We start from the raw sequence: 461,373 nt of genomic DNA on the forward strand, positions 1-461,373 counted from the left end.
GGCGATGGTCTGTTTCCCCGTCTTCGTGATGGTTCTCGGAGTGTTCACGCTGCAGGACAAGGCCACCGCCGGACTCGGGGTGGCGCGGTGGTCGGCCGCGAAGAACTCGTTCCATGCGGCGGCAAAACTCATCGTGCTGCTCGCATTGGCCGGCACCGACGTGGCCGTGTCCATCGTCTCCGCGTGGGGTGCGACCGCGGCGGCGGCGGCAGCGTGCATTCTGGTTGCGCTGCACCGACGATCCCGCTCCCACCCCCGGTTCCTCGCGGCACCGAACCTGCCGCCGCGCCGTGAACTGTGGTCGTACTTCGGGTCGTCCTTCGGCATCACGGCGCTGTGGGCGATCGGGCCTCTCGTGGTGCCGCTGATCGTGGTCACGCAGGTCGGCGCCGAGGCGAATGCGTACTTCGCGATCGCGTGGGCGATGATCAGCGCGTTGTATCTGATGGTGCACCTGGTGGTCAGCCCGTACGTCGCGGAAGTCGCCGCCCACCCGGGCAGGGTCGCGTCGCTGTCCCGCCGACTGGTGCGCACCCTCGCCGTGGTGGCGTGTGCCGGCGGGGTGGGACTGGTGGTCGTCGGCCCCCTCCTCCTCGGGGTCGTCGGCGCCGAGTACCGGACACACAGCACCGGTCTGCTCTACCTCGCCGGCGTGTTCATTCCCCTGTCCGTGGTGGGCGCCGTCTACGAGGGACTGGCGCGGGTGCACCGCAGGCTGACGTTGGCACTGGTCGTCCGCGGCCTCTCCACGTTGATCATCGTCGCCGGCTCCCTGATCGGCACCCGGGCGATCGGTGTCGGCGGCGTCGGCTGGGCTTACCTTGCCGCCGAGGCGGTGTCGGCGCTGGTTCTGATCGGCCCGGTGATCCTCTGGCTTCGGCGGGCCCCACACGAAGGCGGGTACGACGAGGTTCCCGCAGACGATCCGGGAGGTGAGCGAGTTGAGTAGACGATCGTGGGTTCGAGCGGCCCGTGCGTCGCTGATCGGCGTGAGCGCCGTGCTGATCGCGCAGGCGGCGGCTCCACCCACCGACCTTGCAGTGCAGTCGGTCTCGTCGTACCAGAAGCAGCAGGCTCTCATGTTCGACGACTTCAACGGCCCCGCCTGGACGCCACCGAACCCTCAGTGGTGGTCGTACGACACGGGCGGCGGCGGCTGGGGCAACGGCGAGTCCCAGACCTACACGTCCGCAACCTCTAACGTCCGACTGGACGGTGCCGGGCACCTGGTGATCGAGGCCCGTAACGACGGCGGTGAATACACGTCCGCCCGCGTGACGACGCAGGGACGCACGTCCCTCCTCTACGGTCGCGCCGAGGCTCGTGCCAAGCTCCCCCGCGGAGCAGGAATGCACCCGGCCTTCTGGCTTCTCGGCACGGACCTCGGCGTCGTCGGCTGGCCGGACAGCGGCGAGATCGACGTGGTCGAGACGATCAGCGGTGCCGGCCAGCTGTACAGCAGCGTGATCGGGCCGAGGACGACCGGCGGCGACTGGCAGGCCGGCCCGACCACCGACGTGGCGAACACCTTCGTGGACGATTTCCACACGTACTGGGTGGAGAAGGCCCCCGGCAGGGTGACGTTCGGGGTGGACGGCCAGATCACCGGCGCCGTCACCGCGGCCGGCCTCCCGCCGGACGAACGGTGGGTGTTCGACAAGCCCTTCTTCCTCCTGCTCAACGTGGCCGTCGGCGGAGAATGGCCCGGCCCTCCCGACAGCAGCACGCCGTTCCCGGCCGCGATGGTCGTCGACTGGGTACGTGTTACCGGTGACTAGGTCCGCGCCTCAGCTCGACGCACCCCAGCCCGCGGCAGTCGCGACCACGACCGACGCAGTGGAGTCCGGTCGGTACGACAGCCTCGCCCTGATGTCGGCGGCGGTCGGTGCGCTCGCACTGGCTCCGCTGTCACCGGAATTGCGCGCGATCCTGCTCGCGACGTTCGTCCTCACGGGGCCGGGACTGGCCGTGGTGACGTGGATGCGGCTCCAGGCGCCCGCCGTCGCCGCCGCGATACCCGTGACCGGTCTGTCGATGATGACGGGTTTCACCGCGGTCCTCGGCTGGGCGAATCGCTGGGTTCCCGTTCCGTTCCTGCTGACCCTCGTCGCCGGCGTCGCCCTCTCGGCCGTTCTCCACGCGCGGCACTCGGGACGACTCGCCACTCTCGTCCCGGCCATTCCCCGGTCAACTGCAGTGCGCGGCAACGCACCCCTGCTCTGGACGCTGGCGATGCTGGGAGCCTGGCTGGCCGTCCTGCCGGGGTTGATCGACGTGCCCTACTCCGAGTTCGGCCTGCTGGCCGTCGGCACCGGGCCGGGACTCGTCCTCGTCGTCGCATCGCTGGTCGGGGCGTTCGTCTGGGCGCTGCGGAGGAACCACCTCGTCACCGCCGCGTCGATCATCGGCGCCGTGATCGTCGTCCAGCGTGCGACCGTCAGCCTGATCACCGAAGCACCGATCTACACCTGGACGTACAAGCACATCGGCGTCGTCGACTATCTCCAGCAGCATCAGACGCTTCCGCCACGCGGTATCGACGTGTACGGCGAATGGCCTGCCTTCTTCACGGCATTCGCGTGGTTCGGCGAGATCACGTCCGTCGATTCACTGCTGGTCGCACAATGGTTCGCCCCGGTGATCCATGCCCTGCTGGCGTTACTCGTCGGCGCCCTGGCGATGTTGCTGGGGCTGGGAATCCGGCATGCGCTCGCCGCGGCGATGATCGTCGAACTGGTGAACTGGGTCGGGCAGGACTACTTCGCCCCCCAGGCGTTCGCACTGCTCATGGCGGTCGGGATCCTGGCGCTGCTCATCGCCTCCCGGACCTCCCACCATGCGGGCTACATCGCTCTCCTTGCGTTCGCCGCCCTCATCCCGACGCATCAGCTCACGCCGTACTGGCTGCTCGGGGTCATCATGGCGCTGGTCGTGACTCGGCAGATCCGGCCGTGGTGGCTCCCCATCCCGTATCTCGCGATGCTCGTCGGCTATCTCGTGCCGCGCATGTACGTCGTGCTCCCGCACGGATTGTTCTCGGGCGCCAACCCCGTGGCCAACGGATCCAGCAACGTCGAGTACGCGGGTTCCCTCGGCAAGCTCTTCACGTCCACGGTGTGCCGGGGACTGTCCGCCGCGGTGATCGTGCTCGCCGTCGTCGGGATCATCGTGTGGTGGCGTCAGGGCCGGCCGTTCCTCGCACCGGTGATCATCGCCTTCAGCTCGTTCTCCCTGCTCTTTCTGCAGAACTACGGCGGCGAGGCCATCTTCCGGGTGTACCTGTATGCACTACCCGGGTGCGCGATCCTGATCGCTCCCCTGTTCGTCGCTGCGATCACCCGCACCGGTCGTCATGTCGCGCTCCGACGGGCGACCGCGTTGGTTGCTGCGGTCGCCCTCAGCGGCGCGGCCGTCGCCGGGCTGCAAGGCTATTACGGTCTGTGGTCGCTCGTCGTGGAGTATCGGTCCCAGGTCACCCTTTTCGACGACTTGACCGCAGACATCCACGGCCCCGCCATGATCACCAGCCTGGATTCGGCGGGATTCCCCAGCCGCGCCACCGCCGACTACGCCGATCTGGCCAAGCACGATCAGGACTTCGACACGCCGATCGTCGACCGCTGGCCGGAGTTCCCGAAGGATTTTCCCGATGCCCGCCAGTTCGAGGACATCACACTGGTTGCGGAATCGAGCAGTGCAGAAACCTTTTTCGTGTTCACGACGCAGGCACTAGACGCCATCGACTACTACCGGTACTTCACTCCGGAGGCGGTAGCGAGATTCGAGAGTCAGTTCCGGCACAGCCCGCAGTGGTCGATCCGGCTGCAGGACGACCACACGATCGTCTATCAATTCGACCGCACCGGTTCGGGTGCCGTCAGTACCGGCGGCTGACAAACCAGAAACGAGTTTCGAGAACAAATAGTTCGTTTATAACGGGGAAGAGGTTTGTTTTAATCCCCAAATGTGGAAGACTGGTCTGATCGGAACCTGAGCCGGCACCGTCGCCTTCGAGGCGAGTCGGCCGGTGGGGGCCGGGGCGGGAGATCAACACGATGGCGAATTCGGATGCCGCGCTCACAGCGAAGCGCGAGACCCTGATGATTGCGGGCCAGTCCGCGCCACAGCACACCAGGCGGCGGACGGCGATGCCGTCGAGCGACATTCGACGCGGCCTCCGACAGTTACCGAGTATCGACAAGATGTGAGGACAGACCCATGGCATTCGTTATTTCCACCGAGTCCGATGTCACGGACGAGGCCCGACGCGAGCGAATCTTCTCGGGCGAGGTGTTCTGCTTCCCGCCTCGCGACTCGATCCGCGCTTTCAGTGAATTCGCCTGGGAGTTGATCGAAGCCGCCTTCGGTGCGCACAATCCGCTGACCGCGCACGACGACCTTCCGGTCGAGGAATACGTGCGCATCCTCGGGCCACTGAAGACCGGCTTCACCCACCATCCCCATTCCAAGGAACTCCTGCGCAATGTCCTCGTGGACCTCGGGGCCGACATCACCCGGACGTACTTCGACGTGCCCAAACTGCGCGCCGTGCCCCCGGCCTCCTATCTCACCGCGGGTCTGGGATACAACTACACGCCGCACCGCGACACCTGGTACTCCTCACCGCAGTGTCAGAACAACTGGTGGGCACCGATTCTCGGGGTGACCGACAAGAGCTGCATGGCGTTCCATCCCGAATACTGGCAGCGGCCGACCGACAATTCGAGCGCCGAGTTCGACGCCTACGAATGGAATCGATCCTCCCGCCGCGACGCCGCGCTCTACATCAAGGAGGACCCCCGACCGCACCCGCGGCTCAGCGGACAGGATCCCGGCAGCGAGGTCCGGATCGTCGGCGAGGTCGGATCGATCCTGTCGTTCTCCGGCGCCCAACTACACGCAACGGTGCCGAACACGACCGGTCAGGCCCGATTCAGTTTCGATTTCCGCACGATCAGCCTCGACGATCTGATCGCGAAAGCGGGCCCCCCGAACGTCGATTCCCATTCGACCGGCACCTCCGTCCGCGACTACTTGCGCGCCGACACCTACGACCGGGTGCCCGAGGAGATCGTTGCGCAATACGACCAGGGCGGCAGCACCGACGGCGTCCTCGTGTTCGACCCGTCCGTACTCGAAGTCACGTAGAACGATCACCGAGGAGCCGGTGGAATGACCGACAGCACATCATCACCCATGAGAATTCTGGTCACCGGACACCTGGGCTACCTGGGCGTCGAGATGACTCCGCTGCTCGTCCGCCTCGGACACGAGGTCGTCGGCCTCGACACCGGCTACTTCGACGGTTGCGACTTCCTCGCGCCTCCCGATCCGCTACCGATGCTGGATATCGACGTCCGGGACGTCACCCCGACGGACCTCGAAGGCTTCGACGCCGTCGTCCACCTCGCCGCACTGTCGAACGATCCACTGTCCGACATCGATCCGAGCCTGACGTACGACATCAACCTCGCCGCATCCGTCCGGCTCGCGAAGGCGGCAAAGGCGGCCGGCGTCGGCCGGTTCGTGTTCTCGTCCTCGTGCAGCCTGTACGGCGCGGGCAGCGATCTCGAGCTGGACGAAGGGGCAGCCTTCAACCCCGTGACGCCGTACGGGGAATCGAAGGTGCGAGTCGAGCAGGAATTGTCCCGGCTCGCGGACGACGACTTCTCACCCGTGTATCTGCGGAACGCCACGGCGTACGGCTTCTCACGCCGCCTGCGTGCGGACGTCGTCGTCAACAACCTGCTCGGGCACGCGGTGACCACAGGCAAGGTGCTGCTGCAGAGCGACGGCACCCCGTGGCGGCCCCTCGTCCACGTCCTCGACATCGCACACGCATTCGCTCAGGTACTTGCAGCGCCGAGACAGGTCGTCCACGATCAGGCTTTCAACGTCGGGCGGGTCGGCGAGAACTATCAGGTGCTCGACATCGCGCGACTCGTCGCCGACGTCGTGCCCGATTGCGTTGTCGGACATTCCGAAGGTGCCACGTCCGACATCCGTGACTACCGCGTCGACTTCTCCAAGATCGAGAGAGAGCTGCCGGGTTACCGCCCCCAGTGGACCCTGCGCCAGGGAATCGAGGAGTTGTGGGTGGCGTACTCCGATGGCGGCATGACCGCGGAGCATTTCGAGGGACCGCGTTTCTTCCGGCTGAGGACCATCCAGCAGCACCTCGACCGGGGCCGGCTCGACAGCGACCTGCGCTGGTCAGCAACATGATCGGGCCGAGGACGGTCCCGGACGTCGAAGAGCGAGCGGCACTGCACGAGCGGGACCGAATCCCCGTTGCCGGGCCGTGGGTGACGGACCTCGAGGTCCGGTACGTCGCCGAGGCCGCGGCGAACGACTGGTACACCCACGCCGGCGAATCGGTCGGCCTCTTCGAGCGCGAGTTCGCCGACTACCTCGGAACCGAGTTCGCCGCGGCCGTGCCGCACTGCACCTCCGCGCTGCATCTCGCGATGCTCGCTCTCGGCCTGGGCCCCGGCGACGAGGTGATCGTGCCGGAATCGACGTGGGTGGCGACGGCCGCCCCCGTCACCTACGTCGGCGCGACCCCCGTCTTCGCCGACATCGACGCCGAGACCTGGTGCCTGTCACCCGATTCGCTCGCGCGGTGTATCACCTCCCGGACCGCGGCCATCGTCACTGTCGACCTGTACGGCGGAATACCGGACATGGCGGCCGTCCGGTCCGTCGCGGCCGGCATTCCCATCATCGAGGATGCCGCCCAGGCCATCGGCGGAAAGCTGAACGGTCGCTTCGCCGGCGCGCTGGGCGACATCGGAACCTTCAGCTTCCACGGCACGAAGACGTTGACGACCGGTGAGGGCGGAATGGTCGTGACGGATCGGAGCGACCTCGCGGAACGGATCCAACGGTTACGCGATCACGGTCGCACTCCGGCGGACCACCGGTTCTTCACCACCGAGGAGCTGGGTTTCAAATACAAGATGAGCAGTCTGCAGGCCGCCTTCGGACGGGCCCAGCTGGCCCGCATCGACGAACTCCTGGACAAGAAGCGGCAGATCTTCGAATGGTACGAAGAGCGTCTCGCGGACGTTCCCGGACTGGAGCTGAACCACCGGCGGAACGGCCTCACGAACACGTTCTGGATGGTCACCGCCGTTCTCCACCCCGACTACCGTCTGCGTGCCCGCCGGATGATGGAGCTGTTCGATCTGCACTCGGTGGACACCCGCCCCTTCCTGCCTCCCCTGAGTTCACTGCCCGCGTTCGCGGGATATCACACGGCGGCGACAGCGGCGCGTCGAAACAAGACCGCCTACGACATCGCCTTGCGCTCGATCAATCTGCCGTCGGCACTCATGCTGACCGAAGCGCAGGTCGACCGGGTGTGCGACGTACTACACACCATTCTTCGACCAGGTAAGGAACTCTCATGAAGGCCGTCATTCTCGCCGGTGGACGCGGCACTCGAATCAGCGAGGAGTCGCAGAGCCGGCCCAAGCCCATGGTCGAGATCGGTGGGCGACCGATCCTCTGGCACATCATGAAGATCTACGGCGAAGCAGGCGTCACCGAATTCATCATCCTGCTCGGCTACAAGGGCTACATGATCAAGGAGTACTTCGCCAACTACTTCCTGCACATGTCCGACGTGACGATCGACCTGGCCACCGACACGACCAAGACGCTCTCGTCCAAGACCGAACCGTGGACCGTCACACTGCTCGACACGGGCGCCTCGACCATGACCGGTGGGCGCCTGCTGCGGGCCAAGGAGCACATCGGCGACGACGTCTTCTCGTTCACGTACGGCGACGGCGTCACCGACGTGGACATTCGCCGGGTCGCCGAGTTCCATCGGCAGTCCGGTTCGATCGCGACGGTCACCGCCGTGCAACCGCCCGGCCGCTACGGCGCACTGCGGATGGAGGAAGACCGGGTGCAGTTCGAGGAGAAGCCGCGTGGCAGCAGCGGCTGGGTCAACGGCGGATTCTTCGTGGCCCAACCGTCCGTCCTCGATTACATCGACGGCGACGACACCGTCTTCGAAGGGGCCCCGCTGGAGCGGCTTTCGTCCGACGGCGAACTCTCCGCGTATCAGCACCCCGGTTTCTGGCGCGGGATGGACACGTTGTGGGACAAGATCTACCTCAACGAACTCTGGGACAACGACAAGGCCCCGTGGAAGATCTGGAACGACGGACTGGGCTCCGAGGGGGACGATCATGAGTACTCCCTGTAGGCACTGCGGTACCCCTCTGGAGCAGTCGTTCTGCGATCTCGGGATGTCGCCACTCGCCAACTCGTATCTCGCTGCCGATCAACTGGATCGACGAGAAGTGTTCTACCCGTTGCATGCGTACGTGTGCTCGAAGTGCCTTCTCGTCCAGCTCGCCGAGTTCGAATCGGCGGAGTTCATCTTCACCGACTACCTCTACTTCTCGTCGTATTCGCAGAGCTGGCTCGATCATGCCCATGCGTATGTCCGGGACACGACGGCGCGGTTCCACCTCGACAGTTCGAAGCAGGTAGTCGAGATCGCCAGCAACGACGGGTATCTGCTCCAGTACTTCGTGGAGTCCGGCATCCCGTCGCTCGGCATCGAGCCGGCCGAGAACGTGGCGGAGGTGGCCATACGGCGCGGGATCGACACCCGGGTAGGATTTTTCGGAACATCGATGGCGAGCAAACTCGTCGGGGAGGACATCCGCGCAGACCTCCTGATCGGCAACAACGTCCTGGCGCACGTTCCCGACCTGAACGACTTCGTCGCCGGAATGGCAACCGTGCTCGCGGCGGACGGCGTGATCACCATGGAGTTCCCTCACCTGCTCCAGCTGATCGAGCACAACCAGTTCGACACGATCTACCACGAGCACTTCTCCTACTTCTCGCTGCTGACCGTCACGCGCGTGTTCGCGGCCCACGGCCTGCGGCTGTTCGACGTCGAACAACTCCCCACCCACGGTGGGTCCCTGCGGATCTACGCCTGTCACGCCGAGTATCCCCGTCACATCACGTCCCGGCGACTGCGGGAGCTGGGCGAGCTCGAACAAGCCGCGGGTCTCCACCTTCCGGAGGGTTACACCGCCTTCCCGGAGCGGGTGAAGCGCACCAAACGCGCGTTGCTCGAATTCCTCATCGGTGCACGCAACCGCGGGCTGTCGACGGCCGCCTACGGCGCGCCGGCCAAGGGCAACACCCTGCTCAACTACTGCGGGATCCGAGACGACCTACTCGACTACACCGTCGACCGGAGCCCCCACAAGCAGGGCAGATTCCTGCCGGGAACCCACCTTCCCATCCACGCGCCCGACCACATCCGCGACACCCGCCCCGACTACCTTCTGATCCTCCCGTGGAACCTGCGGGACGAGGTGATTCGGGAGATGTCGTACATCCGCGACTGGGGTGGCAGATTCGTCGTCCCCGTCCCCGAACTGGCCGTACTCGACTGAGCCCAGATCCCCCACTGCAGGAAACGAATTCGTCACCCCGGACCGGACAGCGCGCCAACCGCGTGTATCGTGCTGATTCCGGCTTCGAGGGGAATGGAATGGCGGCAGGTGCACGGGTCGGCTCGCAGTTCGGGCACTACCATCTCCGGGCTCTGCTCGGCCGAGGTGGAATGGGTGAGGTGTACGAGGCGTACGACACCACCAAGGATCGCACCGTCGCACTCAAGATCCTCGACGTCGACCTCGCGAAAGACCCCACCTACCAGCAGCGGTTCCGTCGTGAATCGCACGCCGCGGCCCGGTTGCAGGAGCCGCACGTCATTCCGATTCACGACTGGGGCGAGATCGACGGTGTGCTCTACATCGACATGCGCCTGGTCGTGGGTCAGGATCTCCGTTCGCTGCTCCGGGCACGCGGCCCGATGGGCCCCGCACACGCAGTCGCGATCGTCGACCAGATCGCGGCGGCGCTCGACGCCGCGCACACCGACGGGCTCATCCACCGCGACGTGAAGCCGGAGAACATCCTCGTCACGGCCGGTGAATTCGCGTACCTCGTCGACTTCGGTATCGCGCACTCGAGCTCCGACCTCCGCCTCACCACCCTCGGCAGCGCCGTCGGTTCGTACGCGTACATGGCGCCCGAGCGGTTCGACAATGCTCCGGTCGATGCGCGCGCGGACGTCTACTCGCTGGCGTGCGTCCTCTACGAGTGCCTCACCGGGTCCATCCCGTTCCCGTCCACCAGCATCAGCAGCGCGATCCGCGCCCACCTCACGACGCCGGTACCCCGCCCCAGCTCGATTCGACCCGACGTGCCCCCCACGTTCGACGAGGTGATCGCCCGAGGCCTGGCCAAGGACCCCCGTGACCGGTACTCGACGGCCGGCGACTTCGCGGCCGCTGCCCGGTCCGCGTTGACCGCCCGTGAGCGGAAGACCGAAACCGACCTCGCGACCCGCCCGGAACCTTCGCCGGGCATGCGATCCGAACCGACGCGCGTCGACGACCGCGGCCGTCCCCCCGTCTACCCGCCGACCGCGTTCTACAGCGGGCCGCCCGCGCAGCCCCCGGCGGCTCTGCACTACCCCGCGACCCCCTACGTGGCCCCGCCGCCGGCACGACGATCGGTGGTCGTGCCCGTGGCGGTCACCCTGCTGATGATCGCGCTGCTGACACTCGGCGGTGTGGTCGGATGGCTCGTGCTGGATCGGAACAACCCGGACGCGCCCACTGTCGCCGCGGCCACGAGCAGTCAGGTGCGCATCCCGGCCACGGAGGACGTACCCGTCGCGTCCGCGGCCCCGGCGACGATCCCGCCTGCGGTGACGACACCCAGAACGACCACCGCTCCCGCGCCGCCGATCGTCGGCGAGGTGTCGGGCGCCGACGGGCAGGGCTTCCTGGCCCCGTCCGATGCACGGTGCAACTACACCAACCCGGCCGTGTTCATCGGCCGCACCACGAAGTCCCTGGTCGTGGTCTGCGAGACGGGAGTGGGGCGCTACTACTACCAGGGGGTGCGCATCAGCGACGGCGCCGCCATCTCCGTCGACGACCCGATGTCGAGCGGTTCCGGCTTCGTCGCCACCGGCGACGGTGGCACCGAGTACCGGCTCACCCCGTCCGCCCTGACCATCGTCAGCGGCGACGGACGGATCCTCGCGACCGAACCGACGGTCGAGTCGGCACACCGCTGAACCGCCGTCTACGTCGACAACGGGACGGGCGGTCGGAATCGGTGAGAGTATTAGGGCTGTGAGCGCACAGGCAGAGTATGAGGAGAGACGTCGCCCGACCCCGGAAACTCCCTTGGGCTACCTCGAGCAGCTACCCGCCCTCGTCCTGCTCGAACGCCTTCCGGTTCCCGTCCTGGCGGTCGAGAACGACGGCACCGTCGTCCACGCGAACAGTGCTTTCGAGGAGATGCTGGGTCATCCCGTCGCGTCACTGCGCGGACGCCCGGTGTCCGAACTCCTCGACCTGGACGACGCGCCGACGGGTGCCGACGCGGTCGAGCACCTCCGCGAGTCCGCCACCACACCCATCGACCTCGCACATCAGGACGGATCCCGAGTGCGCGCACTCGTCAGCCGGCCCATCCTGCGTCGGCAGGACGATCCGGTGACCCTCGTCTGCTTCCACGACGTCACCGAACAACTCTGGAACGGCGGCCGGGCGCCGGGCTTCTGACCCCGCCCCACAGACGCACGGACATTGGCCGGATTCTCACGCAATTGCCGGGGATTCCAGCGAAACCGTCGGCAAACAGCGCGGGAGGGATCGAACGCGGGTTAGGTTGACTGCATGGCGACCGGCAAGAGCAAGGCTCCCGCTGTCGAACTGGAGGTCGGCGACCGGACCGTGCGGATCTCGCACCCGGAACGCGTCTACTTCCCCGCCACCGGTGCCACGAAACTCGACCTCGCGAACTACTACCTGAGCGTCGGCGACGGGATCGTTCGCGCACTGCGCGAACGCCCCTGCATGATGCACCGCTTTCCGGACGGCCTGAGCGGCGAGAAGGTGCACCAGAAGCGGTTGCCGCACGGTGCGCCGGACTGGGTCCAGACGGTGCGGGTGACGTTTCCGCGGTACAACCGTCACGCCGACGAACTGTGCGTGACGCACCCGGCGGACGTGATCTGGGCGGTGCAGATGTCCACGGTCGAGTTCCATCCGTGGAACTCGCGCCGCGCAGACGTCGAACGTCCCGACGAGTGGCGGATCGATCTCGACCCGATGCCCGAATGCGGATTCGACACGGTGCGGCGCGTGGCCGGTGTGGTGCACGAGGTGCTCGACGAATTGGGTGCGACGGGCTGGCCGAAGACGTCCGGCGGTAGCGGCATGCACGTCTACGTCCGGATCCGGCCCGACTGGGGATTCGGCGACGTCCGGCGGGCCGCGCTGGCCTTCGCCCGAGAAGTGGAGCGCCGGGCACCGCAGGACGTCACCACCACCTGGTGGCGGAAGGACCGGGATCCTCGCAAGCTGTTCGTCGACTACAACCAGAACGCCCGCGATCACACCATCGCCAGCGCGTACTCGGTGCGGGGTGTGCCCGACGCGACGGTGTCGACACCGGTGACGTGGGACGAGATCGACGACGTGGACCCGCACGAGTTCACCATCGCCACCGTCCCCGACCGCTTCGCGAAACTCGGTGACCTGCATGCCGGAATCGACGACGCCGTGTTCTCGCTCGAACCGCTGCTCGAGTGGGCCGACCGCGACGAGGCCGAAGGCGAGTCGGATCCCGGTGGCGCGGAAGACTAGTCGAGGCGTCCCCGTGACGCGACACTCGCCCCGACCGTGCGGCCGAGGCGCGTGTCTGGCATGCCGGACTCTTCCCTACCGTGGCGGCGGGGGCGGTGGCGGCGGAGGCGGTGGGGGGTTGGGGTTGCAGAGTTGACAGCCGTCGACCGGTGGTTTGGGAACCGGTGCGTGACAATCGTTCTGACATGGTCTGGCGCCGGCGAATTCGGCCGTTCCTACCAGGGAAATCGAGAGGGCTGCGAGGATCGCCCCGATGGCCGCCACGATTTTGGCGGGAGTTCTGGTAGTCGACATGTGGGTTCCTCCTGTGAGCTGACGAGCGGTGTGCACCGTCCCAAGAGCTTCGGGGAAGGACGTGACGACGGCCAGGCACCCTGGGGGTGAAATCGCGCCACCCGCTACCGCATCCGGCTGATCGTGTCCAGCACGTCGCGGAGCGCGGACACGGAGTGCGCGGGGAGGAAGGCATCGCAGAACGGCAGCGCAGCTGCCATCGATCCGGCCAGCGGCCGGAAGTCGGGGTCACCGGCCCGGGGGTTGAGCCACACCAGTCGGTGAGCCCGGCGACGAACCCGGGTGAGGGCATGCGCCAAGCTCTTCGGGTCGTCGCTGTCCCAGCCGTCGGACGCGATGACCACGACTGCGCCGCGCAGCGCGTTGCCGTGCGGGGACGCGAGCAGTTCGCTCACGCTGCCGGCGATGTGGGTGCCGCCGAATCTGTCGACGACCTTGTCGTTCGCCTTGCGGACCGCGGTCTCGGCGCTGCGGTGGGCGAGCACCGGCGTGAGTCTCGTCAGCGACGTGGAGAACGCGAACACCTCCGGCCTGCCCGCGGTCTGTCGTTGCACCGCCGCCCGCATCAGATGGAGATAGATCGCGGCGTACGGCTGCATCGACCGGCTCACGTCGCACAGCATCACGATGCGTCGCGGACGGTGCCGCGGGCGGCTTTTCGCGAGGACCACCGGCTCCCAGCCCGTGGCCCTCGACCGGTTCATGGTGGCCCGCAGGTCGATACGCCGGCCGCGGCGATGCACTTCGCGTCGCCGGGTGCGGCGGGACGGCCACGCGGCGGTGGCCTTCTCCAGCCAGGATCCGAGGAGCCGGAGGTCGCCGGCGTCGAATCGGGCGAAGGGTTCGTCGGCGCGAGCCACGAGCCTGCTCGGCAGGGTGTCCGGCACGGCGGTGAGCGTGTCGTGGATGTCGTCCTCGCCGCTGTCGTCGCCGCCGGTCATCATCGGTCGTGTCACCCACGGCACGCCGTCGACGTCCTGCGCGTCACCGGGCCGGTCGCGACCGTCGCGGACACCGGCGAGGGCCGCCTCCCGTCCCGCCGCGGCGCGCCGTGCGTGCGGGTCCACGGACAGCACGGCGTCGTCGAAGACCGCCGAGAACACCGCGTCGAACGGCGCGAGGTCGTCGACGCGGTTGACCAGCGTCAGACGCGCCGACCAGTACAACCGCGACCGCGAGCTCGGCGGCGACAGATGAAGCGCCTGCACGAACACCGCGGGGCCACTCGCCGATACGACGACACCACGGGAACGCAACCGGGCGACCAGTGCCACCGCGAACGCCGCGAGATCGACACCCCGCAGGACGCCCGACGTGCTCATCGCCTGCGGCGGCCCACCACGAGCACGACCACGATTCCGGCGAGGATGGCAGCGAGGATCGGGGCGTACCGTTTCCATGCACCCGCACCGGACAGCGCCAGCAGGTCCAGCGGCGCCGGTTCGGCGGTAGGCCGGGCCACGGACAGCGTCGTGGTGCCGGTGGAGTCGGCCGCCTCGGGCTCGGCCGCGGCCTGGTCGGCGGGCCCCCCGGCGAGCTTCGCTTCCAGTGACTCCGCGAACTGCCCCATGAGTTTCTCCGACACCTGCTCGATCATCCCACTGCCGAACTGCGCGAGTTTGCCGACGATCTTCATGTCGGTGTCCACGGTGACGCGGGTGCGGTCGCCCACCTCGTGCAACTGGGCGGTGATCGTCGCGGACGCGTTGCCGGAACCGCGCGAGTCCCTCCCGCGGGCATCGATCACGGCCCGATGCTCCTTCGCGTCACGCACGACGAAGGCGGCCTTGCCTTTGAACTCACTCGTCACCGGGCCCACCTTGACCTTCACCTTCCCCAGGTAGTCGTCACCCTCCCGCCCGGTCATCTGCGCTCCGGGTAACAGGGGGGCCACCTCTTCGAGGTCGCTGAGCACCTCCCACGCCTGCTCGATCGGGGCGCTGACGGTGAACTCGTTGGCGATCTTCATGGCAGTAACCTCTCATCCGGTGGCCAGGCCGTGCGCGTAGTCGGCGAATGCGTCCTGAACTATTGTGCGGTCGTCGGGGGTCTTCGCGAGGGCACTCAGGCTCTGGATCGCGTCGTCGCGAACCAGATCGGCCACCCCCAGCGCCGCGAGGGCGGACACCCAGTCGATCGTCTCGGCGATTCCGGGCGGCTTGTCGAGGTCGAGTTCGCGGGCCCGGCCGACGAAGCGGGTGGCGTGCTCGATGAGGGGCGCCGCCGCCGCGGGCACCGTGCGGCGCACGATAGCGGCCGCCCGCGCCGGCTCCGGATAATCGATCCAGTGGTAGAGGCACCGCCTGCGCAGCGCGTCGTGGAGATCGCGACTCCGGTTGGACGTCAGCACCACGACGGGGTGATGTTCGGCCGTGAACGTTCCCAGTTCGGGAACGGTGACCGACGCCTCCCCCAGGAATTCGAGGAGGAGTGCCTCGAACTCGTCGTCGGCTCGGTCTATTTCGTCGATCAGCAGGACGGGCGGGGTCGGTCCCCGATATCGCACGCAGTGAAGGATGGGGCGTTCCAGCAGGAATTCCTCGGTGAACAGGTCGTCCTCGGTCAGGCCGTCGCCCCGCGATTCGGCCAGCCGGATGGTGAGCAACTGACGCTGATAGTTCCAGTCGTAGAGGGCCTCGTTCGCGGTGAGGCCCTCGTAGCACTGCAACCGGATCAGCGGGGCGCCGAGGACGGTCGCGAGAGCCTTCGCCGCGGTGGTCTTGCCGACCCCGGGTTCGCCTTCGAGCAGGAGCGGGCGACGCAGGGCCGCCGCGAGATACAGGGCCGACGCGGTTCCGAAGTCCAGAAGGTAGTCCTCCGCATCGAAGCGCCGGACCACGTCCGCCACATCCTCGAACGCCGCCGTCATACCGCCGTCTCCTGCGCGAACGATGCCCGGCAACCCGGCCCGCAGAACCAGAAGTCGTCGCCGTCCCGCCGTAGGTGGGCGGTATCCGGCCCCACCACGACGCGCATCCCGCACACGGGATCGATCACCTCCGCCACCGCCGCCCGCGGCGACGAATCGTCCTCGGGCGCGCGAAGTCCCGCGGTCCGCAATTCCTGCACCAATTCGGCCGCGATCGACACCGCGATCTCCGCCGACGTCCGCGCCCCGATGTTCAGGCCGACGGGGGTGTGCACCCGTGCCCGTTCGGACTCGGTCAGACCCAGGGTGTCGAGGATGGCCCCGCCACGTGTACGGCTGGCGACGAGCCCGACGTACCCGACCCCCGCGTCGAGCGCCGCACGGATGACCTCGGCTTCGGGCCCGCCGTGCCCGGCGAGCACCACCGCCGTCGTGCCGGAGAACTGTTCGATCCCGGCGTCGTCGTGCTCGACGGTGAAGCCCAGCAGTCCCGCTATGCCCGCCAACGCCTGCGCGATCGGAGTGGTGCCGAAGATCCGCACCAACGGCGGTGGCAGTTGCGGTTCCAGGAAAATCTCCATGGCGCCGCCGGACAGACACGGATTCACCACGACCGACGCGCCCGGAGTCTCGGGGAACTGCACGGCCCCGTCGGGAAGGACCCGCAACAGCACGCTCTCGTTGGTCGCCAGCGCGCCCAGGGCGGCCGTGCGCACCGAATTCTGCGCGCACTGACCGCCGACGAACCCCTCGATCGTCCCGTCCTGCAGGAGGATCGCCTCGTCACCGGTATGACTGGACGTGGGCGGCTGCGCCCGCACGACGGTCGCATGGACGAACGGCCTGCGGTCGCGTGTCAGTTGCGCCGCACGCTCTTTCAGATCCATCAAGCCTCCTCGCAGCCGACGGGCGACATTCAGATCGGGGGTGTCGCGCGGCCCTGCATGGCCTCCCACACCCGGGACGGGGTGAGCGGCATGTCAGCGTGCCGGACCCCGAACGGGGCGAGCGCATCCACGACCGCGTTCACCACGGCCGCGGGCGATCCGACCGTCGCGGACTCCCCGATGCCCTTCGCGCCGATGGGGTGATGCGGCGACGGGGTCACGGTGAAGCCGGTCTCGAGCTTCGGGACCTCGAGCGCGGTGGGGATCAGGTAGTCCATCAGTGACCCGCCGAGGCAGTTGCCGTCCTCGTCGAACTCGATGATCTCCATGAGCGCCATACCGATGCCGTCGACGATGCCACCGTGGACCTGCCCCTCGATGATCATCGGGTTGATGCGCGTGCCGCAGTCGTCGACGGCGAGGAACCGCCGCACCTTCACCACGGCGGTCCCGGGGTCGACGTCGACGACGCAGAAGTACGCGCCGTAGGGGTACGTCAGATTCTCGGGGTTGTAGCAGATCTGCGCGTCGAGTCCACCCTCGATGCCCTCCGGCAGGTCGCCGGCGCCGTGAGCCCGCATCGCGATGTCCTGGATGGTCACCTTCGCCGTGGGGTCACCCTTCACATGGAATTCGCCCTTCTCCCATTCCAGATCCGCGACCGAGGCCTCGAGCATCCCGGACGCGATGATCTTCGCCTTGTCCCGCACCTTGCGGGCCACCAGCGCCGCGGCCGCCCCCGACACCGGCGTCGACCGGCTGCCGTACGTGCCGAGCCCGAACGGCGTGTTGTCGGTGTCGCCGTGCACGACGTCGATGTCGTCCGGCGGTATCCCGAGTTCCTCCGCCACGATCTGCGCGAACGTCGTCTCGTGACCCTGCCCCTGGGTCTGCACCGACAACCGGAGGACAGCTTTCCCGGTGGGATGCACGCGCAGTTCGCACCCGTCGGCCATGCCCAGGCCGAGGATGTCCATGTCCTTCCGGGGGCCCGCGCCGACGGCCTCGGTGAAGAACGACATACCGATCCCCATCAGCTCCCCGCGCTCGCGGCGTTCCCGCTGCTCCTCCCGCAACTGCTGGTAGCCGATCATGTCCATGGCCTTGCGCATGGTGGTCTCGTAGTCACCCGAGTCGTACACCCACCCCGTCTTGCTGGTGTACGGGAACTGTTCCGGCCTCAGCAGATTCTTCAGCCGAAGCTCCGCCGGATCCATCTTCAGATCGAACGCCAGGCAGTCGACGAGCCGCTCGACCAGATACACCGCCTCGGTGATGCGGAACGAGCAGGCGTACGCCACCCCGCCGGGCGCCTTGTTGGTGTAGACGGCTGTCATCGCGCAGTGCGCGGCCTCGATGTCGTAGCTGCCGGTGAAGACGCCGAAGAAACCGGCCGGATACTTCACCGGGGCTGCCGTGCCGTTGAAGGCTCCGTGATCGGCCAGCACCTTCGTGCGGATCGCGAGCATCTTGCCCTCTTTGGTCGCGGCGATCTCACCGACCATGATGTAGTCGCGGGCGAACCCGGTGCTCATCAGGTTCTCGCTGCGGTCCTCCATCCACTTCACCGGTTTGCCGGTCACCAGTGACGCGACGATGGCGCACACGTATCCCGGGTAGATCGGGACCTTGTTGCCGAAGCCCCCGCCGATGTCCGGGGACACCACCCGGATCTTGTGCTCCGGGATCCCCGAGACCAGGGCGTAGACCGTCCGGTGTGCGTGCGGGGCCTGCGAGGTGGAGTACAGCGTCAGCTTGCCGGACACCCGGTCGACGTCCGCGATCGCACCGCACGTCTCCATCGGCGCGGGATGCACCCGGGGGTAGACGATCTCCTGCTTCGCCACCACGTCCGCCCTCGCGAACACGGCATCGGTCGCGGCGGCATCGCCTGTCTCCCAGTCGAAGCAGTGATTGTCCGTCTTGCCTTCGAGGTCGTCGCGGATCACCGGCGCATCGGGCGAGAGCGCGGCGCGCGCGTCGACGACGGGATCGAGCATGTCGTACTCGACGTCGATCAGTTCCAGCGCGTCGCGGGCCGAATAGCGGTCCTCGGCGATGACGAACGCGACCTCCTGGCCCTGGAACCGCACCTTGTCGGTGGCCAGCACGGCCTGCACGTCGTTGGACAGCGTCGGCATCCATGCGAGGTTCTTCGCGGCGAGGTCGGCCCCCGTCACCACTGCCGTCACCTTCGGGTGTTCCTGTGCCGCAGTGGTATCGATGCTCACGATCCGCGCGTGCGCGACCGGCGACCGCAGGATCGCCAGGTGCAGCATGCCGGGGAGCGTGATGTCGTCGACGTAATTTCCGAGCCCCCGGATGAAGCGGGGATCCTCCTTGCGCAGCATGCGGCCGTGGCCGCAGGGTTTCTTGTCGTTGTCGACGACGTCGGCGTCGCCCGACGGCGGACGGGATTCGACGGTGGTCATGATGCACTTCCGGTGGTCGCGTGTTCCTCGACTGTCATCGGTGCGCCCTCGGCGCCCCGTGTCTTGTCCTCCTGGACCTCCGCGTCGAAGTCGCCGGCCGGTTCCGGCTCGGCGGCCTCGCCCGCCCGATGATCCGCCGCCCACTGGATCGAGCGCACGATCGTGGTGTATCCGGTGCAGCGGCAGATCTGCCCGGAGATCGCTTCCCGGATGGTGGCCTCGTCCGGGCTCGCCTCCCGGTCGAGCAGTGCTCGCGCCGTCATCATCATGCCGGGGGTGCAGAACCCGCACTGCAGTCCGTGGCACTGCATGAAGCCCTGCTGGACGGGATCGAGTTCGCCGTCGTGTTCGAGGCCCTCGACCGTGCGGACGTCGTGCCCGCCCGCCATCGCGGCGAGCATCGTGCACGACTTCACCGGATCGCCGTCCACGGTGACGACGCAGGTACCGCAGTTGCTGGTGTCGCAGCCCCAATGGGTCCCGGTCAGGCCCAGCTGGTCGCGGAGGAAATGGACCAGCAGCACGCGCGGTTCCACCTCGGCGCTCACTGCCTCACCGTTGACGGTCATGTTCACCTGCATGGCTATGCCTCTTCTCCGGTCGGCTCGTGCTCCACGTCGCTGCGGAGCACCCGGTCGACCGCTGTACGGAGTGTGCGGATCGTGAGTTCGGATGCGAGATGGCGTTTGTAGTCGACGGTGCCGCGTGCGTCGGCGACGGGCTCGCAGGCCTGCGCGGCCATCCGCCCGGCCTGGGCGAACGCCTCCTCCGATGGAGGCCGTCCGGTCAGGTAGTCGGCGACATCCGAGAGTCCGGACGGATCCGGGTTGACGGCGGTCAGTCCGACCGCTGCCCGGGCGATCTCGCCGCCCTCCACCGTGACGGCCGCTCCGGCCGCGGTGACCGCCCAATCTCCGGTCCGCCGTTCGACCTTGGCGTACGCGCTGGAGCTGTGGCCGTGGACCGGTATCACGATCTCGATGAGCATCTCGTTGTGTGCGAGCGCCGTCTCGTACGGTCCGACGAGGAACTCGGACATGGGGATCTCGCGGCGTCCGCCCGGCCCGCGCACCACGCAGGTGGCGTCGAGAACAGCGCAGACAGTGGTGAGGTCCTCGGCCGGATCCGCCTGGCACAGCGATCCGCCGATGGTTCCGCGGTTGCGGACCACCGGGTCGGCGATCACCTTCTCCGCGTCGCGGAAGAGGGGGAACGCCGCCGCGAGTTCATCCGATTCGAGAAGCCGGCGGTGCCGTGTCATCGCACCGATCCGCAGCCTCGACCGCTCGGTCGTGATGTAGCCGAGTTCGCCCTCGAGGTCATTGATGTCGATGAGGTACTCGGGGTTGGCGAGGCGAAGTTTCATCATGGGGAGCAGGCTGTGGCCGCCTGCGACGAGTCGGGCTTCGTCGCCCAGCCGGTCGAGCAGGGCGATGGCGTCCTCGACGCCCGTGGCCCTCTCGTATTCGAAGGATCCTGGTACTTGCATTGTGACCTACCTCACAAATGTGGATGCTCTCAGCCTCCGCAAGAACCGGTGGTCCGTCAACCCCGGGTGAACCGCCCTAGTCGACGCAGGAATCGACGGGTTCCTCGTGGTGGATCCGGCCGCTCGACTCCGCGAGCGGGCGCCCCGTGCCACCCCACCGGCGGGCGATGATCTCGGCGGCGATGGACACCGCCGTCTCTTCGGGTGTCCGGGCGCCGATGTCCAGGCCGATGGGACTCGACAACCGGTCGAGCTCGGTGTCGGTCAGGCCGACCTCGCGCAGGCGTTCGCGCCGATCCAGGTCCGTTCTGCGTGATCCCATGGCGCCGATGTACGCGACGTCCGGGAGGCGCAGCGCCGTCTCGAGGAGAGGGACGTCGAACTTGGGGTCGTGGGTGAGCACGCAGATCACGGTCCGGCCGTCGATGGCCCGGGCCTCGGCCTGGGCGGCGAGATACCGGTGCGGCCAGTCGACCACCACCTCGTCGGCCGTCGGGAATCGGGCGTGCGTCGCGAACACCGGACGGGCGTCGCAGACCGTCACCCGGTATCCCATGAAGGCGCCCTGCCGGGCCACCGCGGCGGCGAAGTCGATGGCCCCGAACACGAGCATGCGCGGTCTCGGCGCGTAACTGGCGACGAACACCTCCATGCCCTCGCCGCGACGCTGACCGTCGGTGCCGTACGTCAGCACCGTGCTGCCGCCCGCCGCGAGGAGGCCCCGCGCGTCGTCGGTGACCGCGGAATCAGCACGGTCCGAGCCGAGCGAACCGCTCACGTGCTCGGGCCGGACGACCAGCCGCCGCCCCACCCGAGCCGCATCGGGATGCGCCACGACGGTGGCCACCGCGACCGGCCGGTGGTTCTCGATGTCCCCGGCGATCTCACCGAGTTCCGGAAAATTGTCCCGCGAGACGGGCTCGACGAAGATGTCGATGATTCCACCGCAGGTGAGACCCACCTCGAACGCGTTCTCGTCGCTGATCCCGTACCGCTGCAGCACCGGCGTGCCGGACGCCGTGACCTCCGATGCGAGTTCGTAGACCGCTCCCTCGACGCACCCGCCGGACACCGAACCGGACGCGCTGCCGTCGGGCGCCACGACCATCGACGCCCCCGGCGGTCGCGGCGCGGAACGGAACGTGCGGACCACGGTTCCGACACCCGCCGTCCCACCCGCGGTCCACACCGCCACCAGGTCCGCCAGCACGTCGCGCATCAGCACCCTTCCCGCTCGAGTCCGACGTGTGATACACGCTCAGCTACAAGCTTATTCCGCCGAGGCGAGTTTGGCCCGGGAGACGGGAACCTCGACCTCGACCGGCGCCAGCGGGAACGGGGGCGTGCCCACCCCGGCTATCCGGTAGTGGCCCCACGGGTCGCGCTCGGCGAGGGCGGCGGGCACTTCGGGACCGTCCCCGATCGTGAGGAACAGCGGGGTGCGGTTGCGCTGCTTCGCCGCGTCGACGCCGTCGCCGACGACGCGGCCGTACCAGTGGTAGAGACCGTCCAGCGGTTCGATGTGACCGTTCAGGAAGACCTCGACGGGCACGGTCAGGTCGCCGGACGTGAGCACGCCGGGCCCGCTGTACTCGGTGTCGTCCTCGCGCTCCGCGAACGAACTCAGCTCGAAGTGCCGGTCGTCGGGGGTGCGCATCCGCCGCCAGTAGGACACGCTCGACCCCGGCCACGCAGCCCGATTGTGGCCGGTGGAATCGAGGTACCAGCTGTCGCACCCACCCGAATTCCACACCGAGCCCGCGAGTTTGCGGTGGACCACCCGGTTGAATTCGCGCTGCGCGCCCGCACGCACCTCGATCCGCGTCGCGTCGCGCTTCTTCATCAGCGCCAGGCATCGGGTGATGTAATGCGCCTGGGCCTCGATGACGAAGACGATCGACTGATTGCCGCCACCGGAATTCGGCCCCATCATGAGGAAGAAGTTCGGAAACCCCGCGACCGCGACACCCAGGTACGCCTCCATGCCGTCGCGCCAGGCCCGCTGGATCGTCAGCCCGCGCCGGCCGACGATGTGCTCGTTCTCGAACCGGTCGCCGACCGCGAACCCCGTGCCGTAGACGATGACGTCCGCCTCGTGCACCGTTCCGTCCTCGGTGCGGATCCCGCACTCGGTGATCTCCGAGATACCCGAGGTGACCAGATCGACGTCTTCACGCTGCAGGGCGGGGTAGAAATTGCTGGACACCAGAATTCGCTTGCACCCGATGGTGTAGTCGGGAGTCAGGGTGGCACGCAGTGCGGGGTCGCGCACCTGTCTGCGCAGCAGCCCCCGGGCAGCCGACTCCAGCACCGTCATCAGTCGTGGGTGCAGGAAACCGGCGATCAACGATTCGTGGCTCCAGTAGATCGCGCCGCGGTAGGCCTTCTGGGCACCGGGCACTGCGTGGAACACCGCCTTCTCACCGGCGGTGATCGGGCGGTCCAGCTTCGGCAGGATCCAGTGGGGTGTCCGCTGGAAGACGTCGACGTGCGCCGCCTCCTTCGCCACCTCGGGAACGAACTGCACGGCGCTCGCCCCGGTGCCGACGACCGCCACCCGCTTGCCGGTCAGGTCGACCGCGTGATCCCACTCGGCGGAATGGAATGCCGGTCCGGAAAACGACTCCCGGCCGGGGAAGTCGGGAATGCTGGGTTTGTGCAGCGGTCCCGGACCCGCGACGACGATTCGCGGGTGATAGACGGAACCCGACCGAGTCTCCACCCGCCACCGGTCCGTTCCCTCGTCGAAGTCGTAGGAGATCACCTCGGAGCCGAACCGGATGTGTGATGCCAGATCGTAGTCGCGGACCACCCTCTCGATGTAGTCGAGAATCTCGGGCTGCCGCGCGTACATCCGGGTCCATTTACGGTTGGGCGCGAAGGAGAACGAATACATCAGCGACATCACGTCGCAGCCACATCCCGGATACGTGTTCTCCCGCCACGTTCCGCCCACCCGATCGGCCTTCTCGAGAACGACGAAGTTCTCCCCCGCCTCCTTCAGCTTGATCGCCATACACAATCCGGCGAATCCGGTGCCGACGACGAGGACGTCCGGCTCGGAGGTCCCCGGTGTCACAGGAATCCCCCGCGCCGCCACAGCGCGCGGGAGGTCGCTCGCATCAGGCCGTTCTCCTCGAGGAACGCGGCCAGCGACTCGAACCCGCGGCGTTGATTTTCGCGAAAATTCGGGTTTGCCAGTGCCTGTCGACGCGCCTCCTTCGCATCCAGTCCGGCCCGCTCGTACATGGCCGGGTTGGTGAACAGCCGCTGGAACAGCGGGCCGCCGACCCCCTGCAGCGTTCCGACCCACAGCCTGTCGATCCGGTGGCCTTCCGCGACACGGCGACGCACCCCCTCGCGCGCGAATCGGATGTGCCGGGATTCCTCGGTGACGTGGATCCGCATCAGCCGGGAAATCATCGGCTGCAACTGCGGGTCCTCGAGGACGCGCCGCTGCGTGGCGTCGAAGATCTCCTCGCCGATGAGCGCGGCCACCCACAGCATGGTTCCGCGAAATGTCTTGGGCAGCACGTTGACCACGACAGCCTGATACCACCGGAGCTGGAACGGCTTGGCGCCCATCTGCTCGATGGCACGTCCGAACATCGTCATGTGCCTGCACTCGTCACCCATCTCGGTGAGCATGTACCGGGTGTGCAGCGAGCTCGGATCGTTGTGCAGCAGCGCGCGTAGGAGCGCCTGGTTGAGGATGTTCTCGAACCAGATTCCGACGCTGAGGATGTTGGCCGACTCTTGCCGGGACAGCTCGATACGCTGCGCCTCGCTCATCCGGTCCCACATCTCGGTTCCCCACAGGGACAGGACCTGCGGCGGCAGGAAGTACTTGCCGTCGTCGAGGGGCGCGTCCCAGTCGATGTCGACGACGGGAGCGTACGAGCGCTTGACGGAGCCTGCGAGGAGCCTGCCGGCGACTTCCTCCCGGTCGATCGTGTGTGAACGCTGAGACATCGCTGTTCCCTTCGTCGAGCGCGATTCCATCTCGTTGCCGTTTATAGGTAAAACGTAAACCCGGGTGTGACGTAGGTCAATGGTTATCTGTGACTCGAATTCACATTTGCGGCTTCTGTTTGCGCCCACCCCACCCGACCAGCACAATCAGGGCCGTGAGGACGCGGCCGACGACACCGACCCCCGGCGAACTCCGGGAACGGATCCTCGATGCGGCCGAAGAGTGCCTGATCGAACTCGGGTACAGCACCCGGCTCCACGCGGTCATCGCCGAGCGGGCGGGACTGTCCCGGCCCACGCTCTACAAACACGTCGGCGACCAGTCCGCCATCCTCGAGGCCCTCTTCCAGCGGGAGATCTCCCGGTTCTTCGTCGTGCTGGACCCGGTGTTGCGGGGACGGCAGAGCCAACTCCAGGTGCGATTCGTCGACGCCGTCGTGTTCGCCGTCCAGTACGCACGCGGACACCGGTTGCTGCAGAAGGGTTTGCGCGACGACCCCGAGGTGGTGCTTCCCTGGTTCACGGTCAAGGCGAAGCCGATGATCGAACTCGGGGCGCAACTGCTGACCCCCCACTTCGAGCGCCTGTTCTCCCGCGAGCAGCTGTCGGGCGTGAGCTCCACCGCCATCTCCGAGTGGGCGTTCCGCATCATCGGCTCGCTCATCACCACGGAGGGGATCGTGGACACGTCCGACGAGCGGGCTCTGCGCGAGTTCGTCCGGTCCCTGCTGTCGATCGCGTTCATGCCGCAACCGGACATTCATATTCCTTGACGCGTATATACGCGTACGCGCATACTCGGGAGCATGGCACCGGACGTGTTCACCGTGGTCGCCGAACCGCAGAGGCGCAGGATCCTCGAACGGCTGCGGTCCGGCCACGCCAGCGTCGGCGAACTCGTCGACCAGCTCGCACTGCCGCAGCCGACCGTGTCCAAGCACCTGCGGGTGCTGCGCCAGGCCGGATTCGTCACCTGCCGCACCGCCGCCCAGCAGCGCATCTACAGCCTGCACCGCGAACCCTTCGACGAGTTCGACGCGTGGCTGCAGCCCTACCGCCTGCTGTGGACGCATCACTTCGACGCCCTCGAGCGGCACCTCGATTCGAAGGAGACCCCCTCATGACCGAGCCAGACGCACGGCGCGACTTCCGCCCCGGCCCACTGCGGCACGTCGAAGCACGACCCGACGGCACCCGCTGGACCCTGACCTTCGTCCGCGACTTCACCCACTCGCCGTCGGCGCTGTGGACCGCGCTCACCGACCCCGGCGAACTTCCGCAGTGGGCGCCGTACACCGCGGACCGGAACCTCGGAACAGTCGGTCCCGCCACCCTGATCATGGTCGACGGGCAGGACCGCACCGAACTCGACGGCACCGTGACCCGGGCCGAAGCACCTCACGTCCTCGAACACACCTGGGGCGACGACCTCCTGCTCTGGACGATCGAGGAAACCGACGCGGGCACGCGACTGACCTTGCGCCACACGCTCGACGACCAGCGAACCGCGGCGATGACGGCCGCCGGGTGGCACATGTGCCTGGACGTCGCCGAGGCCCTGCTCGACGGCAATCCGATCGGACCGATCGTCGGCGCCGAAGCGATGGACTACGGCTGGCGCGAACTCAACGAGCAATACTCCGAACGCCTCGGCGTCGAACCGATCGATCCGACGCTGCAGTGAATCGGTGACGGGCGTCCGCCGCTCCCCGTACCGTTGACGCATGGGACTGCAATGGGAAGCCGTGGTGGTCAACGCCGTCGATCCGGCGGCCCTGGGACGCTGGTGGGCCGAGGCTCTGGGTTGGGGCGCCGTGACCGATTCCGACGGCGACGTCCACATCCGGCCCCGGGCCGACAGTCACCCCGAAATCCTGTTCGTGGCCGTTCCGGACCGGAAGCAGCTACCGAACCGGCTGCATCTCGACTTCCGGCCCGACGATCAGCAGGCCGAGGTCGCACGACTACTCGGGCTCGGCGCCCGGCACGCGGATGTCGGTCAGGGCGAGCAGAGTTGGGTGGTGCTCGCCGATCCGGAGGGCAACGAGTTCTGCGTCCTGTCCGACCGGCGCTGACACCGCTCAGGCCACCTTCGTCCGCAGTGTCTTCAGCGCCTCGTGCTGCACGACGAGGACCCGGCCCACCGGGAGCCCGAGGACGCCCGCGGTGTCGTGCACGGACAGCCCGTCGATGACCCGCAGCAGCACGATCTCCCGGGCGGTGGCGTCGAGATGGTGCAGCAACCCGGCGACTTCCGCCGGAATGTCGGGGCTTCCGGCCGCGTCGCCGTGCACGTCCGCAACGGTCCGGCTCACGATGCGATACACCTCGCGGACGGGATGGTCACTGCGAGCGAGAGCCGGAAGGTCCCGCGCCACCGCGAGCAGCGCTTCCTGAGCCACCTCGTCCGCCGGCCGCGTGACCTGCGTGGAATTCCCCACGCGGGTGCGGCAATAGCGCACCACCTGCGGCCACAGCGTCGTCATCACCCGCTCGACGGCCCTGCGATCCCCCGCCGCGGCAGCCGACGCTGCCGAATGTAATTCCTCGTCAAGCACACTCATGTGACCTCGATCCCCCGACCTCGCCGCCTCCGGTCATCCGTCACGGCGCTTCCGTACTCATCTTCCGGCACACGAGGGGTCGACACATCCGGGAGATTCCCCATTTCCCGGTGCGTGAAACCACCTACATGTCCGGCTTCCTCCGCAGGTTCTTGGTCTGGCCGCGTTGCTTCTTGGCGTCGAGTCTTCGTCGGTGCGAACCCTTGGTCGCCTTGGTCGGACGCCTGGTGCGGGGTTCGGCCAGAACAGCCGCGCGCAACAGTGCCGCCATCCGGGCCCGCGCCGCGCGCCGATTACGCAGCTGTGAACGGGTTTCGGACGCCGTCACAGCGACCACCCCGTCAACGAGCCTGTGCCCCAGCTGAACCTGCATGCGCTCGAGCTGTGCAGGCGACAGCGTCGACAACGTCCACAGGTTCACCCGCAACTCCACCCGCGAGTCCGTGGTGTTGACTCCCTGACCCCCGGGACCGCCGGCGCGAGAGAACCGCCACTGCAACTCGGCGGCCGGAACGACGAGCGACCGCGTGATCTCGAGGTCGTCGGTGACCTCGCCGCCGGGAAACACCGGAGGAACTTCGCTCACACTCCCAGCGCCCGGGCCAGCACCGGCCAGGAATCGTGCAGGTCGTCCTGCCAGTACCCCCATGAGTGTGTGCCCGAGTTACGGAAACTCGCGGTTGCAGGTATTCCCAGCTCGCCCAGGCGATCCGTGAATCGATGGGTGCAGTAGTTGGTCACCGCTTCGATGGGGCCACCCGCGTAGATCTGCCGCGCGAGTGTAGCGACGTTCCCGTCGATCCCGGGGCCGTCCAGAGTCTCGTGGCGGCCCGGCAGACCGTTGCCGTTGGAGAGGAACAGTTCCGTTCCGCGCAGTTCGGCCGCGTGCACGTAGGGATCGTTCGCCGCCCACGCCGGATCGTCCGCCTTGCCGTACATGTTGACCGGATTGCCGTAACCGTAGTTGTCCATGGTGATCTTGATGAGGAGCTGCCCGAGCGGATCACTGGTCAGGGCGCAACCGCTGTACGCGGCCACACCACGGAACAGTCCGGGAGCGGCGATCGCCAACTGCAGCGCCGCGGTGCCGACCCGTGACATGCCAGCGAGCGCGTTGACTCCGTTGGTGCCGAGGGCCGCGTCGACGACCGGCGGAAGCTCCTGAGTCATAAAGGTCTTCCACTTGTTCACCCCCATCGCCGGGTCGGGGCTCTTCCAGTCGGTCCAATACGCGTTCTCGCCGCCGGAAGGGCTGACGATGTTCACGTTCTGGTCGGCCAGGAACTCTTCGACGTCGGTCTTCTCCCGACGAACCTGACCGTCGAGGAAGTACAGCGTGGGCCTCGGCACGCTCGTGTCGGCGGGCCGCTGCACGTATACGGGCACCACCTTCTGCATCGACGCCGAGAAGACGTGCAACGTCAGGTGTCTCGGATCGATCACGGTGACGTGATCGAGCTTCGACCCGTTCGGCGCCACCGCGGAACCGAGCGCCCGACCGGTGTCGACGATCGGATCGGCGGCCGCGACGGTGCCGCCGAGGCAGAGAGAGACCACGGTCACGGCCGTCACGGCCGCTGTTCGCAATTTCCCCCGAAAAATGTGTCGTGTCACGACCGTCTACCGCCGTTCATGCTGAGTGTCGTTTAGTGCCGTCTGCATGAGTATCCGGGTTACCCCGGGCACGTTCACCACCAGGTGGTGTTCCCGCAGCGATACCGTCAGCCCACCGAGTGGCGGGTCTTATGGTTGGTTTCTGTCGGGCGTCTTTTACGTCTCGTCCGCAACTCGCCGAAGACGCACCACCGTCAACAACCGCTGCGAGTGCAGCGAGGTTGAGAGCAGCATTGTGATCACGATCAGCGCGAAATCCGCACGCATCGCAGCTGAACACCCGAACATTCAACGGTAGTTTGGCTTTCACTACCTGACAGTTCGAGCAGGTCTTACTCGACGGATACCACCGGTCTGCCACCTGCAGACCGGTGCCAGCCCATTCGCACTTATAGGTCAGTTGTCGCCGGATCTCGGCGAACGCCGCATCCTGCAGAGCCCGGTTCAACCCCCGCTTGTAGGCGCCACCGGAGCGGGTCATTCCCGCGACGTTGAGGTCTTCGACGACGACGGTATCGAAGTCCCGCACCAGTCGGGTGGTGAGTTTGTGCAGGTGATCGCGGCGACTGTTCGCGATGCGGGTGTGCACCGCCCGGATCTGTTCCTGGGTGCGCAGCCAGCGCCGGGAGGGTTGTTGACCGGTGCGACGATCCGGGCCGACACGGCGGGACGCACGGCGCCCGAGGCTACGAAGTTGTTTCGCATGCTTGCGTGCGTGCGTCGGATTCTCAATCATCTCCCCGTTCGAGAGGACTGCGAGGTGTTTGACCCCCACATCGACTCCGACCACCACACCGCAATCGCCGACCGCGGCGGAGGTACCGGTGGTGGCGGGTGGCAGTGCCCGCGCGGGGAGAGCGATTTCGACCGAGAACGACACCTGCCACCGGCCCCGACGAAACGAGAGGGTCGCCGACCGAATCCGCGCCGTCCCGGCGATCGTCTTTCGTGCCAATTTGCGGGTCGATTCGGCAGACCGGACCACGCCGATCCGTGGTAGTTGGATGTGGCGTCGATCCCCGCTGTCGGTGACCAACCCGAAACTGCCGGTGGTGAACCGGCACGACAGCACCGCCCGTTTGCTCTTGAAACGGGGAAATCCCATCAGACCTTTGCGTTTTCCGGATCGGGCGTCGGACCAGTTCGACAGGGCGGCCGCGCAGTTCGCGAGTCCGGAACTGTAGGCCTCTTTCGAATTCTCCGGCCACCACACCTGCCCAGTGGCGGCGTTGACGGCGACGTCGTTCTTGACGATATTCCAGTGTTTGCGCAGACTGTACGCAGACCACGACACCGGCGGCGTCAACTCCGCGTCAGGGATCTCGTAGGATCGTTCCGCAGCGCGTTGGTCGAGGTTCGCCTTGATCTCCGACAGTGCCCAGTTGTAGGCGAAACGCTGCGCCCCACAGTGCGACCGCAACGCCGACGCCTGCTCGGGGGTCGGATCGAGGACGTACACGAAAGCACGGATCACCACCCGAGATGAGTCCACGCCCTGTTCGACAGTCGCGTCCAGAGTCCGGCCGGGAGTCGGTGCGGTGACCTGGGCACCGGGATCGATCAGCCCAGCGGTGGACGTCACGCCAGGTCCGCCGCAGCGGTCACATCAGCCGCGGCATTGCGGCGTGCACCACACTTCCCGCACCAGCGAGCGCACAACGCGGTTATCACCTCGGTCATATCGCACCCCCACCACCAACCACCCCGTCGTCGGTCAACACGAGCAGCGTACGACAGGGCACCGACAACACTGGGCCGATGCACTCGAACCCGAACCCGAACTCGAACCCGGCGAGGCGGTTCCGATGCTCGACGCGATCGTCGACACACTCCAATCAGCCAGTAGCCTGTGAAGTGCGGTGCGTTTCCCGCCTCGGCCGGAACCGATCTCGGTGACCGCCTCCGGCACACTCAGGCCATGCTTTCCGCATTTCGGTTACCACACGCCCCACCCGGTCTGGCGTCCCACATCGGCTCTGATCAGAGGGCGACACCGAGCGCTACGCCACCACCGCGCCCACAGAACCCGCCGAATGAGATGCCGCCCGTTCGGATCCCCTACCGGAATCGTGCCCGACGGCAACCGCCGAGCCTGGATCGGCAGCGCCCCGCGTGGAACCACGCCAACGCGATCCGATACTTCACGTGTTCGCCGCCCAACCCTTCAACATCACGGCGCTAAACCACACTAAAACAACATCACACAGTTCGATCACGCAAACCGTACGCAACCCTCTACCCGCACGAATTCCGGTCCCGGGCATGCTAACAGTTCCCGATGCCGAGTAACGGAAGCGACCTTCCGCGCGATGAACATCCGACCCCCCACGTTCATTGAAGGACCGGCATGACGTTTCCCCCGCCCTCACCATCTGCCGTACGCAAGAAGTGGCCCTGGATCACCGGCGGGATCGTCGTAGCCGTGGCCGCGGTCTCGTTCCTCAGCCCCGGACGGGACGACCAATCGGCCCAGGCCACAGCGGTATCCGCGTCTGTGACGCCGACGCTCGCCGATTCGACGACCGTGCATGCCGCGTCGAATTCGTCGACAACGGTGCCGGTTTCGTCTGCCCTCGCCCTTTCGCCGGCCGAACCCGCCGCGGTCGGCGCCGCCGACGCGACCGCCGCGCTGCAGCAACTCGCCGGCCTCGAGATCAAGGGACGCGCACCGAAAACCGGCTACGACCGGGATCTCTTCGGTCAGGCGTGGACCGACGACGTCATGGTCGAGGGCGGCCACAACGGATGCGACACGCGGAACGACATTCTCGGGCGCGACCTCGAACAGATCGTGTTCAAGCCGGGCACGCGCGACTGCGCGGTACAGACCGGAACGCTCCTCGACCCGTACACGGGCAACACCATCTCCTTCGTCCGCGGTGAGGGCACGTCGAACGCCGTGCAGATCGATCACGTCGTCGCGCTGTCCGACGCCTGGCAGAAGGGAGCCCAGCAGCTCGACACCGCGACCCGGGTGAACTTCGCCAACGATCCGCGGAACCTGAAAGCCGTCGACGGCCCCACCAACCAGCAGAAATCGGACGGAGACGCCGCAACCTGGCTGCCCCCGAACAAGAGCTACCGGTGCACCTACGTGACCGATCAGGTGGAGGTGAAGGCCGCGTACGGACTGTGGGTGACCCAGGCCGAACACGATGCGATCGCCCGGGTTCTGCAGGACTGCGGGGCGGCGACGCCTGCCGTCGCGCCCGCTCCGAGTACCGCCACGGTGCCGGAAGCGGCACCTGCGCCCACTCCCGTTCCCGCTCCGGCACCCGCGCCCGTCCCGTTCGTCGACACGGCACCGCCGAGCGACGTCTACTACAAGAACTGTTCGGCGGCCAAGGCGGCCGGTGCCGCGCCGGTTCACATCGGCGAGCCGGGCTACGGCACCCATCTCGATCGCGACGGCGACGGCGTCGGCTGTGAGAGCTGATCCGGGCCTGGCGCGACACGCGCCGCCACCACCAGTTAATCTGAACTGCCTGCAGGGACGTCGGGTACCTGTAGCTCTCTGTACATGTCAGAAAGATGAGATCGGCATGACCACTGCACCCGACGCACTCGGGCACCCCCCACATACGGACGAACCGCCAGTCGCCCGCACTTATCAGAAGCCGGCGTTGTCGGCGCGCGAAATCGAGGTTCTCCGCCACTGGTTGCGGGGCGACTCCAAGCTCGCCGTCGCCGCCGACCTCCACATCGCTCTCGGAACGGTCAACACCCATCTGACCCGTATCCGCGAGAAGTACGCGCTGGTCGGACGTGACGCGTCCACCAAGACGACGCTGCTGGTCCGGGCCCTTCAGGACGGGATCATCACGATCGCGGAACTCTGACGGCCTACGCCCTGCGCAGGGCGTCCCGGTCGATCTCGGCCACCGATGTCAGGCCGCTGAGACCCATCGTGAGATCGAACTCGGCGATCACGTTGGCCGTGGCGTCCCGCGCACCGGCCTGACCGGCGAGGGCCAGTCCGTACAGGTGCGGCCGGCCGAGCGTCACGGCGTCCGCACCCAAGGCGAGGGCCTTGAAGACGTCTGCTCCCGTGCGGATTCCGCTGTCGAGGAGCAGCGTCAGCCTGCCGTCGACGACGGGCGCGATGTCCACGAGGGCGTCCAGCGACGACACGCTGCCGTCCACCTGGCGCCCACCGTGATTCGAGACGACGATGCCGTCCACGCCGGCGTCGAGCGCCCGCCTGGCGTCGTCCGGATGGAGCACGCCCTTGAGGAGGATCGGCAGGGACGTCCTGCTGCGGAGGGTCTCGATGTCGGACCAGCTCAGCGAGGGACGGGAGTAGATGTCGAGGAACGTCTCCACGGCGGCCCGCGGTTCCGGCGACCGCAGGTTGTCGAGGAAGCGGCCCGGGAAGCGCCGGGTCATCGACACCAGTGACCGGATCGCGCCGAGTGTCACCTCGACGTCCGCCTTGCTCGCGGCGGTCTTGATCCGCTCGTGCACGATGCGGCGGAACACCGGATCGGACGTGTACTGCGCGATTCCCTGCCCCTGCGCGAAGGGCAGCGAGCCGAGGTTGAGATCTTCCGGGCGCCAGCCGAGCATGGTCGTGTCGAGGGTGACGACGACGGCGTCCGCGCGAATGTTCTCGGCGCGCTGGAGCAAGCTGTCGACGAGATCGTCGTCGGTGCTCCAGTACAGCTGGAACCACCGGGGAGCGTCGCCCATCGCCGCCGCACTCTCCTCCATCGGTGCGCAGCCCTGGTTGGAGAAGATGTACGGCACACCCAGTTCGGCGGCCGCGGCGGCGATCGCCACATCCGCCTCGGGCCTGGCCAGTTCGGCCGCGCCCACCGGGGCGAGCAGCACCGGGGCCGGAATCCTGCGCCCGAACAACTCGACCCCGATGTCGCGCTTGGAGACGTCGCGCAGCACCCGGGGAACGATCTGCCACTTGTCGAACGCATCGCGGTTGGCCTGCATCGTGCGACCCAGGCCTGCGCCGCCGTGGACGTACGCCCACCCCTTCGCGCTCATCTTCCGCCGCGCGCGTCGCTCCAGCGTGTCGAAGTCGGTGGGAACGGAGGGTGTGCGGCCGAGGACGCCGTCGCGATAGATCACATTCTGGCGGGCCCGGCCCGGGCTGTCCTGATTCTCGCTCGCAGACATGCGCCGAGTCTTCCACAGCGCATCACGAACCGACGGCAGGTCGCCGGGACGCGTAGGTTTGTGACCGGCACCACACCGCGCGCTACCCCGACCACCAACGTCCTAGGAGACCGCGATGCCCGACCGTCCGTCCCTCACCGGCGCTCCCTGCTGGATCGATCTCACCAGTTCCGACCCACGACAGGTCATCCCGTTCTACACCGGGCTGTTCGGGTGGAGGTCCGACACCAACGAGGATCCGCAGTACGGCGGCTACTCCGTCTTCAGCAAGAGCGGTAAACCCATTGCGGGCCTTGGCCCCCAGCAGCAGGGCAACCCGTACGGCAACGTGTGGACCACGTACATCGCGTCCGAGGACGCGGAGGCCACCGCCGCGAAGGCCGCCGAGGCGGGCGGCCAGGTGATGATGCCCGCAATGGTCGTGGGCGACCAGGGCACGATGGCCATCCTCGGCGATCCCGCCGGCGCCGTCATCGGCGTGTGGCAGGCCGATCGGCACGACGGCTTCGGTCTCGTGGACGAGCCCGGCGCGCCCGTCTGGCACGAAACGCTGTCGCGGAACTATGCGGCGGCGCTCCCCTTCTACGCGGACGTCTTCGGCTGGACCTATCAGGCCCTCGGCGACACAGACGAATTCCGGTACTCGCAGGCGAACCTCGGCGACCGCACCGTCGCCGGAGTCATGGACGCCGACTCGTTCCTGCCGGAAGGCGTCCCCTCGTTCTGGCAGTTCTACATCGGTGTCGAGGACACGGATGCGGCGGTCGCGAAGGTGACCGACCTGGGCGGCAGCGTCCGGCGCGAACCGGAGGACACACCGTTCGGGCGGCTCGCGTCCGTTGCCGATCCCCTGGGCGCCACGTTCCAGATCACGACCCTGCAGTCCTGACCCGGCGACGGTGGCGCGCAGATCACGCCACCGTCACACCGGACCGAACGGTGCCTGCGCCTCCTTGGCGTCCCAGATGTCGAGGAGTGAACGGAGAATCTCCTCCGACATGCCCAGTCCCCCGAGATGGCTTTCCCCGTGCATCGTGTGGAACTCGGCGTCGGGAAGAAGCGACACCATGTGCTGCCCGTGCCGGAGCGGAATGATGTGGTCGCAGTCGCCGTGCCACCAGCGCACCGGGGTCTTCACCGCGTTCACCCGGAATCCCCAGTCCCGCGCGAACAGGACGAGATCGGCGAACGGTGCACTGAGCTGCTTGCGACCGCCGTTGAGCAGATCGTCGAGGAACATCGCCTTGAACTCCGGGCGCGCGAGCAGACGGCGGTCGCCCTCCGGAGACAGCCGCCCGTACAGGTCGATGATCGGCGACGCGAACGGCCTCGCCAGCCTGATCACGGAACTCGCCGCCAACCCGACGGGGACACCGCCCGCCGACAGCACCGGAGCCGCCAGGACGGCGAGATCCATCAGCCCGCTGCGGATCGCGTCGGGACCCTTCGTCGGTGCGACACCCCCGAGGATGCCGGTCGCGACCACGCGGTCGGGCATCGCGTACGCCGCGGCCAGCGTGTAGGGGCCGCCGCCGGACAGGCCGACCACGGCCATCTGATCGACGCCCAGCGTGTCGGCGACGGTGCGCAGATCTTCGGCGAAGTCGATCACGGCGCCGTAGCGGTGCGGCGTCGACGAGCCGACTCCCGGCCGGTCGATCCCGATCAGCCGGACGTGCTCGCGTTCGGCGAACGCGCGCGCCTCCATCGGCACCTGACGCCGCGCACCGGGCGTGCCGTGCAGCCAGAACACCGCCCTGCCCTGTGCCGAACCGAACTCCGCGAAGCCGAGCCGACGCCCCTCGCCTACCGCGACCGTGCCCTCCAACTGCGGGCGTGCGATATCCACCATGCCCACAGCTTCGCACGTGACACCCGTCACGTTTCCGCCCGGGACCCGCTCAGCGGTGCGCGGTGGACGTGAACTGGTAGGTCGCGGCGTCGACGATCTGCTCGGGAGACACCTCGATCTCGCCGTTCAGCCACGCCGTCATGAGTTCCGCGAGCCCACCCACGAACAGCAGCGCGGTGATCTCGTCCTGCGGCGACGACCACGCCCGGTCGCCGTAGAGTTCCTTCGATTCCTCCGCGACCAGCAGGGCGAACGCCCGCAACAACTCACGTCGTCGCGTCCGCAGCGGTTCGGCGCCCGCCGATTCGATGATCGACACCCGACCCTTCCTCGGGTCCGCCGTCAGGATGTCGACGAAGGTTGCGATCGCCGCCCGCGCCCGCACTTCGGGGTCACCGGTCACCGTCTGGAGAGTGACCCGCGCGGCCTCCCCGATCTCCGCGGCGATGCCCTCGATCACCTGAACCAGCAGGTCGTCCCGGCTGCTGAAGCTCTCGTAGAAATAGCGTTCCGTGAGTTTCGCCTCGGCGCAGATCGCGGTCATCGTCGCTTTCTCGCCGCCGACGGTGCCGAACACCTGCAGTCCCGCCTCGAGCAGTCGCGCGCGACGGTCCGCGGCGCGTTCCTCGGAACTTCGACCGCGGTACTGGCGCGCCGGTTGACTCATGACTCGATGTTGACAGACCCGCAGGCGTGACGCACACTACACACATCTGACAGAGGGTCCTGTCACATATGCCGACGAGGAGGGCCGATGCCCAAAGTTCTCGCTGCTCCCCCACCCGAAAGCGCACTGCACCCCATCTCGGGCAATGCCGGATTCCCCGTCATCGGACACTCGCTGGAATACTTCCGCGACCCGATGGGACTGCTGCAGAGCCGCTGGGAGCGCTACGGCCCCGTGTCGTGGCTGAGCATGGCAGGCAAGCGGTGGGTCACCGTACTCGGACCGGACGGCTGCCAGACTGTGCTGCAAAACAAGGACCGAGCCTTCGTCAACAGCGACGGATGGAGCGTGCTGATCGGGCCGTTCTTCCACCGTGGGCTGATGCTCCTCGACGGCGACGAACACCTCGCCCACCGGCGAATCATGCAGCAGGCCTTCACCCGGGACCGGCTGTCGCGCTATACCGAGGCACTCCATCCCGCGATCGACAAGGGGCTCGACGCCTGGCAGCCCACCCCGGGCTTCGCCGCGTACCCCGCGCTGAAGGAGCTGACACTCGATCTCGCCACGAGCATCTTCATGGGCGGCGCCGAGGGGTCGACGCCCCAGGAGATGGCAGAGATCAACAAGGCCTTCATCGACTGCGTGCAGGCCGCCACGTCGGTGGTGCGGTACCCCCTGCCCGGAACGCGATGGAAGCGCGGCATCGACGGGCGCACACGACTCGAGGAGTTCTTCCGCCGCTACCTGCCCACGCGACGAGCGGGCGCCGGCGACGACCTGTTCTCCGCACTGTGCCACATCGAATCCGAAGAGGGGCAACGCTTCAGCGACGACGACATCGTCAATCACATGATCTTCCTGCTGATGGCCGCCCACGACACGTCCACCATCACGCTGTCGACGATGATGCAGTATCTCGGTCAGCACCCCGACTGGCGGGAGCGCTGCAGGGGGCAGTCGGCGGCGCTGGGCACGTCCACCCCGACGTACGGTCAACTCGACGAACTGACCGACCTCGACCTCGTCATGAAGGAATGCCTGCGTCTCGTTCCGCCGGTCCCGGTGGTCGCTCGCCGCGCGGTCGAGGACACCGAGGTGCTCGGCCACTACATCCCCCGCGGCACGTACATGTCGGTGGTCGTGCACTTCACCCATCACATGCCCGAGTACTGGCCCGATCCGGAGCGGTTCGACCCCGAGCGGTTCGCACCCGAACGCCGTGAGGACAAGGTCCACCGGTTCGCGTGGGAGCCGTTCGGCGGCGGCGTGCACAAATGCCTGGGAATGCACTTCGCGGGCGCCGAGATCAAGGCGGTCATGCACCACCTGCTGCAACGATTCGACTGGCAGGTGAGCCCCGGCTACGTCGCCCCGCTCAACTACACCTCGCTGCCGTTCCCCTCCGACGGCCAGCCCGTGGACCTGCACCACCGAATCGGCTGAGCCGGTACCCAGAGCGCAGCCTCAGCCGATTCCGCGTAGTGCAGGCCGAGCCGATCCACCATAGTGGGAGTCATGACCGTTTCGGCACCCCCGCTCGACGTGTATTCGCAGCCCACGCTGTCCACCCTCATGCCGTCAGTCCTCGCCTCACTGGGTGTTGCCGGCGAACCCAACCGGCTGCACCTGCCGGACAGCAGGCACACCGTGGTGTTCTTGATCGACGGACTCGGCTGGACGCTGCTGCGGCGCCACCGCGAACACGCCCCGTTTCTCGACAGCCTGACCGGACGGCCGATCCGGGCGGGCTTCCCGACCACGACCGCCACCAGCATCGCGTCGTTCGGCACGGGGTTGCCGTCCGGCGGTCACGGAATCACCGGCTACCAGTCATACGTTCGTGAGGTTCGCGGCACGCTCAACTGGTTGTCGTGGCGCGCGGGCCACAAGGGCGACGAACTCACCCGGCTGGTGCCCGAGGCCGTCCAGCCCGCACCGACCGTGTTCGAACGCGCCGCGGCAGCAGGTATCACGTGCACGACCGTGGTGCCCGCGAAGTTCGACGGGTCCGGGCTCACCCGCGCCGTCCTCCGCGGCGGCACGTTCGCAGGAATACACGCGTACGGTGATCTGATCGCGCACGTCGTCACCGCGGCCCGTTCAGGCGAACGGACCCTCACCTACTGCTACCTCAGCGAAATCGACACGCTCGGGCACGTTTACGGACCGGGATCCGAATCCTGGCTGCATCAGGTCGCCCTCGTCGACCGGCTCGTCGAGAGGCTCGCCGCGGGACTCGCGGCGGCACAACCCGACACCACGCTGTACGTCACCGCCGACCACGGCATGGTCACCGTGGACGATGCCGACAAGATCGACTTCGACGCCACTCCCGCCCTGTCGGACGACGTGGTGGCGCTCGCCGGCGAACCCCGGTGCAGGCACGTCCACACCCGAGCCGGAGCCGGGCACGACGTCGCCGCCCGGTGGAGGAACGAACTGGGACACCGCATGTGGATCGGCACGAGAGACGAGGCCGTCACCGCAGGACTGTTCGGGCCTGCCGTGCGATCCGAGGTGCAGGGCCGCATCGGAGACGTCGTCGCCATCGCACAGGGCGGCGTCGCGGTGGTCCGGCGCAAGGCGGAGTCGAGGTTGTCCGCGCTCCCCGGGCAGCACGGCGCACTCACCGACGACGAGTTGCTGATTCCCCTACTGCAGGGCACCATCACGTAAACCCGGACCGATCCCGGCCCGCGGGGCCACTCCTGATAGAAATGACGAACAGCGTTGATTTCAGGAGAGATTCATGCCCCGCTCTGCGGTACCGAACACCGGGTCCATCATCACGACAATCCGCACCAAGTGGCCCTGGATCCTCGCCGGGCTGCTCGTCGTCGTGCTCGTCACGATGCTCTCCCCGGACCCCGACGACACCCTCGCCGCCGGAACCGGACCGGCCGCGCCCTCGGAAGTCACTGACGCACAACAGATACAGACGGCGTTCACCCAACTGTCCACCCTCGAGGTGAAGGGCCGGGCACCCAAGACGGGGTACGACCGGGAACTGTTCGGCGCCAGCTGGACCGACAACGTGTCGGTCGAACTCGGACGCAACGGCTGCGACACCCGCAACGACATCCTGCGACGCGACCTCGTCGACATCACCTCACGCGACCGTACCCGCAACTGCGTGGTGCAGTCGGGCACGTTGCGGGATCTCTACACGGGCACCATCATTGCGTTCACCCGGGGCACGAAGACGTCGGACGCCGTGCAGATCGATCACGTGGTGGCGCTGTCGGACGCGTGGCAGAAGGGTGCTCAGCTCCTCGACGCGCAGACGCGGGCGGACCTCGCGAACGATCCCCGCAACCTTCAGGCCGTGGACGGACCCACCAATCAGCGCAAGAGCGATGCCGACGCGTCGACGTGGCTGCCCCCGCTGGCGGCGTACCGCTGCACCTACGTGGCGCGTCAGGTGGAAGTGAAAGTGGCGTACCGCCTCTGGGTGACCCCGCCCGAGCGCGATGCGATGGCCGCGGTGCTCACCGGCTGCGGAGCCCGGTGATCACGCGCCCGGAGGGGTGAGCCGGTTCTCGGAGCCCGTGTCGACGGCCGGGGCCGTCGCACCGGAATCCCAGTCGACGGAGTTGTTGGACCCGGTGAGTTCGAGGGAGTCGAGGGACACGGCGCGCACGACGTTGTCGTTGCCACTCACCGTCATCGCGCCGGAGTCGTCCACGTTCACGGAATTCCCGCTTCCGCTGATCGAGATCCGCTCCGCCTGCTTTCCGAGCACGGTGACGGCGTTGCCCTGCACGTCGATCGACTCGACGACGTCGATGGTGGAACTGTTGCTGCGACCCGAGAGGGTGAGCGTTCCGGTCTGCCCGCCGACGACGTTGGTGTCCTGACCGCGCACGATGACCGCGTTCGACGTGGCGATGGTCGCCGAGACACCGTTGGCCTCGATGGTGACGGTGCCGCACTCGCCGTCGAGGACCACCCCGGCACCGTCCCTGTTGACGATGACGTCGCGGCCCGCGCAGTCACCGCCCGAGTTCAGTTCCACCGCAGAGCCGGACACCGTCGAGGTGCTTCCGCCGCCGGTGCTCCCGCCGCCGCAGCCAGCGAGGGCGACGGCGCAGGACATCAGCACGGCGACGGCGACCGACTGCCGGGTGACGCTCATCGACCCCTGCTTTCCTGTCCCCGACGGGGCCGGGTCAGTCCTTCGCGAGTACCGGCATCGTCACGACCTGGGCCGCGTAGGACAGCCCGGCGCCGAAGGCGAGCAGCAGGGCGGTGTCGCCGGGCTTGGTGGCGCCGGACTGCAGCATCTCCTCCATGGCGAGCGGCACGGACGCCGCCGACGTGTTGCCGCTCTCGGCGATGTCGTCGGACACGGGCACGTTCTCGGGGAGTTTCATGCTGCGGGCGATCACCTCGGTGATCCGCGAGTTGGCCTGGTGCGGGACGAACGCGTCGAGATCGTCGACCGACATGCCGGCCTTCTCGATCGCCCGCAGTGCCACCTTGCCCATCTCGAAGGCGGCCCAGCGGAACACCGAGGTACCGGCCATCTTGATGTACGGGCGCGTGGCACCCGGCGTCGTGATGTATTCGTACCAATCCAGATCCTGCACGATGGCGTCGGCCTGGGAGCCGTCCGAACCCCACTCCACCGGCCCGATGCCCGCGACGTCGCTCTTGCCCACGACCACGGCGCCGGCGCCGTCGCCGAAGATGAACCGCGTCGACCGGTCGGTCGGGTCGGTGGTGATGCTCATCTTCTCGACACCCACGACGAGGGCGTAGTCGACGGATCCTCCGCGAACCAGATCCGACGCCACCGTCAGCGCGGTGCAGAAGCCCGCGCATCCACCGCCGAGATCGAAGGCTCCGGGCCCGTTGGTGCCCAGGGCGTCGGCCACCACCGCCGCGGCGGGCGGCGTCAGCAGGAGGTACGTCGACGTGGCGACGATGACGCAGCCGATCTGCTCGGGATCGATCCCGCTCGCTTCGATCGCCTTGCGCCCGGCGGCGATGGACATCGTGACGACGTTCTCGTCCTCCGCCGCGAACCGCCGGTTGCGGATTCCCGAGCGCGACTGGATCCACTCGTCGTTCGAGTCGATCAGTTCACAGATCTCGTCGTTGGTGACGACCCGTTCGGGCCGGTACACGCCGAGCCCGAGAAGGGCGGACTGCCGACCTCCAGCCACGGTGGCAATCTGCTTTCCCATCGATCGATCTCCTCATCAGGTCCCGCGTGGTTACGCGCAGTGTGGACTTGTCGCCAGCACACGTTACGTCGGCGACCGCCCAGCGGGTAGCACCGGTTCCTGTTACTCGTCGGTAATATCGGTTCGGCAGGGTCGCCGATGAAACGAACACGGCGGTCAAACCGACACTTTCGTAAGAACAGACTTGTTAGACTTCTGGCGATTTCCAGCAGTTGATCACCGGTAGGGGGAGTGGTCTCTTCGGGCCACGCAGTGCCGCCTGCTGCTAGAGATGGAGTGTCCTTCGTGAAGCGAACCAGAGCTCTTGCAGCAGCGTCGCTCGTCGGCGCGGCCGTGACGTTGATCGCATTCGCCGGCCCGGCCGCCGCGAATCCCAACGCCATCAATCCGATCCCCGGACTCAACGGCACCAACGGGATTCCACACCTCACCGGACGCACCCAGGCGGTCGCACAGCAGACCGGCATGCTCAGCCCGAACCGCACCCAGGACGCCAACGTCCTCGGCACCGACCTCGGGATCATGTGGGACAACGGCCAGGGCCAGGTCCTCACGGCGTTCGGCGACTCCGCCGGGCTCGGGCTGCCCAACCTGCTGTCGGGCAGCCTGTGGGCCTGGCGCAGCAGCACACTGTTCCGCAGCTCGGACGGCATCCTCGCGGACGGGATGAACTTCGACAGCTCACCCCGCGACATCTTCGGCCAGTCCAAGGAGCTCGTCCCGAGCCCGAAGATCCCGTTCGTCGAGATCAGCCGCATCCCCACCGCCGGCGTCGCCGTCGGCAACACCCAGGTCCTCAGCATGATGTCGGTGAAGAACTGGGGACCGGCAGGAACGTGGGACACCAACTACTCCGGTCTCGTCTACTCCCAGGACAACGGCGAGAACTGGACCGTCGCGCCCGAGACGCAGCGCCCGAACGTCGGCGGCAACGCCAACTTCCAGATGAGTGCGTTCGTGAAGGCCGACGGCTTCGTCTACCAATACGGCACGCCCGCCGGCCGCGGTGGACTCGTCCACATCGCGCGGGTCCCGGAACCCCAGATCATGGATCTCGGCGCGTACGAGTACTTCGACGGCGCCAAGTGGATCAAGGGCAATCCCGACGTCGCCAAGCCGATCATGCCGGGCGGGGTCGGCGAATTGTCCGTCGCGTACAACGAGTACCTCGGCCAATACCTCATGCTGACCACCGACCAGTACAACTCCGTGGTCATGCGACGCTCACCGTCGGTCACCGGACCGTGGGGCCCACCGGAGGTGCTCGTCGACACCCGGGAGCTGCCGACCGCGTACGGCGCCTACATCCACCCGTGGTCGTCCGGGCGCGATCTCTACTTCCTCACGACGGTGCACAACAACTACAACGTGCTCCTCATGCGGACCACGCTCACTCCGTAGCCCGCGTACTAGCGTCGGGGCATGGATGCAGCTGCCTGGGACGAACGGTATTCACAGAGCGAACTGGTGTGGGGCGCGCCACCTAACGCCGTCGTGGTCGAGCGGGTCACCTCGCTCCCCCGCGGTCGCGCACTCGATCTCGCGTGCGGGGAGGGCCGCAACGCGCACTGGCTCGCCACCCGCGGCTGGGAGGTGACGGGGCTCGACTACTCGGCCGTGGCCCTCGACAAGGCCCGCCGGGTGGCCGCCGAAGCACCCCGCTCGGTCCGGGAACGGCTCGACTACCGCGTCGCCGACGTCACCGATTCGGACCTCGGCGGCGAGTACGACCTCGTACTCATGATCTACCTCCATCTCGCCCCCGAGGAGCGTCTGCAGGTTGTGAACCGCGCCATATCTGCGCTGAAACCTGACGGAATCCTCATGATTTTGGGGCATGACGCCGTTAACTTGTCGCAGGGAGTCGGGGGTCCTCAGGACCCTGAAATCCTGTACACACCAGACGATTTGGTGAATTCGTTCGACGGGCGGCTTGCCGTCGACGTCGCCGAACGGCGCTTCCGCGAGACGGACGCCGGAACGGCGATCGACGCGCTCGTCGTCGCGCACCGCTCGAGTCTTGGCAGTCAGGTAAATGGGGCGTAATATCGCTGATGTTACCGACGAGTAATAACTTGGGCGGTACTAACGGATAGACCGCACCATCTCACTGGGAGAGACAGAAGACATGGGCCATTACAAGAGCAACGTCCGCGACCTGGAGTTCAACCTCTTCGAGGTACTCGGTCTCGAGCAGCCGCTGAGTGAAGGCGTGTGGGGCGATCTCGACGCCGACACCGTCCGCAACATGCTCAGCGAAGTTGCCCGCCTCGCCGAGGGACCGCTGGGCGAGTCCTTCGCCGACGCCGACCGCAACCCTCCGGTCTTCGACCCCGAGAACCACACCGTCACCCTGCCGGAATCCTTCAAGAAGTCGTTCCGCGCGCTGTGGGACGCCGAGTGGTACCGCATGGGACTCTCCGAGGAGATCGGCGGCGTTCCCGTCCCCCGATCCGTCGTGTGGGCCATCGGTGAGCTGATCCTCGGCGCCCAGCCGGCCGCGCACATGTACCAGGCCGGACCCGCGTTCGCGGACGTGCTGTTCCACAACGGCACCGAAGAGCAGAAGAAGTGGGCCGCCACCTGCGTCGAGCGCGGTTGGGGTGCCACCATGGTCCTCACCGAACCCGACGCCGGCTCCGACGTCGGCGCAGGCCGCACCAAGGCCATCAAGCAGGACGACGGCTCCTGGCACATCGAGGGCGTCAAGCGGTTCATCACGTCAGCCGACTCCGACGACCTGTTCGAGAACATCTTCCACCTGGTCCTGGCCCGCCCCGAGGGCGCAGGCCCCGGCACCAAGGGACTGTCGCTGTTCTTCGTCCCGAAGACGCACTTCAACTTCGAGACCAACGAACTGGGCGAGCGCAACGGCGTCTTCGTCACCAACGTCGAGCACAAGATGGGCCTGAAGGTCTCCGCCACGTGTGAGGTCACCTTCGGCGGCCACGGCATTCCCGCCCAGGGCTGGCTCGTCGGCGAGGTCCACAACGGCATCGCGCAGATGTTCGACGTCATCGAACACGCCCGGATGATGGTCGGCACCAAGGCCATCGCCACCCTGTCCACCGGCTACCTCAACGCCCTCGACTACGCGAAGGAACGCGTCCAGGGCGCAGACCTCACGCAGATGACGGACAAGGCCGCCCCGCGCGTCACCATCACCCACCACCCCGACGTCCGTCGCGCCCTCGCCATGCAGAAGGCGTACGCGGAGGGCCTGCGCGCCGTGTACCTGTACACCGCGGCGCACCAGGACGAGGCGACCGCCAAGCTGGTGTCCGGCGCCGACAAGGACCTCGCGTTCCGCGTCAACGACCTGCTGCTCCCCATCGTCAAGGGTGTCGGCTCCGAGCGGGCGTACCAGTACCTGACGGACAGCCTGCAGACCTTCGGTGGCTCCGGCTTCCTGCAGGACTACCCGATCGAGCAGTACATCCGCGACGCCAAGATCGACTCGCTGTACGAGGGCACCACCGCCATCCAGGCGCAGGACTTCTTCTTCCGCAAGATCGCCCGCGACCGCGGTGTGGCACTCGCCCACGTCGCAGGCGAGGTCAAGAAGTTCATCGACAGCGAGGCAGGCAACGGTCGCCTCAAGGCCGAGCGCGCCCTGCTCGCCACCGCACTCGAGGACGTCCAGACCATGGCCGCCACCCTCACCGGGTACCTCATGGGTGCGCAGGAGCAGCCGTCCGAGCTGTACAAGGTCGGCCTCGGTTCCGTCCGCTTCCTGATGTCCGTCGGCGACCTGCTCATCGGCTGGCAGCTCCTCCGCCAGTCCGAGATCGCGATCAAGGCCCTCGACGAGGGTGCCTCCGACAAGGACAAGGCGTTCTACGAGGGCAAGGTCGCCATCGCGTCCTTCTTCGCGAAGAACGTGCTGCCGGAGCTGACCGCCACCCGCAGCATCGTCGCCAACATCGACAACGACATCATGGAGCTCGACGAAGCAGCGTTCTGATCGGTTTCACACGGCCCGGCGGCTGGGATTCTTCCCGGCCGCCGGGCTTGTTCGTGTCCCGGCCCTCTGACCTCTGGCACTCCTTCTCAGTCGACGCACCCCTTTTCGGCCCCCACAGGTAGTGCGCGAGCCGAGAAAGAGTGCGGGAGTTGTCCACAAGCCCCGGTCCATCCACAGCCGGGTCGCTCGGACCCTTTTCTCGACGCCATCCCGGCGAGAATCGTTCCCATGGAATATGACCCGGGGGCGATGCTGCGGCGTCAGGAGGCGTTGGACCGCGGCTACAGCGACGACGAGATCCGGCGTATGTACACGCGCGGCGACTGGCACCGCATCAGCCGCGGCGCGTACCTCTCCGCGTCGACGTACACCGCGCTGGACGAGGAGGAACGTCATCGCTTCCTGATCGACTCGACAGTTCACGCCGCGTCGGACGACGCGGTGCTGAGTCACCAATCCGCAGCGGTCATCTACGGGCTGCCACTGTGGAAGACGCCCCTCGACCGCGTGCACGTCACCAGAAACCGACGCGGGGGTGGCCGGATCAAGCGGCGGGTCACGGTTCACTGCGCGCCCATCGGAGAGCACGTGGCAGTGGTGGACGGGCATCGCTGACCCTCCCGGCGCGGACCGTGATCGACCTCGCGAGAACACTGCCGTTCGAGCAGGCCGTCGTGGTGGGTGACGCGGCCGTCCGGAGGTTCGGCATCAGCCGAGAGGACCTGGACGCCGAACTCGCCCGCGCTGCGCGTCGTCACGGCGTCGATGCGGCGCGGAGGGTCGTCCGTTTCGTGAGCGGGCACAGCGAAAGTGTCGGTGAATCGCGAAGCCGGGTGAAGTTGGCGAGTGCCGGGCTCCCCGTCCCGCTCCAGCAAGGCGAGGTGTTCGAACCCGGCGGGCGCCGAATCGGACGCGTCGATTTCCACTTCGACGGCATCGTGCTCGGGGAGTTCGACGGACGCGTCAAGTACGGACGGCTGCTGAAACCCGGGCAATCCCCCGGCGACGCGGTCTTCGCCGAGAAGCAACGCGAGGATGCGCTGCGCGACCTCGGTTTCGAGGTGGTGCGGTGGACCTGGGGCGACCTCGAGTCGCCGGAGCTGGTGGCGGAGCGTGTCCGTCGCGCGATCGCGCGTGCCGCGTCGCCACGAGGCTGGGTGACGCAGGCGCCGCTCCCCTCCGCCCAGCGACTTACCGTGCGGGCGCTGTAGTCGCACCCTTTCTCGGTTCGCGCTCATCTTTTCGGGCTCGAAAAGCGGTGCGCGAACCGAGAACGAGTGCGGCTACTCTCCGTCGTCCGGATTCGGCTTCGGGGTCGTGGGTTTCGGGCTTTCCGCCGGGGCGGGCGGGGCCGGTGAGGCGGAGGGCGTGCGCTCGTCGGGTTTGGGTGGGGCCGCGGGTGCCTCACACTTGACGACCGGGACGGGGTCGTACCGGACGGTTCTGGTGTCCCGGGAGATTTCTTGGCCGGTGGCGTGGTCGGAGATCACCCGGGTGTCGCTGGCGGTGAATCCCGGTGCGCCGCTGGAGGCGATGCAGTGATCGCCGGCGGGCAGGGTGACCGTGTCGGGCTCCGTCGGCTTGGTCCGGTTGCCGGTGATCGACTCGACGTCGACCGACTTGGTTCCCCAGAACCGGATGGTCAGGTCCGAGGCGCCGCCGATGGCCTGGATCATCACACCCGTCTTGGCGGTGTTGCGGAACTGCAGGTCGATGGCACCTTCGAAGACGGTGGCCTCGCGCGCCTCGGGGTAACGCGAGATGTAGTACGAGTGCTCGGTGTGCGCGACGTCCTCCATGCCGGCGAAATATGCGGCGTTGTACAGCGTCGTCGCCACCTGGCTCACACCGCCGCCGACGGCGGTGTCCGGGCGGCCGTTGTTGATGATGCCCGACTCCACATATCCCTGAGCCGTGCCCCGCGGGCCGGTGTACCCGTTGAGGGAGAACGTGTCGCCCGGCTTGATCAGCGCCCCGTTGATCTCACTGGCGGCGAGCCGGATGTTGGTACCCGACGCCGCCGAGAAACCGCCGGTCGTGAACTCGCCGATCACTTCCTTCACACCGAGCGCCTGCGCTGCCTCCGTGGTGAGGGCGGGCGGGACGGGCCCGTACACCGCGGCGGTGGTGTGAGAACCGTTGCCGCGCAACAACTCGGGCAGCGTCTCCAACGTCTTGGGCCACTGCACCAGATCGCCGACGACCGCGGGGACGACCGTGGGCGATCCCCCGTCGAGCGTGATCGTCGCGTCCTTGGGCACGATCTCCGTCGAGACGAGTTGCGGCGCCAGGATGCCGGTCGCAGCCTCGATGTTGTAGGTGGGCTTCAACCCGCCGTTGCCGTCCGGTTCGAAGCCGACGATCGCACCGATCTGCTGCCGCGCCGCGGTCGCGACCTTGCCGTCGCGACCGGTGACCACCAGATCGGCGGAGGCAGCGGGCGTCGCCACCTCGTCGAGCGCCCTCTGGACGCCTTCCTTCGTCACCGTCACGGGCACGACGTCGACGGGCAGTTCCACCGGCCGGCCGAACGCCCATTCCTCGGTCAACGCCGCCTCGGCGCCCTCACCGTTCAGGTTCTGCCCGGTCGACGGGTCCACCGGCACCGGGGTCGGGCCCTCGAACACGACGGTCCCCTCGCGGGACGCACGATCGGTCTCACCGCGAAGACCGTCGACGGCGGAGGCCAGCGCGGCCTCGTCGCGGGTCGACACCACACCGATCTCGTCGGTCGTGAAGAACGAGGTGAGCCTCGTGAACGGGTTGAGCGGCTGCGAATGGGCCCGGTCGAGCGTGGCCTCCCAGTCGACACCGAGCCCGGCGGCCGACGGAACGAGTTGCGTCGACACGTCGCCGGCCCTCACCGTCAGCGGCTGATCGACGCGTGGGCCGACCTGCGCCTGCAACGTGGCCTCCGCCTCCTCGCGGGACGAACCGCCCACGTCGACGCCGGCCACGGTCACCCCGCGCGGGACCTTCCCGGAAGACACCGCGAGGTCCGCGGCGTAGGCGATGCCGATCAGGGCGATCACACCGCCGGTGACTGCTGCGATCTTCACCCAGGGAGCACGCGACGGAGCGGTCTGTTCTGCGGACGGCTCGGCGGGCGGGGAAGGTTCCGGTGCCGGCTGCGGCGGGACCTGCGCCGCGGCGGCCGGAGCCACCACGGTCGGGTCGTCGGCCGGTGGGGTGTACGCCTGCGTCGGCCCGGGAACGGGACCCGGCGGAATCGCGGGGATCACCTGAGTGACGTCCTCGTTCGCCGGCGGCTCCACCCACAACGGCGCGCCGGGAGCCTGCTCCTCGGAGCGTTCCCCCAGGTCACCGAGGTTCAGCTGCGTTGTCGGGGCATCGTCGGCACTCGGCTGTTGCGCCGGAGCCTCGGGAACGGAAGCGTCGGGAGCCGGAGCCTCGTCGGGAGCCGGGACCTCGTCCGGTTCCGGAGCGGGCGGATCGGCCACGGTCTCGGGTTCGACACTCTCGGGCGTCGCGGAAGGGTCCGGCGTCGACCGTTCGGGTGCCTTGCTCCCCTTGTCGCCGTCTTCGTCGTTCACCGTGGCCCTCTCACCGAGTTGTCCTTCGTGCGGGCCTCAGCTTGCCGTCGGTGCTCGTTGCATTTCAAGCGCGATCCGATCCGAGCGAGGCCCGGTCGAGACCCCCACGTCAGCGTACCGGCCGCCGGAAATGCAAGAGCCCCGCGCTGCTGCCAGGTCGGGGGTCAGGCAGCAACACGGGGCTGACAGGGATATCGCCAGCTAATCTCCAGCGTTACACCTGTCGGAAAAGATTTCGGGGATCCGGCCACCCCTCGTTGCCGGATCCCCGCTCGCACTGCGCGCACGCTGGCCTTTCCGGTCTCCCAGCTACCGGAAAGGCCAGTCGGATCACGCCTCTATGATTGCCGTCACACCCTGGCCGCCGGCGGCGCAAATCGAGATCAGGCCGCGGCCCGAGCCCTTCTCCGCCAGCATCTTGGCGAGCGAGGCGACGATGCGGCCGCCGGTCGCGGCGAACGGGTGGCCCGCCGCCAGCGAGGACCCGTTGACGTTCAGCTTGCTGCGGTCGATGGACCCCAGAGCACCGTCGAGACCCAGGCGTTCCTTGCAGTACTCGTCCGATTCGAACGCCTGCAGCGTCGCCAGCACGACGGACGCGAACGCCTCGTGGATCTCGTAGTAGTCGAAATCCTGCAGGGTGAGGCCATTGCGGGCCAGCAGGCGCGGGATGGCGTACGTCGGAGCCATCAGGAGCCCGTCCGTGCCGTGGATGTAGTCGACGGCCGCGGTCTCGGAGTCGACGAGATGCGCGAGCACCGGAAGCTTGCGCTCGGCGGCCCATTCGTCGGTGGACAGCAGGACCGCGGACGCGCCGTCGGTGAGCGGGGTGGAGTTACCCGCCGTCATCGTGGCGTCGCCCGCCTTCACCCCGAAGACCGGCCTGAGCTTGGCCAGCTTCTCGGCGCTGGAGTCGGGCCGCAGGTTGTCGTCGCGGGTGAGCCCGAGGAACGGCGTCACCAGGTCGTCGAAGAATCCGCGGTCGTAGGCGGCGGCCATGTTCTGGTGGCTGGCAGCGGCCAGTTCGTCCTGGTCCTCGCGGCGGACGCCGAATTCCTTTGCCGTGATGGCGGCGTGCTCGCCCATGGACAGCCCGGTGCGGGGCTCGCCGTTGCGGGGGATCTCGATGCCGAGCATGGACGGGCGGACGTTGCCGAGGAGCTTGATGCGGTCGCCGGTGCTCTTCGCGCGGTTCAGCGACAGCAGGAACTCGCGGAGTTCGTCGTTGACGCCGATCGGCGCGTCCGACGTGGTGTCGACGCCGCCGCCGACGCCCGCGTCGATGCGGCCGGCCGCGATCGCGTCACCGACGGCGACGATCGACTGCAGTCCGGTGCCGCACGCCTGCTGCAGGTCGAACGCCGGGGTGTACGGGCTCAGGGCGCTGCCGAGGACGCATTCGCGCATCAGGTTGAAGTCGCGGCTGTGCTTGAGCACGGCGCCGCCTGCGACGAGGCCCAGCTTCTCGCCCTGGAGGTTGAAGCGGCTCACCAGTCCGTCGAGGGTGGCGGTGAACATGTCCTGGTTGGACGCCTGCGCGTACTTCCGGTCGGAGCGGGCGAACGGAATGCGGTTTCCGCCGACGATCGCGACGGGACGCTGCTGCTTTCCGCGTGGCTTCGGCGCCGCTGCGGAGTTCGAATTGGTGCGAGCTTTGCTGGTCACTGACGTCTCCAAGGATCTGGTGCGATTACCTGTTGGCTACTATTCTTACTCAGGAGTAAGTTACTTGTCGACACCGCACTTCACCCGGTGCTCGGTGACTGACCGCCAAACGACGACAGAAGGTAGGACCGTGGCAGCCAGCAAGGGAGCTCCCGACCTCTATTCCCAGTTCCTCTCATCCGCACCCGGCGCGTTCATCGCCGCGAAAGCAGGACTGCCGCGACCCGAGAACCTGCGGCGATACAAGCACGGCGAACCGCCGCTCGCCGGTCCGGTCCTGATCGGCGGCAAGGGCCGTCTCGTCGAGCCGTTGCGCGAACTGCTGTCCGACTACCCCGCTGCGGGAGCGGGTGACGACAGCTACGGCGCATTGGTGTTCGACGCCACAGGCATCGGTTCGGTCACCGAGCTCGAGCAGCTGTTCGAGTTCTTCCAGCCGGTCGTCCGCAACCTCGCGCCGTCCGCGCGGGTCGTCGTCATCGGCACCACCCCCGAAGAGACGTCCGGCGTCGACGAGCACATCGCCCAGCGCGCGCTCGAGGGCTTCACCCGCAGCGTCGGCAAGGAGGTCAAGCGCGGCGCCACGGCTCAGCTCGTCTACGTCTCGCCGAAGGCGTCCGCCGGCCTGTCGGGTCTCGAATCCACGCTGCGCTTCCTGCTGTCGGCCAAGTCCGCGTTCGTCAGCGGCCAGGTCATCCGTGTCGGCGCCGAGGATTCCGTCGCACCCGCCGACTGGGACAAGCCGCTCGACGGGAAGGTCGCCATCGTCACCGGTGCGGCCCGCGGCATCGGCGCGACCATCGCCGAGGTCCTCTCCCGCGACGGCGCGCACGTCATCTGCGCCGACATTCCGGCCGCCGGTGAGGCGCTGTCGGAGACGGCCAACAAGGTCGGTGGCACGTCCCTCGCCCTGGACGTGACCGCGGACGACGCGGCCGACAAGCTCGCCGAGTTCGTCCTCGAACGGCACGGCGGCGCGGACATCATCGTCCACAACGCAGGCATCACCCGCGACAAGACCCTCGCCAACATGGACGAGGGCCGCTGGAACATGGTGATCGGCGTCAACCTTCTTGCGCCGCAGCGCATCACCGATGTCCTCGTCGCGAAGGGCGCCCTGAAGGAAGGCGGCCGCGTCATCGACGTCTCCTCCATCGCCGGCATCGCGGGCAACCGGGGCCAGACCAACTACGGCACCTCCAAGGCCGGTGTCATCGGGCTCGTGCAGGCCTCCGCACCGGTGCTCGCGACGAAGAAGATCACGATCAACGCCGTCGCACCGGGCTTCATCGAGACGGCGATGACCGCGGCGATCCCCTTCGCCACCCGCGAGGCCGGACGTCGCATGAGCTCCCTGCTGCAGGGCGGCGAGACCGTCGACGTCGCCGAGACCGTCGCCTACTTCGCGAGCCCCGCGTCCAACGCCGTCACCGGGCAGATCGTCCGTGTCTGCGGCCAGAGCCTGCTGGGCGCCTGATGTCCGGGAAGGTCGTGCAACTCACGGAGAAGCCGGGCACGCTCGACATCTACACCCGTGCCGTGCGCAGCGCGCTGCCGGTCATCGGCGCGAGCGGGCACAGCGCCCCGGACACGACGCTGGTCCTGAACGGGGTGCGGGTGGACCCCGACAACCTGGCGGCGTACGACCGGGTGACCGGGCTGCGGTTCGGCGACCACCTGCCGCTCACGTACCCGTTCACGCTGGTGTTCCCGGTCGTGATGAAGCTGATGGTGTCCGACGGTTTCCCCTTCCCCGCCATCGGTTCCGTGCACGCGGAGAACGTCATCGAGCAGTTCCGTCCCATCTCGGTGATCGAGCCCCTGGACGTGTCGGTGCACGCGGAGAATCTGCGCGAGCACCGCAAGGGACTCCTGATCGACGTGATCAGCGAGATCAGGGTCGGACGCGAATTGGTGTGGAAGCAGACGTCGACATTCCTGCGTCAGCAGAAGACGTCGCTGTCCGGTCAGCCGGGCCCCGAGCCCAAGGCCGAGGAGGAGCCGCCGCGTCCGCTGCGGACACTGCGGGTCGATCAGAAGACGATCGGCAAGTACGCCGCGGTCTCCGGTGACCGGAACCCGATTCACGTGTCGACGTTGGGCGCCAAGGCTTTCGGATTCCCCAGGACCATTGCGCACGGCATGTGGAGTGCGGCCGCCGTCCTCGGGACGGTCGAGGGCCGGATCCCGGACGCCGTCACGTACAGCGTGCGCTTCGGCAAGCCGATCCTGCTGCCGTCCACGCTGAACGTGTACGCCGATCAGACCGGCGACGGCTGGGATCTGTCGATCAAGCACCCGAAGAAGGGGTACCCGCACCTCACCGCGACGCTGCGCTGACGGGGACGAACGGGACGTTCGTTCGATCTGATCGAACGAACGTCCCGTTCACTCCGGCTTCTTCTTACCCGCGAGACCGCGCCACGCCAGGGATTCCAGCAGATCGGCGGCGGCGTCGACCTCGATCTCGCCGCCGGCGACGCGGTCGGCCACAGCCTCACCCGCACCGACCAGGGCGATGGCGATCAGTTCGAAATCCTGCCCCGGCTCGGGATCCTTGGTGCTGGACTCGAGCAGGTGCGCGGTCAGCTCGATCAGCCGGTCGCGGCTCGATTGCACCGACCCCACGAACGCCTGCTGCCCCATCGCCTGGCGATACAGCACCATCCACGACTTGCGGTGCTTGCCCACGAACCCGAGAAACCCCTCGAGGGCCCGGCGCAGCTGTTCGCGCGGGCTCAGCCCCGGATCGCCCGCCGGAGCGAGCGCCTCGACGAAGCGCAGACCTTCCCGCTGGATGCATGCCGCGAACAGTTCGTCCTTGGAGCCGTAGTACAGGTACAGCATCGGCTTGGAGATTTCCGCCTTGGCCGCGATCGCGTCCATGGACGTCTCGTGAAAACCTCTGTCGGAGAAGACGTCGACAGCAGCGTCGAGCATCTGCTGCTCGCGCACTGCGCGCGGCAGTCGCTTGGTGCCGCCGGCCATTCGTCCTCCATCATCGTCGAACCCGCTATCTTACTCTACGGTAATAAAGCGGGCCCGACCGGCGGACGAGAAGAATACCAGCACCCTGTCGCGGACCGCGCACTAGCAGGCCAGCACGCCCTTGGCTCGTGCGACGGTCAGCACCGCCTCGTCGACACGCTGCTGCGGCAGCTTGCCCGAGGCCACAACGCTTTCGAGGTGATCGAGGACCCGCGGGACGTCGTCGGTGGTGAGCCACAGGGCGACGTCGACACCGGATTCCAGCGCGGTCTCGACGGCGACCGTGATGTCGTAGCGGTCGGTGATCGCCTGCATGCCGCTGAGGTCGTCGGTGAAGATCGGGCCGGTGAACGGCGGAGCGCCGTATCCGGTGCCGCCGCGCAGCAGCGCCACGGCGTCGGGGCTGATGCTGGCGGGGATCCCGGGTGCGGTCAGACCCGGCACCTCGAGGTGGCCGAGCATGACGCCGACACCGGTGGACACCAGGTTCCGGAACGGGACGAGGTCCTTCGTCTGCAACTGCTCGAGCGGCGGGGTGGTGACGGCCCCGGTGTGCGAGTCGCCGGACGCCGATCCGTGGCCGGGGAAGTGCTTGATGACGGGCAGGATTCCCGCGTCCCGCATCCCGCGCGCGTAGGCGTCGGCGTAGCGGGTGACGACGGCGGGATCGTCGGAGTAGGAGCGGTCGCCGATGACGCTGTCGTCGGGCTGGCTGCTCACGTCCACGTCGGGGGCGAAGTTCACGGTGACACCGAGGTCCTTCAGTCCGCGACCGCGCTCGAGCGCCATCTGATACGTCTGCTCCTCCGTCATCGTGGCCGCGGTCTGCCGGGCGGACGGATCGGCTCCGAGCAGGTTCTCGACACGCGACACGCGCCCACCCTCCTCGTCGATCGTCACCATCAGGGGCAGCGACGACGCCGACGCCACCTGGGGAATCTCACGGTTCGCGAGCATGGCCTCGTCGGTCCAGCTCCCGACGAAGATGCCGCCGATCTGCTCGTCGCGGACCACCTGAGCCGCATCCGCGGTGCCGGTCACTCCCACGTTCAGCAGCTGAGCGAGCTTGCGCCGCAACGGCAACGACTGCAGGAACTCCGTCTCGCACGACGCCGGTGCGGCCGCGGGCGCTGCGGTGCCGGTGTGCGACGCCGGCTCGACCGAGGACGGCGACGGCGTCGCTGTCGCCGACGACGATTCCGCGACCGTCTCGCCACCACCCGACGAACACCCGGCGACGAGGCCGGTACAGGCAGCGAGCGCGAGTGCATACTTGATCCGCATGGGTTCGACGGTAGCCCAGTTCGCCACCGGCGCCCCCGTGGCAGGCCCCGAATCGGCGACCGCTGCCGCCCGTCTTGGTAATCTGGACACAGAGGAAACCCGTACTCAGGAGGTCGTAGTGCCCGGTGGTTTGATGTTGATCGCCTACGACGGATCCGACAACGCCAAGCGTGCGGTGGAGTGCGCAGGTCGTTTCCTCGCCTCCAATCGCGCTGTGCTGGTGACGGTGTGGGAGCCGATGGTCCGTCAGGCCGCGCGGATGTCGGGCCTGTCCGGTGTGATGCAACCCGAGTGGGTGCCCGACGAGGAGACCGAGGACGTCGCATTCTCCGACGCCAAGGTCACCAACGAAGAGGGCGTCCAACTCGCCGAGGCCGCTGGGCTCGCCACCGAGGGTCGCTGCATCGAGTGCACCAGCACGATCTGGACGGCCATCGTGGAGACGTCCGACGAACTCGCGGTCGACATCATCGTCACCGGAACCCGCGGCACCACCGGTCTGCGGTCGTTGCTGCAGAGCAGCGTCGCCGACCACGTGTTGCGCCACAGCCACCGCCCGGTGCTGATCGTGCCTCCCGGGAAGTAGTCCGGACGCCCGACTACTGTCGGGTGACCATGGACGGCTTCCTTCTCTCCCGCGCCGACCGGACGCTGCGTACGTCCGGTGTGCGGCACGGGTACGACACCGCGTCAGCCGCTGTCACGGCCCTCGCGAACGGTGGCACCGAACTGATCGTCGGAGCGCTGCCGTTCGATCCCGAACGTCCCGCCGCGCTGACCGCCCCGGAGTCGTGGGAGTTCACGGACGGCCCGTGGCGGCCCGGCAGCGTTCCCGACCTCCCGTCCGTACACCTCACGCGGGAAATCCCCGACCCCGCCGAGCACGTGGCCCGGGTGCGGTCCCTCGTCGACCGGCTGCGCGAGGGAACGCTCGGCAAGGTGGTGGCCGCCCGCAGCGTCACCCTCCGCGCGGACAATCCCATCTCGGCAGAAGCATTGGCCGCGAGAATGATTCACCAGAATCCCACCGCCAACGGGTTCGCCGTCGACCTCTCCGCGGCCGGCGAGAGCTTCCGCGGACGCAGCCTCGTCGGCGCCAGCCCCGAAGTGCTGCTCAGCCGACGCGGGCGACGCGTCACCTGCCGTCCCCTCGCCGGAACAGCCCCGCGTCGCGCCGATCCGGAGGCCGACGAGAAGGAAGGTCGCGGCCTCCTGGAGTCGACGAAGAACCTGGCCGAGCACGCGTTCGTCACGGCCTGGATCAGGGAGGTCCTGGCGCCGCTCTGCACCGAGCTGACCGTCCCGGATTCCCCGGTCCTGACCAGCACGCACGAGGTGTGGCATCTCGCGACCCCCATCGAAGGAGTGCTGCGCGACCCGTCGACCAGTGCTTTGAGCCTGGCCGCCCTGTTGCACCCGACCCCCGCCGTGTGCGGCACCCCCACCGACCTCGCCCTCGCGACCATCCGGGACGTCGAGGAGGATCGGCGGTTCTACGGCGGCGCCGTCGGATGGTGCGACGGCGACGGCGACGGCGACTGGGTGGTGGCCATCCGCTGCGCCGAGATCGCCGCGGACGGACTCGAGGCACTGGCGACGGCGGGCGGGGGCATCGTCGCCGAGTCCGACCCGGAGTCCGAACTCGACGAGACGACCACCAAACTGCGCACGCTACTCCGGGCGCTCGGGGTGCAGCAAAGCCCGTGAACTGCAGAAACAGTGGCCCACGAGCACCAATCAGCAGTTCGGCGGCCCGCGGGTGATACCTTGACCCGAGCAATTCGTACGCGGGAGTAGCCGTGTGCGTCGATGGCACGACGGTGGGAGATGTCTGATGGGGAAGTTCCTTGTGCCCGGTGTGGTCAGCGCCGTGGTCGGTGTCGCTCTCGGCACCGTGGCGACGCTCGGCATCACCGCAGCCGCACAGGACAACACGCGTCCCGAGATCGACCGCAGCGGCAACGCGGATTCCTCGCTCCTGAACCAGGTTGAGTACGGCAGCCGCTGAGAGCGCCGGCTCAACAAGTTTCCGCACTTCCCCCGAGTCGGCGGCCATGTCGTCCATGGCGCCCTCGGCGGAGCCTCTGTCACGGCGGTGGCTGTTCGGCGCCTCTGTCGTAGCGTTTCTTCTCGAATTCCTCCAAACCCCCGGCCGGCTCGCCGCTGACACCAAGTACGACCTGTCCCAGAATCCGATCGGATTCCTGGAACGGGCCGCGCATCAGTGGAGCAGCCAGGCCCCCATGGGCCAGGTGCAGAACCAGGCCTACGGTTACTTCTTCCCGCACGGCGCGTTCTTCGCGCTCGGTGACGTCCTGAGCGTCCCGCCATGGATCACCCAAAGGGTCTGGTGGGCCCTGCTCCTCGTCGCCGGTTTCTGGGGCATCGTCCGTCTCGCCGAAGCACTCGGCGTCGGCAGCCGCTCGTCCCGGATCATCGCCGGTGTCGCGTTCGCGTTCTCCCCCCGTGTCCTCACCACCCTGGGTTCGATCTCGTCGGAAACCCTCCCGATGATGCTGGCGCCGTGGGTCCTTCTGCCCGTGGTCGTCGCCCTCTCCCACGTGAGTGGCAAGGCGTCCCGGGACACACGGTGGCACTCACCTGCACGGTTGGCGGCCCAGTCGGCGCTGGCCGTCGCGTTGATGGGTGCGGTCAACGCCGTCGCGACCGTAGCCGCGTGCCTCGTCGCGGGTCTGTGGTGGATCGCGCACCGGCCGAACCGTCGGTGGTGGGTGTTCACCGCGTGGTGGTTCCCGTTCCTGACGCTGGCCACGTTGTGGTGGATCGTGCCGTTGCTGCTGCTCGGCAAGGTGAGCCCGCCGTTCCTCGACTACATCGAATCGTCCGGGGTGACCACGCAATGGACGTCCCTCGCCGAGATCCTCCGCGGCACCGACAGCTGGACGCCGTTCGTCTCCCCCGAGCGCATCGCAGGCGCGGTCCTCGTCACCCAGCCCGCCGCGGTCGCGGCGACCGGCCTGATCGCCGCCGCCGGTCTCGCCGGACTGTGCATGCGGTCGATGCCGGCCCGCGGGCGCCTCACTCTGATCCTGTTCGTCGGCGTCGCCGGACTCGCGGCCGGGTACATCGGCGAATTGGGCTCCCCGTTCGCCGAGCAGGTGCGACTGTTCCTCGACTCCGCCGGGGCACCCCTCCGGAACGTGCACAAACTCGAGCCGCTCGTTCGACTGCCCCTCGTGCTCGGGCTGGCGCACCTGCTGGCGAAGGTGCCGCTGCCCGGTTCCGTGCCGGTCGCCCGGTGGCGCAGCGCGTTCGCGCACCCCGAGCGTGAACCGATGGTCGCGGTGACCAGCCTGGTGCTGGTCGCCCTCACCCTGGCGACGTCGCTGGCGTGGACGGGCAAGCTGGCACCGCGGGGCACGTACTCCGAGGTCCCCGACTACTGGCAGCAGGCCGCCTCGTGGCTGCAGGACAACGCCGGGGGCGCCAGCCCCGACGGTTCCGACGCGGAGCGGGCGCTCGTGGTGCCCGGCGCACCGTTCGGCAGCCAGCTCTGGGGTCTGACCCGCGACGAGCCGATGCAGGCGCTGGCGTCCACGCCGTGGGCGTCCCGCGACGCCGTCCCGCTGACACCGCCCGGCACGATCCGGGCCATGGACTCGATCCAGCGGCTGATCACGGACGGCCGCCCCTCGGACGGCATGGCGCAGACCCTGCTCGGGCAGGGCATCCACTATCTCGTGCTCCGCAACGACCTCGACCCCGAGACGTCGCGGTCGACGCGCCCGCTGCTCGCGCACCAGGCGGTCACCGGCTCGCCCGGATTCACGCAGGTCGCGGAGTTCGGCGAGGACATCGGTCCCGGTGACGTCGACGGCCTGGTGATCGACAGCGACCTGCGGCCCCGGTACCCGGCGATCGAGATCTTCGAGGTGTCGATGCCGGACGGTTCGCCGACGACGAGCGGGCCGTACACCGCGACCCTCGACGGCATCCCCCGTGTGCAGGGCGGGCCGGAATCGCTGCAACGCCTGCGGGAGAACGGCGCCCTGCCCGGAGCCGGACCGGTGTTGCTGGCCGCGGACGCGAAGCGCGCCGGACTGCCGGTCGACGACGTCACCGTCACGGACACGCCCCGGAACCGGGAAACCGACTACGGCCAGGTCGACAATCACAGTTCGGCGCTGCGCACCCCGGACGACGCGCGCCGCACGTTCAATCTCGTCCCCGACTATCCGGTGGCGGACACCCCGCTCGTGGAGGGGCAGTGGGAGGGCGCGACGCTGAGCGTGTCGAGTGCGGCGTCCGACGCCACGCAACTCGGCGGCACCTCCCCCGCCAGCAGCGCCGCCGCGACCGTCGACGGCGACCCGGCGACGGGCTGGTTCAGCAACGGCATCGAGCGGGCGCTGGGCCAGTGGCTCCAGATCGACTTCGACACCCCGCTCACCAGCTCACTGCTGCACATCACGACGAGCCCGGCCGCGATCGGCGCCCCCGTCCGCTGGATGGAGGTGTCGACGCCCAACGGCAGCACCGCCGTGAAGGTGGACGCCCCGGGCAAACCGATCGCCGTGTCCGTACCCGGCGGCGTCACCCCGTGGGTGCGGATCACCGCTACTCGAACCGAGAACGGTTCCGCGGGAACACAGTTCGGCATCAGCGAGGTGTCGGTCGAGGACTTCTCCCAGCGTGACGCCCCGGTCACCGTGCCGATCCGGTACCGCACGGTGTTGCCTCCCACCCCCGAGGGCGCATCCGTCTCGGGCTGGGATCTCAGCCAGGAACTCCCCGGCCGCAACTCGTGCGCCGAGTCCCCGGACCGGGTGCGGTGCAGCAACGCCTTCATCCTGCCGCCCGAGGAGGTCGGCACGTTCGAGCGAACGTTGTCGGTGCCCGAACCCACCGCGGTCACGCCGCAACTCGTGCTGCGGGCACGGCACGGCGCACCGCTGGAAGAGCTTCTCACGCAAAGGGATCGGCCGTTCGCCCACGGGACCAGCAACATCACCGACCTTCGCGGGTCGGCGTTCGCCGCCACCGACAACGATCCGCGCACCAGTTGGTCGGCGAAGCAGGACACCACCGGCGGCAAGGGCGCGAAACCGACCCTCACGATCGACCTTCCCGAACCCACGCTGGTCACCGGCCTGCAACTGACACCCAGCCTGGGTGCCGTGCCCGCCGCCCCCGACCGGGTCGCCGTCGACCTCGGGAACGGACCGCAGGTGCGCGACGTCGACGAGGACGACGGGACCGTCACGGTCGAACCCCGGGTGACCGACCGGATCGTACTCAGCCTCGTGTCCTGGAAGAGCACCCTCGATCAGAACGCGCTGGGATTCGCGCAACTGCAGCCCGCGGGCCTCGCCGAGGTCGGGGTGCTGGGCGAGGACGGTGTCCTGCTGCCCGGGTCGGGTCCGGCCGAAGACGCCGGCGCCCGCGAGGTGACGGTGCCCTGCGAGGAGGGACCGGTCGTGTCGATCGGCGGGCAGCCGGTGCGCACGAGCGTCACGGCAACCGTCGGGCAAGTACTCTCCGGTGGCCCGGTTCCCGCGACCCTCTGCGACACGGCCGGCCCCGTTCCGCTTGGAGCCGGATCCCAGGACGTGACCGTCGACCCGGGGTCGGCGTTCTTCGTCGACAGTCTCCGCCTCGACGCCGGACCGCAGGCCCAGGCCGTTCCGACGGAGCAGGTGTCGACCACCGCGTGGACGGAGAACCATCGGGAACTCACGGTGCCGCGCTCGGACACGGAGCGGGTCGTCGTCGTCCCCGAGAGCACCAACGTCGGCTGGGTGGCCACCGCACCGGACGGCAGCGAGCTGACTCCGATCGTCGTGGACGGCTGGCAGCAGGGGTGGATCCTGCCCGCGGGAACCGAGGGGACGGTGACCCTCGACTTCCCCACCGACCACTGGTACCGCCTGGGGATCTTCGGCGGTCTGCTGCTGCTGATTCCGCTGATCGCCGCCGCATTGTGGCCGCGCCGCGGACGCGATCGCGATCCCGGCCCGGCACCCCGGACCTGGGGCAGCGCGACGGTCGGGTGGCTGGGAATCCTCGCTGCCGCCACCGTGATCGGTGGTCCCGTCGGCGCGGCGACGACGGTCGTGGTGACGCTGCTGGCCGTGACCCTCGTCCGGCTACGCGGAACCGCCACCGCCGCGCGCGTGCTGGTGGGTGTCGCCGGAGCGTCGACGATGCTCGGCATGGCGATGCTCTCCACCGGCCCGTGGCGCGCGCCCGGCGGGTACGTGGGGCACTCGTTCCTCGTTCAGTTCCCGCTGCTGCTGGCGCTCGTCGCCACCGGGCTGGCCGTGCTGCCACTCGGACGGTCGGCGCTCCTGGCGCGCGCCTCCCAGCGCTTGACGGCGCGACGAGCGGGTTCCTCCACCAACGCGTAGCTGGCCGACGCGACCGCGACGCTCATCACCGTCGTCAGGAAGAGGATGTAGACGAAGTGGCCGGTGAACGGAACGAGCCCGAACACCGGAAAGACGATCGACAGCACCGCGAGGTGCCAGATGAAGATGCCGTACGACCAGCGGCCCACGGCGAGAGCGAGCGGACTCGCGAGGTAGCGGTGGGTGGACGTGTCGGACAGCACCAGCGGGGCCATCAGCGCGAAGCTGATGACGGCGCCGAGCGCCATCTTGACGGCGTACTGCCACGGTTCGGGACGCACCAGCCCCTCCGGGCCGGCGAGGTCGGTCGCGGTGAGCGCGAATGCCACTGCGGCGACGAGAAACATCCGGACGCGATGATGCGCCCAGCGGTGCATCCGGCCGGGCGGACTCACCGCCAGTTCGGCGAGCAACATCCCGGCTCCGAACCAGGGCAGGTACCCGGGCAGCCAGTTGTCGTGATGAATGCCACCCGGCGTCGACACCGGGACGAATGCCCACGTCAGACTCACCGCGATCAACGCGAGAATCGCCGGAACCCGCAGCCGCGCAGCCGGACCCCGCAACCGGACCAGCGCGAACGCCAGCAACGGAAGCACCAGGTAGAAGGCCACCTCCACCGACAGGCTCCACATCTGGGTCAGACCGTCGGTGAGCGTAAGGGGCACGAACACCTGCACGAGACCGAGATTCGCCCACCACGTGCGGTAACTCGCGTTCGCGGTGGGCAGGAACGTCAACACCACCGCCACGGCGACCCAGTACGCGGGCAGGATGCGCGTCGCCCGCGAGATCCAGTACCGGACGATTCCCTGGGCGGAGCCCATCCCCCGCGCCGCCCCGGCATGGCTGCGCCACAACAGGAATCCGGACAGCGCGAAGAAGACCGCCACCGCCAGATCGAATCGTCCCCAGATGCGCCCGAGAACGGGCACGTGCGTCGAACCGGTCTGGAACGCGACGTGCGTCACGAGCACCCCCAGCGCCGCGAGACCGCGCATTCCCTCGAGTGCGGGAATGAAACTGCGCGGCGGTGCGGTCGTGCTCGTGGTGGTGGCCGAGGTGCTCATCACCAACAGTGTGCCTGGTCCGGGGGCTGTGACGGAAAACTCCGTTCGAGTCACTTCGCTGGCGAACGGCCGATGCGTTTACTATCCGATGGGGCAAATGCGCATTCGAGACTGTTAGTGTTTTGCCTCACGTGGTGTCGATGTGGGCTCCATGCGATCCGTGCAGCCGTGCTGCCGGTGGGGGAATCTCAATCGACAGAATTGGGTTAGGAGAGAAAGCATGGCGGAGCGCTCAGGGCCGAGCCGGATACTTGCTTGCATTCTGGTGGGCCTCGGTGCCTTCCTCTTGGCCGTCGCTATTCTCATTCCCACCTACACGGTGGGCAAATTGGAGAAGACGCCCTTGGACCTCGAAGTGACCACGATCGCCGAAGGTTCCGGCAGCGTGCTCAACTCGCAGGCTCTTCTCGCAGGCAAGGCCGAAGTCAACACGAACGTTCCACTGGTGTCACAGCGCTACGTCACCACCGAAGACCCCGCGGACGCGGACGTCGTCACTCTCCAGGCGGGGCAGACGCTGCGGCGCACCGACAAGCAGGGCGACACCGGACTGCTGTCCGCGATCGTCGACCGCAACACCGTCGACCGCAAGACGTCGATGCCGACCAACGACCCGGTGGGCACCATCCAGACGCAGCCCAACCAGCCTGCCGAGGAAGTTTCGCGCGACGGACTGCAGTACAAGTTCCCGTTCAACTCGGAGAAGCAGAGCTACCCCTACTTCGACCTGAACGCGCGCGCCACCCAGGACATCAACTTCGTCGAGGAGACGGAGATCAACGGCCTGAAGGTGTACCACTACAACCAGACGATCGACCCGGTCGACCTGTCGAAGGTGGTCAGCTCGCCCACCAACAAGCTGACGCTGCCCGCCGAGGCGTGGGGCGTCCCCGGCGGCACCCTCCCCGTCACGATGACCCGCTGGTACACCAACGTGCGCGACCTGTGGGTCGAGCCCGAGACCGGTGTCGTCGTCAAGGGCCAGGAGCAGCTGCACCAGTACTACGCCCGCAACAAGGACAAGCCGGAGATCGACGTCCTGAAGGTGGAACTGCCCTTCAACGAGCAGACCATCGAATACCAGGTCCAGCAGGCCAAGGACGGCATGGACAAGATCAGCACGTTCGGTCGCACCGTGCCGATCATCGCCGGCATCCTCGGTGTCATCGCGCTGATCGCAGGTCTCGTCCTGGGTCTGCGCGGAGGCAAGGGCAGGCAGCCCGCGCACACCGCCGGCGACGACTACCCGCCGAGCGACGGTGGCCGTCACGTCGACCTGGACAAGTCGGAGGCTCCCACCGAGCAGCACGACTGGACCACGGACAAGACGGAAGAGATTCCCGTGCAAGATCCGCGCCGGTACGACGAGCGATAGAGCGGTACAGCCGGACGCCACGTAGTCCGGTGCGAAGGGGACCTCGGTACTTCACCGAGGTCCCCTTCGTCGTTCCGGTGCGGACTGTGCGGTGTCACCCGATGCCACAGGCGGCTCGTCGGACCGAACGGATGTCACATCGGGCGCGGGGCATCACGCCGCGCGCTGCGCACGGCGAGGATGCTGACGACCAGCGCGGTGCTCGACGCGACCGTCACGGCGACGGCGATGAACTGCCCGATCGTGGAGGCGAGGGTCAGCATCGCGGTCATCTCGACGGCGAAGCCGATCCAGGCGATCACAGCGAGGTGCGTCCGCTCCCCCGCGATGGCGGACAGCAGGGCGCCCTGCAGGACGGCCAGGCAGGCACCGTGGAGCGCGAACAGCCACAGCAGCGACTGGACGGGCTGATACGCGTCGCCGACGAGGAGCGGGACGAGAGGGGCGGCCGCCGCGACGCCTGCCACGAGGGCCGCCCCGAGTCCGACGAGGACGGCGAGCGCCGACCGGATCGCCTGCGCGGAGTGCGCGGGATTCGCCATCCGCGGATAGAGCACCACCCCGACGGCCTGCGGTAGCCAGAACGCGGCCTTGGTGGCGACAGCGCCCAGCGCGTACAGGCCGGCGTCGTCGTTGCTGAGCACGATCCGGGCGATCACCAGGTCCATCGACGACAACGCGATCAGCGCCAACTGCACCTGAGACGCCTTCAGCACAGCCGCGACGCCGATCCGGGTGCTCGACTCCCCGGTGATCCCGGAATCGGCGAACAGGCGCGCACACAGGGCCACCAGCCCGGTGCCGACCGCGCTGGCGGCGAGGGCGAGCCCCGGCCCGGCGCCGACGGCCAGCACCACGACCGCGGGAACGACCTTCGCGACACCGGCTGCCGCGAGGACGACGCTGAGCGGGCCGAACCGTGCCGCGCCCTGCAGCAGTCCCTGTTCGGTGGCGAGCAGGACCAGGACGGGCGCCGTGATCAGCGCCGAGAACGTGGCGAGCACGCCGGTGTCGAGGGCCCAGGACACGAGGGGTGCGAGCAGCATCGCCGCGACCGCGACGATCACCGCGCAGCGGTACCCCAGCACCCGGACCGCGTGGGCGCCCTTGCCCCGGACCACCTCGCGGGCGACGACGGTCTGCAGTGCGAGAGCGGGGACGGCGAGGACGAGTTGGGCCGCCAGGAGACTCGCGAACTCCCCGTAGCCCGCCGGACCGAGCCAGCGGCTCGCCGGCAGATGCAGCAGGTAGGACGCGATGTTCGCGATCATCGAGCCCGCCGTCACCATCGTCACCCCGGCGACCGCCGAGCTGGTGAGGGTCGGGCGTGGCATGCGCCCCATGATGCACTACGTGCCATGCGAGCCGGGTCGATGCACCACGTATCGTGACGGCCCATGACCGCCCGGCGCCGAGCATCGTTCGTCGCGGCGGTCTACAGCCTCCTTCTGGCGTTGCTGATCCTCGGGCCGCTGCTCGGTCCGGGCTACCTGCTGTTGCGGGACGCGGTCAGCACCCCCCGCTCGTATCCGACGGACTCGGCGCTCGGTCTCACGGACGCCGCCGCACGGGCCGTGCCGCAGGACGCTCTCCTCGCGACGCTGAGCGCCGTCGTCGACGGCGGCCTGGTGGTGAAGGCGATCCTTTTGCTCGCGCTGTGGGCGGCCGGCTGGGGCGCGGCCCGGATGGTCCGCACCGTCCTGCCGACGGCGGGGCTCGGACCTCAGCTCGTGGCCGTGACGGTGACGGTGTGGAACCCGTACGTCGCCGAGCGACTGCTGCAGGGTCACTGGAGCCTGCTGACCGGATACGCGGCGTTGCCGTGGACGGTGTGCGCGGCGGTCGCGATTCGACGGGGTCACCGCCGGGGATGGTTCGCCCTCGCGGCCTGCCTCGCCGCGGCCGGTCTGACGCCCACCGGGGTGTTGCTCGCCGCGGTGACCGCGGTGGCCGTCCTCGCGCTCCCCGGCGGACGATCCGCCGCGTGGCTCCGGGTGACGGGCGCGCTGGGCCTGTTCGTCGTCGCGAGCGCGCCGTGGCTGGTCGCCACGGCCCTGGCCGGCGGCGGCGCGGACGGCTCCGATCCCGCCGGGGTCGCGGCGTTCGCGGCGCGCGCCGAGCCGGGGCTGGCGACTCTCGGCAGTCTCGCCGGACTCGGCGGCGTGTGGAACGAGACCGCCGTCCCCGAGACCCGGACCACGCTGTTCGCACTCGTCGGAACGGTCCTGCTGCTCGCGGTCGTCCTGTGCGGACTGCCGGCGCTGTGGCGGCGGCGACGGCATCCCGTGGTCGCCGCACTGACGGCGATCGCGCTGGTGGCGGTGCTGCTGCCCGCACTCGGCGCGACCGCGTGGGGTCTCGACATCGGCCGCTGGCTGGTGCAGAACGTCCCCGGCGCGGGGTTGCTGCGGGACGCGCAGAAGTGGGTGGCGCTCGCGGCGCCGTTGTATGCGCTCGCCGCCGCGGCCGCGGTGCTGCGACGCCCCGGCACGTGGTCCGTCTCGGCCGTCCTGGTCGTGCTGCTCGCCCTCCCCGACCTCGCGTGGGGAGTCGGTGGCGCGCTGCGCCCGGTTCACTATCCGCCGTCGTGGCAGCAGGTGGCCGCCGAGGTGGAGCGCGACGCGCACAGCGGGGACGTCGCCGTGCTGCCCACCGGGATGTTCCGCAAGTTCTCCTACAGCGGTTCCGCGCCCGTCCTCGACCCCGCCCCGAGGATGCTGCCCGCGGACGTCCTGCAGACGGGCGAGCTGGTGGTGGCCGGTGGCACGGTGAAGGGTGAGGGGTCCCGGGCGCAGCAGGTGGAACGGGTGCTGCTCACCGGCGGTTCCGCCGCCGATCTCGCGTCGCTGGGTGTCCGGTGGGTCCTGGTCGAGCGCGACACGCCCGGACCGCGCGGCGAATCCGCGACCACCCTGGCCGGTCTGGTGCGACAGTTCTCGGACGAGCATCTGGAGCTGTACCGCGTCGACGGCGACGTCGCACGGCACGAGGCGTCCGACTGGGCGCGCGCGACGGTGATCGCGGCCCACGTGCTGTGGGCGCTGCTGCTGACCGGTGGTCTACTCGGCGCGGGCGTGCTCGAGGCCCGGACGCGCCAGCGCCGGCGACACCAGCCCTGACGTCCGCAGGCCCGCGGCCGTGCCCGCCAGCACCTCGTGGACGCCGTTCCCGGTGTGCTTCCAGGAGAACTCACCCGCGCGGACCCGCGCCTTCTCACCGAGGACCATGCGCGTCTCGGGGTCGAGCAGGAGGGTGTTGACGGCCGCGGTCAGTTCGCCGACGTCGGCCGTCGCCGCTTCCGCGCTGCCGACCAGAACACCGGTCACGCCGTCGACGATCGAATCCGTCAGCCCCTTGGAGCTGCGGTAACCGACGGTCGGGACCCCGTGCTGGGCGGCCTCGATGACGGCCAGACCCCACCCCTCCTTGCGGGACGGCATCACGTGCACCCAGGACTGCGACAGCAACTGGTGCTTACGGGTTTCGTCGACGTGCCCGTGGAACGTGACGGCGTCGCCGATGCCCAGTTCGTGCGCGCGGTCGCGGAGATTCTGCTCCCACCAGCCGCCACCGATGACGTCGAGGTGCACGTCGGCGATCGTGGGACGCAGCGCCGCGACGGCCTCGAGGGCGTCCTCGATCTGCTTGTGCGGCACCAGCCGGGACAGGACGCACACGCTGGGGTGCACGGTCCGGGTGTCGGCGCCGCCGATGTCCACGCCGACCGGGATGTCGTCGGCGCCGTTGCGTACCACCGCGATCCGTTCGCGCTCGACGCCGAGTTCGACGAGTTCGTCGGCGGACGGCAGCGACACGGTGAGGTACTGGTCGTCCCGGTGGGTGCGCGGCGACAACCGGGATTCCACCCACCAGCCGATCTTGCCCATCAACCGGCCTGCCACGGGCCACTGCTCGCGGTGGCAGTGGTGCACGAGCAGCGTCACGGGTGCGCCGGCGACGACGCGGGAGAAGAACGGGATGCCGTTCTGGGTGTCGATGACGGCGTCGGGGCGGATCCCTCGCAGCGGTCCGAACCCGAGCCTGCCCGCGGCGATCGCGGCGAGGGCGCGGGGGTAGACGCTGTACCGTCCGCCCGCCCGGCTGATCTCGATGCCGTCGACGGTTTCCTTCTTGGCCGCGCCGCGGTAACCGGCGGTGCGGAGGGTGACCTTGATTCCCCGCGCCGCGAGCTGGGCGCCGACCTCCTCGAGGTACCGCTCACTGCCGCCACCCTGCGGGTGACCGGTGTCGCGCCAGCAGAGCAGCAGAACCTCTCGCACGTTCATATACTCCTGTGGTCGGTGCGGTACATGTGGTCTCGGGGCGGGACGTTCCGCGCGGTAGTCCCCGAACACCCTATCGGTCGCATTCCACGGGATGTTGCAGCCACCGCGAACGGATTGGGGGCCCGGCGGCTGCACTCGCTAAGGTTCAGTCTCGTGACGACGCCTCCCGTGACCCGGCGATTCGGTCGACGGGCAACCCTGAAGCGGTCGTTCGGCCTGCTCAGCGACTTCCGGCACGAACAGACCGCACCCGACCTGTTCTACGGCGCCCTCGCCCGCGACTCCGTCGAGCTGATCGGCGACCTGTACGGCGGTCTGACCGAATCGGATCTCACGGGGACGACGGTCCTGGACGTCGGCGGCGGACCCGGTTACTTCGCGGACGTGTTCCAGCAGGCCGGCGCCCGGTACGTCCCGGTGGAGCCGGATCCGTCGGAGATGCATGCCGCGGGCCTCGCCGTGGGCGGCGCGGTGCGCGGGTCGGGGTTGGCGCTGCCGTTCCGGACGTCCTCGGTGGACATCTGCTTCTCCTCCAACGTCGCCGAGCACGTCAGCGAACCATGGGCAATGGCGGACGAGATGGTCCGGGTGACGAAACCCGGCGGCCTGATCGTGCTGTCCTACACGTTGTGGTGGGGCCCGTTCGGCGGCCACGAGACCGGGCCGTGGCACGCGCTGGGCGGTGAGTACGCCGCCCGCCGCTACCTGCGCAAGAACGGCCGCGAACCCAAGAACCGGTACGGCGTCTCCCTGTTCAAAGTGGGTGCGGCCGACGGGCTTCGGTGGGCCCGGCGCGCCCCGGACGCGGACTTCCTGGCGGCCTTCCCCCGCTACCACCCGCGCTGGGCGTGGTGGATGGTGCGGGTCCCCGGACTGCGGGAGTTCCTGGTGAGCAACCTCGTTCTCGTGATGCGGAAGCACTGACCGTGGTCGCGCTGGCTCTGGACATCGGCGGCACCAAGATGGCTGCCGGGATCGTCGACGCGGACGGCACGATGCCCCACCCGGCGACGACCCCGACGCCGGCGACCGGAGTCGGGGACGCGTGCGCCGCCCTGCTGCGGGAGGTCGCGGGAACGGCGAAAATCACGTCGGTCGGCATCGCCTGCGCGGGACCGGTCGACACGGTCGCCGGCACCGCGTCACCCATCAACATCGACGAGTGGGCGGGCGGGTTCGGCCTGGTCGGCCTCGTGCACGAACTTTTTCCCGGCGTCCCTGCGAGGCTGGCGATGGACGGCGCCGCCGCCGCTCTCGGCGAGCACCACCACGGTGCCGGGCGCGGTGTCCCCGACCTGCTGAGCCTCGTCGTGTCCACCGGCATCGGCGGCGGAGTTGTCCTCGGCGGCCGCATCGCCACCGGCCGGACCGGCAACGCGGGACACATCGGTCACCTGGTGGTCCCTGGCGGAACCGAGCCGTGCACGTGCGGCGGGGTGGGGTGCCTGGAGACGGTGGCGAGCGGACCGTCGTCCGTGCGGTGGGCCCGGTCCCAGGGATGGCGCGGGACGACGGGCGTCGCGCTGGCGAGGGCCGCCGCGGACGGTGACGACGTCGCCGTGGCCGCCCTCGACCGCGCAGGGACCGCACTGGGGCAGGCAATCGCGTCCGCCGCAGCCCTCTTCGACGTCGACCTCGCGGTGATCGGTGGTGGATTCGCGCAGGCCGGGCCCGCGTTGTGGGAGCCGATGCGCACGGCCGCCGCCCGGCACGCCCGGTTGTCGTTCGTCGCGGATCTGCGGGTGGTCCCGGCGGAACTCGGCGCCTCCGGAACGCTCGTCGGGGCGGGAGTCCTGGCCGTCGGCGAGGGCTGACACAGCGGGATCTCCTCACCTGTTCCGAAATTCTGTAACGTGTTCTAGTGTTCAGGGTCACACCACGTTCAGGAGAGGAGGTGACCGTGAGCACGAGCACTGCCCGATCCGCCGACGACTCCGATCACTCGTCCGAAGTCGCCCGGCCCACTGATTCCCGCCGCGATCCGGAGGTGCTGCGAGACGCGCTGCACCGCTGGCTCGCCGCCCAGTTGCCCGCCGACGCCGCACCCGAGGTCACGCACGTCCATCTCCCCGACGCGAACGGCATGTCGAGCGAGACGATCCTCTTCGACGCCGCCTGGTCCGGCGAGGTTCACCCGCTGGTCGCGCGGGTCGCGCCTGCCGACACGACGATGCCCGTCTTCCCGGAGTACGACCTCGACGGACAGTTCCAGGTGATGGCGCAGGTCCGGGAGCACTCCGCCGTCCCGGTCCCGGTCGTCTACTGGTCCGAATCCGATCCCGGTCCGCTGGGCGCCCCGTTCTTCGTCATGGCCCGCGTCTCCGGGCAGGTCCCGCCGGACGTGATGCCCTACAACTTCGGGTCGTGGGTGACGGAGGCGACCGAGGAGCAGCGCGCGCTGCTGCAGCACAGTGCGGTGAATGTGCTTGCGCAACTGCACGACATCGACCGGCCGTGGGAGCGGTTCGCGTTCCTGCGACTGCCCGGCTCGGGTCCCACCGTCACCGAGGCGCTCGCCGCGCACATCCGGCAGCAACGCGGGTACTACGAGTGGACGACGCAGTCCGGTCCCCGGTCCCCGTTGATCGAACGCGGTTTCGCATGGATGGAAGACAATCTCCCGGACGACCCCTCCCCCGCCGTCTTCTGCTGGGGCGACGCCCGGATCGGCAACATGATGTTCGAGGACTTCCGGCCCGTGGCCGTACTCGACTGGGAGATGGCCGCACTCGGGCCCCGCGAACTCGACCTGGGCTGGATGACGTACCTGCACCGGTTCTTCGAGGACATCGCCGCGTCAGCCGGACTCGACGGGATGCCCGACTTCCTGCGACTGGACGACCTCGCTGCCCTCTACGAGGAACTGACGGGCCACACGCCCCGCGATCTCGAGTACTACACCGCCTACGCGGCGCTGCGGCAGGCCACCATCATGCTGCGGATCCAGGAGCGCGCCATCCACTTCGGGCAGGCCGTCGCTCCGGAGGATCCGGACGACATGATCATGCACCGCGCGTCGCTCGAGGCGATGCTCGACGGCACGTACTGGGAGAAGATCCGATGACCGCCGACTACGCCGGAAACCCGCTCTCCCCGATGGACGACTACCCCATTCATCAGGTGGCCGAACCGATTCGGCGCGTCGCCACGTCCGACCGCAACTTCTACGACCGCTACTACTTCAACTGCTATCCGTCGGCCGAGTCCGACCTCTTCCTCATCATCGGTCTCGGGCAGTACCCCAACCTCGGCGTGACGGACGCGTTCGCGGTGCTCCGCCGGGGCGACGACCACATCGTCGTCCGCGGGTCGGCGGCCCTGGGTCACGACCGCTCCGACAGCACCGTCGGGCCGTTCCGCGTCGAGGTCCTCGAGGGTCTGCAACGCCTGCGCGTCGTGCTCGAGCCCGGCGACTACGACCTCTCCTTCGACCTCACCTTCGACGGCGCGATCCCCGCGACGCTGGAGCCCCGCCACTTCCGCAGGCAACTCGAGCGCGTCACGTTCGACACGAGCCGCTTCGTCCAGACCGGCACCTGGGCAGGCGAACTCACGATCGACGGGCAGAGCCGCCCCGTCACCCCCGACACCTGGCGCGGCAACCGTGACCGGTCGTGGGGAGTGCGCCCGGTCGGCGAGTCCGAGCCCCCCGGACGGCGGGCGGTCGACGGGATCCAGAACTTCTTCTGGATCTACTCGGTGATGCAGTTCGAGGACTACTCCGTCTCCGTCGTCCTGCAGGAGGACGAACTCGGCAGGCGCATCGTCGAGGAAGCCGTCCGCATCTGGCCGGACGCCGACCGCGAACCCGAATGGCTGGGCCGACCCGAACACGAGCTGAAGTTCGAACCGGGGACGCGGGACGTCACGTCGGCGTCGCTGAGTTTCCACCGCCCGACCGGCGAGGTCGTCACCGTCACCTGCGACCTGCTGGTTCCCAACTACATCGGTATCGGCACGGGGTACGGCCTCGAAGCCGATTGGCGTCACGGCATGTGGCAGGGCGAACTCGTGGTGCAGGGACTGCGCAAACGAGCGTCCGAGATCGAACCGGGACTCCGGATGTTCTGCCCCGTCGACAATCTCACCCGCTTCCGGCTCGAGGACGACGGCGAGACGGTCGTCGGGACCGGGCTGTTCGAGGTCGCGGCGATCGGCCCACACGCACGGTACGGATTCGACAGTTTCACCGACACCGCCTCCTGACCGGGGGAACGACACGAGGAATGGACTCATGACCGACTACGACAAGCTCTACATCGGCGGCAAGTGGGTGGCCCCGGCCACCGATCAGGTGCTCGAAGTGTTCTCTCCGGCAACCGAGGAACGCGTCGGCAGCTGTCCCGTCGCGTCGCCGGCCGACATCGACGACGCCGTCGCCGTGGCCCGGCGGGCCTTCGACGAAGGTCCGTGGCCGCAGACGACTCCCGCCGAGCGCGGGGAGATCCTCGCGAAGGCGGCGAAACTCATCGAGGAGCGCGGCGACGCCCTCAACGCGCTGATCTCGTCCGAGATGGGTCAGCCGCCCGCGATGGTCGGGATGATGCAGCAGACGCCGTCGCTCGCGACCCTCAACTTCTACGCCGGACTCGCGAACGAGTTCGAGTGGGAGCAGACCCGCACCGGCGCGTTCGGGCAGACGAAAGTGCTGCGGGAGCCCGTCGGTGTGGTGGCCGCGGTCCTCGCGTGGAACGTGCCACTGTTCCTGGCGGTCAACAAGCTGTCCCCGGCGCTGCTCGCGGGCTGCACAGTCCTGCTGAAACCGGCACCCGAATCTCCGCTCTCCACACACCTTCTCGCCGAGATCTTCGCCGAGGCGGGGGTTCCCGAGGGCGTCATCTCCGTTCTGCCCGGCGGCGCCGAAACCGGTGAATACCTGGTGTCGCATCCCGGGATCGACAAGATCACGTTCACCGGCAGCAGTCCCGTCGGCCGCAAGATCGGGGCCATCGCCGCGCAGAACCTCAAGCGCTGCTCCCTCGAATTGGGCGGCAAGTCGGCGGCCATCATCCTCGAGGACGCCGACCTCGCGTCCACCATGCCGATGCTGGTGATGTCCGGGCTCATGAACACCGGTCAGGCGTGCGTCGCGCAGACCCGGATCCTCGCCCCGCGGTCCCGCTACGACGAGGTCCTGGACGCCCTCGTGGCGGGTGCCGGATTCATGACCGTCGGTGATCCGTCCGACCCCGCCGCGCAACTCGGGCCCCTGATCTCCGAGAAGCAGCGCGACCGCGTCGAGGGCTACATCGCCAAGGGCAAGGAACAGGGTGCCCGCGTGGTGCTCGGTGGTGGCCGTCCGGAAGGCCTCGACAAGGGCTGGTACGTGGAGCCGACGATCTTCGCGGACGTCGACAACTCGATGACGATCGCCCGCGAGGAGATCTTCGGACCCGTCCTGTCCGTGATTCCCTACGACTCCGAGGACGAGGCGATCAAGATCGCCAACGACTCCGACTACGGACTCGCCGGCTCGGTGTACACCACCGACATCGACCACGGTCTCGCCGTCGCGAAGCAGATCCGCACCGGCACGTACGCCATCAACTGGTACGCGTTCGACCCCGGCTCACCGTTCGGCGGCTACAAGGCCTCCGGGATCGGTCGCGAGAACGGACCGGAGGGGCTCGAGGCGTTCTGCGAGACCAAGTCCGTCCTCATGCCGCCCGGCTACAGCGGATAGGCGGCTTCGCCGCCCGTGCGTGGTTGGCGAGTCTCTGGACTCCTCAACCACGCACAGGCTTGCACTCACCGTCGTTCTCGCGTTCGGCGCGAACATACTGATCGCACTGGCCAAGACCGTCGCCGCCGTGGTCACCGGCTCGGCGTCGATGGTGGCGGAGGCCGCGCACTCGTGGGCCGACTCGGGCAACGAGATCCTGCTCCTGATCGCCAATTCCCGGGCCAAGCGCTCACCGGACCGCATCCATCCGCTCGGGTACGGGCGGGAAGCCTACGTGTGGTCGATGTTCGCGGCGCTCGGGCTGTTCGCCCTGGGTGCGGGGGTGTCCGTCACGCACGGCATCCAGGAACTCGTGCACGCCGAGCCTGCCACGAACTTCGCCGTCGCATATGTCGTGCTCGGTGTCTCGTTCGTGCTCGAGTCCATCTCGTTCCAACAGGCGTACCGGCAGTTGCGCGCCGAGGCCGTCGCCATCGACCGCGACGTCCTGGCCCACGCGCTGCGCACGTCGGACCCCACCACGCGCGCCGTGTTCGCGGAGGACGCCGCGGCGCTCATCGGTTTGGTCATCGCGTTCCTGGGCGTTCTGCTGCACCAGATCACGGGATCGGCGATCCCCGACGCAATAGGCTCCATCCTGGTCGGGATCCTGCTCGGGGTCATCGCGCTGATCCTGATCGACCGCAATCGCCGATTCCTGATCGGCGAGGAGGCGTCTCCTGCCCTGCGCCAGGCCGGCATCGAGGCCCCCGAGGCGCTGCCCGAGGTCGACCGGGTGACGTTTCTCCGCATGGAGTACCTGGGACCGCGGCAGGCGTACCTGGTGGCGAGTGTCGACCTCGTCGGCGACTACGCGGAGTCTCGTGTCGCCCACACCCTCCGCGACCTCGAGGCCCGGCTGGAACGGAACTCCCACGTGGTCCGCGCGATACTCACCCTGTCGACAGAGGACGAGCCGACGATCACGGTGTGAGATCGCCGGCTCGCCGCCGGTTCTGCGGGTCTAGCTAGCTGCCGAACTGGACCCCACCCAGCGGGCCGCCGACCAGGACGATCTGCGGCAGCGTGGTCTGAGGGTTGGCGACGGTGGTCAGCGACAGGCATTCGCCGAGGACCGCGTACGCGCCGTCCGGAAGTTCCGGTGTGGTGAACGTCTTGACCGCGTTGCCTGCCGCGTTCGCGACGACGCGCTCGATCGGGTTGGTGGCCCACGCGACGAATCCCGGTTCGAGAACGACGGTGGGATCGGCGAGCACGGCGGGCAGCTTGGTGGCGTCGAATGCCACCGCACCGCAGGACTGGGCGTCCAGCAGATTCAGGACGTTGGGGTTGGTGACGGTGATGCCGAGGGTGTTTCCGTCGACCGCGGTCACCACGGTGGGAGGCTGGACTTCCGGTGCTGCGGAAGCGGTCGCCGGCATGGTCATGGCTACGGTGGCGGCGGCTGCGGCAGCGAGTGCGGCACCTCCGGCGAGTCGTTTCATGCCCCTGGTGGTCCCTGTCTGCATCTGCAATCCTTTCGTCGGGTGCGAGCTTCGAGAATCGAGGCTTTACAAACCGAATGGTATGCGTTTACTGCAGACATCTCCCCTGAAACGACGAATGTCACAGTGGTTCAGTCGAACTGAACCACTGTGACATTCGGTCACCGGGGAGGGGCTAGCTCAGGCGCTGCTTCAGTGCCTCGAACTCGTCACGGATGCCGGAGGGGACCTTCTCGCCGAGGAACTCGAACCATTCCTCGATGAGCGGCAGCTCCTGCTTCCACTCGTCGACGTCGACCTTCAGGGCCTCGTCGACATCGTCGGCGTTGACGTCCAGGCCGCCCAGCTCCAGATCGGCTGCGGTCGGAACGAATCCGATCGGGGTGGACTCGGCGCCGGCCTTGTGCTCGATGCGGTCGACGATCCACTTCAGCACGCGGGAGTTCTCGCCGAAACCGGGCCACAGGAAGCGGCCGTCGTCGCCGCGACGGAACCAGTTGACGTAGAAGATCTTCGGCAGCTTCTCGGAATCCGCGTGCTTGCCGAGGTTGATCCAGTGGTTCAGGTAGTCGCCGGCGTTGTAGCCGATGAACGGGATCATGGCCATCGGGTCGCGGCGGACGGTGCCGACGGCACCCTCGGCGGCCGCGGTCTGCTCGGACGACAGCGTCGCACCGAGGAACGTGCCGTGCTGCCAGTCGAAGGACTCGCTGACCAGCGGAACCGTGGTCTTACGGCGTCCACCGAACAGAATCGCGGAGATCGGAACACCCTGCGGGTCGTCCCACTCGGGAGCGAGGATCGGGCACTGCGACATCGGGGTGCAGTAGCGCGAGTTGGGGTGCGCGGCCTTCTCGCCCGACTCGGGCGTCCACTCGTTGCCCTTCCAGTCGGTGAGGTGCTGCGGGTCGCCCTCGAGTCCCTCCCACCAGACGTCGCCGTCGTCGGTCTGCGCGACGTTCGTGTACAGCGAGTTGCCGGCCTCGAGCGTCTTCATCGCGTTCGGGTTCGACCCGTAGTTCGTGCCCGGCGCGACACCGAAGAAGCCGTACTCCGGGTTGACGGCGTACAGGCGGCCGTCCTCACCGAAGCGCATCCACGCGATGTCGTCGCCGAGGGTCTCGGCGCGCCATCCGGGGATGGTCGGCTGGATCATCGCGAGGTTGGTCTTGCCGCAGGCGCTCGGGAACGCGGCCGCGATGTAGTACGGCTTGTCCTCCGGGGAGATCAGCTTGAGGATCAGCATGTGCTCGGCCAGCCAGCCCTCGTCGTGGGCCATCGCCGACGCGATGCGCAGCGAGTAGCACTTCTTACCGAGGAGGGCGTTTCCGCCGTAGCCGGAACCGTAGCTCCAGATCTCGCGATCCTCGGGGAAGTGGGTGATGTACTTGGTGTCGTTGCACGGCCACGGGACGTCCGCCTGGCCCTCTTCGAGAGGTGCGCCGACCGAGTGCAGCGCCTTCACGAACGGCTTGTCGGTGCCGAGCTTCTCCATCGCGGCGGTACCCATGCGCGTCATGATGCGCATGGACACGACGACGTACTCGGAGTCGGTGATCTCGACACCCAGCTTCGGGTCGTCGGCACCGAGGGGGCCCATGCAGAACGGCACCACGTACATGGTGCGTCCGCGCATGCTGCCGCGGTAGAGGTCGGTCATGAGCGACCGCATCTCGGTCGGGTCCATCCAGTTGTTGGTGGGCCCGGCGTCGATCTCTTCACGCGAGCAGATGTAGGTGCGGGACTCGACGCGTGCGACGTCCGACGGGTCCGAGTTGCCGACGAACGAATTCGGCTTCTTCTCGTCGTTGAGTCGCGTGAACGTACCGGCCTCGACGAGCTGCTCGGTCAGTCGATCCCATTCTGCGTCCGAGCCGTCGGCGAAGACGACGCGGTCGGGCTGAGTGAGTTCGGCAACCTCTCGAACCCAGGCGAGCAGCTCACTGTGCTCCGTGGGGGGCGTGCCGTCAGTTCCGTTCAGACCGGGAATGGTCGCTGAGGTCATCAAACTCTCCTGGGGTGAGCCGGAACCGGACCATCTGCCGTCCGCTGAGAGAACCTCGCAGCGAGTGCCAGACGGTCCGATTTCCCCTCTCGGCGGGGTCCAGCCAGGCCGTCCATGCCACATGGAAGACGCGGGCGCCGGGTGTCCTATCCCTAGAGGTTAACGCCGCGAGTCCCATCTCGGGGAATCGGGTGCGGTTGGAATGGTCACAGAAACGATTCAGTAGCGCTGCCAGGGGCCTTTCCCGGGTCTGGAGTGCGGATTTCGGAGGTGTTCAGCCGTTACCGAGAGTCCCACCATCGGTCTGCTGCCAGTGCACGACGCCGTCGCCGTCGCGGCGAAACTCCCAGGACGCGTACGCGCCGTCCTCGTGGATCATCGTCAGATGGTCTGCGTCGCCGTCCGAGTCGAGGTCGGAGGCGATGACGACGGCGTCGCCTGCGTCGAAGGTCTGCGTGTCCAGGACGCCGTCTCCGTCGATGTCGTGGGTCGGATCGGTGAGCGCGACCGCGCCGGAATCGGGACCGAAAGTGTTCGGATCGAGGTCCGGCACGTCCGGGACCAGAAAACTGTCAGTCGTCGCCACCGCGGTCTCCCTTCGCATTTCGGACCAGTTTCCCGCACGAATCAAGACATATCAAGATGATTCAACACGATCCCACACGAAAGCGGGCGAACATCGGTCAGACACCTATGTATTCAGACGTTCGACGCGGCGATTCGGTTCCCCCAACTGCAGGCGGACCTCCTGCAGCCCACGATCGACGGCCCCGAGGTCGCGTTCGCAGGACGACAGCTGACCGTTGCGCCTCGCGACCAGGCGCCGGAGTTCGACGTCGATCTGCGCGACCCGCTCGTCCACGTCCCGGGCGCAGACCCGGCTCTCGGCGATGATCGCCTCGCTCACCTGAGCTTCGGCTGCCAGCAACCGGCCGAGGACGAACTGCTCCCACCGGGACCGCACGTGCACCAACGCCTCGGTGGCCCACTGCCGCACGTGGGCACGCTCGGCGACGTGCCCGCGCGCCCGCGTCAGCCACCACGCCGCGACGGCTCCCAGCGCGAGGGTCAGCGGGATGGTCGCGATGTCGAGCGCGGGCACCATCGACAACGGCGAGACCACCAGTCTGCCCAGACCGAGCCCGGCGGACGCACCGATCAGGATCGTCATCCGGTCTTCGAGTCCGCGGTGTCGCGGTTCGGGTCCGTCCGGCACAACCGGCTCCGGCAACGGAACGGCGGTCTCGGGCGCGGACACGGTGACGCCGACCCGCGACCGCAGGTCGTCGAGGCGCGCGGTCACCGCGGCATCGACCGCACCGCTTATCTCGCGCACCATCTCGGCCAGCCGGTCGGGGTAGCCCGCAAGAGTCCCGCGGCCGGCGCGGTCGATCTCGGCGCGTGCAGTGGTTCCGGCCGCGCGACACTGGGCGGCCACCTCGTGCATCAACTCGACCTTCGCGAGCTGGACCTGACCGCGGAGCTGCGCGACCCGTTCGGTGCGCCGGCCGTCCCGCAGCGTCAGCGCGCGAACCCGCTCGGCGCGCAGTTCCGCGCCGGGCTCGGTCTCCCGCACGGACCGGGCGGTGGCCACGATCATGCGCCGGGTCTGCTCGAGCACGGTCAGGGTGGCGGAGCGCGGGTCGGGGGCCTGGGCTCGGGCGGCACGCAGGAGTGCCGAAAGCAGCGCCTCGACCCCGGAGCCACCCGCCGCCACCGGGTGGATCTCCGCGTCGGCGAATCGTGCCGCATGCCGGGCGAGGAGGGCCCGGTTGCGTTCGCTCACTCCTGCCCAGTTGCGGTGGACATCGGTCTTGGAGAGCGCGAAGACCACGGGAACGGCCGGTCGCGCGACGACGTCGAGGACGGACAGCTCCTCCCGTCCGAGTGGTGCCGCGGCGTCGAGCACCATCAGGACCACCCGGGCGTCGATCGGGTCCTCCACGAATGTGAGCGCGGACGCGTCGAGCGCGCGGAGCCCGCCGGCGAGGGTGGTCTTCCCGGCGCGCCGCGGCCCCGCCACGAACACACCTCGCTGCGGGGCTTCGCCGGACTTCAGCCGGGCGACGCCGTCGGGGTTCCATCGCGTCACTACGTCGACGGTCTCCGCAGGGAGATCGGACAGCTGTTGCGTCGTCACGTTCCGGGGCTGCCGCTCAGCTGCTGCCAGACGCGAACGTAATGGCGCCGGACGTCGACGACCGCGCGGCGCCGGCGGGCCGTCGGTTGCCGGGCGAGTTGCGCCCGCCACCAGTCGGCGCACCGGGCGGCGTCCGCGGCGCTGCGCGGTGGCTCCGGCGCCTCCGCGATGCAGTCTGCGAGATGCAGCCGGGCCGCGGAGGCGGCGAGCGCGACGGCGTGGTCGCCGGCGAGATACCGCTCCAGCACGTCGCGGGACGCCGGGCTCCGCGCCGCCTGCGACCGCAGTGTGTTCAGTAGGGTCTCGGCTCGGCGCGCCCGGGTTCGTGCGATCCGGCCGGAGACTGCGGCCGACACCGCGTCGATTCCGGACTCCGGAGACCTTCCTGCGATCGCGAGTGTTCCGATGAGGGGCAGAGCCGGGAGGCCACCTTCGTCCGAGCACTCGGCGGCACGCGCGGTCGCCGTCGCCCAGGCGTCGGCTGCCGCGCGCGACGCGCCCAACGTGTCCGACTTGTTGAGAACGAATAGAGCCTGCGCCGGATCCAGCGTCCGCACGGCGTCCCGGTCGGCGTCGCGCACCGACTCGACGAGGACGTAGACCACGACGTCGCCGTCCAGTGTGGGGTCGGGTGCGCCGGGCACGTCGACGGCGTCCGACTCCTCCACGACGGCGTCGGCGATCCCGTTCGCGGTCAGCGCCGCGGCCACGGTCGACCTGCCCACACCCGCTCGACCGGCGGTCTGAACCCTGATCGGCGCCCGGAACGCGGCCACGGCACCGCGCACACGGTCGCCGGCAAACCCGTCCAGTGCCGTCACGCGTTCGGCGAGATCCGCCAATTCCCCGCCCCCGGCGTCTGCAGTGCCCATGACGCAGTCACCCCCTTCGTCCCGCGCCGATTCTGTCAGACTCACCCCGAATCGGCGTGCGCAACCGTGCAGGCTGGGCACCGGATTACCGAAAAAGTCTCAAGGTGAACTTCAGACCCGTATGCCAGAAATGCCCCTCATGCGTGACAATGGTCCGGTGAACCACGCTGATCAGGATGCACCCGCCGTCCCCGAGGAGGGGCAGACGAAGGACTCGAAGGGGTCCCGTCTCCACCCGAGGGTGACAAGTTTCCGCTCGCGCAGGGGCGCCCTGACCGCGGCGCAGCAGGAGTCGTGGGACCGGCAATGGCCCCGGATCGGCGCGGACGTCTCGGACAATCGCCTGGATGCGCCGTCGTGGTTCGGCCGCGACGCCCCTCTGATCCTCGAGATCGGCTCGGGCACGGGCACCGCCACCGCGGCGATGGCGAAGGCCGAACCCCACGTGAACCTCATGGCCGTCGAGGTCTACCGGCCCGGGCTCGCACAGTTGCTTCAACAGATCGAACGGGACGAGATCCCGAACATCCGGGTCCTGCGCGGCGACGCGATGGATGTCCTGGAGAACATGATCGAACCGGAATCGCTCACCGGAGTCCGTGTCTTCTTCCCGGACCCGTGGCCGAAGGCCCGTCATCACAAGCGGCGCCTGTTGCAGTCCCCCACTTTCGCCCTGATCGCGAGCCGCCTGCAGGCCGGCGGTGTGTTGCATGTCGCAACAGACCATGCCGAGTACGCCGAGGCCATCGCCGAAGCAGGCAACGCGGAACCCCTCCTGACCTCCCTCGACTGGGAATCGCCGATGACGCACGAGCGTCCGGTGACGAAGTTCGAAGACAAGGCCCACCAGGTCGGCAGTGCGATCACCGAGTTGATTTGGGGGAAGATCAGGTCATGAGCGTCAGCGAGCAGTACTCCGACATAGCCGGCGCGGTCCCGGCAGGCACCGCGGTGTCGTCAGGATCTCCCGCGGCGGGTGCACGTGACGGACGCCACCAGAAGCGGGTCCTTCTCGTCTGGGACGCACCCAACCTCGACATGGGTCTCGGCGCCATCCTCGGTGGCCGGCCCACGGCTGCCTACCGGCCACGATTCGACGCGCTCGGCCGCTGGCTGCTCTCCCGGACCGCGGAACTGTCCGCGTCAGGCACCGACACACTCGAACCCGAGGCGACGGTCTTCACCAACATCGCGGCTGGCAGCGCCGATGTCGTGAGACCGTGGGTCGAAGCCTTGCGTAATGTGGGCTTCGCGGTGTTCGCCAAGCCGAAGATCGATGAGGACAGCGACGTCGATTCCGACATGCTGGACCACATCGCGCTTCGTCACGGCGAGGGGCTGGCCGGTGTCATGGTCGCCTCCGCCGACGGTCAAGCGTTTCGCGAACCGTTGGAGGACATCGCCGCGACCGGCATTCCGGTCCAGATACTCGGGTTCCGCGAGCACGCCAGCTGGGCGGTCGCGTCCGACCTTCTGGACTTCGTCGATCTCGAGGACATCCCCGGCGTGTTCCGGGAGCCACTCCCTCGGGTCAGCCTCGACACACTGCCCGACGAGGGTGCCTGGTTGCAGCCGTTCCGACCGCTTTCCGCCCTGCTCGTCGGGCGGAAGAGTGCTGCCGAGTAGGAGTTGATCAGTGTTCGCGAGCTGGGGAAGCGTCGTCTACCGGGCCCGATTCACCGTCATCGGCATCATGGTTGCCTTGTTGCTCGGTTCGGCCGCGTACGGCCTGGGCCTCGAGAAGCATCTCAGCCAGAGCGGCTGGGACGATCCGGGCTCGGAGTCGGTCGCCGCGGCCAAGCTGGCTGACGGCACCTTCGGTCGCGACACCAACAGCGACGTCGTGGCGCTCTACACGGCGCCCGAGGGCAAGACGATCGAGGACCCCGAGTTCCAGGCGAAGGTCGTCGAGAACCTCGAGCGGCTGGCCGCGGAACACCCGGACAAGATCCTCAAGATCAACGGCGGTTACTTCAAGGTCGGCACCGCACCGCAGCTGGCGTCCGCCGCGGACGCCGACAAGCAGCACGCGATCGAGAGCATCGCGATCGTCGGCGACAACGACACCGAGGTCACCGCGAATTTCCGCGACGTCAAGGACGAGTTCTACATCGACGGCGTCGACGTGCAACTCGCCGGCCTCCAGCCCGTGTCGGGTGCGCTCAACGACACGATGGCCACGGACATCAGGCGAATGGAGCTCCTTGCGATCCCGGCCGTCGGTATCCTGCTGTTCTTCGTGTTCGGTGGTGTCGTCGCGGCGGCGCTGCCGCTGATCATCGGCGGCCTGACCGTGGTCGGGGCCAACGGGGTCGTCCGGTTGATCACCAACTTCACCGAGGTCAACTCGTTCGTCGCGCCCGTCGTCTCCCTCGTGGGGCTGGGTCTGGCCATCGACTACGGGTTGTTCATCGTCAGCCGATTCCGAGAAGAGATGGCGGAGGGGTACGACACCCGCTCCGCCGTCCGCCGAACGGTGATGACCTCGGGCCGCACCGTGGTCTTCTCGGCGACGATGATCGTCGCCAGCCTCGGCGGTCTGCTGCTGTTCCCGCAGGGCTTCCTGAAGTCCGTCGCCTACGGCGCCATCGCCACGGTCGGCCTGGCGGCGCTGACGTCGGTCACGATCCTGCCCGCGATCCTCGGCATCCTCGGCAAGCGCGTCGACGCCCTCAGCCTCGACCGTTTCCGTCAGACCAAGAACACCGAGGAGATCGAGGCGAGCATCTGGGGCCGGCTCACCCGCTGGGTGATGCGTAACCCGCTCAAGGTCACCATCCCGATCGTCGTGGGTCTGCTCCTCCTCATCGTGCCGCTGACGGGCATCAAGTTCGGTGGCATCAACGAGACCTACCTCCCCCCGGACAGCTCGACCCGAGCCGCGCAGGAACAGTTCGACGAGATCTTCCCGAACCTGCGCACCGAACCGGTCAAGCTCGTCGTGTCCGACGCCGACAACAAGGCGCTCGGCCAGATCATCAAGGAAGCCAGCGGCGCGCCGGGGCTGATCGAGCGCTTCACCCCGGAGGGCGCGGCCAAGGACGGTGTGGTCGTCCTCAAGGCCGGCCTCGTCGACCGCAACGAGTCGAAGCCGACCATCGACTATCTGCGCGCCATGGACAGCCCGGACGGCGTGCAGGTGCTGGTGGGCGGCACCCCCGCGATCGAGCAGGACAGTATCGCCGCGCTGCTCGACCACCTGCCCACGATGGTGATCTCCGTCCTCGTCCTGACGACGCTGCTGATGTTCCTGACGTTCGGCTCGCTGGTGCTGCCGATCAAGGCGGCGTTGATGAGCGCGCTCGGCCTCGGGTCCACGCTCGGCATCCTGACGTGGATCTTCATCGACGGTCACGGTTCGGAGTGGTTGAACTTCACCCCCGGCCCGATCATGTCGCCGGTGCTGGTGCTGATCATCGCGATCGTCTACGGCCTGTCCACCGACTACGAGGTGTTCCTGCTCTCGCGCATGGTCGAGGCACGGGCGCAGGGGGCGAGTACGACGGAGTCGATCCGCATCGGCACGGCGCACACGGGCCGCATCATCACCGCGGCCGCGCTCATCCTCATCGTCGTCACGGGTGCGTTCGGATTCTCGGAACTCGTGATGATGAAGTACATCTCCTACGGCATGATCGCCGCGCTCGTCATCGACGCGACCCTCATCCGTATGTTCCTCGTGCCCGCCACGATGAAACTCCTCGGCGACGACTGCTGGTGGGCGCCTGCGTGGATGAAGCGAATCCAGGAGAAGACGGGTCTCGGTGAGCCCATCCTCGACAACGAGTTGATGCCTACCGACGTCCCGGAGCTCACCCCGATCGGTGCCGTCCCGCCGCAGCGCAAGCTCGCGGCGCCGCCCGCACCCCGCAAACCGGAACCGCTCACCGAACCGATCCCGTTGGTCACCGCGCGGGCGCTGGCCGCGAAGATGTCCGAGGACGACGCGAAGGCGCGCCGGGCGCAGAACGAGGCCCGCCGGTCGGCGACCGGCCGTCCCGCCCGGGCACCGGAGGAGATCGAGGACACTCCGCCCGCGGAACCGCAGACCACCGTGCTACCGCAGCCTGCTCCGCCGCGTCCGGCGCCGACGCAGTCGCGCCCCGCACCGCCGCCCCGCCCCGCGCCGCGGCCCCGTCCGGCGGCCCCCGCACCGCAGCCCCGTCCGGCGGCCCCCGCCCCGGGGCCGGCAACCGAGTCGCGTCCCATCGAGAGTTGGCTCGCGGACCTGCGGTCCACATCGGCCGCCGAACCGCGACCGATCTCCTCGCCCGCCGAGCCGCGACCCAGTGCGTCGGCGCCGTCACTGCCGACCCGCTCACCGCGTTCGGTGCCCGCACCGTACGAGCAGGAGACCCCCCAGTCGTCCCCTGCCCGCCCGGTGCCGCCGATCCCGACGAGGCGTCGCGCCGCCGAGCCTTCGGAACCCGTGAACGGCGGCAGGCGCACCAACGGCACACCTGCCAACGGAGCTCCGGCCAACGGCGCACCTCCCAACGGAACGCCGGCCAACGGCTCGCGTCGCCGCAGCGTCGAGGAGCCGCCCGTCGATCCGGACGACGCCTCGAGCGGCAGGCACCGCGCGGACGACGGCAACGCCGTCAGCGTCAGCGAACTCATCGCTCGGCAGAACCGGCGCTGACGGAGCCGTTCGGCATTCCCCGTCCGGCCTCCCGCTCCGCGAATTCACGCGCGTAGCGGGTGCCGGCGAGGAGCAACAGCAGCCCGACCACGAGGAACGCGAGGACGCGGAACAGGCCGTCGAGGGTGGCCAGGTCGAACAGGAACAGTTTCGCCAGCGCCGCGGCGGTCAATCCCAGTCCGACCCCGAGTGCCGTGTGCGCGTAGTCGCGGCGGGCCAGTCCGAACACCAGTGCCGCCGTCGCCGCCGCCATCCACGCGATGGTCGCGGCGCAGTGCCCGGCGATGAATCCTGCCGACGTCCCGGTGAGCGCCGTGCCCGCGGACACCGTCGCCGTGGTGACGGCGTACAGGATCACCAGCCCGGCAAGCACCCACCACGGCTGGGCGGTGGTGTCGCTCAACAGTTTCAGCGTGTGCGCGTACCAGACGAACAGGAACACGGTTCCCGCCAGCACCATCGAGGACAGCACCGTGGTCACCCTGAGTGAGTCGAGCGCGCTGTACTCGTCGACGAGGACGAACGGCGGCGCCGTGATCACGAAGGCGAACCCGCCGACGACGGTGAAGACCGCGCCGACGGCATACGCGATCCGCGAGTCCGCCTGCCCGCCGATGGTGAGGAACAGTGCCGCCACCCCGAGCAGGACGAGCGGCGCGAGGTCTTCGCTCGATCCGATGAGGCAGGCCTCGAGGAGGGCGAGGGTACCCATGCCCGCGAGTGCGAACCGTGCGTGTCGCGGCAACGTCCGCGCCGCCGCGAACGCGGCGAACATCGCGGCCGCCAGTGCCAGCGCGATGAGCGTGGACCCGAGTCGGTCGAAGAGGTGGCCGATCACCAGCGTCGGGACGGCCGTGGTGACGATCATCGCGGTCGCGGTGACGTCACGAGAATTGCTGCGCAACAGGATGATCGACGAGACGAGTCCGAACGGCGCGACCAGTGCGGCGGACGCGAGCAGCCAGAACCGCTCCGGCCGGTCGGACAGTCCGGAACTCGCGATCGCGATCAGCAACGCGATCACCACCGGGCACGTCCGCGCGATCCCCAGGTACAGCCAGTCGCGACCGAGTTGCGCGGGGAAGCTGGCGACCTGGATGACGAACAGGAACCCGATGAGGGTCAGCGTGATGCCCTCGGTGAGGACGGGTGCGAGCACGGCGGCGCCGGTCACCACGAGCAGCGAGAGGGGCTGCGAACCCCACCTCACCGCGAGTGCGACACCGGCTCCCGCGATCCCGAGTGCCACGACCATCGCGAGCACCGGCAGCAACCAGTGATAGACGACCGCAACGGCCACGACGTCGAGGTAAGCGCCGGCGATACCCGTTGCCGCGAGCGCGATCCCGCCGACCCGGCCGCCGGGCCGCCCGAAGACACGGGCACCGGTGTAGACGAGACCGGCCGAGAACAACCCGCCCGCCACGACGCGCAGTTCCGGACCGAAGAATCCGGCCTGCGCCGCCAGCACCAGCAGCATCACGACACCGATCAGGGTGACGGCGACACCCGCGACGGCCAGCACGCGGCTGATCACCCCGTCGCGTTGCCACCAGGGTTCGCGAACTACCCGGGGAGGGGGCGTCGGAACGGGGCGGTACGGGACGGCCGGTGCGGGCGGCGGGGGTGCCTGCGGCACCGGCGGTCGGTACATCGGCTGCGGCACCGGCTGCGGTTGCGGTTGGGGCTGGGGCTGCGGGATGCTCGCGAGCTGCGCCTGCAGGACCGCGAGGTTCTCACCCACGTGGCGCATCTGCTGCCCGAGCGCCGAGAAGTCGCCGGAAAGCTGCGCGACCAGCCGCGGGTCGATCGAAGGAGTACCAGGTGTGGACATGGATCAATCGTCCTGCGGCAACGGCCCCCACACATGAGTAGGCCTACTCGAGAGGCCTGGGTCGTGCTACCCGAACATTCGCCGAATCGAGGTGCCGAAAGGGTGTTTGGCGGTCACGTTCCCGAACCTGACCTTGCCCCGGACGACGACGTGCAGCGGGCCGATGGGAGGGCCGGTCCGCACCTTGTTGGTCGCGGAACCGCCGACCGTTTCGACGCCGTTGAGGTCGACCGTCGCCTCTTCCGGCACGACCAGCGAGATCGTGCTCGCGTAGTCGTCGATCGTCACGTGCACCACCTGCGTGGTCATGACGGCCCGCGTGAAGTCGAGCGTCACCGTCGACAGCCGGGTGTTCACCTCGAGTGCGGGGGGAACGTTCCACGAGCCGGTGCGGCTGACCGACGACATCCGGCCCCGGATGACGTCGCCCGGCGGCGGCGCGGGCGACCGGTGCGCGACCGGCGGAACCGGGGGCGCCGGACGAGACACGTACGGCTGGTCGGGGTACGGCGGCGGCGTGAACTCGGAGATCAGCTGGATTCCCGGCAGATCCACCAGGACGACGTTCAGCTCCGCCCGCGTCTTCGCGGCGAGTGCCGTGTCCATCCGTTCGGTGAACTCACCGAGCGAGAGCATCCCCTGGCCGACCGCCCGCTGCAACAATTCGCCGACGTGTTCGCGCTCCGCATCCGATACGCGTAGGTCCCGTGCCTCCATACCGACCAGGTTAGCGCCCGTGAGTACTTATTAACCGCCCGTGGTTAACAAGTACTCACGGCTACTCGAGACCCTGCTCGATGGCGTACCTGGTGAGCTCGACGCGGTTGGCCAGCTGCAGCTTGCGGAGGGTCGCCTGGACGTGGTTTTCGACGGTGCGGTGACTCAGCGACAGTTTGGTCGCGATCTGCTTGGCGCTGAGCCCCTTCGCGACGAACCGCAGGACCTCGGTTTCCCGTTCCGTGAGTTGGGGAACGGCGGGGCCCTGCTCGTCGGCGGGCGCACTCGACATCCGGCGGTACTCCCCCAGCACGAGTCCGGCGAGACCCGGTGTGAACACCGCCTGCCCCGCCGCGGTGGCCCGCACCGCGTCCAGCAGTTCCTCCACGGACGCGCTCTTCACGAGGTACCCGGACGCACCGGCCTTGACCGCGTCGAGGACGTCGTCCCGTTCGGACGACGCCGACAGCACCAGCACCCGGCTGTCCGGCGACACCTCGAGGACGGCGGCGGTGGCCGCGGCGCCGTTTCCATCGGGCAGTTGCATGTCCATGAGCACCACTCCGGGACGGGTCGCGGCCGCCCGGCGTCCCGCGGTGGCGACGCCGTCTGCCGTGGCGACCACGGTGAACCCGGCGCCTTCGAGGTCGCGGGCCACGGCGTCCCGCCACATCGGGTGGTCGTCGACGACCATCACGGTGATCTGCTCGTCGGTCTCCGTGTCACCCATGCGTTTCGTCTCCCTTCGGCACGCGGATCTCCCACTCCGTGCCCTGCCCGGGTTCGGTGTCGAGTTCGGCGGTGCCGCCGAGCGCACCGACGCGGCCCAGAATGGATTTCGATACTCCCATGCGACCCTCCGCCTCCGCTTCGGCCAACCGTCCCGGAGCGATTCCGCTGCCGTCGTCGCGGACACTGACGATCACCTCGTCGCCCAGATCCTCCAGCAGCACGTAGGCTCTGGCGCCGGTCCCCGCGTGCAGTGCGACGTTGGACAGTGCCGTGTCGACGATCGCGACGAGTTCCGTCGCCCGGCCGCGTTCGATCGTCACCGGATCCGCCGGGGTCGACACGGACACGGTGGTGCTCGCCCGCGTGCCCAGCAGCAGTCGCAGGTCGATCGCGCTCCCACCCAGATCCGACGCCACGCCCGCACCCTGCTCGGAGATGAGCATGCGCAGGGCCACCTCCTGCTCGCCGGCGAGATCCGCGAGTTCGGCTGCGGGTCCCCCGATCTCGTTGCCGCGGCGGCGGACGAGCGCGAGCACCTGCAGGACTCCGTCGTGTACCTCTCGGGCCAGTCGTTCCCGTTCCTCGGTGGCGGCGGCCAACCGCACCGCCTGCTCCAGCTGGGCCTGTGCGCGCCGCGCGGTGGTGGTGGCGAGCCCGAGCGCCAGACCCACCGACACCAGGACCGGCGCCGTCGCGTCCCGCCACAGGTCGAGGTTGACCTGGTCGCGCACCACCGCGCTCACCGTCGCCATCAGCACACCGGACGCCATCCCGAGCCAGGGTCCACCGAAGACGGCGGCGGAGATCACCGCGTTGGTGACCCACAGCGTCGTCGGCAGAGTCTGATGATTGTTGTACCAATCATGATCGGAGACAACACGAGTCGACGCCATCAGCGCGATGACGATCAGCTGGTCGGCGATCACCACCTGGTAGCGCGGGACCTTCCCGTGGGACAACAGGACCGCCGAGAGTCCCGACCACACCGCCATCAGGGCGACGAGGAACCAGCTCAGCCGCTGATGGGTGTAGTACTGCACCGACACGAACTGATAGCTGATCGCGTACACCAGTGTGACGAGGCGGAATGCCTGCGCCGCCCGCCACAGCGGTGCGTCCGGCTGGGTGTCGAGCTCGGTCGTCGCTCGCGGGCGGTAGTGCAGTCGGGTGCGGTGCTCATTCCGGTCGGTCATGGGTCTGCGCAGTGTCGTCGAGGTGCGGGCCGCCGGGGTGCGGGCCGTCGGCCTCGGCCGGATAGAGCGGGACCGCCGGATCGTCGACCTCGAGTGCGTCGTAGGTGGCTTCGGGATCCGTGGACAGCAGCGAGCGCACCGCCGTGTTGAGCAGCGCGACGATCGGCACCGCCAGGAGGCCGCCGACGATCCCGGCGAGCACGATGCCGGTGGTGATGGCCAGCACCACTGCGAGCGGGTGCAACCGGACCGCACGCCCGAGCAGCAGGGGTTGCAGCACATGGGCCTCGAGTTGCATCACCCCGATGATGATGCCGAGCACGATCAGCGCGGTGAGGAATCCCTTGGTGACGAGGGCAACGAGCACCGCGAGGAACCCGGTGAGGAACGCACCGACGATCGGGATGAACGCACCGATGAACACGAGCGACGCCAGGGGCAGGGCGAGCGGAACCCCCAGGATCGCGAGTCCCGCGCCGATACCGACGGCGTCCGCGGCGGCCACCGCCACCGTGGCCCGGACGTATCCGATCAGCGAGCCGAACCCCTGGCTCCCCGCCAGCCGGACCCGCCGCCGTGACGCGGTGGGGACGAGGCGGGTGACGAACTCCCAGATCTGAGTTCCGCCGTAGAGGAAGAAGATGAGGGTGAACAGTGTCAGCAGGGCACCGGTGAAGATCTCGCCGACGACCGTGGCGGTGGTCAGTGCCCCACTCGTCAGCTGCTGGCGGTTGTCCTGGATGGACTTCACCACCGAGTCGCCGGCCTGCCGGATCTGATCCTCGCTGAAGTGCAACGGGCCGTCGGTGAGCCACCCCTGGATCTGTGTGACGCTCGCCTCGAACTGTTCGGTGAGGCCGGGAAGACCCTCGATGAACTGCTCGACGACGAACGTCATGATCCCGGCGACGATGCCGATCGAACCGATGAGGACGACCAGGACGGCAGCCGACCGCGGCACGCCCTTGCCCTGAAGCCAGTCGACGAGCGGCACCAGCAGCGCCGACGACAGCAGCGCCAGACCCACCGGGATGAGGACGGTGTCGAGCCTGGTCACGATGTATCCGAGGGTCAGCAGGCCCGCGAAGATGACGAGGAGCCGCCACGTCCACTCGGCCGCAACCCGCACCACCGGATGCACAGACGCCGAGGGGTGACTTCCGCCCTGTGTTACCGCGGCAGTGTCCGAGCGTTGCTCGTTCGCGTTCACCTGCGGAGCGTATCGAGGTTCGGACAGTGCCGGGCGATCCGCGCGGGAAACACGCGCGCAGGGCACGCATATGAGCCGTTAGGGGGACGTGTCCTACGCCACCCGATACACCCCCCGCTAAATTGAACGGCGTGCGGAAATCCTATAGAGCGATCGCGGCGACGGTCCGCAGCAGATGGCCGCTCTATATGGTGTCGATGCTCCTCGCCAATTTCATCGGCGCCATCCTCGTTTTCGCGTTCGTGCGGTACGGCGTGCCGATCCCCGAATCGCAGGAAATCATCGCCGACCGGGTCCGCAACGTCGCGATCTTCGGCGGCTATCTCGCGTTCGCCGCCGTGGTGAGTCTCACGGCCGCGGCGATGATGCTGCGGTCGGTCGTGCGCTGGCAGTTGCGTGGGGGTCCGCCGACGCGCAGCGAACAGATGTCGGCGCTGCACGCACCGCTGCGACAGGCGATCGTGCACCTGGTGCTGTGGATCCTCGGCGGCATCATCTTCGTGCTGCTCACCATCACCGAGATGCCGGAACTCGCGGTCGCGGTGATCGTCACCGTCTGCATGGCCGCGACCACGACGTTCGGTTTCACGTACATGCTCGGCGAGCGCATCCTGCGACCGGTGGCCGCCCGCGCGCTCAGCGAGGGCGAGTTCGACCGGACCATGGCACCCGGCGTCGGCACCCGGATGGCCATGACGTGGGGGCTCGGAACACTGATGCCCGTCATCGGCATCATCCTGCTGTGCGTGACGCAGATAACCACCGACCTGGTGTTCTCCCCGAACGCGCTCGCGTGGGCGATCATGTTGCTGTCGATCATCGCGATCGCGCAGGCGTTCGCGCTGTCGATGCTGACGGCCAGCCAGATCTCCGACCCGATCAAACAGCTGCGGCGGGCCATCGAACGCGTCCAGCGCGGTGCCACCGACGTCCGCGTCGAAGTGTTCGACGGCAGCGAGATCGGGCGACTGCAGGTCGGGTTCAACCGCATGATGCGCGAATCGGACGAACGGCGGCTGCTGCGCGAACTGTTCGGCCAGCACGTCGGCGAGGACGTCGCGCGGCGGGCACTGCAGTTCGGTACCGAACTCGGCGGGGAGACGAGGTTCGTCGCGGTGCTGTTCGTCGACATGGTCGGCTCCACCGGCGCCGCCGCGGAGCGTCCCCCGGGCGAGGTCGTGAACCTGCTCAACGAGTTCTTCCGCGTCGTCGTCGACGTGATCGACCGGCACCACGGGTTCGTCAACAAGTTCATGGGTGACGCGGCTCTCGCGATCTTCGGTGCCCCCCTCGACCGCCCCGACGCGCCGACGGCGGCGCTGGCGGCGGCCCGGGAGCTGCGGTTCGCGTTGAACGAGATCACCGGCCTCGACGTCGGCATCGGCGTCTCCGCAGGCCTCGCCGTCGCCGGCAACATCGGCGCCGCCGAACGCTTCGAATACACGGTGATCGGCGACCCCGTCAACGAGGCGTCGCGGCTCACCGAACTCGCCAAGCTCCACCCCAGCCGCGTGCTGGCATCGACGAGTGCCCTGTATTTCGCGGACGACGACGAACAGGCGCACTGGGAACTCGGCGAACAGGTCCAGTTGCGGGGGCGTCGCCGCAACACCCATCTGGCTTGGCCGGAGGACTATCCGGAGTAATCCGCTACCCGTTGGTTACGCTGGCCAGGTGGCCCAGCCTCGATCCGACCCGCCCACTGCCGAGCCTCCTCGGCAGCGAAGCCGATACTGGTGGATCAAATGGCTACTCGGCGCCGGCCTCCTTGCCCTGCTGACCGTCGAGGGCATCTACCTGTGGCCCACGCTCAGCGACTCGTGGAAAGCACTCACCGAGATCCACTGGGGGTGGGTCGCGGCATGTATCGCAGCCCAGGCCGTCTCCCTGAGCGGGTACGGCGCGGTCCAGCAGCGACTGCTGCAGGCGGGTGGTGTCGTCGTCAGCCAGCTGAAGTCGGTGTCGGTGATCTACGCGAGCACCGCGATGGCCGTGAGCCTGCCTGCCGGTCAGGTGTTCTCCACCGCCTTCACTTACAAGCAGACCCGCAAGTGGGGTGCCACCCCCATCGTCGCGTCCTGGCAGCTGGCGATCTCCGGAGTGATCGCCGCGGGCAGCCTCGCACTGCTCGGCGCCGCGGGCGCGTTCGCCGTGGGCACCAAGGTGAGTCCGGTCACGCTGGCACTGTCGCTGGTGGCCGCGTTCGGCCTGTTCTACGGGCTGCGATACATCTCACGTAACCCCGACTCGATCGAGTCGATCGGGCATTGGGTACTCACCCGATACAACAAGTTCCGCAAGAATCCCCCCGAGACCGGCGTCGAGCGGTGGAAGGAAATCCTGAGCCAGCTCGATTCGGTCGAGCTGAGCCGCAAGGATTCCGTCATCACGTTCGGGTGGTCGGCGGTGCACCGGCTCGCCGACGTCGCGTGCCTCGGTTTCGCGTGCTGGGCGGTGGGCGCGGAACCGTCGTTCGCCGGTCTGCTGATCGCGTTCGCCGCAGCCAAGGCGGTGGGCAGCATTCCGCTGGCCCCGGGCGGGCTGGGGTTCGTCGACGGCACCCTGATCGCCACGCTGACGGCGGCGGGGGCCACCGCGTCGCAGGCCCTCGCGGCCGTGTTCGTCTACCGCATGGTGAGCTACATCCTCGTCGCGCTCGTCGGCTGGGTGGTCTTCCTCATCCTGTTCCGGCACAACCAGCACGAAGACCTGGAGATGGACCTCGAGTTCGAGCGCCGGGAGCAGTCCTCACCGACCACCAAGCGCACGCCACACACCGGGGACCCCGAGCCCGACTCCCAGCCGTGAGTACTTCTTAACCGCCGGACGTTTGTTGAGTCTGGGGACATGTGAGACAGATGATGTCTACCCAGATGTGAGACACGCTGCCGTCGACGAGGTGTGAGGCACCTGACTGGTCGTGAACTTGGTTCATGACCGGAACGGATGCCGTCATGGACCTGCTACACGCCCTGCTGGTGCTCGCCCACGCCACCGGCGCCGACATGTTCGACGGGAACTTCGCCCGCTGGTGCGCCGACCACGGGATCTCCCGCGCCACCGCCTACCGACACAAGAAACGGATCGAGGAGGAGGGCCGGTGGACCACCCGGTCCCGCCGGCCCACCTCCTGCCCACACGCCACCCCACTACCGGTCGAGATCGAAATCGTCCGGCTCCGCCTGAACCTGCCCCACCACGAGCGCGGCGCCGACACCATCGCCTACCACCTGCAGGCCGTCGCCGACAAACACCACTGGGCCGCCGAGGGCTGGACCATCCCGTCCCGGGCCACGATCAACACGATCCTCTCCCGCTACGACCTGGTGATCCCGGAACCGAAGAAACGCCCGAAATCGTCGTACCGCCGGTTCTGCTACCGCAACCCCCGCGACTGCTACCAGATCGACGCCACCCAGGTCGGTTGGCCACCGGCGAGAAGGTCGTCGTCTTCGAGGTCCTCGACGACTGCACCCGCACCCTGGTCGCCACCCGGGTCGCGGACGCCGAGACCGCCGCCGGGGCGATCGCGGCGATCACCGCCGCGTTCACCGGCTTCGGGATCCCGGCGTTGGTGCTCGCCGACAACGGCAGCGCGTTCACCTCCCGCCGCACCAAGGGCGGCATCTCCGGCTTCACCCGGGTCGTGGAGCAGGCCGGGGCCCGGCTGATCCACTCCACCCCGTATCACCCGCAGACCTGCGGGAAGGTCGAACGCCACCACCGCACCTTCAAGCAATGGTTGGCCGCACGGCCCACCACCGCGGCCACCACCGCCGAACTGCAGCAACTGTGCGAGACCTACCAGCGGTTCTACAACACCGAACGCCCGCACAGCGCCGTCAAGATGCCACCGCTGCAGGCCTGGCGGAATGCGGCGATCCACGGTGGGCCACAGCACCTTCCGATCCAACACGACGCCACCGTGCACGCCCTGGTCGTCTCCTCCACCGGCACCGTGTGCGTCGACTCCCGCGCCCGCCTGAGCGTCGGCCGAAAGATGGCCGGACAGACCGTCACCCTGCTGCGCGACGACGACCACGTCACCGCCTACACCACCGACGGCGACGTGATCGGCCACCTACACCTCGACCACACCAAGCGCTACCAAGGCAAACTCCGCCCCGCCTAAAATCTGTCTCACATCTACGTAGACACCCGTGTCTCACATCTACGTAGACAGCACAAACCGCCGGACGTTAACAAGTACTCACGGGCGGCGAAGCCGCATGAGGTGCTCGGTACTGACCCTGACGGCCTCCCCGGCGTCCCCGTCGGCGATCGCCTCCACCAGAAGTCGGTGGGCGTCGGCCTCGGGCTCGCTGCCCACGCTCAGGTCCAGCGTCGCCGTCAGGTCGAGCATCGCTTCGCGCAGCCGCGGGACGAACGTCTCGAACAATTCGGTCAGCACCGGGTTGTGCGCCGCGACCACCACTGCGCGATGCAGCGCGATGTCTGCGTCGACGAATGCGGCGGCACCGGTCCCGGACGCCGCGGACCGCGCGTGCAGCGCCTGGCGCAGCGCCGCGACATCTGCCTCGTCGCGCCGGGCCGCCGCCAGCCGGGCCGCCTCGATCTCGACGGTGTGGCGCACCTCGACGACGTGCCGGATCTCCTCGGTCCGGAGCACCCGGTCCCAGTCCTGCCGCGGCGTCGACCTGCGGAGGAACACGCCGGCCCCCTGCCGTGACTCGACCATGCCGAGACCCGCGAGCATCCGGACGGCCTCGCGGACGGTCGACCGTCCGACGCCCAGTTCGGCCGCCAGTTTCGTCTCGCCGGGCAGCTTGGCGCCGACCTCCCACTCACCGCTCGCGATCCGTGAGCGCAGCAGGTCCGCCGCCTGGTCCGTCAGCAGGTGGCGTCGTATCGACGAGGTCACGCACAGCTCCTCAGGTTGTCTGATGAGTGATTTTCTCCTAGTCTAGCGCCGTGGCGTTCCGTGGACTTCTCCTCCACTGCCGCGGCGGGGCCTGAAGGCCGGCACCCTGCCGCGGGGTTTCGCCGCGTCGGTCGACTCGTGTACCCCCTTCCGAGGAGAAGACCGTCATGACCAGCACCGTCCCCACGTGGAACAACCAGCAACCGTCGCCGATGCCCTCCGATCGCTACCGCGCGATCTGGGACCGCGTTCCCGTCCCCGACCTCGACCGCACCTGGCCGGCGCGACGCACCACCACCGCCCCGCTGTGGGTGCCCGTCGATCTGCGCGACGGCAACCAGGCCCTCGCCGAGCCGATGGATCCGGAGCGCAAACGCAGGTTCTTCGAACTGCTGATCTCGATCGGCTACAAGGAGATCGAGGTCGGATACCCGTCCGCGAGCCAGACCGATTTCGACTTCGTCCGCGACCTCGTGCGTCTGGACCTGGTGCCCGAGGACGTGACGATCGTCGTCTTCACCGCTGCCCGCGACGATCTGATCGCCCGGACGTACGAGTCGGTCGAGGGACTGCCGAACGTCGTGGTGCACATGTACACCGCGACGGCGCCGACGTGGCGCTCCGTCGTTCTCGGCAAGGATCGGAAAGAGCTGCACCGGTTGATCTTCGATGCCGCGCAGGAGGTGGCACGCGGCGCCGGTGACCATCCGGGACGGCGTTTCGAGTTCTCGCCCGAGGTGTTCAACCTGACCGAGCCGGACTTCGTGCTCGGACGTGTGCAACAGCCTCACCCGGTTGTGGGACGCGAGCCCCGACCGTCCGGTGATCCACAATCTGCCTGCCACGGTGGAGGTTTCGACACCCAACGTGTATGCCGACCAGATCGAGCACATGCACCGGCATCTGGAGCGGAGGGAGTCGGTCATCCTGTCGGTGCATCCGCACAACGACCGCGGCACCGGGGTCGCCTGCGCCGAACTGGCGGTGCTGGCGGGTGCGCAGCGGGTCGAGGGCTGCCTCTTCGGCAACGGTGAGCGGACCGGCAACGTCGATCTGGTGACGCTGGCCCTGAATCTGCACGCGCAGGGCGTCGACCCGATGATCGACCTCTCCGACATCGACGCGGTGCGACGAACCGTCGAGTACTGCAACAGGATTCCCGTCCACGAGCGGCACCCCTACGGCGGCGACCTCGTGTACACGGCGTTCTCCGGCACCCACCAGGATGCGATCAAGAAGGGATTCGCGGAGCATCGGGCGTCCGCGGCGGCAGCCGGGCTGGATGCGGCGAGCGCGCCGTGGGCGGTGCCGTACCTGCCGATCGACCCGGCGGACGTGGGACGCGACTACCAGGCCGTCATCCGCATCAACAGCCAATCCGGCAAGGGCGGCATCGCGCATCTCCTGCAGAGCGAATACGGCATCACGCTGCCGCGGCGGCTCCAGATCGACTTCGCCGCGAAGGTGCAGGAGGCGGCGGACTCGTCGGGGCTCGAGATCACCGCCGAGGAATTGTGGACGCTGTTCTGCGCCGAGTACGGCTACCGGGGCGGGCTCGGCCGATGGTCCGTCGAGCACGGCACGGACGGCGACCGGCTGTTCGTCGTGTTCGACGTCGACGGAGTGGAAGTGTCGGGCGAGGCGGTGGCCACCGGCCCCGTCGAGGCGATGACCCGCGTCCTCATGTCGAAGGGCGTGGACGTGGACGTCCTCTCCCTGACGCAGCACTCGCAGCGGTCGGGTAGCGACAGCGCGGCGATCACGTTGGCCGAGTGCCGCGTCGGCGATCGGACGGTGTGGGGCATGGGCTCGCATCAGTCGGTGACGGCCTCCGCGATCCGGGCGGTGTACCGAGCCGTGAGTACTTGTTAACCGCGGGACGTTAACAAGTACTCACGGGCGGCGAAGCCGCAAAGCCTCCGCGACCACGTCCGGACGGTCCTCGGGCATCAACGTGTAACTGTCCTCGACCTCCTGCAGTTCGGCGTGCGGGTACAGCTCGGCCAGGCGCCGGCCGTGGTCGCGGGGCATCACCTTGTCCTCGACGGCCCACAGCACGAGGACCGGCCGGTCGAAACTCCGGTTCGCTTCCGCCCACTCCCACAGCGTCGACTTCGGCGGCAGCGACGTCGTGTACTTGCGCAGGTCTCGTCGCACCCGGCGGTCGGTGGTCGCGGGCCGGAACCATCCGTCCATCACCGACTTCGGTACGGGCCGCTTGCTCATCCAGCCCCACCCCGCGGGTGCCCGGCGCATGGCCCGGAATCGCAGCGCCTGCATGGTCAACGCGAGACCGCCGGGGATCGCCACCGCGAGACCTATTGCGCGACCGGGAATTCCGGGCGGATAGTTGTCGAACGCCTCACACGGGGTGAGGACGAGAGCCCCGACGCGGCTGGTGTCACCGAGCGCGATCAGCACCTGCGCGCCGCCCCAATCGTTCTGCACGAGGGTGACGTCCGCGAGATCGAGTCGTTCGAGGAACTCGCCGATGAGCAGGCCGAGACCGCGTAGCGAGAGGTCGGCGTCCTCACGCATCGGAATGCGGTGCGCGCCGAGCGGGAGGTTCGGGACGATGCAGCGGAAGTCCGGGGCGAGTTGCTCCACCACGTGTCGCCATACGGTGCCACCGATCGTCAGCCCGGAGATGAACACGAGAGCGGGGCCGTCACCCCCGGTGTCCCGGTACTCGACGGTGCCTGCGGAGAGCTCGATCTGCTTCATGGCACTCACTCCATTTGATAGATCGTTCTACTGAGAATCACGTTACGATGAGGTACGCACCGAGCGCAACGGTCGGAGGGCAGCAAAGTGAACGACACGAAGGCCCGCATTCTCGGCACCAGCAGCGACCTCTTCCGCCGCAACGGCTACACCGGGACCGGACTCAAGCAGGTCGCCACGGAGGCGCGCGCCCCGTTCGGGTCGATCTACCACTTCTTCCCCGGCGGCAAGCAGCAGCTCGGCGAGGAGGTCATCCGATCGTCGGGCGAGGAGTACGCCCGGCTGGTCTTTTCCATTCTCGACGCGCATCCCGACATCCTCGAGGGGATCGAGGTGGGGTTCCGGCTGGCCGGCGAGACGCTGGTGGCCACCGATTACGCGGACGCCTGCCCCATCGCCACGGTCGCACTCGAGGTCGCGAGCACCAACGAGGTGCTCCGCATTGCCACGGCGGACGTGTTCACGAGCTGGATCGACTCGGGGAGCGCCCTCCTGCGCCAGCGCGGATTCGACGAGGCCGATGCGAGGCGCCTGATCCTGGGCTTCGTCACCAGCCTGGAGGGCGCGTTCGTCCTCGCCCGCGCGCTGCGCAGTACCGAACCGCTCGACGCGGCCGGCGCCACGGTCCTCGCCGCGGCGCGAGCCTGCCTCCCCCCACGTGAGGGAGAAAGCGCCCCCGGGCACACTTCGCCACTCACGTGCGGTATGTGACGGGCATCACATTCGTGTTGTGGAAGAAATTCACCCAGCCCATAGTTGAAGCTACAAGAACTTGAACATTCAACTATTGCGTCGACGATCCGAGGAGTTTTCATGACCACCGCCACCGCCACCCTGCCCAACCTCACCGCCGGAACCTGGGCCATCGACACCGTCCACTCCACCGTGGGCTTCTCCGTCCGCCACCTCATGGTCAGCAAGGTCCGCGGCACGTTCAACGACTTCACCGGCGCGATCACCGTCGCCGAGGACGGCACCGCCGCCGTCACCGCCGAAATCCAGGTCGCGTCCATCGACACCAAGAACACCGACCGCGACGCCCACATCAAGTCCGCCGACTTCTTCGACGCCGAGCAGTACCCGACCGCCACCTTCACCTCCACCGCCGTCCGCGCCAAGGGCGACGACTACGTGGTCGAGGGCGAATTCACCCTCCACGGCGTCACCCGCCCCGTCGAGCTCGCCCTCGAGTTCAACGGCGTCAACCCCGGCATGGGCAACGGCCCGGTCGCCGGCTTCGAAGCCACCACCGTCCTCAACCGCAAGGACTTCGGCATCACCATCGACATGCCCCTCGAAGGCGGCGGAGCCGTCGTCGGCGACAAGATCACCATCACCCTCGAGATCGAGGCCGGCCTCCAGGCCTGACCCCACCCGCACCCCGCGCCCCGTCATCCACCCGGACGACGGGGCGCGGTCGTGCCGCGGGCATACCGGGCGGCGAACAGCACTGCCCACCCGATCGCGCCGATCAGCGCGAAACTGATCAGCCGGTACAGCATCACGGCGGCAGTCGCCTCGTCCGTGCCCAGCCCGCCGGCGACGAACGCCACGATCAGGGCGCCGTCGACGACGCCGATCCCGCCGGGAATCAAAGGGATGCTCGACGCGGCCATGCCCGCGACGTAGGCCGTCATCGCGAGGCCGATCCCGACGTCGGTGACGCCCACCGCGCGGCACGCGGCGACCAGACACAGCAGGTCGCCGATCCAGTTCAACCCCGCGAACACGCCGCCGAGCACCCAGTCACGCGGGCGGGGCCGGACGAGGGCCAGTTGCTCGACGAGCGCACGGACGCGTTCGACGCCCGACGCCGCGGGTCTCCGGAGAAACGCGTTGGCCCAGCCGAGCACCCGCTCCCCCGCAGACACGAGCAGTTCCGGACGGCGCACCAGCTCCCGGATCGCGAAGGCGAGTCCGAGGACTCCCACGATCTCGCCGCCGACGGTGATGGGATCGGCATGCGCCCGGACGCCGACGGTTGCGCCGAGAATTCCGAGGGCCCCGAGCGCGAGGGAGCTGATGATCCCCGACGCGAGCATCGTCCAGGCGACCAGCGGGGTGCTCGCACCCCACGTGCGCAACCTCCGAAACGTGAATCCGGCGGACACCAGATGGCCGGCGGGGAGCGTGACGGACAGCGCGTTGGACGCGAAAGTCAGTGCGATCGAACGATGGAGTGCCACCCGCAGACCGCCTGCCGCGAGCAATTGCCGCTGCAGTCGCGCGAACGTCGTCATCGACGCGATCTCGGCGATCACCGCCAGCACGAGCCACCGCCACCGCGGGTGCAGCAACGTGCCCGACGCTCGCGCGATGTACGGACCCAACACCAGAGCCTCGACGACCAGCGCTCCGGCCGCGGCGATCGCCAATGCCGTCCTGGGTACCGTCCGCCCACGCCACACGTCAGTGACGTTCGTCGGACGCGACGCCGGTCCGCGACCGGGGAAGGTCGAGGACCCCGGCCTCGATCTCCGCGAAAGCCGAATCCAGCAACCCCAGGAACCGCTGCGCGTCGTCGCCGGGCCGCCACTGCAGATACGCGGTGCGCAGTACGGCGAACGCCGTGTTGACGAGCAGCGCACTGCAGAGCGGGTCGACCCGATCTGGTCGGACCCGGGCGTCGACCCACTCCTGGACGAACTGCTGAAATCGCTCTCCGGCGGCCTTCGTCGACTGCGCGAGGTGGGGGGCGGCGTCCAGAATCCGGCGTTGCACCGTGAGGGTGGCGGCGTTGTGGGCGATGTTCGCGCGGATGATCTCGCGGACCGACGCCCACATCGGTTCGCCGTCGGGACGCTCGTCCGCCAGCTTCTGCCACCGCTCACGGTCACCAGGTCCGGGGTCGAAGAGCAGCGCTTCCTTAGAGTCGAAATAGTTGAACAGCGTGCTCTTGGACACGCGTGCCGCTGCCGCGATCTCTTCGACGCTGACGTCGTCGTATCCGCGCGTGTCCACCAGGTCGAGGGCGCACGCATGCAGCGTCCGCCAGGTCTCGTGCTTCTTCGAGACGCGAAGACCTGATCCGCTGTCCGTCGCCATGAATCGAACCTTAACCCCAACTTGGACCGAGTACAATTTTCTTCCCGGTCCACTGTTGGCGCGAGTCCACATACTGTCGCGAAGGCGGCCCCTCTAGGCTGACCATGTGAAGAAGTACTTCCCCGCGCTCGCCCTGGACGTCGTTCTCGTGATCGTGTTCTGCGCGATCGGCCGCCGCAGCCACGACGAAGCCAACGCCCTGACGGGTCTGGCCACCACGGCGTGGCCGTTCCTGACCGGCCTCGCGGTCGGCTGGCTCGCCACCGTCGCGCTCTACCGCGACAAGTTCGACGGATTCCTCCTCGTCCCGACGGGCATCGTGGTGTGGCTGTCGACGCTCGTGGTGGGCATGCTGTTGCGCGTGGTCAGCGGCCAGGGAACGGCGTTCAGTTTCGTCATCGTGGCCGGCACCGTGCTCGCCGTATTCCTCCTCGGTTGGCGTGCCGTCGCCAAGATCGTGACCAAGTCGCGCGCCGCCACCCGATAGCGGCGAATCCGCCCCGACGGCACACGAACTTCCGCTCGAGGTGAGACAGTTTTCCCATGAGTGACACCATCGATCCGGCCCGGGACGAGAAGCGGTCCGATCGCGGCTTCTTCGGCCAGCCGTTCGCCCTCGCGAACCTGTTCGGCGTCGAGATGTGGGAGCGATTCTCCTTCTACGGGATGCAGGGCATCCTGATCTACTACCTCTACTATTCGGCCGCCGACGGCGGACTCGGAATCGCAGAATCGTCCGCGACCAGCATCGTCGGCGCCTACGGCGGCACGGTGTACCTGTCCACCATCCTCGGCGCCTGGATCGCCGACCGGCTCCTCGGCTCCGAACGAACCCTGTTCTACAGCGCCATCCTCGTCATGCTCGGCCACATCGCCCTGGCCGTGTTCCCGGGCCTGTGGGGTGTGGGCATCGGCCTGGTCTGCGTCGCGTTCGGTAGCGGTGGGCTCAAGGCCAATGCCACCTCGCTCGTCGGCGATCTCTACGACGCCGACGACGAGCGCCGCGACGCCGGATTCTCCATCTTCTACATGGGTATCAACCTCGGTGCCCTCGTCGGCCCGCTCCTGACGGGCTGGGCGCAAGACTCCATCGGCTTCCACGCCGGCTTCGCGCTCGCCGCAATCGGCATGGCGCTCGGACTGATCCAGTACACGCTCGGCCGCAAGCGCCTCCGGGGCATCGGGGCGGAACCGCCCAATCCCCTCCCCCGCGCGCAGCGACCCAAGTGGATCGCGATCGGCGCCGCCGCGGTCGTGGTGATTGCGGCCCTGTCCCTGACCGGGGTGATCACCGCAGCCAACATGTCGGACATCGTGGTCGGCCTCACCATCGTCGCGGCGATCGGCTACTTCGCGGTCATGTTGTCGAGCCGCCGCATCACGGCCGTCGAGCGCAGCCGCGTCTACGCGTTCATCCCGATGTTCATCGCCAGCGCGGTGTTCTGGTCGTTGTTCCAGCAGCAGTTCACCACCGTCGCGGTGTACTCCGACAAACGACTCGACCGCAACCTGTTCGGCTGGGACTTCCCGCCGTCGTGGGTGCAGTCCATCAACCCGGTCTTCATCATCATCTTCGCGGGCGTCTTCGCGGCCGCCTGGACGAAGCTCGGACCTCGTCAGCCGTCCTCGCCGATCAAGTTCGCGGCGGGCACCGTCATCATGGGTATCGCGTTCCTGGCGTTCATCCCGATGTCGGGTGGCGGTGCGAACAGCGCACCGCTGCTGGGTCTGGCCGGCATCCTGCTGCTGTTCACGTTCGCCGAACTGCTGCTGTCCCCGGTCGGACTGTCGCTGTCGACCAAGCTGGCGCCCGAGGCCTTCCACACCCAGATGGTGGCGTTGTTCTTCCTGTCCGTCGCCCTGGGCACCGCCATGGCGGGCACGCTGGCCGGCTACTACGACGAGAACAACGAAGTCCCGTACTTCACCGCGGTCGGGCTGGGTTCGATCGCCGTCGGTGTGCTCCTCGCCGTCGGCTCACCGTGGATCCGGCGTCTGATGAAGGGCGTGCACTGAGCGTCAGCGCACCCACAACCACACGGCCAACCCGAATCCCGCGATCGCGATGACGACGCGGAGGACGGACGGTGGTATCCGCCTGACGACGGGCGGGCCGCACCACCCACCGGCCAGGGCGCCGATCGCCATCGCGGCGGCGGCGCCCCAGTGGACGGGACCGAAGACCGCGAACCCGATCGCCGCCACCAGGTTCGCGACGCCCAGGAGAAAGCTCTTCAGGATGGTCGCGCGCCAGATCTTCTCCGAGGTGAGGATCAAAGCGATCGCCAGGAAGATCACGCCGGCACCCGCGCCGAAGTAACCGCCGTAGATGGCGACGACGAACAACGACACCGAGTACGCCCGTGGCATGTCCCGCCCGCCCGCCAGCGCGCGGAGTCGGGGTTGCAGCAGCAATGCCAGGGCCGCGAACGCCACCATGAACGGAACGATCGCCTCGAACGATCCCGCCGGAGCCACCAACAGGATTCCCGCGCCCACCAGGCCGCCCGCAGCCGAGTACAGCGCCCAGCGCCACAGCTTGGGACCGGTGTCGGCGACCTCCCGCGTCGAGTTGGACAGGGCGCCGACGCCGACCGCCACCATCGCGACCGTGTTGGTGACGTTCGCGGTGACCGGCGGCAGACCGACCGCGAGGAGTGCGGGATACGACACGATGGACGCCAGGCCGGTGACGAAGCCGACCAGTCCCGCGAAGAACCCCGCTACGACGAGAAGACCGATATCAAGCAGCGACACAAGGTAGAAACTTACCCTTGCTCACTTACTCCCTCAGCGCGGACGGCCCGCCCTCAGTTCGCCGGCTTCGCCATCTCACGGAAGAGCATGTCGGTCATCTTCACCGCGCGGTCGCCACCGTCGGCGTCGGCGACGAAGACCGCGAAGGCCAGGTCGCCGCGTGAGCCGTAGAACCAGCGGTCGTCGCCGCTCGCACCGTTCATGCCCATGAGGTCCGGGTAGCCGTTGAGGAACGACGCCCCGCCCCGCACCACGTTGTCGCGCATCATGCCACGGAGCTGGTCGTTGACGTTCGCCGGAAGCGGCTGAGCGGCCACGTCCGTGGTGCCCGGCTGTCCCTGGACGATCATCGGCGCGGGCGCGCTGCCCCGCGCGATCGACGCGGCCAGCATGGCCATCCCGAACGGTGTCACGGCGGGCAGGTCGCTGTCCTTACGGTTCATCACCTGGTTCATGCCCGACTGGTCGGCGGTGAAGACGGCGGTCTGATGGTCGAGGCCCGGGATCTTGTAGTTCATGCCGAGCCCGAGCTGATTGCCCGCCTTCTCGATGTCCTCGATCGACAGCGAGGACGGGTCGACGCCCTTCTGCAGTCCGGCGGCCTTCTTCACCAGGTCGAGGTTCGATCCGGCGGGGTAGAGCCCCTGGAACGCGATCGGCCCCTGCTCCATCGCCTGATTGTTCTGCGCGGCGGCCAGCACGGCGCCGGACGACGGCTGGATCGCGACGATCGTCGCGGGGGTGCCGACGCTGACCACGGCTTCCTCTGCTGCCAGCTGCAGGCGGGAGTCCATGGTCGCGACGATGTCCGGTCCGGGCGGGCCCTGGAAACCTGCCTGCGGAATGAGCGTGCCGTCGGGGTCCACGAGGTGGACGGCCCAGCCGGCCGTGGCGTCCCGGTTCGCCTGCCACACCTTGCGCAGCGGATCCAGCAGCGGTGTCGTGATGCGTCGATCCGCTGTGATGAGCTTCGGCGTCTTGATGGTGACGACGCCGGGGATCGCGAGATCCTCCTCGAGGAACTCCCAGTCCTGGTCGCGCAGCAGCACGGCGGTGACCTGCTGGCCGGGCTTCTCGGCCATCTCCGCCATCATCGTGTCGGACGTCACGAGGGGCGCCACCGGCTCGAGGACCTCCGCGAGACGCCGGGTGGTCGCGACAGGATCGGGCATCGTGGCGGGATCGAGGGTGACCGAGTTGATGGTCTGCTCGTTCATGAGCAACGCACCGAACGCGTCGAAGACCCGCGGCGGAGCGGCGTCCGTCCGGTCGTAGCGGACGATACGCCCGTTGCCCAGGTCGGGCGCGAGGATCGACGGATCCCAGGAGATGCGCCAGCCGACGGACAGGTTCCGCACACCACCCTGAACCTGGTAGGTCCAATCCTTGCCCTCACCGAAATGCCAAGCGGCACCGACGGTGAAGAAGCCGGAATCCGAGCCGAGATCCATGAACTGGGTCAGGTCGAACTTGGCGTCCTCGGGTTTGAGTCCGTCGAACATCTGCTGAATCGCCGTCTCCGCGGCGTTGGGATAAGAGGTCTGCGCTGCCGCGGCAGCGGCGTCGCCCTCGTTCAGTGCGTTGACGAAGTCGTCGACGACCGACTGAGCGGTCGCCTCCTCTTTCGACAGCACACACGACGCCAGAATCACCGCCAGAACGACAGCCGACGTCAGGGCGATCACATATCTGTTGCGGCGGCCAAGCGATCGTCCATTCCCCATGTCCACCATCTTGCTTTCAGTCACATGCGTAACAAGCACCATTTGCCTACGAAGGAGTTACGGTTGAGCCACAACTTATCCCCGAACAGCAACGCGCGAACGGGTTTATCGAAGAAAACGCCCCGCAGCCTGCACAGCAGGGGCCGAACTGTCACCTGTTGCTATAAATACGGCAAATGCTAGGTCGTCCTTGATTCCGACGAACCAGCCGTGCGCGGGGCCATTTCCCGACTCGGCCGTGCCCGTTTTGCCGAGCAGTCCCGGAATGTCCTGCAGCGCAGTAGCGGTACCGCCCGTCACAGTTTCACGCATCATCGTCCGGAGGTCGGAGGTGACGTTCGCAGGCACGGTGGGTGCCGTCTTGTCGGCTGTTCCCGGTTGGCCTTGCACGATCATAGGCGACGGCGTCGAACCGTTCGCGATGGAGGCGGCCACCATGGCCATCCCGAACGGCGTCGCGGTCACCTGCCCCTGCCCGATCCCGGACTCGACACGGGCCGCCGGACTGTCGGCGACGGGCACGTTGCCGGTCACGGTCGTGAGCCCGGGCGTCACGTAGTCGACGCCGAGCCCGAACTGCAGCGCGGCCTGCTGCAGGGCGTCGGGCGGCAAGCCGACCGCCAACCGTCCCATGGTGGTGTTGCACGACCGCGCGAAGGCGGTGTGCAGCGGGACCGCGCCCAGGTCGAACTCGTCGTCGTTGGGGATCTGCCTGCCCTCGATGTTCTCGGTGCCGGGGCAGGGCAGAACAGTGTCGGGTGTGGCGGCACCGGCCTGCAGGGCCGCGGACGTCGTCACGGTCTTGAACGTGGATCCCGGCGGGTAGAGGCCGGTCAGCGCGATCGGCCCGAGTGCGTCGGCCGGCGCGTTCTGCGCGACCGCCAGCACCTCCCCGGTGGAGGGTCGCAGGGCGACGATCGCGGCCTGCTGCGGCACGTCGGCGAGCGCCCGCTCGGCAGCCATCTGCATCGGGAGGTCGAGGGTCGTCGCGATGTCGGGGGCGTCGGGTCCCTGCTCACCGGCGATGCTCTTCGCCGCGCCGTCCTGGCCGACCAGCTGCACCGCCCAGCCGGCGGAGGCGTCCTGCCCCTCCTGCCACAGGTCGCCGAGGCCCGCCAGGGTGGGTGAGGCCAGCGCCTTGTCGGTGCTGAGCAGCCTGGTCTGCGGGGCCAGTGTCACTCCGGCGAGTTGCCGCAACTGCGGTTCGATCGGCGCCAGGTCCTCGGCGCGCAGCGAGATGGCCGTGACCGGCTTGCCCTGGGCGCCGGCCAGATCCTGCTGGAGCGAGGCTGCGGTGATCGTCGGGGCGATGGGCGAGAGCAACGCGGCCACCGCCGCGGTGTCCGCACCTGGTTCGAGGTTGACGAGCGTCACGACCTGTTGATCGAGGATCGGCGCCCCACCCGCGGCGAGGACTTTCGGCGGCGCCCCGGTCGTGGTGGTGTACCGGACGGTGGTGTCGTCGGTGAGACCGGGTGCGAGCACGGCCGGGTCCCAGACGATCTTCCAGTCGTCGCCATCCTTGGTGGCGCTGCCGGTGGTGCTGTACTTCCACTCCTGCCCCGGGGCGAACGGCCACGACACGTCCATCGTGAACGTTCCGCCGTCGTCGCCCGACTCATGCACGTCGGTGCGGGTGAACGTTCCGTCCTTGTTTCCGAGCCCGTCGTACATCGCCGTGATCGCGGCGGTGGCCGCGGCCGGATCGGTGGTGAGTTCGGCAGCGGCCTGCACGTCGTCACTGTTCAGGGCGTCGGCGAACTGCTGCGAGACGGTGTCGGGCTGGTCCGGCCCGAAGAGTCCGCAGGCGGAGAGCACGGACGCGAGGACGGCGATTCCGGCCGCTGCCTTCCGGGTGGGGGTGGGACGGATGGGGCTGTGACGAACGGTTGAGGTGCGCACGGACTCGATCATGCCTGACGTGGTGGCGCGCTTCGAATAATTGGTGTAATCATGTAATCAGTGCTGCATCACAGTGATCGCGGCACCAGGGTCCCCAGGAGGACGCCATGAGGAACACACAAGGTCCGGGCCCCCGCCGCTTCGGCCGGCCCGGTGGATGGCAGCAGGCGGATGTCCCCGATGCGACCGATGCGGCCGAATGGTTCGCCGGCCGTCTTCCCGACGACTGGTTCACCGGCCCCGCGACCGTCGAGGTCGACCGCGAGGAGATCGTGGTGGTCGGCGAACTGCCGCCCGTCGAATCCGCCGACTCCGGTTCCGAGGCCGCCATCGACGGACGCATCTCCCGGTTCCGCGAAACCACCCGGGGCGATCGGATGCGCATCGCCGACGAGGCCGAGAGGCGATACGGGCGCAAGGTCGCGTGGGGCGTGAGCCTCGACGGCCACAAGACGCTGTTCACTCACCTCGCCGTTCCGGTGATGACCCGGCTCCGCCAACCGGAACGCAAGGTTCTCGACACGCTCGTCGACGCCGGTGTGGCACGGTCGCGGTCGGACGCCCTGATGTGGACGGTGCGCCTGGCCGGCCAGCACAGCGAACAGTGGCTCGCCGAACTCCGCGAAGCCATGGCGAAGGTGGACGAACTCCGGGCCGACGGCCCCCAGATTTAAATCGATTGCGCGGGCATCGGCGGCGTCCTATCGTGAACGTCACCGATGCGCACCGGGCGCGTCAGACAGAGGGGAACGGTCCATTGCTCCTGACGAGGTAGTCACGCGAGTCTTCATCCGCACACACCTCGGGAGTACCCCATGGCCCAGTCATATCTGTCCCTGTCCGACCTCACGTTCACCTGGCCCGACGGCGAGCCGGTCTTCGACGGCCTCGACGCCGTCTTCGGACCCGGACGCACCGGCGTGGTCGGTCTCAACGGTTCCGGTAAATCCACGCTGCTCCGGCTGATCGCCGGGCGCCTGCACCCCGACCGCGGATCGGTGACGGCTCAGGGTGAGGTGGCGTATCTGCCGCAGGACATCACACTCGATCCCACGCTGACGGTCGACCGGATCCTCGGCATCGCCGACCTCCGGGCGGCGTTGCACCGCATCGAGTCCGGCGACGGCACACCCGAGGATTTCGATGCGGCGACCGGCCGCTGGGACATCGAGGAACGAGCCGTCTCGACCCTGCACCGGCTCGGTCTCGAACGCGTGCTCGGCAGCACGTCCGACCTCGATCGCACCGTCGGCACCCTGTCCGGCGGCGAGACGGTGCTGCTCGGCCTCACCGCGCAACTGTTGAAGGAACCGGAGGTGCTGCTCCTCGACGAGCCCACCAACAACCTCGACAGCGCGTCCCGCAGCAAGCTCTACGAGGTGGTGCAGCAGTTTCCGGGCACCCTGCTGGTGGTCAGCCACGACCGCGACCTGCTCGATCTCATGAATTCCGTCGCGGAGTTGCGTGGTGGCGAGGTCCACATGTTCGGCGGCAACTTCAGTGCCTACCAGGAGATCGTCGAGGCGGAGCAGGAGGCCGCGCGGGCGGCGGTGCGTGATGCCCGCAGCGATGTGCAGAAGCAGAAGCGGGAACTCGTCGAGGCCCGCATCAAGATCGACCGTCGTAAGCGGTACGGGCAGAAGATGTTCGAGAACAAGCGCGAGCCGAAGATCGTGATGGGGCTGCGGAAGCGTCAGGCGCAGGAATCCGCGGGGAAGCTGCGGAACAACCACATCGCGAAGGTCGACGAAGCGCGGGTGTCGTTGACGGAGGCGGAGAGTGCACTGCGGGACGACCGCGAGGTGCGGATCGATCTCCCGGCCACCGAGGTGCACTCGGGTCAGGAGGTGGTCTCCGTCCGGGACGTGAGCCTGCTCGGCGGACAGCAGGTGTCGCTGGACGTCGTCGGTCCCGAGCGGATCGCCCTCGTCGGACGCAACGGCGTCGGGAAGACGACCCTGCTCGACGCCGTCGTGGCCGCGGGACCGCGGGTTCCGTTCAAGGCCCTGCCGCAGCGCCTCGACGTGTTCGACGAATCGCTCACGGTGGCGGAGAACGTGGCCGTGGCGGCGCCCCACGCGTCGCAGGAACAGATCCGCGCCCAGCTGGCCCGGTTCCTGTTCCGCGGCAACGATTCCGACGTGCTCGCATCCGCATTGTCGGGTGGGGAACGGTTGCGGGCGGCGCTCGCGACCATCCTGCTGGCCGAACCCGCCCCGCGGCTGTTGTTGCTGGACGAGCCGACCAACAACCTCGACCTGCCGAGCCTCGCGCACCTCACGCAGGCGCTCCGCAGCTACCGCGGCGCGTTGATCGTGGTCAGCCACGACCGGCAGTTCCTCTCCGACATCGGTGTCACCCGGTGGCTGGAGCTGACCGACGAGGCGCTTCGGACCCGTGCGCCTTTCGGGTAGCCCCGGCTACCAAAAAGGCGCACGGGCGGGGCCTATAGCGTGATCGCGTCGAGACGGGTCTTGATGAAGTCCGCCGACGTGACGGGCCCGAGCCCGGCGACGGTTCCGATCGGCGGCTCGAGCGGTGTCACCTGCGCGTCGTGGTTGAGTTCGTAGAAGTAGATGAGCGACACCAGGTCTTCTTCGGGGGCATCGGCCTGCGGCGGCAGCACACGGTGCCGGCCCGACGGCCAGCGCTTGCCGCTCCAGTACTCGAGGAGGTCACCGATGTTGACGGTGAGAGCGTCGGGGTCGTACGGCGCGTCCTCCCAGCCGCCTTCGTCGGTGTACACCTGGAGTCCGCCCGCGCCGGGTTCCCGGTCGAGGACGGTGACGGTGCCGAAGTCGGTGTGCGGCCCGATCCGGAACTGGCCCGGCTCGGGCTCCCCCACCGACGACATCGGCGGGTAGTGGTTGATGTTGCATGTCCACGTCGGGCGGTCCGCGAGTCCGTCGAAGGGGTTGGCGGGCAGTGTGAGTGCCGCCGAGAACAGGGCGAGGAGGTCGTCGGAGAGCCGGCGCATCGCCTCGATGTAGGTGGTGAGTAGGTCGCGCAGTTCCACCACTTCGGTGGGCCACACGTTGGGCTTGAACACACGTCGTCGACGACGGGATCCCCGGTGCACGTCTCGGCCCCGATGGCGAACGTCTCCTTGAGGTCCGGGGGCGTCTCGGTGCCCTCGGCATAGCCGTTGGCCTCCATCCCGGGCCCGATCCAGCCGCGTTCGCCCACGATCGCCGAGTACCGCGCCTTCACCTCTTCGGGGAGTGCGAAGAACCGGCGCGCGGCGGCCCGTACGTCCGCGGCCAGGTCGCGCGTCACCCCGTGGCCCCGGACGAGGAGGAAACCGGCGCGCTGCAGTCCCTCGTCGACGTCCCGGGCGACGGCCGCGGCGGAGGGTCCGCCCGCCCGCCAGAGTGCGATGTCGACGGTGGCGATCGGGGTCATTCGGCTACTCCAATGTCTTCGTTCCAGAGTTCGGGCTGGTTCTCGACGAATTCGGTCATGAGGTCGATGCAGCGTTGATCGCGCAGCACGGTCACGTCCACGCCGTTCTCGCGGAGCCATTCGTGGCCGCCGGTGAACGTGACGCTCTCCCCCACGACGATCGCGCCGATGTTGAACTGCCGGACCAGACCACTGCAGTACCAGCACGGGGACAGGGTCGTCACCATGATCGTCGAGCGGTAGTCGCGCTGGCGCCCGGCGGCCCGGAACGCGTCCGTCTCACCGTGGACGGACGGATCGGCGTGCTGGACCCGTCGGTTGCGGCCGCTGCCCAGCAGGGTTCCGTCACCGGCGAAGAGTGCAGCCCCGATCGGTATCCCGCCCTCGCGTTTGCCGAGTTCGGCTTCGGCGATCGCGACGGTCAGCAGTTCCTCGGGGTCGAGGGCCATCCGCGCAGAGTTCACAGAGATCGACATACCTCTACCTTCCGTCTCGGACGCTGCGACCACAACGGACACACTGTGGTAACGAACGGGACTTAACCTGTACAGACTGTCCGCCTCCGGAGGAGGGTTCGACGATGTCGTTGACCGTGCGCGAGTTGCTCCGTAACCAGTTCCTCGGTGCGAACCCGCAGGTCCTGGCCGGGAAGTCGCAGCTCGGCCGCACGGTGCGCTGGGTGCACTCCAGTGAGATCTACGAGATCAGCCCGCTGCTGTCCGGGGACGAGTTGCTGCTGACCACCGGGCTGGGTCTGTCCGGTGTGGATCCCGGCACGCGCAGGCACTATCTCCGCGAGGTCGGGGAACGCAACGTCGCGGGCGTGGCGATCGAATTGGGCCGGACGTTCGATGCCGTTCCGGGCGACATGATCGAGGAGGCGGCCGCCCTGGACCTGCCGCTGATCGCGCTCCGGACGGTGGTCCCGTTCATCGAACTCTGCCAGAACGCCAACACCGAGATCATCTCCCGGGAGGTGTCGGCCCTCCGGACCCAGAACGAACTGTCCCGCGTCCTGGACGCCGAACTGATGGCAGGCAACGGGGTGGCCCGGTTGCTCGAGCGCATCAGCGAGGCGAGCGGTTGCCCGCTGATCGTCACCAGCGGCAGCGGGGCGCTGGTCGCGGCGCACGGCGTCGACGACGACCGCGCGGCCTGGGCGGCAGCCGACGCCGGAACCGTCACGGCCACCATCCATTCCCGCGATGGCGCGTGGGGGATGTTGACGGCCGGGCCGGGTTCCACCATGGACTCGTCCGTGTTGCGTGCGCTGCTCGAACGATCCACGGCGTCGCTGGGGTTGGCACTCACCTACTCGGGCAGCCTCGCCGGACGTCCCCAGCGTGCCGCGGCCGCGCTGGTGTCGGATCTGCTGGATCGCAGCGACGTCCGGCAGATCGACCTCACGGTGCGGTCCGCCGCTGCCGGGTTCCATCCCGCGCCGGGCAACCGGGTGGTCGCGATCGCCATCGATTCGCCGGGTTCGCGCATCGCCACCCGGTTGCTGGATTCGGCCGCGAAACTGCTCGGACAGCCGTGCCTGCGTTCGGAGGTCCACGCGAGCACGTTCGGTCTGATCGCGTTACCCGCATCTGCGGTCGACGCGGTGGGTACGGTCACCGGTTGTTTTCAGGAATCGTTGGCGTCCAACATCACCGACGGGGTGACGGTGGTGGTCGGCGATCCGTGCGACTTCGCTCCCGGAGACGTCGGTGCCGCGCTGCACACCGCCCGCTCGGGACTGCGCCTCGCCATGGCCGCCCGGCGGTCGTGGCTGGCGGGACGGGTGGTGACGACGACGCGCGAACTCGCCCCGGAACTCACGCTCGACCGGCTACCTCCCGACGTCAGGGAGCGGATGGTCGCGACAACCATTGCGCCGCTGGTGGAGTGGGATCGCACCCATTCGAGCGACCTGGTCCGTACGCTGGAGGTGCATCTTCGGCACGGGTGCAGCGCCACCAGTTCGGCGTCGGCGCTGCATCTCGGCCGGCAATCGCTGTATCAGCGTCTCGAGCGTATCCGGGCGTTGCTCGGATACGACCCGGGTTCGCCGTCGATGTACGGTTCGCTGCTACTTGCCCTGTGCGCCAACAGGTTGGCCACCTGAGATCCTGGCACCGTTGATCGCGAAGTAGAGCGCTCCGGCAAGCACGAAGCCGACGAAGAACGTGATGTCGCCGAGTTCGGGTACCGCGCGCACGACGTAGCCGACGAACTTCTCCTGATTGGAGAACAACAGGACGGATCCGACGAGGGCGATCACGAACGCGGTCAGACCACCCCGGTTGCGGTACTCGCGGTTGTACAGGAGGTTGTCGATCCGCTGTCCGCGGCGCAGGTACTGGTCGGCGAACATGATGCCCAGCCACGGTCCGATCCAGTAGGCGACGATGAGCAGGAAGGCCTCGTAACTCGCGGCGGCGTCGGCGAGCGCCCACCACGCCACGAGGAATCCGACGACTCCGAACATCATGGTGACCACTGCCCGCTGCGTCTTCAGCGGCAACTTCAGCCCGATGGTCACGAAGGCCATCGACCCGGAATACACGTTGAGGGCGTTGGCCGCGACCGCCCCGAGTGCGATGGCGAGCAGCGTCAGGTTCGCCAGTGCCGAGGGAAGATTCGCAGTGAAGGCGTCGGTCGGGTTGTCGGATGCCGGTGCGCCGATCGTCACGGAGGCGGCGCCGACGACCGACAGTGCGACGCAGGAGACGAACAGTCCGGCCGAGGCGAACAGCCCGGTGCGGACCGTCGAGACGGTAGCGGGCAGATAGCGCGTGTAGTCGGCGGCGTAGGGCGTCCACCCGGCGGCGTAGCCGAACGCCGTTCCGACGGTGAGGAGGAACCCGCCCATTCCGCCGACACCGCCCTCGACCGCGGGTGCCCCCGGGTTCGACTTCGCGAGCACGACCACTGCGGTGATCGCAAAGATCACGGCCAGCACGGGGAACGCATAACGCTCGAACGCCTGGACCAGGTTGTGCCCGAAGAACGCGAACACGGTCTGGATGACGACGATCACGAGCAGCGAGGGCAGGGGCGCCAGACCGGTCAGTGTGTTGAGTGCGAACGCTCCACTGACGCTGTTGGTGGCGAACCAGCCGACGCCGCACATGATCGACATGAACGCCGACGGAAGGGCGTTGCCCCAGTAGCCGAAGCCGAGGCGTCCGAGCACCATCTGCGGAACGCCGTGCAGGGGACCTCGCGCGGACAGAACGTAGTGCGCGGCAGCCCCGAGGCCCGTGCCGAGGACGAGCCCGAGCGTCGCCTGCCAGAACGTCATCCCGAACACCGACACGGACAGGACCCCGATGAAGATCGTGGCGAACTCCAGGTTCGGCGACATCCACGTCCAGAACAGCTGACGTGGAGTCCCGTGCCGGACCTCGTGCGGGATGAATTCGTTTCCGCCCGGTTCGACGGCCAGGACACGGTCGCCGTACTCGAGTTCGGCAGCGGTCGCGTCGCTCGTGGTGCCCTCGGTGATTGCCATAGAAGCACTGTGTTCGCCCAGGCCGGCAGCGACAACCGACAATGTGTCCGGCAAACGGGCTCCCGGTGCGGACAGATCGACGAGACGGGGGCGCCCCCGGGTCTTGCGTTGGAGTGCACTCCAGGTCGTACGGTTCAGTCATGGCCACCCAGTTGGAGCAGTCGACCGGAGCGTTCGCGAGCATCTCGGAGGTCGCGGCGATCACGGGCCTCACACAGGACACCCTGCGCTGGTACGAGCGCGAGGGCATGATTCCCACAATCGCGCGGGGTTCGGACCGTCGCCGCCGTTACAGCGAGCGGGACGTGCGGCTGATCGAACTGCTGGTGAAGCTGCGGACCACGGGCATGCCGACCAGTGACATGCAGCGATTCGCGGTGCTGCTGGCCGGCGGCGCCGAGACGCACGGGCGGCGGTTGTCGTTGCTCCTCGAGCACCGCGAACGCATCCGCGCTCAGCAGGCGAGGCTCGACGACGCCCTGGCGGCCCTCGACACGAAGGTCGATCACTACCGGGCCCTCATCGCAGGGACCGACGACAACCGCACCTGACAACGACGAGGAGAAGCATGACCGGTATAGGTACGACAACCCTGGGTGACTCGCTCACCGTCTCCGACATGGGTTTCGGAGGAATGGCTCTCACACCCGTCTACGGCGGGGTCGAACCGGGGAAGGCGCTCGCCACACTGCATCACGCGGTGGATCTCGGAGTGAGTTTCCTCGACACCGCCGACGTGTACGGCGCCGGCGACAACGAACGGTTGATCGCGCAGTTGCTGAAGGGTCGGCGCGAGGAAGTCACGCTGGCAACCAAGTTCGGAATTCTGGGGGATCCGAGGAAACGGAGCGAGGGTGGCGCCTCGATCCGCGGCGACCGCGCCTACGTCCACGAGGCGGTGGACGCCAGCTTGCGCCGGCTCGGTATCGACACGATCGACCTCTACTACCTGCACCGCCCCGACCCGTCGGTTCCGGTCGAGGACACCGTCGGTGCGATGGCCGAACTGGTGGCGGCGGGCAAGGTGCGGCACCTCGGACTGTCGGAGGTGACGGCCGGAGAGCTGGCGTCCGCGCACGCGGTGCATCCCATCACGGCGATCCAGTCGGAATGGAGCATCTGGAGCCGCGACGTCGAGGCGCGAACCGTGCCGGCGGCGGCCGCACTGGGTGTCGGGTTCGTCCCCTACTCGCCGCTCGGCCGGGGGTTCCTCACCGGGACCGTCACCGACGTCGGCACCCTGGCGCCCAACGACTTCCGGCGGACTCTCCCCCGGTTCGCGGCGGGCACGCTGCGGCGGAACCTCGGCGTGGTGGACGCGGTGAATTCGGTCGCACACGTGCTGGGTGCCACACCCGCACAGGTTGCGCTGGCGTGGCTCTACGCGCAAGGCCGCGAGTTCGGACTTCCGGTCGTACCCATCCCCGGAACCCGCAGTGCGGAACGGGTGACGGAGAACGCCGGTGCTCTCGGTATCGAACTCGATGCGGCGCAGCTGGCGGTGCTGAACTCGGCCGGGGAGCACGTGGAGGGTGCGCGTTCGGAGGATCTGCAGTGGGTGTCGGAGGGCCGCGACTTCTGAGTGATGCAGACTGGGCGGGTGCAGCACGCTACCAACCCCGTCGACGGTGTCCGGATCGCGTACAAGACGGTCGGCGACGGCGAGCCCCTCGTTCTCATCCACGGCACGGCGCTCTCCCACGCGATCTGGCGCGGTTTCGGTTACGTCGCCGCGTTGCGTGACCGATACCGGCTGATCCTGGTCGATCTGCGGGGCCACGGGCGCAGCGACAAGCCGCACGACGAGAGCGCGTACGCGATGGATCTGGTCAGCGGCGACGTCCTGGCAGTCCTCGACCACCTGGATCTTCCCAGCGCGCACGTCTTGGGGTATTCGCTCGGCGGCCGGGTCGCGCTGGCCTTGGCGGTCGGGGCGCCAGAACGGCTGGAGAGCCTGATCGTCGGCGGCGGCAGCAGCCGACCGCAGGCCGGCGCGTTCGACCGCCTGTTCTTCCCGGGCTGCATCGACGTCCTCGAACGGGACGGCATGGATGCGTTCCTGGGTCAGTGGAATGCCCGGCGCGCGTGGCCGATCGACGCCGGCACCCGGGCGGCGTTCATGGCGAACGACGCAAAGGCGCTCGCCGCGTACATGCGGCGTTCCGGTGTGGAGCTGGGAGTGGACGACGACGTCCTGCGCGGGATCGCCGTCCCCACCCTGCTGTTCGTCGGCTCGGACGACGCCGAGCGGATCGGCGACACCCAGCGGGTGGCAGCACTGATTCCCGGTGCGTCGCTGACGATCCTGCCCGGTTTCGACCACTCGACGGCCGTGGCCGCGAGCACCGAAGTGCTCGCGGCCGTCGAGCCGTTCCTCGCTTCGGTGTGACCGCTACATCCATTCGACAAGCTGGATGATCACCCCGTTGGGGTCGCTCATCTGGAAGTAGCGTTCGCCCCAGGGCTCGGTTTCGATGGGCGTCACGATCGGGACGCCCTCCGCCCGCAGTCGCTCGTATTCGCCGTCGATGCCGTCGACGACGAGCGCGATCAGCAACCCCTGGCCGGCGTCACCGGCGATCCGCGCGGGCTTGAAGGTCTCCAGTCCGGTCTTCAGGAAGACCAGATTGAAGCCGACGTCCGCGCGCTTCAGTGACACGAAGCCCTCGGCGGCCATCTCCTCGACGAAGCCCAGGTGGGACTTGGCGAACTCGGCCGACGCACTGGGGTCCGCGACGTTGAGCGACAGTGCGCTCGCGGTGACCTTCACGGTGGTGTCCTTTCGTTGACGACACCCCACTAACGTACGCCGTACGACATTTGTTCCCGGGGGGCCACACCTCACATCGCCAGCAGACCCTTCGCGATGTGCGTCACCTGGATCTCGTTGCTGCCTGCGTAGATCATCAGCGACTTCGCGTCGCGCGCCAGTTGCTCGACCCGGTACTCGGCCATGTACCCGTTGCCGCCGAACAACTGCACCGCCTCCATCGCCACCTCCGTGGCCGCCCGTGAGGAGTAGAGCTTCATCGCCGACGCCTCCGCGAGGCTCACCTGATCGCCCGCCGCGGTGCGCTCGATGGCGTTGAAGACCATGTTCTGCACGTTGATGCGGGCGATCTCCATCTCCGCGAGCTTGAGCTGGATGAGCTGGAACTGGGCGATCTCCTTGCCCCACAGCCTGCGGGACTTGGCGTAGTCGATGCACAGCCTGTGACACTCGTTGATGATGCCCAGCGACAGCGACGCGATGCCGATCCGTTCGGCCGCGAAGCTCTCCTTCGCGCTGGTCTTGCCGTCGGACTTGCCGCCGTCCTCCGTCTCGCCGAGCAGACGGTCGCGGGTGACGCGCACGTTGTCGAAGAACAGTTCTCCCGTCGGCGAGGAGTTCATGCCCATCTTCTTGAACGGCGCACCCTGGGTGAGCCCCTCCATGCCCGCGTCGAGGACGAAGGCGAGAACCTTCCGGTCGCGGCGGTCGACGGACGAGTCCCCCTCGTCGAGCTTCGCGTAGACGATGATGACGTCGGCGTAGGGACCGTTGGTGATGAACGTCTTCTGCCCGTTCAGGATGTAGTCGTCGCCGTCGCGGCGCACGTACGACTTCATGCCGCCGAACGCATCCGAGCCGGAGTCGGGCTCGGTGATGGCCCACGCTCCGACCTTCTCGAACGTGACCAGGCCGGGCAGCCAACGCTCCTTCTGCGCCAGCGTCCCGCGGCTGCGGATGGTGCCCGCCGCCAGCCCGAGGCTCACCCCGAGCGAGGCGACGAGGCCGAGGCTGACGCCGGCCAGTTCGGCGTTCATGATGACACCCATGCTGCCCGCACCGCCGAGGCCGCCGGACTTCTCCTCCTTCGCGCCGGACGCGGCATCCCCACTGCGCTCGCGGTCCAGGGACTTCGTCAGCGCGTCACGAGCCATCTCGTCCAGGCCGAACGTCGCGAAGAGTTTGCGGATGATGTCGAACGGCGGCAGCTCGCCGGTCTCCAACTTGTCGACGTGCGGTCGAATCTCCTTGTCGATGAACCCGCGGATCGCGTCGCGGAACATCAGGTCGGTATCTGACCACTCATACATGCCGGGCACTCCAGTCACTGAGAGAAAGGGTTGCCGCAAATATAGAACACGTTCCTATTCTTGGACAGGTGTGCCGGTCAGTACGAGCCGCCTTCCGGTTCGCCGATCCCGAGCCACTTCGACCTCAGCCGGTCGAGGGTGCCGTCCGCGGCCAGGGTGCGCTGCGCCGACTCGATGCGTTCGCGCAGCGCGTGATCCCCCGTGCGGACCGCGACGGCGATCTCCTCGCGGGAGATTCCCCGGTCGACCACCTCCACGTGCGGGCGGTCCCGGACGAGCCAGGTGAGGACAGGAGCGAGTTTCATGACGGCGTCGCACCCGCCCGAGGACAGGTCGTCGAGGGCCTGCCCGATCCGGTCGTACGCATACACCCGGATCGCGCCCGCTCGGCCCTCCGCGACCAGCCTCTCCACGATCGGCTGACTGGTGTTGCCGTGCTGGACACCGACGGTCAGGCCGCCCAGGTCGTCCACCCCGCGCACTCCCGGATGCCGCGACGTGTCGACGGCGAGGGACTGACCCGACACCAGGTACGGAGCGCAGAAATCCGCGCGCGTCCTCCGCTCCGGCGTCACGGTGGTTCCCGAAGCGATGCAGTCGAATTCATCGCCGGCCAGCGCATCGAAGATGCCGTTGAAGTCGGTGCCCCGGTACGGAACCAGCGACCACTCGAGGCCGAGGACCTGCGCGACGGCCCGGGTGAACTCGACATCGAAACCCTCCGGTGTCTCACCGTCCCGGAACTCGAACGGCGGGTCGGGCAAGGCCGAACCCACCCGCAGTGACCGCGCTGCCGTCGTCATGTCGTTCCTCTCCGCCGTGACGAGTGCCTACGAGCCGATCAGCCCCAACCGCTGTGCCAGCCAGGGCAATTCCTTCTCCAGTCCGGCAGACCACACGGCGAAGCTGTGCCCGCCCGGCACTTCCACGTACTGGACGTCCATGCCCGCGTCCTTCGCGGCCTGATAGACCTTCTGCGCCCCCGGCTTGTAGGCGTCGTCGTCGCTGCCGATCACGAAGACCCCGGCCGAGTCCGGGTACTTCTTCGACGCCATCAGATCGAGCGGGTTGACCCGTTTGAACGCCGCCTCGTCACCGCCGAATCCTTCGTCGAGGGTGCGCTGGTGGTCGCCGAGCGTGGGTTCCTCCTGACCCGAGATGTCGAGGAACGTCGGGTACACGTCGGGATAGTTGGTGGCCATCTGCAGTGAACAGGTGCCGCCGTAGGAGAGGCCGCCGATGGCCCACGCCTGGGGATCCGGGTTCACCTGCAGGTTCGACTTCACCCAGGACGGAACGTCCTTCGCCAGATACGTGGCCACGTTGCCCAGCTTCGAATCGACACACAGGGGGTTCGCGATCTGCGAGCCGGTGCCGTCCGCCACCACCACGATCGGGGCCAGTCCCCCATGTTTCGCGGCGAACTCGTTCATCGTGGTGGCGAGCTTGCCTCCGGCGAACCAGTCCTCCGGCGAACCGGGCTGACCGGCCAGCATCACGAGCACCGGCAGCAGTGGGCGCGGGTTGGCGAAGTAGGCGGGCGGGAGGTAGATCTCGGCGTCGCGGGCGGCGAACCCCGACGCCGTTCCGGGGACGGCTGCCGTCAGGACCCGCCCCTCGCTCGGCATTCCGGGCGGGGCGGTCCACGACGCGTCGAGAGGCGTTCCCGTCACCACGTTCCCGGTGGCGCTGCCGACGTCGTTCATCTGAACCCGGTCGAACGGCTCCGCCCCGAATGCCGTGCCCACCGTGGGATAGGCGTCGAACACCAGGTTGATCTGCGTCGCCGACGCGAGTATCACGGCGAGTGCCGCGAGAACCGACACGACGGCGGCTTTCACCGTCCGGCCCGCGCGGATCCTCGGCACGAGCAGGACGATCGCGAAGAGCCCCAGACCGATCCACACGTAGATGGAAATCTCGATGGGGTCGGGGAACGGCCGGAGAACCTTCTCGACCATCACGTAGAGGGCGACGGTGACGACCACCGACACGGCCAGGCAGATCGGAATCGCCTTCCTGCGGTACCAGGGGGCGCGGGCGGCGAGCAGCCACACGCCGCCGAGCGCGCCGATCACCGTGAGGATCCAGGGCAGAGGCCCTGAGATCACGCTGAGGTCGCTGAGCCATTCCACGTCACGAAGCCTAGAGCGCGAACCCGCGCTGCGTCGGCGACTCGGAGCGACCGGTAAAATTGCGGGGGTGACATTCATCAAGGTGTGCGGTCTGCGAGACGAGGCCTCCGTCGATCTGGCCGTGCGCCTCGGCGTCGACGCCGTGGGTTTCGTGTTCGCCGACAGCGTCCGCCGGATCTCCCCCGAGGATGCCGCGCCGCTGGTCCGCCGGGTCACCGGTCGCACCGTCGCGGTGGGCGTCTTCAAGGGGAGCCCCGTGCCGGAGGTGATCGAGGTCGCCGCCGCGGCATGTCTCGGAACGGTCCAGGTGCACGACCTGAAGTCCGCCGACGACGTGGCGCGGTTGCGGGAGGCGGGCCTCGGCGTGATCCGTGCCGTGGTCGCCGGGGACACGTCGGGCGATTTCGGCGCCGACCGCATCCTCGTCGACGGGGCGACCGCCGGGGCAGGCGTGCCCTGGGACTGGGCGAACCAGAGCCGACCCGACGGCGAATGGATCCTCGCCGGCGGACTTCACCCGGACAATGTCCGGGCCGCCGTCGACGCGACCGGCGCGTGGGGTGTCGACGTGTCGAGCGGCGTCGAATCCTCACGGGGTGTGAAGGATGCGGCGCTGATCGAACAGTTCGTCGCCGCCGTCCGATCCGGCGACTGACTCAGCCCGGCATCCCGGCCACGGAATCTTCCACGTCCCACGACGCGAGCACCGTCCGGATGCCCACGACCAGTGCGAGCGGCTGGTCGATCATCACATGGTGTCCGGCGTCGGGGATCTCGACGACCACAGCGGTGGGCCCGAATCGGCGGCGCATGCTGTCCATCATGTCGTCGGTGACGATGCCGTTCTCGGCGCGGAAGTAGGCGATGCGGCAGCGTGGGTCGGATCCGCCCAGGTGATCGCTGCCGTGGCGCGCGAAGAACGTGGAATCGAACTTCCACGACCAGCCGCCGTCCACCTCCGCCATCGAATTCTCGGCCACGTGACGCAGGACCGCGGGCACCGCGGTGTCCTGCGGCGGGACGAACCGGAACCGCTCGAGGGCCTCGGCCCTGGACGGGTAGACCTTCTTCGGACCGAAAGCCCGCTGCTTGCGTGCCTCCTCCTCTTCCGGTGTGCGGGCGAGGACGGGCGAATCGATCAGCTGGACGCCGGCCAGATCCTCGCCGAACAGCTGCGCGCCCACGTAGGACACCATGCCGCCCATGCTGTGCCCGACGAACAGCGGCGGCCCCGAAATCCCTGCGGGCTTCGCCACGGCCAGGGCTTCCTCCGCCCACTGCTCCAGGCCGTACTCCGCGCGCCGGTCGCTGTCGCCGTGCCCGGTCAGGTCGAGTGCGACGACGCGACGGCCCGTGGCCAGCATGGGTGCCACATGGTCCCACCACCGGCTGTGGGCCGCGCCGCCGTGAACGAGCACGATGCCGGGTGAGCCCGACGGCCCCCATGCACGGTAGTGGACCTGCGCACCGGCGACGTCGACCCGGCCGGTGTCCACGGGGGACGCCAACGCCGTGGTGAACCAGTGGGGCGCGTCCATCTGCACGTTGCTCATTCACCGAACATACCGACCACGTGTGGCCGTCCCCGCTCGCCCTACAGAAGGTCGAGCATGGCGGTGACCGCCCGTTCGACCACCGGTAACTTGTCCGGGGCCAGATCGTGGCGGGCGCCCTCGAGTTCGACGAGCGTGGTCGGCGCGGGGATCAGTTCGAGTGCCGACCGCATCTCGTCGGTGGTCGCGAACGGGTCCTTCGAACCGTGCACCACCACGGAGGGGGTGCGGAGACCAGGCAGATGCTCGGTGCGGAGCTTCTCCGGCTTGGCCGGCGGATGCAGCGGGTACGACAGCAACAAGAGGGCGTCGACGAGACCCGGACGCTCCGAAGCGAGCATGGACGCCTGCCGCCCGCCGTACGAGTGCCCGCCGGCCCACACCGGCACCGACACCAACTCCCGCATCACTGCCACCGCGGCCGCGACACCGTCCCGATCCTCCGCCGCCTTCGACGGGTGCGGCGGGCCCGACGCGCGGCGCTGACGGAACGGGAGATCGAACCGCAGGACGACGATGCCGCGTTCCACGAACCCGTCGGTCACGGCGCGCAACAGCTTTGTGTCGCAGTCACTTCCCGCTCCATGAGTCAGGACCAGCCCCGCCACCCCGTCACCCGCAGGGCGGTGGAGATGTCCGCGCACACCGTCACGTTCCAGCAACTCGCTCATGCGGTTCACGGTAGTGGAATGTCGAGCTACTCCGGCGCGAGCAGTTCCGCCAGTTCTTCGCACAGCTGGTTCGCGAGTTCGTTGGCACGAGGCACGACGCCCATGCTCCAGTACCCGTGCAGCATGCCCGGGGAGATCCGGAGTCGAACCGGCACGCCGGCGGCCTCCAGCGCAGCGGCGTACGCGGGGGCGTGATCGCGGAGCGGATCACATTCGGCCCCGCACACGATGGCGGGTGCCACCCCCTTCAGGTCACCCTCGATCGGCGAGACACGGGGGTCGAGGGCCAGGCTGCGATCTTCGAGGTAGCCGGCACCCATGTCCTCATCCGCCGGCACCCTGAGGAAATACCCTTCGGCGAGTTCGTCCATCGACGGGTAACGCTTCGCGAGATGCACCGGCACGTACAGCAGCAGCTGTGCCCGCACAGGAAGTTCCGCGTCGCGGGCCGCCAAGGCCACCGACGCCGCGAGATTGGCGCCCGCGCTGTCTCCGGCGACGGCGACTCGGGACGCGTCGCCGCCCAGCTGATCGATGGTGTCGTGGATCCAGTGGAGTGATGCGAGGCAGTCGTCGTAGCCGGCGGGGAACGGGTGTTCCGGCGCGAGCCGGTAGTCGACGGCGACGACGACGGAGCCGGTGCGCGCGCAGACGCGTCGAGCGTGCGACTCGTGCGAGTCGAGGCCGCCCATCACCCAGCCGCCACCGTGCAGGTACAGGACGGTCGAGAGAGTCCGCTCCTCCGTGTCGGGCCGGTAGATCCGGGCGGGGATGTCACCGGCCGGGCCCGGGATGGTGACGTTCTCGACTTCTCGTACCTCGAGCAGTTCGGGCTCGAAGTAGAGGGCACGCATCTCCTCGATGCGCTTGCGGGCGCCTTCGATCGTCGTCTGGGGACCTGCGGCGGCGTCCCAGTCGTTCAGCTTGTCCAGCAGGACGGACATGTCGGGGTCGAGCTTCATGATTCTCCTCGTGATGGGGTACCGCACCGAGGCGGTTCGGGGGTCGATTTACTTCTTGCCCAGATCGGTGATCGCGACGCTGCGCGTCTCCGGAGCGGTCACCGCCGAGAGACCGGCCACCAGCAGGCAGACGGAGCCGAAAGCCGCCACCGGTATCCACCCGTGCGTGCCGGTTCCGAGCAGCGCGTAGCCGATGCTCGGGGCGAAGCCCGCGAAGGCGAACCCGATCTGTGTCGAGATGGCGATGCCGGAGAACCGCACTCGGGTGTCGAACATTTCCGCGAAGAACGTCGGACCGACCCCGCTGACACCGGATGCGGCGGCACCGAAGAAGGCCGACACCGCGAAGATCAGGGGAACGGAACCTGTGCTCATCGCCTCGAAGTAGAAGAAGAACGCGGCGATGGCGCCGACGATTCCGGCGAGATACACGGGGCGGCGGCCGATCTTGTCGCCCAGCATCGCCCAGAGCGGAATGGCGAACAGCTGCATGATGTTTGCGATGACGCCCGCCCACAGCAGGATCTGGCGTTCGAGACCGGCCTCACCGGTTCCGTAGGCGAGCGCGAAGACCGTCATGATCGTGCCCGACACGGCGAAGAGCGAGCACGCGATCACCCGGAGCATCTGCAGCCGATAGTTCTTGAACAGTTCGACGACGGGTATCTCCACCAGATCGTTGTCGCGTTCCGCCTCCCGGAACACCGGTGTCTCCTCCATCGTCCGGCGGACGAACAGCGCGACGATCGTCAGGATTCCGCTGACGAGGAACGGGATTCGCCAACCCCAGGTGATCAGCATGTCCTCGGGCAGCGCGGCGACGGGAATGAACACCAGGGTCGCGACGAGCTGCCCCGCCTGGGTGCCGCTCATCGTGAAGCTGGTGTAGAACGCCCTGGAACCCTCCGGCGAATGCTCGAGGGTCAGCGAGTTCGCGCCACTCTGCTCGCCCGCCGCCGAAGCACCCTGCATGAGCCGCAGGACCACCAGCAGGATCGGCGCCGCGATCCCGATGCTCCCGAAGCCCGGCAGGCATCCGATGAGGAACGTCGAGACTCCCATCAGGACCAGCGTGAAGACGAGCACACGTTTGCGTCCGATGCGGTCGCCGTAGTGTCCGAGCGCGACGGCCCCGATCGGGCGGGCGATATATCCGACGCCGAAGGTCGCCAGTGCCGCCAACGTGCCGGTCGCCGGACTCTCCGACGGGAAGAAGACCGTCGGGAAGATCAGGGCGGCCGCCGACCCGTAGATGAAGAAGTCGTAGTACTCGACGAGGCTGCCGAGGAAACTTGCGAACGCCGCCTTGCGGGGCTGACGCGCGGGCACGCTCGCCGGGGTGCCGACAGGCTGCTGCGAGTTCGGGGGCGCAGCCGAACCAGCTCGTACGCTCATGGGAGGACCTTTCGGACCGGAGTGAAGGTGATGAGGTGCCGCGGATCACACCACCGCTGCGCCGACGACTCTGCCAAACGCCTTCATCACAGTCCAAGATCAACTTGGCATACTTTCGATAAGAATTACTTATCGAACTCGTCGATCGTCGGCATGAGCTCCTCCGCGACTGCGAGGACGGTCTCGAGCAACGGTGTCCGGGGCCTGTCGGCCCACGCCAGCGCACCGCGGATTCGGTGGCGTCCGCCGTCCGTGGGCACGACGACGGCGTCGACGGCTCCGGTGCGATGGGAACTGACAGGAATGAGCGAGACGCCTACACCCGCCGCCACGAGCGCGGTCAGCGTCGTTCCATCGGACGTCTCCTGCGCGATCTCCGGCGTGAACCCCGCGTCGTGGCATGCAGCCAGCACGTCCAGACGCAGAGTCGATCCCGACGCCGCCGGGTTGGTGACGAACGGATCGTCGCGCAGTTCGGACAGCGAGATCTCCGAGCGTGTCGCCAGTGGGTGGTCGGCGTAGAGCAGCGCACCCAGAGGCTCGACCGAGATCAGCCTCGTCGAAACTTCGGGATGCGACAACTCCGCCGAGACGAAACCGAGATCGAGCTTGCCGGAATAGATGTCGTCGAGGATCAGCCCGCTCGGTCTCGCCCCGTCGAGAACCAACTCGAGTTTCGGATATCTCTTGCGCACGGTGCGGGCGAACAGAGGCAGCCTCGACTGTCCGTAGGCGCCGCTGAATCCGACACGCACGCGACCCTCCTCCGCGGGATTGCCCGCGGACGCCGACTGCTCGGCCCAGGCAACGGCTTTCAGCGCGGCCCGGCACGGCTCGAGAAATTGCTCGCCCGCGGAAGTCAGCCGAATGGGTCTCGTACCCCGGTCGAACAGCCTCACTCCGAGATGCCTCTCGAGCTGCTGGATCTGCTGGCTGACCGCGGGCTGGGCTATGCGCAACGACTCGGCGGCCCGGCCGTAGTTCGACACCTCGGCCACGGCGAGGAACGCGCGCATCCAGCGGATCTCCATGCCCGCACCCTATGTCGTGCCGAAATTCGACGGTTGATTGCGATTGGCTCTCGGTCTGTTTGCCGGGTTTCGACGCGGGGTACTTTAACAACACAACCGCTGGGAGTAACCAATGGACACCATGACTGTCATCTGGATCATCGTCGCGATCGTCGTCGTTCTCGCCCTGATCGCGCTGGCCGTTGCGGCATCACGCAAGCGCAACGAGCGCAACCGTCAGCAGGCCGACAGCATCCGCGCGAAGGCGCAGGAGCAGACGTCCGTCGTCGAGAAGCGCGAGGCGATCGCGGAGGAAACTGCGGCCAACGCCAGAAGGGCTCAAGCAGAAGCCGAGGCCAAGGCGGCAGAGGCCAAGAGGCTGCAGGTCGATGCGCAGACGCACCAGAACACGGCGACCACGTCTCGTGACGACCTGAAGCACGAGTGGCAGCGGGCCGACGAGCTCGATCCCGACGTCAAGACGACGGACACTCCGACGAACGACGCCAGGGCCACCGACGCTCGAACCACGGGAGCGGGACCCACGAACGCTCGCGTCACCGACGCTCGAACCACCGGAACGGGGCCCGCCAACGCTCGCCCCAACGGCACGGACTCCACCAATACCCATGGAGCGCACGCGAAGCCGACCGACACGTCGTCGACATAGCGTTCGAGAGTACGTCACGCGCACCGGCTCGACGCCGGTGCCCACACGGGAGGTCGGAAATGCGTATCGGACGACTCGTGACGCTCATCGTGATCATCTGGCTGATCATCGGCGCCATTGCCGTATGGCAGCGCGGGTACTTCAAGGACGCGACGGCTGATTGCGCCAGCGCCGGGACGATCGCGGTCACCGTGATCGCCGGCCCACTCAATTACGCGGGCGTGAACCCGAAGATCGATTGTGAAGTGCCGCAACCGAGTCAGTAGTTCCAGACCGTCAACCGAAAGAGGGAAGACCGTGATCGTTCTCGGAATCATCCTGCTCGTCATCGGCCTCGTCGCGGGGATCTCGATCCTCACGACGATCGGAATCATCCTTCTCGTCATCGGCCTCGTGCTACTGCTGCTGGGCACGACGGGTCGCGCGGTCGGCGGGCGGAAGTACTGGTATTGACCCCGGCCTTTGACACCGGCTCCCAGTTGTCGGACATCCTCAACCATTGACATTATCAATGATTGATAGATAAGTTCCTTTCGGGTATGCACGCGTGCGTCGCACGTGTGCCGACGAAAGGAACCTTGCATGTCTTCGGTTGCACTGGAACGGACCATCTTCGACGCCGATCACGATGCGTTCCGGGAAACGGTGCGCCGGTTCGCCGAACGGGACGTGGCCCCGCATCTTCGCGACTGGGCCGATGCGGGACAGGTCGACCGGGACGTCTACCGTCAGGCCGGCAAGCTCGGGCTCCTCGGGATCAACGTCGACGAACGATTCGCCGGCGGCGGAATCGACGACTTCCGTTTCAACGCCATCGTCATCGAAGAGCTCTGCCGCGTCGGCGCCCCCGCCGTCGTGATGGGCCTGGCGGGCATCAACGACCTCGTCACGCCCTACCTCGTCTCGCTGGCGAACGAGGAGCAGAAGCATCGGTTCCTGACACCCTTGTGCACCGGCGAGAAGATCGGCGCCATCGCCATGACCGAGCCGGGCGCGGGTAGCGACCTGGCCGCGATCTCCACGACCGCCCTCCCGGACGGAGACGATCTGCTCCTCAACGGCACCAAGATCTTCATCAGCAACGGAATGCTCGCCGACTTCGTGATCGTCGTGGCCAAGACGGATCCGGCAGCGGGCAAGCAGGGCGTCAGCCTGCTGGTGGTCGAAGACGGGACGGCCGGATTCACCCGCAACGGACCGCTGCACAAGGTCGGCCTGACCGCCCAGGACACCGCCGAGCTCGTGTTCGACGACGTCCGCGTCCCCCGCGAGAACGTCCTGGGCGAGCTGAACGACGGCTTCGGCTACCTGCGCCACAATCTGCCCCAGGAACGCCTCAGCGTCGCCGTCACGTCCATGGCGTCGATGCGACGCACGTTCGACCAGGCCCTGACGTACAGCTGCGACCGCACGGCATTCGGCCAGAGGGTGGCCGACTTCCAGGCCAACCGGTTCTACCTCGCGGAACTCGCCACCGAGATCGAGATCGCGCAGTGCTTCACCGACCGCTGCATCCTCGACGCCGCACACGGCACGCTCGACGAGGTGACCGCGGCGATGGCCAAATGGTGGATCACCGAGCTGCAGCAACGGGTCGTGCAGCGCGCGGTCCAATTGCACGGCGGCTACGGATACATGCGCGAGTACGACGTCGCCCAGGACTATCTCGACTGCCGCGGCGGGCCGATCTACGCCGGCACCACCGAGATCATGAAGGAAATCATCGGGCGCAAGCTCACACGTGCGTGACGGGCGCGATAACCGCAGAAGCGTTGGCGATCTCTTCCATTGACAAGTTCAATGATTAATGTTTAATTGTGATCCGCGCTACACACGCGAACCGCTCTGTTGTCCCACGCTCGGCCAAGGAGTATCGATGACGGTCACCGCCACCGCCGGCACCATGTCGGCCACCCAACGCAAGACGGAAGTTCGCAGGGTGATCCTGTCGAGCTACCTGGGCAGCACCATCGAGTTCTACGACTTCCTGCTCTACGCCACCGCAGCGTCCCTCGTCTTCGGTCCGGTGTTCTTCGCCGATCTGGACCCCCTGGCCGCGAGCATCGCGTCGATGGGAACGTTCGCCGCCGGCTATGTCGCGCGCCCACTGGGCGGAATCGTCTTCGGTCACTTCGGGGACACCGTCGGCCGCAAGGCCATGCTGCTGATCTCGATGACCGTCATGGGCATCGCGTCGTTCGCGATCGGGCTCATTCCGCCGCCGGAGATGATCGGGTCCTGGGCCGCGGTGATCCTCGTCCTCCTCCGCGTCTGCCAGGGACTCGCCGTCGGCGGCGAATGGGGTGGCGCAGCGCTGATGTCGCTGGAACACGCGGAATCCGGCAAGCGCGGTTTCGCCGCAGCGTTCACCAACGCGGGCGCCCCGACCGGCGCACTGCTCGGCACCCTCGCACTGGCGGCCGTATCGCTCCTCCCCGACGAGCAGTTCCTGACGTGGGGGTGGCGCATCCCGTTCCTGATCTCCGCGTTCATGCTGGCCCTCGGCCTGTTCATCCGGTCCAAGGTGTCGGAGAGCCCGCTGTTCACGGCGGCGCTGAAGGAATCGGCGAAGAAGGAGACCGCCCCGCCGATCGTCACCATCCTGAAGCGGCCCCGCGCGGTCGTCGTGGCGTCCATGAGCTGCATCGCGAGCTTCGGAATGCAGACCGCGTTCACCACGTTCGCCATCACCTACGCCGTGGCGAGCGGCGCCCAGCGGTCCGACGCGCTGCTGGCGTTCTCCTTCTGCCAGTTCTGCGCGATCTTCCTGGTTCTCGGATCTGCGCGACTGTCCGACCGGATCGGCCGCCGGCCGGTCATGCTCGCGGGTCTCGGCGCGATGATCCTCAGCGTCTACCCACTGTTCCTACTGCTGAGCACGGGACAGTTCCTGTTCATCGCGCTCGCCTTCGTCGGATACACCATCTGCCACTCGGCGACCTACGGTCCGATGGCGGCGTTCATCTCCGAACAATTCGGCACCCGGGCGCGCTACACCGGGGCGTCGCTCGGATACCAGCTCGCCACCCTCATCGGCGCGGGATTCACCCCCGTCATCCTGGCGTCGCTGTTCGCGTCGTCCGGCAAATCGATCATCCCGGTCGGGTTGTTCATCATCGCACTGTGCGTGGTCAGCGCCGTCTTCCTCGTCGCGACGAAGGAGAGCAAGGACAACGACCTGAGCGCCGAGACCCCGTCTGCCTGACACACACCCATCCCGCCACAAGCTCGAGAGTAGTTTCGAAAGAGAACGAGGAGTCACCATGGACAACGAAGGCATCGGCTCGTGGCTCGAGCGCCGCATCGCCATGACGCCGAAGAACGAGGCGCTCGTCTTCGACGGACGAGCCGTCACTTACGAGGAGATGGCCCTGCGGACCCGCCGACTCGCCCACGGCCTGCGCGCCCTCGGCGTCGAGAAGGGTGACTGCGTCGGCTTCTTCGGGTTCAACGACCCGGCGGCGCTCGAGGTGATGTTCGCGGCCGGGCTGCTCGGCGCCACATATCTCCCGCTCAACGCACGCCTCACCGCCGAGGAAGCGCGCTACGTGCTGGGCGATTCACGGTGCACCACAGTGATCTTCGGTGATCAGCAGGCCGACGTCGCGCAGGAGCTGGCGCAGTCGGACACCCCGGTCACCACCTGGATCGGCCTGGGCGACTCGTGGTCCAGCCACACGTACGAGGGCGTGCGCGCCGGGCAGCCGGACACCCGCATCGACGAGCGGGTCGGCCTCGACGACCTGTCCGTGCTGATGTACTCGTCGGGCACCACCGGCGCACCGAAGGGCGTCATGCTCAGCCACGGCAACATGCTGTGGAACGCGCTGAACCAGCTTCTCGCCCAGGACATGACGTCGAAGGAACGCACGCTGTCGGTGGCGCCGCTGTTCCACATCGGCGGCATCGGCGGCGCCGTCACACCGACACTGCTCAACGGCGGCACCGTGGTGCTGCTACGCAAGTTCGATGCCGGCGTCGTCCTCGACACGATCGAGAAGGAACGCATCACCACGTTCTTCGCGGTCCCCACGATGATCCAGGAACTCTGGCACCACCCCCGGTTCGCGGACGCCGACCTGTCCAGCCTGCGGGCCATCTGCGTCGCCGGGGCTCCGCTGCCCGAAGCGTTGATCTCCCCGTGGCAGGACCGTGACGTCGCGATCACGCAGGCATACGGGCTGACGGAAACCGCGCCCTCGGTGACGATGCTGTCGAGTGCCGACGTGCGCACCAAGATCGGTTCCGCCGGAAAGCGGACGTTCTTCACCGACGTCGACGTCGTACGCCCGGACGGGTCGAGCGCCGAACCGAACGAGATCGGCGAGATCGTCGCCAAGGGCCCGAACGTGATGCTCGGCTACCTGAATCAGCCCGAGGCGACCGCCCGCACCGTCGTCGACGGCTGGCTGCACACCGGCGACGCCGGCTACTTCGACGACGAAGGCTTCCTCTTCATCTGCGACCGCTACAAGGACATGTACATCTCCGGCGGCGAGAACGTCTATCCCGCCGAGGTCGAGGCGGCCCTGCTGAGACTGGACGGCATCCGGGAGGCGGCGGTGATCGGCGTCCCCCACGAGAAGTGGGGTGAGACCGGCATGGCCTTCGTCGTCGCCGCCGACGGCACGACACTCGACGCGGAGACGGTACGTGCCCGGCTGCGAGAAAAGCTCGCGGGATTCAAGATTCCCACGTTCATCCAGATCGCGGAGGCACTCCCCCGCACCGCCACCGGCAAGATCCGCAAACCCGACCTGCGAACCTCCGCCCGTGAGTACTTGTTAACCGCGGGCGGTTAACAAGTACTCACGGGCGCGTCAGCGCATCGACGTTCCGTTGATGACCAGCGTGTGCACGGGCTCCCTGGTCTACGCGAAAGCCGGCCTGCTGAAAGGCAGGCCGGCTACAACGCATTGGGCGTCCTTGCCGCTTCGCGACCCGTGAGTACTTATTAACCTCCGGCGGTTAACAAGTACTCACGGGCGCGTCAGCGCACGACGGACAGCGACACGCGGCTGGGGTGACGCAGACCTGTGTGCACGGTCTGGTGGGCGACCACGAATTCCGATGATTCGTAGGCGGATTCGCCGGTGTTGAGGTTGCGGTCCCAGCGGGGATGGCTGCTGGACGTCACGTGGATCCGGATCCGCTCACCCGGCTGGAAGGTGACGGCCGTGGACCACAGGTCGATCGCGTACTCGTACACCTCCCCGGGCACGAGCAGGCTCGGTTCGGCGGACGTATACGTCCCGGGGGTCCGGTAGGCGTCGCGGTAGCGGGCCCGGACCATGCCGTCGGTGAGCGTGATCGACGTACCGTCCGCGGTCACCCGGCACAGTCGCACGACGAAATCGGTGTCGACCGCACTCGACGACGCGAACAGCGTCGCGGACACCCGGCCGATCACCGTCAACGGCTCGGTGAGTGCCTCACCGGTGAACACGAGGACGTCGTCGCGGGATTCGACGCGGCTCTGTTCCAGTGCGCCGGGCGCGAACGTTCCCGGCATCATCGTCGCCCCACCGACCGTCGGCACCGGATCCGCCGGGTCGTAGTCGTAATCGACGCACCCGTCGGTCTCCTCGGCTTCCGCGACGAGGGTTCCGCCGGGTGCGAGGAAGAGTTCGGCCGTCCGCGCGGGCTCCGGGAAACGGTCGTACGTCCGCCACCGGTTCTCCCCCATCACGAAGATCCGGACCCGGGGCATGTCGGGTTCCTCGTCGCCGAGCACCGACGTGTACCACTGCGCGTGGACCGACGACAGGTCCTGGCCCGAGTCGAGCACCGCCTGGTTGGCGGGACTGCCGAATACGACCGACCCACCGAGCCCGGAGAAGTTGGTGTGACTCCACGGGCCCACGATCAGGTACGGAGCGGGGGCCGCCCCGGAATCGCTGTGCGCCAGTTGGCCGAAGTACTGGTCGAGGGTGCTGTTCACGAAGATGTCGTACCACCCGCCGATGTGCAGCGAGGGGAGGTCGACGGCCCGGTCGCTCGCGCTGTCCCACAGGTCGCGGGTGGGGTGATCGATCGGGAATCCGAGCGATTCGACGATCGGCGACGCGAAGAACGCCGGGGCGTCCACGGCCATGTCGCGGACGGGCAGGACGTCGAAGAACGTGTCCTCGGACATCGCCCGATCGATCCGCGCCCATGACGCCCATTCGCGTTCCGCGCGGACCGGGTCGGTGCGGGACAGTTTCGCGATCTCGGGCGGTCCGGCCGAGTGGTGCCCCCACCCGAGCCGGGCACCGAACTCCACGGCGCCGCCGCGCACGAGCCCACCGGACCGCGCATTGCCGCCTGCGGAGATGCCGGGGGCGATGCCGCGCAGGGCGGGCGGCTTCTCCTGGGCTGCACGCCACTGGGTTTCGGCGAAGTACGACCGTCCCCACATGCCCACGGCGCCGGTCGAGTACGGCAGTTCGGCGGCCCACTGCACCGTGTCGTAGCCGTCCGGACCTTCGTTCTCGGACGGCACGAACTCGCCGTCCGAACCGAATCTGCCACGGACGTCCTGCATGATCACGACGAATCCGGCGGCCGCGACGGTGGTGGGGTTGAGGTAGCCCGAGTTCACGGACAGGTCGCGGCCGTACGGGGTGCGGGTGAGCAGTACCGGGAAGCGTCCGGATCCGTTCGGGCGGTACACGGTCGAGCGCAGGACCGCCCCGTCCCGCATCGTCGCCTCGACGTCGTTCTCGATCAGTACATCGTGTTTCACAGTTACGGTCACTTTCGACGGGAGATCGGTCATTTGCCGAGGTCGGTGGTGCTGGTCCGGTAGGTTTCGCGGACCGTGAGCGTGGTGAGCGCGCTGACCAGGCAGCAGCACGCGGTGAACACGGCCACCGGGATCCAGCCGTTCGGTCCGGGCCGGACGAGGGCCGCGGCGATGGTGGGGGCGAATCCGGTGGCCACCAGCGCCAACTGCCCGGAGATCGCCATGCCCGAATACCGGATGCGCGTCTCGAACATCTCGGCGTACAGCGCGGGACCGACGGCGTTGACGAGCGAGTAGCCGGCCACCATCACAATGCACGCCGTGACCAGGATCAGAGCCGTCGAACGCTGGCTGACCGCCCAGAAGAATCCGGAGATGGCGACGGCGCAGACAAGATTGCCGGTGATGAAGATCGGTTTGCGCCCGATCCGGTCGGCGAGGATCCCCGCGGCGGGCTGGGCCACGAGCGCGAGGGCGGCGGTGAGCACGGTCGCGCCGACCATGACGGTCCGGGACACACCGGCCTCGTGGGTGCCCCACGACAGGGCGAAGGCACTGAAGATGGTGGACACCACGGCGAACAGTCCGCAACCCACGACCCGCAGCACGCTCGGCCAGTGGTCGCGGAAGATCACCTTCGCCGGCATCTCCTTCGGTTCGTCGCTCGACACGGCGTCCTCGAACACCTCACTCTCGGGCAGCATCCGGCGGATCACGAGCCCGGCGAGTGCGACGAAGATGCTGAGCAGGAACGGGATACGCCATCCCCAGCTGAGGAAGGCGTCTTCGGGCAGTCCGGAGAACACGAGAACGACCAGCGATGCCAGCAGCATTCCCGCGGCGGCGCCGGTGTTCACCCAGCTGGCCGCGAGCGCCCGGCGGTGGGCGGGTGCGTGTTCGAGCGCCAGGGACGCAGCGCCCGCCGACTCGCCCGCCGCCGACGCACCCTGGACGGCCCGGAGCAGCACGAGCAGGATCGGCGCCGCGACGCCGATCGCCCCGTACGTCGGCAGGCAGCCGATGAGCGACGTGGCCACGCCCATCATCACGAGTGTCACCACCAGCATCCGCTTACGGCCGAGCGTGTCCCCGAAGTGCCCGAAGACGAGGGCCGCGAGAGGCCGGACGACGTAACCGATCCCGATGGTGGCCATCGACACGATGGTCCCCCAGAACGAACCGAGGTCCGGGAAGAACAGGGTGTTGAACGCGAGCGCGGAGAAGGAGGCGTAGATGAAGAAGTCGTAGTACTCGAGTGTGCTGCCCACGAAGGAGGCCAGGGCTGCCCGGCGCGCGTGGGGCGACCGGACGCTCGTGTCGGCGCGTACGGCGCGGCCGTCGAATGTGGAAGTCATGTGGTTCCTACCTGAATGTGAAGGGCATCCGGGAGTTCGGAGAGGCCTCGAGGCGGGTGCGGCACCGGGGATCGGAGTTGTCCAGGTCACATCCGCTGCCGCCGAGGGAGACTCTGCCAAAGAAACCGATCACCGTCCAAGAGCAGTATCGGCACCGATTGATAAGCGATCGTTATTGCTCGTCGCGGACGGCATCCGGCGACGGCAGCACCTCGGCGGCGAGGTCGAGAACCGTCTGCACGACGGGCGACACGGGACGGTCCGACCAGGCCAGCGCGGCCCGGACTTCGTATCGTCCGGTATCGAGGGGAACGAGCACCACCCGATTGGGATACGTCTGCACGTCACCCGGAACGAGCGCCACACCGACCCCCGCCGCGACGAGCGCGGTCAGCACGATGCCGTCGGTGGTCTCCTGCACGATGTTCGGCGTGTACCCGGCATCCCGGCACGCGGCGAGCAGATCGCGGCGGAGCGTGGATCCGGTGGCGGCGGGATTCGCGACGAACGTTTCGTCGCGCAGTTCCGCGAGGTCGATCGACTTCCGGTCGGCGAGTGGGTGATCGCTCGGGAGCAGTGCACTGAGGTACTCCACCGAGATCTGCCGCGTGAGCACGTGGGGGTGGGACACCGCGTCCGAGACGATGCCGAGGTCGAGTTGTCCCTCCCAGATTTCGTCGAGGATCTGCCCGCTGACCGTCGCTCCCTCGAGGACGAGATCGATCAGGGGGTACCGACGGCGCACCGACCGTGCCAGAGAGGACAATTCGGTCTGCCCGTAGGCGCCACTGAAACCGACCCGGACGCGACCCTCGACCGCCGGATCCGCGATCACCGCGGCATCGACGGCCCGATCGATCCCGGCGAGCGCGTCCTTGCACGGCTGCAGGAAGCGCTCCCCCGCCGCGGTGAGCCGGACCGACCGCGTGGTGCGGTCGAACAGTTTCACGCCGAGGCGTTTCTCGAGCTGCTGGACCTGCTGGCTCACCGCTGGTTGCGCGATGTGCAGCACCTCGGCGGCCCGGCCGTAGTTGAGTTCCTCGGCGACGGCGACGAACGACTTCATCCAGCGAATTTCCACGGCCGGTCAGTCCACCACGAACACCGCGAGACGCACCTCGCCGGGAAGGCGTTCCCCGGTGCCGACGAGGATCCGCGAGCGCAGCCACGACCATCGGCCCTCGGGGGCGGTGAGCCGTGGTGTGCAGCGGAAGTAGATGCGCTCGGGTGGGACGGGCTCGCCGTCGACCAACCGGGCGATGTCTTCGGCGGTACCCGATCGGAGCCCGAAGTTGGTGACGTAGATGCGGTCGCCCTCGTCGGTCTCGATGGCGTACTTGGCCTCGAGTTCGGTGAGCGTGGACGAGCTGAGCAACTGGAAGTCCGCCCCGACCGGCAACACGGTGCCCCGCAGCTCGGGGCCCTCCACTCGACCACCGACGATGGGAATGATGCGCCGTGTGCCTTCGGGCGTGGAACCGATCTCCACCGGCTCGGCCACCTCCACGACGAACGTGGCGAGGAACGACATGCCGGGCGGGGCCGGGGCGAGGAGCTCGGTCATTGCGCCCTACTCGACGATGGTGGGAAAGGCGATGCTCTGCAACGTGTCCCGCATCTGATTCACGACCGTGTCGGGGATGCCCACGAAGTAGCGTCCGTGCGCGGCGTCGACCCGCGCCTTGGCGTCGTCGCGGAGCCGGCGTCCCTCGTCGGTGGCAGCGATCAGTTTGTTGCGGCGATCCGAGGGGTCGAGGGTGCGCACGACGAGTCCGCGTTCTTCGAGCTCGTCGACCAGCCCCACGATCTGACTGGGGTCGAGACCCATGGTGGCGGCGACCCCGCGCTGGTTGACGCCCTCGGCCTGTTCGCAGGCGAGGACCAGGACCGAGTAGGAGCGCACCCGCAGGCCCGTGGGTACGAGGGCTTTGTTCACTGCGCCCAGCACCATTCCGCCGACGCGCGAGAGCAGGAACCCGATGTCGTCCGATAACGCCTGCGACTCTGCCATGCGACGACCCCCTTCTGATGATTGTCGGTAGAGTAGCAGATCTTAATCATTGACATTCTCAATCATCAATGATTACGTGTGATTCAGCGAACACGACCTTAGGAGAATCCCGACATGGACCTCAGCAACAAAGTCGCCGTAGTCACCGGCAGCGGACAGGGCCTCGGACTGGCATACGCCAAGGACCTCGTGCGCCACGGCGCCGCGGTCGTGATCAACGACGTCAACCAGGCCACCGCCGACGCCGCCGTCGCCGAGATCACCGCCGCGGGCGGGCGGGCCGTCGCCGTCGTCGCCCCGGTCGGCAGCACCGAAACCGCCCAGAAGCTGGTCGCCGGCGCGATCGACGCGTTCGGACGCCTCGACGTCATGGTCACCAACGCCGGCATCCTCCGCGACAAAGTGCTGTGGAAGATGACCGACGACGACTTCGACGCCGTCATCAACGTGCACCTGCGCGGCACGTTCACCTGCGTCCGAGAAGCGGTCCTGAAGTTCCGCGAGCAGGGCGACGGTGGTCGCATCATCTGCATCGGCTCCCCCGCCGGCCAGCGCGGCAACTTCGGGCAGACCAACTACTCGGGCGCCAAGTCCGGCATCGTCGGCATGGTCCGCACCTGGGCGATGGAACTGCAGCGTGCGGGCATCACCGCGAACGCCGTCTGCCCCGTCGCCGCGACCGCGATGACCGAGACCGTCCCCTTCCTCGCCCCCTACATCGAGGGCATGAAGAACGGCGAGCCGCTGCCCGACATCATCCGCCGCGAGGTGGGCCTGGGCACCCCCGAGGACGCCGCTGGCATCATCTCGTTCCTCGCGTCCGACGCGGCAGCCGAGATCACCGGCCAGGCCTTCGCCGTCGGTGGCGACCGCCTCGCGTTGTGGTCGCACCCCGACCTGACCGCGGTCGAGTACCACGACGGTGGCTGGTCGGCCGACGACATCGCGGCTCAGTGGACTGGCACGTTCGGCGACGCCGTCCAGTCCGTCGGCGAGGAATTCCCCGAGGAGCTGATGGCGAAGTGAGCCGCTACGAGTACGGCATCGACTTCGACACGATCGATGCCATCGACATCCACACCCACGTCGAGATCGACGGCTGCGGCCACCGGTCCCTCGACGACGAACTCATGGCCGCCTCGGAGAAGTACTTCAAGTCCGGGGAGGAACGCACCCCGTCCATCGACGCGATCGCCGACCACTACCGCTCGCGCAACATGGCCGCCGTCGTGTTCACCGTCGACGCGGCCTCGGCCAGCGGACACCCAACCAACTCCGTCGAGGAGATCGCCGAGGGCGCGGCCCGCCACAACGACGTCCTGATCCCGTTCGGGTCCGTCGACCCCTGGCAGGGCAAGGCCGCTGTGCGGCGCGTCCACCGGCTCGTCGACGACTACGGCGTGAAGGGGTTCAAGTTCCACCCCAGCATGCAGGGATTCGAACCGAACGACCGGCAGTTCTACCCGCTCTACGAGGCCATCACCGAGGCCGGGGTCCCCGCCCTGTTCCACACCGGTCAGACCGGGATCGGCGCCGGGCTGCCCGGCGGCCACGGCATCAAACTGCGCTACTCCGACCCGATGCTGCTCGACGACGTCGCCGCCGACTTCCCGGACCTCACCGTGATCATGGCCCACCCATCGGTGCCGTGGGTCGACTCGCAGATCTCCATCGCCACCCACAAGGCCAACGTCTTCATCGACCTGTCCGGGTGGTCGCCGAAGTACTTCCCGCCGCAGCTGGTCAAGGCCGCGAACAGCATGCTCCGCGGCAAGGTGCTCTTCGGCTCCGACTTCCCCGTCATCCAGGTCGACCGCTGGATGAAGGACTTCGAGAACCTCGACATCAAACCCGAGGTCGCGCCGCTGATCTTCAAGCAGAACGCGCTGTGCGTCCTCGGCATCAAGCACTGACCCCCGGCCCCACCGAACCACCAGGAGACTTATCGTGACCACCGCAACCACCACCCGCGTCGCCACCCTCGCCGACCTGGCCGCACTCGAGGGCCGGCCGCTGGGCACCAGCTCGTGGATCGACATCCCCCAGCAGCGGATCAACACGTTCGCCGACGCCACCGACGATCACCAGTGGATCCACGTCGACCCCGAGCGTGCCAACGCGGAGAGCCCGTTCGGCGGGCCCATCGCGCACGGCTACCTCACGTTGTCGCTGATCATCCCCATGTGGGACGAGGTCCTGACCGTCGACAGCGTGACCATGGCCGTCAACTACGGTCTCAACAAGGTCCGATTCACCAACCCCGTGCCCGCCGAGGGACGCGTCCGGCTGAACGCCACGCTGCAGTCCGTCGAGGAGCTGCCCAAGGGCGGCGTCCAGGTGACCGTCGCCGGACAGATCGAACTCGAGGGCAGCGAACGTCCCGCGGTAGTCGTCGAGGCCGTGTACCGCTTCTTCGAGTAACCCCCTGTGAGTACTTGTCAACCGCCCGCGGTTAACAAGTACTCACGGGTGTTATTCGGGAGCCTGGTCGTCGGGCTCGACCTGTTCCGCCTGCTTCCGCTCGGACGCGTTGCCCGCGATTCCCTTCGCCTCACGCTCGGCCACCAGCCGGTCTTCCATGTCGTCGACGAGGTCTGCGATCCGCTGGTGCTCGGGGAGGTGCTGATCGTGTCGATCCGAATTCGCCTTCATCACGCTCCTTCCGCTGTCTGCGACGAACCGGAAATCCTGCGACTTCCGGACGCACAATTCGAACTGTACGCCGCGGGCCCGGCCGAAGCGGGCATTCGCGGCGGCACGAACTGGACGCCCGTCTTTCACGCTTTTCCCACCGTCGGCGAAAGCTGTTGCCGAACATCGCCTTACGAGCGCTCGGTACTCCAATGTCGCACTGCGCAACCTCATTTCGCCTTCGACGCGGGTCCTCCACCGCTGCCGGTAGGCGATGAATTCGATGCACAATCGACACCGTCTTGCGAGTACCCGCAGCCGGCACCTCGTACTCTGGACCGGGTACCACCCGAAGGAGGACCGATATGCCAGCAGTCACCACCCCTCACGTCTATGTTCATCGCGCCGGCGATCGGCTGAAAACCAAGATTTCCTGGTTGGATTCGAAGCATTCGTTCTCCTTCGGCCAGCACTACGACCCCGACAACACACACCACGGTCTGCTTCTCGTGAACAACGACGACACCGTGCTCCCCGGTCAGGGATTCGACACGCATCCGCACAAGGACATGGAGATCGTCACGTGGGTGCTGCGCGGCTCGCTCGTGCACCAGGACTCGATCGGCCACTCCGGCATCATCTATCCCGGCCTTGCGCAACGCATGAGCGCAGGCAAGGGCATCATGCATTCCGAGAAGAACGACAGCTGGCGCCTCGACGGTGAGCAGCACCACGAGCCGGTGCATTTCGTCCAGATGTGGGTGGTACCCGACGAAGCCGGCCTCACTCCGGGTTACGAACAACTCGAGATCGAGGACGAGATCCTCAAGGGCGGGCTCGTGCCCGTTGCGTCCGGAATGCCGGAATACAAGGATAATTCGGCGATCCGGATCAGCAACAAGCACGCGGCTCTGCATGTCGCGCGACTTTTCCCCGGCGCATCGGTGACGCTTCCCGAAGCGCCGTTCCTCCATGTCTTCGTGGCCCGGGGCACCGCCGAGATGGAGGGTGTCGGCACCCTGTACGAGGGGGACGCCGTCCGTTTGAGCGCCTCCGGTGGCCAGCAGGTCACCTCGCACTCCGGCGCCGAGGTCCTCGTCTGGGAGATGCACGCCCGCCTCGGCGGGTGAGTTCCCAGCAAGTTCACAGCCGGACGGCACGCTGCGCGCAGGTTCGTGCGCCACGATCGGGTCACAGCCCGATCATGGAGAGGTACGCATAGTGAACAAGGACGTCGAGAAGAGCCGTCTGCGCATCAGCCGCCGCCGCGCGCTGGCGGTCGGTGGAACGGTGAGTCTGGGTGGGCTCATCGCCGCCTGCACCGGAAACGGGAGCAGCAGCACGTCGGCATCGGCCACGTCGACCGCAACCGCATCCAGTGCCACGACGACGAGCGCCGACACGGTGACCGCCCTGCTCGACCAGGCACCGCAGTGCGTCCTGGCCGTCGAGGAGACGCAGGGACCGTACTGGTTCGACGTCGACTCCATCCGCAGCGACATCCGCGAAGACCGGCCGGGCACGGACCTGCAGCTTGCACTGCGGGTGCAGGACCTGACGAACTGTTCCGCGGACGGCTCCGCCGCGGTGGTGAGCAATGCCGTCGTGGAGATCTGGCACTGCGACGCGGGCGGCGTGTACTCCGGCTTCGAGTCGGGTTCCAAGGCCGCGGACCTCAGCGGCAACGGCGCCCCCGCAGGCGCGCCGCCGGCAGGCGGACCCGGTGGCGGCCAGCCCCCGGCCGGTGGTCCCGGTGGTCCCGGTGCGGGTGGCCCCGGTGCGGGTGGCCCCGGCGGCGACATGTCCGGCGGTTCCGGTGAGACGTCCGACGGGTCCTACAGCGTCGGCGACAGCGAGGCCACCACCACGGACGACGGCACCTACCTGCGCGGCGCCCAGACCACGGACGCGAACGGCATCGCCCAGTTCACCACCGTCTTCCCCGGCTGGTACATCAGCCGGACCACCCACATCCACCTCAAGGTGCACATCGACAAGAAGACGGTGCTCACCACCCAGCTGTTCTTCGACGAGGCCCTGCTCGACGAGGTGTACGCGACCGCGCCGTACTCCGACCACACCGGACGGGAGAACAACGTGAACAACTCCACCGACAGCATCTACGACGACGCCGGCCTGCTGACCGTCGCCAAGCAGTCGGACGGCTACCTCGCGGCGATCAACCTCGGCATCGACGTCTGATCGATCCCCGGCCCTTGGTTTCGCCCTGAGCGCAGTGGTGGACCTCCCGGCGCGGAACGGTGTAAGGATGGAACGCATGACCACGGCTCAGCGCTCCGGCATCGACCTCACTCACCTCGACAACGACACCCGCGCCCAGGACGACCTCTTCGTCCACGTGAACGGCAAGTGGATCGACGACTACGAGATTCCCGCGGATCGGGCGATCGACGGCGCGTTCCGAACGCTGTACGACAAGGCCGAGGTCGACGTCCAGACCATCATCGAGGAGGCGGCGGACTCCGGCGCGGCGCCGGGGACCGACGCCCAGCGCATCGGCGACCTGTACGGCAGCTTCATGGACGCGGACGTGGTCGAGGCCGCGGGGCTCGCACCGATCGCCGGTGAGCTCGCCGACGTGGCCTCGGCCGACGACCTCTCCGCGCTCGCCGCCGTCATCGGCCGCCAGCAGCGCACGGGGGTCGGCGGCGCGGTCGGTCACTACGTCGACACGGACGCCAAGAACTCCGAGCGTTACCTCGTCCACTTCAGTCAGTCGGGCATCGGCCTGCCCGACGAGTCGTACTACCGTCAGGACGACTACGCGGAGATCCGCACCGCGTACGTGAAGCACATCGCGAAGATGTTCGCCCTCGCCGGCGTCGATTACGACGCGCAGCGCGTGTTCGACCTGGAAACCAAGATCGCGGCAGGTCATTGGGACGTCGTGAAGCGTCGCGACGCCGAGCTGAGCTACAACCTGCTCACCCTCGACCAGCTCCCGGCCGGGTTGGACTGGTCGTCGTGGATCGGCGCACTCGGCGGCACGTCCGAGCAGTTCGCCGAGATCGTGGTCCGCCAGCCCGACTTCCTCACTACCCTGACCGAGCTGTGGACGTCCGAGGACCTCGACGACTGGAAGGCGTGGGCGACGTGGAACGTCATCCGCTCCCGCGCCCCGTACCTCACGCAGGCCCTGGTCGACGAGAATTTCGCGTTCTACGGGAAGACGCTGACCGGCGCCGAGGAGATCCGTGAGCGCTGGAAGCGCGGCGTGTCCCTGGTTCAGGATCTGCTGGGCGAAGCGGTCGGCAAGCTCTACGTCGAACGCCACTTCCCGGCGGACGCGAAGGCCCGCATGCAGGAACTCGTCGCCAACCTGCAGGAGGCGTACCGGCGCAACATCTCCGACCTGGACTGGATGAGCCCGGAGACGCGGCAGGCCGCGTTGCGCAAGCTGGAGAAGTTCACGCCCAAGATCGGCTACCCCGACAAGTGGCGCGACTACTCGGCCGTCACCATCTCCCGCGACGACCTGGTCGGCAACTACCGCAGCGGCTACGCCGCGGAGTACGACCGCGACCTCGCGAAGCTCGGTGGCCCCGTCGACCGCGACGAGTGGTTCATGACACCCCAGACGGTCAACGCCTACTACAACCCGGGAATGAACGAAATCGTCTTTCCCGCAGCCATTCTGCAGCCGCCGTTCTTCGACGCCGCAGCCGACGACGCCGCCAACTACGGCGGAATCGGTGCCGTCATCGGTCACGAGATCGGCCACGGCTTCGACGATCAGGGCGCCAAGTACGACGGCGACGGCAACATGGTCGACTGGTGGACCGACGACGACCGGACCGAGTTCGGCAAGCGCACGAAGGCGCTGATCGAGCAGTACAACGAGTTCGAGCCGAAGGCGCTGCCCGGCCACGCAGTGAACGGTGAGTTCACCATCGGTGAGAACATCGGCGACCTCGGTGGCCTGTCCATCGCCATCGCGGCGTACCGGATCGCGACGGAAGGGTCCGACCCCGAGGTTCTCGACGGTCTCACCGGTCTCCAGCGGGTGTTCTTCGGCTGGGCGCAGGTGTGGCGCACCAAGGCCCGGGACGCCGAGGCGCTCCGCCGGCTCGCCGTCGATCCGCATTCGCCGCCGGAGTTCCGCTGCAACGGTGTGGTCCGCAACCTCGACACGTTCCACGACGCGTTCGACGTCCAGCCCGGTGACGCGCTGTACCTCGATCCGGAGGAGCGCGTCAAGATCTGGTAGCGACTACCGCAGACGGTTCCCCGTCGCCGCGGAGAAGAAGTACACCTCGCCGGGCTTCGGCTGCAGGTGCACCCTCTCCCCCGCGGCGACGGTGCGGGTGCGGTCCACCCGCACCACCACCTTCCCGGATGTCCCGGAGGCGTACACGAAGGACTCCGCCCCGAGTTCCTCGAGCAGGTCGGCATCGACCGTGTACGAGTCCTTGCGCCACGACCCCACCAGCGTCCACGACTCCGGGCGCACTCCGACGATCACGGAACCGTCTCCGATCGCCGAGCGCGGCACGGGAATACGCAAGTCGCCCAGTTCGGCGACGCCGTCGCGGATCGGGGTGTCCATGAGGTTCATTCCGGGCGAACCTATGAACCCGGCGACGAACGTGTTGACCGGGTTGTCGTACAGATCGCGGGGCCGGGCGACCTGCTGGAGGCGGCCGCCCTGCATGACCGCCACCCGGTCGCCCATCGTCATGGCCTCCACCTGGTCGTGGGTGACGTACACGGTGGTCGTGCCGAGCCGGCGCTGCAGGCCCGCGATCTGCGAGCGGGTGCTCACCCGCAGCTTCGCGTCGAGGTTGCTCAGCGGTTCGTCCATGCAGAACACCTTGGGGTGCCGCACGATGGCCCGGCCCATCGCGACCCGTTGACGTTGCCCGCCGGACAGTTTCGCCGGTTTGCGATCCAGCAGCGGTTCCAGTTCGAGCATCCGCGCCGCTTCCAGCACCCGCGCGGTGCGGTCCACCTTCCCGACGCCGGCGTTGCGGAGCGCGAAACCCATGTTGTCGGCGACGGTCATGTTCGGGTAGAGCGCGTAACTCTGGAACACCATGGCCACGTCCCGCGCCCGGGGCGGCAGCGCGGTGACGTCGGTGCCGCCGATCTCGATGCGGCCCGCCTCGACGGCCTCGAGGCCGGCCAGCATCCGCAGGCTGGTCGACTTACCGCACCCGGACGGACCCACGAGGACGAGGAACTCGCCGTCCGCGATGTCGAGGTCCAGTCGATCGACGGCGGGTCGATCCGCTCCGGAATAGCGGTGGGTGACACCTGCGAACTGCACGTGGGCCATGAATGTTCCTTCTCCTCCTACTGAGGCAACTTGGGTGTGATCTGGCGGTCGATGATCTGCTGGAGTTGCGTCCCGACGCCCGCGAACGTCGTCGCCACGTCCGCGTTCTGCAGCGCGATCTGTTCGAGTCCGGTACCGATGATCTGGTCGCCGCCGGGGACGAACACACGGGCGTAGTCCTGCGACCGGGTCTTCGCGAGTTGGTCGACGGCGGTGCGCGCGTTGGGGTTCGCGTCGAGGTACGCCTTCATGCCCGGGTCCTCGACAGCGGATTTGCGGACGGGCATGTACCCGACGTTCTGGGAGAAGTACGCGGTGTTCGCGCCGTTGGTCACGAAGTCGATGAACGTCAGCGCGTTCTTCTTGCGCTCGTCGGAGATCCGCGCCGGAATCGCGAGGCCCGCGCCGCCGGTCGGGCAGCCGGGCGCGCCCGACGCGGGGAGGAACGCGGTGCCGAAGTCGAACGCGGCCGACTCGGTGATCCCCGACAGGTCACCGGTCGACGCGATGGTCGAGGCGAGGATGCCGGCGCCGAACTCGTTGGCGATGTCGCTCGACACGGCCGCGTACTTCTTCGTGTGGATCATGTCCTTCAGGAACGTCCCCGCGGCGAGCGTCTTCTCGTCGCCGAACTTCAGGTCCCACTGGTCCGAGTACGCCCCGCCGAACGTCCAGACCGGTCCCTCGAACGTCCAGCCGAGGTAGTTCTTGGCGTCACCCCAGCCGTGGGCCAGCTTGCCGCCGCCCATCACCCGCTGCAGTTCGGGACCCCACTCGTCGAACTCCTGCCAGGTGGCGGGCCCGCGATCGGGCAGACCGGCCTGCGCCCACACCTGCTTGTTGTAGTAGAACAGCGGCGTCGACCGTGCGTACGGGAGGGCAAAGTGCTTGCCCTCGAACAGGTAGTCGGCGAGCAGCGAGTCGACGTAGTCGGCGGAGTCGACACCGACCTCCCCGAACAGTCCGTCGAGCGGTTCGATGGCGCCGGTCAGGGCGTAGTTGAACCACCAGACGTCCGACAGGACCACGACGTCGGGCAGTTCGCCACCCGACAGGGCCGCGTTGAACTTCTGCGACACCTCCTCGTAGTTCTTTCCGCCGTCGACGAGGTTCACGGTGAGGTCGGGGTATTTCGCCTGGAACCGGTTGATCAGTTCACGTTCGACGTCCTGCGACTTGCCGGGGTGGTTGGACCAGAACGTGATGGTGTTCGCGTCGCCCGCCGCACCGGACGGCGCCGACGTGCCCGACCCCGACCCGGCGCACGCCGTCAGCGCGGCACCGGCGGCCACCGCACCCGCCAGCCCGAGGAATCCCCGACGGTTCATCCGATTCATGTCTCTCCTCGTTCTCCGCTATCCCTTGACCGCACCCGATGTGAGGCCCTTGATCATGTGCCGTTGCAGCACAAGGAAAACCACGAGAATCGGCAGCATCGTGAGTACCGTTCCCGCCATGACCGGACCCCAGTTGGTGAGCCCGTCGTTGTTCTGGAGTTGGGTCAGCCCGATCGGCAGCGGCGCGACGGAGGCGTCGTCGGCCATCAGGAACGGCCACAGGTATTCGTTCCATTCGGTGACGACGGTGATGATCGCGAACGCCACCATGGTGGGGCCCGACACCGGCAGGACCACCTGCCACAGCAGCCGGAAGTGGCCTGCGCCGTCCATCCGTGCGGCCTCGATGATCTCGGTGGGTATCGACAGGAAGTGGTTGCGCATCAGGAACGTTCCGAACGCGACCCCGGCCAGCGGCACGATGATGCCGTGAAAGCTGTTCCGCCAGCCCCATTCGGCGACGAGTGCGTAGTTGGAGATGACCGTGATCTGGTTGGGCACCATCAATGCGGCGATGATGCCGAGGAAGACGAGGTTCTTGCCCGGGAACCTCAGGAACACCAGCCCGTAGGCGCTGAACACGCCGAGCCCGAACTTCACGACCGCCAGCACCCCGGTGATGATCACCGAGTTGCGCAGGAACGTCCAGAACGGCACCGACGTGGTGGCCTCCGAGTAGTTCTCGGGATGGAACGTTCCGGGCCACCAGGTGACCGGCATGGTGTAGACGTCCGGGCGATCCTTGAAGGACGTCATCACGATCCAGTACAGCGGCAGGGCCACCATGACCAGCACCGCCACCATCGCGGCGTATCCCAGCGCCGTCGCGAGCGCTTCCCGCCGGCGATGGTCACGGGCCGGGTCTTCCGTCACCGGCACATCCGCGGTGCGCTGATCGCGCACGGTGTCCGCGGTCACCGGCCGTCACCGCGATCCATGATCCGCACCTGGTAGACGGTGATCCCGAGCAGGACCAGGAACATGATCGTGGCCACGGTGGCGCCGTAGCCGGCCCGGAAGTTGCGGAACGACTCGTTGTAGACCTGGTACACCATGGTGGTGGTTCCGGTACCGAGTGGACCGCCCCGGGTCATCACGTTGATGATGTCGAACACCTGAAGGGAGCCCAGCATCACCGTGATCGAGAGGAAGTAGGTGGTCGGACGCAGCTGCGGGAGGATGACCCGGCGGAACGTCGTCCACCGGCCCGCCCCGTCGATCTCCGCGGCCTCCGTCAGCTCACGTCGCGTACCCTGCAGTGCCGCAAGGTAGATCACGAACGTGTAGCCGAGGTTCTTCCACATGTAGGTGACCGTCACCATGAACAGCGCCCAGTGCGGATCCTGATAGAAGTCGGGGACGGAGCCGACCCCGGCACGGTGCAGCAGATCCTGGATCAACCCGAACCGGGGATCGAACACGAACTGGAACGCCACGCCGATCGCGGCGCCGGAGATGACGAACGGCGCGAAGATAGCCGAGCGGACGAGGTTGCGGCCGTGCAGGTTACGGTCCAGCAGCATGGCGAGCGCGAGACCGGCGACCATCGATCCCACCACGGTCGCGACGGTGAACACCACGGTGTTCCCGACGATCTGCCAGGTGTCGGGACGACTCCACCACTCGCGGTAGTTGCCCCAGCCGACGAATGTGGCGACAGGGTCGGCGATGTTCCAGTCGAAGAACGACAGCCGGATGTTGTCGACCAGGGGCCGGTAGGTGAACAGAACGAGCAGAACCAGATTGGGACCCACCAGCGCTGCGAACAGCGCGTGGTCCCGCCACGGACGCCCGAGCAATCCCTGCTTTCCCGGCGACGGCAGGGTTCGTTCCGGACTCGATCTCACTGCGGCAGTCTGACGACCGTTTACGAATAGCCGGTAAATTGCCGTAGCCCGCACATTGAACTGTGCGGGCTACGGGAAGAACGTGGTCGGATGGGGTCAGCGGTTCCAGTCGCCGAGACCGTCGGAGCCGCTCAGCACGCCGCCCGCGGTGTTCTGCACGACCACGGCGTCGCCCTTCTTCGAGTTCTCGTAGAACCACTTGGCGTCTTCGGTGCTCACGTTGAGGCAGCCGTGGCTGACGTTGGTGTTGCCCTGGGCGTCCACTGACCACGGTGCGGCGTGGACGAAGATGCCGCTGTACGACATGCGGGTGGCGTACTCGACGTACGTGCGGTACCCCTCGGCCGAGTCGACCGGGACCCCGTACGTGGACGAATCCATGTACATGTCACGGAACTTGTCGCCGATGATGTACGTGCCGTTCGGCGTCTCGTGATCGGTCTTACCCATCGACGTCGGCATGGTCTTGACCACTTCGCCGTTCCGGGTGACGGTGATCTGCTTGGTGTTGTCGTCCGCGGTCGCCACCAGTGCGTCGCCGATGGTGAACGTGGAGTGCGAGTCGCCGGCGTCCACGGTCACCTCGGTGTTCGCGGGCCAGAACTCGGTGGGCTTCCAGCGGACCTGACTGTCGTTGATCCAGTAGAAACCACCCTCGACGGGCTGGCTGGTGGTGACCTTGATGGCACGCTCGGCGGCGGCGCGGTCGCCGATCGCCTCGTTGAAGCGGATGATCACCGGTTGCGCGACACCGACGACCTCGCCCGCACCCGGGTTGAGGGACGGAGCCGAGAAGTTCGCGGGCGCGGGTGCCGGTTCGGGAAGCGGCAGCTGCGGCGCGCCGGGCAGTCCGGGCAGGGTGGGAAGACTCGGAATCTCCGGTCCACCGGGAAAGAGCGGTGCGGCCTGTGCGGCCCCGACCAGCGCAGTTCCGGAGACGACGGCCCCGGTCAGTGCGACAGCAACGCGCGAAGACCAGTGCTTGTTCCTGGAAAAACCGATTCCTGACTTGCCCATATGACCACTCTCGTTCGACGACGTGTGCAACGCGCGTCCCCGACGGACCTACCAATCGCGCACTGCCATTAACACACATCATCCGGCCGCGAGCAATTTGCCCGCAATCGTTGCCGCTCCGCGGCCTGCGGGGTGGTGGTGTCACCGAGTGGTCAAGAAGCGCTCACGATCAGGTCTCGGCACGAGCGGCGGCGAGCATGCTCTCGATGGTGATCAACTTGGTGCGCGTCCGACCGGCCGCCCTGCCCCCGGCACGCTCGGTCTTGTCGATCCGCTGCCAGCCCTGGTAGTCGACGGCGTCGGGCGCACGCTCGGCGATCAGCCGGTCGAGGGCCTCACGTTCGGCGGGCGCGTCGAGCCGCCCGGCGGAGAAGTCGTCGATCAGCATCGTGACCGTCTCCGCGGAGCAGTACTTGTTGGTGCCGATCACGCCCGTCGGTCCGCGCTTGATCCAGCCCGCCACGTACACGCCGGGCACCGGCGCGCCGGTCTCCGGATCGATCACCCGGCCGTTCTCGTTGGGGATGACGCCGCGACGGTCGTCGAAGGGGATACCGGCCACGGGCTGACCGCGGTAGCCGATCGAGCGCAGCACCAGGCCGGTGTCCAGGGTCGAGGTGACGTCGGACGGTTTGGCGCTGAGCCTGCCGGACGCGTCCGCGACCAACTCGTTCTTCGCGACGCGCACCGATTCGACGGCGTCGGTGCCGAGAATCTCGACGGGTGATGTCAGGAAACGCAGCACGATCCGCTTCTTCGCCGGATCGGCGGTGCGCCGGGCGAACTCCTCGACCTGCCGCACCTTGTGGCGGTGCGACGGCTCGGCCTCGTCACCGTCGACGAACGCGCGGCTCGCCGGGTCGAGCACCGCTTCCTCCGGGTCGACGACGATGTCCACGTTCGGCATGCGCCCGAGCGGCAGGAGTTCGGGATTGGTGTAGGCGGCCTGGGCGGGGCCCCGTCGCCCGAGAATGACGACCTCACGGATGTTGCTCGCCCGCAGGGCCTCGAGGGCGTGGTCCGCGAGGTCCGTCTTGGCCAGGATCTCCGGATCGGTGACGAGGATGCGGGCCACGTCGAGTGCCACGTTGCCGTTGCCGACGATGACGGCCCGCTCCCCCGACAGGTCGAACGTGCGGTCGGCGTAATCGGGGTGACCGTTGTACCAGGCCACGAACTCGGTGGCGGCGTGGCTGCCGACCAGATCCTCGCCGGGAATGCCCAGCGCGCGGTCGCCTGCCGCGCCGACCGCGTAGATGACGGCGTGATGGTGTGCGAGCAGTTCCTCGTGGCTCACGTCCCGGCCCACTTCGACGTTGAAGTGACAGTGCACCGTGCGCTTGCCGACGACGGAGCGGAACTGGTCCGTGACGCCCTTGGTGCCCGGATGGTCCGGCGCGACACCGGCGCGCACCAGCCCGTACGGGGTGGGCAGGCGGTCGAAGATGTCGACCTCGATGCGCGGCTTCGCGGTCAGTTCCATCGCGGCGTAGCAGGCGGCCGGACCCGACCCCACGACCGCGACATGGAGCGTGCCGAGGGCTGCGTCGATCTGAGGCAGCTTCAGCGGCTCGGGCCAGTCGGGGCCGATGGGGTGTTTGGTGTAGTACTGCGCGTTGATGTCGAGGTACGGCTCGTCGACCTCGTCGAGGTCGTTCTCCGCGTAGATGGCCTCCACCGGGCACTCCTCGACGCAGGCCCCGCAGTCGATGCAGGTGTCCGGGTCGATGTACAGCATTTCCGTGGTGGCGAACGGCTTCTCGTCCGGTGTGGGATGGATGCAATTGACCGGACAGACATCGACGCACGATGCGTCGTTGCAGCACGGCTGCGTGATCACATAAGCCACGGTTCTCCCCTACCTGAGTACGCGCAGTCCGACGTCGAGATGTGACACCAGACTATAACGTGTTCCAATTTTGCGCGAGAACCGTGCGCGATGTCAGACCGCGTCGCCCGGCTCCACACGGAATCCGACCTTCACTGTGACCTGGTAGTGTGCGACGGCGCCGTTCTCGACGTGACCCCGGGTCTCGACGACCTCGAACCACTCGACGTTGCGCACGGTCTCGTTGGTCCGCGCGATGGCGTTCTTGATGGCCGCGTCGGTGCTGTCGCTCGACGAACCGACGACCTCGACAACTCGGTACACGTGATCACTCATCAGGATTCCTTTCGTGGTTACTTGCCGTTCCGGACGATCGCCTGCGCCTCGACACCGAGCCGGGCCAGACGAAGATCACCGAGAGCCGTGAGGGAACTGCCGAGGCGGTTGGTGACGAAGCCCAGGGACAGTCCGCTGTCGAGGTCCGCGTAGGCACCGGACCCGCCGACGCCGTAGTGCCCGATCGCGTTCCGTGGCTGTTCCCGGGACGCGAGGATCGGCCGGTGGTAGCCGAGGGACCACTGCGGCCGGATACCGAGGACGTAGTCGCGGTCGTGTGTCTGCACCTGCGACATCTGCGCGATGGTGGACTTGCGCAGGAACCGGTGCCCGTCCAGCCTGCCCCCGTTGGCGATGGCGCCGTACATGCGCGCGAGCGCCCGCGCGCTGAACACGCCGTTCCAGCCGGGCATCACCGCGTCGTGCACCGCGGGATTCCGGACCAGCACGTCGAACCCCTGGGGCATCGCCGCCTCGGCGAGGCCGCGGGTGGGACCGACGAGCGAGAGCACGTTCGACGTGAGCTCCCAGTTGAGTCCGGCCGGGTTGATGTGCGGAAACAGCTTCGCGATCCGCGGACGGTGCTGTCCGGGAACCTGATACCAGAAGTCGTCGACGCCGAGCGGGCCTGCGATTTCGTCCTGCACGACCTGGACGAACGGCTTTCCGGTGACGCGTGCGATCAGTTCGGCCACCAGCCACCCGTAGGTGACGGCGTGATACCCGGGACCGCGCAGCCTGCGCGGATCCGCCGGGGTGGCAGCCAGGGCCCGGACGACGGCGTCGTAGTCGAGGAGATCGAGCGGGCTCCGCATCAGACCCCGGACCTTGTGCAGCCCGGCCCGGTGGGTGAGCAGTTCGCGGACGGTGATGCCGTCCTTGCCTGCGGCGCCGAACTCGGGCCAGTAGCGCGCGACGGGCGCGTCGTAGTCGATCAGCCGACGCTCGGCGAGCCGGTGGACGACCGTGCTGGCCACGCCCTTTCCCGTCGAGAACGACAGGGCGACGGTGTCGCGGTCCCACCGGCGGTCGCGGTCTGCCCAGCCCGCCCAGATGTCGAGGACTTTCTCACCCCGGAAGTACGCGGTGAGCGCCCCGCCGCCGTGCTGAGGTTGCCGGTACATCGCGAAGAACCGGTCGGCGAGCGGCAGGAACCGCGGGTCGACGTGCAGCTCCGTCCGTGGTGCGGACGCGGGCCGGGGAACTCGAACGCTGGTCGTCATCGACCACCTCCGATCTCGCTGCCGTATGTCCTACGGCAGTTGCGTCAGCCCATTGTGACTACCGTCACCATACGACGCGGACCGGGGTGTCGTTCAGGGAAGCCGCCACACTGTTATGCCGTCGCTCAGACACGCTTGACCTGCAAGGAAATTGATCGCGAGCGACGGTCCACCGGCGCACACCACGCCCTTCGCCGGATCCGCGACGAGCGCCTGCCCTCCCGGACCGCTCAGCACCAGCGCGGGACCGGCGGTGTCGACCGTTCCGATCGCGACGCTCTTTGGCCCGACCGCCACCGCGGCGACGGCGCCACGACGCGCCTCGGCCGCACCGACACCGCCGCCCAGTCCGGCGCCGAGCGCCGCGCCCGCGTGCGCTGCATCGGCGAAACCGACACCGTCCGTGCCGAACGCCGCCGAATTACTGCTCGTGTCGGCGTTGGCCCCGCACGCGGTGCGGTCGACGACCGTGGTGTCACCCCGGCCCGGTGGTGACACACAGGACAGGGAGACGGCCGACGCGGTGGCCGGCGCGATCATCAGAATCCCGAGTGCCGTCGCGACGACACCGAGGACCAGTCCGGCAGTACCGACTGTCGTACGTTCCATGGCGACCTCACATTGTTCCCGACCCGACCGTCCCGAGCCTACGTGAGCGCCGGCTATTTGCGGTCTCGGTCCCGACTCGGTTGTACCCGCTTGGGTTCCCCCGGCATTTTCGGGTAATTGGGTGGGTACGGGAGATCGCCGAGACCGTTCGCGGCGTCCCGCTCCGCCATCTCCAGCAGCACGTCCAGCGATTGCGCCACGTCACCCATGGTCGCCATGGGATCGCCCCGCTTCTCGAGCAACGCGGGCACGGTCGCGATGGTGAAGTCGTCGGGGTCGACGTCGACGAGTTCCTCCCAGGTGACCGGTGTCGACACGGTCGCGATCGGCGTCTTGCGGGCCGAGTAGGCGGACGCGATCGTCTTGTCCCTGGCGTTCTGGTTGAAGTCGAGGAAGATGCGTTCGCCGCGTTCCTCCTTCCACCAGGACGTGGTGGCCCGGTCGCCGCTGCGCCGCTCGATCTCCCGCGCGAGGGCGATGCCGGCGCGCCGCACTTCGATGAAGTCCCAGCGCGGTTCGATGCGGAGATACACGTGCAGCCCGCGGCCGCCCGAGGTCTTGGGGTAGCCGACGAGGCCGAGTTCGTCCAGCAGCGGCCGGAGCACGTCCAGCGCGACCGCCCGGGCGTCGTCGAATCCGGTCCCCGGCTGCGGGTCCAGGTCGATGCGCAGTTCGTCGGGGTGATCGACGTCGGGGCACCGGACCGCCCACGGATGGAACGTGATGTTGCCGAGGTTCGCCGCCCACACGATGTTCGCGGCGCTACGCACGCGGAGCACGTCGGCCTTGCGGCCGGACGGGAACGTGACCTCGCACGAGTCGACGTGGTCGGGGCGCTTCGCGGGAACCCGCTTCTGGTAGATCTCCTCGCCTTCGATCCCGTCCGGGAACCGTTGCAGATGCGTCGGCCGATCGAACAGGGCGGTCAGCAGCGCACCGTTGAGAGCCACGGTCCGGTAGTACTCCACCAGGTGCCGTTTCGTGCCACCCTCGGCGCCGAGTTTCGGGTAGTAGATCTTGTCGGGATTCGACAGCCGCACGGCGACGCCGTCGACGTCGAGTTCTTCGGCAGGACTCGCCATCTAGGAACCTCCGGCCAGGACGTCGGCAAGGTCGTATCGCACCGGGACCTCCAATTGTTGGAACGTGCACTCGTCGGGCATCCGGTCCGGGCGCCAGCGCAGGAACCGCGCGGCGTGCCGGAACCGGGCACCCTCCATCTGGTCGTACGCCACCTCGACGACGCGTTCGGGGCGCAGCGGCACCCAGGTTCGGTCGTTGCCCGACTGCCACCGCGTCGGCGCCCCGTCCGCGACGACGTCGTCGCCGACGCGCAGCTCGTCGAGTTCGGCGAGCAGTTCGATCCGTCGCGCCGCCGTGAACGCCGATGCACCGCCGACCATCGCCATCTGGTCGCCGTCGTACAGTCCGAGCAGCATCGACCCGATCCCCGGCTGACTCTTGTGCGGCCGGTATCCGATGACGACGCAGTCGGCGGTGCGGGCGTGCTTCACCTTCACCATTTCCCGCTTGTTCGGCAGGTACGGGCCGACCAGCTTCTTCGCCACCACCCCGTCGAGGCCGGCCCCCTCGAACGCCTCGAACCACTCGGTGGCCGTCGCACTGGATTCGGTGGCCGCGGTGACGTGGCAGCTGGGTCCGCCGCCGATGGTGTCGACGAGCTGCGCACGGCGCACGGAGAAGTCCTCCCGGCTGAGGTCGCGGTCGCCCAGGGCGAGCAGATCGAACGCGACGAACTGGGCCGGGGTCTTCTCCGACAACATCGTCACCCGGCTCTCGGCCGGATGAATGCGCTCGGACAACGACTCCCAGTCGAGCCGGGTGCGGCCGTCGATGCTGCGTGGGACGACGAGTTCGCCGTCCACCACGCACCGCTCCGGCAGTTCGTCCTTCACCGCCCGGACGAGTTCGGGAAAGTACCTGGCCAGATCCTTTCCGCCGCGGGACCCGAGCACCACCTCGTCGCCGTCGCGGAAGACGAGGGTGCGGAAACCGTCCCATTTCGGTTCGTAGGACCAGGCGAGCCCGGACTCCGGTTGCGCCGGAACGGACGACGCAGCCTTCGCGAGCATCGGCTGTAACGGAGGCATCACGGGGAGATCCACCCGTCCATACTGTCACCACGATTGGCAAATCGGACAGCGATGTAATCAAATAATGCGCGACACGGCAATCGCGGTGGACACGATCGAGGTGGCAGCGGTCATCTCGGAGGAACGGGTGGCGGACGGTCACCTGACGGAGGGGTCAGACATGACAGGGTTAGTTCGGCGGGTGTGTACCGCAGTCGTCGCGTTGTCGGCGACGGCAGTTCTGGTGGCCGGGTGCGGTTCGGACACGACGCCCACCGCGGTGCCGGAGTCGGGTGCCTCCGCGGCCACCACGTCCAGCGAATCGACCACCGTGATCGATGGGCAGGAAGGCGAGGACGCCGGCGGCGACGTCGACTTCGAGGTCGCGATCGGTGAGTGCGTGAAGCTCGGCGGCACCGTCACGGACGCCGAGATCGACAAGGCGGTGTGCGGCAGCGCCGATTCGAACTACAAGGTGATCGCCAAGGCCGCGAAGAACAGCCAGTGCATCAGCGACGCCGACTCGTACTACTACGAAACCCTCGGCGGCGTCGAGCAGGGCGCGATCTGCCTCGACGTGGACTGGGTCGTCGGCGGGTGCATGGACGTCGGTGGCGAGGATCCCGCGCGCATCGACTGCGGCGACACCACGGCCGTCGACGGTGTGAAGGTGACGGAGATCGTGCAGGGCGCCACGTCCGTGGACTCGTGCAGCACGTCGTCCAACGGCTACGAATACTCCGAGCGCAAGTTCGTCGTCTGCGTCGACGAACTCTGACGGCAGGCGCCGGCCGGCTGCGGGCACTGCCCGCAGCCGGCCTCGCTCACAACCAGCCGCGGCGTTTGAAGATCGTGTACAGGCCGGCACAGGTGAGCATCATCAGCGACAGGGCGAACGGATACCCACCGACCCAGTGCAGTTCGGGCATGTGGTCGAAGTTCATGCCGTACACGGTCCCGATCAGGGTGGGCGCGAAGAGGATCGCCGCCCACGCCGACACCTTCTTGATCTCCTCGTTCTGCGCATAGCTGGCCTGGGTCAGGTTGCGCATCTCCTCGTTCTGTTCCTGCGACACCAGGGTGGCGTTGACGGTGAGGATGTTCCCGAGCAGCTGACGAAAGTTGTCGGCCCGCTCCACGACGACCGTCGCATGGTCGGTGACGTCACGCAGATAACGCTGCAGTTCCTCGTCAGTGTTGTACTTCTCGAATCCCGCCGACAACCCGCGCAGCATCCCGAGCAGCGGCCTTGTGGCCCTCTGGAATTCGATGACCTCGCGGGTGAGTTCGTAGATGCGCCGTGACACGCCCGGTGCTCCGCTGAACACCTCGGTCTCGATCTCGTCGATGTCGTTCTGCAGTCCGGCCACCACCGGTGCGTACCCGTCGACCACCGCGTCGAGGATGGCGTAGAGGACGGCCTCGGGTCCGAGCCGGAGCAGGTCCGGGTTGCTCTCCATCCGGCGGCGGACCGCCGACAGGTCGGGGGATTCGCTGTGCCGGACCGTGAGCACGAACGTCGGACCGCAGAAGACGTGCAGCTCACCGAATTCGACGCGCTCGGTCTCGTCGCAGTACCGCGCGGCGCGCAGGACCACGAACAGCGTCTTGCCGTAGCGCTCCAGCTTGGGCCGCTGGTGGGCGACGATCGCGTCCTCGACGGCCAGCTCGTGGAGGTCGAATTGCTTTGCTGCCGCATACAACTGGGTGTCGTTCGGCCGGTACATCCCGATCCACGCCATCGACGACGCGTCCGGCAGGCTCGCGAGGGCCTCCGACAGGGTGGCCGGGGTGGCCGTCTTCCGGCCGTCGCGGTAGACGGCGCTGTTGACCACCGTTTCCTCTGCAGGCGTCGGTTCGACGGGCCGGCGGGTCACCGCGTGACCGGCGTCGGCGTCGGACAGACCGGCGGAACGGCTGGGGAGGAGGGAACGGATCGGACGCAGCTGAGGCATGACACGGGGCTTTCGAGGGAAAGTGGGCAGCGCGGAACGGCGCTGAGGAACACGGACCGTGAAACCGCGCACCTACCGGTGGAACGGTTTCAGTTGGTACTCGGAGGTTGGCTTCTCATTCGGATGCCACACCTCCTTGCTCTCTCGAAAGGGCAGTTCACGACCTCGGCGAACTGCAGACCGGAGGACACGATACCCCCGGCGACCGGCCACGACAACCTGGCATCCCCGCCGTGTCGGTCCCGGATCCGGCGGGTCCCGCGGCAGATACTGGGCGGGCACCGAATCACCACCGAGAGGGCCCCATGACCAGCTGGTCGGACAGACCGATCTGCGCGTTCGACCTGGAGACGACGGGACCCGACCCCACCGATGCCCGCATCGTCTCCGCGTGTATCGCCGTCGTCGACGCTCACCACTTCGAGTCGCGAACCTGGCTGCTCGACCCGGAGGTCCCCATCCCGCAGGAGGCCTCGGACGTGCACGGAATCTCCACGGAGTACGCCCGGGCCCACGGACAGGACTACGCCACCGGATACGGCGAGATCCGTGAGGCATTGCACGATGCATGGACCCGCGACCATGCCGTCGTCGCGTTCAACGCCTCCTACGACCTGACCGTCATGCACACCGAGGGACTGCGCCTCGGGCTGACCGAACTCGTCACCGGCATCGTGGTCGACCCCTACGTCATCGATCGCGAGATGGACCGGTACCGGAAGGGCAGGCGCACACTCGGCGCGGTGTGCGAGCACTACGGCATCGCGCTGGAGGACGCCCACGAGGCCGAGGCCGACGCGATCGCCGCCGCACACCTCGCCCGGACCCTCGCGCAGGAGTACCCGAATCTGCGGGCCCTCGACATCATGACGCATCAGGCCGGCTGGCACGCCGAACGGCAACGCGACTTCGCCGACTACCTCGTCCGGCAGGGTCGCGACGCATCGGACGTCAACGGCGAGTGGCCGATTCGCGGTCTCGCGCAGTTCCGCATCGCCTGATCCGATTCACGGCCGTTCGGAGAGCACGCGCGACAGCAGCGGCCCGATGACGGCGAGGGACTGCGGCTCGATCATCTCGTTGTGCCCGCAGTCCACGGGCCGCGCGTCGATCCGGCCGGTCACGAGCGGCCGCCACTCGTCCGTCGACCGGGCACGCGTCGCCCCGTCCCCGTCGCGTGTGGCGGGGAAGATGAGCAGGTCACCGTCGTATACCCGGGGCACGAAGTGGTGGGCGAGCCACCTCGAATTCTCGTATCCCGCGGCGATCCGTTCGAGGTCGTGCCCTCGCACTCCGGTCTCGGTCCCGAACGATTCGTCGATCAACCGCGCGGCATGTTCGTAGGTCATCTCGCCGTCGCCCTCGGTCTGGAGTCCCAGCCCGCGCAGGAGGTCCCGGATCTCCAGCCTGCCCGCCAGCGGGTCCTCGCCGCCGACGGGGTAGCTGTCCATGACGGCGAGGGTGGCGACCTCTTCGCCGGCTCTCTGCAGTTCGACGGCCATGGCGTGCGCGATGACTCCGCCGAGCGACCAGCCGAGCAGGTCGTACGGGCCGGTGGGCTGGATGGCCTGCATTTCCTCGATGTAGCGGTGGGCCAGCTGCTCGATCGTCCGGTAATCGCCGTCACCGCTGATCGTGGGCAGCTGCAGTCCGTAGGCCGGTCGGTCGGGAGGGAGATACTGCACCAGACCGGCGTACCCCCAGGACAGGCCGATCCCCGGATGCACGCAGAACAAGGGTCGCCCGCCTCCCTGCGCGCGCAGCGGAATCACCACGGCGAATGCCTCTTCCATTCCGGCGCTCCGGTGTGGCAGGTCGAGGCGACGGGCGATCCCCGCCGGTGTCGGGTCGAGGAACATCCATTGCAGCGGAACCCTCCGGTCCAGTTCTGCCTGCAGGGCGCTGACGATCCTGGTGGCGAGGAGGGAATTTCCGCCGAGATCGAAGAAGCTGTCCGCGGTGCCCACCCGGTCCACCCCGAGAACCTCCGCGAAGGCGTCCACGACGATGCGCTCGTTTTCCGTGGCCGGTGCCCGGAACGCCGCAGCGGTCGACCCGAACTCCGGGGTGGGCAACGCCTTCCGGTCGAGTTTGCCCACCGGCGTCATCGGAATCCGATCGAGTACGACCACCGCGGACGGCACCATGTGGGCGGGCAGGCGCTCGGACGCGTAGGTGCGCAGCCCCGCCGGCTCCACCTCCTGCCCGTCCTGAGCCCGCACATACGAGGCGAGCACGGTGTCGCCGGACGGGCCGGTGTGACCGATGGTGGCGGCGAAGGCAACCGCCGGGTGACCGGCGAGCACGGCGTCGATCTCCCCGAGTTCGATGCGGAAACCACGGACCTTCACCTGGAAGTCACTGCGCCCGACGTACTCGAGCGTGCCGTCGCGTGCGACATTCCCCGTCGCCGCGCTCGCCGACTTCTGCCAGCGCACCACGTCACCGGTCCGGTACATCCGGGTGCCCGGTTCCCCGAAGTTACAGGCCACGAATCGTTCCGAGGTGAGCGCCGACCGGTTGTGGTACCCCCGTGCCGTACCCGGTCCGGCGATGTACAACTCGCCGGGCACACCGACCGGGACCGGCTGCAGCCGCTCATCGAGGACCAGGAACGCGAATCCCCGTGCGGGTGACCCGATGTTTACACCCTCGCCGGGACGCATCGCGGCACTGACGCTCGCCTGGATCGTGGTCTCGGTGGGCCCGTACCCGCTGTGCAGGCTCCGCCCCGGCGCCCACCGCGCCACCACCTCCGGCGGGCACGCCTCGCCCACCAGGTCCAGGACCCGGAGCGAATCGAGTCCGTCGTTGTCGAGGGCGGAAAGCGCGGTCGGCGTGATGGTCGCATGGGTCACCTGCTCGCGACGGAACAGATCCGCCAGTTCGCTGCCCCCGACGACGGCAGGCGGCACGATCACCACCCGCGCCGACGCGCTGAACGCCATCATCAGCTCGAACACCGACGCGTCGAAACTCGGGGACGCCAGTTGCGAGACCCGGGACTCGTGCGTGACCTGGAACCGTTCGTGCGTCTCCGCGGTGAAATCGGCCATGCCCCGGTGTGTGACGGTCACGCCCTTCGGCCTTCCCGTCGACCCCGACGTGTAGATGAGATAGGCCGGGTGGGCGAGGTGCAACGGACTCGTCCGATCCCCGTCGGTGATCGGTGCGGACGACACGTCCGCCGCCTGGGCGGCGAAGTCCTCGTCGTCGAGCATCAGCCAAGGAACGGTGTCGGGCAGGGTGCTCCGGCGACTTCGCACCGTGAGGCCGAGCGCGGCCCGGCAATCGGTGAGCATGTAGTCGAGACGATCGCGCGGGTACGTGGGGTCGACGGGCACGAACGCCGCGCCGGCCTTGGTGATCGACCAGATCGAGACCACCGACTCGATCGACCGGGGCATTCCGACTGCCACGAACGTCTCCGGTCCCACCCCGCGGCGGCGCAGGACCCGGGCCACCCGGTTCGACCACTCGTCGAGTTCGCGGTAGCTGACTCGCCGGTCCTCGAACGACAGGGCCACCGAGTCCGGGTCGAGTGCGGCGGCCGCCGTCAGCAGATCGGGCCACAACTCGGGGCGCACCTCCGGCTCGCCGCGGGCAGGCACCATCGCCCGCAACTCCTCCTCGTCGAGGAGGAGCAGGTCGCCGATCGGCCGGTCCGGATTCTCGGTGACGGCGTCGAGGATACGCACGAAGCGGTCGGCGAAGCCGCGGACCGTGTCGGGGTCGAAGAGATCGGTGGCGAAGTCGACGGCGCCGTTCATCCCGGCCGGAGCACCGTTCGCGTCGAACTCCTCCGCCAGGAGGAATTCGAGATCCACCTTGACCACGGCGAGCCCGGGATCGATTCCACGGACTTCCAGTCCCGGCAGTGTCAGGACCGGTCGCTCGTTGTTCTGGAACTCCAGTGAGACCTGGACGAGCGGCGCATACGCCGTGGATCGGGTCGGGCCGACCGCCTCCACCACCCGCTCGAACGGAACGTCGGCATGGGCGAAGGCTCCGAGGTCGACATCGCGACAGTGCGCGGCCAGGGCGGTGAACGACTCGGCCGCATCCACCTGCGTGCGCAGGGCGAGCGTGCCCACGAACATGCCCACCAGATCGTCGAGTGCGAGCTCTCCCCGCCCGGCGATCGGGGTGCCGACGGCGACGTCCGGGGTTCCACCGAGACGGCTGAGCAACACCGCCAGTGCGGCGTGCACGGTCATGAATTCGGTGCAGCCGAGACGTCGCGACAGCTCGCCGATGCGACGGTGCAGGTCGCTGCCGACGGAGAAGTGGACGCGCGCGCCGCGGAAGGACTGCTGGGACGGCCGATCCCGATCCGTGGGGAGTTCCAGGAGATCGGGGGCGCCCGCGAGCGCGGTCGTCCAGTAGTCGAGTTGCCGTGAGAGCAACGAACGGGGATCGTCGTCCGAACCCAGCGACTCCCGTTGCCACAGGGCGTAATCGGCGTACTGCACCGGCAGGGGCGCCCAGTCGGGCGCGCCGCCGCCGATGCGGGCGCCGTACGCCGTCATCACGTCGCGCACCAGCGGGACCATCGAGAACCCGTCCGCCGAGATGTGATGCACCACCACGGCGAATACGTGCTCGGTGGCGCTCAGCGAATACAGCCCGGCCCGCAGCGGGATCCGCTCGGTGACATCGAAACCCGCCGAGACCAGCCGGGTCAGCTCCTCCCGCAGGCTGTGCTCGTCCGCGACAGGGACCGGGGTCAGAGTGGGCACCGCGCCCTCGGCGGGCAGGATCTGCTGAACCGGCCAGTCCCCGCGGACCGGGAACATCGTGCGCAGCGACTCGTGCCGGGCGACGACATCGGTGAGCGCCGAGTTCAGCGCGCCCACATCGAGGTCGCCGCCGAGTGTCACCACGACCGGGATGTTGTAGGCAGCCGAGGTGGTGTCGAGCTGGTTGACGAACCACATCCGCTGCTGCGCGTACGACAGCGGGATGTCCTCGGGCCGGGTGCGGGCCGCGAGCACCGGACGTCCGGACGGCCCGGCACCGGCGTGCTCGATCCGCGCCGCGAGCGCGGCGACCGTCGGCGCCTCGAACAGATCCCGCACCCCACACTCGGTGCCGAGCAGCGCGCGCAGCCGTGCCATCACCCGGGTGGCGCTCAGGGAGTTGCCACCGATGTCGAAGAAACCGGCGTCGGCGCCGACGCGCGCCAGTCCGAGCACCTCCGCGAAGACGACGGCCACCGCATCCTCGATCGGACCGACCGGCACCCGGTCGTGCCCAGGCCCGGACAGCAGGTCGGGCTCGGGCAGTGCCGTGCGGTCCAGCTTGCCGACCGCCGTCAGCGGAATGCTCTCCAGCACCGTGATCGAGGTGGGCACCATGTGGGACGGCAGGCGGTCCGCCAGATGCCGGGTGAGTACGACCGGGTCGAGGGAGCGCCCCGACGCCGGAACGACGTACGACACCAGCAGGGTGTCCCCCGCGGGACCGCGGTGCGCGAGCGTGGCGGCGAATCCGACGTCCGGCTCCGACATGAGGGCAGAGTCGATCTCGCCGAGTTCGATGCGGAAGCCGCGCACCTTCACCTGGAAGTCGCTGCGGCCCACGTACTCGATGCTGTGGTCTGCCGTCCACCGCACGATGTCGCCGGTGCGGTACATCCTCTCGCCGGGGCGGACGGGGTGGGCGACGAACCGTTCGGCGGTCAGTGCCGGTCGGCGGTGGTAGCCGCGGGCCAGGCCGGCGCCGGCGAGATACAACTCACCGGGAACTCCCACGGGGACCGGCTGCAGCCGGGAGTCGAGCACCAGTTCCGTCACCCCGCGGATCGGGCCGCCGATGGTGATCGGGTCCCCGGGAACCATCGGGTCGCTGATGTTCGACATGATCGTCGTCTCGGTCGGTCCGTACGCGTTGTACAGCCGACGGCCCGGTGCCCAGCGGGCGACGAGTTCGGGTGGGCATGCCTCGCCGCCGAACACCAGGTCCGTGAGATGCACCAGCCCGGCCGGATCGAGTGACGCCAGCGCGGCGGTCGTGATGAACGCGTGGGTGACGCTCCGGTCGGCCAGCAGCCTCGCGAGTTCCTCGCCGCCGAAGACGGTGGGCGCCGCGATCACCATCGTCGCGCCGGCACCGAAGGCCTGCAGGTACTCGAACACCGACCCGTCGAAACTCGGTGTGGAGAAGTGCAGAGTCCGGGACTGCGGTGTCGCCCCGAATCGTTCGAGCTGGTCGAGTGCGAAGTTGTCGAGTCCGCGATGGGTGACCACCACGCCCTTGGGCACACCCGTGGACCCGGACGTGTAGACGGCGTACGCGGCGGTGTCCAGCGTGACCGGACCGCTCCGGTCGGCGTCGGTCACGGGTGCCCCCGGGCTCTCGGCGCACTCGGTCGCGAAGCCGGGTTCGTCGAGGGCCAGCCAGTGTGCGGTGCCCGGGAGCCGGTCTCGGTGTGCGGATGTGGTCACGCCGAGGGTGACTCCGGAATCGGCGAGCATGTGGGTGATGCGCTCATCGGGGTAGTTCGGGTCGATCGGCACGAACGCCGCACCGGTCTTCGCCACCGCCCACACCGACAGTATCGAGTCGAGGGACCGCGGTATGCCGATGGCCACGAACGTCTCCGGGCCCGCCCCACGGGCGATGAGTGCGCGCGCCAGGCGATTCGACCGCTCGTCCAGATCGCCGTAGCGCACGTCGTCGTCCCCATGGGAGAGTGCGATTGCGCCCGGATCCAGCGCGGCCCCCTCTTCGAGGATCTGCGGCAGGGTGCGGGTCGATCCGCCCGGGCGGCCGCGGACCGGCACCAGATCGGCGCGCTCCCGGTCGGTCAACAGCGACAACGCGGCCAGCGGCTGGTCCGGACGAGTGCAGGCGTCGAGCACCCGCAGCACGCGCCCGGCGATGTCGTCGATGGTGTCCGCGTCGAAGACGTCCGGCAGGTACTCGAATTTCAGGCGCAGACGGGAGTCGACGGATGCCACGAGACTCAGCGGATAATGGGCCGCATCGCGCGCATCCACTCCGGTGACGCGCATTCCGGCGATGTCGGTCTCGGTGGAGAGCCCGGCGCGGTCGACGGGATACGACTCGAACACTGTCAGCGTGTCGAATCCGACCTCCGGGCCGGCGGCACTCTGAATCTCGGCCAGCCCGAGGTAGTGGTGATCCAGCAACGCCGCCTGCTCGGCCTGCACCCGTTCCAGCAGAGCACCCACCGTGTCGTCGGGGCGCAGCCTCACCCGGACGGGCAGGGTGTTGATGAACAGTCCGACCATCGTCTCGATGCCGGCCAGTTCGGGCGGCCGCCCCGAGACGGTGGCGCCGAACAGCACGTCGTCCCGGGCGGTCAACGTACCCAGCACAATTCCCCACGAGGCCTGAACGAGCGTGTTGACGGTCAGTCCACGAGAACGCGCGACGTCGCGCAGGCGGGTGGTGTGGTCCTCGTCCAGGTCGAAGACGAACTCGTCGGACATCGTGGACAGTCGCCGTCCCACGTCCGAGCGAGCCAGCAACGTCGGTCCGTCCATCCCGGCGAGGGCCCGCGCCCACACCTCGCGGGAGGCGCCCTGATCCCGGCGGCCCATCCACGCCAGGTAGTCGCGGTATCCGCGTACGCGGGGCAGCGGCGACGGGTCCCCGTCGGTGGCGTAGAGCGTCAGCAACTCCCGGACCAGCAACGGCATCGACCAGCCGTCGAGGAGGATGTGGTGGTTGGTCGACACCAGCCGGTAGCGGTTCGGCGCGGTCGCGATCAGCATGAACCGGATCAGCGGGGCACGTGTCATGTCGAACGGGCGGACCCGGTCCTCGGCCAGCAGTCGCGCGACCTCGGACGCCGCGGCGTCGTCGTCCAGAAGGTCGATCTCGCGCCAGGGCGCGGCCACCCGTCGCCGGATCACGTGGACGGCGTTGCCCTCGGCGTCGTGCACGAAGCCGGCGCGCAGATTGGCGTGGCGGTCCAGCAGGGCATCGGCCGCGCGGCGCAGTCGACGCGGATCCACGGCGCCGTCGAGTTCGATGCTCACCTGCACCAGGTAGGCGTCGAGGGAGTCGTCGGCGAGTTCGGAGTGGAAGAGCATGCCGGACTGCAGGGGCGACAGCGGCCATACGTCCGTCAGGTCCGGGCAGGCGTGTTCGAGGTCCTCGATGGCTTCCTGCCGGAGTTCGACGAGATCGAAATCCGACGGCGTGAACCCGGTGCCACCCGACTCCGCGTAAGCGCCGAGAGCGGCGAGTGCCTGCATCCACAGCTGTGCGAGTTCCTCGACCTCTTCGCGGGTGAGGACGCCCGGAGGGTAGGTCCACGTGGAGTTCAGCTGGGGGCCGTCGCCCGAGTCGACGGTCATCGCGTTGACGTCGACGACGGCCGCGACGGGCACCGCCGACTTCTCGCGCAGTCCGGGTTCGTCGACCGGCACCCACCCCTGGTCGGTCTTCGTGGCGGTCCGGCCCATTCTCCCGAGATAGTTGAAACTGACCTGAGGCATCGGCAGCGGCGAAAGAACCTGCGCCGTCTCGTTGTTCAGGTACCGGAGAAGTCCGAAACCGATGCCGTGGTCGGGAACGGCGAGGAGTTGCTCCTTCACGGTCTTCATCGCGGCCCCCGCGGACGGGCCCGCGGCGAACGCGTCGTCGAGGTCGACCCCGCTCAGATCGAGTCGCACCGGGAAGAGGGTCGTGAACCAGCCGATGGTGCGCGCGAGATCGGCGCCGGGCACCACCTGCTCCTCACGACCGTGTCCCTCGAGACCCACCAGCGCGCCGGAGAGTTCGATCCCGCGGCGCCGCCGCCAGCTCGTCAGCGCCATGGCCAGTGCCGTCAGCAGCGCGTCGCCCACGCCGCCGTGGAAGGCCCGCGGCACGGTCGTCAGGAGCGTTTCGGTCAACCCGGCGGGCACGTGAACCTCGACATCCGCGACGGTGGCAGCGGTGTCCGAGTCGGTCACCGGGCGCGACCCCAGCAGCGGGTCGGGTGCGTTCAGCATTCCCTGCCACAGTTCGACCTCGGCGGTGCGCCGGGGTTCACGCGCGGCGTCGGCGAGTGCGTGCGCCCACCGGCGCATCGACGTCCCCGATGGCTCCAGCGCCGGTGCCGCGCCGGACTGCAGGTGCGCGCACGCCGCCGCGAGGTCGGGGATCAGGATCCGCCAGGACACACCGTCCATCGCCAGATGATGGACGACGATCAGCACGCGCCCCGGATGGTCGGCCCCGTCCAGCCAGACCGCCTGCATCATCACGCCCGACTCCGGGTCCAGCCGGTCGAGGGCACTGTCCAGTTCGGCGCCGACATCGTCCATCAGTCCCCGGCGGAGAAGGGTCGCCGACCGCACCGACCCTTCCGCCTGCACCTCCATCGACCAGCCCTCTTCGGTGCGGGACGTGCGGTACAACCGCGCCCGCAACAGGTCGTGCCGATCCAGCACGGCCTGCAGAGCTTCCGTCAGGGTGCGTTCGTCCACCGTGGCGGGCAGCGTGAACAGTGCGGACTGCGAGTAGCGACGGAAATCCCCTCCCCGGGCGAGCATCCACCGCACGATCGGAGTCAGCGGAATCTCGCCGATCCCGCCTCCCGGCAGTTCGTCGAGAACAGCGGTCTCGTCTTCCGTCCCGGCCGCCGCGGCCAGCCCGGCAACGGTTTTGCGCTCGAACACCTCGCGCGGTGAGATCAGGATCCCGGCGCCCTTGGCGCGGGTGACCAGTTGGATGGACATGATCGAATCCCCGCCGAGTGTGAAGAACGAGTCGTCGACCCCCACCGAGTCGAGGCCGAGAACCTCCGCGAACAGGTCGGCGAGGATCCGTTCGGTCTCGGTGACCGGGCCGCGGCCCGCGGTCACTCGCTGTCCGAAGTCCGGCTCGGGCAGCGCTTTCCGATCGAGTTTGCCGTTCACCGTCCGCGGCAACTCGTCGAGAACCACCACGGCGACCGGGACCATGTGCGATGCCAATCGCTCCGCGGCCACATCGATGATCGCCGCCGGGTCGATCGCGGCGCCGGTCTCCGGCACCACGTACCCCACCAACCGGTCCCCGCGGGCCGTCACGGCCGACTGCGCCACCCCCTCGCACGCGAGCAGCGCCGCTTCCACCTCACCGAGTTCGATCCGGTAGCCCTTCACCTGTACCTGGAGGTCGTTGCGGCCGAGATACTCCAACTGGCCGTTCCCGTTCCACCTGCCCAGGTCGCCCGACCGGTACATCCGGGCCCCGGGAGTGAAGGGGTCGGCGACGAATCGACCGGATGTGAGGGCGGACCGGCCGAGGTACCCGCGCGAGACCTGCGGCCCGGAGACGTACATCTCCCCGAGCACCCCCGGCGGCACCGGATGGAGTCGTCCGTCGAGCACGTACACGCGCAGTCCGGGCAGTCCCCGGCCGATCACCGATGCGGACTCCTCCTCGACGAGGTCCCGGTCGATCGGCAGGTGGCTGACGTGCACGGTCGTTTCCGTGATGCCGTACATGTTGACCAGGACCGGCGCGGTGTCGCCCCGGCGGGCGTACCAGCGCCGCAACTGTCCGAATTCGAGGGCCTCCCCGCCGAAGATGACGTACCGCAGCGACAGTCCGGGACCACCGGCGAGGCGATCGGCCTCCGCCAATTGGTAGAAGGCGGTGGGGGTTTGATTCAGGACCGTCACTGTTTCGTCGCGGAGGAGTTCGAGGAACTTCTCGGGTGAGCGCGCCGTGAAGTAGTCCACCAGCACCAGTCGGCCGCCGTGTGCGAGCGCTCCCCACATTTCCCACACCGAGAAGTCGAACGCGGCGGAATGGAACATGGTCCACACGTCGCCCGGTCCGAATCCGAACAGCGTCTGGGTGTTCGCCAGCAACGTGATCACGTTGCGGTGCGAGACCTGCACGCCCTTCGGCCGGCCGGTGGAGCCCGACGTGTAGATCACGTACGCCACCGAGTCCAGGTGCAGTGGAGCACGGCGGTCGTCGTCGGTCACCGGCAGCGACGAGAACCGCTGCAGCGCAGTCACGATCTCGGGGTCGTCCACGACAACCACCGGAATCCCGGCGCCGCGGAAGGTCTCGGCGTCCGCGGTCGTGGTGAGCACACACTTCGGCTGGGCGTCGCCGAGCAGGAAGGCCAACCGCTCGGCGGGAGAGGCCACGTCCACGGGAAGGTAACCGGCGCCCGACTTCACCACCGCCAGCAGTGCCACGACGAGGTCGATCGACCGCGTCATTCCCACCGCCACCAGCGTTTCCGCACCTACTTCCTGGGCCACGAGCAGCCTCGCAAGTCGGTTGGCCCGGTCGTCGAGTTCGCGGTATGTCGTCGACGCGCCGTCGCAGCGCACCGCGACGGCGTCGCCCGCGGATGCCACCATGCGATCGAACGCGTCCACCAGCGACAGCGGTGGGACGTCGGTCCCCGGCCGATGCGCGGCGGTGAGCAGGAGTTCGCGTTCGCGCGCGTGCAGGATGTCGATGTCCCCGACGGGTGTGGCCGGGTCGGTGGTCACGGCCTCGATCACGCGCACGAAGCGCTCCGCGAAACTCTGCACCGACGCACGATCGAACACGTCGGTCGCGTAGCGGAGGCCGGCACCGATCCCGGCCGGAACCCCCTGCTCGTCGACTCGCTCCACCAGGCTCAGCTGCAGATCGAACTTCGCGACGTCCAGATCGACGTCGAGAGACCGGGCGGTCAACCCGGGCAGTTCCAGATGGGTGCGGGTGGCGTTCTGGAATTCGAGCAACACCTGGAACAGGGGTGGGTGCGCGGTGGACCGCTCGGGTGCGAGTTCGTCCACCAGCCGCTCGAAGGGGAGGTCTGCGTGCTCGAACGCGCCGAGGTCCGCCGACCGCACGTCGGTGAGCACGTGGGCGAACGACGATCCTGGTGCCACCGCTGTGCGGAGCACCAATGTGTTGACGAACATTCCCACGACGTCGTCGAGTGCCGCGTGGCCCCGGCCCGCGATCGGGGTTCCCACCACCACGTCGTCCGATCCCGACACTCTCTCGAGCAGCACGGCCAGCGCGGCGTGCACCACCATGAACAGCGTCGAATTATGCTGGCGTGCAAGCTCGGTCAAAGCTTTGTGGACGGAGGGTGGGATGTCGAGCGGGACGACGTCCCCGAGGAACGACCGCTGGAGGGGTCGTGGCCGATCCAGAGGCAGTGGCAACACGTCCGGGATGCCGGACAACGTCCGCGCCCAGTAGCCGAGCTGACCGGACATCATCGAATCGGGCTGGTCTTCGGTGCCCAGGACCTCCCGCTGCCACAGGCTGTAGTCGGCGTACTGCACGGGCAGCGGCGCCCAGCCGGGTGCCTGCTGCTGCACGCGGGCGGTGTAGGCGAGCATCACGTCCCGCGCCAGGGGTGCCATGGAGAAGCCGTCGGCCGCGATGTGGTGCGCGACGAGGGCGAGGACGTGCCGTTCGGGAGCGAGTTCCCACAGCCGCACCCGGATCGGAAGGTCCTCGGTGACATCGAATCCCACGCCGAAGAATGCGGCGAGCGAGACGCGCAGGTCTCCTTCGGCAACCGGGACCGGATCGAGATCAGGGGTGGCGGGCGCGGAATCGACGATCACCTGCCGGGGTCCGTCGGCGGAGCCGGGGAACACGGTCCGCAGCGACTCGTGCCGTTCCATGACGTCGCCGAGTGCCGCGCGCAGTGCAGCCAGGTCCACCACTCCGTCCAGGTGCAGGGCGACCGGGATGTTGTAGGCCGGCGAGGAGGTGTCGAACTGGTTGACGAACCACATCCGCTGCTGCGCGAGGGAAAGGGGAATCCGCTCGGGCCGCGCCGTCGCGGTGAGCGCGGGGGCGGAACTCGTCATCACGTCCGAGTCGATCCGGACGGCCAGATCGGACACCACGGGTGCGTCGAACAACGCCGCGACGCCCAGAGTCGTGTCGAGCGCGCTGTTGATGCGTCCGACCGCTCGGGTGGCACTGAGCGAGTCTCCGCCGAGGTCGAAGAAGCTGTCGTCGGCCCCGACGCGATCGACACCGAGGACGGCGGCGAAGGCCGTGGCGATCGCTTCCTCCGCGGGGGTGACGGGTACGCGATACCCGACCGTGGTCGTGCCGAATTCGGGCTTCGGCAGGGCCTTGCGGTCGAGTTTGCCGTTCACCGTCACCGGCAACTCCGCCAGCACCACCACCACCGACGGCACCATGAACCCCGGCAACACCCCCGCGGCCGACTCCCGCACCGCCCGCTCGTCCACCACCGCACCCGCCACCGGCACCACATACCCCGCCAGATAATCACCCGACGACCCGTCCCCGCGCAGCACCACCACCGCCTGCGCCACCTCCTCCCGGCGCAACAACACCGCCTCGATCTCCCCCAACTCGACCCGCTGACCCCGCAACTTCACCTGAAAATCCGTACGCCCCAGATACTCCAACTCCCCACCCGGCAACCACCGAACCCGGTCCCCCGACCGATACAACCGCGAACCCACACCGAACGGATTCGCCACGAACCGATCCGCCGTCAAATCCGGCCGACCCTGATACCCCCGCGCCAACTGCACCCCACCGAGATACAACTCCCCCGCCACCCCCACCGGCACCGGCCGCAGACGGGAATCGAGCACCAACGTCTGCGTATTCCACACCGGCGCCCCGATCGGCACCACCGCCCGATCCGCCTCGGTGACCTCGTGGAACGTCACATCCACCGCAGCCTCCGTCGGACCGTACAAGTTGTGCAGCTCCGCCTCGCTCACCCCGCGCAGACGTCCCGCCGTTGCCGACGGCAACGCCTCACCCGAGGCGAACACCCGGCGCAGCGCACCGCACCCCTCCACATTCGCCCCCGCCAGAAACACCTCGAGCATCGACGGCACGAAATGCACAGTGGTGACCGACTCCTCGCGGATCACCCGCTCGAGATACGCCGGATCGCGGTGCCCGTCCGGCTCCGCGATCACCAACCGCGCACCGACAATCAACGGCCAGAACAACTCCCACACCGACACATCGAACGTCACCGGCGTCTTCTGCAACACCACATCATCCGACGACAACCCATACCGATCCTGCATCCACACCAACCGATTCACGATGCCCTCGTGCGGCACCGCCACCCCCTTCGGCCGACCCGTCGACCCCGACGTGAAGATCACATACGCCGGATGAGCAGGACGCAACGGCGCACGCCGCTCCCCATCCCGCACCGGATCCGCCGAGAAGGCCAACACATCGACAGTGTCGAGTTCCACGATCGGGACCTCCGCAGGCACCACCACCCGACCCGAGGACATCGTCAACACCAGCACCGGATCCGCAATCCCCACCACATACCCCACCCGCTCGACAGGCAGATCCGGATCTATCGGCACATACGCCCCACCCGCCCTCACCACCGCATACAACCCCACCAACATCTCCACCGAACGACGCACCGCCACACCCACCGACGACTCCGGACCCACCCCGGCCGCGATCAGGAACCGCGCCAACCGATTCACCCGCGCATCGAACTCCGCGTACGACAACACCACATCCCCGCACACCACCGCGACCGCGTCCGGAGTCCGCCCCACCTGCGCATCGAGCAGGTCCACGAGGGTGGTGTACGGCACCGGGTGACCCGTCGCATTCCATGAACCCACCACCAACGCGCGCTCACCCGGCCCCAGAACCTCCACATCACCGACCGCGGTGTCGACGTCACCGGCGATCGTCACCAGAATCCGGACGAGGCGGTCGGCGAGCGCTCCGGCACTGCCGCGGTCGACGGCTCCCGGTTGGTAGCGCAGACTCAATCGCAGCCGTGGTTCGAGGATCGACAGCAGAGTGAGCGGATAGTGCGTGGCGTCGCGGGCATCGAGACCGGTCACCCGCATGCCCCCGATGTCGGTGTTCTCGTCCAGTCCGGACGTGTCGATCGGGAACGACTCGAACACCGACAGCGTGTCGAACAGATTGCCCCGACCCACCCGCGACTGAATCTCGCCGAGGCCGAGATGATGGTGGTCGAGCAGGGACGTCTGCTCGTCCTGCAGGCGGGCGAGCAGCCGCGCGACGCTCTCGGCCGGGTCCACCCGCACTCGCACGGGCACCGTGTTGATGAACAGTCCCAGCATGTTCTCGACACCGGACAGCTGCGGCGGGCGTCCGGACACGGTGGCACCGAAGACCACGTCGTCGCGAGAAAGCAACCGGGACAGCAGCATCCCCCACGCCGCCTGGATCACCGTGTTCATGGTGACGCCGGCGCGCTCCGCCGCCGCCGCGAGTCCATCGAGCAGGGGGGCGGGCAGTTCGACGTCGAGTTCGTGGGGCACACCGTAGAGCGCCGAGGAGGCGTGGGGCGCCACCAGCGTCGGCTCCTCGACACCCTCGAGCGCTCGTTCCCAGGCCCGCGCCGACGCCTCCGCGTCCCGGGTCGCTACCCATTCCAGATACGTGCGGTACGAGGGCGGCTCCGGCACTCCGGCGGGGTCGCCGTCGGCGGCATAGCGAGTCAGCAGTTCCCGCACCAGCAGCGGTATCGACCAGCCGTCGAGGATGATGTGATGATTCGTGACCGCCAGCACGAAGCGATCCGGTGCGGTGTGGAACAGGGTCAGCCGGAGCAGCGGCGGCCGGGTGAGGTCGAATCGGGCGCTGCGGTCCTCGTCGAGGAGGCGCGCGAGTTCCGTGTCGGGGGCCGGCCCGTCGAGATCTACCTCCCGCCACGGCACGTCCACCGTGTCGACCACCAGTTGGGCGGGCACCCCGTCGTCGTAGACGAACGCGGTCCGCAGGCTGGGGTGACGCGCGAGCAGCCCCGCCGCGGCGGCGCGCAGACGTTCGGCGTCGACCGCACCCTCGAGGTCGATGCGCAGTTGCGCGGTGTAGACGTCCATCGACTCCGCGGCCAGGGAAGCATGGAACAGCAATCCGGACTGCAGTGGAGACAGCGACCACACGTCCCGCAGTGACGGGAAACGCTCCTCCCAGCGCTCGATCTGCTGCTGGTTCGCCGACATCAGCGGAACGTCGGACGGCGTCAGCCCGCCCGCATCCGGTCGTGATGCGTGCGCGGCAAGTCCGTCGAGGGCGCGGCGCCACAGATCCGCAAACGCCGCGACCTCGACCTCGCGCAGGACCCCGGTCGGAAAGACGAACGACGCCATCAGACGGGGTCCCTCGGGACTGTCGGAGACGACGGCGTTGACGTCGATCACGGATGCGACGGGCATGTCGGAATTCCGAGTGCCGCCGAGCGTGCTCTCCACCGGCAGCCAGTCCTCGGCTCCGTCCGTGGTGGTCACTCGACCGAGGTAGTTGAAACTCACTTGCGGAGCCGGGAATCGGCTGAGGGACTCCGACGTCTCGTCGCCCCGGTAGCGCAACAGTCCGTAGCCGATCCCGTGATCCGGGATCGCGAGCAACTGCTCCTTGACGGCCTTGACCGCCTGCCCTGCCGCGACACCACCTGCCATGGCGTCGTCGACATCGATTCCGGTGAGATCCAACCGTGCCGGATACACGGTGGTGAACCAGCCGACGGTGCGGGACAGGTCCGCGCCGGCGACGACCTGCTCCTCGCGGCCGTGGCCTTCGAGGGTGATCAGCGCGTCCGACACGGGGGCGTCCCGTTCCCGTCGCCAGCTGATCAGTGCCAATGCGAGCGCGGCGAGCAACCCGTCGCCCACACTCCCGTGGAACGCGTCCGGAAGCGTGGTGAGCAGGGCACCGCTCGTCGCCGACGATACGTCGACCCTGACGGTGCCGACGGTCGCGTCGACGTCGATCGCGGGATCCAGTGGGCGCGTACCGATCAGCGGGTCCGGTCCGTCGAGGATCTTCTCCCACGAGGCCAGTTCGCCGGTCCGGTGCCGCACCGCGCCGGACAGGCCGTGCGACCACCGCCGCATCGACGTTCCGACCGCCGGCAGCGCGGGTGTGAGACCGGCCCGGAGTTGGCTGCACGCCGACGCGAGATCCGCGACGAGGATGCGCCACGAGACACCGTCGACCACGAGGTGGTGTACCACCACGAGCAGTCGCCCGGCGTCGCCCGGGACGTCGAACCAGACCACCCGCACCATGCGGGCCGCGGCGGGGTCCAAGTGGTCGGCCGCAGCATCGAGTTCCGTGGTCGCAAGAGCGGTGAAGCTGTCTCGCGCCACCGTGTCGACCGGCACCCGACGGACCAGTTCTTCCGCCGGCACCGCGCCCGCAGGCAGCACGTCCATGCCTTCCACGGACACACGCGCGCGGAGCATGTCGTGCCGGTCCAGTACCGCCTCGACGGCGCGAACGAGCACCGCGCGGGTCAGATCGGCGGGCGCCGCCAGCAACAGCGCCTGAGAGAACCGGTCGAGCCGTCCCCCGCTACGCTCGACCATCCAGCGCGCGACGGGTGTCAGCGGCAGGGGGCCGACGCCACCGCCCGGCAGCTCGTCGAGAGCGACTGCGCCCTCGCTGTCGAATCGCGCCGACCCGGCGAGGCCGGCGACGGTCCGGTGATCGAAGACGTCTCGGGGAGAGAGGATCACACCGGCGGCCCGTGCGCGGGCCACCAACTGTATCGACATGATGCTGTCGCCGCCGAGCGCGAAGAACGAGTCGTCCACACCCACCGAGTCCAGTCCGAGCACCTCCTCGAACAGTCCGGCGAGAAGCTCCTCGGTCTCGGTTCGCGGCGGCCGACTCCCGTAACCCGCAAAGTCGGGGGCCGGAAGCGCTGCGCGGTCCAGCTTTCCGTGCACCGTGAGGGGAAGCGATTCGAGCATCACGAGCGCCGACGGCACCATGTACGACGCCAGCCGGCCGCCGACGAAGTCGAGGACTGCCCTCGAATCGAGCGTCGCACCCGGTTCGGGCACCAGGTAACCGATCAACCGATCGCCGCCGCCGTCCCCGTTCCACACGCTCGCGACTGCGTGGGCCACGGAGCCGTGGGCGAGCAACGCCGACTCGACCTCACCGAGTTCGATCCGGAAGCCCCGGATCTTCACCTGGGAATCGGTGCGCCCGAGGTACTCCAACTGACCGTCGGGAAGCCAGCGCGCCCGGTCGCCGGTGCGATACATACGGCTTCCCGGCGGGCCGAAGGGATCGGCGACGAATCGTTCGGCGGTCAGCGGGAACCGCAGGCGGTACCCGCGTGCGAGGGCCGGGCCTGCGAGATACAACTCCCCGACGACACCGGCGGGCACCGGGTGCAGTCGCGAGTCGAGCACGACCTCGGCGAAACCGAGCGTGGGTGTGCCGATGGTGACCGGAACCCCCGGTACCAGTTCGTCGCTGATACTCGACACGACCGTCGACTCGGTCGGCCCGTAGGCGTCGAACATGCGACGGCCCGGCGCCCATCGTGCGACCAGGTCGGGCGGACACGCCTCGCCGCCCGTCACCACGCACTCGAGGGCGGTGAGACCGTCGGGATCGACCGACGCGAGTGCTGCCGGGGTGACGAAGCAGTGCGTGACCCGCTCGGATTCCAGCAACTGCGCCAATTCGGCACCGCCGTAGACGGACGGCGGTGCGATCACCATCGTGGCTGCCGCGCCGATCGCCAGCAGCAGTTCGAGAACGGACGCATCGAAGCTCGGCGATGCGAAGTGCAGCGTTCTGGATTCGGGCGTCGTGCCGAACGTCTCCCGCTCCTGGGTGGCGAAGGAGGCGAGGCCGCGGTGGGTGGTGACCACACCCTTGGGCCTGCCGGTCGACCCCGAGGTGTAGATGAGGTAGGCGGGATTGTCGATCCGGATCGTCGCTGTCCGCTCGACGTCGGTGACCGGCGACGACAGGTAGTGCGACAGCCGGTCCTCGAAGGCCGGGTCGTCCAGCACCAGCCACGGCACCGCTTCCGGAAGCGCGCTGCGCTGCGCCGAGCCCGTCACACCCCACACGGCACCGGAGTCGGTGAGCATGAATTCGATCCGTGCGGCCGGATGGTCCGGATCCACCGGAAGGAACGCGGCCCCCGACTTTGCCACCGCCCAGACGGCCAGGACGGATTCGACCGACCGCGGCACACACAGTGCGACGACGGATTCCGGGCCGACACCGTGCTCGATCAACATGCGGGCCAACTGGTTCGACCGCCTGTCCAGCTCCCCGTAGCGCACGACACGCCCGTCGAGGACCAACGCCGGGGCGTCCGGATCGTTCGCGGCCGCCTCGGCCATCAGGTCCGGCAGTGTCCGTGCTTCTACCGCCGCGCCGCCCGTCACCGGGGACAGTACGGCACGTTCCAGCGGTCCGAGAATGTCGATGTCTCCGACCCGGGCGCCGGGGTCGACCGTGACCGCCTCGAGGATGTGCAGGAGCCGTTCCGCGAAGCCGAGCACCGTATCCTCGTCGAAGAGATCGGTCGCATAGCCCAGCCCGGCGGCAATGCCGGTCGGGTTGCCGTCGACGTCGACGGTCTCGGCCAGGGTCAACTGCAGATCGAAGTTGGTGGTGTCGATCTCGAGGTCGATGTTCCGGACCTGCAGATCCGGCAATTCCAGTGTCGGGCGCTCGATGTCCTGGAACTCCAGCATCACTTGGAAGAGCGGCGCGTAGGCCGTCACCCGGGACGGACTCAGCACTTCCACCACCCGTTCGAACGGGACCTCCGCGTGGGTGAAGGCGCCGAGATCGGTTTCCCGAACACTGTCCAGGAACTCGGAGAAGGTGGCGCCTCCGTCGACGTGGGTGCGCAGGACGAGGGTGTTGACGAACATGCCCACCACGTTGTCGAGTTCGCGCTCGCCGCGACCGGCGATCGGCGTTCCGACGGCGATGTCGTCCGCACCGCTCACGCGTGCCAGCATGATCGCCAACGCGGCATGCAACGTCATGAACACCGTCGTGGTGTGTTGCCGCGCCAGCCTGACCACACCGGCATGAACCTCCGGCCCGATCACGAACTCGACGTGGCCGCAGCGAAGTGACCGCACGGTGGGGCGAGGGCGATCGGTGGGCAACTCCAGCACTTCGGGCAGGTCCGACAGCGTGGTGGTCCAGTAGGCCAGCTGTCGCGAAATAGGCGAATTCTCATCGGATTCCGATCCCAGCCAGTCGCGCTGCCACAACGCGTAGTCGGCGTACTGCACCTCGAGCGGGGCCCAGTCCGGGGCCGACCCGTTCACCCGGGCCCCGTATGCGTCCATGACGTCGCGGGCCAACGGTGCCATCGAGAAACCGTCGGCCGCGATGTGATGCACCACCACCGCGAGCACGTGCACGTCCTCGGCGAGGCTGAACAATCGCGAACGCAACGGCACCTGCGTCGTCACGTCGAATCCTGCGGACAGCACTTTCCGCGACTGTTCACGGAACTCGGCTTCCCCCGACAGGGCGACCGGTACGAGGTCGGGCACCGCGCTCGCAGCGGGCAGGATCACCTGGCGCGGCCCGTTCTCGGTGAGTGGGAAGAGGGTGCGTACAGCCTCGTGCCGTTCGATGACGTCGGCAACCGCCGCCTGGAGCGCATGCAGGTCGAGCCGGCCCTCGAGCCGGAGCGCGAACGCGACGTTGTATGCGGACGAGGAGGTGTCGAACTGGTTGATGAACCACATCCGCTGCTGGGCCGGCGACACGGGGACTTCCGCGGTACCTTCCCTCGGCTTCAGCGGTGGCCGGGCCTCCAGCCCTTCCTGCGACGCCGCCAGCGCCGCCAGACCGGCCACGGTGGGGGCGTCGAACACGTCGCGAATGCCGATCCTGTCTCCGACGGCCGCATTGATCCGCGCGACCAGCATGGTGGCGATCAGGGAGTTTCCGCCGAGCGCGAAGAAGTTGTCGTTCACGCCCGCCCTCGGGAGACCGAGCAGGTCTGCGCACACGGCGGCCACTATCTCCTCGATCGGGGTCCGGGGTGCGACGAAACCCACAGTTGCGCTGCCGAAATCCGGTTCGGGCAGGGCCTTGCGGTCGAGTTTGCCGTTCACCGTCACCGGCAACTCCGCCAGCACCACCACCACCGACGGCACCATGAACCCCGGCAACACCCCCGCAACCGACTCCCGCACCGCCCGCTCGTCCACCACCGCACCCGCCACCGGCACCACATACCCCGCCAGATAATCACCCGACGACCCGTCCCCGCGCAGCACCACCACCGCCTGCGCCACCTCCTCCCGGCGCAACAACACCGCCTCGATCTCCCCCAACTCGACCCGCTGACCCCGCACCTTCACCTGAAAATCCGTACGCCCCAGATACTCCAACTCCCCACCCGGCAACCACCGAACCCGGTCCCCCGACCGATACAACCGCGAACCCACACCGAACGGATTCGCCACGAACCGATCCGCCGTCAAATCAGCACGACCCTGATACCCCCGCGCCAACTGCACCCCACCGAGATACAACTCCCCCGCCACCCCCACCGGCACCGGCCGCAGACGGGAATCGAGCACCAACGTCTGCGTGTTCCACACCGGCGCCCCGATCGGCACCACCGTCCGATCCGCCTCGGTGACCTCGTGGAACGTCACATCCACCGACGCCTCCGTCGGACCGTACAGATTGTGGACCCGAGCGCCGGGCACCAGCGCCCGCATCCTCGACGCCGTCTGCGGGGGCAACGCCTCACCCGAGACGAACACCCGCCGCAGGCTCGTGCATCGCGACACTGCCGGTTCCGCGGTGAACACGGCCAACATTGACGGCACGAAATGCACAGTCGTTACGGCATTCTCGGCGATCGCGTTCACCAGGTACACCGGATCACGGTGACCATCCGGCTCCGCGATCACCAACCGCGCCCCGACAATCAACGGCCAGAACAACTCCCACACCGACACATCGAACGTCACCGGCGTCTTCTGCAACACCACATCATCCGACGACAACCCATACCGATCCTGCATCCACACCAACCGATTCACGATGCCCTCGTGCGGCACCGCCACCCCCTTCGGCCGACCCGTCGACCCCGACGTGAACATCACATACGCCGGATGAGCAGGACGCAACGGCGCACGCCGCTCCCCATCCCGCACCGGATCCGCCGACCACCCCGACACATCAAGGGTGTCCAACTCCACCACCCGCACACCCGCAGGCACCACCACCCGATCCGACGACATCGTCAACACCAGCACCGGATCCGCAATCCCCACCACATACCCCACCCGCTCGACAGGCAGATCCGGATCTATCGGCACATACGCCCCACCCGCCCTCACCACCGCATACAACCCCACCAACATCTCCACCGAACGACGCACCGCCACACCCACCGACGACTCCGGACCCACCCCGGCCGCGATCAGGAACCGCGCCAACCGATTCACCCGCGCATCGAACTCCCCATACGACAACACCACATCACCACACACCACCCCGACCGCGTCCGGAGTCCGCCCCACCTGCGCGCCGAGCAGGTCCACGAGGGTGGTGCACGGCACCGGGTGACCCGTCGCATTCCACGAACCCACCACCAACACCCGCTCACCCGGCCCCAGAACCTCCACATCGCCGACCGGCGCATCCGGATCCGCAACCACACCCGCCAGAATCCGGAGGAACCGTTCCCCGAATCCCGTGACCGTCTCCGGATCGAACACGTCCGACGCGAACGTGAACGACGCGTCGATGCCTGCTGCCGTCCCGGACGCGTCGTAGCGCTCCGCGAGCGTCAACTGCAGATCGAACTTGGACACACCGGGTTCGACGTCGAGGATCTCCACCGACAGTCCCGGCAGGTCGGGGTGCGCCGGGGCGGTGTTCTGGAACTCCAGCAGAACCTGGAACAGCGGTGAATACGCGGTCGAGCGGGTCGGCGCGACCGCGTCCACCACGCTCTCGAACGGCACCTCGGCATGGCCGAACGCCGCCAGATCCGCCTCCCGCGCCCGCGACAGCACCTCGGCGAACGGTGCGGCGGGGTCGACGGTCGTCCGCAAGACCAGGGTGTTGACGAGCATCCCCACCACGTCGTCGAGGGCTTCCTCGCCGCGCCCGGCGATCGGCGTTCCGATCGCGATGTCTCCGGACCCACTCAGCCGCGCCGCCAGCACGGCCAGCACCGCGTGCATCACCATGAACATCGTGGAATTGTGTTGCCGCGCGAGGAGGATAAGCTCCCGATGCCGTTCCGCCGACACCGAGAACCGGACGATCCCACCCTGGAGTCCTCTGTCCGCGGGCCTCGGCCGGTCCAATGGAAGATCCGTGGCGTCGGGGAGCCCGGACAGCGTCTGCTTCCAATATTTCAACTGCGCCGACATCACGCTGTCGGGATCGTCGTCACTGCCGAGGGCCGCCCGCTGCCACAGGCTGTAGTCGGCGTACTGCACCGGGAGTGGCTGCCAGGCCGGTGCCTGCTGCTGTACCCGCGCCGAGTACGCCACCATCAGGTCATGGGCGAGCGGGGCCAGCGACGCTCCGTCCGCCGCAATGTGGTGCACCACCAGCATCAGGACGTGCTCGTCGTGGCCGGTCCGGAACAGGGCACCACGCACGGGCACCTCGGTGCTCACGTCGAAACCGCGAGCAGTCGACTCGGCGATTCGCGCGCGCGCCGCGTCCTCGTCGTCGCAGACCGTCGGCACCAGATCCGGAAGCACCTCCCCCGGCGGCAGGATCACTTGATGCGGTCCGTCCACCGACGCCGGATACACCGTGCGCAGCGATTCGTGTCGTTCGAGGACGTCCGCCACCGTCGCCCGGAGCGCCTCCACGTCGAGAGTTCCGGACAGGCGCAGCGCCATCGGAATGTTGTAGGCCGGCGACGAGGTGTCGTACTGATTGACGAACCACATACGTTGCTGGGCAAGCGAAAGCGGGATCCGGTCGGGACGTGTCTGCGCCACCAGGTCCGGGCGGTCGGGGCGCCTCGCGTGAGTACCCTCGATGCGGTCCGCCAATGCCTCCACCGTCGGTGCCTCGAACAAGGTCCGCACCACGAGGTCGACGCCGAGTGCGGCGTTGACCCGCGCGACCACTTTCGTCGCGACCAGTGAGTTTCCGCCGAGGTCGAAGAAGCTGTCGTCGAGCCCGATGCGCTCCACGCCCAGCACGTCGGCGAACACTCGCGCCACGGCCCACTCCACCGGAGTGGCGGGAGCACGGAACTCGGTGGACGTGGAGAGGAATTCCGGCGCCGGCAATGCCGCACGATCGAGCTTCCCCACCGGTGTCATCGGGATCTCGTCCATTGCCACGATCGCCGCAGGCACCATGTACGTCGGCAATTGCTCTGCGGCATAGTCGATCAACTCGTCATTCGCGAGCTGGTGCCCGGCTGCCGGCAGCACGTACGACACGAGCACCGTGTCGCCGGACGGTGCCGTTCGCGGCATCGTCACCGCGGTCCGCACGCGCGGATGGGCGTGGAGGACGGTGTCGATCTCGCCGAGCTCGATACGGAAGCCGCGTATCTTCACCTGGAAATCGCTGCGGCCCAGGTACTCCAGTGTGCGGTCGGTTCGCCACCGCACCACGTCCCCGGTTCGATACATCCGCTCACCGGGGCCGCCGAAGGGGTTTGCCACGAACCGTTCCGCCGTCAGCGCTGATTTTCCGTGATACCCGCGAGCGAGGGCGTCGCCCGCGACGTACAGCTCCCCGGCCACACCGGCCGGCACCGGCATCAACCGCGCATCGAGGACGACCTCGTGGAATCCGCGGAGCGGGCCGCCCACCGTGATGGCCCCGGCCGGTGACATCGGTGCACTGATGTTGGACATGACGGTGGCCTCGCTGGGCCCGTACGCGTTGAACAATCTGCGATCGGGCGCCCACCGCTTCACCAGTTCCGGCGGGCACGCCTCGCCGCCGAACACCACGTCCCGAAAGTCGGAGAGTCCGTCCGGTTCGACCGTTCCGAGCGCGGCAGTGGTGACGAATCCGTGAGTGACCCGCTCCGACTTCAGGAGCTGGGACAACTCGGTTCCGCCGTAGATCGTGGGCGGCACGATCACCATGGTGGCCGCCGCGGCGAACACGTGCAGGTACTCGGAGACGGACGCGTCGAAACTCGGTGTGGAGAAGTGCAGAATTCGTGATTCCTGCGTCGCTCCGAATCGTGAGCGCTGCTCGGCCGCGAAGTTGTCCAGGCCACCGTGCGTGACCACGACGCCTTTGGGCCGGCCCGTGGAACCGGACGTGTAGATCACGTAGGACGGGTTCTCCACGCGGAGCGGCCGCGCCCGCTCGGCATCGGTCACGACGGACACGGGCTGCCTCGCGCAGAGGGTCCGGAATTCTTCGTCGTCGAGCACCAGCCACGGAACCGCGTCCGGTAGCCGGGAACGGACGGCGGACACTGTCACGCCCAGGGCGGCGCCCGAATCGTCGAGCATGTGCTCGATCCGTTCGGCCGGGTAGTTCGGGTCCACCGGCACGTAGGCCGCACCCGACTTGGCCACCGCCAGCATCGACACCACCGACTCGATCGAGCGAGTCATGCCCAGTGCCACGAGGTTCTCCGGCCCGATGCCCCGTTCGGCGAGGACGTGTGCCAGCTGGTTCGAGCGCTCGTCCACTTCGCGGTACGTCACCTCGACACCGCGATACGAGAGCGCCACACCGGTGGGATTGGCTCGTGCCGCCGCTGAGAACAGTTCGGGCAGTGTGCGACCCGGTCGCCCCGGCACGCCGGAGACCGGAACGAGTGTGGCCCGTTCGGTATCGGACAGGATGTCGATGTCGCCGACGGCGAGCCCGGGGTCGCCGGTGACCGACTCCAGGATTCGGCGGAGCCGTTCGCCGAGGCGACGTACGGTGTCGGGGTCGAACAGGTCGGTCGCGAACCCGAGAGTCGTGGTGACGCCGGACTGGTTGCCGTCGGCGTCGAAGGTCTCGGCCGCGGTCACCCGTAGGTCGAGTCGGCCGATCCCGGGCGTCTCCGCCGCATCCCGGCACTCGAGCAGGACCTGGACGATCGGCGAGTACGCAGGCGAATCACCTATGGCGAGCGTCCGGGCCACCTGTTCGAAAGGAACGTCGCCGTGCTCGAACGCCTCCCGGTCGACGTCGCGGACGTGGCCGAGGAGATGCGCGAAGGACGTGCCCGGTTCGACGCGGGTACGGAGAACCACGAGGTCCCGGCCGTGGTCCACCGTGGTCGTGGTTCCGATCGCCACATCCGAGGCGCCCGACAGCCGACTCAGCAGAACGGTGAAGGCTGCGTGCAGAACCGCGAACGTGGTGGTGTCGTGTTCCCGCGCGAGTGCCGCCACTGCGGCATGTGTCTCTGCGCCGATCGGAACGTCGACGCGATCTTCCCGCCCGGATTGTGCGACGGGCCGGGGCCGATCGGACGGCAGGTTCAGCACTTCGGGCATCCCCGACAGGCGATCCGTCCAGTACGCGAGTTGATGCGCCTCGAGGCGCCGTCGCTCACCGTCGCGGGCCGTGGCCTCGTGGATCGTCGCGACCCGGGCCTGCGGGTCGGCCGAGATGAACTCTTCCAGCAGTGCGACGAAGTGCCGGTGATGCAGGCGCAGTGCAGGATCCTCGTATCGGTTCGGGTTGGCCCGGAAATCGACGAAGATGTCGGCCGGCGTCCCGCTCGGGTACACGTTGACCAGGAGGTCTTCCACCGGACCCGACGTGACGATGTGGTATTCGCCGACCAGTGGGCCCAGCTGCACGTTCTGGTGGAACAGCATGACGTTGACCATGGGTCCGTGGAGTTCGGCGCCGCCGCCCGTGCCCACGTCGCGGCGGATGTCCTCGATACTGCACCGCTGATGCCGCAACGCGCCCATCAGCTCTCGCCTGACCCGCGACACGAGGTCCGCGACCGTCTCGTCCTCGTCGACCGTGATCGGCAACGGTGCGACACTGACCATCATGCCGCCGGAGTTACGTAGCACCGACGTGGTCCGGCCGGACATCGGAACATTGACGAGGACTTCGGTTTTCGCCGTGATCCGCGACAGGTAGCAGGCGAAGGCGGCGATGATCGTGACTGCCGCGGTGGCATTTGCCTGACTGTCGGCGCTGTTGATACCGGACACGGCCGCCTCGGACAGCAGGGCACTCTCGACCTTGCTCCTGGCGAGCGCGGGCGCGGGCGCGTCGGCCAGGGTCGATCCGTCGACTGCCTCGACTCGTTTCGCCCAGTACTCCCGATCCGCCACGAAGCGGTCGGACGACCGGTAGCGGGCGTCGACGTCGTACAGCTCACGCAGGGTCGCGGCGCGATTCGGATCCGGTTCGCGACCGGCCACCGCGGCCGAGTACCGGTGCGCAATGCGATTGATCAGCGTCATGGCGCCGTATCCGTCGAGCGCGACGTGGTGAATGCGGCTGTACCACAGGTAGTGCGACTCTCCCACGCACAGGATCGAGGTCTCGAACAGTCGATCCGTGTCGAGATCTAGTGGGGCCTGGTAGTCCCGGTCCATCCACGCGTGGGCTGCAGCGACCGGATCGTCCTCACCGCGAAAGTCGATGAAGGCGATGGACGTATCGGTGGCGTGGTCGACGTACTGCATCGGTCGGCCGTCGACCTCCACGACCTTGAGGAACGGCGACTGGAACTCGCGGGCGACCGCGATGGTTTCCCGTCGCAGCAGGTCGATGTCGAGGTCGCCGCGCAGTTCCACGTAGTGCGCTACCGAGATCGGCACCGCGGGATCGAGTTGCTGGGCGAACCAGGTGGCACGCTGTGCCGCGGACAGCGGGAACGGCTCCTCTTCGGAATCGTGTGTGGCCGGCTTCCGCGTGTCGACGGGCTTCACGGCGGTTCCTCCCCATAAGGTATCCCCGACCGCTCACAGCGTGTCCGCGTCCGAATCCTGGCTCGCGAATGCGGGAGGCGGTAGCTTTTCCCCGCCCCCCAGAAAACTCGTTCGCCGTCCACAGGGCGCACAGACCCCATCGTTGCACAGCGGCGCGGCTCTGTTCAGCGGATTCGGTCGTCGCGGCGCGGGGTTCGACCGGCTTCGAGATACCTCGACAGCACCGGCCCGATGACGGCGAGGGACTGCGGCTCGATCATGTCGTTGTGTCCGCAGTCCACCCGGTGCTCCACGATTCGACCGGTCACCAGCGGTCTCCACTCGTCCGCCGACCGGGCGCGCGTGGTGCCGTCGTCGTCGCCGGTCGCGGGGAAGATCAGCAGCGCGCCATCGTAAACCTGCGGCTCGAACCGGTGGACCAGTTTTCGTGAATTCTCGTATCCGGCGTTGATTCGCTCGAGGTGTTCTCCGCGCAGTCCGGAGTCACTGCCCCACGATTCGTTGAGGAGTTCCGCCGCGCGTTCGTACGTGAGGTCGCCGTCGGTGGCGACGACGAGCCCCAGTCCGCGGAGCAGATCCCGCATGTCGAGCTTCCCGAACAGCGGATCCTCTCCGTTGTCGGGATAGCTGTCCATGACCGCGAGGGTGGCGACCTCCTCACCGGCATTCTGGAGTTCGACGGCCATCGCGTGGGCGATGACCCCGCCCAGCGACCAGCCGAGGAGGTCGTACGGCCCCTCCGGCTGGATGGCCTTCATCTCCTCGACGTACCGGTGCGCAAGTTGTTCGATCGACTGGTAGTCGCCGTCCCCGCTGATCGTGGGCAATTGGAGTCCGTACACCCGGCGGTCGGCGGGCAGATACCGGATGAGGCCCGCGTACCCCCAGGAGAGCCCAATTCCCGGGTGGACACAGAACAGCGGCCGTCCGGTGCCCTCGGTGCGCAGCGGAATCACCACCCCGAGTGCCTCCATGACACCGCCCTCCGCCGACGGCAGTGCGATCCTGCCGGCGAGGCCGGACGGGGTGGGATCGAGGAACATCCATTGCAGCGGGATCTTCCGGTCGAGTCTCTCCTGCAGGGCGGCGATCACCTTCGTGGCGAGCAGGGAGTTGCCGCTCCGCTCGAAGAAGTTGTCGTCCGCCCCCACCCGGTCGAGCCCGAGGACGTCGGCGAAGACGTCCACGACCGCCGCCTCCAGGTCGTTCGCGGGCAACCGGAAGCGGGCGCCCGACAGGAACTCGGGTGCGGGCAGTGCGGCGCGATCCAGCTTGCCCACCGGCGTCAGCGGAATCTGTTCGAGCACGACGATCGCGGCGGGCACCATGTGGGCGGGCAACCGCTGCCCGACGAGACGGGTGAGTTCCGCGGTGTCGACGTCCGCGCCGCCGATCGGACGGACATACGAGACGAGCAGCGGTTCCCCCGCAGGCCCGGCACGGCCGACCGTGACGGCGAACCCGACGTCGGGATGGGTGGTGAGTGCGGCGTCGATCTCGCCGGGTTCGATGCGGAACCCGCGGATCTTCACCTGGAAGTCGGTGCGCCCGACGTACTGGAGGGTGCCGTCCCGGCGCCACCGCACCACGTCTCCTGTGCGGTACATCCGCTCGCCCGGGACACCCCAGGGAGCGGCCACGAAGCGGGAGGCCGTCAGACCGGGCCGACGGTGATACCCGGCCGCCAGGGCGCGTCCCGACACGTACAGCTCACCGACCACACCGACCGGCACCGGGCGGAGCCGCGGATCCAGCACGACCTCCGAGACGCCGCGGGTGGGTGCGCCGAGCGTGATCGGGTCGCCCGGCACCAGCACGTCGCTGATGTTCGACATGATCGTGGTCTCGGTCGGCCCGTACGCGTTGAACATCCGGCGGCCGGGCGCCCACCGGGCGACGAGTTCGGGTGGACAGGCCTCACCGGCCACGACCAGCGTCCGCAGCGACTCGAAGCCGAGGGGGTCCATCGACGCCAGCGCGGTCGGGGTGACGAATCCGTGGGACACGCGCTCGTCGCTCAGCAGTCCGGCCAGTTCGGTGCCGCCGTAGATCGTCGGCGGAGCGATCACCAGCGTCGCACCCGCACAGAATGCCATCACGAGTTCGAACACGGACGCGTCGAAACTCGGCGACGCGAAGTGCAGCACCCGGGAGCCGGGGGTAACGGCGAGACGGTCGCGCTCCTCCGCGGCGAGGTTCGCCAGGCCACGGTGCGTGACGGCCACTCCCTTGGGGATACCCGTGGATCCGGACGTGTAGATGAGGTACGCGGGATGTGATTCGTGCAGCGGTGCCGTCCGGTCCCCGTCGGTGACGGGGGCGGGCGACTGCACCCGGATCCGCTCCTCGTCTTCGGCGTCGTCGAGCACGATCCAGTTCACTGTGTCGGGCAGCCGATCTCGGGGTGCCCGGAGGGTCACCCCGGACACGGCACCGGAGTCGGTGAGCATGTGCTCGATGCGGTCGAGTGGATACCCGGGGTCGACCGGCAGGAACGCGGCGCCCGTTCGAGCGACGGCCCACACCGACAGCACCGATTCGATCGAGCGCGGCAGGCTCAGAGCGACGGTGGTTCCCGGACCCGCACCGTGCTCGATCAGCCGGCGCGCCAGCCGGTTCGATGCCTCGTCGAGTTCGCGGTAGCTGATCGTCCTGCCCCGGTAGGACACCGCGTCGGCGCCCCGGTCTCGATCGACCGCGGCCGACAGCAGTTCCGGCAGAAGGACATTCGGGGCGTCGGGTGCTCCGTGCGCCGGGGTGAGCGCCGCGACTTCGTCGCTGCCGAGGATCTCGATGTCGCCGACCGGAATGACGGGTTCCGCGGTGACCGTGTCGAGGATGCGCACGAACCGTTCCGCGAAACCCCGCACCGTGTCGGCGTCGAACAGGTCGGTCGCGTAGTCGATCGCACCCACCATGCCCGCGGGCGCGCCGTCCGCGGCGAACCGCTCGTCGAGGATCACCTCGAGGTCCACCTTCACGACGTCGAGGTCGGGATCGAGCCCCTCGACGCTCAGCCCCGGCAACCGCAGCGTGGGAGTCTCGGTGTTCTGGAATTCGAGGGACACCTGGAAGAGCGGCGAATGGGCGGTCGACCGCACCGGTCCGACGGCGTCCACCACCCGTTCGAAGGGCACGTCGGCGTGCGCGAAGGCGCCGAGATCGGCATCGCGGACCCGCGTGAGCAGGTCACGGAACGGCTGTCCCGCCTCGACGGGGGTGCGCAGGGCCAGCGTGCCGACGAACATTCCGACGAGGTCGTCGAGCGCCGCCTCACCGCGGCCCGCGATCGGGGTGCCGATCGCCACGTCCCCCGTGCCGCCGAGCCGCCCGAGCAGGACCGCGAGTGCGGCGTGCACGATCATGAACTCGGTGGACCGGTGCTCTCGCGCCGCCGTCCGGATTCGCTCGTGGAGGCCGGGGGCGATCGCGAAGCGCACCCGGTCGCCGTGGAACGACTGTTGTGCGGGACGCCGACGGTCGGCAGGCAGTTCGAGGAGTTCGGGCAGCCCGGCCAGCGCCGACTCCCAGTAGGCCAGTTGCCGCGAGAGCAGCGACCCGGGATCGTCCTCCGAACCCAGCAGCCCGCGTTGCCACAGTGTGTAGTCGGCGTACTGGACCGGCAGCGGCGTCCATGCGGGAGCGCGACCGTGGACGCGGGACTCGTACGCGATCATCACGTCCCGCACCAGCGGTGCCATCGAGAAACCGTCGGCCGAGATGTGGTGAACCACGACGGCGAGCACGTGGTCCGTCGGGTCCAGGGAGAACAGGGCGACGCGCAGCGGTACGGCGGCGGCGACGTCGAAGCCGGCCGACACCAGCCGGGTGAGCTCCTCCCGGAGGCGGCTTTCGTCTGCGACCGCGATCGGCCCGAGCATCGGCGCTTGTTCCGATCGGCCACAGCCCTGGTGGCCGGTGGGCGCGAGGATCTCCTGGACAGGTTCGCCGTCGCGGAGCGGGAAGCGGGTGCGCAACGACTCGTGCCGGGTCACGACGTCCGTGACCGCGGCGGTCAGCGCATCCACGTCGAGGTCGCCGGTGAGCCGCACCACCATCGGGATGTTGTAGGCGGGCGAACTCGTGTCGAACTGGTTGATGAACCACATGCGTTGCTGGGCGTACGACAGCGGGATGCGGTCCGGGCGGTCCCCGGCGGTGAGGGCTGGACGGCCGGACGGACCCGCCCCCGCGTGCTCGATGCGCGCGGCCAACGCCTGGGCCGTGGGCGCCTCGAACAGCGCCCGCACGCCGACGTCGGTGTCGAGTGCGGCACGCAGGCGGGCCACCGCGCGGGTCGCGCTCAGTGAGTTGCCGCCGAGGTCGAAGAACCCCGCATCCGCACTCACCCGGTCGAGGCCGAGGACCTCCGCGAAGACTTCGGCCACCGTCGCCTCGACCGGATCGGCGGGTGCCCGGTATTCGCGCGCGCCGACGTCGAATTCGGGTGCGGGCAGGGCTTTGCGGTCGAACTTGCCGACGGCGTTCAGCGGGATCTCGTCCAGCACCGTGATCGACGACGGAACCATGTGGGCGGGCAGTCTGCCCGCGAGGCGGCGGGTGATCGTCTCGGTGTCGAGGGCTCGCTCGGGTGCGGGCACGACATAGGACGCGAGGAGTGTGTCCCCGGCCGGGCCGCGGTAGGCGACCGTGACCGCGAACCGGACGTCGGGGTCCGCCGCGAGGGTGGTGTCGATCTCGCCGAGTTCGATGCGGAACCCGCGCACCTTCACCTGGAAGTCGCTGCGGCCGAGGTACTCGATGGTGCGCTCGGGGGTCCAGCGCACGATGTCGCCGGTGCGGTACATCCGTTGCCCGGGCTCGGCGGGGTCGGCGACGAACCGTTCCGCCGTCAGCCCGGGGCGCCGGTGGTAGCCGCGCGCCAGTCCCGCACCGGCGAGGTACAACTCCCCCGGAACCCCCGCCGGAACGGGCTGCAGCCGGGAATCCAGCACCAACTCCGTGACACCGCGGATCGGTCCGCCGATGGTGATGCGCTCCCCCGGGGTCAGGGGATCGCTGATGTTGGACATGACTGTGGTCTCGGTCGGCCCGTACGCGTTGTACAACCGCCGCCCCGGCGCCCACCGGGACACGAGTTCGGGTGGGCAGGCCTCGCCGCCGACCGCGACGTCGGTGAACTGATCCAGGCCCGCCGGGTCGAGGGACGCGAGCGCCGCCGTGGTGACGAACGCGTGCGTGACGTGCCGATCGCGGATCAGCTGGGCGAGTTCGTCGCCGCCGAAGACGGTGGTCGGCGCGATCACCATCGTCGCCGCCGCGCCGAACGCCTGCAGGTATTCGAATACGGATCCGTCGAAGCTCGGTGTCGAGAAGTGCAGTGTCCGGGATCCGGGATCCGCTCCGAAGCGGGCGAGTTGATCGCGGGCGAAATTGTCGAGACCGCGGTGCGTCACGGTCACGCCCTTCGGCCTGCCGGTGGACCCGGACGTGTAGACGAGGTAGGCGGCCGTGTCGAGGGTGACCGGTGCCGTGCGGTCGCCGTCGCCGACCGGTGCCGCGGATGCGGCCGCGCACTCGGCGGCGAACGCGGGGTCGTCGAGGACCAGCCAGCCGATGTTCTCGGGCAGGCGGGCGCGATGCTCGGACGTCGTCAGCCCGAGTGCGCACTCCGAATCGGTGAGCATGTGCGTGATGCGCTCGCCCGGATAGTTCGGGTCGACGGGCACGAACACGGCCCCGGTCCTGGCCACCGCCCAGACGCACAGCACCGACTCGATCGAGCGTGGGATACCCACGGCCACCGACGTTTCCGGGCCGAGTCCGCGGGAGATCAGAGCACGGGCGAGCCGGTTGGACCGCTCGTCCAGCTCCCGGTACGACACCTCGACGTCGCCGGACGACAGGGCGACCGCATCGGGGTCGACCGCGGCGGCGTCCGTGAAGATCTGCGGGAGCGTGCGGACGGAGCCGGCGGGACCACCGCGGACCGGTACCAGTTCCGCGCGTTCGCGCTCGGTGAGCAGCGACAGCCGGGCGAGCGGAACGTCGGGTCCGGCGCAGGCGTCGAGCACCCGCACCACCCGCTCGGCGATGTCCTCGATCGCGCCGGGGGCGAACAGGTCGGGCACGTACTCGAACTTCAGGTGCAGGCTCGCCGCCGCCGACGCGACGAGGCTCAGCGGGTAGTGCGCGGCGTCGCGGGCATCCACGCCGGTCACGCGGAGCCCGGCGATGTCGGTGTCCTCCGACAGCCCCGCCCGGTCCACCGGGTACGACTCGAACACGGTGAGGGTGTCGAACCCGACGCCGGGACCCGCGGCGTCCTGGATCTCGGCGAGACCCGTGTAGTGGTGATCGAGCATCGCCGCCTGCTCGGCCTGCACCCGCTCCAGCAACGCGCCGAGCGTCTCCTCCGGGCGCAGTGTGACGCGCACCGGCACGGTGTTGATGAACAGCCCGACCATCGTCTCGATGCCGGAGAGTTCCGGCGGCCGGCCGGAAACGGTGGCGCCGAACACGACGTCGTCGCGTCCGGTGAGCATCCCCAGCACGATGCCCCATGCCGTCTGCAGAATGCTGTTGAGGGTGAGCCCGCGAGCGCGCGCGGATTCGCGCAGCCGGTCGGTCCGGTCCTCGTCGAGGTCGAACACCCACTCCCGCGACACGGTCGACAGCTGCCGAGCCCGGTCGGCGGGCACCAGCAGCGTCGGTTCCTCGACCCCCGCGAGGGCGTCCGCCCAGGCCCGCGCGGCCAGGTCGGTGTCGCGCCCCTTCATCCACGCCAGGTAGTCGCGGTAGTCCCGTACCCGGGGCAGCGGCGCGGGGTCGGCATTCGTGGCGTACAGCGTGAGCAGTTCCCGGATCATCAGCGGCATCGACCAGCCGTCGAGCAGGATGTGGTGGTTCGTCGACACCAGTCGCCGGCGTCCGCCGGGCGTCCGCACCAGCAGGAACCGGATCAGTGGTGCGGTGGCCATGTCGAAGGGGGTGGTCCGGTCGGCGGCCAGTAGTCGCTCGATCTCGGCGGCCGCCGCGTCCTGGCCCAGTCCGCTCAGGTCGATTTCCCTCCAGGGCACGGCAACCCGGCTCGAGACGACCTGCACGGCCCCGCCCTCGGAGTCGTGACAGAACGCGCTGCGAAGGTTCGGGTGACGGTCGAGGAGGGCGGCTGCGGCCCGGCGCAGTCGAGCCGCATCGACGTCGCCGCCGAGGTCGAGGATCAGCTGGACGAGGTAGGCGTCCACCGATTCGTCGGCCAGTTCGGCGTGGAACAGCATGCCTGCCTGCAGCGGTGACAGCGGCCAGACGTCGGTCATCGCCGGATAGCGGCGCTCGAGGTCGTCGATCGCGCTCTGGCCGAGCCGGACGAGGTTCAGGTCGGACGGGGTGAATCCGCCGCCACCGGACCGGGCGTGCGCGGTGAGGGCCTCGAGCGCGCCGACCCACAGGCTCGCGAGTTCGCCGACGTCGTCGGCCGCGATCACCCCGACGGGGAACGACCACGTGGCGGTGAGGGCGGGACCTGCGGCGGTGTCGGTGGTCCTGGCGTTCACGTCGACGACGGCCGCTGCGGGCAGCCCGGAGTGCGCGGCGGCGGCGAGGCCCGCGTCGGCGACCGGCGTCCAGTCGCCGTCCGGCGCGGAACCCGAACCGAGCCTGCCGAGGTAGTTGAAGCTCACCTGCGCGCCCGGCAGGGCCGCGAGCACGGGAGCCGTCTCGGGGGCGAGGTACCGGAGCAGCCCGAACCCGATGCCGTGGTCGGGGATCGACTGCAACCGCTCCTTCACCGCCTTGACCGCGGCACCGGCGGCGGGGCCGGCCGCGAACGCGTCGTCGACGTCCACGCCGCTCAGGTCGAGGCCCACCGGGAAGATCGTGGTGAACCAGCCGACGGTGCGGGCGAGATCGGCGCCCGGAACCACCTGCTCCTCACGACCGTGCCCCTCGAGATTCACCAGCGCGCCGGACGACTCGATCCCCCGCGCCCGGCGCCAGCGCACCAGCGCCAACGCCAGCGCGGTCAGCAGTCCGTCGCCGACACTCCCGTGGAAGGCCTGTGGCAGCGTCGTCAGCAGCGCCTCGGTCACCTCGATGGGGATCCGGACCTCGACGTCGGCGGTCTGGATGTCGGTGGCGGTGAGGGGCCGCGACCCGAGCGGCGGGTCCGGGGTGTCGAGCATCCGCCGCCACAGGTCGAGTTCGGCTGTGCGAGAGGGTTCCTGCGCCACGTCCGCGAGGGCGTGCGCCCACCGGCGCATCGACGTGCCGGTGCCGGGTAGGGTGGGCGACTCACCCGACAGCACCTGGGCGCAGGCGAGGGCGAGGTCGGGGACGAGGATCCGCCACGACACCCCGTCGACCACCACGTGATGGGCGACGATCAGCAGCCGTCCCGCGGCGGCCGGTGTCGCGTTGCTCGCGAACCACACCGCCTGCACCATCACACCCGACTCCGGGTCGAGCCGGCCCGCGGCGGCGTCCAGTTCGCGGGACGCGGCCTCGGTGAACGAGTCCACGGCGTCGTCGAGCGGCACCGTGCGCAGCACCGCGGTCGCCCGCACCCAGCCGGGCGGCGCGACCGCCATCGCCGCGCCGCGCTCGGCCCGGTCGCTGCGGTACAGCCGGGCGCGCAGCATGTCGTGCCGGTCCAGGACGGCCTGCATCGCCGCCGTCAGCGTGTCTTCGTCCAGTGCGGCGGGAGTGGTGAACAGCGCGGCCTGGGAATACCGCCGGAAATCGCCGTCCCTGCCCAGCATCCAGTGCAGGATCGGGGTCAGGGGGAATTCGCCGACGCCGCCGCCGGGCAGTTCCTCCAACGTGACCGTCTGCTCGCCCGCGGTCGCGACCTCCGCGAGTGCGGTAACCGTTTTGCGTTCGAACACGTCCCGCGGGGTGATCACCACCCCGGACGCCTTCGCCCGCGTGACGAGCTGAATCGACATGATGGAGTCGCCGCCCACCGCGAAGAACGAGTCGTCGACTCCCACCGAGTCGAGGCCGAGCACCTCGGCGAACAGGCCGGCGAGGATCCGCTCCGTCTCCGTCGCCGGTGCGCGGCCGAGCGACACCTGCCGTCCGAAGTCCGGTTCGGGCAGCGCTCGGCGGTCGAGTTTGCCGTTCACGGTGAGGGGCAGGGCGTCGAGTACCACCACGGCCGCGGGCACCATGTGCGCCGCCAGGCGGCCGGCGACCGTGTCGACGATTCCGGCCGGGTCCAGCACCCGGCCCGCCTCGGGCACCACGTAGCCCACCAGTCGCTCGCGCCGCGCCAGCACCACCGACTGCGCCACGCCGTCGCAGGCGAGGAGCGCCGACTCCACCTCACCGAGCTCGATGCGGAACCCCTTGACCTGAACCTGGAAGTCGTTGCGGCCCAAATATTCCAGCTGCCCGTCCGCGTTCCACCGGCCGAGGTCGCCGGATCGGTACATCCGCGAACCGGGTGTGTGCGGGTCGGCCACGAACCGGGTCGACGTGAGCGCGAACCGGCCCAGATACCCACGGGATACCTGCGCGCCCGACACGTAGAGTTCCCCGACCACTCCCGGCGGTACCGGGTGCAGGCGGGAGTCGAGCACGTACACGCGCAGTCCGGGCAGTGCCCGGCCGATCACGGAGGCCGACGCCGACGCGGCGAGTTCCTCGTCCAGCGGCAGGTGGCTGACGTGCACGGTGGTTTCCGTGATGCCGTACATGTTCACCAGCACCGGGGCGGTGTCGACGTGTCGCGCGTACCAGCGGGTGAGCTGTCCCAGGTCGAGGGCTTCGCCGCCGAACACCACGACGCGGAGGGCGAGTGCGGTGGTGCCGGCGACCCGGTCCGCCTCGGCGAGTTGGTAGAAGGCGGTGGGAGTCTGATTCAGGACGGTGACGCTCTCGTCCCGCAGCAGGCGCAGGAACATGTCGGGTGAGCGGGTCGTGAAGTAGTCGACCACCACCAGCCGGCCACCGTGGAGGAGCGCACCCCACAGCTCCCACACGGAGAAGTCGAACGCCGCCGAGTGGAACATGGTCCACACGTCGGACGCGTCGAACCGGAACAGCGGCTGCGTGTCCGCGAACAGGGTGACGACGTTGCGGTGCGCCACCTGAACGCCTTTCGGCTGCCCCGTGGATCCGGAGGTGTAGATGACGTACGCCACCGAGTCCGGGCGCAGCGGCCCGGTCCGGTCGCCGTCGGTCACCCGCAGCGGCGACGTACGGTCGAGTTCGGCCGCCACGTCCGGGCTGTCCACCAGGAGGAGCGGGACCCCGCTCGCCCGGACCGCGTCGGATTCGGCCTCGGTGGTCAGCACACACACCGGGCGGGCGTCGGCGAACACGAACGCGAGCCGCTCCGCCGGATACGTGACGTCCACGGGCACATACCCGGCGCCCGACTTCACCACCGCGAGCAGCGCCACCACCAGATCCACCGACCGCGCCGCGGCGACGGCCACCAGGGTCTCGGGGCCGGCGCCCCGCGCGATCAGCAACCGCGCCAGACGATTCGCCCGGGTATCCAGCTCGTCGTAGGTGAGCGACACGCCTTCGCACAGGACGGCCGTCGCGTGGCGGGATCGCTGCGCCGCCCGCTCGAAGAGTTCCGTCAGGGTCGCGTCCTGCGGTGCGGGCTCGGCGAGCGCCGGCAGCAGCAGGTCGCGCTCCACGGTGTCCAGGATCTCGATGTCGCCCACCGGGAGCTCCGTGGCACCGGCGACCGACTCGAGCACCCGGAGGAACCGTTCCCCGAACCGGGCGACGGTGTCGCGATCGAGCACATCCGTCGCGAACCGCAGTCCGGCAGCGAGTCCGGCAGGCGCGCCGTCCGCGTCGATCTGTTCGGCGAGGCTCAGTTCCAGGTCGAACTTCGCGACGCCGAGGTCCACGTCGAGCGAGTCGACGGTGAGACCGGGCAGTTCGAGGTGGGTGCCCTCCGCGTTCCGGAACTCGATGAGCACCTGGAACAGCGGGGTGTGCGACGTGGATCGTTCGGGGGCGAGATGATCGACCAGCCGCTCGAACGGGATGTCCGCGTGCTCGAACGCACCGAGGTCGGCGGCCCGGACCGCCGTCAGTACCTCACCGAACGACGCCCGCGGATCCACCACGGTCCGCAGGACGAGCGTGTTGACGAACATGCCCACCACGTCGTCGAGCACCGCCTGCCCGCGACCGGCGACGGGCGTGCCCATCGTGACGTCGTCCGTGCCCGACAACCGGGACAGCAGGACGGCGAACGCCGCGTGGACCGCCATGAACAGTGTCGAATTATGTTGGGTCGCGATCGTGTTCAACGCCCGGTGCAGCCGGGCAGGCACGTCGAACTCCACGACGCCCCCGCGGTACGACCGCTGGACGGGGCGCGGCCGGTCGACGGGGATCTGCAGCACCTCGGGCGCACCGGACAGGGTGTCCGTCCAGTAGCCCAGTTGCCTCGACAGCACCGAGTCCGGTTCGTCCACCGCACCGAGGAAGTCCCGCTGCCACACGCTGTAGTCGGCGTACTGCACCGGCAGCGGGGTCCAGCCGGGTGTCTCCCCCACGGTCCGGGCGGTGTACGCGAGCATGACGTCGCGGGCCAGCGGCATCATCGAGAACCCGTCGGCGGCGATGTGGTGCACGACGATCGCCAGGACGTGTTTCTCCGGCCCCCGCTCGAACAGCCGGGCACGGAACGGGATCTCGTCGCTCACGTCGAAACCGGTGCCGGCCAGGGCCGCGAGGGCGTCCCGCAGAGCACGATCATCGGAGACGGCCACCGGATCGAGGCCGGGCGTGGCCCGCCCCGGATCGACGATCACCTGGTGCGGTCCGTCGACCGACCCGGGAAACACGGTGCGCAGCGATTTCTGGCGTTCGACCACGTCGCCGACCGCTGCGAGCAGGGCGGCGTGATCGAGGGTGCCGGTCAGTCGCAGGGCGATCGGGATGTTGTAGGCGGGCGAGGACGTGTCGAACTGGTTGACGAACCACATCCTTTGCTGCGCCAGCGACAACGGGATCCGGTCGGGGCGCGGTCGTGCGGTGAGCGCCACCGACGGGGTGGTCGCCGTCGCGGCCGAGTCGATCCGGACGGCCAGATCGGAGACGACAGGCGCGTCGAACAGTGCGGCCACACCGATCCCGGCGTCGAGGGCGGAGTTGATGCGCGCGACCGCCCGGGTGGCGCTGAGCGAGTCGCCGCCGAGTTCGAAGAAGCTGTCGTCGGCGCCGACGCGCGGGGCACCGAGCACGTCGGCGAACACCTGCGCGACGGCCTCCTCGATCGGAGTGGTGGGCGCCCGGTACCCGAGGGTCGCCCACGTGAATTCCGGTGCGGGCAGCGCTTTCCGGTCGAGTTTGCCGACGGGGGTCAGCGGAATCTCGTCGAGGACCACCACTGCGGCGGGCACCATGTACTTGGGCAGGATCCGGCCCGCGAACGCGAGCACGTCCGGTGCCGCGACCTCCTCGCCGTCGTGCGGCAGCACGTACGACACCAGCGCCGTGTCCCCCAGTGGGCCCGGCCTGCCGAGGGTCGCGGCGAAGTCGAGGTGGGGGTGGGTGGTGAGAACGGAATCGATCTCCCCCAGTTCGACGCGCTGACCGCGGATCTTCACCTGGAAGTCGCTGCGCCCGAGGTATTCGAGGGTGTGGTCGCGACGCCACCGCACGACGTCGCCCGTGCGGTACATCCGGCCGCCGCCGTAGGGGTCGGCGACGAACCGCTCCGCGGTGAGAGCGGGCCGCCGGTGATATCCGCGGGCCAGAGCCGTTCCCGCGATGTACAGCTCACCCGGCACCCCGGCCGGAACGGGCTGCAGCCGCGCGTCGAGGACCGACAGCGCGATGCCGCGGACGGGGCCCCCGATGGTGACCGGTTCTCCCGGTCTCATCGGCCGGCTGAAGGTGGTGAGGATGGTGGCCTCGGTGGGGCCGTAGCCGTTGAACATCGCCCGATCCGCACCCCACGCGGCGACCAGTTCGTCGCCGACGGCGTCGCCGGCCACGACGAGCGCCTCGAGGTGCTCGATACCGTCGCGCTCCACGGTGGCCAGGACGGCCGGGGTGATGCAGGCGTGGGTGACGCGTTCGCGACGCAGCAGCGCCGCCAGTTCCGCCCCGCCGTAGACGTCGGGGGGAGCGATCACGAGCTTCGCCCCCGCGGCACACGACTGGACGAGTTCGAGTATCGCCACGTCGAAGCTGGGTGAACAGATGTGCAGGCACCGGGCGTCGGGCGACACGGTGTAGTGCTCGGTCTGCTCGGTGAGCAGGTTCGCCAGACCGCGGTGGGTGACGACGACACCCTTCGGCCTGCCGGTGGATCCGGACGTGTAGATCGCATACGCGGCGTGGTCGACGTCGAGCACCGACCGGCGGTCCAGGTCGGTCACGCGGGCGGAGGGTGCGGCGGACCACGTGCGGTCGAAGACCGGATCGTCCAGCACCAGCCACGGCACGGAACCGGGCAATCGATGCCGGTGAGCCGACGTCGTCACACCCAGTGCCGCACCGGAATCGGCCAGCATGTGCTCGATGCGGTCGGCGGGATAGTTCGGGTCGACGGGCACGAACGCCGCGCCCGCTTTCGCGACCGCCCACACCGCGAGCACCGATTCCCGTGACCGGGGCAACCCGAGCGCCACGAACGTCTCCGGTCCGGCACCACGATCGATGAGCACGCGGGCCAGCGCGCTCGACCGCTCGTCGAGTTCGCGGTAACTCGTCTCGCGTCCGTCGAAGACGAGCGCGGGCGCCTCCGGCCGGTTCCAGGCCGAGGCCGTGAGGATCTCCGGCAGGGTCTTCGGCGGCCCGGCCGGGGCGCCGGACACCGCGGTGTACTCCTGGAGTTCGGCCTCCGACAGCAGCGTGACGTGGGCGATCGGCGTGTCGATGTCCGACAGCAGGATCTGCACGACGCGCGCGACGCGGGCCGCCACCGACTCCGCGAACTCGCCCTGGAAGACGTTCGGCTGGTAGCGCAGTCGCAGGTGCAGTCCAGTGTCGGCGTGCGCCATCAGGGTGAACGGATAGTGGGTGGAGTCGATCCCCTCGATCCCCGCGACGTGCATGCCGTCGATGTCGGTGTCTTCCGACAATCCCATGCGGTCCACCGGATACGACTCGAACACGGTCAGCGTGTCGAACGCGGCGCCCGCGCCCACGGCGCGCTGGATCTCCGTGAGTCCCACGTAGTGGTGATCGAGGAGGGCGGACTGTTCACGCTGAAAACGCTGCAGCAGTTCCGCGAGCGTCTCCTCGCGGCGCAGGCGCAGCCGGACGGGCACCGTGTTGATGAACAGCCCCACCATCGACTCGATGCCGGCGACTCCCGGTGGGCGGCCGGACACCGTGGCTCCGAAAACCACGTCCTCGCGCGTGCCGAGCGTGGTCAGCACCAGCCCCCACGCCACCTGGACGAGGGTGTTCATCGTCAGCCCGTGCTCGCGCGCGAGCGCCTCGAGCGCCCGGGTCTTCTCCTCGCCCACGTCGAGGCGCACGTCCTCGGGTTCGGCGAAGCTCTGCTCGCCGCGCGCCGCCGGTGCCACGAATGTCGGCTCGTCCGAGCCGGCGAGGGCGGATACCCAGGCGGCCGTGGAGCGTTCGTGGTCCTGCCTGCCGATCCACTGCAGGTAGTCGCGGTACGACGTGACGCGGGGAAGGGCCGTCGTGTCGCCGTCCGTGGCGTAGAGGACGAGCAGGTCCTTGATCACCAGTGGCGTGGACCATCCGTCGAGGAGGATGTGGTGATGCGTGACGACCAGCCGGCACCGGTCGGGTGCGGTGCGCAGCACCGTGAATCGGAGCAGCGGCGCCTCGGACATCTCGAACGGGACGGCGCGGTCGGCCGCCACGAGTGCCGACGCCTCCGCGGCGAGCCGGGTGTCGTCGAGATGTGTCAGGTCGACCTCGGTCCACGGCGCGGTCACCGAATCGAGTACCACCTGGACCGGTCCGCCGCCGGTGTCCGCGAACGCCACCCGGAGGTTCGTGTGCCGGTCGAGCAGGCCCTGTGCGGCGCGGCGGAGCCTCGCGGAGTCGACGGTGCCGCGCAGGTCGAGGACCAGCTGCACCTGATAGGCGTCGAGGCGATGCTCGGACAGCTGCGCGTGGAACAGCAGACCCGCCTGCAGCGGTGACAGCGGCCAGATGTCGGCGAGGTCCGGGTAGGTGCCCTCGAGCCGGTCGATGTCTGCCTGCACGACGGGTACCAGATCGAGATCGGACGGTGTCAGCCCGCCCGCGCCCGGACGGCTCGCGTGCTCGGCCAGGGCGGTGAGTCCTCGAACCCACAGTGCGGACAGCTCTTCGACGTCCTCGGCGGCCAGCACACCGGCGGGGTACGACCACGTCGCCGTGAGCACCGGTGCGCCGTCCCGGACGGTGGTGGCGGCGTTGACGTCCACCACCCAGGCGGCGGGCATGTCGTAGTTCTGGGTTCCGCCGAGGTCCCCACTGCCCGCGACGGGCAGCCAGGGCACCTCGCCCGCGCTCGTCGCCACCCGGCCGAGGTAGTTGAAACTCACCTGCGGTGGCCGGAATCGGCTCAGCGCCGCGGAGCCGACCGCATCGAGGTACCGCAGCATCCCGTAACCGATGCCGTGATCGGGGATCGCGAGCAGCTGTTCCTTGACCGCTTTGATCGCGGCCCCGGCCGCGTCGTCGCCGGCGAGGGCGGCATCGACGTCGACGCCCGCGAGGTCGAGTCGCGCCGGGAACAGTGTGGTGAACCATCCGACGGTGCGGGACAGGTCGGCGCCGGGGACGACGTGGTCTTCGCGGCCGTGACCCTCGAGGTTGACCAGCACGTCGGCCGTCTCGACCCCACGACGGCGCCGCCACCGAATCGTCGCCAGTGTGAGCGCCGTGAGCAGGCCGTCGCCGACGGTGCCGTGGAAGGCCGCGGGCAATGTGGTGAGGAGTGCCTCGGTGACGTGTGCGGGTACGTCCACGGTGACGCGGCCCGTCGTGGCATCGACGTCGACGGCCGGATCCAGCGCCCGGAAGCCGAGAAGCGGATCGGGGCCGTCGAGGATCGACTGCCACCGCCCCGCTTCCGTGCGCCGGGCCGCGACGGCATCGGTGAGTCCGTGCGCCCACCGCCGCATCGACGTCCCGATGGCAGGCAGCGCGGCGGGAAGGCCCTCGGCGACGCGAGTGTGGGCCGCCGCCAGATCCGAGATCAGGATCCGCCACGACACGCCGTCGACCACGAGATGATGCGCGACCAGCAGCAGCCGCCCCTGCCCGCCGGGACCGTCGAACCAGAGCACCTGCACCATGCTGGCCGAGGCCGGGTCCAGGCGGTCCGCCGCCGCATTCAGTTCCGCTCTCGCCACCGCATCGAAGTCGCCGGCGTCGAACGACGTGACGGGCACGCGATGGATCAGCGCGTCGGCAGGCACCGATCCGGTCGGCAGCACCGTCATGGCCCACTGCCCCGACTCGTCGACGGCAAGCCGCGCGCGGAGCATGTCGTGGCGGTCCAGCACGGCGTCGACGGCGGCGGCGAGATCGTCACGGGTGAGCCGGGGCGGCGCGGTGACCAGCACCGCCTGCGAGAACCGGTTCAGCCGGCCGCCGCTGCGCCCCAGCATCCACGCGACGACGGGTGTCAGCGGAACCGGGCCGACGCCACCGCCGGGCAGTTCCTCCAGCACCACGGCATCCGCGCGCTCGTAGTGGGCCACCTCGGCGAGACCGGCGACGGTCCTGCGCTCGAACACGTCCCGCGGGGAGAGGATCAGACCCGCAGCCTTCGCGCGGGCCACCAACTGGATCGACATGATGCTGTCGCCGCCCAGCGCGAAGAACGAATCGTCCACACCCACCGACTCGAGTCCCAGCACATCCTGTAACAGGCCGGCGAGCAGCGCCTCCGTCTCGGTGCGTGGCGGACGACTGTCGGTGACGGCGACCCCGAAGTCCGGTTCCGGCAGCGCCTTCCGGTCGAGCTTGCCGTGGACCGTCACCGGGAGTGCCGCGATCACCACGACGGCCGCGGGCACCATGTACGACGCGAGCCGCGTGCCTGCGAACTGCACCACCTCACCCGGATCGACGTCCGCGCCGGGTTCGGGGACCACGTACCCGATCAGCCGGTCGCCGGAGTGGCCGTCCCGGCGCACGTCGGCGACCGCCGCCGCCACGTCACCGTGTGCGAGGAGCGCCGACTCGACCTCGCCCAGCTCGATCCGGAATCCGCGGATCTTCACCTGGAAGTCGGTGCGCCCGAGGTAGTCGAGTTGTCCGTCCGCCGTCCAGCGCACGAGGTCGCCGGTCCGGTACATCCGGCCACCCGCAGGCCCGAAGGGGTTGGCCACGAAGCGTTCCGCGGTGAGCGGATACCGACCGTGATAGCCGCGCGCGAGCGCGGGGCCGGCGAGGTACAGCTCCCCCGCGACCCCCGCCGGCACGGGATGCAGCCGCTGATCGAGAACCGCCTCGGTGAACCCGAGCGTCGGCGCGCCGATCGTGACCGGTCGGCCCGGCGCCAGTGGGGTGCTGATGCTCGACACGACGGTCGACTCGGTCGGACCGTACGCGTCGAACATGGCCCGGCCCGGCGCCCAGCGGGCCACCAGTTCCGGCGGGCAGGCCTCACCGCCGGTCACCACGCACCGCACGCTCTCGAGGCCGGCGGGATCGACCGAGGCGAGCGCCGCCGGGGTGACGAAGCAGTGTGTGACCCGCTCGCGCAGCAGCAGTTCCGCCAGCTCGTCGCCGCCGTAGACGGACGGGGACGCGATCACCATCGTCGCGGCCGGCCCGACCGCCAGCATCAGCTCGAGCACCGAGGCGTCGAAGCTCGGCGACGCGAAGTGCAGGGTCCGGGACGCCCCGGTCGTGCCGAACGTGTTCTGCTCCGTCGCAGCGAGATTCGCCAGACCGCGGTGTGTGGTCACGACGCCCTTCGGTCGGCCCGTCGATCCCGACGTGTAGATGACGTACGCGGGGTGGTCCACGTGTAACGCCGACGTGCGGTCGGTGTCGGTCACCGCCGCCGCCGGGAGCAGCGCCAGCTCGGCCTCGGTCCCGGGCTCGCCCGGCACCAGCCACGGGATCGACGCGGGGAGGGCCGACCGCAGCGCGGCCGTGGTGAGACCGGCGACGGCGCCGGAGTCGCCGAGCATGTACTCGATGCGCTCGGCCGGATGGTTCGGGTCGACGGGCAGGAACGCGGCCCCGGTCTTGGCCACCGACCAGACGGCCAGCACGGATTCGATCGACCGCGGCAATGCCAGCGCCACCACCTGTTCCGGGCCGACGCCGCGCTCGATCAGGAGGCGGGCGAGCCTGTTCGACCACTCGTCGAGGTCCCGGTAGGACACCGGACGCCCGTCGAAGGACAACGCCGCAGCATCCGGGTCCGCGGCCGTGGCGGCCCTCAGCAACTGCGGCAGCGTCCGTGCCGCCACGCCGGGGCCCCCGCTCGCGGACGTCAGTGCGGCCCGCTCGCCGGCGCCGAGGACGTCGACGTCGCCGACCGGGGCGTCCGGCGACTCGGTGACAGCGCTCAGGATCCGGACCAGGCGCTCGGCGAACGCAGCCACCGTGTCGGCGTCGAAGATGTCGGTGGCGTACCCGAGTGCCGCACTGATGCCCGCGGGATGTCCGTCGGCGTCGACGTTCTCCCGCAGGGTCAACTGGAGGTCGAAATTGATCGTGTCGAACGCGAGGTCGAGGGGTTCGACGTGCAGGCCGGGCAGCTCGAGCTCGGGGCGCTCGGTGTTCTGGAATTCGAGCATCACCTGGAACAGCGGCGAGTACGCCGTCGACCGGGAGGGACGCAGGCGCTCCACGACGCGTTCGAACGGGACGTCCGCGTGCGTGAACGCCCCGAGATCGGCCTCGCGGACCTGCGCGAGCAGCTCGGCGAACGTACGGGAACCGTCGACGGGGGTGCGGAGCACGAGGGTGTTCACGAACATCCCGACCAGGTCGTCGAGCTCGGCCTCGCCGCGGCCGGCGATGGGTGTGCCCACGGCGATGTCGTCCGACGCGCTCAGCCGCGACAGCAGGATCGCCAGCGCGGCGTGCAGGGCCATGAACACGGTCGATCCGTGCCTGCGGGCGAGCTGCACGACGCTCCGGTGGAGATCGGGGGCGAGTTCGAACTCGACCCGGCCTGCACCCAGGGTGCGCGCGGCCGGGCGGGGCCGGTCCGTCGGCAGTTCCACTACGTCGGGGAGGCCGTCCAGCGTGGCGGTCCAGTAGGCGAGTTGGCGGGCGAGCGGCGACCCGTCGTCGTCTTCGCCCCCGAGCCAGTCTCGTTGCCACAGTGTGTAGTCGGCGTACTGCACGGGAAGCGGGGTCCAGTCGGGCGCGGCGCCGCGGCACCGGGCGGTGTACGCCGACAGGACGTCGCGGGCGAGCGGAACCATCGAGAAGCCGTCCGCCGCGATGTGGTGCACGACCACGGCGAGCACGTGCTCGCGCTCGGTCACCCCGAACAGCCGGGCCCGCACCGGCGCCTCCGTCGTCACGTCGAACCCGGCGGAGAGCAGCCGGTGAAGTTCGGCGTCGAGGTCCGCCGACCCGACGGCGTGCGGGGTGAGAGCGGGCGCCACGTTCTCCGCCGCGAGGATCACCTGCCGCGGACCGCTGTCGGTGAGGGGGAACAGGGTGCGCAGGGACTCGTGGCGCTCGACGACGTCGGTCACGGCCGCCTGCAGCGCCTGCGCGTCGAGAGTGCCGTCGAGGCGGAGCGCGATCGCCACGTTGTACGCCGCGCTGGCCGTGTCGAACTGGTTGATGAACCACATCCGCTGTTGTGCGAGCGAGACGGGGATCTCCCGCGACGGATCCCGCGGGGTCGGCGCCGGCCGCGATTCCGGGCCGGAGCCCCCGGCCTCGGCGCGGGCGGCCAACCCGGCGACGGTCGGGGCGTCGAACACGTCACGCACGCCCAGTCGGTTGCCGACCGCAGCGTTGATGCGGGCGACGAGCCGGGTCGCGGAAAGCGAGTTCCCGCCGAGCGCGAAGAAGCTGTCGTTCGCCCCGACCCGGACGACGCCGAGCAGGTCGGCGAACACGGCGGCGACGATCTCCTCCACCGGATTGCGCGGGGCGGCGAATCCCACTGTCGACGTTCCGAAATCTGCTTCCGGCAGCGCTTTCCGGTCGAGTTTGCCGTTTACCGTCAGGGGCAGGGCGTCGATCACCACCACCGCGGCCGGCACCATGTACGACGGTACGGTCTCCCCGACCGCGCCCAGAACCGCCGCCGCGTCGACATCCGCACCCGCCTCCGGGACCACGTAACCCACCAGCCGGTCGCCGTCCCGGTCGTCGCCGCGCACCACGACCACCGACTGCGCGACCCCGGCGCACGCGGCCAGGGCGGCCTCCACTTCGCCGAGTTCCACCCGGAAACCGCGCAGCTGCACCTGGAAGTCGCTGCGCCCGACATACTCGAGCCGTCCGCCCGCACCCCACTTCACGACGTCGCCCGACCGGTACATGCGTGCCCCCGCCCGGTGGTGGTCGAACGGGTCGGCGACGAAACGCGTCGCGGTCAAACCCTGCCGGCCGATGTAGCCGCGGGTCACCTGGTCGCCGGACACGTACAGCTCGCCCACCACCCCGGGCGGCACCGGATGCAGCCGGCCGTCCAGGACGTAGACGCGCAGACCGGGGAGTCCGCCGCCGATCACCGAGCCCGGCACGGACGCCGCCAGCGCGCGGTCGAGGGCGAGGAAGCTGACGTGCACCGTGGTCTCGGTGATGCCGTACATGTTCACCAGCACGGGGGCCCGGTCGTCGTGCCGGGTGTACCACCGCTCCAGCTGCCCGACGTCGAGGGCCTCGCCACCGAAGATCACGTGCCGCAACGACAGTGGTGTCTGGTCAGTGTCCTCGACGGCGCTCGCCGCACGGTCGGCCTCCGTCAGCTGGTAGAACGCCGTCGGGGTCTGGTTCAGCACCGTCACCTGTTCCCGGCGCAGCAGTTCGAGGAACGTGTCCGGCGACCGTGCGGTGAAGTAGTCGACCAGCACCAGCCTGCCACCGTGGACGAGTGCACCCCACAGTTCCCAGACGGAGAAGTCGAAAGCGTACGAGTGGAACAGCGTCCACACGTCGGATGCGTCGAACCCGAACAGTTCCCGGGTGTTGGCCAGCAGCGTGACGACGCACCGATGCGACACCTGCACGCCCTTCGGCCGCCCGGTCGATCCCGATGTGAAGATGACGTATGCAATGGCGTCGGCCCGCAGCGGCCGCAACCGGTCCGAATCGGTGACCGGCAGCCCGGACAATTCCGCCACCGCACCGGCCGTCGCCGGAGTGTCGATCACCACCACCGGAATCCCAGCCGGTGCCAGCGCGGAGAATTCGGCGCTGACCACGGCGCAGACGGGCTGCGCGTCGTCGAACATCGCCGCCACCCGCTCGGCGGGATAGCTGGTGTCGACGGGCACGTACCCGCCACCGGCCGCGAGCACGGCCAGCAACGTCACCACGAGGGCAGGCGTGCGATCCACCATCACCGCGACCAGCGACTCGGTTCCCACACCCTCGGCGATCAGCAACCGTGCCAACCGGTTCGCCTGCTCGTCCAGTTCACCGTAGGTCATCGTCTCGTCGCCGCTCACCACCGCGGTGGCGTCCGGGGTTACCGCGGCCACCCGCGCGAACAGCTCGACCACGGTCTGCGCGTCGACAGTGGCACCCTCGCGGTTCCACCGGTCCAGCACCAGATCGCGCTCGGCCGCACCGAGAACCGGAATGTCGCCCACCACCGCCGCCGGGTCGTCCACCACCGCCCGCAACACCCGGACGAAACGCTCCCCGAACCCGTCCACCGACGTCCGGTCGAACACGTCCGTCGCAAACAGGAAGGCAGCGGACATCCCTGCCGCGGTGCCCTTTTCGTCGTGGTGTTCGGCGAGCGACAGTTGCAGATCGAATTTGGCGACACCCGGGTCGACGTCCACCGCTTCGACGGTCAGGCCCGGCAGTTCGAGGTGGGCGCGCACGGTGTTCTGGAATTCGAGCAGCACCTGGAACAACGGCGAGTGGGATGTGGACCGGCCGGGAGCGAGCTCGTCGACGACGCTTTCGAAGGGAACGTCCGTGTGCCCGAACGCGCCGAGATCGGTGTCCCGGGCCCGGGCCAGCACGTCGACGAACACCTCGTCCGACTCCACCGGGGTTCGTAGCACCAGCGTGTTGACGAACATCCCCACGAGGTCGTCCAGCGCCGCCTCGCCGCGGCCCGCGATCGGGGTACCGATGGCGACATCACCCGATCCGGACATCCTCGACAGCAGCACGGCGAGCGCCGCATGCATCACCATGAACAGCGTCGCGTTGTGCTCGCGCGCGAGGAGCAGCAGTTGCCGGTGCAGGCCCGCGTCGATCGAGAACGCCGCCGTCGCGCCCTCGAGTGAGCGGGTGACCGGCCGGTTCCGGTCGAGCGGCAGCGCGCTGACCTCCGGTAGTCCGGCCAGCACATCGCGCCAGTACCGCAGCTGCCGGGACATCAGGCTGTCCGCGTCGTCGGCACTGCCGAGAAGGCGACGCTGCCACACGCTGAAGTCGGCGTACTGCACGGGCAGCGGCTCCCAGCTCGGCACGGTCCCGGACCGGCGCGCCGAGTAAGCGACCATCAGGTCGCGGGCCAGCGGCGCGAGCGACGCCCCGTCGGCGGCGATGTGATGCACCACGATCACCAGCACGTGTTCGTCGGGGCCGGTCCACAACAGCGCCGCGCGCAGCGGGACCTTCGCGCTCACGTCGAACCCGCCGGCGAGGAGGGTCGCGATCCTCTCGTGCAGCGACTCGTCGCCGTCGACGTGCGGGGTGAGGTCGGGGAGGACGTCCGCGGTGTCGACGACCACCTGGTAGGGCCCGTCCGGCGACGCCGGATACACGGTGCGCAACGACTCGTGCCGCTCGATCACATCCCCCACCGCGGCCCGCAGCGTGTCCGCGTCCAGAGGACCGGTGAGGCGCACGGCCATCGGGATGTTGTACGCCACCGACGCCGGGTCGAACTGGTTGATGAACCACATCCGTTGCTGCGCCAGCGACAACGGAATCCGCTCGGGCCGATCCCCGACGATCAGGGGTGGCCGGTCCACGAGCTCCGTACCGGCACGGCGAACGTAGGCCGCCAGTAGTTCGACGGTGGGCGCCTCGAACAACGCCCGCACACCCACGTCCGATCCGAGTGCCGCGTTGACGCGCGCGATCACCCGCGTCGCCACGAGAGAATTGCCGCCGAGGTCGAAGAAGCTGTCGTCGACACTGATCCGGTCGACGCCGAGGACCTCCGTGAAGACCTCGGCGATCGACTCCTCGACCGGGTCGGTCGGCGCCTTGAACTCGGCGGCGGCGGACAGGAACCGCGGTTCCGGCAGCGCCGCCCTGTCCAGCTTCCCGACCGGGTTCAACGGGATCTCGTCCAGCACCACGATGACCGACGGAACCATGTACGCCGGCAACCGGTTCCGCACCTGCCGCAGCAGTTCCGTCGTCTCGATCGGCCTGCCCGCAGCCGGGACGACGTACGAGACCAGGACTGTGTCCCCGGACGGTCCCGGCCTGCCGATGGTGACGGCCAGTCGCACGTCCGGATGTGTCTGCAGCATCGCGTCGATCTCGCCGAGCTCGATGCGGAAACCGCGCACCTTCACCTGGAAATCGCTGCGCCGCAGGTACTCGAGCGTGTGGTCGGGCCGCCACCGCACCACGTCACCGGTGCGGTACATGCGGCCCCGGCCGTACGGGTCGGCGACGAACCGCGCCGCCGTGAGGCCCGGCCGCCGGTGATACCCCCGGGCCACGCCGCACCCGGCGATGTACAGCTCACCCGGTACCCCCACGGGCACCGGACGGAGCCGGGCGTCGAGCACCACTTCCTCGGCGCCCCGGATCGGCCCGCCCAGCGTGATCGGGTCGCCAGGGGTCATCGGCGCGCTGATGTTCGCCATGATGGTGGTCTCGGTGGGACCGTACGCGTTGTACAGCCTGCGACCCGGCGCCCACCGTGCCACCAGCTCCGGCGGGCAGGCCTCACCGCCCACGACCACGTCGAGGAAGTCGACCAGTGCATCGGGCGGGATCGTGCCGAGCGCGGCGGTGGTGACGAAGCCGTGCGTGACACGTTCCGACTTCAGCAGGTCGGCCAGTTCCGCGCCGCCGTACGCGGACGGCGGCACCACCACCATTGTCGCGCCCACCCCGAAAGCCTGCAGGTACTCGAAGACGGACGCGTCGAAACTCGGGGTCGAAAAATGCAGCGTCCGAGACGATCTCGTGGCACCGAACCGCTCCTGCTGGTCTGCAGCGAAGTTGTCCAGCCCGCGGTGTGTGACGGCGACGCCCTTCGGTTGCCCCGTCGAGCCGGACGTGTAGATCAGGTACGCAGCATTGTCGAGGTGCAGGGGCCGAATGCGGTCGGAGTCGGTCAGCGGACGATCGGAGCGGGCGGCGGAGTCGGCCTGGAAGTCCGAATCGTCCAGCACGCACCACGGAATCGAGTCGTGCAGGCGGCCGCGCACCGACTTCTCCGTCAGACCCAGCACCACACCCGAATCGGCGAGCATGTAGTCGATCCGATCGGCCGGGTAGTTCGGGTCCACCGGAACGAATGCCGCCCCGGTCTTCGCGACGGCCCACACGGACGCCACCGACCGGAACGAACGCGGCAGCGCCAATGCGACGAACGATTCCGGTCCCACCCCGCGGTCGATCAGCATCCGCGCGACCTGCGTGGACCACCGGTCCAGTTCGCGATACGACAACTCCTCGCCCTGCCGGGACAGGGCCGTCGCCGCCGGATCCAGTGCCGCGGCGTCCGCGAACACGTCGGACAGGGTGCGCTCGGACCGGCCCGGCCGTCCTCGTACCGGTGTCAGCGCGGAATATTGGTCTTCGGAGAGGATCTCGATGTCACCGACCGGGACATCCGGATCGGCCGCCATCGCGCCGAGAATTCGGAGGTACCGTTCGGCGGCCACCCGGATCGTGAGGGCATCGAACAGGTCGGCGGCGAAACAGAACTCGATGGTGACGCCCGCCGGTCCGCCCGACTCGTCGGCCGCCTCGGTGACGGAGACGCGCAGGTCGAGACCGGACACGGTGGAATCGGCCGAGCCGGGCGCGCGGGTGTCGAGCAGCACCTGGACGATCGGTGCGTACGCGTCCGACGCCGACCCTCCGAGTTCCCGCACCAGGCGGTCGAACGGAACGCCGGTGTGCGCCACCGCCTCGGTGGCGACGTCCCGGACGTGCGCCAGGTAGTCGCGGCACGACATCTCGCTCGCGTACCGCGACCGCACCACCACGGTGTCGGTGTGATCGCCCACGTCCACCGCCGTTCCGACGGCGATGTCGCTGCTTCCGGTGACCCTGCCCAGCAGGATCGACAGGGCCGTCAGGAACACCATCCGGCCGCTGGTCCCGGCGGCATCGGCCAGTGCGGCCACACGCCGGTGCAATTCCCCCGGCACCACCACGGTGACCCGGTCGCTCGCCTGCGACAACCTCGCGGGCCGCCGACGGTCGGTGGGCAGCGGCAGGAGGTCGGGCAATCCGTCCAGCTGCCGGCGCCAGTACTCGATTTCCGCCGCCTCGCGCAGAAGTCGTTCACCGGTGCGGGAACTGATCTCGTGGATGCTGCCCACCCGGGACGCCGGGTCTGCGGTGGCGAGTTCTTCCAGCAACTCGACGAACTGCCGGTGGTGCTCCCGCAGTTCGTCGTCCTCGTAGCGGCTGGGGTTCGCGCGGAAGTCCACGAAGATCCTGGTGGGGGTGCCGCTCTGGTACACGTTGATCAGCAGGTCCTCGACCGGACCCGACGTGACGATGTGGAAATCGCCGAGGAGCGGACCCAGCGCGACCTCCTGGCGGAACAACATGACGTTCACCATCGGCCCGTACAGTGCCGTCGTCGCGGTGTCGCCGGCGTCGCGGCGGATGTCGTCGAGGCTGCACCGCTGGTGCCGCAGTGCGGCGACCAGCTCACGCTGGACCTTCTCGATCAGTTCCGCGACGGTGTCGTCGGCCCGGACGCTGACGGGCATCGGGGCCACGTTGACGAGCATGCCCCCGGAATTGCGCAGCACCGCCGTGGTGCGCGCCGACACCGGAATGGTCACCAGCACATCGGTTCTGCCGGTGCGTCGCGACAGGTAGCACGCCGCGGCCGCGATGATGGTCGCCGCCGACAGGCTGTCGCGGGAATCGAGAACGGCCACGACGTCGTCCGAGAGGACCGCGCTCTCCACCGTACTGGTGGCCGACACGTGCCCCGCCGTAAGCGCCAGCGTGGTGCCCTCGAGCCCGGCCACCCGCCCCGCCCAGTACTCCCGATCGGTCACGAAACGCTCGGATTCGCGGTACCGGCTGTCGATGTCGTACAGCTGCCGCAGACTCACCGCACGGTTCGGATCCGGTTCGCGGCCCGCGATTTTCGCGGAGTACCGGTGTGCGATCCGGCGCAGCATCGTCATGGCGCCGTAGCCGTCGAGAGCGACGTGGTGAATCCTGCTGTACCACAGGAAGTGCGCGTCACCGATCTGCAGGATCGACGTCTCCACCAGCCGGTCGGCGCTCAGATCGAGCGGCGTGACGTAATCACGTTCCATCCATTCGTGCGCCGCCACCACCGGATTTTCTTCGGCACGGAAGTCGACGTACGCGATCGACGTGTCCGTCCGATGGTCCACGTACTGCAGCGGCCTGCCGTCGACGTCGTACACCTTGAGGAAGGGCGATTCGAATTCGCGGGCCGCTTCCACCGTCTCCTGCCGCAGCAGGTCGATGTCCAGCGCACCGTGGAACTCGACGTACTGGGCGATGAAGATCGGGACCTGCGGTTCGAGTTGCTGCGCGAACCACGTTGCCCGCTGCGCCGCCGAGAGCGGAAACGGTTCGCCGTCGCCCGGAGCGGAATCGGTCAGTCCCTCCCCCGGGACACGGAGGTCCGCGGGGCGGCGCGTTTCCCCCGCCCCCGGAACGGGTCCTTCACTTTGTCCAGGGCACACTCGAACTCGACCTCGCCCCGCCCTACCAGGACGGACGCACTGTTTCGAGTATCCGCCCGCAGGGCGCGCCGGGTCCAGGGCACTGCGGGGTCAAAGCCGCCAATGGATACTGGGCCCCATGACCGAGCGCGTCGACACACCCGGCATCGATCCCGCGGATTTCCGCGTCCACGTCGTGGCGCAGGCCATCCGGCTGTTCTCCGAGAACGGGTACGAGGCGACGACCGTCGAGCAGATCGCGTCGGCCGCGGGCGTGTCCCGGCGGACGTTCTTCCGGCAGTTCCGCTCCAAGGAGGACGTGATCTTCGCCGATCACGAATCGCTTCTGCAGCAGGCAGGCGACTATCTGTCCACGGATTCCGACGACCCGTGGGCGGCGGTCTGCAGGACGGCGGGCCTGGTCTTCGACCGGTTTCGCGAGAATCGGGAGCTGTCGGCCCGCCGGTACCAGGTGGTCCAGCGGGTTCCCGCCCTGCGCGACCGGGAGATCGTCACCGGGTTCCGCTACGAGCGGTTGTTCGTCGACTACCTGCGCGGCGTCGTACCCACCGAACCGGTCCTGAAGGTCATCGGATTCGCGGCCGCCGTCACCGCGTGCCACAACTTCCTGCTCCGGAACATGATCAAGGGTGACCCCGACGCGACCGCCGACGAACTGGAGCGGGCCCTCCTCGACGTGCGCCGGACGTTCGGCGTCGCTCCGGGGGCATCGACGCAGGAACAGGACGCTGTGCTGGTGGTGTCGTACCCGCCGGGAACGCCGGTTGAGGAGATCACCGGGCGTATCCAGGCCCAGCTGTCCCGGCGCCGGGGCTGAGTGGCCGGGTGACGACAACCACCCTTGACTGGCACTCAGTGCCGTGGTTGACTGCACTGTAGTGGCAGTAGTTTGCCGACCACGAACGTTGCGGCCCACCTGAACGACAATGACCTTGGCACGGAGTGCCTATTCAGACTCGGTGCCGTCGAGACTCAGCAAGGAGCGCCCCATGGCCGGAAATCCGGACTTCGATCTGTTCAAGCTCGGTGAAGAGCACGACGAACTGCGGTCCGCGATCCGCGCGCTCTCCGAGAAGGAGATCGCACCCTACGCGAAGGAGGTCGACGAGGACGCACGCTTCCCCGAAGAGGCCCGCGTCGCCCTCGTGAACTCCGGGTTCAACGCCATCCACGTCCCCGAGGAATACGACGGCCAGGGCGCCGACTCCGTCGCCACCTGCATCGTCATCGAAGAGGTCGCCCGCGTCTGCGGCTCCTCGTCCCTGATCCCCGCCGTCAACAAGCTCGGCACCATGGGCCTCATCCTCAACGGGTCCGAGGAGCTCAAGCAGCAGGTCCTGCCGCAGCTCGCGTCCGGCGAGGCCATGGCGTCCTACGCACTGTCCGAGCGTGAAGCCGGTTCGGACGCCGCCAGCATGCGCACCCGCGCCAAGGCCGACGGCGACGACTGGATCCTCAACGGCTCCAAGTGCTGGATCACCAACGGTGGCAAGTCCAGCTGGTACACCGTCATGGCCGTCACCGACGCCGACAAGGGCGCCAACGGCATCTCCGCGTTCATGGTCCACGAGGACGACGAGGGCTTCGTCGTCGGACCGAAGGAGAAGAAGCTCGGCATCAAGGGTTCGCCCACCGCGGAGCTCTACTTCGAGAACTGCAAGGTCCCCGGCGACCGCATCATCGGCGAGCCCGGCACCGGTTTCAAGACGGCGCTGCAGACCCTCGACCACACCCGTCCCACCATCGGCGCGCAGGCAGTCGGCCTCGCGCAGGGTGCCCTCGACGCCGCTCTCGCCTACACCAAGGATCGCAAGCAGTTCGGCAAGTCGATCAGCGACTTCCAGGCCGTGCAGTTCATGCTCGCCGACATGGCGATGAAGGTCGAGGCCGCGCGCCTCATGGTCTACACGTCCGCGGCTCGCGCCGAGCGCGGCGAGAAGAACCTCGGTTTCATCTCCGCGGCCGCCAAGTGCTTCGCCTCCGACGTCGCCATGGAGGTCACCACCGACGCCGTCCAGCTGTTCGGCGGCGCCGGCTACACCACCGACTTCCCTGTCGAGCGGATGATGCGTGATGCGAAGATCACACAGATCTACGAAGGCACCAACCAGATCCAGCGCGTCGTGATGTCGCGTGCACTGTTGAAGTAGGCGGCTACGCCGCCCGTGCGTGGTTAGCGAGTCTCTGGACTCGCTAACCACGCACGGCTACGTGAGGAGAATTTGTGGAACTAGTAGGCGTGATCGGCGGCGGCACCATGGGTGCCGGCATCGCCGAGGTATGCATCAAGGCCGGCAGCTCGGTTCTCATCCTCGAGACCAAGCCGGAATTCGCCGAGGCCGCGCAGGCCCGGATCGAGAAGTCCCTGGCCCGCGGGGTCAAGGCGGGCAAACTCGACCAGGACGCCGCGGACGCCGCGCTCGCCCGCGTGCGGGTCACCCTCGACATCGAGGACTTCGCGGACCGCGACCTCGTGATCGAGGCGGCACCGGAGATCGAGTCCCTCAAGGTCGACATCTTCCAGAAGCTCGACAAGATCGTGAAGCCGTCGGGCATCCTGGCGTCCAACACGTCGTCCATCCCGCTGATCAAGATGGCCAACGCCACGCAGCGTCCCGGGCAGGTCGTCGGTGTCCACTTCTTCAACCCGGTGCCGGTGATGCCGCTGGTGGAGATCGTGGTCAGCCTGGTCACGTCGGAGGAGACCGTCCTCGCGGTCACCGACTACGCGAAGAACACGCTGCGCAAGAAGACGGTGCGGGCCGGTGACCGTGCGGGTTTCATCGTGAACGCGCTGCTCATCCCGTACCTCACGTCGGCGGTCCGGATGCTGGAGTCGGGTTACGCCACCGCCGAGGACATCGACGAGGCCATGAAGGGCGGCTGCGGCTACCCGATGGGCCCGCTGACGCTGATCGACACCGTCGGCCTCGACATCACCCTCGCCGCGGCGGAGTCGCTGTACGCGGAGTTCGCGGAGCCGCACTACGCTCCCCCGACGCTGCTCAAGCGCAAGGTGGACGCCGGACACCTCGGCAAGAAGAGCGGCAAGGGCTTCTACGACTACAGCTGATCACGCCCCTCCGGAAGCCCGTCGCGCTGTCGCGGCGGGCTTTCGCCATTCTTGACCGCAAATCCCATGTAGGAGATGGCCGTGCTCCTGATCTGCCCGAAGTCGAGTCGGCGGCTCAACTCCCCGTAACTGAGCCGTGTTCCGCCGGCCCGCGCGAGGTCGAGGAGCCGGAGAGGATTCTTCGACCGCGGGCCGAGCCCGACGAACTCGCCGAGCCGCAGCCCGTGCCGCTCCATGATCGGAGCCAGTTCCGCGGGACGGATACACATCGACCAGTCGTGGATGGGAGTGTCGAACATCCGGGTCATCCGCCACTCCTGCATGATCTTGATCGCGACGAGCTTGCTGGCGAACGTGCGGTTGATGGTGTCGAACAGGTAGAGGCCACCGGGTTTCAGCGCGCGGGACGTCTCGGCGATCACACCGTCGAGATCCGACACGTGCTCGAGGACGTCGCAGCAGTAGACGACGTCGAACGCGGCATCCGGCACCGGCAGTTGCTCGCCCGACCCGATGCGGTACTCGATGTCGAGTGCCGAGCCGGCTGCGTGACGCCGCGCGGTGTCGACCGACACCGGGGACGGATCGATGCCCGTCACCCGGAACCCGATGCGGGTGAACTCCTCCGCGAGAAACCCGCCGCCCGACCCGACGTCGAGGGCGCGGAGTCCGCGATGATCATGACCGACCGTCTCGCCGAGCACCTTGCGGAAGTAGGCGAATCGTCCCGGCGTCAGGCTTCCGTGCAGCAGGTTGAGTGGGTTCTCTTCCTCCCACCACGACTCCCCCACGCGGTTGTAGACGTCGTTGTCGATGACCAAGCGGACCACCCCTTCTCTGCCGAGAGCACAGCGACGACCTCCAGCCTTCTCCTGCGCGTCGGTCACTTCAAGGCCGGTGCCCGTACGCGATGCTCAGGAGATGACATTCAGGATCTCGCACGTCTTCCTGCTGCTGGGCGGGTTCGTCGCGGGAATTGCGTTGACGTCCACCACGTCCAGTGATTTCGCGTTCGTGGTCGGCGGCGACCGCCTGGACGCGTTGTATGCCGGTCCGGCCGCAGGCGCCTCCCTCGCCGCGATCGTCGGCGTCCTGGTGGCAGCGCTGGTGCGTGCCCGCCGGATCCTGTCGACGCTGTCGTTCGCCGGTCTCGCGCTGCTGGGTGTCGCTCCGGCGACGGGGCCGTGGGATTTCGAGGTGTATCTCGGCGGAGTCGGTGCGGGCCTTCTGCTCGGCGGACTCGTCGGACTGTGCGCCACCGCCGACCGGGCGTGGTTGCAGACCGCACTCGCGGCGGGGGTTCTCACCGGATTCCTCCTCGCCGGCCCGATCGACCACTTCTGGACGTCGGCTCCCCGGCGTTACGCGGACTACCTTCCGGAACCCCTGTTCGAGCCGGTGACACTGACCCTCCTCGTGCTCACGGCCGTGGTTCTGGCCGTCACGCTCGCGTCAGGCGACCTCGGTGAGCGGACGGAGGTCGCAGTGAGCGGGCGCGCCCTCGTCGTCGGGATCGTTCTGCCGCTGGTCGGGCTGGTGCTGTACTGGTGGTTCGTCCGTCGTGTCTGGAACGTGGGCTCCGACGGTGCGATGCAGGTTCGGTGGATGTTCGGACTCGTCCTCGTCGTGGTGGTGATCGCCGCCTCGCTGTGGTTGGAGGGCCGCACCGGGATCGTGTTGCTCGCCGCGATGGCGTTCGTCGCCGCGGGGGACATAGGCGTGGCGGCGTTCCCGGACTCCTGGCCGTGGCTGCTGGTGGCCGCGGCGCTCGTGCTGACGGGTGCCGTGCTCGGCAGGCGCTTCCCTCAGCCGGTGTCCGGCATCGCGGCGCTCGCAGTCGTGGCCGCGTCGGCGTTGTTCGAGAACCCACCGTGGGACACCGTGCATTTCGGTGCGACGTGGCTCCTCCTGCCGCTCGCGGCCTCGTACGCGGTCGCGTCGAGTCTGCCGTCGAGCGAACCGGTCTCCGCGACGTCGCTGGCGGCCCCGGCCGCGCTGGCGGTCCCGCTGATCGCCGACTACGGGTGGACGGCGTACGCGCCGCTCGCCGGATCCGAGAGCACGCTGGGGCCGGACTCGTGGGCGTGGACATCGACCGGATTGTCCGTGGCTGCCGTGGTCGCGTGCGGTGGCGCCGCCGCCTACCTCGGACAACGTCCCTCCTGAGCTCATTGCACGATACACATGTTGTGCACCATGCATACGCTGTGTATGGTGCACAAATTGTGTTTCGCAGAGTTGAGGAGATTCGTGTGGACAGTCCGACGCCCGCCGTCCGCCCGGGCGGCCTCGTCGCCGTGCTGGCATTCACCGGCATCGTCGCCGCACTCATGCAGACCCTCGTGGTGCCGCTGATCGGCGACCTCCCCCGACTGCTCGACACGACCGCCTCCAACGCGTCCTGGGTGATCACCGCGACGCTGCTCGCCGGCGCCGTGGCGACACCGGTCACCGGACGTCTCGGCGACCTGTACGGCAAGCGGCGAATGATGTTGATCTGCACCGTGCCGCTCGTCCTCGGCTCGGTGGTCTGTGCACTCGCGACGTCCCTGGCCCCGATGGTGATCGGCCGAGGGCTGCAGGGCATCGGAGTGGGCATGATTCCGCTGGGAATCAGCGCACTGCGGGACCTGCTGCCACCCGAGCGCCTGCACTCCTCCATCGCCTTGATGAGCTCGTCGATGGGCATCGGCGGTGCCCTCGGTCTGCCGCTCGCCGCAACGGTCGCCGAGAACTCGAGCTGGCGCGCGCTGTTCTGGGGCGCCGCCGGGCTCAGCGCGCTGATCGCCGTGCTGCTCTGGTTCTTCGTGCCTGCCACGCCCGTCCACGGACCCGCGGCCCGCTTCGATCCCATCGGGGCAGTCGGACTGGGAGTCGGACTGGTGTCCCTCCTGCTGGCCGTATCCAAGGGCGCCGACTGGGGCTGGACGAGCAGTACCACCCTCGGCCTGTTCGCGACCACGGTCATCGCGTTGACGGCCTGGGGCTGGTGGGAACTCCGCACTCCCGAACCACTGGTCGACCTGCGGGTGATCGCCGGCCGTCAGGTGCTGCTGACCAACGCCGCGTCCGTCGTGGTCGGCTTCGCCATGTACGCCCAGTCCTTGATCGTTCCGCAGCTCCTGCAGTTGCCGACGTCGACGGGATACGGCCTGGGACAGTCGATGCTGGCCATGGGCCTGTGGATGGCCCCCTCGGGCCTGATGATGATGGCAGTGTCCCCCTTCGGGGCCCGCTTGTCGTCCACCCGCGGACCGAAGGTCACCCTGCTCGTCGGAAGCCTCGTCATCGCGCTCGGCTACGGGTCGTCGATGTTCCTGATGGGGTCGACGTGGGGCCTGGTCGTGGTGACCTGCATCTGCGGCTCGGGAGTCGGACTGGCCTACGGCGCGATGCCCGCCCTGGTGATGAGCGCCGTGCCGCAATCCGCCACCGCGTCCGCCAACAGCGTCAATTCCCTGATGCGCTCGGTCGGTACCGCAGTGTCCGCGGCCGTCGTCGGAGTGGTCCTGGCCCAGATGAGCGTCCAGGTCGCCGGCCACACCCTGCCCACCGAGGGCGGCTTCCGAACAGGCCTGTTGATCGGTTGCGGTGTCGCACTCGCCGCCGCGGCCATCACGCTGGCCATCCCCACCCACCGCGCCACCCCCGCGGCGCCGAATTCGATCACCCCCGAACCGCTCGCCCCGTCGAAGGTGTAGACCGTTGCCGGTTGCCTACTTGTGGAGGGCGTACCCCGCCACGGGGTTGCCGTTGATGTAGACGGTGCCCTCGTAGGTCCCGTCGGGCCTCGGGGTGATCCGGTCGGTCAGGAAAGGCAACCCGGAGGGGCTGTAGTCGGTGACGAGGGAACCGCTCGCTTCCGGAGTGGTCATGCCGAAGATGTACGGGAAGAACACCCCGAAGTTGTCCATGACCCACCCGGGTCCGAACGTCTTGCCCTTCCAGATCAGGTCGCCACCGAGAACATTGGTGGTGCCGAGGTATGTCCCGGCAGGCAACGGGACCGGCATCGGCGCGGGTAGCGGCGGCGGCATGGGTGCCGGCACCGGGTCTGCTGCGGCCGTCCCCGCGGCGAAGAAAGACAGGCCGGCCACCGCGACGGCCCCGACCGCGACCTTGCGCATGATGTCCATGAGTTCTCCGTATATCGAGGTGCGTGGCGGAAAGTGTCGCACGGACAGGGCCGTCACAGGGCGAGTGTGAAGAAGATGCTGTTCGGATCGTTGCCGTAGTCCCCGAACGGGGGGCATTCGGTGAAGCCGTACTCGGAGTACAGACGCCTGGCCGGGGCGAAGAAGTCCTCGGTGCCGGTCTCGAGGTTGAGCCGGACGTACCCGCGTGCCCGCGCCTCGTCGACCAGGTGCGCGAGGAGCCGGGTGGCTACTCCCCGCCCGCGCGCCTCGGTGGCCGTCCGCATCGACTTGATCTCGCCTTCGGCCGGCGAGAGCTCACGCAGAGCCACGGTGCCCAGCACGGCCTCCTCGTCCCACAGCGTCCACACAGTGACCGACGGGTCCCGCAAACCGGGCAGGTCGAGGGCGTGCACGCTTTCGGGCGGCGACGTCGCACGCATGTCCGCCAGGTGCTCGGCCAGCAGTCCGTGCACGGCCGCGCGGGACAGGTCGTCGACTTCGATGTACACGTGCTCGAGTATGCCGAAGCCGGCGCGAGAAATCGCAACGAGCACCGCACCGGCCCGGACCGCGGCGCACCATGGGGAGATGACCGAGACAGTTCTACGCCTGAGCACCCGCCAGGGGCGGTGGGTGGTCACCGCCACCGTTCTCGGCTCGAGCCTCGCGCTACTGGACGGCACGGTGGTGAACATCGCCCTGCCGCACATCGGCGAGGACCTCGGGTCGGATGTCGCGGGAATGCAGTGGGTACTGAGCGGCTACACCCTCGCCCTGGCGTCGCTGATTCTGCTGGGCGGGGCACTCGGGGACCGTTGGGGCAGACGCCGCGTCTTCGTCTGGGGGACGGTCTGGTTCGCGGTGGCGTCACTCCTGTGTGGCATCGCACCCGACATCACGATGCTCGTGATCGCGCGGATCCTGCAGGGTGTCGGCGCCGCGATGCTGACCCCCGGCAGCCTCGCACTGATCTCGGCGTCCATCCACGAGGACGACCGGGGTGCCGCGATCGGACTGTGGTCGGGACTCGGCGGGGTGGCCGGGGCGATCGGACCGCTACTGGGCGGCTGGCTGGTGGAAGTGGCCGGCTGGCGGTCGGTGTTCCTGATCAATCTTCCGCTCGCCGTCGTCGTCGTGTGGGCGTCGATGCGGCACGTCCCCGAGAGCCGGGACCCGCATCCGTCCGATCACCTCGACGTGCTCGGTTCGGTGTGCGCAGTGATCGGTCTCGGCGCGCTCACCTACGGTCTGATCGAGATGAACCTGATCGCCGGGGTGGTCGGAGCCGTCGCGCTGATCGCGTTCATCGTGGTGGAACGGCGCTCACCGAACGCGCTGGTGCCGCCGAGCCTGTTCGCGTCGCGCATGTTCGTGGCGGCGAACCTGGTGACGCTCGCCGTGTACGCCGCACTCGGCGGCGTCTTCTTCCTGCTGGTCCTGCAGTTGCAGTTGGTGGCCGGATACTCGCCGATCGAAGCCGGGGTCGCCACCATCCCGATCACGCTGGCGATGCTCGCCTTCTCCTCCCGCGCCGGCGGCTACGCCCAGACCCACGGCCCCCGACTGCCGATGACCGTCGGGCCCGCACTGGCCGCGGTCGGCCTGCTGTTGATGACACGGATCGGGCCGGGTGCGAACTATTGGACGGTCGTACTGCCCGGCGTCGTCGTCTTCGGCCTGGGACTGTCCGCCATGGTCGCGCCGCTGACCGCCGCCGTGCTCGGGTCGGTCCCGGTGGAGCAGTCCGGCATCGCCTCCGGAGTGAACAACGCCGTCGCGCGCACCAGCCAGCTGCTGGCGGTGGCCGCACTCCCCGGGATCGCCGGCATCGACGCCGAAAGCATGATCGACCCCGACAGCTTCTCGCACGGCTTCCGCATCGCGATGTACATCTGCATCGCACTGCTCCTGGTCGGGGCGACCATCGCCGCAGCCCTGATCCGGGCGCCCGCCCCGCCCGCTCCCACCCCGCTCGGTCCCGTCCCGGATTCGGTTGCCTGCAAACCACATTGCGACGTCACCGGTCCGGCCGTGCAACCGACCCTCGCCCGGTCGAGTCCCGCTCCGCCGCACGAGTGACGCGCCCGCAGGCCACCTCGGCGCGCGCTTTCGTATCCTGGTCGGGTGGCGATTTCCGGTACCGACCCCGCGAGCGTCCGGGTCGACAGCTGGACCTGGGCGACCCGGCTGTTCAAGACGCGCTCCGCGGCGGCGGCCGCCTGCAGGTCGGGGCACGTGCGGGTCAACGGCACCACCGCCAAACCCGCGCAGCCGGTCAAGGCCGGTGACGAGGTCCGGATCCGCGCGGCGGGTGTCGAACGCATCGTCGAGGTCGTCCGGCCCATCACCAAACGGGTAGGCGCGGTGGTGGCGGTCGAGTGCTATGCCGACAACACTCCACCGCCCCCACCGCGCGAAGTCCTCGCGTCGATACCGCAGCGCGATCGCGGCGCGGGCAGGCCCACGAAACGCGAACGCCGCGAGATCGACCGGTTGCGGGGGCTCTGACCGCTCAGGCCGGGGTGTGGCTGAGGATGCGCAGGGCGGCCGGCACCGCCTCGATGGTGACCGGCAGCGGACCGACCCGGTCGCCGTCCGCGTAGGCCGTGATGCCGTCGCACTGCAACCGCACCCTCCGCGAGCGGTAGGTCTGCACGTCGGGGAGATCCACGTGAGTGCCCTTGTAGACCCGGGGGAACAGCCGGACCAGCCTGGACCGGCGCCCGTAGTCGACGACCGTGACGTCGAGCAGGCTGTCGGTCTTGTCGGCGCCCGGGCAGATCTGCATGCCGCCGCCGTAGGAGCGTCCGTTGCCCACCGCCACGAGTGTGGCGTCCACCTGGAACGACTCCTCGTCCAGTTCGATGGTGTAGTGCAGCGGGCGGAGCTGCGTCAGTTCCGCGAGCATCGCGAGGTTGTACCGCATCGGGCCTTTCGGCCAGGACATCCGGTTGGCGCGGTCCGTGACGAGCGAGTCGAATCCGCTCGCGACGATCGTGCCCGCCCACACCACCGCGCCGTCCGTGAGCGTGATCCTGGCGAGGTCGGACTCCTGTACCTCCCCGTCGGCGATGACGTCGGCCGCGGCGACGGGATCGCCGACGGGGATACCGAATTCGCGCGCATGGTCGTTGCCGGTGCCGGCCGGGATCAGCCCGACCGGGGTCCCGGACTGCGCGGCCGCCTGCAACCCGATGCTGATGGCGCCGTCCCCGCCGACGACGACGAGCGCGTCGGTGCCGTCGTCGATCGCCCGGCGGGCCAGCATGCGCGCGTGATCGGCGTCCGTCCCGATGATCTCGGTGACGGCGACCCCGCGCTCCCGCAGACGCGCCACCCCCTTCCGTCCCGCGACGGGTGCGTGCCCGTGCCCGGCGAGCGGGTTGACGAGGACGGTGACCTTCTCGATCACCTGCCGCGTGCTCACGGAATCAGCTTGCCGGGGTTGAGGATTCCCGCCGGATCGACCGTATCCTTGACCGCCCGCAGAATCGCGACGCCCAGGTCGCCGATCTCGTCCCGCATCCACGGCCGGTGGTCGACTCCGACCGCATGGTGGTGCGTGATGGTTCCGCCGGCGGCGACGATCGCATCACCGGCGGCGGTCTTGGCCTTCTGCCACTGTTCGATCGGGTCTTCCGCTTGCGCGGACACGACGGTGAAGTACAGCGAGGCGCCGGTCGGGTACGTGTGTGAGATATGGCAGAGGACGAGCGGCGGGGTGCCCTGCCCGGACAGCGATTCCGTCAGTGCGGCGGTCACGGCCGTGCGGAGCGCAGCGAGGTTGCCCCAGGTGGTCGCGGTTTCCAGTGTCTCGCACAGCGCTCCCGCGTCGAGCAGCGAGTCGCGCAGGTACGGTGCGTCGAAACGGCCGTGCTCCCAACCGTTTCCGGGCCCCTCCCCCAGGGACGTGCCGCCGTGTGCCACCAGCACGGCGCGAGCCTCCGCCGTCCGCTCCGCGGTGTGCTCGGCGGTGCCCTCGAACGTCGTGATCGCCAGGCAGCCGCCGGTGACGGTCTCCTCCCCGATCTTGTCGGTGGTCGCGAGGTTCACCGCAGTCTCCGCCTCGTCGGACAGTCGCAGCACGGTCGGGACCGCACCTTCCTGCCGCAGCGCACGCAGAGCTGCCGCGCCGGTCTCGAAGTCGGGGAAACTCCACCCTTCCCGGACGGTGGTGCCGGGGACCGCGTGCACCCGCACCCGCACCCGGGTGATGACGCCGAGCGTTCCCTCCGACCCGACGAACAGTTCGCCGAGGTCCGGACCCGCCGCGGAGGCCGGGGCGCGCCCCGTGTCGAGAGTCCCGGCGGGGGTCACCACCCGCAGTCCCTGCACCATGTCCTCGAACCGCCCGTACCCCGCGGACGCCTGCCCCGACGACCGGGTGGCCGCGAAGCCGCCGATGGTCGCGAACATGAAACTCTGCGGGAAGTGCCCGAGCGAGAAGCCGTGCGCGCCGAGCAGTTCCTCGGCGCGCGGACCCGTCACGCCCGCCCCGAGCGTCGCGATGCCGGAGTCGGTGTCGAGGTCGATCAGCGCGTCGAACCGGCGCAGGTCCAGCGAGACGACGGCGTCGAATCGGTCGCGCACGGGGTCGAGTCCGCCGACCACGCTCGTTCCGCCGCCGAACGGCACCACGGCGATGCCGTTGCCGGCGCAGTACCGGAGCACGTCGGCGACCTCGTCGTCCGTACCGGGAGTGATCACGGCGTCGGGCGCGTTCTGCGGCTCGGTGCTGCGGCGACGCAGCAGGTCGAGCGTGCTCTTGCCGCCGGAACGCAACAGCCGGTCGGAGTGCGCGGTGCTGCAGAACTGCTCTCCGACGATGCCCGCGAGCGCGGCGACCTGCTGGTCGGACAGTGCGCTCGGAGCCAGGACGACGTCGTCGGCCGCCCGGTCGGACGGCTCCCTGATCGTGACGCCGAGGGCCTGCTGCAGCAGTCCCTTGATGCCGTCCGAGAGGACCTTGTGCTTTTCCGGCGCGCCCCAGGCGTCCCACTGCATCGGGGGTGCCGTCAGGACGGCGTGATCTGCCGATCGCTCATTGCTCATGCGTTATAGTGTTACACATCATGTAAGAGTGTAACTAGCCCTTTCAGCGACCGCCCCGCTCCCGCCACACCTGACGGATGGGCCGCAGCACCAACCCCATCTGCCTCCGCGTCTTCCCACGCGTCACCAGAACACCCGTGATCGCCACGATCCAGACCGGGTACTGCACGAGCCAGGCCACCCGGAACGCGTCGAACGAATACCCGCCCATCGCGTCGAGGATCAGACCCATCGCCTGGATGACCAGCAACGACGCCAGGAAGCCGCCGATGTTGACCATCCCCTGCGCCGTTCCCATGCTGGTGCTGGGGTTGAACATGCGGGCGTAGTCGAAGCCGATCATCGAACCGGGGCCGCCCACCGAGATCACCATCACGAGCACGATCAGCAACCAGATCGGCGCCGGACCGGGCAGCGACAGGACGACGGTCCAGATCGCCGCGTTGCTGATCATGATCGCCAGCACCAGATAGGAGCGGCGCATCGGGAAGCGGCCGCTGAGGATGCCGATGATCGGCCCGGCCACGATCGCCGAGATCACCGACAGGGTCAGCAGCGAACCAGCCTCCGCCGGCGACAACCCCTGCGCCGACCTCAGGTACGGCACACCCCACAGCAGGGCGAATGTGGTCATCGAGAACTGCGTGCCCATGTGGGTGAAGAACCCGAGCCGGGTGCCGGGACGACCCCACACGGCGCGGATCTGCTTGCCCACCTCCCGCAGTCCGGCGGGCGCGGCCACCACCTCCAGACCGGGAGGGGCATTGCGGATGACGGAGACGGCCAGCACGAAGGACAGCAACCCGAGCGACGCCGCGCTGCCGTACGCGAAACTCCAGCCCGGCCCGTTCAGCAACAGCATCAACGGCAACGCCGACAGGATCTGACCGATCTGACCGAAGATGCCGGTCAACTGCGACACGAGCGGGACCCGCCGCGGCGCGAACCACTGCGGTACCAGGCGCAGCACGGAGATGAAGGTCATCGCGTCGCCGACGCCGACGAGAACGCGCGCGGCGACCGCCAGCGGCAGCGATTCGGTGAGCGCGAGGAGCATCTGCGCCGACGCCATGATGAGGGCGCCCGCGGAAATCATGATCCGCGACCCGTACCGGTCGAGGAGCACACCGGCAGGGATCTGCATCCCCGCGTACACCACGATCTGGAGTACGACGAAACCCGACAACACACTCGGACTGATCGAAAATCGTTCCGTCGCCGCGAGGCCCGACACACCGAACGAGGTTCGATGCAGGACGGCGACGATATAAGCGACAACCCCGACGCCCCACACCAACCACACTCTGCTCATCGCAGATCAAACTACCCCCCAGCAGGTATTACCCGCCGGGTGAAGTCACTCGCGGCCCAGCGACACCCAGGTCGGATCGGCCGTGCGCTCACCGACGGTGAGATCCGCGAGCAGGTCCAGACGCGCGATCTGCCCCTCGGTCAGCGTGAGTGCGAGCGCGCCGGCGTTCTCCGTGACGCGCGCCGCGAACCGGGTGCCGGGAATCGACACGGACGGCAATCCGAACTCGCGGCCCTTCGCGTCCAGCCACGCCAGCGACACCTGGGCGGGCGTCGCGTCGAGTTCGGCGGCGACCTCGCGGACGACGTCGAGCACCTTCAGGTTCGCGGGCAGCGCTTCGTCCCCGAAACGCGGGAACCGGCGGCGCAGATCCTTATCGCCCAGCGTGGCCGGGTCGTACGTTCCGGTGAGGAAGCCCCGGCCCACCGGGGAGTACGGCACGAAGCCGATGCCCAGCTCCGCTGCCGCGGGAACCACGTGCTTCTCGACGTCGCGACTCCAGATGCTCCACTCGCTCTGGATCGCGGCGATGGGGTGCACGCGCGATGCGCGACGCAACTCGTCGCCGGTCGCCTCCGACAGTCCGATGTTGCGGACCTTTCCGGCCTTCACCTGTTCCGCGATCGCGCCGACGGTGTCCTCGATGGGCACCTCGGGGTCGACGCGGTGCAGGTAGTACAGATCGACGGCGTCGACACCGAGCCGGGTCAGCGATTCGTCGAGGGCCTGCGCCACGTACTCGGGCTTGCCGTTGATGCTGCGCCTGCCGTTCGCGATGTTGCCGACGAGACCGAACTTGGTGGCCAGCTGCACCTCGTCGCGGCGTTCCTTCAGCACCGTGCCCACTGCGACCTCACTCGCGCCGTCGCCGTACACGTTGGCCGTGTCGATGAACGTCACTCCGATGTCGATGGCGTGGTGGAGGGTCGCGAGCGCCTCCGCGGCATCGACGGGGCCGTACACGGGGGCGACGGACATGGCGCCGTAGCCCTGCGCGCTGACGGTGAGGCCTTCGGACAACTGCACGGTGGGGATGTTGGTCATGCGCCCCATCCTTCCCGAGCACCCCGACAGGTGCATCGTTTGGAATCGCGCTGATCGTGACCCGGCTGCCTCTACCCTGAAGACATGGCATTCGACTGGTTCGAACTCGCCCGCATCGCCCACCGCGAGTTCGGTGCACGGGTCGCCGCGATCACCGACTGGTCCGCGCCGACCCCGGACCACGAATGGGACGTCACCCAGCTGGTGCGGCACGTCATCGAGGAACAGCAGTGGGTTCCCCCACTGCTCGCCGGGAAGACGGTCGGCGAAGCGACCCCGGACATCGAGCCCCTGCACGGCGACATGCGGTCGGAATGGGAGCGGTATTCGGACGCGGCCATCCACGCGTGGTCGTCGACCGACCCGCACACGCAGGTGCACCTGTCCTACGGCACGGTGCCGCTCGAGCCGTACCTGCGGCAGCAGATCGCCGACGTCACCATCCACGCATGGGACCTCGCCAAGGCCACCGGATCCGACGACACACTCGACCCCCAGCTCGTCGCCGGCGTCTGGTCGGATCTCGACGGCCAACGCGAGATGCTCTCCGAGAGCGGGCTGTTCGCCGACCCCGTCGACGTTCCCGACGACGCGCCGCTGCAGGATCGCCTGATCGCCCTGACCGGTCGCGATCCCCGGCAACGCATTTAACCAACCGCCGCCGAGGGTCCCGCCTACGCTGGCATACATGAGTACCCCGGATCCCAAACCCCGCAGCCGCGACGTCACCGACGGACTGGAGAAGACCGCAGCACGCGGAATGCTCCGTGCGGTGGGCATGGGCGACGACGACTGGGGGAAATCCCAGATCGGCGTGGCGTCGTCGTGGAACGAGATCACCCCCTGCAACCTGTCGCTCGACCGGCTCGCGAAGGCCGTCAAGGACGGCGTGCACGCCGCCGGCGGATATCCCCTCGAGTTCGGCACCATCTCCGTATCCGACGGCATCTCGATGGGACACGAGGGCATGCACTTCTCCCTCGTCTCCCGTGAGGTGATCGCCGACAGTGTGGAAACGGTGATGCAGGCCGAACGCCTCGACGGGTCGGTGCTGCTCGCCGGTTGCGACAAGTCGCTGCCCGGCATGCTGATGGCCGCGGCCCGCCTCGACCTCGCGAGCGTGTTCCTCTACGCCGGTTCGATCCTGCCGGGTGTCGCAAAAATGTCGGACGGCACCGAACGCGACGTCACCATCATCGACGCGTTCGAGGCGGTCGGCGCCTGTTCGCGCGGACTGATGAGCCGTGAGGACGTCGACGCCATCGAGCGAGCCATCTGTCCCGGCGAGGGCGCGTGCGGCGGAATGTACACCGCGAACACGATGGCCAGCGCCGCCGAGGCGCTCGGCATGTCGCTGCCCGGCAGCGCGTCCCCGCCCGCCACCGACCGTCGACGCGACGGATTCGCGAGGCGCAGCGGTGAAGCCGTCGTCGAACTGCTCCGCCGCGGCATCACCGCCAGGGACATCCTCACCAAGGAGGCGTTCGAGAACGCCATCGCCGTGGTCATGGCGTTCGGTGGTTCCACCAACGCCGTCCTGCATCTGCTGGCCATCGCGAGCGAAGCCGATGTGGAACTGACCCTCGACGACTTCTCCCGCGTCGGCGCCCGCGTCCCGCACCTCGCGGACGTCAAACCGTTCGGCAAGCACGTGATGAAGGACGTCGACCACATCGGCGGCGTACCCGTCATCATGAAGGCCCTCCTCGACGCCGGGATGCTGCACGGCGACTGCCTCACCGTCACCGGGAAGACCATGGCCGAGAACTTGTCGGCCATCGCCCCTCCCGACCCGGACGGCAAGGTGCTCCGCGCGATGAGCTCGCCCATCCACCCGACCGGCGGAATCACGATCCTCAAGGGTTCCCTCGCCCCGGGCGGCGCGGTGGTCAAGTCGGCGGGGTTCGATTCCGACGTCTTCACCGGCACCGCCCGCGTCTTCGAACGGGAACGCGCCGCGATGGATGCCCTCGAGGACGGCACGATCACCAATGGTGACGTTGTCGTCATCCGCTACGAGGGCCCCAAGGGCGGTCCCGGCATGCGCGAGATGCTCGCGATCACCGGCGCGATCAAGGGCGCCGGGCTGGGCAAGGACGTACTCCTGCTCACCGATGGCCGATTCTCCGGCGGCACCACCGGCCTGTGCGTCGGCCATGTGGCGCCGGAGGCCGTCGACGGCGGACCCATCGCGTTCGTCCGCGACGGCGACCAGATCCGCTTGGACGTCGGCACGGGCACGCTGGAACTGCTCGTCGACGAAGAGGAACTCGCCGGCCGCAAGAACGGGTGGGAGCCTCTGCCCCCTCGCTACACCCGCGGGGTCCTGGCCAAGTACACGAAGCTCGTCGGTTCCGCCTCGGGCGGCGCCGTCTGCGGGTAGGCGCTTCGCGCCCGTGCGTGGTCGACGAGTCCAGAGACTCGTTAACCACGCACGGGCCCGGAGGGCCTAGATGGGCCGGAACCCGGCGCCGGGACCGCCGCTCGCGTTCATGTCGGCGATGATCGAGTTGAGGTTGGTGCCGATCTCCGGGCCGATGCACGGTGCCGCGAGGTAGGCGTTGACCATGGCTACCAGGGTGGTGCCGACGACCAACGGTGCGCCCGAGTCACCCTCGATCACGCAGGTCTGGGTCCACGTCTCCCCCGTCTGCATGAGGTCGCCGTAGACGATGCCGCAGGTGTTTCCCGTGGTACGGCCTTCCTTGCACGCCACCTGCGGGAAGGCTGCCGGTGCGCCGATGTGGGTGATGGTGACGCCGCCGACCCTGTTGACCGGGACGACCTTCGCCGGATCGAACTGGATCACCGCGTAGTCGAGCGAGGGATTGGAGATGACGAACTCGCCGACGATGCCGCTGTCCTGACTGGCCTCGGGCACCACGTAGGAGCCCGCTTCACCGCAGTGGCCCGCCGTCAGGCCGACGAGCCGGCCCGCGTTGTCGTGTCCGATGGTGGTGAGTGAGCAGACGAGTTCGTCGTTCACCACGATCCCCGAACCGCCCCCCAAGACGGCGGCCGGAGCTGCTGTCGCGGACCCCGCCGCAACGAATCCCAGAATTCCCGCTGTCGCCGCAACAACCGCCGCGAATCGTTTCAACATTTTTCGAACCTTCCCGGATGAGCCCCGACGGCCGCGTGTCTCCCCATAAGAATCCCACCCGCGCAGGACCTGCGTGGGGGAATGCCGATGTAGAGACCGCGACCGTGACCCGCCCGGGTACTACTCGACGGCGCCGAGCGCCTCCAGTGCTTTGCGGGCGTCCTCGAGTTGCCGGCTCAGCTCGTCCACCCGGGCCGCCGCGAGGTTGCGTGCCGCCACGATGATCGACTCGACGGCCTCGATCGCCGTCTCCTCCCCGAGTTCCCGGACGGCGCGCTCGACGGCGTCCGGCGAGACGGGGACGGCCTTGCCGGGGCGCTTGGCTCCGTGCGCGACGGTGACGCTCCAGTCGTTGTCGGCGCCGGCGTGGATGGTGACGCTGACTCCCGCGGGCACCTTCTTGCTGGTGCGTTTGGCCGGTGCCGCGGCCGGTTTCGGGACCGCGGCGGCGGGCTGAGGCGTCGCGACGGTCTTGGCGGCGGGTGTCTTGGGGGCTGCAGTCTTGGGGGCGGGGGGCGGACCGGGTTCGATTTCCTGGTGCACGGCCGGCGCCGCGGGGGCGGCGGGCGCGGGCTTGGGGGCGGGAGTTCGTCTCATCAGAAGCTCCTCTGCTTCGAAGGGGAGCTCGTCGTCGACACCTTTGGGGCGGATCAAGACCGTATTGCCTTGCACGGAGATAACTTTCGCCGAGGCTCCGGCCTCGAGCCCGAGGCTGGGCATCGCCTCGCGCAGATACACGGTGGCCCGCTTGCCTTCCGCGATCGCGGCAGCGAGGGTCTCGAGATGCTCCGCGGTCAGGTGATCCGGTGCGGCAGCACCGGAACGTCTACGGGGCGGCATGCGCTGTCCTTTCTGGTCTGTCTCCTGGTTACGCTCGTGAGCACCGCAACTCTCGCACACCCCACCGACGGTTCCGCATCGGACGGGCTCGGACAGTGGCAGATTGAGGGACTGGACGCACCGCGACCATGCGTGCGGATCGAACGTATCGAGAGGAACGACGTGACGTCGGAAGCACCGGAGAACGGCGACGAGACCGCAACGACGACGGAGATCTCACCGAGCCTGCTCCGCGACGTCCAGGCCGATCTCGAGGAGTCGCTTCTGGGCGGGCCCCGCCGCTACACGCGGGCCGAGATCGCCGACTTCGCGGGGGTGTCCCTCGAACGGGCGGACCGCCTGTGGGTGTCGATGGGTTTCGCGGTCGACACCGATCCGGACGGTGTCATGTTCACCGAGGGGGACGCCGCCGCGTTGCGCACCATCGCGTCGCTCGTCGACCAGGGGATCATCTCACCGGAACGCGAAGTGGCGGCGGCTCGTGCTCTCGGCCAGTCGATGTCGCGGCTCGCCGAATGGCAGGTTTCATTGATCAGCACCCACATCGTCGATCAGCTCGCGGGGTCCGCGGGCAGCGACGAGCAGGCCATCCGGGAGCAGGTGCGCGAACTCACCGCCGAGATCCTTCCGGCGGTCGAGTCTCTGCAGGCGTACGTGTGGCGCAGGCACATCGCCTCGACCACCGGTCGCAACGTGGGGAACCCCGGAGAGGAGGTTGCGAGCCGGAAACTGGTCGTCGGCTTCGCGGACATCGTCGGGTACACGTCGCTGACCCGTCAGCTCGGCGCCCGGGAACTGAGCGACCTTCTGGAACGATTCGAGTCGGCGTCGACGTCGGTCATCGGCCGGCATCAGGGATGGGTGGTGAAGACGGTCGGCGACGAGGTCATGTTCGCCGTCGAGTCGCCGGCCGATGCGGCGGAGATCGCCCTGCAGCTGCGGGAGCAGGTTCTGCCGGACGAGACGGACCCCGAACTGCGGGTAGGTCTCGCGATGGGTCCGGTGCTCGTCCGGTTCGGCGACCTCTACGGCTCCGTCGTCAACACCGCGGCGCGACTCACCGGTTCGGCGCGTCCCGGCACGGTGCTGATCGACGAGGCGCTCGCCCACGAACTCGCCGACGCTCCCGGTTACTACCTCAAGCAGCTACGTCCACGACGCGTTCGAGGGATACGAAGACTCGAACAGTTCGTGTTGCGCCGAGACCGGGACGCCTAGCGACCGTCAGCTTCCGAAGGGAAGGGTTCCGGGCGGGATGGAGTATCCGCTGCTGCCGGCGGCGACGCCGCCCCAAGCACCGAGGAGCCAGTTGAGTGCATCAGTGATCATCGAGAAACCTTCCCACACCATTCATTCGATACGCGCGGCATCCGGTGCCGCGCGCACGTGCCACGGTAATGACGACGTGCGGAGCTGTCGACGTCACAATGCCTGAGCAGGCGGTATCTCGAGGAGTGCCGGCTCGGCGGGACCGGCGGCGACCTGGGCGGCGCGTGCGGCGAGGAAGTCGTCGACGATCTGCTCACACGCGACCCGTCCCAGCGGGGTCAGGGTCGCGAGCCGGGTGAAGACGAGTGGTCCGATCAGTTGCGCAAGGGCGAGGTCGTAGTCGAATTCGCCGAGTCGTTCGGCTGCCTCGGGTGTTCCGAAGACCTGGTCGAACGCCGCCCGGTACTGCTCGACGATGGTCTGCCTCAGCGTCCGCAGTTCCGGTTTGTCCGATTCGACGGCGGCCGCGCTCGAGTAGTCGTCCAACGCAGGGCCCATGCCCAGCCAGCACATGGCCGTCACGTGCATGGGTGCACTCTCGATGAGCTTCGCCTGACTGACCATCAACTCGACCAGCCGGTCGCGGAGGTCGCCGTCGGCGGGCACTGTCGGCGCGGGTGGGATCAGCCGCCCGAAGGCCGCGGCGACCAGTTCGGTGCCGTTGTCGAAGTGCCGGTAGAGCGTGGCCCGAGCCACGTTCGCCAGCTTGGTGACAGCGTCGATCGTGACGGCGTCAGTGCCGCCCTTCGCGAGAAGAGTTGTCGCGGCGTCGAGAAGTCTCGCGCGGGAGCGCTGCCTGCGGGGATCCTGCTCGGTCATCTGCACCGCCCGTTCCTGCCCGACCTCTTGTGAACCGCCAGTCTACCAACGATACTGACAGTCTCGTTACTTCCACGGAGGGACTTCATCGTGCGCTCTCGGGACTCCGCACCACCGCAGGACACCGAACAGAGCAACACCACCGGCTGGACCCTTCGGCAGATCTGGATGCTGACGGTCGCGTGCTGCGCGGTCGCACTCGTCGTCGCGGCGATGGCGGCACTGAACACCGCGCTCCCCGACCTCGCGCGCGACACGGGCGCGACCCAGAGCCAGCTCACGTGGATCGTCGACGGCTACACCCTCACCCTGGCTGCCCTGCTGCTCCCGGCGGGCGCGCTCGGCGACCGGTACGGCCGGCGAGGGCTGCTCATGGTCGGGCTGTTGATCTTCGGCCTGGGCTCCGCCATTCCGATCCTGAACGACAGCCCCGAGTGGATCATCGGTTCCCGGGCGATAGCGGGCGTCGGCGCCGCCCTCGTGATGCCCGCAACATTGTCACTGCTCACGGCCGGTTTTCCGCCCGCACACCGAGGCCGGGCCGTGGGCATCTGGTCGGGCGTCGCGGGGTCCGGCGCAATCGCCGGCCTGCTCGTGTCCGGACTCCTGCTCGAGAAGTGGTCGTGGCACGCCATCTTCATCAGCCTCGCCGTGGTGTCCGCCCTGATCTTCGTCACGGGCTTCACCATCTCCTCCTCCCGGGAGACCGAACGCCCACCACTGGACCTGCCCGGCACCGCGCTGATCGCCGCCGCGGTCGGCTTGTTCGTCCTGGGAACCATCGAGGCGCCGCAGCGCGGCTGGCTGGATCCCGTCGTGCTCGGACTGCTCGTCGGTGGCCTCGCCGCCGCGGCCGCGTTCGCCCTCGTGGAACTGCGCAGAAAACGCCCACTGCTCGACGTCCGGCTGTTCGCCAACCGCGCCTTCGGCTCCGGGTCGATGTCGCTCCTACTGCAGTTCCTGGCGTCTCTCGGCCTCTTCTTCCTCGTCGTCCAGTACCTGCAGCTGGTGCTGAACTACTCCCCTCTGCAGTCTGCGCTCGCGCTCGCCCCCATCGCCGTGCCGGTCGTGGCGATGTCCGCGGTCATGCCGATGCTCATCCCGCACGTCGGGCTCCGGCCGCTACTCGCGTCCGGTTCCGCACTGCTCGGCCTCGGCATCCTCCTGCTGGTGCGGCTCGATGCGCATTCGAGCTACGCGGAAGTGTGCGGCCCGCTCATCGTGGCCGCCTTCGGTATCGGACTGTGCACGGCACCCGCGACGGCGGCCATCGTGCAGAACACCCCGGACGCGAAGCAGGGTGTCGCGTCGGCCGTCAACGACACGGCGCGCGAGATCGGTTCGGCCATCGGGGTCGCCTTGGCGGGCAGCGTCCTGGCCGCGGGGTACGGCACCCACGTGCAGCCGGCGGTCGACGCCGTTCCGGAGGCCGCGAAGGAGCCGGTGTCCAGTTCCCTGGCGGCGGCACTGCAGGTCGCCGAAGTTGCCGGCCCCCAGGGCGAGCAGCTGGCGACGTTCGCGCGGGACTCGTTCCTGAAGGGTTTCGACGAGGCATCCATCGTGCTGGCCTGCGTGTTGTTCGCCGCGTCGCTGCTGCTCGCGGTGTGGGCTCCCGGACGGAAGGGCTCCGCGCCGACGACCGAATCTCAGAAAGAACTGGCCGACGTCGACTGAGCGAACATTGCCCTTGTGACCGCCGTCATTGTATCGTTCAGTATCAGTTACTGAATGTCACAGTTAGTTGACCGCCTAGTCACAGATCAAGGGGTAGTGATGACCGCATCGATCGTCGTCTCCGACCGCGAAGAGACCGCCCAGCGCTTGCTGGCGTCGTCGGCACGCAAGTCCTACGACCCGATGGTCGAGGTCGACTGGGAAGCACCGATCCCCGACGACAAGTTCGGTCTGACCCCCGAGTGGAGCACGCTCTACGGCACCGCCCTGTGGGACGAGATGACCGAAGAGCAGAAGATCGAACTCACCAAGCACGAGGCCGCCAGCGTCTCCAGCGTCGGACTGTGGTTCGAGATCCTGCTCATGCAGATGCTGCTGCGCGACGTGTACGGCCGCGACAAGCACTCGCGCCACGTCCAGTTCGCGCTCACCGAGGTGGCCGACGAATGCCGCCACTCGGTGATGTTCGCCCGCGCCGGTGAACGCCTGAACATGCCGAGCTACGGCCCGCACCCCGCGATCCACAAGCTCGGACGCATCTGGGGCGGCTTCTTCCGCGGCGCCAACGCGTACGCCAGCGTGATGGCCGCCGAGGAGATCCTCGACATGATGCAGCGCGACTTCATGAAGGACGAGCGCGTGCAGCCCGTCACCCGAACGGTGAGCAAGATCCACGTCCTCGAGGAGGCCCGCCACATCCGCTTCGCTCGCGAAGAGGTCGGACGCCGCATCGAGGGCGCCAGCTGGGCACGACTGCAGTTCGAGCGCCTCAACACCGCGGTGGTCGTGTATTTCGTGATGAAGAGCATGATCCGCAAGGACGTGTATGCGAATGCCGGACTCGACCCGGAGCGGGCCGCCGCCGAGGCCAAGAACAACCAGCACTACAAGGACACCGTCCGTACGTCCGGTTCCAAGTTGATGCAGTTCCTCGATGGCGTCGGCCTCGTCGGCGGCCCGTCCAAGCGCCTCTACAAGAGGGTCCATCTCCTCTGAATCATGTGGGGACGTGGTCCAGGTAGGACACACCGGTCGAGGTGATCTCGAGTACTCGCGCGGACGGAATGTCGAAGAACATTCCCGCGACGCGTACTCGGCCCTCGGCCGCCGCTGCGCCGACGAGGGGATGGCGCCCGAGGGTTTGTACCTGGACCGCCACGTTCACCATGCCCAGCTGGTCGACCTCGTCGAATCCGAGCTCGGCCGCTGCTCGCGCCACCGGATGACCGCTGAGGAACGCGTTCCGGCTCGGCTGCGCGAACGTCAGCCACTGCTCGACGGCGTCGCGATCGGACCCGTCGTTCTCGGGCGGCGCACTTGCGAGCACGGCCTTCATCGCGCCACAGCCGGAGTGGCCGCACACGATCACCGAGCTGACCTCGAGTTCGTCGAGGGCGAAGGCAAGTCCCGCCTCGACGGACACGTCCTGCTTCCCGGTCGGGACGAGGTTGCCCACGTTGCGCACCGTGAACAGGTCGCCCGGCCCACTGCTGGTGATCACGTTCGGCACGATGCGTGAATCGGAGCAGGTGAGGAACAACGAGTCGGGGCGCTGCCCGTCCCGGAGGTCGTCGAGGTGCGGCTGCAGTTGAGCCGCGTTCCGCCGGTGGTACTCCGACACTCCCGCGAGGACCGGTCGGAGCGCCGCCGGTGTGCTGGTGGACTCCTCGGTGTCGGTGTGTCGCGGCTGCCAGCTCTTCCACGGGGCGAACCCGCGAGGGCTCACCACTCCGATGCCACGCCTGGGCGGCGATGCGCCGACGGCGTCCATGTCGACGGGACCGAGCGCATCGATCACGACCGTTCCGCCGTTCCGCTCGTGGTGACGCTTCCAGTCGTCGATCGCCTCGAACATGGCGTGGTCGAGGAAGTCGACCGCCAGTTCCACGGTGACGTGCGCGCCCTCGGGCACCTTCGCGAGGAGCCCGGTCAATGCCGGCATGGACAGGAAGCTGCACGACCCCTCGACGGTCACGCGCCACCGCCCGGAACCCTCGGAGCCGACAGGTTCGGCCCGCATCTTGGGGTGGATGACCCGCCACAGCAGCAGGACCACCGCGAGTGCGAGACCGATGATCACGCCCTCGAGCAGGTTCAGGAAGACCACGCCGGCCACGGTCACGCCGTACACCCACAGGTCGCCGGTGCGCCGGGCCGTCCGCAGATGAGCCATCTTGACGAGCTGGATGCCGATCACGATGAGGAGGCCGGCCAGCGCGGCCATCGGGATCTGCTCGACGAGTCCGGTGAGCAGCGCGGCGAAGACGAGGATCCACACGCCGTGCAGCACCGCGGATGCCCGGGTGCGCGCCCCGGCGGCCACGTTGGTGGAACTGCGCACGATCACACCGGTGACCGGCAGGCCGCCGATGAGACCCGAGATCATGTTGGCCGAGCCCTGACCGACGAGTTCACGGTTGAACTCCGAACGCGTGCCGCCGTGCATCTTGTCGACGGCGACCGCGGACAGCAGGCTCTCGACGCTCGCGATCAGCGCGACCGTGAGTACACCGGTGGCCACTGCGAGCCACGGGCCCTCCGGCATCGAAGGCAGTGCCACGGCGTCGAACAGGGAGCCATCCAACGCGATTCGATCGATGTCGAGCGGGAAGACAAGGGAGAGAACGGTGGCGGCGACGACGGCGACCAGCGGGCCGGGGAGCACCTGCAGCTTGCCGGGAATCTTCTTCCAGAACAGCAGGACGGCGATGACCACCGATCCCACGAGGACGTCGCTGTACCGGGCGGACGTCAGCTGTCCGGGGAGCTGGGTGATGTTCTCGACGGTCGAGCTATGCGAGCTACCACCGAGTAGGACGTGAATCTGCTGGAGGGCGATCGTGATTCCGATACCCGCCAGCATGGCGTGGACCACGACCGGCGCGATGGCCAGGGCCGCACGGGCAATTCTACTGAGCCCGAAGATGATTTGAAGGAATCCGGCCGCGACGGTGATCGCGCACGTGGCCTTCCAGCCGAACGTGGCGACCAATTCTGCTACCACCACGGTCAATCCGGCGGCAGGACCACTGACCTGGAGCGGTGAACCTCCGATGGAACCCGCCACCACACCGCCGACGATCGCCGCGATGAGCCCCGCCATGATCGGGGCGTCGGACGCGATCGCGATACCGAGCGACAGTGGTAGTGCGACGAGGAAGACGACGAGCGACGCGGGTAGGTCGTATCGCGCGTTATCTCGCAACCTTTCGCCGAGGGTCGGTCCGGGGGCGGGTGCACCGGATGGGGGTGCTTTCTCGTTCTCGAGGATCGACATGTCGACACCTTACGGGCGGAGAACGACGAAACGCCCGAAACGGACGGGATCTTGTGGCATGTGTCACTGTGGCACTGCTTTTCGCACAGTTGAATCGAAAACTATTGGACAACAGTCCATTACATGAAGCTTAAAGTACACAAAGTTCACCGTGCCCACCCTTGCACCGTGAGACGTGCCGGTCACCGCGGGAAACGGTGACCGGCACGACCGGGCCGGCCTACACGGACGTGGGCACGACGACCAGCGCCCAGACGAACATCGGGGCCGACAGCACGATCAGACCGCAGTAGGCGAGCATCTTGCGCTGGAAGCGGCCCTTGTCCTCGACCTGTGCGTTGGCGAGCACCATCACACCGTTCGTCGAGAACGGGCTGACGTCGACCACCGTCGCGGAGAATGCCAGGGCCGCGACGAATCCCACGGCGCCCACCTCTCCCATCGCGAGCATCGGCGCGGCGAGGGGCAACGCGATGCCGAGGGTACCGATCGACGATCCGAACGCGGAGATGATCGCGACCGCGTAGCAGAGGATCAACGCGGTCAGCAACGGCGATCCGAGAGCCGACGCCGCATCGCCGAGGAAGTCGAGCGTGCCGTTCTGTGTCATGACCGCCATGTAGGTGAGCATCCCGCACACGAGCACCACGGCAGGCCATGCCACGTTGTCGATGACCTTGGGGTGCGACTTGGGCGCCATCAGGAGCAGCACCGCACTGATGCAGATCGAGCTGACGCCGACGTCGATTCCGAACGCGACCGACCCGACGACGAGGAAGCCGATGCCGGCGAGCGTCGCGAACCGGTACCGGTTCATCTTCACCGGCTTCACGCCTTCGTGGATCAGCGCCTCCTCGATGACCTCGCGATCGGTGAGGGTCGCGGTGTTCCCGCCCGGGCCGTTGCCCGCAGTCACGCCACCGGACGGCCCACGTGAGGATGAGGAGCCGCCGAATCCTCCGCCGTCGGATGTCTCCGCGACGGGACGCGGAGTGCGGCGACCGATCAGGTCGAGGCCGTAGATCAGGAACAGCACGATCGCGATGGCCAGGTTGAGGACGAACGGCAGAGCGAACAGGACCAGGGGATTCGCTCCGACGCCGGTCGAGTCCATCAGTCCGTTGATGAATGCGCCGTACAGATTGATGGGTGAGAACGCGCAGGCCAGGGCGCCGTGACTGATGACCATGCCCATCAGGAACGGGTTGATCTTGTTCTTGGCCGCGAGAGGCATCGCGATGGGGGCGAGCATCCCGACCGCGAGGACGGACCCGAGGGCCATCAGCAGTCCGGACAGCAGGAACATCATCCACAGGATCGCCCACCGCCTGCCGCGCACGAGTCGGAGGGAGGCCTCGATGACGAGGTCGATGGTCCCGTTCGCCTTGGCTATGGCGAACAGCAGCGTGATGCCGCCGACGATGATGAACGTGCTGCCGGGGAAGGCGTCGATGATGTCCTCGACCGGGATCCCGGACACCCAGCCGCCGATGACGAACGCTCCGGCGAACGCGAGGATGCCCATGTTGATCGGGGTGAGGGTCGCCACTGTGAAGATCGCGATCAGAGCGACGATGGAGATTGCGTAGACCATGGTCGGCCTTTCGGGGTGAGTTCGCAGATCACACTGCGGTGAGGGGCCGAGCTTGGGCCAGAGCGTGTTTCACGGTGTCGACGGCGAGGCCGAGGGCCTGCTGATCGATACCCGTGTCGATGTCGTGCGCGTGCAGGTGCGCGACCAGTTCCTCGGTGGCGAGGTTGCCGTGGGCGCCCGGCGCGAACGGGCAGCCACCGTACCCGCCGATGGCGCTGTCGAAGTGTGTGATCCCGAGTTGCCGGTGCGCGGCGATCACGGTGCCGAGGGCCTGACCGTGCGCATTGTGGAGGTGCAGGCTCAATTCGATGTCGGGCAGGGCGTCGCGTACCGCCCCGGCCGAAGCGAGCACCTGCTCGGTGGTGGCCGTCCCGAGCGTGTCGGCCAGCCCGAGCCGGCGCACACCCATCGCGGCCATCGCGCTCGCCACCCTCACCAGCGCGGCGGGGGCGATGATGCCCTCGAACGGACAGACGAACGCGGTCGACACACCTCCGAGGAAACTCCGGCCGGGGTATTTCTGCAATGCCTCGGCAAGTCCGTGCAGCGCCTCGTCCGGGTTCCGGCCCGTGTTGGCCGTGCTGTGCCCGGCACTGGCCGACGTCACGACCTGGATCTCGTCGATACCGGTCGCGATCGCACGGTGCACTCCACGCGGGTTGAGTGCCAGAGCGCTGTACGTGACCGACGGGTCGGTGCGGGGCAGCCGGGCGATGACGTCGTCGGCGTCCGCCATCTGCGGCACACGCGTGGGCGAGACGAACGATGCCGCTTCGATGTGCTTCATACCGGCGGCGACGAGTGCGTCCGCGACGGCGATCTTGTGGTCGGTCGAGACGACCACATCCTCGTCCTGCAGTCCGTCTCGCAGCACGACATCCGTTATGGTGACTGACATTTCACTTTCCTCCGATTCAGATGACGTTGCGGGCGCGGTAGTCGTCGAGCTGATCACCCGACAGATTCAGCAATCCGCCGAGGATCTCGTCGGTGTGCTCACCCAGCTCGGGGCCGGCCCAGCGGATCTGCGTGGGTTCGCCGTCGAGCTGCGGGACCACTCCGGGGAAGCGCACCTCTTCGGGCTCCCCGTCGACGGACACCTTCAGGCTCTGCAGCATGCCGCGGGCGTTGTAGTGCTCGTCGGCGGCGATCTGCACCGCGTCGTACACCTCGCCCACGGGCACACCGGCGGCGCCGAGTTCGGCGACGACGTCGCGGGGGCGACGCACCGACGTCCACGACGAGATGGCCTCGTCGAGTTCGGCTTCCCGCCGGAATCGCTGATCCCCGTCGGCGAGTTCGGGATCGTCGGCCAGATCGCCACGCCCCACGGCCTGCATCAACCGGCCGAACACGCCACTCGAGTTGCCGGCGATCATGACGGATCCGCCGTCGCACGGATAGACGCCGCTGGGTACCACGCCGGGCAGGTTGCCCGCGGTCCGTTCGCGGACCATGCCGTACGCGTCGTAGTCGGGGACGAGGGATTCCATCGCCATGAACACCGATTCGTACAGGGCCACGTCCGCGACGCGCGGGGTCGAGTGATCACCCTGCCTTGCCTTGGCCAGCAACATCATCAGGGCGCCGATCGCGCCGTGCAGTCCGGCGAGCGTGTCGGCGATGGGGGCGGCCGCCCGGACCGATTGACGGTCCGGATAGCCGGTGACGTGCCGCAGTCCGCCGAAGGCCTCGGCGACGCCGCCGAATCCGGTGCGCTCCCGGTACGGGCCCGTCTGCCCGTAGCCGGAGATCCGGACCAGCACGATGTCGGGGTTGGCGGCCGTCAGCTGGTCGGGCCCGATTCCCCACCGCTCGAGCGTTCCGGGACGGAAGTTCTCGATGACGACATCCGACTTCGCGGCGAGGTCGAGAATGATCGCGCGGCCCTCGTCGGTCCGGAGGTCGAGGGTGACGGACCGCTTGTTGCGCGCGATGGTGCGGAACATCATCGATGTCGCGCCACGGCGGCGACGCCAGCCCCGCAGTTCGTCGCCGACGCCCGGTCGCTCGATCTTGACCACCTCGGCGCCGAAGTCGGCGAAGATGCGGCTCGCCATGGGGGCTGCGATGAAGTTGCCGAGTTCCAGCACACGGATGCCGTGCAGTGGGCCGTTCTCTGGGACCTGCATGTGAGAGTTCTCCCTCGTCGATCTGAACCGGATGACGACTGGGCTCCTAACCTGCAAATTCTCATTATTTGGCAGTTAGATTCCCGTCTGATAAGAATGACGGTAGTGGCAGCAGTCACAATTGGCAATGCCCGGAGTCCGCGCCACACGACAATGGACGACGGGACGCTGCGCAATGCAGCAGGAATTCACTGCTCGACAGGAGGAGAACACGGTGAGAGAACCACACGTCGTTGCGATCGATGGACGGTCGCCGCGCGCGGAGAAGAGCACCTGGGTCGCGCCGACGGCCGCGGTGATCGGCGCCGCGACTCTCGGCGCGGAAACCAGCGTCTGGTACGGCGCGGTGCTGCGTGCCGATTGCGATTCCATCACCCTCGGCGAGGGCAGCAACATCCAGGACGGGGTGGCCGTTCACGTCGACCCGGGATTCCCCGTCGTCGTGGGCAGGGACGTCAGTGTGGGGCACAACGCCGTCCTGCACGGCTGCACCGTGGGCGACGGCGCCCTCGTGGGCATGGGGGCCACCGTCCTCAACGGTGCGGTGATCGGCGAGCAGTCGCTGGTCGCGGCAGGCGCGCTGGTCCTCGAGGGCACGCGAATTCCGCCGCGCTCACTCGTCGCAGGCGTGCCCGCGAAGGTGCGTCGCGAACTGACCGACGACGAGGTGGCCCACAACGCCGCCAACGCCGCGGTCTACCGTCAACTGGCGCAGCAACATCGGTCGGCGGACGTCACCACGTTCGACATCGCCTGAGCGACTCAGTCGCCCGGAACGGATTTCTCGATCTGCCGCGCGGCAGCGACGACTGCGCGGCCCATCGACGCACCCAGGTTCTTCCCCATCCGCCCTTCGGGACCCGACACGCACACGGCGGCCACGATCTCGCCGTGCCGGCGGACCGGCGCACTGATGGACGCGGACCCCGGTGTCCGTTCCGAAACCGACACCCACCAACCTGATTTCACGGCTTCGGGGTCGGCCTCCCAGTCTCCGGACAACACGTGGCCGCTCGACCCCTGCGGTAGCGGGACCAACGTTCCGACGGGCAGTGCCACCCGCAGTTCGTGCTGGGAATCGACGCTCGCGGCGCAGAGACGGGACTCGCCTCGGCGAACCCACAACTGCGCGGATTCCCCTGTCTTTTCACTCAATTCGCGTAGCGCTGGAATCGCGAGGTCGCTCAACGCCGTGGTGACGAATCGCTGACCCAGATAGAAGCGGCCTTCCTGATCCTTGCGCAGGAGGCCGTGCTTGACCATGTCGGTTGCCAGCCGGTACGTGGTCGAGAGGGACAGGTCGAGTTCACGGGCGAGGTCGCTCGCGCCCATCGGGCTCGACTCGACGACATCGAGGATCGCCACCGCGCGGGCGAGCACTCCGACGCCGATCTCACTCCGCGCAACCATCGCAGTCCATTTCTATTGCCCCATTGAAGTATTCAGATTGTATAGGAAAGCCGGTGCGCGACCGCCCGCATCCGTCGATGCGGCTAGTTGTCCGGGTGTCGGTTGACGACCGGATCGGGGCCCGGTTACCTCTGTGTCAGGCATTCGCCACTCCCCCGGTGCACAGTCGCACCCCCATTCCCGGTATCCGAAAACCGTTGCAAGGAAAGGCACCATCATGACGATCGAGCAGACTCTCACCGACAAGGAACGCCTGGCAGGTCTCGACCTCGGCCAGCTCGAGCAGCTGGTCGGGCTGGTCGAATACGACGGCACCCGCGACCCGTTCCCGGTCAGCGGCTGGGACGCCGTCGTCTGGGTGGTCGGCAACGCCACCCAGACCGCCCACTACTTCCAGTCCGCGTTCGGGATGACCCTCGTCGCCTACTCCGGACCCACCACCGGCAACCGCGACCACCACAGTTTCGTCCTCGAATCCGGGGCCGTCCGCTTCGTCATCAAAGGCGCCGTGAACCCGGCCAGCCCGCTGATCGAGCACCACCGCACCCACGGCGACGGCGTCGTCGACATCGCCCTCGCCGTCCCCGACGTCGACAAGTGCATCGCCCACGCCCGCGCCCAGGGTGCCACCGTCCTCGACGAACCGCACGAGGTGACCGACGAGCACGGCACCGTCCGCCTCGCCGCGATCGCCACCTACGGCGACACCCGCCACACCCTCGTCGACCGCAGCAACTACACCGGCCCCTACCTGCCCGGCTACACCGCCCGCACCTCCGGCCACACCAAACGCGACGGGGCCCCCAAGCGCCTGTTCCAGGCCCTCGACCACGTCGTCGGCAACGTCGAACTCGGCAAGATGGACCACTGGGTCGACTTCTACAACCGGGTCATGGGCTTTACGAACATGGCCGAGTTCGTCGGCGAGGACATCGCCACCGACTACTCCGCGCTGATGAGCAAGGTCGTCTCCAACGGCAACCACCGGGTCAAGTTCCCCCTCAACGAACCCGCCCTCGCCAAGAAGCGGTCGCAGATCGACGAATACCTCGACTTCTACCAGGGCCCCGGCGCCCAGCACCTGGCCCTGGCCACCAACGACATCCTCACCGCCGTCGACCAGCTCACCGCCGAGGGCGTCGAATTCCTGGCCACCCCCGACTCCTACTACGAGGACCCCGAACTGCGGGCCCGGATCGGCAACGTCCGCGCCCCGATCGCCGAACTGCAGAAACGCGGCATCCTCGTCGACCGCGACGAGGACGGCTACCTGCTGCAGATCTTCACCAAACCCCTCGTCGACCGCCCCACCGTGTTCTTCGAACTCATCGAACGCCACGGCTCCCTCGGCTTCGGCATCGGCAACTTCAAAGCCCTCTTCGAAGCCATCGAACGCGAACAGGCCGCCCGCGGAAACTTCTGAGCGGGCGGCAGTGCAGCGGGCGCGATGTGGCAGGTCGGTACCCGGGATCAGCGCACCCGCGGGGTCTTCCGCGTGCTCACGGCGATGCGATTCCACGCGTTGATCGTGAGCACCAGCGAGATGAGCTGCGCCAGTTCCGTCTCCTCGAAGTGCTCCTCCGCCTCCTCGTACACCGAGTCGGGGACGAAGCCGTCGGTCAGCACGGTGATCGCTTCGGCGAGCGCGAACGCCGCACGCTCCTTGTCGGTGTACAGCCCGTGCGCCTCCTCCCACGCGCCCAGCAGGTACAGCTTCTGTTCGCTGATGCCGATCGTGCGGGCATCGGCGGTGTGCATGTCGATGCACCAGGCACAGTGGTTGATCTGGGAGCAACGGGTGAGCACGAGTTCGACCAGCTCCGGGTCGAGGCCCTGCCGTGCCGCGGCGTCGAGGGCGATCATCGCCTTGTAGACGGCGGGGGCCTTGCGTGCGAGATCGACTCGGGTCTTGCGCTCTGTTGTGGTCATACGAGAACCGTAGGCGCGAAGTAGCCCATCTGCATGGTTCAATTCATACATGGAAACGTGGGCCAATTCAGGTCTGGGCCGTGACCTCCACCTCGACCTGACCGCGTCCGGCGGCGAGCGGGCACCGAGGGTGCGCGCGAACCTGGTTTCCGCGCTGCGCGAGTCGATTCGATCGGGCCGGCTCGTCGCAGGCACCACCCTCCCGCCGTCCCGCACGCTGGCCCTCGACCTCGGTATCGCCCGCAACACCGTCGCCGAGGCGTACTCCGAACTGGTGGCCGAGGGCTGGCTCACCGCCCGGCAGGGATCGGGGACCCGGGTCGCCGAGCGGGCAGGCGAGCCCGCCCGGCGTCCGCGCACCCGCTCCGCGGCCGCACCCCGACCGCCGTTGAGCCTGATGCCCGGTTCGCCCGATGTCGGGGAATTTCCGCGTGCCGCCTGGATGGCGTCGGCCCGCCGGGCGCTCACCGCGGCACCCAACGACGCCTTCGGACCGGGTGATCCGCGGGGACGTCCCGAACTCCGACACGCCCTCGCCGAATACCTTTCTCGCGCACGTGGAGTGCGCACCGATCCCGACCACATCGTGGTGAGTGCGAGCTCGGGGCACGGACTGTGGTTGCTCGCCCGCGCCGGGAAGGGGCCGATCGCCGTCGAGGGCTACGGGCTGCATCTGCATCGCGAACTTCTCGGCGACGCCGGGATCTCCACCATCCCCCTGCAGCTCGACGCCCGCGGAGCGCAGCCCCCGGATACGACAGTCAGGCCGCTGTCGGCGGCGCTATTGACCCCGGCTCATCAATTCCCCACCGGCGGGCCGCTCCATCCCAGCAGGAGAACGGCTTTCGTGGAATGGGCACGCGCGACGGGGGCAACCGTGATCGAGGACGATTACGACGGGGAGTTCCGGTACGATCGCCAACCCGTCGGCGCCCTGCAGGGTCTGGCCCCGGACGAGGTGGCGTATCTGGGCACGGTGAGCAAGACCCTCTCCCCCGCGATCCGCGTGGGATGGATGGTGCTGCCGGAACGCCTGATCGATGGTGTCCTGGCAGTCAAGGGCGGATACGAGAGATGGGTCAGCGCGACGGACCAGCTCACAGTGGCAGACTTCATCGAGCGGGGCTCATTCGACCGGCACGTCCGCAGGATGCGCACCCTCTACCGCCGCCGCCGCGACACCCTCGTCGACACCCTCGCCGCCCGCGCACCACACGTGCACGTCACCGGCATCGCGGCCGGTTTGCACGCCGTGCTCGAACTTCCCGACGGGACCGAGGCGGCCACCGTCGACCGTGCCGCGGCACTCGGTCTCGCAGTGGCGGGTCTGCGCACGTTCCGTCATCCGGGCGCTCCCGCCGACCGGCCCGACGGACTCGTCGTCGGCTACAGCACACCGTCGTCCGCGCGTTTCCCGGCCACGCTCGACGCCCTGTGCCGAGCGCTGCCCACTCCGTGAGCGGAATTTCCTATGGGACTGGTCGGAATGCGTGTCGTGCGGTTACAGTCTGATCCGTGACCGAATCCGGCGTGATCGACTCAGGTGAGCTGCTGACGCGGCGTCGCCATGTCGATTTCGCACTGGTGTGTACCTCGAGGTGTCCGATCTCCTGATCGGACCCGTCCCGGCGTGACGTTCTCCACGCCGGGTTCTTCCCGCACACCCTCGTTTTCGAAGGATTCGCACTGTCATGACCACTGCATCCGTGTCGCACCTCACGTCCGTCATCGGCGCCACCCGCGACGCCGTTTCCCAGGATTCCGCGAACGCTCACGTCGTCTTCCGTGCCTCCGCGCAGGCGCACGACGCCGTCGCGAGCACCGTCACGCTCGGCAAGTACAGCGTCGAGGTGGACGAGCCGCCGGCGCTCGGCGGCGACAACTCGGCCGCCAATCCCGTGGAGTACTACCTCGCCTCACTGCTCTCCTGCCAGGTGGTCACGTACCGCTTCTGGGCCGAGAAGCTCGGTGTCCGTGTCGACGACATCTCGGCGAGCGCCGAGGGCGACCTCGACGTGCGCGGGTTCTTCGGCTTCGACGACGCCGTCCGTGCCGGGTTCGGTGAAGTGCGCGTCGTCGTGACGCTGACCGGCCCGGAACCGCGGGAGCGCTACCTCGAACTGCAGGAAGCAGTGGATGCGCACTGCCCCGTCCTCGACCTGACCCGCAATCAGACCCCGGTCCACACCGTGGTCGAAACACGCACCGGCGACAACTGATTCACCACATCCACCTCACCGAATCTGGAGCACACCACTCGTGACCGAGAACATCGATCCCACCGTCCACTGGTCGTTCGAGACCAAGCAGATCCACGCCGGGCAGACGTCCGACGCAACCACCAAGGCGCGGGCGCTGCCGATCTACCAGACCACCTCGTACACGTTCGACAGCACCGATCACGCTGCCGCGCTGTTCGGTCTGGCCGAGCCGGGCAACATCTACACCCGCATCATGAACCCCACGCAGGACGCGGTCGAGCAGCGCATTGCCGCCCTCGAAGGCGGCGTCGCCGCGCTGTTGCTGTCGTCCGGGCAGGCGGCGGAAACCTTTGCGGTGCTGAACCTCGCGGAGGCGGGCGACCACATCGTCTCCAGCCCGTACCTGTACGGCGGCACCTACAACCTTTTCCACTACACGCTGCCCAAGCTCGGCATCGAGGTCTCGTTCGTCGAGGACCCCGACGACCTCGAGCAGTGGCGCAGCGCCGTCCGCCCGAACACGAAGGCGTTCTACGGTGAGACGATCGCCAACCCGAAGAATCACATCCTGGACATCCCCGGAATCTCGAAGGTCGGCCACGACAACGGGATCCCGCTGATCGTCGACAATACGGTGGCCACACCGTACCTGCTGCAACCGTTGAAGCACGGCGCGGACATCGTGGTGCACTCGGCCACCAAGTACCTCGGCGGTCACGGCACGGCAATCGCCGGGGTCATCGTCGACGGCGGCACGTTCGACTGGACCCAGGGGCGCCACAGCAATTTCACCACCCCGGACCCGAGCTACCACGGTGTCGTCTTCGCGGACCTCGGCGCTCCGGCCTACGCGCTGAAGGCGCGCGTGCAGTTGCTGCGCGACCTCGGTTCCGCGGTCGCCCCCTTCAACGCGTTCCTCATCGCGCAGGGCATCGAGACCCTCAGCCTGCGCGTGGAGCGGCACGTCGCCAACGCCCAGAAGGTGGCCGAGTTCCTCGAGGCGCGCCCGGAGGTGACGTCCGTGGCGTACGCGGGTCTGCCGTCCTCGCAGTGGCACGAGCGCGCACAGCAGCTCACCCCGAAGGGTCCGGGTGCGATCGTGACGTTCGAACTGGCCGGCGGTGTCGATGCCGGCAAGAGGTTCGTCAACGCGCTCACCCTGCACAGCCACGTCGCGAACATCGGCGACGTGCGCTCGCTGGTGATCCACCCGGCGTCGACGACGCACTCGCAGCTCACCCCGGAGGAGCAGCTCGCCGCCGGTGTGACTCCCGGACTGGTCCGGCTCGCCGTCGGCATCGAGGGTATCGACGACATCCTCGCCGACCTCGAGACCGGATTCGCCGCAGCCGCACTCTGATCCGATGCCGGGAGGCCGGGGCGCGCGCCTCGGCCTCCCGGCGCTTTCAGATCATGGCGCGCATCATCCCCTGCGGTTCACCGCCGAGTTGGGTGAGCGCGCTCGCATGATTGGTCGGTCCGGGCACGTGGACCGCGTGGGCCAGACCGGCGTGCGCGTCCCGCCAGAAGCGCTGCATCGGAGTCTTGTAGTGCAACGCGCCGCCGCCGGCGCGCGCGAAGATCTCGTCCACGGCACGCACCGCGCGCCAGGCCGCGGCGATCTGGGTGCGGCGTCCGATCGCACGCTCCTCGAACGTGATCTCCTTGCCCGCGTCGACCTTGTCGTAGAACCGGTCTGCGGTCTCGATGAGGGAGACCCGCGACGCATTGATCTCGGCGGCGGACTCCCCGATCGCGCTGAGCACGTAGGGATCCTCCTTGATCTTCTTCCCCGTGATGGCGACGCGGTCCTTCTGCACCGCGATGTGACAGGCCAGCGCGCCCTCGGTGATGCCGATGACGGCGGCGGTGATGCCGAGCGGGAACATGCACGAATACGGCATGTTGAACAGCGGCTCCGGCCTGCCCGCCTCCTTCTGCGCACGTCCGTCCATCACCTTCGCCGCGTTCAACGTCCGGTAGCCCGGGACGAACGCACCGTCGACGATCAGGTCCTTGCTTCCGGTTCCGCGTAGTCCGATGACGTCCCACGTGTCCTCGACGATCTCATAGTCGGTGCGCGGCAGAATCACGTGCAGAGACGAGGGTGGCATCGCGATGCCACCCTCGCCGTCACCGACCATCGCCCCGAGGAAGGCCCACTGACAGTGGTCGGTTCCGGACGAGAAAGACCACCGCCCCTTCAGGACGTACCCACCGTCGACCGGGGTCGCGACACCCATGGGCGCATACGGGGACGCCATCCACGTGTCGTTGTCCTCGCCCCAGATCTCCTCCTGCACCTGTGGGTCGGCGAACGCCAGTTCCCACGGGTGCACGCCGACGATCCCGGTGACCCATCCGCTCGCACCGTCGAGTGCGGCGACTCCCATGACGGTCTCGGCGAACTCGCGGGGGTGGACCTCGTAGCCGCCGTAGAGCTTGGGCTGCAGCAACCGGATCGCCCCGGAGTCGCGCAGGAGGCCGGCGGCGGTGTCGGTGAGTCGGCAGTCCGCCTCCGACCGGACGGCCTGCCCGCGAATCTCCTCGGCGACGCCTTCGATTCTGTCGAGAACCTGACCCATCGGGACTCCCTTCCTCCGCGAGTAGAACACGTTCTAGTCAATATAGCGCCGAGGTGGCAATTCCGAGCCGATCCGCACCTCACGCTTGAAAGTTCGCCATACCTAAATCTATAGTGCGGAGATACGAATCAGCAGGTAGATCGACAGACCACGACCAGGAGCTCCGTGAGCATCGAGGCACCCCGCCCTCTCCTCCCGCGCCGCACACCCCGCAAGGGCAGCCTTCGAACGGTCGCGCTCCTCGGGCCCGCTTTCGTGGCGGCCATCGCGTACGTCGACCCCGGAAACGTGGCCGCCAACCTCACCGCGGGCGCGAAGTACGGGTACCTGCTCGTCTGGGTCCTTGTGCTCGCCAATGCCATGGCCGTGCTGGTGCAGTACCTGTCCGCGAAACTCGGGCTGGTCACCGGCAAATCACTGCCCGAGATGCTGGGGACCCGCCTGCGGACCGGGAACCGCCGCGCGTTCTGGCTGCAGGCGGAGGCGATGGCGATCGCCACCGACCTCGCCGAGGTGATCGGCGGCGCGATCGCACTCAATCTCCTGTTCGGCGTTCCACTCTTCGTCGGAGGCCTGATCACGGGCGTCGTGTCGATGGGCATCCTGTCGATCCAGAGCCGCCGCGGTCAGCGGACGTTCGAGTTCGTCGTGATGGGACTCCTGACGATCATCACCGTCGGGTTCCTCACCGGACTCGCGTTCACCGACGTGTCGGGCACGGACGCGCTCGCCGGACTCGTGCCGCGTTTCGAGGGCACCGAGACGGTGCTGCTCGCCGCGAGCATGCTCGGCGCCACCGTGATGCCGCACGCGATCTACCTGCACTCCGCCCTCGCCCGCGACCGGCACGGGAACGACCTGGAAGGACCGCGCCTCGCGCGACTGCTACGGGTGACGAAGTGGGACGTGGTAGGTGCGCTGATCGTGGCGGGCGCGGTGAACATCGGCATGCTGCTGCTCGCCGCCTCGGCCCTGCGCGGCATCCCCGGCACCGATTCGATCGACGGCGCGCACGCCGCCATCCAGAGTTCGCTCGGCCCCACCGTCGCCGTCATCTTCGCCGTCGGACTGCTGGCTTCCGGCCTGGCGTCCACGTCGATCGGCTGCGCCGCCGGCTCCGAGATCATGTACGGCCTGCTGTCGATGCGCATCCCGCTGCTGCTGCGCCGGGTGGTCACCCTGATCCCGGCGCTGGTCGTGCTGGCGGTCGGGGTGGATCCCACGTTCGCGCTCGTCCTCAGTCAGGTGGTGCTGAGCCTGTGCATCCCGTTCGCGGTGATCCCACTCGTGCGGATGACGTCGAGTCGCGACCTGATGGGCGTCCACCGCAACGCGACGGCCACCACAGTCGCCGCCTGGGTGGCGGCGTCGCTGATCGTCGTGCTCAACGTGTCGCTGCTGTGGCTGACGTTCACGGGTTCGGCCTGATCACTCGTGCCGCGGCGCACCGGACACGACGCGGTGCAGCGCCTGCAGGTCCTCGGACAGCATCCGGAACATCCAGTAGGCCCCGACGAACGCGACGACGCTGCCGACGCACAGGACGCGGAGCGCGACGATCACCCGGGGCAGGTCTTCCGGGGGAATGAACGTGGCCCCCGCGATCCCGAGCAGTGGCACGGCGGCCGCCGCGGCGAGGAAGAGCGTGCTGCGTCGCCCGAGCCGTCGCAGCATCCGGGCGTCCGAGGCACTGATCTCGCCGTGCCGCAGAAACACCGGGTAGAGGCAGCGGACGGCGTAGAAGTTCACGAAGAAGAACGGGTAGACCACCGCGATCGCTCCGCATACGAGCTGTGATGCAGTGAAGTGGACGACCGTGTTCCACGGAACCTCACTGCCGCTCACCTCCAGCGTGATCGGCACGACGAGGCCGCTGACCACCCAGAGACCGAGGCAGAGCAGTGCACACCGCTGGCCGAGCAGCAGGGTGTCCCGGCGCGCCCGGGCGAGCTGGGCGCCGGTGTAGACCCGCCCCCGGCGCAGCCCGCCGGCCACCATCGTCAGGTAGAGCACCATCGACAGCGTGCCCACGGCTCCGATGAGGAACGCGACCGTGTAGTCGATCCGGGTGATCCGCTCGAAGTTCTCCTGCGCGGCGGGCGGCAGCTTGCTGATGATCAGGGTGCTGTTGTGCTGGTAGCTGTAGAGGATCGCCAGCAGATTGGGAACTGCGATGGCCAGGAACATGATCGGGTGCGTCCACCGCCGCATCCGCAGCCGCCAGCTTCCCGGCGGTGGATCGACCAGATCGCGGGCGTGCGCGTCGAGGCAGACGTCGAGCTGCTGGGCGAGTTCGGCCCCGGAGGAGAACCGATCCTTCGGTGCCGGCGCCAGCGATGTGAGCAGCACTCGCCGCAGCGCGTTCGGGCAGTCGGCGGGCAGTTCGCCTTCGGCCGGTTCGTCCGGTCCGCGCCGCCGCGCGAGCATCGCGTCGAGTGTGGTGCGGTCGCCGGGCGGGTGGGAGTGCAGTTCGGCGTCGCTGTCGTAGAAAGGTCTTCTGCCGGTCAGCAACTCCCACAGGACGACGGCGAGCGAATACAGGTCGCTGCGGGTGTCGAGATCGCCGGGTGCGCCCGGCCGGTCCGGGTGGATCGCCTCGAGCTGTTCCGGCGACATGTAGGCCAGCGAGCCGCCGAAGTACGCCACCGGGCTGGCACCCGCGATGTTCCCGCTGAAACTGATGTTGAAGTCGGCGAGCTTCGGGACGCCCTCGGCCGTCAGCAGCACGTTCGCCGGTTTGACGTCGCGGTGGAGCACGCCGTGCCTCCCGGCGTAATCGAGCGCCTGCGCCAGCCGGCGGCCGAGCCAGGCCACCGTCTCGGGCCAGGTCAGCGTCGCGATCTCCTGACGAACGGCGGATTCGCTGGGCCGGATCTCGCCCCTGCCCACCAGGGCCCGGTCGATCGCATCCAGCAGCACGGCGCCGCTGCGCGAGTCCGGCGGCGTCTCACGTACCCGGCCGACCACGTCGAGCAGGGTTCCCCCGGCACGTACTGCATGTACAGCAGTCGCAGGTCGCGGCCCGCGAGGAGTCGTTGATCGAAGACCCGGACGATGTAGTCGTGGTCGAACTGGGCCAGGGTCTGCGGCTCGGTGCCGCGGTCCTGTGAGATCTTCACCGCGACCAGTCTCTGCAGCGACCGCTGCCGGGCGAGGAACACCCGCGCGAACGCGCCCCGGCCGAGACCGGTCATGAGGTCGAAGTCGTCGATCCGCTGGCCCACCTCGAGATCGTCGAGGGTGGCTACGCTCCCCGCATACACCGTCGGGGTCTTCTCGCCGTGGTGGAGCGAGGTGCTCTGGTACTCGCCGGTGCCGAGTAGTTCGTCGAGCTGACCGGCCTGGCCCGGAAAGTTCTGGGTGTATTCGCTCGCCTCGACCGATTCCCCGCTGCGCCGCCGGATGTGGAATTCCTCGTACAGCAGGTCCGGCGGCAACGGCCACCGCCGCAGTTCGGGCAGCTCCTCACAGTATTGGGCGAGCCGCTTCGGGTGGTCGCCGCGCAGCCAGCGGTTCTCCAGGTCGACCTTGACCAGTTCGACGAGCGTGACGCGGCGGAGCGCGGGTGAGGTGGGCAGATACGCGACCAGATCGGGCGCGGACGACGAGGACTCCCAGGCACTGGCGAAGCGCGCGACGGCGTCGCCGACCGCCGTGTCCGACACCCAGGCCTGCTCGGAAGCGGCCGGTGAACCTCGCCGGGAGGGCATGAAAGCCATGGTAGCTGGCCACGCCCGGCGGACTACTGCAGTTCCGACACCGGGGTCGACGGGTCGATGGTGACGCCGATCCGCGCCAGATTGCCGTGCAGCACTTGCCAGATCGACACCTCGAGGAACTCGGCCAGCTCGTCGCTGCCGAGCGCCGGCTGCGGGTTGCTCAGCCACCGGTTGACGCTGGCATCCACGAGCCCCACCAAACCGAAGGCCAGCGACTCGGCCAGATCCGAATTGCCGGCCACCGTGTCGAGGACCGTCGCGATCAACCCCGACAGCTGGAGTGCGATCGCGGTCTTCGTTCCCGTCACCACACGCGAGCCGGTGGTGCGCCGGCTCGGCGATCCGGTGCCGAGGAATTGGTGGAGCCGTGGATATTCCACGATCCACCTCAGGTATGTCTCGACCGCGCGCGCGATCGCCTCGCCCACGGTCCCCTCCGGTGTCAACGTGGGGGCGAGGTCCGCCATCAGCCGTTCGATGATGCGGCCGCGCAACTGCTCGTCGAGGTCGCCGCGATCGGCGAAGATCCGGTAGACCACCGACCGCGGCACGTCGGCGCGGTTCGCGATCTGCTGGACGCCCACGTCGGGACCGTCCTCGTTGATGGCGTCCATCGCGGCTTCGAGAATCCGGCTTCGGCGTTCCGCCTTGTGGTCCTCCCAGCGCGTGGCGCGGCCGTCGCCCTGGGGCGACGCGGCGGTTTCCACTTTGTCCGGCATCACGCACACGTTACCCATCCGACTGTTGACTGGACAGCCTGTCTCACATACTTTGGTGAGACAGGGTGTCACACACATATTTCTCCGGACTCAGGGAGCCGCAATGGGTAACAGGGTGTTCGTCGTCGGCGTCGGGATGACGAAGTTCGAGAAGCCGGGTGCACGCGAGTGGGACTACCCCGACATGGCGCGCGAGGCAGGCGGCGGGGCACTCGAGGACGCCGGGATCGAGTACGCGCTCGTGGAGCAGGCGTACGTCGGATACGTGTACGGCGAGTCCACGTCGGGACAGCGGGCGGTGTACGAACTCGGCCTCACCGGCATTCCCATCGTGAACGTCAACAACAACTGTTCGACGGGGTCGACCGCGCTCTTCCTCGCCACGCAGGCGGTCCGGAGCGGTCAGGTGGACTGCGCACTCGCGCTGGGCTTCGAGAAGATGCAGGCCGGTTCGCTCGGGTCCACGTACGACGACCGGGAACAACCGATGATGCGCCATCTCCTCGCGCTCGCCGAACTCCAGGAGTTCGCGATGCCGCCTGCCCCCTACATGTTCGGCGCCGCAGGCAAGGAACACATGGAACGCTTCGGGACCACGGCGGAACAGTTCGCCAAGATCGGCGTGAAGAACCACCGCCACTCACAGAACAACCCGTACGCCCAGTTCCAGGACGAGTACACGCTCGACGAGATCCTCGGCTCGAAGCCGATCTACGGGCCCCTCACCAAACTGCAGTGCTCCCCCACCTCGGACGGCTCCGGTGCCGTCGTCGTCGTGAGCGAGGAGTTCGTCGACAAGCACGACCTCGCCGGGCAGGCCGTGGAGATCGTCGGCCAGTCCATGGTCACCGACCTCCCGAGCACGTTCGAGGACCGGAGCGCGATCAGCCTGGTCGGCGCGGACATGACCCGCACGGCCGCGGCCCGCGTGTACGAACAGGCGGGCATCGGACCGGACGACATCGACGTCATCGAGCTCCACGACTGCTTCTCCACCAACGAACTGCTGACCTACGAGGCGCTCGGGCTGTGCGGCGAGGGCGAGGGCGGCAAACTCGTCGACAACGACGACACCACGTACGGCGGCCGCTGGGTGGTCAACCCGTCCGGTGGTCTCATCTCCAAGGGCCACCCGCTCGGCGCCACCGGACTCGCCCAGTGCAGCGAACTCACCTGGCAACTCCGCGGCACGGCCGACAAGCGGCAGGTCGACGGCGCCGCGGTCGCCCTCCAGCACAACATCGGCCTCGGTGGCGCCGTCGTCGTCACCGCCTACCGCGCGCTCTGATCCTTCTCTCTCACCATTCTTTTCACCTCGAAACACCAGGAGTACACCATGGCTTCCGTTTCCGTCGCAGCGTCCCTGCCCGCCTCCCCCGACAAGGCGTGGGACGCGCTCTCCGACCTGTCCCGCTGGGAGGAGTGGCTCACCATCCACCAGTCCTGGAAGAGCGAGATCCCCACCCAGGTGGCACTCGGATCGAAGTTCACCGAGGTCGTCTCCGTGATGGGTATGGCCAACAAGATCGAGTGGACCGTCACCGAGGTGCAGGTCCCCGAGATGGTGAAGATCTCCGGCACCGGCATGGCCGGGGTCACCGTCGAATTCACGCTGAAAGTCGAGCCGGACGGCGCCGGATCCACGGCGATCATCGACGCGAGTTTCACCGGCACGATGATCGTCGGCCCCATCGGCAAGGCCGTCGCCAAGAACGCCAAGGCGGATCTGGAGGCCTCCCTGGCCGGGTTCGCCGACATGGTGGGCTGATCCGCATGACCACCCCCACAGTCGAATTCGATACGAGCGGCGTCGGCCAGTGGACGGATCCGCAGCGGTTCGAGGTCACCGCCGAGCGGATCGCCGACTACGCCGCGGCCACCAACGATCCCATCGAACGCCATCTCGCCGGCGAGGTCGCGCCCCCGGTGTTCGCCGTGGTCCCCGCGTTCACGTCGATGGCACCGGCGGCACTGTCCGTCGCCCCGGTCGAACTGCTCATGAAGCTCGTGCACGGGGAGCAGGATTTCCACTTCCACCGTCCGATCCGCCCCGGCGACACCCTCGTGGTCCGCGCGAAGCCGATCGGATTCGAGGGCCGGGAGAACGGCTCCACCGTCGTCGTCTACGTCGAAACCACCACGGAAGCCGGTGAACTGGTCAACGAGCAGTGGATGACCGCGTTCTTCCGGAAGGTCGACGCGGGAGCCGGACTCGGCGAGCAGGCACCCGCGCACCGGTTCGACGAGTCCCTACGGGGACAGGCCCCGGTCGCGACGATCACCCAGCACATCGACGAGGACCAGACGTTCCGCTACTCCCCCGCCTCCGGTGATCCGATGCCGATCCACCTGGACGACGAGATCGCCCGGATGTCCGGACTTCCCGGAATCATCAACCACGGCCTGTGCACCATGGCGTTCACCTCGTGGGCGGCGCTCACCGAACTCGCCGACGGCAGGGTCGAACGGCTCCGCCGGCTCGCCGTGCGGTTCGCGAAACCCGTCCTGCCCGGCCAGGACATCGGCACGCAGTTCCGGCAGGTCGCCGAGCCCACGGGCGCGGCAACGTCGTACGCCTACGAGACCACCGTCGGCGACGCACTCGTCATCAAGGACGGCCTCGCCGTCATCGCGGACACCGAAACCTAGGAGCACGCACATGGGAACACTCGACGGACGGGTGGCCATCGTCACCGGCGCCGGACGCGGAATCGGCCGGGAGCACGCACTGCTCTTCGCCCGCGAGGGCGCTGCCGTGGTTGTCAACGACCTCGGCGGCGCGAACGACGGCACCGGCGAGGACGCGGGCCCAGCGCAGCAGGTCGTCGACGAGATCGTCGCCGCGGGCGGCAGGGCAGTCGCGAACACCGACAACGTCGCATCCTGGGACGGCGCCGAAGGACTCGTCGACCAAGCGGTGCGCGAGTTCGGCCGACTCGACGTCCTCGTCAACAACGCGGGCATCCTGCGGGACGCCTTCATCGCGGGCATGACCGAAAGCCAGTGGGACGCCGTCATCGCCGTACATCTCAAGGGACACGCCGCCACCCTGCACCACGCGGCGGCGTACTGGAAGGCGCAGACCAAGGCGGGCGCGACCGTGAACGCGTCCGTGATCAACACCGCGTCCGCGTCGGGCACGTTCATGCCCAACGCGGGCCAGGGCAACTACGGCGCCGCGAAGGCGGGCATCGCCGCACTCACCCTGGTCGCCGCGGACGAACTCGAACGCTACGGCGTCCGGGTCAACGCGATCGCCCCGATCGCCCGCACCCGGCTCACGCTGGCCACCCCGGGCATGGGCGCGCTGTTCGCCGAGGAGGTGCCGGAGGGCGAGTTCGACGCGTTCAGCCCCGCCAACATCTCTCCGCTCGTCGCGCGTCTCGCCGACGCGAACTGCAAGATCACCGGCAAGGTGTTCGCCGTGCAGGGCGGGGCCATCTCCGAGCTCGCCGGCTGGCACGACGTCACGACCATCGAGAGCGACGGCCCGTGGACCGTCGCCGACCTCGCCGACCGGCTCGGCTGAAGGGCCCCGACATGGCCAAGAACACGTACGAGCTCGGGCTCGGGCTCACCGAGGAACACCGGGCCCTCGCCGACTCGATCCGCGCATTCGCCGAACGCACCATCACCGCGGATCGCGTCCGGTCCGCGGTCGAGTCCCCGAGCGAGGACAAGTTCCCGCCGTTCTGGGATGCACTCGTCGGTCAGGACCTGCTGGGACTGCACATCCCCGAGGACAAGGGCGGTCACGGCGCCGGGCTCCTCACGTTGGCGGTGGCTCTCGAAGCCCTGGGGCGGACGGCCGCTCCGGGCCCGTTCGTCCCGACAGCGCTGTCCGCCGCGCTCGTGGCGGCCGCGGATTCCAAGGTCGGCATCGAGCTGATGCCGGGGCTCCTCGACGGATCACACACCGCCGCAGTCGCGTTGGGCCGTCCACTCGATGCCTTTGCGCACGAGGGCGGATACCGTGTCACCGGGGTCGCCGACGCCGTCCTCGGCGGCGAACACGCCGACCTCCTGCTACTCCCGATCACCGTCGGCGACGACGTCCGCTGGGCCGTCGTCGATTCCGCGGATGTCACCGTCACGGTGCAGGACAGCATCGACGTGCTCCGCGGTTCGGCACGGATCACCGCCGACGCCGTTCAGGTGGGCGCCGACCGGATCCTCGACGGGCTCGGCGAGCAGCGTGTCCGGTCCGTCGCCACCGTCGTCCTCGGTGCCGAGGCGATCGGCGTGATGTCGTGGTGCGTGTCCACCGCATCCGAATACGCGAAGACACGGGTGCAGTTCGGGCGCCCGATCGGCCAGTTCCAGGGCGTCAAGCACAAGTGCGCCCACATGGGCATCGCACTGGAGAAGGCGCGCGCGGTGCTGTGGGACGCCGCGTCCGCCCTCGACAACGGCGACGACACCGCCGATTTCGCCGCGGACATCGCCGCCGTCGTCGTCCCCGATGCCGCAGTGCAGTGCGCACAGGACTGCATCCAGGTCCACGGCGGCATCGGATTCACCTGGGAGCACGACGCACACCTGTACTACCGCCGGGCGCTGGCCATCCGGGGGCTGCTCGGCACCCGCGAGGAGCGGGCCACTCGGGTGGCCGACCAGTCCCTCGCAGGCACCGCCCGCACCTCCGAATTGGAACTGCCGGACGACGCCGAGGCGATCCGCACCCTGGTGCGGGCGGAACTCGCCCCGCTGGTGGGCCTCGACGAGGACGACCAGTTGATCGCCCTCGGCGACGGCGGCTGGGTGCAGCCGCACCTGCCGAAGCCGTACGGGCGCAGCGCGTCCCCGCTCGAGCAGATCGTCATCGCCCAGGAGATCAAGGCGGCGGGAATTCCGATGCCGCAGCTGCTGATGGGCGGCTGGGCGGTGCAGGCCGTCGTCGCCCACGGCACGGACGCGCAGAAACGGGATCTCGCCGTCCCCACGCTGCGCGGAGATCTCGTGTGGTGCCAGCTGTTCAGCGAACCGGGGGCCGGTTCCGACCTGGCGTCGCTGACCACCAAGGCGGAGAAGGTCGACGGCGGCTGGACGGTGACCGGCCAGAAGATCTGGACCACGGTGGCGCAGTTCTCCGACTGGGCGATGCTGATCGCCCGCACCGACCCGTCCAGACCGAAACACGAGGGCATCACGTACTTCGTGCTGGACATGTCGACGCCGGGGGTGACCGTCCGGCCGCTGCGCGAGATGACCGGGTCGGCCCTGTTCAACGAGGTCTTCCTCGACCACGTGTTCATCCCGGACGAGAACGTGGTCGGAACCGTGAACGACGGGTGGAACGTGGCCCGCACGACCCTCGCGGGCGAGCGGGTTGCCCTGAGTCAGAAGATGGAGGCCTACGCCACCGACAAGGATCTGCTGCAGTTCGCCCGCGGCCGTGACCTCGGCCCGCTTTCACGCTTCCGTGTCGGCGAACTGGTGGCCGAGAGCCAGGCCATCGATCTGATCGGTTCACGGATCGTGCTGAAGCAACTGTCGGGGGCCGACGTGAGCACCACGTCGAGCGTCGGGAAACTGCTGGGCATGGGGCTCGGGCAGTCGATCGCCGAATTCGTCGTCGCCGAACTGGGGGCGGCGGGCGCCGTGAGCATTCCCGGGGAGCCGAGCGACAAGGCGATGGAGCAGCTGATCGCCGGCCGCGCCACCACCATCTACGGCGGCACCACCGAGGTGCAGCTCAACGTGATCGGGGAACGCATGCTCGGACTGCCCCGCGACGCGCAGGGGGTGTCGTGACCGGCGGGCCGCTGAGCGGGCTGACCGTCGTCGAGATCGCGAGCCTCGCGCCCGCCCCGTTCGGGTGCATGATCCTCGCCGATCTCGGCGCGGACGTGATCCGCGTCGAACGGGCCGGCGACGGCGGCAGCGGGCTGATGGCGCCGTCGGGGGTGCTCGACCGCGGACGGCGGTCGATCGCGGTGAACCTGCGGACCCCGGAGGGGCTGGGGGCCGTTCTGAGACTCGTCGAGGGCGCCGACATCCTCGTCGAGGGTTTCCGTCCCGGCGTCGCGGAACGCCTGGGCATCGGCCCCGACGACTGCCTGTCCCGCAACCCCGGCCTGATCTACGGGCGGATGACCGGCTGGGGCCAGCACGGACCCCTCGCGCCGCGGGCCGGGCACGACATCAACTACATCGCGCTCGCCGGCGCGCTCGAACCCATCGGGCGCGCCGGCGAGCGGCCGGTGCCGCCGCTGAACCTGTTGGGCGACTTCGGCGGTGGCGGCCTGATGCTGGCGATGGGGATCCTGGCCGCGCTGCACGAGCGTTCCCGTTCGGGCCGTGGGCAGGTGGTGGACGCGTCGATGGTCGACGGTGCGGCACTGCTGACGGCGTTCGTCCACGGCATGAACGCCGCCGGGCTGTGGCAGGAAGGTCGCGGGCAGAACGTCCTCGACGGGGCCGCCGCGTTCTACGACACCTACGCGTGCGCCGACGGTCTGCACGTGGCGGTCGGGTGCGTCGAACCGCACTTCTACGGTGAACTCCTCGACGTGCTGGGGTTGAGCGGCGAGGATCTGCCGTCGCAGTACGACCTCGATGCGGCGCCGGAACTGAAGAAGCGCCTCGCCGACGTGTTCGCGACCCGGCCGCGGGACGACTGGGCGGCCGTCTTCGCCGATTCCAACGCGTGCGTGTCGCCCGTCCTCTCGCCGTGGGAAGCGCACGAGCACCCCCACGACAAGGAACGGGAGACGTTCGTCGAGGTGGGGGGCATCCGCCAGCCCGCACCGGCACCGCGCTTCAGCCGCACCCCGGCGCCCGTTCCCCGCCCGGCCCCGCGGCCCGGGCAGGACACCGATGCGATCCTCGCGCAGGCCGGGTACGACCCGTCGGGGATCGAGCACCTGCGCTCGGCGGGTGCCGTCGAGTAGGTGACGGGGACCTATCCGCGCTCGGCGTCCGGCGGGAAGCCACCGGTCGCGATGGGTCCCCACTCGTCGATGGCGATCCGGATCAGGCTCTTGTTCTGCTTCCGCATGGCGTCCCGGTACTCGTCCCAGTCGGGATGCTCGCCGGAGATGCCGCGGAAGTACTCCACCAGCGGCTCGAGCGCGTCGGGCATGTCCAGCACCTCGGCCGTGCCGTCGATCTGCACGTAGGCGCCGTTGAACTCGTCGGAGAGCACGCACACGCTCACGGCGGGGTCGTGTCGCACGTTCGCCGCCTTGGCGCGCTGCGGGTAGGTGGCGACGACGATCCGCCCTTCCGAGTCGAGTCCCGACGTGACCGGGGAGATCTGCAGGCCGCCGGAGCGCTTCCGGGTGATCAGCACGCTGCGATGGCGCGGACGGACGAAGTCGAGCAACTCTTCTCGCGTGACACGGTCGGCGGTGGCGATGGCCATGGTGCACCTCTCCTCTGCTGCGTTGGTTCTCTCCGGTTCACCATAAGCTCCGCCACAGTCCTCAGACGTCTGAGGACTGTGCTACCGTCGCCGAATGGCCGGACGTCACACCCTCCGCAGCGGACCGCTGGTTCCCCAGCTCGAGGAACTCCTCACCGCCCGGATCCGCGAAGGCAAGTGGGCCCTCGGCAGCCGCATCCCCAGCGAGGCCGAACTGGCCACCGAATTCGGCGTCGGCCGCTCCTCCGTCCGCGAGGCCGTCCGGCTGCTCGCCCGCGACGGCCTGCTCGACGTGCGGCACGGCGTCGGCACGTTCGTCGCTGAGCCACCCACGGGCGGTGCGGGACTCGAGAAGCTGCTGCGCCGCGCCCGCCTGCTCGAGGTATACGAGGTACGGCGCGCCCTCGAGATCGAGGCCGCCCAGCTCGCCGCGGAACGCGCACGCCCCGAGGATCTTCGGCGACTACGAGAGCAGCTGTCGGCCCGACACGACAGCACCACCGAGTCGACCGCCGTCTTCGTCGCGGCCGACCTCGACTTCCACGCCTCGATCCTGGAGATCGCAGGCAACTCGATCCTGTCCGCCCTGTTCGATTCGATCCGGCCGCTGCTCGTCGAAGCGCTGGCCGAACTCGTCGACCACGAACCGGGCAGACCCGACACCAGCTGCGCACACGACGACCTGGTGCGCGCGCTGGAAGCGGGCGATGCCGAGGCGGCTGTCGCCGCCACCGCCGCCAACCTCGATCCGACCATGTCGATACTGCGGAAAGGCGAACATCAGTGACCACCCCGAACTCGGTCGTCAGCACCGAGCACGTCGACCTCGTGCGGAGCGGACGGTATCTGCTCAGCGACATCACCCTCCACATCGAACGCGGACAGCACTGGGTGCTGCTCGGTGCGAACGGTGCGGGCAAGAGCACCCTGCTGAGCATGCTCGGCGCTTTCGCGCACCCGACCCACGGCACCGTCCACGTCCTCGGCCATCAGCTGGGCCGGGTCGACATGCGTGAGTTGCGCGCCCACATCGGGCACGTGAACCCGCGACACCGGATCGACGCGCCACTGACGGTGCGCGACGTCGTGCTGACCGGTCTCACCAACACACCCGAATTCGTGCCGAGGTGGTCACCGACCGCCGGCCAGGTCGCCCGAGCCGACGAACTGATCGCATCCCTCGGCATGCAGAAGCACGCGGATGCCTTGTGGCCCAACCTGTCCCAGGGCGAACGCGGACGGGCCCTGATCGCGCGGGCGCTCATATCCGAGCCGCAACTCCTCCTGCTCGACGAGCCCGCCACCGGCCTGGATCTGGCTGCGCGAGAACAACTCCTCACCGCACTCGACGAACTGCGCGTCACGTACCCGAGCCTCGCCAGCATCCTCGTCACCCACCACCTCGAGGAAATCCCGACCACCACCACCCACGCCGTCCTCATCCGCGACGGCCGGGTGATCGCACAGGGCCCCGTCGCGGACGTCCTCACCACCGGCACCATCAGCGAATGCTTCGACCACCCGATCGAGATCACCCGGCAACGCGGTCGGTGGGTCGCGCAGACGCGGGTGCCCGAGGTGGTCGGATAGCCGCCGACGCGGTGCACACTGGTGGGCATGGCACGAGGCGACCACCCTCAGCGCACCCCGTTCTACGGTGTGGTGCTCATCGTCGTCGCACTGGCGGCGGCGATGACCGCGAACCGCACCGCACCCGTCTGGGTGCAGGTACCGGTCTACGTCCTGGCCGTGCTCGCGTCCATGACCGGCTTCGTCATGACCTTCCGCGACCTGTCGTGAGTGGGTAGCCGGCCTACGCCACAGTTGCAAAGACATTGGCCGGATTCCCACGCAATTGCCTGCGATTCCGGCAAATCCGTCGGCAACTGCGCGGGAGGCGCTACGACCTCACCCGCTCACACGAGCCGACGGGATGCGCGGCCAGCAACTCCTTCGCGCGATCACGTCCGGTACCAGCACGTCGGGTGACGAGGCCTCGCACTCCGCGACGGCGGAGGGGCCGTCCGGCGCCGTCACGACGTCGAAGCCCTCCGCACGCAACCGCGCCGCGACCGCGTCGCAGATCGTCGCCTCGTCGTCGACGACGAGCACTCTTCGCTGGCTCCCCGACTGTATTGGGCGGACGTGCGGATCCCCGTCAGAGCTTGTGAAGATTCTGTGCAGGTTTGCCCGCGGTTCCGCCGCGGGGTGGGAGATGCGCACCCTGGGGTGCCTGTCGAAAGGCTCGCGTCCGGCGCAAGCTTGGTCTATCAGCCCAGCTAGACACCCCAATCCACTGGAGGCACCCCATCGTCCACACCGCAACCCGCATCGCGATCGGCGCAACCGCCGCCCTCACGTTCTCCCTCGCAGGAGCCGCAGTGATCGTTCTTGCCGGTGGACATACCGACGGGGCTCCGACCCCGAGCTCGGAGGGGGCCATCTCGCAGCAGCAGCCGGCTCCGGCGATCGCGCCGACCCCGGGCCGGGTCGTCGCAGACCCCGGCTACTCGGTGAATCCCGGGTACTCGGCGCCCGGCTATTCGGCCGACACCGAAACGGTGGCACCGGGACCGGGTGTCGTTCCGCCCATCGTGGCGGCACCGCCCATCGTCCGAGCACCGATCGCCCAGCCGCCGGTTGCCCAACCGCCCATCGCTCAGCCGCCGATCGCTCAGCCGCCCGTCGTAATGGACCCGCCTGTCGTCGTCGATCCGCCCGTCGTCGTCGACCCCGTTCACCCGCCGAAGGGTCCGTTCGAAGGACCGGGCCAGGTCGAGCCGGGCGTTCTCGAACCCGAAACCAATCCCTTCCCCGTCGGCGGAGGCCCGAAGCCTGCCCCGCCCGCAGCCCCGCAGTCGCCCGGCGGAGCCGGCCCCGTCGACGGCGGAACCGTCGTCGGCCCCTGATCACCGGAGGAAATTCACACCATGTCCCACACCAAGTCCCGCATCGCGATCGGGTCCGGCGCGGCCTTCGTCCTCTCGGTCGTCGGCGCCGCCGGGATCGCCGTCGCGAGCGGCACGGCGTCACCGATCGCCGACGTGAGTGTCTCCGAGCAACATCACGAGGAGAACACGAGTACGTCCGCACCCCTGCCGGTCTTCACGCCCCCGGCGCTGCACACCCCGACGCAGGAACCGCCCGGATCATTCGACACCGAGTCGGTGGGCCCATTCGAACCAGCCCCCTGGCGGTAACTCGAGCGCCGGCTGCTGCTGTCGGCCGTCCGGCGCCTCGACGAGCGCGTGGACCGGTTCCGGCCACAGTGTCTCCACCCGCTCCGCGGCGTCGGCGAACACGGCGGAATCGAGGTCGGTCCGAGACTCCGGGACACCGAAATACGGCCACGCCGTGATCATCGACCAGCGTTTCGGCGGCGGGAGAGGTTGGAGGAAGTACGTCTTGTCCGCGGTGAGCGGTCCACCGCGGCCTGCCCCGCCGTGCAGGCCGTCAACCATGCGGGCGCCGGGAAGGTTCGTGAACACACTGCCGTCCGCGTACTCGACCCCGAACAGAAACGGCCCGCTGCTCTTCGGCGACGCGGGTTTGCCGAAGCCGAACATGTCGAGCAGCACCGTGGACTCGGATCTGCGTGCCTGGATCGTGAATTCGACACCACAGCTGTACACGTGAACGTCGGTCAGCCACAGCACGAGCGACTCGGTGCGGGCCAGCACCGTGTCGACCGGCACGGAGACGGGGATCTCGTTCTCCGGGGTCGATTGGAATCGGATACCGGCCATCACGAGACCTCCACTTCGACGTCCTCGGGTGCCTTGTCGTCCCTGAGCCCACGCCAACTGGGGTGCCGCAACCTCTTCGAGCCGGTCCAATCCATGAAGCGCACCTCCGCGACCAGCGTGGGCGTCACCCACACGGCCCCCTTGCGGTCGGCGGTCGGCAGGTCTTCGACGAACGGGCTGGTATCGGTTTCGAGCGGACCCAGGGTGGACGCGAGTTCCTGCAGATCCCGTTCGGTGAAGCCGGTTCCGACGCGCCCGATGTAGCGCAGACCGTCGTCCTCGGGGACGCCGAGCAGTATCGACCCGATTCCCGTGGACCGCCCACCCTGACCGCGGCGCCACCCGCCGATCACGGCTTCCTGTGTGCGCCAGTTCTTCACCTTGATCCAGCTCGACCCCCGCTTGCCCGGCAGATACACGGATTCGCGGCGTTTCGCCACGACACCCTCCCACCCCTTGCCGCGGCTCTCGTCCAGAGCGTCCTGCGCGGACCCGTGCAGTTGCGGCGGAACGACGAGGTCGTCCACCTTGGCCGCCAGGGCTTCGAGGACGCGGCGCCGGTCGGTGTACTTCTTGCGCAGCAACGACACCCCGTCGAGGTACAGCACGTCGAACGCGAGGAAGTGCGGCTCGTTGCCCTGCTGCAGCAGGCCGAAGTTCGCGACACCCCGCTCGTCGAACGCGACGACTTCACCGTCGAGGACCACCTCGTGGTCGCCGAGAGCGTCTGCCAGCCACCCCAATCGCGCATAGTCGCGGGTCTTGTCGTTGCCCGCCCGGCTCGTCAGCTTCAGCTCACCGCCACTGATCTCGGCGATCACCCTGATCCCGTCCCACTTCCCTTCGAAGGCCCACTCGTCGGCGTCCAGCCCGTCGAGGGTGCCGGGGCTCGCGAGCATCGGCGACAGTCCGCGCGGCAATTCGGACGTGTGCGAGCCGCCCGGTGTCTGATCCTTCATCAGATGCATCAGCCACTGGTCGCCCTTCGTGCGGATCAGCGCGAACCGGCCCTCCACCTGCTCGCCGTGCAACTGGACGATCACCTCGTCGTCGCGCCACTTCTCGGTGTCGTATGTTCCCGTGTCCCAGATGGTCATCTCGCCGCCGCCGTACTCGCCCTTCGGGATGGTCCCGGAGAACGTGAGGTATTCGAGCGGGTGATCCTCGGTGTGCACGGCGAGCCGGTTCTCCCCCGTCGTCGTCGGCACGTTCTTCGGCACCGCCCACGACACGAGCACCCCGTCTCGTTCGAGCCGCAGGTCGTAATGCAGACGCCGGGCGTGATGTTCCTGGATGACGAAGCTGTTGCCCTCCCCCGGCCGCACCGCGTCCGGCATCGGCTCGGGAGTCCGTCCCGGATCGCGCTTGCGGCGGTACTCGGCGAGGGCGGCGTCGTCCTCGATCGGCGGATCGAGTCCGGCGAGCAGGTCGCCGTCCGACTCCCACCGTGCGAGCACTTCCTCGAACCGCAACTGTCGCAGTTCGGGGTCGTCGAGTTCGTCCCAGCTCCGCGGCGCCGCGACATACGGCTGGGAGCGTCCCCGCAGCGAATACGGCGCGATGGTGGTCTTGGACGGATTGTTCTGGCTCCAGTCGACGAAGACCTTTCCCGCGCGCACCGCCTTGGCCATGGTGGCGGTGACGAGTTCGGGCCGCAGCTTCTCCAGTCCCGTCGCCACCTGTTTCGCGACGGTCGACGCGCCCGAACCGTCCAGCTTCCGGTCGAGCGGCACGTAGAGGTGAATACCCTTGCTGCCGCTGGTGACCGGGTACGCGGTCCAGCCGAGGTTCGCGACCAGGTCGCGCACGGCCCGTGCCACCTCCGCGCATTCGGCCAGGCCCACACCGGGACCGGGGTCGAGGTCGAAGACGATCCGAGTGGCGGGACCCCGATGAGGGCCGTCGAACCGCCACTGCGGCACGTGCAGTTCGAGTGCGGCCTGCTGCCCCGCCCACGCCAGCGCCGCGACCGAGTTCAGGAGCGGATAGTGCACGGACCGATCCGAGTGCTCGATCGCGCGGCGCTCCAACCACGCCGGCGCGGAGGCCGCGAGGTTCTTCTCGAAGAACGGCTCGCTGTCCACCCCGTTGGGCCAGCGTTTACGGGTGGCGGGACGGTCGACGACGTGCGGGAGCATGGCGGGCGCGATCCGCGTGTAGTAGTCGATGACCTCACCCTTCGTCGTGTCCGACTCCGGGTAGAGGACCTTGCCGAGATTGGTCAGGGACAGGCGATGTCCGTCGACCGTCAGTTGCCGGGTTCCCGCCGTGGCCACGCGCACCTCCCTACGCCAATACATACATATTGTGCGCCGCGCGGCCGCTGCGCTGGCCGGATCGCTACCCGCCAGGCAAGATGGCGGGGTGCACCGAGGACCCAAGACAGCCGTCGCCGCCATATCCGCTGCACTGACATTGCTCGCCGGATCCTGCTCCACCGACACCGCGTCGGAGGTCGACGCCCGGGCCGAAGCCTCGACGATTCCCGAAGCGTTCACCAAACTTCCGTCCACCCGCGCGGTCGGCGACTGTGCCCCCGGCAGCGGCGTCACCTCGCGGGACGGCGTGCTCACCATCGCCACCGACAGTCCGTCGTACCAGCCGTGGTTCGTCGACGGTGACCCGTCCAACGGCAAGGGCTACGAGGGCGCCGTCGCCCGGGAAGTGGTCGAGAAGCTGGGATACGGTCCGGACCAGGTGCAATTCGAGACCGTCGCATTCAACGACGCGCTGGCGGCCGGCGAGAAGAACTTCGATTTCGCCATCGACCAGTTCACGATCGTCGACACGCGGCGCGAGACGGTCGATTTCAGTTCGCCCTATTACGCCGTCACGCAGTCGGTGCTGGCGCTGAAGAACTCTCCCGCTGCGAGAGCCAAATCCCTCGCCGACCTCGCGCCGTTCCGCCTCGGGGCACAGGTGGGGTCCACGAGTTTCGACGCCATCACCCAGACCGTGCAGCCCCGCCAGGCACCGGTCAGTTTCACCACCACCGACGACGCCAAGGCCGCCCTGGCCGCGGGCGACATCGACGCATTGGTGGTGGACATCCCGACCGGGTTTCAGATCACCGCCAACGAGGTGAAGGACAGTGTTCTCGTAGGGCAGTTCCCGCGCCCGAACGCCGTCACCGAATTCTTCGGCCTCGTGCTGGAGAAGAACAGCCCGCTCACCGCGTGCGTCTCGGCGGCCGTCGATTCGCTCTACGCCGACGGGACGCTGGACGCCCTTGCCGCCGAGTGGATCACCGACACCGGCGGCGCGCACGTCCTCGATTGAATCAGGCGTACAGCTCGACGAACGTCTTCAGGGACTTCTCGATGTCGCCCTTCAGCGCCTTCGCGACACCCGAGCCGATGGGTCCGAACAGCGGCGCGCCACCGAGTTCGATGGTGAACGCCACCTCCGACGCGTCGCCCTTCGCCTTGACGTCGAGCACCATTCCGAGCTTCACGCCACCCTTGCCGTCGCCCTTGAGAACGATGCGGTTCGGGGCGTCGTATTCCTTGATCGTCCACTTCACGCGGTTGCGGAGTCCCTTGACCGTGACGACGGAACTGATCTCGGTTCCGGCCGTAAGCGTCTCGGGAAGTTCGCCGCGCCAGCCGTCGTGGACGACGAACCACTTGTCGAAGTCCTGCAGATTCGAGGCCTTGTCCCAGGTGTCCTGGGGGCTGAGGGGAACATCGGTCTTGACCGTGAGTTTCGCCATTGGTGCAGCCTAACGGCCTGTGAGTACTTATTAACCGCGGGCGGTTAATAAGTACTCACAGGCCGAAGGCATCAGTGGGAGACGGCCTTCTCGACACCGACACCGGTGAGCGAGCGGACCTCCATCTCGGCCTGCTTGGCGGGATCTTCCGCCTTGCCGCGGCCGACGTAGGTGCCGACGACACCGAGCACGAACGCCAGCGGGATGGAGACGATGCCCGGGTTGGCGAGCGGGAAGTAGTCGAAGTCGGCGTCGGGGAACATCGACGACGGCTTGCCGGACACCGCCGGCGAGAACGCGATCAGCAGCAGGCAGCTGACGAGGCCACCGTAGATGCTGAACAGGGCGCCGGTGGTGTTGAACTTCTTCCAGAACAGCGAGTAGAGCAGCGTCGGCAGGTTGGCCGAGGCGGCCACCGCGAAGGCGAGCGCCACCAGGAACGCGATGTTCTGGCCCATGGCCATGATTCCCAGGACGATCGACACGAGACCGATCACGACGACCGTGATCCGGGAAACCCGCACCTGGGACTCCTCCGACGCGTGTCCGCGCTTGATGACGCTGGCGTAGATGTCGTGAGCGAACGACGCGGACGCCGTGATCGCCAGCCCCGCCACCACCGCGAGGATCGTTGCGAACGCGACCGCGGAGATGATGGCCAGGAAGATGGTGCCGCCCAGTTCGAACGCGAGCAGCGGCGCCGCCGCGTTCTCCTTGCCGGGCGCTGCGAGGATGACGTCGGGGCCGACCATCTTGGCGGCACCGTAGCCGAGGACGAGCGTGAACAGGTAGAACGCGCCGATCAGTCCGATCGCCCAGGTGACCGAGCGGCGGGCTTCCTTGGCGGTGGGGACGGTGTAGAACCGCATCAGCACGTGCGGCAGACCCGCGGTGCCCAGGACCAGGGCGATACCGAGCGAGATGAAGTCGAGCTTGCTCATCGAGCTGATGCCGTACTTGGCGCCGGGAGCGAGGATGTCGCGGCCCGCGATCGCCTCGTTCGTCGAGCCGGCGACCGTCGCCTGGGCGTCGGCGAGCAGCTGGGAGAAGTTGCCGCGCACCGCGAACAGCACGAGGAAGAACATGATGCCTGCACCGGCGACCAGCAGCACCGCCTTGACCATCTGGACGTAGGTGGTGCCCTTCATACCGCCGACCAGCACGTACACGATCATCAGCACGCCGACGACCGCGACGACGACGCCCTGACCGACCTTGCCGTCGATGTTCAGCAGCAGAGCGACGAGTCCGCCGGCGCCCGCCATCTGCGCGAGCAGGTAGAACAGCGAGACCACCAGCGTGGACAGCGCCGCGGCCATCCGCACGGGACGCTGCTTGAGCCGGAAGCTCAGCACGTCCGCCATCGTGAACCGGCCGGTGTTGCGCAGCAGTTCCGCGACCAGCAGCAGGGCCACCAGCCAGGCGACGAGGAAGCCGACCGAGTACAGGAAGCCGTCGTAGCCGTACACCGCGATGGCGCCGGCGATGCCGAGGAACGACGCCGCCGACAGGTAGTCGCCGGCGATGGCGAAACCGTTCTGCGGTCCGGAGAACTGACCGCCGCCGGTGTAGAAGTCCGAGGCCTTCTTGGTGGTGCGGCTCGCCCGGATCACGATGGTCATCGTGATCACGACGAACGCCACGAAGATGGCGATGTTGAGGAGCGGGTTCCCGACGTCGGTGCCGACTGCGAGCGTGGTGATCACTTGAGGGGTCCTTCCAGCTCGTCGCGGATCGCGGCGGAGCGCGGGTCGAGTTCCCGGTTGGCGAACTTGACGTACAGCGCGGTGATCACGAACGTGGTCACGAACTGGCCGAGACCGAGGATGATGCCGAGGTTGATGTTGCCGATCACCTTGGTGGCCATGAACTCGGGCGCGTACGTGGCCAGCAGGACGTACGCCGCGTACCAGGCGAGGAAGAACGCCGTCATCGGGAAGACGAAACTCCGCAGGCGGTGTCGCAACTCCTGGAACTCCGGGCTCGCCTGCATGTCTACGAAGGCTTGCGCATCAGGGGCACGCCGCTTCTGCGGTGCGCCCTCACTGAGATCGGCTGTGGTCACTGCAGACTCCTTGGTCGTGTGAAGTGAACTGGTTACCGACGTTAGTGAGAGTTGAGTCACAGAAATAGGTTGTGGTGCCTGTCACACGGCGAGCTGCCGGACTGTGCGTCGAACGGTCCCCCGACCGCGACGAGCGGCTCCGCCGCCCGTGCGTGCCCCAGGAGTGCAGAGACTCGTCAAGCACTCACGGGGAGCGGAGCTCCCTCTCGCGGTCGGAGCCCACATCGAGGCGTTCGGGGGCGTGCATGCGGGTGAAGATCCTGCTGAGGTCGGCGGGAATCTGGCGCTTCGTCACCTTGCTGACCAGCACCATCGTGACGAAGGCCAGCGGAACGCTGACGGCGGCCGGGTACGCGACCATCGCCGCGGGCCACCCGTTCCAGGCGTCGGCGGTGAAGCCGCCGAGCACCGACACCCCGGCCGCACAGCCGGCGACGAGTCCGCCTGCGACCATCCCGGCACCCGCCCCGGCGGCGGTCAGACCACGCCACCAGATGCCGAGCACGAGCAGCGGGCAGAGGGTCGACGCCGCGACCGCGAACACCAGCCCCACCGTGCGCGACAGGTCCAGCGACGTCACCGCCAGTGACAGCACCAGCGGCACCGCTCCGGCCAGCACGGCGGCGAGCCGGAAGTCCCGGATCCGCCCGCGCAGGACGTCGGTGCTGAGCACTCCGGCGATGCTGACGAGCAGGCCGGACGACGTGGACAGGAACGCCGCGATGGCCCCGGACGCCACCAGCGCGGCGAGCAGTTGCCCGGCCCACCCGGAGATCACGGAACCAGGCAGCAGCAGGACCGCGGCGTCGGACGTGCCGGTGATGAGCAGCTGCGGGACGTACAGCCGCGCGAACACCCCGAGCAGTGTCGGGAACAGGTAGAACACTCCGAGCAGCCCGACCACGGCCAGCGACGTCAGCCGCGCGGCCCGCCCGTCGGGGTTCGTGTAGAACCGGACGAGCACGTGTGGCAGCCCGAGCGTGCCGAGGAACGTGGCGAGGATCAGCGAGTACACCTGGTACATCGGGTGGTCGCCGCCGAATCCCCAGCCGGGGGCGATCCAGTCGGAGTTGTCGGCGGGCGCGCCCGCCACCACGGGCACCGGTGCGCCCGCCTCGAGGGTCATCGACGTGCCCTCGCCGAGGTGGTGCTCCCCCGGCTCGAGGCGAACGTCGCCGGTCGCCTCTACCCCGTCGATCGTCCCCGACCCGCCGACGGTCACCGGTTCGGACACCTGCACGACGACGTCGGTGGTGATGTCGACGGTGGTCTGCTCGCTCACCGTGGGTGGTGCGGCGGCGCCCAGTTCGTGGTGGTCGCCGAAGAAGTACACCGACAGCACCAGCGCCGGGATCGCGACCGCGGTGAGTTTGAGCCAGTACTGGAAGGCCTGGACGAATGTGATGGACCGCATGCCGCCGCCCACCACGTTGGCGATGACGATGAGCCCGACGACGACGGCCCCGACCCAGGTCGGCACCCCGAGCAGGATGTTCAGGGTCAGCCCCGCGCCCTGGAGTTGCGGCACGAGGTACAGCGCGCAGACGGCGGCGACGACGAGCATCGCCAGGGTGCGGAGGCGACGGGAGCCGAGCCGGAACTCGGCGAAGTCCGGGACCGTGTACGCGCCGGAGCGTCGCAGCGGTGCGGCGACGAACAGCAGCAGCCCGAGGTAGCCGGCCGTGAAGCCGATCGGGTACCAGAGGGCGTCCGCGCCGTATTTCGCGATCAGGCCGGCGACGCCGAGAAAGGATGCGGCCGAGAGGTACTCGCCCGAGATGGCGGCGGCGTTCCACCGCGGTCCGACGCTGCGGGAGGCGACGAGGAAGTCAGACGTGGTGCGCGCCAATCGCACTCCGTAGATGCCGATGGCCACCGTCGCGATGGCGGCCGCGGCGAGACCGGCCAGGGTCAGCCAGGGAATGGGTTGATCGGGGGTCACGGGATGCTCAGTCGTCCACCAGGTCGGCGAATTCCTGTTCGTTGCGCTCGGCCTGCCGCACATAGATCCAGCCGGTGGTCAGGAGCACCGGGTACACGAGCGCCCCGAGCACCACCCAGGGCAGCCGGATCCCCAGCACCGCCACGTCCGACAACGCCGGGAACAGGAACATCACGAGCGGCACCGCGCACAGCAGGCACGCCGCGAGGAGCGCGAGCCGGATGGCCAGCACGAGCTGGGTGCGCACGAGCCCCCGGATCATCGCGTCCCCGACCGCGGTCTGTTCCTGCACCTCGACACGGGTGCGGACGATCCGCGCACCGCGGCGCTGGGCGAGGACGACCCGCACCCGCTCCGGCGAGCTCATCGCGCGGTCCACGTTTGTTTCGGCGCCCGGACCAGCCGGTCCTTGAGCATCCGGGTGTGCCTGCGGCTGACCGGCAGTTCGACGGGCGGGTGGTCGCCGTGCGCGCGGAGGCACACGACGAGACCGTTGCCGACGGTCCGGATTCCGGTGACCCGCGGCAACGCGACGAGGTACGAGCGGTGGACCCGCAGGAACCCGGCGTCCGCCCAGCGCGTCTCCAGTGCCGAGATGGGGATGCGGACGAGGTGGGAGGCGTCCGCGGTGTGCAGGCGGGCGTAGTCGCCGTCCGCTTCGACCCACTCGACGGAGGACCGGTGCACGAGCGTGGTGATGCCGCCGAGTTCGACCGGGATCACCTCGTCGGTGGGGGCGGCCGGTCCCGCGTCGACCCGCCTGCGGCGCCCTTCGACGATGCGGCGCACGGATTCCGCCAGCCGTTCCTCGCGCAGGGGTTTGAGGAGATAGTCGACGGCGCCGAGGTCGAATGCGGCGACGGCCCGGTCGTCGTGGGCGGTCACGAACACCACCTGCGGCGGGGATGCGAAGTTCGCGAGGATCCCGGCCAGCTCGAGACCGTCGAGTCCGGGCATGTTGATGTCGAGGAAGACGGCGTCGATCTCCCCGTCCCGGAGGATGCGCAGCGCCGTGGTGGCATCGCCCGCGGTCCGGATGTCCCCGACCGCGTCCTGGGCGCGCAGCAGGAACGCCAGCTCGTCGAGGGCGGGTTTCTCGTCGTCGACGGCCAGCACGGTGAGGGGTGCGTCCGGAGACTTGTCGTCAGTGTGGTTCACAACGACAGCAATCGTCGCACGGACCCTCCCCGTTCATGTCGAGATCCCCCGCCGGAACTTCGGGACGCGCATGCTCACCTTGGTGCCCGCACCGGGCGCGGTCTCCACCACGAGTCCGTAGTCGTTGCCGAACGCGGCGCGCAGGCGGTCGTCGACGTTGGCGAGCCCGACGTGCGCCGCCTCCTTCACCCCCGACGTCTCGGCCACCGAGTCCAGTGACCCCGACCGCAGCAGTTCGGGATCCATGCCGACCCCGTCGTCCTCGACGCTGATCACGCAGTCGGTGCCCTCGTCGGCGGCGACGATGCTGACGGTGCCACCGTCAGGTTTGGCGGCGATTCCGTGCCGCACCGCGTTCTCGACCAGCGGTTGCAGCGCGAGGAACGGCAGCACCACGTTCAGCACCTCCGGCGCCACCTGCAATTTCACCGCGAGGGCGTCGCCGAACCGGGCGCGTTCGAGGGTGAGGTACCGGTCGATGTTGCGCAGTTCGTCGGCGAGCAGGGTGAACTCCCCTGCCGTACGGAACGAGTACCGCGTGAAGTCGGCGAACTCGAGGATCAGTTCCCGGGCGCGATCCGGGTCGGTGCGGACGAACGACGCCACCGTGTTCAGCGCGTTGTAGATGAAATGCGGGCTGATCTGTGCGCGCAGCGCCCGGACCTCGGCGCGGTCGAGTCGGGCGCGGGACGCGTCGAGGTCGGCGAGTTCGATCTGGCTGCACGCGTACCGGGCAACCTCCGTGACGGCGCCGAGCATGCCCGGGCCGGGGTCTTCCGTGGTGACGATGCCGAGCACCCCGACCACGCCGGTGGCCTCGATGAGCAGGGGCTGGGCGATCAGTGCCCGCACCGCGTTGTCGCCCGCGCCCCGGACGAGGCCGCCGTAGGCGACGAGCACCCGGCGTTCCCCGTCGACGGCGCGGGCGGCCGCGTCGTGCAGTTGTTCGGTCATGGCCTCGTGCGGTCCGCTCCATGCGAGGAGGTCACCGGCGGCGTCGAACACGCCCAGCGCCTGCGCGCCGGTCAGCTGGCGCAGGTGCGGTGCGGCCTCCTCCGCCGACGTCTCGTCGAGCCCCCGCCGCAACGGGCGCGCCGCCAGCGACGCCGTGTGCAGGGTGGTGTGAACGGCCCGTTCGGTGGGTGTCGTCAGCTCTCGCCGGGCGCGCAGCCACACGGCGGTGAACGCGACGACGGGAATGAGGACGAGCAACGCGACGACGGCGACGACGGTTCCCGTCATTCGCCGTCGTCCAGTCGGGCGATCAGGGTCTTCGGGGCGACGGCGCGGTAGGCGTCCTCGACGATGTCGGCGACGTCGTTCCAGTCCTGCGGGACGTCGAGATAGACGCCGATCCACCCGCGTCCCCCGACGTACGGCGGGACGAAGAACCTGCCGGGGTCACGCTGCACCCAATCCTGCTGCGCCCCCGGCGGAGCCGCCGCCCAGAACGACACCCGGTCGTCGTGGTGGCGGTCGGCGAGCGTCGCGAACTGTGGCGCCTTGCGAACGAACCACGCCGGTTCGCCGTGACTGACCCGTTCCGTCGCTTCGGGCAGGGCGAGGCACAGCGCACGCAGCCGTGCGAGATCGGCCTTCTTCACGGTGTTCCTCCCTCGGGACACGTGTCGGGTGCGGGCACACCGGCGAAGCGGTCGGCGATCCACTGCACCGCCCCGGGAACGGAGCGCCCGTCCGCGTGCCCTTCCCCGGGCCGGGAGTCGAACTCGACGACGTCCCCGAGTGCGCACGCGTGATCGACGGCCCGCGAAGTCCATTGCGGCAGAATGAGGTTGTCCCGGTCCCCGACCACGACGAGCATCGGCCCGCCCGCGCCGTTCCGGGGCAGGGCGATGTCCTCGAGCCACCCGCGCATGCGCTCGGCATCGGCCTCCGTCCGCGGACCCGTGTCGGCCGGGGTGAGTTGGGTTGCCACCGTCCACTTCTCGGGGAGTTTCGCGACGACGCACGACAGCGTGACGTCGGGCGTGGCGGCGAGCGCGCCGCGCATGTAGTCGTCCGGATTCAGTTCGGGGTGCATCACCTTCAGTCCCTCGAGGAGATAGGGAAGGAACATCTTCTGCGGCAACGACAGTGGGTCGACGGTCCCGTCGGCGACGATCCCCGACAGATCGGCAGCGGGTGACAGATTCGCCGAACCGACGAACTCGAGCCCGTCGCCGTAGTCGTCCGCATGCTCGGCCGCGGACCACGACGCCTGACCGCCCTGTGAGACCCCGATCGCCGCCCAACGCGTCGACGCGTCCGGCACCACGTTGCGCGCCGCCCGGACCGCGTCGATCAGGTCGTAGGCGGCGGTGTCGGGTTCGAGGTAGGGATGCGGGCCGTCCGTGCCGAGCCCTTGGTAGTCGGTGACGGTCACGACGTACCCGCGCTGCAGCAGCGGGCGGACGAGGTTCGTCGTGCCCAGCAGGGTCGGTGACGACGAGGGGGCGCATTCGTCGGTGACGCCCGTGGTGCCGTGCCCGACCGTGACGACGGGCCTGCCCCCGTCCGGTGCGGGGCCGGCGGGAGTGAAGACCGTGCCCACGACCTCCGAGCCGCCGCCGTCGACACCGGACGTCGACCGGTAGACGACCCGGGTGGCCGTCGCGCCGAGGGCGGTGATCGCCGGATCGATGTCGGGCACCGGCTCCCGGCTGGTCAGCGCGCCACGCTGATCGCCGGTCGGCGCCGACGGAACGGTAGGGGCGGAGGGTGCGGCCACCGAGGTGGTGGGAGACGGGCTCGGGGACGCCTCCTGCGTCGTGCAGGCGGTCAGCGCCACGACACCGGCAAGGGCGACCACGGCGGTTCGCACCGGACGCACACCCACCTCGCACCTCATTCGCGACGTCTCCGCACCCGCTCCTCGGCTGCTGCCTCCTCCACATCGAGGCCTTCCAACACGCTACGCATCACCTCGTCGTCGAGCGTTCCCGCGTCACGGGCGGCGATGATCGCCTCGCGCTGCGCGCGCAGGGCGGCGCGCCGGTAGTGGTCGAACAGTGCGCCGGCCCGCTGCTTCTCCGCGGCGTCCTCCGCCTCCTCGGCCTGGAGCCTGGCCCGCATCGACCGCCGCACCCGGTCGAGGATGTCGATCAGGTCGGCTCGGTTGATTCCCTCCGGCGGGTGTTCGGCGAATTCGACGAGGGCCCGTTCGCCGGATTCGCGGGAGATCGCGCGGGCCAGGTTCACCTGGTCCTCCTCGCGTTCACGTTCGCCGGGATCCGCCAGATCGAGTTTCCGGATCAGCAGCGGCATGGTGGCACCCTGGATCAGCAGCGTGCCGACGGCCACGACGAACGCGATCGCCTGGATCACCTCGCGCCCCGGAAACGGCTGCCCGCTCGCGATCACCACGGGCACGCCGGACGCGGCGGCGAGCGTGACGACCCCGCGCATGCCCGCCCAGGACACGACGAGGCTCTCCCGCCACCCGAGTTCCACCGAGCCGCCCGGCGCCTCGATCGCCAGCCCGAACCGGCGGCGGAGCCAGTGCAGCAGGATCCACGCCGGCCGTATCGCCATGACCACGGCGAGGACCGCGAAGCCGTAGAAGAAGACGTGGTGCACCGGCAGACCCTGGTCGCGGACGTCGTCGATGACGAACTTCAGTTGCAGTCCCATGTAGGCGAACACGAACATCTCGAGCAGGAGGTCGACGCTCTCCCACAGCGACCGCTCCTGGATGCGGGTGGCCACGGAGGCGTCGGTGGCCTTGTGCCCCATCAGGAACCCCGCGGCCACCACCGACAGCACACCGGACGCGTGCACCTCCTCGGCGGCGAGATACGCGGCGAACGGGAGCATCAGCCCCAGCACCGTTTCCAGCGGGGAGTCGTACATGCGGTGGCGCACCCACTCGACGATCTTCGCGAGGACCAGTCCGATCAGGACCCCGCCGACCACCTCGTAGCCGAAGAACACCACGGGATGGACCGGGATCTTCGCCCCGACGACGGCGGAGACGGCGACGGTGAACAGGGTCAGCGCGGTGGCGTCGTTGACGAGTCCCTCACCGGTGAGGATCGCGATCACCCGGTTCGGCAGGCCGAGCCTGCGGCCGACCGCGACGGCACTGACCGCGTCCGTCGGCGCGACCACGGCGCCGAGGACCAGCGCGGCGCCGAGCGTGAATTCGGGGACCAGCCAGTTGGCGAAGAAGGCCACCCCCACCGCGGTCGCCAGGACGGTGAAGATCCCCAGCCGGAGAATCGGTGCGAGGTGGCGCCGGAACGTGGCCACCGAGAACTTGAGCGCCGCGGAGTACAGCAACGGCGGCAGCACCACACCGAGGATGGCCTCCGGGTCGAGTTCGAGGCGCGGCATCCCGGGGATGAACGACGCCACCGACCCGATGGTGACGAGCACCAGCGGCGCCTGGAGGTCCCGGCGCTTCGCGAAACTCGTCACGGCGATGGCCGCGATGATGACGAGGAGCACGAGGACGCCGTTCACGACACCGATTCTGCCGCGCCCGCCCGCCGTGCGCGGGTCATCTCCGAAGACGCGTGTGGGCCCCGGTCCGAGAACCGGGGCCCACGCGCGTCTGTGTGCGAGGTGTTCACTCCTTCGGAGGAACAGCCTTCTTCGCCGCGTCGGCGGCCTTGTCGATCTTGTCGCTGTACTTGCCGCCGGTCTTGCTGTCCGCGACGTCGGCGGCCTTGTCGATGGCGCCGTGAACCTTGTCCGCGTTCTGCGAAGCGGCTTCCCTCCCCTTGCCCAGCAGGCCCTTCAGTGTGTCGACGAAACTCATCGTTCTTCCTCCTCCGGTGCATGCGCACGCATTCCGACCGAGTTCGATCACTCGCCGTGCACCCAGTCTCACAGCATTGACTCGGCGACGCCAACCGTTCGAATCGTCGCGAGCGGTAATCGCGTCAGTGCACGCCCGGCAGGTCTTCCGGCACCGCGAAGAGGCGGCGATGCTCACCGTGCAGGCGGCCCGTCACCCACCATCCGATCTCGACGAGAACCACTCCGACCAGGCCGCACACGAGAGCGGAGGTGGTGGCACCGACGTTGGTCGGATCGAGTTTGAAGAACTCCCGCGTGAACGGCAACGCGAACAGGATGAGATATCCCGCTACGGATCCGAAGATCAGCACCAGCTTCCACCACACGTACGGCCGCGCGACCACGGCCAGCACCCACAGCGCGATCATGATGAGCGTGATCAGTGCCGACGTGCCCGCCTGGATTTTCTGCGTCTCCGTCTGATCCGGGCCGGAGTAGACGAGAAGATACGAAATGAACGTCGTGACACCGATGATCACACCCGACGGCACGGCGAGACGCATCACGCGCGGCACGAAACCGGAGCGCGCCCGCTCGTTGTTGGGGGCCAGCGACAGGATGAACGCGGGTATGCCGATGGTGAACCAGGCGGCGATCGTCACGTGCCGGGGCAGGAACGGGTACGGGATGGGCTCGAAGTGGAAGATCTGCGACAGCACACCGGACAGACCGATCAGGAACGCCAGCAGCACCGAGTACACGGTCTTGGTGAGGAACAGGTTCGAGACGCGTTCGATGTTGCCGATCACCCGGCGGCCCTCACCCACCACGTAGGGCAAAGTGGCGAACTTGTTGTCCAGCAACACGATCTGCGCCACCGCGCGGGTTGCGGGGCTGCCCGAGCCCATCGACACCCCGATGTCGGCGTCCTTGAGGGCCAGGACGTCGTTGACACCGTCGCCCGTCATCGCGACAGTGTGCCCGCGAGACTGCAGGGCCCCCACCATCTCCCGCTTCTGATCGGGGCGCACGCGGCCGAATGTGGTGGACGTTTCCAGGGTCTCGGCGAGGGCGTCGCGGTCGTCGGGCAGTTCGCGGGCGTCGACGGGACGGTCGCCGCCGGGCAGTCCGAGCGATCCGGCCACCGCACCGACCGACACGGCGTTGTCCCCCGAGATGACCTTCACCGTGACGTTCTGACTCGCGAAGTACTCGAGGGTGCCGCGGGCGTCGGGACGCACCCGCTGCTCCAGGATCACCAGTGCCCGCGGCGTGATCGCACCCGGCGCCGCGGGGTGGTCGACCGGGACGTCGCAACTGCCGAGCAGGAGCACCCGCAGTCCCGAGGATCCCACGTCCTCGGCCTGCCGGGCCATGTCGCTGCCGGGGTCGAGCAGCACGTCCGGCGCACCGAGGACCCAGTTGCCGTGGGCGCCGTACGACTGTCCGCTCCACTTCTTGGCCGAGGAGAACGGCGCCTCCGCGGTGACGTCACCCCACCCGGGGTCGTCGGGAAACGCCTCCTTGATCGCGAGGACGCTGGCGTTCGGCCGAGGGTCGGACGCCGCCATCGCGGCGAGTGCCGCACGGGACGGTTCGGTGTCGGCGGTGTCGGCGCAGCGCAGTTCGGACAGCCGCATGCCGTTCTCGGTGAGCGTTCCGGTCTTGTCGGCGCACACCACGTCGACCCGCGCGAGACCTTCGATGGCGGGCAGCTCCTGCACGAGGCACTGCCGCTGACCGAGCCGGACCACCCCGACCGCGAACGCGATCGACGTCATCAGCACCAGACCCTCGGGCACCATCGGGACCAGCGCCGCCACCATCCCGCTCAGCGCCGGCCGGATCGACTCGCCGCTGGAGAACAACTGGTTGTAGATGATCAGCAGACCCGCCGGAATCATCAGGTATGTGATGAATTTCAGGATCTTGTCGATGCCGCTGCGCAACTCCGAGTGCACGAGCGTGAACTTGCTGGCCTCGTCCGCGAGTTTCGCGGCGTACGCGTCGCTTCCGACCTTCGTGGCACGGTAGCAGCCGCTGCCGGAGGCAACGAAGCTTCCCGACAGCACCTGCTGGCCGGCGTCCTTGTGCACGGGGTCGGCCTCACCGGTGAGGAGGGACTCGTCGACGTCGAGCGACATCGCCTCCACCACGACACCGTCGACGACGATCTGGTCGCCGGCGCCGAGCTCGATGATGTCGTCGAGCACGACCTCCCGGGGTGCCATCGCGACCGCGGCACCGTCACGGCGCACCACCGGTTTGGTCTGGCTGACGATCGCGAGCTTGTCGAGGGTCCGCTTGGCACGGACTTCCTGGATGATGCCGATCCCGCTGTTGGCGATGATCAGGAGGCCGAACATCCCGTCGATGATCGAACCGGAGGCCAGCACGATGATCAGGAGGACACCGAGGATCGCGTTGATCCGGGTGAACACGTTGGCGCGCACGATGTCGCGCACGGATCGGCTGGCTCGATCGGGAACGTCGTTGGTCTTGCCTGCCGCCACCCGCTCCGCCACCTGGGCGGCTGTCAACCCCTCCACTGCGACGACTGCAACGCTGTCGGTGCCCGTTTCGTCGTATGCCATGGTCAAAGGCTACGCAACGAGGCTCGGCTCCGAGGGGATGCGCGCCGGACTCAGCCGAGCGCGGACCACCACGGTGTCTGGGCCGTCGGCTTCAACGCGTCGATCCGCTGTCCGGGCATCGGCACGGCCACCGGGGTGCCCTTCTCCTGCGCGGCGGCGAGCAACCGGACGATCGGCTCGGACCACGAATGGAACGCGAGGTTGAACGTGGCCCAGTGCACCGGCACCAGCAGTCCGCGGCCGGCGTCGCCGCCGTTGAGGTCGGCGTGGGTCTGCACCGCCTCCTCCGGGTTCATGTGGATGTCGGCCCACCGCGTGTCGTAGGCGCCGACGGGCAGCAGCGTGAGATCGAACGGACCGTACCGGCGGCCCAGGTCGGCGAACCGCGGGGTGTACCCGCTGTCGCCGCCGAAGAACACCTTCCGGTTCGGTCCGGCGAGCACCCACGACGCCCACTGGGTGGTGTTGCGTACCAGCCCGCGGCCCGAGAAGTGCCGGGCCTCGGTGCACGTGAGCGTGAGTGCGCCGAGCGTGGTCGACTCGTCCCAGTCGAGTTCCACGATCCGCTCCTCCGGCACCCGCCACTGCCGCAGGTGCGCACCGAGCCCGACCGGAACGACGAACGGCGCCTTCTGGGTGGCGGCGAGTTGCTGCACGGTGGCCATGTCGAGGTGGTCGTAGTGGTCGTGCGAAATGACGATCGCGTCCAGAACGGGCAGGTCGGCCAGCGGGACCGGGGTCGGGTGCATGCGGGACGGACCGAGAATCGCGGACGGCGACACCCGGTGACTCCACACCGGGTCGGCCAGCACCCGGTACCCGTCGACCTCGACGAGCACGCTCGAATGGCCGTACCAGGTGACGGCTGCATCGGCGGCCTCGACAGGCGCGAGGGGTGTGGCGAGCGGGATCGGCCTGCGCGGGCGTCCCGCGCTGCCCCGCGTGATCAGTGCCTTGACGATCCCGGTCTCCGATCCGGGCAGCATCATGCTGCTCGGATCGGTGTTGTGGAACTGGCGGTCGCGGTACCGCGGCGACGTCGCGGCGTACGGGCGCACCTTGGCACGCGACGCGCCGATCTGAGACGGAAGCCCCCACGCAGCCCGCGTCAGCCACCCGAGGGCGGCGGTGGCCAGAACAGTCGTCACAGCGCTCTTCGCTTTCACCCCGACAACTGTAACCACGCGTGCGGGAAAGGTGCGGCGAGCGGCTACTGGCCCCGGAACACCGGCGGACGCTTCTCGGCGCGCGCCGTGCGCGCTTCCTGCGCGTCGTAGCTCTTCCACGCCGCATGCAGCGCCGCAAGCTGCTCGGGCGGCGGCGGGCTCTGGGTGCCGTCGTCGTTGAGCACCATCTTGAGATGTTGCAGCGACAGCGGCGCCAGGCGCGCGATCGAGTGTGCCCACTGCTGCGCGACGGCGAGGTCGCCGCGCTTGTTGGCGAGGCCGTGCGCGAGCGCCTCGTCGGCGCCGACCTCTTCCGCGCCGAGCAGGATCGTTCGTGCCGGTCCGCCGCCGATCAGGGCGGCCAGACGGTGCACCGTCCACCTGTCCACGGAGATCCCGAGCTTGGCCGCGGGGATGGCGAAGCGCGCCTCGGGAGCGACCACGCGCAGGTCCGCGGCGAGCGCGAGCTGGCTGCCCGCGCCGATCGCGGGGCCGTTGATCGCGGCGATGACGGGGACGGGCACCGAGTCGATGGTGTGCAGCATCTCGAGCAGGGTGTCCGTGAATCCGTCGGCGTACACGTCGCCCGACAGGTCGGCGCCGGCGCAGAACGCGCTGCCCTGCCCTGTGAGGACGATCACCCGCGCGCCGTCGGTGACCGACTTCTCGGTTTCCTCCCGCAGGAGTTCGCAGATCTCGGTGTTCAACGCATTGCGACGGTCGGGGCGTTGCAGTTCGAGGGTGAAGACGTCGCCGTCACGACTCGTCCCGATCATGTCCACTCGCTTTCTTCGTGATTGCAGTCCACTGACGAATTCTCCCCTGTCCACCCGACTGGACGTCTGTCAGCCAACCACAGCTGAATCGACCGGAACACACGAGGCTCTTCGGTAGTTGTGAGGGGGGAGGTGAGGACCGACATGAACAGCGATGTGGACGTGGCCGTGATCGGCGCGGGGCAGGCGGGGCTGTCCGCCGCCTACTATCTGCGCAGGTTCGGGGTGGAACCGGAGTCCGGTTTCGTGGTGCTCGATCACGCCCCGGGTCCCGGCGGCGCGTGGCAGTTCCGGTGGCCGTCATTGACACTGAGCACCGTCAACGGTGTCCACGACCTGCCCGGGCTCGGCTTCGCCGACACGATCGGCGTGGACCCGGACGATCCGGAGGCCGCGCTGGTGCATGCGGCGAGCGCGGTTCCCCAGTACTTCGCGACGTACGAGAAACAGTTCGAACTGCCGGTGCACCGTCCCGTGCACACGCGGGTGGTGTGTGCCCGCGGCGAGCGTCTGCGGATCGAGACCGACGGCGGCGTCGTATCGGCCCGCGGTCTGATCAACGCGACCGGAACGTGGGAACGCCCCTTCATTCCCCGGTACCCCGGCGCCGAGTCGTTCACCGGCCGCCAGGTGCACACCAAGGACTACACCTCGGCGCAGGACTTCGCGGGACGGCACGTCCTCGTCGTGGGCGGCGGCATCTCGGCGGTGCAGTTACTGGACGAGATCTCCCGCGTCACAACCACCACGTGGGTGACGCGTCGCCCACCGGAGTTCCGGGACGAGCCGTTCACGCCCGAGATCGGCCGCGCCGCCGTCGCTCTCGTCGAGGACCGGGTCCGTCGCGGGCTGCCGCCGGGCTCGGTGGTGTCGGTGACGGGCCTGCCCGTGACGCCGGCGATCCGCGCCGCCCGCGAACGCGGGGCGCTGGCGCGGCAACCGATGTTCAGCGAGATCACCGCGGACGGCGTCCGCTGGGACGACGGCCGCGAACTGAAGGTCGATGTGATTTTGTGGTGCACGGGTTTTCGCAGTTCACTCGATCACCTCGCGCCACTGCGGCTCCGCGGGCCGGGCGGCGGGATCACGATGACGGGACGCCTGGCCACCCAGGTGGCGTCGGATCCGCGGATTCATCTCGTGGGCTACGGCCCCTCGTCGTCGACGATCGGCGCGAACCGGGCCGGACAGGCCGCGGCGCGCGAGCTCACCCGGCACCTCGGCTTGCCCGCCGGATCAGCGCGCCCTACCTGATCAGCGAGGCGATGAACGCGGCCTGGTCGGGACCGGCCTGGTACATGCTGCCGAAGTGACCACCCGAATACACCCGATAGTCGAGATCCGTTCCTGCACTCTGCATCTCGGAGACGAGCTTCTCCGTCAGCGGGATCGGCACCGACGCGTCGGTGATCCCCTGCACGAGCAGCAGCGGACGGTCGTAACCCGCGACCGGGACCTCGAGGTATTCGCGCAACGCGTCCTGCAGCGCCGGGACGTCGAGTGCCCGCGCCAGCATCTGCGCCACCGACACGTTCCGGGTCATGGCCGCGAACTGCCGGAACGGCACTTCGGGAGCGGCGTCGACGAACTGCTTCCCGACCGGGGTCAGATAGCTGTCGATGTCCAGTTGCGGGTACGCGTCACGGACCCCGGCGATCAGGTACGAGATGTACACGGTGAGACCGGCGAGGCCCTGCGGCGGAAACAATGGGCCACTCCAGTTCGCCACCATCTCGATGTTCGACGGCACCCCGTTCGCGACGGCACCGCGGTAGTCGAGTTCCGGCGCGTACGTCGTGGCGGTGTGTGCGGCGAACACCGCGGCCTGCCCGCCCTGGGACAGTCCGACCGCCATCCACGTGGCGGAGAGGTCGGCATCGATCTCCCGGGCGGCGCGCACGGAGTCGACGACGCTGCGTCCGGCGACCTTCCCGTCGAGGTAGGGCGGCACCCCGGGGGTGCCCAGGCCCACGTAGTCGGTGGCGGCCACGGCGTAGCCGAGTTGCAGCCAGCTGCTCACGTAGTCCGCGGATTCCTTGTCGACCCCCGTCACGGAGGGCGCATCGGCGTCGGAGTCCCCGACCGTTCCGTGCGCCCAGGCGATGACGGGCCAGCCCCCGGCGGGCGGTGCACCAGGCGGCACGAAGAGCATCCCGGTGCACGGGGTGATGCCGTGCCGGTCGGTGGTCAGATATGTCATCCGGTAGGCACTGCCGGTTCCGCGGAGCCAGAGCTCCGCCGGCAACTCCGACGAGGCGACGACGGTGCCGGGGCTCGATCCGGCCCGCAGCGGATCCGCACCGACAGTTGGTGCCCACAGCACGCTGACCAGTGCGAGTAACGCCACGATGCGCCACCACCTCCGCACCTCTCAACGGTAGCTGGGTGGGGGTGGCGCAGTACTGTGAATCGTCCTCCCGCAGGGGAGGGCGGGACGAACGAGACCGGGAGAACATAAAACACATGAGCGACGACGGCACGATCCTCACTCCCGGCGACACGTGCTGGCAGGTTGCCCACGCCGATCGTCTCGCGTGCATCGTCGATGCGGCGGACTACTTCCGCCATGCCAAGTCCGCGATGCTGCAGGCTCGCAGGCGCATCATCCTCATCGGCTGGGACTTCGACACGAGGATCAAGTTCGAGCCGGACGAGAAGACGCTCGACGGCCCCAACCAGCTCGGCCGGTTCCTGGCCTGGCTGACCCGGGAACGCCCGGATCTCGACATCTACCTGCTCAAATGGAACATCGGGGCGTTCACCGCGATCGGGCGCGGCATGACACCGATCTTCGTGGTCAACTGGGTGACCGACCACCGCCTGCACTTCGAACTCGACGCCGCCCACCCGATCGGCTCGGCCCACCACCAGAAGATCGTCGTCATCGACGACGCGCTCGCATTCTGCGGCGGGATCGACATGACCGTGGACCGGTGGGACACCCCGGAACATCGGGATCGCAACCATTACCGGACGCAGCCGAACGGCAAGCGATACGGGCCGTGGCACGACGCGACGACCGCCGTCGACGGGGACGCGGCGAAGGCCATCGGCGAGCTCGCCCGTACCCGGTGGAAGGCGGCGACCGGGCAGGATCTGGCGCCGGTCGACGAGGTCGCGGGCAGCACGCCGTGGCCGGAGGGGCTGAAGCCGGCGATGCGCTCGGTCGACGTGGGTATCGCGCGCACGCTACCGGAACTGTCCGATCGGGATGAGGTCCGCGAGATCGAGGCCCTGTATCTGGCCGCGATCGCCGGCGCCGAGCGGTCGCTGTACATCGAGAGTCAGTACCTGGCCTCCCGCACCCTCGCCGAGGCGATTGCCGCGCGACTACGCGAACCGGACGGACCGGAGGTCGTGCTGGTGCTGCCGCGCAACGCCGACGGCTGGCTCGAGCAGAAGGCCATGGACGGCGCCCGCCGCCGGTTGCTGCACCTGCTCTGGCACGCCGATACCGGGAACCGGCTGGGCGTCTACTACCCCGTCACGGCGGGTGGTGAGCCGATCTACGTCCACGCCAAGGTGCTGGTGATGGACGACCGTCTCCTGCGCGTGGGTTCGTCGAACCTCAACAACCGGTCGATGGGGTTCGACACCGAGTGTGATCTGGCGGTCGAGGTCACCGCCGACACGGCGAACGGTGACGAGCTGCGGCAGACCATTCTCGGCATTCGCCGTCAGCTCGTCTGCGAACACCTCGGTGTCCCGGCCGGGCTGTTCGAGGACACCCTGGCAAGGACGTCGTCGTTCGTGGGCACCGTGGAGGCACTACGCGGAGGCGGCCGCACCCTCGAGAAGTTCGAGCCGGAGACGGTCGAGGACGAGGACAGTCCGCTCGCCGAGAACGAACTGATGGATCCCGAACGCACCCCGCCGAGCTTGTGGGAGCGCACCAGCCGGGGCCGGCTGCGGCGCAAGGTGATCCGGCGTCAGAAGGCTGCCGGTTCGGTGCCGTAGATCCGTCTGTAGTCCTTGCGGAAGGCCCGCCGCCCCAGGATCGACCATGCCATCCTGGCCGCGAAGGGCATCTCCGACAGGAACATTCGACGCTCGCCGGGGGTCGCACCCTGGAGGATGAAGCCGAGGAACACCAGCAACCGGTCCTTGGGGATCGACGCGCGGCCGCGATCGCCCATCTCCTGCCACTCGGCGAGCGTCAGGAACTGCTCCGCCATCGGGAGGATGCGCTGCTCCTCCTCGCCGAGGTGCTCGTCGAGCGCGGCAGACAGGGCGGTCAGCGTCCTCGCCAGCGGTTCGCCGTCCACCGCATCCGCCGTGAACGCCGCGCCCTGCGACTGCGCCCGCGACAGCAGTTCCGACAGACGTGCGTGCTGTTCCTCCATCCGCAACACCAGCGCCGCGTCGGTGGGCGCGCGGTCGAGGAGCTTCGGCCACAGCAGGTCGTCCTCACTCGTGTGATGGTGGTGCAGCGCCGTGGCGAGTTCCTCGAAGAACGTCACCACCTCCGCGGCGCGGGCGGTGTCGCCGGCGGGAACACCCCGGACGAGTGCGGGCAGCGCGGCGAACTGGCGACGGAAGCAGTTGTGGACCACCACCATCTCGCGGGTGTCGGGCCGGACTGTGTGAGCAGTTGACGTAGTCATGCACTCAGGGTCGGTTCGGCGTCTTGGAGAGCACTTGGAGGCCACTAGTGCTTACCCTTGGCACGATGCTGCGTATTCGAGTACTCGGGACGCTCGAGGCGGAGGACGAATCGGGGACGGTGGACCTCGGCGGCCCCCGCCAGCGCGCCGTGCTCGCGCTGCTGCTCGTCGCGCGCGGCGAGGTGGTCCCGGTGGATCGGCTCATCGACGATCTCTGGCACGGCGCTCCCCCGCCGCGGGCGGTCGGTGCACTTCAGGCATACATTTCGAATCTGCGCCGGGCACTGGAGCCGCACCGCGCGCCGCGGGCGGACTCCACCGTCCTGGTGAGCCGGGCCCCCGGTTACGCGCTCACCCTGCCCCCGTCCGGTGTCGACGCGTGGGAGTTCGAGAACCTGATCCGGTCGGCCTCCGACACCGGGCGAGCCGATCTCGAGCACGCGCTGAGCCTGTGGCGGGGGCCGGCATTCGCCGAGGTGGCCGGCGAGCACTGGGCCCTCGCCGAGATCGCCCGGCTCGAGGAACTGCGGGCGGTGGCGCGCGAACGTCTGGTCGCGGCCGCCGTCGCGATCGGCGACGCGGCCGGCGCCGTGCTCGACGCGCAGGCCCTCACCCGGGACCACCCGCTCCGGGAAGAGGGATGGCGGTTGCTCGCGCTGGCCATGCACCGCAGCGGGAGACAGGCCGACGCCCTGGCCGCGTTGCGCGAGGCCCGCGACCGGCTGGCGAACGAACTCGGCCTCGACCCCGGTCCCGCCCTGACGGAACTCGAACGCCAGATCCTCACCGGCACCGTCCCGTCTCACCCCGCCCCCGCCACCGGGCCCGTCGACACCACGCCGGACGCCTGGTTCCTCGGCCGCAGCGAGGAGTTGGCTACCCTGACCGACCTCATGACCGACCCCGGCGCCCCCGTGGTCCTCCTCGGGGGCGACGCCGGATCCGGGAAGTCGTCCCTGCTGCGCCGGTTCCGTCGAACACTGCACGCCGCGGGATGGCAGGTGGCGGTGGGTCGCTGCCCCGAAGTGGACGGCGCCCCGCCCGCCTGGGCGTGGGTGGAGATCCTGCGCGCACTGCGCGAGACGGTCGACCCCGGTGCCGCGACGGACGCGCTCGCACCCCTGCTCGCCGACGACCGTTCGCACGCGACGCGGCCGGACGATCCGAGCGGACGGTTCCTGCTGCACCGTGCCGTCGCCGACTACATCGGGACCGTCCGCGATCACGGTCCTCTGGCCGTCGTTCTCGACGACGTCCACCGCGCCGACGAGGACACCCTGTCGATCCTCGTGCGGCTCGCGCAGCAGCGGTCGCCGATCCTGCTGCTCCTCGCGTTTCGCCCGGACGAGGTGGACCCGAACCTGGAGAGCTGCTTCGCCGATCTCGCGTCGCTGCAGCCGACACGCATCCGCCTGGACGGACTCGGACCCGAGGATTCGGCGGAGCTGATCCGGCACGTGGCGGGACGCGACCCCGATCCCGACACTCTCCGCGCGCTCGCCGACCGGACCGGCGGAAACCCGTTCTACCTGCAGGAGAGCGCCCGGCTCCTGGCCAGCGAGGGCGAACTGGTAGCCACGTCGGAGGTGCCCGAGGGGGTCCGGGACGTCCTGCGCCGGCGGATCGCCCGTCTCCCCGAGCTCACCGTGTCCGTCCTGCGACTGGCCGCGGTCGTGGGCCGCGAATCCGACATCGACGTCCTCACCCGTGCCGCCGAAGTCGACGAGGACGTCGTGTTCGACGCACTCGAATCGGGCGTGATCGCCGGACTTCTCGGCGAGCCGCGCGCCGGGACCGTCCGATTCACGCACGCCCTCGTCCGCGACACGCTCTACTCCGACCTCACCCGGCTGCGCCGGAGCCGCTGGCACGCCCGGGTCGGGACGGCACTCGAGGAGTTGCGTCCACACGATGTCGCGGCTCTCGCCCACCACTTCACCGAGGCGCTGTCGGCCGCCACCGCACGGCAGGCACTCGACCACAACGTGGCGGCCGCGGCGCAGGCCGCCGACCGCTACGCCCACGACGCGGAGATCAGCTTTCTCGACAACGCCCTTCGCGCGGCCGACCGGTTGCCGCCGGACGCAGCGGCGTCCGTGGACGAGCGCGTCGAACTCCTCACCGAGCTGAGTCGCACGCAACTCGCCGCGGGCATCGGACTGGACGGGGCCCGTTCCCGGAAGCGGGCTCTGGAACTCGCCGAGGACGCGGGCCGCACCGACCTGGCGATCCGGGTGCTCGCGTTCGTCGACACCCCGACGCCGTGGATCAACCGGCGGTACGGCGAAGTGGACACGGCCGTCGCCCTGCAGATCGAGGCGCTGCTGCGGGACGAGGAGCTGGAGCCGGCGGTGCGGTGCCGGCTGCTGGTCACGCTCGTCCACGAGATCGGGGCGGAGGACCACGAGCGCACCGGTTCCGCGGTCCGGGAGGCCGAAGCTCTGGCCCGGGATCTGGACGATCCGGTGCTGCTCGGGCTGGTGCTCTGCGCCGTCCACGCCGGCACCGGCTCGCCGACCAGCACGCTCGGCGGCCACGTCATCGGTGACGAGCTGCTCCGGATCGGTGACCGGACGCAGCTCCCCGTGTTCACCATGCTGGGCCACCACCTGCTGGCCGAGATCGCGTCCGGCAACGGTGACATCCCGGCGATCGAGCATCACATGGGCATCCAGTCGGAACTGGCGGACCGGTATCAGTTCCAGCAGGCGCAGGCGACCCGGGAGATGAGCCGCGCCATGGTCGCACACCTCACCGGCGATCTGGCCGAGGCGGAACGACATTACGTGCGCGGCCACGAGTTGATGACCCGGGCGGGGCTCGACGCCGACAGTGTCTTCGCTCTCGCGCAGTTCACGCTCCGGCTCACCGAGGGACGCGCCGGAGAACTCGAGGCGGTGATCGAGACCGTCGACAGCGCCGCGATGGACATGATCGCCGATCTGCATGCCCTCGCGCTTCTCGGCAACGGCAAACCGGACCGGGCGCGCGAGGTCCGGCGTCACCTCCGCCCGGTCCGCCGCGACTTCTTCCACTCCCTGATGATGTCGCTGCGGGGCATCGTCGTCGCGAGGCTGGGTGAACGGGACGAGGCGGCCGCGGTGCACGCGGAGCTGAGCCCGTACAGCGGTCAGATCGGGGGCGGCGACACGGCGGCGTTCGCGGTGGGGCCCGTCGACACGATCCTCGGCGACCTCGAGATGCTCCTCGACCGGCCCGAGGACGCGAGAACGCATTACGTTGCGGCGCTCGAACTGGCCGAACGCTGCGGCTGCCCGCCCTGGGTGGAGGCGGCGCGCACCCGGGTGACCACCCACCCAAGCGAGTTCCAAGTGGGCCACTAGCGGTCGGGCGCACAGTCGGAGGCGACAGAACCATCCGGCTTTCCTGGAGGCTTCCCCATGAGTTCCCTGCTCGCGCGCCTCGGCTCGGCCGCCGCCGCGCATCCCTGGCGGGTGATCGCCACGTGGCTGACGCTGCTCGTCCTGGTGTTCGCCGCCGCGTCCGCGTTCGGTGGCACCAACCACGACGACTACAACGTGCCCGGTCTGCCGTCGCAGCAGGGGACGACTCTGCTCAGCGAACGATTCCCGGAGATGTCGGGGGCGGACGCCCGGGTGGTCGTGCACTCGGACACGGGCCCGCTTTCCCCCGCGGTCCTCACCGACCTCGGCAGCAGGCTGGCGGAGGTGAACGGTGTGAGTGCCGTGTCGCCGCCCCGCCTGTCCCAGGATTCCGACACGGCCGTGATCAGCCTCAACTACCGCATCCCGGTCACCGACTTCCGCGGCAGCGAAGGCGTCGACGCCCTCGACGCCGCGGTCGCCGACACTCAGGCGCAGGGGCTGCAGGTGGAACTGGGCGGGCAGGTCCCGGAGAACATCTCCAAGCCGTCGGGCACCGCGGAGGCGGTCGGCATGGTCCTGGCGCTGATCATCCTGGTGTTCGCGTTCGGTTCCGTGGTGGCCGCCGGACTGCCCCTGGCCGTCGCGCTCGTCGGCGTCGGCATCGGGTCGGGACTCATCACGATCATGGCCGGGTTCACCAGCATCAGCACCATCGCCCCGACCATCGCCACGATGGTCGGCATCGGTGTCGGAATCGACTACGCGCTGCTGCTCGTCACCCGGTACACCGAGGGACTGCGGTCCGGGATGTCGGTGCGGGACGCCGTCGCCGCCGCCAACTCCACGGCCGGGACGTCGGTGATCTTCGCCGGCACCACCGTCCTCGTCTCCCTGTTCGGGCTGCGACTGTCCGGGCTGCCGATGTACGCGTCGTTCGGCTACGCCACGTTCGCGATGGTCGGGATCGTGATGCTCACCTCGGTCACGCTGGTGCCCGCGCTGTGCGGGCTGGCGGGCACGCGGGTGCTCGGCAAACGGTCCCGTGCCCGGGCCGAACGTCGCACGACGTCGCCGCTGACGGAACGGTGGGCGATCCGGGTGAGCCGCCGCCCGTGGCTGTGGGCCCTGACGGCGCTCGGGGTGCTGCTGCTCCTGGCCGCTCCGGTTCTGGGCATGCGGACGTGGCCGCAGGACGCGGGCAGCGCGCCGGCCGCCAACACGATCCGTCAGGCGTACGACCTGATCGACTCCGAGTTCGGGCCCGGCGCCAACGGACCCCTGATGGTGGCGGTCGACCTGAACAAGGTTCCGGCATCCGAACTTCCGGCTCTCGCGCGTGATCTCGCAGCCGAGCCCGGGGTGGCGTCGGTGACGCCCGTCCTGACAAACGCCGATTCGACGGCCGCGCTGATCTCGGTGCAGCCGACCACCGGTCCCAGCGATCCCCGCAGCACCGAACTGCTGGAGCGGATCCGATCCGACGCCGCCGACGGCGTCCACGTCACCGGACTCACCGCGACGTTCGCCGACATCTCCGCCCGCCTCGCCGAACGGCTGTGGCTCGTGATCGCGTTCGTCGTCGCGCTGTCGGTCGTGCTGCTCACGTTCGTGTTCCGCGCACCGGTGGTCGCGGTGAAGGCGGCCGTGATGAACCTGCTGTCGGTGGCCGCCGCCTACGGCGTGATGGTGATGGTGTTCCAATGGGGTTGGGGCGCCCAGCTACTCGGCCTTCCGCATGCGCTTCCCGTGTCGAGTTGGGTGCCGATCCTGATGTTCACCATCCTGTTCGGACTGTCGATGGACTACGAGGTGTTCCTGCTCTCCCGGATACGTGAGCGCTGGCTCGACACGGGCGACTCGCACCGGAGCGTCGTCGAGGGACTGGCATCCACGGGCCGGGTGATCACGAGCGCGGCGGCGATCATGGTGGCGGTGTTCGCCGGGTTCGCGCTCGACGGGGACGTGACCGTGAAGATGATGGGCGTCGGCCTCGCGACCGCGGTCCTCATCGACGCGACGATCGTGCGGATGGTGCTGGTGCCCGCGACGATGTATCTGCTGGGCAACGCCAATTGGTGGCGGCCCGGCGGACGCCGGGATGCGGCACCGGACGGGGACGCTACCTCCGCAGGCGTTCCACTTCCGCTTCGAGCGCGATGACCCGCCGGTACAGGGCCTGGATGCTCGCCATGCACACCCCGTTCGCATCGACCATCGCGATGCGGCGGTCGTGGGAACCGAGACCGAATGCGGTCGCGAAATCCTGTGCCATCGGGCCCAGGTGCCGCACCGACTCGTGATCGAAACCGTAGGTCCAGACGCTGAGCGGCATCTCGGCGAGGCGTTCGAGCACCTCGCCGGCACTGGCAGGCGGTGTCTGGACGGCAACACCGCGCTTGCGGGTCAGGACGGAGTGAAACCACGCCAGCGGGTGGCGGGTACGGGCCGCTGTTCGCGCCCGCACCCGCCCCCGACGGGTGTCGACCCACATGGAGTCAGTCGGGGAGTTCGCCGACATCGTGCTTGATCGTCGCGTCGCTGAGAAGGAGTCCGACCCCGAGGGCCATGACGCCGATTCCGAGTCCGATTGCGGCTCCGCCGAGTCCGAGCATGATTCCGAGCATGTTGTCTCCTGTTCGTCGCTGGTGTGCGGGATTTCGTGCCCCCGCTTTCTGAACACCTACGACTCTGGCGGCTCCGGCCCTCGGAGATAAGACACCCCAGGGGTGGTGCAACCGCACCCCCGGTCGGCACGCCGGGCGGCAGAATGGCGACCATGACGGAATTACCGGAGTGGGCCCGAACCCTCGACCTCGCCCCGCACCCCGAAGGCGGCTGGTACCGCGAGACGTGGCGCAGCGACGTCACGATTCCGGAGGGGAGCCTGCCCGCCGACTACCCCGGACCGAGATCGGCCGGTACCGCGATCCTGTTTCTCCTGATGCCCGGGCAGCAGTCGGAATGGCACAGCGTGCGCAGCGCCGAGATCTGGCTGTATCACCGGGGCAGCCCCCTGCGGCTCGAACTCGGTGGGGACGGAAGCGAACCCGCGTCCCCACACGCACAGATCCTCGGCGCAGACGTCGCGGCGGGCCAGCAACCACAGCTGCTGGTCCCGCCGCGGCACTGGCAGCGAGCGAAGCCCGAGGGCGACGAACCGACTCTCGTCAGTTGCGTCGTCACCCCGGGCTTCGACTTCGCGGACTTCCGGCTCTAGGCCCTCCGCCTACGCGCCCAGCGTGTCCGGGTCGGGGCCGATGCGCCCGTCGGCCCGGGTCAGCGACCCGACGGTGTTGATCTCGTCGGGGGTCAGCTCGAAGTCGAAGACGTCGAAGTTGGCGGCGATGCGCTCCGGCGTCACCGACTTGGGAATGACCACGTTGCCGATCTGCAGGTGCCAGCGGATGATCACCTGTGCGGTCGTCTTGCCGTGCGCCGCAGCGATCTTCGCGATGGACTCGTCCTCGAGGACGGTGCCCTGCCCCAGCGGGCTCCATGCCTCGGTCGCGATGCCCTTGCCGGTGTGGAAGGCGCGCAGGTCGGCCTGGTTGAACCGCGGGTGCAGCTCCACCTGGTTGACCGCGGGCACCTCGCCCGTCTCGGCGATCAGACGGTCGAGGGTCTCCGGGGTGAAGTTGGAGACGCCGATCGACCGCGCACGCCCATCGGCCTTGATCTTCTGGAACGCCTTGAACGTGTCCACGTAGCGGTCCGCGGACGGCACCGGCCAGTGGATGAGGTAGAGGTCGACGTAGTCGAGCCCGAGGCGGTTCAGGCTGTCGTCGAACGCGCGGAGCGTGGAGTCGTAGCCCTGGTCGTCGTTCCACAGCTTGGTGGTGACGAACAACTCGTCACGGGCGATGCCGGAGTCCGCGAGCGCGCGGCCCACTCCGGTCTCGTTCTCGTAGATCTTGGCGGTGTCGATGCTGCGGTACCCGGCCTTCAGCGCCTCGGTGACCGCCGCGTGGCTCTCGTCGTCCGGCACCTGCCACACGCCGAAGCCGAGGGCAGGAATGCTGTTCCCGTCGTTGAGCGTGACCGTAGGTACAGGACTCTGTGCATTGTTGAAACCCATGAGACTGTGCAACCGGGCACCCGGACCAGATGTTCCCGACCGTCTCAGAATGTGGACTTTCGCGTGTTGTTTCGGTACGACCGGGTAATCCGACGGCATCGGCGTTCAGGTGGTGACGCGCCCGGTGGAAGGGGCGGACATGGGCCTCGGATACACATTGGCCTATCGGTTCAAGATCACGCCCTGGGTGAAAGCGGGCCGCGTCTTCGGAAGCCAGATCGAGACGTTGCTCGATCCCTTCGACGCACCACCGGGTGAGGTCCTCGACATCGGATGCGGCACCGGTGACCATGCCATCGAGATGGCCCGGCGGGGGTGGCAGGTGACGGGGATCGACACCGTCCAGCTGGCCCTCGACAAGGCGCGGTCCAAGGCCCGGAAGGCGGGCGTCGACGTGCGTTTCATGCACGCGGACGCCACCGACCTCGAGCACGCCGTCGGCCGCGGGTACCACCTGATCCTGGATGTGGGGTGCTACCACGGTCTCAGCGACCACGACCGGGTGTCGTACGCCGAGAACGTCACGACCGTGAGCGAACCGCACGCCACCCTGCTGATGTTCGCGTTCGGGCCGGGGCATCGCGGCCCGCTGCCGCGAGGGGTCTCCCGCTCCGACGTGGAGCGGACGTTCGAGAAGTGGAAACTCGTCTCGGACGTCGACGCCGACACGACCGGTATGCCGGGACCGCTCAAGAAGGCCGACCCCCGCTGGTTCCGCCTCGTCAAGCGTTGAGTGGATAATCGCCTGGTGACTGCAACACTGCGCATCAGCGAACTGTCGGCTTCGCGCGGTGAGCGCACCCTCTTCGCCGGCCTCGACCTCACCGTCGCCCCGGGCGACGTGACCGGACTCGTGGGGGCCAACGGTGCCGGCAAGTCGACGCTGCTGACCGCCCTCGCGGGGGTCGGCTCGGCGGACGTCGAGGGCACCATCGTGCTGAGCCCGCCCGATGCGGCCGTCGGCTACCTCGCCCAGGAACCCGACCGGATCGCCGGCGAGACGGTGCTCGACTTCCTCGGTCGCAGGACCGGCGTCACCGAGGCGGAGCACACCATGAACTCGGCCGCCGAAACGCTCGGCGAGTCGGACGAGGATCTCTACTCCCCCGCCCTCGAACGCTGGCTCGCGCTGGGCGGCGCCGACCTCGCCGAGCGCGCGGAGAAGGTCGTGAGCGAACTCGGGCTGGGGGTGCCGCTCGACACGCACATGACGTCGCTGTCCGGTGGGCAGGCCGCGCGCGCAGGATTGGCGTCGCTGCTGCTGTCCCGGTACGACGTGCTGCTGCTGGACGAGCCGACCAACGACCTCGACCTCGTGGGGCTCGAGCAGCTCGAGCGTTTCGTCGCCGAGAGCCGGGCGGCCATGGTGGTGGTGAGTCACGATCGGGAATTCCTGGCGCGCACCGTGACCGGCATCGTGGAGCTCGACCTCGTACAGCAGCAGATCGCGGTCTACGACGGCAGCTACGACTCGTATCTCGCCGAACGGGAGATCGCGCGCAGGCATGCCCGGGAGGCGTACGAGGAGTACGCCGGGACCCGTTCGGACCTCGAGGACCGCGCGCAGATGCAGCGGAACTGGATGGAGCACGGCGTCCGGAACGCGCGTCGCAAGGCGAAGGACAACGACAAGATCGGCAAGGGTCTGCGCACCGAGTCCACCGAGAAGCAGGCGGCGAAGGCCCGGCAGACGCAGCGCCGGATCGAGCGGCTCGAGGTGGTCGAGGAGCCGCGGAAGGAATGGGAACTGCGGATGGAGATCGCCGCCGCCCCGCGCAGCGGATCGGTCGTGGCGACGGCGAACGGCGCCACCGTCGCGTGGGGCGGGGACCGCGAGTTCACGTTCGGCCCGGTCACCACTCAGGTGGACTGGGGTGACCGGATCCTCATCACCGGCGCCAACGGTTCCGGTAAGACGACCCTGCTGAAGGTGCTGCTCGGCAAGATCGCCCTGGACGCGGGCACCGCCTCACTCGGCTCGGGTGTGGCGATCGGCGAGATCGATCAGGCCCGCGGCCTGTTCGAGGGCGGCGAGAAGGTGGCGGACGCGTTCGCGGCGCAGGTCCCGGACTGGCCGGACGCCGACGTGCGGACGCTGCTCGCGAAGTTCGGGCTCAAGGGACACCACGTGCTGCGGCCGGCGGCGTCGCTGTCACCCGGTGAACGCACCCGCGCCGCCCTGGCGCTGCTGCAGGCGCGGGGCGTCAACCTGCTGGTGCTCGACGAGCCCACCAACCACCTGGACCTCCCCGCGATCGAACAGCTGGAGCAGGCCATGGAGAACTTCGACGGCACGCTGCTGCTCGTCACCCACGACCGGCGGATGCTGGATTCGACACGCAGCACCCGCCGGTGGCGGATGGACGGCGGCCGGCTGTCCGAGGAGTAGTCAGTCGCCTTCGGCCATGGGTGGCAACGCCTTGACGAACGGCGGGTCGTAGTCGACCTTGCCCAGCTTCGCCGCGCCGCCGGGGGAACCGAGGTCGTCGAAGAAGTCGGCGTTCGCTTTGGTGTACTCCACCCACTGGTCCGGGACGTCGTCCTCGTAGAAGATCGCCTCGACGGGGCACACCGGCTCACACGCGCCGCAGTCGACGCATTCGTCGGGGTGGATGTAGAGCATCCGACCGCCCTCGTAGATGCAGTCGACAGGACATTCTTCGATGCATGCCTTGTCCAGAACGTCGACACAGGGTTCAGCGATGGTGTAGGTCACGTCTGTAATCCTGTCCTTTCCTGCCGTCCTGCGCGAATCGCCTCCACTCTGCCACGCAATTTCCCAGGGTCAACCTGTCATTTCGGCGCCCGGCGCCGTTGTACACCGTTGACAAACTGTTGGGTTTTCACAACACTTTGTTGCATGAGCCCAGTACGGCGTGGGGACGCCCTCCCCATCTACAACCGCATCGGCGTCCTTCGCGCCGAGCGCGGGATGAGCCGGGCTCAGCTGGCGGGACTCATCGACGTCAATCCCCAGACCGTCGGCGCGCTCGAACGGGGCGACCACTACCCCAGCCTCGACCTGGCGTTCCGTATCTCGTGGGTGTTCGAACTGCCGGTGGAGGCCATCTTCTCCCGCACCGAGTTCGGCCCCCTGTCCACCGAGCTGTACCGCACCGACCGACCGCCGTCCACCACAGGAAGCGGGGAGAGTTCCCATGCCTGAGACCAATCTGATCGAGCGGTACCAGGGGTTCCGGACGCGCAGGTTCCTCCAGAACGAACGCCGTTACCGGACGTGGCTACCGAGGTGGCGGACCCGCAGCCGCAGACGAATCCTGGTGGTCGCCCTCGCGGTCACGTTCGTGTTCATGACCGCCGTCGGCATCGTGTGCCATTTCGACATGGTCGTCGGGCCGCTGCTGTGGCTGCCCGCGTGCCTGTTGTTCTTTCCCCTGTGGACGATGCTCCAGATCGTGTCCGGGCGGCAGGGGGACGCTCCGCGCGACGCTCTCGACGAGTGGGAGATCCAGCAGCGCAACAGTGCCCGGTCGATCGGACTCACGGTCACCCAGCTGCTGACGCTCGTCCCCGCGTTGTACCTGATCTTCGTCGGCGCGCTGGACGGCGATCACGGCAACGTGCCGTACGCCGCCGGACTGCTCGTCGTCACTGCGCTGATGGTCGGGGGTTGCACGCCCGCCATGATCCTCGGCTGGACGCAACCCGATCCCGACCCCGACGACCTCGCTTCCTAGGAACACCCGCACTCCAGAACGGGAAGGACCCATGTCTCACACCCTCACGATCGACGGCATCTCCAAACGGTACGGCGAGGTCGTCGCACTCGACGACCTGTCCTTCGAGGTCCGCCCCGGCGAGATCTTCGGTTTCGTCGGCAGCAATGGTGCCGGCAAGACCACCACCATGCGCATCGCGCTGGGTGTCCTGTCGGCCGATTCCGGCGAGGTCCGGCTCGGCGGCAAGCCGGTGGACCTGGACGTGCGGCGCACCATCGGATACATGCCGGAGGAACGCGGGCTGTACCCGAAGATGAAGGTGGGCAAGCAACTCGAATACCTCGCCGAGCTGCACGGCATTTCCCGCTCGGCGGCGCGGGAGGCGGTCGCCCGCTGGACCGAACGCCTCGGCATCGCGGACCGTGTCGGCGACACCGTCGACGCACTCTCGCTCGGCAATCAGCAACGCGTCCAGCTGGCGGCTGCGCTCGTCCACGATCCGGCGGTGCTGGTTCTCGACGAACCCTTCTCGGGGCTCGACCCCGTCGCGGTGGACGTCATGAGCGACGTGCTGGTGGAGAAGGCGAACACCGGAGTGCCGGTGATCTTCTCGAGCCATCAGCTCGAACTCGTCCAGCGCCTCTGCCACCGCGTCGGCATCATCAGCCACGGCCGGATGCGTGCCGTCGGCACCGTGGACGAACTGCGCGGCGGCGGCAACGCCCAACTCGAAGTCCACGCACCGGAGGCGCCGGTCGGCTGGGCGCACCATCTCGAGGGCGTCACGACTATCAGTCATCTCGACGGCCGAACCCTGCTGTCGCTCGACGCCCACGTGGACGACCAGCTGATCCTGCACACCGCCCTGAAGACCGGACCGGTGCACGAATTCTCGCTGCACCGGCCCACCCTGACCGATCTGTTCCGAGAGGTGGTCACGGCATGAGTGCCCCACTGAGCCCCGCCCGCGCGATCGGCCTCGTGGCCCGCCGCGAATTCCTGACCCAGGTGGCGAAGAAGAGCTTCGTCATCAGCAACGTGATCATCCTGCTGGCCATTGTGGGCGGCATCGTCGCGTACTCGCTGTTCTCGGGCGGCGACGACGAACGCGCCACCGTCGGACTCGTCGGCGACCAGTCGCTCGCGCCGGCTCTCGTCGCCACCGGTGACGCGGTCGGGACACCGGTCGACGTCGTCCCGGCCGCGGACGAGCAGGCCGCGCGGGACGAGGTGGGGATCGGTGACCTCGACGTCGCCCTGATTCCCGGCACCGACGGATCCGTCACGGCCGTCACCGAATCCGAGATCGGCTCCGGGCTTCGCACCGTGATCGACGCGGCCGTGGTGCAGCAGGCTCAGGCCGGCGCGCTCGTGGCACAGGGCGTGGATCCCGCGCAACTCGCCGAAGCGACCGGCCGGGCGGTGGTCACCGTCGACGCACTCGATCCGCCCGACCCGGAGAAGGGCCAGCGCGTGGCCCTCTCCATCGCCGTGGTCGTTCTGCTGTACATGCAGATCATGATGTTCGGCATGTACGTGGCGATGGGTGTCGTCGAGGAGAAGTCGAGCCGTGTCGTGGAACTGCTCCTGTCGACCCTCCGTCCGCTGCAACTGCTCTGGGGCAAGGTCATCGGCATCGGCGCGGTCGGTCTCGTCCAGTTGACCGCCTACGGTGTGGTCGGTGTCGCGGCCGGACTCGCAACGGGCGTGCTCACCGTGACGGGGACGGCGATCGGGGTGCTGGCCGGAACGCTCGGCTGGTTCGTGCTCGGATTCGCGTTCTTCGCCGTCCTCTACGCCGCGGCCGGGTCGATGGTGTCGCGGCAGGAGGACGTCAACGCGACCGCATCACCGCTGATGGTGCTGATCGTCATCATGTTCTTCAGCGCCTTCTCCTCGGTGAGCAACCCGGACGGCACCCTCAGCAACGTCCTCAGCTGGATTCCGCCGTTCTCGGCGATCCTGATGCCGCTGCGCATCGCCGCCGGCGTGGCGTCCCCGGTCCAGGTGGTCGTCACCGTCGCTCTGATGCTCGCGGTGACTGCCGCGCTCAGCGTGCTGGCCGCGAAGATCTACCAGCGCTCGATCCTGCGGATCGGCAAGGTCGTGTCGTGGAGGGAAGCACTCGGGAGGTAGTGAATTCCCAGCGCACGGCCAAGTTCTCTGTGTAGTGTTCGAATCGTCGATCGATGCTGCTCAGCTGCCGTCGTGGAACGGGGAACACCCATGGTCGTCCGTCGCGGGAAGCCGATCGTCGCCCTCGCCGTCGCCGTGGTCGCGTCCATGGCGTTGATGCTGACGGCGTGCACGTCCGACGAGCCGACCACTGCGGGCGGTGGCAACGCCGGCCCCGACGGCACCCCGGTCGCCTTCAAGGAACCGGTGAGGCTGTCGAGCGAGAACGGGGTGCTCGAGGTTCGGCTGTCGGCCCATCAGGGCACGGTCGACCTCGACACCGTCTCGGAACCGGTGTCCAACTTCCTGGTCTTCGGATACGAGGTTCTGCAGGGCACGAGTTCGAACGGCTCGACCACGGGCGACGACCTCTACCCGGCACCGACGTTGCGCGTCGATCCGGGTGAGCGCCTGATCATCCACTACGACAACGATCTCCGGAATCTGACGATCGAGGACTTCTACGACCCCGCGTTCACGCCGGCGGGCGGGGAGGTCCCCATCTATCCCCCGGCACTCGAATCGGCGCCGCTGAACCTGCACACCCATGGTCTGCACGTGAGCCCGGACGGCAACGCCGACAACGTGCTGCTCGACATCCCCGCCGGAATGGGCAACGTCTACGACTACGCGGTGCCGAAGGACATGCCGAACGGCCTGTACTGGTACCACAGCCACCGTCACACGATGACCGCGCAGCAGACGTACGCGGGGCTCGCGGGACTGCTCGAGATCGGCAGGCCCGACGGCAACCTTCCTCTGGTGACGCAGAACGACGTTCCCATCCGCGACATGGCGCTGCAGTACAACTTCGTCTTCGACCGTAAAGGCAACGGCCACCAGCTGAACGACCCCAACTGGCCACAGTTCGTGAGCACACTGAAGCCGCCGGAGGGGACCGAGCTCGCCGACGGAACGTACGAGCCGAGTCTCGCACCCGTGAATTTCTCGGAGACCACGGAGGGCGCCCAGTACGTCACCAACTGGTATTCCGGGCCGCTGTCGCCGGCGAATCATCGCGGGCAGAACCAGTTCGTGCCGGGCAATCTCCAGAGTTTCAGCAGTGATTCGACGAATGTCCCCGCCGACCCGTCGCTGCCGGACAACGAACGCGACGTGCAGTACACGGTCAACGGGCAGTTTCAGCCGGAGCTGAAACTGAAGCCGGGCCAGACGGAGATCTGGTCGCTGGCGAACATCAGCGACTTCGCCTACATGCCGCTCAGACTCACCGAGACCGCGACGGGCAACCACCCGAAGTTCTCCGTCGTCGGCCAGGACGGCAATCCCTTCACCCAGGTGCAGCTGCCCGTCGGTGGTGACGGCACCCGGCTCGTCATCCCGCCGGGGTCGCGGTACGCGATCGCCGTGACGATGCCGGACACCGGCGATCTGGTGCTCGACATGCCTCCACTGGACGGGGCGAAACCCGTCACCAACCCCGGCGTTCTCTACACCGGCAACGGCACCGACAACCCGCCGGCCGAACTGGGCACGGTGACGGTCGACCCGTCGGTCATCAGCTACGCCGACGGCTTCTTCACCTTCCCCACCCAGACCCTCCTGCACGTCACACCCGACAGCGGGGAAGGGCAGACCACGCCGTTCGAGCCCGGCCAGAACCTCGACGCGTACACGTCTTTCGTGGACACGTCGGTGATGACACCGGACGTGAAGCGCACCCTCACGGTCTCGGGCGGGTTCGGCAACGAGAAGGCCAGCAACAGCGACCCCAAGGCCTTCACGTACGAGTTCGACGACAACACGTTCCCGAACATCCCGCTGATCCAGCCGCGCCTCAACTCGGTCGAGGAATGGTTGATCACAAACCTCAACAACGACGAGCATCCGATGCACATCCACGTCAACGACTTCCAGGTGATGGAGATCGTCGACCCGATCGCCGGTACCCGGACCGGGGTGCAGCCGTGGGGCGAGGACAACGTCAACGTGCCGGCGCCCGTCACCGACGCGAACGAGAACCCGCTCGTGCCCGCATCGGTGACGCTGCGCACGAAATTCACGGAGTACACAGGCACTTTCGTGATCCACTGCCATCGCCTCAACCACGAGGACAACGGTCTGATGGCCACCGTCAACGTCATTCCCGAGGTGTCGACGTACGCGGTGGCGGTGCCAGGTTCGGCGGGCACTCCCGCGACCGTGCAGGTCCACGACGGCAACGGCGACAAGGTGATCGCCGCGGTCACACCGTTCCCGGCCTTCGAGGGCACCCCGACGGTGGCGATGGCCGACGTCAACGGCGACATGATCCTCGACCTCGTCGCCGGGACCGGTGCGGGCGTGGCGCCGGAGGTCGTCGCCTACGACGGCAACGATGTGGGCTCCGGCCCGTTCACCGCAGAGCTGACCCGGTTCGCCCCGTTCGACGACGGCTTCCGCGGAGGCGTCAACGTCGCGGGTGTGGACATCGACGGAAACGCGCTGGCCGACAACATCATCGCCGGCACGGGCCCCGGCACCGAATCGCAGGTGAAGGTGTTCTCGTCCACCCTGCCCACCGAGAAGGGCGTGGCACCCGAGGTCTTTTCGAGCTTCACCCCCTACCCCGGATCGCAGTCCGGGGTCACCGTCGCCACCGGCTTGGTCGACGCCGGCTCGGGCCGGGCAAGTATCGTCACCGCCCCCGGCCCAGGAGAAGCGCCTCGCGTGAAGACGTTCCGCTACGACCTGTTCGAGCCGACCGCCGCCGCCGAAGCCGACGGCACCGCGGACGAGCACGCCGGCCACACCGGCGGACCGCGGATGACGTCGGAGTTCCTGGCGTTCGACGAGAGCTACGTTGACGGTGTCTCACTCTCGACGGGGTGGGTGGCCGGCGCCGAAGGCGGAGCGAAGAGCATCGTCACCGGCATGCTGGGCGGCGACGGCACTGTTCGCGTGTGGTCGAGTGGTTCACGCCTCGACGGTGAACCGGGCATGTATCTCGAGAGTCCGAATCACCACTCCGGCGACGTCGTCTTCACTGAGATCGCGTCGTTCGCACCGTTCGCCGGCGGCACTCCGGGGACGGGCGTCCAGGTGGCCACCACCAGCACCACCAGCGGCGCCGACCTGCTCGTCAGCGGCTCCGGGCCCGGCGGCACCGAGGTGCGCAAGTTCGGACTGGGCCGCGCCGAACCCCAATCCACCACGCTGGTGCCGCTGCCGTCGGGCGCCCTCCCCGCGCTCCCCGCAGCGCAAGGGTCCGTGCCACTCGGTGGCCGATAGTCGGCCGGCAGATGCAGTGGGTCAGCCGACCCGCTTCTCGGCGGCGTCGGCGATGTCGTCGAGATCGCGCCGGATCGCCTTGGTGGTCGCCTTCAACGCGAAGGAGCCGAACACTTTCATCATGAACTTCGAAAATGCACCGAGCCCAGTTGCTTCCGCTGAGAAGTGAAAGGTCAGGGTGGTGCCGTCACCAGCAGGCTCCAGGGTGAACACCGTCGTGTAGTCCGCGCCGTGGGACGACGCCTTCACCACGGTGCGCTTCTCCGGGTCGATCTCCGTTACCCACATTTCCTCGGTCGACGACTTGCCGAACAGCACCCGGGTCTCACGCCACCGCGTACCGACCTCGTACTTCGTCGAATCCAGCCTCTCGAGCTTCTCCACACCGCTCAGAACCGATTCCGCATTGTCCAGATCGGTGATGACCGCCCAGACCGCGCCGACGGGCGCATCGATCGTTCGGCTCACGCGGATCTCCGAAGCTGACATGAGGCACCCATTTCTTTCTTCTCAGGGCAGGGTCCAGAACTGGCGGGTCACCAGGTAGAAGACGATGACCCAGAACACCATAACCCCGGCGACGATCGCGATCCCTCGACGGTTCGTTCTCGCTACCGGAACGTCCAGGGGCGGTCGCAGCCAACGCCCCAGCACACGGTTGACGTAGTACGGCATCGTCACGAAGCTCATGATGAAGCTGGACAGCAGGTTTCCGACGAGCAGACCGAGCCACAGTGGCATCTTCAGCGGCGACAGCGCGAGGGTGAGAATCACGACGGTGGGATAGAGACCGACCCACACCGCGATCGACGTCTTGGTTTCGGACGGCGGCGGCGCCTCGTTGCCGTTCTCGTCGAACGCGAACCAACTCCCGAAGGAGTTGTCGATGGTGCGCAGTTCGAAGTCGTGGAACTTCTCCCCCTCGGCGAGGAGTTCCTGACGCTTCGTCGACGTGAGCCACCTGTCGAGGTCGGCCGCGTTGTCGTAGCGGTACAGCGCGGTCCATTCGTCCTGGACGCCCTCGATGGGGCGGAAGAGTTCGCTCCCGCGGAAGCCGTCGAACTTGCTCTCTTCCACTCGCAGTCGATCCTGCCACGCAAGGAAGTCGTCGACGTGCTCCGGACCGACACGGTGCGTCACGACGACCGTCACCAGCGGATCCGACTCACGCGTCCCCCCGCTGATGACCTGCTGGGTGGCAGGACCGTCGAAGTACTGCTGCCCCTGGTCCAGGCGGCCCTGCCGGGTGGCGCTGTTGATCCAGGCCTGCACGTGGGCGACGGAATCGAAGCGGTACACCACGACCCAGTCGGGTTGCACGGCGGTGGGCGCCGAGATCTCGGCGCCCAGGAAACCCGGGTAGTGGGACGCGGCGGTGTTCATGTCCTGCTGCCAGGCCTCGAAGGCCTCCTCGGATCCGGCGCGCACCTTCTGGCCGATGATGACCGTCGCGGCGTTGCCGGTGGATTTCTCAGTGGGCTTTTCGGTGTCCATCGCCCTCTCCTCACGGCTCAGGTCGTCGGAACCGATCGGTTCTCGCCGATTCGGTGGTAGATCCGCTCGGGGGTGAGCGGCAACGCGCGGAAACGCACACCGGTCGCGTCTTCCAGCGCGTTGGCCAGGGCAGGTGCCACCGGGTTGATGCAGCACTCCGCCATTCCCTTCGCACGCATCGGTCCGACGGAGTCCGCCGAATCGACCAGCAGCACTTCGGTGCGGGGAATGTCGGCGTAGGTGGGGATGCGGTAGTTGCGCAGGTTGGGGTTGATCATCACGCCGTTGTCGTCGACGCGGAAGTTCTCGGTCAACGCGAATCCGATGCCCTGGGCGACGCCGCCCTCGATCTGGCCGCGGACCTGCACCGGGTTGATGATGACCCCGGCGTCCGTGGCATGGACGCTGTAGAGGATGCGGATCTCGCCCGTCACCCGGTGGACGGCGATGCGGAAACCGTGGGTGTTGGAGACGACGCTGCGCGGCGACCCGTACGCCTTGCGCGCCTCGGTGAACCGGATGCCGCGGCGGCGGGCGGCGTCGAGGAGTTCGGTCAGCGGCACATGCGTGCCGTCGCAGAGCACCCCGTCGTCGTCCATCGCGCAGGACGCCACGTCGACCCCGGTGTGCGCCGCGGCGAACGCCAGGATGCGGTCGCGCAGGGCCTCCGACGCCCGCGACACGGCGTTGCCTGCGACGAAGAGGCCCGCGCTCGCGAACGCCCCCGTGTCGAAACCCGTCCGGTCGGTGTCGGACTGCACGAGACGCACCCGCGACGGCGTGGTACCGAGATGGGTGGCCGCGATCTGCACGTGCGCGGTCGACGTCCCCTCACCGAATTCGACGGTACCGACGGCGAGTTCGTACACGCCGTCGTCGCCGAGCGTCGCCCACGCCTCCGAGATGTGTTCGGTCGGGGGCGCCGTCTCGTGGAGCGAACTCGCGGTGCCCACGCCGACGAGCCAGTCGTCGCCCAGCACCTGCCCGTTCCCGGTCCGTCTCAGTGCGGCGTCGACGAGATCGATGCACTGCCCGAGCCCGTCCTCCTCGAACACGACGTCGTCGGGACCGTCCTCGATTGCCACGAGTGAGTCCCCGGGGCGGACGATATTGCGGCGCCGCAACTCGAGCGGGTCGATGTCGAGTGCGACCGCCAGCTCGTGCATGGCGGATTCGACCGCGAAGGCGGGCTGGGTCATGCCGTACCCGCGCAGCGCTCCGCTGGGCACGCTGTTCGTGTAGACGGAGTACGCATCGAACTTCTTGTTCAGACACCGGTAGGCCGAGATGGCGGCTCCGGCGGCGAACAATGTTTCGCCCCCGTGGTTGCCGTACGCGCCCGTGTTCGACACGTTGCGCACCTGGAACGCCGTGAGTGTGCCGTCGGCCCGGGCGCCGAGCGTGATGGTCAGCTTCATCGGGTGACGCGGCGACGCCGTCGTGAATTCCTCTTCCCGGGTGAACTCGAAGCAGACGGGCCGGCCCGTGTCGAGGGTGGCGAGCGCGACCAGATCCTCCGAGATCACCTCCTGCTTGCCGCCGAAACCTCCGCCGACGCGCATGCAGAACACGCGCAGCTGGTCGGGACGCAGGTCGAACAGGTGGGCCAGCTTGACCTTGGCGATCGACGGCGACTGCGAACTCGTGCGCACGTGCAGCCGGCCATCCTCCATCCAGGCGATCGACCCGTGCGTCTCGAGATGCGCGTGCTGCACGCGCGGGGTGAAGTAGGTGCCCTCGTGGATCACGTCGGCCTCGGCGAACCCCGCCTCGACGTCGCCGACCTCCCCGTGGAGTTCGAGCAGGATGTTGTGCACGGGATCGCGGACGAACGGGTCGTCCGAACCGTGCAGCTGTGGTGCGCCGTCGGCCATCGCCTCCTCAGGGTCGAACACCGCAGGCAACACGTCGTATTCGACGACCACCGCGCGACAGCCCTCCTCCGCGGCGCCGACCGTGTCCGCCAGCACCGCGACCACCCGCTGGCCGGCGAAGCGGACCCTGTCGTCGAGGATGTACGTGTCATCCGGGTCGACGAGGTGATCGGTGTGAATCGCGGTCGTGAACCGCTTCCGGGGCACGTCCTCCCACGTGTACACGCGGTGCACGCCGGGGACGGCGAGCGCCGCCGTCTTGTCGATCGAGACGATGCGGGCGTGGGCGTGCGGGGAATGCAGCACCTTGAGGTGCAGCATGCCCTCGATCTCGGTGTCCATCGTGAACTGGGCGCGGCCGGTGACCACATCGGTGGCCGCGGGCGCCCCGACGCTGGTGCCGACCGCGCGACCCGGTTCGGCGACCTCCACCGCGGCGACACCGTTCACGGCATCCTCGATGGCCCGATAGCCGGTGCAGCGGCAGAGATTGCCTTTCAGCGCGCGCGGCAGGTCCTCTTTCTGCGCGTCCGTGAACGTCGCCGAGGTCATGATCATGCCCGCGGTGCAGAAGCCGCACTGGAACCCGGGGGCGTCCCGGAACTGCCGCTGCAGCGGATGCAGGTCGTCCGGCGAACCGAGGCCCTCGATCGTCGTCACCTCCCGCCCCTCGGCGCGGAATGCGGGCGTGATGCAACTGTGCACGGGATCGCCGTCGAGCCACACCGTGCAGGCCCCGCAATCACCTGCGTCGCAACCCTTCTTGACGCCGTGATGACCGAGCGAGCGCACGAACGTGCGCAGGCACTGGCCGGGATTCGGCTCCGCGTCGAACGCCCTGCCGTTCACGGTGTACGTCATCGCCGGTCTCCTGCCACGAGCTCGGTCCGGATCTCCTCGGCGAAATGCTTCGCCAGGTGGCGACGGTGGTCGGGGCTGCCGTTGGGGTCGTCGAACCACACGTCCTCGGGCAGCGCGTCGATGCGCTGCTGCAGCGCCTCGGCGGCGGGTACGGCGTCGAACGCGAAACGGATCGGACGCGTCGTGCCCGCCGTGATCGTGAGCAGCAGGTCGTCGCCGTCGGGCGACCGGGTGCCGATCATGAACAGGGTGGACCGGCCCAGGTGCGTCAGCGTGAAGCGGCGGTGCGCGTGACGCTTGCGCAGGGCGCGGACGGGGATGTCGATGCGCCGCAGGATCTCACCCGGCGTGAGCACGTTCTCGTGGTCGCCCGTCACGAAGTCGGCGGCGTCGACGATGCGCTCGGACCCGTCGGCCGCCCACAGCGTGTACGTCGCCTCCAGCGCGACGGTCATCGTGATCATCGGGCCTGCGGGCAACGACATGCAGATGTTGCCGCCCACCGTCGCCGAATTCCAGACCTTGAACGATGCCAGGAACGCCTCGCAACTCGTTGCGAACAACGAGGCGGCGCTCCAGTCGTCCGGTGGCGCAAGCGCATACAACTCACGGACGGTGCACGTCGCTCCGATCTCGAGGCCGGCATCGCTCGGCACCAGGGTGTCCCAGCCGAGCGCCGTGAGATCGACGAGACGGCGCAGGTCGGGCTGCTGATCGGAGAACAGCCACGTTCCGCCTGCCAGCCAGGCGTCACCTTCCCGCCACTGCGCACCCGGCCGGTCGGGTGGGCGCCGAACGACATCGGTGATGGTGTTGAGGTCCATATGACTGCTCCACTCGGGAAATGTGTCGTCGTTCTCGTACCCGGCCTGCGTCAACCCATCTGACTTTAGACACCGCGACGGCGGTCTCGGTGTCGATTGCCGGGTTCCACCCGGTCGCTGTTCGCCGTGTTCCGGCCGTGCAGGCGACCGTGTGGGCGACCGTCACCCGCCGTAGCAGACATCTGCTGCCCCGGCCCGACCGCTACTCTCAGGGCCATGGCCGCCAAGATCTCCGCCCACGACGTGCTCGAGCTGGTACTGGACGCAGGCAGCTTCGTCTCCTGGGACACCACGCCCGTCGATGCGCGGCCGAATGAGAAGTACCGCGCCGACCTGCAGAAGGCCGCCGAGAAGTCGGGTGTCGACGAATCGGTGATCACGGGCGTCGGCACCGTCCGCGGGCGCCCGGTCGCGGTGATCGCGTGCGAGTTCGCGTTCCTGGCCGGTTCGATCGGCGTGGCCGCCGCCGAGCGGATCGTCTCCGCCATCGAACGCGCCACCCGTGAGGGTCTCCCCCTGCTCGCCTCGCCCACCTCGGGGGGCACGCGCATGCAGGAGGGCACCGTCGCGTTCGTGCAGATGGTGAAGATCGCGGCGGCCGTCGCCACCCACAAGGCCGCCCATCTCCCCTATCTCGTGTATCTGCGGAACCCGACCACCGGCGGTGTCTTCGCGTCCTGGGGTTCCCTCGGGCACATCACCGTGGCCGAGCCCGGCGCACTCGTGGGGTTCCTCGGACCCCGCGTCTACGAGGCGCTGTACGGCGAGAAGTTCCCCGAGGGCGTGCAGACGTCCGAAAACCTGTACCGCAACGGCGTCATCGACGGCGTCGTCCCCGCCACGCGCCTGCGCCGGCTCGTCCATCGGGCGTTGCGGGTGCTGATCGATCCGCCGACGTCGACCGCCGTCACCGAACCGGCGCCGCCGGCCGTCGACATCCCCGACGTGCCCGCGTGGCAGTCGGTGATGCTGTCGCGGCGCGCCGACCGGCCCGGGATCCGGCACCTGCTGCGGCACGCGGCCACCGAGCAGGTGCCCCTCAGCGGCACCGGCCAGGGTGAAACCGAGGGGACGGTGCTGCTGTCGCTGGCCCGTTTCCGCGGCGCGCCGTGCGTGCTGCTGGGCCAGGACCGCGCCGGACAGTCGGCTCTGAACACAATGGGGCCTGCCGCCCTCCGCGAGGCGCGCCGCGGCATGCGGTTGGCCGAGGAGTTGCAGATCCCCCTGGTCCTGGTGATCGACACCCTCGGTGCCGCGCTGTCGCAGGAGGCGGAGGAACGCGGACTGGCCCCCGAGATCGCCCGATGCATCTCCGACCTCGTGACGTTGAAGACGCCGACCGTGTCCGTTCTGCTCGGTCAGGGCACGGGCGGCGGGGCGCTGGCCTTCCTCCCCGCCGACCGCGTGCTCGCCGCGCAGAACGGGTGGCTGGCCCCGCTCCCCCCCGAAGGCGCCAGCGCGATCGTCCACCGCGACACCTCGCACGCCCCCGAGATGGCGGCCGCGCAGGGCATCCGTTCGCTCGACCTGCTGCGCGACGGCGTCATCGACGCCATCATCCCCGAGCATCCGGACGCCGCCGACGAAGCCGTCGATTTCTCCAAGCGGGTCGGCGAGGCCATCTCCCGGGAACTCCGTGCCCTGACCGGGGTTCCCGAGGGCGAACGCTTCGCCGCCCGGCTCGCCCGCTACCGGAACCTCGGCCTGGATTAGGGTGTGTCTCCCAGTCTCTCTCGGATGCGCCTGGCGAAGCAATCGTCGTCCGGCAAGGCGGAGGAGAAGCCGATACCGCTGTTGTATCGGCGCCGACGACAACGAAGCAGGGCGGCGATTGGGCGCCGGGAGCGCCGAATGGGGATTGGGAGACATACCCTATGACAGTTTGATCGTCGGGTTGTACATGTCCATCCACAGCGCGAGGTCGAGCGTGCGCTCGAGTCCGCGACGCGACACCTGACTGATCTGCGGGGTGTCGACGGACACCGCCCGGGACAACCAGTCCGCACTGACCAGGCCGAACACCGGGTGCGAGGGGTCGCTGAGCAGGTCCTTACCGTGCTGCTGCAACGCCACCGCGTACTTCGGGTCCTGGGTGGACGGGTACGGCGACTTGACCCGGTCGATCACCGACTGCGGCAGCACATCCCTGGTCGCCGCCCGCAGCAACGATTTCTCCTTGCCGTCGAACGTCTTCAGCGACCACGGCGTGTTGTAGACGTACTCGACCAGCCGGTGATCACAGAACGGCACCCGGACCTCCAGTCCGACGGCCATGCTCGCGCGGTCCTTGCGGTCGAGCAGGACCCGGACGAAACGCGTCAGATGCAGGTAGCAGATCTTGCGCATCCGCCATTCGAAGTCGGATTCGCCGTCCAGCCGATCGATCCCGGCCACGGCTGCGTCGTACGAGTCCTGCACGTAGTCGTCCATGTTCAGCCCCGCCGTCACCTCCGGGGTGAAGATGTTGCTCTCGTCGCCGAAGTGCTCGGCGAACTGCACGAGCCACGGGAAGGTGTTCGCCTGCTGCGCCTTCGGGTCGAAGAACTGCTTGTACCCGCCGAACACCTCGTCGGCCGACTCACCGGACAGCGCCACCGTGGAGTGCTGCCGGATCGCCTTGAACAGCAGATACAGCGACGCGTCCATGTCGCCGAGGCCCATGGGAATGTCTCGTGCCCGGATGACCTTCGCGCGCACGGCGGGGTCGGCCAGTGCGTCGGAGTCGAGGACGATGTCCTGGTGCGCGGTCCCGGATCGCCGGGCCACGTCGTGCACGTACGGAGTGTCCGGGGTGCCCCGCAGTTCGTCCGCGACGAAATGTTCGGTCTGACCGACGAAGTCGACGGCGAACGTGCGAACCGTCTCGCCCACCTCGGCAAGCTGCTCGGCGGCGATGCCGGTCATCGCGGACGAGTCGAGTCCACCGGACAGCAGGGTGCAGCGCGGCACGTCGGCGACCAGTTGCCTGCGCACGATGTCGTCGAGGAGTTCGCGGACGTGCGCGACGGAGGTGTCCCGGTCGTCCGTGTGCGGGCGGGTCTGCAGGGTCCAATACCGGTGCGTCCGCAGTCCGGTGCGGGAAACGGTGACCACCGTGCCCGGTTCCACCTCACGCATGCCCTCCCACACCGCATGGCCCGGTGTCTTCACGAACGCGAACAACTCCCGGATCCCGTCCATCGTGACGGTCGACTCGGCGATCGGATTGGCAAGGATCGCTTTCGGTTCCGAACCGAACAGGACGCCGTCTCGGGTCTCGTAGCAGTAGAACGGCTTGATACCCATCCGGTCGCGGATCATCACGAGTGCGTCGGTCCGCGAATCCCAGATGGCGAACGCGTACATGCCGTTGAGCCGCTCCGCGACGGCCTCTCCCCATTCCAGGTATCCGTGGAGCACCACCTCGGTGCCGGAGTCCGTGGCGAACCGGTGACCGCGCCCATACAGCTCTTCGCGCAGTTCACCGAAGTTGTACACCTCACCGGAGTAGACCATCGCAACGGTCCCGCCGGGAGTGTCCACGCTCATCGGCTGATGCCCACCCGGCAGATCGATGATCGCGAGCCTTCGATGCCCGAGCGCGGCGTGTTCGACGACCCACGTACCGCGATCGTCCGGCCCCCGGCAGTTCATCGTCTCGGCCATGGCATCCACGGTGGACTGCTCGACGCGTAGATCGCGTTCGAACGAGATCCATCCGGCGATTCCGCACATGTGTTCCTCCGGCTGTCGCTGGCGCTCTTCCTTCAGCGCATGGTCAGTTGCGAGGCGGCGAACCGAGTCCGAACCGTAGCAATCACATGGACAGTTCTTTACTCTTGCTAACCACCTATATTCCACGGTAACCCTTTTCGGCGCGCAGGCGGTGGGCCCGGAAACACCGCCCGTCAGAACGGCGCGGGTTCGTCGGGTGCGCCGGTGCCGGACGACCGGTTGGGCGTCGCACGCCTGTGCCGTACCGCATCCAGGTGCGCCTGCCGTCGGCGGCGCTCCGCCCGGATCCGGGCAGCCCTGTTCTGCGCACGGGTGCGGCGGCGGGCCGCGACGGCCGCATGGTCACTTCCGGCAGCGTGGTCACTTCCGGCGGCATGGTCACTTCCGGCAGCCTGGTCACTTCCGGCAGCATGGTCACTTCCGACGCCCACAAGCCCCGACGACCGCGGTCGGTACCGGTGACCGGTGGGCGCCACCAACTCGATTCCACCATCGGCGGTCACGGCCCAATGTCCGGAATGTTTGAGCCGGTGATGATTTCGACAGTAGGCGGTCATGTTCCCGGCCACCGTCGGACCTCCGGTCGCGGGATCGGAGTGGTCGAACGGCCGATGATGATCGAGGTCCGTGTTCCAGGCCGCCACATCGCAGTGCAACCATTCACACCCGCCGGCCAGCACCCGCATCCAGGTGTCGAGCACGGCGCCTGGGCGGTACGTGGTCGGGACGACAGAGCTCGGTGCCCGCACCGGTTCGACTTCCGCGTCGGCTGCGATCTCGCGTGCGTGCGCTGCGTCGACGATTCCGTAGCCGTCGAGGTAGGCCGGTTCGTCGCCGCCCGCGAGTGTGGCGTCGAGCATGATCAGGTGCACGAGAGGTTTGCGCGCCGTCGTCGCTAGGCGGGAATCCTGGCCGCAGTCGACCCGCCCACATTCGCAGTGCACGAACCCGGCCCCGTCGATGAGCGCGGACAATCCGTCGGCTCGTCTCTGTTCGTACGTTCGAAGGTCTCTCGGGCACACGGTGTTTGCCAGTTCACGCAATCGCGCGTCGAATGCGCGACCCTGCACCACAGGGATGGAGCCCAGGATTCGGCACATGCCGTCCTCTGCCGCGCCGACTCCGACGAACCGGTCTGCCTGCGCCTTCTCCCGCTTGGCCCGCACCCCTGCCGGGTCGAGCCTTGCGATGATGCGGTTGGCGGCATTCGTCAGCCTGCGACCGGTCAACCCGGTTCCACCGGAGCGCGGTGGGGCCAGAACCTGTTCGAGGAGTTGATGTTCGACCTCGCCGATCCGGTCATCGCTGACGTTTGCCGTCGCGTCCTCGATCAGGCGCACCCGGTACAGGTCGAGATCACCGCGCGACATCGCCTCGCGTGTGGCGTGCAACCGGGTACGTAGCGACATGCCCAGGCCGATCAGCCGACCCGCCGCCGCTCGGCCCATGGTGAGCGCGGCACCGATCTCGGCCTCGACCACTTCGTGCGCGGTCGACGTCCACGCCCCGTCGGACTCGACCTCGGTAGTGCGGCGCACGAAGAGCTCGGCGATCACCGCCAGCTTCCGTTCGGCCACCACCGCTTCGCTGCGATGCAGGTCGGTCATCAACTCGACCAGACCCACATCGGATTCCCCGTCGGCGAGACAGCAGACCGTCTCCCGAACTCCCCGATCGAATACCCCCGTATCGAACATGTGTTCTAGTCTATCGAAACGTGCCGAACCGCACAAGACTCAGATATCGACCTCATCCCGGCAGCTTCAGCCGGGACGCAACTCCCACGCACCCCAAACGCACTGGCATGACGGAGGGACGGCGTTGGCACCGAACTTGGCAAACGACCGCCTAGTTCGAACGACACGACCTCACACCGCCGGCCAAGTCCAAGGCAGCGCCATGGCCAGTCTTGACATCCTGAATAGCTTTGCGTTCCACGATGCTATTTCGTCGTGGCCGACTCTGAATTCGACGGCACCGCACCGAGCAGGCGTCAATATCGCGAGATCGCACTGGTAGCGCCTTCGACATCCGTGGGGTGGTTCACGGATCACTCGCACTCCGAGTGAAATATGTTCCGCTACAGACTAATTCGCTGTGGCCGACGGACGCGAAGCAGTCTGGATGACGCTTCGGCCTACCCACTCCCCGCGACGATGGCGGGCACGGTGGCGGCGACGATGATTGCGGCGTTGACCGCCTCGACCGATTTGCGCACGGCCTTTCCTGCCCAGTCCCCTTCGGCGATCTCCTTCGCCCGTTTCTTCACGGCGCGACGATCGGCGTCCGGGAACAGATTCGGGGCCGCGTCGACCGCGGACAGGAGCGAGACGAGCGCGGCGGTGCGCGGCGTGGGGGTGACCCCGTCGAGGACTGCGGCGCCCAGTTCCGACCGCAGCGCGCGTTCGTGGCTGCCGTCGACCTCCGGCCACCGCGTGGTCGGGAAGATGCCCAGCACCTTGCCCTTCTCCTCCCGAACCCATCCCGCGGCCACTATTCGTTTCGCGAGTTCGTCACGGAGGTTCTTGGCGAGCTTCTCGATGGCTGCTTCCGGTTTCATCGGCTTGGACGCACCGATGCGATCGATGGCCCGCACGAGCAGCGGATCCTGCGGACGTGCTCCGTCCCGGACGACGAGACGCCCCTTCTTCACGTCCTCGCCGGGCTCGGCCGGGGTGACGACGTCACCCAGCGCCAGCTCCAGAAGAACGGCGCCTGCCAGGACGCGCGGCATCCGGGTCCCGTCGACGACGGGCTTCCCCGAAGCGTCGTCCAGCAGCAGTAACAGCAGGTCCTCGGCGAGCAGCGTCATGCTTCCACGATAGGGCGGGCGTCGCGGCGAAGTGGGGTGTCCCGTTCGGCCGCCCCGGGGAATGTTTGCCGGTTACCGTGAAGGGGAAATGTTCTGAGCACCACCGGACGGTTGTCGGGCACCGCAGTCAAGCACGAGGAGCGGCTATGAGCGCGATCGGACACTGTCGGGCACTCCTGGCGGTCGCCGTCGTTGCGTCGTCGGCCATGTTCGGTCAGGTGGCAGCGGCGTCGGCGGACGAGTGGCGAGCCCTTCCCGCCGACAAGCCGGCGTCGGCAGACGGATCCGTCCTCGACCACATCGAGGAGATCGACGACCGTCAGCTGAACATGTACGTCTACTCGGCGGCGATGGACAAAGCGATTCTCCTCGAGGTGATTCGCCCCGCCGACACGAGCGTGCCCCGGCCGACCCTGTACCTGCTCAACGGCGCCGGTGGTGGCGAGGATTCGGCAACCTGGCAGGCGAGGACCGACGTGGTCGACTTCTTCGCCGACAAGAACGTCAACGTCGTCACTCCTGTCGGCGGCGCGTACAGCTACTACACCGACTGGCAGAAGCCCGATCCCGTCCTCGGCGTGAACAAATGGACCACGTTCCTCACCGAGGAACTTCCCCCGATCGTCGACGCCACACTCGGAACGAACGGTGAAAATGCCATCGCGGGCCTGTCGATGTCGGGTACGTCCGTCCTGAGCCTGGCGGAGGCCGCACCCTCTCTGTATCGCGCGGTCGGCGCGTTCAGCGGGTGCGCCGAGACGAGCACCAAACCAGGCCGGGACTACGTCACCTTCGTCGTCAGCTTCCGAGGCGGAGACGTCGAGAACATGTGGGGACCGCCCGACGACCCCGATTGGGTGGCCAACGACCCCGTCGTCAACGCCGAGAAGCTGCGCGGCATCGACTTGTACATCAGCAATGCCACCGGCCTGCCCGGCGTCCACGAGAACCTCAACGGCCCGGACATCAACGGCGATGTGGGCGTGCTGGCCAACCAGGTGATCATCGGCGGCATCATCGAAGCCGGAACCAACGAGTGCACCCATCGGCTGGCCGACCGGCTGAACTCCCTGGGAATCCCGGCCACGTTCGACTTCCGGCCCACCGGCACCCACTCGTGGGGCTACTGGCAGGACGACCTGCACAACTCCTGGCCGATGATCGCCGGTTCCCTCGGCCTCTGACCGATTCACGGCGCGACTCCGCTGGGCGACGAAAAACCACCGCCCGGCGCAGGCGTCCGCCCCGGCCGTCCGGACGGTGTCCCGAACACCCGACGTCGAATAGGGTGTTTCGGGTCACACGACGACGAGAGGACGTGCATCGATGAGCTCCCCGGGGACTCCGCCTTCGAGCGACAACCATGGTCAGAGCTACGCCGAGGTGTACCGCCGGAGCACCGACAGTCCCGAGGACTTCTGGCTCGCCGCCGCCGAGGCCGTGGAATGGGAGACGCCGCCGGCGCGGGCGCTCGACGATTCCGCCGCCCCGATGTACCGGTGGTTTCCGGATGCCTCGCTGAACACCTGCTTCAACGCTCTCGACCGGCACGTGCGGGACGGCAACGGGGATCGGGCGGCGTTGATCTACGACTCGGCGATGGCCCCCGATGCGTCCCGCACCTACATCTACGCAGAACTTCTCGACGAGGTGTCCCGGTTCGCCGGCGTCCTGAAGGACCAGGGTGTGGTGGCCGGTGACCGGGTGATCGTCTACATGCCGATGATCCCCGAAGCGGCGATCGCGATGCTGGCCTGCGCCCGCATCGGTGCCGTGCACTCGGTGGTGTTCGGCGGCTTCGCCGCGAAGGAACTCGCGACCCGCATCGACGACGCCGGACCGGTGGTCCTGGTGACGGCATCGGGTGGCCTCGAGCCGGGGCGCACCGTCGACTACCTGCCGATGGTGGCGAAGGCGCTCGAGCTGTCCGGCACCCCTCCGCACACGGTGATCGTCAAGGACCGGGCGCAGATCCCGGGTTCGGCCGCCGACTACCAGGGCGGCGGGGCGGCGTGGTTCGACTGGGACACCCTGATGGCGGATGCGTCACCCGCGGAGCCGGTTCCGGTGGCCGCGACGGACCCGCTGTACATCCTCTACACGTCCGGCACCACCGGGAAGCCGAAGGGCGTGATCCGCGACAACGGTGGGCACGCCGTCGCGCTCACGTGGTCGATGCGCAACATCTACGACATCGGCCCGGGCGACGTGTGGTGGACCGCGTCCGACGTGGGCTGGGTGGTCGGGCACTCGTACATCGTCTACGGGCCGCTGCTGGCCGGTGCCACGTCCGTGCTCTACGAGGGCAAGCCGGTCGGGACGCCGGATGCGGGCGCGTTCTGGCGGGTGATCTCCGATCACGGTGTGTCGGCACTGTTCACCGCACCGACCGCGATCCGCGCCGTGCGCAAGGCCGATCCGGACGCGAAGGAGATCGAGAAGTACGACATCTCCTCCCTGAAGACGCTGTTCGCAGCGGGCGAGCGCCTCGACCCCGACACGTACGCGTGGGCCACCCGCGTCCTGGACCGTCCCGTCGTCGACCACTGGTGGCAGACCGAGACCGGCTGGGCGATCTGCGCCAACCTGCGCGGGCTCGAACCCATGCCGCTGAAGGCGGGCTCACCCACCGTCCCGGTGCCCGGATACCGGGTCGAGGTGGTCGACGCTGAGGGGAACGCGGTTCCGGCGGGGGCCGAGGGCAACATCGTGATCGGGCTGCCGCTGCCTCCGGGCACCCTCGCCGGGTTGTGGCGCGACCCGGAGCGGTACGTGCGGTCGTACCTCGCCACATTCGACGGCTACTACCTGACCGGCGACTCCGGTTACATCGACGAGGACGGGTACGTGTACGTCCTCGGCCGCAGTGACGACGTCATCAACGTTGCCGGACATCGGCTTTCGACGGGCAGCATGGAGGCGGTGGTCGCGGGACACCCCGCGGTGGCCGAGTGCGCGGTGGTCGGCATCCGCGACGAACTCAAGGGCCAGCGGCCCAGCGGCTACGTCGTGCTCAAGGCCGGGGTCGAGATCGACCCGGACACACTCCGCAACGAACTGGTCGCGATGGTGCGCGAGCAGATCGGCGCCGTCGCCACGTTCCGCGACGTGACGGTCGTGCAGGCGCTGCCCAAGACCCGCTCGGGCAAGATCCTGCGCAAGACGATGCGGCAGATCGCCGACCACGAGGAGTACACGGTGCCCTCCACCATCGAGGACATCGCCGTCCTCGACGCGCTGAAGAAGCAGTTGGGCGGCTGACCTCTCACACCCGGACGGCCGCGTCGAGTGCCTGATCCACCAGCACCTCGACGCGGTCCGCTGCGAGTGGGTCGAGGTCGAACAGGATGCGGTAGATGATCGGCGCCACGACATGGTCGATCACGTGCTCGACCACGCCCTGCACCGGCGAGCCGACCGGTTCGCCGCGCCCGAGGATCGCCTCGATCTGAGTGCGGCAGAACGTCGCGCACTTGAACTGATTGGTGCCGTCCTCGGACCTGACGGTGTCGCCGCTCATCACGACGTCGCGCAACGACGCCCGCCCCACCGGCGAGGACATCTCCTCGAGGTAGTCCTGCGCCCAGGCGACGAGGTCGCCCCGTACACTGCCGGTTTCACGCGGGGTCGCGTCGGGACGCAGTCGCTCGAGCGCGACGTCCGCGAACACTTCGGTGATGTCACCCCAGCGCCGGTAGATGGTCGACGGGGTGACACCGGCGTCGGCGGCGATCATCGGGACGGTGATGTCCGCTCGGTCGCGCTCGTCGAGAAGTTTGCGCGTGGACGCGTGCACCGCCTGCTGGATGCGGGCGCTGCGACCGCCGGGGCGTGGACCTGGAGCCGGACTCATACCCCCATGCTAACGCAAAGACGTTGCATTAAGAACGGTGACGGCGTAGCGTCCGTTAACGCAAAACTTTTGCATTAACGTTCTCCGGGAGTACGCCATGACGACGCTTGACGCGCCCGAAGCACCACCGACGTCTCGACCCGCACTGCGCCGCGGAGCCGCCTTCACGCTCGTCGCGGTCGTGATCGCCACCCTGCTCGGCGCGTCCGCCGCACCGACACCGCTGTACGAGGTGTACCAGGCGAACTGGGGCTTCTCGTCGCTGCAGTCGACGCTGGTCTTCGGCATCTACGCCGTGAGCCTGCTGCTGGCGCTGCTCACCGTCGGGTCGCTCTCGGACTACGTCGGCCGCCGACCCGTGCTGATCACGGCACTCGTGGTCGAAGCGGCCTCGATGATCATGTTCGCGACGGCCGAAGGCATCGGCCTCCTGCTGTTCGCCCGGGTGGTGCAGGGTTTCGCGACCGGCGCCGCGATCAGCGCGCTCGGTTCCACCCTCCTCGACCTCGAACGCACGCCCGGACGCGGCGCCACCGTCAACAGCATCGCGCCCACTGTCGGCCTCGCGCTGGGCGCCATCGGATCGAGCCTGATCAGCGAGCACCTTCCCCGGCCCACCAGCACCGTGTTCCTGGTGTTCTGCGCACTGTTCCTCGTCGAGATCCTCGGCATCTGGGCCGCACCCGAAACGGCGGTCCGGCAGAAGGGGGCTCTGGCATCGATGCGGCCGGCGCTCGCGGTCCCGTCCACCGCCCTTGGCATGCTCGTCCTCACGGGTCCCTGCCTGGTGGCCGTGTGGGCGCTGGGCGGCTTCTACCTGTCACTCGGACCTTCGCTCGCCCGCAACGCGCTCGACGTCCACACGTCGCTGGTCGGCGCGATCATGGTCGCGACGCTCACCGGGACCGGCGCACTCGCGGTGTTCCTGCTGCGGAACGTGGCGGCACGGCGCATCCTGTACGTCGGAGCCTCCGCCCTCGTCGCCGGGGTCGCCATCACCCTGATCGGCGCCGAAACATCCTCCGCGCTGTGGATTCTCGCGGGAACCGCGGTCGCGGGCATCGGGTTCGGCGCCGGCTTCCAGGGCACCATCCGCACCGTCATGCCGCTCGCCGAACCGCATGAGCGCGCGGGACTGCTCTCGAGCATCTACGTGATCGCCTACCTCGCCAACAGCGTTCCGGCACTGATCGCCGGATACCTCGTCGGGAAGGTCGGGCTCGTCGACACCACCCGCATCTACGGCGGACTCGTCATCGTCCTCGCCGCGGCAGCCTTCCTCGGGCTTCTCGTGCGCAAAGCGCCTGTGAGTACTTATTAACCGCCCGCGGTTAACAAGTACTCACAGGGCCTTGATCTCACCGTAGCGGGCGAGGGCCTCCTGCCGTTCGTGGGCGTGGTCGACGATCGGCGGCGGATAGTCATCGGGGCGGCCGTCTTTCAGAGCGTGAACGGCCTTCCCGAAGATGCCGCGCAGTTCGGGCACCCACCGGCGCACGTACTCGCCGTCGGGGTCGAACTTCTCGCCCTGCGTCGTCGGGTTGAACACCCGGAAGTACGGCGACGCGTCCGTCCCCGATCCCGCGGTCCACTGCCAGCCGTGCTGGTTGTTCGCCAGATCCCCGTCGACGAGCTGGTTCATGAAGTAGCGGGCACCCCGCCACCACGGCAGGTGCAGATCCTTGACGAAGAACGACGCGACGATCATCCGCACCCGATTGTGCATCCACGCTTCGGCTTTCAGCTGGCGCATCCCGGCGTCGACGATCGGGAACCCCGTCCGGCCCTCGCACCACGCCGTGTACGCCTCCTCTGCGTCGGGCCCGCTGTCGTAGCGGATGTGGTCGAAGCGGCGGTCGTAGTTCTCGCGGGCACTGTCCGGACGCTGGAAGAGGATGTCGGCGTAGAAGTCCCGCCACGCGAGCTGCCGCCGGTACTGTTCGGCGCTCTTGCTGCGGCGGCGCGCGAGGTCGCGGAGCATCGTCCGCGGATGAATGTTGCCGTATTTCAGGTACACCGACATCCGGCTGGTCGCGTCGAGACCGGGACGATCCCGCGCATCCTCGTAGCCGGCGAGGTCGTCCTCGCAGAACTCCGCCCACCGCTGCAGCGCCGCCGCCTCGCCCGCGGGGCACCCGTCGGATTCGGGTTCGGGGATCGTCACCCGCCGCGTCTTCACGTCACCCGGGTCCATCCACTCCACCGTCGCGGGCCCGGTGTCGATCGGCGCGCGCCACCCGTGTTCGAGCCACTGCCGGAAATACGGGGTGAACACGCGGTACGGCTCCCCGTCCGCCTTGGTCACCCGGCCGGGCGCCACGGCGTACGGCGAACCGGTGGCCACCAGATCGACGTGCTCGGCGACGGCGGCATCACGCTCGCGACCGTAGGGCCCGTAGTCCGCACTCACGTGCACTTCTTCGGCCGACACCTTCTCCGCGACCCTCGGAACCACGTCGACGGGATCGCCCTTCACCACCAGCAACCGGCCGTCGAGTTGGTCGTCCAGTGCGGCGAGACTGCGGAACAGGAAGTCCCGGCGAGCACCGCCCGATGCTGTCAGCAGCCGATCGTCGAGGACGAACAGCCCGAGCGCACGCGCCCCCGACTCGGCCACCGTGTGAAGCGTCGGCAGATCACCGAGCCGAAGGTCGCGCCGGAACCAGACGAGTGCGGTGTCCATACCTGTCACGGTAGCGAAGCGCGGGACGATCAGTTGGTGGAGCGAGCAGACGACAGCACCGACAGGTACGGCGCGTCGATGTCGTAGTGCTCGAACGCCGACAGCGCAGCGCGGGCGAACGTCCGCTGCACCGCCCACTGCCTGCCGGGCTTGGTCCGCGCGGTGATCCGCAGTGTGACCGATTCCGCGGTCACCGAGTTGACGCCCAGCAGTTCCGGGGGTTCGAGTACGTCGGCCGCGATCGTGTCGCCCTTGGCCGCCTCGGTGACGGCCTCCAGCGCCACCTCGCACGCCCGCTGCACGTTGGCGGCGTGCGCGATCGGCAGATCGACCACCGCGACCGCGTAACCCTGGCTCATGTTGCCGACGCGCACGATCTCACCGTTGCGGCAGTACCAGAGAGTGCCGTTGACGTCGCGGATCGTGGTGACCCGCAGACCCACCGTCTCGACAGTTCCCACGGCCTCGCCGAGGTCCACGACGTCCCCGACACCGTACTGGTCCTCGAGCAGCATGAAGATGCCCGACAGGAAGTCCCGGACGAGGTTCTGCGCACCGAAACCGAGTGCGACACCGATCACACCGGCGGACGCGATGAACGGCGCGACGTTGACGCCGAGGACGGCGAGGACCTGGAGCACCACCCAGATGAGCACCACGATCGACACGGTCGATTTGAGCACCGACCCGATCGTCCGGGCGCGTTGCGCGCGGCGCTCGTTGACCATCGCCTCCTTGACGCCGCGCGGGGCCCGTTCCCGCAGGGGACGGAGCATGGCCGGTTTGTCCGAAGGCTCCCGGGGCCGCGTCATCCGGTCGATCATCCGGTGCAACGCGAAACGCAGCACGAGCGCCAGGACGACGTAGGTCGCGATCTCGGCCGGCCGGTGAATCAGCCAGTCACGGTTGGTTTCGGTCAGTTCGAATGCCTGCAGCGAAGAAAACATCTCCAACGAGTGTACGGACGAGACACGCTCCCACAACTGCCATCCGCACGCTCGCGGGTCGCGCCCACGGCACAATGCAGGAGTGACCGTCACCGACTCAGCCAGTGTCCTCGTGGTCGACGACGACGAGGACGTGCGGACTTCCCTCGAACGCGGCCTGCGGCTGTCCGGATTCACCGTCCTCACCGCCGTCGACGGCGCCGACGCGCTCCGGGTGGTCAGCGAACAACGCCCGGACGCGATGGTGCTCGACATGAACATGCCGGTCATCGACGGCACCGGTGTCGTCACCGCGCTCCGCGCGATGAACAACGACATCCCGATCTGCGTGCTCAGCGCCCGCGACACCGTCGACGACCGCATCTCCGGACTGGAGTCGGGCGCCGACGACTACCTGGTCAAGCCGTTCGTCCTCGCCGAACTGATCGCTCGGATCCGGGCGATGCTGAGGAGGCACGGAACGACGGCCGCCGCGCCTGCCGGCTCGCCCGCGACCCCACCGATCCGCGTCGGCGCCCTGGAGATCCGGACGTCCGCGCGCAGGGTGTTCATGGCGGGCGAGGAGATCACGCTGACCAAACGGGAATTCGAACTCCTCGAGGTTCTCGCCCGCAACGTCGGCATCGTGCTGAGCCGTGAGCGGCTCCTCGAACTGGTGTGGGGGTACGACTTCGTCGCCGACACCAACGTGGTGGACGTCTTCGTCGGCTACCTGCGTCGCAAGTTCGAAGTCGGTGGTCAGCCGCGCATCCTGCACACGGTCCGCGGAGTCGGGTTCGTGCTCCGGGAACCGTCGTGAAACGGTCGTTCTCCCTCCGGACCCGCGTGGCCGCCGCGACCGCACTGGGGGCGACGATCATCGTCGTGGCGCTCGGCATCCTGGTGTCGCTGGCGATCAACCGGAACAACCTGTCGCAACTCGACCGGCGGCTGGAGACGGCGTCGGATGTCTTGGTTCCCAACGCTGCCACCGCGGGACTGTTCCTGGGGGCACTGGGCGACAAGGGTGCGTTCGCCATCACCATCCGTTCGGCCGACGGCAACACCGTGCTGGTCAGCACCCCCACCCAACTGCCCGAACTCGACCCGGGCCAGCAGACCGTCGAGGTGGGTGACACGAAGTACCGGGCGTACACCGCGACCGTGCCGCTCCTCGGCACCCGGATCTCCCTCGCCGTGCCGTACGCCGAAGCCCAGGACGTGACGTCGGAGCAGCAACGGCAGGTGGCGCTCGTCGGAGTGCTCGCCATCGCCGCGGCCAGCGGTCTCGGCTGGTTGTTCGGCGGTCGTGCCGTGCGCCCGCTGGTCGACTTGACCGGCCGCATCGTGCGCCGCGAACCGAAGCTGACGCCCACGACCTCCGGTGTCCGGGAGGCGGACGAACTGGCCTCCGCCGCGGAGTCGATGTTGCGCGACGTCGCGGAGGCGCAGGACGCGACCACCGCCGCGCTCGCCACCGCACGCGACTTCGCCGCCGTCTCGGCACACGAACTCCGGACCCCGCTCACCGCGATGCGCACCGACCTCGAGGTCCTCACCACTCTCGACCTGACGCCGGACCAGCAGCACGAGATCCTCCGCGACCTCGCCCGCTCACAGGGCCGGGTGGAATCGACGCTGTCCGACCTCGAGCGCCTCGCCCGCGGCGAGCTGTCGACCGACAAGGACTTCGTGGACTGCGACCTCGTCGACATCAGCGACCTCGCCGCCGAGGAGGCGATGCGTCACAATCCGGGCCTGCAGGTGACCGTCGACGCGACCCCGGTGACGGTCCGGGGCATGCCCGGTGGGCTGCGTCTCACCTTGGACAACGCCATCAAGAACGCGGTCCGCCACGGCGGTGCCACCGCGGTGACGATCACGCTGAGAGCGGCCGACGGCATCACCACCGTCGTCGTCGACGACAACGGCTCGGGGGTGCCCGAGGCCGAACGGGCCGCGGTGTTCGAACGGTTCCACCGCGGTTCCAACGCGACGAAGAGCGGGTCGGGCCTCGGCCTCGCGCTCGTCGCGCAGCAGGCGGCACTGCACAACGGCAGCGCACGTTTCGAGGTCAGCCCGCTCGGTGGCGCACGCCTCGTCGTCGAACTCCACACCGACACCACACACCAGCCACCGAGAGCGGAACCACGGACAGCAGAAAGCCCCGCGTCACCCTGAGGTGATGCGGGGCTCTGGGTACTGCGGAGACTATTCCTTCACGTCGAGCAGGTCGATCATGAAGACCAGCGTCTTGCCGGACAGCTGATGTCCGGCGCCGGCGGGACCGTAGGCGAGCTCCGGCGGGATCGTGAGCTGACGACGTCCGCCCACCTTCATGCCGGGGATGCCGTCCTGCCAGCCCTTGATGAGGCCGCGCAGCGGGAACTGGATGGACTCGCCGCGGCTCCAGGAGGAGTCGAACTCCTCGCCGGACTCGAATTCGACGCCGACGTAGTGCACCTCGACGGTGCCCCCGGGGACGGCCTCTGCGCCGTCTCCGACCACCACGTCCTTGATGACCAGGTCGGTCGGGGCGGGTCCGTCTTGGAACTCGATCTCGGGCTTGGTCATATGTCCTCCTCGGTGAGGGCTCTATCGTTCGGCACAGGTATCCGCGATCAGCGACCTGTGACGTCCTTGTAGTCACGCTCGGTGTAACCGGTGTAGATCTGGCGCGGACGGCCGATCTTCGTAGCGGGATCTTCGTGCATCTCGCGCCAGTGTGCAATCCACCCGGGCAAGCGGCCCATGGCGAACAGAACGGTGAACATGCGCGTGGGGAAGCCCATCGCGCGGTAGATCAGACCCGTGTAGAAGTCGACGTTCGGGTACAGCTTGCGCTCGACGAAGTAGTCGTCGGTCAGCGCCGCCTCTTCGAGGGCCATAGCGATGTCGAGCAGTTCGTCGTCGCCGCCGAGCTTCTCGAGGATGGTGTGCGCGGTCTGCTTGACGATCGCCGCGCGCGGGTCGTAGTTGCGGTAGACGCGGTGCCCGAAGCCCATGAGCTTCACGCCGTCTTCCTTGTTCTTGACCTTGCGGACGAACTCGTCCGCATTACTACCGCTGGCCTTGATCTCGTCGAGCATCTCCAGCACCGCCTGGTTGGCGCCGCCGTGCAGCGGGCCCCAGAGTGCGTTGATGCCACCGGAGATGGAGGTGAAGAGGTTGGCGTCGGACGAACCGACGAGCCGCACCGTCGACGTCGAGCAGTTCTGCTCGTGGTCGGCGTGCAGGATCAGCAGCATGTCGAGAGCCTTGGCGATCTCGGGATCGATCTCGTAGGGCTCCGCGGGGAAGCCGAACGTCATCCGGAGGAAGTTCTCGACCAGGTTCAGGGAGTTGTCCGGGTACAGGAACGGCTGCCCGACGGACTTCTTGTACGCGTAGGCCGCGATGGTCGGCAGCTTCGCGAGAAGGCGGATGGTCGACAACTCGACCTGTTCCGGGTCGGCCGGGTCCAGGGAGTCCTGGTAGTACGCGGACAGCGCGTTGACGGCGCTGGACAGGACCGGCATCGGGTGTGCGTTCCGCGGGAATCCGTCGAAGAACCTCTTGAGGTCCTCGTGCAGCAGCGTGTGGCGCCGGATCCGGTCGGTGAACGACTCGAGCTGCGCCGTGGTGGGCAGCTCACCGTAGATCAGCAGATAGCTGACCTCGATGAAGGTCGACTTCCCGGCCAGCTGCTCGATCGGGTACCCGCGGTAGCGGAGAATCCCGTGCTCACCGTCGATGTAGGTGATCGCGGAGCTGGTGGAGGCGGTATTGACGAAACCCGGGTCCAGGGTGGTGTACCCGGTGCTGGCGAGCAGCTTGCCCAGTTCGATACCGTCATTGCCCTCGGTTGCCCTGGCAATGGACATCGTGTGCTCACCACCAGGGTAGGTAAGCGTGGGCTTTGTGTCATTGTCAGGCACGAAGCATCCCTCTCAAGCTCAAACCAATGAGTAACAACTTCATTCAGGTAGAAACTAGCCCCACTCTGGCCTGCGTGCCGAAGGCGGGTCCGCTCAGAGCCCGTGATCCGGGTCCGCCGCGGGACGCGCGGCGACCACGGAGAAGGGTCGCCGAACGGGATCCGCGAGTGTCCGATTTGCCCGCACGGCGCGGAAGCGGAATCGGTGAGGGCCAGCGACCCGAGACTGGACTGGCCGTGTTACCTGCACAGATGCCGAGCACGGCGGAGAACGCACGCCGTGACGCCCGACGCGGTGAGGGAAGAACAGAGGGTGATACAGAGCGCCGCAGCCGCGACAGAAGAACCCCCGCCCGACGTATCGGCCCGACCGCGACCGGTGTTACACCGTCTCACCAAGTGGGCACCCGATGCTCGAAAGTTGAACCGCTACGACCCCAGCGCGGACATGCCCCACACACCGGTCCACTGCTGCCCCGGAGTGAGCACCAACTGATCGATCCCGGAGTTGAACGCATCCGGCGGGCACGTCATCGGTTCGAGCGCCAGCGCCCGCCCGCGGCCCGGATACGACTTGCCGGCGTCGGGATCCGCGACGAACGCCTGCAGCCAGCCGAACTCACGGGCCGCCCACAGGACGGTTCCGGTGCCGTCCGGCGCGCGCAATTCGTGTCGCGACCTGCCGTCCGCGTCGACGTCCAGTGCACTGAACGGGGTGTCGAGAGCGACGCCTGCCAACGTGCGGGGGCTGGTGAAGTCGTATTCGGTGCCGGCAACGGGCTGCGAACCCCCACTCGGCAGCATGCGCTCGTCGAGGGGCAGCCGGGTGCCCGCGGACAGGTGCAGCGTGCACTCGTCGAGCGGGACGTCGCCGGCGCGAACGTACGAGTGGAAGCCCATCCCGAACGGTGCCGGGATGGCTCCCGTGTTGGTGGCCGTGTGCGTCACGGTCAGGCCGTCGTCGTCGAGGACGTAGGCGACGGTGAGCCGCAGCGGGTACGGCCACCCCTTGTGGAGGCCGACGTCGATCGACAACTCGATGCGGTCGTCGGTGTGATTCGCGACACGCCAGTCCCGGCGGCGGACGAATCCGTGACTGGCATTGCCGAACGTGGGTTCCGTGATCTCGAGCTGATGGTCGATGCCGTCGAAGACGAACTGGCCGTCGCGGATCCGGTTGGGCCACGGAGCGAGGATCAACCCGGCCGACAACGGTGGCCGGGTTCCGAGGTCCCACGTCTCGGTGAGCGCCATCGGCCCCTCCGGACCATCCCATTCGAGTAGCCGGAGACCGGCGCCGGTGGCCGCGATACCGGCCCGGTAGCCGCCTCCCCGGATCTCGAATCCGGCCGTGGCAGGCCTGTCCGTTTTCGAAGACTGCGGTTCACCCATGCACTTCAGTGTGCCCGAGATGGGCACGAAATATGTGATGGCGCACAGGAACCTAGCGGGTGACCTTGTACCGCACCAGTGCCGGGAAGGCGAGCGCGGCGATCACCACACCGACGACGACGAGGATGCCGCCGCCCGCGGCAGCCACGCTCGTCCCGACCGCCGCCGCGGCCGCGCCGTGCACGACGTCACCGATCCGCGGACCCCCGGCCACGACGACGATGAAGACACCCTGAAGTCGTCCGCGCATCTCGTCCGTGGCGACCTGCTGGAGCATGGTGCTGCGGAACGCGGCGGAGACCATGTCGACGGCGCCACCGAATGCGAGGAACGCGAGAGCGATCCACAACAGGACCGGGCTGCCGCCGGGCGACGCGACCCCCACCACCACGCCGAAGCCCACCATCGCGAGACCCCACAGCACGATGCACACGATCACGGCGAGGCCCTGCCGCCGGACCCGCGGCAGCCAACCGGAGAACACCCCGCCTGCCACCGCGCCGAAGGACATCGCCGCGAACAGCAGGCCGAGCGCCACACCGCCCGATGCCGGGTCGCCGAACGTGTCGTGCGCGATCTGCGGGAACAACGCCCGCGGCATGCCGAACACCATGGCGATGATGTCGACGACGAACGACGCGAGCAGCACCTTCTGGGTCGCGAGGTAGGCGAATCCGTCGAACACCTCGCGCAGCCCCGCCCGGCGCGACTCCCCGGTCGGCGGGATGGCAGGCAGCCGGAGCACTGCCCACAGCGTGGCCAGCAGTGCGATCGAATCGACGAGATACAGCGTCGACAGCCCGACCGTCGGAATCATCACACCGGCGAGCAGCGGTCCGGCGATGGCGCCGAACTGCATGACCGTCATGTTGAGCGAGTTGGCGGCGGCCAGCTGTTCCGCCGGGATGAGCCGCGGGATGATCGCGCTGCGGGTGGGCTGGTTGACCGCGAAGAACGCCTGTTGCAACCCCAGCAGTCCGAGTACCAGCCACACGTTGTCCAGGCCCAGCGCTGCCTGCACCCAGAACAGCACGGACGTGGCACCGAGTCCGACGGTGGTGATCGTCAGCAGTTTCCGCCGGTCCATGACGTCGGCCAGCGCGCCGCCCCACAACCCGAACACGATCAGCGGTACCAGCGCGAACACGCCGGTCAGACCCACGTACGCCGAGCTGCGGGTGATCTCGTAGACCTGCTGCGGCACGGCGACGACACTGAGCTGCCCGCCGATCACCGTCACGATCCCGGCCGCCCACAGGCGGCGGTAGTCCCGGTTCTGCAGCGGCGCCGTGTCGGCGAGTAGCCGTCGCGTCTTCTTCTCGGTGACGGTCTCGGTCATTCTTCCCTTAGCTCGTTTCCCGTGCTCACTATTCCCCGGCTGTCACGGCTGCAGTCGCTCCACCGTCCACGAGCCGTCGACCAGCGACGTCCGGATGCGGTTGTGCATCCGGTTGGCGCGGCCCTGCCAGAACTCCACGACCGCGGGGCGGATCAGGATTCCGCCCCAGTCCGGCCGGACCGGGATGTCGACGTCGACGGGGAAGCGCTCCGCCGCGTGCAGCAGCGCGGCGTCCAGCTCGGCTCGCGAACCGATCGGCTTCGACTGTTCGGACGCCCACGCCCCCAGCCGGGATCCGCGGGGCCTGCTGTGCCAGTACTCGTCCGTGACCTCGGCGCTCACGCGCTCGACGGGACCGCGGACGGTGATCTGCCGGGCGACGGGCACCCAGGTGAACGTGACCGACGCGTAGGGCACCGCCTCCAGCTGGCGGCCCTTGTCCGAGTCGTAGTTGGTGAAGAACAGCACACCGTCGGCACTCAGTCCCTTGCAGAGGACGGTGCGGGTGCACGGATGTCCGTGCTCGTCGACGGTTCCGAGGGTCATCGCGTTGGGTTCGGGAACCCCGGCCTCCACGGCGTCCTCGAGCCACAGCCGCATCAGGGGAAGCCAGCCGTCGCTCAGCTGGTCGGCGTCCAGATCGGAGTCGACGTACCGTCCGTCAGCGCCCTGGTGTGCGTAACCGACGCGCATCGCCGCGAGGTCCTTGTTCACCGGTTTCGGCTGTTCTGCATCTGGAGACACAGCCGAGAACGCTACTCCCGGGTATGCACTGATCAACTCTCCGGTGACACCGGCTAAAGTTTTGGGGACCGAACCCGTCCCCTCGGATTGCAGCCGCGATCGTGCGATGCCCGGGGAAGGGAAGTCGATTGCGCGGACGAAGGTGCCTGCCCATCCCGCATGCACGCCGAGCGCAATTGTCGAACGCCGAGACAGTGCCGCTCTGACCGGGGGCACTCGAACGAGGAGAGTCCACGAGCTATGTCAGCTAGCGCGGCAATACCGGACGATTTCGTCAGCGGACTGGAAGGTGTGGTCGCGTTCACCAGCGACATCGCCGAACCCGACAAGGACGGCGGCGCCCTGCGCTACCGCGGCGTCGACATCGAAGAACTCGTCTCCAAGCACGTCACGTTCGGCAACGTGTGGGCCCTGCTCGTCGACGGCCGCTTCGGCCCCGGACTGCCCCCGGCCGAACCGTTCCCCCTGCCCGTGCACACCGGCGACGTCCGCGTCGACGTCCAGGCCGGCCTGGCCATGCTCGCCCCCATCTGGGGATACCAGCCCCTCCTCGACATCGACGACGACACCGCCCGCGAACAACTCGCCCGCGCCTCCGTCATGGCCCTGTCCTACGTCGCCCAATCCGCCCGCGGCATCTACCAGCCCGCCGTCCCGCAGAGACGGATCGACGAAGCGAAAACCGTCACCGAACGGTTCATGGTCCGCTGGAAGGGCGACCCCGACCCCGCCCACGTCGCCGCCATCGACGCCTACTGGGTCTCCGCCGCCGAGCACGGCATGAACGCCTCCACCTTCACCGCCCGCGTCATCGCCTCCACCGGCGCCGACGTCGCCGCCTCCCTCTCCGGGGCCATCGGCGCCATGTCCGGCCCGCTGCACGGCGGCGCCCCCGCCCGCGTCCTGCCGATGATCGAGGACACCGAAAAGTCCGGCGACGCCCGCACCCTGGTCAAGGGCATCCTCGACCGCAAGGAAAAGCTGATGGGCTTCGGGCACCGCGTCTACCGCGCCGAAGACCCCCGCGCCCGGGTGCTGCGCGCCACCGCCCAACGCCTGAACGCCCCCCGCTACGAGGCGGCCGCCGCCCTCGAACAGGCCGCCCTCGCCGAACTGCGCGAACGCCGCCCCGACCGGGCCATCGAAACCAACGTCGAATTCTGGGCCGCGGTCATCCTCGACTTCGCCGAGGTACCCGCACACATGATGCCCGCGATGTTCACCTGCGGCCGCACCGCCGGCTGGTGCGCCCACATCCTCGAACAGAAACGCCTCGGCAAACTCGTCCGCCCCGCCGCCATCTACACCGGACCCGCACCCCGCACCCCCGAGTCCGTCGAGGGCTGGGACCAGATCGCCCACACCAGCTGACCGTCTCCCCCGCCAGAACCAGTAAGGAACAGAAAGTAGCGATGACCTCCACACCGATCATCCCCGCAGACCTCCTGCCCGCCGACGGTCGTTTCGGCTGCGGACCCTCCAAGGTTCGGCCCGAACAGCTGCAGTCGCTGGTCGAGGTGGGCTCCTCGGTGTTCGGCACCAGCCACCGCCAGAAGCCTGTCAAGGACGTTGTCGCCAGCGTGCGGTCCGGCCTCGCCGATCTGTTCTCCCTGCCCGAGGGCTACGAGGTGGTGCTCGGCAACGGTGGCACCACCGCGTTCTGGGACGCGGCCGCGTTCGGCCTGATCCGGGAGAAGTCGCTGCACCTCACGAACGGTGAGTTCAGCTCCAAGTTCGCGTCGGTCGCCAAGAACAACCCGTTCATCGGCGACCCGATCGTCGTCTCCGCCGACCCGGGCAGTGCGCCCGAGCCGGTCTCGGATCCCTCGGTCGACCTCATCGGCTGGGCGCACAACGAGACGTCCACCGGTGTCGCGATCCCCGTCTCGCGTCCCGCGGGCTCGGAGAATGCGCTCATCGCCATCGACGCCACGTCCGGCGCCGGCGGTCTGCCGGTGAACGTCGCCGACGCCGACGTGTACTACTTCGCCCCGCAGAAGTGCTTCGCCGCCGACGGTGGACTGTGGATCGCGCTGATGAGCCCGAAGGCGCTCGAGCGCGTCGCGGAGATCAAGGATTCGGGTCGCTGGACCCCCGACTTCCTGTCGCTGCCCATCGCAGTCGACAACAGCTCCAAGGACCAGACGTACAACACCCCGGCGCTGGCCACCCTGCTGCTGCTCGCCAACCAGATCGACTGGCTGAACGGCAAGGGTGGCCTCGACTGGGCCACCTCGCGTACCGCCGATTCGTCCTCGCGGCTGTACCAGTGGGCCGAGGCCAGCGAATACGCCACCCCGTTCGTCACCGATCCCGCTCACCGCTCGCAGGTGGTCGGCACCATCGACTTCGACGACAAGATCGACGCCGCCCAGGTGGCGAAGATCCTGCGCGCCAACGGCGTCGTCGACACGGAGCCGTACCGCAAGCTGGGCCGCAACCAGCTGCGTGTCGGCATGTTCCCGGCGATCGATCCCGAGGACGTCTCGCAGCTCACGAAGAGCATCGACTGGGTCGTCTCGCAGCTCGGCTGAGTCCCGGCGCACACGTCCGTCAGCCCCCGGCACCTCGGTGCCGGGGGCTGACGGCGTTTCGAGGGTCAGTCCGTGTCGAGGAAACGGTGGAACGGCGCGAGCGCCTCGTCGCCGAGATGCGGTCCGCTGACCTCGATCTCGACGCTCGCGGACTCGAGCACGTCGGAGCAGCCCAGAGTGAACCGTGGACCGTCCGGGAGAATCCGGGAGAAGTCCGCGGACGACGCCGCGTAGACCACCCGCGTGATGCCGGCCCACACCATCGCCGCACTGCACATCGGGCACGGCTCACCACTGGCGTACATGGTGGCGCCGACGAGGTCGCCGGTTCGTCCCTCACCGCAGGCGGTGGTGATCGCGTCGAGTTCCGCGTGCTCGGTGACGTCGGCGGACGTCGCGACGGAGTTGGCGCCCTCGCTGATCACGTGACCGTCGGCCCCGACCGCCACCGCACCGAACGGTCTGTTGCCCGCGTCGCCCGTCTCGTCGGCGAGTTCGATGGCTCGCCGCAGGTGCGCAAGGTCCACGTCGCCGACATCGCTCTGGCTCATCGACTCAGATCCACTTCTGTTCCGACGCCCCGTTCCCGGGCTCTGTCGATCAGTATGCGCGCCGCGGCGAGGTCCTGGAGGCCGATCCCGACGGAGTTGTACAGCGTGATGTCCCGATCGGATGTGCGGGCGACGGTGCGGCCCGCGATCACGTCGCCCAACTCCACGGCGACGTCGTCGTGGGTGATCGCGCCCTCGGCGAGCGCCAGCAGCGTCTCCCCCGATTTGGTCATCGTGGTGGCCACCGAATCGACGACCACGCGGGCGCGTCGCATTCCGTCGCCGTCGATCTCCCGGTGGTCCGCGCGCGGGGGCGCGCCCACGGCGTTGACGTGCAAGCCTTCGCCGAACCAGGCGCCCCGCACGATCGGGTTCCTCGACGGCGTGAGTGTGCAGAGGACGTCGGAAGACCGGGTGACTGCCTCCGGCGAGTCCATCGGCTTGACCGAGATTCCGAGATCCTCTGTCCGGCTGCGGAATTCCTCGATCGTGGCATCCGAGCGCGACCACACCAGCACCGTGTCGACATCCGACACCCGGGTGATCGCCCGGGCGTGTTCGACGGCGAGGGTCCCGGCGCCCACCAATCCCAGCACCCGGCTGCCTCGGCGGGCGAGATGCTTCGTGGCCACGGCGCTGGCGGCGGCGGTGCGCACGGCGGTGATCAGCCGGCCGTCGAGCAGGGCCTCGCACTCGCCGGTGTCCGCGGACGTCACGAGCACGGCCGAACGTTGCACGGGCAGACCGCGGGCGGCGTTGCCGGGTAGATCGACGAGCATCTTCACCGCGGCCGCGCCGGCGGACTGCGCCGCCGCGACCATCGGGATGAACGCCGCGGACTGCAGGGTCATTGCGGGTGGGGCGGGTGCGGACGCCGTCCCGGCGGTCAGGGCGGCGTGCGCCCGTTCCACCGCGGCGAACACCTCGGCGCGGTCGATGAGGCCGGCCACGTCGGAGTGGGAAAGAATCAGTGTCACAAGAGTTTCCTCGCTGAGAGATCGATCAGGACGTGCGCGCGAACGCGACGGTCAGGTTTGCGGGTGAGCGGCTGTTGCGGATGAATCCACTGACCGCGACGATTGCGATCACGTAGGGCAGCATGACGAGCAGGGCGAAGGGGACGCTGACACCGAGCGCGGGCAGCGCGAACTGGAGCGCCTGCGCGATCCCGAAGAACACGGACGCCCAGATCACGCCGAGCGCGCGCCACCTGCCCGCGATCACGGCCACGACGGCCAGGTACCCGATTCCGGCGGTCATGTTGTCGCTGAACGACCGCACCTCGGACAGCGCCAGCTGCGCCCCGGCCAAGCCCGCCGTCAGTCCCGCGACGAGCACGCACAGGTAGCGGACCTTCCGCACCGGCAGTCCACTCCAGTCGGCCGACTTCGCGTCCTCCCCGACCGCGTCGACGACGAGACCGGCGCGGGTCCGGCGCGACAGGGTGACGGCCAGCAGCCCGACCACCGCGTAGCAGAAGTAGCCGAGTGCCGTCTGAGAGAAGAGCGCCGGTCCGAGGATCGGGATCCGGTGCAGCAGCGGGATCTCGAGGGCGGCGAACCCCGGGGCGTTCTGCCCCTTGCCGTCCGCGAGCAGCAGTCGCGCGCCGTAGGTGGTGGCCCCGAGGGCGAGGGCGTTGCTCGCGATGCCCACCACGATCTGGTCGGCGCGCAGCGTGACGCTCAGCAGTGCCTGCAGCAGTCCGAACAGCAACCCGGCCGCCAGTCCGGCCGCGAGACCGCCCACCGCGGATCCGGTGGTGACGGCGCCGAGCACGCTGGCGAACGCGCCGGTCAGCATCATCCCCTCGAGGCTGAGGTTCAGTACGCCTGCCCGCTCGCTCACCAGTTCCCCGCTCGCGGCTACCAGGATCGGGAGTGCGAATCCGACGCCGCTGACGGCGATGTCCGAGACCGTATCGATCATTGCTTCGCTCCAGCCAGGTCGGGGACGTCGTGGGTCTTCGCGGTCGTCGCGGCCGCGGATCTCGATCTCCGGCCGGCCGCGGTCCACAGCACCGCTCCCGCGATCAGGATGATCATGAGCGATTCCACGATCGAGACGGTCGATGCCGGAACACCGGCTGCGAGTTGGAGATTGATTCCGCCGGACACGAGGAATCCGAGCAGCAGTGACACGGCGCCGACGGCGAGCATGGAACCGCGCGCCAGAAGCCCGACGACCAGCCCGGAGAACCCGTAGCCGGAGGAGAATCCTTCGACGAGCACGAACGGCGCCGTCGCGACGAGGATCCCACCGGCGAGCCCGGAGATCGCGCCGGCACAGGACAGGCTGAGAAACCGCAGCCGTCCGACCGGCAGTCCCAGTCGCGCCGACGCGTCCGGGTTCAGCCCGACGGAGCGCAGTCGCACACCGATCGCCGTCCGGCGCAGAAGAACCCCGACGATCAGCACCGCGACCAGCGCGATCCACAGCGCGATCGTCCCCGGCGAGCGCTCGATCCCCAGCAGCGGCAGATGCGCGGACTCGATCAGCGGCGCCGACTGCGGCAGTGTCTCCGAGGACGTGACGGGCTGGCGAAGGAGGCTGGGCTCGTGCACCATCAGCAGCACCAGCGCGAGGCCGACGAAGTTCAGCAGCAGCGTCGTGATGATCTCGCTCGTGCCCCGGCGGACCCGCAGGTACGCGGCGATCGCGGCCCACGCCCACCCGGCACCGGCCGCGGCGAGGAGAACCGCGGTGACGGCAATCGGGGCGGGGGTGCCCTCCCCCAGAGTGGTGCCGACCGCGGTCGCGGCGATGCCCCCGACGCACAGCTGGCCCTCGCCACCGACGTTCACCAGTCCGGCCCGGTGTGCGACGGTGAATCCGGCCGCGACGAGAGCCAGCACCGCAGCAGTGTTGAGCGAGACTCCGATCGCGTAGCTGCTGCCGAACATCCCTTCGGATAGCGCCTCGGCAGTCTCGGTCACGGTGGCGCCCGCGGCCGCGGCGAGGAGCACTCCGGCGAGTCCCGCGACCGCGATCGCGGCGATCGCCACCGGAAGTGGGTGATGTGCCCAGGTTCGAAGTCGAGTCATGCCGCCGTTCCCGTCATCAGTTCACCGAGGTGCTGCCGCGCAGTGCCCGCCGACGCGTCGACGGGCCCGAGCAGGGCGCCGCGGTAGCTGACGAAGATGCGGTCGCAGAGCGCGAGCAGTTCGGGGATCTCGCTGGACACGACCAGGACTGCGTTCCCCGAGGACGCGCAGCTGCGGAGTTGGTTCAGGACGAACTCGACCGCCCCGATGTCGAGTCCGCGGGTGGGCTGCGCCGCGACCAGACACTGCAGATTCTCCGTCGACAGTTCGCGGGCCAAGACGACTTTCTGCTGATTGCCGCCCGACAGCGAACCCATGGATGTTCCCGGTCCGGGTGTCCGCACCGAGAACTGCTCGATCAGGTCCCGGGCCGCGGCGTCCATCCGGCGGCGATCGAGCAGGCCCATCCTGCGGAAGTGGTGCAGGCGGCCGAGGAAGAGGTTCTCCGACAGGGACAGTTCTGCCACCATCGCCTCCCGGTGCCGGTCCTCCGGCACCACCCCGAGACCGAGGCGGGTGCGTTCGGCCGGGGACGCCGACGTGATGTCGGCGTCGCCGAGCGTGACCGTGCCGGACTCGGGTGTGGTGGCCCCGGACAGAACGGCGACCAGTTCGCTCTGCCCGTTCCCCTCGACGCCTGCGATCCCGACGATCTCACCGGCCCGCACCTCGAATCCCACGCCGGACAGGGCGACGCTGCCGTCCGCCCGAGTGGCTCGCACATCGCGGAGCCCGAGAACGACCCGGCCGGTAGCCCGCCGGTCGGGCATTGCGCCGCCGTCGCTCTCCGTGCCGACGCCCGCGGCGAGCACCGGGCTCAGTTCGGACACCGGCCTGCCGACCATGGCCGTCGTCAGCTGGGGGATCGTCAGCTCCGACATGCGGCCCCCACCTGCCACTTCACCTCCCCGCAGCACGGTGGCGGCGTCCGCGACGCGGGCCACCTCCCCGAGTTTGTGTGTGACGAGGACGACTGCCTTGCCCGCCGCCGCGACGGCCTGGCACGTCTCGATCAGGGCGTCGATCTCGTCGGGGTCGAGTACCCCGGTCGGCTCGTCCAGCAGGATCAGCGAGGGGTCGGTGAGCAGGGCCTTCACGATCTCGACCTTCTGCCGCGCACCGATCGGCATGGCCGAGACCAGCGCGTCCGGATCGATCCGCAGGTGATAGTCGTCGGCGAGCCGATCCAGGCGGGTCCGCAGTTCCGCGCGGCGCAATCGCAGCCCCCGCCCGGTGAGCAGCAGGTTCTCGGCGACGGTCATCGTGCCGATGAGGCTGAAGTGCTGGTGCACCATCGCCACGCCGTCCGCCATCGCGGCGGCGGGCGAACCGGGCGCGTATCGGCGACCGGAGAGGGTCATCGTTCCGGTGTCCGGTCGCAGACCGCCGTAGACCACGTTGCAGAGCGTCGACTTCCCGGCCCCGTTCTCCCCGAGAATGCAGTGCACCGTTCCGGGTAGCACCGACAGGTCGACACCGTGGAGGGCCCGGACGTCGCCGAAGCTCTTCCCGATTCCCGTGAGGTGCAGTGCTGGTGTGCTCATATCAGCCCGCTCGGTAGGGCTCGACGGCACCGGTGGCCAGGGCGGTCTTCGCCTTGGCGAGTGCGTCCGCGACGGCGGGGTCGGCGCTGCAGAGCCGGAAGTCGGTGCCGTCGTTCGGGGAGGTGAGGCCGAACGCCACGTTCTCGGCCTTCCACGTTCCGTCCAGGGTGGACTGGACGGCGTACTCCACTTCCTTGCCGATGTCGGTGTGCACATAGCCGACGTAGGCGGGGTTCGAGCAGTCGCCGGGGATCGGGCCGCCCACCATCAGCGCGCCCGACTGCGCGGCGGCCTGTTCCAGCCCGGACTTGCCGAGGTTCACGATCTGCCCCACGGCGCCCGCGCCTGCGCCGTAGTTGGCGAGCGCGGCCTGCTTCGCCTTGGCCGGGTCGTTGAAGTCGCCCACGTACTGCGGGGTGAGCACCTGGGTGCCGGGCCGCGCGAACTCGGCGCCGTTGCCGAAGGCCTTCGCGGCGTTCACGATGGCGGGCAGTTCGACACCGCCGACGAACGACACGGACGGGGTCTTCGACGCCGTCGCCGCGACCGCTCCGCTGAGGAACTCGGCCTCCGCCTGCTGCGGGTCGTAGTAGGCGAGGTTCGGCAGCGGGGACGCGTCGGCGGGTCCGCCGATCTCGACGAACTTCACGTCGGGGAACTGGGGTGCCACCTTGCGGACGTCGGCGTCCGTCTGACCGCCGAGCGAGACGACGAGGTCGTTCGCGGTCGCGAACCGCACCAGGGCCTGCTGGTAGTCGGCGGCGGCGACCTGCTCGACGTAGCTCAGTTCCACCCGGTCGCCGAGGGTTTCCTCGAGTCGCTGGTAGCCGAGGTACCCCGATTCCATGAAGCCCGTGTCGGAGACGGATCCGGGGAAGAACACTCCGACGCGGAGGGTGTCGCCGGAGGCGGTGCCTGCGTCCGACGACGAACACGCCGTCAGGGTCGCCGCGAGAGTCGCGGCCGCGCACAGCGCGGGGACGAGGGTTCGGGCTCGGGCGGAGAGGGTGGTGTTCACGCGCTGGACTCCTTGACTCAGGAACCGCCACAGTTAGCGGTATACCGTTATTTGAATCTTGGAGGCGCGTCATTTCCGCCGTGTTACACAGACGTAAGGACCCGCATCCACTCGAGGGCGGCGCTTGGGTGCGCTCTACGGTGGCTGACGTGGCCACGACGACAGGAGACCGGGTGAACGGTGCAGCCGACGCGTCGGCGCCGAAGTCGCTGCGCGAGACCGCGTACGAAGAGCTGCGCCGCCGCATCGTGAACCTGCAGCTCGCGCCGGGCCAGCGCCTGATCGAGCGCGACCTCGCCGCGGAGCTGCAGGTGTCCCGCATCCCGCTGCGTGAGGCCCTGCAGCAGCTCCAGACCGACGGACTCGTCGTGATCGTCCCGCGCCGCGGAGCGATCGTTGCCCCGTTCGGCGTCGACGAGGTCCGCGACCTCTTCGACGTCCGCGAAAGCCTCGAGGTGCTCGCGGCCCGGCTCGCCGCGCAGCGAGCGGACGACTCCCACCTGACGGCACTGCGCGACGAACTCGCCGCGGCACGTACGGCCACCGCCCGCGACGACAAGCCCGCCATCGCCGCCGCGAACGCCGCATTCCACGCCGTCATCGTGGAGATGTCCGGCAGTCCCCTGCTGCAGTCGATGCTGCAACCCCTCGCGACGCGCGTGCAGTGGTTGTTCCACCTCACCAAGGAACGCGATCCCGGACAGCAATGCGACGAGCACGCCGAGTTGTACGACGCCATCGCGGCCGGCGACGCGGACCGCGCCGCAGAGATCGCGTTCCGGCACGTCGCCTCGGGCCGAGAACCCAGTCTCGAGCTGGCCGAACACTGGTCTGCACCCGCGATCGACCCGGTCGAGGCCACCCGCACGCGGCAGCGCACACCCCGCACGAAGGACCGATCACGAAACGAGGAAGCGTAGCGCGGCCGCGACGCCGGGACGGGATTTACCCGCGCGTGTCCTGCCGCGCGGGCTGTCACGAATGAATTACAGTTGCCCAGGTGCAAAGTCGCGAGCCGGCGCGATAAGGAGGTCAACGTGCGAGAGCTTCGAGTGATCGGTCTCGAGCCCGATGGATCGCACGTCGTGTGCGCAGATGCCAGTACCGGCGAAAAATTCCGGCTTCCCGCCGATGACAAACTCCGCGCCGCATCCCGCGGGGACATCGCTCGACTCGGCCAGATTGAGATCGAAATGGACAGTCAGCTCAGGCCCCGCGAAATCCAGGCCCGCATCCGCGCCGGCGCCTCCGTCGAACAGGTCGCCGACGAGGCCGGTATCCCCCTGGCGAAGGTAGAGCGTTTCGCCTATCCGGTTCTGCTCGAGCGTTCCCGTGCGGCCGAGATGGCGCAGGGCGGACACCCGGTCCGCGACAACGGCCCCGCCGTTCCCACGCTCGCCGAGATCGTCACGCAGGCGTTCCGCGCCCGCGGGCACAACATCGACGACGCCACGTGGGACGCGTGGCGCGACGAGGACAACCACTGGGTCGCCCAACTGCAGTGGCAGGCCGGGCGGACCACCAACGCGGCGCACTGGCGGTACCAGCCGGACGCGCACGGTGGCACCATCGTCGCGCTCGACGACACCGCGTTCGACCTGATCGATCCCGACTTCGGCCGTCCGCTCCGCGGATTGGCGCCGGTGGCGTCCGACGAGCCGGAGCAACTCGAACTCGCCGAGTTCCCCACCGAGGTGGAGGTGCCGACGATCGAGCCCGAGGAGATCATCGAGGCCGACGTCACCGAGGAGCCCGAGGACGAGCCCGCCCCGTCCGAAGAACCCGCGGCGCCCAAGATCGCCCCGCACCAGACGAACAACAAGGACAAGCGCGGCAAACCCGCCCTCCCGTCCTGGGACGACGTCCTGCTCGGTGTCCGCAGCAGCGGACGCTGACCGTCTGCACGATGAGCAGGCCGGGAACACGGTCGGGGTCGTACTCTTTCAGGAAGACACCGGAAGAGAGGGATGACCGTGGGGGCCAAGGTATCAACGATCTGGTACGTCGACGTCCCCGACCCTGCCGCTGTCCTGCGCGGCCACCCGGAACCTGACCTCGACGCGGCGCAGCAGCTCGCCTCCCGGCTCTATCCCGATCTGACGGCCACCCCCACCGGCCCCGTTCCGCTGGCCGAGGCCGCGCACCTCGATGCCGCCGGGACCGTGCACATCGGTTCCTACCCCGGCGTCACCGTCGTGTGCGGGCCCGACCTGGCCGTTCCCCGACCGTCCGGCCTGCCCGAAACACGCGTCCGGCCCACCGAATTCGCGAAGACGTACTACGTGGCGTCCAAGCCCGACATCGCGTGGGGCTCGTTCGCGATGTGGGAGGACGGGCACCTGACGCGGTCGTTCAGCGCGACGCCGGTCCACATCCACGAGGACCTCGGCATCCCGCTGGTGTGGGAGAGGCCGTTCTGGGCGGGCGACTTTCCGCTGAAACATCCGGCGGGTGTCCTGCCCGACCCGCAGTCGCTGCCGTTCCACCCGCAGCAGTTCGCCGAGGGCGCCAACCGGGAATGGCTCGGCTTCCGGTACACGGGCGCCCCCGAGGGCACCGAGATCGACCCGAAGACACTCACGGTGCACGGTTTCACCGTTCACCCACCCGGCGAGGGTCCGGCGGCCGAGCCTCCCGTCGAGGCGGAACAGCCCGCCCCTGCCTCTGCCCCCGGCCCGGTGCCCGCGCCCGCTCCGCCGCCGCCCGCTCGCAAAGGCGGACTCCTCCGCCGCTACTTCGGCTTCTGACGACTCCGGCCTGAATCAGGCGGCGCCGACGAGCAGCGCAGTCCAGCCGGCGACAACTCCCGCCGCGGCCCCGTACACCAGCCACCGCCAGACCGGCGTCCGGCGTAGTCGCCACACCGACGGCGCGACCCCGGCCACCACGACGAGTTCGAGGAACACCGCCAGGGCGGGGTTGATCCGGGCGAGCTGCGAGCCGAACGCGATGATCGCGACCGCCACCACCGCCGCGGCGAACCCCGCCACGAGAAGTCCGGTGAACCATGGTGTTCCCGTCGGCGGCGGATACGGGGAATGAGGATGCAGCATTCTCACCGGCCCGTGCGGACGCGCTCGTAGAACGCCATCGCCGCCGCCGTCGCGACATTGAGCGAGTCCGTTCCCGGTGCCATCGGGATGCGGGCGCGAATGTCCGTGGCCCGCATGGCGTGTTCGGTGAGGCCGGGACCTTCCGCGCCCAGCAGCAACGCCACCTTCTCCCCCGTCATCGCCTCGGCCAGCGTCACCGCCTCGGGGTTCGGGGTCAGCGAGATCAGCTGGAAACCGCGCTCCCGCAACGCGTCCAGATCGTGTGGCCATTTCGTCACGTGCGCGAACGGAACGCGGAGAACGTGCCCCATCGACACCCGGACCGCCCGGCGGTACAGCGGGTCGGCGCAGCCCTTGCCGAACACCACGGCGTCGACGCCGAGGCCCGCCGCGTTGCGGAACATCGAGCCCAGGTTCTCGTGATCGTTGACGCCCTCGAGCACCGCGACCGTCCGGGCGTGCTCGAGCACGTCCGACAGTTCGAGGGGCGCGGGACGGCGCGCCGCCGCGAGCACACCCCGGTTGAGGTGGAACCCGACGACCTCGGCCATGACGTCCGCCGTCGTCCGGTAGAACGGCACGTCCACGCCCGCGAGGTCGTCCGTGAGTTCCTCCAGCCGCCGGTCGACGCCGAGCAGCGCGATCGGGTCGAACCGGGACGTGAGCAGGCGCTGCGCCACCAGCACTCCCTCCGCGATCACCAGGCCCTTGCCCTCGGGGAGGTCGGGACGGCGGTCCGAGGAATTGAGATCGCGGAAGTCGTCCAGCCTGGTGTCGGCCGGATCTGTTATGTCGATGACGTGAACCACTGGTCCATCGTGCCGTATGCGCGGCGTCACGGCGTTGACTCCCCTCCGCCGAGCGCGAAAGCTCGAAGGAATGAAGCAACTGCACGGACGCACGGCTCTGGTGACCGGTGCCTCCGGCGGTCTCGGCCGCGTCGTCGCCCGGGCCCTCGCGCGGGAGGGCGTCGCCGTCGCGGTGTCCGGCCGGCGTGAGGACCGACTCGCGGAACTCGTCGGTGAACTGCGTGCGCTCGGTGTGCGCGCCGAGGCCGTGCCCGCGGACCTGAACCGCCTCGATCAACTCGATTCGCTGATCGAACGCGCCGAGGCGGCGGTCGGTCCCCTCGACCTGCTGGTGAACAACGCCGGCGTGGAGAACGTCTCGGCCTTCACCCGACTCGACCCCGCCGAGCTCACCGCCATGGTCGACGTGAATCTCACCGCGCCACTGCTTCTCACGCGCCGGGTGGTGCCCGGGATGCTGGGCCGCGGCCGCGGTCACGTGGTGTTCATCTCGTCGCTGGCGGCGAAGATCGGTCCGGCGTACTGCGCGCCGTACGCCGCGACGAAGGCGGGGCTGATCGGTCTCACCCAGTCGCTGCGCGCGGAGTACGCGGGCTCGCCGGTCGGTTTCTCCGTCGTGTGCCCCGGGTTCATCGCGGGCGACGGCATGTACCAGCGGATGACGGAACGCGGAATCAGGGCCGGCCGGATCACGGGCGAGACCAGCACCGACAAGGTCGCGGCCGCCGTGATCCGGGCGATCCGGCGTGACCGGCCCGAAATCGTGGAGAGTGGAGCGCCGATCCGCCCGCTGCTCGCGCTGGCGCAGATCGCGCCGGGACTCGTCGAACGGGCGGCCGCGAGGTTCGGCGCCACCGCGATGTTCCGGCGGTTGAGCGAGGACCGCGGCAGGGTGGAGCCGGGCGGTTGACCCGAGTCGCGTACCCGGGCGCGGGCACTCACCTAGGCTCGCGGGCGTGAGTGATTCCACGCCGACGGTCGGTTCGCCTGCGGAGCTGGCGCGGGCGCTCGACGCCACCGGCTACCTCGCCGACGACGGCGTCGCGATGGCCGCGTTTCTCGCCATACGTATGGGACGTCCGCTGTTCTGCGAGGGCGAACCCGGCACCGGCAAGACGTCGCTCGCGGCCGCGTTGTCGGAGGCGTTCGGTCTGCCGCTGATCCGCCTGCAATGCCATGAGGGCATCGACGCCGCGCAGGCGCTCTACGACTGGGACTTCCCGCGGCAGTTGCTGCACCTGCGGACGCTGGAGGCGGCGAGCGACGGACTGCTCGAGGCCGACACGGTCGAACGCTCGCTGTACACCGAGCGGTTCCTGCTGGCGCGCCCCTTGCTGCGGGCCCTCACCGAAGCCCCGTGTGTGCTGCTCGTCGACGAGATCGACCGCGCCGACGACGAGTTCGAGGCGTTCCTGCTGCAGGTGCTCGACGAGAATGCCGTCACCATCCCCGAACTCGGCGAGGTGCGGGCGGCGACACCGCCGCTGGTGGTGCTCACCTCCAACCGCACCCGCGAGGTGCACGACGCCCTCAAACGCCGCTGTCTCTACCACTGGCTCGAACACCCCGATCTGGCGCGGGAGGTCGCGATCCTGCGCCGTCGCATTCCCGGAATCGGGGCCGAACTCGCCGACCAGGTCGCCCGGGCCGTCCGCTCCCTGCGCGAGATGGAACTGCTCAAGCCGCCGGGGGTGGCGGAGTCGCTGGACTGGGCCCGCGCACTGCGGGAACTCGATCGGGACGTACTGGACGCGGAGACCGCCGCCGCAACGCTCGGCGCGGTCCTCAAGTACCGCGAGGACCTCGAACGGGTGGCCCGTGCCGGACTGGACCGGCTCCTGGCGGGGTGAGAACCATGTCCACGACCCCGGGCATCGGCGACCCGCTCGTGGGCATCGCCGGGTTCGCGCATGTCCTCGCGGCGGCGGGGCTGTCGGTCGCGTCGGACGCCGTCGCCGCGTTCACGCGGGCCCTGCGCCAGGTGGATGTGGGCGATCCGGGTCAGGTGTACTGGGCGGGTCGCGCGACGCTGTGCCGCGGTCCCGACGACATCCCGCGGTACGACTCGGCGTTCGCGGGCTGGTTCGGCGGTACCGTCCCGGCGCGCACGCCGCGGTCGGGGGAACAGCCTCGCCGCGCCAGGACCGCGGCTCTGACCACGACGGACGGCGGCGAGACCGGTGGCGACGCGCCGCACCTGCGGGTCGCCGCGGACGACACCGAGGTGTTGCGCCACCGGGACATCGCCGGCCTCACCGCGGCCGAGCGCGCGCACCTCGCCGAGCTGATCGCCTCCCTGCGCCCGCGGCCCCCGACCCGCCCGGCGATCCGGATGCGTCCGGCCCGACGGGGCACCGTGGACCCGCGGCGCACGGTGCGGGGCATGCTCGCGGCGGGCGGCGAACCGGTGCGGCCGAGCCACCACCGCAAGGCCACCCGGCCACGACGGATGGTGCTGCTGATCGACGTCTCCGGATCGATGAGCCCGTACGCCGATGCGCTGCTGCGCTTCGCGCACGTCGTCGCCCGCGGCAACCCCGCAGGCACCGAGGTGTTCTCCCTGGGTACTCGGCTGACGCGGCTCTCGCGGGCGCTGCGGGTCCGCGACCCGGAAGTGGCGCTCGCCGCCGCGGGCCGGGCCGTGCCCGACTGGGCGGGCGGCACCCGTCTCGGGGAGACGCTGCGCGCGTTCCTGGACCGCTGGGGCAGGCGCGGTGTGGCGCGCGGGGCCGTCGTGGTGATCTTCTCCGACGGCTGGGAGCGCGGTGACCCGGCCCTGCTCGCCGAACAGATGGCTCAGCTGCGCAGGCTCGCCCGCACCGTGCTGTGGGTGAATCCGCACGCCGGCGCGGACGGTTACGAGCCGGTGCAGTCCGGGATCGCGGCCGCGCTGCCGTACGTCGATCGTCTCCTCGCCGGCCACAGTCTCGCGACACTGCAGGAACTGCTCGAGGTCGCGCGCCGAACGTGACCGATCCGGAACCGGTTCCACGATTTCGGGTGTTGTTCGCGCTCCGTCGGCGCAGAGTAGGACGTATCACCTGAGGCTCCCGGCTTTGGAGGCGCGATGCGCATCACTGTCACCGTCGACGGAACGGCATACACGGACGAGGTGGAGCCGCGACTGCTCCTCGTCCATTATCTGCGGGACCGGCTCGGCAAGGTCGGCACCGTCATCGGCTGCGACACCGGAAACTGCGGGGCGTGCACCGTTCACCTGAACGGTCACAGCGTCAAGTCCTGCTCGGTGCTCGCCGTGCAGGCCGACGGCGGCGACGTCCTCACCGTCGAAGGCCTGTCCCGGAACGGGACGTTGCACCCCGTGCAGCAGGCGTTCCGCGACAACCACGCCCTGCAGTGCGGCTACTGCACCCCCGGCATGATCATGCAGACTCTCGACCTGCTCGCCGAGGAACCCGACCCGGACGAACGGGCGGTCCGGCTGGGGTTGGAAGGCAACCTGTGCCGCTGCACCGGGTACCAGAACATCGTCAGCGCGGTCCAGGACGCGGCGCAGCGGTTGCGCGGCGGCGGCACCGCGGAAACACCGACGGCGGATGCACCGAAGCCCGACACCGCGCAGGGAGGTGTGCGATGACCGCCACCGCCGAACCGGAAATCGGGAAGGCCCGCACACGCAAGGAAGACGAGCATCTGGTCACGGGCCGCACCCGCTGGACCGACAACCTGGTGCTGCCGGGCATGCAGCATCTGGCGATCCTGCGCAGCCCGTTCGCGCACGCCCGCATCACCGGTGTCGACGCCTCCGCCGCCCGCGAGATGCCCGGTGTCGTCGCGGTCCTCACCGGCGCCGATCTCGCCGGCGAGCAGGGCAGCCTGCCGTGCGCCTGGCCGATCACCCCGGACATGAAGTCGCCGCCCGCCCCGTCGCTCGCGGTCGACCGTGTGAACTTCGCCGGCGAGGCCGTCGCGGTCGTGGTGGCGCGCAGCGCCTACGAGGCGCACGACGCACTCGAGGCGATCGACGTCGAGTACGACGAACTGCCGGTCGTGCTCGATCTCGCGGCCGCGGCCGCCGACGGCGCCGACCTCGTGCACCCGGATCTCGGGACGAACGTCAGCGCCACCTGGACCTTCGATTCCGCCGAGGCCGGCACGGGCGGCGACGTCGAGGAGGCCATCCGCGACGCCGAGGTACTCGTCGAGCGGACGTTCCGGCAGCAGCGGCTGATCCCGGCGTTCATGGAACCCCGCTCGGTGGTGGTCGACCCGACCGGCGCCCAGATCACCATGTGGTCGGCCACCCAGATCCCCCACATCCTGCGGCTCATGCTGGCGATGACGCTCGACATCCCGGAGCACAAGCTGCGTGTCGTCGCCCCGGACGTCGGGGGCGGTTTCGGCGGCAAGCTCCAGGTGACGCCGGAGGAAGTGATCGCACTGCTCGTCGCACGGCGACTCGGCAAACCGGTCAAGTACACCGAGTCCCGCAGCGAATCGATGGTCGCGGCCCATCACGGGCGCGACCAGATCCAGAAACTGACCCTGGCCGCCCGCCGCGACGGCACCGTCACCGGGATGAAGGTGGAACTGCTCGCCGACATGGGCGCGTACCTGCGGTTGGTCACGTCGGGGGTGCCGATCCTGGGCGCGTTCATGTTCAACGGCATCTACAAGTTCCCGGCGTATCACTTCACGTGCACCAACGTGTTCACCGACAAGGTGCCCACCGACGCGTACCGCGGGGCGGGGCGCCCGGAGGCGACGTTCGCGATCGAGCGGATGATGGACGAACTCGCGACCGAGCTGTCGCTGGATCCGCTGGAATTGCGGGCGAAGAACTGGATCACCCACGAGGAGTTCCCGTTCGACACCGTCGCGGGCCTGACGTACGACTCCGGCAACTACGAGGCGGCCACCGCGCATGCGCGGGAGCTGTTCGACTACGACGGGCTCCGGCGCGAGCAGGCGGAGCGCCGCGAGCGGAAGGACCCGGTGCAACTCGGCATCGGGGTGTCCACGTTCACCGAGATGTGTGGTCTGGCGCCGTCGCGCACCCTCGGCGCCCTGGCCTACGGGGCCGGCGGCTGGGAACACGCGGCGATCCGGATGCTGCCCACCGGCAAGGTCGAGGTGGTCACCGGTTCCTCGGCGCACGGCCAGGGACACGAGACCGCGTGGAGCCAGGTGGTCGCGGATCAGCTCGGGGTTCCGTTCGAGGACGTCGAGGTGTTGCACGGCGACACCCAGACGTCGCCGCGTGGCATGGACACGTACGGTTCCCGGTCGCTGGCGGTCGGCGCGATCGCCGTCGTGAAGGCTGCCGAGAAGGTGATCGCGAAGGCCCGGCCCATCGCGGCGCACCTGATGGAGTGCGCCGAGGACGATCTCGAGTTCACCGAGGGCCGGTTCCGGGTGAAGGGCACCGAGAAGGCGGTCGGCATCGCCGATGTCGCGCTCGCCGTGTTCGCCGCGCACGACCTGCCCGAGGGTGTGGAACCGAATCTGGATTCCGAGGCCGCGTACGACCCGGAGAACTTCTCGTTCCCGCACGGCACGCACCTGTGCGCGGTGGAGGTGGACACCGAGACCGGGAAGGTCGGCATCCGCTCCTACGTGTGCGTCGACGACATCGGGCACGTGGTCAACCCGCTGATCGTGGAGGGGCAGGTGCACGGCGGACTCGCCCAGGGCATCGCGCAGGCCCTGTACGAGGAGGCGGTGTACGACGAGTCCGGCACCCTGCTGTCGGGTTCCTTCGCCGAATATCACGTGCCGTCGGCGGCGGATCTGCCGACGTTCACCACGGGCCGCACCGAGACACCCGCCACCGGTAATCCGCTCGGCGTCAAGGGAGTCGGTGAAGCGGGGACGATCGCGTCCACGCCGGCCGTCGTCAATGCCGTCCTCGACGCCGTCCGCCAGTTCGGGGTGCGTGACGTCGAGATGCCGTGTACACCGATGCGGGTCTGGAACGCCATCCAGTCCGCTCAGGGAGGTGCCCGATGATTCCGTCGACCTTCGACTACGTGGCCCCGACCACCGTCGAACAGGCCGTGGCCGCGCTCGCCGAGGCCGGGGAGGACGCCAAGATACTCGCGGGCGGCCAGAGCCTGCTGCCGGTGCTGCGGCTGCGGTTGTCCTCGCCGAGCACGCTCGTCGACCTGGGCCGGATCGGTGAGTTGCGCGGTGTCCGCGACGACGGGGACAGCCTCGTGATCGGCGCGATGACCACGTACTACGACCTGATCCGCGACCCGCTCGTCCACGAGCACGCACTGCTGCTCGTCGAGGCCACCCGCACCGTCGCCGATCCGCAGATCCGGCACCGTGGCACGCTGGGTGGCGCTCTGGCGCATGCCGATCCGGCGGGCGACCTCTGCGCCCCCGCACTGGCACTCGACGCCACCCTGACCGCCGTGGGTACCGCGGGCAGGCGGAGCATCCCGGTCGCCGACTTCTTCGAGGGCTACTACACCACGACGCTGCGACCGGACGAGATCCTCGTGGACGTGCGGGTTCCCAAGCACACCGGCTGGGAGGCGCGGTACGAGAAGTTCAACACGGTCGCGGAGGCGTGGTCGATCGTGGCGGTGGCCGCGACGATCCAGGTCGACGGCGGCACGATCCGGCAGGCCCGGGTGGCACTGACCAACATGGGGTCCGTGCCGGTGCGGGCTCGCGGCGTCGAGGACGCGCTCGTCGGCAATGCCGCGGACCCGGAGCTGATCCGGGCGGCGGCCGAGCACGCCGCCGAGGGTACCGACCCGGTCACCGACGGCAACGCCGACGCCGAGTACCGCAGCCACCTCGCGAGAGTGCTGACTCGGCGGGCCGTGGCGACGGCGGTCGGCGTCTGAAGGGTTCCGGCAGCCGTCAGGACCGCGGGTCGCGGCTCGCTTCCACGGCCTGCTCGGTGGCGTCGCAGACCACCACGGGGTGCGGTTCGAGAACGTTGTGCAATTCGATCACCGGGAGATAGCTGCCGGCGTCCGGCCTGCGCACCGTCACCCGCACCCGCTGGTGCCGCATCAGGTACAGGGCCGCGCCGATCCCGCTCACCAGGGAGATCGCGCCGCCGATCACGAGCGGGGCGCGAGGGTCGAGGACGTCCGCCAGCCATCCGAGAACGGGGCTGCCCAGCGGGGTGCCGCCGAGGAAACAGAGCATGTAGATGCCCATCACCCGGCCGCGCATCTCGGACGGCACGGACATCTGCAGGATGTTCATCGCCGCCGTCGTGAACGTCAGAGTGAGCGCGCCGGTCGGGACGAGCATGATCGCGACCAGCACGTAGGTGGGCATGAGTCCCACCAGGATCTCGAAGGCCCCGAATGCGGCCGCAGCCCCGAGGAATGTGCGCAGCCGCGGCGGGGTCTTGCGTTTCGCGGCGATCGTGGCGCCGGCCAGCGTGCCCACGGCGAGGGTCGTGGACAGCAGTCCGTACGCGTCCGCGCCGCGATCGAACGTGTTGCGGGCGAGAACGGCGAGACTGATCGGGAAGTTCAGCCCGAACGTCGACACCATGAACACCGCCACCATCAGCACCCGCAGGTCGGTGCGGCCCCACACGTACCGGAACCCCTCGCGGACCTGTCCTTTCCCGCGTTCCGCCTGGGGCGCCGTGAACAATTCGCGGGTATTCATCATCAGCAGGGCGATCAGTACCGCGGTGAATGTGCCCACGTTGAGCAGGAACACCCACCCCGTGCCGATGAGGGTGATCAGCACACCGGAGATCGCCGGGCCGATGATGCGAGCCGTGTTGAACGTCATGGAGTTCAGGGCGATCGCATTGGGCAAGGACTCCTTGCCGACCATCTCGATGGTGAACGACTGCCGCGTCGGCGCGTCGATCGCCGACGCGCAGCCGAGCAGGAACGCGATGAGGTAGACGTGCCACAGGGCCACCAGCCCGCCGACGTCCAGCAGCCCGAGCACCAGCGCGCACAACGCCATCGACACCTGCGTCGCGATCAGGATGCGACGCTTGTCGTACCGGTCGGCGAGGACGCCGCCCCACACGGACAGGAACAGGGTCGGGCCGAACTGCAGCGCCATCACGATGCCGACCGCGAGCGCATTGCCGTTCGACAACGTCAGGACGAGCCAGTCCTGCGCCACCCGCTGCATCCACGTTCCGACGAGGGAGACGATCTGCCCCGACGCCCACAACCGGTAGTTCCGAGTGCGGAGAGCGGCGAACATGCCGGTCTTCGGCTGGGCTGAGTCGGTGGTCTCGGATTCGGGCGGCACACATCCATCTTGCTCCCGGACCCGGCGCACCATCGACCGGCCCGGGGTGGACATCGGTGGCCGGACCACCTCGCATGCCGGCTACGTTCTCCGGCAAGGGGTTTCCGCGCAGCGGCGTCGGGCTACTCCGAGTCGGCGACGATGGAGGTGATGATGCCGACCGCGTCGCGGAGGGTCTTCAGCTGAGCCTCGTCGAGCCCGGACAGCCGCTCGTTCATCCACGCCTCACGGGCGTGGGTCTCGTCGGCGATCAGCGCATGACCGGCGTCCGACAGCGTGACGATGATCTGCCGTCCGTCGGTGGGATGCGGTGCCCGCTCGACCAGCCCCAGTTCGACCAGCGAAGCGATGACCCGGGTCATCGACGGCGGCTGCACCTTCTCACGCGCCGCGAGATTGCCCGGCGTCATGGCGCCGTCGCGGGCAAGGGTGGCCAGAGCCGACAGCTGGGTCAGCGATACCTGGGCGTCGACGCGGCGCCCACGCAGGTGACGCGTGAGGCGCACGACAGCCAGGGAAAGGTCGCTGGCGAGTGCTCGCGTATCCGTGGTCACGGGAATGACAATACGGGACCGATCGGCCGCCGTTTACGTTACTGCGTCGGTGATCGGACCGACCGCGAAGTAGGCCACGAAGAGAAGCGCCACCACCCACATCAACGGGTGAATCTTCTTGATACCACCGCTCGCAGCATTGAGGACGACCCACGACACGAATCCGACGCCGATGCCGTTGGCGATCGAGTACGTGAACGGCATGACGGCGATGGTGAGGAACGCGGGCAGCGCGATCGAGAACTGGGTGAAATCGATGTCGCGGACCTGACCGATCATCATTGCGCCCACCACGACCAGCGCCGGCGCGGCGGCCTCGATCGGCACCACCGAGTACAGCGGGGTCAGGAACATCGCGGCCAGGAACAGCAGTCCCGTCACCACATTCGCGAGTCCGGTGCGGGCGCCCTCGGCGATACCCGAGGCGGATTCCACGAACACGGTGTTGGACGACGCCGATGCGCCGCCACCGACGATGGCGCCGGTGCCCTCGACGACCAGGGCCCGTCCGATGTTGGGCAGGTTGCCGTCCTCGTCGGTGAGACCGGCCTCCTTGCCGAGCCCGGTCATCGTGCCCATGGCGTCGAAGAAGTTGGCGAGCACGAGCGTGAACACCAGCAGGCTGGCGGCGAGTACACCGATGCGGGTGAACGCGCCGAAGATGCTGACGTCGCCGACGAGGCTGAGATCCGGAAGTTCCGCCAGCACATCGGGAGCGGCCGGGACGCTGAGGTTCCAGCCCTGGGGGTTCACGCCCAGCGACGGTCCGACGCCGGCGACGGCCTCGATGATCGCGGCCAGCACGGTGGTGACGACGATGCCGATCAGCAGACCGCCGCGCACCTTGCGCACCACCAGAACACCCATCAGCAGCACACCGAACACGAACGTCACGGTCGGCCAGGAGGAGATCGATCCGTTGATGCCCAGGCCGACGGGGACGGTGGTGCCCGCGGCGTCCGGGATGCGCCGCACGAACCCGGCGTCGACGAGACCGATGAACGCGATGAACATGCCGATACCGGCGGCGATGGCGGATTTGAGCTCCGCCGGAATGGCATTGAAGACGGCCGTCCGGAATCCGGTGAGCGCCAACACGACGATGATGACACCGTCGATCACCACGAGGCCCATCGCCTCGGGCCAGGTGACCTGCGGTGCGATGGTGACTGCGAGAAGACTGTTGATGCCCAGGCCCGCCGCGATCGCGAACGGATAGTTCGCGACGACCCCGAACACGATGCTCATCAGTCCCGCCACCAGGGCTGTGACCGCGGCCACCTGGTTGACCGGGAGGATGTTGCCGAGGACGTCGGTCTTCGCGACGGCGTCGTCGGCGGAGAAGCTGCCGAGGATGAGCGGGTTCAGCACCACGATGTATGCCATCGCGACGAACGTCACCACTCCGCCGCGGACCTCCGCGCCTACCGTCGAACCACGCTCGGTGATCTTGAAGTAGTTGTCGAGCAGTTTCGGAGCAGCACCCATTGTTCAGTCCCCATCGCCAGAAGTCGCGCGTCGCCCTTGGAGATTAGGGCACCACGGCGAGGGTAGCGTTCATTCGGTGAACGAATCCGCAGATCGCCCACCCCTCACTCAGCGCCTCGCCGACCCGCGACCTGCGCTGATACTGGGAACGCTGGCGTGGGCGGTCGCGATCGTCGTGGTGATCGTCACGGGCGACCGGTGGTCGGATGCGCTTCCGACGTGTATAGCGGGGGTCGTCGTCGGATTCCTCGGCTACGGACTGTTCGCGTTGCAGCGGCGGGCGGCCCGGCGCGGCAGCCGCGGGGCACAGCAGGGACTACTCTAGATCTCGCTGGAGGTCAGGGCGCGGCGGGGCCGGGTGCGGGTCAGCAGGATCCAGAACGCCGCCCACAGCACACCGAACGCCCACCCGGCGAGGACGTCGGTCATCCAGTGCGCGGCGAGGTAGACGCGCGACAGCCCCACTGCCAGCGTGTACAGCACCAGCAGGAAGACCAGCGCGATCCGGACGTGCCCCACCAGCACGACCCGGAGGGTCACGGCGACGAGAACGCTCGCGAGGATCGCGGTCATCATCGCGTGACCGGACGGGAACGAGAACGACGAGATCTCCACCAGCCGATCCGGCAGTGGCGGGCGCTGCCGCTCGAACAGATTCTTGAGCGTGGTCATCACGGCCAGACCCGACAGCATCGCGCCGGCCACGAGGACGGCTTCGCGCCGACGGTCCTGGAGCAGGAGGGCGATCGTCAGGACGGTGGACACGATCCAGGCCGCGACCGTTCCGCCGCTGTGCGTGACGACGGTGACGACGTCGATCAACCACGGTGTGCGGTCCCCGACGGCACTGTCGAGAACGCTCTGGTCAAACGACACCGGCGGCGCCCCACGTGCCTTCGGCCCACGACTCGGAGCAATGGGTGGTCCCCTGCTCGTCCACCCACCACGGGACCGCGATCTCGGTGTCGACCGCGCCCGTGAGCTTCACCGTGAGCCGGGGATGGACGACGACGGGACCGTGCGGCAGGTCGCGGCCCAGTGCGGCGAAGGCGAGCACCGCGGCGGGTTCGCGATCCCACGACGATGCACGGCCGGAGCCGGTGACGGTGCCACGGATCGCCGCGGACGCGAGGGGGAGGTCGAGCAGATCGGCGAGAGCCTCGGCGGTGCCCAGGCTCCCGACCACCAGGCGCTCGCGCGGCACCGCGGCGGCCAGCCACGGTGCGTCCAGCACCAGGGCGTCGCCGGGGTCGACGAGTGCGCCCGTCAGGCCGCGCACGTGTTCGGGCAGGTGAATTTCCTCGAGGTCGAGAAAATGCGCGGCCGCGGCCGCGGCGAGCAGGCTGTGCGCCCGGGCGATCACCGCCGGGCTCGGTTCGCGATCCGGATCGGCCAGTCGATCCAGGAGTAGCTGTGCCAGTTCGGGAGAGTCGACCGTCGACGGCGCCAGGGCCGCCGCGAACACGGCGGACTCCGGGTGCTCGACGGGGTCGAGCAGTCCGGCGAACGTCTCGTCGGCGGGATCGCGGAGCAGACCGAGCACCTGACCGTCCACCTCCGCGTTGTGACGGAGCCACCAGGCCGTGTACCCGGCGCGGTCGGCGAGCAGCGGACGCGTCGACGGGTCCCGGGCCAGCATCGTGAGTGCCTGGGGCCAGCGGTCCTCGTCCACCAGATCCAGGTCGCGCACGGCCCCGATCTCGTCGGGGTCGTCGTCGAGCGTGTCCCACCAGCGGTCCTCGTCGTCGAGGTCGTGGTCGGGGCCGGTGGGGAGTTCGGCGCGCAGCACGGTGAAGCCCCAGCCGACGCCCACCGCGCGGAGGGCGTCCTCCCCCACCCGCTCGGCGAACGCGGCGTCCACGCCCGTGAACGGTGAGTCGTCGACCAGGACCTCGGCGAGAGGCGCTCCGGGCAAAAGCAATTCGTCCGCGCCCCGCAACTCCCCGTCGACATCCGGGAGGGGCAGCTGTCCGAGCCACGACGGCAGTGTGCCGGGGTCGACGCGCCCGGCGAGTGCCAGCACCGCGGTCGACAGTTCTTCGGCCGCCGCCGCGTCGTCGGGGTCGAGGTCCTCGATCTCGGCCCGCAACGCCGGATCCGAGAGCAGGTCGACGGCCGTGGCGGTCTTCGCGCCGAGCCTCGACAGCAGCGGGTGCGCGGCATCCGGGTGGACGAGCCGCGTCCAGTCGACCCCCAGGACACCGTCGATGTCGTGCCCCAGCAACACCGTTCGCGGACCGGTCACCGTGCGTCCGTCGGACAGCGGAACCGGGATCGACGCCAGCTCCTCCGCCGCGAGGGCGTCGACAGCCAGCGGTTCGAGCGCCGCATACAGGCGCTGCCACCAGGACGGTGCCCGTTCGATGCCGCTGAGAAGTTCGGTGAGGCGGGCCAGGCCGAGGCGGTGGGCGTCGACGGCGGCCAGCGCGGGTGCCCAGCGCGGCCCGGACAGATCCGGGACGACCAGGCCGTCGACGATCTCGGCGAGGAGTTCGGCGAGTTCCTCGGTGAGCCCGGGGACCACCGACGCCCGAGTCGGGGCCTTGTTCGTGCCGCCGACGGTCGGCAGCCAGGGCTGCTCGCGGAGTTCGGTGACGAGGTGGTCGCGCAACGCCGAGTCCACCTCGCTGCGTGCGAATGCGGGAACGGGAACCAGCGACAGTCGCTGCTCGGGCGGCACGGCGGCCACGAACTCGGCGTATCCGGACGCCAACTCGGCGATCGCGGCGCCGGGCAGGATGCGCCTGCGGTCGGGTTGCATGGCGATGTCCGCGACGAGGATCGCGGGTATCGACAGTTCCTCGTCCGACCGGGTGGGCGCGCGCAGGACGTCCTCCGTCACGGGTGAGACGACGCCGTCACGGACCGGGACGAGCCACCGTGCGCGCCCGGACTCGTACTGCCACCAGCGGTCGTCGCCGATCGCGACCTCGGTCAACCCGGAATCGAGTGGTCGTTCGCGGCGACGGAACTGCTTGTCGCCCACGGTGATCGAGACGAGTGCCGGCAGTTCGAGCAGAAGGTCGGGCGCCTCGCGGGCCATGTAGGCGAGCATCGACTCACCGTCCACGTCCTCGCGCAGCGTCAACACGACTTCCGACGCCGCGCCTGCGGCCGGGCGGTTCTCCGTCGGCCACGCCAGCCGCAGGGCGGGCACGTCCGCTCCCGGGTCCGCACCGTCGAGTTCCCGGAGTTCCGACCTCGTCCGTTCCCCGGAGAACAGCACCGAACCGGACGTCGACCGCAGTTCGACCTCGTCGCTCACCGACAGCACCGCCGTGAAACCGACGCCGTACCGGCCGACGGTCGTCCCGGACTTGTTCGACGCCCGCAACGCGACCAGCGCCTGGACTCCCGGCTCGTCCAGCGGGGTGCCCGTGTTGGACACGCTCAGGACACGTCCGTCGAGTTGCACGGACAGCTCGCCGGGCACTTCGGCGCGGGCGGCGGCGTCGGCCGCATTCTGAGCCAGCTCGGTGAGGAGCCGGTCACGGTAGCCGGCGCGCGCCAGATCGGATTCGGCCGCCGCATCCTCCCGCAGACGGGTCGGGGACGTTCGCCACGCCAGAAGCGTCGAATCCCTCAGGGCGGCGGTGCCGAAAGGATCGGCTAGCTGGTCGATGCGGATTCCTCGGCCTCGGTGACCTCGGCAGCGGCTTCGGGCTCGTTCTCCGTCTCGGCGACGGCCCGCTCGATCATCTCGACGGCCCCGTCGTCGTAGGCGGCGAATTGCGGCGAACCGGCACCCGAGGGCAGCAGGGTGTCGGAGTGGGCGCCGCAACCGTAGGTGGCGTCGACCACGTGCCCGTCGGCGGCCATCTCGTTGCCGCACACCCCGAACGACGCGTGCAGCGAACCGGCGAGCGGGAGGTAGAAGCCGCACAGCCCACACGTCGACGGCGCGGCCTTGGCCATCTCGGAATCGGGGCCGTAGTCGCCGTCGTGCCAGCGCTCGGCAGCGTCGACGCGACCCTCGAGGCTCATCACCTGCTTGCGACCCAGGCCGAGTTCGAGGGCGGCCTCGTCGATCTCGGGGTCACCCGTCGCCACATAGCCGGGGACGAGGCGGGGGTCCCCGGCCGGCGGTGCCAGCAGGTCGCCCGCGGACAGGTCGCCGGGGCGAATGCGCTGATCCCACGGAATCCACTCGGGTGCGACCAGCGCATCGGGTCCGGGGAGGAGGGCGAGCTCGCTGACGGTGGCGTGGTCCGCTTCGGGATCGGCAGCCACCACCACCGCCCACTGCCAGCCCCGGTAGCCCGGAAGGTCCGCAACGAAACGGTGAGTCGCGGCGCACGCGTCCTCGGACGTGACGCCCAGGTAGTCGCCGACTCCCCCTTCCTGCAGTTGGACCAAGGCGGTTCGGGCGAGCTCGACGGCGTCGGTCAGTACGGGACGCGCCACTGCGCGCTCGTCGGAAGAAGCAACACTCACACCACCAGTTTGCCGCACCACCGCAAGTGCGTGCCCACCTGGGCTGTCATGCTGGTCCGATGACCGGCCGGAGGCACCTCGTCCCAGCCCTGCTCGCGGTGGCGTGGATGGTCACCGCGTGCTCCCCGCAGAGTCCCGTGGCGGCGGGCGCGTCCGGCGCGGACCTTCGCGTGGAGATCCTCCGCACCCTCGACCACGCCCCGAATGCGTTCACCCAGGGACTCGAGATCGACGGCACCGAATTGTTCGAGGGCACCGGTCGCCCCGGTGAGTCCTGGGTGCAGGCCACCGACCTCGACAGCGGCACCGTCCGGGCGCGCGCGGACCTGCCGTCGCCCCTGTTCGGCGAGGGCATCACGGTGAACGGCGACACGGTCTGGCAGCTGACGTGGCGCGACGGGGTGGCCGTCGCCCGGGATCGCGCGACACTCGCCGAACAGCGGCGGGTCCCGTTCGACGGCGAAGGGTGGGGCATCTGCGCGTTGCCCGACGCCCTCGTCACCAGTGACGGCTCACCCACCCTCACGTTCCGCGACCCGGTCACGTTCGAACCCCGGCGCACCGTGCAGGCAGTGCACGACGGAAGCCCCCTGTCCCGCCTCAACGAACTCGAATGCGCGGACGACGGCGCGATCTATGCGAACGTCTGGACCACCGACACCTTCGTCCGCATCGATCCCTCGGACGGGCGGGTCACCGCGGAGGTCGACGCCTCGGCCCTCCGCGACGCGCTTCCGCCGGGCCCGCGGGACGTCGACGTCCTCAACGGCATCGCGCAGATCCCGGGAACGGACCGCTTCCTCGTCACCGGAAAGTACTGGCCGCGCATGTTCGAGGTGCGGTTCGTTCCCTGACAGGCCGATCTGACCAGCATTGGCCGGGGTTGCTGTGGTCGCATGTCTCCCGACTAGGACAGAATTAGGGAGTGACCGGACCGCGCGAACCCTACGAGCCTGACGGCGGTCGGGCTCCTGACGAGAATTCCGGGCCCCCCGTTCATCCCGGCTACGACAAATACCCGCCGGCCGCACGCTCGGGAGGTCGACGCACACCGCTCCCACCCCTCCATCCGGTCGGCGGCGGGCAGCGTCCCCGTTCCGACGAGGAGCGGGCCGACGCCCCCAAGGCGCCGCCGATGCCGCGCAAACTCACCGTCACCCGGGTCGCGGCGATGCGCAGCCGGGAACTGACCAACAAGGGCATCGCGACGTTCCATCGCGCGGCCAAGGCGGACGGTGCGGACAAGTCGGGTCTGACCGCGCTCACCTATGCGGTGATGGCCAACAACGCCACCGACGCGGCCATCGCCGTCGCCCTGGCGAACACCCTCTTCTTCTCGGCCGCGACGGGCGAGGACAAGACGAAGGTCGCGCTGTACCTTCTGATCACCATCGCCCCGTTCGCCGTCATCGCTCCGCTGATCGGTCCGATGCTCGACCGGCTCCAGCACGGCCGACGCGTCGCACTGGCCACGTCGTTCGGCCTCCGGACGATCCTGGCGATCGTTCTCGTCTTCAACTTCGACAGCTGGGTGCTGTATCCGGCCGCCCTCGGAATGATGGTGCTCAGCAAGTCCTTCTCGGTGCTCAAGAGTGCGGTCACACCACGTGTGCTGCCACCGGAGATCGATCTGGTGCGGGTCAACTCCCGGCTCACCGTGTTCGGACTTCTCGGCGGAACCATCGGCGCCGGCGCCCTCGCTGGTGGTCTCGCCATGGCCACCGGGTCCGTCGGCGCGTTGTGGCTGGCGGCCGTCATCACTGCACTCGGCGCATACCTCAGCATGCGGATCCCGTCGTGGGTCGAGGTCACCGAGGGTGAGGTCCCCGCCACCCTCACGTACCACGGCGACGAACACCCGACCGAGGTCTTGGGACGCACCCGGGTGCTGCAGCCCGAGGCGCCTGCCACCGCGAAATCCGGTAAACGCAGGCAACCGCTCGGCCGCGCGGTCATCACCGGGTTGTGGGGAAACAGCACCATCCGCGTGCTCACCGGGTTCCTCACGCTGTACATCGCGTTCGTCGCGAAGTCGAGAACCGACCACGAGCCGCTCGTGCAGGCCGCCATGCTCGGCCTGGTCGGCGCCGCCGCAGGCATCGGCAACTTCGCCGGCAACGCCGCAGGCGCCCGGATCAAGCTCGGCCGCCCCGCCCTCATCGTGCTGCGCTGTACGGGTGCCGTGTGGATCATCGCCGTCCTCGCCGCGATCACCGACAACCTGCTGACCGCCGCCCTGGCAACCCTCGTCGCGTCGGCAGCCAGCGCCCTGGCCAAGGTGTCGCTCGACGCGTCGCTGCAGCACGACCTGCCCGAGGAATCGATCGCGTCCGGATTCGGCAGATCGGAGACGGTCCTACAGCTGAGCTGGGTGGTGGGCGGCGCGCTGGGCGTCCTCCTGCCCACCGAATACTGGATCGGATTCTCCGTGGTCTCTGCCGTCATGACCATCGGGCTCGTCCAGACCGTCCTCACCTACCGCGGGAGCACCCTCTTGCCCGGGCTCGGCGGAAAACGTCCCGACCTGGCCGAACAAGAAGTGACCGAGCCCCACTCGACCCACCGGGCCGACCGATCGACAGGAAATGTGAAGTAAGTGAGAATGCAGGCGCGAACCAAGAAGATCCTGGCACTGATTGCAGTGGGGCTGATGGTGGTCCTGGTGGCCTTCGTCGGAGTCCTGTACGCACTCGTCCGCAACTCCTCGCCCCGCCTGCCCGAGATCACGGCCTTCGCGCACAACCGGGCCGAGCAGGTCCCCCCGCTGGCGTATTGCAACCTGTATCTCGAGGACTGCACAACCGGAGACCTCGCCGAACTCGACGTGCCGCCCGGATCCGCGCTGCAGCTGTCGTTGCCGCAGGAGATCGTCGAGGCGCCGTGGCGCATGCTCGTCGTCTACCTGGACGCGTCGGGACAGGTCATCGTCCAGGAACAGGCTCACCGCGCCGGTGAGACCCGCGCCGTGACCGTGCCGTCCTCGGAGGACCTGCAGCTGGCGGGCGTCGAGATCCAGCTGCCGTCCGCCGTCATCGACGAGCAGGGGCTCACGCAGGCGCGGGCCGCCTGGTCGATCAAGACCGCCTAGAACGACCCCTCACGAATAAAGGCCCCGCGCCGAAGCGCGGGGCCTTTGTTCGTCGGTCGAATCAGCTGTCGAGCTCGCGCGCGACGGCGCGGACCACCTCGGAGATGCGCTGGGCGGTCTTGCGGTCCGGGTACTTGCCCTTGCGCAGGTCGGGTTGGACCTTCGCCTCGAGCAGCGTGATCATGTCCTCGACCATGCCGTGGAGTTCGTCCGGCGTGTGCTTCTTGGCGGACGGTTCCTTACGCGCGGCGTTCTGACGCAGCGACGGCGCCGGGTCGAGCACCTTCAGGCTCAGCGCCTGGGGTCCGCGTCGACCGGCGGCCATGCCGAACTCGACACGCTGGCCGGCCTTGAGGCCCTCGACGCCCTCGGGAAGAGCGGACGAACGCACATAGACGTCCTCCCCCTCCTCCTGCGACAGAAAGCCGAAGCCCTTTTCGACGTCGTACCACTTCACCTTGCCGGTCGGCACCGCGTTCACCCGCTCATCACTTGGAGTGCAGTTGGTTGCACTTGGTATGCAAAACAGCGCGCCCCACCTCTGGTGCGGGACGCGCAGTGCCCACAGTCTACCTTGCAGACACCCCCTCCGGCATTCGGGTTTCCAGGCACTATCGTTGCTGGTGTGGCCCACGAATCGACTCCTTCGAGCACTCCTCACACGCCCCGGAGGGGCGACGGACTACTGCGCGTCGCGCTCGCCTTCTTCGCGATCGGCTTCGTCGCGATCGTGGCGATCTTCCTGACCCCGGTGCTCTCCGATTCCGAACCGGGCCTCGTTCTCTATCTCGTCGCCCTCGCGTGCCCGATCGGATTCCTCCTCGGAATCGTCGCGGCACTGAGGCAGGGCAGACGCTCGCGCTGACACACCCGACCACCGACCGATGGGACGATCATGAGAATTCTGCTCAACATCATCTGGCTGATCTTCGGCGGTCTGTGGCTGGCGCTGGGGTATTTCGTCGCGGGAATCCTCTGCTGCATCCTGATCATCACGATCCCGTTCGGCATCGCGTCGTTCCGAGTCGGCGTCTACGCACTGTGGCCGTTCGGGAAGACCGTGGTCGACAAGCCGACGGCCGGTGTGGCCTCGCTGATCGGTAACGTCATCTGGTTCGTCATCGCTGGTCTGTGGCTCGCGATCGGGCACGTCGTGACGGCAATCGCCATGGCGATCACGATCATCGGGATCCCGCTCGCGGTCGCGAATCTCAAGATGATTCCCATCTCGCTGATGCCCCTCGGCAAGGACATCGTCGACGCTCCCCAGTGATGTGAGCTTCCTCACATAACGGCCCGGTAACGGAAGGGCAACGGCTCGGCGATACGCACGACTTGTCCCCACTAGCTGGGAAGAGTCTCTGCGCGTTCAATGAGGCCCCGCAACAGGCGAAGACACTCCGCGTTATCAAATGGTGACACTGCGGCCTCGGCCCGTTACCGTCGTCACCGGCCGAGGAAACATCGGCCACATCCGGCCCGCCGCGCCAAGCCTCGTCCCGCGGGTACCGGAGTCCCGACGAAGCATTCCAGGGACGAGGACGGGGGACCCAAAGTCCTCCAGGGAACGCAAGTTCTCAGACGGACACCGGTCCGAATGTGCCTCGCACACTCGGATCTTGGGGTGAAGCCAGACCCTCTCCAGCCAGGAGAGGCGAGGCCGGGCGACCTCTCAGCCCGAACCCGACAGCTGACCTCGCAGGCGCGTGTGGAGAGGATCTCGACCACTATGAGCGGACGCCATCGCAAGCCCACCACCACCGGCCGCACCGTCGCCAAGGTCGCCGTCACCGGCGCCATCATGGGCGTCGCCGGAGCAGCCTTCTCGGGCACCGCGAACGCGGCACCCGACTCCGACTGGGACCGCCTCGCGCAGTGCGAGTCCGGCGGAAACTGGGGCATCAACACCGGAAACGGCTTCCAGGGCGGACTCCAGTTCTCCCCGAGCACCTGGAACGCACACGGTGGAACCCAGTACGCCGCCACCGCCAACCAGGCCTCGCGTGAAGAGCAGATCGTCGTCGCCGAGAAGGTCCTCGACTCCCAGGGTTGGGGCGCATGGCCGTCCTGCTCCTCGAGCCTCGGCCTGAGCAGCGCACCCACCCAGCGCAACGCCCCCGCCACCGTGCCCGAGGCCCCCGCGGCGCCGGCACTCCCCGACCTCACGGGCGGCGTCCCCAGCACCAACGGCACCTCGCAGTACGCCGGTGTCGTCGACAACGCGATCGAGGCCGTCAAGGCTCAGGGCATCGCGATCGATCCCCAGATCCTGCAGCTCATCGACGCGAACAAGGGACTGCTCCCGCAGTAATCCCCCGCAATTCACAGAAGAGGGGCCCTGCACCGATCCGGTGCAGGGCCCCTCTTCTGTCGTCGGGTCAGCGGTTGATCACGGTGTGCGGATGCGCGTAGGGCAGCGAGTCCGCCGGCAGCGGGAACTCGGTGTCCTCGCCGAACGGGGACAATCCGCCCGCACGGCTCGACGACAGTTCGGTCACGGCGCTATCTCCATCGGCGGTTTCGGGCCACCCTGGATCCACGTACTGCTTCTTCGAATTGTTAGCCACGGTGCCATTTTGACAGGAGCGTTCGGCGACGTACAGCCCAGGTCTCTAATCTGATAGTCGATGACCGACACCGACGACGCCACCGCGAGCACCAACGGCACCGCTGCCTCCCCCCGCGGCGCCGCGACCCTCGCGGATTGGCTGGCCGCGCGCAGCGACGCCGAACTGACGGATCTGCTCCGCAAGCGCCCCGACCTGGCGGTCCCACCGCCGGCCACGATCGTCGTCCTCGCCGGCCGCGCCGAACAGCGGGCATCGGTGGCCCGCGCGGCCGACAACCTGACGTCGCTGGACTTCGGCATCCTCGAACTCCTGGCGCTCGAACGGGCCGACGAGGTCGCCGTGCCGCGGGCCACCCTGCAGGACGCGGTGGGGTCGCGGGCGACGAAGAAGACCGTCGACGCCACGCTGGACGGCCTGCGGTCCGTGGGGATCGTCTGGGGTGACAAGACGTCGCTGCGCATCGTGCCCGCTGTCGTGGCCACCATCCCGTGGCGGGTCGGGCGCAGCGCCGAACCCGTCGAGACGCTCGACGAACCCGGGATCACGGCCGCGCTGGCCGGCCTGCAGAGCGTCGAGCGGGACATCCTCGAAACGCTGTCGAAGTCGAGTTCGATCGGACGGACCCGGGACGCGGCCCCCGGAACACCCCCCGACCGTCCCGTGCAGCGGCTCCTCGCCGCCGGGCTGCTGCGGTGGATCGACGAGGAAACCGTCGAACTGCCCTATCAGGTGCGGCAGGTCCTGCGCGGGGAGGCCGTCTTCGACCCCACCTCGCTGGCCCCTCCCACCGTGACCGGCCGCAAGCACAAGCCGGCCGATATCAATGCCGCCGCGGCAGGTGAAGCGCTCGAACTGGTTCGCCACTGCGAGGACGTTGTCAAAGCTCTCGGCGAGGTCCCGGCGCCCGCGCTGCGGGCGGGTGGTCTCGGTGTCCGCGAACTGCGGCGGATCGCCAAGACGTCCGGCATCGACGAGAACAGGCTGAGCCTGCTCGTCGAACTTCTCTCGGCCGCGGGACTGATCGCGAGCGGCACCCCGGACCCGGCCCCGACGACCGACAGCGGGGAGAACTACTGGGCCCCGACCACCGCGGTCGACAACTGGCTCACGGCGCCGGTCGCCCGGCGGTGGCACGCTCTGGCCGCGGCGTGGCTGGAGCTGCCGCGCATGGCGTGGTTCATCGGCATGCGCGACGCCAACGACAAACCGGTCGCCGCGCTGTCCGAGGAAGTGCGCGCGCCGTCCGCGCCGCGCGACCGGCAGGCGATCCTCGGATTGCTGGCGGAGCTGGGCAGCGGACACTCGGCGGATCCCGCCGAGGTCAGCCGACTGCTGGCGTGGCGTCGCCCCCGCTGGGGTGCCCGGCTGCGGGTCCACGCGGTGGATCGCACCCTCGACGAGGCCGCGACGCTCGGACTCGTCGCCCGCGGGGCACTCAGCTCACCCGGACGCGCACTGCTCCACGGCGGCGACGCCGAGGCCGAGATGCACGCGTCGCTGCCCGAACCCGTCGACCACGTCCTCGTCCAGGCCGACCTCACCGTCGTCGCCCCCGGACCGCTGACACCGGAGCTGCTCGAGCAGATCACCCTGGTCGCGGACATCGAATCCGCCGGTGCGGCGTCGATGTACCGGATCAGCGAAGACAGCGTCCGGCGCGCCCTCGACGTCGGGATGACGGCAGCCGAACTGCACAGCCTGTTCGCCACCCGGTCGCGCACACCCGTTCCGCAGTCGCTGTCGTATCTGATCGACGACGTCGCGAGACGGCACGGCCGGCTCCGGGCGGGGGTCGCGGCGTCCTTCGTCCGCTGCGAGGACCCCACGCTGCTCGCGGAAGTCCTGGCGTCGCCGGTCGCTGCATCTTTGGCCCTGCGCGCGTTGGCTCCGACGGTCGCGGTGTCGCAGGCACCGCTGCGGGAAGTACTGGGCGAACTGCGGGCTGCCGGTTTCGCGCCCGCAGGCGAGGACTCGTCCGGCGCGCTGGTCGACCTGCGTCCCCGCGGCGCCCGGGTCCTGACCCGGCGCAAGGCTCCCGCCGGCCGCACCCCGGCCGTCGCCACGGATGCCCAGCTCGACGCGGTCGTCCGAACTCTCCGCGCAGGCGACCTGGCCGCGTCGGCCAAGGGTTCCGGCAGCATCCGGTCCGACGGGTCGCGCGCCAGCAGCGCCGCGACCATCGCCCTGCTCAACGCGGCGGCGCGGGAACGCACCAGCGTGACCATCGGGTACGTCGACGCGCAGGGTGTGGCGACGCACCGCATCGTCGATCCCGTGAGCGTCGGCGGCGGTCAGCTCGACGCGTTCGACCCGGCGAGCGGCGCGGTCCGGCGGTTCACGCTCCACCGCATCACGTCGGTCGCCCGCGTCGTCTGACCCGTGAGTACTTGTTAACCACGGGCGGTTAACAAGTACTCACGGGTCAGATAACGATTCTGCGCAAACGCCGAGGAATTCCGGGGCGCGCAATACCGTGATGCTGGTATGTACCTGGCCGGGGACGATTACCAGGAGGCAGAACCGTGATTGTCACTGCAACGAAGCCGTCACATGGTTGGTTACGAAGCGTCGTCCGGCTGATGGTTGCCGTGGTGATCCTGCCGCTGGCGTTCGTCCTCGTCGGCGGCGGAACGGCGTCCGCCGACCCGTACAGCCGTCTGCGCGAGCACTGGGTCGACGCCCCCGGCGGGGTCGGGCAGATCAAGGTACGCATGTGGCTCGCGAACAACGGCAGCAACAAGGCCCTGTACCTCCTCGACGGCCTCCGCGCGACCAACGACGTCAGCGGGTGGGAGCACGAGACCAACGCCGCGTGGCTGTCCGATCACGGGATCACCGTGGTCGAACCGGTCGGCGGGCAGTCCAGCTTCTATACGGACTGGTACGCGCCCAGCAACACCAACGGTCAGCCGTACACCTACAAGTGGGAGTCGTTCCTCACCCAGAACCTGCCCGACTTCCTGGCGAACAACTACGGCATCAGCCGCACCAGCAACGCCATCGCCGGACTGTCGATGGGCGGCAACGCGGCGTTGATCCTCGCCGCCTACCACCGCGACCAGTTCACGTTCGCCGGCTCGATGTCGGGGTACCTGAACCTGTCGGCGCCGGGCATGCGTGAGGCGATCCGGGTGGCGATGCTCGACTCCGGCGGCTACAACTCCGACTGCATGTGGGGTCCGCCGTGGGATCCGGCGTGGCTCCGCAACGATCCGTTCGTCGCCGCGCCGCTGCTGCGCGGACTACCGATGTGGATCTCGGCGGGCGCCGGCCTCCCGGGCCCGCACGATCAGCCGCAATCAGCCATCGACGTGTTCAACGTCGGAACCGGCATGGGCCTCGAGGCCATCGCGCTGGCCCAGAACCGTGCGTTCCAGGTGCGGCTCGACACCCTCGGCATTCCCGCGCACTACGACTTTCCGGCGACGGGAACCCACAGCTGGGGATACTGGCAGGACCAGCTGTGGGCCATGCTGCCGATGATGAAGGCGTCGATCGGCGCCTGACCGTGGCCTCCGGCCCCGTGAGTACTTATTAACGTCCGGCGGTTAATAAGTACTCACGGGCGGCGAAGCCGCATAGGCGTCCCAGAGCTCGCGGTAGACGCCCCCTCGTTCCAGTAGCTCCTCGTGTGTTCCGACTTCCGCGACCCGTCCGCCGTCGAGGACCACCACCCGGTCGGCTCGCGCCGCGGTGCTCAACCGGTGCGCCACGACGACGGTGGTGCGCCGCCGGGACAGGTTCTCGGTCGCGAGCCGGACGCGGTCCTCGGTGGCCAGGTCCAGTGACGCCGTGGCCTCGTCCAGCAGCAGGATGTCGGGGTCCACCAGTTCGGCGCGGGCGAGTGCCAGCAGCTGGCGTTGTCCGGCCGACAGGTTGCGCCCGTGCTCCCCGATCGGCTGCAGGTATCCGAGGGCGAGCCCGGACACCATCTCGTGCGCCCCGACCGCTCGGCTGGCGGCCTCGACCTGCGCGTCCGACGCGTCGGGGCGCCCGTAGGCGACGGCGTCGCGGACGGTGGCGCCGAACAGATGCGGCTCCTGCGGAACCACACCGAGTCGCTGCCGGAACGACGCGAGGTCGAGCGACCGGGTGTCGATGCCGTCCACCCGCACCGCGCCCTCCGTCGGGTCGTAGAACCGGGCGAGCAGCTTGAGCACCGTCGACTTGCCCGCGCCGGTCTGACCTACGAGGGCGACGGTCTCGCCCGGTTCGATGCGAAGCGCTACCCCTCGCAGGGCCTCTCCCTTGCCGGACTCGTACGCGAAGTGGACGTCGTCGAACACGATTCCGCCCTGGATGCGGTCGAGGACGATCGGATCGTCCGTCTGCGGGGTGGTGGTCGGTGTCCTCATCAGCCCCCGCAGTCGGCCCAGCCCGATCACCGCCTGCTGATACCCGTCGAACACCTGCGAAAGCTGTTGCACGGGAGCGAAGAACAGTTCGACGTAGAGCACGAAGGCAATCAGGGTGCCGACGGTGAGTGACCCTGCATGGATCCGCGCCGTACCGGCCGCGAGCACCAGCCCGGTCGCCACCACCGACAGGAACTCGACGAACGGAAAGTACAGGGCCATGTACCGCTGGGCCCGTAGCCGCGACTCCCGGAAGTCCCAGGCCCGCCGGGCGAACTGGACCGCGTTGTAGTCTTCGCGCCGAAATGCCTGCGTGACGCGGATATTCGTCACATTCTCCTGCAGATAGGCGTTGACGATCCCGACCCGATCACGGGCCTCCGCGTAGGCGGGCACGGACTTTCGGCGGAACACCACGGTGGCCGCGACGAGGATGGGCACCACGAGGACCAGCACGAGGGCAAGTTCCGCATCGATCACCAGGAGTGCCACGAGAACACCGGAGATCGTCAGCGCGCTGACCACCGCCGTGGCCAGACCCGTCTGCAGGAAGTTGGACAGACTGTCGACATCGGTGGTCATGCGTGTCATGATCCGGCCGGCCAGTTCTCGTTCGTAGTACTGCAGACCGAGCCGCTGTAGTTGCGCGAACGTCTTGACCCGCAACGTGTACAGCAGCCGTTCGCCCGTCCGCCCGGTCACCCGCGCCTGGGCGATGTTGACGGCCCAGTCCAGCAGCACCACCAGAATGGTCGCGGCCGCCGCGAGCAGCAGCAGGTCGCGGGCGCCTTGCAGCACTCCCCGATCCACCCCGGTACGGACGAGGACCGGCACCGCGATCTGTGCGACGGCGTCGAGCCCGACGAGCGCCAAGCCCGCGCCCAGCGGCAGGAGAAGCGGCCGCAGCAGCGAGCCGAGCCCGAACGCCGGGTCGGCGGCCCTGGCCTCGTCCGCGGCGACGTCCGGGTCGCCTGTGAGTGGCGGCAGGTCGTCGAGCCGAGCCATGACTTCGGGGCTGGGCGGCGCCGACGAGAGGATTCCGCCCGACGCGCCTCCGCGCGACGGTCCACTGGCGCCCGCGGCCGCGGTCGCGAAAGCCGCTGCGGCTCTGGCGTCGAACACGCCGGATCCCTCGTCACTGTCCTCCCGTCGCCACAGTTCGGCGGTGACACCGTCGACGTCCGGCGGGTCGGGTGACGGGTCCGGAGCGGTCACGTCGTCCGCGCTCGACAGCAGCGCGCGGAACAGCGGGCACCGCTCGTCGAGTTCGGCGCTCGTGCCCACATCGACGATGCGACCGTCCGCCAGGACCGCGATGCGGTCCGCCAACGCGAGCGTCGACCGGCGATGCGCAATGATCAGGGTGGTCCGTTCGCTGGTCGCGACGCACAGTTCGTGGTGGATGGCGGCCTCGACACGGGCGTCGACCGCCGATGTCGCGTCGTCGAGCACCAGGATCCGCGGATCGGTCACCAATGCCCGGGCGAGGGCGATCCGCTGCCGCTGACCTCCCGACAACGTCACCCCCTGCTCCCCCACGACGGTGTCGAGCCCGTCCGGAAGTGCGTCGACGAATTCCTCCGCCTGCACCACTCGGAGCGCCTCACGCACCAGTGTCTCGTCGGCATCCGGCCGGCCGTAGGACACGTTGGCGCGGATTGTCTCGGACATCAGGTAGCTGTCTTCGAAGACGACGCCGAGCGCGGAGCGCAGCGATTCGAGCGACAGCCGGCGGGTGTCGATCCCCCCGACGGTGACCGCACCCGCGTCGGCGTCGTACAACCGCGGAACGAGCATGGCCAGAGTCGACTTTCCCGACCCGGCGGCACCGACGACCGCCACCGTCTCCCCCGGTGCGATCCGCAGCGACAGTCCGTCGAGTAGGCGGTTCGACGGATCGTATCCGAAGTCCACGTCGTCGAACACGACCTCGAGCGGCCCATCTGGCAGGTCCACGGCGTCGGGTGGGGTCGTGACTGCCGGGGCGTTGTCGATCACCTCTCGGACGCGTTCCACGCTGGCACGGCCCTGTTGGCTCACGGTCAGCAACGTCGCGAGCTGTCGCACGGGCGAGGCGAACGACGCCAGGTACGTGGTGAAGGCGACGAACGTGCCGAGCGACAGCGTGCCGTGCAGCGCGAGCCATCCTCCGAGCGCCAGGACCAGTGCCTGCCCGAGCATCGGGACCGCCTGCAGTGCAGGGTTGTACTGGCTGGTCAGGCGTGCGACGCGCAGCCGGGATCGGAACAGGTCGCCGGCCCGCTTCTCGAGGTCTTCGAGTTCGCGGCCTTCCTGGCCGAATCCCTTGACGACGCGCACCCCGGTGACGGCGGCTTCGACTCCCCCGGCCACGATCGCTGCCTGTTCCTGGGCGTGCCAGTTGGCGGGGAACAGGTCGACGCGACTACGCACGGAGATGAACCACAGTGCGGGCAGGACGGCGAGAGCGACCAGGGTGAGGATCGGCGACAGCACGGCCATCACGGCCAGGGAGATGGCGAACATCAGCAGGTTCCCTGCCATGTGCGGCAGTAACTGCAGGAGCATCTGGATCAGCGTGATGTCCGAGATCGACCGGCTGACCACCTGCCCTGTCTGCAGTCCGTCCTGCTTGACGCCGTCGAGCCGCAGCAGGGATCGGAAGGCGTCGCCCCGCAGGTCGTACTGCACCCCGAGGGACAGCTGCCCGGACCGGTACCGTCGCGTGTAGGCGGCGGCGAAGCGGAGCGATGCGAGGGCGATGAGCACCGCGATCCACGGCGCCAGTGCATGATTCGTGTCCACCGCGGCATTGTCGATCACGTGCCGGACGGCCAGCGGAATGGTGGCGGTGGCGGCGGCCGCCACCGCCGCCGCCCCGTACGCGAGAACGAGATTGCGCCGCTGACGCAGACAGTATCCGAACAGATACCGCAGCCAGCCGGCATTCTCCCCCGGAGCTCCCGTCGTCACTGCGCAGACACCAGCGTGGAATCCTTCTCGACCGCAAACTGATTGGCGGGCCGCGGCAAACCGTAGTGCCCGCGCAGCGTGGTCTCGGTGTAGTCGGTGCGGAAGAGTCCGCGTTCCTGCAGAATCGGGACCACGGAGTCGACGAACTTCTCCAACCCGGACGGGAGGACCGCGGGCATGATGTTGAAACCGTCGGCGGCGCCGTTCCGGAACCAGTACTCGATCGTGTCGGCCACCTGCAGCGGGGTGCCCGCGAACGTGCGGTGACCGCGACCACCACCGAGTCGCCCGATCAGCTGCCGGACCGTGAGCTTTTCGCGGCGGGCGAGGTCCACGATCAGCGTGTACCGGCTCTTCGCACCCTCGATCTCGTCCTCGGACGGCAAGTCCTCGGGAAGTTCCTCGTCGAGCGGGAGTTGCTCCGGTTCGAGATTGAACCGCTGCGCCAGCTGCTTGCGGGCGTATTCCGGCGAGATCAACCTTTCCAATTCGGCCTCGAGTTCGCGGGCCTCCTCTTCGGTGTCCCCGATGACCGGCACGATGCCGGGCAGGATCAGCACCTGCTCGGGGTCCCGGCCCAGTTTTGCGACACGGTCCTTGACGTCCGCGTAGAACGCCTTCCCCTCGTCCAGGGTGGGCTGGGCGGTGAAGATGGCCTCCGAGTACCGGGCGGCGAAATCCTTTCCGTCCTCGGACGATCCCGCCTGCACGAGCAGCGGGTATCCCTGCGGCGACCGCGGCACGTTGAGTGGTCCCCGCACCTTGAAGAACCGGCCCTCGTGTTCGATGACGTGCACCTTGGCGGAGTCGGCATGGATCGCGACCTCCTTGTCCGCGACGATGGCGTCGTCCTCCCAGCTGTCCCACAGCTTGGTGGACACCTCCACGAACTCCGCGGCCCGCTCGTACCGGCTCCGGTGTGCGGGAGTGTCGTCGAGCCCGAAGTTCTGCGCCGCATCGGCGCCGGCCGTGGTGACGATGTTCCAGCCTGCGCGTCCGCCGCTGACGAAGTCGAGGGACGCGAACCGCCGCGCCAAGTTGTACGGCTCGTTGTAGCTGGTCGATGCGGTCGCGATCAGGCCGATCTTCTCGGTGGCCGCGGAGATCGCCGTGAGGATGATCGTCGGCTCCAGCTTGCCGCTCGGCCTGCGTTCCGGATTGCTGAACAGCACCGGGCTGTCGGCGAGGAACACCGAGTCGAACTTTCCGCGTTCGGCGGTCTGCGCCAACGAGATGTAATGCTTGATATCGAGATTGGCGTTCGCATCGCTCTCGGGCAGGCGCCAGGCGGCCTCGTGGTGGCCGATCGCCATCAGGAATGCGTTGAGATGGAGCCGGCGCTGTGGGGACGAACTCATGGTGTAACTCCCTTACTGTGCCGCTACCTCGACGCCGAGGGCGCCGAGCAGCGCGTTGCGAAACTCGTGGAACTTGCTGTCGCCGAGCGCTCTCGGCTTCGGGATGTCGATGATCTCGTCGACGACGATCTGCCCGCGGTCGAGAACGAGCACCCGGTCGGCGAGCGCGATCGCTTCGTCGACATCGTGGGTGACGAGCAGGACGGTCGGGCGGTGGCGACGGATCAACTCCTGCAAGAGGGCGTGCATCTTGATCCGGGTCAGCGCGTCGAGGGCCCCGAAGGGCTCGTCGGCCAGGAACAGTTCGGGCTCGCGGACCAGCGCTCGCGCCAGCGCCACACGCTGTTGTTCACCGCCGGACAATTCGCTGGGCCACGCCTTCTCCCGACCGGCGAGGCCCACTTCCGCGAGGGCCGCCGCACCCTTGCTCGTGCCGGTGCGGCCCAGTCCGAGCGTCACGTTGTCCAGCACCCTCAGCCACGGCAGCAACCGTGAGTCCTGGAACGCCACCGACACCTCCTCGGGCACGGTGAGGGTTCCGCCGCGGCCCTCGACGTCGTAGTCGAGGCCGGCGAGCGCCCGGAGCAGCGTGCTCTTGCCGGACCCACTCTTGCCGAGCAGGGCCACGAACTGGCCTTCGGGAATGTCCAGGTCCAGGCGGTCGAGGACGGTCTTGTCGCCGAATCCGCGGACGAGGGATCGCACCTGCACGGCGGCGGGTTCTAGCCGGCGAGCGTCTTGCGCCATGACAGCGACCGCCTTTCGACGTAGCGGAGGACGGAGTCGGACAGGAGACCGAAGATGCCGTAGACCGCGAGCCCCACGAGAATCACGTCGGACTGTCCGTAGTTCTGCGCGTTGTACATCATCTTCCCCAGACCGGTCACCGCGTTGATTCCCTCGACGACGATGAGGGTGAGCCAGGCACCGGTCACCGAGAGGCGCAGTCCCAGAAAGAATCCCGGCATCGCACCCGGCAATACGACCTTGCGGATGAACGTGGCCCGGGACAACCCGAGGACCTCGGCGAGTTCGACGTAGCGGTTGTCGATCGACGTCAACGAGTTGTGCGTCTGGATGTACATGTGGACGACGACACCGAGCGCGATGATCACGATCTTGAACGTCTCGCCGATGCCGAGCCAGAGGATCAGCAGTGGGATCAGGCCGAGCGTCGGGATGGCACGTTTGAGCTGGATCGGCCCGTCGATCAGGGCGTCACCGGACCGCGTCAGACCGGCGACGACGGCCAGGGCCGTTCCGATCACCACGCCGAACGCGAAACCGATGGCGGCACGGCTCAACGACGCGAGGACGTGTTCCTGCAGGATGCCCGTGGAGATCAGGTCGACGGCCGTGGTGACCACGGTCCAGGGCGCCGACAGCTTTCGTGCGTCGATGAAGCCGGTCAGGCTTCCCACCGCCCACACCGCGAGGAGGAGCAGGACACCGGCAAGCCGGGAGAACGGGAACGCCTTACGCAACCCGAGCCGGCGGATCTGCCGATCGGCGGCGCCGGGCCCGGGCCTCTCGACACCGGGGGCGACAGTACGTGCCAGCGCGGCTGCGGGCGCGGAGAGAGTACTGGTCATTTCTGCACACCGCCTCGGTACTCGGCCGGAACGGCGTCAGCGGCGACCGTTTCGAATCGGCGGTCGAACAACTCGTTGGCATCGAACTCGCTGAAATAGCCTGCATCGGAGAGCAGTTGGACGGTGTCCTGCGTCCACTCGACGGCCGCGTCCCAGTTGGCCGGGTAGACCGGGCGCTGCCCGACGGAGGCGACGATGCGCTTCCCGTCCTCGGCCGATACCTGTTCACTCTCCACGTAGTACTTCTGGATCCAGGCGTCCTGGTTCTCCCACGCCCAGATCTCCCCGCGCGCCCAGAACGGAATGAACGCCTTGATCGCCGCGGCCTTGGCCGGGTCCTGGAGGACCTCCACCGGCGCCCAGAGCACCGTGAGCGCATCCACGGCGTTCGTCGCCAACGCCTTCGCTCCGTCCGGCCCGTATTGGTTCAGGTACTTCGTCACGGTCGGCTCCGACAGCGGCGCGACGTCCACCTGCTTCGACTGCAGTGCGGTGAGGAACTGCGGGCTGGGGAGCTCGACGAGCTGGACGTCCTCCGTGGTCAGACCCTGCGCCTTCAGCGTTCGCAGGATCACCACACCCTGAGCCTGCCCGGGTGAGAACGCGATCTTCTTGCCCCGCAGGTCCGGCAGTTCCGTGATGTCCGAGCCGGGAGCGGTGGCCAGCAGGTACTGCGGCTGCTCCTTCTCCCGGACCGCGACGATCTTCGCGTCGAGCCCGGTGGCGTGCGCCTGGATCGGCGGGATCGCGGCGTTGGTGGCCAGATCGACCGCGTTGCCCCGGAAGGCCTGGATCACGTCGGGACCGGCACTGACGTCCGGCCAGTCCGACACGGTGAACGGGAGGTCCGCGAGCTGGTCGGTCGCCTCGAGCTGAAGCCGGGTGGTCTTGATCGACACGCTGAGCGAGGTTCCGTCCGGAACCTGATCGGGCACAGCATCATCGAGGGACAGCCCGCCGGAGGAACCGGACGAGCAGGACGCGAGCCCGAGCGCCACGACGCCGGCGAAGGCGGCGCGGGTGAGGCGCCGATACCCGGCGGAAGACACGAGTGAACTGGACATGATTGATCCTTCGAAGGATGTGATCTCCGGTCGGGCACACCGGACACGGTCGGTCGGGTGCCACAGAGGAGCGAGAAAGGAAGAACGGAACGGTGTTTCGAGCGTCCGCCGGGGTCAGCGCGGAGACGTCAGATGCGACCCGGTCGCGTGCGGCGACAACAGGACTCGGAGCGACACGAGAAAGTACGCACGCTGTCCGCCATGGTGGTGTTCACACCAATATCCTTGCGATCCAGTGCAATCGACGTCAACATTGCTTCCCACCGAATTAACTCCGGCTCTGTGATACATGTCACGATATGCCGGCCAGCGGCCGCACGAAGCTGGTGAGAGGTGCCCGGTAGAGCTCCGCGAGGATCACCGAGCCGGCGGATACCGGCAGTGCCCTCCCGGGAAAACTGGTGGACAGCACCGACAGAGAAGGGTCGTCACACGTCGCCGACGACTCCCCGACTGCCCGCCGAACCGTGTCGAGGGTCCCCGGAATCCGGCTCACGCCTTGGTCGCAGACGATCAGAACCTCGGGATTGAACAGATCGAGCAGACGCGCCGCCACCACCCCCACGCCGTGCGCCCGTTCCTCGAACAGTGCCAGTGCCGCCGGCTGCCGACGTCGCCCCGCGTCGAGAAGGTCGCCGAAGACCGGCCGCTCGATGATGCCGAGCTGCATCGCCCTGCGCACCAGCACCCGATCCGACAGGGTGGCCTGCACGCATCCGGTACGCCCGCAGGTGCACTCCTCGACACTGTTCTCGACGGGCACGTGCGCCACCGCGCCTGCCGCCGCGCGAGGACCGTGGTGGACCACGCCTCCGGTCGCGAACGCAGCGTCCACCACGTTCCCGACGAAGAGCTGCACGACGCTGTCCCGCGCCCTCGGCTCCCCGAACAACACCTCGGCGTCGATGAGGGCGCGCGCGTGCGAATCCATCCGAACGTCGAGCCCCGTGCGGTGCTCGAGATCCGCCCGGACCGGGTACCCGTTCCACCCCGGGATCGGATGCTCACGCACCACACCGGATTCGGAGTCGATCCAGCCGCCGGCCGCGAAACCGACGCCGATCGGGACGGACACGTCACCGTGCCCTGCGGCCAGCGCCTCGAGGGTCGTCACGGCGTTCCGCAGGATCTCGGCCGGTCCCAGCCCGAAGTGCGGATCGCGGGATCGCGCCAGCACCCGCCCGCGGAGGTCGAGCAATGCAGTGGTCACGTGGGTGATCGCCAGATGGATTCCGTAGACGACGTAACGGGTGTCGTCGAGGTCCACCGGCACGTGTGGCCGTCCCAATCCGGTGGGGCCCGCGATCTCCGGCAGTTCCCGCAGCAGGCCGCGTTCGACGAGCTGTGCACTGGCGGTGGTCACCGTCGCGGGTGAGAGCCCGGTGACCCGGGCGATCGTGCTGCGCGCGATCGGCCCGCGGTCGAGGACGGTACGCAGCACCGTGCCCGCGCTGGCGCCGGAACGACCGGCACCACGCCGGGTGTCGGGCTGGGTTCGCGCCATCGTTCCCACCTTCCCCGCGCGCCGTGATTTGCTTGATCTCGAACGCTATCGAAGGGGAACGTGCACTTCAACGGACCCGATACCCGTGAATTTAACTCCCGTGAGTACTTGTCAACGCCGGGCGGTCAATGAGTACTCACAGGACGCTAGCCACCGAGATTGACCTCGATGCAATAGGTGCGCTCGGGTTCGGAGAACGCGATGGGGAATGCGTTGTCGAACTCGTTGCAGAGGGTCTCGTCGTTCTGGCCGTCCGCGCGTCTGACGACCTTGACGGTCTGCATGTCGGTGCAGTCGGACGGCACGATCCGGCCGTCGTCCTCGAGCAGGTAGCAGGACCCCTCGATCATGTTCGGAACGAGGCAGAGCGTGGTCTGCACGTCGTCACCCTCGCTCACGAGGGTGTAGGAGAAGTAGTCCTCCGCGCACTGGACGTCGCCGTCGTTCTTCTGCGCCACCTCGTACGTGGCCTCGCTGTCGGAGCAGTCCCGCTTCTCGTGTGAGGTGTCGGCCGCGGTCGTCGACGCGGACTCGAAGAAGAGGCAGTCGCCGACGTCGAGAGCGTTCTTGTCGGCGCTCTTGACGGCGAATACAGCGAACGCGGCGATGGCGGCGAGGATCACGACGGCGACGACGCCGAGGGTGATGAACAGCCCCTTCCGCGATTTCTTCGGCGGCGGCGGATACTGGCCGGGCGGGTACTGGCCGGGCTGCTGCCCGTACTGGCCGGGCGGATACTGGCCGGGTTGCTGGGCGTATTGCCCCTGCGGGTACGGCTGCTGCGGGTACTGGCCCTGCTGGTACGGCTGCTGCGGCCCACCCTGCGGGTACGGTTGCTGCGGGTTGTTCGGCGGTTCGCCGGGGACGTTCGGATCGCGACGGTGGGGGTCGTCGGGGGGCTGGGTCATCGCGAGCCTCGTCTCTGGGTCGATCCATCCGGCTGCCCCTCAATTTAGGCCCCGACCGCCCCGGATGTGCAGGTATCGGGCCGCGTCGAAGGCCGCGACGTGGCGCGGTGTCGCTCAGATCAGGACAATGGACAGGCTGGCTACATCCGGCACCGCATTTTCGAGGAGGCTTCCGTGACCGACGGACCGTTGATCGTCCAATCCGACAAGACCCTGCTGTTGGAGGTCGATCACGAACGCGCGAACGACGCCCGCCAGGCGATCGCGCCGTTCGCGGAACTCGAGCGCGCGCCCGAACACGTCCACACCTACCGCATCACCCCGCTGGCCCTGTGGAACGCGCGCGCCGCCGGACACGACGCCGAGCAGGTGGTCGATGCGCTGGTCAACTTCTCCCGGTACGCGGTGCCCCAGCCGCTGCTGGTCGACATCGTCGACACGATGGCCCGGTACGGGCGCCTCCAGCTGGTGAAGAACCCGGCCCACGGTCTGACGCTGGTCAGCCTGGACCGCGCGGTCCTCACCGAGGTGACCCGGCACAAGAAGATCGCCCCGATGCTCGGTGCCCGCGTCGACGACGACACGGTCGTGGTCCACCCGAGCGAGCGCGGCCGCCTCAAGCAGTTGCTCCTCAAGGTCGGCTGGCCGGCGGAGGACCTCGCCGGGTACGTGGACGGCGAGGCGCACGCCATCGACCTGGACTTCGACGGCACGTCCCCCGGGTCCGCGGACGGCCAGTGGCACCTGCGCGACTACCAGGAGATGGCCGCCGACTCGTTCTGGGCAGGTGGGTCCGGCGTCGTCGTCCTGCCCTGTGGTGCGGGTAAGACGATGGTCGGTGCGGCGGCGATGGCCAAGGCGAAGGCGACCACGTTGATCCTGGTGACGAACACCGTCGCGGGACGGCAGTGGAAGCGTGAGCTGATCGCGCGCACATCGCTCACCGAGGAGGAGATCGGCGAGTACTCGGGCGAGCGCAAGGAGATCCGCCCGGTCACGATCGCCACGTACCAGGTGATCACCCGGCGCACCAAGGGCGAATACAAGCACCTCGAACTCTTCGATTCCCGCGACTGGGGTCTCGTGATCTACGACGAGGTGCACCTCCTGCCCGCCCCGGTGTTCCGCATGACCGCCGACCTGCAGTCCCGTCGACGCCTCGGCCTCACCGCCACGCTGGTGCGCGAGGACGGCCGCGAGGGCGACGTGTTCTCGCTGATCGGCCCCAAGCGGTACGACGCGCCGTGGAAGGACATCGAGGCGCAGGGGTGGATCGCTCCCGCCGACTGTGTCGAGGTGCGGGTGACGCTGACGGACGCCGAACGGATGTCCTACGCCGTCGCCGAGCCCGACGAGCGGTACAAGCTGTGTTCCACCGCGCACACCAAGATCGCGGTGGTGAAGTCGATCCTGGAGCGGCATACCGACGCACCGACGTTGATCATCGGCGCGTACCTCGACCAGCTCGACGAACTGGGTGAGGCGTTGAACGCGCCGGTCATCAAGGGGTCGACCAAGAACAAGGAGCGCGAGGAACTGTTCGACCGGTTCCGGGCGGGCGAGATCCAGACGTTGGTCGTCAGCAAGGTCGCGAACTTCTCGATCGATTTGCCGGAAGCATCTGTCGCCGTCCAGGTTTCGGGCACGTTCGGTTCACGCCAGGAGGAGGCCCAGCGGCTGGGCCGCCTGCTGCGACCGAAGCACGACGGCGGCCAGGCGCACTTCTACTCGGTGGTGGCGCGCGACACGCTCGACGCCGAGTACGCCGCCCACCGGCAGCGCTTCCTCGCCGAGCAGGGGTACGCGTACCGGATCACCGACGCCGACGACCTACTGGGCCCGGCCATCGGGTAACCGCCGTCCCCCGGACCGGGGGATCTAAGCTGGGGCCGTGCGACATTTCGAGTTCACCGTCGACCGGCCCTACGCGAAGTCTGTCAACCAGACGTTCGCCGACATGCGACGCCTGCAGGTGTCGGCGATCGTGGTGGCGCTGCTGTTCGCGGCCGCCGCTGTCGGTCTGATCCTGCTCGCCCACCCCTGGTCGATCATCCTCGGTGTCGTCGTGGCGATCGCCGCACTGACGTCCGTGTGGGTGGCGTTCTGGGTGCCGAAGAAGGTCGGCAGTATCGAGGAGCTGTACGCGAGGAGCCCGCTGGTGCCTGCCGTCGTCTCGGAGGTCCATCCCCGTGCGGTCACTCTGCTGTCGCTGATCGACGTCGCGAAGCCCTCCGCGGGCCGGGCGTCGTACGCGCTCGTCACCCGCAACGTCCCGATCCGTTCCGGTCAGAAGCAGAGGGTGGGCGACAGGGTGCCGTCCGTCGCACTGCTGAACGACCGCAGCACCCACAGCGACGCCGCCACGTGGGAGATGGTCAGCCCGATGCCGATCGCGTGGGGCACCCGCGACGCGGCCGTGCGTTCCCGCGCGGAGGACGCCATCGATCAGGCCGAGTGGGACTTCCTGCAAAGCCGGATCGCCGAGTCGGAGCACATCCGGACCAGCCCCGACCAGCGAGTCGCGGTGTCCGAGCACGACCTTCCGGAGGGCCTGCGCTGATCGGCCGCTAGGGCCAGCCTTCGGCCGGTTGCCGCGGGTCGGCGGCGAGCAGGGCGGCCACCCACGAGTCACGCCGGACGCCGCGCTGCACGAGTCCGGCGCGCTGGACGCCCTCGAACCGGAAGCCGACCCGGCGGGCGACCGCCGCCGAGTCGAGGTTGCCGACGAACGCGCGCCATTCGATGCGTTCGAGCCCCATGCCGTCCGGCCGAAACGCGAAATCGCACACCAGGTTCACTGCGGTCGTCATGAGGCCCCGCGACCGTGCGGCCGGGGACAGCCAGTATCCGATCTCCGCAGCCGTCACGTCCCGCGCCATCAGGCCGATCATCCCCAGCACGGGACCGTCCTCGCGTTCGCGCAGCGCCCAGGTGGGACTGCGATCGGCCCACCCGGACGGCACCGTCTGCCGCACGAACTGCTCGGCGTCCGAGCGGGCATACGGGGCTGGCATCGTCGTCCACTCGGCTATCGACGGTTCGCTGCATGCCGCGCAGATCGCGTCGACGTCGGTGACGACCGGCGGGCTCAGCCACACGTTGTCGGCGGCGAGGGTGACGACGAACATGCCCGCCACTCTATGCCCGGCGAACGGCCCTGCCCGTCGGCACGCTGTCAGCGCAGCGCGGGCAGGACCTCCTTCTCGAACAGTTCGATGCCCGAGGTGTCGTAGGCGGCTTCGGGGAAGTAGAAGATGCCGTAGGACAGGCCCAGTTCCTTCAGCGCCGACAGTTTCTCGACGATCTGCTCCGGTGTTCCCACACCGGGCATGCCGCGGAAGGCTCCCAGCGCACCTTCGGCTGCCTCGGCGCCGACGTGGGGGGTGAGCCGGTCCTTCAGGGTGAGCAACCGCTGCTCGACCTCCGCCTCGGTGGTGCCGATCGCGACGTTGTAGTTGGCCGAGCGGGTGATGGCGTCGAAGTCGGTGCCGACGGTGTCGCAGTGTTTCCGCAGGATTTCGGATTTCTGCGCGAAGCCCTCGGGCGTGCCGTCGAAGTTGGTGTACTGCGCGTACTTTGCCGCGATCTTCAACGTCACCTTCTCGCCGCCGCCGGCGATCCACAGCGGAATGCCGCCTTCCTGCAACGGAAGTGGGCGGACGATGGCTCCGTCGACCTGGTAGTGCTTGCCTTCGAGGGTTGCGACGCCGTTGGTCCAGGCCTGCCGCATGATCTGCACGCCCTCGTCGAGACGGCCGAGACGCACACCGGCAGAGGGGAACCCGTACCCGTACGCCTGCCACTCGTGCTCGTACCAGCCGCCGCCGATACCCATCTCGACGCGTCCCCCCGAGATGAGGTCGGTGGTGGCGGCGACCTTCGCGAGGTAGGCCGGGTTGCGGTAGCTCATCGCCGTGCACATCTGACCGAGACGCACCCGCGACGTGACCGCCGCGAACGCGGACATGAGGGTCCACGCCTCGTGCGTGGCCTCCTCCGTCGGTGCCGGGACGGTATGGAAGTGGTCGTAGACCCACAGTGAATCCCAGGACGAACCCTGATCGGCGCGCAACGCGAAGTCGCGCATCACCGACCACTGATCCGAGGGATCGATTCCGACGAGATCCAGACGCCAACCTTGAGGAACGAACAATCCGAAGCGCATTAAACGAATGTACCTATGCTTCCTGTTTTTCGAGCGGTGAGGAATCGGGCTCCGACGCGGGCGGCGGTGGCCACGGGGAATAGACAGGGATGAACCGGAACAGGAGTCCGGCGCCGACCAGCGCCGCTCCCCCGATCGCGGCGACGGCAGCCCCGAGCGGGACCACCGCGGCGAGCGCGCCGACCCCGAAGGGCCCGGCGAACATGCCGGTGTCGTGGGTGAGCCGCCAGGCGGCGAGGAATTCGGCGCGCGTCGCCGGTGGGGCGATGTCGGCGCCGAGCGTCATGATGACGCCGTTGCCGAGGCCGTTGCCGATTCCCATCACGACGGCGACGGCCCCGATCGACACAAGGTCGTGCGAGAGCGGCAGCACCAGGTACGACACCCCGATCACCAGCAGCGACGGCACCGCGATGAACCGGCGGCCGTATCGGTCCATGAAGTGTCCGGCCGGATACGAGCACAGCAGATCGACGGCCGCTCCGACTCCGAAGACGAGGCTGACCTGGGCGGCATCGAGTCCGAGATGGGCAGCCCACAGCGGCAGCACCGCTTCCCGCGAGGCGCGGGCCGCACCCATCAGGAGCGATCCGGCGCCGAGGGTGGCCAGCAACTTCCGGTGCCGGCGCAGAATCGACGGCAGCGTTGCGTGTGTGCCGGCGGTGCCTGCGTGGCGCCTCGGCGGGTCGGGGACCCTCGACATCAGCCACCCGGACAGCACGACGCCGACGAACTGCACCATGAACCCGCCGCGGGCGCCGACCACCAGGATCACGGCGGCGCCGAGCAGCGGTCCCACGAAGAAGCCGAGCCGCCACATCGCCGCGAACGACGACATCGCCCGAGCGCGCAGCCCGATCGGCACGGCGTCGGCCAGGTAGCTCTGGCGGGCCAGCCCCCACACGGCGTTGGCGAGCCCGGTCAGCAGTGCGCCCACACCGAGCATCCAGGGTGTCTGCGCGAGCAGACAGACCAGCACTCCGGCGGCGCCGACGGTACTGCCGCCGATGATGGACCGCCGCTCCCCGAACCTGGCGACGATCCGGCCCGCGGGCAGGTCGCCCAGGACGGCGCCGAGCCCGACGACCGCGACGATCAGCCCGGACACGGCGACGGACGCGCCCAGTTCGCGGGCCGTCAGTGCCATGACCGGGGCGGCGGCCCCCTGGCCGATGCCGAAGATCGCGGCGGGGACGAAGACGGTGGTGACGAGAGGTTTCAGACCGGTCTCGTCGCTCATGCGCTCGCTTCGTCGACCGCGCCCGCGAACCGGTTACCGACGTCCGTGAGACCGTAGTGACCGCGCAGGGTGGTCGCCGTGTAGTCCGTCCGGAACAGTCCGCGCTGCTGCAGGATCGGGACGACGCGGTCGACGAAGTCGTCCAGTCCGCCGGGCAGGTAGGGCGGCATGATGTTGAAGCCGTCGGCCGCACCCTGCTCGAACCACGTCTGCAGCTCGTCGGCCACTTGTTCCGGGGTTCCGGCGAACGTGCGGTGCCCGCGTCCGCCGCCGAGCAGCCCGATCAGTTGCCGGACGGTGAGCGAACCGTCCGCGGCGAGATCCTTCACCAGCTGGTACCGGCTCTTGTTGCCCTGGATCTCGTCCAGCGGAGGAAGTGGCGGAAGCGGGGCGTCGAGGGAATGTTTCGTGAGGTCGACACCGAGCATCGTCGACAGCTGCCGCAGCGAGTACTCGGGCGAGATCAGGTCGGTGAACGACTGCTCGAGCGCCTTCGCCTCCTCCTCGGTGTCCGCGATGAACGGCACGATGCCGGGCAGCACCTTCAATTCGCCGGCATTCCGGCCGTGCTTGACGACACGCACCTTGAGGTCGCGGTAGAACTCCTGACCCTGCTCCAGGGTGCGCTGGGCGGTGAACACGGCCTCGGCGTACCGCGCGGCGAACTCCTTGCCACTCTCGGACGATCCGGCCTGTACCAGCAGCGGCCGGCCCTGGGCGGACCTCGGCGAGTTCAGCGGCCCCTTGACCCGGAACCGCGGTCCGTCGTGGTCGATGGTGTGAACCTTGCCGGGGTCGGCGAACACGCCGGTCTCCTGGTCGAGGACCACCGCGCCGTCCTCCCAGCTGTCCCACAGGGCGAGCGTGACGTCGACGAATTCCTCTGCGCGCTCGTACCGTCCGCTGTGCGCGGGGATGCCGTCGACGCCGAAGTTCGCCGCCTCGTCCGCACCGGCCGAGGTTACGATGTTCCACCCCGCCCGGCCGCCGCTGATGTGGTCGAGCGACGTGAACTTGCGCGCCAGGTTGTACGGGTCGGAGTAACTGGTGGAGGCCGTGGCGATCAGCCCCACGTGTTCGGTGGCGACGGCGATCGCCGACAGCAATGTGACGGGCTCGAAGATCGCCTGCGTGTTGTGCTTGATCCGCGGTCCGACGGCGAGACCGTCGGCGAAGAACACCGAATCGAGTTTGCCCCGCTCCGCGATCCGGCCGAGTTCCTGGAAGTGCGCGACGTCCAGTACGCGGTGCGCCTCGGTGCGGGGATGGCGCCACGCCGCCTCGTGATGTCCCACACCCATGAGAAACGCGTTGAGGTGGAACTGGGAATCCTGTGACATGTGGAGTTTCTTTTCCGGTAAGTGACTAGACCCGCCAGCGGGACAGCCTGCGTTCGATCAGTACGAGAACGGCGTTGAGCGTCAGCCCGAGAACCGAGATGGCGACGATGCCCGCATACATGTTGGGGATCTGGAAGTTGAACTGGGAGGCCGTGATCAGGTAGCCGAGGCCGGCCTTGGCCCCGACCATCTCGGCGGCGATCAGCACGAGGATCGACGACGCCGCGGCCATGCGGATTCCGGTGAAGATGGTGGGAACGGCGGCGGGCAGCACCACTTTCTGGAAAAGGCGCACGGGCGACAGTCCCAGCGAGGACGCCGACTTGATCAGCAACGGGTCGACGGTGCGCACACCGGAGATCGTGTTCAGCAGGATCGGGAAGGTGCACGCGTAGATCACCAGGGCGATCTTGGACTCCTCACCGATGCCGAGGATCAGGATGAACACGGGGAGCAACGCCAGCGCCGCCGTGTTGCGGAACAGTTCCAGGATCGGGTTCAGGAAGTCCGACACCGGGCGGTACCAGGCGATCGCGATACCCAGCGGGATCGCGATCACGACGGCAACGAAGAAGCCGATCAGGGCGCGGGAGAGGCTGGCGGACACGTGCTGCCACAGCTCACCGCTCTGAACCAGGTCGAAGAACGCCTCGACCACCGTAGTGAACGGGGGAAGGAAGACCTCGTCGACGAGCCCGACTCGGGGAGCGATCTCCCACAGCGCCAGGAACGCGACGATCGCAACGGACGGCTTGAGGATCCGCCAGGCGATCGGACCCAGTGCCGCACCGGCACGCTGGACGGCACCCGGCTCCGGCGGGGTGGAAGGAGGCGTCGGAGCCGAGGTCCCGGGTCGATCGATTGCGACGGGAGTTTCCGGCGACGCGAGTGCGCTAGACATGTGCTTCCTCCTTCTCGATTACCTGTGCACGCTCCACTTCGCCGTGCAGCAGCGTCCAGATGCGGTGGCGGTAGTGCCGGAACTGCTCGTTGGACCGGACGTCCTCGCCGCTGCGGTCGATGTCGATGTCCACGAACGTCTTCACCCGGCCGGGCCGCGACGTCAGGACGGCGACCCGCTGCCCGAGATAGATGGCCTCGTCGATGCCGTGCGTGATGAACAGGATGGTCTTGCCGGTGGCCTTCCAGATGCGCAGCAGTTCGTCCTGCAGCGACTCACGGGTCTGCGCGTCGAGCGCCGCGAACGGCTCGTCCATCAGCAGCACCTCGGGGTCGAACGCGAGGCTGCGGGCGATCGCGACGCGCTGCTTCATGCCACCCGACAGCTCGTGCGGGTACCGGTCGCCGAAGCCCTTCAGGCCGACGAGTTCGAGGTAGTGCTCGGCCAGTTCGCGCCGTTCCTTCTTGGGCAGTCCCTTGGCCTCGAGCCCGAATTCGATGTTGTGCCGGGCCGTGCGCCACGGCAGGAGTGCGTACTGCTGGAAGACGATTCCGCGATCGAGACCGGGCCCGGTCACCGGCTGACCGTCGAGCAGGATCCGGCCCGACGTGGGGGTGCTGAGTCCGCCGAGCAGGTCGAGCAGCGTGGACTTTCCGCAACCACTCGGCCCGACGAGGACGAGGAATTCGCCGTCCGCGAGATCGATGTCGATGTCCTCGATCGCGGTGAACTTGTCCTTCGACCCGCGCACGTCGAACTGTTTGGTGACGTGCTCGAGGCGGAGCTTGGGCGTCTGAACCCGATCGGGGTTCGAGGCGGTGGTGCTCATTTCTGTCCTTCCAGTACTTCTCCGTCGGGCCCGCTCTCGGGCTGGAACGTGCCGTTGGCGTACGGGTTGAATTCGTTGGTGTAGAGGTCGGTTGCGGTCAACTTGCCCTCGTCGAGCTCACCGTTGCGGACGAGCCAATCGATCCAGGTCTGCAACTCCTTCTCCTGGATCACGGCCCCGGCGACGGGAATGCCGGAGCTGCGCCAGTAGTCGATGGCCTCGTCGCTCTCGTTGCGGCCACGCCTGTCGATGATGCTCTTGAACCGTGCGACGACCTCCTCACGCGGAGTCACCTGGGTCCATCGGATGGCCCGAGCCGTGCCCTGCACGAAGTCCGCAACGGCGTCCTTGTTCTTCGCCAGGAAGTCGTCACGCACGACGTAGGTTCCGTAACTGAAGGCGCCGAACAGATCCCGGTCCGTGAACAGCGGCCGGATACCCCCACGCTCCTGGGCTGTTTCGCGGTAGATGCCGTTGATGGCAGCCACATCGATCTGACCTTCGCGCAGGGCCGTTTCGTTGTTCACCGGCGGGACGACGGTCAGCTCCACCTGCTTGATCTCGTCCTGGGTCAACCCCTGCTGGGCCAGCCACTCCCGGACGAGGAACTCGTGGTGCGCACCGAGCGTGTTCATCCCGACCTTCTTGCCGATCAGGTCGCGCGCCGAGCGGATGGGGCTGCCGTCCAGCACGAAGTATCCGGTGTACTCGCCGGCATCCGCACCGTAGGAACTCAGCACCGACGTGATCGGTGCCCCCGCAGCATTGAGCTTGACGACGGCTCCGTTGAATGCCGAGCCGAACTCGATGTCACCGGTGGCCGCCGACTGGATGTCCTGCGGGCCGCTGGTGGTGTCGCCAACCCATTCGAGCTTGATCTCGTCGTAATACCCCAGGTCCTCGGCGAGTTCGTGGAATCCCACGTCCCCGGCCCACCCCTGGTAGCGCAGGACCGTCTTCCCGTCCTCGGTGGTGGCGGTATCCGACGAGCCGGCGCACCCCGCCACTCCCGAGGCCACCGTGAACAGTGCTGCGGTCGCCGCGAGGGCGCGCACGGCGCCGCGCCGGAACCGGGAGTGGGACATCGACGTCACTTTCTTCTCGTGGGGACCTGGGGTGGAGTTCACTTCGCGGCCAGCGCTTGTCCGTCGGGGCCGCTGTCGGCGGGGTACGTGCCGTTGGCGTACGGGTTGTACTCGTTGGTGTAGACGTCGGCGGGCGTGAGCTTGCCGTCCTCGAGTTCGCCGTTGCGGACCAGCCAGTCGATCCAGGTCTGGATCTCCTTGTCGGTGATCACGCCACCGGGACCCGCCACACCCGGCGACTTCCAGTAGCCGACGAGATCGGTGGTCTCGTTGCGGCCGCGCTTGGTGATGATGTCCTTGAATTTCGCGATCACGTCGTCGCGGGGCGTGGTCTGGGTCCAGCGGATGGCGCGGGCCGTGCCCTGCACGAAGTCGGCGACGGCGTCCTTGTTCTTCGCGATGAAGTCGTTGCGGAACAGCAGCGAACCGTAGGTGAAGGACCCGAAGATGGATTCGTCGGTGAACAGCGGGCGGATACCGCCGCGTTCGACTGCCTTGTCGCGGAACACGCTTCCGAGCGTGCCGACGTCGATCTGACCCTGCCGCAGCGCCTGTTCGGTGTTCACCGGCGGCACGACGGTCAACTCGACCTGCTTGATCTCGTCGGGGGTCAGCCCTTCCCGCGCCAGCCACTCACGCACGAGGAACTCGTGGTGCGCACCGAGCGTGTTCATCCCGACCTTCTTGCCGATCAGGTCACGTGCCGACGTGATCGGGCTTCCGTCGAGCACGTAGTACCCGTTGAACGTCTCCTTGTCGGAGCCGTAGTAGCCGATGACGGACGTGATCGGCGAATCGGCCGCGGCCAGCTTCAGCACCGCACCGTTGAACGCGCCACCGAAGTCGGTCTGCCCCGTGGCGGCATTCTGGATGCTCTGCGGCCCACTGGTCGTGTCGCCGATCCAGTTCAGTTCGACCTTCTGGTAGTAGCCCAGGTCGGCCGCGAGTTCCGGGAACGAGACCTGTCCCGTGGTCCCCTCGTAGCGAAGTACGGTCTTCCCGTCGGCTGTCGTGGTCGTCTCGGAACTGGAGCACCCGACAGCAAGGCTGGTGAACGTGAGAAGGGCGGCCGCTGCGGCCAGAGTCCGCGCGAAACGTGGACGAATCATCGAAGGTCTTCCTAGTGTGTGATGCCCGCGGACGACGAAGCGGCGGGTCGTGCGAGCGCACTCCCGAACCCGCCCGGCGGGTCGCCGAACGGGTGAGCAGGACGTGCGGAAAGAAAAGGGGTGCGAAAAAGCCAGGTCAGCTACGACAGCCGAAACACTGGAACATGGCAGACTCCCTGGACGTGGTGTGGTCGCCACACCATACGTCCGGACCCACCACCAGGGTCAACGGTTACACACACGACGGATTTTATGTCTGGACCGCACGTAGGATATCGGCATGCCCACTGCGACGCTGGTCGACGAATTCGAGTCCCACCGGCCGCATCTGCTCTCCGTGGCGTATCGGCTGACGGGAAGTGTCAGCGATGCGGAGGACGCCGTGCAGGAGTCGTGGCTGCGACTCGACGACGCGAAGGCCGCGAACATCCGCGACCTCCGGCCGTGGCTCACGACGGTGGTCGGGCGGATCTGCCTCGACCGGTTGCGGTCGGCGGCGGTGCGGAGGGAACAGTATGTCGGCCAATGGCTTCCGGAACCCATCGTCACCGGACTGTCGCCGTCGGCCGAGCCGGACCCGCTGGAAGCGGTCGTCCGGGACGAGGACAACCGCCTCGCCGCGCTGATCGTGCTCGACACGCTCACCCCTGCGCAACGGGTCGCGTTCGTGCTGCACGACGGTTTCGGGGTCCCGTTCGACGAGGTGGCCGGGATTCTCGGCATCGAGACGCCCGCGGCGCGTCAGCTCGCGTCGCGGGCCCGCAAGGCCGCTGCCGCAACCACACCCGCCGTTCCCGACGACGAGCATGCCGTCGCCGTGCAGCGACTGCTCGAGGCACTCGCCGCCGGCGACCTCGACGCGGTGATCGCGGCGCTGCACCCGGACGCCCTCGTCATCGGCGACGCCAACGGCACCACGAGCACCGCCGTCAACGTCATCCACGGCGCGGACAAATTCGCCCGCTTCTTCCTCGGCCTCATCAAGCGGTACGGGCCGGCGGTGTTCACCGTCATGCAGCCGGTCCTGGTCAACGGCCAATTGGGCTTCTTCAGTGCCGCACTCACCGGCGACGATGCCCACCGCAGCTCGCCGCCGCGAGTGGGTGGGTTCACCGTCCGGGACGGACTCGTCTACGCGGCGTACGACATCGCCAATCCGGAGAAGTTCGGCGGAATCAGGATCCCGGACCTTCCTTCGTGACCGCGGCGTCGTCGGCCCACGGCACCCGGCACGAGTCGGTGCCGAAACCCTGCTCCGTGATGCCCAGCGCCGAGTACATCCGGGCGCGCATGTTCTCGATACCGATCTGATAGGACAGTTCTACGACACCGGCCCGGCCGAACCGGCGCTCGAGGTCCGCCACCTGTTCGTCGGTGACCGTGGTGGGCGTCGCCGTCATCGCGTCGGCGTATGCGATGGCCGCGCGCTCGTCCTCGCTGTACGCGGGCGAGTCGGCGTAGTCGGCGATGTGCTGGAGCCGCTCCACGTCCAGGCCGTCGAGGCGTTGCAGCATCGTGCCGAAGTCCACGCACCACGAACAGCCGATCGTCCACGCCACGCGGTAGACGGCGATCTCCCGCACGTTCGCGGGAAGCACGGTCGACGCCTTCTGCACCGCCAGCTCGTGCCGGGCCGACGCGACGAACAGTTTGCGGTGATGGGCGAGCACGGTGAACGGCTCGGGGACCTCGTCGAACTTGTGGGCAGCATATTTGTAGGCGACCTTCACCAGCGGGCTCGCGTCCGCCGGGGCCACTGCGGGAATGCGGGGCATTGCGTCCTCCATCGTCACCGGGCGCCCTTCGCGCGCCGTCTACAGAGAAGACGAGACAGCCCTGCAGAACGTGACGCGGCCGTGTGCAACCCTCGCCGTCACACCGACTACGCTGCAGTAATGCCCGCAACGCCGCGCAACCGCACCGTCCAGCGCTTGCAGCCGTTCGCGTCCACCATCTTTGCCGAGATGACCGCGCTCGCCGTGCGCCACGACGCCATCAACCTCGGTCAGGGTTTCCCCGACACCGACGGTCCCGCGTCCATGCTCGACACCGCGCGCCGAGCCATCGCGGACGGGCTCAACCAGTACCCGCCCGGCCCCGGCATGCCCGTGCTCCGGCACGCGGTCGCGGCCGACCGGCTGGCCCGGTACGGGCTCGACCACGATCCCGACTCGGAGGTGCTGGTCACCGTCGGCGCCACCGAGGCCATCAGCGCCGCCATCCTGGGTCTGGTCGAACCGGGTGAGGAAGTGGTGCTGATCGAGCCGTACTACGATTCCTACGCCGCGTCGGTCGCGCTGGCGGGAGCGGTGCGGCGCAGCGTGCCGCTCGCCCGCTCGGGCACGAAGTTCGTCGTCGACCTCGACGCTCTGCGGGCCGCGATCACCCCGAAGACCCGGATGCTGGTGATCAACACCCCGCACAATCCGACGGGCACCGTGTTCACCCCGGAGGAGATCGCCGCCGTCGCGGAACTGGCCTGCGAGCACGACCTGCTGGTTCTCAGCGACGAGGTGTACGAACACCTGGTCTTCGACGGCCGAACGCACACCGCCCTGGCCACTCTCCCGGGAATGTACGAACGCACCGTCTCGGTGTCGAGCGCCGCCAAGACATTCAATGTCACCGGGTGGAAGATCGGCTGGGCGTGCGGTCCGGCGGAACTGATCGACGCCGTCCGGACCGCGAAGCAGTACATGTCCTTCGTGGGCGGCGGACCGTTCCAGCCCGCGGTGGCACATGCGCTGAGCCACGAGCAGCAGTGGGTGAAGGAACTGCGGGACAGTCTCCAGGCCAAGCGGGACGTGCTGTACGACGCGCTCGTCGCGTCCGGTCTGGAGGTCCATTCTGGTGGCGGCACGTACTACCTGTGCGCCGACATCACCACGATCGGCGAACACGACGGCATCGACTTCTGCCGCAGGCTCCCGGAGCGCATCGGCGTGGCCGCGGTGCCGGTCAGTGTGTTCACCGACCATCCGCAGCCGTGGAACCCGCTGGTGCGGTTCGCGTTCTGCAAGCAGGATCACGTGCTCGAGGAAGCTGCGCGGCGGCTCCGGACCCTCGGGGAGCCCGGATCGTGACTGTCCGCACGATCCCCGCCGACTTCGTGCGGCGGTCGCTCGAACTGTCGGCGCGCAGTGGGGTCGATCTCTCCCCCGCGCTGTCGGCGGCGGGAATCACGGCGGCGTCGCTCGAGGACCCGCTGGCCCGGTTGACGCCGACCCAGGTCACCGCGTTCACCCAGGCGGTCTGGCAGATCACGGGCGACGAATTGTTCGGCCTCGGGCCGGCCCCCGTCCCCCGCGGCACGTTCCGGCTCGTCTGCCTCGCCCTGATCCACACCGCGGATCTGTCCGCCGCCCTCGAGCGGATGGCCGACATCCTGCGCGCCCTGCCGTCACTTCCCGCCCTGCACATCGGCCCCGGTGTCAACGGCGGCACCCGGATGACCATCGACATCCGCCCGGCCGCGGCCGAACGGTCCACCGAGGACGTGCAGTCGTCGCTCGAGGCGACGCGGGTGACCACCGACTTCCTGCTGATCCTGCTTCATCGTTTCGCGGCGTGGCTCGTGGGCAAGAGGGTCCGGTTGCTGGCGGTGGAACTGCCGTATCCGGCGCCGCTGCCGCAGCTCGCCGAGAACTACGATCACATCTTCGGCGTTCCGGTGACATTCGATTCCGATATTCCCGCAATCGAATTCGACAACGCGGTGATGCGGGCGCCCATCATCCAGACCGAGGAGACGCTCGAGGACTATCTCCGGGAGTCACCGACGCTGCTGATGTCGGAGCGTGACTACGACAGCACGGCGTCGGCGCAGGTGCGCCGCGTCCTCGAGCTCGGCATGAAAGGCAGGACCTCGACAGCCGAGGACATTGCGGAGATGCTGTCGATCAGCGTCCCCCACCTGCGCCGCCTGCTCCGGCAGGACGGGACGTCGCTGAACCAGCTGCGGGAGGAAGTGCTCCGGGACGCCGCCGTCGCCGGGCTCCGGCGCGGCGAGACGGTGGAGGACCTGTCGGCGCGGCTCGGCTTCTCCGAGCCCAGCGCGTTCCGTCGCGCCTTCAAACGATGGACCGGCAGCACCCCGAGCTCCTACCGCGGGGCATGACAGCGCGTCAGCTGACGCAGAATTCGTTGCCCTCCGGGTCAGCCATCGTGACCCACTCGCTCGGTCCCTGGCGGCCCCGGTGGAGCACGGTGGCGCCGGCCTGCTCCAGCTTCTCGGCCACCTCGTAGCGGGCGTCCCCGACCCGGATGTCCAGGTGGAGCCGGTTCTTCACCGTCTTCCGTTCGGGAACCAGCTGGAACAGCACGCGGGGGCGCTCCGGGTGTTCCGGATCGCGGATGGCCTGGCCCTCCCGCCAAACCAGGACACCCTCGAACTCGATGGTGTCGGACTCCTGTGCGTGGCCGGCCTGGACGAGCCCGCGGATGAACTCCTCGTTGCTCGGCTCGACCTCCCAGCCGAGCGTCTGGGCCCACCATTTGGCCAGGGTATGCGGGTTCTCCGAGTCCACTGTGACTTGAAATTCATATCCCATGGCCCGACGGTACAGCGGGGCACCGACAGGTCCCGGTGAGCCGGGCCCGGGACCGGCCGGTGTCAGGGTTTGACGAGGATCCGGATGGGATCTCCCTCGTGGTTCGCGAGCTTCTCGATGCCCTTCGCGACGTCTTCGAGCGGGATGATCTCGCTGATCGACCGCGACAGGTCGAGGCGGCCACGGGACACCAGTTCGGCGAGGGTTTCGATGTCCACGTTCTTGTAGCCGAGGTGGCCGAGCACCTGCTTCTGGGACAGACCGAACTGCGCGGTGGTCCCCACCGAGGCCTCCTGCGCACTCAGCGTCTACGTAGATCTCATACTGTCTGCCACTTGCGTGGCGGGCGCGGGAGATGGACGTGTGTCACGGCTACCCGCATCACCGTGAGGTGGTACGGGTTCGACCGTGTCCCACACCGACGCTTCGGGTGCAGGAACATATCTGTTCGGAGTCACCCCCACCCGCGGTGTCACGGTGGGCAGGCTGTGCCGGACCCGACGATGCCGCGGCCGACGCGGTGTCGGACCGGTTTTGTCGCAGCACCGGCGCACCGGCGCGTGCTTGGCGACCCGGATCGCGGGCAGCTGCCCCCGCCGCCGGGTGACCGTGGTTCTACCGAGCAGGGCGCGTTTGGCCAGGTTCACCCCGGCGACGTGGTCGCGGTTGCCGCCGACCCGGCAGCCCGAACACCACGCACTGTGGTATCCGCCGGGGCGCGAAAGGGGTTCGTCGCACCCCGGACACCGTGCGGAGGATCCGCGGGCCGGCACCGAGACCACCGCGATGCCGACCTCTGCGGCGGTGTGGGCGAGGGCGGTAACGGCGTGGCGGCGGGCGGACTGCGCGGCCCGATTGTTGTTGACCCGTCCGTGCCCGCGAGTCTCGAGGGTGGTCAGGTCCTCCACCGCGATCACCTGCGCGCCCGCCGCGGTGGCATAGTCGGTGACCTGGCGGGCGAAATGGAACGCCAACTCCCGGTTGATCTTCCCCCGCTTGATACCCACCGCGGTGCGGTGGGCGTCGAGGACGGCGATCTTCTCCTCCAGCTGGGTGCGGACCTCGGGTGGTGCGGTCGCGGCCAGTCGCGTCAGCCGGGCGGCCTTGCGGTGCAGCATCTGGCCTTCAGTCTGTAGGCGCGCCAGTTTGGTCCCGAGGCCGCGGTCGTCGTAGGTGACGCCCCGGTAATCGGAGACCAGCCCCTCCGGGCCCTCTGCTGCGGTGACGGCGGCACCGAGCGTGGACGGGGACCAATCCACCCCCACCGCGACGGTGGCCGATCCCAGGTCACAGTCGGGGACGAGTTCGGTCGCCGCGCACCGTAACAGCAGACCTCGGTGGTCGAGGACCAGGGTCGGGAGATGCCAGACGCTGATCGGCCGCCCGTGCAGGTGCACGGGGATGGTGGCGGTCAACCGGACTCGTCGCCACTGCGCGCGTCCTGTCGGGGCTGCCGTGGTGGGGAGTTTGACGGTCAATGTCATGACGGCGTCGGTGACGGTGATGTGTGCGAGTTGTCGATCCGCTGCGGACAGCCGGGCCATCGCGCTCGTCTGCGGGGGTCCCTGCATGTCGGTGATCCGCAACCGCGTCGAGGGAGCCCCGTCGGTCCGGCGGGCGCGCGCGGTGAACTGCCGCACCACGCCCCGGGCGAAACCCAATGGCACCCAGTCGCCCGGTTCGGTCGGCGGCGCCAGAGTGCCCGTGGCCGGGTCGAACCGCTCAGACAGTGCCGCGATCGCGGTGTCCCGGTAGGCCAGCGTCCGAAGGGACGCCATCACCTGCGCGGTCACCACCCGGGTCACCCGTGAGGGCACGTACACCCCGTCCGGGTAGTGCGGGGTCCAGCCCAGCCGCGCAGCAGCGACATGGCCCTGCATCGGGAGCTTGCGGCCCTGACGGTCCACGCCGGCGGCGAGGACATCGAAGGTGGCCGGTTGCCACAGCCGCGACAGCATGTGCGCTTCGGCGCCCCAGATCAGGTCGAGCAGCCACCCCACCCGGGTGTCGACGTCGTCGAGTCCGATCGGCTCACCGGTCGCGTCGTCGACCGCCACATGGGCGCGGGTGGTGAACGAGAACTGTCGCAGCGCAGGCAATCCGGCATCGGCCATCAGGGAGCCCACCTCGACGCCATGATCGTCTCCCATCAGCTCCCCCACCCGAGACCGTGTCCCCATCCTCACCGACGGTCTCGACCCTAACGCCGACCACCGACACGTCACGCTCGATCCACGCCACCCCGAAACCCGCGCCACCGATCCCGCCACCACGCGCACCACCGCAAACCGGCGGGTGGCTGCATCGCCACGCATCCGATTCACACCCGCTCGAGCCTCTCCCGAAGACCGGAACCACGATCCTGGTAGGCCCGGTAGACGGTGCCGGTGGCACGCTCACGCAATATCACATCCTGATCGGCGAGCGAGGGTTCCAGGCCGGTCGAGCCGGACACCCGGCAATACAACTGCTTCCGCCCTGTCGGCCCGAACACTCTCCGGTGCAGATCGACCCAGATTGACGTCGCTATCCTCCCGATCGAAAACTCGCCGACCGGAACCTGTCGCCGGGACGGTAACCGGTCCTCCGACGCGGCCCTCTAGACCCCTCTAGACCCCCACCACGGACATGCTCAGGTTGCCGCCGCCTCGCCGATGCGCATGAACCGACAGTGATAGGAAGTATTAGCCACTACGTCAACAGTTGAGAGCCCGACCGCGACGAGCCGGCCACCGACCGTCAGGCAGTCGAGTGCCTGCTCGAACGTCACCTTCAGTCCGGTCGCGTCGAACGCGACGTCCAGCATCCGGCCGTCCGTCGCCTCGGCGACCTTCTCCTTCAGGTTTTCGTCCCGGGAGTCGAACGCGTAATCGGCCCCGAGTTCCAGGGCGCGTTCCCGCACAGCGGGATTGATGTCGAACGCGATCACGGGGACGGCGCCGACCAGACGTGCCAGCTGCACGATGTGGGTGCCGACTCCGCCCACGCCCCACACGCCGACGGTCTCCCCGACCACCACCTTGCCGGTGCGCACGACCGCACCGAACGGCGTCGACACCGCGTCGACACCGCGTCGGCGAGGATCGCCGCCTGCTCGAACGGGACGTTGTCCGGGATGCGGGTCAGTCCCCCGGCCTGCGCCACCGTGTACTCGGCCCACGCGCCGTCGTAGGCGAACGCCATGAGCTGGATGTTCAGGCAGTTCGTGAGGTCCCCGCGGCGACAGTTGCGGCACACGAAGCAGGGCCTGCCCGCGGACGGTACGACGCGGTCCCCCTCGGACCAGTCGGTCACGCCGGCACCGACTTTCGCGATGGTGCCCGACGCCTCGTGCCCCTGGGTCACCTCGGGCAGCAGCGCCGGAAACGTGCCGTCGATCAGACTCAGGTCGGAATGGCAGATGCCGCAGAACTCCACTTTGACGAGCACTTCACCGGGACCGGGTTCCGGAATCGGAACATCCTCCACGGCAATAGTTTTCGTGTCGGCATGGAATCGCTGCGCCCGCATCGTCTCGGCCATCTCTCACCCCTTCGTCGTCGTCGCCTCCGACGGCACCCGCGAAACATGCCCATGTGTGCATGATTCAGACCACTGGGCAACTGCCGATTCAGACCGTCGCGGGCCGCGTCCGGTCGAGGGCGAGGTGAACGGCGAGACCGCCGAGGACGCTTCCCATCACGAGCTTCTGCGCACGCAGCCACACCGGCCGTCCGGACAGGAACGTCGCGACAGTTCCTGCGACGCAGACGATCAGCGCGTTCACGGTGAGCGCGACCACGATCTGGACACTGCCGAGCAGCAGGCTCTGCAACCACACGGGCCCGGCGCCGAGGTGGACGAACTGCGGGATCAGCGCCAGGTACATCACCGCGATCTTCGGATTGAGCAGGTTGGTCGTGAGACCCATCAGGAACAGCCGGGTGGACGAATCCCGGGGCAGCGCCCGGGCGGGCGCGAACGGTGTGTGCCCGCCGGGACGCAACGCCTGCCACGCCAGCCAGCCCAGGTAGCACGCGCCCGCCAGCTTCAGCGCGGTGTACGCCTGCGGGACGGCGGAGAACACCGCCGAAATACCCAGTGTCGCAGCTGCCAGATAGCACAGGAATCCGAGAGCGACACCGGCCAGCGAGACCAGTCCCGCCGCCCTGCCCTGAGTGATGCTGCGCGAGACCAGGTACACCATGTTGGGCCCCGGTGTGAGAACCATGCCGAGGGCGATCGCCGCCACTCCGAGTACCGCCGCCGAATCGATCATGTCCGTGACGATCCCACCGCGGCGACGCGCCGTCGCGGTCCAGTCCAGCCTCGGTGGACCTGTGTCCGGGTTGCATTCGTCGACGACCAGTGGGAACGTCGGAAGAGTAAAGCGTTGTCCAATCCGAAAGGGTGAAACACGAGTTATGCGTACGGCCGTAGCCGACAACTACCCCACGAGGGACCGCAACGAGTGCACGATGACCGTCCGTCAGGACCCGGTCACCTGGTCGGACCAGAAACGGGGTGATACCCGGACCGGTCCGCTCACCGCGAATCAGGTTGCCGACTACGACAAACGCGGATATCACTCCGCCGACGCGATCATCCCACCCCGCGACGTGTTCAATCTGGTCGACGAGATGGCCCGCCTCGCCGAGACGGACACGCTGCGCGGCGACGGCCGCGTCGTACGGGAGAACGGCGACGGCGCCGTCCGTTCCGTGTTCGACGTCCACCGTCTCAGCGACGTCGTCGACGAGATCATCCGCCGCCCCGAGGTGGTGGGTATCGCCCGGCAGATCCTCGGTTCGGACGTCTACGTCCACCAGTCGCGACTCAATTTCAAGCCCGGTTTCACCGGCGGACCGTTCTACTGGCACTCCGACTTCGAGACCTGGCACGCCGAGGACGGCATGCCCACTCCTCGCGCCGCAAGTATCTCGATCGCGCTCACCGAGAACTACGGGCACAACGGCGGGCTGATGATCATGCCCGGATCTCACCGCGCGTTCGTCTCGTGCGCCGGCGAGACCCCCGACGACTATTACAAGGAATCGCTGGTCAGCTACGTTCCCCCCACCGGGTCGCCCGATCAGCCGACGCTCACCCGGATGGCGAACGAGTACGGCATCGACATGATGACCGGACCGGCCGGGTCCGCCACCGTGTTCGATTCCAACTGCATGCACGGGTCGAACGGCAACATCACGCCGTTCGCGCGCTCCAACCTCTTCATCGTGTTCAACAGTGTCGAGAACACCCTGACGGATCCGTTTTCGGCGCCCGCGCCGCGCCCCGACTACCTCGGTAGCCGGGATTTCACCCCTTTGCGGTAACGAGCACCATGACGTACCGCGGCCCTGCTCCCTGACGTCGGAGCGGGGCCGGGGTCTGTCGATGCCGCGAAACCCGTAGCCTTCGCGGCACCCTGCATGCGACGATGGCTGGGCACGGTTCGACCGCCCGGCCGGGCGCGGCCGAACCTTCATCTCCCGGAACGGGGAATGATGTTTGCCTACATCGCGCGCACGGTCGTCGCACACCCGTGGCAGGTCATCGCCGCCTGGGTGGTCGCGGCAATAGCCGTCATTCTGTTCGCACCGAGTCTCGACGACTACACCACCGGTAACCAGCAGACGTTCCTGCCCAGTTCATTCGAGTCCTCCGAGGCGCAGGCCGTCGGCAACCAATACTTTCCCAGCCTGTCCGGCGCCACCGGCAGCCTGGTGGTGGTCCGCGCCGATGACGCCCCGCTGTCGCCGGCCGACCAGCAGACGGCACTGAATCTCGCGACCTCGCTGCAGAATTCGGCGATCCCGGGTGTGGTGAGCGTGCAGGGGTCGCCTGCGTCGCTGTCCGCCGACGGGAAGGCCGCCGCACTGCAGGTGGTGTTCGACGGACAACCCGGCGACGACCGGGTCAACGACGCCGTGCCGGTCATCCGGGGCGACGCCGAGCAGCAACTGAACGGAACCGGACTGGTGAGCGGGCTGACCGGCAACGCGGCCATTCAAGTCGACACCACCGCCGCATACGACAACGCCGACAAGGTCATCACGATTGCCACGGTGATCGTCATCCTCGCCCTGCTCGGCCTGATCTTCCGCAGCCCCGTTATCGCCGTCCTGCCGGTTCTCGTGATCGGCGTGGTGCTGTCGGTGGTCACCGGACTCACCGCCGTGCTCGCCGATCTGTTCGACTTCCAGGTCAGCACGTCACTGCAATCCATCCTCGTGGTGGTCCTCTTCGGTGTCGGCACCGACTACATCGTCTTCCTGTTGTTCCGCTATCGCGAACGCCTCCGGCAACAGGCCGCGGCAGGGTCCACCACCGACACGCATCGAGAAGCCCTCGTGTTCTCCACCGACGTCGTCGGGCGCGTCGTCGCGTCGTCGGCGCTCACGGTCATCGTCGCGTTCGCCGCACTGCTGCTGGCGAAACTCGGCTCGCTCACCACGCTCGCGCCCGGTCTGATCGTCGCCGTGGCCGTCATGCTGGTGACGGCGTTGACGCTCATCCCCGCCGTGTTCACCGTTCTGGGCCGACACCTGTTCTGGCCGCTCGGACCTGGGCACGACAGCCCCCACACACCGTTCGCCTCGATCGGCACCGCGATCGGGCGGCGCCCAGCCGTCTTCGCCATCGCGGTCGGCGTCGTGTTGATCGCGCTCGCCTCCTTCGCGTCCGGCTACAAGTCGACGTACAACACGCTGGGCGAACTTCCCTCCGACACGCCGTCACAGCAGGCATTCGACACCCTCGACCAATCCTTTCCCGCGGGCGCGCTGAGCCCGACCCAGGTGTACGTCGTGGCTCCCGGGCCGCTCGATCCGGCGTCGCTGACCCCGCTCGTCACTGCTCTCACGCAAGTGCCGGGCGTGTCCTCGGTCGCCCCGCCGCGACCGAGTCAGGACGGTCGCGCCGCGCTCGTCAACGTCGTACTCGCCGACGATCCCTATTCGAACGCGTCCCTCGACCTCGTCGAGGGCCCGATCCGCGATGCAGCTCACAATGCGGTACCCGGTTCGGAAGTCGTTGTGGGAGGGCAGACGTCCACGTTCGTCGACGTCCGCGCGCAACTCGCGGCGGATACGCGCCTCGTGTTCCCCGTCGCCGCAGTCGCGATCGCGCTGATTCTCGCCCTGCTGCTGCTCGCCGTGCTGGCCCCGCTCAACCTGCTGGTGTGCGTGGCACTCACGTTCGTCGCCACCCTCGGCGCCGTCGTGCTCCTGTTCCTGCACGGCCTCGGCTACGACGGGATCGACTTCTCCATTCCGATCGTGCTCTACCTGTTCGTCGTCGCGATCGGCACCGACTACAACATCCTGCTGGCCTCGCGACTGCGCGAGGAATTCCGCAACGGGTACACCCCGCGTGAGGCGGCGCGGATCGCCGTCTCCAACGACGCCCCCACCGTGGCCGCCGCCGGTCTGATCCTGGCGCTGACCTTCGCTTCCCTGAACCTCACCGGACTGGCCAACCTCGCCGAACTCGGCTTCGGTGTCGCGATCGGTGTCGCGATCGCCGCCTTCGCGATGGCACCGATACTGGTACCGAGCCTGTCCGCACTCGAACGTCGCGCCTTCTGGTGGCCGAGCAGGCAGAAGGCGACCATCGACACCGGCGACGACCGCGAGCCGGCGGTGCCGCGGTAACTGCCACCGTCGGCCGCGTTATGCACAGACGCACCACTTCTTTGCAGCCGCACTCCTTTCAGGGCCCGAAACAGTGCACGACCCAAGACGGGGTGCGTCTGCGCGTACCGCCTCCGGCGGCAGTCTCCGCACGAAAAATGATGAGAACATACGTTCGAATATCGGGTAGCATGGCGACATGACTTCCGCGGATGCGCGGCATGCGCTCCAGGCTTCACTGTTCGACGACGCGTCGTTCGGTGTCGAACTCGGCGAGCTCGGGCCGACGGTGCAGCGTCGCACGCTCACGGCGGGAGCGTGGGTCGACGTGCGGCCGGGGTGGCTGACCGGTTCCGACGAGCTGTTCACGACGCTCGCGGAGACGGTGCCGTGGAAAGCGGAGCGGCGCCAGATGTACGACCGGGTGGTCGACGTGCCACGCCTCGTCCGGTTCTACCCGGAAGGCGAGCCGCTCCCCGACCCGCTGCTGGTCGCGGCACGCGACGCCCTGAGCAGGTATTACCTGCCCGAGCTGGGCGAAAGGTTCGCCACCTCCGGACTCTGCTTCTACCGCGACGGTTCCGACAGCGTCGCCTGGCACGGCGACGACACCGGCCGGAGCCGCACCGAAGACACCATGGTCGCGATCCTGTCGCTCGGCGCCGCGCGTCCGCTGCTGCTGCGTCCGCGCGGCGGCGGGCACTCGATCCGGTACTCGCTCGGCCACGGTGACCTGCTGGTGATGGGTGGTTCCTGCCAGCGCACCTGGGAGCATTGCGTACCGAAGAGCACCCGCCCGCTCGGACCGCGGATCAGCGTGCAGTTCCGCACGAGAGGTGTGCGGTGATCACTTCCGGCGTGCGGCCACTGCCTGGGCGAGGCGGTCCAGCTGCGCCGCCGTCGTGTTCCAGTCGATGCACGCGTCGGTGATGGACTGGCCGTACGTGAGGTCCTCAGCCTTTCCGAGTGTGAGGTCCTGACGACCGGCTTCGATGAAGCTCTCCACCATCACACCGACGATCCCCTTCTCACCGCCCTCGAGCCGGGCCGCGATGTCGTTCAGCACGTCGACCTGCTTCTCGTGGTTCTTGCTGCTGTTGCCGTGGCTGGCATCGATGACGACCCGCTCGGGCAGACCGCCCTTGCGCAGCCGGGCGAGCGTGTCCGCCACCGTCTCCGCGTCGTAATTCGGTCCGTCGCTGCCCCCGCGGAGGATGACATGGCAGTCGGGGTTGCCGACCGTGCGGATCAGCGCGGCCTGCCCGTCGAGGTCGGTGCCGGGGAACACGTGGCTCGCCGCAGCGGCGCGGGTGCCGTCGACGGCCACCTGCACGTCGCCCTCCGTCGAGTTCTTGATCCCGACGGGCATCGACAGCGCGCTGCACAGCTGCCGGTGCACCTGGCTGGCCGCGGTGCGGGCACCGATCGCGCCGTACGTGACGAGGTCCGCGATGTACTGCGGCATGATCGGGTCGAGGAACTCGCAGCCGACCGGCAGGCCGAGCGAGGACACGTCGAGCAGCAGCTTGCGGCCCATGCGGATCCCGGTGTCGATGTCGAACGTGCCGTCCAGGTGCGGGTCGTTGAGCAGACCCTTCCAGCCGAGCGTGGTGCGCGGCTTCTCGAAGTAGACCCGCATCACGATGTGCAGGTCGTCGCGCAGTTCCTCCGCCTTCGCGGCGAGGCGGCGAGCGTAGTCCATGGCGGCGTCCGGGTCGTGCACCGAGCACGGGCCCACCACGACGAGCAGTCGATCGTCCTCGCCGTTCAGCACGTTCACCGTGTCGGCGCGGCCGGAGCGCACGGTCGCGGACGCGACGTCGTCGGGGGCGTGTTCACGGCGCACGACCGACGGCGCCACCAGCGGGCTGATGCTCACGGTGCGCTGGTCGTCCAGCCGATCACTGCTGGTGGTGGTGTCGAGAGTGACAGTCATGGGTTCGGGTTCCTGTTCTCAGGCCGGCCCTCGAAGACTGTGGAGATTCCCGCGAGCCGGTCTGTAATCCGGCTCTGGGGTGGAAGAAGTCAGCGCGTGGTTACGCCGACCGGCCCACCCGGGGCCGGCCTGCTAAACCAGAAATATGCGCGCTGCATGGCGCCCACAGTAACGGCTGCCCCCGATCGGCGCCACACCTACCCCGGCCCCCTGACATTTGTCACGGTGAGGTCGTGACGGACGTGTCGGGGTCGGCGGCCGTCCGGATCGCACGCTGAATGCATGACATCGACAGAGCTCCACACCTCCACGAGCGCCTCCGCGTCGCCGGCTCCGGCCGTCAGCCTGCGAGGCGTCCACAAGTACTTCGGTGACGTTCACGCCGTCCGAGGCCTGGACCTCGAGATCCGGCCCGGCGAGATCGTCGCGTTCCTCGGCCCCAACGGCGCCGGCAAGACCACCACCGTCGACATGGTCCTCGGACTGTCCCGCCCCACGGCCGGCGAGGTATCCGTGTTCGGCACCGATCCGCGCACCGCGATCGCGAAGGGCCTGGTCTCGGCGGTCATGCAGTCGGGCGGGCTGCTGAAGGAACTGACGGTCGAGGAGACAGTCCGGCTCACCGCGAGCCTGTTCGCCGACACGCGGCCCGTCGACGAGGTCCTCACCCGGGCCGGTATCGCCGATCTCGGAAACCGTTTGGTGGGCAGGTGTTCCGGCGGTCAGCAGCAGCGACTGCGGTTCGCGATGGCACTACTCTCCGATCCCGAGCTGCTGATCCTCGACGAGCCGACCACGGGCATGGACGTCGAGGGCAGGCGGGACTTCTGGTCGGCGATCCGCGCCGACGCGGACAGCGGCCGGACCGTCGTCTTCGCGACACACTATCTCGAGGAAGCCGACGCCTACGCCGACCGGATCGTGCTGGTGCGCAAGGGGAAAGTGGTCGCCGACGGCACCGCTGCCGAGGTGAAGGCACTGGCCGCGGGACGCACGGTGCGCGCCCACTTCCCGGGCGCCGACCGGGAACAGCTGTTCGCCGTTCCCGGCGCCGACAGCATCGAGGTTCGCGGTGACAGCGTCCTCGTCCACTCGACGGACACCGACGCCGTAGCCCGCCACCTCCTCACACAGACACCTGCCTGCGACCTCGAAATCGTCTCCCGAGGACTCGAAGACGCGTTCATCGCGCTCACCTCAGACTCCGGCACGGAAGGATCGAACTGATGACCACCCTCACTGCACGCCGCCGTGTTCCCCCGCTCGGCGGACTCAACACCACCCTCCTCGGACTCGAACTGCGCCGGCTGCTGCGCAATCGGCGCACGATGATCATCACTCTCGTCATGCCGGTCGTCTTCTTCCTCATCTTCGGCCTGAACCCGAGCTACTCGAGCGAGAGCGCGGGCAACGGGAATGTCTCGGCGTACGTGATGATCAGTATGGCGCTGTACGGCGCGATGATCGCGACGACGAGCGGCGGGGCGATGGTGTCGGTGGAACGGGCGTCGGGATGGAGCCGGCAGTTGCGGCTCACCCCCTTGTCACCCGGGGTGTACATCTTCGTCAAGGTGCTCGTCGCGATGATGCTCGGGCTCGGGGCCGTCGGCGTCGTCTATCTGGTGGGCGCGTTCACGTCCGTCCAGATGGACACGTCCCTGTGGTTCACGACGGCCCTGATCACCTGGCTCGGATCCGCGGTGTTCGCCGCGTTCGGCCTGTTCATGGGGTACCTGCTGCCGAGCGAGAACGTCATGCAGATCCTCGGCCCCGGGCTCGCCGTGCTCGGCTTCGCGGGCGGCCTGTTCATGCCGCTGCAGGACGGTTCGGTGTGGGCGTCGATCGCGCAGTTCATGCCCACGTACGGGCTGAGTCAACTGGTGCACGCACCGCTCACCGGCGATGCGATGCAGTGGACGTGGCTCCTGAACGTCGCGCTGTGGCTGGCGATCTTCGTCGGCGGTGCGGCGTGGCGCTTCCAGCGCGACACCGAGCGAGTGTGACGGCGGTATCGTGACTGCCGTGACCACCCCCGACGGCCCCGTCGTGACCAGGAGATGGGGCCGTTTCGGATTCATTTTCGCCGCCGCCTGGACCGTCTTCCTGTTCCAGCCGTTCCTCGACGGGTGGGCCGCCCGCGATCAGGTCCGGGGCTGGATCGGGATGATCGCCACGCTGGCCTTCGCGGTGACGTACCTCGCGATGTTCCGGTGGGCGCATACCCGGCGCGCGCACAACGAGTTTCGGCCACCACTGAACCAGGCGGTACCACTCGTGGTGGCGTTGTTCGGGCTCGCAGCCGTCATGGTGGTCGCCGTCGGGTCGTCGGGGCTGTCCGCCGCCGTCTTCCTCGCCGTCTCCGCGGTCATGCTGTTCCCCGCGTGGCTCGGCGGGATCACCGCGCTGACCGTCGCAGTTCTCGTGGAAGTGATCTCCGCGGTGATGGGCTGGGGGTCGGGCACCGGGCTCTCGCTGGGCGTGTGCGCGGCCGCATTCGCGATGTTCGGGGTGACCAAGCTGATCAACCGCAACATCGAACTGGTCCGGGAACGGGAAGCGAGCGAACGACTCGCCGTGCAGGAGGAACGCACCCGGATGGCCCGCGACCTCCACGACATCCTCGGGCACTCCCTCACCGTCATCACCGTCAAGGCCGAACTCGTGGGCCGGCTCCTCGACATCGACATCGACCGGGCCCGCACGGAAGTAGCGGACCTGGAACGCCTTTCCCGCGACGCGCTCGCAGACGTCCGGCAGGCCGTGCAGGGAATCCGGGGGCTGTCGCTTCCGGTGGAGATCGCCCGGGCCGGGGAAGCGTTGCGGTCGGCGGGAATCGAGGCCGAGCTGCCCAACAGCACAGAGTCGGTACCCACCGGCCTGCGCGAGTTGTTCGCGTGGACGGTCCGCGAGGGTGTCACGAACGTAGTCCGGCACAGCGGCGCGACGCACTGCTCCGTCACGGTGGGCGAACGCGAGGTCACCGTCGTCGACGACGGATCCGGCTGCAGTGAATCCGTGTACGGGAACGGGTTGGTGGGCCTTCGGGAGCGCGCCGCCGCCGCCGGAGCCCGGGTCGTCATCACCCACCCGCAACCGGGCGGATTCTCGTTGCACGTGCTGAAGGAAGAGGTCCCGTGACGATCCGGCTGCTGCTCGCCGACGATCAGGCACTCGTCCGCGGTGCCCTCGCCGCCCTCCTCGACCTGGAGGCGGACCTGACGGTCGTCGCGGAGGTCGGGCGCGGCGACGAGGTCGTCGCGGCGGCGCGCGAGCACTCCCCCGACGTCGCGCTCCTCGACGTCGAAATGCCCGGCCTGGACGGGATCGCCGCGGCAGCGGCATTGCGGGCCGAGATGCCGCAGACCCGCGTCCTGATCGTGACGACGTTCGGCCGTCCCGGCTACCTGCGCAAGGCATTGCAGGCCGGTGCGTCGGGGTTCGTCGTGAAGGACACCCCGGCCCGGCAACTCGCCGACGCCGTCCGGCGCGTCCATGCCGGACTGCGCGTCGTCGACCCGGCTCTGGCCGCCGACAGTCTCGTCAGCGGGGAATCGCCGCTCACCGACCGGGAGACCGACGTGCTGCGGGCGGCGCGGGACGGTGCGCCGGTCGCCTCGATCGCGGCCGCGCTGTTCCTGTCCGCAGGTACCGTGCGCAACCACCTGTCCTCGGCGATCGGCAAGACCGGCGCCAGCACCCGCGCCGAGGCCGTCCGCGCCGCGGAGTCGAACGGCTGGCTGTAGGCGCTTCGCGCCCGTGAGTGCTTGACGAGTCCAGGGACCCCTTAACCGCGCACGGGCCGAAGGCCTATGCTGGCCTTGCAGCTGGTTCGCCCGGCACGGTCGTGAGGAGCCCCGAAGACCGCACCTGGCGTCGAAGCACGTCGGACTCCCCGGAGTTCGCGCGTGTGAGAGGGAACCCGGTGAAAATCCGGGACTGTCCCGCAGCGGTGAGCAGGAACGACCGCCGTCACCACGCACTGGGCAACCGCCTGGGAAGCGACGGCCACTAGGTCCGGTGTGATGTCACACCGGCTGCCTGCGAGTCCGAAGACCTGCCGACTGTGTCGGGCACGCCGTGCCCGACGGTTACCGCCTCGTGGATTGGGCGTGTAGACCTTCTCGCGCTGCAGCACGTCCCTGGGCTCGAGAGGTGTACCCGTTTGCCGGCGGTAGCCGTACCGCGTACGCAACTGGAGATACCGTGACATTTTCTTTCACCGCGACCGTGCTGGGCTCACCTCGCATCGGTCCGAATCGCGAACTGAAGAAGGCCGTCGAGTCGTACTGGGCCGGTCGCCTCGACGCCGAAGGGCTCGACGCTCTCGCCCGGGATCTGCGACGCCAGACCTGGACGAGCCTGCGCGACACCGGCCTCGACTCCGTGCCGGTCAATACGTTCTCGTACTACGACCATGTGCTGGACACCGCGGCGATGCTCGGCGCCCTGCCCGACCGGGTTGCCGGCAGCGACCTCGACCGGTATTTCGCCGCCGCCCGCGGCAACGACGCGGTCGCCCCGCTCGAGATGACCAAGTGGTTCGACACCAACTACCACTATCTGGTGCCGGAGATCTCCCCGACGACGACGTTCGCCCTCGACCCGTCGAAGGTGCTCCGCGAACTCGAAGAGGCACGCGCCCTGGGTATTCCGGCCCGCCCGGTGGTGGTGGGACCGGTCACGTTCCTGCTGCTGTCGAAGGCCGTCGGCTCGGACGCACCCCTCCTCGACCGCCTCGACGAACTCGTCCCGCTGTATGCGGACCTGCTCGGTCAGCTCGCCGACGCGGGCGCCGAGTGGGTGCAGATCGACGAGCCTGCGCTCGTCGCCGACCGCACACCGGAGGAGATCGCGGCGGCCAAGCGGGTCTACGACCGGTTGTCCGCGCTGGAGTCGCGACCGGCGATCCTCGTCGCGTCCTACTTCGGCAGCCTCGGCGACGCACTCCCCGCGATCGCATCGACCGGTGTCGAGGGGATCGCGATCGATCTGGTCGCCGGATCCGACACTCTCGCCACGGTTCCCGATCTGACCCGCAAGCACGTCGTCGCCGGCGTCGTCGACGGACGCAACATCTGGCGCACCGACCTGGACGCGGCACTGGCTTCGCTCGGCACACTGCTGGGAAGTACCGGTTCGCTCGCCGTGTCGACGTCGTGCTCGCTGCTGCACGTCCCGTACACGCTCGACGCGGAGACCGGCCTCGACAAGGCGCTTCGGTCGTGGCTGGCGTTCGGCACCGAGAAGGTCCGCGAGGTCGTCACGCTCGGCACCGCACTGACCAGCGGTCGCGAGTCCGTCGAGGACGAGTTCGCGCTCGCCCGCGCGGCAGCGTCCACTCGCAGCACGGACCCGCGTCTGCACGACGCCACGGTCCGTGCCCGGCTGGACGCGCTCACCGCGGCCGATCCGGGGCGCAGTCCCGCGGCGGAACGTCGGGAAGCCCAGTCGGCGCTGTCGCTTCCGGTGCTGCCGACCACCACGATCGGCTCCTACCCGCAGACGACGCAGATCCGCGTCGCACGCGCGGCGCGGCGCAAGGGTGAGATCGACGAGGCCGAGTACCTGAACCGGATGCGCGCCGAGGTCGCCGATGTGGTTGCGCTGCAGGAGAAGCTGGACCTCGACGTGCTGGTGCACGGCGAACCGGAACGCAACGACATGGTGCAGTACTTCGCCGAACAGTTGGACGGGTTCTTCGCGACGGACAACGGCTGGGTGCAGTCGTACGGCAGCCGCTGCGTCCGCCCGCCGATCCTGTACGGCGACGTGCGGCGCAGCACCCCGATGACCGTCGAATGGATCACGTACGCGCAGTCGCTCACGCAGCGTCCGATGAAGGGAATGCTGACCGGTCCGGTGACGATCCTGGCGTGGTCGTTCGTGCGCGACGACCAGCCGCTGGCCGACTCGGCCAATCAGGTGGCGCTGGCGATCCGCGACGAAACGGTGGACCTGCAGGGTGCGGGCATCCGGATCGTCCAGGTGGACGAGCCCGCGCTGCGCGAACTGCTGCCGCTGCGGGCCGCGGATCAGCCGGCCTACCTCGACTGGTCGGTCGGGGCGTTCCGTCTCGCGACGTCGGGTGTCTCGGACTCGACGCAGATCCACACCCACCTCTGCTATTCGGAGTTCGGTGAGGTCATCGAGGCCATCGCGAGGCTCGACGCCGACGTCACCTCCATCGAGGCTGCGCGCTCGCACATGGAGGTCCTCGACGACCTCAACGCCGTCGGCTTCGATCTCGGCGTCGGCCCGGGCGTGTACGACATCCACTCGCCGCGGGTGCCCGGTGTCGAGGAGATCGCGGCGTCGTTGCGGGAGGCGCTGAAGGCGGTGTCGGTGGAACGGCTGTGGGTCAACCCCGACTGCGGCCTGAAGACCCGTGGCCCCGCCGAGGTCGAAGCGTCGCTGCGCAACCTCGTCGACGCGGCGAAGCTGGTCCGCGCGGAGCTGTAGGCGGCTCCGCCGCCCGTGAGTGGTTGAGGAGTCCCTGGACTCGTCAACCACTCACGGGGCCGAAGGCCCTGGTCTGCGACGGATTCTCACCGAACCGGCGCCGGTAGGCCGCCGCGAAGAGGCCGAGGTTGACGTACCCCCACGCGCCGGCGATCGAGGCGACGGTCGCACCCGGCGATGCGGTGAGCAGTTCCTCCCGGATGCCCTGAAGCCGCTGCTCACGCACGTACTCGGCCGGGGTGGTGTCCAGGTATTTCCGGAACGACCCGGACAGGGTGCGGACGCTGACACCCACCGCGTCGGCGATGTCGGAGGAGGTCGGCAGTTCGCGGGCGTACTCCCGGATGTACTGGACGGCGTGCCGCACATAGCCGGGCGCCGCCGGACCGGTGGACCTGTCCGGGTCCACTCCGGCGCGAGCCGCCCATTCGGTGAGCAGGTGACCGACGAGCAACTCCTGCAGGTTGAGCCCGATGCGCCCCTCGGTGGCGTGTCCCGGTAGCTCTCCCGTCGTCCGCATCGCGTACCCGAGGAGCGCCTGCCAGCCGGATCCACCGCCCCCGATGAAGCATTTGCGTTGCCAGAGAACATCTCCGGGGTCGAATCCCCACCACCGCACAGCCGTGTCGGCGAGCAACGTGTGGGGAACGGTGAGATTGAGCTGGACGTGGTCGGGAGAGAACTCGACGAGGTAGTCGACGCGACTGCAGTCGGCGACGAACGTGTCACCCGACGGCGTGTCCGCGGTGGCGTCGTGGTCGAGGTGGTGCCGGGCGTTGCCCCGAATGGTCGTGAGAACGAGCGCGTTTCCGGCGTCGGACGAGAAGTCGCCGACCGAGACGGGGATTCCGTAGGAGAACCGGGTGACCGTGATGTCGCCGATCTTCGTGGAGTACATGCTCGATCGGGGTGACAGTCCGACACCGAGCGGACGCACGACGTAGGGCATGTACATGCGGTCGGACCAGAGCTGGATCTCACTCCAGTCCTCCGACGTCCTGCGCTCGGCGGCCGGCGGCCGTCCCACCGCAAACGGATCCAGCGCGACCATGCGTCGAGTATCCCACCCACACGGGGCCGGAGGCCCATTGCTTATATCGTGAGTGTGTGCTCATAATATGGGTGTACCTGTGACACCAGTCACTGCCCCGCCTCCTCGATAAGGACGCGCACATGTCAGACGTAGCAATCCTGATCAACACCACGGTCGCCGTTGCGGCGGTCGTTCTGATGATCGTGCGTTTCAAGTTCAACCCAGTGGTGTCACTGGTCGTCGGATCCGCCTACCTCGGACTCACGACGGGACTCGGCACGGCCGAAACGGTGGAAGTCATCAGCACCGGTTTCGGCGACATCATGGCCGAAGTGGGACTCCTGATCGCCTTCGGCGTCCTGATGGGCGCCATGTTGAAAGAAATGGGCGCGATCCAGCGCCTGGTCGGAACGCTTCTGCGGGTGTTCGGGCCGAAACGAATGCCCTATGCGATGTCGCTGACGATCGCGACGTTGCTGCAGTCCATCTTCCTCGACGTCCTGCTCGTCATCTCGGCGCCGCTCGCCCGCAACCTCGCACCGAAGGTCGGCCGGGTCGGGACCGCACGCATGGCCACCGCCCTCGCCATCGGCCTGGAGTGCGGCATCGTCCTCATGGTTCCCGGTGTCGGCGCCCTCGCCCTCGCCGGACTTCTCGGTGTGCCGCTCGGCAAGATGCTGATCTTCGGGCTGATCCTGGTGATCCCGACCGTCGCGATATCGGTCGCGATCATGTCGTTCCTGTTCACCCGCGGTTGGTGGAACCCGGAGAAGGACGAGGAGCACTTCCATCAGACGGTCGTCGACGACGAAGAGGACGAGTGGACCGACGGCGGCAGCGGCGGGACCACCCCTCGGCCCGATGTCGGCGGTGGCGTCGCCCAGGCGCAACGCGCCGCGACCGTCACCACCGAGCGGACCGAACACGACCGTCCGCTGATCCTGCTCCTCGCTCCGCTGCTCGTCTCGCTCCTTCTCATCGCGACCGGCGCGATCCTGGACATCGCCGAGATCAGTAATCCGGTCGTCTCGTTCGTGTCGGAACCCCTCATCGCGTTGCTGATCGGACTGATCGGCACCAGCTTCGTCGGACGGTTCAGCGTCGGCCAGCACCGCATCCAGAAGGCGATCGCCAGTGGTTTCAGCGAGAGCGGCCAGATCCTCATCCTCACCGGCGTCGGCGGGTCACTCGCCGCGACCATCGCCGCGGTCGGCCTCGGCGACATCCTCGGCAAGTACTTCACCGCCAATCACGCGGCTCCGCTGCTGATGGTCTGGGTGGTCGCCGCCGTCCTGCACATCGCTGTCGGCTCGGTGACCATCTCCGCCATCACCGCCGCGGGCATCCTCGCACCCATCGCGCCCACCCTCGGCCTCGACCCCGTCCTCATCGCCCTCGCGGCCGGCGCCGGCTCCCTGTTCGCGGTGCATGTCACCAGCAACACGTTCTGGCTGCTGCAGTCCTTGATGGGTCAGACCACACGAGGCACGCTGAAGACGTGTTCGGTGGGAGTATCGGTGGCATCGGTCGTCGCAATACTGCTCGTCCTGCCCATGAGCCTCGTTCTCTGAGCGTCACTATCAGTTAAGGATCACCATGTTCTCCGACAACACCATTCGGCCACTCGACGGGGTGCGCGTACTCGAACTGGGTAACTACATCGCCGCTCCGACCGCGGGCCGGATGCTCGCCGACTTCGGGGCCGAGGTCATCAAGGTGGAGCGCCCGAAGACCGGCGACGAACTGCGCAACTGGCGGCTCTACTCCGGCGACACCTCGATGCTGTACCGCACGATCAACCGCAACAAGAAGTCGATCGTGCTGGACCTGCGCACCGAGGAAGGCCGGCAGCTCGTCCTCGACCTCGCCGCCAAGTGCGACATCCTGCTGGAGAACTTCCGGCCGGGAACCTTGGAGAAGTGGGGTATCGGACCGGACGCGTTGAACGCGGCCAATCCGGACCTGGTGATCACCCGCATCTCGGCGTTCGGGCAGACCGGGCCGATGTCGCAGCGGCCGGGATTCGCCGCGGTCGCGGAGGCCGCGGGCGGATTCCGTGAACTCGTCGGCGACCCGGACCGGCCACCGGTGCGGGTGGGGGTGTCGATCGGCGACTCGATCGCCGGCCTCTACGCGGCCTTCGGTGCGGTGATGGCCCTGTTCCAGCGCGAGGCCGCGAAGGTCGCCGGAACGCAGGGTCCGTCCCTGCCGCACCGGATCATCGACGTCGCGCTCAACGAATCGATCCTGTCGATGATGGAGTCGCTGATCCCCGACTACCTCGCGTACGGCATCAAACGCGAACGCGTCGGCGGCCGGATGGAGGGCATCGCCCCGTCGAACGCGTACATCTGCAGCGACGGCAACAGCATCATCATCGCCGGCAACGGTGACGCCATCTTCCAGCGCTACATGGACATCATCGGCCGCCCCGACCTCGGCGCCGACCCGGACCTGTCCACCAACGCCGGACGGTGGGCGCGCCGAGACGAACTCGACGCGGCGATCGGTGAGTGGACGATCCAGTACTCGCGCGACGAGGCGCTGAAGATCCTCGATACCGCCGGGGTGCCGTCGGGTCCGATCAACACCGCCGCCGACATCTGCAGCGACGAGCAGTACGCGGCCCGCAACATGATTCAGCAGTTCACCGTCGACACCGGTGAGGCCGAGCCGAAGCAGGTCGGGTTCCCCGGCATCGTCCCGGTGATCGGCGGGAAGTCGCTGCCCATCCGCAGCGTCGGTCCGGACCTCGGCGAGCACACCCGGGAGGTTCTCGAAACGCTGCTCGGTAAGACCCCGGAACAGATCGACTCCATCGTCAACGACACAGTAGGTGGCCTCTCATGACGCAGTCCTTCGAATCACGCACCCTGCTCCGCGACGTCACCCTGCGTGACGGATTGCAGTTGACGGGCAAGATGCTGCCCACCGCCCGGAAGCTCGAGATCGCCCGGCGACTTCTCGAACTCGGCGTGCCCGCGCTCGAGATCGGGTCGATGGCCCGCCCGGACCTCGTCCCGCCGATGGCGAACACCGTCGAGGTGATCTCGGAACTGACCCCGGAGGAACTGGACCACTGCTGGGTGTGGGTGGCGACGCCCCGGCACGTGGAGAAGGCCGCCGCCGCCGGCGCACGCCATTTCCAGTACTGCTTCTCCGCCTCCGATTCCCACAACCAGGCGAACATCGGACGTTCCACCGAGGACAGCCTCGCCGCGATGCCCGCCGCGATCGAACTCGCACAGGAAGTCGGCGGCAGCATCCAACTGTGCATCGCGACGTCGTTCACCTGCCCGTTCGAGGGCCGGGTGCCGGAGCAGCGGGTCATCGACATCGCCAACGATCCGCGCGCCCACGGCGCCGTCGACGTCGTCGTCTGCGACACCCTCGGCCAGGCCGTCCCTGCCGAGGTGTACTCGCTCGTCTCCCGGGTCCGGCTCGAAACCCCGCAGCGGGGCATCGTCTTCCACGGTCACGACACCTGGGGTCTGGGGGTCGCGAACAGTCTCGCCGCGGTCGCGGCAGGCGCGATGACCGTCGACGGCGCCCTCGGCGGACTCGGCGGCTGCCCGTTCGCACCCGGCGCCAGCGGCAACACCGCCAGCGAGGACCTGCTGTTCGCCACCCGCCCGGACTGGCTGAACCCCACCACGTTCGGATCCCTCGTGGAACTGTCCGAGAAGACTCTCGCCGAACTCGGTGAAGCCAACCGGTCCAAGGCCGCCCAGGGTGCGCGCTCCAATGCCACCGCGTTCGAGTGGGTCATCGGCGGCGGCCGATGAGCGCGGCCCGGTTCTACGTCACCACCCCGATCCCCGAACCCGCTCTCACGCTGCTGCGCGCCGCGGGAAGCGTCGAGGTCCCCGACGAGCTTCCGGACGCCGCCCGGCTGCGGGAGGTCTGCGTGTCCGGCGACTACGACGTGGTGGTGTCACAGCTCCGCGACACGTTCGACGCCGACCTCCTGGCCGCCGCGAAGATCCGCGGGATCTCCAACTACGCGGTCGGGTTCAACAACGTCGACATCGGGGCGGCCACCGCGAACTCGATACTCGTCGGCAACACACCCGGTGTGCTCACCGACGCCACCGCCGACGTCGCGATGCTGCTGATCATGGCCACCGCCCGCCGCGCCGTGGAGGCCGACACGTTCGTCCGCGCCGGACGGTTCACCGGATGGGAACCGAACCTGCTTCTCGGCCAGGATGTTTCGGGCCGAACGCTCGGTCTCGCCGGGTTCGGGCGGATCGCGCGGGCGACCGCGAAACGGGCACTGGCCTTCGGGATGCAGGTGCTGTTCTGTCCGCGGCCGCCCGGCGACCGGCCGGTGCCGGACGCGGAACTCGGGGAGTTCGCCGGACTCGTCACCCACACCGATTGGGACACCCTCGTCACCACCAGCGACTACCTGTCGCTGCACGTGCCCCTCACCGCGCAGACCCGCCACCTGGTCGATGCGGGTGTGCTGGCGGCGATGAAGCCCTCCGCGATCCTGATCAACACGGCCCGCGGTCCCGTCGTCGACGAAGCTGCTCTCGTCGCCGCCCTGAAGTCCGGGGAGATCGCCGGGGCCGGACTGGACGTCTACGAGGACGAGCCCGCGCTCGCCCCGGGACTCGCGGAACTGTCGAACACGGTCCTGCTCCCCCACCTCGGCAGCGCCACGGTGTCGGTGCGCGCCGAGATGGCGAGACTGTGCGCCGAGAACGCTGTGGCCATGGCACAGAACCGGATTCCGCCGCATCCGGTCAACCCGGAAGCCTGGAACTCATGACGGTTCTGATCGCCCCCGACAGTTTCAAGGGCACCTACACCGCCGGTGAGGTCGCCGATGCCGTCGCCGGCGGGGTCGAGTCGTCCGGCGGCACCGCGATCAGGCTGCCGGTCGCCGACGGCGGCGAGGGCACCCTCGACGTTCTCACCGTCCCCCTCGGACTGCGCCCGGTCACCACCCGGTCCCGCAACCCCTGGGGCAGCCCGTGCCGGCCGACGTACGGACTGTCCGACGACGGGACCGCGGTCATCGAGATCGCCGCCGCCTCCGGGATCACCACGCCGCACGACGGTCCCCGCGACCCGGTCACCGCCACCACCTACGGCACCGGGATGCTCGTCGCCGACGCCGCCCGGCGCGGTGCCCGGCACATCGTCGTCGCGGCCGGCGGGTCCGCCACCACGGACGGCGGCACCGGGGCCATCGCCGCCATCGAGACGGGCGGCGGACTCCGGGGCGCCTCCGTCACCGTGCTGACCGACGTCACCACCCGGTATGTCGACGCCGCCAGGGCGTTCGGACCGCAGAAGGGCGCCGACGCGGGCGCCGTGCAACTCCTCACGCGGCAACTCGAGGCGAAGGCGCGGGCCCTGCCCCGCGACCCGTCGAGTGTCGACGGGACCGGCGCGGCAGGCGGGTTCTCCGGCGGGATGTGGGCACGGTACGGCGCCGAACTACGCTCGGGCGCCGATTACATCCTCGACGTGATCGGCTTCGACACCCTGGCCGCGGACGCGTCGGCGATCGTCGTCGGCGAAGGCAGGCTCGACGGACAGACGAAGGCGGGCAAGATCATCTCCGCGGTCCTCGCCCGCGCGGGCGCGTCCCCGGTGTACGCCGTCGTCGGCTCCGTCGGTGACGATCTCGGCGACTACCGGTCCCGGTTCGCCGACGTGATCGTCGCTACCGACGCCGTGGCCATGCACGAAGCCGGACGCGCGATTGCGGCGGGTCTCATGACGGGTAGCGGCCGCCCAGCGTCCGGGTGACCTGCTCGGCGCTGCCGACGAGCAGATCCACCCACTTCTCGCACTGTTCGAGCGGCATGCGCAGTGTCGGCCCGCTGATCGCCAGCGCACCGATCACGTCGGCGGACGAATCGAACACGGGCGCAGCCAAACCCGAGGCACTGTCCTCCCGCTCCCCCGCGGTGATGGCGTACCCGTCCGCCTTGGCCTGGTGGATCAGTTCGCGCAGCACCGCCGTGTCGGTGACGGTGCCCTCGGTCATCGGCTCGATGGGGCCGGCGAGGACCTGTTCGGTAAGGTCCGGGTTCCAGGCGAGCAGCACCCGGCCCGCCGATCCCGCGGGCAGGGGGACGATCTTCCCGACGTACATGTTGCGGCGCAGCGCGTGCTCGGTCTCCGCGATGGCCACGCACACGCGGTAGCCCTGCTCGACCCGGAAGAAGCTGGCGGTCTCGCCGGTGGCGTCGCGGATCTCCTTCAGTACCGGCGTGACGACAGCCAGGACGTCGAGTCCCTTGGTGGCTGTCGCGGCCCAGAACGCCATCTTCACGCCGATCCGGATCTGGTCGCCCGTGCGGTCGAGGAATTCCTGGGCCACCAGGTTGCTGACCAGCCGTTGGACCGTCGACGTCGGCAGACCCGTCGCCTGGTGGAGCTCACCCAGCGTCATCGACGGACGCGTCAGGCTGAAGGCATCGAGGATCTCCCTGATCTTGCTCAGCACCAGCAACGGTTGGTGCTTGGAGGTCAATTCGCCGTCTTCCGCTCGCATACCCTCGACGATAGTCGCCCTCACCAGCACGTGAGTGCCAACGGACGGCGGAACACACTTTGGCACTCACCTGGGGCGAATTGGGTGTCGCCACACGGGCGGGGATGTGGTAGTTATTGAGGATGCTCGAATTCGACTCGACGAAAGGCGCATGAGCGCCCACCGAGACACCTCTCCGACACAACGGTTCGGGGAATTCACCCGCGCGTTCGACGCGCTTCGCTCGCTCCCTTCACGATGCCGCGACCCGTCCACTCCCCGCCGGACGCTGTTCGATCCCCGATTTGTGCTGCCCTACAACGACTTCGAGAAAGGAGGTACTCATGAAGTTGGCTGAGGCACTGGCTGAACGCGGCGATCTGACGCGCCGGGTGGAGCACCTGAAGTCGCGCATCCTCACGAATGCACGACATCAAGAGGGCGAGTCGCCTGCCGAGGACGCCGCGGCGCTACTCGTCGAACTCGAGGAGGTCCTGGACCGCCTGGAGGTCCTCGTCCGAAGAATCAATCGGACGAATACCGCTGCGCCACTGGGCGACGCGACCATCACGGACGCACTGGCCCGCCGCGACATGCTGCGAATCCGGCACCGGGTGGTGTCCGCCGCCGCGGATGCCGCCTCCGGACGTGAGCAGGACCGATACGGCAGGCAACTCCGCTCCGAACTCGTCTTCGTCGCGGCGTTGCCCGTCCGGGATCTCCGGCGGACAGCGGACGATCTCGCCCGGCAGATTCGGGAAATCGATCTGCAAGTGCAGAAGGAGAATTGGGAAGTCGAGTTGCTCGACTGAAGCAGGCTGGGTAGTAGGTAACCGTCTCGGAGGCGAGCACGCACCGCGGTCGGCGGCAATCCGGCCACTTCTCCTGCGCGGAGGGCAGCGCACCCCGGGCCCACCCGGATCACACTGCAGCCCTGCACACCGCACAGGTGACAGTGCACGACGCACAACTCATTACCGGGTGCTGATCCGAGACGGCGAGGGCGGGCAAGGGGCTACCCACACACGTGAGTGGCAGAGCGTGCCGAAGCACACTCTGCCACTCACGTCGGGATCAGCCGACCACGAGGTCCAACTCGTCGTCGGACACTCCGACCGCGATGCTGCCACCCTCGACGAGGACATCGTCGAGCAGCAGATCGGCGATCCGATCGTCGACGGCCCGCTGGATCGACCGGCGCAACGGACGCGCCCCGAACTCGGGCTGGTGTCCGTGCTCGGCAATCCAGTCCACCGCGGCCTCGCTGAACGAGATCTCGATGCCCTTGGACTGCAGCCGCTTCCGGCTGTCATCGAGCAGCAGGTCGGTGATCCGGTGCAGCTGAGCGGTGTCGAGCTTGCGGAAGATCACGATCTCGTCGATCCGGTTCAGGAACTCCGGACGCATCGACTCACGCAACCGGCCCATCACCCGATCCCGCAGCGGCTTCTCCGACGCCTCCGCGTCACCGGTGCTGAAGCCAAGCGCACCGGACTTGCTGGAGATGATGTCGGATCCCAGGTTGCTGGTCATGATCAGAACGGTGTTCTTGAAATCCACCGTCCTGCCCTGACCGTCCGTGAGCCGACCGTCGTCGAGCACCTGCAGCAGCGTATTGAATACGTCCGGGTGCGCCTTCTCGATCTCGTCGAGCAGGATCACCGAATACGGGTTCCGGCGGACCTGCTCGGTGAGCTGTCCCGCCTCCCCGTATCCGACGTAGCCGGGAGGAGCACCGACGAGCCGGCTGACCGTGTGACGTTCACCGAACTCGCTCATGTCGAGTCGCAGCATCTTGTTCTCGTCACCGAACAGCGTGGCGGCCAGCGCCTTCGCGAGCTCCGTCTTGCCGACACCGGTCGGTCCGAGGAACAGGAAGCTGCCCACGGGTCGATCCGGATCGTTCATGCCGGTGCGGCTACGGCGCACCGCCCGGGCGATGGCCCGTACGGCGTCGTCCTGGCCGACGACACGACGATGCAGTTCGTCCTCGAGCCGGCGGAGGCGTTCCTTCTCCTCCTCGGTCATCTGGCTGGCCGGGATTCCGGTGGCCCGCGACACGACCTCGGCGATCTGCTCGGCAGTCACCTCGGGCGTCACGTCGGTCGTGCCGACCGCCTTCCCGTCGATCCGGGCCTGGACCTCCATGGCCTCGTCCCGCAGTCGCGAAGCCTTCTCGTACTGTTCGTCGGCGACGGCCTGCTCCTTGGCCTGTTCGAGTTCAGCGAGCTTCGCCCGCAGAGCCTCGACATCGACGCTCGGCATCCGTAGCCGCAACCGGGCTCCGGCCTGGTCGATCAGGTCGATCGCCTTGTCCGGCAGGAAGCGGTCACCGATGTAGCGGGCCGACAGCTCGACGGCCGCCGAAAGCGCCTCGTCCGTGTAGCGGACACCGTGGTGCTCCTCGTACCGGTCACGCAGACCGGACAGGATCGCCACCGCATCCTCGACGCTCGGCTCCGCAACCGTCACCGGCTGGAAACGGCGTTCGAGCGCCGGGTCCTTCTCGATGTGTTTGCGGTATTCGTCGAGCGTCGTCGCACCGACGATGTGCAGCTCACCACGGGCGAGCTTCGGCTTGAGGATGTTGCCCGCATCCATCGCGCCGTCGGCGCCGCCACCGGCGCCGGCGATGGAGTGGACCTCGTCGATGAAGACGATCAGCTCGTCCGAGTGGGCGGAGATCTCGTCGATCACCTTGCCCAGGCGTTCCTCGAAATCACCGCGGTACCGGGTGCCGGACACCATGCTGGACAGGTCGAGCTGGACGATGCGCTTTCCCGTCAGTCGGTCGGGCACCTCGCCGTCGACGATGCGCTGGGCCAGGCCCTCGACGACCGCCGTCTTGCCGACGCCGGCCTCACCGACCAGTACGGGGTTGTTCTTGGTGCGCCGCGACAGGATCTCGATGGTCTGCTCGATCTCGTCGGCGCGCCCGATCACCGGGTCGACTCCGCCGCCGCGTGCGCGTTCGGTGAGGTCGAAGCCGTACTGGTCGAGCGTGGGAGTCTCGGAGTTCGACGACTCCTCCACCGATCCACCCTGCACCGCGGTCTGCAGGCGCTCGGGGGTGATGCCCTCGGATGCGAGCAGGCGTCCGGCGGCGTGGTCCTGATCCGCGGCGAGCGCCAGGAAGAGGTGCTCGGGATCGATGTAGGTGGAACCGAGGGCGCGCGCGAGTTGGTGCGCCTCGAGCAGCGCCGTCTTCAGGGCGCCGCTCAGTGCGGGTGTTGCAAAGCCTGACGTGTCGCGGCTCTGGGGCAGACGCAGTTCGACGGCATCGGCGACGGCCGACGTGTCGGCGCCTGCGCGGCGCATCAGAGACGCGACGGGATCGTGTTCTGTCATGACGCGCAGAACGTGGAGTGCATCGAGTTCCGCATCGCCACGACCTGCGGCGAAGCGGGCAGCAGCAGCCATGAGCTCCTGGGTGGAGCGACTCATGAGCCGACTGATGTCGATGCGACCTGGGCCCTCCGGCCCGAAGAATGCTGGCATTCCTCAGCCTCCTATAAGTTGAGCGTTACTCACTCAACTAACGTGCCATGCCTGCGATCAATTCCCGACGGGGACGGATGTGAGCTCGATCACGAAGATCCGTGGTGGTTCCGACCCAGTCCAACGACGACAGGAACCCGGATCCTCCCGCTCACGGCAGGGCGCGTCCGAGAAAGTCGAGCACCCGGGTCGCCTGGTCGCCGGTGGGATCGAGATCGGGGCGGAAGTCGGCGACGCTGACGCCCACGAGTCGAGGTGACCGCGCAAGAGGCGCGACGACGTCGGCGAGTTGATCCCAGTCGAGGCCTCCCGGCTGGGGGTACGTCACCGCAGTGAGCGACTCGGGGTCGAGCACATCCAGGTCGAGGTGCAGCCAGACCCCGGTGCCTGTGCCGGCCAGCCATGCGGCAGCCTGCCGAGCTGCAACGATGGGGTCACGCACGACGGTCGGCGCGTCGATGCGGCGCAGGTCGGATGGCAACCGGACCAGTTCGGCGGCGGACGCCGCGTCCAGGCCCTCGGTGCGATGACCGATCAGGACGGTGTCACCGGCGCTGACCATCGGGGGTGTCCCGGCCAGCGTGGTCAACGCCTCGGTGCCGACTCCGGTGAGTATCGCGAGCTCCATGTCCGCCGTCTCGCCCGTGTCCGAGGAGAGTCCGTCGAGATAATCCGGATGCCCGTCGACGAACCACAGTCCCGCCGAACCCAGGTGCCTGCGCAGCGCGGGAAAGATCCCGAGCAGGATGCTGCAATCGCCGCCGACCACCAGCGGTCGCCGCCGCGGCAGGTCCGTCATTGCGACCGCAAGATCGTCCGCCAACGCGTGCGCGGCCCGCACCGTCTCGGACAGTGCGATCACCCCCGTCGGTTCGTCCCGGTCGGTGCGATCGATCACGGTCGCGGCGTCGCCGACATCCCGGCCGACCATCGAAGACAGGCCGGCCTCCCGAAACGCGTGCGGCGCCGCTTGTTCGCCACGAGCCGAGCCGGAGCACTCCCACGGTGCGCCCAGCAGGAACCAGCCGGCAGCGTCCATTCGGCCATGATCCACCAGGCCCTCCGGGCCCGTGCGCCTTCCCGTGCGCCTTTTCGGTAGCGGGAACAACCGGAAAGGCGCACGGGCGCGAAGCGCCTAGTTCTAGGCTGAACTGGTGGTGGCTCTCGTTCGAGCGGTCCGGCGGCTGGCTCTGGGACGCCCGCTGCGCAGTGACGACCTCGGGGAGCAGCTGCTGACCAAGCGTCTGGCGCTGCCGATCTTCGCCTCCGACCCTCTGTCGTCCGTGGCGTACGCGACGCAGGAGATCCTGCTGATCCTGTCCCTCGGCGGTCTCGCGTATTTCTATCTGACGCCGTATCTGGCGGTCGGGGTCGTCGTGCTTCTCGCCGTGGTCGCCCTGTCGTACCGCCAGGTGGTGTACGCCTACCCCAGCGGGGGCGGCTCGTACGAGGTGGCGACCAAGAACCTCGGTCCGTCCGCGGGTCTGACGGTGGCGTCAGCGCTGCTCATCGACTACGTCATGACGGTGGCGGTGTCGGTGTCGGCCGGCGTCGACAATCTCATCTCCGCCGTTCCCGCGCTGAACACGCACCGGGTGGCGCTGGCCGTGGCATTCGTCGTGCTGCTGACCGTGATGAACCTGCGCGGGATCCGGGAATCGGGGACCACCTTCGCCTTCCCGACATACGGGTTCATCGCCGGTGTGATGATCCTGATCGTGACGGGGTTCGTCCGCGTCGCGGCCGGCTCGACGCCCGTCGCCGAAAGTGCCGGGTACACCATCGAACCGGAGCTGTCCGGGCTGACCGGTCTGGCCCTCGTGTTCTTCGCGCTGCGCGCGTTCTCGTCGGGATGTACCGCGCTGACGGGTGTCGAGGCGATCTCCAACGGGGTGCCCGCATTCCGTAAACCCAAGAGCGCCAACGCCGCGAAAACGCTCATGGCGATGGCGGCGACGGCCATCGTGATGTTCGCGGGAATCACCGCACTGGCCATCGTCACCAAGGTGCACGTCGCGGTGAACCCGTGCGATCTGATCGGGTTCGCCGGAAACTGCGAGACCGATCCGCAGCGCACCGTCATCGCCCAGATCGCGGCGGCCGTGTTCGGCGGCACCACCAACTTCGGTTTCTTCTACGTCCAGGCCGCGACCGTGCTGATCCTCGTGCTCGCCGCGAACACCGCCTACAACGGTTTCCCGCTGCTCGCCTCGGTGCTCGGCCGCGACCGGTACCTCCCCGTCCAGCTCAACACCCGCGGCGACCGGCTGGCGTTCAGCAACGGCATCGTGCTCCTCGCCGTGACGGCCGGCGGATTGATCGTCCTGTTCGAGGCGTCCGTCACCCACCTCATCCAGCTGTACATCCTCGGCGTGTTCACCTCCTTCACCCTCAGCCAGGCGGGCATGGTCCGGCACTGGAACCGGGTGCTGGCAACCGAATCCGACTCCCGCGAACGTCGTCTCATCCACGGTCGGCGGGCCCTCAACGGCACCGGAGCCGTCCTCACCGGCACCGTCCTGATCATCGTCACGATCACGAAGTTCACCCAGGGCGCCTACCTCGTGGTCATCGCCATGCCGATCCTGTTCTTCCTGATGCGCGGGGTGCGGCGGCACTACGACCGGATCGCGGCTGTTCTCGTCGTCGACGAGGACAGCTTCACCCTCCCCTCCCAGGTGCACACCATCGTGCTGGTGTCCGTGCTCAACAAACCCACCGCCCGGGCCCTGGCCTACGCCCGCGCCACCCATCCGACGACGCTGGAGGCCGTCACCGTGCTGGGCGACAACACCGGAAAACTGCAGCGGGAGTGGGAGAAGTACGAGGTCCCGGTGCCGCTGAAGGTCCTCGAATCGCCCTACCGTGAAGTCACCCGGCCCATCGTGGGGTACGTGAAATCCGTCCGGAAGCGGATCCCGGACGGCGTCGTCACCATCTTCATCCCCGAGTACGTGGTCGGTCGCTGGTGGGAACACCTGCTGCACAACCAGAATGCGCTGCGCCTCAAAGGCAGGTTGCTGTTCACGTCCGGGGTGATGGTCACGAGCGTGCCGTGGCTGCTGGATTCGGCCACCCGGGTCGCGGCGCCGCTCGGCAAGCCCGCGCCGGGCGACATCCGGCGCGGCCTGCCCACCACTCCCGAGCTCAGCGGAAAGTCGACTTCAGGTACTCCGTGAGACCGTCGACCGCGACCGGACTCTGCCGGAACCCGAGGTAGCCGTCCGGGCGGACGACGAACGCGGCGGACCCCTCCGCGCCGTACGCGTGCGCGAACTCGCCGTCACGGTCCCGGACGAGGGGAAGCACTGTTTCCCCGACCTCGGCGGAAGGCGACGCGACGAGATACGTGTCGACGAGTCCCCGGGTCGCCGCGTGCACCGACGTCGCCGCGGCCTCGAGCAGTTCCAGCCCGCGCGCGTCGACCGATTCGTCGGCGTACAGCAGCAAGGTGTGGTTCCGTCCCGCGAGGAGTGTGAACAGCCTGATGGGAGACGCGACTGCGGCACGGGTCAGCCCGCGGGCGTCCGGCGCCCGGTTGCCGGGCGCGAGTGCCGCGTTCGACTCCGGTTGGGCGACGATCGGACTGTCCGCATAGTTGATGAGGAGTTGGGCCTCGCGCCGGATCACGTAGTCGGGATCCGACGACCCCGCCCCGATCCCCTCCCGGGCGCTGCGCACGGTGCGACCCACCACCTCCTCCCCGATGGGTCGCCGTTCGGCGTCGTAACTGTCCAGCAGATCGGGGGCCGCGGCACCGGACACGGCCAGTGCGACCTTCCACGCCAGGTTGTGCGCGTCCTGGATGCCGGTGTTCATGCCCTGCGCGCCGGTCGGCGGATGAATGTGTGCGGCGTCGCCCGCGACGAACACCCGCCCGCGCCCGTAGGAGTCGACGATGCGGTGGCTGATCCGGAAGATCGAGGACCAGCGGAGGTTCGACGCCCGCGTCGGCTCGGGCGACAGCCGATCGAGCACGGCCTGGATGTGGCTCAGCTCCGGTTTCGGTCCCGCTTCGAAACCGTGCGCGATCTTGTCGGCCGCCGGGGTGCCGGTGCCGGCGAGGTCGGGGGGCACCAGCATCGACATCCGGTAGCGGCGGCGCCCGGGCAGCGGAATGCACACGAGCAGATCATCGGTCTCGCCGTCCGTCTGATGCATCGACCGGATTCCGTAGCCGCGGGGCATCGACCAGTCGACTTCGACGTCGCCGAGCATGTACTGCTCGAGGAACGCACCGCCCTCGAAGGTGAGACCGAGGCCCTTGCGGACCACGCTGTGGGCGCCGTCGCAGCCGAAAAGGTACTGGGTTCGGACGGTTTCGTCGCCGTCCGCACCGGTGACCGTCGCGACGACGCCGTCGTCGTCCTGTTCGAATGCTGTCAGTTTGGTTCCTCGTTCGATCGTGGTGCCGAACGTGGCCAGGTAGTCGGTGAGGATGCGTTCGGTCTCGTACTGGGGCAGCCCGATGAATTCGAACGGGACGTCGGCGGGCAACGCCAACTCCAGACGGGCGACCTCGTCTCCGTTGACGTACACGATCTGCCCGCGCATCTGGATCGCCGCGTCCAGGATGTGCCGCAGCACACCCATGCTCTCGAACACCTCGAGGGTGCGGGGTTGGATCCCGACCGCCTTCGCGTACTGCGGTGGCTCGAGCAGGGGATCGATGATGCGGCAGGAGACACCTCGCCTGCGCAGTTCGATCGCCGCCGTCAGCCCCACGGGACCAGCTCCGACCACCAATACCTCGGGATGCACCACAAGACACCGCCTCGTCAGCAGGGACCGACCACCGACCAGTATGCGGGACCGTCGATGCACTTGACCGGCGTTCGGGCCAGACCCGGATCCGTCACGTTCGCGAGGTGTGGAGTCTCGGCCGGTGAACGGCTTCCCTGGCCACCAGTTCGATCGTCACGGCGACCGCACACGTCTGCGCGAGCAGCAGCCCGACGAGGACGAGGATCTGAACCGCCCCGGCCTGAACGGCGGAACCGCTTGCCAGCAGCACCCCGACGAACGCCCCCGGCAGGGTGACCAGCCCGACGGTCCGGGTCTGATCGAGTCCCGGGGAGCAGCGCATCCGAGGCGGCAGACCGGACCACTTCCATGCGGGCATCCCGGACGCCGAGTCCGAGACTCAGCCCCGCCTCCACCTCACCCCACCGTTGTTCGACCGCATCGAGCGCGCGTCGCGCGGCAAGGGAGGTAGCCGTCATCGCACCACCGAGCACGATCCCGCCGACGGGAACGAGTGCGACACCTTCGAGCGGAACCACCCGGCTGACCAGCATCAACGGCAAGACGACTCCCACACCCGCCGCGAGCGACAGCGCCAGCCACGCGGCGGACCGCCCCGCTTTCGCGCGGCGAGCGGACGTTCCCACCGCCGCCGCGAACATCACCACGAGGACGAGGATCGACGACCACAGATGCGCGAGAGCCGCAGCCAGGATCAGGGATACCGCGGCGAGCTGGGCAGCACCTCGAATTGCAGCGGCGGGCACGACGAGTGGGCTGCCGAGGTGGGTGACGCGGTAGACCACGGCCGCGCACACGACCATCACGGTGCACAGCACAGCCAGTCCGACACCGGGATTCGCCAAGGACGTACTCACCCCGCTCAGTGTTCCTCACTTCCGGGCCGCGGGGATACCGAGAGTGACCGTTATCCCGACGAACCCTGGGCGGCGCGTGCGACCATGGAGAAGTCGACGCTCTACGCCCGATGACGCTGACCGGAGGCCGTGGCGATGGACAACCGGGCGAACACAGCGCACCCGCGGGTCGTGGTCGAGACCGACCACGGCCGGGCGAGCTACGGCGCGGGCAAGGCCGTCCGCATCGGCCGGGATCCGCAAATGGAGATCACGATCGTCGATCCCGTGGTGTCGCGCGAGCATGCACGGCTCACCTGGGACAAGGGATGGCAGCTCGTCGACTCCGACAGCAAGAACGGGATCTTCGTCGACGGGGAGCGCAGAGAAAAGGTTCCCGTCACGAACCCCGTCCTCGTCCGGCTGGGCGACGCGGCCGAGGGGCCGGTCGTGCGGATCTCGGTCGAAGATCCGGACGCGACGCGACAGGACGTGGGCGGTCGATGGGACGAGTCGACGATCGAGGTGGGGGCCTCGAGCGCCCCGCCCCCGACACCGCACGCGGCGGTCCCGACGGGATCGCTCACGGTGGGACGGTCACCCGACAACGACATCGTCGTCCGGGACGTGCTTGCCTCACGCCACCACGCGATCGTCCACAACGTGCCGTCCGGCCTCGAGATCGACGACCTGGGGAGCGTCAACGGCACGTTCGTCGGCGGCGCCCGGGTGTCGCGAGCGCAGCTGACCGAAGGTGACGTCGTCACGATCGGCAACACCGATCTCATCGTGAAGGAGGCCCGGCTCATTCCGCGGCAGGCGGTGACTCCGACCGCGGGCGGGCTGCGGGTGGACGGCGTGGGGCTCACCATCGAGGGCGGGCGGCGGCTGCTCGAGGACGTCACGTTCAGGGCCCAGCCGGGGAGTCTCACCGCGGTGATCGGCCCCTCCGGCGCGGGAAAGACCACGGTGGCCACCATCATCTCCGGTTCGGAACGCCCCACGGAAGGTGTGGTCGAGTTCGAGGGACGCAGTGTGCACGCCGAATACCAGGTGCTCCGCTCCCGCATCGGGATGGTTCCCCAGGACGACGTCGTGCACCGGCAGCTGACCATCCGGCAGGCGCTCGGCTACGCCGCCGAGCTGAGGCTGCCGCCGGACACCACCCGGGCCGACCGTGAAGAGGTGATCGCGACGGTCCTCGACGAACTGCAATTGTCCGAACACGCCGACACGAGGGTCGACCGGCTGTCCGGCGGACAACGCAAACGCGCGTCCGTCGCAATGGAGTTGCTCACCGGCCCGTCCCTGCTCATCCTCGACGAACCGACCTCGGGTCTCGACCCCGCGCTCGACCGGCAGATCATGGCGACGTTGCGCCGCCTCGCCGATTCGGGCCGCGTCATCGTCATCGTCACGCATTCGCTGTCGTATCTCGAGATGTGCGATCAGGTGCTGCTCCTCGCACCGGGCGGCAAGACCGCCTACGTGGGCCCGCCGGACCGGGTCGGGGCCGCGCTGGGCAGCACCGACTGGGCCGACATCTTCGCCCGCGTCGTGGCCGACCCCGACGGAGCGTTCGCCGAGTACCGCGCCACCCGCCCCGCCGTGGAGGTGCCACCACCGAGCCCGCCCGGACCTCTCGGCAGTCCCGCGCACACGTCGCGGCGCAAGCAGCTGAGTACCGTCGTCCGCCGCCAGGCGCGGCTGATCCGAGCCGACCGGGGCTACCTGATCTTCCTGTCCCTTCTGCCGTTCGTGCTCGGCGGCCTGGCCGTGCTCGTGCCCGGCGACACCGGGTTCGGTCCGTCGGGCCTCGACGAATCCGGCGAACTCACCCAGATCCTGGTCGTGCTGATCCTCGGCGCCGCGTTCATGGGTTGCTCACTGACCATCCGCGATCTGGTCGGCGAGCGCATGATCTATCAACGCGAACGTGCCGCCGGGCTGCTGCCGTCCGCCTACTTGACGGCGAAGATCGTCGTATTCTGCGCCGCCGCGATCGTGCAGTCGGTGATCATGGTGCTGATCGTCTTCGTGGGCAAGGGTTTTCCGGGCCGGGGCAGCGTGATTCCCTCCGGTTCCGTCGAATTGATCGTGGACATCGCCGTCACCACCTGCTCGTGCGTCCTGGTCGGATTGGCGTTGTCGTCGGTGGCCCGCTCGAACGAGCAGGTGATGCCGATGCTGGTGGTCACGATCATGGTGCAGCTGGTGATGTGCGGAGGTTTGATCACGATCACCGGACGCGCCGTGCTCGAACAGGTGTCGTGGCTCTTCCCGTCCCGCTGGGGATTCGCGGCCGCCGCCTCGACGGTGGACCTGCGCACGAACGCCACGGGCACCGAGCCCGATACGCTCTGGCAGCACGCCGCATCGTGGTGGCTGCTCAACATCGCCATGCTGGTGCTCATCAGTTGCGTGCTCGCGGTCGTCACCTACAGCCGGCTCCGGCTGCGCCGTCCCCGCCGGCGCTGATCCGGCTGGTGCAATTGTCTACTCGTCGCCTCCACCCTCCGGTGCCCCGACGTCGAAGACACTCATCAGCTGTGACAAGGTGCGGTAATAGCCGACCAGGACCACGAGTTCGAGCAGTGCCGAGTGACCGAGGCGGGCTTCGAATCGACGGAACTCCTCGTCTCCGAGGGTGTTGGCGCCCTCGAGCAGATGCCGGCAGACGAGGTACGCAGCCTGTTCGGTGGCGTCTTCAGAACCGAACTCGCCACTCCGAAGTGCCGTCAGCTCTTCGTCGCTCAGCCCGACGGCGCGTCCGACCCGTTCGTGCGCGTAGCGTTCGAATTCGCACTCCGTTGCGGCCGCGACCGCGAGTATCGCGATTTCTCTGATCCGGGCGGTCATCGCCGTCCGATACCGCACCGCACTCCCGAGTTCCTGCAGCGCAGAGCCGAGTCCGGGCACGTGCAGCATCAACCCGAACGGCCCGTTGAGCCTGCCCTGGTCGTCGTGAAGCGCGAACAGCTGGTGCCCCTGTGCGCGCGGGCCCGTCACGATGCTGTCGTACAACGCCTTCTGCTCGACGTCCAGCTCGGCGGGAGTCAGGGACGCGATCCGTGAATCTGTCATGGAATTACCATCTTTCAACGATGTCGGCCCGGGGAGGCGCGAGACGACGACAGAGTATGCCGCGCCGGGTCCTGTTGTCCTCCGCCGACACCGAATATCACCCCGAACTGAAGCTATTCGCCTGATGGATTCCCTCCATATAGAACTGCCGATTCCCGAATACTCCCTGATCCGCCACCCTTGAGCCACGGGCCACATCGCCGAGTGGACCCGCGACCAGGCGAAGAGGTGACGTCAACGTGAGAACCCCGGTCGGGCAGCCCGCCCGATACGAGATCCAATCCTGCCCCGACATCGCGTTCGGGCGTCCCGGCGGGCACGTCCTCCGACTCGATCTGACTCTGCCGATCGACGTTGCCGCCCCCGCCGTCGTCCTCTATCTGCACGGCGGTGGTTGGATGATCGGGTCGCGCAAGAGTCATGCCGCGCGGGCGGAGCGGCTCGCGCGGCACGGATTTGCCGTCGCGAGCATCGACTACCGCCCCTCCACCGCGGCTCCCCTCCCCGCCCAGATCATCGACATCGCGACCGCGCTCGAGTGGCTGAAAGGTCCCGGGCAAGCCTTCGGGGTCGACGCGACTCGTGTCGCTCTCTGGGGAGCGTCGGCGGGCGCCCATCTCGCGCTTCTGGCCGCCACCGGTGCAGCGATTCCGCGGGCACCGCACGATCTGCCCGGTCCACCCGTGCAGGCCGTTGTCGGCTACTTCGGATGTTACGACCTCACCTCCCGGGGCGACCTCGACCGTCCGGACGCGGGCTCGCCGATACCGCACGAGATCCTCGAGCAGGACTGGCCGGCGGGGGTCCCCGCACCGCCGTCGTCTCGCTACCTGAGGGCCCGGTTGCTGGGGGTCGACGAGTCGACGGTGAGCGATCGTGAACTCGCCGCCATCAGCCCATTTGCGAAGGCACACGACATCCACGTGCCGGTCTTCCTGCTCCACGGAACACGCGACTCGGTCACGTCGGTGCAACAGAGCCGGCGGATGGCACAGGAACTTCGACGCCGCGGGGAGACGGTGCGCCTGCACCTGCTCGAGGGTGCCAATCACGAGGACCCCGCGTTCGACACGGAGGCCACGATCGCCGAAGTCGCCGCCTTCCTGCACGAACACCTGGAACGGTCCTGCCACACACCCTCACTTCCCGCCATGCCGTACAACAAGGAGATTGATTCGAAATGACCGCTCGAGTAGTAGTCGTCGGTGGCGGACCGTCAGGTCTGACGGTCGCAACCGAACTGGCCCGGGCCGGGGTGGACGTCGTCGTCCTCGAACGTCGAACACAGCCGGTGCAGTCGCGGGCCGGGACCATTCTGCCGAGAGTTCTCGAGCTACTCGATTCCCGGGGCCTTGCGCAGACGTTCATCGACAGGGCCGCGACCATTCGCTCCAACCCACTGATTCCCGTTCATATCTGGGCCGGGATGCAACCCGTGGAATGGCGCCACCTCGAATCGAGGTTCGGGTTTCGGCTGGTTCTTCCCCAGAATCACACCGAGGAACTGTTGCTCGAGGAAGCGCTCCGTCTCGGAGTCGTCGTCAAGCACGGCGTGACTGTCGAATCCGTCGTCCAGCAGTCCACCGCCGTGACCGTGACCGCGGCGGCCGAGGACGGACCCGTGAGCCTGTCGGCCGACTATCTGGTCGGCGCCGACGGTGGGCGAAGTATCGTGCGGTCGCAGCTCGGTCTCGGTTTCGAGGGACACGGGCCGACATTCACCGGAATCGTGGCAGATCTGAGAATGGACAGGCCCTGGCCCGAAGCACGGCGGATGATCGACAACGACAAGGGCTGGGTCACCTCGTTTCCCTTCGGCGAGAACGAGTCCATCACCCGGTTCAACATCGTGCATGCCGAGCGCAGGCACGCCCCGGCGGCGGAGCCGGTAACGGCCGACGAGGTCCGCCGATGCCTCACCGACGTTCTGGAGAAAGACCTGCCGTTCGACGATCTGGTGTGGGCGTCTCGTTTCACCGATTCGCTCAGAATCGCAACGAAGTTCCAGCAGGGTCGAGTATTCCTCGTCGGTGAATCGGCCCGCATCCACTATCCTGCCAGCGGCGTCGGGATGAACTTCTGCATCCAGGACGCGTTCAACCTCGGTTGGAAACTCGCCGCGGTCATCAACGAACACGCAGGGCCGGCGCTCCTGGCAACCTATGAGGCCGAACGCCGCCCGGTGGCGGAGGCGCTGCTGAGAAGTGTCGCAGCGCAGTGTTCGGTCCAGTTCGACTTCACGCCGGAGGGGGTGGCGTTCAAGCGGATGTTCGAGCGCGAACTGTTGCCCATTCCGGAGGTCAATCGTCGAATCGGACTCGAACTCAACGGGCTGTCCTTCCCCTACCCTGCTGATTCGCGCCAGCATCCGATGGTCGGATACCGCTGTCCTGATCTGGATCTCGTCACCGGGAGCGGTCCGACGAGGATGGGTGAGATGCTGCGCGACCACGCTCTCGTCCTCATCGACGCCACCGGGGCGGGAACCTACGCGGACCTCGCCCTGCAGGGCGCGCCGGTCCGCGCACACAGCGGCCACATCGTTCTCGCACCCAGCGGACTCGAAGACGTCAAGAGCCTGCTGGTCAGGCCCGACGGGTACATCGCCTGGGCCTGCGCCGACGCCCCCGCGCGGGAGGATGCCCAGCTGGCGATCAAGCGGTGTCTCGCCGTCGAATGAGGTGTCCGGGAGGGTCGCATCGGGTGTACCCGAGGCGGCCCTCCCACGCCGAGGTCGGCACTCAGGCGAGTGACTTGGCGAGTTGCGCTCTGAGCCAGCGGTGTTCGGGATCCGCGTTGTACATCGGGTGCCACCACAGCGCATGGTTCAGTGGGGCGAGGGTCAAGGGGAATTCGACCGGCCGAATTCCCATTCCACCGCTCATCCGGGCCGCCAATCGCTCCGGCAGAAGAGCGATACGATCGGTGTGGGCGACGAAATACGGAAGGGCCAGATAGTTTTCGCCGACGACCTGCACGTACGGTTCGACTCCCTGCGCCCTGACCTGATGCAGCGGTGTCGTCGCGGCATGGGGATGCGTCTGAAACACAGCCCACGGGTACTCGGTGAGCTGGTCCAACCGTATTGCGTCCCCGACGTGCTCGTTGTCCTCGGCCACCACGCAGACCCACCGGTCGGAGAAGAGGTCGACCGACGGCAGGTCGCTGACGAAGCCACGGGGCACGACCAGGGCATCGGCGGTGCGGAGACTGTCCGATGCACGATCGACGATCTCCGGTCGCAACTGCACGAAGTTGATGCGCAGGTGCGGAGCCTGCGACAGCAGGTCGCGGGTGATGGTGTCTCCGACAGCGGCGAGCATGTAGTCGGACATGATCAGGGTGAACTCGCGGCTGGACCGTTCGATCTCGATGCCCGGCTCGGCGTCGAGCACTCGATCGACTGCCGAGATCGCCACCGTCGTGCGCTCGACCAGGCTGCGGGCGAGCGGCGTGAGTTGATACGAGTTGCCCACCCGAGCGAGCAGCGGGTCGCCGAAGTACCTCCGAAGCCGCGCGAGCGCGGCACTCATCGCCGGTTGGCTCAGACCGACTTCGATCGCCGCGCGGCTCACGCTTCGCTCGCGCAGGAGCGCGTCCAAGGACACGATGAGGTTGAGGTCCAGCTTGGCGCGATGGCCGGAGATCCGCTGTATCGAGCTCATGGATACAAACTATAAGCGACCCGGCATTCCCAAATAACCGCGGGAAAATGAGACTGAGGGCAGTCAATCTGCCTCTCTCCGAACAGGACACTCATGGACCCGAGTCATGCCCGACCACGCCGCACACTCCTCCGGGGAGCAACGGTCGTCAGCGTCGATCCGGCGATCGGAAACTTCGACCGAGCCGACATCCTGATCAGCGACGATCTGATCGCAGAAATCGACTCGCGGATCGACGTCGGATCGGACGTCGAGGTCGTCGACGTCGACGGAATGATCGCGCTCCCCGGATTCGTCGACACTCACCGCCACACCTGGCAGAGCGTCATGCGGCACGGATACGCCGAACTCGACCCCCTCCAATACTTCGACGACATGCTCAGGGGAATCGGCGCGGCGTACGAACCCGAGGACGTCAGGGTCGGAAACCTCCTCGGCGCGGTTTCGGCGCTGAGCTCCGGGACGACCACCCTCTTCGATTGGTCTCACATCCAGAATTCAGCCGAGCATTCCGACGCTGCGGTCACCGGTCTGCGTGAGGCCGGCATCCGTGCCGTCTTCGGTCACGGATGGCCGCTGCTCGACGACGGGCGGTGGACGGAGAACAGCACGCTCCCCCATCCGGCCGACATCGAACGGCTGCAAAAGGAGCACTTCTCCGACCCGGGCGGACTCGTGACGTTGGCGATGGCGGCCCGGGGCCCCGAGATGGCGGCGCCCGGGGTGTGGCAGGCCGACCTCGCCCTTGCGCGTGACCTGGGCATCCGCACGTCGGTGCATGCCGGTGCGTACGCGCACAACGAACCGGTCCACGCCGTGGCGCAGTACGGCGAGGCGGGCCTGCTCGCCGACGACCTGACATTCGTGCACTGCTGCCGCTCCTCCGACGCCGAACTCGAGATGATCGCCGAGACAGGTGCAACCGTGTCGATCGGCGTGCATTGCGAGCTCAACTCGCAAGGCATCGGCGACATCCCCCTCGACCGCATGCTCGCCGCCGGCGTACGACCGAGCCTCAGCGGGGACACCGAAACCAAATGCAGCGGAGACATGTTCACGCAGATGCGAATGCTCTTCGGCTACCACCGGTCGTGGATGGGGGGTGGTCACAGCTCCGTCGCGGCCGATCAAGCGCAGCTGCTCCTGCACGATGTGCTCGCTTTCGCCACCATCGAGGGGGCGAGAGCGATCGGGCAGGGCGATCGCATCGGCTCACTCACTCCCGGTAAGCAGGCCGACATCATCCTGGTGCGTGCAACGGACCTGAATGTGGCGCCCGTGCTCGATCCGGTGGCGTCCGCGGTTCTCGCCGCCCACGAGGGCAATGTCGATTCCGTGCTTGTCGGGGGACGATTCGTCAAACGCGCCGGAGCAATGATCGGGTGTGACCCGTCCACTCTCGTGAACTCGGCGGCGGCATCACAGCGACGGATTCTGGGGAGACGCGCCGCCCGCTAGGACTCGCGTGGGCGGGACACCCCTCCGAACAGGACGTATTCACCATACAAATTCCCTCCATCACGAGTTACCGCTTCCCGGATAACCCGAGAACAGGAACAGTGATGGTCATCACCACCGCAACAAAGGAGCAAGGCATTGACCATGTCACGCGGGGACGAATTCCGGCGCGGGTGGCCGACTCTGTCAGCGGCCGCCGTGGGTGTCGGCACCGGGGTCTCCGGGCTCGCCATCTACTCGGCGGGTCTGTTCACCAGCGATCTCGGTAGGGAGATCGGCCTCAGCGCTGCGATGTACGGGCTGTCCATCACCTTGCTGACCTTCGGGATGGCACTCGCCGCCCCCGTCGTCGGGTACGCCGTCGACAAGTTCGGAGTCAAGGTGCCGACGATTGCCGGAGCACTATGTCTGGCAACCGGATTCGCCGCACTGGGAACGGTCGTGCACTCCGTGCCGGCCTACATGACAGCGATGGCGTTGATCGGATTCTTCGGTGCGAGTTCCGGACCGATTGCCTTCACCCGAGCAGTGAGCAGCTGGTTCGACCGCGCCAGAGGCCTCGCACTCGGCATCACGATGATGGGAATGGGACTCTCCGGCGCCATCATTCCGGTCGCCATCGGCCGCGTCATCGAACTCGAAGGATGGCGACTCGGCTACCTCACGTTGGCCTGCATCGCGCTTGCCGGAACCCTCCCCACCCTCTTCCTCCTGAAGGTCGCACCCCGAAGCAGAAGTACGCAGGGCACGCCAGGCCGGCCGGCCGACGACGGCGACGACTTCGCCACCATCCGCAGGAACCCCCTCTACTGGCGACTGATTCTCACCTTCGGTCTGATGTCGGTCGCCTTCACCGGCCTCGTCCCGTACCTCGTCCCCATGCTTCGGCAGTACGGGATGAGCGTCGGCGGCGCGGCATCGATCGCTTCGATCATGGGACTCGCGGTCATTCTGAGCCGACTGGTGATCGGACTGCTCATCGACATCCTCCGGCCGACCGCGGTCGCAGCCTCGCTCTGCCTTCTGTGCGCCACCGGCGTCGTGCTGTTCGCAGTCGGCGGAGTCGGATTCGCCCCCGTCCTGGCCTTTACGCTGGGATGCATGCTCGGAGCCGAGCTGGATATGGTGGGCTACTTCACCTCCCGGTACTTCGGACTCGCCGCCTTCGGAAAGGCCTATGCGGGCCCCTACATGGCGTTCGTCCTCGGCGGCGGCATCGCGCCCTTGTGGGTCGGTGCCGTGGTGGACCGAACAGGAAGCTACACCGCAGTCCTCTACGTCGTCGCGGCGCTGACGGTGCTGTGCGCCGTGGCCTTCGTTGCCCTGCCGTCCCCGCGGGGACCGAGGCGGGTCACTCCCGACCCTTCCGAAACGAAGCCCACACCCGCCTCCGTCAACGCAGACCTCTGACCACACACAACAGACAACGCTCCAGGAGAACCTCGTTTCATGCGTATCGCCAACATCGACAACCGTGCAGCCCTTGTCATCGGAGAAGAGGGTTCCGAGCGAGGCGTCGACATCGCCCACGCCTCCCACGGCCGGTTCGAACCCGAACTGCCCGGCGTCTACCAGGCGTGGGCCGACATCACCGGATGGGCGGCCCAACAGGATCTTTCCGCCTTCGCCGACGAGAGCTTCCCGATCGACCGGTCCCTCCTCCGGGCACCGTCGCCGGCTCCCCGGCAGGTGTTCGCCGTCGGCCTGAACTACCACGCGCACGCCGCCGAATCCGGATTCGAATCCCCCACCCACCTGCCGCCGGTGTTCACCAAGTACGCCTCCAGCTTCACCGGCCCCGACACCGACGTCGTGATTCCCGCCGGCGGCAACGTCGACTGGGAGATCGAACTCGTCGCCGTCATCGGCCGCGAAACCAGCGGAATCGACGAGGCCGACGCCTGGTCCCACGTCGCCGGCCTGACCGCCGGCCAGGACATCTCCGAACGGATCACCCAGACCCGCGGTCCCGCACCGCAATTCGGCCTCGGCAAGTCCTACGCCGGGTTCTCCCCACAAGGCCCCTGGCTGGTCACCCCGGACGAGTTCACCAATCCCGACGACCTCGAACTCGGCTGCACCATCGACGGCGAACAAGTCCAGAAAGGCCGCACCCGGGACCTGATCTTCCCCGTCCCGACGCTGATCGCCGCCCTCTCCCGCACCGTCACCCTCTACCCGGGAGACGTGATCTTCACCGGCACCCCCGCCGGCGTCGGTGTCGGCCGCAACCCGCAGCGGTTCCTGCAGGCCGGCGAGAAACTCGACAGCTGGATCGACGGCATCGGTCAGCTGCACCAGCGGTTCGTCGCCCACCCCGACGCGAAGTAGAGGACGCGATCATGCCACTGCACGGACTGGGCAAGGTCACCCTCGGCGTCCCCAACGTCGACGACACCATCGCCTACTACACCGATTTCGGTCTCGGGCACCGCGGGGGCGGGGTGTTCGCCACCCGCAACGGCGGCGACCAACTCGAGATCGTCCACGCGCCCACGCGTCGACTGGTCGAGTTGACGGTCGCCGCCGACGACCCCGACGACATCGCCGCGATCACGGGGCGGCTGAGCGGGCTCGGTGTGGCGATCGACCGGAACGGCACGTCCGTCGGTGCCGTCGAACCGGTCACCGGCACCCGGGTGCGGGTCGCAATCCGGCCCCGGATCGTGATCGAGCCCGCGGTGTTGCCGACGCCGTACAACGGTCCGGGCCGGATCGACCGCTGGGGCCGGGCCCCGTTCCTGACCCGCGCCGAGCCGGTGCGTCCCCGCAAGCTCGGGCACGCGGTGATCGGGTCCACCGATCTCGAGACGACGATGCGGTTCTTCACCAAGGGCCTGGGCTTCCAGGTCAGCGACTACATGGGCGACAAGGCGGCGTTCCTGCGCTGCTCGGTCGAGCATCACAACGTGCTCGTCATGTCCGCACCGGTGAACTTCATGCATCACACCAGTTGGCAGGTCGACGACATCGACGAGGTCGGGCGCGGCGCCCACGCGATGCTCGATGGCAACCCCGAACGCCACATCTGGGGTCTCGGCCGGCACTATGCCGGCGCGAACTTCTTCTGGTACCTCAAGGACCCGGCCGGGAACTTCTCCGAGTACTACTCCGACATGGACACCGTCCCCGAAGACGAACTCTGGAGCCCGGAAGTGCTGCACGGACTTCATGGCCTCTACGCCTGGGGGCCGCCGCCGCCCCCGTCGTTCCTCGAACCGGACGACCTCGCCGCCCTCATGACCGGGGCACACAGCAGCACGGGGTGACGAGCCGGTCGCGGGATTCGGTGCCGATTAGATCAGTTCGACGACGGTCCCCAGGTCGTGCACATGCTCGGTGTCCGACGGCCCGGGGGCCGGCGCGATGTCGCCGCGTGCCGTGTGTGCCATCGATCGTGCCTCGCCCGCGGCGAAGGCAACCGGTACAGCCACGACGACGGACAGGAGGGCAGCTCCCGCGTCGAACGCCAAGCGCGCGACACCGAAAGCACAGTTCGCCGATTCTCGGATCGTCATCGTCCGCCTTCCTTCATCCCAGTCCACAGGACGTAGCGGACCACTCCTTTTGACTTAACAATTACCCGTTCGACGTTACGAGGGGCCTGCACTACTCGCGAGTACCAAACCGACCAGATCGAATGATTTTGTCGCCGGCCGTCGAATCCGGCGCCGGAGGCAGCGAAAGACAGGCACGTCTCCGGGTAATTCGGCCGGTGCACCCAGAACGCGCGAGGACCACTCTGTAAGCAGCGACACCACACCGAGTGCACTGGAGTAACGACGGCATGAACCCACACACCGGGAACCACGGATATCAGCTGGTTCACACGTTCCCCCCGCCTCCGGTGCGGCCGGGGCGCCAGGCACTGCACGCCGCCGCATCCAGAATCGGAATCCCGTGCACCCTCGGCGCCGGTGACCACCGCGCCTTCGACAGCTCCGGTCTCGTCCAATGGGCCTACAAGCAGGCCGGCATACCGGTTCCGCGCACCACCTACGAGCAACTCCGACACGGGACCGCCGTGGACGCGAGCGACCTGCAGCCCGGTGACGTCGTCCTCTTCTACGGGGGCGGCCACGCGGGGATCTACGCAGGAAACGATATGGTTGTCCACGCACCCGCTCCGGGACGCCCGGTCACGCGAGTAGCCATGAGCTCCATGTCATTTCACGCAGCGCGCCGGTACTGACGGCCGAGCAGACCCCCAGCCGACCCCGACAGCGCGACCGGAGGCGCCGACCACCCGCGGAACCGTGGGCTCAGTGAGCGGCGTTGTACGCTTCCTCGATCTCGGCAGGAATACGTCCACGCGTGGACAACTCATACCCCTGCGACGTCGCCCATTCTCGAATTTCCTTCGCCTGGCTACGCCCCTGAGACGGTGCCACTGCAGGAGTCGGCCGACGCTTCCTTCCACCGACCCGAGTTGCATGTTCGATGTAGTAGTCGAGAGTCTTGTGGAATTCTTTGGCGTTCTTGACCTTCAGATCGATCTCGTAGTCGACGCCGTCGACAGAGAACGGAATGGTCTCCCCCTTACCGTTCTTGATCGGAGTTCCGTCGATGTCGTCGATGCGTTCGACAACAACTTTGCGCGCCACAGTTCCACTCCTTCATCGTCGATAACCCGGGGAACACTACGTCGAAGTATTGTTCACCTGCCAATCCCCGACGGAGTTTTCGAACTGCAAACCCGGGTCCGCCTGATTGGAGCACCCCGCTGTCGGGGTATTCGTCGGACATGACACCGAAGGACGCATCCGGACCGAAGACCACGACCACCGACAGCGGCGCCCCGGGCGCGGACAAGGATGTGATGTCCGATCCGGCCGAGGACGACAAGAGTTCGGGCGCCGACTGGAGCGGCGAAGGTGGCGCGACCCCTGAGGGGCCCGCCACCGACACCGACACCGAGGACTAGGTCACCAGGGGATCTGCCCGAGGACCACACCGATCACCAGCATCGACAGCGACACCAGTGCGGCGCGCCACAGCACCTTCTTGTGATGGTCGGCCAGCGGGACACCCGCCAGGGTCACGAGCAGGAGGATGGCCGGGACGAGGGGGCTCTGCATGTGGAACGTCTGGCCGGTGATGGATGCGCGGGCCATCTCGACCGGCTCGATGCCGTACGTGGCCGCCGTCTCGGCGAGCACGGGCATGATGCCGAAGTAGAAGGCGTCGTTGCTCATGAAGAACGTGAACGGCAGGCTCAGGATGCCCGTGATGACGGCCAGGTGCGGTCCGAGCGACGCCGGGATGATCTCGAGCAGCCACTGCGCCATGGCCTCGACCATTCCGGTGCCCTGGAACACGCCGGTGAGCACGGCCGCGGCGAACACCATCGCGACCACGGAGACGATGCTCGACGAGTGGCGGGTGATCGCTTCCTGCTGTTCCTTGACCCGCGGGAAGTTCACCGTCAGCGCGATCGATGCGGCCACCATGAACAGGACCGGGATCGGCAGCACGTCCATCACGAGCACGACGAGGAGCGCCACGGTCACGAGCGCGTTGAACCACAGCAGCTTCGGCCGCAGCGTGGGCCGCTCGGGATCGAGACCGTCGACGAAGCCCTGGCCGTCGTCCGATCCGGCGTCGCCGGAGCCGCCCCCGGTTCGGGGTGTGTCACCGTTGCCCCCGGATCCGGTCGCGGACCGGCGGAGGCCGGAGCCTGCGGAGACGAGGAGGCGTTCGTCGGTGAGTTCGAGCGTGCCGATGCGGCGGCGTTCGCTGTAGCCCAGCTGCACGGCGAACAGCAGCACGACGAGCAGTCCGACCACCAGCGACGGGATCATCGGGACGAACACGTCCGACGGCGAGATTCCCAGCGCCGCGGCGGCCCGGACCGTCGGCCCACCCCAGGGGACGATGTTCATCGCGCCGTTCGCCAAGCCGGCGACCACCGTGAGGACGACGGGGCTGACCTTCAACTTCATGTACAGCGGCAGCAGTGCGGACGTCACGATGATGAATGTCGTGGATCCGTCGCCGTCCAGCGACACCACCATCGCGAGCACCGCGGTGCCGACGACGAGCCGCATGGGGTCGTTGCGGACGAGCCGGAGGATGAGTTTCACCAGCGGGTCGAACAGGCCGACGTCGATCATGATTCCGAAGAAGATGATCGCGAAGAACAGCAACGCGGCTGTCGGTGCCAGCGCCTTGATCCCGTCGGTGATCATGTCGCCGATGCCGAGGCCCGCCCCGGCCGCGATCCCGAAGGCGACCGGGACCGCGATCAACCCGACCACGGGAGTGGCCCGTTTGGACATGATCAAGAACATGAACACGGCCACCATCAGAAAGCCGAGTGCTACCAGCATTGCCACTCCTCGTCCGAACTCGCGTCGTGGTGTGATCGCGATAACAGCCAGTGTCGGGGGGAGGGACGCTCACAGTCACTGTTGCGTACTTAGAGAAGGTTGTGTTCTTTGTGGTGGCAACTACGGGCGACCCCGGAGATGTTCGCGCAGAGTCTCTGTCTCATACTCCGCGCGGAACAGCCCCCGCTTCTGCAGGACGGGGATCACCTCGTCGACGAAGTCGGCGAGGCCATTCGGGTAGAGCGGCGGCATCAGGTTGAAGCCGTCGGCCCCGCCGCTGCGGAACCACACCTCGATCTCGTCGGCGATCGATTCCGGGGTTCCGATCATGGTGCAGTGTCCGCCGCCTGCCGCCAGCGTGCCCAGCAGCGACCGCACGGTGGGACGGTCCTTCTCGATGATGCGGAGGATCGTGTCGTACCGGCCCTGCGGCCCGGTGAACTCCGACAGCGGCGGCAGCGCGGGAACGGGTGCGTCCAAGTCCCAGGCACTGCAGTCCTGCTGGACGAACATCGACAACTGCGCCAGCGACTGTTCGACGGGCAGGAGCGCGTCGAGTTCCGCCTTCTTCCGCCGGGCCTCCCCGCTGGTCGAGCCGACATAGGTCACGAGACCGGGCATCACGACCACCGCGTCGGCGTCGCGGCCGGCCGTGCGGATGCGCCGCTTCACGTCGGTGTAGTAGCTCTGTGCGGCCGAGAGGTCGTAGGCGACGGCGTAGATGCCCTCGGCGCACCGGGCGGCCAGGTCGCGGCCCTGATCGGACGCGCCCGCCTGGAACAGCACGGGACGACCCTGCGGTGAGTGCGGCACGTTCAGCGGACCGTCCACGAGGAAGTGCTTTCCCCGATGCTCGACCGGCTTCACCTTGGCCGGGTCCGCGAAGATGCCCTCCCGGTCGAGCACGAGCGCATCGGGCTCCCACGAATCCCACAGAGCGAGTGCCACATCGACGAATTCCGCGGCGCGCGAATAGCGCTCGTCGTGGGGAGGCATCTCCTCGAGTCCGTGATTGCGCGCCTCCGCGTCGAACATGGACGTCACCACGTTCCAGCCGACGCGGCCGCCGCTGATGTGGTCGAGCGACGCCAGCATCCGGGCGGCGTGGAACGGTGTGTAGAACGTGGTGGACACCGTCGTCACCAGTCCGACCCGCTCCGTCGCCCGCGCCATCGCGGACAGCGCGGTGAGCGGTTCGAGGAACCACATGCCTCCGGACGCGGGGTCGCGCACCGAATGCCCGTCCGCGAAGAACACCGCATCGAGGCAGCCCCGCTCCGCGGTCTGCGCCAACTCCTCGTAGTAGGTGATGTCGCAGAGTCGCTCGACCTGGGACGACGGGTGCCGCCACGCGGCGCCGTGGTGCCCGCAGCTGTAGAGGAACGCGTTGAAGTGCAGTTGCCGGGCGTCGCTCATGTCAGTCCTTGACCAGTCCGCCGTCGACGACGAGGTTCTGGCCGGTCACCGCACGCGACCACGGGGACGCGAAGAACAGCACCGCGTCGGCGAACTCGTCGGGGGTGGTGACCCGCTGCAGCGGGGTGCTCGCCGCGATGAGGTCGAACACCTCGTCGGGAGTGGCAGCGCTCGCGTCGGTGGTGCGGAGCAGCCCGCCCGAGACCATGTTGACGGTGATGCCGTCGGGACCGAGGTCGGAGGCGAGCGTGCGGGTCAGCGACAGCGCCGCCGCCTTGGCTGCCGTGTAGTCGTGGTACGGGACGACCGGGTTCTGGAACAGGTTGGTGCCGATGTTCACGATCCGGCCGAACCCGAGCGAACGCATGCCCGGCAGCGCGGCCTGCGTCGTGTGCAGTGTCGCCTTCACGCTGCCACGCAGCTGCGCGTCGAAGGCATCCCACGTGATGACGTCCGCCTTGTCGCGGGCGTCGCCGTTGAAGGAGAAGTCGGCGAGCGCGTTGTTGATCACCGTGGTCACCGGGGAGCCGAAGTGCTCCTCCGCCGCGGAGAACAGCGCCGCCACCTGTCCGGCATCGGTGACGTCGCCCCGGAGCGCGACCGCACGGTCCGCGCCCAGGGAGGCCGCGAGTTCCTCGGCCGCCTCCCGGCTGCTCCGGTAGTTCACGATCACCCGCGCGTCCTGCGCCGCGAACGACCGCACGATGGCGGCGCCGAGGCCCCGTCCACCGCCGGTCACCAGGACGATCTGCTTGTCGAGCTGCATGCTGTCACCTTCCGTTCGGTCGGCGACGAGATATCGGATGAGCGCATACGGCCGTCTCCGCGACATCCCTTCGCCGGCATTACCCAGTTCAGGTTCGACGGGTGTGTTCTCAGCCGTCCGGCTCGTCGCCGGGCAGCACCCCGTGTCACTGGCCAACAGTGTAAGCACAATCACCGTTTTTGACTCTTGGTTGTGCACAACCTAGTTGTGTGCAACTATTCAGTGGTGACCGACAACCTCGCCCTCGACCGCCAGGTGTGCTTCGCGCTGTACTCGGCTTCCCGGGCGATGACGGCGAGATACCGGTCGATGCTCGACTCGCTGGGAGTGACCTACCCGCAGTACCTCGTGCTGCTGGTTCTCTGGGAACAGGACGGTCGCGGAGTACGTGAGATCTGCGACGCCCTCGACCTCGACACCGGCACGCTGTCGCCACTGCTCAAGCGGCTCGAAACCCTGGGCCTGGTCGAACGCAGGCGCTCGTCCGCCGACGAGCGCCGCGTCGGGATCCACCTCACCGAGAAGGGTGCGGGCCTCCGCGCCGCCGCGGAGGCCATCCCTGCGGAACTCGCCCAGTCGACGGGAATGGGCATCGACGAACTCGTCGCCCTCCGAAACACCCTGTCGCGGCTCACCGAATCGCTCCACAGCGTCAACACCCCTACAGGAGAGAAGTAACCATGAAGATCGTCTACACAGCCGAAGCCCTCGCCACCGGAGAAGGACGCAACGGCCACGCCCGCACGTCCGACGGCCGGCTCGACCTGAACCTCGCGATCCCCACGGAGATGGGTGGGTCCGGCGACGGCACCAACCCCGAGCAGCTGTTCGCCGCCGGATACGCGGCATGCTTCCACTCCGCACTCCAGCTGGTCGGCCGTCAGGCAAAGGCGAACGTCGCCGACTCGGCCGTCGGCGCCCGCGTCGGCATCGGCCCGACGGACGGCGGCGGATTCGGTCTCGCCGTCACCCTCGAGGTCTCCCTCCCCCACCTGCCCCGCGCCGAGGCGCTCGAACTGACCGAGAAGGCACACCAGGTGTGCCCCTACTCCAACGCCACCCGCGGCAACATCGACGTCACCCTCGAGGTCACCGAAGACTGAGAAATCCTGACGGGCGTCGGGTCACCCGAACTTGAACTCGACGCCCGTCAGGTCCTCCGACAGGGACCACAGCGCCCGCGCGGTGTGCTCGTCCCGCGACTTCTTGTTGGAGCCCACCACTTTCGGGTGGCCACGCTGCTCGAACAGGCCGTCCGGCCCGATGTAGCTGCCGCCGATCACGTCGGGAGCCGTGGCCGCGTACAGCATCGGCAGCGCCCCCATCTCCGCCGACTGCGCGAAGATCCGGTTGCCGACGGCCATCAGCTTGTCCTGCACCGACTCGGTGTGGGCCTGCAGATTGGTCGACGCGTAACCGGGGTGCGCGGCCACGGCTTTGACGGGTGACCCCGCCGCGGACAGCCTGCGCTGCAATTCGTATGTGAACAGCAGATTCGCGAGTTTCGACTGCCCGTACGAGCTCCACCGGTTGTACTTGCGGCGTTCCCAGTTGAGGTCGTCGAGGTGAATCGTTCCCGCCTGATGCGCGGCACTCGACATCGTGGCGACCCGATCGGTGATCTTGTCGAGCAGCAGGCCGGTCAACGCGAAGTGCCCGAGATGATTTGTGCCGATCTGCATTTCGAATCCGTCGGCGGTCTTGCGCTGCGGAACCGCCATCACGCCGGCGTTGTTCACGAGCACGTCGACGGAATCGACGCCGGCCGCGAACTCGCGCACCGAGGCGAGGTCGGACAGATCGAGGCGGCGCACCTCGGCGTTGTCACCGATCGACCGTGCGACGACCTCTCCCTTGTGGGTATTGCGGCAAGCCAGTACGACGTGCGCCCCCGCCTTGCCCAGAGCCCGCGCGGCCACCTCCCCCAGACCGCTGTTGGCGCCCGTCACGACGAACGTGCGGCCGCTCTGATCGACGATGTCCGAAGCTGTCCACTTGGTCATGACGTCAACCCTACGGATCTCGGGACGTGTCGTGAACCCGTCACCACGCCTGCGCTCCGACCAGCGGAAGATTCACAAAACTCGGCCGATCCGGGGACAACGCGACGTGCTGCGGCTTCAGTTGACTGTCGGCCAGTATCGGTCCGAGCGGCAGATACCGGGGGACGCTGCCGGCGTACACGTCGACGCGCAGCCGGTGCCCCGGTTCGAGGACCGCGTCGGTGGGAACGAAGTTGATGTCCACCGGCGTCACTTCACCCGGAACCAGCGGCTGACGGGCCTCCACCGTCAGATAGTGGTGCGGTTCGGTGTAGTCACCGTTCGCCGACCTGGTGCTCTTCGAATCGTCCACGGCCCGCATGGAAGCGGTGAGAGCGCCGTTGGTGAGCGGAGTCGACGTTCCGTCCGGTGCGACGTCGTTCAGCGTCACCGCCCAGAATCCGTCCGGGGCGTCCAGCACGGTTTCGAGGTGCAGATTGACCGGGCCCGACAGCTCGGTCGGCTGAGCGACGGGCGCACTGGTGAACGTCAGGCCCTCGGCCTCGTTGAACCGGGAGTCCTTGCTGCACACCGACCCGAAGACGACGGCAGCGCCTGCGGTGCCCTGTGCACCGTCGCGGGAACAGAGCCCGCGAAGTCCGGGTGCGACGGTGAGCTGTGCCGCGTCGCCGGGTTTCGCCGACACCAGGCTGCCGTCGTGGGCGGCGTGCCCGGCGGTGCCGCTGGGGGCGCCCGACAGGTACATCCGCTGGTAGTCGACACCGGCCCGCGGGAACTGATCGGTGGTGGTCCAGCCGTTGCCCTGCTGATACAGCGTGACCGGGCCGTACTCGTCGATGCCGTTGTCGATGCCCTTCAGCCACTTGTCGAACCAGGCGCGTTCGAGGACGTCGAGTCGCGGTGGCGCACCCTGCTCACCGAAGCCGCCGCCGAACGAGATGTGGTAGGCGTCGCTCATGATCAGCTGCTTCTCACCGGCAGGCAGCGGGATGTCGTTGTAGACGCGCGGCTCGCTGTTCGCGAAGATGTCGTGCCACGCGCCGTAGAGCATCGTCGGCACCTGAATGTTCGCGGCCTGAGCCTTCCGCTCCTCGTAGAACTCGCCGTCCTGCGCCACCCGCAGCGTGCCGGGGTCGAGACCGTTGATGTCCGGCGCGGTCATGGCCTCGATGAGTGCGGGGAACAGCGTCAGCGGATCCCGCAACCGATCCTGCAGCCACTGCTGGTCGAAGCGGCCCTGCGCGAGGGCCTGGACGTCGGGAACGAACTTGAGACCGTTGACCAGCGACAGCCACAGCGGCATGAAGCCCACGCCGAGACCACCGCCCGTTCCGACGATGTCGCGGAGCAGATCGTTGCCCGGTTCGGTCGGGAAGATCGCCTTCAGCGCCGGCGGCTGATGCCCCGCGGCCTGCAGCGAATTGATCCCCGAGTAGGACACCCCCGCCATGCCGACCTTGCCGTCCGACCATCCCTGCTTGCTCATCCAGTCGATGATCTCGACGGAGTCCTGCTGCTCGAGCGGACCGAGCGCCTGCCATTCACCCTGCGAGAAGCCGGTGCCCCGCGCATCGACCACCACCTGGGTGTATCCGTTCCGGACGAGGTCGCGGTTGATGCCGAACACGCGCATTCCGCCGCCGGTGAGCACCTTCGCCGCTTCACCGACGCCGTCGAACGGGGTTCCGGCGAGGTCGAAGGAGTTCACCAGGTCGACGACGGTGTCCTCGAGCCCGGGCGCCGCGAACACGGAATCGACGAGATTGCCGACCAGCTTCGTGTACGGCGTGACATTGAGGACCGACGGCATCTTGGTGTCGATCGGTGTGCCGGAGGCGTCCGCGGGGCGATAGACGTTGGCCTTCAGCACCGTTCCGTCACTCATCGTGATGGGGACGTCCCAGTCGATCGCGATCACCGGGTACTCGGGCGGCGCGTCGACCGCGGCGTTCCACGCCGCCCCGGCCGCCCCGCCCGTCGGATCTGCCGACGCCGTCACCGTGGGCACCACCGCGAGCCCCACCCCCACCGCCAGAGCGACTGCCACCGCACCCGGTCGAAACGCCCATCGACGCACGATCACCACGAACCCCCGTGAAATCCTCCGATGACGCGCCTCAGCGACCAGTCAGGGTGGTCCGCGTCACAAACTTACCGGATAGTAACCATGAGTCCCCTCGCGGTCAACGGCGGATTTCCGCAGCCTGTCGACTACCGTGACGGGGTGCCCGACGCCCCACTTCCCGTCCGCGACGGCCTCAACCCGACGCGGCTGAGGATGCCGGACGACGGCTCGTGGCCCACCGTGCTCGCGTACCTCGTCGCACGTTTTCCGCACGACGAGACCCGCCTTCGCGAGAAGGTGGCCACTTCGGAAGTCGTCGACGAGCGCGGGCAGCCGATCACCGAGGCCACCCCGTTCGCACCCCGCAGATTCGTGTACCTGTACCGGGATCCGCCGGTCGAGAAGCGGGTGCCGTTCGAGATCGAGATCCTCCACCGCGACGAGGACCTCCTCGTCGTGGACAAACCCCACTTCCTGGCCAGCACCCCGCGCGGCGCGTACATCGCGGAGTCGGCGCTGGTCCGGTTGCGCCGAGACCTCGACCTCCCGGAACTGACACCCGCGCACCGGCTCGACCGGTTGACCGCCGGGGTGCTGATCTTCACGGTGCGTCGGGAGGTCCGGCGCGACTACCAGTCGCTGTTCGATCAGCGCCGGGTGGTCAAGGAGTACGAGGCGGTCGCCCGTCACGACCCCGACCTTCCGCTCCCCGTCACCGTCCGCAGTCGAATCGTCAAGGAGCGGGGCGTCCTGAAGGCCTACGAGGTGGACGGTCCCGCCAACAGCGAGAGCCGCATCGAACTCCTCGAGGTCCACGGCGACGTGGCCCGGTACCGACTGCTGCCGCACACCGGCAAGACGCACCAGTTGCGGTTGCACATGAGTTCGCTCGGCATCCCGATCCACGGCGACAACTTCTATCCCGACTTCTACGACGTTGCCGCCGACGACTATTCGACGCCGCTTCGGCTGCTGGCCCGGTCCGTCGAGTTCGTCGACCCCTATTCCGGCGTCACGCGACGCTTCGCGAGTGTCCGGAGCCTCGACTGGCCGAGCTGACCTCGCATTCTTTCCCTCCACCCGGACAGGCGGAAAGATGGTGACATGAGTACCGCGACGTCCGTCTCCGAAGTGGAACGCAAGTACGAAGCGTCATCCGATCAGCAACTCCCGGCACTCTCGGGACTTCCGGGTGTCGATGGTGAACCGCGACGCGACACGGTCCAGCTGTCCGCCCTGTATTACGACACCGGCGAACTCCTGCTACTCCGCGCCGGAATCACCCTCCGCCGCCGGGAAGGCGGCGACGATGCCGGCTGGCACCTGAAGATCCCGGCAGGCGCGGATGAGCGGACCGAGCTGCAGCTGGCACCGGACGCCGAGCACCCCGAGACGGAGGTGCCCCGGGAATTCACGGAACTGCTCACGGCTGTCACCCGCGGCGCCGCACTGAACCCGGTCGCGCTCATCAGCACCGACCGCGAGCGGCAGCGGCTCGTGGACGCGGCGGGAACGACGCTCGCCGAGGTCGTCTCGGACGTCGTGATCGCTGCCGTCCCCGAGACGGGGACCGGATCCGACGAGCGGGTGTGGCGCGAGATCGAGGTCGAACTCGCGGCCGGCGACCGAAACCTGTTCGACGCCATCGACTCCCGGCTGACCGATGCTGGAATCACCCGGTCGGACGCGCCGTCGAAGCTGCGGCGGGCGCTCGGCGACGCGGTGACCGGCACCCCGCGCCCCGCGCGCAGGAAGAAGGGCTCCGCTCCGCGGACGCTGCTGCTGGAGTATCTGGCGGCACAGAAGAATTCTCTCGTGGCGGCCGACCTCGGCGTGCGGCGCGACCTCGAGGAGTCCGTCCACGACCTCCGGGTCTCGGCCCGGCGCATTCGGAGTGTCCTCCAGGTGTACGGGCCCAGCCTGCGCGATCAGGAAACCGTCGACGAGTTGATCGTCGAACTCCGCTGGGTCGGTCAGGCCCTCAGCTCGGCGCGGGACACCGAGGTGCAGTGGAGCCGGCTCGTCGATCGGCTGGGCGGCGCCGAGGAAATACCCGACCGCGAGGTCGTGCGGGCGCGCCTCGACGAATACTTCTCGGGGCTTGCCGCGACGGCCCGGCCCGCGGCACTGGCCGCCCTGAACTCCCAGCGCTACCTCGACCTGCTCGCCGGGCTCGACACGTTCCTCGCCGCCGTCGAGGCGTCCGGGGGCTCGGGCCCGTCGAAGAAGTCCGTCGCGAAGTCCCTGCGCGCGTTGTCGAAGTCCGTCCACCGGCGCGTGCGGAAGGCGGCGGCCGCGACCACCCGGGCCGAGCGCGACGAGCTGACGCACCGAGCGCGCAAGCGCGCCAAACGAATGCGCTACGCAATCGAGTCGACGCGGTCGCTGGCGCCGAAGGGCTCCGACCGCGCGCAGACGAGGTTCAAGGGATTTCAGGACGTACTCGGCGAGTACCAGGACGCGGTCGTCGCACGGGACCACATCCTCGCGATGGTCGCGGAGGATCAGCACTCCGCCGAGTCGAGCCTGGGCCTCGGAATGCTGCTGCAGCGTGAGCTCGATCGCGGTGACGCACTGGCAGTCGAAGTGAAACCGGAGTGGAAGAGCGCGAAGAAGGTGGCCCGAAAAGTCTGGAAGTAGGGCACAGTCGGGGAGTACCCAACAGCGTGAGCGAAGGGAGCCAGACGTGAGCACACCCGCCAGTCATTCCGTCGTCGTCGGCCTGGACGGATCCGACGCCTCCACCGCCGCCGCCCTGTGGGGCGCCACAGTCGCGTCGAAGTGGGGTGCCACGCTGTCGCTCGTGCACGCGCTGCCGCAGGACGGCCCGTTGTACAGTCCCGCCGCGATCATGCTGGAATCGCAGTTCCTCAGTCAGCTGCGCGAGGACGGCGAGGCCATCATCGGGACGGCGAAGAGGCTGCTGGGACCGAAATTCCCGGGTCTCGACATCGAGACGACCATCAGTCCCGGTCCGGCGGGCACCGCACTGCTCGAGGCCGCCGACTGGGCCCGGTTGATCGTGCTCGGATCCACGGGAACGGGAGCGATCCGTTCGGTGCTGCTCGGCTCGACTGCGCTGCACGTGGCCAACCGCGCACCCTGCCCGGTGATCGTTCTGCGGGGTGAGGTCACCACACCGGACCAGCGCCCGGTGGTGGTCGGGGTCGACGGAAGCGACCTCAGCCGCGACGCGGTGGCCCACGCATTCGAGTTCGCGTCGTTCTTCGAGGCGCCGCTGAGCGCCGTCCACACGTGGCAGGGCTCCCCGACACTCGGCGCGGGCGGCACCGGCATGCTCGTCGACTGGGACGCCGTCAAGCAGGAAGAGGAGGCACTGCTCTCCGAGGGTCTCGCGGGTGAGTCGGAACGATACCCGGACGTGTCGGTGACCAGGGTGGCCGAGCAGGGCGCCGCAGCCGACGTCATCCTGCGGCATGCGGGGGACGCCCAGCTGATCGTCGTCGGCAGCCACGGCCGAGGACCGTTGCTCGGCGCGCTGATGGGCTCCACGAGCCAGAATCTGCTCCACCACGCGACGTGTCCGGTCATGATCTGCCGGAGCGAGTGACGGTCGTCCGGCTAGACGATGCTCGTCCCCACCAGCTGGCCGATTCCGTACGTGACGATCATCGCGAGTGCCCCGCCCAGCACGACACGGAGCACTGCACGGGTGCGCTGTGCGCCGCCGAGAGCGGCGCTGACGGTGCCCGTGAGGGCCAGCGCGACCAGCACCGCGGCGAATGCCACCGGAATGCGCAGGTGCACAGGCGGTAGGAGGATCGCCAGCAGCGGGACGAGCGCGCCGAGCGTGAAGGACAGCGCCGAGGATCCCGCGGCCTGCCAGGGGTTGGTCAGGTCGTCCGGGTCGATGCCCAATTCCACGTCCACGTGGGCAGCGAACGCATCGTGATCGGTGAGTTCGCGCGCGACCGTCCGGGCGGTCTCGTCGCTCAGCCCCTTGGCCTCGTACATCGCGACGAGTTCCTCGAACTCGGCACCGGGGGTTTCGGCGAGTTCGCGGCGTTCCTTCGACAACAGCGCGCGTTCGGTGTCGCGCTGGGTGCTCACCGAGACGTATTCGCCCAGGGCCATCGACACCGCCCCGGCTGCGAGACCTGCGAATCCGGCAGTGAAGATCGCCGACCGCTCGGTGGTGGCCGCGGCCACCCCGACCACCAAGCCTGCGGTCGACACGATGCCGTCATTGGCACCGAGAACACCGGCCCGCAACCAGTTGAGGCGGCTCGCCAGACTGGGTGCGTGCGGCTCGTCGGGATGCCGCGAGGGCTCGGCCCGCTCGGCGTTCGCTGCTGACATGCGTTCAGGCTAAGGCGAAAAGACCTGGTCGGATAGCCAGGCTAGGCTGCGCTCGGCCGCGGTGAGCCGTTCCCCGCACACCGAAACCAAGCAGTTGCTAGGTTAGGGGCGCTCGTTCCTCACACGCTTGGAGTTCCTCATGGCGACACCCGCCACCAGCACCCCCCGACGTCGCTGCGCCGCACTGGTGACGGGCGGCACCGGCGGCATCGGCTCCGCCATCGCACGTCAACTCGCGACCCTCGGCCACGACGTGGCCATCACCTACCGATCCAATGCCGATGTCGCCGCGGACCTCATCGGCGAATTGGAAGGCCGGGGCGTCGCCGCGCAGGCGTTCTCCGCCGACCTCACCGACCAGTCCCGCGTCGCGAGTGTCGTGAAGCAGACCGTCGAACACTTCGGCGGCCTCGGCGTCCTCGTTCACGCCGCGGGACCGCACATTCCGATGATCCACCTGTCCGACGTCGCTCCCCGGGACTACGCCGAGCACCTCGAACAGGAGGCCGTCGCCTTCTTCACCGTCGTCAAGGCCGCCCTGCCCGCACTCAGGGAGGCGTCCGGTTCCGTCGTCGCGGTCACGACCGCGGCCACCAGCCGGTTCCCGGTGCGCGACGGACTGTCGCCGGGAACCAAGGGCGCGATCGAACAGCTGGTCAAGGGATTCGCCGCCGAGGAGGGCCGCTACGGCGTCCGCTTCAACTCGGTGGGCCCGGGCATGCTCACCGACGGCATGGCCGAGCGGCTGATCAACTCCGAAGAACTCGACCAGCGCGCACTCGACGCCGCCATGAGCCGGATACCGCTACGCCGGTTCGGCACCGCCGCCGATATCGCCGAGGCGGTCTGTTTCCTCGCGAGCGACCGGGCCGGGTTCGTCACCGGGCAGAAGCTCGACGTCGACGGCGGATACACGGTGTGATCAGCGGCCATGTGTAATGGACGGGTATGACTGACGCCGACGACACCCGCCCGACGCCCCGCAGGCGTCGTGTCGAATGGGTGATCGGCGGCCTGCTCGTCGTCGTGCTCGCGGTGGAGATCATCCTCATCTGGCCGGACCTCTCGGAGAGCGTCCAGAACCTCGGCGACCTCGAATGGGGATGGGTGGCCGCGGCGGTCGTGGCGTCGCTCGCGTCGATGTCGAGTTTCGCCCGGGTCCAGCGCTGCCTGCTGGGGGTCGCGGACGTGCACGTCAGACAGCGGCAGTCCCTCGCGGTGACGTTCGCCTCCAATTCGATGAGCGTGACGCTGCCGGGCGGCCCGGTTCTGGCGACGACGTTCACGTACCGGCAGACGCGCCTCTGGGGTGCCTCACCGGTGGTCGCGACGTGGCAACTGGTGATGGCCGGCGTCCTCCAGGCGATCGGGCTGGCGCTCGTCGGACTGGCGGGCGCGCTGCTCGTCGGGGCCAAGACCAACCCGTTCTCGCTGATCTTCACGTTCGGCGGCCTGTGCGCCTTCCTCGTCGTGGCTCAGTACGCCGCATCACGGCCCGACGCCCTCGAAGGTGTCGGCATCACCGCGCTGCGCGGATTCAACGCGCTTCGAAAGAAGCCACCGCTGACCGGTGTTCGCCAGTGGAAGCACATCGTGAACCAGATGAGCGCCGTCCGGATGGATCGCCGCGACACGGCCCGCGCGTTCGGGTGGTCGCTGTTCAACTGGATCGCCGACGCCTCGTGCCTCGCCTTCGCGTGCTACGCGGTCGGCGCCCATCCCGGGTTCGCCGGACTCGCCGTCGCGTACGCGGCGGGCAACGCCGCGGGTTCGGCCATCCCGCTCCTGCCCGCCGGGCTGGGTGTGATGGACGCCGTGCTCGTCCCCGCTCTGACCGCCAGCGGAATGACCGGCGCCGAGGCGGTATCCGCGATCGTCGTCTACCGGCTGGTCAGCTTCCTGCTCATGGCGGCCATCGGCTGGATCGTCTTCGCGGCACGCTTCCGGGGTGCGCAACAGCAGGGCGACGAGGGCCCGGACCTCGAACCGCTGTGGCGTCGCGGCACGTGAATACGTCCCGCTGAGAGAGAAACCCGGGCCGGGACGGCCGACGACGGTCCTACGGTCGATCCGTGACGGAACCGGAAACACGTGAAAAGCAGGTCGTCGTCGTCACCGGCGCGGCCTCGGGAATCGGTGCGGGGATAGCCCGGCACGCGCATGCCCGCGGTATGGCCGTAATCCTCGCAGACATCGACACGACCGCACTGGACCGTCTGGCCGCGGACCTGGGCGGAGCCGCCCTCACGTGCGCGACCGACGTCGCGGACTCCGGGTCCGTCCACGCCCTGGCCGATCTCGCGTACGACTCGTTCGGCCGGGTGGACCTGCTCTTCAACAACGCGGGAATCATGCGGGCCGGATTCCTCTGGCAACTCGGCGAATCCGACTGGGACGCCGCCCTCGGTGTCAACGTCACGGGTGTCGTCAACGGGATCCGGGCGTTCGTTCCGCGCATGATCGACCAGGACGGCGGCGGACGCGTCGTCAACACGGCATCGGTCGGCGGATTCGCGCCCGGGCCGATGATGTCGCCGTACAGCGCATCGAAGTTCGCGGTCGTCGCGATCACCGAGTGCCTGCAGATGGAGCTGAGCATGGTGGGCGCCCCGGTGTCCGCGAGCGTGCTCGCGCCGGGGCCTGTCATCACGTCCGTCTTCGACAACCCGTTCGGGGCGGTCTCCCATCCGGCCGTCGACCGGATGGTCGCGCAGATGCGCGAACTGCTCGGCACCGACGGTCTCGACGCCGACACGTTCGCCGAGTTGGTCTTCGCAGGCATCGACCGGGGCGACTTCTGGCTCGCACCGCAGGGCGAGCACCTCGACGCCATGGTGCGCCAGCACACCGCCACCATCCTCGAGCGGCGAGAACCGGTGATCCGGCAGTCGTTTCGCTGAGCGCGGCACGTCGAGATCGTCCCGCCGAGTGGGACATTCGGCGGACAGCGACCGTTAGTTCTGCTACCTTTTGCCGAACCAAGCACTTGCTTGCTTTCCGTGATGTCAAAGGGGCGCCCATGCGAATTCGATCCTCAGCTCTCACTGCGGCGCTCGCCGTGACCGCGCTCACGCTCACCGGCTGTTCCGGCGCGGGCGCAGACGACGCCGACGCCGCCGGCGGCCCGTACCGGGTGCTCGTGACCGGCGGAATCAGCGGGCAGGGCGCGCTCGCCGCGAATGCTCAGACGTCCGTGCTCGCGGCGAAGGCAAGCGCCGAGGCGGTGAACAGGGCCGGCGGCGTCGGTGGACGCCAAGTGGAGATCACCGTCGTCGACGACGCGGGCGACGCCACCACTGCCGTGTCCAAGCTGCGAGAGGCCATCGCGTCGGGAAAGAAGCCCGACCTCTTTCTCAACTCGGGCCCGTCGACCATCACCACCGCGACCCTGCCGATCCTCGCGCAGAACAAGATCCTCTCGTTCAACATCGGGCCCACCGAGGATTCGGCGAATCCGGAGAAATACCCGCTCAACTTCGACCTCGCGTCGGGACCGGCCGAAAACGCCGAGACCATCGTGCGATACATCAAGGGCAAGGGATATCAGTCCGTCGGCGTCGTCCACGGGAGCAGCGCCTACGGTGAAGTGTTCGGGCAGGCGATGGAAGACGCGCTGAGCGGTGAAAGTGTGAGTAGCACCGGATCCGAGGAGTACGACACCGCAGCACTCGACATGACTGCGCAGCTGCAATCGCTGAAGAACCGAGGCACACAGGCGCTCGTCGTGGACGCCTACGGGGCACCACTGGGGTATCTACTCGCGAGCCTTCAGCGGCTCGACTGGAACATTCCGCTCGTCGGAAACACCTCGGTCGCGGGAACGTCGCTGGTCTCGAAGGCTGCACCGGAAGGTGTGCTCGGCACTCCGGCAACGGCGAATCTGGTCATGCACGTCCTCTCGAGCACCGTCCACGACGCTGACGACACCGCGGTCAACACCATGGTCGACAACATGAAGGCCATGGGCGACATCCCGTCGACGCTGATCCTCGCCGACAACTACGACGCACTGCCCCTCGTCGTGGCCGCCGCGAACAAGGCCGGAACCTCGTCCGATCCCGAAGCCCTCGCCGATGCGCTCGAGAACCAGGAAGTCCTCGACAGCGCCGAGACCGCGTTCTCCCCGTCCTATCACTTCTCAGCGGACTCGCACGCGTCGAAACCCGGAGACGAAGCGTACAAGTTCGTGCCGCCGAGCCCACTCCTCAACGGCCAGTACGGAAACCCGAGCGCGTGACACTCGACCACAGGAGATCCCGGTGACCATAGTTTGGTCGGGCCTCGCGCTGGGGGCGGTCTACACGCTCGTAGCGATCGGCTACAACATCGTCTTCATCTCGTCCCACACGTTCAACTTCGCTCAGGCCCAGCTGATGATGGTCGGAACCTTCGTCGCCTACACCGGACTGGTCACCTTGAAGTTGCCGATCCTCGTCGTGGCGGTGACAGCGACGGTCACGGTGACGATCCTGGCCGGTATCGAGGAGATCATTGCAGTCCGGCCCGTCCGTGATCACCAGAATCAGCTCGTCACCACGCTCGGCGCCGCGACGCTGATCAACGGTGCGACGCAGCTCATCTGGGGAAGCGAACCACTCACCGTCCCGTTCTTCGGTTCGAACGGTCCGATCACGGTCCTCGGCGGCCGCACGTATCCGGTCGAGATCGTGCTGCTGGTTCTGGCGATCGTGCTGGTGGTCGTCCTCGGCCGGGCCGGGACACGGACCATGACAGGTCTCGCCCTCCTGGGCATCTCCGAGGATCGCGAAGCCGCCCTCCTGCGCGGTGTCAACGTCCGGGCGCTCGCTCTCGGTGCGTTCGCCTTTTCCGGCGCGCTCGCCGGATTCCTCGGGCTCTTCGTCGGTCCCAAGACGTTTGCGGTGGCCACGCTGGGTTCGGCGCTGGCCATCAAGGGCTTCGTCGCATTGGCGATCGGCGGGTTCGGCTCGCTCCCCGGCGCATTGGTCGGTGGTCTGACCGTCGGTCTCGTCGAGTCGTTCGCGGCGCTCGAGTTGGGTAGCCAGTACAGCAACATCGCGGTCTTCGTGGTCCTCATCGCGATCCTCATGGTGCGTCCGGCCGGACTGTTCGGCCGGGTGCGGGAACGGGTGGTGTAGACAATGTCCCTGTGGCGCCTGATTCGATCGGCTCCGAGTTGGCTCTTCCCACTCGCCGTCGGCCTCCTCGTGCTGTTCCTGCCGGAGTTCGGTCTCGATTTCGCGGTGTCCCGCCAGGTGCAACTCGCCTGCATCCTCGCGCTGGTCGTCAGCGGACTCAACCTCAGTCTCGGCTATGCGGGTGAACTCGCGCTCGGCCAAGCCGCGATGTACGCGGCCGGGGCATACACCGCAGGGCTCATGTCGATCGCCGGTTACACGGACATCGTGCTGCAGTTGATCGCCTCGGGTCTGGTCGCGCTCGCGGTGGGTATCGTCACCGGAATTCCCGGATTGCGGCTCGGGAGTTGGTCATTGGCGATGACCTCGTTCTTCCTCGTACTCCTCGTCCCGGACGTCATCGCCGTCTTCGGGGACGCCACCGGCGGCCGGAACGGACTCAGCGGGATCGAACCGGCAACCCTGTTCGGGGAAGTAGTGGACGGCGACCGGTTCTACACGGTCGTCGTCATCGTCGCGATCCTCTGGTTCGCGGTCATGCGCAACCTGGTGGTCTCCCGGCACGGCATCGCGTTCCGCACACTGAAACAGAGCCCGGTCCTGGCGTCCTCGGTGGGCATCTCGGTGTTCCGGATGAAACTTCTCGGTTACGCGATCGGCGCATTCCCCGCCGGCCTCGCAGGCGCATTGTTCGCGAACATCGACATGTATGTATCACCCGAGGCGTTCGGATTCACCTTCGCCACAGCAGTTCTGGCGGCGTGCATCCTCGGCGGCGCGACGAGCGTCTACGGTGCGGCGGTCGGGGCAGCGATCATGCAACTCGGCCCGAACCAATCGTCCGAGTTCCAGCAGTACGCCCTGGTCTTCTACGGTGGGTTCCTGATTCTCGGCGGCGTCCTCCTCAGTGGTGGCCTCGCGAAAGTCGCCAAGCAGGCCGCGGCACGGCTGGACCGGGCAGCGGGCCTGACCGGCAGCAGAACAGGAACCCGCCCCAGGCCCGCGAACCGATCCGCGATGGACCCGATGTCGGGTCAGACGCTCGTGGTCGACGGCATCTCGAAGGCATTCGGCGGCAACCAGGCACTCGACAACGCGTCGCTGCGTGCGGAACCGGGCAACATCACCGCACTGATCGGACCGAACGGCTCGGGCAAGACGACGATGCTGAACATGATCTGCGGGTTCTACCGTCCCGACAGCGGGCGAATCCTGATCGGCGACAACGAGGTCCAGGGCAGAGCGCCGGAGCAGGTCGCCCGATGCGGCGTGGCGCGCACCTTCCAGACACCCGACATCCCCGACGGCGTCACGGTTCTCGAGGCCGTGGCCTCGGGTCGATACAGCACCGATCGAGTTTCGATGCTGTCGACCGTGTTGCGGCTTCCCCGCCACCACAAGGTCCGCGAGAGCGACGTCGCCGAGGCGGAACGCGCACTCGACATCGTGGGGCTGTCGCATCTCCGCGACGAGACCGCTACTGCACTCCCCCTGGGTATGCGGAGGCTTCTCGAGGTCGCCCGGTCGGTGGTCGCCGAGCCACGGCTCCTCCTGCTCGACGAGGTGGCGTCCGGCCTCGACGAGGACGAAGTGGAACGTCTTGCCGGGCTGATCCGGCAGCTCAGCGATGCCGGATGCACGATCGTGCTGGTCGAGCACAACTTCCGCTTGGTACTGGCACTCGCCGACACCATCGTCGTACTCGCCCAGGGACGCGTCATCGCGGCGGGTGCGCCGTCCGAGATCGAACACGACCCGCGCGTACTCAGCGAATACCTCGGCGTGGTCGCCGAGGGCACGGAACTGGCCGGAGAGGCGACCTCATGAGCGAGCAGACGACGAAGCCCCTACTCAGCCTGCGGAATGTGCAGTCCGGCTACGGCGACCTCCGGGTGGTGTGGGACGTCTCGCTCGACGTGTGGCCCGGCAAGGTCACCGCACTGCTCGGGCGGAACGGCGCAGGGAAGACCAGCACCCTGCGCGCCATCTCGGGACTGAACAAGGTGTCCGCGGGAACGATCGAGTTCGACGGCCGCAACATCTCGAAGGTGCCGCCACACCGGCGGGTCCGTCAGGGCATGGCCTACGTGCAGGAGGGAAAAAGGGTGTTCCACCGACAGACCGTGGAACAGAACCTGATTCTCGGCGGGTACGTCCGCAAGATGCGACGCTCGGCCATCCGCGAGGAGGTGGCGCGCATCTACGACCTGTTTCCCGTCCTCGGCCGTAAACGTGGTCTGCTCGCGGGTGCGATGTCCGGCGGGCAGCAGCAGATGCTGGCAATCGGGCAGGCCCTGATGGCCGAACCCACCCTGCTTCTGCTCGACGAGCCTTCCGGCGGACTGGCGCCCGTGATCGTCAACGAAGTGATGGAGCGCGTGACCGTCCTCAAGGAGGCGGGGCTCGCGGTGCTTCTCGTCGAGCAGGCGGTCGATGCTGCGATGAGCGTGGCCGACCACGTCACGGTCCTCGACGTCGGACGCGTCGTCATGGATGCGGATGCGGGCGAGATCGATGACAGGGCGGTGATTCGCGACGCCTACTTCGGACGCGTCGGCTGAAAAACTAGCCGCCGAGGCGCCGGAACACGAGGCGGACCGCGAGCCCGAGGTGAGCCATCACCTCGTCCACCGAGATGCGGCCGGCCACCCAGGACACCAGGCTCGACATCCAGACGTCGCCGATCACGCGGATGGCGTTCAGCTGGTCGTCGGAGATCTGCTCGACGCCGATCGTCTTGGCGAACATCTCGGTCATCAGGGCGCCGAACGCATCCAGTTCGGCCGAAGCCGACGCGTCCGCGAACATGAACGCGCGCACCAGGGCCTCGTATCGCGGCCGATCCTTCTCGAGGACTTCCGTGTTCTTGCGGAGCACGAACAGGATCCGCTCCGACGGCGTGTCCCCGGGGATCGCGACGTCCTCGAACCGGGACCGCATTCCCTCGAACACCATCAGCAGGCCCATCACCAGCATGTGGTTCTTCGACGGGAAGTAGCGGTACACGGTGCCCAGCGCGACCCCCGCCCGATCGGCGATGGCCCGCATCTGCACGGCGTCGTACCCGCCTTCGGAGGCGAGTTCCATCGCCGCGGCGACGATCCGCTGGTAACGCTCCCGCTGCGGGGCCTTGGCCCCGCGCGAGGGCAGCTGCCCGTTGCGAAGCAACGACAGTAGCCCGTCACGGCCCGCTGTCAGCGGCTCTTCAGCACTGCTCATGGACGTCAGCCTAGCGACAGTCGCCTCGGTGTCGTCCGGTGACGGCACCGGTTCCGGTCCTCACGATGTCCGGATTGCCCAGGGTTCCCCCGGATAGACTCACCTCGACCGCCGGAGGTTTCCCGTGCCCAGAGTTCATGTCGGACCCGAGGATCGTGTGATCCGGCTGCGCGACGGACGCCTGATGGGTTTCGCGGAGTACGGCGACCCCGGCGGATTCGTGGTCGTGAACGCCCACGGCGGACTCGCCGGACGCCTCGACGTCGCGGCCGCCGACCGGAGCGCTCGCGATGCGGGCATCCGTCTCCTGTCCCCCGACCGTCCCGGGATCGGACTGTCGGATCCACAGCCGGGCCGGACGGTCCTCGACTGGGCCCGCGACGTCGAAGACCTCGCGAATCACCTCGGCGTCGACCGTTTCGGCGTCATGGGGTGGTCGATGGGCGGACAGTACGCGCTCGCGGTCGGATCCGGGGTCGCGTCGCGCGTGACGAGTGTCGCGGTGATCGCCGGCGCCCTGCCCCTCACCGAACCCGGGGTGTTCGCCCAGCTTCCCGCCGGGGACCGCGCCTTCACCCGGCTGTCCCAGCACGCTCCGCTGGTGGCGCGGATCTGCTTTCGCGTCATGGGCGCCGCCGCGCTGCGTGCTCCGCGGCTGTTCCGGCGACTCGGCGCCCGCGACCTCGGCACCGCGGACGCAGCCGTGCTCCGCTCCGAGCCGGTCCGGAACTTCTCGCTCATGTCCGGCGAGGCTCTCCGGACGGCGCCCGGGATGGTGGAGGACTACCGCGCGTGGATGCGGCCGTGGGGGTTCGCGCCCGAAGATCTGACCGTGCCGGTCGACGTCTGGGGCGGAAGCGAGGACGAACTCGTGCCCACGCACTGGCCGCCCGCGCTCGCCCGCCGAATTCCCGGCGCCACGCTGAACATCCGCCCCGGCGGTCATTTCATGGCTCACCTGCACTACCGGGAGATCTTCGACACCCTGCGGCGGCGCTCGGAGTCCTAGGTCGCTGCCGCCAGCTTGTCGAGCCATTCCCGCATCAGGAGCAGCTCGCCGGTGCTAAGCCCGGACCGCCCCGCGGCGGCGTCGAGGGCGCGTGCGAGGGCGTCCGCCTTCTCGACCACCTCCCGTGAGGCCTCCGACCGCACAGCGGGCGCAGGCCGGATCAGCCCGGCGATCACGTTGTCGCGCAGTTCCCGTGACAGGGAGAGGTCCGCCTCGCCCTCCGGCTGAGCGATGAGGTGCAGGGTCATGCCGACGTTCGCCGCCACGAATTGCCCGGCGGCGATTGCCGGCGTCACCCGCAGGCGTCCCTGCTGCGCGATCTCGGTCAGCAACTCGAGGAGTCTCGTCTCGGCGACGGATGTCACCGCACACGGCGTGCCCGGGGCGATCCGGCCGTACAGCAGGACGTAGAACGAGGGATTGTCGAGCCCGTAGCGGACGTGATCGTCCCAGCCCTCCCGCAGGTCGGCGATCGGGTCGTCCCCGCGCCGATTCGTGGCCCGGACGTACTGGCCGAACCCGTACTCCACGACCGCGTCGAACAGGCCCTGCTTGCTGCCGAAGTGGTGGTACAGCGTCGGGGCCTGCACTCCGGCGAGGTCGCAGACGGCGCGGGTGGAGACGGGCTTGCCCTTGGCCTCGTCGAGCAGTTGGGCCGCTGCCTTCAGCAGACGGTCGCGGGCGTTGCCGGCCACACTCTTCGTTGTCACACCGCTATGCTACTTCTATAGCGTTGCTATACACGCGACACTGCCGCACACGGACAGGGAGAACATCATGCGCACCACCACGACACCCGAGATCGTCACCCGCTATTTTCGAGCAGCCGACGCAGGAGACCTGGACGCGCTCACGGCGTGCTTCACCGAGCACGGGGCCGTGACCGACGAAGGCCGGACCGTCCGCGGGCGCGACGGCATCCGGCAATGGCGCAGGGACCTCGAATCGAAGTACACCTACACAGTCGAGGTGACCGGAACGGAGACGGTCGCCGACGACAGCTATGTGGTCACCACCACAGTGGAAGGAAATTTCCCCGGAAGCCCGGTGGAACTGAAGTACGAGTTCGTTCTCAGCGACGGCCTCGTCGACACGCTGCGGATCGCCCCCTGACCCCACGTGAGTGCGAAAGCGTGCCGGAACACACTTTCGCACTCACGTGGGGGGAGAACGAAAAAACTCCGCTGTCGACGTTCTCGACAACGGAGCTTCGGTGAATCGTGGTGGCCAGGGCCGGGATCGAACCGGCGACCTTCCGCTTTTCAGGCGGACGCTCGTACCAACTGAGCTACCTGGCCGGACGGCACCCGAACCGAATGCCTATCGCATTGTGTTGCCGATACTCGGTATCGGCAACACACTTGCGACCCTGACGGGACTCGAACCCGCGACCTCCGCCGTGACAGGGCGGCGCGCTAACCAACTGCGCCACAGGGCCTTGCTTTGTCCTGCTGTGCTTTACAAGTGTAAAGCGTTACTGCGTGTCACTTTTACTGCCGTCGAACCATACCTCATGCTCGACACCGGTCAAACGTACCCCCTACGGGATTCGAACCCGCGCTACCGCCTTGAAAGGGCGGCGTCCTAGGCCGCTAGACGAAGGGGGCCCGCCGGATTTCTCCGAACCAGTACCTCAACGGCGTTCCGTTGGGAGCTTGGATAGCTTAGGACACGGATCGAGAATTTCCCAAATCGCCAGGTCAGACTACGAATCAGGCAGTTCTGAACCGGAATCCGGCCATCCGTCCCTCGCAAACTTCTCCAACCATTCGGGTGAAGCCATCGCAGCGAGGATCACTTCGA

Annotated in this window: 367 protein-coding genes, 3 tRNA genes, 9 pseudogenes and 3 riboswitches (1 of these 382 only partly in view); of the genes and pseudogenes, 184 read left to right on the forward strand and 195 right to left on the reverse strand. The window is 68.4% G+C overall.

The genetic code is table 11. The features are described from left to right. The 3 genes from DTA22_RS36120 to DTA22_RS22790 all read left to right on the forward strand — a co-directional run. A partial coding sequence (locus tag DTA22_RS36120) for a polysaccharide biosynthesis protein (protein ID WP_112300987.1) occupies nucleotides 1-949 on the forward strand: 949 nt, incomplete at its 5' end. Next, nucleotides 933-1,778, forward strand: a complete 846-nt coding sequence (locus DTA22_RS22785; protein ID WP_409372722.1) for a glycoside hydrolase family 16 protein — start codon at nucleotides 933-935, stop codon at nucleotides 1,776-1,778. The genes DTA22_RS36120 and DTA22_RS22785, both read left to right, overlap by 17 nt. Then, a complete protein-coding gene (locus DTA22_RS22790) occupies nucleotides 1,771-3,894 on the forward strand; it encodes a hypothetical protein (protein WP_245973350.1) in 2,124 nt (707 codons plus the stop codon). The genes DTA22_RS22785 and DTA22_RS22790 overlap by 8 nt, the downstream gene beginning before the upstream one ends. Here the strand turns inward: DTA22_RS22790 and DTA22_RS35960 are convergent. Then, nucleotides 3,878-4,165 (reverse strand): hypothetical protein, encoded by a 288-nt coding sequence (locus DTA22_RS35960; protein WP_146777791.1) that lies wholly within the window; start codon nucleotides 4,163-4,165, stop codon nucleotides 3,878-3,880. The two genes, DTA22_RS22790 and DTA22_RS35960, sit on opposite strands and share 17 nt — an antisense overlap. A 53-nt stretch (nucleotides 4,166-4,218) precedes the next feature. On the opposite strand from DTA22_RS35960, the gene DTA22_RS22795 reads away from it, so the two are divergent. The 8 genes from DTA22_RS22795 to ligD all read left to right on the forward strand — a co-directional run bounded on the left by DTA22_RS22795 (nucleotide 4,219) and on the right by ligD (nucleotide 12,713). Then, nucleotides 4,219-5,148: a hypothetical protein gene (locus DTA22_RS22795; protein ID WP_112300989.1), complete on the forward strand. Its 930-nt coding sequence runs from the start codon at nucleotides 4,219-4,221 to the stop codon at nucleotides 5,146-5,148. Between the two features lie 48 nt (nucleotides 5,149-5,196). Next, nucleotides 5,197-6,225 (forward strand): NAD-dependent epimerase/dehydratase family protein, encoded by a 1,029-nt coding sequence (locus tag DTA22_RS22800; protein ID WP_112300990.1) that lies wholly within the window; start codon nucleotides 5,197-5,199, stop codon nucleotides 6,223-6,225. After that, complete coding sequence (locus tag DTA22_RS22805; protein WP_112300991.1) at nucleotides 6,222-7,412, forward strand: DegT/DnrJ/EryC1/StrS family aminotransferase; 1,191 nt, start codon at nucleotides 6,222-6,224, stop codon at nucleotides 7,410-7,412. The genes DTA22_RS22800 and DTA22_RS22805 overlap by 4 nt, the downstream gene beginning before the upstream one ends. Next, on the forward strand, nucleotides 7,409-8,218 hold the full coding sequence (rfbF, locus tag DTA22_RS22810; RefSeq protein WP_112300992.1) for a glucose-1-phosphate cytidylyltransferase: 810 nt from the start codon (nucleotides 7,409-7,411) through the stop codon (nucleotides 8,216-8,218). The genes DTA22_RS22805 and rfbF overlap by 4 nt, the downstream gene beginning before the upstream one ends. Further along, on the forward strand, nucleotides 8,202-9,434 hold the full coding sequence (locus tag DTA22_RS22815; protein WP_112300993.1) for a class I SAM-dependent methyltransferase: 1,233 nt from the start codon (nucleotides 8,202-8,204) through the stop codon (nucleotides 9,432-9,434). The genes rfbF and DTA22_RS22815 overlap by 17 nt, the downstream gene beginning before the upstream one ends. A gap of 98 nt (nucleotides 9,435-9,532) precedes the next feature. Continuing rightward, nucleotides 9,533-11,134, forward strand: coding sequence for a serine/threonine-protein kinase (locus tag DTA22_RS22820; RefSeq protein ID WP_112300994.1), 1,602 nt, complete (start codon nucleotides 9,533-9,535; stop codon nucleotides 11,132-11,134). Nucleotides 11,135-11,192: 58 nt separating this feature from the next. Continuing rightward, entirely contained in the window at nucleotides 11,193-11,627 is a 435-nt protein-coding gene (locus tag DTA22_RS22825; RefSeq protein ID WP_037233108.1) for a PAS domain-containing protein, read from the forward strand. A 114-nt stretch (nucleotides 11,628-11,741) separates the two neighbouring features. After that, nucleotides 11,742-12,713, forward strand: coding sequence for a non-homologous end-joining DNA ligase (ligD, locus tag DTA22_RS22830; RefSeq protein ID WP_112300995.1), 972 nt, complete (start codon nucleotides 11,742-11,744; stop codon nucleotides 12,711-12,713). A gap of 398 nt (nucleotides 12,714-13,111) precedes the next feature. Here the strand turns inward: ligD and DTA22_RS22835 are convergent, their stop codons facing one another. The 10 genes from DTA22_RS22835 to DTA22_RS22880 form a co-directional block, all read right to left on the reverse strand. Beyond that, a complete protein-coding gene (locus DTA22_RS22835) occupies nucleotides 13,112-14,329 on the reverse strand; it encodes a vWA domain-containing protein (protein WP_112300996.1) in 1,218 nt (405 codons plus the stop codon). Further along, nucleotides 14,326-14,976 (reverse strand): SRPBCC family protein, encoded by a 651-nt coding sequence (locus DTA22_RS22840; RefSeq protein WP_112300997.1) that lies wholly within the window; start codon nucleotides 14,974-14,976, stop codon nucleotides 14,326-14,328. The genes DTA22_RS22835 and DTA22_RS22840 overlap by 4 nt, the downstream gene beginning before the upstream one ends. A gap of 12 nt (nucleotides 14,977-14,988) precedes the next feature. Further along, nucleotides 14,989-15,876 carry an AAA family ATPase gene (locus DTA22_RS22845; RefSeq protein WP_112300998.1) on the reverse strand — a complete coding sequence of 296 codons (888 nt, stop codon included), beginning with the start codon at nucleotides 15,874-15,876 and terminating at the stop codon, nucleotides 14,989-14,991. Then, nucleotides 15,873-16,763 (reverse strand): XdhC family protein, encoded by an 891-nt coding sequence (locus DTA22_RS22850; RefSeq protein WP_037233091.1) that lies wholly within the window; start codon nucleotides 16,761-16,763, stop codon nucleotides 15,873-15,875. The genes DTA22_RS22845 and DTA22_RS22850 overlap by 4 nt, the downstream gene beginning before the upstream one ends. A 29-nt stretch (nucleotides 16,764-16,792) precedes the next feature. Then, nucleotides 16,793-19,195 (reverse strand): aerobic carbon-monoxide dehydrogenase large subunit, encoded by a 2,403-nt coding sequence (locus tag DTA22_RS22855; protein ID WP_112300999.1) that lies wholly within the window; start codon nucleotides 19,193-19,195, stop codon nucleotides 16,793-16,795. Then, the gene (locus DTA22_RS22860) at nucleotides 19,192-19,776 is read right to left on the reverse strand and encodes a (2Fe-2S)-binding protein (protein WP_112301000.1); all 585 of its coding nucleotides are present in this window, start codon (nucleotides 19,774-19,776) and stop codon (nucleotides 19,192-19,194) included. The genes DTA22_RS22855 and DTA22_RS22860 overlap by 4 nt, the downstream gene beginning before the upstream one ends. Nucleotides 19,777-19,778: 2 nt before the next feature. Next, the gene (locus DTA22_RS22865; RefSeq protein WP_112301001.1) at nucleotides 19,779-20,684 is read right to left on the reverse strand and encodes an FAD binding domain-containing protein; all 906 of its coding nucleotides are present in this window, start codon (nucleotides 20,682-20,684) and stop codon (nucleotides 19,779-19,781) included. A gap of 76 nt (nucleotides 20,685-20,760) precedes the next feature. Next, entirely contained in the window at nucleotides 20,761-21,903 is a 1,143-nt protein-coding gene (locus DTA22_RS22870) for an XdhC family protein (protein ID WP_174233851.1), read from the reverse strand. Nucleotides 21,904-21,954: 51 nt separating this feature from the next. Continuing rightward, nucleotides 21,955-23,763: a DUF4873 domain-containing protein gene (locus tag DTA22_RS22875; RefSeq protein ID WP_112301342.1), complete on the reverse strand. Its 1,809-nt coding sequence runs from the start codon at nucleotides 23,761-23,763 to the stop codon at nucleotides 21,955-21,957. Further along, a complete protein-coding gene (locus tag DTA22_RS22880; protein ID WP_112301003.1) occupies nucleotides 23,760-24,686 on the reverse strand; it encodes an AurF N-oxygenase family protein in 927 nt (308 codons plus the stop codon). The genes DTA22_RS22875 and DTA22_RS22880 overlap by 4 nt, the downstream gene beginning before the upstream one ends. Before the next feature lie 125 nt (nucleotides 24,687-24,811). Between DTA22_RS22880 and DTA22_RS22885 the strand changes: the two genes are divergently transcribed. The 4 genes from DTA22_RS22885 to DTA22_RS22900 are packed head-to-tail and all read left to right on the forward strand — an operon-like array spanning nucleotide 24,812 to nucleotide 26,731. Next, a complete protein-coding gene (locus tag DTA22_RS22885; protein WP_037233077.1) occupies nucleotides 24,812-25,429 on the forward strand; it encodes a TetR/AcrR family transcriptional regulator in 618 nt (205 codons plus the stop codon). 33 nt (nucleotides 25,430-25,462) lie between these two features. Next, the gene (locus DTA22_RS22890) at nucleotides 25,463-25,780 is read left to right on the forward strand and encodes an ArsR/SmtB family transcription factor (protein ID WP_037233074.1); all 318 of its coding nucleotides are present in this window, start codon (nucleotides 25,463-25,465) and stop codon (nucleotides 25,778-25,780) included. Next, nucleotides 25,777-26,340, forward strand: a complete 564-nt coding sequence (locus DTA22_RS22895) for an SRPBCC family protein (RefSeq protein WP_037233071.1) — start codon at nucleotides 25,777-25,779, stop codon at nucleotides 26,338-26,340. The genes DTA22_RS22890 and DTA22_RS22895 overlap by 4 nt, the downstream gene beginning before the upstream one ends. 40 nt (nucleotides 26,341-26,380) lie before the next feature. Further along, nucleotides 26,381-26,731: a VOC family protein gene (locus DTA22_RS22900; protein ID WP_037233068.1), complete on the forward strand. Its 351-nt coding sequence runs from the start codon at nucleotides 26,381-26,383 to the stop codon at nucleotides 26,729-26,731. Between the two features lie 6 nt (nucleotides 26,732-26,737). On the opposite strand, the gene DTA22_RS22905 is transcribed toward DTA22_RS22900, so the two are convergent. The 4 genes from DTA22_RS22905 to tnpB all read right to left on the reverse strand — a co-directional run bounded on the left by DTA22_RS22905 (nucleotide 26,738) and on the right by tnpB (nucleotide 30,416). Beyond that, entirely contained in the window at nucleotides 26,738-27,220 is a 483-nt protein-coding gene (locus DTA22_RS22905) for a sigma factor-like helix-turn-helix DNA-binding protein (RefSeq protein ID WP_112301004.1), read from the reverse strand. Between the two features lie 124 nt (nucleotides 27,221-27,344). Next, the gene (gene arfB / locus DTA22_RS22910) at nucleotides 27,345-27,806 is read right to left on the reverse strand and encodes an alternative ribosome rescue aminoacyl-tRNA hydrolase ArfB (RefSeq protein WP_052033224.1); all 462 of its coding nucleotides are present in this window, start codon (nucleotides 27,804-27,806) and stop codon (nucleotides 27,345-27,347) included. Beyond that, the gene (locus DTA22_RS22915) at nucleotides 27,803-28,792 is read right to left on the reverse strand and encodes an alpha/beta hydrolase (protein ID WP_037233063.1); all 990 of its coding nucleotides are present in this window, start codon (nucleotides 28,790-28,792) and stop codon (nucleotides 27,803-27,805) included. Before DTA22_RS22915 ends, arfB begins: the two co-directional genes overlap by 4 nt. Nucleotides 28,793-28,850: 58 nt before the next feature. Then, nucleotides 28,851-30,416 carry an IS607 family element RNA-guided endonuclease TnpB gene (tnpB, locus tag DTA22_RS22920; protein WP_245973351.1) on the reverse strand — a complete coding sequence of 522 codons (1,566 nt, stop codon included), beginning with the start codon at nucleotides 30,414-30,416 and terminating at the stop codon, nucleotides 28,851-28,853. Nucleotides 30,417-31,181: 765 nt separating this feature from the next. Here tnpB and DTA22_RS22925 point away from each other — a divergent pair. Together DTA22_RS22925 and DTA22_RS22930 are read left to right on the forward strand one after the other, a co-directional pair. Next, nucleotides 31,182-32,270, forward strand: coding sequence for a GmrSD restriction endonuclease domain-containing protein (locus DTA22_RS22925; RefSeq protein WP_112301005.1), 1,089 nt, complete (start codon nucleotides 31,182-31,184; stop codon nucleotides 32,268-32,270). Between the two features lie 106 nt (nucleotides 32,271-32,376). Then, nucleotides 32,377-32,673: a response regulator transcription factor gene (locus DTA22_RS22930; RefSeq protein ID WP_174233852.1), complete on the forward strand. Its 297-nt coding sequence runs from the start codon at nucleotides 32,377-32,379 to the stop codon at nucleotides 32,671-32,673. 4 nt (nucleotides 32,674-32,677) lie between these two features. On the opposite strand, the gene DTA22_RS22935 is transcribed toward DTA22_RS22930, so the two are convergent. Beyond that, a complete protein-coding gene (locus DTA22_RS22935; protein ID WP_037233058.1) occupies nucleotides 32,678-33,964 on the reverse strand; it encodes a lactate 2-monooxygenase in 1,287 nt (428 codons plus the stop codon). Between the two features lie 115 nt (nucleotides 33,965-34,079). On the opposite strand from DTA22_RS22935, the gene DTA22_RS22940 reads away from it, so the two are divergent. Then, entirely contained in the window at nucleotides 34,080-34,853 is a 774-nt protein-coding gene (locus tag DTA22_RS22940; protein WP_112301006.1) for a VOC family protein, read from the forward strand. Nucleotides 34,854-34,886: 33 nt separating this feature from the next. On the opposite strand, the gene DTA22_RS22945 is transcribed toward DTA22_RS22940, so the two are convergent. Together DTA22_RS22945 and DTA22_RS22950 are read right to left on the reverse strand one after the other, a co-directional pair. Next, on the reverse strand, nucleotides 34,887-35,816 hold the full coding sequence (locus tag DTA22_RS22945) for an alpha/beta fold hydrolase (RefSeq protein WP_011597417.1): 930 nt from the start codon (nucleotides 35,814-35,816) through the stop codon (nucleotides 34,887-34,889). Nucleotides 35,817-35,865: 49 nt separating this feature from the next. Beyond that, a complete protein-coding gene (locus DTA22_RS22950; RefSeq protein ID WP_112301007.1) occupies nucleotides 35,866-36,483 on the reverse strand; it encodes a TetR/AcrR family transcriptional regulator in 618 nt (205 codons plus the stop codon). A gap of 87 nt (nucleotides 36,484-36,570) precedes the next feature. On the opposite strand from DTA22_RS22950, the gene DTA22_RS22955 reads away from it, so the two are divergent. The 3 genes from DTA22_RS22955 (at nucleotide 36,571) to DTA22_RS22965 (ending at nucleotide 39,997) form a co-directional block, all read left to right on the forward strand. Further along, nucleotides 36,571-37,929: a cytochrome P450 gene (locus DTA22_RS22955; protein WP_112301008.1), complete on the forward strand. Its 1,359-nt coding sequence runs from the start codon at nucleotides 36,571-36,573 to the stop codon at nucleotides 37,927-37,929. Nucleotides 37,930-38,001: 72 nt separating this feature from the next. Then, a complete protein-coding gene (locus DTA22_RS22960; protein ID WP_112301009.1) occupies nucleotides 38,002-39,162 on the forward strand; it encodes an alkaline phosphatase family protein in 1,161 nt (386 codons plus the stop codon). A 73-nt stretch (nucleotides 39,163-39,235) separates the two neighbouring features. Next, nucleotides 39,236-39,997 carry an HNH endonuclease family protein gene (locus DTA22_RS22965; RefSeq protein ID WP_037233046.1) on the forward strand — a complete coding sequence of 254 codons (762 nt, stop codon included), beginning with the start codon at nucleotides 39,236-39,238 and terminating at the stop codon, nucleotides 39,995-39,997. On the opposite strand, the gene DTA22_RS22970 is transcribed toward DTA22_RS22965, so the two are convergent. Next, entirely contained in the window at nucleotides 39,998-40,621 is a 624-nt protein-coding gene (locus DTA22_RS22970; RefSeq protein ID WP_112301010.1) for a DUF3060 domain-containing protein, read from the reverse strand. A gap of 34 nt (nucleotides 40,622-40,655) precedes the next feature. After that, entirely contained in the window at nucleotides 40,656-41,675 is a 1,020-nt protein-coding gene (locus tag DTA22_RS22975; RefSeq protein ID WP_112301011.1) for a beta-ketoacyl-ACP synthase III, read from the reverse strand. 285 nt (nucleotides 41,676-41,960) lie between these two features. Here DTA22_RS22975 and DTA22_RS22980 point away from each other — a divergent pair, with 285 nt between their 5' ends. The 5 genes from DTA22_RS22980 to DTA22_RS36840 all read left to right on the forward strand — a co-directional run bounded on the left by DTA22_RS22980 (nucleotide 41,961) and on the right by DTA22_RS36840 (nucleotide 46,850). Next, nucleotides 41,961-43,076, forward strand: coding sequence for a DUF4185 domain-containing protein (locus DTA22_RS22980; protein WP_037233036.1), 1,116 nt, complete (start codon nucleotides 41,961-41,963; stop codon nucleotides 43,074-43,076). Between the two features lie 21 nt (nucleotides 43,077-43,097). Next, nucleotides 43,098-43,721 (forward strand): class I SAM-dependent methyltransferase, encoded by a 624-nt coding sequence (locus DTA22_RS22985; RefSeq protein WP_112301012.1) that lies wholly within the window; start codon nucleotides 43,098-43,100, stop codon nucleotides 43,719-43,721. A gap of 82 nt (nucleotides 43,722-43,803) precedes the next feature. Beyond that, complete coding sequence (locus DTA22_RS22990; protein WP_005243698.1) at nucleotides 43,804-45,639, forward strand: acyl-CoA dehydrogenase; 1,836 nt, start codon at nucleotides 43,804-43,806, stop codon at nucleotides 45,637-45,639. Between the two features lie 228 nt (nucleotides 45,640-45,867). Beyond that, a complete protein-coding gene (locus tag DTA22_RS36835; protein ID WP_245973352.1) occupies nucleotides 45,868-46,254 on the forward strand; it encodes a hypothetical protein in 387 nt (128 codons plus the stop codon). A 17-nt stretch (nucleotides 46,255-46,271) separates the two neighbouring features. Further along, nucleotides 46,272-46,850, forward strand: coding sequence for a hypothetical protein (locus DTA22_RS36840; protein WP_245973353.1), 579 nt, complete (start codon nucleotides 46,272-46,274; stop codon nucleotides 46,848-46,850). 72 nt (nucleotides 46,851-46,922) lie between these two features. Here DTA22_RS36840 and DTA22_RS23000 read toward each other — a convergent pair whose 3' ends face one another. Continuing rightward, nucleotides 46,923-49,193: a VanW family protein gene (locus DTA22_RS23000; protein WP_112301013.1), complete on the reverse strand. Its 2,271-nt coding sequence runs from the start codon at nucleotides 49,191-49,193 to the stop codon at nucleotides 46,923-46,925. 330 nt (nucleotides 49,194-49,523) lie between these two features. Further along, the gene (locus tag DTA22_RS23005; RefSeq protein WP_112301014.1) at nucleotides 49,524-50,858 is read right to left on the reverse strand and encodes an acetyl-CoA C-acetyltransferase; all 1,335 of its coding nucleotides are present in this window, start codon (nucleotides 50,856-50,858) and stop codon (nucleotides 49,524-49,526) included. A 130-nt stretch (nucleotides 50,859-50,988) separates the two neighbouring features. Here DTA22_RS23005 and DTA22_RS23010 point away from each other — a divergent pair, with 130 nt between their 5' ends. Together DTA22_RS23010 and DTA22_RS23015 are read left to right on the forward strand one after the other, a co-directional pair. Continuing rightward, nucleotides 50,989-52,335, forward strand: a complete 1,347-nt coding sequence (locus DTA22_RS23010) for a 3-oxoacyl-ACP reductase (protein WP_112301015.1) — start codon at nucleotides 50,989-50,991, stop codon at nucleotides 52,333-52,335. Further along, entirely contained in the window at nucleotides 52,335-53,198 is an 864-nt protein-coding gene (locus DTA22_RS23015) for a MaoC/PaaZ C-terminal domain-containing protein (RefSeq protein WP_112301016.1), read from the forward strand. Before DTA22_RS23010 ends, DTA22_RS23015 begins: the two co-directional genes overlap by 1 nt. A gap of 48 nt (nucleotides 53,199-53,246) precedes the next feature. On the opposite strand, the gene DTA22_RS23020 is transcribed toward DTA22_RS23015, so the two are convergent. Then, nucleotides 53,247-53,846 carry a TetR/AcrR family transcriptional regulator gene (locus tag DTA22_RS23020; protein WP_005243713.1) on the reverse strand — a complete coding sequence of 200 codons (600 nt, stop codon included), beginning with the start codon at nucleotides 53,844-53,846 and terminating at the stop codon, nucleotides 53,247-53,249. A gap of 102 nt (nucleotides 53,847-53,948) precedes the next feature. Next, nucleotides 53,949-55,130, reverse strand: a complete 1,182-nt coding sequence (locus DTA22_RS23025) for a glycoside hydrolase family 3 N-terminal domain-containing protein (protein ID WP_112301017.1) — start codon at nucleotides 55,128-55,130, stop codon at nucleotides 53,949-53,951. Nucleotides 55,131-55,248: 118 nt separating this feature from the next. Here DTA22_RS23025 and DTA22_RS23030 point away from each other — a divergent pair, with 118 nt between their 5' ends. The 4 genes from DTA22_RS23030 to DTA22_RS37070 all read left to right on the forward strand — a co-directional run bounded on the left by DTA22_RS23030 (nucleotide 55,249) and on the right by DTA22_RS37070 (nucleotide 61,498). Continuing rightward, nucleotides 55,249-55,716 (forward strand): universal stress protein, encoded by a 468-nt coding sequence (locus tag DTA22_RS23030; RefSeq protein WP_005243718.1) that lies wholly within the window; start codon nucleotides 55,249-55,251, stop codon nucleotides 55,714-55,716. A 29-nt stretch (nucleotides 55,717-55,745) separates the two neighbouring features. Then, nucleotides 55,746-56,837 (forward strand): isochorismate synthase, encoded by a 1,092-nt coding sequence (locus DTA22_RS23035; protein WP_112301344.1) that lies wholly within the window; start codon nucleotides 55,746-55,748, stop codon nucleotides 56,835-56,837. A 127-nt stretch (nucleotides 56,838-56,964) separates the two neighbouring features. Next, entirely contained in the window at nucleotides 56,965-57,138 is a 174-nt protein-coding gene (locus tag DTA22_RS23040; RefSeq protein ID WP_005258546.1) for a DUF2613 domain-containing protein, read from the forward strand. Between the two features lie 46 nt (nucleotides 57,139-57,184). Then, complete coding sequence (locus DTA22_RS37070; RefSeq protein ID WP_112301018.1) at nucleotides 57,185-61,498, forward strand: alpha-(1->3)-arabinofuranosyltransferase; 4,314 nt, start codon at nucleotides 57,185-57,187, stop codon at nucleotides 61,496-61,498. A gap of 23 nt (nucleotides 61,499-61,521) precedes the next feature. Here the strand turns inward: DTA22_RS37070 and DTA22_RS23050 are convergent. Beyond that, nucleotides 61,522-62,568: pseudogene (locus tag DTA22_RS23050) on the reverse strand (acyltransferase family protein); the annotation flags it as partial. A 220-nt stretch (nucleotides 62,569-62,788) separates the two neighbouring features. Here DTA22_RS23050 and DTA22_RS23055 point away from each other — a divergent pair. Beyond that, nucleotides 62,789-63,943 (forward strand): DUF3068 domain-containing protein, encoded by a 1,155-nt coding sequence (locus DTA22_RS23055; protein ID WP_112301019.1) that lies wholly within the window; start codon nucleotides 62,789-62,791, stop codon nucleotides 63,941-63,943. Between the two features lie 134 nt (nucleotides 63,944-64,077). Here DTA22_RS23055 and DTA22_RS23060 read toward each other — a convergent pair whose 3' ends face one another. Further along, complete coding sequence (locus tag DTA22_RS23060; protein WP_112301020.1) at nucleotides 64,078-65,286, reverse strand: polysaccharide biosynthesis protein; 1,209 nt, start codon at nucleotides 65,284-65,286, stop codon at nucleotides 64,078-64,080. Between the two features lie 54 nt (nucleotides 65,287-65,340). Here DTA22_RS23060 and DTA22_RS23065 point away from each other — a divergent pair, with 54 nt between their 5' ends. Then, a complete protein-coding gene (locus tag DTA22_RS23065) occupies nucleotides 65,341-67,062 on the forward strand; it encodes a hypothetical protein (RefSeq protein WP_112301021.1) in 1,722 nt (573 codons plus the stop codon). Here the strand turns inward: DTA22_RS23065 and DTA22_RS23070 are convergent. Beyond that, the gene (locus DTA22_RS23070; RefSeq protein ID WP_112301345.1) at nucleotides 67,003-68,223 is read right to left on the reverse strand and encodes a glycosyltransferase family 4 protein; all 1,221 of its coding nucleotides are present in this window, start codon (nucleotides 68,221-68,223) and stop codon (nucleotides 67,003-67,005) included. The two genes, DTA22_RS23065 and DTA22_RS23070, sit on opposite strands and share 60 nt — an antisense overlap. Nucleotides 68,224-68,397: 174 nt before the next feature. Here DTA22_RS23070 and DTA22_RS23075 point away from each other — a divergent pair, with 174 nt between their 5' ends. The 6 genes from DTA22_RS23075 to DTA22_RS23100 all read left to right on the forward strand — a co-directional run bounded on the left by DTA22_RS23075 (nucleotide 68,398) and on the right by DTA22_RS23100 (nucleotide 74,885). After that, nucleotides 68,398-69,153: a class I SAM-dependent methyltransferase gene (locus tag DTA22_RS23075; protein ID WP_112301022.1), complete on the forward strand. Its 756-nt coding sequence runs from the start codon at nucleotides 68,398-68,400 to the stop codon at nucleotides 69,151-69,153. 2 nt (nucleotides 69,154-69,155) lie between these two features. Further along, nucleotides 69,156-70,043, forward strand: a complete 888-nt coding sequence (locus DTA22_RS23080) for an ROK family protein (RefSeq protein WP_112301023.1) — start codon at nucleotides 69,156-69,158, stop codon at nucleotides 70,041-70,043. Between the two features lie 80 nt (nucleotides 70,044-70,123). Continuing rightward, complete coding sequence (locus tag DTA22_RS23085; RefSeq protein ID WP_112301024.1) at nucleotides 70,124-71,293, forward strand: phosphotransferase family protein; 1,170 nt, start codon at nucleotides 70,124-70,126, stop codon at nucleotides 71,291-71,293. After that, the gene (locus DTA22_RS23090) at nucleotides 71,290-72,435 is read left to right on the forward strand and encodes a hypothetical protein (protein WP_112301025.1); all 1,146 of its coding nucleotides are present in this window, start codon (nucleotides 71,290-71,292) and stop codon (nucleotides 72,433-72,435) included. Before DTA22_RS23085 ends, DTA22_RS23090 begins: the two co-directional genes overlap by 4 nt. Nucleotides 72,436-72,463: 28 nt before the next feature. Further along, nucleotides 72,464-73,912 (forward strand): aldehyde dehydrogenase, encoded by a 1,449-nt coding sequence (locus DTA22_RS23095; RefSeq protein WP_112301026.1) that lies wholly within the window; start codon nucleotides 72,464-72,466, stop codon nucleotides 73,910-73,912. A gap of 19 nt (nucleotides 73,913-73,931) precedes the next feature. After that, nucleotides 73,932-74,885 (forward strand): cation diffusion facilitator family transporter, encoded by a 954-nt coding sequence (locus DTA22_RS23100; RefSeq protein ID WP_245973355.1) that lies wholly within the window; start codon nucleotides 73,932-73,934, stop codon nucleotides 74,883-74,885. Between the two features lie 34 nt (nucleotides 74,886-74,919). Here DTA22_RS23100 and DTA22_RS23105 read toward each other — a convergent pair whose 3' ends face one another. The 5 genes from DTA22_RS23105 to DTA22_RS23125 form a co-directional block, all read right to left on the reverse strand. After that, on the reverse strand, nucleotides 74,920-75,420 hold the full coding sequence (locus tag DTA22_RS23105; RefSeq protein WP_037232982.1) for a hypothetical protein: 501 nt from the start codon (nucleotides 75,418-75,420) through the stop codon (nucleotides 74,920-74,922). A 151-nt stretch (nucleotides 75,421-75,571) separates the two neighbouring features. Beyond that, entirely contained in the window at nucleotides 75,572-77,401 is a 1,830-nt protein-coding gene (locus DTA22_RS23110) for a phosphoenolpyruvate carboxykinase (GTP) (protein ID WP_037232979.1), read from the reverse strand. A 274-nt stretch (nucleotides 77,402-77,675) separates the two neighbouring features. Continuing rightward, nucleotides 77,676-77,987, reverse strand: coding sequence for a DUF6802 family protein (locus DTA22_RS23115; protein WP_112301347.1), 312 nt, complete (start codon nucleotides 77,985-77,987; stop codon nucleotides 77,676-77,678). A gap of 105 nt (nucleotides 77,988-78,092) precedes the next feature. Next, the gene (locus DTA22_RS23120) at nucleotides 78,093-79,541 is read right to left on the reverse strand and encodes a hypothetical protein (protein WP_112301027.1); all 1,449 of its coding nucleotides are present in this window, start codon (nucleotides 79,539-79,541) and stop codon (nucleotides 78,093-78,095) included. Beyond that, entirely contained in the window at nucleotides 79,538-80,413 is an 876-nt protein-coding gene (locus tag DTA22_RS23125) for a hypothetical protein (RefSeq protein WP_112301028.1), read from the reverse strand. Before DTA22_RS23125 ends, DTA22_RS23120 begins: the two co-directional genes overlap by 4 nt. A 121-nt stretch (nucleotides 80,414-80,534) precedes the next feature. Between DTA22_RS23125 and trmB the strand changes: the two genes are divergently transcribed. The 3 genes from trmB to DTA22_RS23140 are packed head-to-tail and all read left to right on the forward strand — an operon-like array spanning nucleotide 80,535 to nucleotide 85,055. Further along, nucleotides 80,535-81,311: a tRNA (guanosine(46)-N7)-methyltransferase TrmB gene (gene trmB, locus DTA22_RS23130; RefSeq protein ID WP_174233853.1), complete on the forward strand. Its 777-nt coding sequence runs from the start codon at nucleotides 80,535-80,537 to the stop codon at nucleotides 81,309-81,311. Further along, complete coding sequence (locus tag DTA22_RS23135; RefSeq protein WP_112301029.1) at nucleotides 81,308-82,039, forward strand: NYN domain-containing protein; 732 nt, start codon at nucleotides 81,308-81,310, stop codon at nucleotides 82,037-82,039. Before trmB ends, DTA22_RS23135 begins: the two co-directional genes overlap by 4 nt. Nucleotides 82,040-82,049: 10 nt before the next feature. Beyond that, a complete protein-coding gene (locus DTA22_RS23140) occupies nucleotides 82,050-85,055 on the forward strand; it encodes an MMPL family transporter (protein ID WP_112301030.1) in 3,006 nt (1,001 codons plus the stop codon). On the opposite strand, the gene DTA22_RS23145 is transcribed toward DTA22_RS23140, so the two are convergent. The 5 genes from DTA22_RS23145 to DTA22_RS23165 all read right to left on the reverse strand — a co-directional run bounded on the left by DTA22_RS23145 (nucleotide 85,030) and on the right by DTA22_RS23165 (nucleotide 90,741). Beyond that, entirely contained in the window at nucleotides 85,030-86,889 is a 1,860-nt protein-coding gene (locus DTA22_RS23145; RefSeq protein ID WP_112301031.1) for a DUF2339 domain-containing protein, read from the reverse strand. The two genes, DTA22_RS23140 and DTA22_RS23145, sit on opposite strands and share 26 nt — an antisense overlap. Before the next feature lie 66 nt (nucleotides 86,890-86,955). Continuing rightward, nucleotides 86,956-87,606 carry a DUF1707 SHOCT-like domain-containing protein gene (locus DTA22_RS23150; RefSeq protein ID WP_037232929.1) on the reverse strand — a complete coding sequence of 217 codons (651 nt, stop codon included), beginning with the start codon at nucleotides 87,604-87,606 and terminating at the stop codon, nucleotides 86,956-86,958. Between the two features lie 61 nt (nucleotides 87,607-87,667). Then, nucleotides 87,668-88,336 (reverse strand): response regulator, encoded by a 669-nt coding sequence (locus DTA22_RS23155; protein ID WP_037232927.1) that lies wholly within the window; start codon nucleotides 88,334-88,336, stop codon nucleotides 87,668-87,670. Further along, nucleotides 88,329-89,531, reverse strand: a complete 1,203-nt coding sequence (macS, locus tag DTA22_RS23160) for a MacS family sensor histidine kinase (protein ID WP_112301032.1) — start codon at nucleotides 89,529-89,531, stop codon at nucleotides 88,329-88,331. Before macS ends, DTA22_RS23155 begins: the two co-directional genes overlap by 8 nt. Then, on the reverse strand, nucleotides 89,515-90,741 hold the full coding sequence (locus DTA22_RS23165; RefSeq protein ID WP_112301033.1) for an AI-2E family transporter: 1,227 nt from the start codon (nucleotides 90,739-90,741) through the stop codon (nucleotides 89,515-89,517). The genes macS and DTA22_RS23165 overlap by 17 nt, the downstream gene beginning before the upstream one ends. A 188-nt stretch (nucleotides 90,742-90,929) precedes the next feature. Between DTA22_RS23165 and DTA22_RS23170 the strand changes: the two genes are divergently transcribed. The 3 genes from DTA22_RS23170 to DTA22_RS36850 all read left to right on the forward strand — a co-directional run bounded on the left by DTA22_RS23170 (nucleotide 90,930) and on the right by DTA22_RS36850 (nucleotide 94,873). Further along, entirely contained in the window at nucleotides 90,930-92,387 is a 1,458-nt protein-coding gene (locus DTA22_RS23170; protein WP_005258596.1) for an adenylate/guanylate cyclase domain-containing protein, read from the forward strand. A 28-nt stretch (nucleotides 92,388-92,415) separates the two neighbouring features. Next, a complete protein-coding gene (locus DTA22_RS23175; RefSeq protein ID WP_112301034.1) occupies nucleotides 92,416-93,549 on the forward strand; it encodes a lysylphosphatidylglycerol synthase transmembrane domain-containing protein in 1,134 nt (377 codons plus the stop codon). Between the two features lie 616 nt (nucleotides 93,550-94,165). After that, on the forward strand, nucleotides 94,166-94,873 hold the full coding sequence (locus tag DTA22_RS36850) for an integrase core domain-containing protein (RefSeq protein WP_245973356.1): 708 nt from the start codon (nucleotides 94,166-94,168) through the stop codon (nucleotides 94,871-94,873). Between the two features lie 78 nt (nucleotides 94,874-94,951). Here the strand turns inward: DTA22_RS36850 and DTA22_RS23185 are convergent, their stop codons facing one another. Beyond that, complete coding sequence (locus DTA22_RS23185; RefSeq protein WP_112301035.1) at nucleotides 94,952-95,623, reverse strand: FadR/GntR family transcriptional regulator; 672 nt, start codon at nucleotides 95,621-95,623, stop codon at nucleotides 94,952-94,954. A 167-nt stretch (nucleotides 95,624-95,790) separates the two neighbouring features. Here DTA22_RS23185 and DTA22_RS23190 point away from each other — a divergent pair. Next, a pseudogene (locus tag DTA22_RS23190) lies at nucleotides 95,791-97,495 on the forward strand (2-isopropylmalate synthase). 21 nt (nucleotides 97,496-97,516) lie between these two features. On the opposite strand, the gene DTA22_RS23195 reads toward DTA22_RS23190, so the two are convergent. Next, entirely contained in the window at nucleotides 97,517-98,347 is an 831-nt protein-coding gene (locus DTA22_RS23195) for an alpha/beta fold hydrolase (RefSeq protein WP_112301036.1), read from the reverse strand. 87 nt (nucleotides 98,348-98,434) lie between these two features. On the opposite strand from DTA22_RS23195, the gene DTA22_RS23200 reads away from it, so the two are divergent. Beyond that, a complete protein-coding gene (locus tag DTA22_RS23200; protein ID WP_112301037.1) occupies nucleotides 98,435-99,058 on the forward strand; it encodes a TetR/AcrR family transcriptional regulator in 624 nt (207 codons plus the stop codon). A gap of 102 nt (nucleotides 99,059-99,160) precedes the next feature. Then, entirely contained in the window at nucleotides 99,161-99,715 is a 555-nt protein-coding gene (locus DTA22_RS23205) for a YceI family protein (RefSeq protein ID WP_009476977.1), read from the forward strand. Nucleotides 99,716-99,738: 23 nt separating this feature from the next. On the opposite strand, the gene DTA22_RS23210 is transcribed toward DTA22_RS23205, so the two are convergent. Next, nucleotides 99,739-100,722, reverse strand: a complete 984-nt coding sequence (locus tag DTA22_RS23210) for a lysylphosphatidylglycerol synthase transmembrane domain-containing protein (protein WP_112301038.1) — start codon at nucleotides 100,720-100,722, stop codon at nucleotides 99,739-99,741. A 34-nt stretch (nucleotides 100,723-100,756) separates the two neighbouring features. Further along, on the reverse strand, nucleotides 100,757-101,392 hold the full coding sequence (locus tag DTA22_RS23215) for a TetR/AcrR family transcriptional regulator (protein ID WP_112301039.1): 636 nt from the start codon (nucleotides 101,390-101,392) through the stop codon (nucleotides 100,757-100,759). A gap of 106 nt (nucleotides 101,393-101,498) precedes the next feature. Here DTA22_RS23215 and DTA22_RS23220 point away from each other — a divergent pair, with 106 nt between their 5' ends. Then, nucleotides 101,499-101,879: a DUF3054 domain-containing protein gene (locus tag DTA22_RS23220; RefSeq protein WP_037232910.1), complete on the forward strand. Its 381-nt coding sequence runs from the start codon at nucleotides 101,499-101,501 to the stop codon at nucleotides 101,877-101,879. A 56-nt stretch (nucleotides 101,880-101,935) separates the two neighbouring features. Further along, nucleotides 101,936-103,408: a peptide MFS transporter gene (locus DTA22_RS23225; protein WP_112301040.1), complete on the forward strand. Its 1,473-nt coding sequence runs from the start codon at nucleotides 101,936-101,938 to the stop codon at nucleotides 103,406-103,408. 3 nt (nucleotides 103,409-103,411) lie between these two features. On the opposite strand, the gene DTA22_RS23230 is transcribed toward DTA22_RS23225, so the two are convergent. From DTA22_RS23230 to DTA22_RS23240, 3 genes are all read right to left on the reverse strand, one after another. After that, nucleotides 103,412-104,149 carry a sulfite exporter TauE/SafE family protein gene (locus DTA22_RS23230; RefSeq protein ID WP_037232906.1) on the reverse strand — a complete coding sequence of 246 codons (738 nt, stop codon included), beginning with the start codon at nucleotides 104,147-104,149 and terminating at the stop codon, nucleotides 103,412-103,414. A gap of 53 nt (nucleotides 104,150-104,202) precedes the next feature. Continuing rightward, the gene (locus DTA22_RS23235; protein ID WP_081792393.1) at nucleotides 104,203-105,882 is read right to left on the reverse strand and encodes an NTF2-like N-terminal transpeptidase domain-containing protein; all 1,680 of its coding nucleotides are present in this window, start codon (nucleotides 105,880-105,882) and stop codon (nucleotides 104,203-104,205) included. A gap of 96 nt (nucleotides 105,883-105,978) precedes the next feature. Then, complete coding sequence (locus tag DTA22_RS23240; RefSeq protein ID WP_112301041.1) at nucleotides 105,979-107,787, reverse strand: penicillin-binding transpeptidase domain-containing protein; 1,809 nt, start codon at nucleotides 107,785-107,787, stop codon at nucleotides 105,979-105,981. Between the two features lie 95 nt (nucleotides 107,788-107,882). Between DTA22_RS23240 and DTA22_RS23245 the strand changes: the two genes are divergently transcribed. Then, nucleotides 107,883-108,449 carry a hypothetical protein gene (locus tag DTA22_RS23245; protein WP_037232898.1) on the forward strand — a complete coding sequence of 189 codons (567 nt, stop codon included), beginning with the start codon at nucleotides 107,883-107,885 and terminating at the stop codon, nucleotides 108,447-108,449. Nucleotides 108,450-108,590: 141 nt separating this feature from the next. Further along, nucleotides 108,591-110,189 (forward strand): ABC-F family ATP-binding cassette domain-containing protein, encoded by a 1,599-nt coding sequence (locus tag DTA22_RS23250; RefSeq protein ID WP_112301042.1) that lies wholly within the window; start codon nucleotides 108,591-108,593, stop codon nucleotides 110,187-110,189. Nucleotides 110,190-110,221: 32 nt separating this feature from the next. On the opposite strand, the pseudogene DTA22_RS23255 reads toward DTA22_RS23250, so the two are convergent. Beyond that, nucleotides 110,222-111,177 (reverse strand): annotated as a pseudogene (locus DTA22_RS23255) (isopenicillin N synthase family dioxygenase). Continuing rightward, complete coding sequence (locus DTA22_RS23260) at nucleotides 111,174-111,653, reverse strand: nucleoside deaminase (RefSeq protein ID WP_112301043.1); 480 nt, start codon at nucleotides 111,651-111,653, stop codon at nucleotides 111,174-111,176. Before DTA22_RS23260 ends, DTA22_RS23255 begins: the two are co-directional and overlap by 4 nt. Nucleotides 111,654-111,757: 104 nt before the next feature. Between DTA22_RS23260 and DTA22_RS23265 the strand changes: the two genes are divergently transcribed. Beyond that, the gene (locus tag DTA22_RS23265; protein WP_112301044.1) at nucleotides 111,758-113,287 is read left to right on the forward strand and encodes a PucR family transcriptional regulator; all 1,530 of its coding nucleotides are present in this window, start codon (nucleotides 111,758-111,760) and stop codon (nucleotides 113,285-113,287) included. Here the strand turns inward: DTA22_RS23265 and DTA22_RS23270 are convergent. Further along, the gene (locus DTA22_RS23270) at nucleotides 113,252-114,676 is read right to left on the reverse strand and encodes a purine-cytosine permease family protein (protein WP_112301045.1); all 1,425 of its coding nucleotides are present in this window, start codon (nucleotides 114,674-114,676) and stop codon (nucleotides 113,252-113,254) included. The genes DTA22_RS23265 and DTA22_RS23270 overlap by 36 nt on opposite strands. Nucleotides 114,677-114,816: 140 nt before the next feature. Between DTA22_RS23270 and DTA22_RS23275 the strand changes: the two genes are divergently transcribed. From DTA22_RS23275 to DTA22_RS23285, 3 genes are read left to right on the forward strand one after another with little or no spacing between them, the layout of a single operon-like run. Continuing rightward, complete coding sequence (locus DTA22_RS23275) at nucleotides 114,817-115,227, forward strand: MerR family transcriptional regulator (protein ID WP_112301046.1); 411 nt, start codon at nucleotides 114,817-114,819, stop codon at nucleotides 115,225-115,227. A gap of 17 nt (nucleotides 115,228-115,244) precedes the next feature. Beyond that, nucleotides 115,245-116,258: an aldo/keto reductase gene (locus DTA22_RS23280; RefSeq protein ID WP_112301047.1), complete on the forward strand. Its 1,014-nt coding sequence runs from the start codon at nucleotides 115,245-115,247 to the stop codon at nucleotides 116,256-116,258. A gap of 3 nt (nucleotides 116,259-116,261) precedes the next feature. Next, nucleotides 116,262-117,065: an alpha/beta fold hydrolase gene (locus DTA22_RS23285; RefSeq protein WP_174233854.1), complete on the forward strand. Its 804-nt coding sequence runs from the start codon at nucleotides 116,262-116,264 to the stop codon at nucleotides 117,063-117,065. Between the two features lie 3 nt (nucleotides 117,066-117,068). On the opposite strand, the gene DTA22_RS23290 is transcribed toward DTA22_RS23285, so the two are convergent. From DTA22_RS23290 to DTA22_RS23305, 4 genes are all read right to left on the reverse strand, one after another. After that, entirely contained in the window at nucleotides 117,069-117,446 is a 378-nt protein-coding gene (locus DTA22_RS23290; RefSeq protein WP_112301049.1) for a VOC family protein, read from the reverse strand. A gap of 71 nt (nucleotides 117,447-117,517) precedes the next feature. Next, nucleotides 117,518-118,756 (reverse strand): acyl-CoA dehydrogenase family protein, encoded by a 1,239-nt coding sequence (locus DTA22_RS23295; protein WP_112301050.1) that lies wholly within the window; start codon nucleotides 118,754-118,756, stop codon nucleotides 117,518-117,520. Nucleotides 118,757-118,833: 77 nt separating this feature from the next. Beyond that, entirely contained in the window at nucleotides 118,834-119,559 is a 726-nt protein-coding gene (locus DTA22_RS23300) for an ABC transporter substrate-binding protein (protein ID WP_112301051.1), read from the reverse strand. 27 nt (nucleotides 119,560-119,586) lie between these two features. After that, nucleotides 119,587-120,891, reverse strand: a complete 1,305-nt coding sequence (locus tag DTA22_RS23305; RefSeq protein WP_037232878.1) for an alpha/beta hydrolase — start codon at nucleotides 120,889-120,891, stop codon at nucleotides 119,587-119,589. A 67-nt stretch (nucleotides 120,892-120,958) separates the two neighbouring features. Between DTA22_RS23305 and DTA22_RS23310 the strand changes: the two genes are divergently transcribed. Beyond that, a complete protein-coding gene (locus tag DTA22_RS23310; RefSeq protein ID WP_112301052.1) occupies nucleotides 120,959-121,546 on the forward strand; it encodes a phosphoribosylanthranilate isomerase in 588 nt (195 codons plus the stop codon). A gap of 1 nt (nucleotide 121,547) precedes the next feature. On the opposite strand, the gene DTA22_RS23315 is transcribed toward DTA22_RS23310, so the two are convergent. The 5 genes from DTA22_RS23315 to DTA22_RS23335 all read right to left on the reverse strand — a co-directional run bounded on the left by DTA22_RS23315 (nucleotide 121,548) and on the right by DTA22_RS23335 (nucleotide 126,503). After that, nucleotides 121,548-122,444, reverse strand: a complete 897-nt coding sequence (locus tag DTA22_RS23315) for an alpha/beta fold hydrolase (RefSeq protein ID WP_112301053.1) — start codon at nucleotides 122,442-122,444, stop codon at nucleotides 121,548-121,550. 41 nt (nucleotides 122,445-122,485) lie between these two features. Next, nucleotides 122,486-123,115, reverse strand: coding sequence for an alpha/beta hydrolase family protein (locus DTA22_RS23320; RefSeq protein WP_409372723.1), 630 nt, complete (start codon nucleotides 123,113-123,115; stop codon nucleotides 122,486-122,488). A 26-nt stretch (nucleotides 123,116-123,141) separates the two neighbouring features. Then, the gene (locus DTA22_RS23325) at nucleotides 123,142-124,077 is read right to left on the reverse strand and encodes an alpha/beta hydrolase (protein ID WP_112301055.1); all 936 of its coding nucleotides are present in this window, start codon (nucleotides 124,075-124,077) and stop codon (nucleotides 123,142-123,144) included. 48 nt (nucleotides 124,078-124,125) lie between these two features. Further along, nucleotides 124,126-125,472: an MFS transporter gene (locus DTA22_RS23330; RefSeq protein WP_112301056.1), complete on the reverse strand. Its 1,347-nt coding sequence runs from the start codon at nucleotides 125,470-125,472 to the stop codon at nucleotides 124,126-124,128. Nucleotides 125,473-125,597: 125 nt separating this feature from the next. Beyond that, on the reverse strand, nucleotides 125,598-126,503 hold the full coding sequence (locus tag DTA22_RS23335) for a LysR family transcriptional regulator (RefSeq protein WP_112301057.1): 906 nt from the start codon (nucleotides 126,501-126,503) through the stop codon (nucleotides 125,598-125,600). A 112-nt stretch (nucleotides 126,504-126,615) separates the two neighbouring features. Between DTA22_RS23335 and DTA22_RS23340 the strand changes: the two genes are divergently transcribed. The 7 genes and pseudogenes from DTA22_RS23340 to DTA22_RS36855 form a co-directional block, all read left to right on the forward strand. Then, nucleotides 126,616-127,152 carry a hypothetical protein gene (locus tag DTA22_RS23340; protein ID WP_037232857.1) on the forward strand — a complete coding sequence of 179 codons (537 nt, stop codon included), beginning with the start codon at nucleotides 126,616-126,618 and terminating at the stop codon, nucleotides 127,150-127,152. Between the two features lie 59 nt (nucleotides 127,153-127,211). Next, nucleotides 127,212-127,418: a hypothetical protein gene (locus tag DTA22_RS23345; RefSeq protein ID WP_037232854.1), complete on the forward strand. Its 207-nt coding sequence runs from the start codon at nucleotides 127,212-127,214 to the stop codon at nucleotides 127,416-127,418. A gap of 31 nt (nucleotides 127,419-127,449) precedes the next feature. Then, entirely contained in the window at nucleotides 127,450-127,605 is a 156-nt protein-coding gene (locus DTA22_RS36340; protein WP_005263616.1) for a DUF6131 family protein, read from the forward strand. A gap of 129 nt (nucleotides 127,606-127,734) precedes the next feature. Continuing rightward, nucleotides 127,735-128,901 (forward strand): dihydro-p-hydroxycinnamoy-CoA dehydrogenase, encoded by a 1,167-nt coding sequence (couH, locus tag DTA22_RS23350; protein WP_112301058.1) that lies wholly within the window; start codon nucleotides 127,735-127,737, stop codon nucleotides 128,899-128,901. A gap of 127 nt (nucleotides 128,902-129,028) precedes the next feature. Beyond that, the gene (gene couT, locus DTA22_RS23355) at nucleotides 129,029-130,357 is read left to right on the forward strand and encodes a p-hydroxycinnamate MFS transporter (protein WP_112301059.1); all 1,329 of its coding nucleotides are present in this window, start codon (nucleotides 129,029-129,031) and stop codon (nucleotides 130,355-130,357) included. A gap of 58 nt (nucleotides 130,358-130,415) precedes the next feature. Beyond that, nucleotides 130,416-131,954: a p-hydroxycinnamoyl-CoA synthetase gene (gene couL, locus DTA22_RS23360; RefSeq protein WP_112301060.1), complete on the forward strand. Its 1,539-nt coding sequence runs from the start codon at nucleotides 130,416-130,418 to the stop codon at nucleotides 131,952-131,954. 43 nt (nucleotides 131,955-131,997) lie between these two features. After that, nucleotides 131,998-132,096 (forward strand): annotated as a pseudogene (locus DTA22_RS36855) (DJ-1/PfpI family protein); the annotation flags it as partial. A 46-nt stretch (nucleotides 132,097-132,142) separates the two neighbouring features. On the opposite strand, the gene DTA22_RS23370 reads toward DTA22_RS36855, so the two are convergent. The 5 genes from DTA22_RS23370 to couR all read right to left on the reverse strand — a co-directional run bounded on the left by DTA22_RS23370 (nucleotide 132,143) and on the right by couR (nucleotide 137,245). Then, nucleotides 132,143-133,912 carry a CocE/NonD family hydrolase gene (locus DTA22_RS23370; protein ID WP_112301061.1) on the reverse strand — a complete coding sequence of 590 codons (1,770 nt, stop codon included), beginning with the start codon at nucleotides 133,910-133,912 and terminating at the stop codon, nucleotides 132,143-132,145. Next, a complete protein-coding gene (locus DTA22_RS23375; RefSeq protein ID WP_037232839.1) occupies nucleotides 133,909-135,234 on the reverse strand; it encodes an MFS transporter in 1,326 nt (441 codons plus the stop codon). Before DTA22_RS23375 ends, DTA22_RS23370 begins: the two co-directional genes overlap by 4 nt. A gap of 172 nt (nucleotides 135,235-135,406) precedes the next feature. Beyond that, a complete protein-coding gene (locus DTA22_RS23380; RefSeq protein WP_037232836.1) occupies nucleotides 135,407-136,315 on the reverse strand; it encodes a LysR family transcriptional regulator in 909 nt (302 codons plus the stop codon). 6 nt (nucleotides 136,316-136,321) lie between these two features. Next, nucleotides 136,322-136,798, reverse strand: a complete 477-nt coding sequence (locus tag DTA22_RS23385) for a DUF3237 domain-containing protein (RefSeq protein WP_112301062.1) — start codon at nucleotides 136,796-136,798, stop codon at nucleotides 136,322-136,324. 6 nt (nucleotides 136,799-136,804) lie between these two features. Then, on the reverse strand, nucleotides 136,805-137,245 hold the full coding sequence (gene couR / locus DTA22_RS23390; protein ID WP_112301063.1) for a MarR family transcriptional repressor CouR: 441 nt from the start codon (nucleotides 137,243-137,245) through the stop codon (nucleotides 136,805-136,807). A 114-nt stretch (nucleotides 137,246-137,359) separates the two neighbouring features. Here couR and couN point away from each other — a divergent pair, with 114 nt between their 5' ends. Genes couN through couM form a run of 3 tightly spaced genes read left to right on the forward strand, consistent with a single transcriptional unit; the run spans nucleotide 137,360 to nucleotide 139,666 of the window. After that, nucleotides 137,360-138,271, forward strand: coding sequence for a 4-hydroxyphenyl-beta-hydroxyacyl-CoA dehydrogenase (couN, locus tag DTA22_RS23395; protein WP_037232827.1), 912 nt, complete (start codon nucleotides 137,360-137,362; stop codon nucleotides 138,269-138,271). Further along, nucleotides 138,268-139,158 carry a 4-hydroxyphenyl-beta-ketoacyl-CoA hydrolase gene (gene couO / locus DTA22_RS23400; RefSeq protein ID WP_112301064.1) on the forward strand — a complete coding sequence of 297 codons (891 nt, stop codon included), beginning with the start codon at nucleotides 138,268-138,270 and terminating at the stop codon, nucleotides 139,156-139,158. The genes couN and couO overlap by 4 nt, the downstream gene beginning before the upstream one ends. 34 nt (nucleotides 139,159-139,192) lie before the next feature. Further along, nucleotides 139,193-139,666 carry a p-hydroxycinnamoyl-CoA hydratase gene (gene couM, locus DTA22_RS23405; protein ID WP_112301065.1) on the forward strand — a complete coding sequence of 158 codons (474 nt, stop codon included), beginning with the start codon at nucleotides 139,193-139,195 and terminating at the stop codon, nucleotides 139,664-139,666. A gap of 51 nt (nucleotides 139,667-139,717) precedes the next feature. Here couM and DTA22_RS23410 read toward each other — a convergent pair whose 3' ends face one another. Next, the gene (locus DTA22_RS23410) at nucleotides 139,718-139,897 is read right to left on the reverse strand and encodes a hypothetical protein (RefSeq protein ID WP_005243850.1); all 180 of its coding nucleotides are present in this window, start codon (nucleotides 139,895-139,897) and stop codon (nucleotides 139,718-139,720) included. Nucleotides 139,898-140,241: 344 nt separating this feature from the next. Between DTA22_RS23410 and DTA22_RS23415 the strand changes: the two genes are divergently transcribed. The 3 genes from DTA22_RS23415 to DTA22_RS23425 all read left to right on the forward strand — a co-directional run bounded on the left by DTA22_RS23415 (nucleotide 140,242) and on the right by DTA22_RS23425 (nucleotide 144,104). Further along, nucleotides 140,242-141,006 (forward strand): pirin family protein, encoded by a 765-nt coding sequence (locus DTA22_RS23415; RefSeq protein ID WP_112301066.1) that lies wholly within the window; start codon nucleotides 140,242-140,244, stop codon nucleotides 141,004-141,006. 91 nt (nucleotides 141,007-141,097) lie between these two features. Next, nucleotides 141,098-142,078 (forward strand): peptidase associated/transthyretin-like domain-containing protein, encoded by a 981-nt coding sequence (locus tag DTA22_RS23420; RefSeq protein ID WP_112301067.1) that lies wholly within the window; start codon nucleotides 141,098-141,100, stop codon nucleotides 142,076-142,078. A 76-nt stretch (nucleotides 142,079-142,154) separates the two neighbouring features. Continuing rightward, the gene (locus DTA22_RS23425) at nucleotides 142,155-144,104 is read left to right on the forward strand and encodes a M13 family metallopeptidase (protein ID WP_112301068.1); all 1,950 of its coding nucleotides are present in this window, start codon (nucleotides 142,155-142,157) and stop codon (nucleotides 144,102-144,104) included. Nucleotides 144,105-144,107: 3 nt separating this feature from the next. Here DTA22_RS23425 and DTA22_RS23430 read toward each other — a convergent pair whose 3' ends face one another. The 11 genes from DTA22_RS23430 to DTA22_RS23480 all read right to left on the reverse strand — a co-directional run bounded on the left by DTA22_RS23430 (nucleotide 144,108) and on the right by DTA22_RS23480 (nucleotide 155,495). Then, nucleotides 144,108-145,172 carry an ABC transporter ATP-binding protein gene (locus DTA22_RS23430; RefSeq protein ID WP_037232812.1) on the reverse strand — a complete coding sequence of 355 codons (1,065 nt, stop codon included), beginning with the start codon at nucleotides 145,170-145,172 and terminating at the stop codon, nucleotides 144,108-144,110. 17 nt (nucleotides 145,173-145,189) lie between these two features. After that, complete coding sequence (locus tag DTA22_RS23435) at nucleotides 145,190-146,509, reverse strand: ABC transporter substrate-binding protein (protein ID WP_112301069.1); 1,320 nt, start codon at nucleotides 146,507-146,509, stop codon at nucleotides 145,190-145,192. A gap of 18 nt (nucleotides 146,510-146,527) precedes the next feature. Then, nucleotides 146,528-147,427, reverse strand: a complete 900-nt coding sequence (locus DTA22_RS23440; protein WP_112301070.1) for a carbohydrate ABC transporter permease — start codon at nucleotides 147,425-147,427, stop codon at nucleotides 146,528-146,530. After that, a complete protein-coding gene (locus tag DTA22_RS23445; RefSeq protein WP_409372725.1) occupies nucleotides 147,424-148,395 on the reverse strand; it encodes a carbohydrate ABC transporter permease in 972 nt (323 codons plus the stop codon). Before DTA22_RS23445 ends, DTA22_RS23440 begins: the two co-directional genes overlap by 4 nt. 57 nt (nucleotides 148,396-148,452) lie before the next feature. Then, a complete protein-coding gene (locus DTA22_RS23450) occupies nucleotides 148,453-149,373 on the reverse strand; it encodes a L,D-transpeptidase (RefSeq protein WP_105421182.1) in 921 nt (306 codons plus the stop codon). 169 nt (nucleotides 149,374-149,542) lie between these two features. Then, complete coding sequence (locus tag DTA22_RS23455; RefSeq protein WP_112301072.1) at nucleotides 149,543-151,222, reverse strand: FAD-dependent oxidoreductase; 1,680 nt, start codon at nucleotides 151,220-151,222, stop codon at nucleotides 149,543-149,545. Between the two features lie 93 nt (nucleotides 151,223-151,315). Next, complete coding sequence (locus DTA22_RS23460) at nucleotides 151,316-151,537, reverse strand: dodecin (RefSeq protein WP_037232790.1); 222 nt, start codon at nucleotides 151,535-151,537, stop codon at nucleotides 151,316-151,318. A gap of 17 nt (nucleotides 151,538-151,554) precedes the next feature. Next, nucleotides 151,555-152,760, reverse strand: a complete 1,206-nt coding sequence (locus DTA22_RS23465; RefSeq protein ID WP_112301073.1) for a serine hydrolase domain-containing protein — start codon at nucleotides 152,758-152,760, stop codon at nucleotides 151,555-151,557. A 93-nt stretch (nucleotides 152,761-152,853) separates the two neighbouring features. Continuing rightward, on the reverse strand, nucleotides 152,854-153,369 hold the full coding sequence (locus DTA22_RS23470) for a DUF6764 family protein (protein WP_112301074.1): 516 nt from the start codon (nucleotides 153,367-153,369) through the stop codon (nucleotides 152,854-152,856). A gap of 53 nt (nucleotides 153,370-153,422) precedes the next feature. Further along, complete coding sequence (locus tag DTA22_RS23475; RefSeq protein WP_037232782.1) at nucleotides 153,423-154,451, reverse strand: DNA polymerase domain-containing protein; 1,029 nt, start codon at nucleotides 154,449-154,451, stop codon at nucleotides 153,423-153,425. After that, nucleotides 154,452-155,495: an ATP-dependent DNA ligase gene (locus DTA22_RS23480; RefSeq protein WP_112301075.1), complete on the reverse strand. Its 1,044-nt coding sequence runs from the start codon at nucleotides 155,493-155,495 to the stop codon at nucleotides 154,452-154,454. Nucleotides 155,496-155,643: 148 nt separating this feature from the next. On the opposite strand from DTA22_RS23480, the gene lppU reads away from it, so the two are divergent. Further along, on the forward strand, nucleotides 155,644-156,240 hold the full coding sequence (gene lppU / locus DTA22_RS23485; protein ID WP_037232942.1) for an LppU family putative lipoprotein: 597 nt from the start codon (nucleotides 155,644-155,646) through the stop codon (nucleotides 156,238-156,240). A gap of 46 nt (nucleotides 156,241-156,286) precedes the next feature. Here the strand turns inward: lppU and DTA22_RS23490 are convergent, their stop codons facing one another. Beyond that, nucleotides 156,287-157,417, reverse strand: a complete 1,131-nt coding sequence (locus DTA22_RS23490; protein WP_112301076.1) for a magnesium and cobalt transport protein CorA — start codon at nucleotides 157,415-157,417, stop codon at nucleotides 156,287-156,289. 305 nt (nucleotides 157,418-157,722) lie between these two features. On the opposite strand from DTA22_RS23490, the gene DTA22_RS23495 reads away from it, so the two are divergent. Beyond that, on the forward strand, nucleotides 157,723-158,418 hold the full coding sequence (locus tag DTA22_RS23495; RefSeq protein WP_112301077.1) for a 3'-5' exonuclease: 696 nt from the start codon (nucleotides 157,723-157,725) through the stop codon (nucleotides 158,416-158,418). A gap of 6 nt (nucleotides 158,419-158,424) precedes the next feature. Here the strand turns inward: DTA22_RS23495 and DTA22_RS23500 are convergent, their stop codons facing one another. Together DTA22_RS23500 and DTA22_RS23505 are read right to left on the reverse strand one after the other, a co-directional pair. Next, entirely contained in the window at nucleotides 158,425-185,010 is a 26,586-nt protein-coding gene (locus tag DTA22_RS23500; RefSeq protein WP_112301078.1) for a non-ribosomal peptide synthase/polyketide synthase, read from the reverse strand. 164 nt (nucleotides 185,011-185,174) lie between these two features. Continuing rightward, entirely contained in the window at nucleotides 185,175-211,934 is a 26,760-nt protein-coding gene (locus tag DTA22_RS23505) for a non-ribosomal peptide synthase/polyketide synthase (RefSeq protein WP_112301079.1), read from the reverse strand. A gap of 118 nt (nucleotides 211,935-212,052) precedes the next feature. On the opposite strand from DTA22_RS23505, the gene DTA22_RS23510 reads away from it, so the two are divergent. From DTA22_RS23510 to DTA22_RS23520, 3 genes are all read left to right on the forward strand, one after another. Next, nucleotides 212,053-212,751 (forward strand): TetR family transcriptional regulator, encoded by a 699-nt coding sequence (locus DTA22_RS23510; protein ID WP_005243897.1) that lies wholly within the window; start codon nucleotides 212,053-212,055, stop codon nucleotides 212,749-212,751. 172 nt (nucleotides 212,752-212,923) lie between these two features. After that, nucleotides 212,924-214,084, forward strand: a complete 1,161-nt coding sequence (locus DTA22_RS23515; RefSeq protein WP_037232767.1) for an acyl-CoA dehydrogenase — start codon at nucleotides 212,924-212,926, stop codon at nucleotides 214,082-214,084. 74 nt (nucleotides 214,085-214,158) lie between these two features. Continuing rightward, the gene (locus tag DTA22_RS23520) at nucleotides 214,159-215,007 is read left to right on the forward strand and encodes a 3-hydroxybutyryl-CoA dehydrogenase (protein WP_037232765.1); all 849 of its coding nucleotides are present in this window, start codon (nucleotides 214,159-214,161) and stop codon (nucleotides 215,005-215,007) included. On the opposite strand, the gene ubiG is transcribed toward DTA22_RS23520, so the two are convergent. Then, nucleotides 214,998-215,837, reverse strand: a complete 840-nt coding sequence (gene ubiG, locus DTA22_RS23525) for a bifunctional 2-polyprenyl-6-hydroxyphenol methylase/3-demethylubiquinol 3-O-methyltransferase UbiG (protein ID WP_112301080.1) — start codon at nucleotides 215,835-215,837, stop codon at nucleotides 214,998-215,000. The two genes, DTA22_RS23520 and ubiG, sit on opposite strands and share 10 nt — an antisense overlap. 91 nt (nucleotides 215,838-215,928) lie before the next feature. Here ubiG and DTA22_RS23530 point away from each other — a divergent pair, with 91 nt between their 5' ends. Further along, a complete protein-coding gene (locus DTA22_RS23530) occupies nucleotides 215,929-217,173 on the forward strand; it encodes a hypothetical protein (RefSeq protein ID WP_112301081.1) in 1,245 nt (414 codons plus the stop codon). Nucleotides 217,174-217,259: 86 nt separating this feature from the next. Continuing rightward, entirely contained in the window at nucleotides 217,260-218,708 is a 1,449-nt protein-coding gene (locus DTA22_RS23535) for an MFS transporter (protein ID WP_112301082.1), read from the forward strand. A gap of 15 nt (nucleotides 218,709-218,723) precedes the next feature. On the opposite strand, the gene DTA22_RS23540 is transcribed toward DTA22_RS23535, so the two are convergent. Together DTA22_RS23540 and DTA22_RS23545 are read right to left on the reverse strand one after the other, a co-directional pair. Then, nucleotides 218,724-219,143, reverse strand: coding sequence for a hypothetical protein (locus DTA22_RS23540; RefSeq protein ID WP_005561883.1), 420 nt, complete (start codon nucleotides 219,141-219,143; stop codon nucleotides 218,724-218,726). Nucleotides 219,144-219,196: 53 nt separating this feature from the next. Further along, nucleotides 219,197-219,652, reverse strand: a complete 456-nt coding sequence (locus DTA22_RS23545) for a GNAT family N-acetyltransferase (RefSeq protein WP_037232755.1) — start codon at nucleotides 219,650-219,652, stop codon at nucleotides 219,197-219,199. Between the two features lie 79 nt (nucleotides 219,653-219,731). Between DTA22_RS23545 and DTA22_RS23550 the strand changes: the two genes are divergently transcribed. Both DTA22_RS23550 and DTA22_RS23555 read left to right on the forward strand, forming a co-directional pair. After that, entirely contained in the window at nucleotides 219,732-221,222 is a 1,491-nt protein-coding gene (locus tag DTA22_RS23550) for an MFS transporter (RefSeq protein WP_112301083.1), read from the forward strand. 45 nt (nucleotides 221,223-221,267) lie between these two features. Then, complete coding sequence (locus tag DTA22_RS23555; RefSeq protein ID WP_112301084.1) at nucleotides 221,268-221,651, forward strand: RNA-binding S4 domain-containing protein; 384 nt, start codon at nucleotides 221,268-221,270, stop codon at nucleotides 221,649-221,651. A gap of 4 nt (nucleotides 221,652-221,655) precedes the next feature. On the opposite strand, the gene DTA22_RS23560 is transcribed toward DTA22_RS23555, so the two are convergent. The 4 genes from DTA22_RS23560 to DTA22_RS23575 all read right to left on the reverse strand — a co-directional run bounded on the left by DTA22_RS23560 (nucleotide 221,656) and on the right by DTA22_RS23575 (nucleotide 226,551). Then, the gene (locus tag DTA22_RS23560) at nucleotides 221,656-222,570 is read right to left on the reverse strand and encodes a diacylglycerol kinase (protein WP_112301085.1); all 915 of its coding nucleotides are present in this window, start codon (nucleotides 222,568-222,570) and stop codon (nucleotides 221,656-221,658) included. Next, entirely contained in the window at nucleotides 222,567-224,147 is a 1,581-nt protein-coding gene (locus DTA22_RS23565; protein ID WP_112301349.1) for an FAD-binding oxidoreductase, read from the reverse strand. The genes DTA22_RS23560 and DTA22_RS23565 overlap by 4 nt, the downstream gene beginning before the upstream one ends. A gap of 91 nt (nucleotides 224,148-224,238) precedes the next feature. Beyond that, nucleotides 224,239-225,507: an MFS transporter gene (locus DTA22_RS23570; protein ID WP_037197583.1), complete on the reverse strand. Its 1,269-nt coding sequence runs from the start codon at nucleotides 225,505-225,507 to the stop codon at nucleotides 224,239-224,241. A 45-nt stretch (nucleotides 225,508-225,552) separates the two neighbouring features. After that, nucleotides 225,553-226,551: an aldo/keto reductase gene (locus DTA22_RS23575; protein WP_112301086.1), complete on the reverse strand. Its 999-nt coding sequence runs from the start codon at nucleotides 226,549-226,551 to the stop codon at nucleotides 225,553-225,555. An 84-nt stretch (nucleotides 226,552-226,635) separates the two neighbouring features. On the opposite strand from DTA22_RS23575, the gene DTA22_RS23580 reads away from it, so the two are divergent. Further along, entirely contained in the window at nucleotides 226,636-227,202 is a 567-nt protein-coding gene (locus tag DTA22_RS23580) for a TIGR03086 family metal-binding protein (protein WP_112301087.1), read from the forward strand. A 37-nt stretch (nucleotides 227,203-227,239) separates the two neighbouring features. After that, nucleotides 227,240-228,934, forward strand: coding sequence for a dihydroxy-acid dehydratase (ilvD, locus tag DTA22_RS23585; protein WP_009478121.1), 1,695 nt, complete (start codon nucleotides 227,240-227,242; stop codon nucleotides 228,932-228,934). Nucleotides 228,935-229,000: 66 nt separating this feature from the next. On the opposite strand, the gene DTA22_RS23590 is transcribed toward ilvD, so the two are convergent. Both DTA22_RS23590 and DTA22_RS23595 read right to left on the reverse strand, forming a co-directional pair. Further along, the gene (locus tag DTA22_RS23590; protein WP_112301088.1) at nucleotides 229,001-229,654 is read right to left on the reverse strand and encodes a S1 family peptidase; all 654 of its coding nucleotides are present in this window, start codon (nucleotides 229,652-229,654) and stop codon (nucleotides 229,001-229,003) included. Between the two features lie 120 nt (nucleotides 229,655-229,774). Then, nucleotides 229,775-230,494: a DUF6319 family protein gene (locus DTA22_RS23595; protein WP_112301089.1), complete on the reverse strand. Its 720-nt coding sequence runs from the start codon at nucleotides 230,492-230,494 to the stop codon at nucleotides 229,775-229,777. Nucleotides 230,495-230,656: 162 nt separating this feature from the next. Here DTA22_RS23595 and DTA22_RS23600 point away from each other — a divergent pair, with 162 nt between their 5' ends. Continuing rightward, nucleotides 230,657-231,712: an adenylate/guanylate cyclase domain-containing protein gene (locus DTA22_RS23600; RefSeq protein ID WP_052033217.1), complete on the forward strand. Its 1,056-nt coding sequence runs from the start codon at nucleotides 230,657-230,659 to the stop codon at nucleotides 231,710-231,712. Nucleotides 231,713-231,916: 204 nt separating this feature from the next. Here the strand turns inward: DTA22_RS23600 and DTA22_RS23605 are convergent, their stop codons facing one another. Beyond that, on the reverse strand, nucleotides 231,917-232,588 hold the full coding sequence (locus DTA22_RS23605; RefSeq protein WP_112301090.1) for a TetR/AcrR family transcriptional regulator: 672 nt from the start codon (nucleotides 232,586-232,588) through the stop codon (nucleotides 231,917-231,919). Between the two features lie 84 nt (nucleotides 232,589-232,672). Here DTA22_RS23605 and DTA22_RS23610 point away from each other — a divergent pair, with 84 nt between their 5' ends. After that, nucleotides 232,673-234,256: an MFS transporter gene (locus tag DTA22_RS23610; RefSeq protein WP_112301091.1), complete on the forward strand. Its 1,584-nt coding sequence runs from the start codon at nucleotides 232,673-232,675 to the stop codon at nucleotides 234,254-234,256. Nucleotides 234,257-234,355: 99 nt separating this feature from the next. Continuing rightward, entirely contained in the window at nucleotides 234,356-235,252 is an 897-nt protein-coding gene (locus DTA22_RS23615; protein WP_005255915.1) for an AurF N-oxygenase family protein, read from the forward strand. Between the two features lies 1 nt (nucleotide 235,253). Here DTA22_RS23615 and DTA22_RS23620 read toward each other — a convergent pair whose 3' ends face one another. From DTA22_RS23620 to DTA22_RS23635, 4 genes are all read right to left on the reverse strand, one after another. Then, nucleotides 235,254-237,533 (reverse strand): SulP family inorganic anion transporter, encoded by a 2,280-nt coding sequence (locus DTA22_RS23620; protein WP_112301092.1) that lies wholly within the window; start codon nucleotides 237,531-237,533, stop codon nucleotides 235,254-235,256. Between the two features lie 220 nt (nucleotides 237,534-237,753). Then, nucleotides 237,754-239,127, reverse strand: a complete 1,374-nt coding sequence (locus DTA22_RS23625; RefSeq protein WP_112301093.1) for an SLC13 family permease — start codon at nucleotides 239,125-239,127, stop codon at nucleotides 237,754-237,756. 28 nt (nucleotides 239,128-239,155) lie between these two features. Continuing rightward, a complete protein-coding gene (locus tag DTA22_RS23630; RefSeq protein WP_112301094.1) occupies nucleotides 239,156-240,025 on the reverse strand; it encodes a hydroxymethylglutaryl-CoA lyase in 870 nt (289 codons plus the stop codon). Nucleotides 240,026-240,041: 16 nt separating this feature from the next. After that, on the reverse strand, nucleotides 240,042-241,259 hold the full coding sequence (locus DTA22_RS23635; protein ID WP_112301095.1) for a CaiB/BaiF CoA transferase family protein: 1,218 nt from the start codon (nucleotides 241,257-241,259) through the stop codon (nucleotides 240,042-240,044). A gap of 214 nt (nucleotides 241,260-241,473) precedes the next feature. Here DTA22_RS23635 and DTA22_RS23640 point away from each other — a divergent pair, with 214 nt between their 5' ends. Further along, on the forward strand, nucleotides 241,474-242,016 hold the full coding sequence (locus DTA22_RS23640) for a gamma carbonic anhydrase family protein (RefSeq protein ID WP_181910947.1): 543 nt from the start codon (nucleotides 241,474-241,476) through the stop codon (nucleotides 242,014-242,016). A 5-nt stretch (nucleotides 242,017-242,021) separates the two neighbouring features. On the opposite strand, the gene DTA22_RS23645 is transcribed toward DTA22_RS23640, so the two are convergent. Then, on the reverse strand, nucleotides 242,022-242,669 hold the full coding sequence (locus tag DTA22_RS23645; protein WP_037232712.1) for an IclR family transcriptional regulator: 648 nt from the start codon (nucleotides 242,667-242,669) through the stop codon (nucleotides 242,022-242,024). Between the two features lie 217 nt (nucleotides 242,670-242,886). Between DTA22_RS23645 and hppD the strand changes: the two genes are divergently transcribed. Continuing rightward, a complete protein-coding gene (gene hppD / locus DTA22_RS23650; protein WP_112301097.1) occupies nucleotides 242,887-244,092 on the forward strand; it encodes a 4-hydroxyphenylpyruvate dioxygenase in 1,206 nt (401 codons plus the stop codon). A gap of 47 nt (nucleotides 244,093-244,139) precedes the next feature. Here hppD and DTA22_RS23655 read toward each other — a convergent pair whose 3' ends face one another. Next, nucleotides 244,140-244,598 carry a carboxymuconolactone decarboxylase family protein gene (locus DTA22_RS23655; protein WP_112301098.1) on the reverse strand — a complete coding sequence of 153 codons (459 nt, stop codon included), beginning with the start codon at nucleotides 244,596-244,598 and terminating at the stop codon, nucleotides 244,140-244,142. Nucleotides 244,599-244,647: 49 nt separating this feature from the next. Here DTA22_RS23655 and pdxR point away from each other — a divergent pair, with 49 nt between their 5' ends. The 3 genes from pdxR to DTA22_RS23670 all read left to right on the forward strand — a co-directional run bounded on the left by pdxR (nucleotide 244,648) and on the right by DTA22_RS23670 (nucleotide 248,159). Then, nucleotides 244,648-246,057, forward strand: coding sequence for a MocR-like pyridoxine biosynthesis transcription factor PdxR (pdxR, locus tag DTA22_RS23660; RefSeq protein ID WP_037240991.1), 1,410 nt, complete (start codon nucleotides 244,648-244,650; stop codon nucleotides 246,055-246,057). Nucleotides 246,058-246,289: 232 nt separating this feature from the next. Beyond that, entirely contained in the window at nucleotides 246,290-246,817 is a 528-nt protein-coding gene (locus tag DTA22_RS23665; protein WP_037240989.1) for an OsmC family protein, read from the forward strand. Nucleotides 246,818-246,857: 40 nt separating this feature from the next. After that, on the forward strand, nucleotides 246,858-248,159 hold the full coding sequence (locus tag DTA22_RS23670) for a bifunctional o-acetylhomoserine/o-acetylserine sulfhydrylase (RefSeq protein ID WP_112301099.1): 1,302 nt from the start codon (nucleotides 246,858-246,860) through the stop codon (nucleotides 248,157-248,159). 46 nt (nucleotides 248,160-248,205) lie between these two features. Here the strand turns inward: DTA22_RS23670 and DTA22_RS23675 are convergent, their stop codons facing one another. Next, nucleotides 248,206-249,384, reverse strand: a complete 1,179-nt coding sequence (locus tag DTA22_RS23675) for an acyl-CoA dehydrogenase family protein (RefSeq protein ID WP_112301100.1) — start codon at nucleotides 249,382-249,384, stop codon at nucleotides 248,206-248,208. A gap of 165 nt (nucleotides 249,385-249,549) precedes the next feature. On the opposite strand from DTA22_RS23675, the gene DTA22_RS23680 reads away from it, so the two are divergent. Then, nucleotides 249,550-250,812 (forward strand): Nramp family divalent metal transporter, encoded by a 1,263-nt coding sequence (locus DTA22_RS23680; RefSeq protein ID WP_037240985.1) that lies wholly within the window; start codon nucleotides 249,550-249,552, stop codon nucleotides 250,810-250,812. Here the strand turns inward: DTA22_RS23680 and DTA22_RS23685 are convergent. After that, nucleotides 250,813-253,103, reverse strand: a pseudogene (locus DTA22_RS23685) (serine/threonine-protein kinase). It abuts the gene before it with no gap. A 23-nt stretch (nucleotides 253,104-253,126) separates the two neighbouring features. Next, on the reverse strand, nucleotides 253,127-253,822 hold the full coding sequence (locus DTA22_RS23690) for a TetR/AcrR family transcriptional regulator (RefSeq protein WP_037240981.1): 696 nt from the start codon (nucleotides 253,820-253,822) through the stop codon (nucleotides 253,127-253,129). 103 nt (nucleotides 253,823-253,925) lie between these two features. Between DTA22_RS23690 and DTA22_RS23695 the strand changes: the two genes are divergently transcribed. Genes DTA22_RS23695 through DTA22_RS23720 form a run of 6 tightly spaced genes read left to right on the forward strand, consistent with a single transcriptional unit; the run spans nucleotide 253,926 to nucleotide 260,715 of the window. Further along, nucleotides 253,926-255,110, forward strand: a complete 1,185-nt coding sequence (locus DTA22_RS23695) for a lipid-transfer protein (RefSeq protein WP_112301101.1) — start codon at nucleotides 253,926-253,928, stop codon at nucleotides 255,108-255,110. 48 nt (nucleotides 255,111-255,158) lie between these two features. Then, nucleotides 255,159-255,590 carry a type II toxin-antitoxin system Rv0910 family toxin gene (locus DTA22_RS23700; RefSeq protein WP_037240976.1) on the forward strand — a complete coding sequence of 144 codons (432 nt, stop codon included), beginning with the start codon at nucleotides 255,159-255,161 and terminating at the stop codon, nucleotides 255,588-255,590. A 5-nt stretch (nucleotides 255,591-255,595) separates the two neighbouring features. Continuing rightward, nucleotides 255,596-256,471, forward strand: coding sequence for a MaoC/PaaZ C-terminal domain-containing protein (locus tag DTA22_RS23705; RefSeq protein ID WP_037240974.1), 876 nt, complete (start codon nucleotides 255,596-255,598; stop codon nucleotides 256,469-256,471). 10 nt (nucleotides 256,472-256,481) lie between these two features. Then, complete coding sequence (locus DTA22_RS23710) at nucleotides 256,482-257,351, forward strand: SDR family oxidoreductase (RefSeq protein WP_112301102.1); 870 nt, start codon at nucleotides 256,482-256,484, stop codon at nucleotides 257,349-257,351. 11 nt (nucleotides 257,352-257,362) lie between these two features. After that, the gene (locus tag DTA22_RS23715; RefSeq protein ID WP_037240997.1) at nucleotides 257,363-259,576 is read left to right on the forward strand and encodes an acyl-CoA dehydrogenase; all 2,214 of its coding nucleotides are present in this window, start codon (nucleotides 257,363-257,365) and stop codon (nucleotides 259,574-259,576) included. Beyond that, nucleotides 259,573-260,715, forward strand: a complete 1,143-nt coding sequence (locus DTA22_RS23720; RefSeq protein ID WP_112301103.1) for a CaiB/BaiF CoA transferase family protein — start codon at nucleotides 259,573-259,575, stop codon at nucleotides 260,713-260,715. Before DTA22_RS23715 ends, DTA22_RS23720 begins: the two co-directional genes overlap by 4 nt. A gap of 11 nt (nucleotides 260,716-260,726) precedes the next feature. Here the strand turns inward: DTA22_RS23720 and DTA22_RS23725 are convergent, their stop codons facing one another. After that, entirely contained in the window at nucleotides 260,727-261,188 is a 462-nt protein-coding gene (locus tag DTA22_RS23725; protein WP_037240969.1) for a PPOX class F420-dependent oxidoreductase, read from the reverse strand. A 94-nt stretch (nucleotides 261,189-261,282) separates the two neighbouring features. Here DTA22_RS23725 and DTA22_RS23730 point away from each other — a divergent pair, with 94 nt between their 5' ends. The 3 genes from DTA22_RS23730 to DTA22_RS23740 are packed head-to-tail and all read left to right on the forward strand — an operon-like array spanning nucleotide 261,283 to nucleotide 262,988. Then, on the forward strand, nucleotides 261,283-261,975 hold the full coding sequence (locus tag DTA22_RS23730; RefSeq protein WP_112301104.1) for a FadR/GntR family transcriptional regulator: 693 nt from the start codon (nucleotides 261,283-261,285) through the stop codon (nucleotides 261,973-261,975). Next, nucleotides 261,972-262,778 carry an ABC transporter ATP-binding protein gene (locus DTA22_RS23735; RefSeq protein ID WP_112301105.1) on the forward strand — a complete coding sequence of 269 codons (807 nt, stop codon included), beginning with the start codon at nucleotides 261,972-261,974 and terminating at the stop codon, nucleotides 262,776-262,778. The genes DTA22_RS23730 and DTA22_RS23735 overlap by 4 nt, the downstream gene beginning before the upstream one ends. 27 nt (nucleotides 262,779-262,805) lie before the next feature. Beyond that, nucleotides 262,806-262,988 (forward strand): hypothetical protein, encoded by a 183-nt coding sequence (locus DTA22_RS23740; RefSeq protein ID WP_112301106.1) that lies wholly within the window; start codon nucleotides 262,806-262,808, stop codon nucleotides 262,986-262,988. 159 nt (nucleotides 262,989-263,147) lie between these two features. Here the strand turns inward: DTA22_RS23740 and DTA22_RS23745 are convergent. Continuing rightward, nucleotides 263,148-263,300, reverse strand: a pseudogene (locus tag DTA22_RS23745) (response regulator); the annotation flags it as partial. Between the two features lie 269 nt (nucleotides 263,301-263,569). Between DTA22_RS23745 and DTA22_RS23750 the strand changes: the two are divergent. Then, entirely contained in the window at nucleotides 263,570-264,097 is a 528-nt protein-coding gene (locus DTA22_RS23750) for a hypothetical protein (protein ID WP_112301107.1), read from the forward strand. A 21-nt stretch (nucleotides 264,098-264,118) separates the two neighbouring features. Then, on the forward strand, nucleotides 264,119-264,388 hold the full coding sequence (locus tag DTA22_RS23755) for a hypothetical protein (RefSeq protein ID WP_037234391.1): 270 nt from the start codon (nucleotides 264,119-264,121) through the stop codon (nucleotides 264,386-264,388). Here the strand turns inward: DTA22_RS23755 and DTA22_RS23760 are convergent. Both DTA22_RS23760 and DTA22_RS23765 read right to left on the reverse strand, forming a co-directional pair. Then, nucleotides 264,338-264,934 carry a hypothetical protein gene (locus tag DTA22_RS23760; protein ID WP_112301108.1) on the reverse strand — a complete coding sequence of 199 codons (597 nt, stop codon included), beginning with the start codon at nucleotides 264,932-264,934 and terminating at the stop codon, nucleotides 264,338-264,340. The genes DTA22_RS23755 and DTA22_RS23760 overlap by 51 nt on opposite strands. Continuing rightward, nucleotides 264,934-267,210 (reverse strand): ATP-dependent DNA ligase, encoded by a 2,277-nt coding sequence (locus DTA22_RS23765; RefSeq protein ID WP_457920861.1) that lies wholly within the window; start codon nucleotides 267,208-267,210, stop codon nucleotides 264,934-264,936. Before DTA22_RS23765 ends, DTA22_RS23760 begins: the two co-directional genes overlap by 1 nt. 88 nt (nucleotides 267,211-267,298) lie before the next feature. Here DTA22_RS23765 and DTA22_RS23770 point away from each other — a divergent pair, with 88 nt between their 5' ends. Then, entirely contained in the window at nucleotides 267,299-268,213 is a 915-nt protein-coding gene (locus DTA22_RS23770) for an ABC transporter substrate-binding protein (RefSeq protein WP_112301110.1), read from the forward strand. 1 nt (nucleotide 268,214) lies between these two features. On the opposite strand, the gene DTA22_RS23775 is transcribed toward DTA22_RS23770, so the two are convergent. The 14 genes from DTA22_RS23775 to DTA22_RS23840 all read right to left on the reverse strand — a co-directional run bounded on the left by DTA22_RS23775 (nucleotide 268,215) and on the right by DTA22_RS23840 (nucleotide 283,087). Next, nucleotides 268,215-268,646, reverse strand: coding sequence for a type II toxin-antitoxin system Rv0910 family toxin (locus DTA22_RS23775; protein ID WP_009478084.1), 432 nt, complete (start codon nucleotides 268,644-268,646; stop codon nucleotides 268,215-268,217). Nucleotides 268,647-268,717: 71 nt separating this feature from the next. Then, entirely contained in the window at nucleotides 268,718-270,352 is a 1,635-nt protein-coding gene (locus tag DTA22_RS23780; protein ID WP_037234400.1) for a solute symporter family protein, read from the reverse strand. Continuing rightward, entirely contained in the window at nucleotides 270,349-270,711 is a 363-nt protein-coding gene (locus DTA22_RS23785; RefSeq protein ID WP_005260521.1) for a DUF485 domain-containing protein, read from the reverse strand. Before DTA22_RS23785 ends, DTA22_RS23780 begins: the two co-directional genes overlap by 4 nt. A 184-nt stretch (nucleotides 270,712-270,895) precedes the next feature. Then, nucleotides 270,896-272,653: a sodium/solute symporter gene (locus tag DTA22_RS23790; RefSeq protein ID WP_112301111.1), complete on the reverse strand. Its 1,758-nt coding sequence runs from the start codon at nucleotides 272,651-272,653 to the stop codon at nucleotides 270,896-270,898. Between the two features lie 7 nt (nucleotides 272,654-272,660). Continuing rightward, nucleotides 272,661-273,020: a hypothetical protein gene (locus DTA22_RS23795; RefSeq protein ID WP_011597296.1), complete on the reverse strand. Its 360-nt coding sequence runs from the start codon at nucleotides 273,018-273,020 to the stop codon at nucleotides 272,661-272,663. Then, entirely contained in the window at nucleotides 273,017-273,811 is a 795-nt protein-coding gene (locus DTA22_RS23800; protein ID WP_037234407.1) for a LytR/AlgR family response regulator transcription factor, read from the reverse strand. The genes DTA22_RS23795 and DTA22_RS23800 overlap by 4 nt, the downstream gene beginning before the upstream one ends. A 33-nt stretch (nucleotides 273,812-273,844) precedes the next feature. Next, nucleotides 273,845-275,053, reverse strand: a complete 1,209-nt coding sequence (locus tag DTA22_RS23805) for a histidine kinase (RefSeq protein ID WP_037234410.1) — start codon at nucleotides 275,051-275,053, stop codon at nucleotides 273,845-273,847. Beyond that, nucleotides 275,050-275,415 (reverse strand): MmcQ/YjbR family DNA-binding protein, encoded by a 366-nt coding sequence (locus DTA22_RS23810; protein WP_112301112.1) that lies wholly within the window; start codon nucleotides 275,413-275,415, stop codon nucleotides 275,050-275,052. Before DTA22_RS23810 ends, DTA22_RS23805 begins: the two co-directional genes overlap by 4 nt. After that, complete coding sequence (locus tag DTA22_RS23815; protein ID WP_112301113.1) at nucleotides 275,412-276,659, reverse strand: lipase family protein; 1,248 nt, start codon at nucleotides 276,657-276,659, stop codon at nucleotides 275,412-275,414. The genes DTA22_RS23810 and DTA22_RS23815 overlap by 4 nt, the downstream gene beginning before the upstream one ends. After that, nucleotides 276,656-278,272 carry a Na+/H+ antiporter gene (locus tag DTA22_RS23820; protein WP_037234420.1) on the reverse strand — a complete coding sequence of 539 codons (1,617 nt, stop codon included), beginning with the start codon at nucleotides 278,270-278,272 and terminating at the stop codon, nucleotides 276,656-276,658. Before DTA22_RS23820 ends, DTA22_RS23815 begins: the two co-directional genes overlap by 4 nt. A 106-nt stretch (nucleotides 278,273-278,378) precedes the next feature. Then, the gene (locus DTA22_RS23825) at nucleotides 278,379-278,570 is read right to left on the reverse strand and encodes an antitoxin (protein WP_005244012.1); all 192 of its coding nucleotides are present in this window, start codon (nucleotides 278,568-278,570) and stop codon (nucleotides 278,379-278,381) included. A gap of 124 nt (nucleotides 278,571-278,694) precedes the next feature. Next, complete coding sequence (locus DTA22_RS23830) at nucleotides 278,695-281,145, reverse strand: HAD-IC family P-type ATPase (RefSeq protein ID WP_112301114.1); 2,451 nt, start codon at nucleotides 281,143-281,145, stop codon at nucleotides 278,695-278,697. Between the two features lie 50 nt (nucleotides 281,146-281,195). Then, nucleotides 281,196-282,311, reverse strand: coding sequence for an MBL fold metallo-hydrolase (locus DTA22_RS23835; protein ID WP_174233855.1), 1,116 nt, complete (start codon nucleotides 282,309-282,311; stop codon nucleotides 281,196-281,198). 44 nt (nucleotides 282,312-282,355) lie between these two features. Next, nucleotides 282,356-283,087, reverse strand: coding sequence for an enoyl-CoA hydratase (locus tag DTA22_RS23840; RefSeq protein WP_037234663.1), 732 nt, complete (start codon nucleotides 283,085-283,087; stop codon nucleotides 282,356-282,358). A 144-nt stretch (nucleotides 283,088-283,231) separates the two neighbouring features. Here DTA22_RS23840 and DTA22_RS23845 point away from each other — a divergent pair, with 144 nt between their 5' ends. Next, nucleotides 283,232-284,341: an NAD(P)-binding domain-containing protein gene (locus DTA22_RS23845; protein ID WP_112301350.1), complete on the forward strand. Its 1,110-nt coding sequence runs from the start codon at nucleotides 283,232-283,234 to the stop codon at nucleotides 284,339-284,341. Here the strand turns inward: DTA22_RS23845 and DTA22_RS23850 are convergent. Then, the gene (locus DTA22_RS23850; protein WP_112301116.1) at nucleotides 284,334-285,434 is read right to left on the reverse strand and encodes a lipase family protein; all 1,101 of its coding nucleotides are present in this window, start codon (nucleotides 285,432-285,434) and stop codon (nucleotides 284,334-284,336) included. The two genes, DTA22_RS23845 and DTA22_RS23850, sit on opposite strands and share 8 nt — an antisense overlap. 116 nt (nucleotides 285,435-285,550) lie before the next feature. Between DTA22_RS23850 and DTA22_RS23855 the strand changes: the two genes are divergently transcribed. Then, nucleotides 285,551-287,044 carry a phospholipase D-like domain-containing protein gene (locus DTA22_RS23855; RefSeq protein ID WP_037234431.1) on the forward strand — a complete coding sequence of 498 codons (1,494 nt, stop codon included), beginning with the start codon at nucleotides 285,551-285,553 and terminating at the stop codon, nucleotides 287,042-287,044. On the opposite strand, the gene DTA22_RS23860 is transcribed toward DTA22_RS23855, so the two are convergent. Then, nucleotides 287,017-287,691 (reverse strand): hemerythrin domain-containing protein, encoded by a 675-nt coding sequence (locus DTA22_RS23860; RefSeq protein WP_112301117.1) that lies wholly within the window; start codon nucleotides 287,689-287,691, stop codon nucleotides 287,017-287,019. The two genes, DTA22_RS23855 and DTA22_RS23860, sit on opposite strands and share 28 nt — an antisense overlap. 65 nt (nucleotides 287,692-287,756) lie before the next feature. On the opposite strand from DTA22_RS23860, the gene DTA22_RS23865 reads away from it, so the two are divergent. Both DTA22_RS23865 and DTA22_RS23870 read left to right on the forward strand, forming a co-directional pair. Continuing rightward, the gene (locus tag DTA22_RS23865; RefSeq protein ID WP_112301118.1) at nucleotides 287,757-291,035 is read left to right on the forward strand and encodes a BTAD domain-containing putative transcriptional regulator; all 3,279 of its coding nucleotides are present in this window, start codon (nucleotides 287,757-287,759) and stop codon (nucleotides 291,033-291,035) included. A gap of 57 nt (nucleotides 291,036-291,092) precedes the next feature. Next, a complete protein-coding gene (locus DTA22_RS23870) occupies nucleotides 291,093-293,198 on the forward strand; it encodes an MMPL family transporter (protein ID WP_112301119.1) in 2,106 nt (701 codons plus the stop codon). Here the strand turns inward: DTA22_RS23870 and DTA22_RS23875 are convergent. Then, the gene (locus tag DTA22_RS23875; protein WP_037234439.1) at nucleotides 293,158-293,529 is read right to left on the reverse strand and encodes a hypothetical protein; all 372 of its coding nucleotides are present in this window, start codon (nucleotides 293,527-293,529) and stop codon (nucleotides 293,158-293,160) included. The two genes, DTA22_RS23870 and DTA22_RS23875, sit on opposite strands and share 41 nt — an antisense overlap. A 4-nt stretch (nucleotides 293,530-293,533) precedes the next feature. Next, complete coding sequence (locus tag DTA22_RS36860) at nucleotides 293,534-293,662, reverse strand: hypothetical protein (protein ID WP_009478066.1); 129 nt, start codon at nucleotides 293,660-293,662, stop codon at nucleotides 293,534-293,536. 152 nt (nucleotides 293,663-293,814) lie between these two features. Between DTA22_RS36860 and DTA22_RS23880 the strand changes: the two genes are divergently transcribed. Further along, a complete protein-coding gene (locus DTA22_RS23880; RefSeq protein WP_037234441.1) occupies nucleotides 293,815-294,255 on the forward strand; it encodes a cupin domain-containing protein in 441 nt (146 codons plus the stop codon). A gap of 9 nt (nucleotides 294,256-294,264) precedes the next feature. Here DTA22_RS23880 and DTA22_RS23885 read toward each other — a convergent pair whose 3' ends face one another. Then, the gene (locus tag DTA22_RS23885) at nucleotides 294,265-295,113 is read right to left on the reverse strand and encodes an aldo/keto reductase (protein WP_112301120.1); all 849 of its coding nucleotides are present in this window, start codon (nucleotides 295,111-295,113) and stop codon (nucleotides 294,265-294,267) included. 139 nt (nucleotides 295,114-295,252) lie between these two features. Between DTA22_RS23885 and DTA22_RS23890 the strand changes: the two genes are divergently transcribed. After that, complete coding sequence (locus tag DTA22_RS23890; protein WP_112301121.1) at nucleotides 295,253-295,846, forward strand: class I SAM-dependent methyltransferase; 594 nt, start codon at nucleotides 295,253-295,255, stop codon at nucleotides 295,844-295,846. A gap of 15 nt (nucleotides 295,847-295,861) precedes the next feature. Continuing rightward, entirely contained in the window at nucleotides 295,862-297,502 is a 1,641-nt protein-coding gene (locus tag DTA22_RS23895) for an ABC-F family ATP-binding cassette domain-containing protein (protein WP_112301122.1), read from the forward strand. On the opposite strand, the gene fdxA is transcribed toward DTA22_RS23895, so the two are convergent. After that, complete coding sequence (gene fdxA, locus DTA22_RS23900) at nucleotides 297,503-297,829, reverse strand: ferredoxin (protein ID WP_005244047.1); 327 nt, start codon at nucleotides 297,827-297,829, stop codon at nucleotides 297,503-297,505. Between the two features lie 144 nt (nucleotides 297,830-297,973). Between fdxA and DTA22_RS23905 the strand changes: the two genes are divergently transcribed. The 5 genes from DTA22_RS23905 to DTA22_RS23925 all read left to right on the forward strand — a co-directional run bounded on the left by DTA22_RS23905 (nucleotide 297,974) and on the right by DTA22_RS23925 (nucleotide 304,199). Then, nucleotides 297,974-298,279, forward strand: coding sequence for a helix-turn-helix transcriptional regulator (locus DTA22_RS23905; protein WP_037234450.1), 306 nt, complete (start codon nucleotides 297,974-297,976; stop codon nucleotides 298,277-298,279). After that, nucleotides 298,272-298,811, forward strand: coding sequence for a hypothetical protein (locus DTA22_RS23910; protein WP_037234452.1), 540 nt, complete (start codon nucleotides 298,272-298,274; stop codon nucleotides 298,809-298,811). Before DTA22_RS23905 ends, DTA22_RS23910 begins: the two co-directional genes overlap by 8 nt. 31 nt (nucleotides 298,812-298,842) lie before the next feature. Beyond that, nucleotides 298,843-299,739 carry an ABC transporter ATP-binding protein gene (locus DTA22_RS23915; RefSeq protein WP_037234455.1) on the forward strand — a complete coding sequence of 299 codons (897 nt, stop codon included), beginning with the start codon at nucleotides 298,843-298,845 and terminating at the stop codon, nucleotides 299,737-299,739. After that, a complete protein-coding gene (locus DTA22_RS23920; protein WP_112301123.1) occupies nucleotides 299,736-300,929 on the forward strand; it encodes an ABC transporter permease in 1,194 nt (397 codons plus the stop codon). The genes DTA22_RS23915 and DTA22_RS23920 overlap by 4 nt, the downstream gene beginning before the upstream one ends. Nucleotides 300,930-301,019: 90 nt before the next feature. Next, nucleotides 301,020-304,199 (forward strand): multicopper oxidase family protein, encoded by a 3,180-nt coding sequence (locus tag DTA22_RS23925; protein ID WP_112301124.1) that lies wholly within the window; start codon nucleotides 301,020-301,022, stop codon nucleotides 304,197-304,199. A 21-nt stretch (nucleotides 304,200-304,220) separates the two neighbouring features. On the opposite strand, the gene DTA22_RS23930 is transcribed toward DTA22_RS23925, so the two are convergent. From DTA22_RS23930 to DTA22_RS23945, 4 genes are read right to left on the reverse strand one after another with little or no spacing between them, the layout of a single operon-like run. Further along, complete coding sequence (locus DTA22_RS23930) at nucleotides 304,221-304,688, reverse strand: SRPBCC family protein (protein WP_112301125.1); 468 nt, start codon at nucleotides 304,686-304,688, stop codon at nucleotides 304,221-304,223. 21 nt (nucleotides 304,689-304,709) lie between these two features. Beyond that, nucleotides 304,710-305,693: an antibiotic biosynthesis monooxygenase gene (locus tag DTA22_RS23935; RefSeq protein WP_112301126.1), complete on the reverse strand. Its 984-nt coding sequence runs from the start codon at nucleotides 305,691-305,693 to the stop codon at nucleotides 304,710-304,712. 17 nt (nucleotides 305,694-305,710) lie between these two features. Beyond that, entirely contained in the window at nucleotides 305,711-308,428 is a 2,718-nt protein-coding gene (locus DTA22_RS23940; RefSeq protein ID WP_112301127.1) for a molybdopterin-dependent oxidoreductase, read from the reverse strand. Further along, a complete protein-coding gene (locus tag DTA22_RS23945) occupies nucleotides 308,425-309,252 on the reverse strand; it encodes an FAD binding domain-containing protein (RefSeq protein WP_112301128.1) in 828 nt (275 codons plus the stop codon). The genes DTA22_RS23940 and DTA22_RS23945 overlap by 4 nt, the downstream gene beginning before the upstream one ends. A 216-nt stretch (nucleotides 309,253-309,468) precedes the next feature. On the opposite strand from DTA22_RS23945, the gene DTA22_RS23950 reads away from it, so the two are divergent. After that, on the forward strand, nucleotides 309,469-310,965 hold the full coding sequence (locus DTA22_RS23950) for an acetyl-coenzyme A carboxylase carboxyl transferase subunits beta/alpha (protein WP_112301129.1): 1,497 nt from the start codon (nucleotides 309,469-309,471) through the stop codon (nucleotides 310,963-310,965). Nucleotides 310,966-311,124: 159 nt separating this feature from the next. Here DTA22_RS23950 and asnB read toward each other — a convergent pair whose 3' ends face one another. From asnB to DTA22_RS23965, 3 genes are all read right to left on the reverse strand, one after another. Then, nucleotides 311,125-312,966 (reverse strand): asparagine synthase (glutamine-hydrolyzing), encoded by a 1,842-nt coding sequence (gene asnB / locus DTA22_RS23955; protein ID WP_112301130.1) that lies wholly within the window; start codon nucleotides 312,964-312,966, stop codon nucleotides 311,125-311,127. Nucleotides 312,967-313,139: 173 nt separating this feature from the next. Continuing rightward, entirely contained in the window at nucleotides 313,140-314,663 is a 1,524-nt protein-coding gene (locus DTA22_RS23960; protein WP_112301131.1) for an HNH endonuclease signature motif containing protein, read from the reverse strand. Nucleotides 314,664-315,103: 440 nt separating this feature from the next. Further along, nucleotides 315,104-315,778 carry a GOLPH3/VPS74 family protein gene (locus DTA22_RS23965; RefSeq protein ID WP_112301132.1) on the reverse strand — a complete coding sequence of 225 codons (675 nt, stop codon included), beginning with the start codon at nucleotides 315,776-315,778 and terminating at the stop codon, nucleotides 315,104-315,106. Between the two features lie 146 nt (nucleotides 315,779-315,924). Between DTA22_RS23965 and DTA22_RS23970 the strand changes: the two genes are divergently transcribed. Next, nucleotides 315,925-316,962 (forward strand): alpha/beta hydrolase, encoded by a 1,038-nt coding sequence (locus DTA22_RS23970; RefSeq protein ID WP_112301133.1) that lies wholly within the window; start codon nucleotides 315,925-315,927, stop codon nucleotides 316,960-316,962. Between the two features lie 142 nt (nucleotides 316,963-317,104). Continuing rightward, nucleotides 317,105-319,039: a propionyl-CoA synthetase gene (locus DTA22_RS23975; RefSeq protein ID WP_112301134.1), complete on the forward strand. Its 1,935-nt coding sequence runs from the start codon at nucleotides 317,105-317,107 to the stop codon at nucleotides 319,037-319,039. A gap of 4 nt (nucleotides 319,040-319,043) precedes the next feature. Here DTA22_RS23975 and DTA22_RS23980 read toward each other — a convergent pair whose 3' ends face one another. Then, nucleotides 319,044-319,631: a TetR/AcrR family transcriptional regulator gene (locus DTA22_RS23980; protein ID WP_112301135.1), complete on the reverse strand. Its 588-nt coding sequence runs from the start codon at nucleotides 319,629-319,631 to the stop codon at nucleotides 319,044-319,046. 97 nt (nucleotides 319,632-319,728) lie between these two features. Between DTA22_RS23980 and DTA22_RS23985 the strand changes: the two genes are divergently transcribed. Continuing rightward, nucleotides 319,729-320,952, forward strand: a complete 1,224-nt coding sequence (locus tag DTA22_RS23985) for an MFS transporter (RefSeq protein ID WP_112301136.1) — start codon at nucleotides 319,729-319,731, stop codon at nucleotides 320,950-320,952. Nucleotides 320,953-320,973: 21 nt separating this feature from the next. Here the strand turns inward: DTA22_RS23985 and DTA22_RS23990 are convergent, their stop codons facing one another. Both DTA22_RS23990 and DTA22_RS23995 read right to left on the reverse strand, forming a co-directional pair. Further along, on the reverse strand, nucleotides 320,974-322,314 hold the full coding sequence (locus tag DTA22_RS23990) for a cryptochrome/photolyase family protein (protein ID WP_112301137.1): 1,341 nt from the start codon (nucleotides 322,312-322,314) through the stop codon (nucleotides 320,974-320,976). A gap of 29 nt (nucleotides 322,315-322,343) precedes the next feature. Then, entirely contained in the window at nucleotides 322,344-323,261 is a 918-nt protein-coding gene (locus DTA22_RS23995; protein ID WP_037234496.1) for a mechanosensitive ion channel family protein, read from the reverse strand. 82 nt (nucleotides 323,262-323,343) lie between these two features. Here DTA22_RS23995 and DTA22_RS24000 point away from each other — a divergent pair, with 82 nt between their 5' ends. After that, nucleotides 323,344-324,060: a response regulator transcription factor gene (locus tag DTA22_RS24000; RefSeq protein ID WP_037234498.1), complete on the forward strand. Its 717-nt coding sequence runs from the start codon at nucleotides 323,344-323,346 to the stop codon at nucleotides 324,058-324,060. Beyond that, nucleotides 324,057-325,421 carry a sensor histidine kinase gene (locus DTA22_RS24005; RefSeq protein WP_112301138.1) on the forward strand — a complete coding sequence of 455 codons (1,365 nt, stop codon included), beginning with the start codon at nucleotides 324,057-324,059 and terminating at the stop codon, nucleotides 325,419-325,421. The genes DTA22_RS24000 and DTA22_RS24005 overlap by 4 nt, the downstream gene beginning before the upstream one ends. Nucleotides 325,422-325,451: 30 nt before the next feature. Here DTA22_RS24005 and DTA22_RS24010 read toward each other — a convergent pair whose 3' ends face one another. From DTA22_RS24010 to pdxH, 5 genes are all read right to left on the reverse strand, one after another. Beyond that, the gene (locus tag DTA22_RS24010) at nucleotides 325,452-325,814 is read right to left on the reverse strand and encodes an FKBP-type peptidyl-prolyl cis-trans isomerase (RefSeq protein ID WP_005244090.1); all 363 of its coding nucleotides are present in this window, start codon (nucleotides 325,812-325,814) and stop codon (nucleotides 325,452-325,454) included. A gap of 47 nt (nucleotides 325,815-325,861) precedes the next feature. Continuing rightward, nucleotides 325,862-327,157 (reverse strand): citrate synthase, encoded by a 1,296-nt coding sequence (locus DTA22_RS24015; protein ID WP_037234502.1) that lies wholly within the window; start codon nucleotides 327,155-327,157, stop codon nucleotides 325,862-325,864. 428 nt (nucleotides 327,158-327,585) lie between these two features. Beyond that, on the reverse strand, nucleotides 327,586-328,548 hold the full coding sequence (locus DTA22_RS24020) for an aldose 1-epimerase family protein (RefSeq protein WP_112301139.1): 963 nt from the start codon (nucleotides 328,546-328,548) through the stop codon (nucleotides 327,586-327,588). A gap of 52 nt (nucleotides 328,549-328,600) precedes the next feature. After that, nucleotides 328,601-329,887 (reverse strand): MFS transporter, encoded by a 1,287-nt coding sequence (locus tag DTA22_RS24025; protein WP_112301140.1) that lies wholly within the window; start codon nucleotides 329,885-329,887, stop codon nucleotides 328,601-328,603. A 42-nt stretch (nucleotides 329,888-329,929) separates the two neighbouring features. After that, nucleotides 329,930-330,601 (reverse strand): pyridoxamine 5'-phosphate oxidase, encoded by a 672-nt coding sequence (gene pdxH, locus DTA22_RS24030; protein ID WP_037234511.1) that lies wholly within the window; start codon nucleotides 330,599-330,601, stop codon nucleotides 329,930-329,932. Between the two features lie 270 nt (nucleotides 330,602-330,871). Here pdxH and DTA22_RS24035 point away from each other — a divergent pair, with 270 nt between their 5' ends. Then, nucleotides 330,872-332,002: a citrate synthase 2 gene (locus DTA22_RS24035; RefSeq protein ID WP_037234514.1), complete on the forward strand. Its 1,131-nt coding sequence runs from the start codon at nucleotides 330,872-330,874 to the stop codon at nucleotides 332,000-332,002. Nucleotides 332,003-332,043: 41 nt separating this feature from the next. Continuing rightward, nucleotides 332,044-333,165 (forward strand): phosphoserine transaminase, encoded by a 1,122-nt coding sequence (serC, locus tag DTA22_RS24040; protein WP_009478036.1) that lies wholly within the window; start codon nucleotides 332,044-332,046, stop codon nucleotides 333,163-333,165. Nucleotides 333,166-333,230: 65 nt separating this feature from the next. Here serC and DTA22_RS24045 read toward each other — a convergent pair whose 3' ends face one another. The 6 genes from DTA22_RS24045 to DTA22_RS24070 are packed head-to-tail and all read right to left on the reverse strand — an operon-like array spanning nucleotide 333,231 to nucleotide 339,319. Further along, a complete protein-coding gene (locus DTA22_RS24045; RefSeq protein ID WP_005244099.1) occupies nucleotides 333,231-333,716 on the reverse strand; it encodes a nucleoside deaminase in 486 nt (161 codons plus the stop codon). Next, complete coding sequence (locus tag DTA22_RS24050; RefSeq protein ID WP_112301141.1) at nucleotides 333,713-334,693, reverse strand: ornithine cyclodeaminase family protein; 981 nt, start codon at nucleotides 334,691-334,693, stop codon at nucleotides 333,713-333,715. The genes DTA22_RS24045 and DTA22_RS24050 overlap by 4 nt, the downstream gene beginning before the upstream one ends. A gap of 25 nt (nucleotides 334,694-334,718) precedes the next feature. After that, the gene (locus tag DTA22_RS24055) at nucleotides 334,719-335,642 is read right to left on the reverse strand and encodes an ABC transporter permease (protein WP_037234519.1); all 924 of its coding nucleotides are present in this window, start codon (nucleotides 335,640-335,642) and stop codon (nucleotides 334,719-334,721) included. Then, a complete protein-coding gene (locus tag DTA22_RS24060) occupies nucleotides 335,639-336,757 on the reverse strand; it encodes an ABC transporter permease (protein ID WP_112301142.1) in 1,119 nt (372 codons plus the stop codon). Before DTA22_RS24060 ends, DTA22_RS24055 begins: the two co-directional genes overlap by 4 nt. Further along, on the reverse strand, nucleotides 336,754-338,301 hold the full coding sequence (locus tag DTA22_RS24065) for an ABC transporter ATP-binding protein (protein WP_112301143.1): 1,548 nt from the start codon (nucleotides 338,299-338,301) through the stop codon (nucleotides 336,754-336,756). Before DTA22_RS24065 ends, DTA22_RS24060 begins: the two co-directional genes overlap by 4 nt. 1 nt (nucleotide 338,302) lies before the next feature. Continuing rightward, nucleotides 338,303-339,319, reverse strand: a complete 1,017-nt coding sequence (locus DTA22_RS24070; protein WP_112301144.1) for a BMP family protein — start codon at nucleotides 339,317-339,319, stop codon at nucleotides 338,303-338,305. Between the two features lie 173 nt (nucleotides 339,320-339,492). Between DTA22_RS24070 and DTA22_RS24075 the strand changes: the two genes are divergently transcribed. From DTA22_RS24075 to DTA22_RS24085, 3 genes are all read left to right on the forward strand, one after another. Beyond that, entirely contained in the window at nucleotides 339,493-340,239 is a 747-nt protein-coding gene (locus tag DTA22_RS24075; protein WP_112301145.1) for a GntR family transcriptional regulator, read from the forward strand. 117 nt (nucleotides 340,240-340,356) lie between these two features. After that, entirely contained in the window at nucleotides 340,357-341,214 is an 858-nt protein-coding gene (gene sepH / locus DTA22_RS24080) for a septation protein SepH (protein ID WP_009478031.1), read from the forward strand. 72 nt (nucleotides 341,215-341,286) lie between these two features. Continuing rightward, nucleotides 341,287-342,066, forward strand: coding sequence for a DUF6928 family protein (locus DTA22_RS24085; RefSeq protein ID WP_112301146.1), 780 nt, complete (start codon nucleotides 341,287-341,289; stop codon nucleotides 342,064-342,066). Between the two features lie 15 nt (nucleotides 342,067-342,081). On the opposite strand, the gene DTA22_RS24090 is transcribed toward DTA22_RS24085, so the two are convergent. Both DTA22_RS24090 and DTA22_RS24095 read right to left on the reverse strand, forming a co-directional pair. Then, nucleotides 342,082-342,372, reverse strand: coding sequence for a DUF2537 domain-containing protein (locus DTA22_RS24090; RefSeq protein WP_037234531.1), 291 nt, complete (start codon nucleotides 342,370-342,372; stop codon nucleotides 342,082-342,084). Between the two features lie 2 nt (nucleotides 342,373-342,374). After that, complete coding sequence (locus DTA22_RS24095) at nucleotides 342,375-343,181, reverse strand: TrmH family RNA methyltransferase (RefSeq protein WP_025431907.1); 807 nt, start codon at nucleotides 343,179-343,181, stop codon at nucleotides 342,375-342,377. Between the two features lie 70 nt (nucleotides 343,182-343,251). Here DTA22_RS24095 and DTA22_RS24100 point away from each other — a divergent pair, with 70 nt between their 5' ends. From DTA22_RS24100 to DTA22_RS24125, 6 genes are all read left to right on the forward strand, one after another. Further along, entirely contained in the window at nucleotides 343,252-344,091 is an 840-nt protein-coding gene (locus tag DTA22_RS24100; protein ID WP_112301147.1) for an SDR family NAD(P)-dependent oxidoreductase, read from the forward strand. Between the two features lie 46 nt (nucleotides 344,092-344,137). Continuing rightward, nucleotides 344,138-345,031: an AAA family ATPase gene (locus DTA22_RS24105; RefSeq protein WP_112301148.1), complete on the forward strand. Its 894-nt coding sequence runs from the start codon at nucleotides 344,138-344,140 to the stop codon at nucleotides 345,029-345,031. A 5-nt stretch (nucleotides 345,032-345,036) separates the two neighbouring features. After that, on the forward strand, nucleotides 345,037-346,152 hold the full coding sequence (locus DTA22_RS24110) for a vWA domain-containing protein (protein ID WP_112301149.1): 1,116 nt from the start codon (nucleotides 345,037-345,039) through the stop codon (nucleotides 346,150-346,152). A 96-nt stretch (nucleotides 346,153-346,248) separates the two neighbouring features. Next, nucleotides 346,249-346,779, forward strand: coding sequence for a (2Fe-2S)-binding protein (locus tag DTA22_RS24115; protein WP_112301150.1), 531 nt, complete (start codon nucleotides 346,249-346,251; stop codon nucleotides 346,777-346,779). After that, nucleotides 346,776-349,151 (forward strand): xanthine dehydrogenase family protein molybdopterin-binding subunit, encoded by a 2,376-nt coding sequence (locus DTA22_RS24120; protein WP_112301151.1) that lies wholly within the window; start codon nucleotides 346,776-346,778, stop codon nucleotides 349,149-349,151. Before DTA22_RS24115 ends, DTA22_RS24120 begins: the two co-directional genes overlap by 4 nt. Next, on the forward strand, nucleotides 349,148-350,002 hold the full coding sequence (locus DTA22_RS24125; protein WP_037234543.1) for an FAD binding domain-containing protein: 855 nt from the start codon (nucleotides 349,148-349,150) through the stop codon (nucleotides 350,000-350,002). Before DTA22_RS24120 ends, DTA22_RS24125 begins: the two co-directional genes overlap by 4 nt. A 16-nt stretch (nucleotides 350,003-350,018) precedes the next feature. Here DTA22_RS24125 and DTA22_RS24130 read toward each other — a convergent pair whose 3' ends face one another. From DTA22_RS24130 to DTA22_RS24140, 3 genes are all read right to left on the reverse strand, one after another. Then, nucleotides 350,019-351,350 (reverse strand): MFS transporter, encoded by a 1,332-nt coding sequence (locus DTA22_RS24130; protein WP_037234670.1) that lies wholly within the window; start codon nucleotides 351,348-351,350, stop codon nucleotides 350,019-350,021. A 170-nt stretch (nucleotides 351,351-351,520) separates the two neighbouring features. Next, nucleotides 351,521-351,952, reverse strand: coding sequence for an Rv0880 family HTH-type transcriptional regulator (locus DTA22_RS24135; protein ID WP_005244136.1), 432 nt, complete (start codon nucleotides 351,950-351,952; stop codon nucleotides 351,521-351,523). Nucleotides 351,953-351,985: 33 nt separating this feature from the next. Beyond that, complete coding sequence (locus DTA22_RS24140) at nucleotides 351,986-353,440, reverse strand: NCS2 family permease (protein WP_037234546.1); 1,455 nt, start codon at nucleotides 353,438-353,440, stop codon at nucleotides 351,986-351,988. A 76-nt stretch (nucleotides 353,441-353,516) separates the two neighbouring features. On the opposite strand from DTA22_RS24140, the gene DTA22_RS24145 reads away from it, so the two are divergent. Continuing rightward, nucleotides 353,517-353,765 (forward strand): DUF2530 domain-containing protein, encoded by a 249-nt coding sequence (locus tag DTA22_RS24145; RefSeq protein WP_009478020.1) that lies wholly within the window; start codon nucleotides 353,517-353,519, stop codon nucleotides 353,763-353,765. On the opposite strand, the gene DTA22_RS24150 is transcribed toward DTA22_RS24145, so the two are convergent. From DTA22_RS24150 to DTA22_RS24165, 3 genes are all read right to left on the reverse strand, one after another. Continuing rightward, nucleotides 353,762-354,316, reverse strand: a complete 555-nt coding sequence (locus DTA22_RS24150) for a phosphatase PAP2 family protein (protein ID WP_037234549.1) — start codon at nucleotides 354,314-354,316, stop codon at nucleotides 353,762-353,764. The two genes, DTA22_RS24145 and DTA22_RS24150, sit on opposite strands and share 4 nt — an antisense overlap. Continuing rightward, complete coding sequence (locus DTA22_RS24155) at nucleotides 354,306-356,873, reverse strand: ATP-binding protein (protein ID WP_112301152.1); 2,568 nt, start codon at nucleotides 356,871-356,873, stop codon at nucleotides 354,306-354,308. Before DTA22_RS24155 ends, DTA22_RS24150 begins: the two co-directional genes overlap by 11 nt. A 176-nt stretch (nucleotides 356,874-357,049) precedes the next feature. Continuing rightward, nucleotides 357,050-357,895, reverse strand: a complete 846-nt coding sequence (locus tag DTA22_RS24165) for a DUF3027 domain-containing protein (RefSeq protein ID WP_112301153.1) — start codon at nucleotides 357,893-357,895, stop codon at nucleotides 357,050-357,052. A gap of 38 nt (nucleotides 357,896-357,933) precedes the next feature. Here DTA22_RS24165 and DTA22_RS24170 point away from each other — a divergent pair, with 38 nt between their 5' ends. The 3 genes from DTA22_RS24170 (at nucleotide 357,934) to DTA22_RS24180 (ending at nucleotide 360,962) form a co-directional block, all read left to right on the forward strand. Continuing rightward, entirely contained in the window at nucleotides 357,934-358,728 is a 795-nt protein-coding gene (locus DTA22_RS24170; protein WP_112301154.1) for a glutaminyl-peptide cyclotransferase, read from the forward strand. Between the two features lie 71 nt (nucleotides 358,729-358,799). Beyond that, nucleotides 358,800-360,470 carry an MFS transporter gene (locus tag DTA22_RS24175; protein ID WP_112301155.1) on the forward strand — a complete coding sequence of 557 codons (1,671 nt, stop codon included), beginning with the start codon at nucleotides 358,800-358,802 and terminating at the stop codon, nucleotides 360,468-360,470. A 6-nt stretch (nucleotides 360,471-360,476) separates the two neighbouring features. Beyond that, nucleotides 360,477-360,962, forward strand: coding sequence for a DUF2771 domain-containing protein (locus DTA22_RS24180; protein ID WP_112301156.1), 486 nt, complete (start codon nucleotides 360,477-360,479; stop codon nucleotides 360,960-360,962). A 61-nt stretch (nucleotides 360,963-361,023) separates the two neighbouring features. On the opposite strand, the gene DTA22_RS24185 is transcribed toward DTA22_RS24180, so the two are convergent. Then, nucleotides 361,024-361,434, reverse strand: a complete 411-nt coding sequence (locus DTA22_RS24185; protein WP_005255275.1) for a cold-shock protein — start codon at nucleotides 361,432-361,434, stop codon at nucleotides 361,024-361,026. A 153-nt stretch (nucleotides 361,435-361,587) separates the two neighbouring features. Between DTA22_RS24185 and DTA22_RS24190 the strand changes: the two genes are divergently transcribed. The 3 genes from DTA22_RS24190 to DTA22_RS24200 all read left to right on the forward strand — a co-directional run bounded on the left by DTA22_RS24190 (nucleotide 361,588) and on the right by DTA22_RS24200 (nucleotide 363,273). Then, nucleotides 361,588-361,827: a hypothetical protein gene (locus tag DTA22_RS24190; RefSeq protein WP_037234564.1), complete on the forward strand. Its 240-nt coding sequence runs from the start codon at nucleotides 361,588-361,590 to the stop codon at nucleotides 361,825-361,827. A gap of 30 nt (nucleotides 361,828-361,857) precedes the next feature. Then, nucleotides 361,858-362,235 carry a YccF domain-containing protein gene (locus tag DTA22_RS24195; RefSeq protein WP_005244158.1) on the forward strand — a complete coding sequence of 126 codons (378 nt, stop codon included), beginning with the start codon at nucleotides 361,858-361,860 and terminating at the stop codon, nucleotides 362,233-362,235. A 234-nt stretch (nucleotides 362,236-362,469) separates the two neighbouring features. Further along, nucleotides 362,470-362,683: riboswitch (cyclic di-AMP (ydaO/yuaA leader) on the forward strand. Nucleotides 362,684-362,691: 8 nt separating this feature from the next. Next, entirely contained in the window at nucleotides 362,692-363,273 is a 582-nt protein-coding gene (locus tag DTA22_RS24200) for a transglycosylase family protein (RefSeq protein ID WP_037234566.1), read from the forward strand. A gap of 67 nt (nucleotides 363,274-363,340) precedes the next feature. Here DTA22_RS24200 and DTA22_RS24205 read toward each other — a convergent pair whose 3' ends face one another. Beyond that, entirely contained in the window at nucleotides 363,341-363,529 is a 189-nt protein-coding gene (locus DTA22_RS24205; RefSeq protein ID WP_025431899.1) for a hypothetical protein, read from the reverse strand. Nucleotides 363,530-363,589: 60 nt separating this feature from the next. Between DTA22_RS24205 and DTA22_RS24210 the strand changes: the two genes are divergently transcribed. Both DTA22_RS24210 and DTA22_RS24215 read left to right on the forward strand, forming a co-directional pair. Then, nucleotides 363,590-365,908 carry a helicase-associated domain-containing protein gene (locus tag DTA22_RS24210; protein ID WP_112301157.1) on the forward strand — a complete coding sequence of 773 codons (2,319 nt, stop codon included), beginning with the start codon at nucleotides 363,590-363,592 and terminating at the stop codon, nucleotides 365,906-365,908. Between the two features lie 146 nt (nucleotides 365,909-366,054). Then, nucleotides 366,055-367,038: an alpha/beta hydrolase gene (locus DTA22_RS24215; protein ID WP_245973359.1), complete on the forward strand. Its 984-nt coding sequence runs from the start codon at nucleotides 366,055-366,057 to the stop codon at nucleotides 367,036-367,038. Nucleotides 367,039-367,080: 42 nt separating this feature from the next. On the opposite strand, the gene DTA22_RS24220 is transcribed toward DTA22_RS24215, so the two are convergent. The 7 genes from DTA22_RS24220 to DTA22_RS24250 all read right to left on the reverse strand — a co-directional run bounded on the left by DTA22_RS24220 (nucleotide 367,081) and on the right by DTA22_RS24250 (nucleotide 377,265). Beyond that, nucleotides 367,081-370,839, reverse strand: a complete 3,759-nt coding sequence (locus tag DTA22_RS24220; protein WP_112301159.1) for an ABC transporter ATP-binding protein — start codon at nucleotides 370,837-370,839, stop codon at nucleotides 367,081-367,083. Beyond that, the gene (locus tag DTA22_RS24225; protein ID WP_112301160.1) at nucleotides 370,836-372,197 is read right to left on the reverse strand and encodes an LLM class flavin-dependent oxidoreductase; all 1,362 of its coding nucleotides are present in this window, start codon (nucleotides 372,195-372,197) and stop codon (nucleotides 370,836-370,838) included. Before DTA22_RS24225 ends, DTA22_RS24220 begins: the two co-directional genes overlap by 4 nt. A 12-nt stretch (nucleotides 372,198-372,209) precedes the next feature. Then, entirely contained in the window at nucleotides 372,210-372,944 is a 735-nt protein-coding gene (locus DTA22_RS24230; protein ID WP_112301161.1) for an ABC transporter ATP-binding protein, read from the reverse strand. Further along, nucleotides 372,920-373,789 (reverse strand): ABC transporter permease, encoded by an 870-nt coding sequence (locus DTA22_RS24235; protein ID WP_112301162.1) that lies wholly within the window; start codon nucleotides 373,787-373,789, stop codon nucleotides 372,920-372,922. The genes DTA22_RS24230 and DTA22_RS24235 overlap by 25 nt, the downstream gene beginning before the upstream one ends. Next, a complete protein-coding gene (locus DTA22_RS24240) occupies nucleotides 373,786-374,853 on the reverse strand; it encodes a PhnD/SsuA/transferrin family substrate-binding protein (protein ID WP_037234583.1) in 1,068 nt (355 codons plus the stop codon). The genes DTA22_RS24235 and DTA22_RS24240 overlap by 4 nt, the downstream gene beginning before the upstream one ends. 292 nt (nucleotides 374,854-375,145) lie before the next feature. After that, nucleotides 375,146-376,357 (reverse strand): ROK family transcriptional regulator, encoded by a 1,212-nt coding sequence (locus DTA22_RS24245; RefSeq protein ID WP_037234586.1) that lies wholly within the window; start codon nucleotides 376,355-376,357, stop codon nucleotides 375,146-375,148. 146 nt (nucleotides 376,358-376,503) lie between these two features. Beyond that, a complete protein-coding gene (locus DTA22_RS24250) occupies nucleotides 376,504-377,265 on the reverse strand; it encodes an LppU/SCO3897 family protein (protein WP_112301163.1) in 762 nt (253 codons plus the stop codon). A gap of 174 nt (nucleotides 377,266-377,439) precedes the next feature. Between DTA22_RS24250 and DTA22_RS24255 the strand changes: the two genes are divergently transcribed. Together DTA22_RS24255 and DTA22_RS24260 are read left to right on the forward strand one after the other, a co-directional pair. Continuing rightward, nucleotides 377,440-379,119, forward strand: coding sequence for a DNA repair helicase XPB (locus DTA22_RS24255; protein ID WP_005244182.1), 1,680 nt, complete (start codon nucleotides 377,440-377,442; stop codon nucleotides 379,117-379,119). A 37-nt stretch (nucleotides 379,120-379,156) separates the two neighbouring features. Beyond that, nucleotides 379,157-379,825 carry a DUF3239 domain-containing protein gene (locus DTA22_RS24260; protein ID WP_112301164.1) on the forward strand — a complete coding sequence of 223 codons (669 nt, stop codon included), beginning with the start codon at nucleotides 379,157-379,159 and terminating at the stop codon, nucleotides 379,823-379,825. A gap of 7 nt (nucleotides 379,826-379,832) precedes the next feature. Here the strand turns inward: DTA22_RS24260 and DTA22_RS24265 are convergent, their stop codons facing one another. From DTA22_RS24265 to DTA22_RS24300, 8 genes are read right to left on the reverse strand one after another with little or no spacing between them, the layout of a single operon-like run. After that, the gene (locus DTA22_RS24265; protein WP_112301351.1) at nucleotides 379,833-380,393 is read right to left on the reverse strand and encodes a GNAT family N-acetyltransferase; all 561 of its coding nucleotides are present in this window, start codon (nucleotides 380,391-380,393) and stop codon (nucleotides 379,833-379,835) included. 47 nt (nucleotides 380,394-380,440) lie between these two features. Continuing rightward, nucleotides 380,441-381,430 (reverse strand): LLM class F420-dependent oxidoreductase, encoded by a 990-nt coding sequence (locus tag DTA22_RS24270; protein WP_037234594.1) that lies wholly within the window; start codon nucleotides 381,428-381,430, stop codon nucleotides 380,441-380,443. A 13-nt stretch (nucleotides 381,431-381,443) separates the two neighbouring features. Beyond that, complete coding sequence (locus DTA22_RS24275; RefSeq protein ID WP_112301165.1) at nucleotides 381,444-382,670, reverse strand: MFS transporter; 1,227 nt, start codon at nucleotides 382,668-382,670, stop codon at nucleotides 381,444-381,446. After that, the gene (locus DTA22_RS24280) at nucleotides 382,667-384,010 is read right to left on the reverse strand and encodes an LLM class flavin-dependent oxidoreductase (RefSeq protein WP_112301166.1); all 1,344 of its coding nucleotides are present in this window, start codon (nucleotides 384,008-384,010) and stop codon (nucleotides 382,667-382,669) included. The genes DTA22_RS24275 and DTA22_RS24280 overlap by 4 nt, the downstream gene beginning before the upstream one ends. Nucleotides 384,011-384,035: 25 nt before the next feature. Further along, complete coding sequence (locus tag DTA22_RS24285) at nucleotides 384,036-384,911, reverse strand: ABC transporter permease (protein ID WP_112301167.1); 876 nt, start codon at nucleotides 384,909-384,911, stop codon at nucleotides 384,036-384,038. Beyond that, a complete protein-coding gene (locus DTA22_RS24290) occupies nucleotides 384,904-385,740 on the reverse strand; it encodes an ABC transporter ATP-binding protein (RefSeq protein WP_005244194.1) in 837 nt (278 codons plus the stop codon). The genes DTA22_RS24285 and DTA22_RS24290 overlap by 8 nt, the downstream gene beginning before the upstream one ends. Continuing rightward, a complete protein-coding gene (locus DTA22_RS24295; RefSeq protein ID WP_081792440.1) occupies nucleotides 385,737-386,825 on the reverse strand; it encodes an ABC transporter substrate-binding protein in 1,089 nt (362 codons plus the stop codon). The genes DTA22_RS24290 and DTA22_RS24295 overlap by 4 nt, the downstream gene beginning before the upstream one ends. 38 nt (nucleotides 386,826-386,863) lie before the next feature. Beyond that, nucleotides 386,864-387,934 (reverse strand): ABC transporter substrate-binding protein, encoded by a 1,071-nt coding sequence (locus DTA22_RS24300; protein ID WP_037234607.1) that lies wholly within the window; start codon nucleotides 387,932-387,934, stop codon nucleotides 386,864-386,866. Nucleotides 387,935-388,214: 280 nt separating this feature from the next. On the opposite strand from DTA22_RS24300, the gene DTA22_RS24305 reads away from it, so the two are divergent. Next, the gene (locus DTA22_RS24305) at nucleotides 388,215-389,135 is read left to right on the forward strand and encodes a sigma-70 family RNA polymerase sigma factor (RefSeq protein WP_112301168.1); all 921 of its coding nucleotides are present in this window, start codon (nucleotides 388,215-388,217) and stop codon (nucleotides 389,133-389,135) included. Here the strand turns inward: DTA22_RS24305 and DTA22_RS24310 are convergent. After that, nucleotides 389,110-389,709 carry a carboxymuconolactone decarboxylase family protein gene (locus tag DTA22_RS24310; protein ID WP_112301169.1) on the reverse strand — a complete coding sequence of 200 codons (600 nt, stop codon included), beginning with the start codon at nucleotides 389,707-389,709 and terminating at the stop codon, nucleotides 389,110-389,112. The two genes, DTA22_RS24305 and DTA22_RS24310, sit on opposite strands and share 26 nt — an antisense overlap. Nucleotides 389,710-389,829: 120 nt before the next feature. Between DTA22_RS24310 and DTA22_RS24315 the strand changes: the two genes are divergently transcribed. Further along, on the forward strand, nucleotides 389,830-391,017 hold the full coding sequence (locus tag DTA22_RS24315) for a pyridoxal phosphate-dependent aminotransferase (protein WP_112301170.1): 1,188 nt from the start codon (nucleotides 389,830-389,832) through the stop codon (nucleotides 391,015-391,017). Beyond that, on the forward strand, nucleotides 391,014-392,051 hold the full coding sequence (locus DTA22_RS24320) for an AraC family transcriptional regulator (protein WP_112301171.1): 1,038 nt from the start codon (nucleotides 391,014-391,016) through the stop codon (nucleotides 392,049-392,051). Before DTA22_RS24315 ends, DTA22_RS24320 begins: the two co-directional genes overlap by 4 nt. Nucleotides 392,052-392,058: 7 nt before the next feature. Here the strand turns inward: DTA22_RS24320 and DTA22_RS24325 are convergent, their stop codons facing one another. The 6 genes and pseudogenes from DTA22_RS24325 to DTA22_RS24350 form a co-directional block, all read right to left on the reverse strand. After that, a complete protein-coding gene (locus DTA22_RS24325; protein ID WP_037234622.1) occupies nucleotides 392,059-392,484 on the reverse strand; it encodes a VOC family protein in 426 nt (141 codons plus the stop codon). Nucleotides 392,485-392,546: 62 nt separating this feature from the next. Then, a pseudogene (locus DTA22_RS24330) lies at nucleotides 392,547-392,789 on the reverse strand (zinc-binding dehydrogenase); the annotation flags it as partial. Between the two features lie 3 nt (nucleotides 392,790-392,792). Then, nucleotides 392,793-394,598 (reverse strand): zinc ribbon domain-containing protein, encoded by a 1,806-nt coding sequence (locus DTA22_RS24335; RefSeq protein ID WP_112301352.1) that lies wholly within the window; start codon nucleotides 394,596-394,598, stop codon nucleotides 392,793-392,795. 206 nt (nucleotides 394,599-394,804) lie between these two features. Beyond that, nucleotides 394,805-394,939 carry a hypothetical protein gene (locus tag DTA22_RS36865; protein WP_255309515.1) on the reverse strand — a complete coding sequence of 45 codons (135 nt, stop codon included), beginning with the start codon at nucleotides 394,937-394,939 and terminating at the stop codon, nucleotides 394,805-394,807. 249 nt (nucleotides 394,940-395,188) lie between these two features. Beyond that, nucleotides 395,189-396,006, reverse strand: a pseudogene (locus DTA22_RS24345) (zinc-binding dehydrogenase); the annotation flags it as partial. Nucleotides 396,007-396,094: 88 nt separating this feature from the next. Then, nucleotides 396,095-396,742: a LysE family translocator gene (locus DTA22_RS24350; RefSeq protein ID WP_112301172.1), complete on the reverse strand. Its 648-nt coding sequence runs from the start codon at nucleotides 396,740-396,742 to the stop codon at nucleotides 396,095-396,097. Between the two features lie 145 nt (nucleotides 396,743-396,887). Between DTA22_RS24350 and thpD the strand changes: the two genes are divergently transcribed. The 3 genes from thpD to DTA22_RS24365 all read left to right on the forward strand — a co-directional run bounded on the left by thpD (nucleotide 396,888) and on the right by DTA22_RS24365 (nucleotide 400,944). Then, nucleotides 396,888-397,799: an ectoine hydroxylase gene (gene thpD / locus DTA22_RS24355; protein ID WP_037234630.1), complete on the forward strand. Its 912-nt coding sequence runs from the start codon at nucleotides 396,888-396,890 to the stop codon at nucleotides 397,797-397,799. 168 nt (nucleotides 397,800-397,967) lie between these two features. Further along, nucleotides 397,968-400,118, forward strand: a complete 2,151-nt coding sequence (locus DTA22_RS24360) for an MMPL family transporter (RefSeq protein ID WP_112301173.1) — start codon at nucleotides 397,968-397,970, stop codon at nucleotides 400,116-400,118. A gap of 178 nt (nucleotides 400,119-400,296) precedes the next feature. Further along, complete coding sequence (locus DTA22_RS24365; protein WP_112301174.1) at nucleotides 400,297-400,944, forward strand: alpha-ketoglutarate-dependent dioxygenase AlkB; 648 nt, start codon at nucleotides 400,297-400,299, stop codon at nucleotides 400,942-400,944. Here the strand turns inward: DTA22_RS24365 and DTA22_RS24370 are convergent, their stop codons facing one another. Beyond that, on the reverse strand, nucleotides 400,945-402,033 hold the full coding sequence (locus DTA22_RS24370; protein ID WP_037234639.1) for a 3-deoxy-7-phosphoheptulonate synthase: 1,089 nt from the start codon (nucleotides 402,031-402,033) through the stop codon (nucleotides 400,945-400,947). A gap of 282 nt (nucleotides 402,034-402,315) precedes the next feature. Here DTA22_RS24370 and DTA22_RS24375 point away from each other — a divergent pair, with 282 nt between their 5' ends. From DTA22_RS24375 to metE, 5 genes are all read left to right on the forward strand, one after another. Beyond that, complete coding sequence (locus DTA22_RS24375) at nucleotides 402,316-403,260, forward strand: ABC transporter ATP-binding protein (RefSeq protein WP_112301175.1); 945 nt, start codon at nucleotides 402,316-402,318, stop codon at nucleotides 403,258-403,260. Continuing rightward, nucleotides 403,260-404,036: an ABC transporter permease gene (locus tag DTA22_RS24380; protein WP_112301176.1), complete on the forward strand. Its 777-nt coding sequence runs from the start codon at nucleotides 403,260-403,262 to the stop codon at nucleotides 404,034-404,036. Before DTA22_RS24375 ends, DTA22_RS24380 begins: the two co-directional genes overlap by 1 nt. 19 nt (nucleotides 404,037-404,055) lie before the next feature. Further along, nucleotides 404,056-405,171 carry a sensor histidine kinase gene (locus tag DTA22_RS24385; RefSeq protein WP_245973360.1) on the forward strand — a complete coding sequence of 372 codons (1,116 nt, stop codon included), beginning with the start codon at nucleotides 404,056-404,058 and terminating at the stop codon, nucleotides 405,169-405,171. Next, complete coding sequence (locus tag DTA22_RS24390; RefSeq protein ID WP_061043544.1) at nucleotides 405,168-405,776, forward strand: response regulator transcription factor; 609 nt, start codon at nucleotides 405,168-405,170, stop codon at nucleotides 405,774-405,776. Before DTA22_RS24385 ends, DTA22_RS24390 begins: the two co-directional genes overlap by 4 nt. Nucleotides 405,777-405,896: 120 nt before the next feature. After that, a riboswitch (cobalamin riboswitch) is annotated at nucleotides 405,897-406,109 on the forward strand. 127 nt (nucleotides 406,110-406,236) lie between these two features. Then, nucleotides 406,237-408,492 (forward strand): 5-methyltetrahydropteroyltriglutamate--homocysteine S-methyltransferase, encoded by a 2,256-nt coding sequence (gene metE, locus DTA22_RS24395; RefSeq protein WP_112301178.1) that lies wholly within the window; start codon nucleotides 406,237-406,239, stop codon nucleotides 408,490-408,492. Nucleotides 408,493-408,535: 43 nt separating this feature from the next. On the opposite strand, the gene DTA22_RS24400 is transcribed toward metE, so the two are convergent. Continuing rightward, nucleotides 408,536-409,543 (reverse strand): AraC family transcriptional regulator, encoded by a 1,008-nt coding sequence (locus DTA22_RS24400; protein ID WP_112301179.1) that lies wholly within the window; start codon nucleotides 409,541-409,543, stop codon nucleotides 408,536-408,538. 122 nt (nucleotides 409,544-409,665) lie between these two features. On the opposite strand from DTA22_RS24400, the gene DTA22_RS24405 reads away from it, so the two are divergent. From DTA22_RS24405 to DTA22_RS24425, 5 genes are read left to right on the forward strand one after another with little or no spacing between them, the layout of a single operon-like run. Beyond that, a complete protein-coding gene (locus DTA22_RS24405) occupies nucleotides 409,666-411,096 on the forward strand; it encodes a GntP family permease (RefSeq protein WP_112301180.1) in 1,431 nt (476 codons plus the stop codon). 25 nt (nucleotides 411,097-411,121) lie between these two features. Beyond that, nucleotides 411,122-412,375 (forward strand): CaiB/BaiF CoA transferase family protein, encoded by a 1,254-nt coding sequence (locus DTA22_RS24410; RefSeq protein ID WP_112301181.1) that lies wholly within the window; start codon nucleotides 411,122-411,124, stop codon nucleotides 412,373-412,375. Then, the gene (locus DTA22_RS24415) at nucleotides 412,372-413,310 is read left to right on the forward strand and encodes a hydroxymethylglutaryl-CoA lyase (RefSeq protein ID WP_112301182.1); all 939 of its coding nucleotides are present in this window, start codon (nucleotides 412,372-412,374) and stop codon (nucleotides 413,308-413,310) included. The genes DTA22_RS24410 and DTA22_RS24415 overlap by 4 nt, the downstream gene beginning before the upstream one ends. Next, the gene (locus DTA22_RS24420) at nucleotides 413,307-414,302 is read left to right on the forward strand and encodes a 2-hydroxyacid dehydrogenase (protein WP_037230435.1); all 996 of its coding nucleotides are present in this window, start codon (nucleotides 413,307-413,309) and stop codon (nucleotides 414,300-414,302) included. The genes DTA22_RS24415 and DTA22_RS24420 overlap by 4 nt, the downstream gene beginning before the upstream one ends. Then, on the forward strand, nucleotides 414,299-415,291 hold the full coding sequence (locus DTA22_RS24425; RefSeq protein ID WP_112301183.1) for a glycerate kinase: 993 nt from the start codon (nucleotides 414,299-414,301) through the stop codon (nucleotides 415,289-415,291). Before DTA22_RS24420 ends, DTA22_RS24425 begins: the two co-directional genes overlap by 4 nt. Here DTA22_RS24425 and DTA22_RS24430 read toward each other — a convergent pair. Continuing rightward, nucleotides 415,257-416,042, reverse strand: coding sequence for an IclR family transcriptional regulator (locus DTA22_RS24430; protein ID WP_037230440.1), 786 nt, complete (start codon nucleotides 416,040-416,042; stop codon nucleotides 415,257-415,259). The genes DTA22_RS24425 and DTA22_RS24430 overlap by 35 nt on opposite strands. A 323-nt stretch (nucleotides 416,043-416,365) precedes the next feature. On the opposite strand from DTA22_RS24430, the gene DTA22_RS24440 reads away from it, so the two are divergent. Continuing rightward, nucleotides 416,366-416,833: a DIP1984 family protein gene (locus DTA22_RS24440; RefSeq protein WP_112301185.1), complete on the forward strand. Its 468-nt coding sequence runs from the start codon at nucleotides 416,366-416,368 to the stop codon at nucleotides 416,831-416,833. A gap of 262 nt (nucleotides 416,834-417,095) precedes the next feature. On the opposite strand, the gene DTA22_RS24445 is transcribed toward DTA22_RS24440, so the two are convergent. Then, nucleotides 417,096-419,519 (reverse strand): ATP-dependent Clp protease ATP-binding subunit, encoded by a 2,424-nt coding sequence (locus DTA22_RS24445; protein ID WP_112301186.1) that lies wholly within the window; start codon nucleotides 419,517-419,519, stop codon nucleotides 417,096-417,098. Between the two features lie 151 nt (nucleotides 419,520-419,670). Next, nucleotides 419,671-420,558 (reverse strand): arginase family protein, encoded by an 888-nt coding sequence (locus DTA22_RS24450; RefSeq protein WP_112301187.1) that lies wholly within the window; start codon nucleotides 420,556-420,558, stop codon nucleotides 419,671-419,673. A 115-nt stretch (nucleotides 420,559-420,673) separates the two neighbouring features. Here DTA22_RS24450 and DTA22_RS24455 point away from each other — a divergent pair, with 115 nt between their 5' ends. After that, nucleotides 420,674-422,698: an APC family permease gene (locus tag DTA22_RS24455; protein WP_112301188.1), complete on the forward strand. Its 2,025-nt coding sequence runs from the start codon at nucleotides 420,674-420,676 to the stop codon at nucleotides 422,696-422,698. Here DTA22_RS24455 and DTA22_RS24460 read toward each other — a convergent pair. After that, nucleotides 422,667-424,283, reverse strand: a complete 1,617-nt coding sequence (locus tag DTA22_RS24460; protein WP_112301189.1) for an FAD-dependent monooxygenase — start codon at nucleotides 424,281-424,283, stop codon at nucleotides 422,667-422,669. The two genes, DTA22_RS24455 and DTA22_RS24460, sit on opposite strands and share 32 nt — an antisense overlap. Before the next feature lie 91 nt (nucleotides 424,284-424,374). Continuing rightward, a pseudogene (locus DTA22_RS24465) lies at nucleotides 424,375-425,140 on the reverse strand (ABC transporter permease). Nucleotides 425,141-425,275: 135 nt separating this feature from the next. Here DTA22_RS24465 and DTA22_RS24470 point away from each other — a divergent pair. Next, on the forward strand, nucleotides 425,276-427,597 hold the full coding sequence (locus tag DTA22_RS24470) for an FHA domain-containing protein (protein WP_037230455.1): 2,322 nt from the start codon (nucleotides 425,276-425,278) through the stop codon (nucleotides 427,595-427,597). A gap of 18 nt (nucleotides 427,598-427,615) precedes the next feature. On the opposite strand, the gene DTA22_RS24475 is transcribed toward DTA22_RS24470, so the two are convergent. Continuing rightward, on the reverse strand, nucleotides 427,616-428,203 hold the full coding sequence (locus DTA22_RS24475) for a carboxymuconolactone decarboxylase family protein (protein ID WP_112301190.1): 588 nt from the start codon (nucleotides 428,201-428,203) through the stop codon (nucleotides 427,616-427,618). Nucleotides 428,204-428,442: 239 nt separating this feature from the next. Between DTA22_RS24475 and DTA22_RS24480 the strand changes: the two genes are divergently transcribed. Both DTA22_RS24480 and DTA22_RS24485 read left to right on the forward strand, forming a co-directional pair. Continuing rightward, complete coding sequence (locus DTA22_RS24480) at nucleotides 428,443-429,387, forward strand: alpha/beta hydrolase (protein WP_112301191.1); 945 nt, start codon at nucleotides 428,443-428,445, stop codon at nucleotides 429,385-429,387. Next, a complete protein-coding gene (locus DTA22_RS24485) occupies nucleotides 429,384-430,883 on the forward strand; it encodes an FAD-dependent oxidoreductase (RefSeq protein WP_112301192.1) in 1,500 nt (499 codons plus the stop codon). The genes DTA22_RS24480 and DTA22_RS24485 overlap by 4 nt, the downstream gene beginning before the upstream one ends. Nucleotides 430,884-430,944: 61 nt before the next feature. On the opposite strand, the gene DTA22_RS24490 is transcribed toward DTA22_RS24485, so the two are convergent. Further along, nucleotides 430,945-431,868, reverse strand: coding sequence for a LysR family transcriptional regulator (locus DTA22_RS24490; RefSeq protein ID WP_112301193.1), 924 nt, complete (start codon nucleotides 431,866-431,868; stop codon nucleotides 430,945-430,947). Between the two features lie 93 nt (nucleotides 431,869-431,961). On the opposite strand from DTA22_RS24490, the gene DTA22_RS24495 reads away from it, so the two are divergent. The 4 genes from DTA22_RS24495 (at nucleotide 431,962) to DTA22_RS24510 (ending at nucleotide 436,595) form a co-directional block, all read left to right on the forward strand. Next, nucleotides 431,962-433,326, forward strand: coding sequence for an amidohydrolase family protein (locus tag DTA22_RS24495; RefSeq protein ID WP_112301194.1), 1,365 nt, complete (start codon nucleotides 431,962-431,964; stop codon nucleotides 433,324-433,326). 144 nt (nucleotides 433,327-433,470) lie between these two features. Beyond that, entirely contained in the window at nucleotides 433,471-434,736 is a 1,266-nt protein-coding gene (locus tag DTA22_RS24500) for an MFS transporter (RefSeq protein WP_112301195.1), read from the forward strand. Nucleotides 434,737-434,775: 39 nt separating this feature from the next. Continuing rightward, the gene (locus DTA22_RS24505) at nucleotides 434,776-435,657 is read left to right on the forward strand and encodes a fumarylacetoacetate hydrolase family protein (protein ID WP_112301196.1); all 882 of its coding nucleotides are present in this window, start codon (nucleotides 434,776-434,778) and stop codon (nucleotides 435,655-435,657) included. A gap of 11 nt (nucleotides 435,658-435,668) precedes the next feature. Beyond that, on the forward strand, nucleotides 435,669-436,595 hold the full coding sequence (locus DTA22_RS24510; RefSeq protein ID WP_112301197.1) for a VOC family protein: 927 nt from the start codon (nucleotides 435,669-435,671) through the stop codon (nucleotides 436,593-436,595). Between the two features lie 27 nt (nucleotides 436,596-436,622). Here DTA22_RS24510 and DTA22_RS24515 read toward each other — a convergent pair whose 3' ends face one another. Continuing rightward, nucleotides 436,623-436,844 carry a hypothetical protein gene (locus DTA22_RS24515; protein ID WP_037230478.1) on the reverse strand — a complete coding sequence of 74 codons (222 nt, stop codon included), beginning with the start codon at nucleotides 436,842-436,844 and terminating at the stop codon, nucleotides 436,623-436,625. Nucleotides 436,845-437,113: 269 nt separating this feature from the next. Between DTA22_RS24515 and DTA22_RS24520 the strand changes: the two genes are divergently transcribed. Next, nucleotides 437,114-437,518, forward strand: coding sequence for a C40 family peptidase (locus DTA22_RS24520; protein ID WP_112301198.1), 405 nt, complete (start codon nucleotides 437,114-437,116; stop codon nucleotides 437,516-437,518). 70 nt (nucleotides 437,519-437,588) lie between these two features. Here DTA22_RS24520 and DTA22_RS24525 read toward each other — a convergent pair whose 3' ends face one another. After that, nucleotides 437,589-437,930 carry a histone-like nucleoid-structuring protein Lsr2 gene (locus tag DTA22_RS24525; protein ID WP_037230482.1) on the reverse strand — a complete coding sequence of 114 codons (342 nt, stop codon included), beginning with the start codon at nucleotides 437,928-437,930 and terminating at the stop codon, nucleotides 437,589-437,591. 140 nt (nucleotides 437,931-438,070) lie between these two features. Between DTA22_RS24525 and DTA22_RS24530 the strand changes: the two genes are divergently transcribed. Next, on the forward strand, nucleotides 438,071-438,250 hold the full coding sequence (locus tag DTA22_RS24530) for a hypothetical protein (protein WP_005244285.1): 180 nt from the start codon (nucleotides 438,071-438,073) through the stop codon (nucleotides 438,248-438,250). Between the two features lies 1 nt (nucleotide 438,251). On the opposite strand, the gene DTA22_RS24535 is transcribed toward DTA22_RS24530, so the two are convergent. The 3 genes from DTA22_RS24535 to DTA22_RS24545 form a co-directional block, all read right to left on the reverse strand. Then, on the reverse strand, nucleotides 438,252-439,655 hold the full coding sequence (locus tag DTA22_RS24535; protein ID WP_037230484.1) for a CitMHS family transporter: 1,404 nt from the start codon (nucleotides 439,653-439,655) through the stop codon (nucleotides 438,252-438,254). 120 nt (nucleotides 439,656-439,775) lie between these two features. Beyond that, nucleotides 439,776-441,071, reverse strand: coding sequence for an LLM class flavin-dependent oxidoreductase (locus DTA22_RS24540; protein WP_112301199.1), 1,296 nt, complete (start codon nucleotides 441,069-441,071; stop codon nucleotides 439,776-439,778). Nucleotide 441,072: 1 nt separating this feature from the next. Further along, nucleotides 441,073-441,837, reverse strand: coding sequence for a 3-oxoacyl-ACP reductase (locus DTA22_RS24545; RefSeq protein WP_112301353.1), 765 nt, complete (start codon nucleotides 441,835-441,837; stop codon nucleotides 441,073-441,075). Nucleotides 441,838-441,885: 48 nt separating this feature from the next. Further along, nucleotides 441,886-441,990, reverse strand: a riboswitch (TPP riboswitch). 72 nt (nucleotides 441,991-442,062) lie between these two features. On the opposite strand from DTA22_RS24545, the gene DTA22_RS24550 reads away from it, so the two are divergent. Both DTA22_RS24550 and DTA22_RS24555 read left to right on the forward strand, forming a co-directional pair. After that, nucleotides 442,063-442,515, forward strand: coding sequence for a MarR family winged helix-turn-helix transcriptional regulator (locus tag DTA22_RS24550; RefSeq protein WP_112301200.1), 453 nt, complete (start codon nucleotides 442,063-442,065; stop codon nucleotides 442,513-442,515). A gap of 2 nt (nucleotides 442,516-442,517) precedes the next feature. Continuing rightward, nucleotides 442,518-442,940, forward strand: a complete 423-nt coding sequence (locus DTA22_RS24555; RefSeq protein ID WP_009477955.1) for an organic hydroperoxide resistance protein — start codon at nucleotides 442,518-442,520, stop codon at nucleotides 442,938-442,940. Nucleotides 442,941-442,961: 21 nt separating this feature from the next. On the opposite strand, the gene DTA22_RS24560 is transcribed toward DTA22_RS24555, so the two are convergent. Then, entirely contained in the window at nucleotides 442,962-443,840 is an 879-nt protein-coding gene (locus tag DTA22_RS24560) for an oxidoreductase (RefSeq protein WP_112301201.1), read from the reverse strand. A 40-nt stretch (nucleotides 443,841-443,880) separates the two neighbouring features. Further along, nucleotides 443,881-445,923 carry a CocE/NonD family hydrolase gene (locus DTA22_RS24565; RefSeq protein WP_174233865.1) on the reverse strand — a complete coding sequence of 681 codons (2,043 nt, stop codon included), beginning with the start codon at nucleotides 445,921-445,923 and terminating at the stop codon, nucleotides 443,881-443,883. A gap of 84 nt (nucleotides 445,924-446,007) precedes the next feature. On the opposite strand from DTA22_RS24565, the gene DTA22_RS24570 reads away from it, so the two are divergent. Genes DTA22_RS24570 through DTA22_RS24580 form a run of 3 tightly spaced genes read left to right on the forward strand, consistent with a single transcriptional unit; the run spans nucleotide 446,008 to nucleotide 449,476 of the window. Next, nucleotides 446,008-446,964, forward strand: a complete 957-nt coding sequence (locus DTA22_RS24570; RefSeq protein ID WP_112301203.1) for a pseudouridine synthase — start codon at nucleotides 446,008-446,010, stop codon at nucleotides 446,962-446,964. A 45-nt stretch (nucleotides 446,965-447,009) separates the two neighbouring features. Continuing rightward, nucleotides 447,010-448,545 (forward strand): CYTH and CHAD domain-containing protein, encoded by a 1,536-nt coding sequence (locus tag DTA22_RS24575; RefSeq protein ID WP_112301204.1) that lies wholly within the window; start codon nucleotides 447,010-447,012, stop codon nucleotides 448,543-448,545. Between the two features lie 46 nt (nucleotides 448,546-448,591). Further along, complete coding sequence (locus DTA22_RS24580) at nucleotides 448,592-449,476, forward strand: universal stress protein (protein WP_112301205.1); 885 nt, start codon at nucleotides 448,592-448,594, stop codon at nucleotides 449,474-449,476. Between the two features lie 11 nt (nucleotides 449,477-449,487). Here DTA22_RS24580 and DTA22_RS24585 read toward each other — a convergent pair whose 3' ends face one another. Then, nucleotides 449,488-450,225, reverse strand: a complete 738-nt coding sequence (locus DTA22_RS24585; protein WP_112301206.1) for a VIT1/CCC1 transporter family protein — start codon at nucleotides 450,223-450,225, stop codon at nucleotides 449,488-449,490. 139 nt (nucleotides 450,226-450,364) lie between these two features. Between DTA22_RS24585 and DTA22_RS24590 the strand changes: the two genes are divergently transcribed. The 7 genes from DTA22_RS24590 (at nucleotide 450,365) to DTA22_RS24620 (ending at nucleotide 457,903) form a co-directional block, all read left to right on the forward strand. After that, a complete protein-coding gene (locus DTA22_RS24590; RefSeq protein WP_037230503.1) occupies nucleotides 450,365-451,147 on the forward strand; it encodes an SDR family NAD(P)-dependent oxidoreductase in 783 nt (260 codons plus the stop codon). A gap of 26 nt (nucleotides 451,148-451,173) precedes the next feature. Next, nucleotides 451,174-452,235 carry a lysylphosphatidylglycerol synthase transmembrane domain-containing protein gene (locus DTA22_RS24595; protein ID WP_037230505.1) on the forward strand — a complete coding sequence of 354 codons (1,062 nt, stop codon included), beginning with the start codon at nucleotides 451,174-451,176 and terminating at the stop codon, nucleotides 452,233-452,235. Between the two features lie 62 nt (nucleotides 452,236-452,297). Then, entirely contained in the window at nucleotides 452,298-453,125 is an 828-nt protein-coding gene (locus tag DTA22_RS24600; protein ID WP_112301207.1) for an SDR family NAD(P)-dependent oxidoreductase, read from the forward strand. Between the two features lie 119 nt (nucleotides 453,126-453,244). Next, entirely contained in the window at nucleotides 453,245-454,462 is a 1,218-nt protein-coding gene (locus DTA22_RS24605; protein WP_112301208.1) for an ABC transporter substrate-binding protein, read from the forward strand. Nucleotides 454,463-454,484: 22 nt separating this feature from the next. Then, nucleotides 454,485-455,342: a branched-chain amino acid ABC transporter permease gene (locus tag DTA22_RS24610; RefSeq protein WP_112301209.1), complete on the forward strand. Its 858-nt coding sequence runs from the start codon at nucleotides 454,485-454,487 to the stop codon at nucleotides 455,340-455,342. Between the two features lie 3 nt (nucleotides 455,343-455,345). Continuing rightward, the gene (locus DTA22_RS24615; RefSeq protein WP_112301210.1) at nucleotides 455,346-457,169 is read left to right on the forward strand and encodes a branched-chain amino acid ABC transporter ATP-binding protein/permease; all 1,824 of its coding nucleotides are present in this window, start codon (nucleotides 455,346-455,348) and stop codon (nucleotides 457,167-457,169) included. Continuing rightward, a complete protein-coding gene (locus DTA22_RS24620; RefSeq protein ID WP_112301211.1) occupies nucleotides 457,166-457,903 on the forward strand; it encodes an ABC transporter ATP-binding protein in 738 nt (245 codons plus the stop codon). Before DTA22_RS24615 ends, DTA22_RS24620 begins: the two co-directional genes overlap by 4 nt. A gap of 4 nt (nucleotides 457,904-457,907) precedes the next feature. Here the strand turns inward: DTA22_RS24620 and DTA22_RS24625 are convergent, their stop codons facing one another. Then, the gene (locus tag DTA22_RS24625) at nucleotides 457,908-458,561 is read right to left on the reverse strand and encodes a TetR family transcriptional regulator (RefSeq protein WP_128970053.1); all 654 of its coding nucleotides are present in this window, start codon (nucleotides 458,559-458,561) and stop codon (nucleotides 457,908-457,910) included. 157 nt (nucleotides 458,562-458,718) lie between these two features. Between DTA22_RS24625 and DTA22_RS24630 the strand changes: the two genes are divergently transcribed. Continuing rightward, complete coding sequence (locus DTA22_RS24630) at nucleotides 458,719-459,570, forward strand: alpha/beta fold hydrolase (RefSeq protein WP_037230520.1); 852 nt, start codon at nucleotides 458,719-458,721, stop codon at nucleotides 459,568-459,570. Here the strand turns inward: DTA22_RS24630 and DTA22_RS24635 are convergent. Beyond that, nucleotides 459,567-460,280, reverse strand: coding sequence for a TetR/AcrR family transcriptional regulator (locus tag DTA22_RS24635; protein WP_245973361.1), 714 nt, complete (start codon nucleotides 460,278-460,280; stop codon nucleotides 459,567-459,569). The two genes, DTA22_RS24630 and DTA22_RS24635, sit on opposite strands and share 4 nt — an antisense overlap. Nucleotides 460,281-460,347: 67 nt before the next feature. On the opposite strand from DTA22_RS24635, the gene DTA22_RS24640 reads away from it, so the two are divergent. Further along, nucleotides 460,348-460,683 carry a nuclear transport factor 2 family protein gene (locus DTA22_RS24640; protein WP_112301213.1) on the forward strand — a complete coding sequence of 112 codons (336 nt, stop codon included), beginning with the start codon at nucleotides 460,348-460,350 and terminating at the stop codon, nucleotides 460,681-460,683. A gap of 108 nt (nucleotides 460,684-460,791) precedes the next feature. Here DTA22_RS24640 and DTA22_RS24645 read toward each other — a convergent pair. From DTA22_RS24645 to DTA22_RS24660, 4 genes are all read right to left on the reverse strand, one after another. Beyond that, nucleotides 460,792-460,868: transfer RNA gene (locus DTA22_RS24645), tRNA-Phe, on the reverse strand. A 66-nt stretch (nucleotides 460,869-460,934) separates the two neighbouring features. Then, a tRNA-Asp gene (locus DTA22_RS24650) sits at nucleotides 460,935-461,008 on the reverse strand. A gap of 96 nt (nucleotides 461,009-461,104) precedes the next feature. Further along, nucleotides 461,105-461,177 (reverse strand) — tRNA-Glu (locus DTA22_RS24655). A gap of 98 nt (nucleotides 461,178-461,275) precedes the next feature. Beyond that, nucleotides 461,276-461,373: the end of a TetR/AcrR family transcriptional regulator gene (locus DTA22_RS24660; protein WP_037230524.1), read on the reverse strand. Its footprint extends 559 nt past the window's final position; only the last 98 of its 657 coding nucleotides appear in the window; its start codon lies beyond the right edge, outside the window — the gene reads right to left on this strand; the stop codon is at nucleotides 461,276-461,278.

Source organism: Rhodococcus wratislaviensis (genome assembly GCF_900455735.1).
Classification (GTDB): domain Bacteria; phylum Actinomycetota; class Actinomycetes; order Mycobacteriales; family Mycobacteriaceae; genus Rhodococcus_F; species Rhodococcus_F wratislaviensis.

What these genes read in the sequence shown, in the direction of transcription:
- DTA22_RS35960 (WP_146777791.1), bottom strand. Translation starts at nt 4,165, where the DNA reads ATGTCGCTCGACGGCATCGCCGTCCGCCGCCTGGTGTGCTGTGGCGCG.
- DTA22_RS22795 (WP_112300989.1), top strand. Translation starts at nt 4,219, where the DNA reads ATGGCATTCGTTATTTCCACCGAGTCCGATGTCACGGACGAGGCCCGA.
- DTA22_RS22800 (WP_112300990.1), top strand. Translation starts at nt 5,197, where the DNA reads ATGAGAATTCTGGTCACCGGACACCTGGGCTACCTGGGCGTCGAGATG.
- DTA22_RS22805 (WP_112300991.1), top strand. Translation starts at nt 6,222, where the DNA reads ATGATCGGGCCGAGGACGGTCCCGGACGTCGAAGAGCGAGCGGCACTG.
- rfbF (WP_112300992.1), top strand. Translation starts at nt 7,409, where the DNA reads ATGAAGGCCGTCATTCTCGCCGGTGGACGCGGCACTCGAATCAGCGAG.
- DTA22_RS22815 (WP_112300993.1), top strand. Translation starts at nt 8,202, where the DNA reads ATGAGTACTCCCTGTAGGCACTGCGGTACCCCTCTGGAGCAGTCGTTC.
- DTA22_RS22820 (WP_112300994.1), top strand. Translation starts at nt 9,533, where the DNA reads ATGGCGGCAGGTGCACGGGTCGGCTCGCAGTTCGGGCACTACCATCTC.
- ligD (WP_112300995.1), top strand. Translation starts at nt 11,742, where the DNA reads ATGGCGACCGGCAAGAGCAAGGCTCCCGCTGTCGAACTGGAGGTCGGC.
- DTA22_RS22835 (WP_112300996.1), bottom strand. Translation starts at nt 14,329, where the DNA reads ATGAGCACGTCGGGCGTCCTGCGGGGTGTCGATCTCGCGGCGTTCGCG.
- DTA22_RS22840 (WP_112300997.1), bottom strand. Translation starts at nt 14,976, where the DNA reads ATGAAGATCGCCAACGAGTTCACCGTCAGCGCCCCGATCGAGCAGGCG.
- DTA22_RS22845 (WP_112300998.1), bottom strand. Translation starts at nt 15,876, where the DNA reads ATGACGGCGGCGTTCGAGGATGTGGCGGACGTGGTCCGGCGCTTCGAT.
- DTA22_RS22850 (WP_037233091.1), bottom strand. Translation starts at nt 16,763, where the DNA reads ATGGATCTGAAAGAGCGTGCGGCGCAACTGACACGCGACCGCAGGCCG.
- DTA22_RS22855 (WP_112300999.1), bottom strand. Translation starts at nt 19,195, where the DNA reads ATGACCACCGTCGAATCCCGTCCGCCGTCGGGCGACGCCGACGTCGTC.
- DTA22_RS22860 (WP_112301000.1), bottom strand. Translation starts at nt 19,776, where the DNA reads ATGCAGGTGAACATGACCGTCAACGGTGAGGCAGTGAGCGCCGAGGTG.
- DTA22_RS22865 (WP_112301001.1), bottom strand. Translation starts at nt 20,684, where the DNA reads ATGCAAGTACCAGGATCCTTCGAATACGAGAGGGCCACGGGCGTCGAG.
- DTA22_RS22870 (WP_174233851.1), bottom strand. Translation starts at nt 21,903, where the DNA reads ATGCGCGACGTGCTGGCGGACCTGGTGGCGGTGTGGACCGCGGGTGGG.
- DTA22_RS22880 (WP_112301003.1), bottom strand. Translation starts at nt 24,686, where the DNA reads ATGGAATCGCGCTCGACGAAGGGAACAGCGATGTCTCAGCGTTCACAC.
- DTA22_RS22890 (WP_037233074.1), top strand. Translation starts at nt 25,463, where the DNA reads ATGGCACCGGACGTGTTCACCGTGGTCGCCGAACCGCAGAGGCGCAGG.
- DTA22_RS22895 (WP_037233071.1), top strand. Translation starts at nt 25,777, where the DNA reads ATGACCGAGCCAGACGCACGGCGCGACTTCCGCCCCGGCCCACTGCGG.
- DTA22_RS22900 (WP_037233068.1), top strand. Translation starts at nt 26,381, where the DNA reads ATGGGACTGCAATGGGAAGCCGTGGTGGTCAACGCCGTCGATCCGGCG.
- DTA22_RS22905 (WP_112301004.1), bottom strand. Translation starts at nt 27,220, where the DNA reads ATGAGTGTGCTTGACGAGGAATTACATTCGGCAGCGTCGGCTGCCGCG.
- DTA22_RS22925 (WP_112301005.1), top strand. Translation starts at nt 31,182, where the DNA reads ATGACGTTTCCCCCGCCCTCACCATCTGCCGTACGCAAGAAGTGGCCC.
- DTA22_RS22930 (WP_174233852.1), top strand. Translation starts at nt 32,377, where the DNA reads ATGACCACTGCACCCGACGCACTCGGGCACCCCCCACATACGGACGAA.
- DTA22_RS22935 (WP_037233058.1), bottom strand. Translation starts at nt 33,964, where the DNA reads ATGTCTGCGAGCGAGAATCAGGACAGCCCGGGCCGGGCCCGCCAGAAT.
- DTA22_RS22940 (WP_112301006.1), top strand. Translation starts at nt 34,080, where the DNA reads ATGCCCGACCGTCCGTCCCTCACCGGCGCTCCCTGCTGGATCGATCTC.
- DTA22_RS22945 (WP_011597417.1), bottom strand. Translation starts at nt 35,816, where the DNA reads ATGGTGGATATCGCACGCCCGCAGTTGGAGGGCACGGTCGCGGTAGGC.
- DTA22_RS22950 (WP_112301007.1), bottom strand. Translation starts at nt 36,483, where the DNA reads ATGAGTCAACCGGCGCGCCAGTACCGCGGTCGAAGTTCCGAGGAACGC.
- DTA22_RS22955 (WP_112301008.1), top strand. Translation starts at nt 36,571, where the DNA reads ATGCCCAAAGTTCTCGCTGCTCCCCCACCCGAAAGCGCACTGCACCCC.
- DTA22_RS22960 (WP_112301009.1), top strand. Translation starts at nt 38,002, where the DNA reads ATGACCGTTTCGGCACCCCCGCTCGACGTGTATTCGCAGCCCACGCTG.
- DTA22_RS22965 (WP_037233046.1), top strand. Translation starts at nt 39,236, where the DNA reads ATGCCCCGCTCTGCGGTACCGAACACCGGGTCCATCATCACGACAATC.
- DTA22_RS22970 (WP_112301010.1), bottom strand. Translation starts at nt 40,621, where the DNA reads ATGAGCGTCACCCGGCAGTCGGTCGCCGTCGCCGTGCTGATGTCCTGC.
- DTA22_RS22975 (WP_112301011.1), bottom strand. Translation starts at nt 41,675, where the DNA reads ATGGGAAAGCAGATTGCCACCGTGGCTGGAGGTCGGCAGTCCGCCCTT.
- DTA22_RS22985 (WP_112301012.1), top strand. Translation starts at nt 43,098, where the DNA reads ATGGATGCAGCTGCCTGGGACGAACGGTATTCACAGAGCGAACTGGTG.
- DTA22_RS22990 (WP_005243698.1), top strand. Translation starts at nt 43,804, where the DNA reads ATGGGCCATTACAAGAGCAACGTCCGCGACCTGGAGTTCAACCTCTTC.
- DTA22_RS36835 (WP_245973352.1), top strand. Translation starts at nt 45,868, where the DNA reads ATGGAATATGACCCGGGGGCGATGCTGCGGCGTCAGGAGGCGTTGGAC.
- DTA22_RS23015 (WP_112301016.1), top strand. Translation starts at nt 52,335, where the DNA reads ATGTCCGGGAAGGTCGTGCAACTCACGGAGAAGCCGGGCACGCTCGAC.
- DTA22_RS23020 (WP_005243713.1), bottom strand. Translation starts at nt 53,846, where the DNA reads ATGGCCGGCGGCACCAAGCGACTGCCGCGCGCAGTGCGCGAGCAGCAG.
- DTA22_RS23025 (WP_112301017.1), bottom strand. Translation starts at nt 55,130, where the DNA reads ATGCGGATCAAGTATGCACTCGCGCTCGCTGCCTGTACCGGCCTCGTC.
- DTA22_RS23035 (WP_112301344.1), top strand. Translation starts at nt 55,746, where the DNA reads ATGGACGGCTTCCTTCTCTCCCGCGCCGACCGGACGCTGCGTACGTCC.
- DTA22_RS23040 (WP_005258546.1), top strand. Translation starts at nt 56,965, where the DNA reads ATGGGGAAGTTCCTTGTGCCCGGTGTGGTCAGCGCCGTGGTCGGTGTC.
- DTA22_RS37070 (WP_112301018.1), top strand. Translation starts at nt 57,185, where the DNA reads ATGTCGTCCATGGCGCCCTCGGCGGAGCCTCTGTCACGGCGGTGGCTG.
- DTA22_RS23055 (WP_112301019.1), top strand. Translation starts at nt 62,789, where the DNA reads ATGGCGGAGCGCTCAGGGCCGAGCCGGATACTTGCTTGCATTCTGGTG.
- DTA22_RS23060 (WP_112301020.1), bottom strand. Translation starts at nt 65,286, where the DNA reads ATGGGGCGCATGCCACGCCCGACCCTCACCAGCTCGGCGGTCGCCGGG.
- DTA22_RS23065 (WP_112301021.1), top strand. Translation starts at nt 65,341, where the DNA reads ATGACCGCCCGGCGCCGAGCATCGTTCGTCGCGGCGGTCTACAGCCTC.
- DTA22_RS23090 (WP_112301025.1), top strand. Translation starts at nt 71,290, where the DNA reads ATGACCGCCGACTACGCCGGAAACCCGCTCTCCCCGATGGACGACTAC.
- DTA22_RS23095 (WP_112301026.1), top strand. Translation starts at nt 72,464, where the DNA reads ATGACCGACTACGACAAGCTCTACATCGGCGGCAAGTGGGTGGCCCCG.
- DTA22_RS23105 (WP_037232982.1), bottom strand. Translation starts at nt 75,420, where the DNA reads ATGCAGACAGGGACCACCAGGGGCATGAAACGACTCGCCGGAGGTGCC.
- DTA22_RS23110 (WP_037232979.1), bottom strand. Translation starts at nt 77,401, where the DNA reads ATGACCTCAGCGACCATTCCCGGTCTGAACGGAACTGACGGCACGCCC.
- DTA22_RS23125 (WP_112301028.1), bottom strand. Translation starts at nt 80,413, where the DNA reads ATGGGCACTGCAGACGCCGGGGGCGGGGAATTGGCGGATCTCGCCGAA.
- trmB (WP_174233853.1), top strand. Translation starts at nt 80,535, where the DNA reads ATGCCAGAAATGCCCCTCATGCGTGACAATGGTCCGGTGAACCACGCT.
- DTA22_RS23135 (WP_112301029.1), top strand. Translation starts at nt 81,308, where the DNA reads ATGAGCGTCAGCGAGCAGTACTCCGACATAGCCGGCGCGGTCCCGGCA.
- DTA22_RS23145 (WP_112301031.1), bottom strand. Translation starts at nt 86,889, where the DNA reads ATGTCCACACCTGGTACTCCTTCGATCGACCCGCGGCTGGTCGCGCAG.
- DTA22_RS23150 (WP_037232929.1), bottom strand. Translation starts at nt 87,606, where the DNA reads ATGGAGGCACGGGACCTACGCGTATCGGATGCGGAGCGCGAACACGTC.
- DTA22_RS23155 (WP_037232927.1), bottom strand. Translation starts at nt 88,336, where the DNA reads ATGGGTGACACGGAGACCGACGAGCAGATCACCGTGATGGTCGTCGAC.
- macS (WP_112301032.1), bottom strand. Translation starts at nt 89,531, where the DNA reads ATGACCGACCGGAATGAGCACCGCACCCGACTGCACTACCGCCCGCGA.
- DTA22_RS23170 (WP_005258596.1), top strand. Translation starts at nt 90,930, where the DNA reads ATGGTGTCGATGCTCCTCGCCAATTTCATCGGCGCCATCCTCGTTTTC.
- DTA22_RS23195 (WP_112301036.1), bottom strand. Translation starts at nt 98,347, where the DNA reads ATGAAGCAGATCGAGCTCTCCGCAGGCACCGTCGAGTACCGGGACACC.
- DTA22_RS23205 (WP_009476977.1), top strand. Translation starts at nt 99,161, where the DNA reads ATGACCACCGCCACCGCCACCCTGCCCAACCTCACCGCCGGAACCTGG.
- DTA22_RS23215 (WP_112301039.1), bottom strand. Translation starts at nt 101,392, where the DNA reads ATGGCGACGGACAGCGGATCAGGTCTTCGCGTCTCGAAGAAGCACGAG.
- DTA22_RS23225 (WP_112301040.1), top strand. Translation starts at nt 101,936, where the DNA reads ATGAGTGACACCATCGATCCGGCCCGGGACGAGAAGCGGTCCGATCGC.
- DTA22_RS23235 (WP_081792393.1), bottom strand. Translation starts at nt 105,882, where the DNA reads ATGGTGGACATGGGGAATGGACGATCGCTTGGCCGCCGCAACAGATAT.
- DTA22_RS23240 (WP_112301041.1), bottom strand. Translation starts at nt 107,787, where the DNA reads ATGATCGAGTCCGTGCGCACCTCAACCGTTCGTCACAGCCCCATCCGT.
- DTA22_RS23245 (WP_037232898.1), top strand. Translation starts at nt 107,883, where the DNA reads ATGAGGAACACACAAGGTCCGGGCCCCCGCCGCTTCGGCCGGCCCGGT.
- DTA22_RS23250 (WP_112301042.1), top strand. Translation starts at nt 108,591, where the DNA reads ATGGCCCAGTCATATCTGTCCCTGTCCGACCTCACGTTCACCTGGCCC.
- DTA22_RS23260 (WP_112301043.1), bottom strand. Translation starts at nt 111,653, where the DNA reads ATGTCGATCTCTGTGAACTCTGCGCGGATGGCCCTCGACCCCGAGGAA.
- DTA22_RS23265 (WP_112301044.1), top strand. Translation starts at nt 111,758, where the DNA reads ATGTCGTTGACCGTGCGCGAGTTGCTCCGTAACCAGTTCCTCGGTGCG.
- DTA22_RS23270 (WP_112301045.1), bottom strand. Translation starts at nt 114,676, where the DNA reads ATGGCAATCACCGAGGGCACCACGAGCGACGCGACCGCTGCCGAACTC.
- DTA22_RS23275 (WP_112301046.1), top strand. Translation starts at nt 114,817, where the DNA reads ATGGCCACCCAGTTGGAGCAGTCGACCGGAGCGTTCGCGAGCATCTCG.
- DTA22_RS23280 (WP_112301047.1), top strand. Translation starts at nt 115,245, where the DNA reads ATGACCGGTATAGGTACGACAACCCTGGGTGACTCGCTCACCGTCTCC.
- DTA22_RS23285 (WP_174233854.1), top strand. Translation starts at nt 116,262, where the DNA reads ATGCAGACTGGGCGGGTGCAGCACGCTACCAACCCCGTCGACGGTGTC.
- DTA22_RS23295 (WP_112301050.1), bottom strand. Translation starts at nt 118,756, where the DNA reads ATGTATGAGTGGTCAGATACCGACCTGATGTTCCGCGACGCGATCCGC.
- DTA22_RS23300 (WP_112301051.1), bottom strand. Translation starts at nt 119,559, where the DNA reads ATGACGACGGCAGCGCGGTCACTGCGGGTGGGTTCGGCCTTGCCCGAC.
- DTA22_RS23315 (WP_112301053.1), bottom strand. Translation starts at nt 122,444, where the DNA reads ATGAGCAACGTGCAGATGGACGCGCCCCACTGGTTCACCACGGCGTTG.
- DTA22_RS23320 (WP_409372723.1), bottom strand. Translation starts at nt 123,115, where the DNA reads ATGAGCGAGTTGCTGGAACGTGACGGTGTGCGCGGACATCTCCACCGC.
- DTA22_RS23325 (WP_112301055.1), bottom strand. Translation starts at nt 124,077, where the DNA reads ATGAAGCTCGACCCCGACATGTCCGTCCTGCTGGACAAGCTGAACGAC.
- DTA22_RS23330 (WP_112301056.1), bottom strand. Translation starts at nt 125,472, where the DNA reads ATGAGCGTACGAGCTGGTTCGGCTGCGCCCCCGAACTCGCAGCAGCCT.
- DTA22_RS23335 (WP_112301057.1), bottom strand. Translation starts at nt 126,503, where the DNA reads ATGGAGATCCGCTGGATGCGCGCGTTCCTCGCCGTGGCCGAGGTGTCG.
- DTA22_RS23340 (WP_037232857.1), top strand. Translation starts at nt 126,616, where the DNA reads ATGGACACCATGACTGTCATCTGGATCATCGTCGCGATCGTCGTCGTT.
- DTA22_RS23345 (WP_037232854.1), top strand. Translation starts at nt 127,212, where the DNA reads ATGCGTATCGGACGACTCGTGACGCTCATCGTGATCATCTGGCTGATC.
- couH (WP_112301058.1), top strand. Translation starts at nt 127,735, where the DNA reads ATGTCTTCGGTTGCACTGGAACGGACCATCTTCGACGCCGATCACGAT.
- couT (WP_112301059.1), top strand. Translation starts at nt 129,029, where the DNA reads ATGACGGTCACCGCCACCGCCGGCACCATGTCGGCCACCCAACGCAAG.
- couL (WP_112301060.1), top strand. Translation starts at nt 130,416, where the DNA reads ATGGACAACGAAGGCATCGGCTCGTGGCTCGAGCGCCGCATCGCCATG.
- DTA22_RS23370 (WP_112301061.1), bottom strand. Translation starts at nt 133,912, where the DNA reads ATGACCGATCTCCCGTCGAAAGTGACCGTAACTGTGAAACACGATGTA.
- DTA22_RS23375 (WP_037232839.1), bottom strand. Translation starts at nt 135,234, where the DNA reads ATGACTTCCACATTCGACGGCCGCGCCGTACGCGCCGACACGAGCGTC.
- DTA22_RS23385 (WP_112301062.1), bottom strand. Translation starts at nt 136,798, where the DNA reads ATGACCGAGCTCCTCGCCCCGGCCCCGCCCGGCATGTCGTTCCTCGCC.
- couR (WP_112301063.1), bottom strand. Translation starts at nt 137,245, where the DNA reads ATGGCAGAGTCGCAGGCGTTATCGGACGACATCGGGTTCCTGCTCTCG.
- couN (WP_037232827.1), top strand. Translation starts at nt 137,360, where the DNA reads ATGGACCTCAGCAACAAAGTCGCCGTAGTCACCGGCAGCGGACAGGGC.
- DTA22_RS23410 (WP_005243850.1), bottom strand. Translation starts at nt 139,897, where the DNA reads ATGAAGGCGAATTCGGATCGACACGATCAGCACCTCCCCGAGCACCAG.
- DTA22_RS23415 (WP_112301066.1), top strand. Translation starts at nt 140,242, where the DNA reads ATGCCAGCAGTCACCACCCCTCACGTCTATGTTCATCGCGCCGGCGAT.
- DTA22_RS23425 (WP_112301068.1), top strand. Translation starts at nt 142,155, where the DNA reads ATGACCACGGCTCAGCGCTCCGGCATCGACCTCACTCACCTCGACAAC.
- DTA22_RS23430 (WP_037232812.1), bottom strand. Translation starts at nt 145,172, where the DNA reads ATGGCCCACGTGCAGTTCGCAGGTGTCACCCACCGCTATTCCGGAGCG.
- DTA22_RS23435 (WP_112301069.1), bottom strand. Translation starts at nt 146,509, where the DNA reads ATGAATCGGATGAACCGTCGGGGATTCCTCGGGCTGGCGGGTGCGGTG.
- DTA22_RS23450 (WP_105421182.1), bottom strand. Translation starts at nt 149,373, where the DNA reads ATGGGCAAGTCAGGAATCGGTTTTTCCAGGAACAAGCACTGGTCTTCG.
- DTA22_RS23460 (WP_037232790.1), bottom strand. Translation starts at nt 151,537, where the DNA reads ATGAGTGATCACGTGTACCGAGTTGTCGAGGTCGTCGGTTCGTCGAGC.
- DTA22_RS23465 (WP_112301073.1), bottom strand. Translation starts at nt 152,760, where the DNA reads ATGACGACCAGCGTTCGAGTTCCCCGGCCCGCGTCCGCACCACGGACG.
- DTA22_RS23470 (WP_112301074.1), bottom strand. Translation starts at nt 153,369, where the DNA reads ATGGAACGTACGACAGTCGGTACTGCCGGACTGGTCCTCGGTGTCGTC.
- DTA22_RS23475 (WP_037232782.1), bottom strand. Translation starts at nt 154,451, where the DNA reads ATGGCGAGTCCTGCCGAAGAACTCGACGTCGACGGCGTCGCCGTGCGG.
- lppU (WP_037232942.1), top strand. Translation starts at nt 155,644, where the DNA reads ATGACAGGGTTAGTTCGGCGGGTGTGTACCGCAGTCGTCGCGTTGTCG.
- DTA22_RS23490 (WP_112301076.1), bottom strand. Translation starts at nt 157,417, where the DNA reads ATGCCTCAGCTGCGTCCGATCCGTTCCCTCCTCCCCAGCCGTTCCGCC.
- DTA22_RS23495 (WP_112301077.1), top strand. Translation starts at nt 157,723, where the DNA reads ATGACCAGCTGGTCGGACAGACCGATCTGCGCGTTCGACCTGGAGACG.
- DTA22_RS23510 (WP_005243897.1), top strand. Translation starts at nt 212,053, where the DNA reads ATGACCGAGCGCGTCGACACACCCGGCATCGATCCCGCGGATTTCCGC.
- DTA22_RS23515 (WP_037232767.1), top strand. Translation starts at nt 212,924, where the DNA reads ATGGCCGGAAATCCGGACTTCGATCTGTTCAAGCTCGGTGAAGAGCAC.
- DTA22_RS23530 (WP_112301081.1), top strand. Translation starts at nt 215,929, where the DNA reads ATGACATTCAGGATCTCGCACGTCTTCCTGCTGCTGGGCGGGTTCGTC.
- DTA22_RS23540 (WP_005561883.1), bottom strand. Translation starts at nt 219,143, where the DNA reads ATGGACATCATGCGCAAGGTCGCGGTCGGGGCCGTCGCGGTGGCCGGC.
- DTA22_RS23550 (WP_112301083.1), top strand. Translation starts at nt 219,732, where the DNA reads ATGACCGAGACAGTTCTACGCCTGAGCACCCGCCAGGGGCGGTGGGTG.
- DTA22_RS23565 (WP_112301349.1), bottom strand. Translation starts at nt 224,147, where the DNA reads ATGCAGTGGGACGCCTGGGGCGCGCCGGAAAAGCACAAGGTCCTCTCG.
- DTA22_RS23570 (WP_037197583.1), bottom strand. Translation starts at nt 225,507, where the DNA reads ATGAGCAGAGTGTGGTTGGTGTGGGGCGTCGGGGTTGTCGCTTATATC.
- DTA22_RS23575 (WP_112301086.1), bottom strand. Translation starts at nt 226,551, where the DNA reads ATGACCAACATCCCCACCGTGCAGTTGTCCGAAGGCCTCACCGTCAGC.
- DTA22_RS23580 (WP_112301087.1), top strand. Translation starts at nt 226,636, where the DNA reads ATGGCATTCGACTGGTTCGAACTCGCCCGCATCGCCCACCGCGAGTTC.
- ilvD (WP_009478121.1), top strand. Translation starts at nt 227,240, where the DNA reads ATGAGTACCCCGGATCCCAAACCCCGCAGCCGCGACGTCACCGACGGA.
- DTA22_RS23590 (WP_112301088.1), bottom strand. Translation starts at nt 229,654, where the DNA reads ATGTTGAAACGATTCGCGGCGGTTGTTGCGGCGACAGCGGGAATTCTG.
- DTA22_RS23595 (WP_112301089.1), bottom strand. Translation starts at nt 230,494, where the DNA reads ATGCCGCCCCGTAGACGTTCCGGTGCTGCCGCACCGGATCACCTGACC.
- DTA22_RS23615 (WP_005255915.1), top strand. Translation starts at nt 234,356, where the DNA reads ATGACCGCATCGATCGTCGTCTCCGACCGCGAAGAGACCGCCCAGCGC.
- DTA22_RS23620 (WP_112301092.1), bottom strand. Translation starts at nt 237,533, where the DNA reads ATGTCGATCCTCGAGAACGAGAAAGCACCCCCATCCGGTGCACCCGCC.
- DTA22_RS23625 (WP_112301093.1), bottom strand. Translation starts at nt 239,127, where the DNA reads ATGGTCTACGCAATCTCCATCGTCGCTCTGATCGCGATCTTCACAGTG.
- DTA22_RS23630 (WP_112301094.1), bottom strand. Translation starts at nt 240,025, where the DNA reads ATGTCAGTCACCATAACGGATGTCGTGCTGCGAGACGGACTGCAGGAC.
- DTA22_RS23635 (WP_112301095.1), bottom strand. Translation starts at nt 241,259, where the DNA reads ATGCAGGTCCCAGAGAACGGCCCACTGCACGGCATCCGTGTGCTGGAA.
- DTA22_RS23645 (WP_037232712.1), bottom strand. Translation starts at nt 242,669, where the DNA reads ATGGTTGCGCGGAGTGAGATCGGCGTCGGAGTGCTCGCCCGCGCGGTG.
- hppD (WP_112301097.1), top strand. Translation starts at nt 242,887, where the DNA reads ATGACGATCGAGCAGACTCTCACCGACAAGGAACGCCTGGCAGGTCTC.
- DTA22_RS23655 (WP_112301098.1), bottom strand. Translation starts at nt 244,598, where the DNA reads ATGACCACAACAGAGCGCAAGACCCGAGTCGATCTCGCACGCAAGGCC.
- pdxR (WP_037240991.1), top strand. Translation starts at nt 244,648, where the DNA reads ATGGAAACGTGGGCCAATTCAGGTCTGGGCCGTGACCTCCACCTCGAC.
- DTA22_RS23665 (WP_037240989.1), top strand. Translation starts at nt 246,290, where the DNA reads ATGACCACTGCATCCGTGTCGCACCTCACGTCCGTCATCGGCGCCACC.
- DTA22_RS23675 (WP_112301100.1), bottom strand. Translation starts at nt 249,384, where the DNA reads ATGGGTCAGGTTCTCGACAGAATCGAAGGCGTCGCCGAGGAGATTCGC.
- DTA22_RS23690 (WP_037240981.1), bottom strand. Translation starts at nt 253,822, where the DNA reads ATGCCGGACAAAGTGGAAACCGCCGCGTCGCCCCAGGGCGACGGCCGC.
- DTA22_RS23695 (WP_112301101.1), top strand. Translation starts at nt 253,926, where the DNA reads ATGGGTAACAGGGTGTTCGTCGTCGGCGTCGGGATGACGAAGTTCGAG.
- DTA22_RS23700 (WP_037240976.1), top strand. Translation starts at nt 255,159, where the DNA reads ATGGCTTCCGTTTCCGTCGCAGCGTCCCTGCCCGCCTCCCCCGACAAG.
- DTA22_RS23705 (WP_037240974.1), top strand. Translation starts at nt 255,596, where the DNA reads ATGACCACCCCCACAGTCGAATTCGATACGAGCGGCGTCGGCCAGTGG.
- DTA22_RS23710 (WP_112301102.1), top strand. Translation starts at nt 256,482, where the DNA reads ATGGGAACACTCGACGGACGGGTGGCCATCGTCACCGGCGCCGGACGC.
- DTA22_RS23715 (WP_037240997.1), top strand. Translation starts at nt 257,363, where the DNA reads ATGGCCAAGAACACGTACGAGCTCGGGCTCGGGCTCACCGAGGAACAC.
- DTA22_RS23725 (WP_037240969.1), bottom strand. Translation starts at nt 261,188, where the DNA reads ATGGCCATCGCCACCGCCGACCGTGTCACGCGAGAAGAGTTGCTCGAC.
- DTA22_RS23730 (WP_112301104.1), top strand. Translation starts at nt 261,283, where the DNA reads ATGGCCGGACGTCACACCCTCCGCAGCGGACCGCTGGTTCCCCAGCTC.
- DTA22_RS23740 (WP_112301106.1), top strand. Translation starts at nt 262,806, where the DNA reads ATGGCACGAGGCGACCACCCTCAGCGCACCCCGTTCTACGGTGTGGTG.
- DTA22_RS23755 (WP_037234391.1), top strand. Translation starts at nt 264,119, where the DNA reads ATGTCCCACACCAAGTCCCGCATCGCGATCGGGTCCGGCGCGGCCTTC.
- DTA22_RS23760 (WP_112301108.1), bottom strand. Translation starts at nt 264,934, where the DNA reads ATGGCCGGTATCCGATTCCAATCGACCCCGGAGAACGAGATCCCCGTC.
- DTA22_RS23775 (WP_009478084.1), bottom strand. Translation starts at nt 268,646, where the DNA reads ATGGCGAAACTCACGGTCAAGACCGATGTTCCCCTCAGCCCCCAGGAC.
- DTA22_RS23795 (WP_011597296.1), bottom strand. Translation starts at nt 273,020, where the DNA reads ATGAGCTCGCCGGAGCGGGTGCGGGTCGTCCTCGCCCAGCGCCGCGGT.
- DTA22_RS23805 (WP_037234410.1), bottom strand. Translation starts at nt 275,053, where the DNA reads ATGACGGGAACCGTCGTCGCCGTCGTCGCGTTGCTCGTCCTCATTCCC.
- DTA22_RS23815 (WP_112301113.1), bottom strand. Translation starts at nt 276,659, where the DNA reads ATGAGGTGCGAGGTGGGTGTGCGTCCGGTGCGAACCGCCGTGGTCGCC.
- DTA22_RS23825 (WP_005244012.1), bottom strand. Translation starts at nt 278,570, where the DNA reads ATGAGTTTCGTCGACACACTGAAGGGCCTGCTGGGCAAGGGGAGGGAA.
- DTA22_RS23830 (WP_112301114.1), bottom strand. Translation starts at nt 281,145, where the DNA reads ATGGCATACGACGAAACGGGCACCGACAGCGTTGCAGTCGTCGCAGTG.
- DTA22_RS23840 (WP_037234663.1), bottom strand. Translation starts at nt 283,087, where the DNA reads ATGATCGGGACGAGTCGTGACGGCGACGTCTTCACCCTCGAACTGCAA.
- DTA22_RS23845 (WP_112301350.1), top strand. Translation starts at nt 283,232, where the DNA reads ATGAACAGCGATGTGGACGTGGCCGTGATCGGCGCGGGGCAGGCGGGG.
- DTA22_RS23855 (WP_037234431.1), top strand. Translation starts at nt 285,551, where the DNA reads ATGAGCGACGACGGCACGATCCTCACTCCCGGCGACACGTGCTGGCAG.
- DTA22_RS23860 (WP_112301117.1), bottom strand. Translation starts at nt 287,691, where the DNA reads ATGACTACGTCAACTGCTCACACAGTCCGGCCCGACACCCGCGAGATG.
- DTA22_RS23865 (WP_112301118.1), top strand. Translation starts at nt 287,757, where the DNA reads ATGCTGCGTATTCGAGTACTCGGGACGCTCGAGGCGGAGGACGAATCG.
- DTA22_RS23870 (WP_112301119.1), top strand. Translation starts at nt 291,093, where the DNA reads ATGAGTTCCCTGCTCGCGCGCCTCGGCTCGGCCGCCGCCGCGCATCCC.
- DTA22_RS23875 (WP_037234439.1), bottom strand. Translation starts at nt 293,529, where the DNA reads ATGTGGGTCGACACCCGTCGGGGGCGGGTGCGGGCGCGAACAGCGGCC.
- DTA22_RS36860 (WP_009478066.1), bottom strand. Translation starts at nt 293,662, where the DNA reads ATGCTCGGAATCATGCTCGGACTCGGCGGAGCCGCAATCGGACTCGGA.
- DTA22_RS23880 (WP_037234441.1), top strand. Translation starts at nt 293,815, where the DNA reads ATGACGGAATTACCGGAGTGGGCCCGAACCCTCGACCTCGCCCCGCAC.
- DTA22_RS23885 (WP_112301120.1), bottom strand. Translation starts at nt 295,113, where the DNA reads ATGGGTTTCAACAATGCACAGAGTCCTGTACCTACGGTCACGCTCAAC.
- DTA22_RS23890 (WP_112301121.1), top strand. Translation starts at nt 295,253, where the DNA reads ATGGGCCTCGGATACACATTGGCCTATCGGTTCAAGATCACGCCCTGG.
- DTA22_RS23905 (WP_037234450.1), top strand. Translation starts at nt 297,974, where the DNA reads ATGAGCCCAGTACGGCGTGGGGACGCCCTCCCCATCTACAACCGCATC.
- DTA22_RS23910 (WP_037234452.1), top strand. Translation starts at nt 298,272, where the DNA reads ATGCCTGAGACCAATCTGATCGAGCGGTACCAGGGGTTCCGGACGCGC.
- DTA22_RS23915 (WP_037234455.1), top strand. Translation starts at nt 298,843, where the DNA reads ATGTCTCACACCCTCACGATCGACGGCATCTCCAAACGGTACGGCGAG.
- DTA22_RS23920 (WP_112301123.1), top strand. Translation starts at nt 299,736, where the DNA reads ATGAGTGCCCCACTGAGCCCCGCCCGCGCGATCGGCCTCGTGGCCCGC.
- DTA22_RS23925 (WP_112301124.1), top strand. Translation starts at nt 301,020, where the DNA reads ATGGTCGTCCGTCGCGGGAAGCCGATCGTCGCCCTCGCCGTCGCCGTG.
- DTA22_RS23930 (WP_112301125.1), bottom strand. Translation starts at nt 304,688, where the DNA reads ATGTCAGCTTCGGAGATCCGCGTGAGCCGAACGATCGATGCGCCCGTC.
- DTA22_RS23935 (WP_112301126.1), bottom strand. Translation starts at nt 305,693, where the DNA reads ATGGACACCGAAAAGCCCACTGAGAAATCCACCGGCAACGCCGCGACG.
- DTA22_RS23940 (WP_112301127.1), bottom strand. Translation starts at nt 308,428, where the DNA reads ATGACGTACACCGTGAACGGCAGGGCGTTCGACGCGGAGCCGAATCCC.
- DTA22_RS23945 (WP_112301128.1), bottom strand. Translation starts at nt 309,252, where the DNA reads ATGGACCTCAACACCATCACCGATGTCGTTCGGCGCCCACCCGACCGG.
- DTA22_RS23950 (WP_112301129.1), top strand. Translation starts at nt 309,469, where the DNA reads ATGGCCGCCAAGATCTCCGCCCACGACGTGCTCGAGCTGGTACTGGAC.
- asnB (WP_112301130.1), bottom strand. Translation starts at nt 312,966, where the DNA reads ATGTGCGGAATCGCCGGATGGATCTCGTTCGAACGCGATCTACGCGTC.
- DTA22_RS23960 (WP_112301131.1), bottom strand. Translation starts at nt 314,663, where the DNA reads ATGTTCGATACGGGGGTATTCGATCGGGGAGTTCGGGAGACGGTCTGC.
- DTA22_RS23965 (WP_112301132.1), bottom strand. Translation starts at nt 315,778, where the DNA reads ATGACGCTGCTCGCCGAGGACCTGCTGTTACTGCTGCTGGACGACGCT.
- DTA22_RS23970 (WP_112301133.1), top strand. Translation starts at nt 315,925, where the DNA reads ATGAGCGCGATCGGACACTGTCGGGCACTCCTGGCGGTCGCCGTCGTT.
- DTA22_RS23975 (WP_112301134.1), top strand. Translation starts at nt 317,105, where the DNA reads ATGAGCTCCCCGGGGACTCCGCCTTCGAGCGACAACCATGGTCAGAGC.
- DTA22_RS23980 (WP_112301135.1), bottom strand. Translation starts at nt 319,631, where the DNA reads ATGAGTCCGGCTCCAGGTCCACGCCCCGGCGGTCGCAGCGCCCGCATC.
- DTA22_RS23985 (WP_112301136.1), top strand. Translation starts at nt 319,729, where the DNA reads ATGACGACGCTTGACGCGCCCGAAGCACCACCGACGTCTCGACCCGCA.
- DTA22_RS23990 (WP_112301137.1), bottom strand. Translation starts at nt 322,314, where the DNA reads ATGGACACCGCACTCGTCTGGTTCCGGCGCGACCTTCGGCTCGGTGAT.
- DTA22_RS23995 (WP_037234496.1), bottom strand. Translation starts at nt 323,261, where the DNA reads ATGTTTTCTTCGCTGCAGGCATTCGAACTGACCGAAACCAACCGTGAC.
- DTA22_RS24010 (WP_005244090.1), bottom strand. Translation starts at nt 325,814, where the DNA reads ATGACCAAGCCCGAGATCGAGTTCCAAGACGGACCCGCCCCGACCGAC.
- DTA22_RS24020 (WP_112301139.1), bottom strand. Translation starts at nt 328,548, where the DNA reads ATGGGTGAACCGCAGTCTTCGAAAACGGACAGGCCTGCCACGGCCGGA.
- DTA22_RS24025 (WP_112301140.1), bottom strand. Translation starts at nt 329,887, where the DNA reads ATGACCGAGACCGTCACCGAGAAGAAGACGCGACGGCTACTCGCCGAC.
- DTA22_RS24035 (WP_037234514.1), top strand. Translation starts at nt 330,872, where the DNA reads ATGTCAGCTAGCGCGGCAATACCGGACGATTTCGTCAGCGGACTGGAA.
- serC (WP_009478036.1), top strand. Translation starts at nt 332,044, where the DNA reads ATGACCTCCACACCGATCATCCCCGCAGACCTCCTGCCCGCCGACGGT.
- DTA22_RS24045 (WP_005244099.1), bottom strand. Translation starts at nt 333,716, where the DNA reads ATGAGCCAGAGCGATGTCGGCGACGTGGACCTTGCGCACCTGCGGCGA.
- DTA22_RS24055 (WP_037234519.1), bottom strand. Translation starts at nt 335,642, where the DNA reads ATGATCGATACGGTCTCGGACATCGCCGTCAGCGGCGTCGGATTCGCA.
- DTA22_RS24060 (WP_112301142.1), bottom strand. Translation starts at nt 336,757, where the DNA reads ATGACTCGACTTCGAACCTGGGCACATCACCCACTTCCGGTGGCGATC.
- DTA22_RS24065 (WP_112301143.1), bottom strand. Translation starts at nt 338,301, where the DNA reads ATGAGCACACCAGCACTGCACCTCACGGGAATCGGGAAGAGCTTCGGC.
- DTA22_RS24085 (WP_112301146.1), top strand. Translation starts at nt 341,287, where the DNA reads ATGACCGTGGGGGCCAAGGTATCAACGATCTGGTACGTCGACGTCCCC.
- DTA22_RS24090 (WP_037234531.1), bottom strand. Translation starts at nt 342,372, where the DNA reads ATGCTGCATCCTCATTCCCCGTATCCGCCGCCGACGGGAACACCATGG.
- DTA22_RS24100 (WP_112301147.1), top strand. Translation starts at nt 343,252, where the DNA reads ATGAAGCAACTGCACGGACGCACGGCTCTGGTGACCGGTGCCTCCGGC.
- DTA22_RS24110 (WP_112301149.1), top strand. Translation starts at nt 345,037, where the DNA reads ATGTCCACGACCCCGGGCATCGGCGACCCGCTCGTGGGCATCGCCGGG.
- DTA22_RS24115 (WP_112301150.1), top strand. Translation starts at nt 346,249, where the DNA reads ATGCGCATCACTGTCACCGTCGACGGAACGGCATACACGGACGAGGTG.
- DTA22_RS24120 (WP_112301151.1), top strand. Translation starts at nt 346,776, where the DNA reads ATGACCGCCACCGCCGAACCGGAAATCGGGAAGGCCCGCACACGCAAG.
- DTA22_RS24125 (WP_037234543.1), top strand. Translation starts at nt 349,148, where the DNA reads ATGATTCCGTCGACCTTCGACTACGTGGCCCCGACCACCGTCGAACAG.
- DTA22_RS24130 (WP_037234670.1), bottom strand. Translation starts at nt 351,350, where the DNA reads ATGTTCGCCGCTCTCCGCACTCGGAACTACCGGTTGTGGGCGTCGGGG.
- DTA22_RS24140 (WP_037234546.1), bottom strand. Translation starts at nt 353,440, where the DNA reads ATGGGTGCTGCTCCGAAACTGCTCGACAACTACTTCAAGATCACCGAG.
- DTA22_RS24170 (WP_112301154.1), top strand. Translation starts at nt 357,934, where the DNA reads ATGACCGGCCGGAGGCACCTCGTCCCAGCCCTGCTCGCGGTGGCGTGG.
- DTA22_RS24180 (WP_112301156.1), top strand. Translation starts at nt 360,477, where the DNA reads ATGCAGGCGCGAACCAAGAAGATCCTGGCACTGATTGCAGTGGGGCTG.
- DTA22_RS24195 (WP_005244158.1), top strand. Translation starts at nt 361,858, where the DNA reads ATGAGAATTCTGCTCAACATCATCTGGCTGATCTTCGGCGGTCTGTGG.
- DTA22_RS24200 (WP_037234566.1), top strand. Translation starts at nt 362,692, where the DNA reads ATGAGCGGACGCCATCGCAAGCCCACCACCACCGGCCGCACCGTCGCC.
- DTA22_RS24210 (WP_112301157.1), top strand. Translation starts at nt 363,590, where the DNA reads ATGACCGACACCGACGACGCCACCGCGAGCACCAACGGCACCGCTGCC.
- DTA22_RS24225 (WP_112301160.1), bottom strand. Translation starts at nt 372,197, where the DNA reads ATGAGTTCGTCCCCACAGCGCCGGCTCCATCTCAACGCATTCCTGATG.
- DTA22_RS24230 (WP_112301161.1), bottom strand. Translation starts at nt 372,944, where the DNA reads ATGGCGCAAGACGCTCGCCGGCTAGAACCCGCCGCCGTGCAGGTGCGA.
- DTA22_RS24235 (WP_112301162.1), bottom strand. Translation starts at nt 373,789, where the DNA reads ATGACCAGTACTCTCTCCGCGCCCGCAGCCGCGCTGGCACGTACTGTC.
- DTA22_RS24240 (WP_037234583.1), bottom strand. Translation starts at nt 374,853, where the DNA reads ATGTCCAGTTCACTCGTGTCTTCCGCCGGGTATCGGCGCCTCACCCGC.
- DTA22_RS24245 (WP_037234586.1), bottom strand. Translation starts at nt 376,357, where the DNA reads ATGGCGCGAACCCAGCCCGACACCCGGCGTGGTGCCGGTCGTTCCGGC.
- DTA22_RS24250 (WP_112301163.1), bottom strand. Translation starts at nt 377,265, where the DNA reads ATGACCCAGCCCCCCGACGACCCCCACCGTCGCGATCCGAACGTCCCC.
- DTA22_RS24265 (WP_112301351.1), bottom strand. Translation starts at nt 380,393, where the DNA reads ATGTTCGTCGTCACCCTCGCCGCCGACAACGTGTGGCTGAGCCCGCCG.
- DTA22_RS24270 (WP_037234594.1), bottom strand. Translation starts at nt 381,430, where the DNA reads ATGCGCTTCGGATTGTTCGTTCCTCAAGGTTGGCGTCTGGATCTCGTC.
- DTA22_RS24275 (WP_112301165.1), bottom strand. Translation starts at nt 382,670, where the DNA reads ATGAGCGACGAGACCGGTCTGAAACCTCTCGTCACCACCGTCTTCGTC.
- DTA22_RS24280 (WP_112301166.1), bottom strand. Translation starts at nt 384,010, where the DNA reads ATGTCACAGGATTCCCAGTTCCACCTCAACGCGTTTCTCATGGGTGTG.
- DTA22_RS24285 (WP_112301167.1), bottom strand. Translation starts at nt 384,911, where the DNA reads ATGTCTAGCGCACTCGCGTCGCCGGAAACTCCCGTCGCAATCGATCGA.
- DTA22_RS24290 (WP_005244194.1), bottom strand. Translation starts at nt 385,740, where the DNA reads ATGAGCACCACCGCCTCGAACCCCGATCGGGTTCAGACGCCCAAGCTC.
- DTA22_RS24295 (WP_081792440.1), bottom strand. Translation starts at nt 386,825, where the DNA reads ATGTCCCACTCCCGGTTCCGGCGCGGCGCCGTGCGCGCCCTCGCGGCG.
- DTA22_RS24300 (WP_037234607.1), bottom strand. Translation starts at nt 387,934, where the DNA reads ATGATTCGTCCACGTTTCGCGCGGACTCTGGCCGCAGCGGCCGCCCTT.
- DTA22_RS24305 (WP_112301168.1), top strand. Translation starts at nt 388,215, where the DNA reads ATGCCCACTGCGACGCTGGTCGACGAATTCGAGTCCCACCGGCCGCAT.
- DTA22_RS24310 (WP_112301169.1), bottom strand. Translation starts at nt 389,709, where the DNA reads ATGCCCCGCATTCCCGCAGTGGCCCCGGCGGACGCGAGCCCGCTGGTG.
- DTA22_RS24315 (WP_112301170.1), top strand. Translation starts at nt 389,830, where the DNA reads ATGCCCGCAACGCCGCGCAACCGCACCGTCCAGCGCTTGCAGCCGTTC.
- DTA22_RS24325 (WP_037234622.1), bottom strand. Translation starts at nt 392,484, where the DNA reads ATGGGATATGAATTTCAAGTCACAGTGGACTCGGAGAACCCGCATACC.
- DTA22_RS24335 (WP_112301352.1), bottom strand. Translation starts at nt 394,598, where the DNA reads ATGGCCGATGCCGGATTGCCTGCGCTGCGACAGTTCTCGTTCACCACC.
- DTA22_RS24350 (WP_112301172.1), bottom strand. Translation starts at nt 396,742, where the DNA reads ATGATCGATTCGGCGGCGGTACTCGGAGTGGCGGCGATCGCCCTCGGC.
- thpD (WP_037234630.1), top strand. Translation starts at nt 396,888, where the DNA reads ATGCGTACGGCCGTAGCCGACAACTACCCCACGAGGGACCGCAACGAG.
- DTA22_RS24360 (WP_112301173.1), top strand. Translation starts at nt 397,968, where the DNA reads ATGATGTTTGCCTACATCGCGCGCACGGTCGTCGCACACCCGTGGCAG.
- DTA22_RS24365 (WP_112301174.1), top strand. Translation starts at nt 400,297, where the DNA reads ATGACTTCCGCGGATGCGCGGCATGCGCTCCAGGCTTCACTGTTCGAC.
- DTA22_RS24370 (WP_037234639.1), bottom strand. Translation starts at nt 402,033, where the DNA reads ATGACTGTCACTCTCGACACCACCACCAGCAGTGATCGGCTGGACGAC.
- DTA22_RS24375 (WP_112301175.1), top strand. Translation starts at nt 402,316, where the DNA reads ATGACATCGACAGAGCTCCACACCTCCACGAGCGCCTCCGCGTCGCCG.
- DTA22_RS24380 (WP_112301176.1), top strand. Translation starts at nt 403,260, where the DNA reads ATGACCACCCTCACTGCACGCCGCCGTGTTCCCCCGCTCGGCGGACTC.
- DTA22_RS24400 (WP_112301179.1), bottom strand. Translation starts at nt 409,543, where the DNA reads ATGGTCGCGCTGGATCCGTTTGCGGTGGGACGGCCGCCGGCCGCCGAG.
- DTA22_RS24405 (WP_112301180.1), top strand. Translation starts at nt 409,666, where the DNA reads ATGTCAGACGTAGCAATCCTGATCAACACCACGGTCGCCGTTGCGGCG.
- DTA22_RS24410 (WP_112301181.1), top strand. Translation starts at nt 411,122, where the DNA reads ATGTTCTCCGACAACACCATTCGGCCACTCGACGGGGTGCGCGTACTC.
- DTA22_RS24415 (WP_112301182.1), top strand. Translation starts at nt 412,372, where the DNA reads ATGACGCAGTCCTTCGAATCACGCACCCTGCTCCGCGACGTCACCCTG.
- DTA22_RS24420 (WP_037230435.1), top strand. Translation starts at nt 413,307, where the DNA reads ATGAGCGCGGCCCGGTTCTACGTCACCACCCCGATCCCCGAACCCGCT.
- DTA22_RS24425 (WP_112301183.1), top strand. Translation starts at nt 414,299, where the DNA reads ATGACGGTTCTGATCGCCCCCGACAGTTTCAAGGGCACCTACACCGCC.
- DTA22_RS24430 (WP_037230440.1), bottom strand. Translation starts at nt 416,042, where the DNA reads ATGCGAGCGGAAGACGGCGAATTGACCTCCAAGCACCAACCGTTGCTG.
- DTA22_RS24440 (WP_112301185.1), top strand. Translation starts at nt 416,366, where the DNA reads ATGAAGTTGGCTGAGGCACTGGCTGAACGCGGCGATCTGACGCGCCGG.
- DTA22_RS24445 (WP_112301186.1), bottom strand. Translation starts at nt 419,519, where the DNA reads ATGCCAGCATTCTTCGGGCCGGAGGGCCCAGGTCGCATCGACATCAGT.
- DTA22_RS24450 (WP_112301187.1), bottom strand. Translation starts at nt 420,558, where the DNA reads ATGGACGCTGCCGGCTGGTTCCTGCTGGGCGCACCGTGGGAGTGCTCC.
- DTA22_RS24470 (WP_037230455.1), top strand. Translation starts at nt 425,276, where the DNA reads ATGGACAACCGGGCGAACACAGCGCACCCGCGGGTCGTGGTCGAGACC.
- DTA22_RS24475 (WP_112301190.1), bottom strand. Translation starts at nt 428,203, where the DNA reads ATGACAGATTCACGGATCGCGTCCCTGACTCCCGCCGAGCTGGACGTC.
- DTA22_RS24485 (WP_112301192.1), top strand. Translation starts at nt 429,384, where the DNA reads ATGACCGCTCGAGTAGTAGTCGTCGGTGGCGGACCGTCAGGTCTGACG.
- DTA22_RS24490 (WP_112301193.1), bottom strand. Translation starts at nt 431,868, where the DNA reads ATGAGCTCGATACAGCGGATCTCCGGCCATCGCGCCAAGCTGGACCTC.
- DTA22_RS24495 (WP_112301194.1), top strand. Translation starts at nt 431,962, where the DNA reads ATGGACCCGAGTCATGCCCGACCACGCCGCACACTCCTCCGGGGAGCA.
- DTA22_RS24500 (WP_112301195.1), top strand. Translation starts at nt 433,471, where the DNA reads ATGTCACGCGGGGACGAATTCCGGCGCGGGTGGCCGACTCTGTCAGCG.
- DTA22_RS24505 (WP_112301196.1), top strand. Translation starts at nt 434,776, where the DNA reads ATGCGTATCGCCAACATCGACAACCGTGCAGCCCTTGTCATCGGAGAA.
- DTA22_RS24510 (WP_112301197.1), top strand. Translation starts at nt 435,669, where the DNA reads ATGCCACTGCACGGACTGGGCAAGGTCACCCTCGGCGTCCCCAACGTC.
- DTA22_RS24515 (WP_037230478.1), bottom strand. Translation starts at nt 436,844, where the DNA reads ATGACGATCCGAGAATCGGCGAACTGTGCTTTCGGTGTCGCGCGCTTG.
- DTA22_RS24520 (WP_112301198.1), top strand. Translation starts at nt 437,114, where the DNA reads ATGAACCCACACACCGGGAACCACGGATATCAGCTGGTTCACACGTTC.
- DTA22_RS24530 (WP_005244285.1), top strand. Translation starts at nt 438,071, where the DNA reads ATGACACCGAAGGACGCATCCGGACCGAAGACCACGACCACCGACAGC.
- DTA22_RS24535 (WP_037230484.1), bottom strand. Translation starts at nt 439,655, where the DNA reads ATGCTGGTAGCACTCGGCTTTCTGATGGTGGCCGTGTTCATGTTCTTG.
- DTA22_RS24540 (WP_112301199.1), bottom strand. Translation starts at nt 441,071, where the DNA reads ATGAGCGACGCCCGGCAACTGCACTTCAACGCGTTCCTCTACAGCTGC.
- DTA22_RS24545 (WP_112301353.1), bottom strand. Translation starts at nt 441,837, where the DNA reads ATGCAGCTCGACAAGCAGATCGTCCTGGTGACCGGCGGTGGACGGGGC.
- DTA22_RS24555 (WP_009477955.1), top strand. Translation starts at nt 442,518, where the DNA reads ATGAAGATCGTCTACACAGCCGAAGCCCTCGCCACCGGAGAAGGACGC.
- DTA22_RS24560 (WP_112301201.1), bottom strand. Translation starts at nt 443,840, where the DNA reads ATGACCAAGTGGACAGCTTCGGACATCGTCGATCAGAGCGGCCGCACG.
- DTA22_RS24570 (WP_112301203.1), top strand. Translation starts at nt 446,008, where the DNA reads ATGAGTCCCCTCGCGGTCAACGGCGGATTTCCGCAGCCTGTCGACTAC.
- DTA22_RS24575 (WP_112301204.1), top strand. Translation starts at nt 447,010, where the DNA reads ATGAGTACCGCGACGTCCGTCTCCGAAGTGGAACGCAAGTACGAAGCG.
- DTA22_RS24585 (WP_112301206.1), bottom strand. Translation starts at nt 450,225, where the DNA reads ATGTCAGCAGCGAACGCCGAGCGGGCCGAGCCCTCGCGGCATCCCGAC.
- DTA22_RS24590 (WP_037230503.1), top strand. Translation starts at nt 450,365, where the DNA reads ATGGCGACACCCGCCACCAGCACCCCCCGACGTCGCTGCGCCGCACTG.
- DTA22_RS24595 (WP_037230505.1), top strand. Translation starts at nt 451,174, where the DNA reads ATGACTGACGCCGACGACACCCGCCCGACGCCCCGCAGGCGTCGTGTC.
- DTA22_RS24605 (WP_112301208.1), top strand. Translation starts at nt 453,245, where the DNA reads ATGCGAATTCGATCCTCAGCTCTCACTGCGGCGCTCGCCGTGACCGCG.
- DTA22_RS24615 (WP_112301210.1), top strand. Translation starts at nt 455,346, where the DNA reads ATGTCCCTGTGGCGCCTGATTCGATCGGCTCCGAGTTGGCTCTTCCCA.
- DTA22_RS24620 (WP_112301211.1), top strand. Translation starts at nt 457,166, where the DNA reads ATGAGCGAGCAGACGACGAAGCCCCTACTCAGCCTGCGGAATGTGCAG.
- DTA22_RS24625 (WP_128970053.1), bottom strand. Translation starts at nt 458,561, where the DNA reads ATGAGCAGTGCTGAAGAGCCGCTGACAGCGGGCCGTGACGGGCTACTG.
- DTA22_RS24640 (WP_112301213.1), top strand. Translation starts at nt 460,348, where the DNA reads ATGCGCACCACCACGACACCCGAGATCGTCACCCGCTATTTTCGAGCA.